The 368,591-nt window shown below is 65.1% G+C and carries 361 protein-coding genes, 4 tRNA genes and 1 pseudogene; 188 read left to right on the top strand and 178 right to left on the bottom strand.

Features of this window, described 5'->3' with window-relative positions; genetic code table 11:
* Positions 1-201: 201 nt before the first annotated feature.
* The 3 genes from FHS31_RS10575 (at position 202) to FHS31_RS10565 (ending at position 4,324) form a co-directional block, all read left to right on the top strand.
* A complete protein-coding gene (locus tag FHS31_RS10575) occupies positions 202-1,803 on the top strand; it encodes a carboxyl transferase domain-containing protein (RefSeq protein WP_167073330.1) in 1,602 nt (533 codons plus the stop codon).
* A gap of 4 nt (positions 1,804-1,807) precedes the next feature.
* Entirely contained in the window at positions 1,808-3,649 is a 1,842-nt protein-coding gene (locus FHS31_RS10570; RefSeq protein ID WP_167073329.1) for an acetyl/propionyl/methylcrotonyl-CoA carboxylase subunit alpha, read from the top strand.
* 327 nt (positions 3,650-3,976) lie between these two features.
* The gene (locus FHS31_RS10565; protein ID WP_167073328.1) at positions 3,977-4,324 is read left to right on the top strand and encodes a cupredoxin domain-containing protein; all 348 of its coding nucleotides are present in this window, start codon (positions 3,977-3,979) and stop codon (positions 4,322-4,324) included.
* Here FHS31_RS10565 and FHS31_RS16430 read toward each other — a convergent pair whose 3' ends face one another.
* A complete protein-coding gene (locus FHS31_RS16430; protein ID WP_167073327.1) occupies positions 4,325-6,478 on the bottom strand; it encodes a TonB-dependent receptor domain-containing protein in 2,154 nt (717 codons plus the stop codon).
* 204 nt (positions 6,479-6,682) lie between these two features.
* Between FHS31_RS16430 and FHS31_RS10555 the strand changes: the two genes are divergently transcribed.
* The 7 genes from FHS31_RS10555 (at position 6,683) to FHS31_RS10525 (ending at position 14,628) form a co-directional block, all read left to right on the top strand.
* Positions 6,683-7,351 carry a response regulator transcription factor gene (locus FHS31_RS10555; RefSeq protein ID WP_341786335.1) on the top strand — a complete coding sequence of 223 codons (669 nt, stop codon included), beginning with the start codon at positions 6,683-6,685 and terminating at the stop codon, positions 7,349-7,351.
* Complete coding sequence (locus tag FHS31_RS10550; protein WP_243843396.1) at positions 7,348-8,796, top strand: sensor histidine kinase; 1,449 nt, start codon at positions 7,348-7,350, stop codon at positions 8,794-8,796. Before FHS31_RS10555 ends, FHS31_RS10550 begins: the two co-directional genes overlap by 4 nt.
* 118 nt (positions 8,797-8,914) lie before the next feature.
* Entirely contained in the window at positions 8,915-11,239 is a 2,325-nt protein-coding gene (locus FHS31_RS10545; protein ID WP_167073324.1) for a TonB-dependent receptor, read from the top strand.
* Positions 11,239-11,934, top strand: coding sequence for a phosphatase PAP2 family protein (locus FHS31_RS10540; RefSeq protein WP_167073323.1), 696 nt, complete (start codon positions 11,239-11,241; stop codon positions 11,932-11,934). The genes FHS31_RS10545 and FHS31_RS10540 overlap by 1 nt, the downstream gene beginning before the upstream one ends.
* Before the next feature lie 123 nt (positions 11,935-12,057).
* A complete protein-coding gene (locus tag FHS31_RS10535; protein ID WP_167073322.1) occupies positions 12,058-13,089 on the top strand; it encodes a YncE family protein in 1,032 nt (343 codons plus the stop codon).
* Positions 13,090-13,102: 13 nt separating this feature from the next.
* Entirely contained in the window at positions 13,103-13,873 is a 771-nt protein-coding gene (locus FHS31_RS10530) for a COG4705 family protein (RefSeq protein ID WP_167073321.1), read from the top strand.
* Positions 13,874-13,878: 5 nt separating this feature from the next.
* Positions 13,879-14,628 (top strand): hypothetical protein, encoded by a 750-nt coding sequence (locus FHS31_RS10525; RefSeq protein WP_167073320.1) that lies wholly within the window; start codon positions 13,879-13,881, stop codon positions 14,626-14,628.
* A 626-nt stretch (positions 14,629-15,254) separates the two neighbouring features.
* Here the strand turns inward: FHS31_RS10525 and FHS31_RS10515 are convergent.
* The gene (locus FHS31_RS10515; RefSeq protein ID WP_167073319.1) at positions 15,255-16,688 is read right to left on the bottom strand and encodes a flavin monoamine oxidase family protein; all 1,434 of its coding nucleotides are present in this window, start codon (positions 16,686-16,688) and stop codon (positions 15,255-15,257) included.
* A gap of 103 nt (positions 16,689-16,791) precedes the next feature.
* Here FHS31_RS10515 and FHS31_RS10510 point away from each other — a divergent pair, with 103 nt between their 5' ends.
* Entirely contained in the window at positions 16,792-17,238 is a 447-nt protein-coding gene (locus FHS31_RS10510) for a c-type cytochrome (RefSeq protein WP_167073318.1), read from the top strand.
* Between the two features lie 65 nt (positions 17,239-17,303).
* Here the strand turns inward: FHS31_RS10510 and FHS31_RS10505 are convergent, their stop codons facing one another.
* The 3 genes from FHS31_RS10505 to FHS31_RS10495 all read right to left on the bottom strand — a co-directional run bounded on the left by FHS31_RS10505 (position 17,304) and on the right by FHS31_RS10495 (position 21,161).
* A complete protein-coding gene (locus FHS31_RS10505; protein ID WP_167073317.1) occupies positions 17,304-18,635 on the bottom strand; it encodes an MFS transporter in 1,332 nt (443 codons plus the stop codon).
* A complete protein-coding gene (locus FHS31_RS10500) occupies positions 18,635-19,615 on the bottom strand; it encodes a DUF1838 family protein (RefSeq protein WP_243843395.1) in 981 nt (326 codons plus the stop codon). The genes FHS31_RS10505 and FHS31_RS10500 overlap by 1 nt, the downstream gene beginning before the upstream one ends.
* A gap of 181 nt (positions 19,616-19,796) precedes the next feature.
* On the bottom strand, positions 19,797-21,161 hold the full coding sequence (locus FHS31_RS10495; RefSeq protein WP_167073315.1) for an MFS transporter: 1,365 nt from the start codon (positions 21,159-21,161) through the stop codon (positions 19,797-19,799).
* A 211-nt stretch (positions 21,162-21,372) separates the two neighbouring features.
* Here FHS31_RS10495 and FHS31_RS10490 point away from each other — a divergent pair, with 211 nt between their 5' ends.
* Genes FHS31_RS10490 through FHS31_RS10475 form a run of 4 tightly spaced genes read left to right on the top strand, consistent with a single transcriptional unit; the run spans position 21,373 to position 25,473 of the window.
* Positions 21,373-22,437, top strand: coding sequence for an LLM class flavin-dependent oxidoreductase (locus FHS31_RS10490; protein ID WP_167073314.1), 1,065 nt, complete (start codon positions 21,373-21,375; stop codon positions 22,435-22,437).
* A 9-nt stretch (positions 22,438-22,446) separates the two neighbouring features.
* Entirely contained in the window at positions 22,447-23,838 is a 1,392-nt protein-coding gene (locus FHS31_RS10485; protein WP_167073313.1) for an LLM class flavin-dependent oxidoreductase, read from the top strand.
* Positions 23,839-23,873: 35 nt separating this feature from the next.
* Positions 23,874-24,680 (top strand): hypothetical protein, encoded by an 807-nt coding sequence (locus tag FHS31_RS10480; RefSeq protein WP_208408655.1) that lies wholly within the window; start codon positions 23,874-23,876, stop codon positions 24,678-24,680.
* On the top strand, positions 24,673-25,473 hold the full coding sequence (locus FHS31_RS10475) for an IclR family transcriptional regulator (RefSeq protein WP_167073312.1): 801 nt from the start codon (positions 24,673-24,675) through the stop codon (positions 25,471-25,473). Before FHS31_RS10480 ends, FHS31_RS10475 begins: the two co-directional genes overlap by 8 nt.
* A gap of 2 nt (positions 25,474-25,475) precedes the next feature.
* On the opposite strand, the gene FHS31_RS10470 is transcribed toward FHS31_RS10475, so the two are convergent.
* Both FHS31_RS10470 and FHS31_RS10465 read right to left on the bottom strand, forming a co-directional pair.
* Positions 25,476-26,015, bottom strand: a complete 540-nt coding sequence (locus tag FHS31_RS10470) for a Rid family hydrolase (RefSeq protein WP_167073311.1) — start codon at positions 26,013-26,015, stop codon at positions 25,476-25,478.
* Between the two features lie 321 nt (positions 26,016-26,336).
* Positions 26,337-26,534, bottom strand: a complete 198-nt coding sequence (locus FHS31_RS10465; protein ID WP_167073310.1) for a hypothetical protein — start codon at positions 26,532-26,534, stop codon at positions 26,337-26,339.
* On the opposite strand from FHS31_RS10465, the gene FHS31_RS10460 reads away from it, so the two are divergent.
* From FHS31_RS10460 to FHS31_RS10450, 3 genes are all read left to right on the top strand, one after another.
* Positions 26,533-26,847: a hypothetical protein gene (locus FHS31_RS10460; protein ID WP_167073309.1), complete on the top strand. Its 315-nt coding sequence runs from the start codon at positions 26,533-26,535 to the stop codon at positions 26,845-26,847. The two genes, FHS31_RS10465 and FHS31_RS10460, sit on opposite strands and share 2 nt — an antisense overlap.
* A gap of 71 nt (positions 26,848-26,918) precedes the next feature.
* Positions 26,919-28,601 (top strand): FAD/NAD(P)-binding protein, encoded by a 1,683-nt coding sequence (locus FHS31_RS10455; protein ID WP_243843394.1) that lies wholly within the window; start codon positions 26,919-26,921, stop codon positions 28,599-28,601.
* 31 nt (positions 28,602-28,632) lie between these two features.
* On the top strand, positions 28,633-29,133 hold the full coding sequence (locus FHS31_RS10450; RefSeq protein WP_167073308.1) for a DUF1543 domain-containing protein: 501 nt from the start codon (positions 28,633-28,635) through the stop codon (positions 29,131-29,133).
* Positions 29,134-29,215: 82 nt separating this feature from the next.
* Here FHS31_RS10450 and FHS31_RS10445 read toward each other — a convergent pair whose 3' ends face one another.
* The 5 genes from FHS31_RS10445 to FHS31_RS10425 form a co-directional block, all read right to left on the bottom strand.
* Positions 29,216-29,365, bottom strand: a complete 150-nt coding sequence (locus tag FHS31_RS10445) for a lmo0937 family membrane protein (RefSeq protein WP_167073307.1) — start codon at positions 29,363-29,365, stop codon at positions 29,216-29,218.
* Positions 29,366-29,611: 246 nt separating this feature from the next.
* The gene (locus FHS31_RS10440; protein ID WP_167073306.1) at positions 29,612-29,854 is read right to left on the bottom strand and encodes a CsbD family protein; all 243 of its coding nucleotides are present in this window, start codon (positions 29,852-29,854) and stop codon (positions 29,612-29,614) included.
* 149 nt (positions 29,855-30,003) lie between these two features.
* The gene (locus FHS31_RS10435) at positions 30,004-32,304 is read right to left on the bottom strand and encodes a TonB-dependent receptor (RefSeq protein ID WP_167073305.1); all 2,301 of its coding nucleotides are present in this window, start codon (positions 32,302-32,304) and stop codon (positions 30,004-30,006) included.
* Between the two features lie 78 nt (positions 32,305-32,382).
* Positions 32,383-33,582: a CaiB/BaiF CoA transferase family protein gene (locus tag FHS31_RS10430; RefSeq protein ID WP_167073304.1), complete on the bottom strand. Its 1,200-nt coding sequence runs from the start codon at positions 33,580-33,582 to the stop codon at positions 32,383-32,385.
* 117 nt (positions 33,583-33,699) lie between these two features.
* A complete protein-coding gene (locus FHS31_RS10425) occupies positions 33,700-34,053 on the bottom strand; it encodes a MarR family winged helix-turn-helix transcriptional regulator (protein ID WP_279587896.1) in 354 nt (117 codons plus the stop codon).
* A 195-nt stretch (positions 34,054-34,248) separates the two neighbouring features.
* Here FHS31_RS10425 and FHS31_RS10420 point away from each other — a divergent pair, with 195 nt between their 5' ends.
* Positions 34,249-35,085 carry a p-hydroxycinnamoyl CoA hydratase/lyase gene (locus tag FHS31_RS10420; protein WP_208408654.1) on the top strand — a complete coding sequence of 279 codons (837 nt, stop codon included), beginning with the start codon at positions 34,249-34,251 and terminating at the stop codon, positions 35,083-35,085.
* A gap of 25 nt (positions 35,086-35,110) precedes the next feature.
* Here FHS31_RS10420 and FHS31_RS10415 read toward each other — a convergent pair whose 3' ends face one another.
* The 3 genes from FHS31_RS10415 to FHS31_RS10405 are packed head-to-tail and all read right to left on the bottom strand — an operon-like array spanning position 35,111 to position 38,875.
* Positions 35,111-36,544: an NAD-dependent succinate-semialdehyde dehydrogenase gene (locus tag FHS31_RS10415; protein WP_167073302.1), complete on the bottom strand. Its 1,434-nt coding sequence runs from the start codon at positions 36,542-36,544 to the stop codon at positions 35,111-35,113.
* Positions 36,541-37,863 carry an MFS transporter gene (locus FHS31_RS10410; protein WP_167073301.1) on the bottom strand — a complete coding sequence of 441 codons (1,323 nt, stop codon included), beginning with the start codon at positions 37,861-37,863 and terminating at the stop codon, positions 36,541-36,543. The genes FHS31_RS10415 and FHS31_RS10410 overlap by 4 nt, the downstream gene beginning before the upstream one ends.
* Before the next feature lie 13 nt (positions 37,864-37,876).
* Positions 37,877-38,875 carry a dihydrodipicolinate synthase family protein gene (locus FHS31_RS10405; RefSeq protein ID WP_167073300.1) on the bottom strand — a complete coding sequence of 333 codons (999 nt, stop codon included), beginning with the start codon at positions 38,873-38,875 and terminating at the stop codon, positions 37,877-37,879.
* 47 nt (positions 38,876-38,922) lie between these two features.
* On the opposite strand from FHS31_RS10405, the gene FHS31_RS10400 reads away from it, so the two are divergent.
* The 6 genes and pseudogenes from FHS31_RS10400 (at position 38,923) to FHS31_RS10375 (ending at position 46,764) form a co-directional block, all read left to right on the top strand.
* Positions 38,923-39,729, top strand: coding sequence for an IclR family transcriptional regulator (locus tag FHS31_RS10400; RefSeq protein ID WP_167073299.1), 807 nt, complete (start codon positions 38,923-38,925; stop codon positions 39,727-39,729).
* A 124-nt stretch (positions 39,730-39,853) separates the two neighbouring features.
* Positions 39,854-40,459: an RNA polymerase sigma factor gene (locus tag FHS31_RS10395; protein WP_167073298.1), complete on the top strand. Its 606-nt coding sequence runs from the start codon at positions 39,854-39,856 to the stop codon at positions 40,457-40,459.
* 19 nt (positions 40,460-40,478) lie between these two features.
* Positions 40,479-41,438 carry a FecR domain-containing protein gene (locus tag FHS31_RS16610; RefSeq protein WP_167073297.1) on the top strand — a complete coding sequence of 320 codons (960 nt, stop codon included), beginning with the start codon at positions 40,479-40,481 and terminating at the stop codon, positions 41,436-41,438.
* 89 nt (positions 41,439-41,527) lie between these two features.
* Positions 41,528-44,068 (top strand): TonB-dependent receptor, encoded by a 2,541-nt coding sequence (locus tag FHS31_RS10385; protein ID WP_208408653.1) that lies wholly within the window; start codon positions 41,528-41,530, stop codon positions 44,066-44,068.
* 23 nt (positions 44,069-44,091) lie between these two features.
* Entirely contained in the window at positions 44,092-45,369 is a 1,278-nt protein-coding gene (locus FHS31_RS10380; RefSeq protein ID WP_167073296.1) for a histidine-type phosphatase, read from the top strand.
* Positions 45,347-46,764, top strand: a pseudogene (locus FHS31_RS10375) (putative bifunctional diguanylate cyclase/phosphodiesterase). Before FHS31_RS10380 ends, FHS31_RS10375 begins: the two are co-directional and overlap by 23 nt.
* 8 nt (positions 46,765-46,772) lie before the next feature.
* On the opposite strand, the gene FHS31_RS10370 reads toward FHS31_RS10375, so the two are convergent.
* The 5 genes from FHS31_RS10370 to FHS31_RS10350 all read right to left on the bottom strand — a co-directional run bounded on the left by FHS31_RS10370 (position 46,773) and on the right by FHS31_RS10350 (position 52,084).
* A complete protein-coding gene (locus FHS31_RS10370; RefSeq protein WP_167073294.1) occupies positions 46,773-47,576 on the bottom strand; it encodes a TorF family putative porin in 804 nt (267 codons plus the stop codon).
* Between the two features lie 167 nt (positions 47,577-47,743).
* On the bottom strand, positions 47,744-49,255 hold the full coding sequence (locus tag FHS31_RS10365) for a SulP family inorganic anion transporter (protein ID WP_243843393.1): 1,512 nt from the start codon (positions 49,253-49,255) through the stop codon (positions 47,744-47,746).
* The gene (locus FHS31_RS10360; RefSeq protein ID WP_167073293.1) at positions 49,252-49,947 is read right to left on the bottom strand and encodes a carbonic anhydrase; all 696 of its coding nucleotides are present in this window, start codon (positions 49,945-49,947) and stop codon (positions 49,252-49,254) included. The genes FHS31_RS10365 and FHS31_RS10360 overlap by 4 nt, the downstream gene beginning before the upstream one ends.
* A 102-nt stretch (positions 49,948-50,049) precedes the next feature.
* Positions 50,050-51,366 (bottom strand): ATP-binding protein, encoded by a 1,317-nt coding sequence (locus tag FHS31_RS10355; RefSeq protein WP_425057214.1) that lies wholly within the window; start codon positions 51,364-51,366, stop codon positions 50,050-50,052.
* 7 nt (positions 51,367-51,373) lie between these two features.
* A complete protein-coding gene (locus tag FHS31_RS10350) occupies positions 51,374-52,084 on the bottom strand; it encodes a response regulator (protein WP_167073291.1) in 711 nt (236 codons plus the stop codon).
* 142 nt (positions 52,085-52,226) lie between these two features.
* On the opposite strand from FHS31_RS10350, the gene FHS31_RS10345 reads away from it, so the two are divergent.
* Positions 52,227-52,505 (top strand): hypothetical protein, encoded by a 279-nt coding sequence (locus tag FHS31_RS10345; RefSeq protein ID WP_167073290.1) that lies wholly within the window; start codon positions 52,227-52,229, stop codon positions 52,503-52,505.
* An 87-nt stretch (positions 52,506-52,592) separates the two neighbouring features.
* On the opposite strand, the gene FHS31_RS10340 is transcribed toward FHS31_RS10345, so the two are convergent.
* Positions 52,593-52,844: a hypothetical protein gene (locus tag FHS31_RS10340; RefSeq protein ID WP_167073289.1), complete on the bottom strand. Its 252-nt coding sequence runs from the start codon at positions 52,842-52,844 to the stop codon at positions 52,593-52,595.
* Positions 52,845-52,943: 99 nt separating this feature from the next.
* On the opposite strand from FHS31_RS10340, the gene FHS31_RS10335 reads away from it, so the two are divergent.
* Entirely contained in the window at positions 52,944-54,707 is a 1,764-nt protein-coding gene (locus FHS31_RS10335; protein ID WP_167073288.1) for a cation:proton antiporter domain-containing protein, read from the top strand.
* 131 nt (positions 54,708-54,838) lie between these two features.
* Here FHS31_RS10335 and FHS31_RS10330 read toward each other — a convergent pair whose 3' ends face one another.
* Positions 54,839-55,792, bottom strand: coding sequence for a methyltransferase (locus FHS31_RS10330; RefSeq protein ID WP_167073287.1), 954 nt, complete (start codon positions 55,790-55,792; stop codon positions 54,839-54,841).
* A 504-nt stretch (positions 55,793-56,296) separates the two neighbouring features.
* Here FHS31_RS10330 and FHS31_RS10325 point away from each other — a divergent pair.
* On the top strand, positions 56,297-57,139 hold the full coding sequence (locus FHS31_RS10325) for a sensor histidine kinase (RefSeq protein WP_208408652.1): 843 nt from the start codon (positions 56,297-56,299) through the stop codon (positions 57,137-57,139).
* 47 nt (positions 57,140-57,186) lie between these two features.
* Here the strand turns inward: FHS31_RS10325 and hemE are convergent, their stop codons facing one another.
* From hemE to FHS31_RS10300, 5 genes are all read right to left on the bottom strand, one after another.
* Complete coding sequence (hemE, locus tag FHS31_RS10320) at positions 57,187-58,206, bottom strand: uroporphyrinogen decarboxylase (protein WP_167073286.1); 1,020 nt, start codon at positions 58,204-58,206, stop codon at positions 57,187-57,189.
* Entirely contained in the window at positions 58,197-59,039 is an 843-nt protein-coding gene (hemF, locus tag FHS31_RS10315) for an oxygen-dependent coproporphyrinogen oxidase (protein ID WP_167073285.1), read from the bottom strand. The genes hemE and hemF overlap by 10 nt, the downstream gene beginning before the upstream one ends.
* A complete protein-coding gene (gene hemC, locus FHS31_RS10310) occupies positions 59,036-59,911 on the bottom strand; it encodes a hydroxymethylbilane synthase (RefSeq protein WP_167073284.1) in 876 nt (291 codons plus the stop codon). Before hemC ends, hemF begins: the two co-directional genes overlap by 4 nt.
* 178 nt (positions 59,912-60,089) lie before the next feature.
* Positions 60,090-60,881 (bottom strand): DUF2189 domain-containing protein, encoded by a 792-nt coding sequence (locus FHS31_RS10305; protein ID WP_167073283.1) that lies wholly within the window; start codon positions 60,879-60,881, stop codon positions 60,090-60,092.
* Between the two features lie 68 nt (positions 60,882-60,949).
* Positions 60,950-61,432, bottom strand: coding sequence for a TspO/MBR family protein (locus FHS31_RS10300; RefSeq protein WP_167073365.1), 483 nt, complete (start codon positions 61,430-61,432; stop codon positions 60,950-60,952).
* A 53-nt stretch (positions 61,433-61,485) separates the two neighbouring features.
* Here FHS31_RS10300 and FHS31_RS10295 point away from each other — a divergent pair, with 53 nt between their 5' ends.
* The 4 genes from FHS31_RS10295 to FHS31_RS10280 are packed head-to-tail and all read left to right on the top strand — an operon-like array spanning position 61,486 to position 65,166.
* A complete protein-coding gene (locus FHS31_RS10295) occupies positions 61,486-62,466 on the top strand; it encodes a magnesium chelatase ATPase subunit I (RefSeq protein ID WP_167073282.1) in 981 nt (326 codons plus the stop codon).
* Positions 62,463-64,148 carry a magnesium chelatase subunit D gene (locus FHS31_RS10290; protein WP_341786334.1) on the top strand — a complete coding sequence of 562 codons (1,686 nt, stop codon included), beginning with the start codon at positions 62,463-62,465 and terminating at the stop codon, positions 64,146-64,148. The genes FHS31_RS10295 and FHS31_RS10290 overlap by 4 nt, the downstream gene beginning before the upstream one ends.
* Entirely contained in the window at positions 64,145-65,020 is an 876-nt protein-coding gene (bchO, locus tag FHS31_RS10285) for an alpha/beta fold hydrolase BchO (RefSeq protein ID WP_167073281.1), read from the top strand. The genes FHS31_RS10290 and bchO overlap by 4 nt, the downstream gene beginning before the upstream one ends.
* Positions 65,017-65,166 carry a hypothetical protein gene (locus FHS31_RS10280; protein WP_167073012.1) on the top strand — a complete coding sequence of 50 codons (150 nt, stop codon included), beginning with the start codon at positions 65,017-65,019 and terminating at the stop codon, positions 65,164-65,166. The genes bchO and FHS31_RS10280 overlap by 4 nt, the downstream gene beginning before the upstream one ends.
* A 4-nt stretch (positions 65,167-65,170) precedes the next feature.
* Here the strand turns inward: FHS31_RS10280 and FHS31_RS10275 are convergent, their stop codons facing one another.
* Both FHS31_RS10275 and crtD read right to left on the bottom strand, forming a co-directional pair.
* Complete coding sequence (locus FHS31_RS10275) at positions 65,171-66,076, bottom strand: hydratase (RefSeq protein ID WP_341786333.1); 906 nt, start codon at positions 66,074-66,076, stop codon at positions 65,171-65,173.
* Complete coding sequence (crtD, locus tag FHS31_RS10270) at positions 66,004-67,557, bottom strand: 1-hydroxycarotenoid 3,4-desaturase CrtD (RefSeq protein WP_167073280.1); 1,554 nt, start codon at positions 67,555-67,557, stop codon at positions 66,004-66,006. The genes FHS31_RS10275 and crtD overlap by 73 nt, the downstream gene beginning before the upstream one ends.
* A gap of 56 nt (positions 67,558-67,613) precedes the next feature.
* On the opposite strand from crtD, the gene FHS31_RS10265 reads away from it, so the two are divergent.
* From FHS31_RS10265 to FHS31_RS10205, 13 genes are all read left to right on the top strand, one after another.
* A complete protein-coding gene (locus FHS31_RS10265) occupies positions 67,614-68,738 on the top strand; it encodes a methyltransferase (protein ID WP_167073279.1) in 1,125 nt (374 codons plus the stop codon).
* 93 nt (positions 68,739-68,831) lie between these two features.
* Positions 68,832-69,758: a chlorophyll synthesis pathway protein BchC gene (bchC, locus tag FHS31_RS10260; RefSeq protein ID WP_167073278.1), complete on the top strand. Its 927-nt coding sequence runs from the start codon at positions 68,832-68,834 to the stop codon at positions 69,756-69,758.
* Entirely contained in the window at positions 69,755-70,738 is a 984-nt protein-coding gene (locus tag FHS31_RS10255; protein ID WP_167073277.1) for a chlorophyllide a reductase iron protein subunit X, read from the top strand. The genes bchC and FHS31_RS10255 overlap by 4 nt, the downstream gene beginning before the upstream one ends.
* Positions 70,739-70,777: 39 nt before the next feature.
* Positions 70,778-72,262, top strand: a complete 1,485-nt coding sequence (gene bchY / locus FHS31_RS10250) for a chlorophyllide a reductase subunit Y (RefSeq protein WP_167073362.1) — start codon at positions 70,778-70,780, stop codon at positions 72,260-72,262.
* Entirely contained in the window at positions 72,259-73,704 is a 1,446-nt protein-coding gene (gene bchZ, locus FHS31_RS10245) for a chlorophyllide a reductase subunit Z (RefSeq protein ID WP_167073276.1), read from the top strand. Before bchY ends, bchZ begins: the two co-directional genes overlap by 4 nt.
* 130 nt (positions 73,705-73,834) lie before the next feature.
* Positions 73,835-73,990, top strand: coding sequence for a light-harvesting antenna LH1, beta subunit (gene pufB / locus FHS31_RS10240; RefSeq protein WP_167073275.1), 156 nt, complete (start codon positions 73,835-73,837; stop codon positions 73,988-73,990).
* Between the two features lie 45 nt (positions 73,991-74,035).
* Positions 74,036-74,224: a light-harvesting antenna LH1, alpha subunit gene (gene pufA / locus FHS31_RS10235; protein WP_167073274.1), complete on the top strand. Its 189-nt coding sequence runs from the start codon at positions 74,036-74,038 to the stop codon at positions 74,222-74,224.
* A 109-nt stretch (positions 74,225-74,333) separates the two neighbouring features.
* Positions 74,334-75,161: a photosynthetic reaction center subunit L gene (pufL, locus tag FHS31_RS10230; RefSeq protein ID WP_167073273.1), complete on the top strand. Its 828-nt coding sequence runs from the start codon at positions 74,334-74,336 to the stop codon at positions 75,159-75,161.
* 20 nt (positions 75,162-75,181) lie between these two features.
* A complete protein-coding gene (gene pufM / locus FHS31_RS10225; protein ID WP_167073272.1) occupies positions 75,182-76,156 on the top strand; it encodes a photosynthetic reaction center subunit M in 975 nt (324 codons plus the stop codon).
* Positions 76,153-77,256, top strand: a complete 1,104-nt coding sequence (gene pufC, locus FHS31_RS10220) for a photosynthetic reaction center cytochrome PufC (protein ID WP_167073271.1) — start codon at positions 76,153-76,155, stop codon at positions 77,254-77,256. Before pufM ends, pufC begins: the two co-directional genes overlap by 4 nt.
* A 67-nt stretch (positions 77,257-77,323) precedes the next feature.
* Positions 77,324-78,574 (top strand): DUF3422 domain-containing protein, encoded by a 1,251-nt coding sequence (locus FHS31_RS10215; RefSeq protein ID WP_341786332.1) that lies wholly within the window; start codon positions 77,324-77,326, stop codon positions 78,572-78,574.
* A gap of 65 nt (positions 78,575-78,639) precedes the next feature.
* Positions 78,640-79,884: a c-type cytochrome gene (locus tag FHS31_RS10210; RefSeq protein WP_167073270.1), complete on the top strand. Its 1,245-nt coding sequence runs from the start codon at positions 78,640-78,642 to the stop codon at positions 79,882-79,884.
* Between the two features lie 2 nt (positions 79,885-79,886).
* Positions 79,887-80,723: a formate/nitrite transporter family protein gene (locus FHS31_RS10205; RefSeq protein WP_167073269.1), complete on the top strand. Its 837-nt coding sequence runs from the start codon at positions 79,887-79,889 to the stop codon at positions 80,721-80,723.
* Positions 80,724-80,726: 3 nt separating this feature from the next.
* Here FHS31_RS10205 and hemA read toward each other — a convergent pair whose 3' ends face one another.
* Genes hemA through bchF form a run of 14 tightly spaced genes read right to left on the bottom strand, consistent with a single transcriptional unit; the run spans position 80,727 to position 96,195 of the window.
* Entirely contained in the window at positions 80,727-81,950 is a 1,224-nt protein-coding gene (hemA, locus tag FHS31_RS10200) for a 5-aminolevulinate synthase (RefSeq protein WP_167073268.1), read from the bottom strand.
* On the bottom strand, positions 81,950-82,744 hold the full coding sequence (gene puhE, locus FHS31_RS10195) for a putative photosynthetic complex assembly protein PuhE (protein WP_167073267.1): 795 nt from the start codon (positions 82,742-82,744) through the stop codon (positions 81,950-81,952). Before puhE ends, hemA begins: the two co-directional genes overlap by 1 nt.
* Positions 82,741-83,802, bottom strand: a complete 1,062-nt coding sequence (acsF, locus tag FHS31_RS10190; protein WP_167073266.1) for a magnesium-protoporphyrin IX monomethyl ester (oxidative) cyclase — start codon at positions 83,800-83,802, stop codon at positions 82,741-82,743. Before acsF ends, puhE begins: the two co-directional genes overlap by 4 nt.
* Positions 83,799-84,095: a hypothetical protein gene (locus tag FHS31_RS10185; protein WP_167073265.1), complete on the bottom strand. Its 297-nt coding sequence runs from the start codon at positions 84,093-84,095 to the stop codon at positions 83,799-83,801. The genes acsF and FHS31_RS10185 overlap by 4 nt, the downstream gene beginning before the upstream one ends.
* A complete protein-coding gene (gene puhC / locus FHS31_RS10180) occupies positions 84,092-84,598 on the bottom strand; it encodes a photosynthetic complex assembly protein PuhC (protein WP_167073264.1) in 507 nt (168 codons plus the stop codon). Before puhC ends, FHS31_RS10185 begins: the two co-directional genes overlap by 4 nt.
* On the bottom strand, positions 84,595-85,230 hold the full coding sequence (puhB, locus tag FHS31_RS10175) for a photosynthetic complex putative assembly protein PuhB (protein WP_167073263.1): 636 nt from the start codon (positions 85,228-85,230) through the stop codon (positions 84,595-84,597). The genes puhC and puhB overlap by 4 nt, the downstream gene beginning before the upstream one ends.
* On the bottom strand, positions 85,227-85,994 hold the full coding sequence (gene puhA, locus FHS31_RS10170) for a photosynthetic reaction center subunit H (protein WP_167073262.1): 768 nt from the start codon (positions 85,992-85,994) through the stop codon (positions 85,227-85,229). The genes puhB and puhA overlap by 4 nt, the downstream gene beginning before the upstream one ends.
* A 13-nt stretch (positions 85,995-86,007) precedes the next feature.
* Positions 86,008-87,519 (bottom strand): BCD family MFS transporter, encoded by a 1,512-nt coding sequence (locus FHS31_RS10165; protein WP_167073261.1) that lies wholly within the window; start codon positions 87,517-87,519, stop codon positions 86,008-86,010.
* The gene (gene bchM / locus FHS31_RS10160; protein WP_167073260.1) at positions 87,516-88,202 is read right to left on the bottom strand and encodes a magnesium protoporphyrin IX methyltransferase; all 687 of its coding nucleotides are present in this window, start codon (positions 88,200-88,202) and stop codon (positions 87,516-87,518) included. Before bchM ends, FHS31_RS10165 begins: the two co-directional genes overlap by 4 nt.
* 1 nt (position 88,203) lies before the next feature.
* Entirely contained in the window at positions 88,204-89,109 is a 906-nt protein-coding gene (gene bchL, locus FHS31_RS10155; protein WP_167073259.1) for a ferredoxin:protochlorophyllide reductase (ATP-dependent) iron-sulfur ATP-binding protein, read from the bottom strand.
* An 11-nt stretch (positions 89,110-89,120) separates the two neighbouring features.
* Positions 89,121-92,807, bottom strand: a complete 3,687-nt coding sequence (locus tag FHS31_RS10150; protein WP_167073258.1) for a magnesium chelatase subunit H — start codon at positions 92,805-92,807, stop codon at positions 89,121-89,123.
* A complete protein-coding gene (gene bchB / locus FHS31_RS10145) occupies positions 92,797-94,392 on the bottom strand; it encodes a ferredoxin:protochlorophyllide reductase (ATP-dependent) subunit B (RefSeq protein WP_167073257.1) in 1,596 nt (531 codons plus the stop codon). Before bchB ends, FHS31_RS10150 begins: the two co-directional genes overlap by 11 nt.
* 4 nt (positions 94,393-94,396) lie before the next feature.
* On the bottom strand, positions 94,397-95,674 hold the full coding sequence (locus FHS31_RS10140) for a ferredoxin:protochlorophyllide reductase (ATP-dependent) subunit N (RefSeq protein ID WP_167073256.1): 1,278 nt from the start codon (positions 95,672-95,674) through the stop codon (positions 94,397-94,399).
* The gene (gene bchF / locus FHS31_RS10135) at positions 95,671-96,195 is read right to left on the bottom strand and encodes a 2-vinyl bacteriochlorophyllide hydratase (RefSeq protein WP_167073255.1); all 525 of its coding nucleotides are present in this window, start codon (positions 96,193-96,195) and stop codon (positions 95,671-95,673) included. Before bchF ends, FHS31_RS10140 begins: the two co-directional genes overlap by 4 nt.
* Before the next feature lie 398 nt (positions 96,196-96,593).
* On the opposite strand from bchF, the gene FHS31_RS10130 reads away from it, so the two are divergent.
* The 7 genes from FHS31_RS10130 to FHS31_RS10100 all read left to right on the top strand — a co-directional run bounded on the left by FHS31_RS10130 (position 96,594) and on the right by FHS31_RS10100 (position 103,082).
* Positions 96,594-97,358, top strand: coding sequence for a cobalamin B12-binding domain-containing protein (locus FHS31_RS10130; protein WP_243843392.1), 765 nt, complete (start codon positions 96,594-96,596; stop codon positions 97,356-97,358).
* 28 nt (positions 97,359-97,386) lie between these two features.
* Positions 97,387-98,817: a transcriptional regulator PpsR gene (gene ppsR / locus FHS31_RS10125; protein ID WP_167073253.1), complete on the top strand. Its 1,431-nt coding sequence runs from the start codon at positions 97,387-97,389 to the stop codon at positions 98,815-98,817.
* A 69-nt stretch (positions 98,818-98,886) separates the two neighbouring features.
* Positions 98,887-99,795, top strand: a complete 909-nt coding sequence (gene chlG / locus FHS31_RS10120) for a chlorophyll synthase ChlG (RefSeq protein WP_167073252.1) — start codon at positions 98,887-98,889, stop codon at positions 99,793-99,795.
* Complete coding sequence (locus FHS31_RS10115; protein ID WP_341786331.1) at positions 99,792-101,108, top strand: BCD family MFS transporter; 1,317 nt, start codon at positions 99,792-99,794, stop codon at positions 101,106-101,108. Before chlG ends, FHS31_RS10115 begins: the two co-directional genes overlap by 4 nt.
* Complete coding sequence (locus tag FHS31_RS10110) at positions 101,105-102,298, top strand: geranylgeranyl diphosphate reductase (RefSeq protein WP_167073251.1); 1,194 nt, start codon at positions 101,105-101,107, stop codon at positions 102,296-102,298. The genes FHS31_RS10115 and FHS31_RS10110 overlap by 4 nt, the downstream gene beginning before the upstream one ends.
* A 5-nt stretch (positions 102,299-102,303) precedes the next feature.
* Positions 102,304-102,783, top strand: coding sequence for a TspO/MBR family protein (locus FHS31_RS10105; protein ID WP_208408651.1), 480 nt, complete (start codon positions 102,304-102,306; stop codon positions 102,781-102,783).
* Positions 102,784-102,812: 29 nt separating this feature from the next.
* Positions 102,813-103,082 (top strand): hypothetical protein, encoded by a 270-nt coding sequence (locus tag FHS31_RS10100; RefSeq protein ID WP_243843391.1) that lies wholly within the window; start codon positions 102,813-102,815, stop codon positions 103,080-103,082.
* Between the two features lie 22 nt (positions 103,083-103,104).
* On the opposite strand, the gene FHS31_RS10095 is transcribed toward FHS31_RS10100, so the two are convergent.
* On the bottom strand, positions 103,105-103,641 hold the full coding sequence (locus FHS31_RS10095) for a c-type cytochrome (protein ID WP_243843390.1): 537 nt from the start codon (positions 103,639-103,641) through the stop codon (positions 103,105-103,107).
* Between the two features lie 146 nt (positions 103,642-103,787).
* On the bottom strand, positions 103,788-103,955 hold the full coding sequence (locus tag FHS31_RS10090; RefSeq protein WP_167073250.1) for a hypothetical protein: 168 nt from the start codon (positions 103,953-103,955) through the stop codon (positions 103,788-103,790).
* An 11-nt stretch (positions 103,956-103,966) separates the two neighbouring features.
* Here FHS31_RS10090 and htpG point away from each other — a divergent pair, with 11 nt between their 5' ends.
* Together htpG and FHS31_RS10080 are read left to right on the top strand one after the other, a co-directional pair.
* Positions 103,967-105,853: a molecular chaperone HtpG gene (gene htpG / locus FHS31_RS10085; RefSeq protein ID WP_167073249.1), complete on the top strand. Its 1,887-nt coding sequence runs from the start codon at positions 103,967-103,969 to the stop codon at positions 105,851-105,853.
* A 100-nt stretch (positions 105,854-105,953) separates the two neighbouring features.
* Positions 105,954-108,230: an FdhF/YdeP family oxidoreductase gene (locus FHS31_RS10080; protein ID WP_167073248.1), complete on the top strand. Its 2,277-nt coding sequence runs from the start codon at positions 105,954-105,956 to the stop codon at positions 108,228-108,230.
* Here the strand turns inward: FHS31_RS10080 and mobA are convergent.
* The 6 genes from mobA to FHS31_RS10050 all read right to left on the bottom strand — a co-directional run bounded on the left by mobA (position 108,227) and on the right by FHS31_RS10050 (position 113,476).
* On the bottom strand, positions 108,227-108,784 hold the full coding sequence (gene mobA, locus FHS31_RS10075) for a molybdenum cofactor guanylyltransferase (RefSeq protein ID WP_167073247.1): 558 nt from the start codon (positions 108,782-108,784) through the stop codon (positions 108,227-108,229). The genes FHS31_RS10080 and mobA overlap by 4 nt on opposite strands.
* Positions 108,781-109,563: a formate dehydrogenase accessory sulfurtransferase FdhD gene (fdhD, locus tag FHS31_RS10070; protein WP_243843407.1), complete on the bottom strand. Its 783-nt coding sequence runs from the start codon at positions 109,561-109,563 to the stop codon at positions 108,781-108,783. The genes mobA and fdhD overlap by 4 nt, the downstream gene beginning before the upstream one ends.
* A 96-nt stretch (positions 109,564-109,659) precedes the next feature.
* Positions 109,660-110,055, bottom strand: a complete 396-nt coding sequence (locus tag FHS31_RS10065) for a MerR family transcriptional regulator (RefSeq protein ID WP_167073246.1) — start codon at positions 110,053-110,055, stop codon at positions 109,660-109,662.
* A complete protein-coding gene (locus FHS31_RS10060; protein ID WP_167073245.1) occupies positions 110,052-111,722 on the bottom strand; it encodes a long-chain-fatty-acid--CoA ligase in 1,671 nt (556 codons plus the stop codon). Before FHS31_RS10060 ends, FHS31_RS10065 begins: the two co-directional genes overlap by 4 nt.
* The gene (locus FHS31_RS10055; protein WP_167073244.1) at positions 111,722-113,044 is read right to left on the bottom strand and encodes an OmpP1/FadL family transporter; all 1,323 of its coding nucleotides are present in this window, start codon (positions 113,042-113,044) and stop codon (positions 111,722-111,724) included. Before FHS31_RS10055 ends, FHS31_RS10060 begins: the two co-directional genes overlap by 1 nt.
* A 33-nt stretch (positions 113,045-113,077) precedes the next feature.
* A complete protein-coding gene (locus FHS31_RS10050) occupies positions 113,078-113,476 on the bottom strand; it encodes a DUF2147 domain-containing protein (RefSeq protein ID WP_167073243.1) in 399 nt (132 codons plus the stop codon).
* Positions 113,477-113,623: 147 nt separating this feature from the next.
* Here FHS31_RS10050 and FHS31_RS10045 point away from each other — a divergent pair, with 147 nt between their 5' ends.
* Genes FHS31_RS10045 through FHS31_RS10030 form a run of 4 tightly spaced genes read left to right on the top strand, consistent with a single transcriptional unit; the run spans position 113,624 to position 119,820 of the window.
* Positions 113,624-114,760 (top strand): thiolase family protein, encoded by a 1,137-nt coding sequence (locus FHS31_RS10045; RefSeq protein ID WP_167073242.1) that lies wholly within the window; start codon positions 113,624-113,626, stop codon positions 114,758-114,760.
* A complete protein-coding gene (locus FHS31_RS10040) occupies positions 114,757-117,078 on the top strand; it encodes a 3-hydroxyacyl-CoA dehydrogenase NAD-binding domain-containing protein (protein ID WP_167073241.1) in 2,322 nt (773 codons plus the stop codon). The genes FHS31_RS10045 and FHS31_RS10040 overlap by 4 nt, the downstream gene beginning before the upstream one ends.
* 32 nt (positions 117,079-117,110) lie before the next feature.
* Entirely contained in the window at positions 117,111-118,901 is a 1,791-nt protein-coding gene (locus tag FHS31_RS10035) for an acyl-CoA dehydrogenase C-terminal domain-containing protein (RefSeq protein ID WP_167073240.1), read from the top strand.
* Between the two features lie 4 nt (positions 118,902-118,905).
* Entirely contained in the window at positions 118,906-119,820 is a 915-nt protein-coding gene (locus FHS31_RS10030; protein WP_167073239.1) for a nitronate monooxygenase, read from the top strand.
* On the opposite strand, the gene FHS31_RS10025 is transcribed toward FHS31_RS10030, so the two are convergent.
* On the bottom strand, positions 119,806-120,501 hold the full coding sequence (locus tag FHS31_RS10025) for an LssY C-terminal domain-containing protein (protein WP_167073238.1): 696 nt from the start codon (positions 120,499-120,501) through the stop codon (positions 119,806-119,808). The two genes, FHS31_RS10030 and FHS31_RS10025, sit on opposite strands and share 15 nt — an antisense overlap.
* 125 nt (positions 120,502-120,626) lie before the next feature.
* On the opposite strand from FHS31_RS10025, the gene FHS31_RS10020 reads away from it, so the two are divergent.
* A complete protein-coding gene (locus tag FHS31_RS10020; RefSeq protein WP_167073237.1) occupies positions 120,627-120,986 on the top strand; it encodes a DUF6481 family protein in 360 nt (119 codons plus the stop codon).
* Positions 120,983-121,645: a spermidine synthase gene (locus FHS31_RS10015; RefSeq protein ID WP_167073236.1), complete on the top strand. Its 663-nt coding sequence runs from the start codon at positions 120,983-120,985 to the stop codon at positions 121,643-121,645. Before FHS31_RS10020 ends, FHS31_RS10015 begins: the two co-directional genes overlap by 4 nt.
* A 7-nt stretch (positions 121,646-121,652) precedes the next feature.
* On the opposite strand, the gene FHS31_RS10010 is transcribed toward FHS31_RS10015, so the two are convergent.
* Together FHS31_RS10010 and FHS31_RS10005 are read right to left on the bottom strand one after the other, a co-directional pair.
* Positions 121,653-122,849, bottom strand: coding sequence for a spinster family MFS transporter (locus FHS31_RS10010; protein ID WP_167073235.1), 1,197 nt, complete (start codon positions 122,847-122,849; stop codon positions 121,653-121,655).
* A gap of 83 nt (positions 122,850-122,932) precedes the next feature.
* Positions 122,933-125,314, bottom strand: a complete 2,382-nt coding sequence (locus tag FHS31_RS10005; protein ID WP_167073234.1) for a TonB-dependent receptor — start codon at positions 125,312-125,314, stop codon at positions 122,933-122,935.
* A gap of 113 nt (positions 125,315-125,427) precedes the next feature.
* Here FHS31_RS10005 and FHS31_RS10000 point away from each other — a divergent pair, with 113 nt between their 5' ends.
* From FHS31_RS10000 to FHS31_RS09990, 3 genes are read left to right on the top strand one after another with little or no spacing between them, the layout of a single operon-like run.
* On the top strand, positions 125,428-126,057 hold the full coding sequence (locus FHS31_RS10000) for a TetR/AcrR family transcriptional regulator (RefSeq protein WP_341786330.1): 630 nt from the start codon (positions 125,428-125,430) through the stop codon (positions 126,055-126,057).
* Positions 126,054-126,908 (top strand): alpha/beta fold hydrolase, encoded by an 855-nt coding sequence (locus FHS31_RS09995; RefSeq protein WP_167073232.1) that lies wholly within the window; start codon positions 126,054-126,056, stop codon positions 126,906-126,908. The genes FHS31_RS10000 and FHS31_RS09995 overlap by 4 nt, the downstream gene beginning before the upstream one ends.
* An 8-nt stretch (positions 126,909-126,916) precedes the next feature.
* Entirely contained in the window at positions 126,917-127,345 is a 429-nt protein-coding gene (locus FHS31_RS09990; RefSeq protein ID WP_167073231.1) for a helix-turn-helix domain-containing protein, read from the top strand.
* Between the two features lie 17 nt (positions 127,346-127,362).
* On the opposite strand, the gene FHS31_RS09985 is transcribed toward FHS31_RS09990, so the two are convergent.
* The 3 genes from FHS31_RS09985 to FHS31_RS09975 all read right to left on the bottom strand — a co-directional run bounded on the left by FHS31_RS09985 (position 127,363) and on the right by FHS31_RS09975 (position 130,533).
* Positions 127,363-127,926, bottom strand: a complete 564-nt coding sequence (locus FHS31_RS09985) for a PEPxxWA-CTERM sorting domain-containing protein (protein WP_167073230.1) — start codon at positions 127,924-127,926, stop codon at positions 127,363-127,365.
* A gap of 698 nt (positions 127,927-128,624) precedes the next feature.
* Positions 128,625-129,434 (bottom strand): enoyl-CoA hydratase/isomerase family protein, encoded by an 810-nt coding sequence (locus FHS31_RS09980; protein WP_167073229.1) that lies wholly within the window; start codon positions 129,432-129,434, stop codon positions 128,625-128,627.
* 301 nt (positions 129,435-129,735) lie between these two features.
* Positions 129,736-130,533 (bottom strand): AraC family transcriptional regulator, encoded by a 798-nt coding sequence (locus FHS31_RS09975; protein ID WP_167073228.1) that lies wholly within the window; start codon positions 130,531-130,533, stop codon positions 129,736-129,738.
* Between the two features lie 205 nt (positions 130,534-130,738).
* Here FHS31_RS09975 and FHS31_RS09970 point away from each other — a divergent pair, with 205 nt between their 5' ends.
* Complete coding sequence (locus FHS31_RS09970) at positions 130,739-131,125, top strand: VOC family protein (protein WP_167073227.1); 387 nt, start codon at positions 130,739-130,741, stop codon at positions 131,123-131,125.
* 227 nt (positions 131,126-131,352) lie between these two features.
* Here the strand turns inward: FHS31_RS09970 and FHS31_RS09965 are convergent, their stop codons facing one another.
* The 3 genes from FHS31_RS09965 to FHS31_RS09955 form a co-directional block, all read right to left on the bottom strand.
* Entirely contained in the window at positions 131,353-131,916 is a 564-nt protein-coding gene (locus FHS31_RS09965; protein ID WP_167073226.1) for a fasciclin domain-containing protein, read from the bottom strand.
* 81 nt (positions 131,917-131,997) lie between these two features.
* Positions 131,998-132,681 (bottom strand): anti-sigma factor, encoded by a 684-nt coding sequence (locus FHS31_RS09960; protein WP_167073225.1) that lies wholly within the window; start codon positions 132,679-132,681, stop codon positions 131,998-132,000.
* Positions 132,678-133,238: a sigma-70 family RNA polymerase sigma factor gene (locus FHS31_RS09955; protein ID WP_208408650.1), complete on the bottom strand. Its 561-nt coding sequence runs from the start codon at positions 133,236-133,238 to the stop codon at positions 132,678-132,680. The genes FHS31_RS09960 and FHS31_RS09955 overlap by 4 nt, the downstream gene beginning before the upstream one ends.
* A 118-nt stretch (positions 133,239-133,356) precedes the next feature.
* Here FHS31_RS09955 and hslO point away from each other — a divergent pair, with 118 nt between their 5' ends.
* The 3 genes from hslO (at position 133,357) to queE (ending at position 135,863) form a co-directional block, all read left to right on the top strand.
* Complete coding sequence (gene hslO / locus FHS31_RS09950; protein ID WP_167073224.1) at positions 133,357-134,244, top strand: Hsp33 family molecular chaperone HslO; 888 nt, start codon at positions 133,357-133,359, stop codon at positions 134,242-134,244.
* A 279-nt stretch (positions 134,245-134,523) separates the two neighbouring features.
* Positions 134,524-135,216, top strand: a complete 693-nt coding sequence (gene queC, locus FHS31_RS09945; RefSeq protein ID WP_167073223.1) for a 7-cyano-7-deazaguanine synthase QueC — start codon at positions 134,524-134,526, stop codon at positions 135,214-135,216.
* On the top strand, positions 135,216-135,863 hold the full coding sequence (gene queE / locus FHS31_RS09940) for a 7-carboxy-7-deazaguanine synthase (RefSeq protein WP_167073222.1): 648 nt from the start codon (positions 135,216-135,218) through the stop codon (positions 135,861-135,863). The genes queC and queE overlap by 1 nt, the downstream gene beginning before the upstream one ends.
* 127 nt (positions 135,864-135,990) lie before the next feature.
* On the opposite strand, the gene FHS31_RS09935 is transcribed toward queE, so the two are convergent.
* The 3 genes from FHS31_RS09935 to lipB form a co-directional block, all read right to left on the bottom strand.
* Entirely contained in the window at positions 135,991-136,641 is a 651-nt protein-coding gene (locus FHS31_RS09935) for a hypothetical protein (protein ID WP_167073221.1), read from the bottom strand.
* A 168-nt stretch (positions 136,642-136,809) separates the two neighbouring features.
* Complete coding sequence (locus FHS31_RS09930; RefSeq protein WP_167073220.1) at positions 136,810-137,028, bottom strand: hypothetical protein; 219 nt, start codon at positions 137,026-137,028, stop codon at positions 136,810-136,812.
* An 85-nt stretch (positions 137,029-137,113) separates the two neighbouring features.
* Positions 137,114-137,788 (bottom strand): lipoyl(octanoyl) transferase LipB, encoded by a 675-nt coding sequence (lipB, locus tag FHS31_RS09925; RefSeq protein ID WP_167073219.1) that lies wholly within the window; start codon positions 137,786-137,788, stop codon positions 137,114-137,116.
* Positions 137,789-137,878: 90 nt separating this feature from the next.
* Here lipB and FHS31_RS09920 point away from each other — a divergent pair, with 90 nt between their 5' ends.
* Positions 137,879-138,676, top strand: coding sequence for a hypothetical protein (locus FHS31_RS09920; RefSeq protein ID WP_167073218.1), 798 nt, complete (start codon positions 137,879-137,881; stop codon positions 138,674-138,676).
* A 23-nt stretch (positions 138,677-138,699) separates the two neighbouring features.
* Here the strand turns inward: FHS31_RS09920 and FHS31_RS09915 are convergent, their stop codons facing one another.
* Positions 138,700-139,281, bottom strand: a complete 582-nt coding sequence (locus FHS31_RS09915; RefSeq protein WP_167073217.1) for a GNAT family N-acetyltransferase — start codon at positions 139,279-139,281, stop codon at positions 138,700-138,702.
* Positions 139,282-139,504: 223 nt separating this feature from the next.
* Between FHS31_RS09915 and petA the strand changes: the two genes are divergently transcribed.
* The 5 genes from petA (at position 139,505) to FHS31_RS09890 (ending at position 142,794) form a co-directional block, all read left to right on the top strand.
* Complete coding sequence (gene petA, locus FHS31_RS09910; RefSeq protein WP_167073216.1) at positions 139,505-140,098, top strand: ubiquinol-cytochrome c reductase iron-sulfur subunit; 594 nt, start codon at positions 139,505-139,507, stop codon at positions 140,096-140,098.
* Between the two features lie 11 nt (positions 140,099-140,109).
* Positions 140,110-141,408 carry a cytochrome b gene (locus tag FHS31_RS09905; RefSeq protein WP_167073215.1) on the top strand — a complete coding sequence of 433 codons (1,299 nt, stop codon included), beginning with the start codon at positions 140,110-140,112 and terminating at the stop codon, positions 141,406-141,408.
* A gap of 17 nt (positions 141,409-141,425) precedes the next feature.
* Entirely contained in the window at positions 141,426-142,259 is an 834-nt protein-coding gene (locus FHS31_RS09900) for a cytochrome c1 (protein ID WP_167073354.1), read from the top strand.
* Positions 142,260-142,309: 50 nt separating this feature from the next.
* The gene (locus FHS31_RS09895; RefSeq protein ID WP_167073214.1) at positions 142,310-142,501 is read left to right on the top strand and encodes a hypothetical protein; all 192 of its coding nucleotides are present in this window, start codon (positions 142,310-142,312) and stop codon (positions 142,499-142,501) included.
* 101 nt (positions 142,502-142,602) lie between these two features.
* The gene (locus FHS31_RS09890; RefSeq protein ID WP_167073213.1) at positions 142,603-142,794 is read left to right on the top strand and encodes a hypothetical protein; all 192 of its coding nucleotides are present in this window, start codon (positions 142,603-142,605) and stop codon (positions 142,792-142,794) included.
* A gap of 128 nt (positions 142,795-142,922) precedes the next feature.
* Here the strand turns inward: FHS31_RS09890 and FHS31_RS09885 are convergent, their stop codons facing one another.
* On the bottom strand, positions 142,923-144,182 hold the full coding sequence (locus tag FHS31_RS09885) for an MFS transporter (RefSeq protein WP_167073212.1): 1,260 nt from the start codon (positions 144,180-144,182) through the stop codon (positions 142,923-142,925).
* Positions 144,183-144,478: 296 nt separating this feature from the next.
* Between FHS31_RS09885 and FHS31_RS09880 the strand changes: the two genes are divergently transcribed.
* Positions 144,479-145,231 carry a CPBP family glutamic-type intramembrane protease gene (locus FHS31_RS09880; protein ID WP_167073211.1) on the top strand — a complete coding sequence of 251 codons (753 nt, stop codon included), beginning with the start codon at positions 144,479-144,481 and terminating at the stop codon, positions 145,229-145,231.
* 148 nt (positions 145,232-145,379) lie between these two features.
* Here FHS31_RS09880 and FHS31_RS09875 read toward each other — a convergent pair whose 3' ends face one another.
* Entirely contained in the window at positions 145,380-146,021 is a 642-nt protein-coding gene (locus tag FHS31_RS09875; RefSeq protein ID WP_167073210.1) for an alpha/beta hydrolase, read from the bottom strand.
* A 101-nt stretch (positions 146,022-146,122) separates the two neighbouring features.
* Here FHS31_RS09875 and FHS31_RS09870 point away from each other — a divergent pair, with 101 nt between their 5' ends.
* The 3 genes from FHS31_RS09870 to FHS31_RS09860 are packed head-to-tail and all read left to right on the top strand — an operon-like array spanning position 146,123 to position 148,616.
* Positions 146,123-147,172, top strand: a complete 1,050-nt coding sequence (locus FHS31_RS09870) for a cysteine desulfurase family protein (RefSeq protein WP_167073209.1) — start codon at positions 146,123-146,125, stop codon at positions 147,170-147,172.
* Complete coding sequence (locus tag FHS31_RS09865) at positions 147,169-148,281, top strand: cysteine desulfurase family protein (protein WP_167073208.1); 1,113 nt, start codon at positions 147,169-147,171, stop codon at positions 148,279-148,281. Before FHS31_RS09870 ends, FHS31_RS09865 begins: the two co-directional genes overlap by 4 nt.
* On the top strand, positions 148,278-148,616 hold the full coding sequence (locus tag FHS31_RS09860) for a 2Fe-2S iron-sulfur cluster-binding protein (protein WP_167073207.1): 339 nt from the start codon (positions 148,278-148,280) through the stop codon (positions 148,614-148,616). The genes FHS31_RS09865 and FHS31_RS09860 overlap by 4 nt, the downstream gene beginning before the upstream one ends.
* A 103-nt stretch (positions 148,617-148,719) precedes the next feature.
* On the opposite strand, the gene FHS31_RS09855 is transcribed toward FHS31_RS09860, so the two are convergent.
* The 5 genes from FHS31_RS09855 to FHS31_RS09835 form a co-directional block, all read right to left on the bottom strand.
* On the bottom strand, positions 148,720-151,479 hold the full coding sequence (locus FHS31_RS09855; RefSeq protein ID WP_167073206.1) for a [protein-PII] uridylyltransferase: 2,760 nt from the start codon (positions 151,477-151,479) through the stop codon (positions 148,720-148,722).
* Between the two features lie 165 nt (positions 151,480-151,644).
* The gene (locus tag FHS31_RS09850) at positions 151,645-152,343 is read right to left on the bottom strand and encodes an SIMPL domain-containing protein (RefSeq protein ID WP_208408649.1); all 699 of its coding nucleotides are present in this window, start codon (positions 152,341-152,343) and stop codon (positions 151,645-151,647) included.
* An 81-nt stretch (positions 152,344-152,424) separates the two neighbouring features.
* A complete protein-coding gene (locus FHS31_RS09845; RefSeq protein WP_167073204.1) occupies positions 152,425-154,272 on the bottom strand; it encodes a CHASE3 domain-containing protein in 1,848 nt (615 codons plus the stop codon).
* Between the two features lie 60 nt (positions 154,273-154,332).
* Positions 154,333-156,450, bottom strand: a complete 2,118-nt coding sequence (gene ligA / locus FHS31_RS09840) for an NAD-dependent DNA ligase LigA (protein ID WP_167073203.1) — start codon at positions 156,448-156,450, stop codon at positions 154,333-154,335.
* Complete coding sequence (locus FHS31_RS09835) at positions 156,443-156,919, bottom strand: RNA pyrophosphohydrolase (RefSeq protein WP_167073202.1); 477 nt, start codon at positions 156,917-156,919, stop codon at positions 156,443-156,445. The genes ligA and FHS31_RS09835 overlap by 8 nt, the downstream gene beginning before the upstream one ends.
* Positions 156,920-157,033: 114 nt before the next feature.
* Here FHS31_RS09835 and FHS31_RS09830 point away from each other — a divergent pair, with 114 nt between their 5' ends.
* Entirely contained in the window at positions 157,034-157,447 is a 414-nt protein-coding gene (locus FHS31_RS09830) for a hypothetical protein (protein WP_167073201.1), read from the top strand.
* Positions 157,448-157,577: 130 nt separating this feature from the next.
* Here FHS31_RS09830 and FHS31_RS09825 read toward each other — a convergent pair whose 3' ends face one another.
* Positions 157,578-158,285 (bottom strand): SDR family NAD(P)-dependent oxidoreductase, encoded by a 708-nt coding sequence (locus tag FHS31_RS09825; RefSeq protein WP_167073200.1) that lies wholly within the window; start codon positions 158,283-158,285, stop codon positions 157,578-157,580.
* 188 nt (positions 158,286-158,473) lie between these two features.
* Between FHS31_RS09825 and metX the strand changes: the two genes are divergently transcribed.
* Positions 158,474-159,607: a homoserine O-acetyltransferase MetX gene (metX, locus tag FHS31_RS09820; protein WP_167073199.1), complete on the top strand. Its 1,134-nt coding sequence runs from the start codon at positions 158,474-158,476 to the stop codon at positions 159,605-159,607.
* A gap of 133 nt (positions 159,608-159,740) precedes the next feature.
* A complete protein-coding gene (gene metW / locus FHS31_RS09815; protein ID WP_167073198.1) occupies positions 159,741-160,328 on the top strand; it encodes a methionine biosynthesis protein MetW in 588 nt (195 codons plus the stop codon).
* A gap of 150 nt (positions 160,329-160,478) precedes the next feature.
* Here metW and pheT read toward each other — a convergent pair whose 3' ends face one another.
* The 3 genes from pheT to FHS31_RS09800 form a co-directional block, all read right to left on the bottom strand.
* Positions 160,479-162,863 (bottom strand): phenylalanine--tRNA ligase subunit beta, encoded by a 2,385-nt coding sequence (gene pheT / locus FHS31_RS09810; RefSeq protein WP_167073197.1) that lies wholly within the window; start codon positions 162,861-162,863, stop codon positions 160,479-160,481.
* A complete protein-coding gene (pheS, locus tag FHS31_RS09805) occupies positions 162,860-163,942 on the bottom strand; it encodes a phenylalanine--tRNA ligase subunit alpha (protein ID WP_167073196.1) in 1,083 nt (360 codons plus the stop codon). Before pheS ends, pheT begins: the two co-directional genes overlap by 4 nt.
* A gap of 79 nt (positions 163,943-164,021) precedes the next feature.
* A complete protein-coding gene (locus tag FHS31_RS09800) occupies positions 164,022-164,930 on the bottom strand; it encodes a diacylglycerol kinase family protein (RefSeq protein ID WP_167073195.1) in 909 nt (302 codons plus the stop codon).
* 302 nt (positions 164,931-165,232) lie between these two features.
* Here FHS31_RS09800 and FHS31_RS09795 point away from each other — a divergent pair, with 302 nt between their 5' ends.
* Both FHS31_RS09795 and FHS31_RS09790 read left to right on the top strand, forming a co-directional pair.
* Complete coding sequence (locus tag FHS31_RS09795) at positions 165,233-165,997, top strand: outer membrane protein (protein WP_167073194.1); 765 nt, start codon at positions 165,233-165,235, stop codon at positions 165,995-165,997.
* Between the two features lie 95 nt (positions 165,998-166,092).
* Positions 166,093-167,430 (top strand): chloride channel protein, encoded by a 1,338-nt coding sequence (locus FHS31_RS09790; protein ID WP_425057213.1) that lies wholly within the window; start codon positions 166,093-166,095, stop codon positions 167,428-167,430.
* 392 nt (positions 167,431-167,822) lie between these two features.
* Here the strand turns inward: FHS31_RS09790 and rplT are convergent, their stop codons facing one another.
* Both rplT and rpmI read right to left on the bottom strand, forming a co-directional pair.
* Positions 167,823-168,200, bottom strand: a complete 378-nt coding sequence (gene rplT, locus FHS31_RS09785) for a 50S ribosomal protein L20 (protein ID WP_167073193.1) — start codon at positions 168,198-168,200, stop codon at positions 167,823-167,825.
* Positions 168,201-168,211: 11 nt separating this feature from the next.
* Complete coding sequence (gene rpmI, locus FHS31_RS09780; protein ID WP_167073192.1) at positions 168,212-168,415, bottom strand: 50S ribosomal protein L35; 204 nt, start codon at positions 168,413-168,415, stop codon at positions 168,212-168,214.
* 193 nt (positions 168,416-168,608) lie between these two features.
* On the opposite strand from rpmI, the gene FHS31_RS09775 reads away from it, so the two are divergent.
* Positions 168,609-170,753, top strand: coding sequence for an AsmA family protein (locus FHS31_RS09775; RefSeq protein WP_167073191.1), 2,145 nt, complete (start codon positions 168,609-168,611; stop codon positions 170,751-170,753).
* Between the two features lie 112 nt (positions 170,754-170,865).
* Here the strand turns inward: FHS31_RS09775 and hisN are convergent, their stop codons facing one another.
* Positions 170,866-171,633 (bottom strand): histidinol-phosphatase, encoded by a 768-nt coding sequence (gene hisN / locus FHS31_RS09770; protein ID WP_167073352.1) that lies wholly within the window; start codon positions 171,631-171,633, stop codon positions 170,866-170,868.
* Positions 171,634-171,704: 71 nt separating this feature from the next.
* On the opposite strand from hisN, the gene FHS31_RS09765 reads away from it, so the two are divergent.
* A complete protein-coding gene (locus FHS31_RS09765) occupies positions 171,705-172,604 on the top strand; it encodes an MBL fold metallo-hydrolase (RefSeq protein WP_167073190.1) in 900 nt (299 codons plus the stop codon).
* A gap of 204 nt (positions 172,605-172,808) precedes the next feature.
* Here FHS31_RS09765 and FHS31_RS09760 read toward each other — a convergent pair whose 3' ends face one another.
* Both FHS31_RS09760 and FHS31_RS09755 read right to left on the bottom strand, forming a co-directional pair.
* Positions 172,809-173,744, bottom strand: a complete 936-nt coding sequence (locus tag FHS31_RS09760) for a ribose-phosphate pyrophosphokinase (protein WP_167073189.1) — start codon at positions 173,742-173,744, stop codon at positions 172,809-172,811.
* A gap of 43 nt (positions 173,745-173,787) precedes the next feature.
* The gene (locus FHS31_RS09755; protein ID WP_167073188.1) at positions 173,788-174,561 is read right to left on the bottom strand and encodes a LytTR family DNA-binding domain-containing protein; all 774 of its coding nucleotides are present in this window, start codon (positions 174,559-174,561) and stop codon (positions 173,788-173,790) included.
* A gap of 312 nt (positions 174,562-174,873) precedes the next feature.
* Here FHS31_RS09755 and FHS31_RS09750 point away from each other — a divergent pair, with 312 nt between their 5' ends.
* The 3 genes from FHS31_RS09750 (at position 174,874) to FHS31_RS09740 (ending at position 177,980) form a co-directional block, all read left to right on the top strand.
* On the top strand, positions 174,874-175,371 hold the full coding sequence (locus FHS31_RS09750; protein ID WP_167073187.1) for a DUF2306 domain-containing protein: 498 nt from the start codon (positions 174,874-174,876) through the stop codon (positions 175,369-175,371).
* Positions 175,372-175,501: 130 nt separating this feature from the next.
* On the top strand, positions 175,502-176,635 hold the full coding sequence (locus tag FHS31_RS09745; protein ID WP_167073186.1) for an acyltransferase family protein: 1,134 nt from the start codon (positions 175,502-175,504) through the stop codon (positions 176,633-176,635).
* A gap of 7 nt (positions 176,636-176,642) precedes the next feature.
* The gene (locus FHS31_RS09740; RefSeq protein WP_167073185.1) at positions 176,643-177,980 is read left to right on the top strand and encodes a glutamate--tRNA ligase; all 1,338 of its coding nucleotides are present in this window, start codon (positions 176,643-176,645) and stop codon (positions 177,978-177,980) included.
* Positions 177,981-178,085: 105 nt separating this feature from the next.
* Here the strand turns inward: FHS31_RS09740 and FHS31_RS09735 are convergent, their stop codons facing one another.
* The 4 genes from FHS31_RS09735 to FHS31_RS09720 form a co-directional block, all read right to left on the bottom strand.
* Positions 178,086-178,595, bottom strand: a complete 510-nt coding sequence (locus FHS31_RS09735) for a type III secretion system chaperone family protein (RefSeq protein ID WP_167073184.1) — start codon at positions 178,593-178,595, stop codon at positions 178,086-178,088.
* A 198-nt stretch (positions 178,596-178,793) separates the two neighbouring features.
* Positions 178,794-179,090, bottom strand: a complete 297-nt coding sequence (locus FHS31_RS09730) for an accessory factor UbiK family protein (protein WP_167073183.1) — start codon at positions 179,088-179,090, stop codon at positions 178,794-178,796.
* A 194-nt stretch (positions 179,091-179,284) separates the two neighbouring features.
* Positions 179,285-180,028 carry a TlyA family rRNA (cytidine-2'-O)-methyltransferase gene (locus FHS31_RS09725; RefSeq protein WP_167073182.1) on the bottom strand — a complete coding sequence of 248 codons (744 nt, stop codon included), beginning with the start codon at positions 180,026-180,028 and terminating at the stop codon, positions 179,285-179,287.
* Positions 180,029-180,161: 133 nt separating this feature from the next.
* A complete protein-coding gene (locus tag FHS31_RS09720; protein WP_425057212.1) occupies positions 180,162-180,677 on the bottom strand; it encodes a DUF6456 domain-containing protein in 516 nt (171 codons plus the stop codon).
* A 100-nt stretch (positions 180,678-180,777) separates the two neighbouring features.
* Here FHS31_RS09720 and FHS31_RS09715 point away from each other — a divergent pair, with 100 nt between their 5' ends.
* The gene (locus FHS31_RS09715; protein ID WP_167073181.1) at positions 180,778-181,341 is read left to right on the top strand and encodes a helix-turn-helix domain-containing protein; all 564 of its coding nucleotides are present in this window, start codon (positions 180,778-180,780) and stop codon (positions 181,339-181,341) included.
* 151 nt (positions 181,342-181,492) lie between these two features.
* Here FHS31_RS09715 and FHS31_RS09710 read toward each other — a convergent pair whose 3' ends face one another.
* The 3 genes from FHS31_RS09710 to xseA all read right to left on the bottom strand — a co-directional run bounded on the left by FHS31_RS09710 (position 181,493) and on the right by xseA (position 184,172).
* Entirely contained in the window at positions 181,493-182,389 is an 897-nt protein-coding gene (locus tag FHS31_RS09710) for a M23 family metallopeptidase (protein ID WP_243843389.1), read from the bottom strand.
* Positions 182,390-182,538: 149 nt separating this feature from the next.
* Positions 182,539-182,736, bottom strand: coding sequence for a DUF2093 domain-containing protein (locus tag FHS31_RS09705; RefSeq protein ID WP_167073179.1), 198 nt, complete (start codon positions 182,734-182,736; stop codon positions 182,539-182,541).
* A gap of 11 nt (positions 182,737-182,747) precedes the next feature.
* Positions 182,748-184,172: an exodeoxyribonuclease VII large subunit gene (gene xseA, locus FHS31_RS09700; protein ID WP_167073178.1), complete on the bottom strand. Its 1,425-nt coding sequence runs from the start codon at positions 184,170-184,172 to the stop codon at positions 182,748-182,750.
* 106 nt (positions 184,173-184,278) lie between these two features.
* On the opposite strand from xseA, the gene purD reads away from it, so the two are divergent.
* From purD to FHS31_RS09660, 8 genes are all read left to right on the top strand, one after another.
* Entirely contained in the window at positions 184,279-185,556 is a 1,278-nt protein-coding gene (gene purD / locus FHS31_RS09695) for a phosphoribosylamine--glycine ligase (protein WP_167073177.1), read from the top strand.
* A gap of 165 nt (positions 185,557-185,721) precedes the next feature.
* Complete coding sequence (locus tag FHS31_RS09690) at positions 185,722-186,249, top strand: hypothetical protein (protein WP_167073176.1); 528 nt, start codon at positions 185,722-185,724, stop codon at positions 186,247-186,249.
* Positions 186,250-186,268: 19 nt separating this feature from the next.
* Positions 186,269-187,063: a pyrroline-5-carboxylate reductase gene (gene proC / locus FHS31_RS09685; protein WP_167073175.1), complete on the top strand. Its 795-nt coding sequence runs from the start codon at positions 186,269-186,271 to the stop codon at positions 187,061-187,063.
* A gap of 70 nt (positions 187,064-187,133) precedes the next feature.
* Positions 187,134-188,474, top strand: a complete 1,341-nt coding sequence (locus FHS31_RS09680) for a UDP-glucose dehydrogenase family protein (RefSeq protein ID WP_167073350.1) — start codon at positions 187,134-187,136, stop codon at positions 188,472-188,474.
* 8 nt (positions 188,475-188,482) lie between these two features.
* The gene (gene glk, locus FHS31_RS09675; RefSeq protein ID WP_167073349.1) at positions 188,483-189,448 is read left to right on the top strand and encodes a glucokinase; all 966 of its coding nucleotides are present in this window, start codon (positions 188,483-188,485) and stop codon (positions 189,446-189,448) included.
* Positions 189,449-189,617: 169 nt separating this feature from the next.
* On the top strand, positions 189,618-190,340 hold the full coding sequence (locus FHS31_RS09670; protein ID WP_167073174.1) for an EI24 domain-containing protein: 723 nt from the start codon (positions 189,618-189,620) through the stop codon (positions 190,338-190,340).
* 14 nt (positions 190,341-190,354) lie between these two features.
* Positions 190,355-190,429: transfer RNA gene (locus tag FHS31_RS09665), tRNA-Gln, on the top strand.
* 21 nt (positions 190,430-190,450) lie between these two features.
* Positions 190,451-191,266: a GDSL-type esterase/lipase family protein gene (locus FHS31_RS09660; protein WP_243843388.1), complete on the top strand. Its 816-nt coding sequence runs from the start codon at positions 190,451-190,453 to the stop codon at positions 191,264-191,266.
* A gap of 153 nt (positions 191,267-191,419) precedes the next feature.
* On the opposite strand, the gene FHS31_RS09655 is transcribed toward FHS31_RS09660, so the two are convergent.
* On the bottom strand, positions 191,420-192,508 hold the full coding sequence (locus FHS31_RS09655) for a branched-chain amino acid aminotransferase (protein ID WP_167073173.1): 1,089 nt from the start codon (positions 192,506-192,508) through the stop codon (positions 191,420-191,422).
* 86 nt (positions 192,509-192,594) lie between these two features.
* Here FHS31_RS09655 and FHS31_RS09650 point away from each other — a divergent pair, with 86 nt between their 5' ends.
* The gene (locus FHS31_RS09650; protein ID WP_167073172.1) at positions 192,595-193,086 is read left to right on the top strand and encodes a MarR family transcriptional regulator; all 492 of its coding nucleotides are present in this window, start codon (positions 192,595-192,597) and stop codon (positions 193,084-193,086) included.
* A 3-nt stretch (positions 193,087-193,089) separates the two neighbouring features.
* Here FHS31_RS09650 and FHS31_RS09645 read toward each other — a convergent pair whose 3' ends face one another.
* Together FHS31_RS09645 and bla (FHS31_RS09640) are read right to left on the bottom strand one after the other, a co-directional pair.
* Positions 193,090-193,320 carry a hypothetical protein gene (locus tag FHS31_RS09645; protein WP_167073171.1) on the bottom strand — a complete coding sequence of 77 codons (231 nt, stop codon included), beginning with the start codon at positions 193,318-193,320 and terminating at the stop codon, positions 193,090-193,092.
* 171 nt (positions 193,321-193,491) lie between these two features.
* A complete protein-coding gene (gene bla / locus FHS31_RS09640) occupies positions 193,492-194,385 on the bottom strand; it encodes a subclass B3 metallo-beta-lactamase (RefSeq protein ID WP_167073170.1) in 894 nt (297 codons plus the stop codon).
* Positions 194,386-194,561: 176 nt separating this feature from the next.
* On the opposite strand from bla (FHS31_RS09640), the gene FHS31_RS09635 reads away from it, so the two are divergent.
* On the top strand, positions 194,562-195,728 hold the full coding sequence (locus FHS31_RS09635) for a BaiN/RdsA family NAD(P)/FAD-dependent oxidoreductase (RefSeq protein ID WP_167073169.1): 1,167 nt from the start codon (positions 194,562-194,564) through the stop codon (positions 195,726-195,728).
* Between the two features lie 143 nt (positions 195,729-195,871).
* Here FHS31_RS09635 and FHS31_RS09630 read toward each other — a convergent pair whose 3' ends face one another.
* Complete coding sequence (locus FHS31_RS09630) at positions 195,872-196,201, bottom strand: DUF2218 domain-containing protein (protein WP_167073347.1); 330 nt, start codon at positions 196,199-196,201, stop codon at positions 195,872-195,874.
* A 143-nt stretch (positions 196,202-196,344) separates the two neighbouring features.
* Complete coding sequence (locus tag FHS31_RS09625) at positions 196,345-197,010, bottom strand: PadR family transcriptional regulator (RefSeq protein WP_243843387.1); 666 nt, start codon at positions 197,008-197,010, stop codon at positions 196,345-196,347.
* Between the two features lie 134 nt (positions 197,011-197,144).
* On the opposite strand from FHS31_RS09625, the gene FHS31_RS09620 reads away from it, so the two are divergent.
* The 9 genes from FHS31_RS09620 (at position 197,145) to FHS31_RS09585 (ending at position 202,973) form a co-directional block, all read left to right on the top strand.
* Entirely contained in the window at positions 197,145-198,455 is a 1,311-nt protein-coding gene (locus FHS31_RS09620; protein WP_167073168.1) for a replication-associated recombination protein A, read from the top strand.
* Positions 198,452-198,784: an MmcQ/YjbR family DNA-binding protein gene (locus FHS31_RS09615; protein WP_167073167.1), complete on the top strand. Its 333-nt coding sequence runs from the start codon at positions 198,452-198,454 to the stop codon at positions 198,782-198,784. Before FHS31_RS09620 ends, FHS31_RS09615 begins: the two co-directional genes overlap by 4 nt.
* On the top strand, positions 198,781-199,293 hold the full coding sequence (locus FHS31_RS16725) for a hypothetical protein (protein WP_341786329.1): 513 nt from the start codon (positions 198,781-198,783) through the stop codon (positions 199,291-199,293). Before FHS31_RS09615 ends, FHS31_RS16725 begins: the two co-directional genes overlap by 4 nt.
* A gap of 5 nt (positions 199,294-199,298) precedes the next feature.
* Positions 199,299-199,646: a hypothetical protein gene (locus tag FHS31_RS16720; protein ID WP_341786328.1), complete on the top strand. Its 348-nt coding sequence runs from the start codon at positions 199,299-199,301 to the stop codon at positions 199,644-199,646.
* A gap of 190 nt (positions 199,647-199,836) precedes the next feature.
* Positions 199,837-201,033, top strand: coding sequence for an acyltransferase family protein (locus FHS31_RS09605; RefSeq protein WP_167073166.1), 1,197 nt, complete (start codon positions 199,837-199,839; stop codon positions 201,031-201,033).
* 287 nt (positions 201,034-201,320) lie between these two features.
* Positions 201,321-201,395: transfer RNA gene (locus FHS31_RS09600), tRNA-Thr, on the top strand.
* A 70-nt stretch (positions 201,396-201,465) separates the two neighbouring features.
* Positions 201,466-202,074: a TetR/AcrR family transcriptional regulator gene (locus tag FHS31_RS09595; protein ID WP_167073345.1), complete on the top strand. Its 609-nt coding sequence runs from the start codon at positions 201,466-201,468 to the stop codon at positions 202,072-202,074.
* A gap of 273 nt (positions 202,075-202,347) precedes the next feature.
* Positions 202,348-202,731, top strand: a complete 384-nt coding sequence (locus FHS31_RS09590; protein ID WP_167073165.1) for a hypothetical protein — start codon at positions 202,348-202,350, stop codon at positions 202,729-202,731.
* Entirely contained in the window at positions 202,728-202,973 is a 246-nt protein-coding gene (locus FHS31_RS09585; protein ID WP_167073164.1) for a hypothetical protein, read from the top strand. The genes FHS31_RS09590 and FHS31_RS09585 overlap by 4 nt, the downstream gene beginning before the upstream one ends.
* A 4-nt stretch (positions 202,974-202,977) precedes the next feature.
* Here the strand turns inward: FHS31_RS09585 and FHS31_RS09580 are convergent, their stop codons facing one another.
* Positions 202,978-203,652 carry an HAD-IA family hydrolase gene (locus FHS31_RS09580; RefSeq protein ID WP_167073163.1) on the bottom strand — a complete coding sequence of 225 codons (675 nt, stop codon included), beginning with the start codon at positions 203,650-203,652 and terminating at the stop codon, positions 202,978-202,980.
* A 160-nt stretch (positions 203,653-203,812) separates the two neighbouring features.
* Between FHS31_RS09580 and alr the strand changes: the two genes are divergently transcribed.
* From alr to FHS31_RS09545, 7 genes are all read left to right on the top strand, one after another.
* Positions 203,813-204,934 carry an alanine racemase gene (alr, locus tag FHS31_RS09575; protein WP_167073162.1) on the top strand — a complete coding sequence of 374 codons (1,122 nt, stop codon included), beginning with the start codon at positions 203,813-203,815 and terminating at the stop codon, positions 204,932-204,934.
* A complete protein-coding gene (locus tag FHS31_RS09570) occupies positions 204,931-206,175 on the top strand; it encodes a D-amino acid dehydrogenase (RefSeq protein ID WP_167073161.1) in 1,245 nt (414 codons plus the stop codon). The genes alr and FHS31_RS09570 overlap by 4 nt, the downstream gene beginning before the upstream one ends.
* A 74-nt stretch (positions 206,176-206,249) precedes the next feature.
* Positions 206,250-206,753, top strand: a complete 504-nt coding sequence (locus tag FHS31_RS09565) for a 2Fe-2S iron-sulfur cluster-binding protein (protein WP_167073160.1) — start codon at positions 206,250-206,252, stop codon at positions 206,751-206,753.
* Complete coding sequence (locus FHS31_RS09560; protein WP_167073159.1) at positions 206,750-207,724, top strand: FAD binding domain-containing protein; 975 nt, start codon at positions 206,750-206,752, stop codon at positions 207,722-207,724. The genes FHS31_RS09565 and FHS31_RS09560 overlap by 4 nt, the downstream gene beginning before the upstream one ends.
* Positions 207,721-210,054: a xanthine dehydrogenase family protein molybdopterin-binding subunit gene (locus tag FHS31_RS09555; protein WP_167073158.1), complete on the top strand. Its 2,334-nt coding sequence runs from the start codon at positions 207,721-207,723 to the stop codon at positions 210,052-210,054. Before FHS31_RS09560 ends, FHS31_RS09555 begins: the two co-directional genes overlap by 4 nt.
* A gap of 58 nt (positions 210,055-210,112) precedes the next feature.
* Positions 210,113-210,757, top strand: a complete 645-nt coding sequence (gene gmk, locus FHS31_RS09550; RefSeq protein WP_167073157.1) for a guanylate kinase — start codon at positions 210,113-210,115, stop codon at positions 210,755-210,757.
* Positions 210,758-210,789: 32 nt separating this feature from the next.
* A complete protein-coding gene (locus tag FHS31_RS09545) occupies positions 210,790-211,353 on the top strand; it encodes a hypothetical protein (protein ID WP_167073156.1) in 564 nt (187 codons plus the stop codon).
* 23 nt (positions 211,354-211,376) lie between these two features.
* Here the strand turns inward: FHS31_RS09545 and FHS31_RS09540 are convergent, their stop codons facing one another.
* The 6 genes from FHS31_RS09540 to FHS31_RS09515 are packed head-to-tail and all read right to left on the bottom strand — an operon-like array spanning position 211,377 to position 215,137.
* The gene (locus tag FHS31_RS09540; protein WP_167073155.1) at positions 211,377-212,057 is read right to left on the bottom strand and encodes an ATP12 family protein; all 681 of its coding nucleotides are present in this window, start codon (positions 212,055-212,057) and stop codon (positions 211,377-211,379) included.
* Positions 212,054-212,713, bottom strand: a complete 660-nt coding sequence (locus tag FHS31_RS09535; RefSeq protein ID WP_167073154.1) for an HAD-IA family hydrolase — start codon at positions 212,711-212,713, stop codon at positions 212,054-212,056. Before FHS31_RS09535 ends, FHS31_RS09540 begins: the two co-directional genes overlap by 4 nt.
* Positions 212,713-213,795: an RluA family pseudouridine synthase gene (locus FHS31_RS09530; protein ID WP_167073153.1), complete on the bottom strand. Its 1,083-nt coding sequence runs from the start codon at positions 213,793-213,795 to the stop codon at positions 212,713-212,715. Before FHS31_RS09530 ends, FHS31_RS09535 begins: the two co-directional genes overlap by 1 nt.
* Positions 213,792-214,187 (bottom strand): fluoride efflux transporter CrcB, encoded by a 396-nt coding sequence (gene crcB, locus FHS31_RS09525; RefSeq protein ID WP_243843385.1) that lies wholly within the window; start codon positions 214,185-214,187, stop codon positions 213,792-213,794. The genes FHS31_RS09530 and crcB overlap by 4 nt, the downstream gene beginning before the upstream one ends.
* A gap of 31 nt (positions 214,188-214,218) precedes the next feature.
* The gene (locus FHS31_RS09520) at positions 214,219-214,614 is read right to left on the bottom strand and encodes an MAPEG family protein (protein ID WP_167073152.1); all 396 of its coding nucleotides are present in this window, start codon (positions 214,612-214,614) and stop codon (positions 214,219-214,221) included.
* 4 nt (positions 214,615-214,618) lie between these two features.
* The gene (locus tag FHS31_RS09515) at positions 214,619-215,137 is read right to left on the bottom strand and encodes a hypothetical protein (RefSeq protein WP_167073151.1); all 519 of its coding nucleotides are present in this window, start codon (positions 215,135-215,137) and stop codon (positions 214,619-214,621) included.
* 57 nt (positions 215,138-215,194) lie between these two features.
* On the opposite strand from FHS31_RS09515, the gene FHS31_RS09510 reads away from it, so the two are divergent.
* From FHS31_RS09510 to FHS31_RS09485, 6 genes are all read left to right on the top strand, one after another.
* Positions 215,195-216,307 carry an MBL fold metallo-hydrolase gene (locus FHS31_RS09510; RefSeq protein ID WP_243843384.1) on the top strand — a complete coding sequence of 371 codons (1,113 nt, stop codon included), beginning with the start codon at positions 215,195-215,197 and terminating at the stop codon, positions 216,305-216,307.
* A 200-nt stretch (positions 216,308-216,507) separates the two neighbouring features.
* Positions 216,508-216,816 (top strand): FtsB family cell division protein, encoded by a 309-nt coding sequence (locus FHS31_RS09505; protein WP_167073150.1) that lies wholly within the window; start codon positions 216,508-216,510, stop codon positions 216,814-216,816.
* Between the two features lie 98 nt (positions 216,817-216,914).
* On the top strand, positions 216,915-217,976 hold the full coding sequence (gene pdhA, locus FHS31_RS09500; RefSeq protein WP_167073149.1) for a pyruvate dehydrogenase (acetyl-transferring) E1 component subunit alpha: 1,062 nt from the start codon (positions 216,915-216,917) through the stop codon (positions 217,974-217,976).
* A 1-nt stretch (position 217,977) separates the two neighbouring features.
* The gene (locus FHS31_RS09495) at positions 217,978-219,378 is read left to right on the top strand and encodes a pyruvate dehydrogenase complex E1 component subunit beta (RefSeq protein WP_167073148.1); all 1,401 of its coding nucleotides are present in this window, start codon (positions 217,978-217,980) and stop codon (positions 219,376-219,378) included.
* 31 nt (positions 219,379-219,409) lie between these two features.
* The gene (locus FHS31_RS09490) at positions 219,410-220,063 is read left to right on the top strand and encodes a squalene/phytoene synthase family protein (RefSeq protein ID WP_243843383.1); all 654 of its coding nucleotides are present in this window, start codon (positions 219,410-219,412) and stop codon (positions 220,061-220,063) included.
* A gap of 23 nt (positions 220,064-220,086) precedes the next feature.
* The gene (locus FHS31_RS09485; RefSeq protein ID WP_167073146.1) at positions 220,087-220,554 is read left to right on the top strand and encodes an EF-hand domain-containing protein; all 468 of its coding nucleotides are present in this window, start codon (positions 220,087-220,089) and stop codon (positions 220,552-220,554) included.
* A gap of 33 nt (positions 220,555-220,587) precedes the next feature.
* Here the strand turns inward: FHS31_RS09485 and FHS31_RS09480 are convergent, their stop codons facing one another.
* Both FHS31_RS09480 and trmFO read right to left on the bottom strand, forming a co-directional pair.
* The gene (locus tag FHS31_RS09480; protein WP_167073145.1) at positions 220,588-221,910 is read right to left on the bottom strand and encodes a M28 family peptidase; all 1,323 of its coding nucleotides are present in this window, start codon (positions 221,908-221,910) and stop codon (positions 220,588-220,590) included.
* A 41-nt stretch (positions 221,911-221,951) separates the two neighbouring features.
* Positions 221,952-223,262: a methylenetetrahydrofolate--tRNA-(uracil(54)-C(5))-methyltransferase (FADH(2)-oxidizing) TrmFO gene (gene trmFO, locus FHS31_RS09475; protein WP_167073144.1), complete on the bottom strand. Its 1,311-nt coding sequence runs from the start codon at positions 223,260-223,262 to the stop codon at positions 221,952-221,954.
* 55 nt (positions 223,263-223,317) lie between these two features.
* On the opposite strand from trmFO, the gene FHS31_RS09470 reads away from it, so the two are divergent.
* Both FHS31_RS09470 and FHS31_RS09465 read left to right on the top strand, forming a co-directional pair.
* Entirely contained in the window at positions 223,318-224,100 is a 783-nt protein-coding gene (locus FHS31_RS09470; protein ID WP_167073143.1) for an SPFH domain-containing protein, read from the top strand.
* Between the two features lie 63 nt (positions 224,101-224,163).
* Complete coding sequence (locus tag FHS31_RS09465) at positions 224,164-224,595, top strand: DUF488 domain-containing protein (RefSeq protein WP_167073142.1); 432 nt, start codon at positions 224,164-224,166, stop codon at positions 224,593-224,595.
* A 121-nt stretch (positions 224,596-224,716) separates the two neighbouring features.
* On the opposite strand, the gene FHS31_RS09460 is transcribed toward FHS31_RS09465, so the two are convergent.
* Positions 224,717-225,061 (bottom strand): DUF952 domain-containing protein, encoded by a 345-nt coding sequence (locus tag FHS31_RS09460; RefSeq protein WP_167073141.1) that lies wholly within the window; start codon positions 225,059-225,061, stop codon positions 224,717-224,719.
* A 195-nt stretch (positions 225,062-225,256) separates the two neighbouring features.
* The gene (gyrA, locus tag FHS31_RS09455; RefSeq protein ID WP_167073140.1) at positions 225,257-228,070 is read right to left on the bottom strand and encodes a DNA gyrase subunit A; all 2,814 of its coding nucleotides are present in this window, start codon (positions 228,068-228,070) and stop codon (positions 225,257-225,259) included.
* A gap of 365 nt (positions 228,071-228,435) precedes the next feature.
* On the opposite strand from gyrA, the gene FHS31_RS09450 reads away from it, so the two are divergent.
* Entirely contained in the window at positions 228,436-228,696 is a 261-nt protein-coding gene (locus FHS31_RS09450) for a GCG_CRPN prefix-to-repeats domain-containing protein (protein WP_167073139.1), read from the top strand.
* 73 nt (positions 228,697-228,769) lie between these two features.
* Here the strand turns inward: FHS31_RS09450 and yaaA are convergent, their stop codons facing one another.
* Complete coding sequence (yaaA, locus tag FHS31_RS09445; RefSeq protein ID WP_167073138.1) at positions 228,770-229,528, bottom strand: peroxide stress protein YaaA; 759 nt, start codon at positions 229,526-229,528, stop codon at positions 228,770-228,772.
* Between the two features lie 126 nt (positions 229,529-229,654).
* Here yaaA and FHS31_RS09440 point away from each other — a divergent pair, with 126 nt between their 5' ends.
* On the top strand, positions 229,655-230,917 hold the full coding sequence (locus FHS31_RS09440) for a hypothetical protein (protein WP_167073137.1): 1,263 nt from the start codon (positions 229,655-229,657) through the stop codon (positions 230,915-230,917).
* A gap of 139 nt (positions 230,918-231,056) precedes the next feature.
* On the opposite strand, the gene FHS31_RS09435 is transcribed toward FHS31_RS09440, so the two are convergent.
* On the bottom strand, positions 231,057-231,530 hold the full coding sequence (locus FHS31_RS09435) for an Lrp/AsnC family transcriptional regulator (protein ID WP_167073136.1): 474 nt from the start codon (positions 231,528-231,530) through the stop codon (positions 231,057-231,059).
* Positions 231,531-231,646: 116 nt separating this feature from the next.
* Between FHS31_RS09435 and FHS31_RS09430 the strand changes: the two genes are divergently transcribed.
* Positions 231,647-233,092 (top strand): histidine kinase, encoded by a 1,446-nt coding sequence (locus tag FHS31_RS09430; RefSeq protein WP_167073135.1) that lies wholly within the window; start codon positions 231,647-231,649, stop codon positions 233,090-233,092.
* Positions 233,083-233,158, top strand: a tRNA-Ile gene (locus FHS31_RS09425). Before FHS31_RS09430 ends, FHS31_RS09425 begins: the two co-directional genes overlap by 10 nt.
* Positions 233,159-233,312: 154 nt before the next feature.
* On the opposite strand, the gene FHS31_RS09420 is transcribed toward FHS31_RS09425, so the two are convergent.
* Both FHS31_RS09420 and FHS31_RS09415 read right to left on the bottom strand, forming a co-directional pair.
* Positions 233,313-234,191: a type II secretion system protein GspK gene (locus FHS31_RS09420; RefSeq protein ID WP_167073134.1), complete on the bottom strand. Its 879-nt coding sequence runs from the start codon at positions 234,189-234,191 to the stop codon at positions 233,313-233,315.
* Positions 234,188-234,712, bottom strand: coding sequence for a prepilin-type N-terminal cleavage/methylation domain-containing protein (locus FHS31_RS09415; protein WP_167073133.1), 525 nt, complete (start codon positions 234,710-234,712; stop codon positions 234,188-234,190). Before FHS31_RS09415 ends, FHS31_RS09420 begins: the two co-directional genes overlap by 4 nt.
* Positions 234,713-234,806: 94 nt before the next feature.
* Between FHS31_RS09415 and FHS31_RS09410 the strand changes: the two genes are divergently transcribed.
* The 3 genes from FHS31_RS09410 to bla (FHS31_RS09400) are packed head-to-tail and all read left to right on the top strand — an operon-like array spanning position 234,807 to position 236,619.
* On the top strand, positions 234,807-235,274 hold the full coding sequence (locus FHS31_RS09410; RefSeq protein WP_167073132.1) for a prepilin-type N-terminal cleavage/methylation domain-containing protein: 468 nt from the start codon (positions 234,807-234,809) through the stop codon (positions 235,272-235,274).
* Positions 235,271-235,639, top strand: coding sequence for a type II secretion system minor pseudopilin GspI (gene gspI, locus FHS31_RS09405; protein WP_243843382.1), 369 nt, complete (start codon positions 235,271-235,273; stop codon positions 235,637-235,639). The genes FHS31_RS09410 and gspI overlap by 4 nt, the downstream gene beginning before the upstream one ends.
* Entirely contained in the window at positions 235,636-236,619 is a 984-nt protein-coding gene (gene bla / locus FHS31_RS09400) for a class A beta-lactamase (protein WP_167073131.1), read from the top strand. Before gspI ends, bla (FHS31_RS09400) begins: the two co-directional genes overlap by 4 nt.
* 135 nt (positions 236,620-236,754) lie before the next feature.
* On the opposite strand, the gene FHS31_RS09395 is transcribed toward bla (FHS31_RS09400), so the two are convergent.
* From FHS31_RS09395 to FHS31_RS09385, 3 genes are read right to left on the bottom strand one after another with little or no spacing between them, the layout of a single operon-like run.
* A complete protein-coding gene (locus tag FHS31_RS09395) occupies positions 236,755-237,612 on the bottom strand; it encodes an ion channel (RefSeq protein WP_167073130.1) in 858 nt (285 codons plus the stop codon).
* The gene (locus FHS31_RS09390; RefSeq protein WP_167073129.1) at positions 237,609-238,691 is read right to left on the bottom strand and encodes a S1C family serine protease; all 1,083 of its coding nucleotides are present in this window, start codon (positions 238,689-238,691) and stop codon (positions 237,609-237,611) included. Before FHS31_RS09390 ends, FHS31_RS09395 begins: the two co-directional genes overlap by 4 nt.
* Entirely contained in the window at positions 238,691-240,418 is a 1,728-nt protein-coding gene (locus FHS31_RS09385) for a chloride channel protein (protein ID WP_167073341.1), read from the bottom strand. The genes FHS31_RS09390 and FHS31_RS09385 overlap by 1 nt, the downstream gene beginning before the upstream one ends.
* 417 nt (positions 240,419-240,835) lie before the next feature.
* Here FHS31_RS09385 and FHS31_RS09380 point away from each other — a divergent pair, with 417 nt between their 5' ends.
* Entirely contained in the window at positions 240,836-241,048 is a 213-nt protein-coding gene (locus FHS31_RS09380) for a hypothetical protein (RefSeq protein WP_167073128.1), read from the top strand.
* A 3-nt stretch (positions 241,049-241,051) separates the two neighbouring features.
* Positions 241,052-243,346, top strand: coding sequence for a ribonuclease R family protein (locus FHS31_RS09375; RefSeq protein WP_167073127.1), 2,295 nt, complete (start codon positions 241,052-241,054; stop codon positions 243,344-243,346).
* Between the two features lie 95 nt (positions 243,347-243,441).
* Here FHS31_RS09375 and FHS31_RS09370 read toward each other — a convergent pair whose 3' ends face one another.
* From FHS31_RS09370 to FHS31_RS09355, 4 genes are all read right to left on the bottom strand, one after another.
* Entirely contained in the window at positions 243,442-244,554 is a 1,113-nt protein-coding gene (locus tag FHS31_RS09370; protein WP_167073126.1) for an ATP phosphoribosyltransferase regulatory subunit, read from the bottom strand.
* Positions 244,551-244,949: a DUF559 domain-containing protein gene (locus tag FHS31_RS09365; protein WP_167073125.1), complete on the bottom strand. Its 399-nt coding sequence runs from the start codon at positions 244,947-244,949 to the stop codon at positions 244,551-244,553. The genes FHS31_RS09370 and FHS31_RS09365 overlap by 4 nt, the downstream gene beginning before the upstream one ends.
* 54 nt (positions 244,950-245,003) lie before the next feature.
* Entirely contained in the window at positions 245,004-246,578 is a 1,575-nt protein-coding gene (gene serA / locus FHS31_RS09360) for a phosphoglycerate dehydrogenase (RefSeq protein WP_167073124.1), read from the bottom strand.
* Positions 246,579-246,704: 126 nt separating this feature from the next.
* On the bottom strand, positions 246,705-247,904 hold the full coding sequence (locus tag FHS31_RS09355; protein ID WP_167073123.1) for a phosphoserine transaminase: 1,200 nt from the start codon (positions 247,902-247,904) through the stop codon (positions 246,705-246,707).
* Between the two features lie 105 nt (positions 247,905-248,009).
* Here FHS31_RS09355 and FHS31_RS09350 point away from each other — a divergent pair, with 105 nt between their 5' ends.
* Complete coding sequence (locus tag FHS31_RS09350) at positions 248,010-248,675, top strand: extensin family protein (RefSeq protein WP_341786327.1); 666 nt, start codon at positions 248,010-248,012, stop codon at positions 248,673-248,675.
* Between the two features lie 33 nt (positions 248,676-248,708).
* Positions 248,709-249,608, top strand: coding sequence for an LOG family protein (locus tag FHS31_RS09345; RefSeq protein ID WP_167073122.1), 900 nt, complete (start codon positions 248,709-248,711; stop codon positions 249,606-249,608).
* A 216-nt stretch (positions 249,609-249,824) separates the two neighbouring features.
* Here the strand turns inward: FHS31_RS09345 and FHS31_RS09340 are convergent, their stop codons facing one another.
* Entirely contained in the window at positions 249,825-250,550 is a 726-nt protein-coding gene (locus tag FHS31_RS09340; protein WP_167073121.1) for a c-type cytochrome, read from the bottom strand.
* A 110-nt stretch (positions 250,551-250,660) separates the two neighbouring features.
* Here FHS31_RS09340 and FHS31_RS09335 point away from each other — a divergent pair, with 110 nt between their 5' ends.
* Positions 250,661-251,548, top strand: a complete 888-nt coding sequence (locus FHS31_RS09335; RefSeq protein ID WP_167073120.1) for a prephenate dehydratase — start codon at positions 250,661-250,663, stop codon at positions 251,546-251,548.
* Between the two features lie 188 nt (positions 251,549-251,736).
* On the top strand, positions 251,737-253,494 hold the full coding sequence (locus tag FHS31_RS09330) for a methyl-accepting chemotaxis protein (protein WP_167073119.1): 1,758 nt from the start codon (positions 251,737-251,739) through the stop codon (positions 253,492-253,494).
* On the opposite strand, the gene nudC is transcribed toward FHS31_RS09330, so the two are convergent.
* Together nudC and mutY are read right to left on the bottom strand one after the other, a co-directional pair.
* Complete coding sequence (nudC, locus tag FHS31_RS09325) at positions 253,491-254,366, bottom strand: NAD(+) diphosphatase (protein ID WP_167073118.1); 876 nt, start codon at positions 254,364-254,366, stop codon at positions 253,491-253,493. The two genes, FHS31_RS09330 and nudC, sit on opposite strands and share 4 nt — an antisense overlap.
* On the bottom strand, positions 254,363-255,409 hold the full coding sequence (gene mutY / locus FHS31_RS09320) for an A/G-specific adenine glycosylase (protein ID WP_167073117.1): 1,047 nt from the start codon (positions 255,407-255,409) through the stop codon (positions 254,363-254,365). Before mutY ends, nudC begins: the two co-directional genes overlap by 4 nt.
* 14 nt (positions 255,410-255,423) lie before the next feature.
* Here mutY and FHS31_RS09315 point away from each other — a divergent pair, with 14 nt between their 5' ends.
* The 6 genes from FHS31_RS09315 to FHS31_RS09290 all read left to right on the top strand — a co-directional run bounded on the left by FHS31_RS09315 (position 255,424) and on the right by FHS31_RS09290 (position 261,391).
* Entirely contained in the window at positions 255,424-255,990 is a 567-nt protein-coding gene (locus FHS31_RS09315; RefSeq protein ID WP_167073116.1) for a DUF721 domain-containing protein, read from the top strand.
* Positions 255,987-256,694, top strand: a complete 708-nt coding sequence (locus FHS31_RS09310) for a thioredoxin domain-containing protein (protein ID WP_167073115.1) — start codon at positions 255,987-255,989, stop codon at positions 256,692-256,694. Before FHS31_RS09315 ends, FHS31_RS09310 begins: the two co-directional genes overlap by 4 nt.
* A gap of 5 nt (positions 256,695-256,699) precedes the next feature.
* On the top strand, positions 256,700-257,443 hold the full coding sequence (locus tag FHS31_RS09305) for a thioredoxin domain-containing protein (RefSeq protein ID WP_167073114.1): 744 nt from the start codon (positions 256,700-256,702) through the stop codon (positions 257,441-257,443).
* A 137-nt stretch (positions 257,444-257,580) separates the two neighbouring features.
* Entirely contained in the window at positions 257,581-260,979 is a 3,399-nt protein-coding gene (smc, locus tag FHS31_RS09300) for a chromosome segregation protein SMC (protein ID WP_167073113.1), read from the top strand.
* Positions 260,979-261,212 (top strand): hypothetical protein, encoded by a 234-nt coding sequence (locus FHS31_RS09295; RefSeq protein WP_167073112.1) that lies wholly within the window; start codon positions 260,979-260,981, stop codon positions 261,210-261,212. The genes smc and FHS31_RS09295 overlap by 1 nt, the downstream gene beginning before the upstream one ends.
* The gene (locus FHS31_RS09290; protein WP_167073111.1) at positions 261,209-261,391 is read left to right on the top strand and encodes a hypothetical protein; all 183 of its coding nucleotides are present in this window, start codon (positions 261,209-261,211) and stop codon (positions 261,389-261,391) included. Before FHS31_RS09295 ends, FHS31_RS09290 begins: the two co-directional genes overlap by 4 nt.
* On the opposite strand, the gene FHS31_RS16795 is transcribed toward FHS31_RS09290, so the two are convergent.
* The 3 genes from FHS31_RS16795 to FHS31_RS09275 all read right to left on the bottom strand — a co-directional run bounded on the left by FHS31_RS16795 (position 261,386) and on the right by FHS31_RS09275 (position 264,217).
* A complete protein-coding gene (locus tag FHS31_RS16795; RefSeq protein WP_167073110.1) occupies positions 261,386-261,673 on the bottom strand; it encodes a PilZ domain-containing protein in 288 nt (95 codons plus the stop codon). The genes FHS31_RS09290 and FHS31_RS16795 overlap by 6 nt on opposite strands.
* 47 nt (positions 261,674-261,720) lie before the next feature.
* A complete protein-coding gene (locus tag FHS31_RS09280; RefSeq protein WP_167073109.1) occupies positions 261,721-262,668 on the bottom strand; it encodes a histone deacetylase family protein in 948 nt (315 codons plus the stop codon).
* A 151-nt stretch (positions 262,669-262,819) separates the two neighbouring features.
* A complete protein-coding gene (locus FHS31_RS09275; RefSeq protein WP_167073339.1) occupies positions 262,820-264,217 on the bottom strand; it encodes a UdgX family uracil-DNA binding protein in 1,398 nt (465 codons plus the stop codon).
* Between the two features lie 135 nt (positions 264,218-264,352).
* Between FHS31_RS09275 and FHS31_RS09270 the strand changes: the two genes are divergently transcribed.
* Complete coding sequence (locus FHS31_RS09270) at positions 264,353-265,861, top strand: glycosyltransferase family 39 protein (RefSeq protein WP_167073108.1); 1,509 nt, start codon at positions 264,353-264,355, stop codon at positions 265,859-265,861.
* On the opposite strand, the gene FHS31_RS09265 is transcribed toward FHS31_RS09270, so the two are convergent.
* From FHS31_RS09265 to hspQ, 5 genes are all read right to left on the bottom strand, one after another.
* Positions 265,858-266,619, bottom strand: coding sequence for an ABC transporter permease (locus FHS31_RS09265; RefSeq protein ID WP_167073107.1), 762 nt, complete (start codon positions 266,617-266,619; stop codon positions 265,858-265,860). The genes FHS31_RS09270 and FHS31_RS09265 overlap by 4 nt on opposite strands.
* Positions 266,616-267,548 carry an ABC transporter ATP-binding protein gene (locus tag FHS31_RS09260; protein WP_167073106.1) on the bottom strand — a complete coding sequence of 311 codons (933 nt, stop codon included), beginning with the start codon at positions 267,546-267,548 and terminating at the stop codon, positions 266,616-266,618. Before FHS31_RS09260 ends, FHS31_RS09265 begins: the two co-directional genes overlap by 4 nt.
* A gap of 58 nt (positions 267,549-267,606) precedes the next feature.
* A complete protein-coding gene (locus FHS31_RS09255; RefSeq protein WP_167073105.1) occupies positions 267,607-268,881 on the bottom strand; it encodes a hypothetical protein in 1,275 nt (424 codons plus the stop codon).
* 133 nt (positions 268,882-269,014) lie between these two features.
* Entirely contained in the window at positions 269,015-270,259 is a 1,245-nt protein-coding gene (locus tag FHS31_RS09250) for a putative DNA modification/repair radical SAM protein (RefSeq protein ID WP_167073104.1), read from the bottom strand.
* A gap of 48 nt (positions 270,260-270,307) precedes the next feature.
* The gene (gene hspQ / locus FHS31_RS09245; protein WP_167073103.1) at positions 270,308-270,691 is read right to left on the bottom strand and encodes a heat shock protein HspQ; all 384 of its coding nucleotides are present in this window, start codon (positions 270,689-270,691) and stop codon (positions 270,308-270,310) included.
* 132 nt (positions 270,692-270,823) lie between these two features.
* On the opposite strand from hspQ, the gene FHS31_RS09240 reads away from it, so the two are divergent.
* From FHS31_RS09240 to FHS31_RS09215, 6 genes are all read left to right on the top strand, one after another.
* A tRNA-Ser gene (locus tag FHS31_RS09240) sits at positions 270,824-270,913 on the top strand.
* A gap of 38 nt (positions 270,914-270,951) precedes the next feature.
* Positions 270,952-272,625 carry a tyrosine-type recombinase/integrase gene (locus FHS31_RS09235; protein ID WP_167073102.1) on the top strand — a complete coding sequence of 558 codons (1,674 nt, stop codon included), beginning with the start codon at positions 270,952-270,954 and terminating at the stop codon, positions 272,623-272,625.
* Between the two features lie 317 nt (positions 272,626-272,942).
* A complete protein-coding gene (locus FHS31_RS09230; protein WP_167073101.1) occupies positions 272,943-273,431 on the top strand; it encodes a hypothetical protein in 489 nt (162 codons plus the stop codon).
* On the top strand, positions 273,428-273,817 hold the full coding sequence (locus tag FHS31_RS09225) for a hypothetical protein (protein ID WP_167073100.1): 390 nt from the start codon (positions 273,428-273,430) through the stop codon (positions 273,815-273,817). The genes FHS31_RS09230 and FHS31_RS09225 overlap by 4 nt, the downstream gene beginning before the upstream one ends.
* Before the next feature lie 294 nt (positions 273,818-274,111).
* Complete coding sequence (locus tag FHS31_RS09220) at positions 274,112-274,462, top strand: hypothetical protein (protein WP_167073099.1); 351 nt, start codon at positions 274,112-274,114, stop codon at positions 274,460-274,462.
* A gap of 77 nt (positions 274,463-274,539) precedes the next feature.
* Positions 274,540-275,586, top strand: a complete 1,047-nt coding sequence (locus FHS31_RS09215; RefSeq protein WP_167073098.1) for an RNA-dependent RNA polymerase family protein — start codon at positions 274,540-274,542, stop codon at positions 275,584-275,586.
* Between the two features lie 62 nt (positions 275,587-275,648).
* On the opposite strand, the gene FHS31_RS09210 is transcribed toward FHS31_RS09215, so the two are convergent.
* Positions 275,649-276,521: a toll/interleukin-1 receptor domain-containing protein gene (locus FHS31_RS09210; RefSeq protein WP_167073097.1), complete on the bottom strand. Its 873-nt coding sequence runs from the start codon at positions 276,519-276,521 to the stop codon at positions 275,649-275,651.
* Between the two features lie 29 nt (positions 276,522-276,550).
* Positions 276,551-276,784: a helix-turn-helix domain-containing protein gene (locus FHS31_RS09205; RefSeq protein WP_167073096.1), complete on the bottom strand. Its 234-nt coding sequence runs from the start codon at positions 276,782-276,784 to the stop codon at positions 276,551-276,553.
* Between the two features lie 157 nt (positions 276,785-276,941).
* On the opposite strand from FHS31_RS09205, the gene FHS31_RS09200 reads away from it, so the two are divergent.
* From FHS31_RS09200 to FHS31_RS09160, 9 genes are all read left to right on the top strand, one after another.
* Positions 276,942-277,373, top strand: coding sequence for a hypothetical protein (locus tag FHS31_RS09200; RefSeq protein WP_167073095.1), 432 nt, complete (start codon positions 276,942-276,944; stop codon positions 277,371-277,373).
* Between the two features lie 91 nt (positions 277,374-277,464).
* The gene (locus tag FHS31_RS09195; RefSeq protein WP_167073094.1) at positions 277,465-278,157 is read left to right on the top strand and encodes a recombinase family protein; all 693 of its coding nucleotides are present in this window, start codon (positions 277,465-277,467) and stop codon (positions 278,155-278,157) included.
* A gap of 176 nt (positions 278,158-278,333) precedes the next feature.
* Positions 278,334-278,810 carry a hypothetical protein gene (locus FHS31_RS09190; protein ID WP_167073093.1) on the top strand — a complete coding sequence of 159 codons (477 nt, stop codon included), beginning with the start codon at positions 278,334-278,336 and terminating at the stop codon, positions 278,808-278,810.
* 52 nt (positions 278,811-278,862) lie between these two features.
* Entirely contained in the window at positions 278,863-279,627 is a 765-nt protein-coding gene (locus FHS31_RS09185) for a DUF4145 domain-containing protein (RefSeq protein ID WP_167073092.1), read from the top strand.
* Between the two features lie 147 nt (positions 279,628-279,774).
* The gene (locus FHS31_RS09180; protein WP_167073091.1) at positions 279,775-283,509 is read left to right on the top strand and encodes a hypothetical protein; all 3,735 of its coding nucleotides are present in this window, start codon (positions 279,775-279,777) and stop codon (positions 283,507-283,509) included.
* A gap of 456 nt (positions 283,510-283,965) precedes the next feature.
* Positions 283,966-284,388 carry a YfiR/HmsC family protein gene (locus FHS31_RS09175; protein WP_167073090.1) on the top strand — a complete coding sequence of 141 codons (423 nt, stop codon included), beginning with the start codon at positions 283,966-283,968 and terminating at the stop codon, positions 284,386-284,388.
* A gap of 33 nt (positions 284,389-284,421) precedes the next feature.
* The gene (locus FHS31_RS09170; protein ID WP_167073089.1) at positions 284,422-286,446 is read left to right on the top strand and encodes a TonB-dependent receptor plug domain-containing protein; all 2,025 of its coding nucleotides are present in this window, start codon (positions 284,422-284,424) and stop codon (positions 286,444-286,446) included.
* Positions 286,443-288,209 carry a methyl-accepting chemotaxis protein gene (locus FHS31_RS09165; protein ID WP_167073088.1) on the top strand — a complete coding sequence of 589 codons (1,767 nt, stop codon included), beginning with the start codon at positions 286,443-286,445 and terminating at the stop codon, positions 288,207-288,209. Before FHS31_RS09170 ends, FHS31_RS09165 begins: the two co-directional genes overlap by 4 nt.
* 173 nt (positions 288,210-288,382) lie before the next feature.
* The gene (locus FHS31_RS09160) at positions 288,383-288,607 is read left to right on the top strand and encodes a hypothetical protein (RefSeq protein ID WP_425057211.1); all 225 of its coding nucleotides are present in this window, start codon (positions 288,383-288,385) and stop codon (positions 288,605-288,607) included.
* A gap of 11 nt (positions 288,608-288,618) precedes the next feature.
* Here the strand turns inward: FHS31_RS09160 and FHS31_RS09155 are convergent, their stop codons facing one another.
* Positions 288,619-290,322: a PHA/PHB synthase family protein gene (locus FHS31_RS09155; protein ID WP_167073086.1), complete on the bottom strand. Its 1,704-nt coding sequence runs from the start codon at positions 290,320-290,322 to the stop codon at positions 288,619-288,621.
* Between the two features lie 120 nt (positions 290,323-290,442).
* On the opposite strand from FHS31_RS09155, the gene FHS31_RS09150 reads away from it, so the two are divergent.
* Together FHS31_RS09150 and FHS31_RS09145 are read left to right on the top strand one after the other, a co-directional pair.
* Positions 290,443-291,651 (top strand): LL-diaminopimelate aminotransferase, encoded by a 1,209-nt coding sequence (locus FHS31_RS09150; protein ID WP_167073338.1) that lies wholly within the window; start codon positions 290,443-290,445, stop codon positions 291,649-291,651.
* Positions 291,652-291,653: 2 nt separating this feature from the next.
* Positions 291,654-292,133 carry a DUF2721 domain-containing protein gene (locus tag FHS31_RS09145; protein WP_167073085.1) on the top strand — a complete coding sequence of 160 codons (480 nt, stop codon included), beginning with the start codon at positions 291,654-291,656 and terminating at the stop codon, positions 292,131-292,133.
* A 259-nt stretch (positions 292,134-292,392) separates the two neighbouring features.
* Here FHS31_RS09145 and FHS31_RS09140 read toward each other — a convergent pair whose 3' ends face one another.
* Positions 292,393-292,875 carry a hypothetical protein gene (locus FHS31_RS09140; RefSeq protein ID WP_167073084.1) on the bottom strand — a complete coding sequence of 161 codons (483 nt, stop codon included), beginning with the start codon at positions 292,873-292,875 and terminating at the stop codon, positions 292,393-292,395.
* 109 nt (positions 292,876-292,984) lie between these two features.
* Between FHS31_RS09140 and FHS31_RS09135 the strand changes: the two genes are divergently transcribed.
* The 4 genes from FHS31_RS09135 to FHS31_RS09120 all read left to right on the top strand — a co-directional run bounded on the left by FHS31_RS09135 (position 292,985) and on the right by FHS31_RS09120 (position 295,876).
* On the top strand, positions 292,985-293,167 hold the full coding sequence (locus FHS31_RS09135) for a CsbD family protein (RefSeq protein WP_167073083.1): 183 nt from the start codon (positions 292,985-292,987) through the stop codon (positions 293,165-293,167).
* A gap of 150 nt (positions 293,168-293,317) precedes the next feature.
* Positions 293,318-293,911 (top strand): glycerol-3-phosphate 1-O-acyltransferase PlsY, encoded by a 594-nt coding sequence (gene plsY, locus FHS31_RS09130; protein ID WP_341786326.1) that lies wholly within the window; start codon positions 293,318-293,320, stop codon positions 293,909-293,911.
* A gap of 5 nt (positions 293,912-293,916) precedes the next feature.
* On the top strand, positions 293,917-294,999 hold the full coding sequence (dprA, locus tag FHS31_RS09125; protein WP_167073081.1) for a DNA-processing protein DprA: 1,083 nt from the start codon (positions 293,917-293,919) through the stop codon (positions 294,997-294,999).
* 88 nt (positions 295,000-295,087) lie between these two features.
* Positions 295,088-295,876: an energy transducer TonB gene (locus FHS31_RS09120; RefSeq protein WP_167073080.1), complete on the top strand. Its 789-nt coding sequence runs from the start codon at positions 295,088-295,090 to the stop codon at positions 295,874-295,876.
* Positions 295,877-295,890: 14 nt separating this feature from the next.
* Here FHS31_RS09120 and FHS31_RS09115 read toward each other — a convergent pair whose 3' ends face one another.
* The gene (locus FHS31_RS09115; RefSeq protein WP_167073079.1) at positions 295,891-296,592 is read right to left on the bottom strand and encodes a CAP domain-containing protein; all 702 of its coding nucleotides are present in this window, start codon (positions 296,590-296,592) and stop codon (positions 295,891-295,893) included.
* Positions 296,593-296,810: 218 nt separating this feature from the next.
* Between FHS31_RS09115 and topA the strand changes: the two genes are divergently transcribed.
* Positions 296,811-299,345: a type I DNA topoisomerase gene (gene topA, locus FHS31_RS09110; RefSeq protein WP_167073078.1), complete on the top strand. Its 2,535-nt coding sequence runs from the start codon at positions 296,811-296,813 to the stop codon at positions 299,343-299,345.
* 95 nt (positions 299,346-299,440) lie between these two features.
* On the opposite strand, the gene FHS31_RS09105 is transcribed toward topA, so the two are convergent.
* The 6 genes from FHS31_RS09105 to FHS31_RS09080 are packed head-to-tail and all read right to left on the bottom strand — an operon-like array spanning position 299,441 to position 304,961.
* Positions 299,441-301,675 carry a TonB-dependent receptor gene (locus FHS31_RS09105; RefSeq protein WP_167073077.1) on the bottom strand — a complete coding sequence of 745 codons (2,235 nt, stop codon included), beginning with the start codon at positions 301,673-301,675 and terminating at the stop codon, positions 299,441-299,443.
* Positions 301,676-301,734: 59 nt separating this feature from the next.
* Positions 301,735-302,133 (bottom strand): DUF2946 family protein, encoded by a 399-nt coding sequence (locus FHS31_RS09100; protein ID WP_167073076.1) that lies wholly within the window; start codon positions 302,131-302,133, stop codon positions 301,735-301,737.
* A gap of 39 nt (positions 302,134-302,172) precedes the next feature.
* The gene (locus FHS31_RS09095) at positions 302,173-302,535 is read right to left on the bottom strand and encodes a DsrE family protein (RefSeq protein WP_243843379.1); all 363 of its coding nucleotides are present in this window, start codon (positions 302,533-302,535) and stop codon (positions 302,173-302,175) included.
* Positions 302,523-303,272 (bottom strand): molybdopterin-synthase adenylyltransferase MoeB, encoded by a 750-nt coding sequence (locus FHS31_RS09090; protein ID WP_167073074.1) that lies wholly within the window; start codon positions 303,270-303,272, stop codon positions 302,523-302,525. Before FHS31_RS09090 ends, FHS31_RS09095 begins: the two co-directional genes overlap by 13 nt.
* Positions 303,269-303,718 (bottom strand): dUTP diphosphatase, encoded by a 450-nt coding sequence (gene dut, locus FHS31_RS09085; protein WP_167073073.1) that lies wholly within the window; start codon positions 303,716-303,718, stop codon positions 303,269-303,271. The genes FHS31_RS09090 and dut overlap by 4 nt, the downstream gene beginning before the upstream one ends.
* The gene (locus FHS31_RS09080) at positions 303,705-304,961 is read right to left on the bottom strand and encodes a bifunctional phosphopantothenoylcysteine decarboxylase/phosphopantothenate synthase (protein ID WP_167073337.1); all 1,257 of its coding nucleotides are present in this window, start codon (positions 304,959-304,961) and stop codon (positions 303,705-303,707) included. The genes dut and FHS31_RS09080 overlap by 14 nt, the downstream gene beginning before the upstream one ends.
* Before the next feature lie 100 nt (positions 304,962-305,061).
* Here FHS31_RS09080 and FHS31_RS09075 point away from each other — a divergent pair, with 100 nt between their 5' ends.
* Complete coding sequence (locus tag FHS31_RS09075) at positions 305,062-305,760, top strand: PEPxxWA-CTERM sorting domain-containing protein (protein ID WP_243843378.1); 699 nt, start codon at positions 305,062-305,064, stop codon at positions 305,758-305,760.
* Here the strand turns inward: FHS31_RS09075 and FHS31_RS09070 are convergent.
* The 3 genes from FHS31_RS09070 to FHS31_RS09060 all read right to left on the bottom strand — a co-directional run bounded on the left by FHS31_RS09070 (position 305,730) and on the right by FHS31_RS09060 (position 309,618).
* Positions 305,730-307,175 (bottom strand): NCS1 family nucleobase:cation symporter-1, encoded by a 1,446-nt coding sequence (locus FHS31_RS09070; RefSeq protein WP_167073072.1) that lies wholly within the window; start codon positions 307,173-307,175, stop codon positions 305,730-305,732. The genes FHS31_RS09075 and FHS31_RS09070 overlap by 31 nt on opposite strands.
* Positions 307,176-307,217: 42 nt before the next feature.
* Positions 307,218-308,747, bottom strand: a complete 1,530-nt coding sequence (gene ubiB, locus FHS31_RS09065; protein WP_167073071.1) for a 2-polyprenylphenol 6-hydroxylase — start codon at positions 308,745-308,747, stop codon at positions 307,218-307,220.
* Positions 308,748-308,886: 139 nt separating this feature from the next.
* Positions 308,887-309,618: a class I SAM-dependent methyltransferase gene (locus FHS31_RS09060; protein WP_167073070.1), complete on the bottom strand. Its 732-nt coding sequence runs from the start codon at positions 309,616-309,618 to the stop codon at positions 308,887-308,889.
* A gap of 45 nt (positions 309,619-309,663) precedes the next feature.
* Between FHS31_RS09060 and mutM the strand changes: the two genes are divergently transcribed.
* The 3 genes from mutM (at position 309,664) to dnaA (ending at position 312,641) form a co-directional block, all read left to right on the top strand.
* A complete protein-coding gene (gene mutM / locus FHS31_RS09055) occupies positions 309,664-310,479 on the top strand; it encodes a bifunctional DNA-formamidopyrimidine glycosylase/DNA-(apurinic or apyrimidinic site) lyase (RefSeq protein ID WP_167073069.1) in 816 nt (271 codons plus the stop codon).
* Between the two features lie 102 nt (positions 310,480-310,581).
* The gene (gene rpsT, locus FHS31_RS09050; RefSeq protein WP_167073068.1) at positions 310,582-310,845 is read left to right on the top strand and encodes a 30S ribosomal protein S20; all 264 of its coding nucleotides are present in this window, start codon (positions 310,582-310,584) and stop codon (positions 310,843-310,845) included.
* A gap of 431 nt (positions 310,846-311,276) precedes the next feature.
* On the top strand, positions 311,277-312,641 hold the full coding sequence (dnaA, locus tag FHS31_RS09045) for a chromosomal replication initiator protein DnaA (protein WP_167073335.1): 1,365 nt from the start codon (positions 311,277-311,279) through the stop codon (positions 312,639-312,641).
* A gap of 170 nt (positions 312,642-312,811) precedes the next feature.
* On the opposite strand, the gene FHS31_RS09040 is transcribed toward dnaA, so the two are convergent.
* The 3 genes from FHS31_RS09040 to FHS31_RS09030 form a co-directional block, all read right to left on the bottom strand.
* Complete coding sequence (locus tag FHS31_RS09040; protein WP_167073067.1) at positions 312,812-313,543, bottom strand: DUF4136 domain-containing protein; 732 nt, start codon at positions 313,541-313,543, stop codon at positions 312,812-312,814.
* Positions 313,544-313,808: 265 nt separating this feature from the next.
* Positions 313,809-314,807 (bottom strand): tryptophan--tRNA ligase, encoded by a 999-nt coding sequence (gene trpS / locus FHS31_RS09035; RefSeq protein ID WP_167073066.1) that lies wholly within the window; start codon positions 314,805-314,807, stop codon positions 313,809-313,811.
* 5 nt (positions 314,808-314,812) lie between these two features.
* Positions 314,813-315,001 (bottom strand): hypothetical protein, encoded by a 189-nt coding sequence (locus tag FHS31_RS09030; RefSeq protein ID WP_167073065.1) that lies wholly within the window; start codon positions 314,999-315,001, stop codon positions 314,813-314,815.
* Positions 315,002-315,188: 187 nt separating this feature from the next.
* Between FHS31_RS09030 and FHS31_RS09025 the strand changes: the two genes are divergently transcribed.
* The gene (locus tag FHS31_RS09025; protein WP_167073064.1) at positions 315,189-316,382 is read left to right on the top strand and encodes a DUF2252 family protein; all 1,194 of its coding nucleotides are present in this window, start codon (positions 315,189-315,191) and stop codon (positions 316,380-316,382) included.
* Here the strand turns inward: FHS31_RS09025 and murJ are convergent.
* A complete protein-coding gene (gene murJ, locus FHS31_RS09020) occupies positions 316,379-317,947 on the bottom strand; it encodes a murein biosynthesis integral membrane protein MurJ (protein ID WP_167073063.1) in 1,569 nt (522 codons plus the stop codon). The genes FHS31_RS09025 and murJ overlap by 4 nt on opposite strands.
* Positions 317,948-318,083: 136 nt before the next feature.
* Positions 318,084-318,578 (bottom strand): protein-export chaperone SecB, encoded by a 495-nt coding sequence (gene secB / locus FHS31_RS09015; protein ID WP_167073062.1) that lies wholly within the window; start codon positions 318,576-318,578, stop codon positions 318,084-318,086.
* A 197-nt stretch (positions 318,579-318,775) separates the two neighbouring features.
* On the opposite strand from secB, the gene FHS31_RS09010 reads away from it, so the two are divergent.
* From FHS31_RS09010 to FHS31_RS09000, 3 genes are all read left to right on the top strand, one after another.
* Positions 318,776-319,420: a Tim44/TimA family putative adaptor protein gene (locus FHS31_RS09010; RefSeq protein WP_167073061.1), complete on the top strand. Its 645-nt coding sequence runs from the start codon at positions 318,776-318,778 to the stop codon at positions 319,418-319,420.
* A gap of 425 nt (positions 319,421-319,845) precedes the next feature.
* Positions 319,846-320,781 carry a murein transglycosylase A gene (mltA, locus tag FHS31_RS09005; RefSeq protein ID WP_341786325.1) on the top strand — a complete coding sequence of 312 codons (936 nt, stop codon included), beginning with the start codon at positions 319,846-319,848 and terminating at the stop codon, positions 320,779-320,781.
* Positions 320,756-321,271: a Smr/MutS family protein gene (locus FHS31_RS09000; protein ID WP_167073060.1), complete on the top strand. Its 516-nt coding sequence runs from the start codon at positions 320,756-320,758 to the stop codon at positions 321,269-321,271. Before mltA ends, FHS31_RS09000 begins: the two co-directional genes overlap by 26 nt.
* Positions 321,272-321,369: 98 nt before the next feature.
* Here the strand turns inward: FHS31_RS09000 and FHS31_RS08995 are convergent, their stop codons facing one another.
* Together FHS31_RS08995 and dapE are read right to left on the bottom strand one after the other, a co-directional pair.
* On the bottom strand, positions 321,370-322,056 hold the full coding sequence (locus FHS31_RS08995) for an alpha/beta fold hydrolase (RefSeq protein WP_243843377.1): 687 nt from the start codon (positions 322,054-322,056) through the stop codon (positions 321,370-321,372).
* Between the two features lie 81 nt (positions 322,057-322,137).
* Positions 322,138-323,256: a succinyl-diaminopimelate desuccinylase gene (gene dapE, locus FHS31_RS08990; RefSeq protein WP_167073058.1), complete on the bottom strand. Its 1,119-nt coding sequence runs from the start codon at positions 323,254-323,256 to the stop codon at positions 322,138-322,140.
* A gap of 48 nt (positions 323,257-323,304) precedes the next feature.
* Here dapE and FHS31_RS08985 point away from each other — a divergent pair, with 48 nt between their 5' ends.
* A complete protein-coding gene (locus FHS31_RS08985; RefSeq protein ID WP_167073057.1) occupies positions 323,305-323,772 on the top strand; it encodes a cupin domain-containing protein in 468 nt (155 codons plus the stop codon).
* Between the two features lie 4 nt (positions 323,773-323,776).
* Here FHS31_RS08985 and FHS31_RS08980 read toward each other — a convergent pair whose 3' ends face one another.
* From FHS31_RS08980 to FHS31_RS08970, 3 genes are all read right to left on the bottom strand, one after another.
* Entirely contained in the window at positions 323,777-324,436 is a 660-nt protein-coding gene (locus FHS31_RS08980; protein ID WP_167073056.1) for a glutathione S-transferase family protein, read from the bottom strand.
* A gap of 157 nt (positions 324,437-324,593) precedes the next feature.
* A complete protein-coding gene (mfd, locus tag FHS31_RS08975) occupies positions 324,594-328,052 on the bottom strand; it encodes a transcription-repair coupling factor (RefSeq protein WP_167073055.1) in 3,459 nt (1,152 codons plus the stop codon).
* Positions 328,053-328,182: 130 nt separating this feature from the next.
* Positions 328,183-328,449 carry an FAD assembly factor SdhE gene (locus FHS31_RS08970; protein ID WP_167073054.1) on the bottom strand — a complete coding sequence of 89 codons (267 nt, stop codon included), beginning with the start codon at positions 328,447-328,449 and terminating at the stop codon, positions 328,183-328,185.
* 69 nt (positions 328,450-328,518) lie between these two features.
* On the opposite strand from FHS31_RS08970, the gene recG reads away from it, so the two are divergent.
* Entirely contained in the window at positions 328,519-330,576 is a 2,058-nt protein-coding gene (gene recG / locus FHS31_RS08965) for an ATP-dependent DNA helicase RecG (protein ID WP_167073053.1), read from the top strand.
* 110 nt (positions 330,577-330,686) lie between these two features.
* Here the strand turns inward: recG and tyrS are convergent, their stop codons facing one another.
* On the bottom strand, positions 330,687-331,916 hold the full coding sequence (tyrS, locus tag FHS31_RS08960; protein WP_167073052.1) for a tyrosine--tRNA ligase: 1,230 nt from the start codon (positions 331,914-331,916) through the stop codon (positions 330,687-330,689).
* Between the two features lie 112 nt (positions 331,917-332,028).
* On the opposite strand from tyrS, the gene FHS31_RS08955 reads away from it, so the two are divergent.
* Positions 332,029-332,481: a tRNA (cytidine(34)-2'-O)-methyltransferase gene (locus FHS31_RS08955; protein WP_167073051.1), complete on the top strand. Its 453-nt coding sequence runs from the start codon at positions 332,029-332,031 to the stop codon at positions 332,479-332,481.
* A 64-nt stretch (positions 332,482-332,545) separates the two neighbouring features.
* Positions 332,546-333,139, top strand: coding sequence for a phosphatase PAP2 family protein (locus tag FHS31_RS08950; RefSeq protein WP_167073050.1), 594 nt, complete (start codon positions 332,546-332,548; stop codon positions 333,137-333,139).
* Positions 333,140-333,149: 10 nt separating this feature from the next.
* Here FHS31_RS08950 and metK read toward each other — a convergent pair whose 3' ends face one another.
* The 3 genes from metK to FHS31_RS08935 all read right to left on the bottom strand — a co-directional run bounded on the left by metK (position 333,150) and on the right by FHS31_RS08935 (position 336,711).
* Positions 333,150-334,358, bottom strand: coding sequence for a methionine adenosyltransferase (gene metK, locus FHS31_RS08945; protein WP_167073049.1), 1,209 nt, complete (start codon positions 334,356-334,358; stop codon positions 333,150-333,152).
* 65 nt (positions 334,359-334,423) lie between these two features.
* Complete coding sequence (gene lnt / locus FHS31_RS08940; RefSeq protein ID WP_167073048.1) at positions 334,424-335,989, bottom strand: apolipoprotein N-acyltransferase; 1,566 nt, start codon at positions 335,987-335,989, stop codon at positions 334,424-334,426.
* Positions 335,990-336,195: 206 nt separating this feature from the next.
* The gene (locus tag FHS31_RS08935; RefSeq protein ID WP_167073047.1) at positions 336,196-336,711 is read right to left on the bottom strand and encodes a DUF1697 domain-containing protein; all 516 of its coding nucleotides are present in this window, start codon (positions 336,709-336,711) and stop codon (positions 336,196-336,198) included.
* 175 nt (positions 336,712-336,886) lie between these two features.
* Here FHS31_RS08935 and FHS31_RS08930 point away from each other — a divergent pair, with 175 nt between their 5' ends.
* The 3 genes from FHS31_RS08930 to FHS31_RS08920 are packed head-to-tail and all read left to right on the top strand — an operon-like array spanning position 336,887 to position 338,939.
* Positions 336,887-337,528, top strand: coding sequence for a PEPxxWA-CTERM sorting domain-containing protein (locus FHS31_RS08930; protein ID WP_341786324.1), 642 nt, complete (start codon positions 336,887-336,889; stop codon positions 337,526-337,528).
* A gap of 31 nt (positions 337,529-337,559) precedes the next feature.
* Positions 337,560-337,973 (top strand): VOC family protein, encoded by a 414-nt coding sequence (locus tag FHS31_RS08925; protein ID WP_167073046.1) that lies wholly within the window; start codon positions 337,560-337,562, stop codon positions 337,971-337,973.
* A 21-nt stretch (positions 337,974-337,994) separates the two neighbouring features.
* The gene (locus tag FHS31_RS08920; protein WP_208408644.1) at positions 337,995-338,939 is read left to right on the top strand and encodes an alpha/beta hydrolase; all 945 of its coding nucleotides are present in this window, start codon (positions 337,995-337,997) and stop codon (positions 338,937-338,939) included.
* 96 nt (positions 338,940-339,035) lie between these two features.
* On the opposite strand, the gene FHS31_RS08915 is transcribed toward FHS31_RS08920, so the two are convergent.
* Complete coding sequence (locus FHS31_RS08915; protein ID WP_167073045.1) at positions 339,036-339,359, bottom strand: polyhydroxyalkanoic acid system family protein; 324 nt, start codon at positions 339,357-339,359, stop codon at positions 339,036-339,038.
* The gene (locus FHS31_RS08910) at positions 339,356-340,684 is read right to left on the bottom strand and encodes a PQQ-dependent sugar dehydrogenase (protein WP_167073044.1); all 1,329 of its coding nucleotides are present in this window, start codon (positions 340,682-340,684) and stop codon (positions 339,356-339,358) included. The genes FHS31_RS08915 and FHS31_RS08910 overlap by 4 nt, the downstream gene beginning before the upstream one ends.
* Positions 340,685-340,864: 180 nt before the next feature.
* Between FHS31_RS08910 and FHS31_RS08905 the strand changes: the two genes are divergently transcribed.
* The gene (locus FHS31_RS08905) at positions 340,865-342,583 is read left to right on the top strand and encodes a thiamine pyrophosphate-dependent enzyme (protein WP_167073043.1); all 1,719 of its coding nucleotides are present in this window, start codon (positions 340,865-340,867) and stop codon (positions 342,581-342,583) included.
* Between the two features lie 346 nt (positions 342,584-342,929).
* The gene (locus FHS31_RS08900; protein WP_243843376.1) at positions 342,930-343,697 is read left to right on the top strand and encodes an SDR family NAD(P)-dependent oxidoreductase; all 768 of its coding nucleotides are present in this window, start codon (positions 342,930-342,932) and stop codon (positions 343,695-343,697) included.
* A 30-nt stretch (positions 343,698-343,727) separates the two neighbouring features.
* On the opposite strand, the gene FHS31_RS08895 is transcribed toward FHS31_RS08900, so the two are convergent.
* Genes FHS31_RS08895 through FHS31_RS08875 form a run of 5 tightly spaced genes read right to left on the bottom strand, consistent with a single transcriptional unit; the run spans position 343,728 to position 346,799 of the window.
* Positions 343,728-344,594 (bottom strand): hemolysin family protein, encoded by an 867-nt coding sequence (locus FHS31_RS08895; RefSeq protein WP_167073041.1) that lies wholly within the window; start codon positions 344,592-344,594, stop codon positions 343,728-343,730.
* Positions 344,595-344,596: 2 nt separating this feature from the next.
* Entirely contained in the window at positions 344,597-345,103 is a 507-nt protein-coding gene (gene ybeY, locus FHS31_RS08890; protein WP_167073040.1) for an rRNA maturation RNase YbeY, read from the bottom strand.
* Complete coding sequence (locus tag FHS31_RS08885) at positions 345,100-345,489, bottom strand: type II toxin-antitoxin system VapC family toxin (protein WP_243843375.1); 390 nt, start codon at positions 345,487-345,489, stop codon at positions 345,100-345,102. The genes ybeY and FHS31_RS08885 overlap by 4 nt, the downstream gene beginning before the upstream one ends.
* A 2-nt stretch (positions 345,490-345,491) precedes the next feature.
* Complete coding sequence (locus FHS31_RS08880) at positions 345,492-345,752, bottom strand: type II toxin-antitoxin system VapB family antitoxin (RefSeq protein WP_167073038.1); 261 nt, start codon at positions 345,750-345,752, stop codon at positions 345,492-345,494.
* Between the two features lie 51 nt (positions 345,753-345,803).
* Entirely contained in the window at positions 345,804-346,799 is a 996-nt protein-coding gene (locus FHS31_RS08875) for a PhoH family protein (RefSeq protein WP_167073037.1), read from the bottom strand.
* A gap of 163 nt (positions 346,800-346,962) precedes the next feature.
* On the opposite strand from FHS31_RS08875, the gene FHS31_RS08870 reads away from it, so the two are divergent.
* The 3 genes from FHS31_RS08870 to FHS31_RS08860 are packed head-to-tail and all read left to right on the top strand — an operon-like array spanning position 346,963 to position 350,802.
* Positions 346,963-347,454, top strand: a complete 492-nt coding sequence (locus tag FHS31_RS08870; protein ID WP_167073036.1) for a sigma-70 family RNA polymerase sigma factor — start codon at positions 346,963-346,965, stop codon at positions 347,452-347,454.
* Between the two features lie 59 nt (positions 347,455-347,513).
* Positions 347,514-348,467 carry a FecR domain-containing protein gene (locus FHS31_RS08865; protein WP_167073035.1) on the top strand — a complete coding sequence of 318 codons (954 nt, stop codon included), beginning with the start codon at positions 347,514-347,516 and terminating at the stop codon, positions 348,465-348,467.
* 28 nt (positions 348,468-348,495) lie between these two features.
* Complete coding sequence (locus FHS31_RS08860) at positions 348,496-350,802, top strand: TonB-dependent receptor (protein WP_167073034.1); 2,307 nt, start codon at positions 348,496-348,498, stop codon at positions 350,800-350,802.
* A 6-nt stretch (positions 350,803-350,808) separates the two neighbouring features.
* Here FHS31_RS08860 and msrB read toward each other — a convergent pair whose 3' ends face one another.
* From msrB to FHS31_RS08845, 3 genes are read right to left on the bottom strand one after another with little or no spacing between them, the layout of a single operon-like run.
* Entirely contained in the window at positions 350,809-351,309 is a 501-nt protein-coding gene (msrB, locus tag FHS31_RS08855) for a peptide-methionine (R)-S-oxide reductase MsrB (protein WP_167073033.1), read from the bottom strand.
* Positions 351,310-351,319: 10 nt separating this feature from the next.
* Positions 351,320-352,483 (bottom strand): ABC transporter permease, encoded by a 1,164-nt coding sequence (locus FHS31_RS08850; RefSeq protein WP_167073032.1) that lies wholly within the window; start codon positions 352,481-352,483, stop codon positions 351,320-351,322.
* The gene (locus FHS31_RS08845; RefSeq protein ID WP_167073031.1) at positions 352,480-353,382 is read right to left on the bottom strand and encodes an ABC transporter ATP-binding protein; all 903 of its coding nucleotides are present in this window, start codon (positions 353,380-353,382) and stop codon (positions 352,480-352,482) included. The genes FHS31_RS08850 and FHS31_RS08845 overlap by 4 nt, the downstream gene beginning before the upstream one ends.
* 41 nt (positions 353,383-353,423) lie before the next feature.
* Here FHS31_RS08845 and queG point away from each other — a divergent pair, with 41 nt between their 5' ends.
* Positions 353,424-354,572 carry a tRNA epoxyqueuosine(34) reductase QueG gene (gene queG / locus FHS31_RS08840; RefSeq protein ID WP_167073331.1) on the top strand — a complete coding sequence of 383 codons (1,149 nt, stop codon included), beginning with the start codon at positions 353,424-353,426 and terminating at the stop codon, positions 354,570-354,572.
* A gap of 11 nt (positions 354,573-354,583) precedes the next feature.
* Here the strand turns inward: queG and FHS31_RS08835 are convergent, their stop codons facing one another.
* On the bottom strand, positions 354,584-354,931 hold the full coding sequence (locus FHS31_RS08835; RefSeq protein WP_167073030.1) for a hypothetical protein: 348 nt from the start codon (positions 354,929-354,931) through the stop codon (positions 354,584-354,586).
* A 98-nt stretch (positions 354,932-355,029) separates the two neighbouring features.
* Between FHS31_RS08835 and FHS31_RS08830 the strand changes: the two genes are divergently transcribed.
* On the top strand, positions 355,030-356,028 hold the full coding sequence (locus FHS31_RS08830; protein WP_167073029.1) for a PfkB family carbohydrate kinase: 999 nt from the start codon (positions 355,030-355,032) through the stop codon (positions 356,026-356,028).
* A 142-nt stretch (positions 356,029-356,170) separates the two neighbouring features.
* Here the strand turns inward: FHS31_RS08830 and FHS31_RS08825 are convergent, their stop codons facing one another.
* From FHS31_RS08825 to hisB, 9 genes are all read right to left on the bottom strand, one after another.
* Positions 356,171-357,727 (bottom strand): amino acid permease, encoded by a 1,557-nt coding sequence (locus FHS31_RS08825; RefSeq protein WP_167073028.1) that lies wholly within the window; start codon positions 357,725-357,727, stop codon positions 356,171-356,173.
* Between the two features lie 88 nt (positions 357,728-357,815).
* Complete coding sequence (locus tag FHS31_RS08820) at positions 357,816-358,202, bottom strand: histidine triad nucleotide-binding protein (RefSeq protein ID WP_167073027.1); 387 nt, start codon at positions 358,200-358,202, stop codon at positions 357,816-357,818.
* 106 nt (positions 358,203-358,308) lie between these two features.
* The gene (locus tag FHS31_RS08815) at positions 358,309-358,629 is read right to left on the bottom strand and encodes a phosphoribosyl-ATP diphosphatase (protein WP_167073026.1); all 321 of its coding nucleotides are present in this window, start codon (positions 358,627-358,629) and stop codon (positions 358,309-358,311) included.
* Positions 358,630-358,671: 42 nt separating this feature from the next.
* Positions 358,672-358,935, bottom strand: a complete 264-nt coding sequence (locus FHS31_RS08810) for a hypothetical protein (protein ID WP_167073025.1) — start codon at positions 358,933-358,935, stop codon at positions 358,672-358,674.
* Positions 358,932-359,180, bottom strand: coding sequence for a hypothetical protein (locus FHS31_RS08805; RefSeq protein ID WP_167073024.1), 249 nt, complete (start codon positions 359,178-359,180; stop codon positions 358,932-358,934). Before FHS31_RS08805 ends, FHS31_RS08810 begins: the two co-directional genes overlap by 4 nt.
* Before the next feature lie 138 nt (positions 359,181-359,318).
* Positions 359,319-360,080 carry an imidazole glycerol phosphate synthase subunit HisF gene (gene hisF / locus FHS31_RS08800; protein WP_167073023.1) on the bottom strand — a complete coding sequence of 254 codons (762 nt, stop codon included), beginning with the start codon at positions 360,078-360,080 and terminating at the stop codon, positions 359,319-359,321.
* Positions 360,081-360,222: 142 nt separating this feature from the next.
* Positions 360,223-360,960, bottom strand: a complete 738-nt coding sequence (gene hisA / locus FHS31_RS08795; RefSeq protein WP_167073022.1) for a 1-(5-phosphoribosyl)-5-[(5-phosphoribosylamino)methylideneamino]imidazole-4-carboxamide isomerase — start codon at positions 360,958-360,960, stop codon at positions 360,223-360,225.
* Between the two features lie 142 nt (positions 360,961-361,102).
* Entirely contained in the window at positions 361,103-361,717 is a 615-nt protein-coding gene (hisH, locus tag FHS31_RS08790) for an imidazole glycerol phosphate synthase subunit HisH (RefSeq protein WP_167073021.1), read from the bottom strand.
* A complete protein-coding gene (gene hisB / locus FHS31_RS08785; protein WP_167073020.1) occupies positions 361,714-362,313 on the bottom strand; it encodes an imidazoleglycerol-phosphate dehydratase HisB in 600 nt (199 codons plus the stop codon). Before hisB ends, hisH begins: the two co-directional genes overlap by 4 nt.
* Before the next feature lie 75 nt (positions 362,314-362,388).
* Between hisB and FHS31_RS08780 the strand changes: the two genes are divergently transcribed.
* Positions 362,389-362,865 carry a ClpXP protease specificity-enhancing factor SspB gene (locus FHS31_RS08780; protein ID WP_167073019.1) on the top strand — a complete coding sequence of 159 codons (477 nt, stop codon included), beginning with the start codon at positions 362,389-362,391 and terminating at the stop codon, positions 362,863-362,865.
* A 354-nt stretch (positions 362,866-363,219) separates the two neighbouring features.
* On the opposite strand, the gene pcaD is transcribed toward FHS31_RS08780, so the two are convergent.
* From pcaD to FHS31_RS08755, 5 genes are read right to left on the bottom strand one after another with little or no spacing between them, the layout of a single operon-like run.
* The gene (pcaD, locus tag FHS31_RS08775) at positions 363,220-364,038 is read right to left on the bottom strand and encodes a 3-oxoadipate enol-lactonase (RefSeq protein ID WP_167073018.1); all 819 of its coding nucleotides are present in this window, start codon (positions 364,036-364,038) and stop codon (positions 363,220-363,222) included.
* Positions 364,035-364,925, bottom strand: a complete 891-nt coding sequence (locus FHS31_RS08770; protein ID WP_167073017.1) for a dioxygenase family protein — start codon at positions 364,923-364,925, stop codon at positions 364,035-364,037. The genes pcaD and FHS31_RS08770 overlap by 4 nt, the downstream gene beginning before the upstream one ends.
* A gap of 29 nt (positions 364,926-364,954) precedes the next feature.
* Complete coding sequence (gene catC / locus FHS31_RS08765) at positions 364,955-365,245, bottom strand: muconolactone Delta-isomerase (protein WP_167073016.1); 291 nt, start codon at positions 365,243-365,245, stop codon at positions 364,955-364,957.
* Between the two features lie 5 nt (positions 365,246-365,250).
* Entirely contained in the window at positions 365,251-366,411 is a 1,161-nt protein-coding gene (locus FHS31_RS08760) for a muconate/chloromuconate family cycloisomerase (RefSeq protein WP_167073015.1), read from the bottom strand.
* Between the two features lie 19 nt (positions 366,412-366,430).
* A complete protein-coding gene (locus FHS31_RS08755) occupies positions 366,431-367,408 on the bottom strand; it encodes an amidohydrolase family protein (protein ID WP_167073014.1) in 978 nt (325 codons plus the stop codon).
* 144 nt (positions 367,409-367,552) lie between these two features.
* Between FHS31_RS08755 and FHS31_RS08750 the strand changes: the two genes are divergently transcribed.
* Positions 367,553-368,323, top strand: coding sequence for an IclR family transcriptional regulator (locus FHS31_RS08750; RefSeq protein WP_167073013.1), 771 nt, complete (start codon positions 367,553-367,555; stop codon positions 368,321-368,323).
* Positions 368,324-368,591: the final 268 nt, after the last annotated feature.

Genomic DNA, 368,591 nt, shown 5'->3' with positions numbered 1-368,591 from the left:
GGGCGGGGTTGGGGGGGCCCGCGGGGGGGGCCATTTGGGGGGGGGGGTTGGGGGGGGGGGGGGGTGGGGGGGGGGGGGGGGGGGGCGCCCCCCCCCCCCCTGGGGGGGGGGGGGGGGGGGGGGCCATGCCGCTGCCGCCCAGCGCAACCTCGCCCGACTCCCCCACCCCCCGACCCCCTCCCCTGAAGGGGAGGGGGAGAAGTGACCGCGCCCGTTCTCGACACCAAGCTCTTGCCCGACAGCGACGCCTTCCGGGCCAACGCCGCGCACAATCGCGCGCTGGTTGAGGAACTGCGCGACAAGGTCGCCGCTGCCGCCCACGGCGGCTCTCCGAGCGCCCGCGACAAGCACACCGCCCGCGGCAAGCTCCTCCCCCGCGATCGCGTCGAACGCCTGCTCGATCCCGGCTCACCCTTCCTCGAAATAGGCCAGCTCGCCGCCAACGGCCTCTATGGCGACGAGGTGCCCGGCGCGGGGATCATCGCCGGGATCGGCCGCGTCTCGGGGCGGCAGGTGATGATCGCCTGCAACGATGCCACGGTGAAGGGCGGGACCTATTATCCGCTCAGCGTGAAGAAGCACCTCCGTGCGCAGGAGATCGCGCTCGAGAACAGGCTGCCCTGCGTCTATCTGGTCGATAGCGGCGGCGCCAACCTGCCCAACCAGGCCGAAGTCTTTCCCGATCGGGAGCATTTCGGCCGCATCTTCTTCAACCAGGCCAATCTGTCCGCGTGTGGCATCCCACAGATTGCCTGCGTAATGGGCAGTTGCACGGCGGGCGGCGCTTATGTGCCCGCGATGAGCGACGAGACGGTGATCGTGCGCAATCAGGGCACGATCTTCTTGGCGGGGCCGCCGCTGGTGCAGGCCGCGACGGGCGAGGTGATCAGTGCCGAGGATCTGGGCGGCGGCGACCTCCATGCGCGCAAATCCGGCGTTGTCGATCATCTTGCCGAGAATGATGAGCATGCCTTGACGATCGTCCGCGATATCATCTCGACGCTGCAGCCCGAGGCTGCGGCGGATCTCAATCTACGCGACCCGCGTCCGCCGAAGTTCGCGTCCGAAGAGCTTTACGGCATCGTGCCCCAGGATGTGCGTGCGCCCTATGATGTGCGCGAAGTTATCGCGCGGATCGTCGATGCGTCGGAGTTTCACGAGTTCAAGGCGCTCTACGGCACCACTCTGGTCTGCGGCTTCGCGCATATCTGGGGGATGCCGGTGGCGATCCTTGCCAACAATGGCGTGCTTTTCAGCGAGAGCGCGATCAAGGGCGCGCACTTTATCGAACTCGCCTGCCAGCGGCGGATCCCCTTGCTGTTCCTGCAGAATATCTCCGGCTTCATGGTCGGCGGCAAATATGAGGCGGAGGGCATCGCTAAGAATGGCGCCAAGCTGGTCACCGCCGTCGCCACGGCGCAGGTGCCCAAGATCACCGTGCTGATCGGCGGCAGCTTCGGCGCGGGCAATTATGGGATGTGCGGGCGGGCCTATTCCCCGCGATTTCTCTTCACCTGGCCCAATGCGCGGATCAGCGTGATGGGCGGCGAGCAGGCGGCGAGCGTGCTGGCGACCGTCCACCGCGATGCCGCAGGGTGGACGCCGGAGGAGGCCGAAGCCTTCAAGGCGCCGGTCCGCCAGAAATATGAAGATGAGGGCAATCCCTATTACGCGACCGCCCGCCTGTGGGATGACGGCATCATCGATCCGGCCCAGACCCGTGACGTGCTGGGGCTTGCCTTTGCCGCTGCGCTGAACGCCCCTGTTCCTGAGGCCGCCCGCTTCGGCCTGTTCCGGATGTGATGCGATGATCAAGTCACTCCTCATCGCCAATCGCGGCGAGATCGCCTGCCGCGTGATCCGCACCGCCCGCAAACTCGGCGTGCGTACCATCGCGGTCTATTCGGATGCGGATGCCAAGGCGCTGCATGTGCGGATGGCAGACGAAGCGGTGCATATCGGTGCGGCTCCGGTCCGCGAATCTTATCTGTTGGGCGATCGGATCATCGCCGCGGCGAAGGCGACGGAAGCGGAGGCGATCCATCCCGGCTATGGCTTCCTCAGCGAGAATGCCGAATTCGCGCAGTCCGTGCTGGACGCGGGGCTGATCTGGGTGGGGCCCAATCCCGCTTCGATCACGGCCATGGGCCTGAAGGACGAGGCCAAAAGGCGGATGCAGGATGCGGGCGTTCCGACCACGCCCGGCTATCTGGGCGAGGACCAAAGCCCGGAGCGTCTGAAGGCGGAGGCCGATGCGATCGGCTATCCGGTGTTGATCAAGGCGGTGGCCGGCGGCGGCGGCAAGGGCATGCGCAAGGTAGATGCCGCGGCGGATTTTGCCGATGCGCTCGCATCGTGCCAGCGCGAAGCGGCGTCTTCGTTCGGCAACGAGTCCGTGTTGCTCGAAAAATGGGTGACCAACCCTCGCCATATCGAGGTGCAGGTGTTCGGCGATACGCACGGCAATGTCGTTCACCTGTTCGAGCGCGATTGCTCGCTGCAGCGGCGGCACCAAAAGGTGATCGAGGAAGCGCCCGCGCCGGGAATGGATGCGGCGACGCGCGAGGCGGTGTGTGCGGCGGCGGTCGCGGCGGCGAAGGCGGTCGATTATGTCGGCGCGGGGACGATCGAGTTCATCGCCGATGGCTCCGAGGGGCTCCGCGCCGATCGCATCTGGTTCATGGAGATGAATACTCGGCTGCAGGTCGAGCATCCGGTGACCGAGGAGATCACCGGGCAGGATCTGGTTGAGTGGCAGCTGCGCGTTGCCAGTGGCGAGGCGCTACCCAAGCGGCAGGACGAACTAGCTATCAACGGCTGGGCGATGGAAGCGCGGCTGTATGCGGAGGATCCGGCCAAGGGCTTTCTGCCGAGCATCGGGCGGCTCGATACTTTCGCCATCGGCCCGGCCTACCGCATCGATACGGGCGTAGAGCAAGGGGCGGAGATTTCGGCCTTCTACGATCCGATGATCGCCAAGCTGATCGCCTGGGCCCCGGACCGCGATGCGGCGCGCCTGTCGCTTGCCGCTACGCTGGATCAGACGGTGATCTGGCCGCTCAAGACCAATGCCGGCTTTCTGCGCAAGGCGTTGCTCCACCCAGCCTTTGCCAATGCCAAGCTGGATACCGGGTTGATCGGGAGCGAGGGCGATGCGCTTCTGCCGGATGTGATCCCATCGGATACGGTTCTGACCGAAGCCGCCGAGACGATCGCCGCGCCGGGACCGCTGGCCGGTTTCCGGCTCAACGCTCAGCCGCGGCGCGACGGGCGTTTCCTGCTCGATGGAATGCCGGTGAGCGTCGTGCTGGGGCCGACCGAGGACAATGAGCCGGCCCCTTCAGCATTGATCGCCGAGGGTGGTCAGGTGTGGCAGTTGCTGCCGTGGCGCGCGGGCGGCGCTGCGGGGGGTGACGCTTCCGATGGCGCGATCCTTTCCCCCATGCCGGGGCGGGTCATTGCTGTGGCGGTGTCTACCGGGGAGATGGTCATTAAAGGCCAGAAATTACTGACGCTGGAGGCTATGAAGATGGAGCATAGTCTTGTCGCGCCGTTCGATGGGACGGTCGTCGAATTGAACGTCTCCGAAGGCGGGCAGGTGAGCGAGGGGGCGCGACTGGCCATGGTAGGGAAAGCAGAGGCGGCCTGATGGCGGGCCCTATTTCAATTGGTGGAGCGTCGGCGACAAATTGAGCCACGAAATCCGTCGCACAATCACCGAGAACGAGTTCGCGTTGGACTGACAGCGCCGCCTGTCATTCCAGAGTTTGAGAGATATCGTCGCAAGGCAATTTTCCCGCGAAGGTCGGGGGTCTTCCAAGCCGCTTCGCACTTTGAAAACAGACGCTAAGCGTCGGGCCGTTTTTCCGACTGTCTCCGTCCCTCGGTTGGGCTATTTTCTGGCAACACTAAAGACGATGTATACGCTCGCCCAATACGCTATTGCATTATCGGCAATTCAAACGGGGAAAAGCACGTGATCCGAATTGGGGCCGTCGCCGTCATTTCTCTTCTGGGGTGTTCGGCCACACTTGCCGATCCAGTCGCATCATCCAGAGGCTTGCAGCTCGTCCTGAAAGACCATCGGTTTTCCCCGGACGTCATCACCATCCCCGCCGGGCAGCGCGTCAAGATCGATTTCAGCAATCAGGACGCCACTGCCGATGATTTCGACAGCGACGATCTGCACGTCGACAAGGACATCGGGCCGCACGGTCGGATAGCGTTTTTCATCGGGCCGCTCACACCGGGGACCTATGCGTTCAAAGGCGAGCTGCACGCGGCGACCGCGCACGGAAGAGTCGTGGTCTTACCGGCACAATGATCAGAACGATTGCTCAAGGCCGACAAGGGCTGTTCGGCGCGGCCCCCACTGTGGCTGGCTAGCGCCGAGCGCCGTTCCATCGCTCAAGGCATAACGCCGATCGAATGCGTTGATGATATCGATGCGTACATCAAGCGGAAGCCGCTTGATCTGCGCCACCCGCCAGACCGCGCTGAGATTGACCTGCACATAACCGGGCAGATGATCGTCGTTCAGCGTGAGAGGAGACGTGCTGCGCGGCAGCCCGCTGCCGTAGAGCATATCCGTTGAAAGTCTCACCGTTCCAACCCGATAAGATAGCCCGCCCGACATCGTAATGGATTGCGAGTTGGCCGTCTGGATCCACCGGCTGTCCGCATAGGCGAGTTGGACTGGCGAGAAATAATATTGATTAGAGGCGATGCCCTGCGCCTTTGCCTCGGCGAGTGCGATGTTCGCCCAGCCGGACAAACGCCCTGCATTGTAGGTCAGGCTGATTTCGATGCCGCGTACACGCCCTTTGCGATAGTTGAATGACGCGCTCTGCCCCGCTACTCCGAACACGCCTTCGTCGATGAGATGGGTCGCTCTTCGCCAATAAGCGTCGAGCGCGAGCGTGAAGGCATCGACGTTGCGCTGGGCGCCGATGTCATAATAATCGTCAAATTCCGGCAGCGGCTGGTTACCGGTCGCGGTCGGCAAGCGCGCCGTCGTTCCCGCCAGATCGCCCGGCTGTTCTGCTATGCCGTCAATCGGCGCGGGAATAAAATATCGGGCATAGCCGGCGTGCATCGTGGTTTCGGGTTGTGGCTGCCATACCACGCTGACGCGGGGGCTGAACCGGGTGAGATCATCCACGGCCGCGATATGATCGACCCGCCCGCCGATATTCACCGTAAGCCCAGCGCCGGGACGCCATTCGTCTTCGATGAACACCCCATCCTTTCGGGTCGCGAGGCGCGTCGCCTCATCGAACCGCCGCGGGGCGTCGGCAATCTGGACGCCTCCGGCATCGATTGGCAGCGCATCGGTCCGGGCATAACCCTTATGGATATCCGCGATGATGACCGTGCCGAACCGCATCGTGTGCGCCGGGGCAAGTTCGTAGGCGCCCTCCAGCTGCAGCCCGAGCGATGTCGTCGTGTCGCGCGTATCCCGGCCCACTCCTGTAAACAGGATATCCCCGGTGGCCCCGGCCGATAGGTTCGCCGCCGAAAAACGGGCAAAGCCAGCCAGCTGCAGAGTCAGTGTATCGCTCGTGTGAAGCAGACTGACGACGCCGTAGCGATTGAGATCGTGGCGCGTGCCATCGCGCGCTTCGCTTGGGAAATTGCTGATGCCGCTCAAGACGAGCGGGCGTTGGAAAGGCAGAGGGCCAAGGTTGGCCGTCGCGGCGTTGAGGCCACGCAGGTTTGGAAGTTGAAACCGTTCGTCCGATGCCCCGACGACCAGCGCGATGCGCGTTTGCGGATCAAGAACCCGATCGACATAGGCCAGCCCTTCATATTGTTGGGTCTGGTCATGCAGCGGATGGCCGCTGCCATCGGGCGAAGCCAGGCCAAGATGATTTCTGAGGTAGCTGCCCGACGCGAAGAAATTGGTACTGCCGATCGAGCCGCCATATTCGAACGCCGGCTCGATCTCGGCTCGGCCACCGCCATAGAGTTCCGCCTGACCGCCATCGAGGTAGATGCCGTCCTTGGTGGTAACGTTGACGACGCCCCCGCCGTTGAGCCCGAATTGCGCGGGCAGCGCGCCGGTGACGAGCTCGACCTTCGATGCGATGCGGGGGCTGAGGCTTTCTCCCAAATCGGTCAGACCCGGGGGAAGGATGACGTTGTTTATCCGATATTCGAGACTGCCTTGGGATTGGCGCACCCGCAGATTGCCCGATCCACTTTGCGCTACGCCGGGGGCCTGCAGCAATATCTTGCTGATGGTTGTCGTCTCGCCGCCGGGCCGGGCCTCGACGGTATCGTTGGTTAGGGAATAAGACGAAGCGCCGAGGCTCGGTTCGATATTCGCCCGCGCCGCATCCAGCCTTCGCGCCGAAATGATTATCTCGGTTACCGGTTTGCTCGGATCATCGTCGTCGTCACGTTCCTGAGCGGTGGACGGTTGCGCAGCAAAGGAAAGGATCAGCAGGCCCGCTAGGCAAATTGCACGGTGCTTCACGTCCTTGGTTGCCCCCAGCGCGGCATCGAGGCCGAGGGCGTGCGATTAATCTTCGCTGCGCAGGCGCGATAGCGGCAATACGATTAGCCAACATTGCATTGTGGTAATCCAGTCCGCGCTGCCGACGCCGAACGACGACGCGGTACTGAAACAAAAACGTCATATGGGTGAGGAGCAAGGAAGGGTTTCGAGATGCATTTGCTGGTGGTTGAAGATGACCCCGTGATCGCAGATCATATCGTTTCCGGGCTGGGCTCCTTCGGTCATAGCGCGACACTCGCGCGGACCGGTTCCGAAGCGATCGACGCCCTCGGTGTCCATTCTCCCGATGCCGTCGTCCTGGATCGCATGCTGCCGGACGGTGACGGCATTTCGGTGATCGACCATATGCGCAGCCGCAACGAAATCGTGCCGGTGTTGATGCTGAGCGCGCTCGGCTCGGTGAAGCACCGCATCGAAGGGCTGGACAGCGGCGCGGATGACTATCTCGCCAAGCCGTTCGATGTCGACGAGCTGGTGGCGCGCTTGAACGCCATCGTCCGGCGCGGCGCGCCGCGATCCGATGGCGTGAGCCAGGAAGTCGGCATGCTGCGGCTGGATCCGAGCAGCCATCGCGCCCTCTACCGCGACGCCGCGGTGACGCTCAATCGCAAGCAATATTCGCTGCTCGCGCATCTGATGCGGAACGCGGATCGGCTGGTGACCCGATCGATGCTGATCGAATATGTCTGGTCCTATTCCTTCTCGCCTACGACGAACATCATCGAGAGCAACATGAGCCGGCTGCGTACGGCTCTGCAGGAAATGGGCTGCGATCCGATCGAGACGCAGCGTGGCGCGGGATATATCTTGCGCACCGAGCGATGCCTATGATCCGGCACCTTCTGCATGGGACGGCGCGGTTCGATCGTCTAGCGATCCAGTTCGGCCTGGCCTTCGCGTTGGCGATGATCGCGATCGGCATGATCGGCTTCAGTGTTGCGGATGGGTGGGTGTCGAGCCGTATCGATTCATCGCTGCGCTATCACACGCACAAATATCTCTCGAACATTGCCCATAATCCCGAAGAGGATGCCATCCTGGCGGGGAAGATCAGCGAGTGGCAGCATCGCAAAGTGCTGAGCGAACGCACCTACGTCTTATTTGATCGGTCGGGCCGCCGATTGGCGGGGCGGCTGGATATCGGCCCGCCGGCCGCTGGCCTGTCCTACGTCCGGTTCACGGCCGGCGGTCGCGATTACCAGGAGGGCCGGGCGCTTGCGACGCGGCTGCAAAGTGGCGGTCTTTTCGTGGTCGTCCAGCACAGTGAAGCGGCGGAAAATCTTCATGCGCTTCTGCCGGCGGTAGTAGCGACGCTTTCCCTGGTCGCGCTCGCGCTGGGCGTATCGGCGACATTGCTGTTTGCCCATTTGACGGCGAAGCGCCTCGCCGAGACGCAGAAGACGGCAGCAGCGATCGCGGCGGGGGACCTCAGCCGCCGCATTCCGATGGACCGGCTGGATGGCATGTTCGCGGTGCAGGCCGAAAGCCTCAACGATATGCTCGACAAGATGGCGGATCTGGTCAGGGCCCAGCAGCTTTTCTCCAGCAATCTGGCGCATGATCTGCGCACGCCGCTCACCCGACTCCGCAGCGTTCTGAGGCGCGCCGCTCAGGAAAATCATCCGACCTTCCCCTCGTTGCTGGAACAGGCCGAAAAGGAGTGTGCATCGATCATCGGCATTTTCGACGCGCTGCTGCGGTTGGCGGAGATCGAAACGGGGCAGCATCCCTCGGCGATGTGCCCGCTTCCGCTGCGCGCATTGGTGGAGGATATTGCGGATACGATGGAGCCGGTGATGCTCGATCATGGCGGGACGCTGACGATCACGCAGCTGGAGGACGTCACCATCACGGGCGATCCGGATCTGATCAACCAGCTTCTGATCAATCTGCTCGAGAATATCGCGACGCATACGCCCGCCGGTACGAGCGCGACGATATCCCTGGCGCGAGACGACGGGCGTGCCGTGATTACGGTCAGCGACGATGGGCCCGGGCTTGTCGGCGACGATCTGACGCGCGTGCAGCAGCCCTTTCAGCGGGGGATGGCGGTCGACGCCGGAGGAAGCGGCCTCGGGCTCGCCATCGCCAGCGCGATTGCACGTTTTCATCACGGCAGCCTGGAGCTTGTGAACGCCGCGCCCGGTCTGAAAGTCAGGGTCTGTATTCCGGTCGCGGACACTCTCAGCCCGCCGATGGCGGCGATCATCCCGCACGATCGTGACCTCGGTCAGCATCGCATCGGCGGCGCGCTCACGGGCGCCGTGCCCACATAAAATTGCAAATTTTCAACAAAGGCTTTGTGACGCTTTTGTCATCGATTTTGCACCGAACTGTCACAGACCGATCCTAACCGCGCCCCGACAGCCAAAACATCTGACGGGGAATTCGGCCATGACGATTTCGGTAAGGCGTTCGCACGCCCGCTCCACCGCTCCGGCGCTTGCTCTGGTGTTTGCCCTTGCCAGCCAGGCCGCGCACGCAACCGATGCCGACCCGGCGCCCGAGCCCGCGCCGCCTGCCGCCAACAATGGCATTGCCGAAGGTTCGGATATCGTCGTGACAGGCACCAAAGCGAATGCGATCGCCCCGGTGACCGCGTCGCTTCGGGAAACGCAGCCGGCATCGATCGTGTCGCGATCGTTCATCGAGGATTCGCTGCCCGCCAGCGCGGACTTCAACAATGTCGCGCTGATTTCTCCTTCGGTTGCCAACAGCGGCGGCGAAAATGGTGTCGGCCTGAACGAGTCCAAGACGACTATCCGCGGCTTTCAGGACGGTGAATATAATATCACCTATGATGGTGTTCCGTTCGGCGACACCAACGGCCCGACGCACCATTCCAACACGTTTTTCCCATCGAACACGATCGAGACTCTGGTGATCGATCGCGGGCCGGGCAACGCCAGCCAATTGGGTGAATCCACCTATGGCGGCAATATGAACCTCTTCTCACGCGAGACGCGGGCTGACCCCTCCGCCGAATTCAAGGGCGCTTACGGCAGCTTCAACACCTATCTGTTCCGCGGGCTGCTCCAGTCAGGCGCGATCGATAAGCTGGGTGGCACCGAGGCGGTCGTTTCGGCGCAATATATCAAGACCGATGGGCGACTGAGCTTGAGCGGTTACAACCAGAAGAACATCTTCGGCAAAGTCGTGATCCCGATTGGATCGAGCGTGCATCTGTCGCTGCTGAGCACCTACAACAAGAACCATTTCAATCAGCCTGACAAGAATGGTGTCACGCTTGCCCAGCAGGCGCTGTACGGCAAATATTATAACCTGAACAATGATCCGACCAGCCAGAGCTACATCGACTACAACGCCACGACCAAGACGACCGATTTCGAGATTGCGAAGCTGGATGGCGAGATTGCGCCAGGGTTTACCTTCGTCAACACGGCCTATACCTTTTATTACGATAACGAAACGCTCAGCGGCAATGCGGCCACGACGCTGCCAACGGGCGTTCTTTCGACGACCAATGCCAACACGACGGTGACACTGGCCGATGGCACCAAAACCACCGGTGTCCCGGGCTATACGAAGACCAACAAATATCGTGTCTGGGGGACTATCCCCAAGACCCGGTACGACTTCGGCTTCGGCGCTTTGACGGCGGGCCTGTGGATCGAGCGGGCGGATACTTTCCGCCAGCAAACCGACGTAAATCTCGTCACCGGCGACTTCAACTATGTCGAGAAGAAGGTCACCAACCCATCGACGGGCGCGGTCACTCCGCTTTACGTCAAATTCAATCAGAACAGCGGCTTCAACCATACCGAAGGCTTCGGCGAGCTGGAACTGCGTCCCGTGTCCGGCCTCACGATCACGCCCGGCTTCAAATATGTGAACTTCAATATTTTTATTCACGCGGCGTACAATCAGACGACGCGCTACGCCCAGAATATCAGCAAGACCTACACGAAATCGCTGCCATTCTTGACCGCCAACTATGCGATCTCATCGCAGATGTCGGTTTATGGTCAGTTCGCCAAGGGAATGTCGGTCCCCATCCTGGGTGATCTCTACGTAAACAATCCGAGCCTCTCGTCGATCCAGCCCCAAACGTCGACCAACTATCAGACGGGCTTCGTCTATCATGGCGAGCGGCTCAGCTTCGACGCCGATGTCTATTACATCAAGATCAACAATAAGATTCAGCAGGAGACGGTGATCGACAACACCGGCGCCTCGCAGACCGCTTTCTTCAACGCCGGCCGCGTTCTTTACAAGGGGATCGAGGGTCAGGTGACCTATGCCCTTCCCGCCGGCTTCGCGGTCTTTGCAAACGGCTCGCTGAACTATGCCAAGGAGGCAGGTACGCATAATCCCGTCTCCAATGCGCCGAAGGGAACGGCGGCGGGTGGCCTGCTCTACAAGCATGGCCCCATCCGCTTCTCGCTGATCGATAAGTGGACTGGCCCGCAATATGCCACCAACGAGTCGCTCGATCCCACCCAGACCTTCTTCGTCCTGGCGCGTTCGGTGCGGATATCACCCTATAACGATGCCATTCTGGCGATGAGCTACGAATGGCATAATCTGCGTGTCGGCCTGAACGTCACCGACCTGTTCAACTCCCGCAGAATTGAGAATATCGGCCTTTCAGGCGCCGGCCCTGCCGGTAACACGTTCCGCGGTCTCAACCAGACGACGGACCAACTCTACTACCAGCCTGGCCGCCAGGTTACGGGCGATATCACGGTGAAGTTCTGATGCGTCATGGCCCGGCGCTGGCTTTCGTCGCTTTCTTTCTCATCGCGGCGAAACCGGCGCCGACCGGCGCCCTGCTTCTCGATGCGGGCAATTTCGATCCTGCGTTGCTGCTGCCGCCGCCGCCCGCGGACAACAGCGCGATCGAACAATCCGAACTCGACAGTCTTCATGCAGAAGATCGCACGCGAACTCCGGTAGAGGCAGCGCAGGCGAGAACTATGGGGGAGACCAAGACGGTCAGCTTGTTCGCCGATGCGATCGGGCCGGGCTTCGATCTCGACAGGCTTCCGGCGACGAAGGCCTTGTTTCAAACCGTTCGGCAAGAAGAGAAAGCCGCCGTCGATCGGGCCAAGGATCATTTCCGGCGCAACCGCCCCTGGATCGTCGACGCATCGCTGCATGCCTGCGCCACCAACGATGATCCCCAAAGCAGCTATCCGAGCGGCCATACGACGATGGCCTATTCGATGGCCGCAATCCTCGCGCGCCTCGTTCCCGACCGCGCGCCCGCCATATTATCGCGCGCGGCCGACTACGCCCACAGTCGCATCATCTGCGAGCAGCACTTTCCCAGCGATCTGGCGGCAGGCCAGGCTTTCGGCATGATGATCGCCGAGCGTCTTATGCAGCAGCCGGCGTTTCAGCGTCAGTTTCAGGCTGCCGCCGCCGAGATGCGTTCGGTTCGGCACCGCTGAAAAGAGCGCGGGGACGTCCGAGATAATTTTGCTGGCGGCCGTGCGATGTCCAGGTAGCAAGCGAGCGGTAAATCCTGCATCCGCCGATCGGCTTGGAGCTTCGACCGATTTGGAGACGAGATCATGCGCATGTTAGCGGGACGCAGCCTCGCACTAGCTGCTTTGATGATGTGCGTAGCGCCTGCAGCGGCGGCCCCGGCCTATCGGCTCGTGAAAACCGTTCCGCTCGGCTCGCCGGATCGATGGGATTATGCTGTCGCGGATGCCGCGACCGGACGGGTCTATATCGCCCATGGCGACCGTCTCGCCGTTCTCGACGCCAAGTCAGCCACGGTGATCGGCAATGTTGAGGGCATTGAAGGTGGTACACATGGCACCGCGATTTCGGCTTCGAATGGGCGGGGGTACACGGACGACGGTCGGAATGGTCAGGTCGTGGCCTTCGATCTGAAATCGCTCAAGGCCATCAAGCTGATACCGGCCGATCAAGACGCCGATGGGATCGCGGCAGACCCGGCGACCGGCCACATCTTCGTCATAGAGGGCGATCCTGCAGCCATTACGGTGATCGACCCCACAACGAACAGCGCGATCGCAACGATCAAGACCGGCGAGAAGATGGAATATGCCGTCGCTGGGGAACCCGGCGTCATCTACGTGGCGGGAGAAGCGAAGCGCGACCTCTTGAAGATCGACACGCGGACCAATCGCGTCGTCCAGCAATGGCCGACGCCCGATTGCACCAGCCCGCATGGTCTCGCGTATGACGGGGTCACGAAGCGGCTGTTCATGGGCTGCATCAACGCCAAGCTGATGGTCGTCAATGCCGCAAGCGGCCAGGTGCTGACCGAGCTGGCGATTGGGCGGGGGAGCGATGCCATTGCGTTCGACCCAAAGCGCAAACGTATTTTCAGTTCGAACGGCGGTGATGGCACCGTCACCATCTACCAGCAAAGCTCAGACGACCATTATGAGCTGCTCGATCCTCTTCCCACGGCTGTGAGCGGCCGGACGATGGCGGTGGATGCGGCCACTGGGCGGCTGTTTGTCGTTGCTGCAGATACCCAACCCAATCCAACGCCCGGTGGCCGCTCACGAGTGGTGCCTGGCACTGCCCGGGTGCTGGTGTTTGATGCCATCAACACCGCCCGCTGATCCGGAGGATCCCATGAAAAAAATCGTCGGCGATACGGGACTTCCGAGCAAAGTCCCCGAAGTGACGCTCACCTTTTGGATCATCAAGATCGCAGCGACCACCCTCGGCGAGACCGCTGGCGACACCGTCACCATGACGATGCACCTTGGATATCTCATCGGAACGGCAATTTTTGCGACGCTGCTGGTGGCGCTTGTGGCGGGCCAAGTCGTCGCGAAGAGATTTCACCCCGCGCTTTACTGGCTCACGATCATCGCATCGACCACAGCGGGCACGACGATGGCCGATTTCGCCGATCGTTCTCTTGGTATCGGCTATGCTGGCGGTTCGCTTCTGTTGCTGTCCTGCGTGCTTGCGTCGCTCGCGGCCTGGTATGCGACCACTGGGAGCGTCTCGGTTGAGACGGTTGCCAATCCCGTGGCCGAGATCTTTTACTGGGTGACGATCACTTTCTCTCAAACGCTCGGCACGGCCCTTGGGGATTGGGCGGCGGATGGCGGGCTAGGCTTCGGCGGCGGGGCGATTGTCTTCGCGGCCGCATTGGCGGTGCTGGTGTTCCTGTATTTCTGGACGAATATCTCGCGCGTTGTCCTGTTCTGGCTGGCATTCATTCTCACGCGCCCTCTCGGTGCAACCTTGGGGGATTTCTTCGACAAACCCGTGGCGGAAGGAGGGCTGGCTTTCAGCCGGCCATTGGCGTCTGCGGTCTTGGCTGCCTTTATCCTGCTCTGTATCGTCCTCCTCCCGCAGCGCGCTGGGCGACATTCGCGCTCAACGAACTAAGCATCGTGAGCAAGGGGCTTATTCTCGGATCCACCGTCGCTGTGGTGATGCTTGCCTTTGGGCCGAGTGCTCAAGCCGGGCCGCCTTATGTCACGGACGATCCGCAACCAACCGACCCTGGCAAGTGGGAAACATATGGTTTTGCGTCGGGGACGGTCCTGCGCCGGGCGACAGCCGGCAACGGTGGGTTTGATATCAACTATGGTGGCGCCCGGGATCTGCAGTTGAGCGCGGTCGTGTCCCTTGCTTATGATCATCAAAGCGGTGCGGGCGCGCGCATCGGCATCGCAGACACCGAGCTTGGCGCCAAATATCGGTTTCTCCATCAAGCCGCGGGCAGTGATCTGCCTGACGTCGGCCTCTTCCCAAAAATCGATCTACCGACGGGCGGCAAGCGATTTGGATCTGGCCGCGTTGGCTTTTCCATCCCTTTATGGGCGCAAAAGGACTTCGGCCCCTGGTCAGTATTCGGTGGGGGCGGATGGACCTACAATCCAGGCGCCGGCAATCGCAGCTATAGTTTCGAAGGCGCCGCTCTCACGCGACAGATAACTAAGCGCCTTTCCCTTGGCGGCGAGGTCTATCACCAGACCGCCGACGCTATCGACACGGCGACAAGCACGGGATTGGACGTGGGCATGAGCTTGCAGGTCGCTCCCAAGTGGGCGATCATTGGTTCCGGCGGGCCAATGATCCAGCATAGAAGCGCCGCCGGCAAATATGCTTTTTACCTGGCGCTTGAATTTCACAACTAGCTGCACGCAGATCCGCGGCAGCACGGCGCCGAGATCATAGGCTACCGTGCGGCACATCGCGAGCAATCGTATCTCGAGCGATAATGCCTCCCAAAAGTGCCTTTATATCCACGCCTGCTGCGAACCGTGGGAACGAAAGTTCCGGAGCTGAGCCATGCGTCGGCAGGAAGCGTCAATGCGGTGCGTTAGCCGCTGCGTTGCCACGAATGCGAAGGAGGATTGCCGAACATCGTCCCATAATCCACGGTGAAATGACTGGGATGCCAGATGCCCCAATCGGCGGCGATACCAGCGACCGGCCGGCCGGCGCCTGACCACGAAAGAATTTCGTGCCGAATCTAGTTGAGGCGTAACGCCTTGATGAAACGCGCAGGGCCCACGCCGAGTTGACGCTGGAACACCGTCTCCAGCGTTCGCCGGGAGACGTCGAGCGCGAGGCACAGGCGGGTTATGCTGACCCCACAACATCCGATGTTTGCGCGAGAGCCACATGCCTCCTTCAGGTCTCGTCGAGTGCAAAATTCCAAGGCTAGCAATTAGGACAAGGGTCGGTTGAAATCGCAATGTCCAATCTTGCAGGGAGACCAGCTTCAAGATCATAGCTAGGGAGACCAGGTACGATCGCCTTAGGCGGACAAAACCTCGATCGCCACGCGCTCCGATGACTCGAGTGCGCCTTCGAGGCCGCGCGCGCCGGTTGCCGTATGCTCTCCGCAGAAATGGATGCGGCCCGCCGGCGCTGCCATGGTGGGCGCCAACGTGTGGACCTGCCCTGGGCCAAACACGGCCCAGGCGCCGGCGCTGAATTGTTCGCTTTCCCAGGAATGCAGCGTCACGGGCGAGATCTGGCCCTTGGCGGCCGGCCGGGCGGCTTCGATCGAATGCGTGATCAGCTCGAGCGCGGCCGGCTTGCCGAGGCGATCCCAGTAGCGCGCCAGGGTGCCACGCCCCTGGACCATCAGGCCGGTCACTTCGGAATCGGTCGTGCCGAAGAGCTGCGCCTGCACCGTGCCGGCAAAACCGTCGGTCCACATCGATGGGTTGAGCGTGTCGACGTCCCAATAGCGCGATTTGATGGTGAAGAACGCGGCCGACAGCGGTTGTGTGCCGAGGGTCGCCACGGCCTGCGCCTGCACACCTGACAAGCCCGGCGCAAATTTGATCCTCCGCATCACGGCGAACGGCAGTGCGCAGACGATGCGCTTGGCGCGATAGGTGCTGCCGTCGGCGCAACGGACGCTTGCAGCGTCGGCCTCACTGACGATGCCGACGGCTTCCTTGCCGAGCAGCAGATCGCCTTTCAGCAGCTTGGCCATCGCCATCGGCAGGCGGCTGTTGCCGCCCTTCACCGCCAGCGATTGCGGGCCCGCGAGGGCCTGCGTCTTGATGAAGCCGTCATTGAATTCGAGCATCAGTGCCGAGACATCGAACGCCGATGTGCCGTAATAAGGCGCGGTATCGTAGGCGAGCGTGATCGCGGGATCGGACAAGCCCTGGCTCTTGAGGAAATCCCGCAACGACACGTCGAGCGCGGCATTCTTGGGATCGGTCCACTCGGTCCAATCGGCAAGCGGGGTCTTGGCCGCCACGATCTTGTTGACGATCTCCCATGGCATCGCCGTCTTGAACGGAGCCGGAAAGGGATTGAGCGGCGAAGCGGCCCATTGCTCGCGGGTGAGCGGCTTGCCGTCGAGGACCAGCGCCATGCCGCCGGCCGCGCGATAGCGGGGCGCGACGTCGTATAGCTCGACGCCGGCGCGCTTGGCGGCATCGATGCCGCGGCCATAGCCTGCCGCCATCGCGTTGAACCCCATTTCGGGCGTTCCGGGCTGATCGAGCAATGTGAAGACACGGCCGCCGACGCGCTGCCGCGCCTCCAGCACCATCACCTTTTGCCCCTGCTGTTCGAGCAGCCAGGCGGTGTTGAGCCCCGCCATCCCGGCGCCCAATATGATCGTATCGAGCATCCCGCCGGCCGGCGCGGCGCGGACCCCGCCGGCGGCGGTCGCCGCCCCCAGCGCGGCTGCCCCGAGCGTGAACGAACGGCGGGTCAGGATCATGGCGTCACTCCTCGGATGCCTTGCCGTTCGACACGATCCTGCCCGGCCGTTCGACCGGCGAGCGGAGCCTGTTCATAGGATGGATATATCGGTCATCTCAATAATGGAGGTGGGCCGCAGCGCTATGACGGCCGAAAGGATGGAGACCATGCCGTTTATCAAACCCGCGATCGTCCTGGCGATGAGCGCCCTGGCTGTACCGTTCGCCTTGGAAGCACAGACCGTTCCCAGCGCGCCGAACCCCGTGCGCGGCAAGCAGTTGTTCCTGCAATGCCAGGCCTGCCATACCATCGCGCCGGGCGCTCCCAATGCCGTGGGGCCAAATCTGTCGGGCGTGGTGGGCGCAAAAGCGGCGTCGCGGCCCGGCTACGCTTACTCGCCCGCGCTGAGCGCATCGGGGCTGAATTGGAACGCGACGAGCCTCGACGCCTTTATCAAGCGCCCGAGCCAGGCAGTGCCGGGGACCAAAATGACCTTTGGCGGCATCGCCGATGCGAAAGCGCGCGGCGATATCATCGCCTATCTCGCAACGCTCAAGGGGCGGAACTAAGCGTTGGCCGGCATGCCTATCTCAAGTCGGCCGCTCACCTCGGCAAGGATGTGATCACGCTATGATCAGCCTTCGCGTCCCCAACGCCAGAAGATCAGCCCGCCGGCGAGGTTGAAGAGCGCCGGCGCCAGACCGAACGCCGCCGCGACCCCGACCAGCGCCAGCGGTGTTTGCGGCAACCCGGCCACGGCGCGGGCGGAATCGAAGCCGAACCCCGACAGCAGCAGCCCGGTCAGCAGCGTGCCGCCGAGCGCGAAGGCGATCTTATCCGTGGCGATCCACGCCGCTGAATAAAGGCCGGCGTGGCGTTCGTCCTCACTGGCGATGTCGGACACCATCGAGAAGCCGAGCATCGCCCAGCCCGAATTACCGACCGCCGCGATGAACGCCAGCGCATAGGCGGCTGCGGTCCCCCAATGCGCGGCGAACGCCCAGATCGCGTAGGTCACGGCATAGATTGCGGTGCCGATCAGGTAGCTGCGCTTTTTCCCGATCCGCGCCGCCGCCCACACCCACAAAGGCTGCGCGACGACGATGCCGACGCAGACCATGACGACCAGGGCACCGATCAACTGAAACGCATCGGCGCGGCCCATATTGTAGCTGAGGAAATACAGCATCGCGGCATAGCCCATCCCCGATCCGGCGAGCTGGAGCAGGTTGGCGCCGAGCAGCACCGCGAAGCGGGGCCGCGCAAGCACCGCCGCCGCCTCGCCAAAGCTCAGGCGGACTCGCGGCGCCTGCGGGGCGGGTGGGAGTCCCTTGCCGATCGATAGGAAGGCGATCAGCAACGCGACCGGGCAGATGACCGCCAGCACCAGCGCCATCGTCTCATACCCATTCTGGCCGCCGCCGCTGGCCTGGATGATCCCCGGCGCCAGCGCGCCTGCGGTCAGCACACCGACCGACGTGAACACCAGCCGCCACGCCATCAGCACGTTGCGCTGGCCGGGATTCGCGGTCAGCTCGCCGGCGATCGCGAGATAAGGGACGGAGAAACTGGCGAACACTGCCATGTAGAGGCTGAACACGCCGGCGACATAGGCAACGCGCACCCCGGTCGACGCCTGCGGCACATGAAACAGCGCGATCATCGCCAGCGGCGCGCCGATCGCACCCCCCAGCAGCCACCAGCGCCGCGCAACTTTGCGTTGCCAGCGATCGGATAACACCCCGACGGTCAGGTCGCAGCCCACCCCCCAGACCAGCTTCGGCACGAAGATCGCCGCACCGGCGATGGCGGGGGCGATCCCCAGCACCGTGGTCATGAAGAACAGCAGCAGCAGCGACGGCACATCGCGGAACACCTGTCCCGCGACCTGGCCGGCGCCATAGCCGACCTGACCCCCCAGCCCGAGGCCGGGTGCGGCGGGCGCAGGCTCGGCGCGGGTCGCCATCAGTGCATTTTCAGCGCGGGAGGCTGCGGCGGCGTCCAGCCCGCCGGCACTGGCGCAGGTTTTTGGGTTTTTGCATAATTTTCGAGGCTCGAGAGCGATGGTCCGTAATCCTCGGTGGGTGCCGACAGATATTTGGGACTAACCGCGCGCGCCGCCGCCACGAGATCGGCCGGCAGATCGGCGATCGATTTCAAGGTGGCGAAATTGGTGAAATAGCTGATGTTGCCGGGCGCTTGCCCCATCAGCATCCACGGCAGCCAAGGCGTGATACGCGACCAGGCGCCGACTAGCGGCAGGTTGGTCAGCCGCGGGTTCTCGGCATCCTTGCGCTTGATCGTATAAATGAAATGCTCGGAAACGCGGTTCATCGGCCCTGCGGATTCGCGTGGCCATTTGTTGGGCTGGAGCGCGCTGGGATAGATCATGTCGATGCCGGTGCGGCAGATCAGCGTGCCGTCGGGCCCGTCGCTCCAATCGAGGAGGAACGGTTTGGGTGCGGGCTTCTCGGTCTGCAGACCGCCGTAGGAAGGCGGCGGCTCAATCGAATCGCTGATCGTGAAATTGAATGGATCGTTGGCTATAGGAACCACGCGCACGTCCTCGTTTGTGTAAGGATTGTGCCAAGTTTCAAGGATTTTGCCGCTATCGAGGTCACGATAGAAGACGATTTCGCGCAGCATCCGCCGCCAGTCGCCATTTGGAAGGCGCTTGATGCGCACGAAGCTGAACCCCTCGACCCCGAACAGGGGGCGGACCTTTTCGTTGTCGCGGACGCCATAGGCCGTGCCCTTGAGCCAGCCGAGCTTCTCCTTCGTGGGATCGAGGTCGCCATCCATCCGCGCATATGTATCGCGGTTCCACTTGGGATCCTTGAAATCCACCTTGGTTACAAAGGGAGGCGCGGTGGCCTCAGCCGCCGCCGGCAAAGCGGCCGCCCCGACGGCAGCCGCCGCCAATCCGAACCCTTCACGGCGAGTCATTCGCATTTCGGTCATCGGGAACCCCTGCTTAAGCAAAACCGAATTTCCGGCCAAATCGCTCCGCCTTGCTAGACACATCGACGTAATGGCCATCACGTGGATAGAGCCGTCTTGCTCCGGCCCTGAAAACCGTCGCTAGCGGATCCCGATGCGAAATTGGGAAAGCGGACGGTAAGCGACCTCAGGCCTGCCGGATATCGTCGCTGCCCGTGGCCCTCGGCGCGCCCAGAGCGGGCAGGATGCCGATCAGCGCCGCGCAGGCCGGGACGATCGAGGCGGCGAGCAGTACCCCGAGAGTCGCCGCAGTGGATTGCGCGCCACCCGCCGCGCCAAGGCCGCCGCGAAATCCGGTCATCGACAGGATCAGGCCGGCGACGAGTGGGGCGGCGGCGAAGGCGGTCTTTTCGGTGGCGATGAACATTCCGGCGAGCGTACCTTCGCGGAAAATGCCGCTCCGCCGCCGATCATCTTCGATGGCTTCGGGCAACAAAGCCCCCGATAGAAAGGTGATCGCGCCGCTGCCCACGCCGGCGGCGATAGCGCGCAGGTAGAACCACCCGTTGGATTCCCTTGGGCCGGACAAGCTCCAACTCGCCATGGCGATGCTGAAGATCACCATCGCGGCGATGTAGAGCCATCGTTTAGGCACATGCCGCGCCAGACGCAGCCAGACAGGCAGGAAGAGTAAGGCGGCGATGCTGGACACCAGTCCGACCAAGGCGACCCCGGCGGGACCGCGCTGCGTGATCAATGAGTGGAAGAGCAGCATCATCGTCGCGTTGATGCTCACCGCGAACAGCGCCAAAAACTTGGAGGCGAGCAGGCAGGCGAAGCTGCGCGTGCGAAGCAAATCGAGCGACATCTTCGGCCGCATCGCATCTGCCGGGGCCAGGGTGCGCGCGCCGCGGGTGGTGAGGAAACTCGTCACCATCGCCACGAATACGACTGCGGACATGCCGAGCGCCATCTTCGAATACGCGGGGCCGCCCTGCCCGAACCAGCCGATCAGCGCCGGGCCGAGGCCGACGCCGATCAGCCCCCCGACCGAAAGGAAGCCCGCCCGCACCGACATGAGCAATGTGCGCTCCTGCCGGCTGTCCGACATTTCCACGGGCATCGCCATATAGGGTACGGTGAAGATGGAATAAGCCGCATAGAAGAAGATCAGCGCGGCGCTCATATAGACCGGGCTGGTCCGCGGCGTGATAAACGAGGGCGCGGAGAACAGCAGATTCAGCGCGAGGAAGCTGCACACCGAACCGGCGAGAAGCCAGGGCCGCCGCCGTCCCCACCGCGATATGGTGCGATCGCTCCAAGTGCCGACCATGATGTCGACGAATATGTCCAGCACCCGGACACCCGCGACAATGGCGCCCGCGACCGATGGCTCGACCCCCAGGATCGTCACCATGAAGGTCAGCAGCATGATGTTCACGGTGATCGCCGAGGTCGCGATCCCGATCGACCCGACGCCCCAACCCAATTTGGTGAACATGCTCAGCGTGTGCGCGTCACCCCGCTCAACGATCACGGAACTTGCTGCCAATCCCGTTCCTTTCGAGTTCTATAATATGGACCGCTATAACACGGTTATGTCCAGGTGCTAAAGCAAGGGTTATGCTCTATCAACGGGCAATATCTTGACACCGAGGTCAAGGGGTTGGATGGGGGTCGGCACAGATCTTGCTGCTTTCGATCCATAAAGTGGACCAAGTAGACAGGTCAAAGCTTATACTTTGGCGATATAGGAGTGCGTGATGCGTTTCGGCCTCTTTTCAAACGGGCAGGGCATTCGCGAGTATGACCGGACGGTGGACGCCTGGGCGGCCGACGTTGCCGAGATCGTGCTGTGCGAGCAGCTCGGGATGGAAGAGGCCTGGGTGAGCGAGCATCGCGCCAGCTTCCTTCCCGATGCGCTGCCCGTGCCCGAACTGATGATCACCAAGGCCGCCGCGCTGACCGAGCGGATCGTGATGGGAACGGCGGTGCGGCGTCTGGGCTTCTATGATCCCACCCAGGTAGCGCGTGAAGCGGCCTGTACCGACATCCTTACCGATGGCCGTTACGTTCTGGGCGCGGGTTCCGGCCCCTGCGCAGCCGACGTCGACCAGCATGCCGCCGCGCTGGAAGCCCTGAACCTCATCTCGCGCTGCTTCGAGGAAGAGCAGCCATTCGACCATATCGGCAAATATTATCAGCATAAGGGCGTGGCGATCTGGCCGAAGCCGATCTCCAGGAAGCTGCCGATCGCGGTGGCATCCACCACCCAGCCACTCATCGCCGAGGCGGCACGCCGGGGCTGGCGGCTGCTGACGTCGCAGTGGGCCAGCGCCAAGACCATCAGCCGCTTGACCACGATGTTCAAAGACACGCTGGAAGGGTTGGGGCAACCCGCACGCCCCCAGGACATTACCGCTACACGTGGCCTGTATATCGCCGATACCGACGAGCGCGCTTTTGCGGAGGTCGTGCCCGCGCTGCGTCGGCACCTCGATTATACGCGCAAATATTTTGACTTCTCGCTGGCCGATTTCCGCCGGCCCGGGGAAGATTATAGCGACATGACGGTCGAGAAGCTGATCGAGGACGGCCTGCTGTTCATCGGCTCGCCCGATACGGTCCGCGAGAAGATCGAGGATTTCTACGAAAAGTCCGGCGGGTTCGGCCAGTTCCTGATCGTCGGCGGCAAGGATTGGGGCAAGGAAGAGCAGCGCATCCGCTCGTTCGAGCTGTTTGCAACCAAGGTCATGCCGCATCTTCGGCATCTCGGCGCCGAAGAAGGTCAGGCTTCGGTCCTTCCACGTGCGCACGTCATGGCCTGACCAAACGGCATGTCCCGCACACAGATGAACCTGATGGCCTTCGTGCGGCCGACCAGCCTGCATCCGGCGGGCTGGCGCGATCCGGCGAACGCCGCCGACGGCAATACCAATCTCGACGTGCTCATCGATGCTGCAAAGAGGCTGGAAGCGGCCTGTTTCGACGGCTTCTTCTACGCCGATCATGTCGGCGTCCTGGCGGCAAGCGAGGAGGTTTTGCAGGCGACCGACAGCATCGCCACGTTCGAGCCGTTCACAATTCTCAGCGCTATTTCGCAGCATACGTCAAAGATCGGGCTGGTCGCAACGGCTTCCGCGACCTTTACCGAACCGTTCAACATGGCCCGGATGCTGGCCTCGCTCGATCATCTCAGCCGGGGCCGCGCGGGCTGGAATATCGTTACCACCTGGATCACCGAATCTGCGGCCAATTTCGGGCTGGAAAACCATCCCGATCATGCGACCCGCTATCAGAAAGCACGCGAATATTTCGATGTCGTCTCGGGCCTGTGGGACAGCTTCGCCGACGATGCCTTTGTGCGCGATCAGGATAGCGGCGTCTTTTCGGATCCAAAGAAAATCTATCGGCTGAATCACAAGGGGCGGTTCTACTCCGTAAGCGGCCCGCTCAACGCGATGCGTCCGGTTCAGGGCTGGCCGGTGATCATCCAGGCGGGCGCATCGGAGGACGGACGGCAGTTCGCCGCCGAGGTCACGGAGGTCATCTTCGGTGCCGCAACGACGATCGAAGCCGGTCTCGCGTTTCGCGACGATTTGCATGCGCGGATGCGTGAGGCGGGTCGCGATCCGGACGATTTGCGTATCCTGCCCGGTGCGCTGGTGGTCGTCGGCGATACCGACGAGGCCGCGCAGGAAAAGCGGGCCTGGCTCAACGCGATGGTGCCTTACGCCATGGGTCTGCGCAGCCTCACCGCATTTCTCGGCCAGGACGTGTCGCAATGCGACCCCGATGGCCCGCTTCCCGAAATCGCCGAGACCAACGCGATCAAGAGCGCGCAGCAGCGCATCATTCAGGAAGCGCGCGACAAGAAACTGACGATCCGGCAACTGGTGGCCTGGGTCAGCGGCTATCGCGGGCTCGCCCTGGTTGGCTCACCACAGACGATCGCGGACGAGATGGAGCGCTGGTTCACCGTCGGCGCGGCGGACGGGTTCAATCTGATTTTCACCGGGCTCCCGGGCGGTCTGACCGACTTTTGCGATAAGGTCGTGCCGCTCCTGCAAGCGCGCGGTCTGTTCAAGACTTCGTACCACGGCAGCACGTTGCGCGAGCATCTCGGTCTCAAACGGCCGCCGAACCAATTCTTCGCCGATGGCACTGTGGCGCTCGATCCCCGCTCGCGCGCGCTGTCCCGAACCAGGCTTGGTCTTAGCGGCGCATAATTGTGGATCTGCGCCCCATTTTTGCAGCGGATACGGTGACGACGCTCGGCGATCAGTTCGCGGGGGTGGTTCTGGTCACCGGATCGCATGGCGGGGCGATTGCCGGCAGGTTCGCGTCGGCAGCGGGCGTGGCGGGGGTTATTTTCAACGACGCCGGCGGCGGGTTCGACGATGCAGGCATCGCGTCTCTGGCCATGTTCGATCGGCATTATCTGCCGGCGGCGACGGTCTCCCATATGAGCGCCCGCATCGGCGATGCGCGGGATTGCTTCGCCCGAGGCATTATCAGTCACGCAAACCGCAGCGCGCGAAACCTTGGCGTCGCCGTCGGTCAACCGTGCCCGAGCGCAGCCGCGCTGCTCCGCGCAAGCCGTGCACAGTGGCACGGGGCGCCGATTCAAGAGGCGCGCTTTGCGTTTGGGCACATCGCGGGCAGCGATATCTGGGGTCTCGATTCTGCCGCGCTGGCCTGCCCCGAAGACGCCGGGCGCATCCTCATCATCGGATCGCATGGCGGATTACCAGGGCGCGATGCGGCAAGGGCGCTCAAGGTCGCCGCGCGGGTAGCGATCTTTAACGATGCGGGCGTCGGCATCGATGATGCCGGGATCGCGCGGCTGCCGGCGCTCGATGCGCGCGGGATCGCGGCCGCCACGGTCGATGCCTGGACGGCGCGCATTGGCGATGCCCGCTCGGTTTGGAGGTCCGGCGTCATATCCCATCTCAACCACACCGCGATGCGGATGGGAGGCGAGGCCGGCCAGACCGCGCAGGATTTTGCCCGCATCATGGCGCACAGCATCGAGCTGACGAAGGCGGGCAGGGGCGTCATCCATGCCTAACAAAGCCGATAGAGCCCTTGAACCGAGTCCGTCCGGCACGCAGACGTTCGATCGCGCGATGACGATCCTGCGCCTCGTTGCCGAACAGGATGCGGCGGGGCTCCGCCTGGTCGATGCCGTCCGCCAATTGCAGCTCAACAAGGCGACCACGCATCGGCTGTTGCTGGCGCTGATGCGGGAGGGGCTGATTGCGCAAGATCCGGATACCAAAACATACCGGCTCGGCTTCGAACTTTTCGCGCTCGGCATGGCGGCGTCGCGGCGCTTCAACATCAAGGATATGTGCGAGCCGAGCCTGCTGCGGCTCGCCGAGCAAACCGGCGAGACGATCTACCTTTCGGTGCGCAGTGGCCACGATGCGGTGTGCCTCGCCCGCGAGACCGGCTCCAACCCGATCCAGACCCTGACCCTGGCTGTCGGCGACCGGCGCCCGCTGGGCGTCGGCGCAGGCAGCCTGGCGTTGCTCGCCGCGCTCGAAGCCGATCAGATCGAACAGGCCATCATCGCCAATCAGGACCGGGTGCAACGATACTCCCCGGTTTTTTCGGCCGACCTGTTACGCCAATTGGTCACAGAAACGCGGCGCCGCGGCTATAGCCTCAACGACGGAGCGATCACGGCGGGTATGAAGGCGGTCGGCGTTCCGATTTTCAACCGATACCGTCACGTCGAAGCTGCGCTGAGTATCGCGGCGGTCGATGCGCATATGAAGCCGGATCGGCAAGAGGTGCTGGTCGGTCTGCTGCGCGAAGAATGTGCGCGTATCGAAAAGAGCTGGAGCGCCAACGCCTAGCGCTAACGCGCCGCGGTGATATCGACTTCGCAGAGCATCCCGGGCAGCGCCAGCGCATCCACCACCGACATAGTCGATCCCACCGGCATGACCTTCTGCCCCTGGAACACCTCCCCCACGATCTCCAGGAACTTCACCCGATCAGGCATCGGCACGTCCGCGATGCAGGTCATCTTCAATTGGATGACGTCGCCCAGGCTGTAGCCTTCCTGCACGAGCAGGCGTTCCAGGCTGCCCCAGATCCAGCGCATCTGCGCGATGGCGTCCCCCGGAAAGAGAATCTCGCCATGCGCGCCAATCGCCGAGTGACCGGCGAAGAACATCCATTCGCTGACGTTGCGGAGCCTCAGCGCGTGGGTTCCGCTGTTCGGCCCTTTGTCCGGGTTATGGACGACTTGCTTGATAATCCCGCCGTCTTTGGCCGGCGCGGCGGCGCGGGTTGACGAGGCAAGCCCGACCGCGGCGACTGTTGCCCCGGTGAGAAGGCTGCGCCGGCCCGGCAATGCGGCAATATCGTCTCGGTTCGGCAAGATTTTACCCATATAGGCTGGAACGGTGGCTTGGATGCCGGATACACATTTGTAGCACCATTGCCCTAGAAATTTCGGGTGAAGGCCTTGCTCGAAGGCGAATAGCATCACGGAACGACCGACTGAGATTGTCACGTCGAAGTCAGGGAGACCAGGTCGGCGGCTAAGTCGACACGAATGGGTCGACGACGGTTTCAGCAGCATCTGCTGCGTTTGGGCTACCAAGAAAGTCGATCGAACCTGCTAACCCAGCACAATATCTGTCGGCCGACCAACGGAGAGGAGATCGCGGTGCCAATAGGCGGCATGCCGTCGCCCGTCTCGGCCTCGTGATCAGGCGCTTGTCTTCAACGCCGCCTTCGCAGCCTCATTCACAAGAGCGCGGCCCGCCGTATCGCGGAGGGCCGCCGCCATGGTCTCCCATGTTTCGGCCGATCGCAGATGCATTTCGCGCCGATTGGCGAGGGCGGTGCTTTCCGCTGCGGCGCGTTGCGCCTCAGCATTCGCGAGATAGATTTCAAACTGATTCATGCTGCGCCTCCTACAACCTGATATCGGCGGCGGCTATACCATGGTGATCATCGCCGCTCCCAAATGCGAGTGCACGGGCGAAAATTCTTCTTCGCTTCCCGCCATTTGGGCTAGGAGCATCGCGATGGCTGAAATTTCCGCAATCGATCGGGCGTTTGATCTGGCAAGATCAGGTCTGTGCCGCAGCGTCTCGGAAATTATCCGCCGCCTGCCGAGAGACGATCGGGCGGCTGTTGAGGCGCATCTGGCGCAGCCAGCCGCCAGGCGAGAGCTGATCCTGATCTGCAGCGATGCCTGGATTTCCGCCGACTAGGCGCTCTCCGAGCCGCGGCCGTGGCCGCACTCAATCACTATGTTTTTAGGCCCATGAGGTCACACGCCTGAATGAAGCCGACGGCGGCACAAACATGCGCGACGTGCATTGCTGCCCCGATGCCTTTTCACATTGCATTCGTCGGAGCCGGCCCGACAACGATCTACACGCTCTGTGCCTTGATCAACGAGGTGGCTCGGCCGGTCCATGTAACGATCTTCGAAGAGCAACCGCGTGCCGGGCTCGGCACGCCATATCGGCCAGGCTGGAACGATCCCGCCATGCTTTCGAACATCGCCAGCGTAGAAATACCGCCGATCGAAGAGACGCTCCTCGAATGGCTGCAGCGTCAGCCGCGCGCTCGGCTGGTGCGCCTCGGCATCGATCCCGAGCAGATTGATGAGCATGCGTTTTACCCACGCCTGGCGCTTGGCGAATATTTCCTCGATCAATTCAACGGGGTGGTCGAACGCGCCCGCGCGCGCGGCATCGTTGTCGAGATTGCGGCAACGTGCCGCGTCAAGGACATCGTGGCGGAAGAGGCCGGGTTACGAGTCCTCGTCGAGCCCAAAAAGGGCGCGCCATATGCCCGGATCTTCGATCAAGTGGTCATAGCGACGGGTCATCAATGGCCGGAAGAACCCGAGGTGCGGCCCGGATACTTTCTGACGCCCTGGCCGGCGACGGCTTTGCAGCGTGCCCCGGCCACTTCGATAGGAATTCGCGGCAGCTCGCTAACGGCGATCGACGCAGTCGTTGCCTTGGCCACCGCGCACGGCGCCTTCATCGAGACCGAGAATGGCGGCATCGATTATCGGGTGGATGCGGGTGCGGAAGCACTGCTCATGGTCATGATGTCCCGTAAGGGCCTGCTGCCTGAGGCCGATTTTTATCATCCCGTGCCTTACGAGCCGCTTGCGATCTGCACCCCCGATGCTGTCGGTCGGCTGATAGAGGAGGGCTGCGACACTCTCCTCGATCGATCGTATGCGCTGTTTAAGCAGGAGCTGGCGCAGGCCGATCCAGAATATGCGGCGCACCTCAATCTGCACGAATTAGCGCTGGAGGACTTCACCGAGGCCTATTTTGCAGACCGCGCGGCCTTTGACCCTTTTGAATGGGCTGAGACCAATCTCCGCGAGGCGCGCGCGAATTTTGCCGCCCGGTTCACCGTCCCCTGGCGATATGCGATCCTTCGCATGCAAGAGGTGCTGGCTCTGATTGTGCCGTATCTCGATGAAGAAGCGCTTCACCGGTTCAACCGCTCTTTGAAACCAATCTTTGTCGACGAATATGCGACTGTTCCCCACCTCTCTATCGAGCGACTCTTAGCCCTGCACCGCTGTGGGCATCTGGATGTTATGGCGCTCGGAGACGACTATCGCGTCGACTCCCGTAGCGCGGAGGAAGGCGCGATTGTGATCCTCGAAGGCGAGCGCCGCCATTTCCCGGTCTTCGTTGAAGCAACCGGGCAGCGCCCGCTTGGGATCGAGGCGTTCCCGTTTCCGTCGCTTCTGGATCAAGATGTCGTCCACGACGTCGGCGAAGGTCATCCCGATGGCCCGAAGGGTATCGCAGTCGACGAACTTTTCCATCCTGTGTCAGATAACCCTGCGGCCATGCGCCTTTACTGCCTGAGCATTCCCTTCTTGCTCAGTCGGCACCCCTTCATCCAGGGAATCACCAGTTCCTATGAAATGGGCCAAGTGGTCGGTGCTGCGCTCGCTGGCGCCATGGAGAACGGTGCGCATTGAGTACCCACTTCCCGCAAAAGCTGGCCCGGCGATGAAGTTGTTCGCGATCTATATCGGTGGTGAGCACGCCCAAGCGCACGTCGAAGTCCATGATGTGCGGTTCGTCGTCGCGGGATCGATCCGGGACACCCATGATCGACTGCGCGCGGAATGGTGGGGAACCCCGGGGACACTCCATATCGACTGCTGGGCCGAGATCGATCATGTCGACGGATATAAGGTGGAGTTGCGGCGGGAGCCGTCGTTGGCGCCGGAGACGCTCTACTTCGTCAACCTCGGCGGCTATGACGGTATGGGCTTTGCCGAGCAGCACAAGAACATGTTCGTGGTGGCGACGTCCGTCGCTGACGCCAAGGCACGCGCCTTGAGCGCCGTCGCGGGCTGGAAGGATGCTCACCGCGATGACCTTTACGAGGCGGAACGGGCGTTCGCGCTGGACACCATGATGGATGATCGGCTCCACATCCATCTTACGAAGGATGGCAATGCGCGTCCGCCACGCTTCACCTGCCGCTATACGCCGCTCAAATAACCGCTTAATTCAGACAAAGAAAAAGCGCCGTCCTGAAGGACGGCGCTCCACCTTATCGGTCGGCAGCGCCGACCCCCATTCGTCAAATAGCCCGACGACCACTGATGAGCTGAAATATCAGTACGACCACCGCAATCACCAGCAACATATGGATCAACCCGCCACCGACTGGCACGATAAACGCACCGAGAAGCCACAGCACCAACAGGATCACGACGACAGTATAGAGCATGTGAAGGCCTTCCCGGAGAGTAGATCAGCAAGAAACGCTAACTCGTCTCGTCTGTTCCGCCGCCGCTATCAGGCCTTGAGGAGCGAGGCGGACGGCCGGCCGACAATTTTTCAGCCTCCTGTATTTCCTTTGCGGTCCCCTTGGTCGCGTCACGATTGGGTACGCCCGCACGAGCGTCCTGATTGACGCCGTCCAAGTCGGAATGGGGGCCGGAGGCCGGTGGCTTCGCCATGTGGTCGCCTTGCCTTACCGCTTACCGCGAAGCGTGTTGAAGAAAGCCAGCCCGACGACGACCCCAAGCAAGCCCGCGGCAAACGGACGCTCGCGCGCAAAATCGCGCAGCTTTCCAAAGCCGTTTTGCGCGATGCCGGCCCACTGATCAGCGACACCTTCTCCTGCGAGTTGTTCGTCGCCCGTCGCCTTGCCAACGGCCTCTTTGATCTGGCCTGCAACGTTGGTGCCTTGTCCCTCAAGCGTATCGCTATTCATGATCATATCCTCAGCTCGGATTCGGACTGGGTGAGCTGTCATCAAACCCGCCGCGCGGCTGATAGTGCCATGCCATTAGCTCGCTCCCACGTCCGGGTCGGTCAGGCTGACAACACCCCACACGAACGATCATCGCTGACCGCGTCGCATCAAAACTTTAACCCCAGTCTGGCACCGTATGTCCGCGGCGGCTGTAAGATGGCGTCGACGATGCCGCCAACGGCGGTGTTGTAGTTGCGGCCGGTCAGGGTCCCCGCGATAACAGCGTCGTTTTCGAGGTTCTGAACGAAGGCGGTGACGCTCCAATGATCACCCTTGAAGTTCAGCGTCACCTGCGCGTCGGTTCGCGTGTAGGCCTGCGCATAATTTTCTGGCAGATAATTGATCTGCGTCCAGCGGGCGCCTTCATATCGGGTGTCTACTGCCAAGACGAGGTTTGCTCCGCCGTTCAGTGGCATGGTCTGGCTGATGCCGCCCGACACGACGAACTTCGGGGTGAAAGGTAGCGGCCGCCCGCTGCAATCGGCCTGGAACCCACCCGTCACGGCCGGCGACGGACATGTCGAATTGTTCGATATGGATGTCGGCGACAGATAGGTCAGCTGGTCGTATCGGCTGTGCAGATACTGCGCCTGCAACGACAGCTTCGTATTGCGCGTCACGAGTAACTGAGCCTCGAGCTCGGCGCCATAGATCGTCGCCGAACCTGCATTGTCGGTGACGAACAGGATGCCGGTCGGTGCCGGATAAAAACGCTGGTGGGCGATCTGCTGATTGCGATATTTATAGAGGAACGCCTCGACGTTGATCTGGAGCCGGTTGTCGAGAAAGCGGTTTTTTGACCCTATTGTATAGGCCGTCACGGTCTCCGGCTCATAGGAATTGCTGCCTTCCGGGCCGATGAAGAAGCCGCCGGCTTTGAACCCCGTCCCGATGTTGGCGTACAGCAAAGATCGTGACGCAACATCGAATTCGACCCCGGCTTTCCACGTCACTTTCTTGAACACGCGGTCACCGAGCGCCCGGAAGCGCAACGTCCCATCGTTCGCGTCCGGGAAAGGAATGAAATTGAAGGTGGAGAAGTTGACGCCCGAGATCAGCCGCGATTGCGAGTCCGTCGTCTTGCGCTCACTCGTGTAGCGCAGGCCGCCGGTAAAGCGCAGCCGATCGGTGGCAGTCAGGGTCAGGTTGCCGAACCCGGCATAGGCGGCGCTTTTGCCGGTGATGGTCTGGTTATTCAACGTCGTCGCCGCCGTCTCGATCGGATTGCGTGAATTAATCGCGTCGTGGAGATAGAACATTCCGACCAGCAGCTTCAGCGGGCCGATCGCCGGACTGGTGTAGCGAAGCTCACCCGAATATTGATCCGAATTGGCGTTCTCGCCGAGATAGAAGGCGGTCGTGTTGCCGAAATAGAAGATGTCGGTGCCGCGATACGCGGTAATCAGTGCCAGATCGCCGAATGGCGCGGCATAATTGATAATCCCGGTAACGCCGTAATAATCGTTGTCGATTGTCGAGAGACCCTGGCGGCGCGGCGCGAAGCCAGCGACGCTATACAGCGCGGCATAGCGCGGATCGGGCGTGGTATTGCCTTCCCACGGATCGCCGATGAAATGCGTGTCGCCGAGCGGGCCGCCGGGCGTATCGCGGCGTGAGATGATCGCACCCCCCGGCCCCTTACCGCCCTGGTGGGAATAATCGCCGATCACATCCATGGTGAGGCCGCTGATGGGTTTCCAGCGGAGCGACAGCCTGCCGCTTTGTGCCTTGTCGTCGCCGGTGCCGTCGGAGAAATAGCCGTTGCGGTGCACGACCTGCCCGGCCGCGCGGATCGCCACCTGTTCGGACAGCGGAATATTTAACGCCGCGGTTCCCATAACCTCAGCGAAATTTCCGACCTCCAGATTGGCGAAGCCACCGAATGTGAATGCCGGCGGGGCTGGATTGACATTGACCGCACCGCCCGTCGCATTGCGCCCGTAAAGCGTGCCCTGCGGCCCTTTCAGGATCTCGACACGCTCGACGTCGTAGAAAAGACCATGTGCTCCGGTCGGGTGCGCCAGCGGAACGCCATCGACATTGACCACGACGACCGGGTCGGCGAACGCATTGGCCGAGAAGCTGTTGATGCCGCGCAGGGCGAAGCTGGTGTACGATCCCTGATTGGGAATAGCGCGGAGCGCGGGGGCCAGCTGGGTAAGCTGAGAAATGTCCGTGACGCCCTTCTGGACGAGCTGGGCATTCGAAACCGCCGTCACCGAGATCGCCGCCTTCTGCAGGTTTTCCGAGCGGCGTTGGGCGGTGACGACAATGTCTTGAAGCTGCGTCTGGGAGACATCCGTTTGCGCCGCCGGGGCGGCGGGTCCACCGCTATCCTGCTGAGCCAGCGCCGGGACAGCCGATGCCAGGGCAATGGCCGCTGACGAACCGAGCATATAAGCCTTCATTTTCCTCTCCCTCGTTCCGCTCTTGATCTCGCCGCGTGTCTTCGCGGTCGGTTTATCGATCGGCGCGATGGCGCCGGGTCAAAGCACTCCCTGGCGGCGCAACGCCGCGAGCCGTTCGGGGGCGATATCGAAGGATCGCAACACCGCGTCGGTATGTTCACCAAGGTCAGGGGGCGGGAGAGGATCGTCCTCACGCTCGCCGTCGAGCCGGACCGCGCGGTGCATCATGGTGAGATTGCCGCGACGGGGATGGGTGACATCGTGGAACAGGCCGGCGTGCACGACCTCCGGATCTGACATCGCTTCGGCAATGCCATTGACCGGCGCGCACGGCACATCGGCGGCGATCAGCAGATCCAACCAATGTTGGCGCGGTTGGGCGGCGAAGATGGGTTCAAGTTCTTCCACCAACGCGGAAAAGTTTTTGATCCGCGCAGGTCGATCGAGAAAGCGGGAATCGTCGCCCAGATCGGTTCGTGCGATAGTCTTCAGCAGCGCCCGCCAGAATTTCTCGGTCGAAGAAACCTGGATGGCCAGCAATTGCCCGTCCTGACAGCGAAACGCGAACGTCAGCGAGAAGGCGGCGCGGGTCTCACTGGCCATTTCCAGCCCCGTCTGGGTGAGCGCGGTGAAGCTATCCGGCATATGGTAGAGGCTGGCGTCGAGCATCGACACCTCGACGCGACTGCCTTTCCCTGTGCGTCCGCGTTCGACCAGCGCGCCAAGCACGCCATATGCCGCCTGCATGCCGGTGATCTGGTCGGTGATTGTCGGCCCGCGCATACGCGGCTTCGCCGGATCAAGCAGAGTGCCGAGAATTCCTGAAAATGCCTGGCCGACCGCATCGTAGGCGGGGCGGTCGCGATAGGGCCCATCCTCGGAAAAACCGCTGATTGAGCAATAGATCAGGCCGGGATTGTCCTGGCGCAACGCCTCATAATCGAGGCCCATCCGATCAAGGACCCCGGGACGGTAATTTTCGAGCAGCACGTCCGCCTTGCGCACGAGATCGCGCAGCAATTCGCGCCCCGGCTCGGTGCCGAGATCGATCGTGACGCTCCGCTTGTTACGGTTGAACGCGGAGAAATTGTGGCTGTAGCCGGCGAAACGGTCATTGTCGGCAGCGCCCGTTCCGAACCCGCGGAAGGGATCCCCGCCGTCCGGGCGTTCGATCTTGATCACCTCGGCGCCCAGATCGGCGAGCATCAAGCCGGCAAAGGGCCCGGCAATGAATTGGCTCAGCTCCAGGACGCGAAGGCCGCGTAACGGACTGGTCATCGTGGCGCGCCTCCCCGCTGGAACGGCGCAGCTGATGCGCGCCTGCAGCGTTTAGTATCAGGGCTTCTGATACTGTCCAGCGAAATGTTTGGCGGCGCAGTCGATCATCGCACTGCCTTAAACGCTGTGGCTTGGCGCCTTGCTCTCGCGTGATAGGATACGCTGCAGCATGTTGCGAAGCGCCGCTTGTTCGCTGGGATAGAGCGACGACAGAAACGCCTCTTCCAATGCGTCAACTGCGCTGGCGCAATCCCGCAACAGGGCGTGTCCTTCGCTGGAAACGGAGATCAGGATAATCCGACCATGTTCTGTGGAGCCTTGGCGATCGAGCAGGCCCTTGCGAACCAAAGCGTTGATCGCCTCGTTCATGGTCTGCGCCTTCACTCCTGCACGCCGGGCGAGTTGAGCGGATGATAGATATGGCGGTGGACGATCGGCCAAGCTCAGCACGGTATATTGCGTCGGCGTCAGGTCATACTTCGCCAGCGCTTGTTCGAGCAGGGCGAACGCGCGGAGCTGGGCCTGGCGAAGCAGGTAAACGATGCGAGGTTCACGTTCCAGAGCCGGTGTCCTTTTCTCTGTCGCGATTGAGCGATCTAAAAACGCTTTGACAACACAACGCCTCTTTCCATATCAGGTCACCTGACACTGTCGGAGGGAATGCACATGAGCAAAGTGAACGAGGCGACCGCTCCCGTTCTGGTCGAGCTGGCAGACGGTGTAGCCTGGGTGACGCTTAACCGCCCGGAAAAGCGGAATGCCATGAACCCCGCGCTCAACGCAATGATGGTGGAGACGCTCAACACGCTTGAGGAGAATGACGAGGTTCGCGTCGTCGTCATCACCGGCGCCGGTGAATCCTTCAGCGCCGGCATGGACCTCAAGGAATATTTCCGGGACAGCGACGGCAAGCCGTCGACGGCGCGCTATCGCACTTACCGTGCGGCGGGCGAGTGGCAGTGGCGCCGGCTGCGGCATTTCGCCAAGCCGACCATCGCGATGGTCAACGGCTGGTGTTTCGGCGGCGCCTTCACGCCGATGATCGCCTGCGATCTGGCGATCGCCGCCGAGGAGGCGGTGTTCGGGCTCAGCGAGATCAATTGGGGGATCATCCCCGCCGGCAATGTGACCAAAGCGGTGCGCAGCGTCCTGAACCATCGTGACGGGCTGTATTATGTGATGACCGGCAAGACCTTTACCGGCGTCAAGGCGGCGGCGATGGGCCTCGTCAACGAGGCGGTGCCGCTGGCGGACCTTCGCGCGCACACCCGGGATCTCGCGGCGACGTTGGTGGGCATGAACCCGGTCGTGCTGCGCCAGGCCAAGACCGCCTTCAAGAATGTCGGTGACATGGATTGGGAAGTCGCCGACGATTATCTGATGGCCAAGCAGGAACAGGGCCGTTTTCAGGATCCCGAGCGTGGCCGCGAGCAGGGCATGCGCCAGTTCCTCGACGACAAGACCTACAAGCCCGGGCTCGGCGCCTATACCGCCAAAGGCTAAGCAACCACCGGCGGCGGGGTGCCGCTCAGAGCTGGTGGATCGCCTTCGTCACCAGGAACGCCTGAAATCCCTCGATGCCGTCTTCCGAGCCATTGCCGCTTTCCTTGACCCCGCCGAACGGCGCATCGGCGGCGGCCATCGCGGCGGTGTTGATCCCGACCATGCCGACCTCCAGCGCGGCGGCGATCAAGTTGGCGCGCCGCGCATTCTCGGTGAAAGCATAAGCGGCAAGGCCATAGGGCAGCGCGTTGGCCTGCTCGACGACCTCATCGAGGGTGGCAAACCGGCGCGTCAAAGCGACCGGGCCGAACGGCTCCTCGGTCATGATGCGCGCGCCAAGCGGCACATCGGCAAGCAGCGTCGGCTGGAAGAAGAAGCCATCACCGTCGATCCGTTCGCCGCCGGTGACGAGACGCGCACCGGCGGCGCGGGCGTCGGCGACGAGCGTTTCCACCGCGGCCGGGCGCCGCGGGTTGGTGGTCGGCCCCATGCCAACGGTGGGATCAAGGCCGCTCCCCAGCGTAAAACGCGCCATTCGCTCGCCAAGTGCGGCAACGAAGCGGTCGTGAACGCCGTCCTGCACGAAAAAGCGGGTCGGCGACACGCATACCTGGCCGGCGTTGCGTAGCTTGGCGGCGACCAGCATTTCGACAGCACGATCGAGATCGGCATCGTCGAATATGATCACCGGCGCGTGGCCGCCAAGCTCCATCGTCGTCCGCTTGACCGTGTCGGCCGCCAGCCGGAGCAGGTGCTTGCCGACCGCCGTCGAACCGGTGAAGGACAGTTTGCGGATGATCGGCGAGGCGAGCAGCCGGGTCGATACCTCATCGGGCACGCCGAACACGATCTGCAACACGCCCGGCGGCAGACCCGCGTCGATCAACGCCTCGGCGATCGCCAGCGCGGAGGCGGGCGACTCTTCGGCTGGCTTGAGGATGATCGAACAGCCCGCTCCAACCGCGGGACCCAGTTTGCGGGCGGGATTATAGATCGGGAAATTCCAGGGCGCGAAGCCCGCGACCGGCCCGACCGGCTCATACATAACGCGCGACAGCTGGCCGGCAGGGCGGACCAGAACGCGGCCATAGGTACGCAGGCACTCGCCGGCATAGAAATCGAAGAGTGCCGCGGCCATCTGCGTCTCGGCAAAGGTCTCGGCGTAGAGCTTGCCCTCCTCCCGCGTCGCGTTGCGGGCGATCACCTCGGCGCGGGCGCGTATGTGCCGCGCAGCGCCGGTCAGCACGGCCGCGCGCTCCGGCGCGGGCGTTTTGCGCCAGCGCCGGAATGCCTGGTCGCTGGCGGCGAGCGCGCGGTCCAGATCGTCGGCCGAAGCAAGCGGCAACTCACCCAGCGTTTGCCCGGTGGCCGGATCGATCACCGCGTGCGTCCGTCGGTCGCCGGCGTCGATCCATTCGCCGTCGATCAGCAGGCGCAGTTTTGGATAGACGTCGCTCATGCGGTGAGTGGCTTGGAGAAGGCGGTCGTGCGCGCCGCCGACCGCAGCAGGACGAGCAGCAGCGTGCCGCTGATCACGAGGCAAATCACCGCCGATACGGCAATGGCGCGGCCGAGCTGATCGGGGCCGGGCGGCATCAGCTTGGCCAGCACCGGCGGGACCAGCGGCCCGATGCCGCCGGTAAAGGTGAGGAGGATCAGGTAGAGGCCGACCGCCACCCGCCCCTTGAGATGCACGGGTGCCTCGGCCTGAAGATATTGCATCGGGATGGTGACCAAAACACCGATAAAGCTGAACGCGATCAGCACCAGCGGCAAGAACAGCCACAAGGACGGCGAAATGGTCGCCCCGGCGATTAGCAGCACCCCCGGCGGGCCGACCATGAGCACCAACCGGGCGAACTGACTGACCGTACCGTCCGGAGCAAGGCGGCGGATAACCCAGGCGCTCGACAAGGTGCCGCACACGCCGCCGGCCAGCGAGGCGGCGCCGAACAGATAGCCGGCGCCGGTGCGCGCCAAACCGAAGTTGCGCATCAGATACGTCGGCCCCCAGGCGAACAGGCCGGACTGGACCATCATCAGCGTGTTCACCGCGACCGCCAGCAGCACATAGTTGAGCCCGCGCCGCCGCAGATGCGCCCATAATGGCTCCAGACCGACGGCTGTGGCGGCATGTTCGGTACGGCGGCTACCGGCGCCCCGGCGAATGGCGAGCAGGACAATCGCCAGCAGCGCGCTCGGCAGGCTGACCGCGATCAGGGTCAGACGCCAGTCTCCGGCAGCGCCGACGCGCGGCAGCGTCACCTGCCATCCCGACACCAACTGGATCGCGGCCGCGCCGAAAAACGCAGACCCGGTGGCGCCGATGGTGCTGCCCATCAGAAAGAAGCTGGTCGCGGTGACCCGTTTGCGGGGGTCGTCAAAGAACAGGTCGCCGATCAGCGCGGTCGCCGCCGGGCCGAGCAGCGCCTCACCGACGGCGAGGCCGGCGCGCATCGCGATCAGCTCAGGATAGCTTTTCGCAAACGCCGAAGCGAAGGTCATCGCCGCCCATAGCAATGTGCCGGCAACGATGATCTTCACCTTGTCGAACCGGTCGACGATCGTCGCCGCAAGGGTCAACGCGATCAGATAGGTCACGAGGAAAGCGGGGCCGATCAGCGTCCCGACCTGAAGATCGGACATGCCGAGGTCGCGGTGCAGATCGGGGACGAGTAGCGCCAGGATCTGCCGATCGAGATAGGACATCACCGACAGCAGCATCAGCGTGATGGCGACCGGCCAGAAGGCGGCCGAGCGCGGACGGGCGATGGTCATCGCCGGCAAGCCATCATGCGGCGACCGTCTGGCGCGCGGCGGCGACCCCTTGATCCGAGGGCGAGGCGGTTGTCGGCATCAGCCCCGCGGCGGTAAGTCCCTCGGCGATGCGATCGATCTCCGACTGTTCGAGCGGCAACAGCGGCTGGCGCGGCAGCGCGCTCGGCAACCTGCCAAGCAATACCTGCGCATGCTTCATACGGTTGTGCATATCGCAGAAAGGGTCGGCGTAAAACAGCCGGGTGACGTGATACATGCGGTCATTGACCGCCTGCGCGGCGAACAGGTCGCCGCGCTTGATCGCCTCGAACAATTCAACCTGCAACGCAGCGATGGTGCTGCCCGATCCCGACAACAGACCGTCGCAGCCCAATACCAGCGATCCCATCAGCCAGGCTGTGTGCGTGGAGAGAACCTTGATCGGGCGGGGCAGCGCGTGAAGGAACCGGTAGTTGCGCTCGACCGTGACCGGATCGTTGGCATAATCCTTGATCGCCTGCAGGCTGGGCATCTCTTCCGCCAATTGCGCGAGCGTGGTGAGCGGCGTCGCGCCGCCCTTGCCGGCCGGGAACTGGAACAGAATGAGCGGCAGATCGGTGACCTCTGCGATGTTCCGATAATAATCGAGGATCATCGCCGGACGATGCATCGCGCCCTCGAAGAAAACCCGCGGGGGAAAGACCAGCAAGGCCGAGGCGCCCGCATCGGCCGACATCTTGGCGATCTTCTTCGCTTGAAGCGTGCTCTCGCTGGCCACGCCGGCGACCACCGGCAGCACGTCGCCAACCTCATCCATCGTCGTGGCGAGCACGCGCGTCTGCTCGTCGAAGCTGCAGGTGGCGACCTCGGTCGAATGCGCGTTGACGGTCAGCGCGGCCAAGCCGCGAACAGCGGCCACATCGCGCAGATGCTGGCGGAACGACGCCTCATCGATGCTGAAGTCGTCAAGGAAAGGCAACAACACCGCCGGGATGACGCCCTCGGGGGTAAAATGCGGAAACGCAGCCGCCATCGCCATTTCTCCTTGCTAAGTTCACATATGTGAACTAGTTTCAATTCATGAAACCAGCGTTAGATGGGTCGGTGAAATCGGTCAAGCGCGCGCTGGACGTGCTGGAACTGTTGGCGGAGGCGCCTGATGCGCCATCTTTCATCGAACTGATGACACGCCTGGGCATCCCACGCAGCAGTCTGTTCCATCTTATGGGTCAGTTGATCCTGCGCGGTTATGTAGAGGAGACGCCGTCCGAAAACCGGTATCGGCTCGGCCGTATGCCCGGCATCATCGCCGGTCGGGCGGCGCGTCGGACGTGGCTGACCGAAAGCGTCCGCCCGGTAATCCGCGCGCTGAGCGACAGGACCAACGAATTCACGGCCTTTTACGTGGTCGAAGACGATATGGCGCGCGGCGTGGCCGTGGAAAGCGGGACCCACGCGCTAAGCTACCGCATCGCACCCAATCATGTTGCGCCGCTTTATGCGTTCGCCGCCGGCAAGGTCGCGCTCGCCGAAATGGATCAGAATGCGCTCGATGCCTATCTGGCGCGGGTGGAGCTGAAGGCGTTCACGGCCAACACGATTACCGATCCCGATGCGCTACGCGCTGCAACTGCGATCGTGCGCGAGACCGGGCTAGGGCGGTCCAACAGCGAATTCGCGATCGGCGTCGCGGGCTTTGCCATGGCGGTGCACGCCGCGGGCGCGCTGGTGGGCATCATCAGCGTATCGGTCCCCGAACCGCGCCTCGACGGACGACATGAACACCTCGTAACGCAATGTTTGTCCGACGCTGTTGAGCAGTTGGAAGCGAGACTCGATAGCGGAGAGGGGCCGGGGGCGTCGCCAGACCAAATTGCGCTGGGTTGAGGGGTGCTGTTTCACCCAGAGATATCCCCTCGAGGTTGAAGCCCGACGACCCGTCAAACGCTTAAACGCCTCATTCGATACTCACGCACTTTGAACTGTAACATTAGGCCGCGAAAGCGAAGGCATGGATTGCCTCCGCGACGATCGCAGCCTCTGGCTCGCCAACCACGTTCTGCCGCACGAGCCGGCCTTGCGGAAATGGCTGGGGCGTCTTGCGGGGCTAGGACCGGACCGCGTCGATGATCTGGTGCAGGAGACCTACGCCGTTCTTGCGACGTGCGCGGATGTGACAGGCATCCAAAACCCGCGTGCCTATGCCTTTCAGGTCGCCAGGTCGATTTTGCTTCAGGATTTGCGGCGATCCCGCGTGGTGCCGATCGGTTCCTTTGCGGATCTGGATCGGCTGGCTTCCGTCGCAGACGAGCCGACGCCCGAGCAATATGCATTGGGGCGGGATGAGCTTACACGTGTCGCCGACGCGATCGCCGCGATGCCCGCCCAGACGCGGCGGGCATTTCACCTCCGCCGGGTCGAGGGCCTGTCGCAGCGCGAGGTGGCCGCTGCCATGAAGCTTTCCGAGAATACGGTGGAAAAACACATCATGCGCGGCATAAGAATGTTGATGCAGCAATTCGGCCGTGGCGGAAAAGCCTGTTCCGATGCATCCATGCACTGTGAACGAGGATCAGTCTCTGCCGTTAAAACGTCGCGAGCCCGCAGGGACTATTGACGATATTGCCGCCGAATGGGTGGCGCGACTCGATCGTGGACTAAGCGAAACCGAGCAGGCCGAAGTCGAAGCGTGGCTGGCTGGGGATGCGCGGCGCCGGGGTGCTTTGGCGCGCGCAAAGGCCATCTGGCTCCACGCCGATCGCGCGGCTTCGCTCGGCCAGTCGCTGACCGAAGGAGATGCCGAGCCCGCACCAGAATTTGGACGATGGGCAAGGATTACCAACCGCCGCGCGGTGCTTACCGGGGGATCGGCGATTGCAGCGTCCCTGGCGATCGGTGTGATCGCGGTTCCGCGCCTGCTTGATCGCGGGCGGCGGTTAACGAGCAATGTCGGTGAAATTCGGCGTATCCCGCTCGGGGATGGTTCTATGGTAACGCTCGATACCGATAGCGTCATCGAAACGGCTTTCTCCGGCACAGCGCGAACCGTCCGGTTGGTGTCCGGCATGGCCTATTTTGAAGTGACGCATGACAGGGCCCGGCCATTCCTGGTCCATGCACGGGACGTGACGGTGCGGGTGATCGGTACGGCCTTTTCCGTGCGCGCTCTGGCCGGCGCGCCGATTGCCGTGATCGTGAGCCAGGGGCACGTCGCGGTCAGCCGAAAGGCTGCCGGAGGGCAGCAGCTCGATTTGATCCCCAACATGCGCGCAATCCTGCCGGACAAGGCGCCGATGGGCGCCCCGATCGGCATCGTGGCGTCGGTCGCGCCGGATGCCTTGCAACGCGCCCTGGCGTGGCGCGATGGCATGCTGGCTTTCGAGGGCGAGACGCTGGCCGACGCCGTGTCTCGCTTCCGCCGCTATGGTGGGCCGGCGATCGAGGTGGACGGCCAGGCCCTCGCTCAACAGCCGATTTCAGGTTTGTTCGCGGCCAGCGATCCCCGCGGTTTCGCCCGCGCTGTTGCCGTCAGCCTGAATGCGACCGTGCAGGATGACGGCGGCGCAATCCGCCTGATGGAATCACAGGCGCAATAATTCTCGCAGGGGGCGGTGGCGGAGATGCCGCGCCCCCGCATCTACCCTGTGACGGCGCCTTCCGGAGCCGGTAGCGAGCGGGGAATGCCATGCGGAATATTGGTTGGGCGACGACCGTGTCGGTTGTCGCCATTGCGGCGGCGCAGCCGGCCTGGGCCCAGTTGCGGGATTTCGATGTGCCGGCGCAGCCGGCGGTAACGGCGATCCCCGCCTTCGCTCGCCAGGCGGGGGTACAGATCGTGGCGCCGGCGGCGAAGCTGGCCGGGCGCCGCACCGGCGCGGTGAAGGGGCGCATGGACGTCGATGTGGCGCTGGGCCAACTCCTCACCGGCACAGGGCTCAGCATCGGCGCACGGGACGACCGGACGATCAGCCTCAAGGCGGTTGAGGCCGATTCCGCGACAGGCCCCAATGACGGCACCAGGGACCGGGAAATCGTCGTCGTCGCACAAGCGATCCGCGTCTCGCCCTCCAACCTGCCTCTCGACGTGATCCAGCCGACCTCCGTGATCGACAAGGACTTCATCCGGAACAACATCATTCCGCTGGCAAGCTTCGACGATATCGTCAAATTCGCGCCCAGCGTCTGGGCGCAAAGCCCCAACGGTCCCGGGCTCGGCAAGAACGAAGGCCTGTCGCTGCGCGGCTTCCAGGACCAGAGCGGCCAGATCAATATGACCTATGACGGAATCCCGTTCGGCGATTCCAGCGATCTTCATCATACCTCCTCCGCCCTGTTCATCGCCCATGATCTGCGCGATGCCGAGATCGATCGCGGCCCCGGCACCGCCTCCCAGATCGGCAACGCCACATTCGGCGGCACGATCGGGTTTCGGTCCAAGGATCCGGGCGATGAGTTCACCGTCAACCCCTATGGCACATACGGTAGCTTCAATACGCGGGCGATCGGCGGCGAGCTGGATTCGGGTGAGATCAAGTCGCACGGCGCATCGCTCGGCAAGTTCTACGTCGATTTTCAACAAGAGGAGAGCGACGGCTATCTCACCCATTCCCATGAAAAGCGTACCAATGCCGCGGGCAAATATGTGGTCGATCTTTCCCCGATCGCGACGCTGACGATCAACGCCAACTGGAACCATGCGTTCGAATATACGACGCAGGGCAACACGCTGGCGAACATCAATAAATACGGCTTGAACTACGGGCTGGGCGACAATCCGGCAGGGCAGAACTTCTACCGATATCAGCCGAGCGATTATTATTCGGACTTCGAATATGTCCGCCTGAAAATCACGCCCGGCGGCGGCTGGACGATTGACGCTACGGGCTACACCACCTCCTTCACGCACAATTCGTCCAAGACCACCGACCCGACCGATCCCAACCCGGCCAATGCCAGCGTCAAATATATCGATCTGGCGAGCGGCAACGCCAAAACGGGCACGATCAAGGGCGATATCGGCGGCACCACCACCTTCGCCCATTTCCGCACCGCGGGCGGCGTCCTGCGCGTGTCAGACGATATCGTCGGGCTCGGCACGCTGCGCTTCGGCCTGTGGGGCGAACATACGGATGACAAGCGCACGTCTTACTCGGCGGTCTTCTATCAGGCCGGCACGCCGGTGGGCGGACGTTTCGGGGTGCCGCTCAACGCCGGGATCGATCCCTCCACCGGGAAGAATTCACCGCTCGCCTATCTATACAGTGATTATATCACGACGCTTCAACCCTATCTCGAACTGGCCTGGAAGCCGCTCGACGGGCTGACGGTCACGCCGGGCGTGCGCTACACGAGCTTCGATCGGTCGGTCGATGCCTATTTCCAGAAGGGCATCAAGGGGCCGCAGAAGACGGATAAAACTTACACCGACTGGCAACCATCGATCGCGGCGAACTATAAGATAACCGAAAGCTGGACCGCTTACGCGCAGATCGCCAAGGGCTTCCTGGCGCCGCCTTATTCCACCTTGCAGATCAAGGGCGAAATCCCCGACATCAAGCCGGAACAGACGATCAACTACCAGATCGGGACCGCCGGCCATTTCGGCAAGCTGGTGGCGTCGCTCGATGCCTATGTGATCGATTTCAAGAACTTCCTCAACACGGTCAATGTCGATGAAGGCGGCACGCTGGGTATCCTGTCCGTGCCGGTCAACGCCGGTGGCGCGGTCTACAAGGGTGTTGAACTGGAGGCGCAATATGTCGTTGGCCATGGCTGGTCGCTCTATGGCAACGCTACTTACAATGAGGCCCGGTACAAGGGTACGCATGTGTGGATCGCCGAGGCGCCTCGCTGGACGGCGGCGGCCGGCATCCTCTACGATCAGCACAAAGGGCCCTACGCTTCCTTCATCGGCAAATTCATCGGGCCGCGCTGGGGCGCGGGCGGCGATATTTCGGCCAGCACCGATGCCAGCGGCGGGATCGTCTTCCAGAATCTCCCCGGCTATCATTTTGCGAGCTATGGCACGTTCGATCTCGCCGCCGGCTGGCACCTCAACAAGCTGCTCGATATGAAGAAGGACGTCACGCTAAGCGTGAAGGTCAGCAACCTGTTCAATCACCGCGCGCCCTACGACACCGCCGGAACCTCTAAGGATACCAAGGAAATCCTCTACTGGACGATCCCGGGCCGCTCGGTGTTCGCAAACCTCTCGGTGTCGCTGTGATGCGGCGAGCGGGTGCTCGGACGGTGATAATCGCCATTCTGGCAACGCTGATCGCCGGCTCCGCGCCCGCTCGCGCGGACAGGCTGATCCTGGATCGGGTGGTGCTGGTGATGCGCCATGGCATTCGCCCGCCCACCAAGGCGCCGCCGCTGCCGGAAGGGTTCACCCGTTCCGCGTGGCCGCAATGGCCGGTGCCAACCGCTTATCTCACGCCACACGGTGCCGAGGCGATCCGCCTGCTCGCCGGGTTCGAGCGTCAGGACTATGCCGCGGCCGGCCTGTTTGCCGCCAACGGCTGCCTCGCCCCGGATACCGTCAGCATCTGGGCGGATACGGACGAGCGCACGGTGAAGACCGGAGAGGCGTTTGCGGAAGGCCTTTCGCCCGGCTGCGGTTTGAAGACAGGCCATGAAGCTGGCAACGACGATCCGTTCTTCTCACCGATCCAGACCGGCACGGTCGATTTCGACGCAACGAAGGCCGTTGCTGCGATTGAGGCCTGGGTGGGGCCGGGCGGTGTGCAAGCGGTTGCCGACGCGCATCGCGCCGAACTGGATCGACTGCAGGCGGTGCTGGGCGATTGCTGTGCCGCCACGCTCTGCCCGCCGTCGGGGGGTGCCTCCTGCGCGCTGTCCGATCTGCCGACGGTAATCGAACAGGGCAGGGGCGCGCCGAAGCTAAAGGGTGCGATGGCGTCTGGCTCGACGCTTTCCGAGATACTGCTGCTCGAATATCTGGAAGGGAAGCCGATGGCGGAGGTCGGCTTCGGCCGGATCGACCGCGCCGGCATTATGGCGGCGCTGGCGCTCCACCCTGCCGAGTTCAGCCTGTTGCACCGCTCGCCCTATATTGCTGCCCGAGGTGCGGCGCCGCTGCTGCGCCGCATCGTCGAGACGCTGGATGCATCGGGCAAGGCGCCGAAGCTCAGCGTCTTCGTCGGCCACGATACGACGCTCGCTTATCTGGGCGGCGCGCTCGATCTGCATTGGAGCGCGGGTGATTATCCACGCGACGATCCGCCGCCCGGCGCGACCCTCGGCTTCGAAGGGCTGCACGACGCGAAGGGCCGACGCTTCGTCCGGCTATTCTACGAAGTGCAGACGCCAGAGCAGATGCGCGCCCTGACGCCACTTGCCCCGAGTGCGCCTCCGATCAAGATCTATCTCTCCTTGCCCGGCTGCGGCTCTTCCGGTGATGAGACTATCTGCAAGGCGGAAGCCTTCGACCATCTGGTGAAAGAGCGAACGGTTGAAACGCGAGGTTTGGCGAGCCTGCATCGTGTGGAGACGAGTTCGACATAGTCTGGCTGCACCGCAAGTCGTTTCCCTCTTTGTGAATTTGACGCGGCGCCCGAACACGGTCTTTAGCGAATTCAACGACGTGCTGACCGGGCTGCCTAACCGCGCGCTGTTCCACGAGCAGCTCGAACGCGAGCTGAGGCTCGCCGAGCGTCGCCAGGGCGGCGTCGCGGTGCATTGTCTCGATCTCGATCACTTTAAATCGGTCAACGATGCGCTGGGCCACCCTGTTGGTGATGAGCTGCTGCGTCTCGTCGCAGGGCGGCTGAGCGAGCTACCGGACGATGTCTTTGTGGCGCGATTGGGCGGCGATGAGTTTGCGGTCATTCAGCCGCTTTCCGGCGGCATCGGCCACGCCGGTGAGGTGGAGATGCTTGGCCGCCGGATCCTCGACAGCCTTCAGCCGGCGGGCCGGATCGACAAGCATGAGGTCGATCCCCGCACCTCGATCGGCATCGCCATGGCACCGGATAATGGCAACGATACCGAGACCCTGCTGCGCAACGCCGATCTTGCGCTTCATCAGGCCAAGGAATCCGGGCGAAACACCTTCCGCTTCTTTGAAGCCGCGCTCAACGCGCGCGCACAGGCGCGGCGATCGATCGAGATCGATCTCAAGCATGCGATCAGCAGCGGCGAACTGGAACTCTATTTTCAGCCGCTGATCGATTTGAAGCGCGACGTCATTTCAGGGTTCGAGGCGCTGGTGCGCTGGCGGCATCCGACACGCGGTCTCGTGCCGCCGATCGAGTTCATCCCGATCGCCGAAGAGACCGGCCTGATCGTTGCACTGGGTGGCTGGGTGATGCGCGAGGCGTGTCGTCAGGCGGCGGGTTGGGGCGGTGATATCCGCGTTGCGGTCAACGTCTCCACCGTGCAGTTCCAGCGTCCCGGATTTTCGCAGGTCGTCATGCAAGCCCTGCAGTCCAGTGGCTTGCCGCCGCGCCGGCTTGAGATCGAGATCACCGAGAGCTTGTTTCTCGACAATGCCGATCAGACGCTGAAGCTGCTCCACGATCTCCGCACTCTGGGAGTGCCGTCGCGCTCGATGATTTCGGCACGGGATATTCTTCGCTCAGTTACTTACAGAGTTTCCCCTTCGATAAGATCAAGATCGATCGCTCTTTCGTCACGCCCGTTGCGACCCAGCCCGGCGCCTCGGCGATCGTCCGCGCGGTCGTCGATCTCGCCCGCGCGCTCGGCATGGAAACGACCGCCGAGGGTGTGGAGGAGGAGCGCCAGCTCGCGGAACTTCGGCGGCTGGGCTGCACATCGGTCCAAGGCTATTTGTTCAGCAAGCCGGTGCCGGCAGCCGAGGTGGCAGGGTTAATCCGGCAGCTTGGGGATCGCGGCTCGATCCTTCACGCTGACAGAAAAGGCCGCCGGAGCGCACCCTAGGCGAATACCTAAAATGCCAGGCCGATCGAGACGACCGCCTTGCCGCTTGCGATGGAGGAACCGTCTTTCGTCCGGCTGAAGTTGGGGAGCAGATAGGCAGCCTCGCGCTTGCTGATGTCTGTGCCCAGATAGGCTACGCCCAGTGTCAGCCGGGACAGAAACGTAGCATCGACGCCGACGAGATAATCGAGATATTCGCCGGTCGGGGCGACGCTCGTTCCGTTGGGCCCCAGACCAGGGTTGCCCCAGCTATAGCCGATATGCGCCTTGGCGGTGAGCGGCGTACCCGGAATTCCCGTGGAAGCATCGCCCCAGACATAGGTGTTATCCTGTTTCTGGCCGCGGCTGTAGGGCGTCGCCGAGAAGTTGCCGAGCGCCTCCTGGCGAGGCGCATAGGCCACGCCTGCCAGCAGGCTGACTGGCCCGATCTGACGTGAAACCTTGATATAAGGCTCGGCGAAATCGGTGTTATCCGCGCCGGCGGGGTACATATACCAGGTGAGGCCGACATCCACGGCCCATGGCCCGAAGCTGCGCTTGTAGCCGCCGATCAGATCGAGCTCCATATTGGCACCGCCGAACTGGCCCCAGCCGGCCAGGTTCGAGGCCCAGCTGCCGACATAGAGGCCCGATTGATGCGTCAGCGTGATCCCGCCCTGAGCCGCCATTGCGTTGTCGCTTTGCGAGACGCCGCGGAACCGATAGTCGGAAACGAGGGCGACCGAACCCGAGATTGTGAACGGCTTGGGAACCTCCTGCGCGACGGCGGGAGCAGCCACGGTGGCGGCGAAGAGTAACGAGAGATATTTCATAGAACCCCCATGAATATGAGCGTTCCCCTGCGTCCGATCCGCCACGCCTCTACCATCCAGGGCCGATAAGGATGGTGGGCGTGGTCGAACCGGATACCTGCTTGTGACGACCGAAGCGGGCGCGGGGGTTTCGCTTTTGTAAGTTAGTGTTTCCCGCGCCCGCTCCGTCAGACCGCTAACCCCCGCAGACGCCCAACGGCGCCCGCAAAGTCGATCCGCATCCCGCTTGCGCGGCGGCGTTGCAGCCAATCGTTGATCAACTCGGCGCTGGTATGGTCGATGGCGGACAGGCGGCCGACGTCCAGCGTTGCGGGCTTGTTGGCGGGGACCGCTTCCAACGTGCGGCTGAGCTTGGGCAGCGTGACGAAGGTCGCCGATCCGTGCAACGCAACCCGGCTTTCATCGGGACCATGCTCCGCATCCACGCCCAACCCGAGCTTGCGGACGTGGGGCAGCAGCTCCAGCAGCGAAAGACCGAGGCCGACGAGCACGCCGGTCAACAGATCCTCCGCCACGACGGTGATCAGCGTCGCCGCCCAGATCAGCGCCGGCAATGGGCCATAGCGATGGAACAGATGCTTGACGTGGGTCAGGCTGACCAGCCGCACGCCGGTGACGACCAGGACGCCGGCCAGCGCCGCCATTGGAATTTCGCGCAGCAGCCAAGGCAGCAATGCAACGAAACCAAGGATCCAAATGCCATGAAGCATCGTCGATGCCCGCGTCGCCGCGCCCGCCTGCACGTTGGCCGAGGAGCGGACGATCACGCCGGTCATCGGCAACGCGCCGGCCGCACCGCAGAGCAGATTGCCCACGCCCTGCGCGCGCAGTTCCTTGTCGTAATCGGTGCGCGGGCCGTCATGCATCTTGTCCACCGCGGCGGCGGACAGCAAGGTTTCGGCACTGGCGATGAACGCGATGGCGAGCGCCGTGGCATAGATCGAAGGATCGGCGAGCTTGGCGAGGAAGCTGCCATCGGGCACGCCCACCGCGTTAAGGATGTTGCTCGGCACCGCGACGCGCGTCACCTCCAGACCGGCAATCATTGCAACCAGGGTCGCCGCGACCACGCCGACCAGCGCGCCCGGCAGCAGCCGCAATGAGGCCGGGCGAAACTTCTCCCACAGCAGCATCGCCGCGATCGTCAGCAGGCCGATCGCGAAAGCGCGTTCGGCGCCCGAAACATCGCCGGGATCGAGGCCGAGCAGGCGCTCCGGCATCGCGGCGAGGTTGGAAAGGCCGCTCGGCAGCGGCTTGGCATCGAACAGCACATGGAACTGGCCGACGACGATCAGCACGCCGATGCCCGCCAACATACCGTGGACCACGGCGGGTGAGATGGCGCGAAACCAGCCGCCCAGCTTGAGCATCCCCGCGATGAACTGGATCGCTCCCGCCAGCACGAGGATCGGCCCCAGCGCGGAGACGCCCTGATCGCGGACGATTTCGAAAACGATCACCGCCAGGCCGGCGGCGGGGCCGCTCACCTGCAGCGGCGATCCCGCCAGCGCACCGACGACGATGCCGCCAATAATGCCCGTCAGCAGGCCTTTTTCGGGCGCCACGCCCGAGGCGATAGCGATGCCCATGCACAGCGGCATCGCAACGAGGAAAACGACGATCGACGCGGTGAAGTCCCGCGTCGCCGTTCCTTTAAAGCGTTCGATCAGCCCGCTCATTCCGCCGCCTCCGCAAATTCGAGCTCGGTCGCCACGCGGCGTTCGGCCTTGAGCGCCACGGGCAGGGCAGAGCCTTCGCGCAGCGGCGTGAACTGGCCGCTGACGCCATCGAGACCCAGCACTTCGCCCGCATGGATATCGACGAACCAGCCGTGCAGCGAAATCTGGCCCCGCGCGATACCTGCGGCGACTGAGGGATGCGTGCGGAGGTGCGCAAGCTGCGCGACGACATTCTCGAGGCTGATCGCGCGCACATGCTCGCGGGCTTCGAGCTCAGGATAGGCGTCGCGTACCACGGATGCCGCTGCGTTCGAGTGGCGCAGCCAAGCTTCGACGTTGGGCATATCCTTGGTCATGCCGGGTTCGGCCACCGCCTTCATCGCCCCGCAATCCGAATGGCCGCAGACGATGATGTCGCGCACGCCCAAAGCCATCACCGCATATTCCACGGTGGAGGAGACGCCACCGTTCTGGTTGGCATAGGGCGGCACGATATTGCCGGCATTCCGGCAGACGAAGAGATCGCCGGGTTCGGCCTGCATCACATGCTCGGGCACGATGCGGCTATCGGCACAGGAGATCATCAGCGCCTTCGGGCTTTGGCCACGGCTGGCGAGCCGGCCGTAAAGCTCGCTGCGGGCCGGGAAGACGTCCGTCTCGAAACGCAGGACGCGACCGATCAGTTCGTTCATGGCTATGTTACTCCTTCACAAAACCGCCAGAGGAGGGCGGCATGCAAGGATAGATACGGCGCGGCCTTTGCTGCTGTGCCGCGTGACTGTGAGGAAGTGTTTCTAGGGCAGGGGAAGGCGGATTTCGGCGCGAAACCCACCTTCCGGCCGATTGGCGAGCATCAGCGATCCGCCCTCCATCTTCGCAACGCGGTCGACGATCGCGAGGCCGAGCCCGAGGCCGCTGGTGTTGCGGCTGCGCGCCGGATCGAGACGAGCGAATGGTTCGGTGATGGCGGGGATCTGTTCGGGCAAGACGCCGGGTCCATCGTCGTCGATCCGCACGATCGCCGCGCCAGCTTCGGTGAGAACCGCCACGCGCGCGCAGCCGCCGTAATGAAGCGCATTCTCCACGAGATTGGCGATCGCGCGCTTCATCGCAATCGGACGGACGGAGATTTCGAGATGATCGTCGCCGACATAGAGCGCATCGGCGCCGCGGTCGGCGGCATCGTCGGTGATGGTGGCGGCCATCACCGCGAGATCGGTGCGGACGGGCCGCTCGGGATCGTCGTCGCCGCCGAGAAAGGAGAGCAAGGACTGGACCATCGCCTTCATCTCCTCGACATCGCCGCCGACCGAGGTGCGCAACGCTGGATCACCGATCGCCTCGCTCCGCAGCTGCAGGCGCGCAAGCGGCGTGCGCAGATCGTGGCCCACTGCTGCCAGAGCCTGCGTCCGGGAATTGATGAGTTCGTCGATCCGCGCCTGCATTGCGTTGAAGGCACGGATTACGCGGCGCACCTCGCCCGGCCCGGCCTCGGGCAGCGTTATGCCGCCGCTGCGGCCGATGCGATCGGCAGCGCGCGCCAGCATCCCCATCGGTCTGAGCGCCTGGCGGAACAGTAGGGCGGCGACGATCAGCACCACGGTGGCGGGCAGCAGCGCGATCAGGATGCGGTGCCAGCTAGGCTGGCTGCTCTCCACCGGTTCAGCGGCGCGGAAACGGAGCCAGCTGCCGTCGCCGAGGCGCAGCGCGCCGAACAATTGCGCCTGCCGCCCTGCTGCAACCAGGGCGACGCGCAGATCGCTGTCCGCCAGGCTCGGTTCCCAATCGAGCACGCGGCTGTAGGCAAGCCCCCGATCGCGTCCGAGCGGCGGCGGCATCCGCGTTGTGCCCGCCCAATGGACGTCATAGCGATTGGTGGTCAGGCGCTCGGCCATCGCCGGGCGCTCGGCCAGCGGCTGGGCGGCAATCAGCCTGCGCGCGATCACCAGATGCTCGGCCAGGCGATGCGCTTCGTCATCATGGATCAGCGCGCGGCTTGATCGTTCGTAGAGCACGGTGGAAGCGGCGAACTCGATCACCAGCGTCAGCAGCAGGATCGCCAGCAGCCGGCCGAGCAGACCGAGGGGCCGCTGATGCCAATCTCTCAACACGTACCCATCACGTGCGGCTCACCGTGGCGTTGAGCATGTAGCCGACGCCGCGCACGGTGATGATCGGGGCTTCCCGGTCCGCCACCGAAAGCTTGCGGCGTAGACGGCTGATCAGCACATCAACCGATCGATCCGAACTATCGCCCATCCGCACGCGCGAAAGCTCGATCAGCCGCTCGCGCGCGATCACGCGCTGGGCATTGTCGACCAGTGCCACCAGCAGATCGAACTCCGCACCGGTCAGCTCGATCACCGCGCCGGTCGGCGAAAGCAGCTCGCGGCGGGGCAGCGACAGCGTGAAGCCATCGAATTCCGCGATGCCCTTGCCGCGCTCGGCACGCCGATCCTCCGCGCCGCCGCGGCGGAGCACGGCACGGATTCGAGCGATCAGCTCGCGTGCGCCGAAAGGTTTGGGCAGATAATCGTCGGCGCCGAGCTCGAGGCCGACGACACGGTCCATCTCGCTATCCTTGGCGCTGATGAAGATGATCGGCACCTCGCTCTCCCGCCGCAGCGCGCGGCACAGATCGATCCCGCTCGTCCCCGGCAGCATGATATCGAGCAGCACCAGATCGGCCGGCCCCGCCTCCAGCGCGCGCCACATTTCGGGCGCGGTGGCGCAGGTGCGCACCTTGTAGCCATTTTCCTGCAAAGCGCGTGCCGTGAGCGTGCGGAGCGCGGGGTCATCCTCGACAAGAATGATGGTGGGTGAGGTCATATCGCTCCGACTAGGAAAAGCGCCGCAACGGCGGATGAACGCCGGGCGACAGACACATTATCTTACAGAGCCGCGAAACACGGGAAAAGCCCGCAGCCTAGATGGCAGTCATCGGGCATGTCCGCCCACTTGGAGATTGTAAATGTTTCGTCCTCTGTTGATCGCCGCCAGCCTGTTCAGCGTCGCGGCCCCCGCGCTCGCCGAGGCCCCGATCTCCGCGACGCCAGGCGCCCTCGCCGGCCGCAGCCCGCATCACCAGTTCATAGCCGCCGATGCGGATCGCTCGACCTGCGGCAAGACAATGCACAGCCTTCCCGCGGGCAAGCCGCATGCCTACGGCCGGCACGCGCTGGCAGCACAGCCATGCGCGCAATCCACCCTGGCCGCCACACCCGCCCAAACCGAAATTGCCGCGAATTAATTGGCGTGAAGACCCATCGCCGGCGCTGGTGCGATCGATCGCAAAGCGACGATCCACCGTGACTGCCGCTTGGCGTGAACCGTCTTATTATTTGGGCGGCTGCGGCTCCGCGCTCATCTGCTGACCCATTGTGGGCGCATCCTTGCCGGGCTGCTGACCGGACGCGGTCGGCGTCGCGAACAGCATCTTGCGGCCCGATCCTGGAGGGGTCGTCGCGTTGATCGCATCAAGCTGTTCGTTCTGAGCCTCATTGGTCACGACGACGCCTGAAGGCGCGGAATGGCAGGCAACAACAATGCCAGCGAGCGTTACCCCAGCCACACCGATCCTGGATTTCATTCGCCGCACCCCTTTCGAGCTAAACACAATTGCAGCGAAAAGGGTGCGGCTAATGCGTGTAACCTTGGCCGTGGCCTGCGAGCGCCCTAGGACGTCATCATGGCGCTCTCCCTTCAGTCTGCCGGTTTTTCCGATGCGCTGGTAATCCTCGGCGCAGCGGGGATCGTCATTCCCGCCTTCGCGCGCGCCAAGATCAATCCGGTGATCGGCTTCATTCTCGTGGGTCTGGCCGTCGGCCCTGCAGGGCTCGGCCGCTTCGTGCCGCAGCTGCCGTGGCTCTATTATGTGACGATCAGCGAGCCGCATGCGATCGAACCCTTCGCCGAACTCGGCATCGTCCTCCTGCTCTTTTCGATCGGGCTGGAGCTTTCGTTCAAGCGCCTGTGGGCGATGCGGGCCAAGGTCTTCGGGCTCGGCGCGGCGGAGCTTGCGGGGTGCGGTCTGCTGTTGGCCCTCGCGCTGGCCTGGTCGGGCCAGGGCATCAGCGCTGCGCTTGGCCTCGGCTTCGCGCTGGCGCTCTCTTCGACGGCGCTGGTGCTGCCGATCGCCGGCACCACCGGGCCCGTCGGTCAGCGCGCCTTTGCGATGCTCCTGTTCGAGGATTTGGCGCTGGTGCCGATCATCTTCGTTCTGGCCGCCATATCTCCGCACGGCGGCGGCGGGTGGGAGGCGATGCTCAAGACGCTGTTGACCGGCACCGCCAGTGTCGCCGTGCTGCTGGTGATCGGTCGGTTCGCCCTGCCACGCCTGTTCGCCCAAGCCGCCCGCACCAAAAGCCCCGAACTGTTCCTCGCCGCCAGTCTGCTCGTCGTCATCCTCGCCAGCATCGCGACGGGCGCGGCCGGACTCTCACCGATCGTCGGCGCACTGCTGGCAGGCATCCTGATCGCCGAGACCGATTATCACGAGGAGGTCGAGGCGATGACCGCGCCCTTCAAGGGGCTGGCCCTCGGCGTGTTCCTCATCACCGTGGGAATGTCGCTCGATCTGGAAACGATCGCGGGGCAATGGTCGTCATTGCTGATCGCTGTTGCTGCCGTGGTCGCGATCAAGGCGCTGGTCACCGATCTTCTCCTGCGCGTCGGCGGCGCTCGGCCGGGCGTCGCGCTCAACATCGGGCTGATGATGGCGGCGCCCGGCGAAACCACCTTGATCGTGCTCACGGCCGCCAGGGCCGCGGGCGTGATCGGCGCGGAAAGCGCGGGTTTCTGGCAGGTGGTGACGGCGATCGGCATGACGATCACGCCGCTGCTGGCCTCCGCAGGCGGCGCGCTCAACCGCCGTGCCTCCCAACGCACGCTGGACGAAGTTGAGGAAGTTGAGGCACTGAACGCTTATGCGCTGATCATCGGCTTCGGCCGCGTCGGTCGGTTGGTGGCGCAGATGCTGGAGGCGCACAGCCGTCCCTATCTGGCGATCGATGCGGATAGCACGAATGTCGCCGCTGCCCGCGCGCGCGGCTACAAGGTTCGGTTTGGAGACGCCGCCCAGGCAGGCATGATCGATAAGCTTGGGTTCGATCGCGCGACGGCGGTGATTCTGACGATGGACGATCCTGTGCAGGTCAACCGGCTCACGCGCCTGCTGCGCGATCGGTTCGCCGATCTCACGATCGTCGCCCGCGCGCGTGATCCTAACCATGCGGCCGAACTCTATCGTGCCGGGGCCACCGATGCGGTGCCGGAAACGGTGGAATCGTCGCTGCAGCTATCGGAAGCGGTGTTGGTCGATCTCGGCGTCGCGATGGGGCCGGTGATCGCCTCGATCCACGACAAGCGTGCCGAGCTTCGGGCGAAGATCATGGAGATGGCCGAAATGGACCGCGAGCCGAGGCTCGTCCGGCGGCGGCTCGAGGATAGTTAAGGCGTCGCCCCGACGTCGCCGTGGTGATGTCATCATTGAATAGCGAATGCGTAGCTGAGGCGGCGGGCGCGGGGGGCGGCAGCCCGCGCTTACACGAAACCGCACGCCCCTACAGTTCCTAGCTCAGAGCATCACTCAGTTTTACGGATGATGCAGTTCACCAACGCTATCCTGTCGACGTCGCAATACTGGGGCTTGGCGAGCTCCTCGCCGAACACATCGGGATCGACCTCGCGGTAGGACATGTCCCCACCGGCTTTGCGGGCAACCTCGGCAAGAGCCGAGCGGAGGGCGTCGCGGCCCTGAATTATGGCGCTTCCCGTATAAAGGATGACGCGGCCGCCGGGCCGCAGTCGGTCGAGGGCAGTCTTGGCCAAGTCGAGGGAAAGCTCGGCACCGTGCATCTTGCCGCCGTCGCGATAAGAGCGTTCTCCTTCGTCGATGATGAAGGGTGGGTTGATAAGCGCGATGTCGAACAGGCCTTCGATGCCGTCCAGGCCGCGTGTTTCTACCGCTTGAATTTCGACCCCGGCCGCTTGCGCGTTGAGGCGAGCGAAGCCTAGCGCAGCGCTATTGATGTCCGTCATAACAACGTCTGCCGACGGACAGAGCAACGCGGCGGTGATCGCGCCAACGCCGGAGCCCGTTCCGATGTCGACGATCCGCGCATTTGGCTGCGATGGCTCGAGGCGCAGTTCGCGTTCGATCAGTGCGGCGAAGCGATAGCTGTCAGGTCCGAAGAAGACCGAGTCCGGGTCATCGGTTGGATAGGCCGAGTGCAGATAGAGATTGCCCTCGAGCCACGACACCCGAATTAAGGAACGCTGTCCGGCCGTGCCGGTCGACAGCATTCCTGCATCGGCGAGGCAGGCCTCGACATCGGGTGGCAGCACGCCCGGACGGAAGGAAAGCGACCAGCCGAGCACGTCCTCAAGGGAGTGAGCCTCCTGCCGATCGGGTCGAGCGATGACGCGAGCGTGGGTCGCCGGGGTTGGCGTGACGAATTTATAATCTTGCTGTTTGAGAAGCCCGAGGACACGCAGCAGGCTGCTCCTGCTTTTTTCATGGTCTGATGGGTGGGCCATGCGTCCGGATGGCGGCAGCAGCCTTGTAGCGCAAGGGACGACAGCGAGGTCAGCATGAGGTTTTGGGGTGACCGAGACCTGCGATCTCGCCTCACGGTATATGCGGCTTCGGGTGCAGGGGCGGGTCAGGCCCTCTTATGGCTTTCGAAAGTATCTGTATCATTGTGCGGGACAAAGGCTTACCCTTGAAAACAAGCGGCGTTCGAGATCGCTCCGTTCGTTGCCTGCTTCCGGTATGGCTTTCGCTTCGCGAGTCTCGGTTCATGTAGAAAGGCCGCTGATGGCCGCGCTTACCCCAGAGCTAGACCTAGCCGACAGTCTCATGTTGGCAATGGTTGCCGCTTCCGACGCACCCTGCTGCTTCTCGATGGCGATCTGACGATCATTGCGGCGAGCAAGTCCTTCGGACGCGCATTCGGGATCAACCTCGCCACGGCGCCGGGTCAAAGGGTTTCCGACCTGGGCGCCGGGGAATGGCGCTCGCCGCAGCTCCACGCTTTGTTGATGGCAACCGCATCCGGAGGTGCGTCGGTCGATGCGTACGAGATGGACCTGCAAGCGCAGGACGGCGGCAGCCGCCGGTTGGTGATCAAGCCGCAAAAACTCGAATATGGTGACACGGCAGCTATCCGCGTGCTGATGACCGTTTCCGATGTCACCGATGCCCGCGCCGCTGAGCGGCTCAAGGACGATCTCCTGAAAGATAAGGCCGTCCTTCTGCAGGAAGTCCAGCATCGCGTCGCGAACAGCCTTCAGATCATTGCCAGCGTCCTGATGCAGAGCGCGCGCACCGTGCTCTCGGATGAAGCGCGGACCCACCTGACCGATGCCCACAACAGGGTACTGTCGATCGCGACCGTGCAAAAACAACTGACCCAGTCGGGCAAGGGCGACATCGCTCTCGATCCCTACTTTACCCAGCTCTGCCAGAGTCTCGGGGCATCGATGATCCGTGATCACGATAAACAATCAATTGTGGTCAAGAGCGATGCGAGTCGCGTTAGCGCGGATACGTCCATCAGCCTCGGCCTGATCGTCACGGAGCTGGTGATCAACGCTCTCAGACATGCGTTTCCGGGCGAACGTGCTGGGCAGATTACCGTTGGTTATGGCGCCCAAGGACCCAACTGGACGCTCTCCGTCGATGATAATGGTGTCGGAATGCCGGAGAACGTCGCCGATGCTACGCCGGGCCTTGGAACTACCATCGTTGGCGCTCTTGCCCGCCAGCTCAAAGCCCACGTCAAGGTGACCGGCAGAAACCCGGGGACGTCGGTTTCAGTCGCCCACACTCAAATTGCGTCCGTCGATAGTTCTGCAAACACCGAAGCGCAGCGCGCCATTTAGGCGCAGTATCCTAAAAGCTGCGGCACCCGTCTGCCACAGCGCCAAACTTACCCCCGGACCCGCGCCAATAATCGTTCGACATTGGCGATCGGCGTATCTTGAAGGATGCCATGGCCGAGGTTGAAGACGTGCGGGCGGGTCGGGAAAGCTTTCAGGACGCGGTCAATCGCAGCATCGAGTTCCGCGCCACCCGCGATCAGCGCGAGGGGATCGAGGTTGCCCTGAACCGGCAGGCCCTCGGGCAACACGGTGTTCGCCCAATCCGGATCGACGGTTTCGTCGAGGCCGATCGCGTCGGCGCCGGTTCCCCGTGCATAAGCGGGGAGCTTGCCCCCCGCGCCCTTCGGAAAGCCGATCACGGGAGTGCCCGGGTGGCGCTCGTGCAGCGCGGCGATGATCCGCGCGTTGGGGGCGATCACCCATTGCTCGAACTGCGCGGGGCTCAGGCTTCCAGCCCAGCTATCGAACAATTGCACCGCCATGACGCCGCATTCGATCTGGCGTGACAGATAGTCGATCGTCATCGTGACGATCGCATCGATAATGTGCGCGAAGGCGCCGGGGTCGCGGTAGGCGAAGCGGCGCGTCTCGTGCTGATCGCGGCTGCCCTGCCCAGCGACCATGTAGGTTGCCACGGTCCAGGGCGATCCCGCGAAACCGAGGAACGTTGTCTCCCCGGGCAGCGCGGTTGCGACGCGGCGGACGGTTTCGTAGACCGGATCGAGCCGGGCCGGCACTCGCGTGAGAGCGTCCAGAGCGTGATCGAGCAGCGCCGGTTCGAGCCGTGGTCCTTCTCCTGCGCCGAAGGTCAGATCCTGCCCCAGGGCCCAGGGCACCATCAGGATGTCCGAGAACAGGATCGCCCCGTCAAAGCCGAAGCGACGGATCGGCTGCAGCGTGACCTCCGCAGCCGCCTCTGGATCGGTAGCAAGCGCCAGAAAGCCACCCTTTTCGGCGCGAAGCGCGCGATATTCGGGCAGATAACGCCCCGCCTGGCGCATCAGCCACACCGGGGCCACCTCGGCGCGCTGTCCTTGCAGCACCTCCAGCAGCGGCGTCATGCCCATGTCGCCCGTGGCGGCAGGCTCATCAGGATCGCGTCGATATTCCCGCCGGTCTTGAGACCGAACAAGGTGCCGCGGTCATAGACGAGGTTGAACTCGGCATAGCGCCCACGCCAGGCCAGCATCGCCGCTTCGTCCTCTGGCGTGAAGGTGTCGTTCATTCGCCGCCTCACGATCCGGGGATAGACGTCGAGAAACGCGCGTCCGACATCCTGGGTGAAGGCGAACGTGGCATCGAAATCGCCTTCGAGATGATCGAAGAAGATGCCGCCGACCCCGCGATGGACGTGGCGGTGCGGCAGCCAGAAATAATCCTCCGCCCATTTCGAGAAGCGCGGATAATCGCCAACGGCGTGGGCATCGCATGCGGCCTTGAGCGTCGCATGGAAATCATCGGTATCCTCGGCGATCGGCAGCGGCGGATTGAGATCGGCACCACCGCCAAACCAGCGCTTGGTGGTCACCAGGAAGCGGCAGTTCATATGGACCGCCGGCACCCGCGGGTTCGCCATATGCGCGACGAGACTGATCCCGGTAGCGAAGAATTGCGGGTCTTCGCCGGCGCCGTGGATCGATTTGGCGAACTCGCCTTCAAAACTGCCGCCGACGGTGGAGACATTGACGCCGACTTTCTCGAACACCGTGCCCTTCATCACGCCGCGGACGCCGCCGCCGCCCGGCGCGCCCGATGGTTCGGTGCGGTCCCATGGCGTGAGATCGAAGCCGGCGTCGGATCCTGCCTCGCGCTCGATCGCCACGAACTCGGCGCAGATCAAATCGCGCAGATGCTCGAACCATGTCCTGGCCCGGGTCTGATCAGGATCAAGCGGCGTCATGCGGCAAACAGTTTCCGGATGGAGTCGGGGGCACGGGCGAGCAGATCAGACGCCAGCGCGGCGGGATCGTCGCCCGATCCGGCGACGCTGGCGCTGCCGTCTTCGGCGAAGAGTTCGGCGCGGATCGCGCCGCCGTCGGTCGCCAGCGCCGCGACGGGGGAATGGCAATCGGCATGCAGCGCCGCGAGCAGCGCGCGTTCGGCGAGCACGCAGCGGTGCGTCGGTGCGTCGTCAAGCACCGCAAGCAAAGCGCGGGTTTCGCTATCGTCGCTTCGCGCCTCGATCCCGACGGCGCCCTGTGCCGGCGCGGGAAGCATCACGTCGAGCTCGATCGCGACGCCGACATCGGGCCGATCGAGCCGCGCGAGCCCTGCCGCCGCCAGCAGCGTCGCATCAGCTTCGCCTGCCGCCAGCTTGGCAAGCCTGGTGTCGACATTGCCGCGGAACATCACGATGGTGAGATCGGGCCTTAACCGCAGCAGTTGCGCCCGGCGGCGCGGCGAACTCGTGCCCACGGTCGCCCCATGGGGCAGCGCCGCGATCGAGGGCGCGCCGATCAGGCGATCGCGCACGTCGGCGCGCGGCAGGATCGCGGCGATGCTGATCGCAGGCGGACGGATCGTCTCGACGTCCTTCATCGAATGGACCGCGCAATCGATGTCACCGCACAGCAGCGCGCGATCGAGTTCCTTAGTCCAAAGCGCCTTGCCACCGATCTCCGCCAGCGGCCGATCCTGCACCGCGTCGCCGGTGGTCCTGATGATGACGATTTCGGTTTGGATGCCGTGTGCTGCAACCAGCGCATCCCGCACCATCCCCGCCTGGACGAGCGCGAGGGGCGAGCCGCGGGTGCCTAACCGAATTTTGTTCACGCAGAGGGTGCAGCGTCGGAGCGCAGCATTTCGGCACGGTCAGGAAACAACATCAATCAGCATCTTCTCTCGATGCACGGCGTATAATCGCGGAAATACGGTGTCAAACGATCTGGACGATTTCCCGGCAATGCTACTTGCGCTGGCGCACCCTGGTGCGGTGCGCCAGCGCTGATCCTCAGCGAACGACCAGCCGGGTGTAGAGATGCCAGGTCGAATAGCCGAGCCACGGCAGCACCACCGCGAGCCCGACCGCGAGCGGCAGCAGCCCGATCAGCAGCAGCCCCGCGACGCGCACGCCCCAGCCGAAGATCTCACGCGGATTCTTTTCTGCCGCGGCGATCGAGGTGCGGACAGCGAGCCCGGCATCGACCGGTTTATCGACTACCATCGGGAAGGACACCACGCCCAGCACCAGCGTCGCGACTGCGAAGGCAAGGCCGGCGAGGTTGCCCAGCACGATGAGTTGCCAGCCCGCCGACGTCGTGAATAAGCGCCCCAGCACGTCGCCGACGTGCAGCGGCGCCGTAGTTCCGAAGGTCACATTGTAGATCCCGTAGGCGACGACCAGCCAGCCGACGAACAGCACCGCCATTCCGCCGGTCAGCATCGCCAGCGGCAACCGGCTGCGTCCGTTGAGCGGATCGAGGAAATGCCACCAGCTCGAATCGCGCCCTTCTTCGCGGCGCCGGGCGAGTTCGTAGAATCCGGAAGCGACCGCAGGCCCGGCGATCGACAGCCCGGCAACGAGGGGAAACAATAGCGGCAGCAGGGGGTCGTTGAACGTCATCACCACCGCGATCAGGCAGATGACGGGGTAAACGATCCCGATGAACAGCAATTCGCCACGCTTGGCGCGGAAATCCGTCCAGCCCTCGCGCAACGCCCAATCCAGATCGCTCGTACTGATCCGACGGATTTCCGGCACCTTGGCGGCGGGGATGAAGGCGGTTCCTTCGATCGTCTGCATATCGCATCCTCTATTTCTATAGGCCGTTTCCCAGCTCTCGGATTTCGATATACGCCCTTGTGGCAGCATCACCTAGCAAAAGCATTGCCGAAGGGCCGGTTGAGCCGAACGATCGTGTAGTTGAGGAAGGCCGCGAAGCTGACCCAGGATAGATAGGGCACGATCAACAGGCTCGCCATTGGTGCGATCGGCCACAAGCCTGCGACGAGCGCGACCAGCGACGCCCACAGAAACACGACCTCGATCAGCGCCCAATCGGGCCGGCGGGCGCGGAAGAACAACGGGCTCCACAGGAAATGGAAGACCGCGTTGGTGGCGAACAGGATCACGATATCGCGCCGCGCGCCATCGTCGGCCGCAGCGTTCCACGCGATCACCGCCGACCATGCGGCAAGGCCGAGGATGATCGACCAGGCCGGACCGAACGCCCAGTTGGGCGGCTGCCATGATGGCTTGCGCAGATCGCGATACCAATCCCCGATCGGTGTCATCAGCCCTCCACCGATCCCAAGCGCGATCGCGACGCTGGCGGCAACGATCGTCGGGGTCATCATGTCAGGGCAGGTCCACTTGTAGAGTGTCAAGCGCATGATACAGGTTGGCGATGCGCATGTCTTTCCCATTCTCCGCGATCGTCGGTCAGGACGAGATGAAACTGGCGCTGCTGATCGCGGCGGTCGATCCCCGCATCGGCGGGGTGATGGTGTTCGGCGATCGCGGCACCGGCAAGTCGACCGCGGTGCGCGCGCTCGCCGCCTTGTTGCCGCCGGTCCCGGCGGAGCAGGCGGGGTATCAGGACGGCAGCCCCCGCAAGGGGACGGTGCCGGTGCCGTTCGTCGATCTGCCGCTCGGCGCGACCGAAGATCGGGTTGTCGGGGCGCTCGATCTCGAACGGGCGCTGGGCGCGGGGATCAAAGCGTTCGAACCCGGCCTGCTCGCGCGGGCCAACGGGGGGTTCCTCTATATCGATGAGGTCAACCTGCTCGAGGATCATATCGTCGATCTGCTGCTCGATGTCGCGGCCTCGGGCGAGAATGTCGTCGAACGCGAAGGGCTGAGCGTCCGCCACCCCGCGCGTTTCGTGCTGATCGGCAGCGGCAACCCGGAGGAAGGGGAACTGCGGCCGCAGCTGCTCGATCGCTTCGGCCTGTCGGTCGAGGTGCGGACGCCGCAGGATCTGGCGCAGCGGGTCGAAATCCTCAAACGCTGCGATAGGTTCGAGCGCGAACCCGAGGCTTTCGCCGAGACGTGGCGCCGCGCCGAGCGCAAGACGCTCAAGCGCATCGCCGCCGCCCGGGCCGCGGTCGCGGGCGTCACCGTCCCCGACGCGGTCCTGATGCTCGCGTCGCGGTTGTGCATGGTGGTCGGTGCGGACGGGCTGCGCGGTGAGCTGACGCTGATGCGTTCGGCGCGCGCTCTGGCGGCGCTCGATGGGGCGGGGGAGGTGGCGGCCCAGCACATCACCCGCGTCGCCCCGCTCGCGCTGCGCCACCGGCTGCGCCGCAACGTGCTCGACGAGACCGGCTCGACCGCGCGGATCGAGCGCGCGCTGTTGGACCTGGCCAAGAAAGACCTGGCGGCGTGACCGAGCCGGGCGATGGCTCGCCCGACCCTATCGCCGATGCGATCCTTGCCGCGCGGCTCTGCGCGATCGATCCCGGGCTGGGCGGCCTGATCCTGCGCGGCGGCGGCGATATGCGCGACGCCGTCATCGCCGCGCTGCGCGCTTCCTTGCCGGACGGCGCGCCGATCCGCCGCATCCCCGCGCATATCGATGACGAGCGCCTGCTCGGCGGAATCGACCTGACCGCGACGCTGGCCCTGGGCCGCCCGGTGGCGAGTACGGGCGTACTAGCCGAAGCCGATGGCGGGGCCGTCGTGGTGCCGATGGCCGAGCGGCTGTCGGACGCGACCGCTGGCCGGATCGCGGCGGCGATCGATGGGGGCGATTCGCGATTTCTGGTCGTGGCGCTGGATGACGGCGTGGAGCCCGACGAACGGCCCCCGGTGGCCATGGGTGAGCGGCTGGCGTTCTGGATCGACCTGACAATGTGTCACCCCGGACTTGTTCCGGGGTCCACCGAGCAACTCGCTAAACCGGCGCAGGTGGGGAGGTGGACCCCGGAACAAGTCCGGGGTGACGAGGAAGCGGTCAATGCCCTGGCCGCGACCGCCCTGGCGCTTGGAATAGACTCGGCGCGTGCGCCGGTTTTCGCCCTGCGCGCCGCCCGCGCGTCGGCACGGATCGCCGGGCGCGACGTCATCGATGAGGAAGACATCACCCTCGCCGCGCGGCTCGTCTTGGCGCCCCGCGCCACGCGGGTGCCGCCGCAGGAAGCTCAGCCTGAAGCGCCGCCGCCCCCACCCCCCGATACCGATGGCGGCGAAGACGAGCGCAGCGAACCCGCCCCGCTCGAAGATATCGTCCTCGCTGCTGCCTTGGCCGCATTGCCGAAAGATGTCCTTGCCCGGATTGCTGCCGGGCGTGGCCGGCAGACGACACGCGCGCAGGGCGCCGGCGAACGGCGCAAATCGCCCACCCGTGGGCGTCCGATGGGAACGCGCGCCGGAATCCCCGGCGGTGGCGTGCGGCTGTCGCTGATCGATACGCTGCGCGCCGCGGCACCGTGGCAGAAGCTGCGCAGCGGGACCGCGCGCGTGAAGGTCCGCCGCGATGATCTGCGCATCCGGCGCTTCGAGACGCGCGCGGAGGCGGTGACGATCTTCGCGGTCGATGCGTCGGGATCGTCGGCGCTGGCGCGTCTTGCCGAGGCCAAGGGAGCGGTGGAGCTGCTGCTCGCCGAAGCCTATGTGAAGCGCGCGCAGGTGGCGCTGATCGCGTTTCGCGGGACAGGCGCCGAACTGCTCCTGCCGCCGACGCGCTCGCTCGCGCGCGCCCGGCGTTCGCTCGCGGAGCTGCCCGGCGGGGGCGGCACGCCGCTGGCGTCCGGGCTCACCGCAGCCCGCGAACTGGCCGAGCTGGCGAAAGCGCGCGGGCGAACGCCGTTCGTCGTCATCCTCACCGATGGGCGCGCCAACATCGCCGCCGACGGCAGCGCAGTGCGGAAGGTAGCCGAGGCCGATGCCACCGCCGCGGCGAAGGCGATGCGCGCCGCGGGAATCGCCGCCGCCTTTGTCGATATTTCCCCGCGCGCGCGGCCCGAAGCCGCCGCTCTCGCTGCCGCGATGGCCGCGCGCTATCTGCCGCTGCCGCGCGCCGACGCCGCAGCGATGCACGCCGCGGTGCGCCAGGCCCAGCAGGCATGAGCTGGATGCCGCGCTGGGATGGCGAAGGCCGCGACTGGCCCAATCGTGCGCAGAGCCGTTTCGTTGAGGCCGGGCGGCTGCGCTGGCATGTCCAAATCATGGGCCAGGGTCCAGTGATGCTTCTGCTCCATGGCACCGGCGCGGCGACGCATAGCTGGCGCGCGCTGGCGCCGCTGCTCGCCGAACATTTCACCGTCGTCGCGCCGGATCTTCCGGGACATGCCTTTACCGCCGGTCGGCCCGCCGGTGGCCTTTCCATGTCGGCGATGGCGCGGGCGGTGGGCGATCTGCTGCGCGCGCTGGAGATGAAGCCTGACATCATCGTCGGACATTCGGCCGGGGCGGCCATCGCCATCCGCATGGCGCTTGACGGCATTGCCGATCCGCAAGCGATCGTCGGCCTCAATGCCGCGCTGCTGCCTTTTCCCGGCCTGGGCGCGAAGCTGTTCCCGACGCTGGCGCGCTTGCTGTTCGTCAATCCCTTCGCCCCGCATTTCTTCGCCCGGCTTGCGCGCGTGCCAGGTGAAACCGTGCGGTTCCTGGCCCGCAGCACGGGGTCACGGATCGAGGCGGCGGGGAGCCGCTGTTACGAGCGGCTCTTCTCGATGCCCGGCCATTGCGCCGGTGCGATCACGATGATGGCGGATTGGGATCTCGAGTCGCTGAAGCGCGACCTGCCCCGGCTAAAGGCGCGGCTGCTGCTCGTTCACGGCGAAGCCGATGCGGCGATACCGCTGGCGAACGCGCGTGAGGCGGCGGCGATGGTAAGTGGTGCGCGATTGATCTCGCTGGCGGGGTTGGGCCATCTGGCGCACGAGGAAAAGCCGGAGGATATCGCGGCTGTCATCCGCGATTTCGCGGGAGAAGGATGATGCACGCGAGCTATTTCAGCCTGTTCGACATGGCGATCGCGGGCATCCCTGTCGTCCTGTTCTGCATCTGGCAGCTCATCTCGATCAACCGCGAGATCGCCAAGGACAAGGCGCGTAAGCCTCCCGAAGACGACGCCGCAGGGTGAGCTGCTACCAGATTGCCCTGGGCATCCGGTAGGGCAGCATCGACTGGATGATCGGTGACCGAAATCGTCCGAGCGACAGACTCTCGTGGACCGCCTGCACATCTTCGCCGAACAAGCGTGTCGCCAGCGCCGTGCGCGCATAGAAGGGCGCGTCGATCCACGTCTTGATCACGCGGGGCGTCGTGCCGGAATCGGTGCGGGTCGCCCGCTTTACCAGCCAGCCGGTGCGGGGCAGCGCGGCGGCCGGTGGCTGGACGACATCGTGCCAGCGGCCCTGGCGATCGAACTTCAGCGCGAGATCGAACGGCGCGCCGTCGTGCCGCCGGCCCTCGTAGAGTACGGCGACATCGTTCTTCAGATGCGCGCGGCTCCAGTGCCAATCGTCGAACCCCGCTTCCAGCGCTTCGTCCCCGAAGTTGGAGTCGAAATAGCCGTCGCCGCTCCAGCTGACGCCGGGGTGCGTCATCGCCACCTCAACCCGCGCTCGCGGTGCCACCGGATGCCAACGGTGCCGCCCCGCCGGATCGAGCTGGAAGGCGGTCGTGCCGATCATCTCGGGCGTGACCCGCACCGTCCCGCGCACCTTGTAGGGCAAGGGCGCGGAAATCTCGGCGATGTCGATCACCAGCGTGTCCCCGTCCCAATGGAGCGCGCTCGGCCCGACCGAGAAACTGTCGGCATCGCGCGCCATCCGCCGCCGCGGGCGCTCGGTCATTGCCCAGGCGGATCCGCGCGGGCCGGTCAGCGATACGTTGATAGCGCAATGATTTTCCGGATCGCCGCGCCCGCTGAGCTTGTAGTAGGGCGAGAAGACGCTGCCGATGAAGGCAATGATCGTCAGCCCGTGGGCACCGTCCGCGCTGGTCGCGTCGATATACCACCAGGCATAGCCCCCGGGACCGACCGCCACGTCGAAGCGCGGTCCTTGAGCAGGCAGTCGGCGGCTAAGCGGCCGGAAAGCGCCGCCATCGGGACGCCCGCGCCGGGATGGGTGCTCCCGCCCGCGCAATAGAGCCCAGGGATCCGCGTCCGGCTGCCCTGCCGGCGGAAGGAGGCCGCCCACCCGTGCGAGGCCGGTCCATAAAGGGCTCCACCCGTCGACGGAAACAGACCCTCGAAGTCCCTCGGGGTCGTCAACACTTCGCCCGGCGTCAGATCGAGCGAAAGTCCCGCCCGCGAAACCCTCTCCAGCATATGCCGTCTGCATGTTTCGATCTCCGCTGAGGTGAAGCCCGGTCCGTCGCCTGTGGCCGGAGCATTTACGATGATTTGCAGGCGCTCGATGTCGCCTTGCGTCGCGCCGCTGGCGTCGCGATCCTGCGCGCACACGTAGACGCTCGGCGCAGCGGCCAGCCGTCCGGCAGAGAGCGACATGAATTCGGCGCGATAATCGTCCGAGAAGAAGACGTTGTGGCGCACGAGCGGGAAGCCGGCGGTCTTGGCCTGCGCGGTCCATACCATCGCGCTTAGCGACCGGCGGCGGGGCGCAACCGGCGGAGCCGCCCGCCGGGCCGCCGCACCGAAACCGCCCGCGCCGATCGCGGCGGGATCGGCGTTGCACACCACCGACCTAGCGCTGATCCGCTCGCCGTCCGCCAGCACGACGCCTGTAGCACGGCCGCGTTCGACGATGATCTCGCGGACCGGTGTTCCATAGCGAAAGCGGGCGCCGTTGCGGTGCCCGAGGGTTTCGAGAGCGTGCGCGAGCCGGTGCATCCCGCCATCGACAAGCCACACGCCGCTCGCCTCGACATGCGCGATCAGCATCAGCGTCGCCGGGCACCGGAAGGGTGAGGAGCCGCAATAGGTGGCGTAGCGCCCGAACAATTGCCGCAGCCGCGGATCGGCGAAATAGCCGCTCAGCGCGCGCCACATCGAAGTGTAAGCGCGCAGATTAAGGTAATCGGGTAGCCCGCGCGCACCCATCCGCCAGCCGAGGGTGATCGGATCGGTCTTGGTTGCGCGCAGGAAGGGCCGGTCGAGCGCATCGAACAACCGCTTCGCTTCCGCCCGGAACGCGCGGTAGCCGCGCGCCTCGCTCGCGCCGGCGAATTCGCCGATCGCGGCCTCGCTGGCGGCGGGGTCCGCAAAGAGATCGAGTCGCGCGTCGCCCCAAGCATGGCGGGCGAGCGTCGTCGCGGGACGCATTGTCAGGTGATCGTCCAGCGTGCTGCCGCACGCGGCGAAGATCTCCTCGAAGATGCCGCGCATCGTGAAAACGGTCGGGCCGCCATCGATCGCCTCGCCGCCGACCATCACCGCGCGCAGCTTGCCACCCGGGCCCGCTGCCGCCTCGATCAGCGTCACGTCGCACCCGCGCGCGGCCAGGAGGGCGGCGCTGACCAGCCCGCCGATTCCGCCTCCGATGACGACCACGCTTTCGTTCGGCATTCGCCCGCACCCTCGCGATTGACGCCAGACTATCATGTGTCCACAAAACTGGACATATGATTTCGTCCACTCCTCAGAAATATGGTTGGCGGGGTCAATGGATCGGCTGGCGGAACCGGCTGCTGGCATCGCCGCGCTTCCAACGCTTTGCCAGCCGCTTCCCGCTGACCCGCCCGATCGCGCGACGGCGCGCCCGCGCCTTGTTCGATCTGGTGGCAGGTTTCACTTATTCGCAGATCCTCGCGGCGTGTATCGAAACCGATCTGTTCGAGGTGCTGGCCGAGGGGCCGCAGACCAGTGAGGTGATCGCCAGCCGGATCGACCTGCCGCTTGCGGGCGCCGAGCGGCTCCTCCGTGGCGCTGCGGCGCTGGGGCTCGTTGAGCCGATCGAGAAGGGCTGGGCGCTCGGCAGCGACGGTGCGGCGCTGCGCGGCAATCGCGGCATCGCCGAAATGGTGGCGCACCATCACCTACTCTACGCCGACCTTGCCGATCCCGTCGGGCTGCTGCGGCGTGGCGGCGGGGGCGGGGCCTTGTCGGGTCTGTGGCACTACGCCGAGTCGCCGCACCCCGGCGATGCCCGAGCAGTCGCGGCCTATTCCGCCCTGATGGCGGCGTCGCAGCCCCTGATCGCCGCACAGGCGATCGACGCTTATCCGTTCCATCGGCATCGCCGCCTGCTCGATGTCGGAGGCGGCGAGGGGGCGTTCCTTGCGGAGGTAGGCGCCCGTGCTCCCGCATTGGAGCTAGGACTGTTCGATCTCCCTGCGGTCGGCGACCGCGCCCGGGTCCGGTTCGACTCGGCCGGGCTGACGAAGCAGCCGGCGATATTCGGTGGCGACTTTCTCCGCGATCCCCTGCCGCAGGGCTATGACATCATCTCGCTCGTCCGCGTCCTGCACGACCATGACGACGGACCCGCGCTCGAACTTTTGCGTAACATTTACAATGCATTGCCATCCGGCGGCACGCTGTTGATCGTCGAACCGATGGCGCGGACCCCGGGCGCTGCCGCCGCCGGCGACGCCTATTTCGGTTTCTACCTGCTGGCGATGGGATCCGGACGGCCGCGTAGCGCTTCAGAGATCGCGGCGATGCTGCGCAGCGCGCGTTTTTCGCAGACCCGCCAAATTGCCACCGCGATGCCTCTGACGACGAGCGCCATGGCCGCCGTTCGGTAACTGTCCAAATTAGTTGACAACAACAAGTGTCAGGGTAAAGTTACGGTTGCGAGGTTGGCTATCCAGACCAGCACGCGAACGGGGACGAGCGGAATGCGCGCGCTGGCGGTGATCTTGGAAGGACCGGAAAGGCTCGATCTTCGATCGCTGACCCTGTCCCCGATGGGCGCCGGCGACATCCAGGTCGAGATCGACTGGAGCGGCATTTCCTCCGGCACCGAGAAATTGCTGTGGACCGGCCGCATGCCGAACTTTCCCGGCATGGGATATCCGTTGGTCCCGGGATATGAGTCGGTCGGCCGGGTCGTCGATGCGGGCGCTGATGCCCGCGGGCGGATCGGCGAGTGGGTGTTCGTGCCCGGCGCCAACTGCTTCGCCGATGCCCGCGGCCTGTTCGGCGGCACCGCCCGCACGGTCATCCTACCCTCGGCCCGGGCCATCCCCATTGCCGAGTCGCTCGGCCGCGACGGCATCCTCCTAGCACTGGCCGCAACCGCGCATCATGCGATTGCGATCGGGGGCATGCCGGATCTGATCATCGGCCATGGCATCCTCGGCCGGCTGATCGCACGGATTTCGGCTGCGAAGGGCGGCGTCACGCCGACCGTCTGGGAGAACAATCCCGCGCGCCGCGGCGATGCTGCTTATGCCGTGATCGATCCCGCCAGCGACGACCGCCGCGACTATCGTACGATATGTGACGCAAGCGGCGCCGCCGATATCCTCGATATCGCCTTCGCCCGGATCGCCAAGGGTGGCGGTGTCGTGCTCGCGGGCTTTTACGATCGACTGTCGTTCGCCTTCCCGCCCGCGTTCATGCGTGAGGCCTCCGTGCGGATCGCTGCCGAATTCACCCCCGCAGACATCGCCGCGACGCTCGCGCTTGTCGATGCGGGACACCTCGATCTTGGCGGTCTGATCAGCCACGCGCGCCCCGCCGCCGAGGCACTGCAAGCCTATCCGCAGGCGTTCGACGATCCTGATTGCCTGAAGATGGTCCTCGACTGGAGACAGATATGAGCATGTTCGATCCCGGCGTGCTGCGCGAGGAAGCCTCGTTCGAGCCCGATCCTGTACCCACCGGCCCGGTGACCAAACAGACCCAGATCATTGCGATCTATGGTAAGGGCGGCAGCGGCAAATCCTTCGCGCTGGCGAACCTCAGTTACATGATGGCGCAGCAGGGCAAGCGCGTGCTGCTGATCGGTTGCGATCCCAAGAGCGACACGACCAGCCTGCTGTTCGGCGGCAAATCGACCCCGACGATTATCGAGACCAGCTCGAAGAAGAAGCTGGCGGGCGAGGAAATCGGCATCGAGGACGTCTGCTTCCAGCGCGACGGCGTGTTCGCGATGGAGCTGGGCGGGCCGGAAGTCGGCCGCGGCTGCGGCGGGCGCGGGATCATCCATGGGTTCGAGACGCTCGAGAAACTGGGCTTCCACGAATGGGGCTTCGATTACGTCCTGCTCGATTTTCTGGGCGATGTGGTGTGCGGCGGCTTCGGCCTGCCGATCGCGCGCGACATGTGTCAGAAGGTGATCGTCGTCGCCTCCAACGATCTGCAATCGCTCTATGTGGCGAACAACGTCTGCAAGGCGGTCGAATATTTCCGCAAGATGGGCGGCAATGTCGGCGTGGCCGGCATGATCCTCAACAAGGATGACGGCACCGGCGAGGCCAATGCCTTTGCCGAGGCGGTGGGCATCCCGGTGCTGTGCGCGATCCCGGCTAACGAGGATATCCGCAAGAAGAGCGCCAACTACCAGATCATCGGCAAGCCCGGCGGCGAATGGGCTTCGTTGTTCGAGGAGCTCGCGGTCAACGTCGCCGAAGCGCCACCGCTGCGCCCGGCTCCGCTCGATCAGGATGGGCTGCTCAACCTGTTCAGTGCTGACGTCACGGGGGCGGACTATTCGCTCAGGCCCGCGACGCAGGCCGACATGCGCGGCGCGGAATATGTCACCAAGCCGAGCCTCGAAGTCGTGTACGACGCGGTCTGATCGGTGGACGTGGAAACCCTCCCGCGCGATCGCGACCGGATGGACCTGGCGGTGCCGGTTGAAGGCGGATGCGGGTCGAAGGACGTGATGCGGGAGGCTGCCGCGAAGGCGGGCAAGTCCGATATCCTCGATCGCTACGCCGCCGATTATCCGCAAGGCCCGCACGATCAGCCGCAATCGATGTGCCCCGCGTTCGGATCGCTGCGTGTCGGCCTGCGCATGCGGCGCACCGCCAGCGTGCTGTCGGGCTCCGCCTGCTGCGTCTATGGTCTTACCTTCACGTCCCATTTCTACGGGGCGAAACGCAGCGTCGGCTACGTGCCCTTCTCTTCGGAGACGCTCGTCACCGGCAAGCTGTTCGAGGATATCCGCGACGCGGTCCACGATCTTGCCGATCCGGCGCTGTACGACACGATCATCGTCACCAATCTGTGCGTGCCGACCGCATCGGGCGTGCCGCTGCAACTGCTGCCCGACCACATCAACGGTGTCCGCGTGATCGGCATCGATGTGCCCGGCTTCGGCGTGCCGACCCATGCCGAGGCGAAGGACGTGCTCGCCGGCGCGATGCTCAATTACGCGCGCAAGGAGGCCGAAGTCGGCCCCGTCGCCGCGCCCAAAGAACGGCCCGACCGGCCTACCGTGACTCTCCTCGGGGAGATGTTCCCGGCCGACCCGCCGGGCATCGGGCTGATGCTCGAGCCGCTGGGGTTGGCCGCCGGCCCGGTCGTCCCGACCCGCGAGTGGCGCGAACTCTATTCGGCGCTGGATTGCGCGGTCGTCGGTGCGATCCATCCCTTCTACACCGCCAGCATCCGCGAATTCGAAGCGGCGGGGCGGACGGTGGTCGGTTCGGCCCCTGTGGGTGCGGACGGCACGGCGGCGTGGCTCGACGCGATCGGCCAGGCCTGCGGCGTCGCCCAGGACAAGATTGACGCTTCGAAGAACCGCTTCATTCCCGCGATCCGCGGCGCGCTCGCGGCCAAGCCGATCAAAGGGCGGATCACCGTCTCGGGTTATGAGGGCTCCGAACTGCTCGTCGCGCGGCTGCTGATCGAAAGCGGCGCTGACGTTCCCTACGTGGGCACCGCCTGCCCGCGTACCGTCTGGTCCGATCCCGATCGTGAATGGCTCGAAGCGCACGGCGCCCGGGTTCAGTATCGCGCGAGTCTCGAACAGGATATCGCCGCGGTCGAGGAATATGGCCCCGATCTCGCGATCGGCACCACGCCGGTGGTGCAGCACGCCAAGCAGAAAGCGATCCCGGCGCTCTACTTCACCAACCTCATTTCGGCGCGGCCGCTGATGGGGCCGGCGGGTGCGGGCAGTCTGGCGATGGTCGTCAATGCCGCGCTCGCCAACCAGCATCGTTTCGACAAGATGACCGCCTTTTTCGAGGGCGTGGGTGCCGGTCCGACGGCGGGCGTCTGGGAGAATACCCCGGTCGATCGTCCCGAGTTCAAGGCCAAGTTCGCGGCCAAGCGCATCGCTGCCGCGAAAGCCGAGGAGCATATCGGCACATGACCCTGATCATCGATCATGATCGCGCCGGCGGCTATTGGGGCGCGGTTTACGCCTTCACCGCGATCAAGGGCCTGCAGGTCATCATCGATGGCCCGGTCGGCTGCGAGAATCTGCCGGTCACGTCGGTGCTCCATTATACGGACGGCCTGCCGCCGCATGAGCTGCCGATCGTCGTCACCGGGCTGGGCGAACAGGAGCTGGGCCGCGACGGCACCGAGGGCGCAATGAAGCGCGCGTGGAAGACCCTCGATCCCGATCTGCCCGCGGTTGTCGTAACGGGTTCGATCGCCGAGATGATCGGCGGTGGCGTGACGCCCGAGGGCACCAACATCCAGCGCTTCCTGCCGCGCACGATCGACGAGGATCAGTGGCAGTCCGGTGACCGCGCGCTGACCTGGCTGTGGACGCAGTTCGGGCCGAAGAAGGTTCCCGCGCTGCGCCCGCGCAAGGAGGGCCAGAAGCCCAAGATCAACATCATCGGGCCGATGTACGGCACCTTCAACATGCCGTCCGATCTCGCCGAGATCCGGCGGCTGATCGAGGGCATCGGCGCCGAGGTCGGCATGGTGTTCCCGCTCGGCAGCCACCTCGCCGACGTCAAGAAGCTGGCGGACGCCGAGGTCAATGTGTGCATGTACCGCGAATTCGGTCGCGGTCTTTGCGAGACACTGGAGCGGCCTTACCTGCAGGCACCGATCGGGCTGGAGAGCACGACACTGTTTCTGCGCAAGCTCGGGGAACTGACGGGCCTCGACCCCGAGCCGTTCATCGCGCGCGAGAAGCACACCACGATCAAGCCGCTGTGGGACCTGTGGCGGTCGGTGACGCAGGATTTCTTCGGCACGGCGAGCTTCGGCATCGTCGCCACCGACACTTATGCGCGCGGCATCCGCAAGTTCCTCGAGGACGATATGGGCCTGCCGTGCACCTTCGCGGTGTCGCGCTGCGCAGGGGCGAAGTCCGACAATCAGGCCGTCAAGGACATGATCCGCGACACTCCGCCGCTGGTCCTGTTCGGCAGTTTCAACGAACGCATGTACATGGCGGAAGCCGGCGGGCGCGGTGTCTATATCCCGGCGAGTTTTCCCGGCGCGGTGATCCGCCGCCATACCGGAACGCCGTTCATGGGTTATTCCGGCGCCACCTATCTCATCCAGGAAGTGTGCAACGCGCTGTTCGATGCGCTTTTCCACATCCTCCCCCTCGCCGGCCAGCTCGACAAGGCCGAGCCGACACCGGCGCGGATCGAGCGCGAAGTGATGTGGGACGATGCGGCCAAGACCGAGTTCGACGCGATCGTCGAGCGCGAGCCGGTGCTCGTGCGCATCTCGATGGCCAAGCGCATCCGTGACGCCGCGGAGCGCGCCGCGCGCCGCGCGGGCGAACCCTCTGTCACCAGCGAGCGCCTGGCGCTCGCGATCACTGAAAGCCGCGCGTCATGAGCGCGGCCCGCCTTTCCCGTGCATGTGCACGGGCCAACAGATCCCCGTGGGTACACCGCCCGCGTGGATGCCGCCGGGGAGCGCGTTATTTTCACGCTCCTACCCTCGTCGGGAACCATGGAGACGTAGAATGAACGATCCAAACGAAAGGATGGGGCCGGGAACGTACCTCACCCCAGAAGAAGCGAAAGAGTTCCACAAGCTGTTCATCACCAGCTTCCTGATCTTCACGGCCGTGGCGATCGTCGCCCATGTGCTGGTGTGGAACTGGCGGCCTTGGCTCTGATCCGAGCCCTCTGACACTTCGACAATAAAGAGAAGGACCCACGTTATGTGGAGAATTTGGCTGATCTTCGATCCGCGCCGCGCGCTGGTCGCCTTGTTTATCTTCCTGTTCGTGCTTGCACTGCTGATTCACTTCATCTTGCTCAGCACCGATCGGTTCAACTGGCTCGATGGCCCGCACAAGGCGCCTGTCGCCGCTGCGGCTACCGCGCCCGCCGCTCCCGCGGGAACCTGATCGCAAGGACTCGCGATTGCGGGTGGACGGGGCCGGAAAGGCCGGCGCCGTCCACCCGATACCCTGAAAGCAACGATCTCCGGCGCCTGTCGGGGAACGGAGAGATGCCATGGCGCTGCTGAGCTTCGAGCGAAAATACCGGGTGCGGGGAGGGACGCTGATTGGCGGCGACCTGTTCGATTTCTGGGTCGGCCCCTTCTACGTCGGATTCTTCGGCGTCATTACCGCGATCACGGCATCGCTGGGCACGGCGCTGATCTTCTACGCCGCCTCACTGGGGCACACGTGGAATCCGTGGCTCATCAGCATCGCGCCGCCTGATTTGAAATATGGCCTGGGCTTGGCGCCTCTGCGCGAAGGAGGGCTGTGGCAGATCATCACGATCTGCGCGATCGGCGCCTTCACATCCTGGGCGCTCCGCCAGGTCGAGATCTGCCGAAAGCTGGGCATGGGATATCATGTCCCCTTTGCCTACGGCTTCGCGATTTTCGCTTATGTATCGTTGGTGGTGATCCGCCCCTGGCTGCTCGGCGCCTGGGGGTTCGGTTTCCCCTACGGCATCTTCAGCCATCTCGATTGGGTGTCGAACACCGGCTACCAATATCTCCACTTCCACTACAACCCCGCGCATATGATCGCGGTTAGCTTCTTCTTCGTCACCGGCGGAGCGCTCGCCTTTCACGGTGCGCTGGTGCTCTCGTCGGTCAATCCGGCACCCGGCGAAGCGGTGAAGTCGCCCGAATATGAGGACGCCTTCTTCCGCGATACGATCGGCTATTCGGTCGGCACGCTGGGCATCCACCGTCTCGGCCTGTTCCTGGCATTGTCGGCAGGGTTCTGGAGCGCGATCTGCATCATCATCTCGGGGCCGCTCTGGACGCGCGGCTGGCCCGAATGGTGGACGTGGTGGCTCAATCTGCCGATCTGGTCCAAATAAGATAAGGGGGAAGGTGCGCGATGGCACGCTATCAGAACATGTTCACCCAAGTGCAGCTGCGGGGGCCGCACGAAGCGGGGCCCCGCCTGCGCGACAGCACCTTCCAGCGCAGCGGCGAGGGGGGGTACAATTACTGGCTCGGCAAGCTGGGGGCCGCGCAGATCGGCCCGGTTTACCTCGGCCCAATCGGCATGGCCTCGCTGACCTTCGCCTTCCTGGCGTTCGAGATCATCGGGCTCAACATGTTCGCGAGCGTCAACTGGAACCCGATCCAGTTTGTCCGCCAACTGCCCTGGCTCGCGCTCGAACCGCCCGGGCCGCAATGGGGCTTCAAGCTGCTCGTCCCGCTCGCGGAGGGCGGCTGGTGGCAGATGGCGGGCTTCTGCATGACGACCTCGCTGCTGCTGTGGTGGCTGCGGACCTTCCGCCGCGCGCGTGCGCTCGGCATGGGAACGCATGTCGCCTGGGCGTTCGGCGCGGGTATCTTCCTGATCATCACCCTCGGCTTCATCCGCCCGATGCTGATGGGCAGCTGGGCCGAAGCGGTGCCGTTCGGCATCTTCCCGCACCTCGATTGGACCGCGGCTTTTTCGATCCGCTACGGCAACCTGTTCTACAACCCGTTCCACTGCCTCTCGATCGTGTTCCTGTACGGATCGACGATGCTGTTCGCGATGCATGGCGCGACGGTCCTGGCGACCGGACGCTACGGCAGCGAGCGCGAGATCGAGCAGATCACCGATCGCGGCACGGCATTCGAGCGCGGTGCCTTGTTCTGGCGCTGGACGATGGGCTTCAACGCGACAGCGGAATCGATCCACCGCTGGGCGTGGTGGTTCGCCGTGCTGTGCCCCCTGAGCGGCGCGATCGGCATCCTGCTGACCGGCACCGTCGTCGATAATTGGTATCTTTGGGCAGTGCTTCATCACTATGCACCCAGCTATCCGGGGACCGGCGTCATCGATCCCGCCACCCTGCCGGGAGCGCCGAAGTGAGCCGGGCCCTCACCAAAGCCGCGATCGCCTCGATCGGCGGCCTGAGCCTCCTCCTGCTCGGCGGTTGCGAGTTCGGGGCGAAGCAGAAGACCCAGACCGGCTATCGCGGGACGGGGCTCGAGCAGATCGTCGACGTTCGCCACGTCGTAAAGGCAAGCGCAATCCCCGCGCCGCCCTATCCCCTGCCGCCCGATGGCGGGCCGACCGCGGGCGAGAGCTATCAGAACCTCAAGGTGCTCGGCGGGGTCAGCAAGGAGCGGTTCGATCATCTGATGGCCGAAATGAGCCAGTGGGTGGCGCCGCCCGAGCAGGGCTGCAATTATTGCCACAATCCCGAGAACATGGCGTCCGACGAGAAATATACCAAGGTCGTCGCGCGGCGCATGCTGCAGATGACGCGGAACATCAATTCGCGCTGGTCCAGCCACGTCAAGGAAACCGGCGTCACCTGCTACACCTGCCATCGCGGCAATGCCGTGCCCGTCAACAAATGGGCCTTCGCGCAGGGGACGCCGCATCCGGGTTCGATCCTTGGCAACAAGCACGGCCAGAACACGCCTGAGGCCAACGTGGGTTATGCGTCTCTGCCGTCCGATCCGTTCGCGGATTACCTGAATGGCCAGCAGCAGATTCGCGTCGCAGGCAATTCGCCTTTCCCGTCAAAAGACCATGTGGTTTCGGTCAAGGATGCGGAAAAGACCTACGGCCTGATGATGCACATCAGCTCGGCGCTGGGGGTCAATTGTACCTATTGCCACAACACCCAGTCGTTCCGTGCCTGGAACCTCAGCCGTGCGCAGCGGGCGACCGCTTACTACGGCATCCGCATGGTCCGAGATATCAACGAGGATTATATCAGCTCGCTGCAGCCGGTATTCCCCGCCTATCGCAAAGGCCCGCACGGCGATCCGTACAAGGTCAATTGCACGACCTGTCACCAGGGCCAGTCCAAGCCGCTTGGCGGGGTCAGCATGATCGCCCAAGCACCGGCGCTGAAGGGGCCGCCGCTTGCGACAGCGGCGCCCGAAGGCGGTCCGGCGGCAGCGACCGCAGTGCCAGCGGCGTTCAACAAGCCGGCTGAGATGACGGCGAAGAAATGAACTGGCGCGGCGCCGCCGGGGAAGGCGGCGGCGCGCGATATTCTGTCACCGCGCTGCGGACCTGGTCGTGATCCGTAGCCACGCCCTACGCGCCGCCATCTCCGAGGAGATGCACGTCCGGCGGCTGCCGCGTTTCGCCGCGCCGTGCCGGCTGATGCAGATCGTAACCCTGCTCGGCGAAGGCGCCGGCGCTGCGGCGCGCGACCATATCGACGCGCTGGCGGGCTCGGCTGAAGTTATCGTACCGGTCGCGGAAAAATATGCGGTGATCGCAATCGGCGCGGTGACGCTGGTGTGGGAGCGGCATACCGAATTCGCGACCTACACGCTGCTGCGCCGCGGCGACTTCGACGCGCTGTTCGACCCTGCCCTTTTCGAACCGCAGTTGGCAGCGGTTTTGGCGGATATGCCTGGCGAGATTCTCAGGGCTACCCAGATTGCGCTTGTCGCCGCGGGTACGCCCGATCCGACCCCGGAAGACCGTGAAGGCTGGTTCGCGGCCGAGGCGACAGTGATCTGCGATGTCGCCGATGGCGCGGCGCGGATCCTGTCCGATTTCCGCCTCCATCCGGATGGGTATGGGCGGCTGATCGTGCTCGATCGCGACCTCGCCGGGGACGAACCGGCGCAGCTGGTGCTGCGGCTTCAAGAACTCGGCAACTATCGCAACATGGCGCTGCTCGGTCTGCCGATTGCGCAGCGGTTGACGCCGACGGTCAGCAACCTGGAGACCCGGCTCGCCGAGCTGACACGCGCGGTTGCGGAACGGACGTCCGAAGACGATCAGTTACTCGACGAACTCACGTATCTTTCGGCCGAACTCGCCCGGCTGGTCGCGGAGACGCGCTACCGGATGAGCGCGACGCGGGCTTATGCCCAACTCAGCAGCGATCGCCTCGCGAGTTTGCGGATCGGCTTGGTGCGCGGCCACCAGACGCTCGCCGATTTCACCGAGCGCCGGCTGACGCCAGCGGTCCGGACCTGCGATTCCTTTTCGGCGCGGCTTGAGGATTTGTCACAGCGCGCCGCCTGGACCAGCGAATTGCTGCGCACCCGGATCGACATCGCGCTCGCCAAGCAGAATCGCGATCTGCTGACCTCCATGGACCGGCGCACGGATCTGCAGCTGCGCCTGCAACAGACGGTCGAAGGTCTATCGGTCGCCGCGATCAGCTATTATCTGGTCGCGCTGATCGGCTATCCGCTCGGCGCGGTGCCGGGATTGCGGCACGATTGGGCGATGGCAGCGGCGGTGCCGATCGTGTTGGCCGGCGTGACGCTGGCGCTGGTTCGGTTAAGACGGCGATTGCACGATTAGGCGTGGGCCGAGGCGGCTAATTTCGCAGCCATGGAACCGCACGGCGTCCGCGCGTTTTAGCCTCCATGCTCCCCTATTTGTTTCCGTCGCGCTTCTCGCAATGGCTGGGCCCTTTGATCGCCGCGGCGATCGGCGCGCTGCTGATCGCAGTGATCGTGGTCGTGACCGGGATCGTCGATCTGTCCGCCGCCAAGCCGCATCCGGAAGGCTGGGCGCGCTTCCTGCATTACACGTTCGATCGATCGACCGCCTTTCACGCCGGGCCGAAGCCCCCCGCCGACCTCGATTCCCCTATCCGGATCGCCGCGGGCGCTGCTTATTATGGTCAGGTTTGCGCGCGCTGCCATGGCGGGCCGGGCTTCGGCCAAAACCCGGTCGTGCTGTCGATGCATCCGCGCCCGCAATATCTCGCCACTGATCTGCCGATCGCGAATTTCTCGTCGCCCGAGCTGTTCCGCATCGTCAAGGCAGGGGTGAAGTATAGCGCGATGCCGTCCTGGCCTGCCGATCGCCGCGATGACGAGATCTGGCAGCTCGTCGCATTTCTGCGCGCTCTGCCGAAGATGTCGCCGGAGACGTTCCGGCAGCTGGCCGTGGTTTCGCAAGACCAGGCCGTGTCACCCGTGCCCTTCGGTCAAAAACCCGCGCAACGTGCTTATGCGCTGCGCAACGACGACGAACCGCCGCGGGTGAGCTATAATTATCGGACGCCGGTCTTCGGCTTCTCGGGGTATGCGCTCAGCGCCAACCCGGCCGCTACCTGCGCGCGCTGCCACGGCGCCGATGGCGCGGGCGGGGGCGCCTTTCCCAATTTGACGCTCCAAAGCCCCGACTATCTCGCGCGGACGCTCACCGCTTATGCCGCGGGCCGGCGGCGCAGCGGTTTCATGCAGATGGTTGCGACCGAATTGTCGCCTGCACAGATCGACGCGCTGGCGCACCACTACGCCGCACTGCCGCGCCGATCGAGCGAGGCGGGCGCAACCGCACCGGCGCTGGGGCAGCAGATCGCGCTGCAGGGCGTGCCCTCCGCCGGGCTGGCACCCTGTGCTTCCTGCCACGGGGTCACGCTGGCCGCATCCAAGGCCTATCCGCTGCTGGAAGGAGAGGCGCACTGGTATCTGGCAAACCAGATGCGGGTTTTCCGCAGTGGCGGCCGAGGATCGATCGTCGGTGACAAGATCGAGGACCCGATGGTCGCGATCGCCAGAAAGCTCGACGATCGCCAGATTGAGGCGGTTGCGGGCTATTATGCCGCGCAGCCACCCGCCAAAGTGCAGAGCTTCGCCGCGGTCGAGCCGAAGCGATAGCGATGGCGGAAGCGGGCGACACCGGAAAAGACCAGCCCGCTGACCTTGAACCGGGCGAACGCGAGACGGTGGAAAAGCGCAAATCGCCGAGCGCGCGCGTCGTCCACGAGATCATCCGCCAGGAGGGGATCGACGAGCTCGAACGCCCGACGTCATCGCTGCTGTGGTCCGGAGCGGCGGCGGGCGTCTGCATGTGGCTGTCGGTCATAGCGCAGGCCGCCTTGATGCTGAAACTGCCCGCGTCGCCCTGGTCGCCCGCGATCGTCTCGCTTGGCTATAGCGTCGGCTTCGTCGTCGTGATTCTCGGCCGGTTGCAGCTGTTCACCGAGAGCACGATCGTAGCGGTGCTGCCCCTGGCGACCGAGCCGAGCTGGTCCAGCCTCGGGCGGACGCTCCGATTATGGGCGCTGGTGTTCGCCGCCAATGCCGCGGGGACGCTGGCGGTGGCGCTGCTGGTCCCGCGCGGCGGGCTGATCAGCCCGCAGATGCTGACCGCGGTAATCGAGGTCGCGCGTCATGCCACCGAGGGCCCTGCAAAAGAGATATTCCTTCGCGGCATTCCCGCGGGTTTCGTGCTCGCGACAATCGCCTGGCTGCTGCCCAATGCGGGCGGGCAGCAGATCTGGGTGGTGACCCTGCTGACCTACGTCATCGCGATCGCGGGCTTCAGCCATGTCGTCGCCGGATCGGCCGAGGCGTGGGTGTTGGCAACAACCGGCCAGACCAGCTTCGCGACCGCGATCTTCGGGTTCATCCTGCCGGCGCTGGCCGGCAACATCATCGGCGGGAGCGGACTATTCGCCGCGCTCGCCCATGCCCAAGTGCGATCGGAATTGTAGCGGTTAAGCCGCCAAAGCCTTGCGCGCCAATTCGCATTGCGACCAGATTTCGCTGATCGCCCGGACCAGCCGATCGATATCGCCATCGGTGTGGACCGGTGAGGGCGTGATCCGCAGCCGCTCGGTTCCCTTGGGCACGGTCGGATAGTTGATCGGCTGCACGTAGATGCCGTGATTGTCCATCAGCCAGTCACTGATCATCTTCGCATGGTGCGCATTGCCGACCATCACCGGGATGATGTGACTGGGATTCGGCAGATGCGGGATACCGAGCGCATCCAGCCGCTCGCGTACGATTTTGACACGGTTTTGGTGACGGACGCGCTCGATCTGGCTTTCCTTCAGATGCCGGATCGATGCGGTGGCGCCTGCCGCGATCGCGGGCGGCAGCGCGGTGGAGAAGATGAAGCCGCTGGCGAAGCTCCTGACGAAGTCGCACAGGGTCTTGGATGCGGTGATATAGCCGCCCATTACCCCGAACGCCTTGCCCAGCGTCCCCTCGATGACGTCGATCCGGTCCATCAGCCCCTCGCGCTCGGCGATGCCGCCGCCGCGTGGGCCGTAGAGGCCGACGGCGTGGACCTCGTCGATATAGGTCAGCGCGCCATGCTTCTCGCAGACGTCGAGGATCTCGGCGATCGGGGCGATATCGCCGTCCATCGAATAGACGCTTTCGAACGCGACCAGCTTGGCGCGGCCGGGCGCGACCTGCGACAGCAGTTCGTCGAGATGCGCGACATCATTGTGCCGCCAGCGTTGACACTCGGCGCGGCTGTGGCGGATGCCTTCGATCATCGAAGCGTGGTTGAGCGCGTCGGACAGCACGACGCAGTCGGGCAGGCGCGACGCGAGGGTGGAGAGCGCCGCCCAGTTCGAGACATAGCCCGATGTGAAGATCAGCGCGGCTTCCTTGCCGTGGAGATCGGCGAGTTCGGCTTCGAGCAGGACATGCTGGTGGTTCGTCCCCGAAATGTTGCGCGTGCCGCCGGCGCCCGCACCGCAGCGGTCGAGCGTTTCGTGCATCGCATCCAGCACCTTGGGATGCTGGCCCATGCCGAGATAGTCGTTCGAGCACCACACCGTGACGTCCGCGACCTGGCCATCTTCGGTCCAGCGCTTGGCGCGGGGGAAGTTTCCGGCCTGGCGTTCCAGCTCGGCAAAGACGCGGTAATTGCCCGCTTCACGCAGACCATCGAGCTGCTCCGCGAATACCGCCTCGTAATTCATCACTCTCTCCCCACGCATTCGATAGCCACGGCCTTGGCCGCCTTCTTGTTATTGATCGCCCAGCTAAAGGCCTTGGTATCGCGCAACGGCAGCACCAGGAACAGATGTTCCACCACACCGAGCACGGTAAGCCCTGCGATCAGCATCGCACAAGCCTGAGCGCCGCTGCCCATGGGCGCCGCTTGCGCCGCCAACCAGGCCCAGACCGCAACGCCGCTGCCGACACCGACCGAAACCGGGAATAGCGCGTTGAGGCGGCGTTTGCGGAAATAGGTCTTGAGATAGGCGAGATGCTCGGGGAACACCTCGTCGCTGAGGTTCGGTACACCCAGGTACAGGTTGAACTTGGCCGACAGCCTGAGCCCGAACAGCAGCAGGAAGGTCAGCGGCGCGGTCTGATTGGGTTGGCCCCAGGTTACCGCGAACAACAGGATCGCCGTCGCGGCGATCGCCAGTTCGTGGTGGATGACGGTGGCAGTCGCCGCCTTGAAGCGCGCCCATCCGACCGCACCCGGCGGGCAAACCGCTCTATTCGGCCCTGCGACATGACCCATCAGGAAGCTCATCTCGTGCCAGCCCCAGATCACGATCGCCGCGCCGAAGCCGACATAGGCGCCGCTTACGGTCGTATCATCACCATAGGCCCAAACCAGCGCGGTGGCGGCAATCGCGACGATACCGGCCAGCATCAGGCTGGTGCGGAAGGTCTCGCGCGGGCGGCTGTCGAGCCAGACCACCGCGGCGGTGCCGATGAACCACATCAGGAGCGCGAAGAGAAGCGGCGGAAGGCTCACCAGGCCGGGACCAGCCGGACGTTGGCGGGCGCCGCATTACGCTTGACCGGGACCAGATAGAGGCGGGCGAAGGCGAAGGCTGCCGCGCCGATCAGGCCGGCGCGCTTGATGCCGCCGATCACGCCGCCTTGCTGTTTGGCCGCATCGATCCCGCCCGCGATCCGCCGCATCCGCTCAAGCCCAGCGGCGAAGCGCGGGGAATCGGTGTCGAGCACCATCGGGAACACTTGCCGCGTGATCTCCGAGCAGATCGTGAAGACGCGGTTATCGTAATCGGTCGGATCGATGTCGAGCGCCTTGTGAAACGCCGGGCGGTTGTGATCGCGGACATACATCGTCGCATAGACCGCAACGAGGAAGAAGCGGATCCACAGTTTGTTGATGCCGCTGAGCAGTTTCGGATCGGTCCGCATCAGGATTGCGAAGGCGTCGCCGTGGCGGAACTCATCATTGCACCACAGTTCGAACCAGTTGAAGATCGGGTGGAAGCGCAGCTCGGGATGCTTTGCCAGGTGGCGGAAGATCGTGATGTAGCGCGCATAACCGATCTTCTCGCTCAGATAAGTCGCGTAGAAGATGAATTTCGGCCGGAAATAGGTGTATTTCTTGGTCCGCGTCAGGAAGCCGAGATCGATGCCGATGCCGGCGTCCTTCAGAGTATCGTTGATGAACCCGGCGTGCCGGCTCTCGTCGCGGCTCATCAGCTTGAAGAGCTGCATGATATCGGGGTTCTTCACCCGCTTGGCGATCTCGGCATAGAGAATGCAGCCGGAGAATTCGGCGGTCAGCGAGCTGACGAGGAAATCAGTGAACTCCTTGCGGAGCTCCTCGGGCAGGCTCTCGATGACGCCGTTAAACGCTTCGGTGCGCTTGAAGTGCAGCCTGTTGGGATCGGCTGCCATCTCGGCGATCAGTGCATCCCATTCGTGGCGGACGCCCGAAACGTCGATCCGGTCCATCGCGGCGAAATCGGTTGTGTAGAAGCGGGGTGAGAGGACGGTATCCTCCCGTGCGATCGCCATCGCGTCGTCTTTTGTTATCGGGGTGATCGCGTTCATACCGTGGTCCGATCGCTGAAGCTGACTTCGTAGAGTTCTGCCATTTCGAAATGGCCGGCGAATTTGGTCCACAGCCGCTCGACCGTGCTGGCGCGCTCCACCGTGGCGGTGCGCTCGACGACGCGGCGTTCGCCGAAGCCGACGCTGATCGGAGCGCCATGGACGCGGACCCGATCGCCCGGCCCGACCGCATAATCGTTGGCCAGCACGACATGCGCGCAGAGAAACTCGTCGCTATGCTCGATCTCGACCCGGCAGGGCGTATCGAAGCTGGTGCGACGGAGTGCGATCATGCGCCGGTCTTCTTGGCCTGTGCGCCGGGCAGCAGTGCCGCGAACGCCGCGCGGTTCGTCGATCCGAACGCGGTGAGTTCGATCGAACGGCCTGTCACGCTGTCGGTCAGCGACAATTCACCGTCGCGCCACAGCGTCAGGTTGAACGGCGGCATATCGCCGATACCGCGCGACCGGCGATCACGGGCAAGGCCGCGCATCACACCTCGGATGAAACCGGTCTGCTGGCCGGGCTCGATCACGGATGCCACGCCGTCCGCGACGCCATTGCGGCCGATATCCTCGATCACCACAGCGCCATCGGCCCGGTCGAGGAACCGCAGATCACGCGATGCGACCGGAGCGATTCCCGCCGCGGCGCGTAGCGCCACGGGCGATGCGGAGGCCGGGATGTTTGCGATCCGCACGACGCTGACGGTGGTGAGCGAGAACAGGACTAGGGCGCCCGCGATCATCAGCGTGCCACGCGGCAGCATATCGGCATGGGTGTGGGTGCTGCTCATGCCGCCGCCGCTCCGGCAAATACCGGCATTGGCGCGGACTGTGTCTCTATGGCGGCGACCCGCCCGTTGGGATTGGCCGCGAGGCAGGTCCGGGCGACGAGCGCCGCGACGGTCTCGGCCTGCGGTATCGAACGCAACATCGGCTGCGGCCGGGCGATCTCGAGCGGCCGGGCATGCGGCCAGAGCGCGAGATAGCCTAGCTTGGGCGTGCCGATCAGCGTCAGCGGCAGATCGCCGCTGCCATCGGCGCGCGCGGCCAGATCGACCGACGCGATCATTGCCAAGGGCAGGTTGATGCACTTGGGCACCGCGATACCGATCCGCAGGACGATGCGGCGGTTGGTGAGCGTGTAGATCGTCGTGCGCGCCGAGGCCCAGGCGAACAGGTGGAGCATGGCGACGCCGACGAGGCCGAGCGTCACCGTCATGCCGACGCCCAAATATTGGCCGTTGCGCAGCGCAAAGCCCAGTGCGATCGCGGCCAGCCCCGCGAAATAGGCTGCGATGAGCCGGGTGTGGAACGCGGTGCGCGCCAGCGTCCGCCAGTCGGGCGATCCCTGCCACAGGATTTGCTCGCCCGGCGGCAGCAGGCCGGGGAGACCGGGGATCGGCTCGTTGTCATATCCGGTCATATCAATGGCTCCTGGCGCGCGGCGTTGGCGTAGAGATAGCCGCCACCGAAATAGGCCTGCACCCGCTCTTCTTCGTATAGCGTGATCTGGTCGGTCGCGCCGAGCCGCGGCACGTCCGCAAACTGCGCGGCGTTGAGCGCATCGATGACGACACGGCGACGGCGGCGATCGACCTTTGCCATCATGATCGGCGCCAGCGCGGGCATTCCCTCGCTCGCGATCTGGATATAGCGCACCAGCCGGTCGGCGGTGTCGATCCAAAGATCGCTGACCGTCCCCGCGACAGCCCCGTCGGCGCCGATAACCGGCCAGCCGCCGAGATCGGAATCCCTGGGCGCGACGCCGTAGCCGACGGCGGTGCTCAGAGGCACGATCCGGGGATGGCCGTCCATGTCGAGATCGGGGCGCTTGGCACGATCGGCCCAGGCTGCCGGGCCGATGCCGTCGACGAGCGGATTGCCGGTCGGTGCATAGGGCGCGCCTGAAAAGCGCTCAGTCCGCCGCGCGGCGATATTCACCGGCTCGCGGCCCTTCGTCGGCGCCGTGACGACGCCGTGACCGAAGGGCAGCAGGAACGACTTGGTCGCGGCGGTGTGCAGGACGCCGCCGACGGTATCGAGCCGTCCCGACGTTTCATCTTCGAGCGGATAGCCCTCGCGGCGGTCCTCGCGTCGCAGGTAGAAGACCAGGCACACGAAAAAGAGAATGAACGCCCAGAAGACTAGCAGGGCGACATCGATGCCGCCGGTGAGATTGGGATGCATCAGACTTCCCCCTTCATATCGGAAATTCCTGGAAACTGAACCGCGTGTTGGACGAGATCACATCGGCGCGGCTGCTCTGGACCAGCGGCCCGAGTGCGACGAGCGTGCCGATCAGCAACACGATTTCGAGAATGTACACTACGGCATAGCCGGCGTCGGGGCCGGCCAGCGTCGGGCCGAGGTTATGAGCGACCGCAGCGGTGGAGACGATATCACGGATGAACACGCCGATCCCGATCGCGGCGCCGGCGGCGCTCGCCTGCACCGCGCCCCACGCGCCGAGCGCGAGACCGGTTCGACCGTCCAGGCTCGCATCGTCGGTGATCGCCATCGCGGCGATCAGCGTGCCGACCGAAAAGAGGCCGTTGCCCAATCCGATCGCGGTTGCGCCGATGCCGAGCATCGCCGGTGATCCCAGCGGCCCGGCGAAGATCACCGCCAGGAAGGCGACGATGCCGATCGTCGCACCGAACCCGGCCAGGCGAAGCGGTTCGCCATGATCGGCGAGGCGCCTCGCGGCGAGCGCGAACCCGACCAGCATTCCCGCAGCCCACGCCGCGGTGAGAAGAGTGGTGGCGCCGACCCCGAGGCCGAGCACCTGCCCGCCATAGGGTTCGAGCAGAACGTCGTGGGTGCTGAATGCGGCGGCGCCGAGCCCGACCGCGACCAGCAGGCGTATCGTCCGCGGACGCGCGATGAATGCCGCCCAGACCTCACGAAATATCGGAGTTGCGCGCCGGGCGGTGGCCGTACGGTTGCGCGCTTCCTGCTTCCACAAGGCGACGATGTTGAGGACCATCGTCAGCGCGGCGACACCCTGAACGATCTGCACCAGCTTGGTCGGAGTGAAGTCGACCAGCAGCCTGCCGATCACGATCGAGCTGACCAGCATGCCGATCAGCAGCATCACGTAGAGCAACGCGACGACACGCGGGCGGGCATGCTCGGGCGCGAGATCGGTGGCGAGGGCGAGCCCCGCGGTTTGCGTCATGTGCATGCCGGCGCCCACCAGCAGGAAGCCGAAAACCGCGCCGAATTGCCCGACAAATGCGGGGCCGGTGCCGCCGCCGGTCATCACCAGCAGCGCGAAGGGGAGAATCGCCAGTCCGCCGAATTGCATCAGCGTGCCGAACCAGATGTACGGCACGCGCTTCCAGCCGAGCAGCGAGGTATGATGGTCCGACTTGAAACCGATCAACGCGCGCAGGGGCGCGAATAACAATGGCAGCGACACCATCGCAGCGACCAGGCTTGCAGACATGCCAAGCTCGACGATCATCACGCGGTTGAGCGTGCCCTGCAGCAGCACCGCCGCCATCCCGACCGATATCTGGAACAGCGACAGCCGCAGGATGCGCGACAGCGGCAGGTCTTTGGTCGCCGCGTCGGCGAACGGCAGGAACCGCGTACCAAGCCGGTTCCAGAACGCGCCGGTCTTCAGACTCTCCACCCGGCCGATCACGTTCGTTGCGTCAGCTGGAGCCGACGCAACGAACGAAGCCTTCAGGGCAATCAGGTAACTCATCCGGTCACCACCTCCAGAGCATGGCTGGTGTAGAAGCTTGCCGAGATGCGGCGATCGCGTCCGATACGCGCCTTCGGCAGCGCGCTGCGGATGAGGGTGCGCAGCAGCCGGTCGCGGACCGGCAGGATCGCCGGAGAGCGGTCGCTGCGCGGGAACAGCCGCCCCATGCCGAGCATCGCCATCAGCAATGGCGTCTGCGGCGCGAAGGTGAACGCAATCGATCCGCCGGTCCGGTCGGCCAGCTGGCGCACGACCTCGACGATGTCGAACGGCTTGTAATGGATCAGCGAATCCATCGCGACGACATGATCGAAATGCCCGAGCGCGGGATCGAGCATGTCACCCACGCGCCAATCGATATCCAGCGCGGCCGGCGCGCGATCGCGGGCGATTTTGACGAGGCTGCGCGCGACATCGATCGCCACGACCTTTGCGCCACGCCGCGCCGCCTCGACCGCCAGTGCGCCAGTGCCGCAGCCGGCATCGAGCAGGCGCATTCCGGTCATGTCGGCGGGCAGCCACGACAGCAACGTATCGCGCATTTCGGTACGCCCCGCGCGAACCTTGGCGCGGATGCTGCTGACGGGCGCGTCAGACGTTAGCTGCTCCCACGCTTTCGCCGCGGTGCGATCGAAATAGGTCTGGAGATCGCCCCGAAACCGGTTGTAGGTCGCCGTCGTCATCTCACTCGAATCCTAAGAATTCGAAGATATCGCGGTCCTTCATCGGGTTCGCTTCGAGCGCGTCGCAACCTGCCCACATCGTTGCGGCGAGGCGCTTATATTCGTCGCAGGCGGCGGCGACCTCGGGGGTCTGCTCCATCTCGAACAAAGTGCATTTCTTGAGGCGCGAGCGGCGGATCGCATCGAGATCGGGGAAATGCGCCAGCGTCTTCAGTCCGGTGGCGGCGTTGAAGCGATCGATCTCGTCGGTCGCGGCGGAGCGATTGGCGATGACACCGGCCATGCGCACGTCGTAATTCTTCGACTTCGCCTTGATCGCCGCGACGATGCGATTCATCGCGAAGATGCTGTCGAAATCGTTCGAGGCGACGACCACCGCGCGCTCGGCATGCTGCAGCGGCGCCGCGAAGCCGCCGCACACCACATCGCCGAGCACGTCGAACAGTACGACATCGGTTTCCTCCAGCAGATGGTGCTGCTTGAGCAGCTTCACGGTCTGGCCGACGACATAACCGCCGCAGCCCGTACCCGCCGGCGGCCCACCCGCCTCGACGCACATCACGCCGTTGAAACCCTCGAACATATAATCCTCGGGCCGCAATTCCTCGGCATGGAACTCGACCGTCTCGAGCACGTCGATGACGGTCGGCATCAGCTTCTTGGTGAGCGTGAAAGTGCTGTCATGCTTGGGATCGCAGCCGATCTGCAGCACGCGCTTGCCGAGCAGCGAGAAGGCGGCGCTGAGGTTGGACGAAGTGGTCGATTTGCCGATCCCGCCCTTGCCGTAGACCGCGAAAACCTTGGCGGTGCCAATCCGGTCGTTCGGATCGAGCTTGACCTGGACGGAGCCGTCGCCGTCGAGGCCGATCAGATCGCGGATGCGTGTGGGGGGATCGAGCAGGGCCATGATGTGTTCCTTTATGCCGCCACCGCGACGACACCCTCGAGACGATCCTCGAGTTCATCGCTGGCGGCATGGAGTGCGGCGAGCGTCGCCGCGTCGGGTTGCCAATAATTGCGGTCGCTCGCCTCGATCAGGCGGTTGGCGACGCGCGCTGCGGCGCGCGGGTTGAGCGCGGCGATCCGCTCGCGCATTTCAGCGTCCAGCACATAGGTCTCGCCGATCCGCTGATAGACCCAGGGGTCGACCTCGCCGGTAGTCGCTGACCAGCCCATCGTCGTGGTCACGCTTCCCTCGATCTGGCGCACGCCTTCATAGCCGTGGCCCAGCAGACCTTCGGTCCAAACCGGGTTGAGGATGCGTGTGCGGGTTTCAAGCGCGACCTGCTCCTGCAAGCTGCGAACCTTGCCTGATCCTTGCGTCTGGTCACCGATATAGACCGGCGCAGCCTCACCCTTGGCGCGGGTGACGGCGCGGCTGATGCCGCCTAGCGTGTCGACATATTGGTCGATCGTCGTGATGCCGAGCTCGACGCTTTCGAGGTTCTGATAGGCGCAATCGACGGTCTTCAGCGTCGATGCGAGGAGCTTGGCCTGACGGACGGGGCCACCCTTCACGCCGTAAGCATAGCCCTTCTGGCGCTCGAAACTGTCGGCCAGTTCGTCGGGGTCGGTCCACGTGCCATTGTCGATCATCAGATTGACATTGGCGCCGTACGCCCCTTCGGCATTGGAGAAGACGCGCAAGGCGGCGGTCTCGATGTCGCAGCCATGTTCGGCCTGATGCGACAGGCTGTGGCGGCGGATGAAGTTCATGCTCGTCGGCTCATCCGCCTGCGCGGCGAGCAAGGCGGCTTCGGCCATCATCCGGGTCTGCAGCGGCAGCAGATCGCGGAACACGCCGGACAGCGTGACCACCACGTCGATCCGCGGACGCCCGAGTTCTTCGAGGCTGACCAGCTCGGCCCCGGCGAGCCGGTTATAGCTGTCGAAGCGCGGCCGCGCGCCCATCAGCGCCATCGCCTGCGCGATTTGCGCACCTTCGCTTTTCAGATTGTCAGTGCCCCACAGCACCATCGCCACCGTCTCGGGGAGATGGCCCGAATCGGCGAGGCTGCGGTCGATCAGGCGCTGCGCCTGGGCGGCACCATCCTTGACGGCATAAGCGGACGGCAGGCGGAAGGGATCGAAGCCGTGGATATTGCGCCCGGTCGGCAGGATTTCGGGCGTGCGCAGCAAGTCACCGCCGGTGACGGGCTGGATATATTGCGCGTTCAGCGCGCGGACGATGCCGTCGATCTCGCCGTTCGAGGACAGCGCGGTGTTCAGCGCCGCCATTTCCTTGAGCAATGGCGTGTCGAGCTTGATTGTGCCCGCGACGATCCCCTCGATCGTATCGACCGAGAGCAATTCGCCGCGCGCGCTGGCCGAGGCGGCGATCATGTTGGCGCGCTCCTCGCGCGTCGCAGCGGCACCGGCGACGTGCAGACCTTGCGGGATCAGTTCGCGCTCGATCTCGTAGAGTTTGGCGGCGAGCGCGGTGATGTCGCTGCCATCGAGGTCGAGCGCGGTCGCCTGATCACCGATCAGCTCGGCGAGATCGGCCAGCTCGTCGCTGCCCGGCTCGGCCTGACGCCAGCGATCGACCGACGCCTTGAGATTGGCGAGGCCCTTATAAACGCCGGAATTGGTCAGCGCCGGGGTCAGATAGCTGACCAATGTCGCACCCGAGCGGCGCTTGGCGAGCACACCTTCCGACGGATTGTTCGCGGCGTAGAGATAGATGTTGGGCAAATCGCCGATCAGCCGGTCGGGCCAGCAATCGCCAGTAAGGCCGGTCTGCTTGCCGGGCATGAATTCCAAGCTGCCATGTGTGCCGAAATGCAGCACGGCATGGGCGCGGAAATCTTCCTTCAACCAGCGATAGAAAGCGGCGAAGGCGTGGGTCGGGGCGAAGCGGCCCTCGAACAGCAGCCGCATCGGATCGCCCTCATAGCCCAAAGCAGGCTGGATGCCGACGAAGACGTTGCCGAACTGCGCGCCGAGGATCTGCACCGAGGTGCCATCCGATTGCAGCTTGCCGGGGGCGGGGCCCCAGGCGGCTTCGATTTCCTTCAGCCATTTCTCGCGGGCAACGATCGTGTCGGCACTGACGCGGGCATGGACGTTGGCCTCGGTGCCGTAGCGCGCCGCATTGCCGCCGAGGATGCGCTCGCGGACTTCGTCGGCCGAGGCGGGGACGTCGACCGTGTAGCCCTCGCGGTCGAGCCGCTGGAGCGTCGCGTGCAGCGACTCGAACACGGCGAGGAACTGCGCCGTACCCGCTGCCCCGGCATTGGGCGGGAAGTTGAACAGCACGGCGGCAACGCGCTTGTCGGCATTGGCGGCGCGGCGCAGTTCGACGATCTTGACGACGCGCGCGGCGAGCATTTCGGCACGCTCAGCGCAGGTCTGCATCGCGCGGACCTGGCTCGATGCGGGGCCAGAAGCAGGGAAGGTGCAACCGCGCTCGCAGCCGGCGCACGGCGTATGCGAACCATCGGAGCGCCCACCGAAGACCATTGGCACGGTGCCGCCGTCAAGCTCGGGAATGGCGATCATCATCGTCGATTCGAGCGGCAACAGCCCCTGGCGGTTCGCACCCCAGGCCTGGAGCGTCTGGAATTCGACCGGATGGGCGGCAATATAGGGCCGGTCGAGCTTGCTCAGCATGGCCTCGGCGGCGGCGGTGTCGTTATAGGCCGGCCCACCGACGAGGCTGAAGCCGGTCAAGTTGACCACGGCGTCGACCGTGGCGACGCCGTCCTTCATGAACAATTCTTCGATCGCCGGACGCCCGTCGAGCCCGCCGGCAAACGCCGGGATCACGTTCAGCCCGCGCGCCTCCATGGCGGCGATCACACCGTCATAATGGGCGGCGTCCTTGGCAAGCACATAAGACCGCAGCATCAGCAAGCCGACCGTGCCGGTCGCGGCGTGGCGGCGCGGAAGCTCGGTGATCGTGCGGGCCATGCGCTGCGGGAGCGCAGGGTGATAGACGCCAACCTCAGGGTAATCGCGTGGGCTTTCCGCCTTCATCGTGCCGCGCAAGGGGCGGCGGGCACCATCTGCGTAGCGATCGACCAGTGCGCGGATCATATCGACGACATTGTCGTCGGACGCCGCGAGCCAATATTGCATCGTCAGGAAATAGGCGCGGACGTCCTGCGCGGTGCCGGGCACGAATTTCAGGAGCTTGGGCAAGCGGCGCAGCACCGCCATCTGCCCCGCGCCGGAGCTTGCTCCGGCTTTGTTGGTGCCGCGCATCTTCTTGATGATCGACAGCAGCCCGGTGGCGGGCTTGTCCATGCGGTAATCACCCATCCGCGTCAGCTTGACGATATCGCCCGCGGACATCAGCCCGATCATCGCATCGCATGCGTTCTGACGCGCGGTGAGCTGCGGCAGGACGGCGCGAATGTGATCTTCCAGGAACAGCATCGTCATCAGGATGATGTCGCCACGCGCGATATCGGTGCGGGCGGCGTCCAGTGCCCCGTCCTTTTCGTCCCAATCGGCTGCAGCGTGGAAGCCGATCGTCACGCCGAGGTTATGCCGCGTAAAATGTTCCTGCGCGCGCATCACGGCGCCGGAGAGATGGTTGTCGAGCGTGATGATGACCACGCGGACGGGAATGTGCGGAGCGGGGGCTGAACTAGCGGGCATAATGCGCCTTCGCATCGTAGAGCGTGTCGAGCGTGATCGCGGCGATGCCTTGCTCGCTGGCATAGCGCTCGGTGTTCCGCCGTGCTTTCCCACGCACGAAGAACGGGATCTTGAGGAGTTCCTTTTCGGCCTCCGAAGACCAGCCGGTGGCCGCGACGGGAAGATCGTGAATCGGTTCTGAGACCGCCACCTCAACCTTCAAGGGTGCGTCGTTGTGCGGCGTCGGCTCGGGTTGCGCGTGACGCTGGACGGCAGGCGCCGAACCATGACCCAAATGGCTCGCGCCGCTCGCGTCCGAAAATTCGAAATCATCGCGGAACATCGTCAGCAGATGCTCCTCCAGCCCCATCACCAGCGGATGCACCCAGGTATCGAACAGTACGTTCGCGCCCTCGAAGCCCATCTGCGGCGAATAGCGCGCCGGGAAATCCTGGACGTGCACCGGTGCCGAGATCACCGCGCAGGGGATCCGCAGCCGCTTGGCGATATGGCGCTCCATCTGCGTGCCGAGCACCAGCTCGGGCTGCAGCGCCTGGATCGCCTCCTCAACTGCGAGATAATCGTCGGTAATCAGCGGCTCGACGCCGTAGAGCTTGGCTGCGTCGCGGATATCGCGCGCGAATTCGCGGTTGTAGCAGCCGAGCCCGACGACCTCGAAGCCGAGCTCGTCACGCGCGACGCGGGCTGCGGCGATCGCATGCGTGGCGTCTCCGAAGATGAAGACGCGCTTGCCGGTCAGGTAGGTCGAGTCGACCGAGCGGCTCCACCAGGGCAGGTTCGAGGTGTCGAGCGCCGCGCTCGCGTCGACGCCTGCCAGCGCCGCGACCTCGGCGATGAAGTCGCGGGTAGCGGCATGGCCGATCGGCACGGTGCGCACGGTCTTCTGGCCGAACGTCTTCTCCAGCCAGCGGCAGGCGGTGTCGGCGATCTCGGGATAGAGGCAGATGTTGAAATCCGCTGTACCGAGCCGCGCCAGGTCGGCCGGTGTCGCGCCGAGCGGGGCGGCAACGTTGACCTCCACGCCGAGCGTCGTCAGCAGCCGCGTGATCTCGATCACATCGTCCCGGTGGCGGAAACCCAGCGCGGTCGGGCCGAGCAGATTCGCGCGCGGACGCCGGCCCTCGCGGGGCGTTGGCCGGATATCCTTGTCGGCAAGCGTGCGGACCAGCTGATAGAAGGTTTCCGCAGCCCCCCAATTCTCTTTGCGCTGATAGCTCGGCAGTTCGAGCGCGACGACCGGGCAGGGCAGGCCCATGGTCTGCGCCATGCCAGCGGGATCGTCCTGGATCAGTTCGGCGGTGCACGATGCGCCGACCAGCATCGCTTGCGGCTTGAAGCGCGCATAGGCCTCGCGCGTCGCGGTCTGGAACAGCTCCGCGGTATCCTTGCCGAGATCGCGCGCCTGGAAGGTGGTGTAGGTGACCGGCGGGCGCTTGCCGCGCCGCTCGATCATCGTGAACAGCAGATCGGCATAGGTGTCGCCCTGGGGGGCATGAAGGACGTAGTGGACCCCCTCCATCGCGGTTGCGATCCGCATCGCGCCGACATGGGGTGGGCCCTCATAGGTCCAGACGGTCAGCTGCACGGCCCTAGACCTTCAGCACATCGCGCCGCCGCAGCGGTCGCGCGAAAAGCTCTGCCAAGTCGCCGGCCTGGTCGAAGCCGTGGATCGGCGAGAAGACGAGTTCGATCGCCCATTTCGTCGTCAGACCTTCGCTCTCCAGCGGGTTGGCGAGGCCTAGGCCGCAAACGGTCAGATCGGGCCGCGCGGCGCGGACACGGTCGAGCTGCCGATCGACGTCCTGGCCTTCGCTGATGATCGTGCCGGCCGGCAGCAGCGCCAGTTCCTGCGCAAGATGCCGACGATGGAGATAGGGCGTGCCGACTTCGACCGGCTGCATGCCGAGTTCGGTCGCAAGGAAGCGCGCCAGCGGCACTTCGAGCTGCGAGTCGGGCAGGAAGGTTATGCGCTTGCCGGCCAGCCGCTCGGCTGAATGCGCGATCGCGCGCTTGGCGCGCTCACGGCCCGGCGCGATCACCCGGCGGAAGTGCATCTCATCGATACCGAAGGCCGTCGCGGCGGCATGGAGCCAGTTGGTCGTGCCCTCCGCGCCGAAAGGAAACAAGGCATCGAGCCGCACCGCACCGCGGTCTTCGAGCGCCCGTGCGGTCTCGCCGAGGAACGGCTGCGCGAGCAGGAAACGAGTATTGGGGCCGACCGGCGGCATCGCACCCGCGCGCCGCGCGGGCAGCGAATGGACGGTGGTGATCCCCAATTCCGCGAACAGCCGCAGGAATTGATCCTCGACGACATCGGGCAGCGCACCGACGATCATCAGGCTCATCAGATCGGATGTATCGTCGGCGAGATCGGGCACCAGCGCGGCGAGGCACGCATCCTCGCCTTCGGTAAACGTCGTCTCGATCCCCGATCCCGAATAATTGAGGATCTTGGTGACGCCGGCATGCTTGACCGACAGCCGCGCGGCGGCGCGTGAGAGATCGAGCTTGATGACTTCGGACGGACATGAGCCGACGAGGAACAGCAATTTGATGTCCGGACGGCGGGTGAGCAGCCGGTCGACGACGCGATCGAGCTCCTCGTTGCAATCCGCCATGCCGGCCAGATCGCGCTCCTCGATAATCGCGGTGCCGAAACGCGGCTCGGCAAACACCATCACCCCTGCAGCGGACTGCAGCAGATGGGCGCACGTCCGTGATCCGACGACGAGGAAGAAGGCGTCCTGCACCTTGCGATGCAGCCAGATGATCCCGGTCAGCCCGCAGAAGACCTCACGCTGTCCCCGCTCACGCAGTACCGGCGCCGACTCGCATCCGAGGGTCGCGGCGACGGCGGGCGGGGTCACTGAGCCACCGCCAGTGTTGGTGAGGTTGGCGCACTCTGCAACCGCGCGGCACGCAGCTTGAGAAGGAATTGCGTCGCATTGACCGCGTAGGTCGCATAGGCGGTCAGCGCGAGCAGCATGCGCCCGTGCTCGGTGCCCAGCCCCCCGATCAGCATCACCAGATAGGCCGTGTGCAGCGCCAGCACGAGCATGCTGAAAACGTCTTCCCAGAAGAAGGCGGGCACGAAGAGCCACTTGCCGAACACGACCTTTTCCCAGATCGAGCCGGTGATCATGATCGCGTAGAGCGCGCAGGTCTTGATGACGATCGACGCGGTGGCCGCTGCGGCGCCCTCACCGGTAGCGAGATAGCGCAACACCAAAGTGGCGCTGATCAGGAAGATCAGGAACTGGACGGGAGCAAGGATGCCCTGGACCAAAGTCCAGCGAGTCGCATCGCGGCGGCAGCGTTGTTCGGGCGTGTAGAGTGGCGAGGAGCCACCCTGTGTTGTCTTTGCGAAATCTGGGTCGCTCGACCGCATCGCGTTCTGCCTGCCTCATCCTGCTCGCCGACGAGACTAGGGCAGCGGCGCAGGAAGTGTCAATCAAAACTGACGTCCAAAATAATTGACACTTATTTATTTCAAGCCCGCGTCGGCGATTGCCAGCCCTTGTTAATGAGCATAGGCTGCGAGTCGCGGGGGCAAGTCCAAAAGGACGCTCTCTCTGGTAGTTGCGACTCGTTGGACTTAGGCTGGGAGAGCCGGGCATGGCATCATTGGCCCACTTCAATCGCAATGCGTCATTGACTGGCGACGGTCGTCTTGCACGGCGGTTTGCAAGCGAAAAAGACAGTCTTGCTGTTTTTCGGGTTCACGCTGACGTCGACTATGATCGGTCGCTATCGACCCTGATCGAGAGCGAAATTATTCCGCGTCTGATGGTCGCGCATGCGGCGAATACTCCGATCCTGGCCTTGGCATCCACCGATGCTGGTTCGGTCGAGACCGGGTCCGTCGACGGGGTGATCGCTGCGTCCGAAGTGGAGGCCCTCGCCCCTCTCGCGCTTCAGGTCGAGGCCGATGCGCTGCTCGCCTATATTGAGACCATCCTGGCGCGCGGCGTCACCGTAGATACCGTAATGGTCGATCTGCTTGCGCCTACCGCGCGCCTGCTCGGCGAATATTGGGAAGACGATCGGTGCGATTTCGTCGATGTGACGATGGGGCTTTGGCGTTTGCAGGAGGTCGTCCACGAGGTTGCGGCGCGCGCGCCTGCGGATCGGCTGCATGCGGCGGGCGGGCATCGCGCCTTGTTCGCGTCGATGCCCGGCGACAAACATAATTTTGGCACCGTTCTTATTGATGAATTGTTCCGCCGCGATGGCTGGGTTACCGATCGCATCAGCGAAGCGCAGACGCCGGAATTGCTCAAGCGCGTGAGCGACGATTGGTTCGATATGGTCGGCTTGACGATCACCTGCGACCATCATATCGGCGAATTGACATCGCTCATTGTTGCGCTGCGGAATGTTTCCCGAAATCCTCGCGTGTGCATCATGGTCGGTGGCCGCATTTTTAGCGCCAATCCTGAGCGTGCGGTCGATGTCGGTGCGGACGGCACGGCGCCCGATGCCAAGCTTGCCCTGAAGGTAGCCGCGGACCTCGTTCGCATCTGCGAAGGGGAGTTCGTCGTTAGTAGTTGAACTGGTTTCTGGAGCGCGACCCGGGTCGATGAACAAGCCTATCGTCCCTTCCCGCAAAACGGCATTCGCGAAGCCCGACGTCATGCCGGGCGCGCTATCCGCAGACGTGGCTGCCGCATTGCTGGCGGCCGTTGGCGACGTTGCCCTGATCCTGTCCGCCGATGGGATGATCCTGGATATCGCGGTATCGAATACTGAACTTGCCAATCGCGGCTTTGCCGATTGGGTCGGTAGCGCGTGGATCGATACCGTAACCGCAGAAAGCCGGCCCAAGGTCGTCGAGATGCTCGACGCGATCAAGACCGAGACCACGCCGCGCTGGCGGCAGGTGAACCACATGGCCGCAGGCGGTGACGTGCCGGTTCGCTATCTGGTGATGGCGCTGGGCGATAGCGGCCGACTGATTGCGATCGGCCGTGACATGGGGAGCGCGGCGGCGATGCAGCAGCGTCTCCTTCAGACGCAGCAGGCGCTGGAGCGCGACTACATCCGGCTGCGGCAGGCGGAGACCCGCTATCGCCTGCTATTCGAGATGGCGACCGAGCCGGTCCTGATCGTCGACGCCGAAACCCGTCGCATTCGCGAGGCCAATCCGGCGGCGCACCGGCTGCTCGACGCGAGCGACGGCGCCCTGATCGGCAATCCCGTCCAGATGATCGTCGGCACCGACCAGCGTGACGATCTTGTCGCGCATCTTGGCGCGGTCGAAGCAGCCGACGATATCGCGCCGGTGACGTTGAACTTGGCTGACCGTCGCGGCGAGGCCAGGATCTCGGCGCGGTTTTTCCGGCAGGCGCGCGTACCCTTGTTGATCGTCCGCATCGAACCAGCGGAACGGACACTGGGCGAACACCAGTTCGATGCAACGTTGGGCAATGTCGTCGAGCGGATGCCCGATTCGTTTGTGCTGGCTGACCGCGACCTGACGGTGCTGACCGCGAATGCCGCCTTTCTCGACCTGACGGAGATGCCGTCGATCGATCGGGTGGTCGGCGCACGTCTGGGCAACTGGCTCGGCCGGCCGGGTGTCGATCTTGAGCTGATCGTCGCGCAGATGCGGGAGCATGGCTCTGTGCGCAACGTGGCGACGATCATGCGCGGCGGCGCGGGTGCGCAGGAAGAGATCGAGGTTTCGGGCGTCGTCGCACCGATGAGCGGTAGCGATTGCTACGGCTTCACCATTCGCACGGTTGGGCGCCGCCTTCGGAGCAGTCCGGTCGACGTTGGTGATATGCCGCGGTCCGTCGGGCAATTGACCGAACTGGTCGGTCGCATGTCCCTGAAGGAGATCGTGCGCGAAAGTACCGATATGATCGAGCGGCTCTGTATCGAAGCCGCGCTGGTCTACACATCGGACAATCGCGCTTCGGCGGCTGAGGTGCTGGGCGTCAGTCGTCAAAGCCTGTATTCCAAGCTTCATCGTCATGGGCTCGGCAATCTGGTGCCAGGCGAAAACTGAGGCGTCGGCCTACCGCACAACCGTCAAATTTATTTGACGCCACTGGGCGTCTAGCTTAGCCCTTCGATCATGGATCGATCGAGCTTTCCTGCCGTCGTAACGCCATTTCCCGCTCCCCGCGATGTGCTCGAACTGCTCAAACCGGTTACCTGGTTTCCGCCGATCTGGGCGTTCATGTGCGGGGTGGTGTCGTCGGGCATTCCCATCGCCGACCGCTGGCCTTTCCTGATCGCGGGCATCCTGCTGAGCGGCCCGCTGGTTTGCGGGACCAGCCAGGCGGTCAACGACTGGTTCGATCGCCATGTCGACGCGATAAACCAGCCCGAGCGCCCGATTCCATCGGGGCGGATCGCGGGGCGGTGGGGGCTGTGGATCGCGATCGTCGGAACGGCACTGTCGTTGCTCGTCGCCTGGGCGACCGGGCCTTGGGTGTTCGGTGCGACATGTCTTGGGTTGATCTGCGCATGGGGTTACAGTGCGCCGCCATTCCGGTTCAAAGTCAGCGGAATCTGGGGCCCGGCCGTTGTCGCGCTGACCTATGAGGGGCTGACCTGGTTTACGGGCGCAAGCGTGATGGCGGGTGCGCTGCCCGCGGCGCATGTGCTGATCATTCTCGCGCTTTACAGTGCGGGCGCGCACGGGATCATGACGCTGAACGATTTCAAGGCGGTCGAGGGTGACCGCGCGACCGGCCTGCGCTCGCTGCCAGTCGTTTTAGGCGTCGATCGTGCAGCACGGCTGGCGTGCGTCGTGATGGCCGCACCGCAGATCGTCGTCGTCACCTTGCTCACGATGTGGGATCACCGCCTTGCTGCCATCATCGTTGCTGCGCTGCTGTTCGGCCAGCTGCTCTTGATGCGGCGGCTGCTCAGCGATCCACGCCTGCATACGCCATGGTATAATGCCACCGGCACGACGCTGTACGTGCTCGGTATGCTGGCATCGGCCTTCGGGCTGGGCGGAGCCGTGGGGCTGTGATCAAGCCGCTCGGCTGGCTGGGGATCGTCCGGTTGGGACTGGTGCAAAGTTCGATCGGCGCGATCGTGATGCTGGCGACCTCGCTGCTCAACCGGGTGATGGTGGTCGAATATGCGCTGCCGGCGGCGCTGCCCGCGGGCCTCGTCGCCTGGCATTATGCGGTGCAATTGTCGCGGCCGATGTGGGGCCACGGTTCCGATCGTGGGCGGCGGCGGACGCCGTGGATCATCTTCGGGATGGGAACGCTCGCGCTGGGCTCGCTGCTGGCGATCGATGCGCTCAGTCTGCTCGCCACGCATTCGGTGTGGGGCTTTATATTGTCGATCCTCGCTTTCTCGATGATCGGTGCGGGCGTCGGGGCGGCGGGGACGTCGCTGCTGGCGCTGCTCGCTACGCAGGTCGCGCCCGAACGGCGCGCGGCGGCAGCATCGATCACCTGGATCATGATGGTGGCCGGCATCGTCGTCACCGCCGGCATCGCCGGCGCGCTCATCGATCCCTTCTCGCTGCCGCGGCTGGCGATGGTCGCCGGCGGCGTAGCGGGCGGCGCGTTTCTCGTCGCGGTACTGGCGGTATGGGGTGTCGAACAGCGCTCTACGGCAGAAGCGATCGTGGCGGATGCCGTGCCGGGCCCGTCCTTCGGTGTGGCCCTGCGGGAGATTCTCGAAGACGATGAGGCGCGCCGGTTCACCATCTTCGTGTTCCTGTCGATGCTGGCTTATTCGATGCAGGATCTGATCCTTGAGCCGTTCGCCGGGCTGCTGTTCGGCTTCACGCCGGGCCAGTCGACCCAATTGTCGGGCGTGCAGCATGGCGGCGTGCTCGCGGGGATGATCCTGATCGGGGTCGGGGGGAGCGCGTTCGGCGGGCGGAGTGCGGCGGGGATGCGGCGCTGGATCGTCGGGGGCTGCATCGGATCGGCGCTGGCGCTGGCGGGTCTGTCGCTTGCCGCGCGGGTCGGGCCGACATGGCCGCTCTCCGCCAACATCGCCGCCTTGGGTTTTGCTAATGGCGTTTTCGCGGTCGCTGCGATCGGCGCCATGATGGGGCTGGCCGGGGCGGGCGGCGGCGCAGGCGAGGGCGGCCGGGAAGGAATCCGCATGGGCGTATGGGGCGCGGCGCAGGCGATCGCGTTCGGGCTGGGCGGGCTTATCGGGGCGGTCGGCGTCGATGTCGGGCGCGCGCTGATCGGCTCTACACCCGAGACGTTCACCATCGTGTTCGGCAGCGAAGCCTTGCTGTTCCTCGTTGCCGCGTCGCTGGCGCTGCGCGGTTCGTCGCCCAGCCGGCGACCAGTGCTTGCGCCGGCATGAGCCTCACGTACGATTGTGTCGTCGTCGGGGGTGGGCCGGCCGGGGCGACCGCTGCGACCGATCTCGCCGCCGCGGGGCGGAAGGTCTTATTGCTTGATCGGGCGGGGCGGATCAAACCCTGCGGCGGTGCGATCCCACCACGGCTGATTGCCGACTTCGCGATCCCCGATCACCTGATTGTCGGCCGTGCCCATCTGGCGCGGATGATCGCGCCGTCCGATAACGCGGTCGATATGCCGGTCGATCGGGGAAATGCGGGCGGAATGGTCGGGATGGTCGATCGCGAAGAGTTCGACGAATGGCTCCGGGCGCGGGCGGCATCGTCCGGGGCAGAGCGCCGTACCGGCACGTTCGACCAGATCGAGCGCGACGCCGACGGGACCGCGATCATCGTCTACACCGATGCCGCCGACGGATCCAAACAGCGCGTCCGCGCGCGCTGCGTGATCGGCGCGGATGGCGCGCGTTCGCGGGTCGCGCGCGCCACGCTTGAGGGGGCCGAGCGGATGCCGTGCGTGTTCGCTTATCATGAGGTAATCCGTTCGCCCGCCATCGCCGATGCCGCCTTCGATCGCGGCCGGTGCGATGTCTTTTACCAGGCCGCGCTGTCGCCCGATTTCTACGCCTGGATCTTCCCGCACGGCGATACCGCCAGCGTCGGGGTCGGCAGCGCGCAGAAGGGGTTCGCGCTGCGGGATGCGGTCGGCCGCTTGCGCCGGCGTGAAGGGCTGGCGGCATGCGAGACGATCCGTCGCGAGGGCGCGCCGATCCCGCTCAAGCCGCTGCGCAAATGGGACAATGGCCGCGATGTGCTCGTCACCGGCGATGCCGCAGGCGTGGTCGCGCCGGCATCGGGCGAGGGCATCTATTATGCGATGGTCGCAGGGCGCGAGGCGGCCAAGGCAGCCGGCGCGTTCCTCGTTTCCGGGAACCCCAAAGCGCTTGGCCAGGCACGCCGCGCCTTCATGCGCGCGCATGGCCGGGTGTTCTGGATTCTTGGGATCATGCAGCATTTCTGGTATCGCAACGATCAGCGCCGAGAGCGCTTCGTGACGATGTGCGAGGATCGCGATGTGCAGAATCTGATCTGGCCGGCCTATATGAACAAGAAACTGGTTTACGCCCGTCCGCTCGCTTATTTGCGTATCTTCCTCAAGGATATGCGTCACTTGCTGCAGACGGCGGGCTGATCGCCATGGGTCGCTGGCTGTTTCCGATCCTGATCGCCGGCCTGATTGCCCTGGTCGTTGCGATCATGGGCGGGACGATCACCGAGATCGGCCCTTGGTATCATAGCCTCTTACAGCCGCGCTGGGCGCCGCCGGAGGCAGCCTATGGGGTTGCGTGGACGGCGATCTATGCGCTTACCGCCTTGGCCGGCGTTACCGCCTGGCTGGCTACGCCGCGCCGGTCCGAGCGAGAGTGGCTGCTCGGCATGTTCGCGCTCAACGGCTTCTTCAATATCCTGTGGAGCCTGCTGTTTTTCCGCTTTCATCGGCCTGACTGGGCGCTGATCGAGGTGGTGGGGCTGTGGTTGTCGGTTGCCGCGCTGATCGTGGTGGTCTGGCGCCGGTCGATGATCGGCACGACGCTGCTGCTGCCGTATCTGATGTGGGTAACGTTCGCGGGCTATCTCAACATGACGATCGTCAAGCTCAACGGGCCGTTTTCCTGAAAGCGGCTGCGGCGCAGGGGCCGGCGATAATGCCTTGGCTGTTCGGTAGCGGCCATGCTGTCGATATCGTGCTCGCCGTCATCGCGGTGGAGCTGGTGTGGCTGGTTACCCGCAGCGGGTGGCGGCTGGTCGATGCGCTGCTGCGGCTAGCGCCCGGGGCGCTGATGTTGCTGGCGTTGCGTGCGGCGTTAACCGGGCAGGCCTGGTACGCGATCGCGCTGCCGCTGATGCTGTCTTTCCCGGCTCACCTCGCCGATCTCGCCAATCGCCCAAGGCGGAAATCGCGGCCCGGCGGTTGATGCCGCCGGGCCAGTCGATCAATTACGAATTGGTCTTGAGATAGGCGATCACGTCGGCGCGCTTCTGCGGATCCGAGAAGCCGGCAAAGGTCATCTTCGTGCCCGGGACGACGCGCTGCGGCGCCTCGAGATATTGGAACAGCTTTTCGGGCGTCCAGGTGATCCCGCTGCTCTTGTTCGCATTCGAATAGGTGAAGTCCGCGATGGAGCCCGCCTTGCGGCCGACGACGCCATGGAGCGACGGGCCGATCTTGTTCACGCCCGGATCGATCGAATGGCAGGTCTGGCACGTGACGAAATCCGTTTTGCCCGCGGCCGCGTCACCCGTGTAGCTGGCATATTTGACGCCGCTGATCGTATCGGTATTGTCTGCCGCGGGAGCTGCCGCAGCCGCCGGAGCGGCGGCGGGCGCCGCGGCGACATCGGGGTTGGCTGCAGCGGTGGTGGTGGTCGTCGTCTCCGTGGTATCCGCTTTCTTACCGCAGGCGGTTAGCGCCAGCGCCGATATCGCCAGGCCCACCGACAGTCGCCCAAACCGAGTCATCGAACTCACATGCATTCTCGCGTTCCTCTCCGCTGAAAAATCCGTCCGGAGTCTTTCGACCCATCAGATGTGCTTGTCCAACGCTCTTTACGCAAGCGCTATCCATGCAAATGTACAGGAAAACGGTTCTTTCCGATAAAAGGGCCGTCTTCGATGGCCCTTTACGCTAAGGTGCGGCCGAACTGGAAGCCGAAGCGCGCTTTCAGGCCCTGCGGATGCTCCTTTCGGCCCAGCTTCGGCGTCGTGAACCATGATCGGGATGTCAGTTCGTAGGTCTTGAAACGCCAGAAACTTCCGCCCATCTGCTCGCCATTAAACCTGGAGGCCATTGAGAAGCTGCATGACGACGACGACCGAAGCCACGCCTGAAATCCGTTCCTTCGAAGCCGATGTCGCCAAACTGCTGCACCTGATGGTGCACTCGGTCTATTCGGACAAAGACGTCTTCCTGCGCGAGCTTGTCTCGAATGCCGCCGATGCGTGTGAAAAGCTCCGCTATGAGGGGCTGACCGACGCCGGCCTGCTTGGCGACGATGGTCAGCCGCGCATCACCGTGACGCTCGATCCGGATGCCCGCCGGCTGACGATCGAGGATAACGGCATCGGCATGAGCGAGGCGGAGCTGGCGGATGCACTCGGTACGATCGCGCGCTCGGGCACCAAGGCGTTCATGGACAAGATCGCCGGTGCCAAGGATGCCGAGGGCAGCCAGCTGATCGGCCAGTTCGGAGTCGGTTTCTATTCGGCATTCATGGTCGCCGATCAGGTCGAGGTCGTCTCGCGCCGCGCAGGCGCGGATACGGCGGCGGCTTGGCTATCCGATGGCCTTGGCACCTACACCATCAGGCCGGTCGAGACCACGGACGCGCCAGCCCGCGGCACGCGCGTGCTGCTCCACCTGAAGGAGGATGCGGCGGATTATACGCAGAGCTTCAAGATCGAACGCACGATCAAGGCCCAGTCGGGCCATGTGCCGGTGCCGATCTTCCTCAAAGAAAAGCCGGACGCCGAGCCGAAGCAGATCGCCGATGGCGCCGCGCTGTGGACCAAGCCCAAATCCGCGATCACGCCGGAAGAGTATAAGGATTTCTATCGCAGCGCCGCCGGTCAGTTCGACGAGCCCGCGCTGACGCTGCATTACCGTGCCGAGGGCCTGCACGAATATACTGTGCTGGCGTTCGTGCCCGAGACCAAGCCGTTCGATCTCTTCGACCCCGATCGCGCGGGCCGCATGAAGCTCTACGTCCGCCGCGTGTTCATCACCGATGAGGCACAGATCCTGCCGCGCTACCTTCGGTTCGTTCGCGGTCTGGTCGATTCCAACGATCTGCCGCTCAACGTCTCGCGCGAGATGATCCAGGAAAGCCCGGTGCTGGCGGCGATCCAGAAGGGCGTGGCGAACCGTATTCTGTCGGAACTCGACAAGCTTTCAGGCAGCGACGCGGAAGCCTATCTCAAGCTCTGGGACAATTTCGGCCCGGTGCTGAAGGAAGGCCTCTACGAGGATTATGCGCGGCGGGAGACGCTGCTGGGGCTCGCCCGGTTCAAGACCACCGCATCGGGCGGCGAATGGCGCTCGCTCAAAGACTATGCCGCCAGCCTCAAGGACAATCAGACCGCGATCTACTACGCAACAGGCACCGATCTCGATCGCCTGGCTACCTCGCCGCAGCTCGAAGGCTTCCGGGCGCGGGGCATCGAGGTGTTGCTGTTGGCCGATCAGGTGGACAGTTTCTGGGTTACCTCTGGCGTCGATTATGAAGGCAAGCCCTTCAAGTCGGTCACGCAAGGCTTGGCCGATCTCAGCCTGATCCCGCTGCCGGAAGGCGAAGAGCCGGCGGCCGCCGCATCGGACGCGGTCAACGGCTTCATCGCCTTCGTCAAAGAAGTGCTGGGCGATGCGGTCTCCGACGTCCGCGCCTCCGATCGCCTCACCGAAAGCGCCGTCTGTCTGGTGGCCCCCGAAAATGGCATGGACCGCCAGCTCGAGAAGCTGCTTGCCGGCGCCGGTCGGCTCGACACGACGGCGAAGCCGGTGCTGGAGATCAATCCGCATCACGCGCTTGTCGAAAAGCTCAGCGCGGTCGAATCCAATGATCCGGAGGTTCGGGCGGACGCCGCGCATCTCCTGTTCGATGAGGCCCGCATCGCCGACGGCGAACTTCCGGTCGATCCCCGCGCCTTCTCGGCCCGGCTGATGCGCTTGCTCGAGCGCGGAACGAGCTAAGCAATTTCGACCTGCCCGATCTGTGGGCAGCACGTTGCGATAATCCAGGCTTTGCGGCCGCCCCGCCGACGGTTACCATCGCGGCCGGAGGTGGCGTAGCATGGCCAAGGAAGACGAGACCGTTCACTATTCCGGGACGGAGGGTGGCTGGGGCTCGGTCCGTGGCATCGTTGAAACGGGGCTGCGCACCCGGCCGACGCCGGGGGTGCTCAACACGCTGCGCCGCCAGAACAAGGTAAAGGGGTTCATGTGCGTTTCGTGCGCGTGGACGAAGCCCGCCGAGCCGCTCAGCTTCGAATTCTGCGAAAATGGCGCGAAGGCGACGCTGTGGGAGCTGACCACGCGGCGCTGCACGCCGGAGTTCTTCGCCGACCATACGGTCAGCGAACTCAAGGGCTGGAAAGATTACGACCTCGAGCAGCAGGGCCGGCTGACGCACCCGATGCGCTACGATTCCGTCAGCGACAAATATGTGCCCTGTGCCTGGGAGGAAGCATTCGCGGCTATTGGCGCAGAACTTAAGAAGCTCGATCCGCGCTCCACCGTTTTCTATTCATCCGGGCGCGCCAGCCTTGAGACGTCTTATCTCTACGCGCTGTTCGCGCGGCTCTATGGGCATAACAATCTGCCCGACAGCTCGAACATGTGTCACGAGACGACCTCGGTGGCGCTCAAGAAGCTGATCGGTTCACCGGTCGGAACCTGCGTGCTCGCCGACTTCGATCTGTGCGACGCGATCTTCTTCTTCGGGCAGAATACTGGATCGAACAGCCCGCGCCTGCTTCATCCGTTGCAGGAGGCGGTCAAGCGGGGCGTCAAGATCGTCACCTTCAATCCGATCAAGGAGAAGGGGCTGGAGGTCTTCAAGAATCCGCAGAGCCCGGTGGAAATGCTGACGCCGAAAGCGACGCCAATCTCCACGCTCTATCTGCAGGTGAAGGCCGGCGGTGACATCGCGGCGATTACCGGGCTCATCAAGCATGTCCTGGCTGCCGAGGAGAAGAAGTGGGCGGAGGAGAAGCTGCACGTCCTCGACGTCGATTTCATCGAGCAGCATACCGCCGGTTTCGCCGCCATGAAGGCCCAGGCCGATGCGACGAGCTGGGAAGAGATCGAGCATGAGAGCGGGCTCGCCCGGGCCGATCTCGAGGAGGCGGCGCAAATCTATGTCGAGGCGCCCCGTTCGATCGCGATGTTCGGCATGGGGCTGACCCAGCATGTCCATGGCTTCGAGAATCTGGCGGCGCTGACCAACCTGTGGCTGCTGAAAGGCAATGTCGGGCGTGACGGCGCCGGCATCTCGCCCGTGCGCGGCCATTCGAACGTGCAGGGCCAGCGTACCGTCGGCATTGCGGAAAAGCCCGAGCTCGTGCCGCTCGATAAACTTGCCGAGCAATTCGGCTTCGCGCCGCCGCGCGACGAAGGGTTCAATACGGTCAAGGCGTGCGAGAAGATCCTGAGCGAAGAGGTCAAGGCGTTCATCGGCCTCGGCGGCAATTTCGTCCGCGCGATCCCCGAGCGCGAGATGATAGAGGAGGCTTGGACGCGCCTGCGCCTCACCGTGCAGATCGCCACCAAGCTCAACCGCAGCCACCTGATTAATGGCGAGGTCGCTTATTTGCTGCCGTGCCTCGGTCGATCGGAGACAGATAAACAGGCGACCGGTTCGCAAGCGGTGACAATGGAGGATTCGCTTTCCTGCATCCACGGCTCGCTGGGCAAAAACAAGCCCGCCTCGAAGGACTTGAAATCCGAGATCGCGATCGTCGCCAGCATCGCCAAGGCGACGCTGCCCCCGAACCCGAAGGTGAAGTGGGACGAATGGACAGGCGATTACGCCAAAGTCCGCGATCTGATCGCGGAAACCTATCCCGAGCAATTCCATGATTTCAACGCGCGGGTGTTCACGCCTGGCGGCTTCTATCGCGGCAATTCGGCGCGCGAGCGGGTGTGGAAGACCGAGGGCGGCAAGGCGCATTTCTCGGTGCCCAAGACGCTGCGTGCGATCGCGTTCGACGATGCGCCGGAGCGCTATCGGCTGATGACGCTGCGATCGAACGACCAGTTCAACACCACCATCTACGGCTATTCGGATCGCTTGCGCGGCATCGAAGGCACGCGCGACGTGTTGCTGATGAATCCTGAGGATATTGCGGCGGCCGGGCTGACGAAGGGTCAGATCGTCGGGCTTAAGAGCGATGCCGGGGATGGGGTCGATCGGCAGGTCGGCGGTTTGACCGTCACGCCCTTCCTGCTGCCGCGCGGTTGCCTCGGGGCTTATTATCCCGAGATGAACCCGCTGATCCCGCTCTGGTATCATGATGAGGAATCGAAGACGCCGGCGGCGAAGGGCGTGCCGGTTCGGATCGTGGTTTAGTCTCGCGTCCGCGAACCGGTCGGAGGCGTGGTCCGCCATGCCATTGCAGTGAGCGCGTCGAGGTCTTCCGAGGTGTTGATATTGGCGATGCGGTCGGCCGTCGCGAGCGGGGTCGCGCCGATATGATTGGCCCAGCCGCGCATCGATCGGTCCTCGCCGCAGAGGTAGGTGTCGAGGCGATCGTAAAGGGCACACGGCCAGAGACCGACGACGGGGCAGCTTGAGAGATAGGCAGGTGCCTCTGCCGCCAGCAGATGCGTGACGGCCTCGGTCGGTATCGCTGGCGTGTCGCAGGGGACGCTCAGCACGGCATCGAAGCCGTTCGACCAACCGAAGTGGACCGCGGCATTGAGCCCGCCCAGTGGCCCAAGATCGGGCGCCGGGCGATCGGCGAGACCGCCTTCCCGCCCGCAGAGGACGATCTGCTCGACATGCTCCTCCAGCGCGCGCGTCGCCCAATCGAGCAGGGCATAGCCGTCGAGCAGCGCCATCGCCTTGTCCGAGCCGAACCGCCGCGAACGCCCGCCCGCGAGGACCGCACCCAGCAACCTCATCGCCGCGGCACCAGCAGCGCATCGGAGCGCACCAAGACCCGCAGCGGCAACCCGGCCTCCGCCGCCCGATCGAGCGCGAGGGCGGTGGGCGCCGATATCGTCGCCAGCATCGGGCATCCGGCGAGGACCGCCTTTTCGACAAGCTCGTAGGAGCAGCGCGAGGACAGCAGCGCGAAACCGCCGTCCCATTCTTTGCCCGATCTCAGCATCGCGCCGATCAATTTATCGAACGCATTGTGACGACCGACATCCTCGCGGACCAGATACGGCGCGCCCTCGGCCGAACAGGCGGCGGCGGCATGGACCGCGCCCGTCCGCCGGTTCAGCGTCTGGAACGCCGCCAGAGCATCCAGCGCAGCAAAGCAATCCCGTTCGCTGGCGCGCGAAACCGCGGTGATCTTGGGCAGCGGGCGCATCGCCTGTTCGAGATTCTCGATTCCGCATAGGCCGCAGGAGGCATCGGTCGCGCGGTGCCGCACGCGATCGGTGACGCGGGGAACGACGTCATCGGCCAACTGAACCCTCAGGATCGCGCCGCGCGGGGTTTGATGGAGGTCAATATCGAGGATCTGATCGGCGCGATCGATCAGCCGCTCGGATAGCGAAAAGCCATAGGCCAGATCAAGGAGATCGGCCGGGGTCGCCATCAGAACGGCATAGCCGATTCCCTGATATTCCAGCGCGATCGGCATTTCTTCGGCCACGTCGCGGTCGATCCCCTCTTCCCGCCCGTCGGCGGCGATGCGCGTGAAGCCGAACGACCGCGCGGCATCCCGCAGATACTTGCCTTCGTCTGCGCTCTGGCGAGCATCGTCGGTCACGCATCCTCCCGGGCTGGAAATATCCCATGCCCGGCGCGCTTGATCGGCGTCAAATCAACAGTCTTGCCTATCGCCGGCATTTTCCAGCCAGGCCTCGGCTTCGCGATCGATCGCCCGCAGTTCGTCGATGGTCTGCCGCAGCGCCTTGAGCTGTTTCTGGAGATCATCCAGATGTACGCTGACGCGCGACCTCAGGTGACGCACCTGCTCGACATGCCGGGAATCGCCATTGTAAAGATCGAGAAATTCCTTGATCTCGCGGATCGAAAATCCCAGCCGCTTGCCGCGCAGGATCAGGTGCATCCGGGCGACTTCGCGCTTGGTGTAGATGCGCGTCGTGCCGACCCTTTGCGGTTCGATCAGGCCCTTGTCTTCGTAAAATCGCAGCGTGCGCGGTGTGACGCCCAGCTTGCTCGCCACCTCCTGTATGCCAATGAGTGGTTCGGTCATTGCGCCCCCGCCCGTGCCTGCTCTTCGGCGATAAGCTCCTTCTTGGACAATTTGCCGATCAGCGTCTTGGGCAAGCTCGCACGGAATTCGATTTCGCGCGGCATCTCGATCTTGTTGAGCCTTTCCGCGAGGAAATCGCACAACGCCTGACTGGTCGCCTCGATGCCGGGCTTGAGCGCGACGAAGGCCTTGGGCGCCTGGCCGCGATAGGCATCCGCAACTCCGATCACCACCGCCTCCGCCACCGCAGGATGTTCGTACAGAGCATCCTCGATCACGCGGGGATAGACATTGTAGCCGCCGCACAGGATCAGATCCTTGATGCGGTCGACTAGGAACAGGCAGCCGTCCTCATCGAGGTAGCCGACATCACCGGTGCGCAGCGCGCCATCGACGAACACCGCTTCGGTCTCCTCCGGCCGCCCCCAATAGCCCTTCATTACCTGCGGGCCGCGCGCGCAGATCTCGCCCTTTTCGCCGCGCGGCAGCAGCCGATGGGGATCATCCAGCGCGCGGATTTCCAGGGTGGTGGCGGGGAATTCAGGGCCGCAGCTATCGTCCTTGATCGCGCCTTCAAGCGGGTTGCAGGCGATGATCGGCGAGCTTTCGGAAAGCCCGTAGCCTTCGACGACCCGGACCCCCGTCCGCGCCTCGAAGCTTTGGCGGATTTCGAGCGGCAAGGGCGCCCCGCCCGAGATGCAAACATGCACGTTGGCGAGGCCGGAGAGGCGTTGAGGATCGACCCCATTGAGTGCGGCGTAGAGCGTTGGCACGCCGAAGAATTGGGTCGGCCGGGTGCGTTTGGCGGTCTTGAGGAAGCTGTTCATCTCGAAGCGCGGCAGCAGCACCATTTCCGCACCGGTATCGACCGAATAATTGAGCACGCAGGTCAAGGCGAAGACATGGAATAGCGGCAACACGCCCAGCGTCCGTTCCTGGTCCTCAGGCATATGGCCGACATGCGCGACCATCTGCGCGCTGTTGGCGGCGAGATTGGCGTGGGTCAGCATCGCGCCCTTGGGCACGCCGGTGGTGCCGCCGGTATATTGCAGCACCGCGATCTGATCGGGCGAGACGCTGATGGGATCGGGATCACTGCCGCGCGCGATCAGCCTTGCGTAACCGACGTGTCGCCGATCCTGCGGCATTATCGCATGATCGCTACGCTTGAGCAGGCGGAAGCCCCAGGACAGCAAGGGCGGCAGAATGCCTGCCATCGGGCAGACGACGATATGCTGGAGGGCCGCATCCTCCGCGATTGCTGCGACCTTGGCGTGGATCAGCTTGAGATCCGGCACGATCATCACGGTGGTGCCGCTGTCGCGCACCTGATGCAGGAGTTCGCGTTCGACGTAGAGCGGGTTGAAATTGACGACGATGCCGCCGATCCGCAGCACCGCGAAATAGAAGATCACGAAATAGGGCGTGTTGGGCAAGCAGAGGCCGACGCGCGTGTCCGGCGTCACGCCGATATCCTGCAGCCCGCGCGCCGTCCGCCGCACCTGTTCGCCGATATCGGCATAGGTCCAGCAGCGGCCCTGGAAATCGATCGCCACCCGATCGCCGTAGAGATCGAGCGCCTTGTCGAGCAGATCGGTCAGCAGGCGCGGCGCGATCGGCGGAGGGGCATCAGTATCCGCCGCACCGATCGTCACCGCGCTCGCCATCAGAATGCGACCCGGGCGCCCAGCGACAGCACGACCGCGTGCGCGCTGTCGAGCCGACCGTTGACCAGGATCGGCGTCTGGACGGCGGTGCCGGCGTAGGCAGCGGTGGTGCGATCGATCGTAGCGTCCTTGAACGCGATGTAGCTGACCGCCGCATCCACGCCGATATGCTTGGTCAGATCGAAGCTGCCACCGCCGCTGAAGTTCCAGCGGTCGCTGTCCGGTACGCGCGCATCGCGCTGGCCGTTCTGCGTGGGGGATTGATCGTGCTGGATGCCGGCCCGCAGCGTCACGAGCGGCGCGATGGCGTAATCGACGCCGCCGGCGAAGCTCCAGGTGTTACGATAATTTTCCGGAATCGCGGTGTTGAGCGGCGCGCCGAGGCGAATCGCGTCGAACTTGGCCCAGCCATAGCGCACGATCTGGCCGTTGAGCGTGATCTGCGGCGTGACCGAGAAGCGGACGCTGGCGATCGCCTGCCAGGGCGTGCGGAAAGTCGCAGTGGTGGCGACAGTGCCATTGTTGTTGGCGAGCGGAACGATCACGCCGGGCGCGATCGGCACGCTGATCAGGCCCGCGGTCGTCACATTGCCGTCGAGCTTGTGCTTGACGCTCGATTTGTAGCTGAGGCCGATCGACAGCGGCCCTTCGTGCAACTGCGCGCCGACCGAATAGCCCACGTTCCAGCCGTCACCCTTCAGGCCCTGGTGGCCGTCGGGCAGCAGCGGCGAGAGATTGGGCAGCGAGTTGGACAGCGTTGCGAAGGCATATTCGACGTTGACCGCCGCACCGATGCTGATCCCCGGCGTGAAGTGGATCGCGATCGAAGGCGCGATGTCCGCCGTGCGCAAATAGGTCTTATCGGCGGTGTAGCGCACCCAATCGGTGGAGCCGTAATTGGTCGAGAAGCTGTAGGGCGAGTTGATCGACAGGCCCAGAGCGATCGTATCATTGAGTCCGTAGGCGATCGCGCCGGAGGGTAGCAGACCGTTGGCGATCGGGTTCTTGGCGCTCTGGTTGCCGCCGACCGGCGCGGGCGCCTGGCCGGGGCGCACGATCAGCGTGCCGACATTCTCGACCTTGCCGCGCGGCAGGATGGCGCTGGCGTTGACCGAAGCGGAGAATCCCGTCTGACCGCCGATCGACGCCGGGTTCCACCACAGCGAATCCGGCCCGGTATCGGCGCCCTCGCCGGAATAGGCGCGGCCCGCGCCGCGCGCGGATTGCTCCTGCAGGTAGAAGCCCGCAGCGTTGGCCGCGCCGGCCGCGCCGATCAGGATGGGGGCCGCCAGGAGGGCTGCCTTCAACGAAATCTTTGTCATTATTCTCTCCTGAAATATCTCTTTAGAATTGGGTCAGCGCAGGCGCGTCCAGGTCTGGGTCTTGCACAGCGGCCAGATGATGCAGCCCTTCACGCGGAGGTGATCGGCGTCGACCGGCGTCACCGTCGCCTTGTAGGTGCCGCCATCCTCACCGTTGTAGATTGTGCCGCCCGTCCAGCTATCGCTCGCACGGGTGAAACCGCCCAGGATCTGCACGCCCATCAGCTTGCGGCCTCGCAAGGCGGCGTCCTTATTGTTGACGTCGCGGAGCTCCGGATTGGCGCGCAGCCCATCGGACCCGACAAGCTTGCCACAGATCGAACCGCCGCAGGGCGTGACCTCGACAATGCCGTTCTTGGTTTCGGTTTTCCAGCGGCCGATCGCCGCATCGGGCGAAAGGGCTGCGGCGGCCAGCGCCATCAGCATGATCATTGGTCACTCTCCTACGCGCGGCCCGGTTGCTCCGGCGCTCGCCATGAATCGTCGTCTGCAACAAAATTTAGTTGACGTATAGGGAAATCAGCGCACCCTTAGGGACAAGTTCGCCGGGCGTGTCCTGGCTGCAACGGAGAGGAACGAATGCGCGATATCGTCATCGCCGGCTATGCCCGGTCGCCCTTCCACCTGGCCGGAAAGGGTGCGCTGGCGCGCGTCCGGCCCGATGATCTCGCCGCGCAGGTGATTCGCGGATTGGTCGATCGGACGGGAGTCGATGCCGCCGATATCGAGGATATCATCGTCGGCTGCGCCTTCCCGGAAGGCGAGCAGGGGCTCAACGTCGCGCGGCTGATCGGGCTGCTGGCGGATCTGCCGCTGTCGGTCGGCGGCATGACGGTCAACCGCTTCTGCGGCTCCTCGATGAGCGCGATCCATATTGCGATGGGCCAGATCGAGATCGGCGCGGGCGAGGCGTTCATCGCCGCCGGCGTCGAATCGATGAGCCGCGTGCCGATGTCGGGCTTCAACCCGCTGCCCAACCCCGCGCTGGCCGCCAAGAGCGCGGCGTATCTCGGCATGGGTGACACTGCCGAGAATGTCGCAACCAAATATCAGATCACGCGGGTGCAGCAGGAGGCTTTCGCGGTTTCCAGCCAGAAAAAAGCCGCCGCTGCGCGCGAAGGTGGCAAGCTCGTGGATGAGATCGTGCCGATCACTACCAAGGCGGGCACGGTGAGCGAGGATGGCACGCTGCGCCCCGAAACCACCGCCGAGGGACTTGCCGGCCTCAAGCCCGCTTTCGATCAGAACGGCTCGGTTACGGCGGGCACCTCCTCGCCGCTGACCGACGGCGCCAGCGCGGTGCTCGTCACCAGCGAGGACTATGCCCGCGCCCACAACCTTCCGATCCTCGCTCGCATCAAGGCGGTAGCGGTATCGGGCTGCGCGCCGGAGATCATGGGCATCGGCCCGGTCGAGGCGACGCGCAAGGCGCTCAAGCGCGGCGGGGTCGATGTCGGGCAGCTCGATGTCGTCGAACTCAACGAGGCCTTCGCCAGCCAGGCGCTCGCCTGCATGCACGATCTCGGGATCGACGAGAGCAAGGTAAATCTGGACGGCGGCGGCATCGCGATCGGCCATCCGCTCGGCGCCACTGGCGCGCGCATTGTCGGCAAGGCGGCGTCGCTGCTGAAGCGCGAGGGCGGCAAATATGCGATCGCCACCCAGTGCATTGGTGGCGGCCAGGGCATCGCCACTTTGCTGGAGGCGGCCGAGTGAGCGAGCCAATCAAAAAGGTCTGCGTGATCGGCGCGGGCACGATGGGCGCGGGGATCGCCGCGCAGGTCGCCAATGCGGGTGTGCCGGTGCTGCTGCTCGATATCGTCCGGGACGAGCAGGATCGCAGTTCGGTCGCGCGTGGCGCGGTCGAGAAGATGCTCAAGACCGAACCCGCGCCGTTCATGGGCAAGGGTGCGGCCAGGCTGGTGGAGACCGGTAACATCGATGACGATCTCGCCAAGGTCGCCGAGTGCGATTGGATCGTCGAGGCGATCGTCGAGCGGCTCGATCTTAAGCAGGCGCTTTACGCCAAGCTCGAGGCGGTGCGCCGCCCCGGCACCGCGATCTCCTCCAACACCTCGACGATCCCGCTCGCCGACCTCACCGGCGGTCGCTCGGAAGCGTTCACGCGCGATTTCCTCATCACCCATTTCTTCAATCCGCCGCGCTACATGCGGCTGATCGAGATCGTCGCGGGGCCGCAGAGCGATCCGGCGCTGGTGGCGAGCGTCGAGGATTTCGTCGATCGCAAGCTCGGCAAGTCAATCGTCGCGGCCAAGGATTCGCCCGGCTTCATCGCCAATCGCCTCGGCATCTTCTGGATCCAGGCGGCGATGAATGCGGCCTTCGATCAGGGGCTGACGGTGGAGGAGGCGGATGCCATCGGTGGCCGCCCGATGGGCGTGCCCAAGACCGGGGTGTTCGGGCTGGTCGATCTGATCGGCATCGATCTGATGCCGCACCTGATGCAGAGCATGACGCGCACGCTGACCACCGGAGACGCTTATCTGGAGATCGCGCGCGATCACCCTCTCGTCGGTAAGATGATCGAGGGCGGTTACACCGGCCGCAAGGGCAAGGGCGGCTTCTATCGGGTCAACCGCGAGCTCGATAAAAGGCGCGAGGCGATCGATCTGACGACCGGCGACTATCGCGAGATGGCCAAGGCGATCGGGCCGAGCGGTGCCGCCGCCAAGGGCGATATCGGCGCGCTGATCTCCGCTCCTGGCAAGACCGGCGCTTATGCCTGGGCGGTGCTTGGGCCGACGCTTTCCTATGCCGCGAGCCTCGTGCCGCAAGCGGCCGATACGATCGTCGCGATCGATGATGCGATGAAGCTCGGCTACAATTGGAAATGGGGCCCGTTCGAGCTGATCGACAAGATTGGCGCGGCGAGGCTCGCCGAACGCTATCGCGCCGAGGGCAAGGCGGTGCCCGCGCTGATTGAGATGGCAGGTGACCGCAGTTTCTATCGGATCGAGGAGGGCAAGCGCCAATATCTCGGGCTCGATGGCGGTTATCACGATATCGTCCGCCGTGAGGGCATCCTGCTCCTCGAAGACATCAAGCGCACGTCGCAGCCGCTAGTGAAGACCGGATCGGCGGCGCTGTGGGATGTCGGGGATGGCGTCGCTGCGCTCGAATTCACCGGCAAGATGAACGCGCTGGATGGCGAGGTGATGAAGGCCGTCCAGAAGGCGATCCCGATCGTTCAGAAGGGCTTCAAGGCGCTGGTGATCTACAATGAGGGATCGAACTTCTCGGCAGGCGCCAACCTCGGCCTGGCCATGTTCGCGGTGAACATCGCGGCGTGGGGTGAGATCGAGAAACTGGTGGAAGGTGGCCAGAAGGCGCTCAAGGCGCTCAAATATGCCCCCTTCCCGGTGGTTGCGGCGCCGTTCGGGATGGCGCTGGGCGGCGGGTGCGAATTCGTGCTCAACGCCGATGCCGCGCAGGTGCATTCCGAAACCTATATGGGGCTGGTCGAAACCGGCGTCGGGCTGATCCCGGGCTGGGGCGGCTGCGGCGAGATGCTTGATCGCTGGCGGAGCAATCCGGCGCTGCCCAAGGGGCCGATCCCGGCGGTGGCCAAGACGTTCGAGACCGTCTCGGTCGCCACCGTTTCCCGTTCCGCCGCCGAGGCGCGCGAGCATGGCTTCCTCCGCCCCAGCGACGGCATCACGATGAACCGCGATCGCCTGCTCGCCGATGCCAAGGCGCGCGCGCTGGCGATGGTCGAGGGCTATGAGGCGCCCAAGCCGCCAGAGTTCCGCTTGCCGGGGCCGAGCGGCCGCGCCGCGCTGAAGTTGGCGGCGGACGCGATGCACAAGCGCGGGCTGGCCACCGATTACGATCTCGTGGTCGCCGATGATCTGGCCCAGGTTCTGACAGGCGGTGATGCCGATTGGATCGATACCGTTACCGAGGCCGATCTGCTCAAGTTGGAACGCAAGGCTTTCATGGCCCGCATCCACGATCCGCGGACGATGGCCCGGATCGAACAGATGCTGGAAACTGGTAAGCCGCTTCGTAACTAGGATGATGCGCCCGGGCAGGGCTGGAGAATGTGATGCAAGTTTATGAAGCCCCCTTGCGCGATATGCGCTTCGTGCTCCGCGAGTTGCATGCGGACGATGGCTATGGCGATCTGCCGGCGCTGGAGGAGTTCAGCGACGATGTCGTCGATGCCGTGCTCGAAGAGGCCGCGCGGCTGACGCGCGACGTGCTGCTGCCGCTCAACCGCTCCGGCGATGAAGAAGGCTGCACGCTGGAGAACGGCGTCGTCCGCACGCCCAAGGGCTTCAAGGAAGCTTACGAGCAATTCCGCGAAGGCGGCTGGTGCGCGCTGGCGTCCGATCCAAAGTGGGGCGGGCAGGGCCTTCCCGAGCGGATCAACAAGCTGATCGAGGAGATGATCTGCGCGACCAACGTCTCGTTCAGCCTCTATCCGGGCCTCACGCACGGCGCGACCACCGCGCTGGAGGGCCATGGCTCCGAAGACCTCAAGAACGCTTATCTGCCCAAGCTGGTCGAGGGCAGCTGGTCGGGGACGATGTGCCTGACGGAGGCGCATTGCGGCACCGATCTCGGCATGCTCCGCACCCGCGCGGTGCCGCAGGACGACGGCAGCTTCCGGATCACCGGCGCCAAGATCTTCATCTCGGCGGGCGATCATGATCTCACCGAGAATATCATCCACCTCGTCCTCGCCCGCACGCCGGATGCGCCCAAGGGCGTCAAGGGCATCAGCCTGTTCCTCGTCCCCAAATATCTGCCCAACGCCGATGGCGGCGTCGGCCCGTCGAACGGCGTTTTCTGCACTGCGATCGAACATAAGATGGGCATCAAGGCCTCGGCCACCTGCCAGATCAGCTTCGAGGACAGCCAGGGCTGGCTGATCGGCAAGCCCAACAAGGGCATGGAGGCGATGTTCACTATGATGAACACCGAGCGCGTCTCGGTCGGCGTCCAGGGCCTGGGCTTGGCCGAAGCCTCCTATCAGGCGGCGGTCTATTACGCCAAGGATCGCGTCCAGGGCCGTTCGCTCTCGGGCGCCAAGCATCCCGAACAAGCCGCCGATCCGATCATCGTCCACCCCGATGTTCGCCGTATGCTGATGACCGCGCGCGCCTATACCGAGGGCTGTCGCGCACTCGGCGGCTGGGTCAGCCGCGCGTTGGATGCCGAGAAGTTCTCGACCGATCCCGAGGTGCAGAAGCGCGCGGGCGATTTCGTCGCGCTGATGACCCCGGTGGTGAAGGCTTTGTTCACCGATCTCGGCTTCGAGGCGACCAATCTCGGCGTGCAGGTCTATGGCGGCCATGGCTTCATCCGCGAGAGCGGGGTGGAGCAGCATGTCCGCGATTCGCGGATCGCGATGATCTATGAAGGCACCAACGGTATCCAGGCGCTCGATCTGGTCGGCCGCAAACTGCCTGCGCATATGGGCCGCTATCTGCGCTCCTTCTTCCATCCCGTCTCGCAGTTCATCGAGGAGAATGGTGCGAACGCGGAGCTCGCCACGATGATCGAGGGGCTGGGCCAGGCGTTCGGCGCGTTGCAACTGGCGACGGGCATGATCGCCGAGCGCGGCCTCAAGGATCCCGAAGAGGCGGGCGCGGCCTCAGTCGATTATCTCCGCCTGCTGGGGCTGGTGGCGATCGCTTATTGCTTCGCGCGGGCGAGCAAGATCGCGCAGGCCCGGCTGGCCGAAGGGGCGGAGGACGCTGGTTTCTACAAGGCCAAGCTGATCACCGCGCAATTCTTCTTCGATCGCCTGCTGCCGCAAGCCACCACCTGCTTCCTGGCGATCAAGGCGGGCAAGCAATCGATGATGGCGCTCGACGAAGCGGCGTTCTGAGCGCGTGACGCTGCCCGCTGCGTTGGCCGGCAAACTGGCGATCCCCGCGATCGTCGCGCCGATGTTTCTCGTCTCGGGCGTCGATCTGGTCGTGGAATGTTGCCGCGCGGGGCTGCTTGGCACCTTTCCGGCGCTCAACCAGCGGACGACCGAGGGTTTCGTCGAATGGCTGGAGGCGATCGAAGCGCGCGTGCGGGGGCGGCCCTATGGCGTCAACCTGATCGTCCACCGCTCCAATCCGCGTGTCACTGCCGACCTGGAAGAGATCGTCAAGCATCGCGTGCCACTGGTCATCACCTCGCTCGGCGCGGTGCCGGATGTCGTGGCGGCGGTGCATTCCTATGGCGGGCTGGTCTTCCATGACGTGACCACGACGCGCCACGCCGAAAAGGCGGTCGCGGCGGGGGTGGACGGGCTGATCGCCGTCGCCGCCGGCGCGGGCGGCCATGCCGGCACGCTCAGCCCCTTCGCGCTGGTCGCCGAGATCCGCTCCTTCTTCGATGGTGCGCTGGCGCTGGCGGGGGCGATGTCCGAGGGGCGCCATATCGCCGCAGCCGAAATGATGGGCGCCGATTTCGGCTATCTCGGCAGCCTTTTCATTGCCGCCGCGGAAAGCATGGCGAGCGACGCCCAGAAGGCGATGCTGATCGACGCTACCGCCGCCGACATTGTCTATACCGATGCGATCAGCGGCATCTCCGCCAACTTCCTGAAACCAAGCCTCGGCCTGGACGCGAAGCATAGCGGCGCGGTGGACGTCAAAGCCGAAACGAAAGCCTGGCGCGATGCCTGGTCCGCCGGGCACGGCGTCGCGGCAGTGACGGAAGTGCAACCCGCCAAGCTTATCTGCGAACGGCTGATCACGGACTATCACAGCGCGGTCCGCGCTCTCGGCGATCGGTGTTCAGCCTTGGCTTAGCCGATAGTCGGCGATCATTCCGTCGCTGCGATATTTGTCGCCGCCGCCGTTGCGGTGCCAGGCGCCGGGCGAGATGCGTGAGGGCTCGCGGCCGATCTCCCGGCCGCCGCTGGCGACGATCAGCCGGCCGATCGTATCGCGCTCGCCATCGACGTCGGGGCCGATGTGATGGGTGATCTGGAGGGTGAACAGGCTCAGGCCCACACCGCGATCGAAGGTCGCCGCGCCCAGCCACTGATCCGGCCCCACCTGCCAGAAGCGCACATGATGCCGCTTCTCGGCGCTCCGCCCATCGGCCTTTTCGAACGCCAAATCCTGAACGGCATCCTGCACGTAGAGATTGCTGACCGGCGCCTGCGGATAGGGGCGATCCAGCGCGACGCTGCCGCCGATCTTGAGCGCCGACCATAAAGCGACGTTATCGGCGAGATGCCATCCGGCCTGCCGGAACGCGCGGGTGATCGCGTCCCTGCTCCCGAGAAGGTGAAGATTGATCGGATCGGCGGGAATATCCTGTGCCGTGTAGGAGATGATCTGATCGCGCCCGGCGAAATGCTTGCGCTCGTGATGGCTCCAGAGCCGGGGCAGCCCGCCATAAGCGAGCGCGAACCACAGCAGCAGCACGACGATGACGAAGTGGAAAGCGATCGTCACCCAGTGCCACGGCTTCAATCGTCTCAACGCCTCCATGACCATCCTTTAACGCCCATGCGCAAAAGCCGCGACATTCCGCGAGCCAAACACTGCCGTTTCGGGTAGGGGCTCGCGCGGGCGATCAATTTGGATCGTCTTGAAATGGATGACGAATGCCCCCCTTCAAGGAACCGAATTTCAACGAACGTACCGCGGCGGCCCGTGAGGCGAAGCAGCGCGCGCTCGAAAAATTGCGCAACAAGCCTGCGCCCGATCCCGAAATCGTCGCCGCCCGCATCGCCGCCGAGGCCGCGCGTGAGGCCGCCGCGGCCGAGCGCCGTGCCGCCAAGCAGGCGGCGGCGGAAGAGGCCCAGAGGCTCAAGCTGGAAAAGGCAGAGGCTGCCGCAGCCGCTGCTGCTGAAGCCGCCGCTGCGGCCGCAGCCCTTGATCCCCCCAAGCCCGAAATGACTGAGGAAGAGCGGAAAGCCGCGCGCGACGCCCGCTACGCGGCCCGCAAAGCCCGGAAAAAATGATCCCCCTCGAGCTGGTCGATGTGGCGGAGGTGCCGGGAGGGCCACCGCTCCGGCTGGTTCGCCGCGGTGCCGATTTCATGATCCTGCTCGAACGCAACGAGCTGATGAGCACGCGGATGAAGGGATCGGAGGTGGCGCTCGGCGTGGAGACGTGCCGGAGGCTTGGGCCACGCCGCGCGCCGCGCGTGCTGATCGGTGGCTACGGCATGGGGTTCACGCTGCGCGCGGTGCTTGGCGAACTTGGGCCGGATGCGCAGGTTGTCGTCGCTGAACTTGTGCCGGGGATCATCGCCTGGGCGCGGGGGCCGATGGCGGCGCTGGCCGACGGCTGCCTCGATGAACCGCGCGTCGATCTGCGCATCGAGGATGTCGCGGTGGCGATTCGTGCGGGCGATTTCGATGCGATCCTGCTGGACGTCGACAATGGCCCCGATGGGCTGACCCGGCCGGCCAACGAAGGTCTGTATACACCTTCCGGGCTGGCCGCGTTGCGCAAGGCGTTGCGGCCGGGCGGCATCCTCGCGGTCTGGTCGGCGGGGCAGGACGCGGCGTTTACGGCGCGGCTCAAGCAAGGCGGCTTTGCGGTCGACGAGGTGCGCGTACGGGCGCGCGAGAACGGCAAGGGACCGATCCACACCATTTGGTTCGCGGTGCGCTAGCGGCTCTTCAATCGATCCAGTCGCGCCGCAGGTGCCGGGCGGCCAGGGCCATCAGCGCCGCCGCGATCAGATAGAAGCCCAGGGCGATCAGGATCGCGGTGCGCAGCGCCTCCGCTCCGAAGTGCGGGGTGAGCGCATCGGACAGCGCGCCGATCGTCAGCGCGCCGAAGCCGACGCCGATGAGATTGTTGATCAGCAGGAAGCTCGCCGAGGCGGTCGCGCGGAGCGATGCGGGCACCAGATGCTGCGCGGCGGTCAGCACCGGCCCCAGCCAGACATAGGCCAGCGCCTGCGGCAGCAGGAACAGCAGGAAGGCCGCCCATGCGGAATGCGACAGCAGGCCCGCCGCGAACAACGGCACCGCGACGACGAAGGCGATCGCGGGCACCGTGGCGTAAGCGCCCCGATCCCGGCCGCCCAGCCGATCGCCGAGCCATCCGCCCGCCAACACGCCGATCGTTCCGCCGATCAGCAGAAGTAGCCCGAAGAAATGCGAGACCGCGAGCAGCTCCATCCCGAACGAGCGCTTGAGCAGCGAGGGCAGCCAGAAAGCGAGCCCGTAGCCCAGCATCGAGCTGGAGCCCGCGCCGAACGACAGCAGCCAGAAGCTCGGCTTGCGGGCGAGGATGGCGAAGGTGTCCCTGAGCGCGGCCTTCTCCTGCCGTGCTGCCCGCGCCGGCTCGCGGACGAACAGTGCGAATAAGGGCGCGAACAACAGCCCTGCGCCGCCGACGCAGAGGAAGGCCGTTCGCCAGCTGACGGTGGCGGCGATATAGCCGCCGAACAGCACGCCCAGCGCCGAACCCAGCGGGATGCCCAGCGAATAGACGGCAAGCGCGCGGGCGCGGCTGCGGGCCGGAAACACCTCGCCGATCAGCGCATAGGATGGGGCGACGCCCCCGGCCTCGCCGACGCCGACACCCAGCCGCGCGACGAAGAAGAGGCCGAAGCTGCCGGCCAGGCCGCAGATTGCGGTGAACAGGCTCCACACCGCCAGCGATCCGGTGATCACCCAGGTCCGCCGCGTGTGGTCCGCCAGCGCGGCGAGCGGGATGCCGAGCGTGGAATAGAGCAGGGCGAAGGCGAGGCCGCCCAGCATCCCCATTTGCGTATCGCTCAAGCGGAGCTCGGCCTTGATCGGCCCGGCGAGGATGCCGAGGATCTGCCGATCGACGAAGTTGAAGATGTAGACGATCAGCAACATGGCGAGGACGAAGACGCGCCCAGGCGCGCCTCCGCCGCTCGCAGTTCGGCCGGAGTGGGGGGCGCTCCGGCCGGGGGGCAAGATCAGAATTTCGCGGTGAAGGTGCCGAGCACCTGGCGTGGATTGCCGTAGAAGGCGGTGGCGATGCCTTCCTTGCCCAGCGTCGGCGTATAACCGCCGGCCGCGTTCAGGATCGGCACGCCGGCCAGCGTGCTGTTGATATATTGGTAGCCGGATGTCTTGTACTGCCGGTTGGTCAAGTTCTTGCCGTAGACGCCGATCGAATAGCGGCCGTGCCCGAACGCATAAGTGATGTTGGCATCGATCAGCGTGTAGGCCGCCTGATCGAGGAACGGGCTCGCGGTTTCGAACTGGTGCGTCAGGCTGCGGTAGGAGGCCGTGGTGCCCGCGCTGAGCGATGCGCCCTCGGCCATCGGCACGGTGCCCGAAAGCGTTGCCGAAGCCGTCCAGTGCGGCGTGTTCTGGAATTGGCGGACGTTCGAGATATCGGTTCCGGTCGGCCCGATATAGCTGACATATTTGGGATCGATATAGCCGACCGTGCCGGCGGCGTTGATCACCGATCCGCCGCCCGCGAAGCCGCGCGCCAGCACCGCATTGCCTTCGAACTCGACGCCCTTGATGTGCGCCTTGGCGGCGTTGGTGGTGATGCCAATGAAGGTCTGCACGCCGTTGACCACCGCGCCGACCGAGCCCGGAATCTGGACATCGGTATAATCGGCATAGAAGCCATCGAGCGCGAAGGTCAGGCGGTGATCCATCAGCGCGCCTTTCCAGCCGATCTCATAGCTCTTCACGGTCTCGGGCTTGAACAGCAAGTAATTGTAGATGTCCTGATAGGTGCGGCCCGCCGCCGGGTTGCTGATCGGGGCCGAGGCGCCCGAGCCGCGCGGATCGAAACCGCCGCCCTTGAAGCCTTCCGAGAAGGAGGCATAGATCATGTGATCGGGGGTGATCTTGTAGCTCAGCGAAGCGCGGGGCGTGAACTTCTTGAAGTTGGCCTTGCCCAGGAAATTGGTCAGCGGCGCCCCGAAGATCGTGGGGTTGCCGCCGAACTCCTGGGTCGGGCCGCCGAGGTAATTGGCCTTGAAGATCAGCGCCTTGCGTTCATCCCAGGTGTAGCGGCCGCCGAGCGACAGGCTGATCTGCGGCGTGAAATCATAGGTGAAATCGCCGAACACCGAATGCGTCTCGGTGCGCACGTCGCCGCGCGTGTAAGCATCGAGGCCGGGCAGCACCGCGCCGCCGGTGGTATAGAGCAGCACGTCGAAGCCGGTGCGGGCGCGGGCGCCGAGATAATAATAGCCGATCAGCCCGTTGAGCTTGTCGCTCTTGTAGGCGAGCTGGAATTCCTGGCTGGTCTGGTTGTTGATGTAGATCGCGGGCACATCGACATCGGCGGACGGCAGCGCATCGAAATCGATCGGCGTGCGGGATTTGTCGGCGCGATAGGCACTGATGCTCTTCAGCGTGAAATGATCGCTGAGTTCGGCCGAGAACGTCATCGATCCACCGCCGCCCTTGACGCGGGACACGGGAGAATTGAGCCCGGCCTGCGTATCATAGACATTGCTCAGCACCGGGGCGCCCGAGACCAAGCCGGGGATCAGGCGATGGCCGTTGCGGGCGTTCGATTTGTCATCGGTATAATCAGCGGTGAAGCGCGCGAAGAGCCGCCGATCGGGGCTCTGAAACTCCACCGTGCCGCGGCCGGCCCAGATATCCTTGTTGTAATTGTCGATGCCGAGCGTGAGATTCTTGCCGAAGCCATCGCGGGTGAGCCGTGCGCCGGTGAGGCCGATCTTGAACAGATCGCCGACCGGGCTCGATACGCCGACGATTCCGTCCAGCTGGTTATACGATCCATAGGTGCCCTTGAGATTGACCTCGAAATGATCAGGCAGGCGCTTGGTGACGTATTTCACCGCGCCGCCGATCGTGTTGCGGCCGTAGAGCGTGCCCTGCGGCCCGCGCAGCACTTCGATGCGATCGACGTCGTAAATGTCCAACACCGAGGCCTGGGGGCGGTTGAGATAGACATCGTCGAGATAGATACCGACGCCCGCCTCGAAGCCCGGCACCGGATCCTGCTGGCCGACGCCGCGGATGAAGGCGGCCAGCGTGCTGTTGGTGCCGCGCGCATCCTTGAGCGTGGTGTTGGGCGTGACGTTCTGGATATCGGTGAGATCGACCGCGCCGGACTTGGCCAGCTTCTCGCCCGAAAAAGCGGTGACCGCGATCGGCACATTGAGCAGGGTCTCCGAACGGCGCCGCGCGGTGACGACGATATCCTGGCCGCCGCCGTCCGGCGTCCCGTCGGGCGCGACGGTGGTATCGGTCGGCGTGCTCGGCCTAGTATCCTGCGCCGCAACAGGCGCTATCATGGCGCCCATGCTGACCCCGGCGATCGCCAGCGCACGAATCGAGAATGATTTGAGCCCCATCTTACCTCTCCTGTCCCCGAGCGCTCAGCAAGATGCTTGCGCTTCGCTTGCCGCTTCCATAATGAAACCTGAACCGGGTTTCAAATAAGAAAATGCGCCGGAGGGAGATTAAGGTGGCGACAGCGCCGGGCACGCCGGTGGGCGGCAAGACGCCCAAGACCGAACGGGGGCGGCGCACGCTGCGCGCATTGCTCGATGCGGCGGCCGAGGAATTCGGCGACAAGGGCTTCCACGAAGCCTCGATCAGCGGGATCACCGCGCGCGCCGGCACCGCGATCGGCAGCTTCTATACCTATTTCGACAGCAAGGAGGCGATCTTCACCGCTTTGGTCCGCGATCTCTCGGGTCAGGTGCGCGATTTCGTCGGCCCGCGCATCGCCGGCATCGCTAACCATCTCGAAGCCGAACAGGCGAGCCAGCTCGCCTTCCTGCAGTTCGTGCGCCACCATAAGGAAATCTATCGGATCATCGATGAGGCGGAGTTCGTCGATCCGGTCAGCTACCGCGAGCATTACAGCAGCACTGCCGATCGCATCGCGCAGCGGCTGCAGGCGGCGGAAGAGGCGGGTGAGATCAGCGCGGGATCGGCGGAAATCCGCGCCTGGGCCTTGATGGGGATCAATGTCTTCCTTGGGCTTCGCTTCGGGGTGTGGGATGAGGGCAGCGATCCCGCCGAAGTCGCGCGCATCAGCGGCGATCTGATCGCGCACGGATTGGCCAGACGGGAGCCCGGCAAGGCATGACGATTGTAGGAGTTTCGCGCACCTGGGCCTCGGCCGATGGCCTGACTCTTCATGCTTATGAGTATGCCGCCGCCGATGGGCCTGAAAAGCTGCCGGTGATCTGCGTCCACGGCCTCACGCGCAACGGGCGCGATTTCGACGCGCTGGCCCCCTGGATCGCCGCGCGGGGGCGGCGGGTGCTGGCGGTGGACGTGCGGGGGCGGGGGCTCTCGGACCGCGATCCGCAGGCGCGCTATCATCTGCCGGTCTATACCGCCGATCTGCGCGCGATGATGGCTGCGCTGAGGATCGCGCGGGCGCATTTCGTCGGCACATCGATGGGCGGGCTGATCGTGATGGAGCTGGCGGGGGAGGCGCCCGAGCTGATCGCCAGTGCGGTGATCAACGATGTCGGCCCCGAGCTTTCGCCGGTCGGCCTGGCAAGGATCGGCACCTATGTCGGCGGGGCGCCGGTCTTCGGGAGCTGGGACGAAGCCGAAACCTATCTCTGCCGCCTCAACGGCGATGCGTTGCCGCACTATGGCGCGGAGGATTGGGCGCGGATGGCGCGCCGTTTGTTCCGTGAGCAGGAGGGCGGCATCAGCGCCGATTACGATCGCGCGATCGCGGGTGCCTTCGCCACCAGCCCGACGCCGAGCGACCCCTGGATGCTGTGGGACAAGCTCGCCGACGGCCGCCCGATCCTGCTGCTGCGCGGCGCGCTTTCGGATCTGCTGACCGAGGAGGCGGCACAGCGGATGCTGCGTCCGGGTGTGCGCTATACGATCGTGCCCGGGGTCGGCCATGCGCCAATGCTGGACGAGCCCGTGGCGCTGGCCGCGATCGGCGATCATCTCGCCGATCTTCCCTAGGATCACGAATGACCAAGGCATTGCCCGAACAGAGCGCAGACCCGCAGGAACGCGCCATGCTCATGGAGATGCTCGACCAAGCACATGCCATGGTAACGCAGCTGGAGACAGCCCTTTGGCGGTTGAGCGCTCCCGAGGCCCGCGACACCAATCCGGTGCGATATTGGCGAAAGCAGCGCCGGATAAGCCAGACGGAGCTTGCCAAGATGGTCGGGGTCACCTCGGCCGCCATCTGCCGGATCGAACATGCTGAACATTTTGCGGCGCGGCCGGATACGCGCGATCGGATCTGCGCGGCGCTGGATATTCCCGTGGAATGGCTGAACAAGGCGGTGCCGGAAGACTCGCAAACCGTCAGCCAACGGTGCGCCGGTCCGAGCGGCGGAACGCCAAAACGAAAAGGGCGCCCCCCGACAAAGTCGAAGGACGCCCTCTAAGGCACGGGAAGGGACGCTTAGCTGAAGCTGACCAGAGCGTTGCTCCGCTTGCGGCGGAGCGTCGCACCCAGGAGGCCGAAGCCGCCGACCATCATCGCCCACGAAGCCGGCTCTGGCACGGCCGATGCCGGCGGCACCGCCAAGGTGCCGGAGGCGCTGTAGCCCGAGCTGCCGGTCTGATTGAACGATACGGTAAGCGACGTCGGCGTCGCAGTCAGGCCCTGCGTCGGATTCACCGTCGAGCCGAGCAGGTAGAGCGAGAAGCTCTGGGAATTGGCCGCAATCGAATAGGCCTTGGTCAGGACGCTATCGACCGAGAACAGGAAGTTTGCGCCCGCGCCATCCGAGAAGGTGAAGAAGTTGCTCAGCGATTCGTTGAGCGTAGTGCCTTCGGTGGCGCTGAAGGCCAGCGTCCCGGAAAGCGATCCCGTACCGTTCTTGGCGCCCGCAAAGCCGCCAATTCCATTGACCTGAAACGTGCCGTTGGAAAATGTCACGGTCGAAGGATCGACGGTATAGTTCACATCGGGCTGGCCGAGGTCGACGAACGAAACCGTGCCATTGGCGATCTGCGCCGCCATCGCCGGACCCGTGACGCCAACTACTGCGGCAGCAAATAAAGCTGCACGAGCAAAATTTTTCATACACTACCCTACAAATACCCACGAATGCCACAATGGCCCGCGACGGATCCCTAATATACTCTATTAACAACTTAGCAATTAAAATTAAAAATAATTTACGTGATCATCATGGTGGACCAAAATGTGTAACATAGATCAATCAAATTGACTGCTTTTGTGAGGAAGCCACAAAAGCATGCGCAAGTATACAATAAGACTACAATGAATGTAGATATTCATCGCTCGGTTCGTGCAGAGTCCGAAGCGGGTGTTTGCCCATCCAGGCAGATTGGTAGGCGCGGAGCTGCAGGTCGAACCGGATAGCGCCAAGCAGCGAGGGCGTAACTCATCCAAGCTGTTCGCGACGCCAAAGTGCACTGGGTAAGCAGTGGGTCTGCCTGTTGAGGGTTCCTCTAACTGTTGGAAAATCAACAGAAGAATTCTGGAGGAGAGCAAGGCGGTCTTACCTACACACCAAAAGAGCATGTCTGCCATTCGATCCGGATCGATCCGCGAGCTTGTGCGGCCTCTCTCCCAACTTCCCATGCCTGCAACAGCCTGCGGACTGCCCGGAATCTGCTAAGGCCTTTTGCAGAAAGCCATTTTTTTACTTCCGCTGAAATGGCGCGGGTTCAGCCGCCTGGCGAATTAAAAATTTATGAGCTCCGGGGAGAGCCGCCGAACTGCGGCGATCGTTTCGCACCGAAGGCGGCTATTCCTTCCGCGAAATCGGCGCCTTGCGTCGCTTCGACGAAAGCGGCGAGGCTCTCTCGGGTCTCGACCGGCGCGGGGCCGCTGCCGACGTCGCGCAGCATCTGCTTGGTGCGCCGGATCGTGAACGGGGAGCCGCCAACAATGGCGGCAATGAGCTGCTGAAGCCGCGTTTCGAAGCGGTCTTGCGCGATTGCCTCATCCACCAGCCCGATGCGGAGCGCCTCATCGGCGCCGATCGCTTCGGCTGAGAAGATCAGCCGCTTGGCCTGCCCATTCCCGACTGCCGCGCTGAGCCGATGAAGATCGCTGCGCAGATAAAGCGCGCCGAGCTTGGCGGGCGTGATCGCGAAGACCGCATTATCGGCGGCGATGCGGAGATCGCCGGCCAGCGCCAGCGCCACTGAAGCGCCGTAGCACATCCCCTCGATTGCCATGACGACGGGCGTGCCCGCATCCTCGATCGATCGCATCGCCTCGGCCATCGCGGCGCCGAACGCCCCCGCCGCGCCGGGATCGCCCTGCAAGGCGCCGAATTCGGCAATGTCGTTGCCCGCGCCGAAATGGCCTGCGGCACCGCGCACGACGATCACCCGGGCCGTCCGGTCCTGCTCGGCGGCGCGGATCAATTCCGGTAGCGCGCGCCACGCCGCCAGCCCTAAGGCGTTGCGCTTGTCCGGCCGATCGATGGTGACGGTGGCGACCGATCCGGCGACATCGAGCCGGACACCATGGTCGATCGAAGAGAAGGTCATGCACTGTTTCCCGGGAGATATAAGCGGCTTGGGTAGCCACGGCTGCGGCGAGCGTTAGCGGAAGTCTTGCCACCGCTTAACCCGGATTTGCAGCGCTGAACGCCGGCCAACAGGCGCCCAAAATCACTTGACAAATGAGAACAAAGGTGGTACAAGTCAAATCATGTCAATGCTCTCGCTCAGCTTTGAAATGGCCCTTCGCACCGGGATTGGTCGCGGGACGCCGAGGGGCAGATGCGAGGCGGCTGTAGTGCCGCCCGGACTGGTGGCGATGCTGCTGCGCCTCTGGGCGCGGTTGTGGTCATTCGCCGCCGAAGTAGCGGCCGGGAGTGATGCCGAAGCTTTGGCGGAAGGCTGCGACGAAGGCGCTGGGGCCGGCATAGCCGGCGGCCGCCGCCGCAGCCTTGACCGGCGCGCCGGCGGCCAGTGTTTCGAGGCCGATCAGCAGCAGGCGGTGGCGGCGCCATTGGCCGATCGTCAGCCCGGTCTCGCGGGCGAAGCGGCGTTCGAGCGTGCGCAGCCCGAGACCTACTTTGCGGGCGATCGTAGCGAGATTTGGGGAAGGGAGATCGGAAGCGAGGCCGTTCCGGTTGGCGTCCTGATCCGCGATCAGCTCGACCGCGTGGCGCATCGCCTCGCTCGTCGGATGGGGGAGGGTGAAGGGCGCTACGGAGAGGGTCCGGAGTTCGGTGGCGATCAACGTAGCGAGCGCGCTTTCGGTGGCGTCGCGGCGATCCACCATGCCGATCGCGGCCACCCGGCCGATCAGCGCGGCGAGCAAGGGCGATACCGCGAGCGCCGTGCAGCGATCGGGCAATGCGGGCGTGCTTTCCGGGCGGATGTAGAGCGCGGTGAAGCGGCTTGGCGCGATGAAGCGGATGCTGTGGCGGATCTGTGCAGGCACCCAGACCGCCCAATGGGGTGGCGCGGTCCAGGCGCCGACCTCGGTGGTCACGGTCATCAGCCCGGCGCTGACCGCGATCAGCTGATGCCAATCATGGCGATGATCGACGATGCGCTCGCCGCCGCCCACATCGCCCATCGACGAGCGGAGATCGATGAAGGGCTCATCGGCGGCACTGCGACGTTTTCGCGACATCGTCTGTCAGGATAGCGGGATTGCGTCTGCTGGGCGAGAGGGCTTAGCTTCGTGCTAACGGGCACTTAGTCTCCGTTCGTGCTGAGCTTGTCGAAGTACTGTTCTTCTTCTGCTGTTAAGAAGGACGGCCCTTCGACAAGCTCAGGGCAAACGGGGGGGGGGCGGACTAGTGTCCCGAAGGGTTGATGAAGGAGGTGCCCGCCCCATGCCCAACAATCTCGCCTCCTTCGCCATCCATGTCGACGATATCGATCGCGCCCGCGCTTTCTATGAAGCGGTGTTCGGCTGGGAGTTCGAGCCGTGGGGTCCGCCCGGCTTCTATCTGATCCATACCGGCGATGAGGCTTCGCCGGGCATTCAGGGCCTGATGCATGCGCGGCAGGAGCCACTGACCGGCACCGGCTTCAAGGGCGCGGAGATCACAATTTCGGTCGATGATGTCGATGCGGTCCGCGCGGCGGTCGAGGCAAACGGCGGCACGATCACCTACGGCCCCGGCACCATTCCCACCGTCGGCACCTTGATCCGGTTCCTCGATACCGAGGGCAATGATTGCGGCGCGATGCATTATGAGACGCCGCCGCATACTTGAGTGATGACTGTAAATCCTCCCCTGGAAAGGGAGGTGGCGCGCAAAGCGCGTCGGAGGGGTGTCGCCCTTTCGATAGCGGGATACCCCTCCGTCAGCCCTGCGGGCTGCCACCTTCCCTTGCAGGGGAGAATCGGCTGGTGGCTCCGCGCAAGTCTGCACCCAAAGAAAATCCCGGCGCCAACAACCCGGCGCCGGGATTATGCTACGCTACCAATGCGGATCGGTGATCAGGGCATCAGCACCGTATCAACGACGTGGATCACGCCGTTCGATTGCATCACGTCCTTGATCGTGACCGTTGACATGCCGCCCTTGGCGTCGGTCAGGACGAGCTTGCCCATCTTCATGCTCGCGGTCAGCGGCTCGCCCTGCACGGTGGTCAGCGTCGCGGTGCCGTGTCCGGCCTTGATCGCGGCGGCGATCGTCTTCGATGTCATCGTGCCGGAGACGACGTGATAGGTCAGGATCTTGGTCAGAGTGTCCTTATTCTCGGGCTTGACCAAAGTATCGACGGTGCCGGCCGGCAGCTTGGCGAAGGCTTCGTTGGTCGGCGCGAACACGGTGAACGGGCCGGGACCGGAGAGCGTATCGACCAGGCCCGCCGCCTTGACGGCGGCGACCAACGTGGTGTGATCCTTGGAATTGACCGCATTCTCAACGATATTCTTAGTCGGATACATAGCGGCGCCGCCGACCATCGGATTGGCCGCGAGCAGCGGGGCCGACAGCGACGGCACGCCGCCCGCAATCGCGAGCGCGACGACGGCGGTACGCAGGTTGAGCTTGATCATGTTCAGCATCCTTATCTCGTGCGATCCTTCCGAGATCGCCGCTTAGCTACGGAGCCGCAGCGCCGCCGGATGCAGCAAGCCTCAACTTTTTTGCACGGTTCCGCTCAGCACCACCGGCCCGGTCGGCAAACCGGTCGGCGATCCGCCGATCGGCTCGATCGAAACCGCCAGCGTCACGCCGGGCGCGACCGCCGCGGCGGCATCGCCGCGCGACAGTTCGGTGCGCGGGGCGGTCGTATCGATCACGCCCAGCGAGCGCGGTTTCTTGTCGGCGGGGATCACCCAGAGCTCGGCGGAATGGCGGCCCGGATCGAACGCCGTCGCGGCGAAGGTGAGGCGCCGCGCGCGCGGATCGAAGCTCACCGCGACCACGCCCTTGCCCGGCGCGCCGCTCAGCATCGCGACCAACGGCGGCGCGGGCGCCAGCCGGACGGCCGGCGGCGGCGTGGCCGGGCGGCGCTCGACCGCGACCACGGTCATCACGCCGGCCAGCAGCGAAGCGGCGATCGCAACGGTGCGCCAACGCCCGGAATCGCGCCGGGGGGCGGTATCGTTGGCGGGCAGACGCGCCTCGATCGCGGCCCATATCGATGGACGCGGCGCTTCGCCCGCTCCAACCAGGGCCGCCGCATGCGCCTGCCACCGCGCCACGGCGTCCGCAAAGGGGGGATCGATGTCCGCGCGCGCCTCGGCGGCGCGGCGTTCCTCGCCCGCGATCAGCCCGAACGCCAGCTCGGCGGCGAGCAGTTCGTCCTCGTCGTTCATGCCAAGCAATCCCGGAGCTTGAGCAGGGCGCGGCGGATACGGCTCTTGAGCGTGGCGAGGGGCAGCCCGCTGCGCTCGGCGAGCTCGGGATAGGAAGCGCCATCAAAGAAAGCCGTGCGCAGGAACACAGCATCGCGCGCTTCGAGCCCACCCATGCAGCCCGCGAGGCGACGCTCGTCCTCGGCCATCTCCGCCATCGCCAGCCCGTCGGGTTTGTCGTCGTGCACGTCGGATGCTGCCTCGATCGGCGCGGCGACATGACGGCCCCCGGCGCGCAGCCGATCGATCGCGCGGTTGCGCGTCAGTGAAATCAGCCATGTCATCGCCGTGCCGCGCGCCGCATCGAATTGCGCGGCGCGCTGCCAGACCGAAAGATAGGCTTCTTGCAACGCTTCCTCCGCTTGGGTCCGGTCAGGCAAGATACGCAGGCAGACGCCGAACAGCTTCGCCGAGGTGCGGCGATACACCTCCTCGAAGGCGAGGCGATCGCCCTGCGCGACCTGCTGAAGCGCCGCGTTGAGCGAGGCGCGCGTCTCTGGCGGACCGGCTGCGATCAAGACGCTGTTCTTTCCGTGGCTGGGAACCCTGCTTCCGCCTGTAGCCGAGCGCGGTGGCAAACACACGGATGTTTCGGTCGCGCGGAGCATGGTGGAAAAAGTGCGCGGCGATGCCCAAATGACCGCCATGACCACGCCACCCCTCGATCATGTCCTCGCCTTCACGCTGCCCGATCGCCATGCGCGCGGGCGGATCGTGCGGCTGGGGCCGACGCTCGACACCATCCTTTCCGCGCACGGCTATCCGCCGGCGATCGAGCGCGTGCTGGCCGAGGCGCTGGTGCTCACCGCTTTGTTCGGCGCGACGTTGAAGGACAAGGAGGGGCAGCTGACGCTGCAGGCGCAGACCAAGGGCGGCGCGATCGATCTGCTGGTCTGCGATTATCGCGGCGGCGAGATGCGCGGCTATGTCCGCCACGATGCCGATCGGCTGGCGGAGCTGCCCGCGGAACCTTCGCTCTTCGCTTTGTTCGGTACTGGCTATCTGGCGGTCACCTTCGATCAGGCGGTTTCGGGCGAACGCTATCAGGGCATCGTGCCGCTGACGGGGGCGAGCCTGGCCGATGCGGCCGAAAGCTATTTCGCGCAGAGCGAGCAGATCCCGAGCCTCGTCCGCATCGGCGTCGGCGGCGATGTCGCCGGCGGCATCATGATCCAGCATCTGCCCGAGGGCGAGGAGGGCCGCGAGCGGCTGCACACCCGGCTCGATCATCCCGAATGGGAGCATGTCGCGGCGCTCGCCCAGACCGTGCGGCCCGCCGAGCTCGCCGATTCGGCGCTGCCGCTGGAGACCTTGCTCTGGCGGCTGTTCAATGAGGATGAGGTGCGCGTTTCGGAAGGCGTGGCGCTGTCGCGGGGCTGCCGCTGCGATCCCGATCATGTCCGCAACGTCATCGGCCAGATGCCGCTGGAAGACCGGCAGGCGATGGCCGACGAGGACGGGCTGGTGCATGTCGATTGCGCTTTCTGCGCCAGCCGCTTCACGCTGGAGGCGATGGCGGCTTAGCAAAGCCCCTCCCCTTCAGGGGAGGGGTTGGGGGTGGGGCCTCTCCGCGCGCACGGTCCCATGGTGTTGCCCGACTCCCCACCCCAACCCCTCCCCTGAAGGGGAGGGGCTCAAGCTGTTAACCGTCCATTTAGCATAGCGAGTCTATAGCCTCCTCAGCGCCTGACCCCCTCGGGCGCTGTCCTCCCTGAACCTGCAAAAGGTTCTCCTGGGCCGCTTCTCACCCGAGGAGCGGCCCATTTCTTGTGCGCTGCGGATCGCGGCCCTATCTGGCGGGCCATGGCAAATCCTTCAGAAACGAAGCGTGCGATCGTGCTGCTGTCGGGCGGGCTCGATTCGATGGTCGTCGCGGGGCTGGCGCGCGAGGCGGGGCTTTCGATCGTCGCGCTCACGATCGATTACGGCCAGCGCCACCGGATCGAGCTGGAGGCGGCGGCGCGGGTCGCGGCGCGGGTGGGGGCGGAGCGGCATATCGTCCTGCCGCTCGATCTCACGCGCTTCGGCGGATCGGCGCTGACCGCCGATATCGCGGTGCCCAAGGGCGGTGTCGAACCCGGCATTCCGGTCACGTATGTGCCGGCGCGCAACACCATTTTCCTCAGCTTGGCGCTGGCGCTGGCCGAAACCACGGCTGCGGAAAGCATCCACATCGGCGTCAACGCGCTCGATTATTCGGGCTATCCCGATTGCCGCCCGGACTTCGTCGCCGCGTTCGAAGCCTTGGCCAGGGTCGCCACCAAGGCCGGGGTCGAGGGCAAGCCGCTCAAAATCGCGACGCCATTGCTCCGCATGACCAAGGCCGAGATCGCGGGCGAAGCGGCGCGGCTGGGGATGGACGCGGGCGAAAGCTGGTCCTGCTACGATCCGATCGACGGCAAGCATTGCGGCCGGTGTGACAGCTGCCGCCTGCGGTCCAAGGGTTTTGTCGACGCGGGGCTTACCGATCCGACGCTTTATATCGGCATGATCTGATGGCGGCCTATGCGGTGAAGGAGATGTTCCTCACCCTGCAGGGCGAGGGGCTGCAAGCGGGGCGGCGCGCGGTGTTTCTCCGCTTCGCCGGCTGCAATCTCTGGTCGGGACGCGAGGCCGATCGCCACAAGGCGGATTGCCAGTTCTGCGATACCGATTTCGTCGGCACCGATGGCGACGGCGGCGGGCGGTATGCGACGGCGGAGGCGCTCGCCGATCGCGCCCTGGCGTTCTGGGGCAAATCGCTCGAACAGACCGAGGTTCGTCCGTTCACGGTCATCACCGGCGGCGAGCCGATGCTGCAGCTCGATGCCCCACTGATCGCTGCGCTCAAGGATCGCGGGTTCGAGATCGCGATCGAGACCAACGGCACCTTCGCCGTGCCCGAAACGATCGACTGGATCTGCGTCAGCCCTAAGGCGGGCACCGAGATCGTCCAGCGCGCGGGCAACGAGCTCAAGATGGTGTGGCCGCAGCCGGGGCTGGATTTTCGGGCGCTGCAGGAGTGGGGTTTCGACCATTTCCTCGTCCAGCCGATGGACGGCGTCGGCTATATCGATACGCGCGAGGCTTGCATCGCGTTCGTCATCCAGCATCCGCGCTGGCGGCTATCGGTGCAGAATCACAAGATGATCGGCCTGAGGTAAAATCCCTCTCCCATCGGGAGAGGGAAGGGGCCCGTCGCGCTAGCGATGGGAAGGGTGAGGGCAGATTCCCTAACGATAGTCCGGTCACCCTCACCCAACCCTCTCCCTTAGGGGAGAGGGCTTTCGCTTATTGCTTACACGCGATCTCGCGGCCCTTCCTGTCGGTGCAGGTCAGCGCAGGGAGGCCGGCGTCGGCGATGGGCGAGCTGCGCATGTAAAGGCCAGCGTCGGCGATCGGGATCAGGCTGTTGCGGAATTCGCGCATCCGGTTGGTCGCCAGCGCGGTCAGCTTGCCCATCGGGGTGGCCTGCGCCTCATAACCGATCTGCGCTGCCGTCTCGCAGAAGGTGAGCTGCGCGTGCAGCGTCGAGAAGCCGTTATAGGTGCGCGTGGTATATTGATCGAGCTTGGTCGACCAGGTCTTGCCGCCGGTGCGTTTGAAATAGGCCGAAAGCGTTGTGTAGGCCTTCTGCAACTCAAGTTTATGCTGGCCGAGCATGTGATTGTAATTGTCGACCGTGCGCAGGCTGGGGGCGAACTGGCATTGCAGCGCCGCGACGTTGAGCCCCGCGCGCATCGACCAGAGCAGATTGGCCTTGATCTCCAGGGGCAGGGCGCCGGGCAGGGGCGGGGAGATTCCGGGCTCGTCGCCGTTGACCGGCTGGCCCTGCAGCTTCGGCTGCTGCCAGAAGAGATAGGCGCTGGCCGGCATGGCCGCGGCCAAGGCGAAAGCGCCAGCGGCGATGGCCGCGATTGATCCACGCATACGATACCCCATTTCAGACCCTCCGTCTTGCGCCCAAGAGCATGATCGATTGCCCGCGCGCAAGGCCGACGATCAGGGCGCAAGCGCCAGAACGCGCGCCGCAACCGCCAAAGCGAAAAAAAGGGGAGCCGCCCGGCATGCCGGACGACCCCCCTTCTAGATATCAGTCGCCGAGGCGAATTACATCGCGTTGGACGAATTGCTGCCCATCATGCTGTTGTCGCTGTTCTCGGTGGCGGACGTGTCATTCATGGTGCCCTCGGTGGGCGCCATCGCGTTCATGTCCGTCATCGTGGTGTTCTCGGTGACGTTGGTATTCTCGGTCTTGCCGCATGCCGAAACGGCGAGCGCGGCGCCGGCGATCATGGCGACAGCCGTGGTCTTCTTAATGATGTTCATTTCAATCGACTCCCTAGGCGATTTGGACCGGGCTTGGCTGCCATTCCCCAAATCAGCCCCTAGCTTAGCAGAATGAGTCGCGGCCTCAAGAGTCTACCGCACTTGCAGCAAGACTTGATAGAAAATGAGGGAATTCAGCGGTTAAGGCGGCGTCGAACCGCCCGATATCGGCTTTCAGTCCCAGACTTTCGACGCTGGCGACCGGAAAATCGGGCAATCCGCAGGGTACGATCGCGCCGAAATGATGCAGCGCGGGCGCGATATTGATCGCAAAACCGTGAAACGTCACCCAGCGGCGGACGCGGATTCCGATCGCGCCGATCTTGGCTTCCTGCCCGTCCAGATCATCAACCCAGATGCCGATCCGGCCCTCGGCGGTGCGCGCTGCGATTCCGATCCTGCCGAGCGTGGCGATCAGCCAGCCCTCCAAGGCTTCGACGAAGCGGCGCACGTCACGCCCGCGCTGTTCGAGATCGAGCAGCACATAGCCGACGCGCTGGCCCGGGCCATGATAGGTGTGGCGGCCGCCGCGTCCGCTCTTGAAAACCGGAAAAAGATCGGGCGCGATCAGCTCCTCGGGCGGGGCCGAGGTGCCGGCGGTGATCAGCGGCGGATGCTCCACCAGCCAGATCAGCTCGGGAGCGGTGCCCTCGCGGATCGCGGCGGCGCGCGCCTCCATCGCCGCGACCGCGGCTTCATAATCGGTGAGACCGGGGCTCACGCGCCATTCGACCGTGGACATATCGGGTGCGGAGGCCATGATCGATCCTCTGGGGATCGCATGGCGGCCTTGCAAGCGCGCGCATCTGCCTTCAGGTGGAAAGCGTTACGCTTCGAGGGAGTTTCAGGTTTGTCAGCTGCGCGCAAAATATCGATCGAGCGCGCGCTCCGTTCGGTGCAGGGCTTCGCGCGGAGCGAATGGCGGCTGGCGCTGCCGGTGGCGCTGGCTTTCCTCGGAATGCCGCAGCTCGTCGTCGGCCTTTTCCTGGCCGGGCGCTTTGCGACAATGCCGCAGACGATGGCCGATCTGCAGCATTTCAGCATGGACCTGCCCTGGTGGTGGACGCCGATACTGATCGTCATGCTGCTCGTCTCGGCGATCGGCGGGCTGGCGCTGATCGCGCTCGCGCTGGTGCCGCGGATCAGCGTGCGCGAGGCATTGGTACTCGCTTTCCGCCGGTTTCCCCTATGGCTGGCGGCGATCGCGATCCTGCTGGCGGCGGTTTTCGTGGCGTTGCTATTAGTGATGATCGTCATCGGGCTGGCGCATGGCGGCGAGGCGCTGGCGGTGGCCTTCACCTTCCTGGCGATGCTGGCGGGAATGCTGTTCGCGGCGCTGCTGCTGCCGGTGATCATCGATCGCCGGCTGTCGCCGGTCGCACTGCTGCGCGAAGGCGCGCATCTCTATCGCCATGGCTGGGGACGGATCAGCGCGGGATTGCTGCTCTACCTCTGCATATCGTGGATCGTGATGATGGCGCTGCAGGTTTCGATCGGATCGGTGGTGCTGTTGGTCGGGCGGTTGGCGGGGGCGCCCGATATCGGCGGGATGATCGCCGCGGTACTCGCCAGCCTGATCTCGGCGATCGCCTGGGCGGGCTTTGCGCTGCTGGTGGCTGGGATTTATCGGCAGGTGGCCGCCCCATAATTCTCCCCTTGCAGGGGGAGGATTTACAAAAGCGGCACTTGCGGGGCGCAGTCCTCGGGCAGCACGCCAAGTTTGCGCGGATCGGCGAAGCGTTCGATGGCGCGGGCGAAGGGCATGAAGCCGGCGCGCTGGTAGGCCGCGAGCGCCGCCGGATGATCCAGCGTGCAGGTGTGGACCCAGACGCGCGTCACCTCCTTGCGCCACGCCCGCGCGATCGCCTCGGCCAGTAGCCAGCGTCCGTGCCCCTGCCCCGCCAGTTCGGGGACGAGGCCGACGAAGGCGAGTTCGCACTGGCCGCTGGTCCGAAAATCCAGCTCCAGCAGCCCGACCTCGGCCCCCGCAGCATCGGCCGCCGCATACACTTCGACCGCCGAATCAGCGATGATCGCCGACAGCGCCGCATCCTCGAGCAGCAGCCGTGAGAACCACAGCCAGCGCGCCCCGACGCGCGAGAACAGGGTGCGATAGGCGGCCACGCCCGGCGCGGGCCAGCGGATCAGGCGCAGCGGCGACGCGGGCAGCGGCGCGGGGCGGGGCCGTTCGCGCATCTCCAGCGAGGTGACGACCGCGGCCAACTCACCCGCGATCACGGGCTCCAAGCTCATGCGTGCGGACCAGGCGCGGGCTTGCGGTTTTGGCCGTCGATTTCGATCATGCCGCGCCGCTTGCCCGTGGCGTCCCGCCTCCGCAAGCGCCGTTCGCCGCGATTTGATCGCGATTTGCCCCGAAAAGCCTGTTGGCAAACGGGTGATAGCCCGTCTACAGGCCTAGCCACGGGACGCCCGATCCAAGGGCGCCGAGGGGCAAGAGGCAAGGGTCCATACGCGCATGGCGATTACTCACACCGCCGACGATCCCAATCAGCGGCCGCCGGTGATCGGCGAAGCGAAAGAAGGAGGGGCAGGTCCCCGTCGGCGCGATTTCCTCAATATCGCAGCGGTCAGCTTCGCCGGCATCGGCGCGGTTGCGGTGGTGATTCCGCTGGTCAATCAGATGAACCCCAGCGCGGACGTGCTCGCGCTCGCGGCGATCGAGGTCGATATTTCGGCGATCGCATCGGGTCAGGCGATCAAGACGATCTGGCGCAAGCAGCCCATCTTCATCCGCAACCTGACGCCCAAGGAAATCGCCGAGGCCGATGCGGTGCCCGTCTCCAGCCTGCGCGATCCCGCGACGCTGGCGCAGCGCACCAAGGAAGGCCACAAGAACTGGCTGATCACGCTCGGCGTCTGCACCCATCTCGGCTGCGTGCCGCTGGGCGCTGGCGAGGGCGAGACCAAGGGTGAATTCGGCGGCTATTTCTGCCCGTGCCACGGATCGCAATACGATACCGCCGCGCGCATCCGCAAAGGCCCGGCGCCGAAGAATTTGCAGGTTCCTGATTACAGCTTCAAATCCCCCACCGTTGTTCAGATCGGCTGAGGTCAAATAGAATGAGCTTTCCCTGGGCTGAGCATTATGAGCCAAAGCACGCGCTGACGAAGTGGATCGACAGCCGCTTGCCGCTGCCGCGTCTCGTCTACAATGCGGTGGGCGCGGGCTATCCCGTGCCGCGCAACCTCAATTATTTCTGGAATTTCGGCGTCCTCGCCGGCGTCGCGCTGACGATCCAGATCATCACCGGCATCGTGCTGGCGATGCATTATGTCGCCGGCACCGATCAGGCGTTCAACAGCGTCGAAGGCATCATGCGCGATGTCAATCAGGGCTGGATGCTGCGCTACGCCCATATGAACGGCGCCAGCTTCTTCTTCATCGTCGTCTACATCCACATCTTCCGCGGCCTGTTTTACGGATCGTACAAGGCCCCGCGTGAGATGGTGTGGCTGCTGGGCGTGGTCATCTTCCTGCTGATGATGGCCACCGGCTTCATGGGCTATGTGCTGCCCTGGGGGCAGATGAGCTTCTGGGGCGCGCAGGTGATCACCGGCTTCTTCTCGGCGATCCCCGTGATCGGCGATCCGCTGCACACCTGGCTGCTCGGCGGCTTCGCGCCCGATCAGGCGACGCTCAACCGCTTCTTCTCGCTCCACTATCTGCTGCCCTTCGTGATCGCGGGCGTGATCGTCCTGCACATCTGGGCGCTGCACATTCCGGGCTCCAACAACCCGACGGGTGTCGAGGTCAAGGGTCCGCAGGATACGGTGCCGTTCCACCCTTATTATACGGCGAAGGACGGCTTCGGGCTCGGCGTCTTCCTGATCCTGTTCGCGATCATGACCTTCTTCTACCCGAACGCGATGGGCCACCCGGACAATTACATCCCGGCGAACCCGCTCTCGACGCCCGCGCATATCGTCCCCGAATGGTATTTCCTGCCCTTCTACGCGATCCTCAAGTCGTTCACCGTGAACTGGCTGTGGGTGCCCGCGAAGCTGTGGGGCGTGGTGGCAATGTTTGGCGCGATCGCGTTGCTGTTCTTCCTGCCGTGGCTCGATAAGTCGCCGATCCGTTCGGCCAACTATCGCCCGATGTACAAGATCGCCTTCTGGATCCTCGTCGTCGATGTGGTGATCCTGGGCTATGTCGGCCAGGCCGAGCCCAAGGAGCCGAACGTCCGCATCGGCCAGTTCGCCGCGATGTATTATTTCGCGCATTTCCTGATCATCGTGCCGATCATCAATATGTTCGAGGTGCCGAAGCCGCTGCCCAATTCGATCACCGAATCGGTGCTGCACGGGGAAGCTGCCGAGGCTGCGCCTTATGGCGTCGGCGCCGGCGCGGCACACTAAGGGGGACTGGAAAAGTGATCGTTCGTTTTTTCGCTTTCCTGGTCGGGCTGGGCTTCGTCTCCGCGCTGTTCGTCGGCTTCGTGATGCCGCGCGACAAGCAGGAGGAAAGCGCCGCCGAATATGTCCACGAACATATGACGCTGAAGCCGGTGCATTACAGCTTCTCGGGGCCGTTCGGCCGCTATGATCGGCGGCAGCTCCAGCGCGGCTTCCAGGTGTATCAGGAGGTCTGCTCGGCCTGTCACTCGATGAAGCTTGTCGCTTTCCGCGATCTGGAAGAGATCGGCTTCACCAAGCCTGAGGTGAAGGCGATCGCCAAGCAGTGGAAGGTCGAGGTGCCCTCGATCAACGACAAGACCGGCGAGGTCAGCTCGCGCAAGGCGCTGCCGAGCGATTATTTCCCTTCGCCATTCCCCAACGAGACCGCCGCGCGCGCCGCGAACAACAATGCGCTGCCGCCGGATATGTCGTTGCTCGCCAAGGCGCGTGAGGGCGGCCCGGCCTATATCTACCATCTCGTCACCGGTTATGCGACGCAGCCCGCGGGCCTGCTCGCCAAGTTCCCGGACGCCAAGACGCCTGACAGTCTCTATTACAATCCGGTGTTCGCGAACCTGAACATCGCGATGCCGCCGCCGCTGGTGGCCGACGGTCAGGTGACCTACGCCGACGGCACCAAGGCAACGGTCGACCAGATGGCGCAGGACATTTCGGCCTATCTGATGTGGGCCGCCGAGCCCAAGCTGGAAAACCGCCACCGCGCCGGCACCGCGATCGTGATCTATCTGCTGATCGCCACCGCGCTGGCCTTTGGCGCCTATCGGAACATCTGGCGCGACATGAAGCATTGAGGCTAAGGCTCTCCGCTGGTGCAGTGGAGAGCCTGGTCGCTTGAACCGCAATGATGCCCGGAACGTCACCGTTGCTGCTGTCTTTGGCGGTGCTGGCGGTCTTCGCGCTGCTGTTTGGCGGCGTGCGGCTGATCCTGCGCAAGACCGAGCGCACCAAGGGCGTGCTGATGCTGATCGCGGCATTCGTCATCCTTGCCAATCTCTGGCTCTGGTCCTGGCCCTTGCCCTCGGCGCCCCATTAGGCGCGGCGGACGCGGCGCCGCTCTGCAAGGATCTCAAAGGGCTGTTCACGCCCTGCCCAAAGGAGCTCAATCGGGAAGCGTCGAGGCGCCTTGAGGGTCGCATGCATCGTCGCACTGCCGAAAAGGCGGGAGCGGGTTCGGACCAGGCCGAGGCAGCGGCGGCTCCCGAGCCGAGGCATCATGCCGCGCCGCCGCCGTTCGTCGCCGGTGTCACGGTCTCCGATCCGGGCACGCGCTCCCGGCCCAAGTTGTGCAAGGATCTCAAGGGCCTTTTCACGCCCTGCCCGAGATAAGATCGTCCCCGGTACGGGGAGGTGGCAGGCCGCAGGCCTGACGGAGGGGGCTATCCAATAGGTGCGGCTCTTGTTGTGAGCCCCCTCCACCATGCTTTGCAGGGTCCCCCTCCCCGTGCCGGAGAGGATCAGGCGGTTGCCGGCCGCGCCACGCGCTGCAACCCGAATACCGCCACCGCCGCCATCACACCCAGCACCCCCGAGAGCAGGAACGCGGGCGCATAACTCCCCGATACCTCGCGGATCAGCCCGCCGCCGAACGCCGCCAGCGCGGCGCCGAGTTGATGGCCCACCGCCACCCAGCCGAACACGATTGGGGCCTCGTCGCGCCCGAAATGGCGGTTGGCGATCGCCACGGTCGGCGGCACGGTCGCGATCCAGTCGAGCCCGTAAAAAATCGCGAAGATCGTCAGGCTGGCCGCGCCGAAATCGAGGAAGGGCAAGGCGATCAGCGATAGCCCGCGCAGGCCATAATAGACGAACAGCAATTTGCGCGGATCGGTGCGGTCGGTCAGCCAGCCCGAGGCGGTTGTGCCGACGAGATCGAATAGCCCCATCAGCGACAGCAATCCGGCGGCGCGCACCGGCGGAATGCCGTGATCGCCGCAAAAGGCGATGAGGTGCGTGCCGACCAGCCCGTTGGTGGTCAGCCCGCAGACGAAGAAGGTGCCGAACAGCAGCCAGAACACCCGCGTCCGCGCCGCTTTGGCGAGCACTGCAAAGGCCAGCATCGGGCTCGCCGCCTTGCGCACCACGGGCTCGATCGGCGCATCCGGCGATTCGCCGAAGCGCCGCGTGCCGATGTCACCGGGATGTTCGGGCATGAAGAGCAGCGCCATCGGGATCAGCGCGGCGCAGGCGAGGCTCACCGCCAGCACCACGGGCTGCCACGCGCCTTCCCGGCTGAGCCAGGCGAGCAAGGGCAGGAAGATCAGCGAGCCCGTCGCGGTGCTGGCCGAGAGCATGCCCATCACCAGCCCCTGCCGCGTCGCGAACCAGCGATTGACCACCGCCGCGCCCATCACCGAGGCGACCGCGCCCGTGCCGACACCTGAGATCACGCCCCAGGTCAGCACATAGTGCCACGGCGTACGCATCCACAGGCTGAGGAAGGTCGCGCCGGACATCAGTGCCAGGCCCGCGATCATCGTCCGCCTGATGCCGAAGCTCTGCATCAAGGCCGCCGCGAACGGCCCGACCAGCCCATAGAGAACAATGCCGATCGCCGCCGCGGCCGAGATCGTCGCGCGATCCCAGCCGAAGGCGAGGTGCAGCGGCACCATCAGCACGCCCGGCGTCGCGCGCATCCCCGCCGAGGCGAGCAAGGCGAAAAAGGTCACGGCGACGACCGCATAGATGGCGGCGGGCGGGCGAAGGCGGAGGATCATTGCGCACCCATAACAGGAGGGCGCGGAAGGATTGGGCAAGGAAATATACGGGCGGGCATGGCGGCGCTTGTAGGATCCCCATTCAATCCTCCCCTGCAAGGGGAGGTGGCGCGCGGAGCGCGTCGGAGGGGTGTCCCGCTATCGAGAGGGTGACACCCCTCCGTCAGGCCTTCGGCCTGCCACCTCCCCTTCCAGGGGAGGATCGGCGATCCGTCCTCGTCACGGATGTTAACGCCGCCCCACTTGACCGCCGCCTCCGAAGCGGCGAGCGTTCGGCTCAATCGGGGGAGAGGATCGTGTTCGCTTACTGGAGAAGGGCCGAAGATCCGCAAGCGGGCGGCCCCGATTGGCTGGCCATTGCGATCTTCTTCGTGATCGCCTGCGCCTGGTCCTGGGCGGCGGCGCGCTGGGGTGCGGTGCGGTTGCCGGGCGGCAAGGCAGCGCCGATCATCGATGGCACCGTGCTGATCGGCTTCGGCCCGGTGATGGGGGCGCTGATCGCCGATGTACTGCGGCCGATGCAGCGCGCGGGTCGCGCCGGTTTTCTCGGCAAATCCCGGCTTTGGGCTTTGGTCGCGCTGGCGGCGCCACCGGCCTGCCTCGCCGCCACCGGCATCGGCGTCTTCCATGTCAATCCGCACCTCGACGCCTTCACGATCGGGCTGAGCATGATCGTCTATTGCATCGGCGAGGAGCTCGGCTGGCGCGAATGGCTGTACAATGCGCTCGGCGGCATCGCGCTATGGCGCGGGGCGCTCGTCACCTGGCTATTGTGTTTCGCCTGGCACTGGACCTTCCTGTGGCCGAGCCTGATCGTGCCGAGCGCGGCCGCGATCTTCGCGGGCGTGCTGCTGGTCGGAAGCTTCGCGCTGGCCGCGGCGACGCGGCGGACGCGCAGCTCCGCGATCGCGGCGGGCTGGCATACGGCCGCCAAGGCGCTGGGATCGCCCGCGCAGATTCCGATGATCATCTTGCTCTTGCTCGCCACCTGGCTGGCGGGTGATTGGGGCGTGCCGCGCGCGCTTCGCTTCGGCCGCAAGGGCGAGTAGACCGGTTTGATGTCCAAATCCTCCCCTGCAAGGGGAGGGGGACCGTTCGCGCAGCGAATGGTGGAGGGGTATCGCGCCCTCGTGAGGGCGACACCCCTCCGTCATCGCTGCGCGATGCCACCTCCCCTTCCAGGGGAGGATTTTGCGATCAGCCCTTCAGGCGCATGTCCAGATAGGCATCCACCGACTTCATCAGATCGGGCATCTCATGCTGGAAGAAGTGGTTGGCCTTGGGAATCGTATCGTGGTGGATGGTGATGTGCCGCTGGGTGCGGAGCTTATCGACCAGCTTCTGCGTCGCCGCCGGGGTCGCCACCTCATCAGCCTCGCCCTGGATGATGATGCCCGAGGAAGGGCAGGGCGCGAGGAAGGTGAAATCGTAGAGGTTGGCGGGCGGGGCGATCGAAATGAAGCCCTTGATTTCCGGGCGGCGCATCAACAGCTGCATGCCGATCCAGGCGCCGAACGAGAAGCCCGCGATCCAGGTGGTCTGCGCCTCGGGATGGAAGCTCTGCACCCAATCGAGCGCGGATGCGGCATCGGACAATTCGCCGATGCCGTTATCGAACACGCCCTGGCTCTTGCCGACGCCGCGGAAATTGAAGCGCAGCGTGGCGAAGCCGCGGCGCACGAAGGTCTGGTAGAGCGCCTGCACGATGGCGTTGTTCATCGTGCCCCCCGCCTGCGGATGCGGGTGGAGAATCATGGCGACGGGCGCGCGCGGGCGCGGACCCGGATTGAAGCGGCCTTCGAGACGGCCTTCGGGGCCGGGAAAAATGACTTCGGGCAAAGGGCGGGATCCTGCGCGTAAAAAAGGGGGCCGCTAGGGTGGCGGCGATCGTGGGCCTATATAGAAAGGGGTGCCGCTGGCGCAATCTTTTGGAAGGCAGCTTGAACGACCGCATCACCCTCGATCATGCCGCGACGACGGTGATCCGGCCCGAGGCGGCGGCGGCGATGGCCGAGGGCATGGCGCGCTGGGCCAATCCCTCCTCGCAACATGCCGAGGGCCGCGCGGCGCGGGCGGCGCTGGAGGGTGCACGCGATCGCATCAAGGCGGCGCTGGGCTGGACGGGCGAGCTGCTCTTCACCAGCGGCGCAACCGAGGCGGCAGCGATCGCTTTGGGGCGGGCGAAGCGGCCGGTGGCGATTTCGGCGGTGGAGCATGCGGCGGTGGTAGGCGCGGCGCCCGGCGCGGCGGTGTTGCCGGTTGGCGCGGATGGCCTGGTCGATGCCGAGATGCCCGAGGATGCGCTGGTCGCAATTCAGCAGGTCAATTCGGAGACCGGGGTGATCCAGCCGCTCGATGCGCTGGCGGAGCGGATCAAGACCAAGGGTGGCCTGCTGTTCGCCGATTGCGCGCAGGGCGCGGCCAAGCTGCCGCTGCCGCCCGCCGACATGATCGCCGTCTCGGCGCACAAGTTCGGCGGCCCGCCGGGGATCGGGGCGCTGCTCGCCCGCGACCTCGGCGCGCTGACGCCGGTGGGGCAGGGGCAGGAGCAGGGCTATCGGCCGGGGACGGAGAATCTGCCGGGCGCCCTCGGCTTTGCGGCGGCGCTGGATGCGGGCGAGCCTTGGCTGGACGCGGTGGCGGCGTGGCGCGAGGAACTGGATGCGGCGGTGCGCGCGGCGGGAGGTGTGGTGATCTGCGATGCCTCGCCGCGGCTCGCCACGATTGCTTCCTACCGCATGCCGGGGGTGAGCGCGGCGGCGCAGCTGATGCGCTTTGATCTCGGCGGCTTCGCGGTTTCGGCGGGGAGCGCCTGTTCCTCGGGCAGCCTCAAGCGCAGCCCGGTGCTCGCCGCGATCGGGCTGGTGCCCGAGGCCGCCGATCAGGTGATCCGCGTCAGTTTGGGCTGGACGACGACCGCGGAAGACGTGCGCGCCTTCGCCGATGCCTGGGCCGCGCTTGCCCATGAAGCCCGGGCGCGCGCGGCATGATCTACCTCGATTATCAGGCGACCACGCCGCTCGCGCCGGAGGCCAAGGCGGCGATGCTGCCGTGGCTGGATCAGTGCGGCAATCCCCACTCCCCACATCGGCCGGGGCGCGAGGCCAAGGCGGCGGTGGAGCTGGCGCGCAATCAGATCGCGGCGCCGTTCGGCCCCGGAGGACGGCTGTTTTTCACCGGCGGCGCGACCGAAGCGGTCAATTGGGCGATCAAGGGGGTGATGGCCGGTGCGCCGCCCGACCGCCGGAAGCTGGTGACGATCGCCACCGAGCATGCCTGCGTGCTGGACAGCGCCGCGGCGATGGCCGCGCAGGGCTATGAGGTCGTTATCCTGCCGGTCGAAAGCGACGGGATCGTGCGTCTCGAAGACGCGCGCCGCGCTATCGACGATCGCACCGCGCTGGTCGTCGCGATGCAGGTCAATAACGAGATCGGCGTGCTCCAGCCGGTGGAATTGCTGGGCGAGCTGGCCCAACACCATGGCGCGGTGATGCTCTGCGATGCCGTACAGGGCTATGGCCGGATCGCGCCGCCCGCCAACTGCGATCTGATCGCGCTCTCGGCGCACAAGATCCACGGCCCGAAGGGGATCGGCGCGCTGTGGGTGCGCGATGGCCTCGCGCCGGCGCCGTTACTCCACGGTGGCGGGCAGGAGGGCGGGCTGCGCTCCGGCACCTTGTCCCCAATGCTATGCGCCGGGTTCGGTGCGGCGGCGGCGCTGGCCGCGGTACGGATCGATGACGATTGGCGGCACGTCCTAGCCCTGGCGGACCACGCACGGGCGGGCTTCCGCGACGCAGGCTGGCACGTCAATGGATCGCGATCCCGCCGCTATCCCGGCAATCTCAATCTGCGCCGGGACGGGCTGGATAGCGCGCGGCTGATTTCCGAACTGCGCGACATCGCTTTTTCGGCGGGTTCGGCCTGCGCCAGCGGATCGGGACGGCCGAGCCACGTGCTGCGCGCGATCGGGCTGAGCGATACGGAAGCGCGCGCCTCGATCCGATTGGGATTTGGGCGCTATACGACGATGGACGAGATCGAAGAGGCGGTCGCGCGGATCAACGCGGCGGCGGCGGCACAGCGGGAGTGGGCATGACGATCAGGGTGCGCTTCGTCTCCGCCGATGGCGGCGAGGTTCGGGAAGCCAATGCGGAAGAGGGCGCGCGGCTGCTGGAAGTGGCACAGGCGGCGGCCCAGCCGCTGGAAGGGACGTGCGAGGGGCAGATGGCCTGCTCCACCTGCCATATCATCGTCGATCCGGAATGGTTCGCCAAGTTGCCGCGCGCCAGCGAAGAAGAGGATGACCTGCTCGATCTCGCCACCGGCGTATCGCGCACCAGCCGGCTAGCGTGTCAGATCCATCTGACCACCGCGCTGGACGGGTTGACTGTCAGGATGCCGGGGGAAAGCCGGGATATGCGGGGGCGTTAGCAAATCTCAATTTCGTTCGTCCCGAGCGAAGTCGAGGGACGTGCCAAGGGCGGCGAGGCCGAACGTGTCTCGACTTCGCTCGACACGAACGGTAATTTGGTCGCTAAGCCGCCACCCGTTCCCTCTTCGCCGGCACGCCGCCCGCCGCTTCGACCAGCAATTTCGCCAGCGTCTTGATCCGGGCTGGGGCGATGATCTTGTCCCCGGTCAGATCGGTCAAGTAGAAAACGTCGACCGCGCGCTCGCCATAGGTGGCGATGTGGGCCGAGTGGATCGTGACCTTGGCCTGGAACAGCGCATAGGCCAGCGCATGGAGCAGCGCCGGGCGATCGCGGGCGTTGATCTCCACCACCGTGTAGCGGTTGGATGCCTTGTTATCGATCAGCACGTTCGGCTCGATTGTGAAGGCGTCGGCGCGGGTGCGGGCCGATGGCTTGGCGGCGAGCTTGGAGGCGAGCTGGCTGCGGTTGGCCAGCGCATCCTCGATCATGCTCGCCAGCCGCTGCAGCCGGTGGGGATCGTCGAACGCTTGGCCGAACGGATCCTGCACCAGCAGATTGTCGATCGCCATACCGTCGCGCGTCGTGTGGATGCGCGCATCGATGATGTTGCCGCCGGCGAGGTGGATCGCGCCCGCGATGCGATAGAAGAGCCCGGCATGATCGCCCGCGTAGATCGTCACCAGCGTCGCGGCGCGCTGCGCATCATATTGTGCGACGATCGAGAGCGGCTTGTCCCCGGCATCAGCGGCGGCGATCTGGCGGGCGTTGCGCTCCAGGATGTCGGTGCCCTCGGCCACCCAATAGCTGTCCGGGAAACGCTTGACGTGCGCATCGAAGCGCTGGCGGCTCCAGCCGAGTTCCACCGCAACCTCGGCGCGCTTGTCGGCGATGCGTTCGGAGCGGCCGCGCTGCTTGTGGCCGAGCCGCAGCACCTCTTCGGCGGATTGATAGAGATCGGTCAGCAGCTGCCGTTTCCAGCCGTTCCAGATGCCCGGCCCCACCGCGCGGATATCGACGATGGTCAGCAGCAGCAGCAGCCGCAACCGCTCGGGGCTCTGCACCGCGCCCGCGAAATCGAGGATCGTCTTGAAATCGGACAGGTCGCGCTTGAACGCGGTGTCCGACATCAAGAGGTGATAGCGGACCAGCCAGGCGACGGTCTCGGTCTCGGCGCCGGTGAGGCCGAAGCGCGGGCCGAGCTTCAGCGCCACCTCGGCACCCAGCACCGAATGATCGCCGCCGCGGCCCTTGGCGATATCGTGCAGCAGTACCGACACGAACAACGCGCGGCGCGAGACCAGTTGCGGCAGCAGCCGGCTGGCCAAGGGGTGATCACTTTCCAGCGTGCCATGCTCGATCCGGCTGAGCAGCCCGATCGCGCGCAGGCTATGCTCGTCCACCGTATAATGGTGGTACATATCGAACTGCATCTGCGCGACGACGCGGCCGAAATCGGGCACGAAACGGCCGAAGATGCCCGCCTCGTTCATCCAGCGCAGCACGCGCTCGGGATCGCGTGGGCTGGTCAGCACGTCCATGAACAGCGCGTTGGCACGCGGATCGGCGCGCACGGCATTGTCGATCAGCCGGGTGTCGCGCGCCGCCTGGCGCAGCGTCAGCGGGTGGATTTCCACCTCGTTGAAATCGGCCAGCGCGAAGAGCTGGAGCAAGCGGACGGGATCCTCGGCGAAGAAGCCGTCCGATGGCGCCGCCAGCCGGCCGCGATCGAGCAGGAAGCCGTCCAGCTTGCGCGGGCGGCGCTTGAGGCTGGGGATGCCGAGCCGGCGGCCCCGGCTGGCAAAGCGTTCGTCGAGATGCGCGAGGAACAAGGCGGTGAGATCGCCCACTTCCTTCGCGGTGAGGAAATAATGGTGCATGAACCGCTCGACCGCGGTCTTGCCGGGGCGATCGGCATAGCGCATCCGCTGCGCGATTTCGGATTGGACGTCGAAGGTCAGCCGATCCTCGGCGCGGCGGGTGACGATGTGGAGGTGGCAGCGCACCGCCCACAGGAAATTCTCGGCGCGGCGGAAACGGCGCAGCTCCTTGGCCGTCATCAGCCCTTGTTCGACCAGTTCGCCGACGGTCGGCACCTGATAGGCATATTTGCCGATCCAGAAGAGCGTGTGGAGATCGCGCAGGCCGCCTTTGCCCTCCTTGACGTTGGGCTCCACGACATAGCGGCTGTCGCCCATGCGATCGTGGCGCTGCTGGCGTTCGCCGAGCTTCTCGACCACGAAGGCGCGCGCCGTGCCGTCCACCACCTGGCTGTTGAAGCGGCGCCCGGCCTCGTCATAGAGCGCCTGATCGCCCCAGACGTAGCGTGCCTCCAGCAAGGCCGTGCGGATGGTAAGATCGCTCTTGGCCATGCGGATCATGTCATCCAGCGAGCGGCTGGAATGGCCGACCTTCAGGCCGAGATCCCAGAGCGTATAGAGAATCGCCTCGATCACCTGCTCGCCCCAGGCGGTCTGTTTCCAGGGCGTGAGGAAGGCGATGTCGACGTCCGAATGGAGCGCCATCTCGCCCCGGCCATAGCCGCCGACCGCGGCCAGCGTCAGCCGCTCGGCCGTAGAGGGATTGTTGCGCGGATAGAGCCGCTGGAGGGTGAAATCGAACACCAGCCGCAGGATCTGATCGGTGAGGAAGGCATAAGAGGCCGCGGTCTCATTGCCGGCGCTCGGCCGCTCTATCAGCCGGCGCGCGATCTCCTCCCGTCCGGCGGCGAGCGCATCGCGCAGCAGTGGCGTGGCGCGCCCGCGCAAATCTTCCCCCGCCGGCAACGCCGCCAGCGCATCGGCCAGTGCCCGCCGATCGATGATCGCGCGGCGATGGGGCAGAGTTTCGAAGCGTTGGGACATCAGGGGTTACAGATAGGGGGTCGGGGGCGTTTCGTCATCGCATTAGCGCGTCATCTCCACATACTCCGTTCGCCCTGAGCCTGTCGAAGGGCTGCACTTTCTTCACCGTCGCAGAGAAGGACGGTGCTTCGACAGGCTCAGCACGAAGGGGATTTGTAGGGGTGTTTAATCCAATTCGAACGTCACATGCAGCGTCACGCTCAGCTTGCTCTCGCCCGCCTCGATCGGCGTATCGGCGCGCTTGGCCATTGCCATCATCGCCATCGGCCGGATCACCGGCGCGTCGCTGCCGCTCTCGCTGATTTGCGCGATGCGGCGGACGTGGAGGCCTGCAGCCTTCGCGTAAAGCTCGGCGCGGGCGCGGGCGGTGGTCAGCGCCTGGACGCGGGCTTCGTCGAGCGCCGCCTCAGGCTTGTCGATGCCGAGGTTCGGCCCGTCGATCTGGTTGGCGCCCGCCGCGACGAGGGCATCCAGCACCTTGCCCGATCCGGCGACATCGTGGAGCCGTACCGCGACCTGGTTGGTCGCCTGATAGGCGATGATCGCGGGCGGCTGCCCATCGGTGTAGCGATATTGCGGCTGCAGCCTGATCGCGCTGGTCTGGAGATCGCTGGGCGCAACGCCCGCGCGGCGCAGGGCGGCGATCGTCGCGGTCATGCGCTCGGCATTGTCGGCGAGAGCGCGCGCGGCATTGGCGCTTTGCGTGACGACCCCGGCGGTGATCTGCACCACGTCCGGCGTGCGCGTCACCTCGCCGGTCGCGTCCAACTCAAGCCGGGTGGCGCCGGAGTTTACCGGCGGCGGGTCGGCGGCGAAGGCCGGGGTGGCAAGGGCCGTCAGCAAAGCCAGGGGAAGCAGGCGCATCTCTCTCAATCTCCTTTTGGCGGAGCTTAGGAGAGTGAAGCTGAACGAACATAATACTTCCCCGTGCCGGGGAGGATGTGCCTACCGCCCCGCTGCTTCGCGCAGCTTTTCCGCCAGCTGATCGATCGTGAAGGGCTTGGCGAGCATGGTCTGGCCGGTTTCGAGCAGCGGGTCCGATCCGTCATGCGCGTAGCCGGTGGTGAACAGGATCGGCAGATCGGGGCGCAGCCGCCGCGCCTCGGCCGCCAGCTCGGGGCCGCTCATCACCGGCATCACGACATCGCTGAACACCATCGCGATCTCGGCATCCTCCGCGATGATCGCCAGCGCCTGGGCGCCATCGGCGGTGGCGACGGGCTCGTACCCCAGCTCGCGCAGCGCATCGCAGGAGAATTGGCGGACGCGATCGTCATCCTCCACCACCAGCACCCGGCCGCTCGCGCCTCCGGCGACCGTGGCGGGCGAGGGTGTTTCGATGGTATCCACGGCAAGCTCGCCTTCAAAGCGGGGCAGCAGTATGCGCACCGTGGTGCCCGTGCCGAGCACGGTATCGATCAGCACATGGCCGCCCGATTGCTTGACGAAGCCGAACACCTGGCTGAGCCCCAACCCCGTGCCCTTGCCGACCGCTTTGGTGGTGAAGAAGGGATCGAAGGCGCGCTCGCGCACCTCCTCGGTCATGCCCGTGCCGGTATCGCCGACCGCGATCTCGACATAGTGGCCCGCCGCGATCTCCAGCCGGCCATAATGCGTCGCCTCGGCGAAGGGCAGGTTGTTGGTGGAGACGGTGATCGTGCCCCGGCCGCCCATCGCATCGCGGGCATTGACCGCAAGGTTGAGCACCGCGTTTTCGAGTTGCAGCGGATCGGCATAGATGCGCCAGGGCTCGCCTTCGAAGGCGGTGCGGATCGCGATCGGATCGCCCAAGGTGCGATCGAGCATATCGAGCATGGATTCGATCAGCGCCTGGGGATCGATGATCGCCGGCGCCAGCGACTGTCGCCGCGAGAAAGCGAGCAGGCGGGTGACGAGCGTCGCGGCGCGTTCGGCGCCCTCGCGCGCGTCGATCAGATGGCGGGCCAGCCGATCGGGATCGGCGGCGCGGCGCTGGGCAAGCTCGAGGCTGCCGAGAATGACCGCGAGCATATTGTTGAAATCATGCGCGATGCCGCCGGTGAGCTGGCCGATCGATTCGATCTTCTGCATCTGGCGCAGCTGCGATTCGGCTTCCTCGCGCGCCGCCATCTCGGCACGGGCGGCGACGATCGCGGCGCGCGCCTCGCGATGGGCGGCGTGGAGCGATATGTAGCGGCTGCGCGCATCGCTGGCGGTGAGATAGGCGACGATCACCACCAGGAACACCGTCCCCGCCAGCGCCACCGAAAGCCAGGTGGTGAGCAACTGCGTCCGGTGCTGGCGCTCGCTGAGCAGGCTCTGTTCTTCAGCGAACATGGCTTTCAGCGTGTCTCGGATTTCGGCGATCGTCTGCCCGGCACCGAGTCGCGTCGCGCTGACGGGCGGCGGCGGACCTTTGAGCTTTTCGCGGACCGCGATACGGCCCTCGGCGAAGCGCCAACGCGCCTCGATGAGCGGCACCAACCGATCCAGCTGGGCCTTACGAACCGGATTATCGGCGGTATCGGCGCGAAGCGCGCGCATCTGTTCGATGACACCCGTATGCGCCTCGCGTGTCTCCTCCCGCATCTTGGGATCACCGCGCAGCATGTAGCCGCGCATGCCCGCGTCCTCGGCAGTCAGCCGCTCCAGCAGCTGGATGATGCCGACCTGCACGCGGACCGTGTGATCCACCCAGCGATTGGAAACCGCGACGCCGCGGCTGATCAGGATCGCACCGATCCCTGCCAGCAGCGTGACGCCGAGGCCTGCCAACGGCAGCAGGGGGATGCGTCGCGGCGCGAGGCTGGCCATCGTCATGCTTTCGCGCGCCGCGTTCCTTGATGCAAGTAAAGCTTGGTCAACAAAGGTGACTCACCCCGCGTTACGGACGATTTCGGCCCAGGCCGCTTCGTCGATCACGGGGATATCGTGCTTCGCGGCCTCCTTGAGCTTCGATCCCGCGCCGGGGCCGGCGACGACGAGATCGGTCTTGGCCGAAACCGATCCGGCCGCCTTGGCACCCAGCCGCTCCGCCTGCGCCTTGGCCTCGTCGCGGCTCATCGTTTCGAGCTTGCCGGTGAAGACCACCGTCTTGCCGGAGACCTCGGAGGCTTTTGTTTCGAAGACGAAGGGTTCGGGTGCGACCTGGCCGAGCAGATCGGCGACCGCTTCCTTATTGTGCGGCTCGGCGAAGAAATCGATCAGCGCCTGTGCGACCTCGGGGCCGACCTGCGGCGTATCGATGATCGCGGCCAATTCCTTGGCCTGCCGGACCGCGAACTTCTCATCCGTCTCGCCCACCGCTTGCGCCATCGCGTCGCGCGCCACGGCGGCGTCGGCGGTCATGGCCAGCAGCGCCGCCATCGTGCCCCAGCGCTTGGCGAGATCGCGCGCGGTGACCTCGCCGACATGGCGGATGCCGAGCCCGAACAGAAAGCGATCGAGCGGCGGTGCGCGCTTGGCGTCGATCGCGGCGATCAGGTTGGAGGCGGAGATTTCCGCCCAGCGCTCGCGTTCGAGCAACTGTTCCTTGCGGAGGCGATAGATGTCGGCGGGGGTGGCGATCAGCCCGTCCCGGAAGAAGCTCTCGATATTGGTGATGCCCAGCCCCTCGATATCGAGCGCGTGACGCGACGCATAATGACGCAGGCGTTCGACGCGCTGGGCGGGGCAGATCAGGCCACCGGTGCAGCGATAATCAACCTCCCCGATCTCGCGCTCGGCCGCCGATCTGCATTCGGGGCATTCGGTGGGGAAGGTCCAAGCGTCGCGCGGTTCGTCCTTGGTCAGGTTGGCGACGATCTGCGGGATGACGTCGCCCGCGCGCTGCAGGCGGACACGGTCGCCCGGGCGCACACCCAGCCGCTCGATCTCGTCGGCGTTATGCAAGGTTGCGTTGGTGACGACGACGCCGCCGACCGTAACCGGCGTCAGCCGCGCGACGGGGGTGAGCTTGCCGGTGCGGCCGACCTGGATATCGATCCGCTCCAGCGTTGTCTCCGCCTGCTGCGGCGGGAATTTGTGCGCGATCGCCCAGCGCGGCGCGCGGCCGATATAGGATAGCCGCTCCTGCCAATCGAGCCGATCGACCTTGTAGACCACACCATCGATATCGAACGGCAGATCGGCGCGCAGCCTTTCGATCTTGCGATAATGATCGAGCACATCGGCGGTGGTCCGGCAGAGCACACGCAGATCGTTGGCCGCGAAGCCCCAGCCGTCGATCGCATCCATCACCCCGGCCTGCGTATTGGCGGGCAGCGCCGAGGTTTCGCCCCAGCCGTGGACGAGGAAGCGCAGCGGCCGCGACGCGGTGACGGCGGCCTCTTTCTGGCGCAGCGAACCGGCAGCGGCGTTGCGGGGATTGGCGAACTGGCGGGCCTTGGCGGGATCGTCGGCTTCGGCGAGCAGGCGGGCGTTCAGTGCGGCGAAATCCTCCTTCGCCATATAGACCTCGCCGCGGATCTCAAACAGATCGGGCGCATCGTCAGGAAGGCGCTGCGGGATGCCCGTCACATAAGCAGCGTTGGCGGTGACGTCCTCGCCGACCTGGCCATCGCCGCGCGTCGCCGCCTGCACCAGCGTGCGGCGCTCGTAGCGGAGCGAGCAGGAGAGGCCATCGATCTTGGGTTCGGCGGTTAGCACCACCGGTTCGTCGTCCGCCAGCCGCAGGAAGCGGCGGACGCGGGCGACGAACTCCTCCACCTCCTCATCGCTGAACGCATTATCGAGGCTGAGCATCGGTCGCGCGTGGCGGACCTTGGCGAGCGCGGAGGAGGGGGCCGCGCCCACCGCCGCCGAAGGGCTGTCGGCGCGGACCAGCGCGGGAAACGCCTTCTCCAGCGCGGCATTTTCGCGGACCAGCGCATCATAGTCCGCATCCGAAATCTCGGGCGCGTCCTGATCGTGATAGAGCCGGTTGTGGTGCGCGATGGCATCGGCCAGCTCGGCAAGCCGCGCCGCAGCCTCGGCCTCGTTTATCTTAGCCACGCGCCAGTTCGCTGACGAAGCTGGCAAGCACCGCTTCGTAGAGCTTGCGCTTGAAGGGCACGATCAGCTCGGGCAGCTGATCGGGCGCGACCCAGCGCCAGGCGTTGAATTCAGGGTGCTCGGTTGCGAGATCGATCTGATCGTCCGTGCCCAGATAGCGCGCCAGATACCAGGTCTGGCGCTGGCCGCGATATTTGCCCTTCCAGAGCTTGGCGACCAAGTCATCGGGCAGATCGTAATCGAGCTGCTTGGGCGCTTCGGCGATGATCTCGACCAGATCGGGCGCGATGCCGGTTTCCTCTTCCAGCTCGCGCCGCACCGCCGCGCCCGGCTCCTCGCCCTTGTCGATCCCCCCCTGCGGCATCTGCCAGGCCTCCGCCGTCGAATCGATCCGCTGGCCGACGAAGACCTTGCCCTCGCGGTTGAGGAGCATGATGCCGACGGCGGGGCGATAGGGCAGGTCTTTCATCGCGCCGCTTTGCCGGAAGCCCGCGCCCCGCTCAACACCGGATCGGCACTAACCCCGCTTTGCGCGTTGTGCCCCGCAGGCCTATGAGGCGCCACCGTTGAGGAGACACAGACTATGAAGGCATCCATCCGCGCCGCACTGGCCATTACCATCGCAGCCGCCACGCCGGCGCTGGCGCAGGTGCCGCCCGCGCAGCTCGCCAAGCCAGCCGCGCCGCCGCCGGTCAACATTCCCGGCGTTTCCGCCGCTGGCAACGCCACGCTGACGCGGCTGCAGGGGCAGCGCGATCCGGTTCTCCAGCAGCTCGCCCAGCAGCAGCAGGGTGTCGCGCGGCAGATCCTCACCGCGATCGCGGGCGCCAACGTGGATGTCGATAAGTTCGCAGGCCTGCTCAAGCAGAGCGAGGGGCTGAACGCGCAGATGCGGGTACGTGCCGACGATCACGTCCTGCAGGCACTCCGCGCGCTTCCTCCCGCTGATCGCGCGCCTTTCCTGCGTGGCGTGGTCGGCGCCGGTCAGAAGCGTTGATTTGCAATCCTCCCCGGTACGGGGGGGCCATGCGCAGCATGGTGGAGGGGGCTCACAACGAGCGTTGCGCTCAATGGATAGCCCCCTCCGTCAGGCCTTCGGCCTGCCACCTCCTCGTGCCGGGGAGGATTTAATTTAACCGCACGAGCCTTCCCGTCGCGAAATCGTCGATCAGCAGCCGTGCGATCGCCTCGCCGACGATCTCCGGGCCCTTCAACTTTGCGGGATCCTCTCCGGGAAACGCCAGCGCGCGCATCGCGGTGCGGGTCGCGCCGGGATCGACGATCGCCACGCGCAGATCGCGCAGGTTGCGCAATTCTTCGGCATAGCTGAGCAACAGCATCTCCAGCGCTGCCTTGGAAGCGCCATAGCCGCCCCAATAGGGCCGCGGCTGCGAACCGACGCTGGAGGTCAGCCCGATCACGCGCGGATGCTCGGCGGCGCGGAGCAGGGGATCGAACGCCGCGAGCAAAGCCTGCGGCGCGCCGACGTTGAGCGTCAACAGCCGGGAGAATTCTTTCTGATCGATCTGCGCGACCGAGGTCAGCGTGCCGAGCATCGCCGCGTTGAGGACGAGAATATCGAGCTTTCCCCACCGCTCCTGCACCGCCGCCGCCAAGCGCCCGATCGAATCGCCATCGACCAGATCGACCGGCGCGATCGTCGCGGTGCCGCCGGCCGCGTGGATCGCCTCCTCGGTCTCCTCCAGCCCACCACTGGTCCGCGCGACGAGGATGACATGCGCGCCCTGGGCGCCGAGGGCTTGTGCCGTGGCCGCGCCGATGCCGCGCGAGGCGCCGGTGACAAGAGCGATGCGATCGTGGAGGGGCTTGGTCATGCGCGGGCGTGTAGAGGGGTTTTTCGCGAAATTCGATAACCCAAAAAGGCCCGTTCATCCTGACCCTGTCGAAGGATCGTCTTTCTTCGCGAGGATCGGAAAAGAAGGGCGGTGCTTCCACAAGCTCGGCACGAACGGATGCTCCCTCGCATTGACGGAGGCGGGGCCACGCGCGTAGCCCGCGCGCCATGCTGGCGGTGAGCCCCCCTGACGATCAACGCTTCGGCCTGGCGCGCCATATCGTGCTGCCCGGGCCGCTGGCGCTCGACGGCGGCGCGTCTCTGTCGCAGATCGAGGTCGGCTATGAGACCTATGGCACGCTCGATGCAGACGCCTCCAACGCCATCCTGATCTGCCACGCGCTGACCGGCGATCAGCATGTTGCTTCCAACCATCCCCGCACGGGCAAGCCGGGCTGGTGGGCGCGCATGGTCGGGCCCGGCAAACCGATCGATCCCGCGCGGAATTTCATCGTCTGCGCCAATGTGCTCGGCTCCTGCATGGGCAGCTCCGGCCCGGCGAGCGCCGATCCCGTGACCGGCACGCCCTATGCAATGCGCTTTCCGGTGATCACCATCCGCGACATGGTGCGCGCGCAGGCGCTGCTGCTCGATCATCTCGGCATCTGGAGCCTGGCCGCCGTGGTCGGTGGATCGATGGGCGGGATGCAGGTGATCGAATGGGCGGCGACCTATCCGGCGCGGGTGCGATCGGCGGTGGTGATCGCCTCGACGGCGCGCCACTCCGCGCAGAACATCGCCTTCCATGAGGTTGGGCGCCAGGCGATCATGGCCGATCCCAACTGGCGCGGCGGTGACTATTACGGGCAGGCCGAGGGGCCGTCAGCGGGCCTCGCGGTCGCGCGGATGGCGGCGCACATCACCTATCTCTCGGAGGCGGGGCTGACCGAGAAATTCGGACGGCGGCTGCAGAAGCGCGAGTCCGTCGGCTTCGGTTTCGATGCCGATTTTCAGGTGGAAAGCTATCTGCGCCATCAGGGGCTGAGCTTCACCGATCGCTTCGATGCCAACTCCTATCTCTATATCACCCGCGCGATGGATTATTATGACGTTGCCGAGGAGCATGGCGGGCGGCTGGCCGATGCCTTTCGCGGCACCGCAACGCGCTTCTGCATCGTCAGCTTCGATACCGATTGGCTCTATCCGACCAGCGACAGCCGCGCGATCGTCCACGCGCTGACCGCTGCCGGTGCCAAGGCGAGCTTCGTCGAACTCTCGGCGCCCTTCGGCCACGACAGCTTCCTGCTCGACGTGCCCGAGCTTTCGCGCGTGATCGATGGTTTTTTGAGGGCGGGACTATGATCCTCCCCGGCACGGGGAGGGGGACCAGCCGCAGGCTGGTGGAGGGGGCGCTCGGCGAAGCGCAGCGCAGGTGGAGAGCCCCCTCCACCCCTCGCTGCGCGAGCGGTCCCCCTCCCCGTGCCGGGGAGGATTTGTGAACCTCCGCCCGGACCTCGCGATCATTGCCGAGCATGTCGCGCCGGGTGCGCGGGTGCTTGATATCGGCTGCGGCGATGGCGCGCTGATGGCCGAGCTGCGGGACTCCCGTAATGCCGATGTGCGCGGTTTGGAGATCGATCCGGTCAACGTCTCGCTGAGCGTCGCGCGCGGGCTTTCGGTGGTGCAGGGCGATGCCGATACCGACCTCGGCTTCTATCCCGACAAAAGCTTCGATGTTGCCATCCTGAGCCAGACGCTGCAGACGGCGCGGGCCCCCGATGCGGTGCTGACCGAGCTGCTGCGGATCGGCAAAGCGGCCTTCGTTTCCTTTCCCAATTTCGCTTACTGGCGCGTGCGCTGGGGGCTGTTCTGGGGGGGGAGGATGCCGGTGACGCCCGCGCTGCCGGTCAGCTGGTATGAGACACAGAACATCCACCAACTGACGATCGACGATTTCCGCGCCTTCGTCGCGGAACGGGGGATCACGGTGGAAGGCGCGTGGTTCCTCGCCGGGAATCGGCGGATCGGGGATACGGCGGCAAATTTGCGCGCCGAACATGCGGTGTTTTTGGTGCGGGGGTGAGAATTAAAGCCCCTCCCCTTCAGGGGAGGGGTTGGGGGTGGGGTAGCGGCGACGGGGCTCGATGCCCCGGCGGCGCTTTAGAGGTAAGCGGCGGAGCTCGCTTCGCTCGCACCCACCCCAACCCCTCCCTAAAAAGGGAGGGGCTAGATATTAAGCCCGCAACCGCGCGCCAACCTTCTCCGCCGCAGCCACAACCTTTGCCGCCACCGCCTGCAGCTCCGCGTCGGTAAAGCTCTTCTCGCCCGGCTGCAGCGTTACGCTCAGCGCCAGGCTCTTCTCGCCCTCGGCCAGCCCGCCGCCGACGAACACGTCGAACAATTCGGCATCGACGATCACTGCCTTGTCCGCGCCCTTCACGGCGCGCAGCAGGCTGTCCGCCGCCAGATCGGCCGGCGCCACGAAGGCGAAGTCGCGCGTCACGGCCTGCAGCGCGGGCGGGGCATAAGCGGGGCGCATCCGGCCGCCGTCGCGCTTGGCGGGCAGGGCATCGAGATACAGCTCAGCGGCGACCGCCGGGCCATCGAGATCGAAGCGTTTGAGCAAGGCCGGGTGGAGCTCACCGAATTCGGCGACGATCGTCTTCGGCCCCAGCCGCAGCGATCCCGAACGGCCCGGATGCCACCAGCCGCCTACGGCTTCCATCACCTGCAGCCGATCGACCGGCGCGCCCGCCGCCGCCAGCAGCGCCAGCGCTTCGGCCTTGGCATCGAACGCATCGAAACCCTGCGCCTTGCCCTGCCGCCAGCTCCGCGCGGCGCGATCGCCGGCCAGCAGCAGCCCCAGCGTCGGCCGCTCCGCCTCGGCGAGATAGCGGCGACCGACTTCGAACAAGCGCAACGATTGCGCGCCACGATCGCGGTTGCGGCGGCCTGCCGCGATCAGCCCGGGAAGCAGCGAGGGCCGCATCGCCTTCATCTCCTCGCTGATCGGATTGGCCAACACCCAGCGCGCGCCGCCGAACGCCTCGGCCTCGGCCACCGGCAGGAAACTCCACGTCACCGCCTCGTTGAGCCCGCGCGCGGCGGCGGTGCGGCGAAGGATGCGCTCGATCTTCTGCTCGGGCGTCGTCGTCGGGCGGGCGACGCCTTCGGCGCGGGGCAGCGGTGTGGAGGGCACGGCATCGAGCCCCTCGATCCGCACGATCTCTTCGACGATGTCGGCAGGCCCATCGACATCGCGGCGCCAGCTCGGCACGCGCACCGTCCAGCTGCCGTCGAGCCCGAAGCCGAGGCCGGTGAGGATCGCGCGCTGGCGATCGGGCGCCACCTCGAACCCCGCCAGTTTCGCGGTGAGCGCCGGATCGCAGCGGAAGGTGCGGACGCCCGCCGGCGGCTCGCCCGCGCGGGTGACGGCGCTGGGCGTGCCGCCGCAATGCTCCAGCACAAGATGCGTGGCGATTGCCAGGCCATCCTCAAGGAAAGCCGGATCAACGCCGCGTTCGAAGCGTGAGCGGGCATCGCTGGTCAGGCCGAGCTTCTGCCCGGTCAGCGCGATGCGTTCGGACTCGAAATAGGCGCATTCGATCAGCACGTCGGTGGTGCCGTCCGAAACGCCCGAATGCTCGCCGCCCATGATGCCCGCGATATCGTGGACCTGCACGTCGTCGGCGATCACCGTCATGCTGGCGTCGAGCGTATAGGTCTTGCCGTTGAGCGCCACCACTTGCTCGCCATCCTGCGCGCGCCTTGCGACCAAAGCACCCGAGAGTTTGGCGCGGTCATAGACGTGAAGCGGCCGGCCGAGATCGATCGAGACGAAATTGGTGATATCCACCAGCATCGAAATCGCGCGCTGGCCGATCGCCTCGAGCTTGCTCCGTATCCACTCCGGCGAAGCGCCGTTGCTGACGCCCGAGACCGCCTGCGCATAGAAAGCCGGGCAGCCCTGCGGATCGTCGGTACGCACGTCCGGGCCGGGCTCGTCGCCCGCCACCGGCTTCACCGTCATCTTATAGACTTCGCCGAGTGGCCTGAGCGTGCCGAGCCCCGTCGCCGCGAGATCGCGTGCGATGCCGCGCACGCCCATGCAATCCTGGCGGTTGGGCGTAATCGCCACGTCGATCACCGGATCGGACAGCGCCGCATAATCGGCATAGGCAACCCCAACCGGCGCATCCTCGGGCAGCTCGACGATGCCGTCATGGCTTTCGCCCAGCTCCAGCTCCCGAAGTGAGCACATCATGCCGTTCGATTCGACGCCCCGGATCGCTGCGACGCGCAGCTCCATGCCGTTCGACGGCACCACCGCCCCCGGCGCGCCGAACACGCCCACCAGCCCCGCGCGCGCATTGGGCGCTCCACAGACCACCTGCAGCGGATCGCCGCTGCCGGTATCGACGCTCAACACCTGCAATTTGTCCGCCTGCGGATGCGGTGCGGCGCTTAGCACCTTGGCGATGGTGAAGCCCTTGAGCTTCGCCGCGCGATCCTCGACGCCTTCGACTTCAAGGCCGATGTTGGTCAGCGTCTCGATCACGGCGCCAAGCTCGGCCTCGGTATCGAGATGCTCCTTGAGCCAGCTGAGGGTGAACTTCATGCGCCGACGCCCCCGCTCAAGGTCGGCACGTCGAGTGCGCGGAAGCCATAGTTGCGCAGCCAGCGCAGATCGCCGTCGAAGAAAGCACGCAGATCGTCCATGCCATATTTGAGCATCGCCAGCCGATCGATGCCGCAGCCGAAAGCGAAGCCCTGCCATTCGGCGGGATCGAGCCCGCACGCCTCGATCACCTTGGTATGGACCATGCCGGAGCCCAGAATCTCCATCCAGCCATCGGGCTGATTGCCGCCGATCACGCGGCGGCCGTTGGTCAGCGTATAGCCGACATCGACCTCCACCGAAGGCTCGGTGAAGGGGAAGTAGCTGGGGCGCAGGCGCAGCACGATATCTTCACGCTCGAAGAAGGCCTTCACGAAGGTCTCCAGCGTCCATTTGAGGTGGCCGAGGTGGACGCCGCGATCGATCACCAGCCCCTCGACCTGATGGAACATCGGCGTGTGCGTGGCGTCGCTGTCCGAACGATAGGTGCGGCCGGGCGCGATGATGCGGATCGGCGGCGGGCCGCTCATCATCGTGCGGATCTGCACCGGCGAAGTGTGCGTGCGGAGCAGCATCTTGCGCCCCTCACCATCCACATCGGGGAAGTAAAAGGTATCGTGCATCGCGCGCGCGGGATGCGTTTCGGGAATGTTGAGCGCGGTGAAATTGTGCCAGTCGTCCTCGATCTCGGGCCCGGTGGCGACCGCGAAGCCGAGATCGGCGAAGATTTCAGCAAGCTCGTCCATCACCTGGCTGACCGGATGGACGCTGCCCTGCGGCGCGGGCGCGATCGGCAGCGTCATGTCGAGCGTCTCGGTCGCCAGCCGCGCATCGAGGGCCGCCGCCTCCAGCGCCGCCTTGCGCGCCTCGATCGCTTCGGAGACACTGGTGCGCAATGCCTGGATGGCGGGCGCTCTTTCGGTGCGCTCCTCGGGCGACATCTGCCCGAGCGTTTTCAGCAGCGCGGTGATCGCGCCCGATTTGCCGAGCGCGCGGACGCGAACCTCTTCCAGTGCGGGGAGGTCCGCGCTTGTGATGTCCGACAGCAGTTGGTCGCGCAGGTGCCCGATTTCGGTCATTCGTCGATTCCGTAGGGATTGGGCGCCCTTTGGCACCGGCTGGCCGCTTCGCGCAAGCGCGCGCTGCCCGATTGGGCGGTTAGGTGGGAGGCAGCGGCGTCGCGATCACCGTCAGCGCCTTGGGCTGGACCGTGAAGCGGAGCGGGCTGCGCAGGCGGATGACTTCGCCGTCGATGGCGATGCGGATGCTGCGCTGGTGCGCCTCCACCTCGAACGCCTTAACCTCGGCCAGCGCGGCGAAATCGCGCGCGGTGTCGGCGCGGCCGAGGATGGTGCGCAGCGCAATCCAGGCGAGGCGGACGGGGGTGCCGCTTTCCACCGCATAGACCGACAGCTTGCCATCATCGAGCGCCTGGCGCTTGCCGACCTGACCCAGCTCGAGCACATAGCGATTGTTGCCGACGAACAGCATCGGCGTGCGGACCGTCTGCTCCGATCCGTCCAGCCGCAGGCGCAGCCGGTGATGCCGCGCGCGGCCAAGAACGTGGCCTGCGGCAGGGAAGTTGGCGAGCCATTTGGGCAGCCCGCGCGCCTGCATCTCTTCCCGATGCTCGACCATATCGGGATAGAAGCCCACGGAAGCGTTGTTCACGAAGGCGTGGCCGTTGACGCGGGCGAGATCGATGCGGCGCGTGGCTCCGTCGGCGATCAGCGCGGCGACCTTGGTGAGATCGCCCGGAATGCCGAGCTCTCCTGCAAGATGGTTGCGCGTACCCAGCGGCAGGATGGCGAGTGTCGCCTTCCCGCCGCCATCGACGATCGCGCCCGCCGCGCAGCCGATCGTGCCGTCGCCGCCGCCAACTGCGACGACGCCCTCCCCGGCGGCTTCGGACACTGCGTCCGCGATCTTGGCACCCGCGACGATATGGAGTTCAGCGGTCAGCCCTGCTTGCTCGAAAGCGGCTTTGATCGTGGGCGCGAGCTTGTCGCCAAGCCGGGCCGCCGCGCCGCCGGAGCTGTTTACGAGAGTAGGGATGGATTTCGTCACGGGGGCGTAACGCAGCCAAAGCCAAAAGTGTGCAGCAGCGGCACGATTACTTCGGCGGGCGGATCACTGGCGATCCGCAACCTTTCGCTAAGATGAACGTCAATCCATCGATCCACAACTTTGATAATTTGGCCAATCATACAGTATTTGTTTATCTGGAGTTCATCTAAGAACCGAATATCGATAGTTCCGCCTCAGCTTATCGCATTTTTAGCGTCTAATTGCAGCCTGTTGCATTCCTGCAACGCCCTTTTCCTATCCAGGGCGTTCAGCGCGTCCCAAAGAAGTTCTCAAGGACGGAAATGATGTACAAGTTTTTGCTTTCCAGCGTGCTGGCTCTCGGTGTTGCGGGCGCGGCTTCGGCGCAGACTGCCGATGCGCCAACCTGGTCGGGCCCCTACGGCGGTCTCCACGCCGGCTACGGTTTCGATGACGGCCGTACCCAGACCATCACCGGGATCGGCTCGGGCACATCGGCAGCGGTCGCCTCAGGCGCGCGGCCTTCGCAGCTTAATCTGAACCGCTCGGGCTTTGTCGGCGGCGGCCAGATCGGCTGGAACTTCCAGTCGGGCAAATGGGTGTTCGGCCCCGAGGGCGATATCTCCTACCTCCGCACGCGCGGCACCGAGAGTATCAGCAGCTCCACCGCCTCCGGCGCCCAGCAGAACACCACCATCCGCAACCGCATGGAGTGGATGGGCTCGGCACGCCTGCGCGCGGGCTACACGCTGGGTGACGGCCTGATCTATGCGACGGGCGGCTATGCGTTCGGCAAGGTCAAGGCCAGCGCCGCGTTCAACAGCCCGACGGGCGTGCAGAACTACGCGGGCCGCAACGGCTACACCGCGCAGGGCTGGATCGCCGGCATCGGTGGCGAGTTCCGCCCCTTCCACAACGGCGCGGCGAGCCGCGTCTCGTTCGGCCCGGAACTGACCTATTATGATCTGGGCAGCAACCACACTTATGCGGGTGCGCAGAACGCCACCGTCGCCAACACCGGCTATTATGTCGTCGGTCGCGACATGCGGGGCTTCAACGGCGTGATCAAGCTCAACTACGTCTTCTGATCCTGCCTCCGGCAACGCCGGTCCCTCCGAACGGGGGCCGGCGTTTCCGTTTTTGAGGGGTGCGTGCCCGCGCCCCAGCCGGTAGGGCGCGGCGGATGACCCAGCCGATCGTAACCGATCCTCCCCAGGAAATCGCGCGACAGCGCCGGCGTATCGATCGCATCCGCGTGATGACCCGCCGTCATGGCCCCTCGGCGCCGATCTGGCGGCGGCGCGCCGCAACGCTCTCGGGCGCGATCGCGCTCGGCCTCGTCGCATTGTTGTTCGCCAAGGCGGCCGATTGGGCAAGCCTCACCTTTCTCCATTTGACCCAAGTCCGCTGGTGGGCGCCGCTGATCGTTACGCCGATCGGCTTCACGGCGCTGGCCTGGCTCACCCGCCGCTTTGCGCCGGACGCGCGGGGCTCGGGCATTCCCCAGGTGATCGTCGCGCGGCAGGATCCGGAGGCCGCGCTGGCGTCGCTGGTCTCGGTGCGGACCGCGGTCGCCAAATTCGGGCTCACCGTGGGGAGCCTGCTCGTCGGCGCGTCGACGGGGCGTGAGGGGCCGACCGTGCAGGTCTCGGCAGCGATCATGGCCTTGGCGCACCGTATCTTCCGTGTGCCGATCAGGGCCTCGGTGATGGTGGCGGGTGGGGCGGCGGGCGTCGCGGCGGCCTTCAACACGCCGCTGGCCGGCGTGACGATCGCGATCGAGGAGCTTGCCGCCGCTTACGATCAGCGCATGACCTTGCTGGTGATGACCGCGGTGCTGGTCTCGGGCATGGTCAGCCTCGGCATCGCCGGAGATTACACTTATTTCGGCGTGGTGCCGGTCGGCCTGCCGCTGCGCCAGGCGCTGATCGTCACGCCGATCGCCGGGATTGCCGGCGGCCTGGCCGGCGGACTGTTCTCGCGCGCGCTGCTCGATATGACGTTGTCGCCGATACGCCCGATCGCCTGGATGCGCCGCCATGCGATCCTGCTTGCCTTTCTCTCCGGCGTCACGGTTGCGGTGATCGGGGTTGCGACGGGCATGACCTGGGGCACGAGCTACGCACCTGCGCGCCATATCATCGAAGGCGCCGACGTCCCGCACTGGTTCGGCTCGGCCAAGGCCCTGGCGACGCTGGCAACTTCGATTTCGGGAATGCCCGGCGGCGTGTTCGCGCCATCGCTGGCGGTGGGGGCGGGGCTGGGCGATCTGCTCAAGCCGCTGTTCCCGCTGGCACCGGCGGGCGCGGTCGTGCTGCTCGGCATGGCGGGCTATTTCACCGGCGTCGTCCGCGCGCCGCTGACATCGGTGGTGATCCTGTCCGAGATCACCGGCAGCCATGCCCTGCTGCTACCCCTGCTCGCCACCGCGCTGATCGCCGACACCGTGGCGGGGCTGGTCTGCCGCGAACGCCTCTACCACGGATTGTCGCGCGCCTTCGCGGCGCGACAGCTGCCTTAATGCAGCAAACAGGTACATGATCTTGCGGGAAGGCCCTTATGACATTTGGCGGTCGGCAAAAGTGGGCTTGCCGTGCCGGCCCGGCATTGGAGCGCGGGCGCAGGCGTGAGCAGCCGGAACCCCGCCCATATCGCCAAATAGCAGAGGGCCATGATTGCGATGCCGAGCACGATTCCCTGCGGTGCGCGATGGATTGGTGGTTCGTCGATCACAAGCGCCTCTGGATTGCCGCGCCGTGTTCGTCAAAAGTCCCGGAAAATCCCAATCCGTAATGTTACGGGTCGGCGACCACTTCACATTTGTTGACCTGCATCCAGCCCGCATGCGAATCAAACGAAAAGGGCGTCGATCTCTCGATCGACGCCCCTCGCATTGTTTCGTTTTACCGGAGCTTAAGCCGCCACCCGCGCTCCTTCGGGAAGCGCGGCCTTCGCCTGCGCAACGATGGCGCTGAACGTCGCGGCCTCATTCATCGCCAGATCCGCGAGGATCTTGCGATCGAGAGTGACGCCGGCCAGCTTCAGGCCGTGCATGAACACGCCATAGGTCAGGCCCTCGGTGCGGACCGCGGCGTTGATGCGCTGGATCCAGAGGCCGCGGAACGTGCGCTTCTTAACCTTGCGGTCGCGATAGGCATATTGCCCGGCCTTCTCCACCGCCTGGCGGGCGATGCGGATGGTGTTCTTGCGGCGGCCATAATAGCCCTTCGCATCCTCTAGGATACGCTTGTGCTTGGCGTGGGTGGTAACACCCCTTTTGACACGTGCCATGGATCAGTTCCTCAATTCAGGCCGTACGGCGCCCAGAGCTTGACGCGCACCGTATCGGGCGTGGCAAGCACATCGGTGCGGCGGTTCTGGCGAATATATTTCGCATTGTGGCTGATCAGGCGGTGGCGCTTGCCGGCGACGCCATGCTTCACCTTGCCAGTGGCCGTCAGGGTGAAGCGCTTCTTGACGCCGCTCTTCGTCTTGAGCTTGGGCATTTTCGTCTCCTGGTTAAGCGACGGAAAAGAGGATGGCCGCGGCAGCCCATGTTCGCCGGGCAATCCATCGATATCGCTGGAAGCAGGCGCCTATAGATAAACAGGGCGGTGTTGGCAACCGACTCCATCCTCCCCTGGCCGGGGGGAGCAGCGGCTTCGGAACTGCCCCGATCATTACGGGTTGAGAGCCCTAATGGATATGTCCGTAAACCCCGATCCGACCGTCCGGAGCCCGGCGCCCCGCCCGCTCCACACCGCTACGGCGACGATCGTGGGGATCCTCACCACGCTGCTGGGGCTGATCTTCCTCGCCTGGCTGATCTTGTTCGTGACGCGCGGGCGCTTCCTGAAGCACACGTTCGAGCGCTATGCGAGCAGCTACACGCAACGCGACGCGAAGGTGGCCGGCGACTTCAATCTCTATTTCGATCCCATCGCGATCAAGTTTCTGGCCGAGGGCTTGACGGTCTCCAATCCCACCTGGGCGTCCAAACCCAACCTCTTCCAGTCAAAACTCATCGATCTTCGCCTCGAGACAATTCCGCTGATTTTCGGCAAGAAGCACGTCGACTGGATCACGCTGACCGACGGCGCGGTTGATCTGGAGTGGGACAAGAAACATAAGACCAACACCTGGACGTTCGGCGAGCCCGACACCAAGGGCGCCCCGTTCCAGATGCCGCTGATCGAGCGCGCCGCGGTCAGCGGGACCACGCTGCGCTATCGCGATCCGCAGATGTTCTTCAGCACCGATGTCAGCTTCGCGACGATCAACGCGCAGGACAATCGCTTCGCCAACACGATCACGTTCACCGGCGATGGCACGCTGCGCGGGCGTAAGCTGACCTTCTACGGCAGTCAGCAATCCCCAAACGAGCTCGCGGCGGGCGGCGTCAATAAGTTCGAGGTTCACGCCCGCGCGGCCACCGATCGGCTCGATGCCGCGGGCACGCTTCCTGGCGCCACGATTATCGAGGGCGCCGATCTGCAGGTCGCCGCACGGGGCGCCAATCTGCGCAACCTGTTCGATCTGCTCGGCGTGGTCGTGCCCGATACCCGCGCTTATCATCTCCGCTCCCACCTCACCAAGGTGGGCAACGAATGGCGCTTTACCAAGCTGAGCGGCGGCTATGGCGCCAGCGATCTCGCCGGCACGCTGACGGTGCGGATCCCGGAGACGCCGATCCTTGAAGGCGGCCGCATCAAGCTGATCGCGGATATCGCCTCGCGCTACGTCGATATCGTCGATATCGGCCCGTTCATCGGATATAACCCGACCGCGCTGGCCACCAAAGGCGCGACCGCCGCCGCGACGACGCAGCACGGCAAAGGTGATTATCCGCGCATCCTGCCCGATGCGCCGCTGCGCAGCGATTCGATCAAGACCTTCGATGCGGACGTCAAATATCGGGTCGCTGAGATTAAGGAGCCCTTCGTCCCGGTTTCGAACATCGTGCTGGGGCTGACGCTCGATCGATCCCTGCTCACGCTCAGCCCGCTCAATTTCGACATGGCGGGTGGCCATGTCACCAGCACGATCTCGGTCAATGCGCGCGTGCCGGCGGTGATCACGGACTATGATATCCGCATGTCGCCAACGCCGATGGGCAAGCTGCTGGCGCGATTCGGCGTGGCCGATGCGGGCACGACCGGCACGATCAAGGCGCGCATCCAGATGAAGGGCACCGGCGATTCGCTGCGCAAGAGCCTCGCCACATCGAACGGCCGCATCGCCATCATCCTGCCGCAGGGCACCTTCTGGACGAAGTATACCCAGCTCAGCGAATTCGATCTGGGCGTTTTCGTGCAGCGCATGTTCCAGGACAAGCTCAAGAAGCCCGTGCAGATCAATTGCGGCCTGATCGGCTTCACGGTGCGCAACGGCATCGCCGCCGCCGATCCGGTGCTGATCGATACGCAGGCCAATGTGATGACGATGAAGGGCGGCTTCAGCTTCCAGGATGAATCGCTCGATTTCGCCTTCCGCGCGGATGCCAAGAAGTTCAGCCTGTTCAGCGGCCAGTCGCCGGTCGGCATCAAGGGCCATTTCGCGGCGCCGTCGATCCAGATCATCACGCCGCAATTGCTGGCGCGGGCCGGTGTCGGAGTAGGGTTGGGCGTACTGTTCCCGCCGGCCGCGCTGATCGCCTTCGTCGATCCAGGCGATGCCAAGGCTGCCGCCTGCGGCCCCGTGCTGGCAGGCGACACGGCTGCCGCGCAGCGCACGGTGAAGGGCAAGGACCGCAAGGACGTCGGCACCAAGGCGGACAACAGCGCCAAGGCTGCGGGGGATGACAGCAAGGACGGGAAGAAGAAAAAGGTGCTGGGGATTTTCTAAGCTGCGATCACCTATCTCCGTTTGTGCTGAGCCTGTCGAAGCACTGTTCTGTTTTTAATCGCGGAAAAAAAGAACAGCCCTTCGACAAGCTCAGGGTGAACGGTAGTTTGAGTCAGCAGGCCAGCACCTCCACCGCCGCCTCGATCAGCCCCGGATCACCCGCCGCAATCACCCGCCCATCGCTCTCCGCGCCGAGCGGCTTCCCGTTCCAGTCCGTCATCCGCCCGCCCGCGCCCTCCACCACCGGCACCAGAGCGGCGAAATCGTAAAGCTTGAGCCCGGCCTCGACGACCAAATCGAGATGCCCCGAGGCGAGCAGGCCGTAATTGTGGCAATCGCCGCCCCACAGCACATCCCGGCACTCCCCCCGAAGCCGCTCGAACGCCGCCCAGCTATCGCCCTTGAAATAGGAGGGCCCGGTGGTGGCGATATGCACCTTGGCGAGCGCCGCGCAGGCGCGCGTTTCGGCAGGCGCGCCGTTGAGCGTGGTCCGCTCCCCCTTGGCGCCCAGCCAGCGATCGCGCGCGATCGGCTGATCGATCACGCCCAGCACCGGCTCGCCCGCCTCCAGCAGCGCGATCAACGTCCCGAACAAGGGCCGCCCGGCGAGAAAGGCGCGCGTGCCGTCGATCGGATCGATCACCCACACCCGCTCCGCCTTCGGCCGGTCCTCGCCATATTCCTCGCCGATCACGCCATCGTCGGGGCGGTGCGCGGCCAGCAGTTGGCGGATCGCCGCCTCCACCGCGCGATCGACCTCGGTCACGGGGGAGGCGTCCGCCTTGGTCTCGATCGTGAAGCGGCGGCGGAAAAAGGGCCGGATCACGTCCCCCGCGGCATCGGCGAGGGCGTGAGCAAGGGCAATATCGTCGGGCGCCATACGCATTTCTAACCCCATGACCCGGGGCCGTCGATGGGCGATAGAGCAGCCAAGCAAGCGGAGGAGGCGGCATGAAGACATCGGCAATGGCATGGGCGTTGGCATCGGCGCTGATCGCGTCCCCCCTCGCGGCCGCTGCACCGCCCATCTTGTTCGCGCAGCCGTGGATCGATGGCACCGCCGCGAACGAGCCGGAAACGCAGGTGCAGCGGCTGGATGCCGACACCTTCGTCATCCGCCAATCGATCAAGACCAATTTCGAAGGGCCGTTCCTCTACCTGGTCTTCGGCAAAGAGCGCGCGTTGCTGATCGACAGCGGCGCCGGTGGCCTCAAGATCCGCCCCACCATCGATCGCCTGATCGAGGAGTGGCTGGCGGCCCACCATCGCACATCCGTGTCGCTCACTGTCGCGCATAGCCATTCCCACGGCGATCATATCGCCGGCGATGCCGAGTTCGCCAATCGCCCCGATACGATCGTGGTCGGCCACAGCCCCGAGGAGGTCGCGCGCGCCTTCGGCATCGCCGATTGGCCGAAGAGCATCGGCACCTTCGATCTCGGCGGCCGTACGCTGAGCATCATCCCCACGCCCGGCCACCAGATCGCACACATCATGGTCTATGATCCGAAGCTCAAGCTGCTCTTCTCCGGCGATGCGCTCTATCCCGGCCGGCTCTATGTGCCCGTCAACCATATCGAGGAGGAGCGGGCGAGCGTGGACCGCCTCGCGGCCTTCGCCGCCGCGCATCCGATCCGCGCCGCGCTCGGGGCGCATATCGAGATGACCGATGTGCCGGGCAAGGATTATGCCCAGCGCGCGCCGTCCCACCCGCACGAGCATCGGCTGGAACTGTCGCCCGACAGCATCACCGAACTGCAGACCGGACTGAAAGCCCCGCTGACGACGCCCGGCGAGCGCCAAATCCACAACGATTTCATCATCGCCCCGGTGCCTCCGCGCGACAAGTGAGGCGGTAACAGCCCCTCCCTTTGAAGGGAGGGGTTGGGGGTGGGTGCGCGCGTCTGCGCGCCCAAAAGACTCTCAGCCGCTGCGCCGCAAAGCGCCGCCGGGGGCCCTTCGACGGCCTGCAAGGCAGGCGCTCAGGGCGGGCCGCCCCGTCGCCGCTGCCCCACCCCCGTCCCCTCCCCCGAAGGGGAGGGGTGAGATTCGACTTTAATCGAACAGGCTGGAGACCGAGGTTTCGTCGGCGATGCGCTTGATCGCTTCGGCGAGCAAAGGCGCGATCGGCAGCAGGCGGATCTTGTCCGATGCCTGCACCGCCGCGCTCGGCGCCAGCGAATCGGTGATCACCAGTTCGTGCAGCGCCGATCCATCGACCCGCGCCACCGCCCCGCCCGAAAGCACGCCGTGCGTTACATAAGCGACGACATCCTCGGCCCCGGATTCGCGCAGGGCGGCGGCGGCGTTGCAGAGCGTTCCCGCCGAATCGACGATATCGTCGATCAGAATGCAGAAGCGGCCGCGCACGTCGCCGATGATGTTCATCACCTCGCTCTCGCCCGCGCGCTCGCGGCGCTTGTCGACGATGGCGAGGGGGGCGTTGTCGAGCCGCTTGGAGAGCGCCCGCGCGCGCACCACGCCGCCGACGTCTGGCGAGACGACCATCAGATTGCGATCCCCGAAGCGCGCCTTGATGTCGGCGGACATCACCGGCGCCGCATAGAGATTGTCGGTCGGAATATCGAAGAAGCCCTGGATCTGCCCGGCATGGAGATCGATGGAGAGAACGCGATCGGCGCCCGCGGCGGTGATCATGTTGGCGACCAGCTTGGCCGAGATCGGCGTGCGCGGGCCGGGCTTCCGATCCTGCCGCGCATAGCCGAAATAGGGTATCACGGCGGTGATGCGCTTGGCCGATGCGCGGCGCAGCGCATCGATGCAGATCAGCAATTCCATCAGATTGTCGTTGGCCGGGTAGCCGGTCGATTGGACGACGAACACATCCTCGCCGCGGACATTCTCGTGGATTTCGACGAACACTTCCTCATCGGCGAAGCGGCGAACGGCGGCATCGGTGAGCGAGGTTTCCAGATAAGCGGCGATCTCGCGCGCAAGCACCATGTTCGCGTTGCCGGTCATCAATTTCATGTCGTCGCCTCCCGCGCTTGGCTCATAGCGGCGCGTGCGTGGATCACAACCAGCCGTTGGCGCGAAGCCCGGGCAATTCGCTGCGCGCGACGGGCACGTCCAGCTTGTTTACAAGCCGGAGCGCGGTCGCCCGATCGCGCCGCACCACCTCCGCCACCGCAGCGCGCGCCACCCACCAGCTGCGATGCACCCGCGCGCCCTCGATCCCCTCAAGCTCGGCGACCGCATCGCGCAGCCGCATCAGGATCAGCGTGCTGCCCTGGGCGGTGTGTGCGCGGACATAATGGTCCTCATTCTCAAGGGCGAGCAGGTCGCTGCCAAGGTGAGGCGGCAGGCGATCGAGGAAGGCCGGGCGGGGCGGGGGTGCTTCGACGATGGCGGGCGCGGCAACGGGCTCAGGCGTGGCGGCCGGCGCGGCAGTCCGATGGCGGAAGGCCAGCAGCTGGACCGCAGTGGCGATGCCGCCGACGATCAGCACATAAGGATAGACCTTGGTCATGCCCGCCAGGCTGACCCGATCGATCTGGAAGCCCGCACCCAGCCAGCAGACGATCGCCGCTGTCGGGATCGCCGCGATCGCGCAGGCGAGCACCAGCGCGATCCCATAAGGCAGGCCGGTCTGTTCCGTGAGCACCTGCCCCGCCGCGATCACGGGCCTGAAGCAGGCGTAACCGAGCAGCGACAGGGCGATCCAGTTAAGCGTCCGCGGCAGCAGCGGCATCGCAAAGCTGCCCATCGGCCCGATCAGCCCCATGACCAGGCCCAGCGCCGTCATCAAGAACAGCTCGGCAATGATATCGCGGATGCGGGCGGTCATCACCAAAGCCCCTCCCTTTCAAGGGAGGGGTTGGGGGTGGGATAGCGGCGGCGGGGGCTCGATGCCCCCGACGTTGCTTTAGGTGGCGGCCGGTGGCTGATTCTTCGAGGCGCGCAGACGCGCGCCCCCACCCCTATGCCCCTCCCCTGAAGGGGAGGGGTTGTTGTTGCTGGCCAGATCATCGCGTACCATTCACGAAGCGCGAACGGTTTCTGTCAACCGCCCACGAAGGTTTTGGCACCCTCGGCGTAAGCGCGATTGCGGGCCTGCTGTGCTGCCGCTCATCTCCCGACAACACCCAGGAGACACTCAATGGCCAGCCTCGCAATCGATCGCCCAACCCCCTATCGCGCGCCTTCCAAGATGATCGTCGGCGGCGCGATTCTAGTTGGATCGATGCTGCTGATCGCGGTCGTTCGGCGGCTGAACAGCGGCGTGCCGATAGCGGGCGTGTCGCCGTGGCTGGCGGTGCATCTCGCCACGGTGATCCCGGCGCTGCCGCTCGGCGCTTATGTCATGATCCGGCGCAAGGGCGATCGGTTGCATCGGATGCTCGGCCGCACCTGGGTGATCCTGATGATCGTCACGGCGCTCGCCAGCTTCGGCGTGCGGAGTTCGGGGCATTTGAGCTGGATCCACATCCTCTCGCTGGTCGTGCTGGTCAGCGTGCCGCGCGGCGTGGTGATGGCGATGCGCGGGCAGGTCAGCAAGCACCGGCGCGTGATGACCAATGTCTATATCGGGCTGATCGTGGCGGGGCTGTTCGTGTTCCTGCCGGGGCGGTTGCTGGGGAGCTGGCTGTTTGGCTGACTGTCGTGCTCCGGCGAAGGCCGGAGCGCTGGCGGCGTCAGTGCTCACCTCTCCAGCGCTCCGGCCTTCGCCGGAGCACGGTGTGGCCAACAATCTAGCGCGGCGCGCAAGTCGCTGATAAGCCGCGCCGATGCACAAGGGGCAGGAGCGGATCCTCTATCTGGATGGCTTGCGGGGTCTGGCGATCCTGCTGGTGCTCGCCTGGCATTATCTCGGCCCGGTCTATGCGATGCACCTGCCTTACGGAGGCCGCTTCGCTTACTGGCCCGTGGTGCGGCAGGGCTGGGCGGGGGTGAACCTGTTCTTCCTGATCTCCGGCTACGTCATCTTTATGACGCTGGAGCGGTGCACCGGCTTCGTCGATTTCATGCTGCGGCGCTGGATCCGGCTGTTCCCCGCGATGCTGATCGGATCGGTGCTGATCTATTGCGCCGCGCAGCCGATGGCGCGCTGGATGCCGGGGGGGCAGGCGCACGCGCTCGATCTGATGCCGGGGCTGACGCTTGTGAACCCCTTCTACTTCATCCGCTATTTCGGGCTCAACGTCCGCTCGCTGGATGGCGCCTTCTGGTCGCTGTATGTCGAGGCGGCATTCTACGTGGTGATCGGGCTGCTCTATTTCCGCATCGGCTGGCAGCGGTCGCTCGCGGCGCTGATCGGCCTGTGGATCGCGGTGGTGATGATGCCGCCGCTGGCGCACGATTATGCGCTTGTCCCTTATCTCAAGCCACCCTACCGCTTCCTGAAAAATCTCGGCTGCGGCTATTTCGGCTGGTTCGCAAGCGGGGCGCTCTTCTTCAAGGCGCGCAAGGATCGGGATCGCGGCCTGTTCGCGCTGGCGTTGGCGATGGGCCTGATCGCTTCGCTCACCACCGACATTCCCGACAATATCGAGAAGACGACGCGGATCTCGCTCGGCCTTTCGGTGCTGTTCTTCGCCTGGGTCCAGCAATCGGCGCTGGCGCAGCGGCTGCTGGAGGCGCGCTGGCTGCTGTTCGTCGGCTTCGTCAGTTACCCGCTCTATCTGGTGCACAGCGCGATCGGCGTCGGGCTGATCGCGGTGCTGGCGCGGGAGACGGTGATGCCCGTGCTGCTGCCGCCCTTGCTGGTGACGGCGGCGATGATGGCGCTCGCCTGGCTGCTGGCGCGCTGGGCCGAGCCGGCGGTGGCGCGCGCGCTCAAGCCTGTGACCGAGGGCCTGCGCCGCCTGTTCCGCGTCAAGCCCGCGCACCGGGATGGACCACCGCGCGGCCTGCTCGCATAAGCCGCGCATGACAGTCGTTACCCGCTTCGCCCCGTCGCCGACGGGCCGGCTCCATGTCGGCAATCTGCGTACCGCGCTTCACAATTGGCTGTGGGCGAAAAAGCACGGCGGGCGCTGCCTGCTCCGCCTCGACGATACCGATCTCGCCCGATCGACGGTGGAGTTCGCCGACGCGATCCAGACCGATCTCGCCTGGTTCGGCACCGCGCCGGATGGGATGGTGCGCCAATCCGAGCGCTTCGATCTTTACGAGCGGCGTTTCGAGGAATTGCGCGCGGCGGGGCACGTCTATCCCGCCTATGAGACGCAGGACGAGTTGGACCTCAAGCGCAAGGTGCTGGCCGGGCGCGGTCTGCCGCCGATCTACGATCGCGCCGCGCTCAGGCTGAGCGATGAGGAGCGGGCGGCGCTCGAGGCCAAGGGCATCGCACCGCACTGGCGCTTCAAGCTCGATCACACCGCCCCGATCGCATGGTACGATCTCGTCCGCGGGCACCAGAAGATCGATCCCGCGCTGCAGAGCGATCCCGTGATCCGCCGCGCCGATGGCAGCTGGCTCTACATGCTGCCCAGCGTGATCGACGATATCGACATGGGCGTCACCCATGTCGTGCGCGGCGAGGATCATGTCACCAACACCGGTCTGCAATTGCAGATGTTCGCTGCGCTGGGCGCGACGGCCCCCGCTTTTGCGCACGAAGCCCTGCTGGTCGGCAGTGAGGGCAAGCTTTCCAAGCGGCTCGGCTCGCTCGGCGCCGATGCCTTCCGCGAGGAAGGGATCGAGCCGCTGGCGCTCGCTGCTTTGCTCGCGCGGATCGGCACCAGCGATCCCGTCGAGCCTGTCACCGGCCTCGATACGCTTTCCGAGACCCTCGACTTCGCCCGCTTCGGCCGCGCGCCCGCGCGGTTCGATCTCGAGGAATTGAAGGCACTCAACGCCAAGATGATCCACCTGCTGCCCTATGCGGCGGTGGCGGATCGCCTGCCGTCAGCAATCGACGCTGCCGCCTGGCCGGTGATTGCCCCCAATCTGACGCGGATCGATCAGGCCAGCGATTGGGTTGCCGTGCTGGCGGGGGAGATCGATGCGCCCGCAGTGAATGAAGAGGACGGCGCCTATCTCGCCACGGCGGCACGGGTGGCGGCGGAGATCGATTGGAGCGCCGAGCCCTGGGCTGCGCTAACGAACCGGCTCAAGCAAGAAACGGGGCGCAAGGGCAAGGGACTTTTCCTGCCGCTGCGCCAGGCGCTGACCGGCCATGATCACGGCCCCGATATGGCGAGCCTGCTGCCATTGATCGGTCAAGCGCGGGTGGTGGCGCGGCTGGAGCGGGCGGCTGCTTAATATCTCATCGCCCTGCTGGACGTGTTCCGGCATCCACCCACCCGCTGGCTCCGAACCCGGAATGGGGCGGATCCCGGGATGACGGAACGGACCGCGGCTAGGCTGTTACGCCTCGCCCGCCGTATCGATCAGCGCCGCGGCGATCGCCTCGCTCGGGCTCTTGCCGCCCCACAATACGAACTGAAAGACCGGATAGAAACGCTCGCATTCGTCGATCGCGGCTTCGATCAGCGCCTCGGCATGATCGAGGCTGAGCGCGCTGTCCGCGTTGATGTCCAGCAAGGCGGCATGGCGGAAGAGCAGGATGCCGCTCGATGACCACAGCTCGAAATGGCCGAGCCAGAGCTGTTCGTTGACCAGCCCGATCGTCTCGTAAAGCGCGCCGCGGCGATCGGTGGGGACGCGGATATCGGGCAGCGCCAGGAATTGCAGCACGCGATCGGCCTCGCGCCACACCGCGCGCAGCTCATGCTTGGTCCAGCTGCCCGCGACGGTGGCGACCAGTTCGTCATCGGAAACACGTTCGAAAGACCAGTTATGCGCCTCGCAATATTGCTCGATCGTATCGATCGGCACCTCGCCCAGCGGCTCGCTCTCGAAATCCTCAGCGATCATAGACCAGCCTCGCTCGTTAGACGCAGGTCAGCGGCGCTGACCTGCGGGCGGCACCGGCCCGCTCCCCAACCCGGCCTCCCACAGCGTATCCTGGATGGGAGGCCGGGTGGGGGAGCGGGCCGGTGCCGAACAAACCGTAACGCACGGGGTCTGCCAAGCCTAGCGCGGCCGGGCATAAAGCTGTGGAAAAGTCCGGGATTAGCGCTTGGCCTTTTTGCCGGGCTCGGGATTGTCGGCGGTCGGCGCATCGCCTTCGGGCGCGGGCTTGAGCGCGGCGATCTCGGCCTTGAGCGCCTCCACCTCGTCGCGCGCGGCGGCAGCCATCGCCTTCACCGCCTCGAATTCCTCGCGGCTGACGAAATCCATCCCGCCCATCAGCCCCTTGAACTTCTCACGCAGCCCCGCCTCGGCCTCACGCCCCATGCCGGCGAAGGTGCCGGCGAAGCCGTTGGCCATCTTGGCGAAATCCTCGAAGAACTTGTTTTCGGTCTGCATGGGTGGGCTCCGGTCGAACTGTTGAACGTCAGATGGCGACGGATTGTGGGAAGTGCAACGTCCCAACCTTACCCGTTCGTGTCGAGCGAAGTCGAGACACGTCCCTCGACTACGCTCGGGACAAACGGGAAGGGCGAAGTTGAGGAAGTTGAGGAGTGCGAAAGGTGAGGGGAAAGTGAGGCCAATGTCGCGGTTCAAAATCCCTCCCGCCGCGTCGCCGCGATCAGGAATTCGACATTGCCTTCGGGGCCGGTGATCGGGCTCGGGACGATGCCGTCGACATGCCAGCCCTGCAGCTCCACCCACGCCTCGACCTCGGCGCAGACGCGCGCGTGGATCGCGGGATCGCGGACGACTCCGCCCTTGCCGACCTCGGCGCGCCCGGCCTCGAACTGGGGTTTGATCAGCGCGACCAGCCGCGCGCGGACGCTGGCAAACTCCAGCGGGCGGGCGAGGACTTTGGCGAGCGCGATGAAGCTGGCATCGCAGACGATCAGATCGATCGCCTCGGGCACATCCTCGCCGGTCAGATAGCGGGCGTTGGTCTGTTCGAGCACGACGACGCGCGTGTCCTGCCGCAGCTTCCAGGCGAGCTGATTGGTGCCGCTATCCACCGCATAGACCCGCGCCGCGCCGCGCGCGAGCAGCACATCGGTGAAGCCGCCGGTCGACGATCCCACATCCATCGCCACCGCCCCGCCGACATCCCAGCCGAACCATTCGAGCGCATGATCGAGCTTGAGCCCGCCGCGCGACACCCAGGGATGATCGCGCCCGCGCACCTCCAGCGGCTGATCCTCGGCGATCGCTTCCCCCGCCTTGGCCACCTTGCGCTCCCCCGCATAGACGAGGCCCGCGAGGATCAGCGCCTGCGCGCGGCTGCGGCTTTCGACGAGGCCGCGATCGACAAGCGCCTGATCTATGCGGATTTTGGGCACCTAATGATCCTCCCCTGCAAGGGGAGGGGGACCGGCCGCAGGCCGGTGGAGGGGTGTCACCGTTTGGGAAAATCGCACCGTTGACACCCCTCCGTCGCGCTCCGCGCGCCACCTCCCCTTCCAGGGGAGGATTTCACAGCCGATAATAGTCCGCGACGCGATCCAGCGCCATCAGCAGCACCAGCTTTGCCGCACGTTTGGGCCAGCCGAGCGCGCGCTCGCAGGCTTCCAGCCCTTCGCCACTGCAGACCACCCGCCACAGCACATCGGACAATCCCTGTCCCGCCGCCGCGATCGCGCCATCGAAGCGGCGCTTGGCGGCGATTCCGGCGAGCGTGGGATCGAGCGGGGCATCGGGGCCGCGCGCGCCCTTGGCGGTGGGCATGGCGTCCCAGCGCATCGTCACGCGCGGGCCGAGCCCCGCCATCGTCCAATCATCGCGCAGCCGCACGCCCGCATCATGCTGTCGGAGCGAGACCAGCCCGCGCGCCAGCAGCCAGCCGAGCGGCGATTCGGCGAGATTGACCGTCACCGTCCGCGCCGGTCCGCGCCGCCGCACGCCGCTCGCCACGCCGACCGGATCGGGTAATGCGCGCTCCACCAGAATGCGCCGCCTATTGCCGCCGTTCGCCTGCTTGTCCGCTTCCACCCGTTCGTCTCCCGATTGCCCGACTCGATTTTGGGCTTGCCACGTCAAACGCGCTGTGGGACAGCGATAAATAACCCACACGGTTATATTGAGGGATTTGATGATAACCAACATCCGCGAGGTGCGCCGCGCCAAGCGCATGACCCTGCAGCAGGTCGCCGATGCGTGCGTGCCGCCGACTACCGCGCAAACGATCGGCCGATTGGAGACGGGCACGCGCACCGTATCGGTCGGCTGGCTCAACCGCATCGCCGCTGCGCTGGGCGTTGCGGCCGGCGATCTGGTGCGGCTGCCCGAACAGGCTGATCTGCCGCTCGCCGCCGAAGTCGGCCATCAGGGTGCGCATGCCCCGAAGCATCAGCAGCGCGTCGTGCCGCCGGTGGTGCTGCCCGCGCATGTCGCGGTGCGGATCAGCGAGAGCATCGGCGATTATCGCGCGGGGGATATTTTGTGGTGCGAGCGGCTGGCGCCCGAGGCCTTCGCCACCGCGCTCAACCGCGATGTGCTGGCGCCGCGCCCGGCGGGCCGCTTCGCCTTCGGGCGGATGATCGGGCGGGAGGGCGATCGGCTGCTGTTGCTGCCGCCCGGCGCGGGCAGCCGGCAGGTGGTGATCGCCGATGCGCCGTGGATCGCGGTGGCGAAGCAATTGGTGCGGGGGCTGTAGATAGTTCGACTGACCGTTTGCCCATCGATCCTCCCCTGCAAGGGGAGGGGGACCGTTCGCGCAGCGAATGGTGGAGGGGTGTCCCGCTGTCGAGAGGGTGACACCCCTCCGTCAGCCCTGCGGGCTGCCACCTCCCCTTGCAGGGGAGGATTTAGGGCTTCGGCATCGGCCCGACGATCAGCAGCGGGTCCAACCGTGCGCTTGCATTCCACGTTACGCCCCAATGCAGGTGCGGGCCGGTGGCGCTGCCGGTCATGCCGACCTTGCCGATCTCCTCACCGCGCGTGACGCGCTGGCCGCTCACCACCTCGATCGCGGACAAGTGCATGATCGCCGAGACCAGCCCCATGCCATGATCGATCATCACCATATTGCCCTCCAGCGTGAAGGGATGATCGGTGACGAGCACCACGACACCATCGGCGGGCGCGAGCGCGGGCCAGCCGGTGGGACGGGCGATATCGATGCCGCCGTGCGGCGCGCCCGAAACGCCATTGGCATAGGTGCGCTGCGATCCGAACAGCGTGCTGATCCGCCCCACCGCCGGCCACGCCCATGGCCCGCGCCAGCCATCGCTCTCCGCGTTGACCGCCTTGGCGGCGGCGATCTGCGCGATCTCGGCGTCGCGGATGCGCTTCTGCGCGGGTGTCGCCGTGCCGCCGCGCTGCAGCGTGGGCAGGTTGCTGATGTCCCACTGGCGGGGCGTGACGGTGAGCGGCAGGCGGAGCAGGCGACCGTCGGCGAGGCGCGCTTCGAGCAGCGCGGTGGGCGGGGCATCGCGGTTGAGGCCGATGACGAAGCGGCCGTCGGCGGCAAAGCGGAGCGGCTTGCCGTCGAGGAGCAGGAGGGCGGTGTCTTTGGGCGCGGTGCCGTAGAGCAGGGTGCCCTGGGTGACCTCGCCTTTGAGCTGGAACAGCGTGGGGCTGACGATCTGCGGGGGTGGCGGGGCGATGGGTTGGCCGGGCGGCGGCGGCAGGGTGTGCGGGCCGGGCGCGGTCTGGCGTTCGGCGCAGGCGGCGAGGAGGAGGAGGGCTGTCGCAGCACTCAAGCCCCTCCCCTTCAGGGGAGGGGTTGGGGTGGGGGCGAGCGAAGCGAGCGTCGACGCCCGCTGCAAAAGCGCCGCCGGGGGCATCGAGCCCCCGTCGGCGCACCCCACCCCTAGCCCCTCCCCTGAAGGGGAGGGGTTGATAACAATGTTCAACCCACCCGCTCGGCAGCGGTGGCGGCGTCGGCGGTGGCGTAGGGTTCCTGGCGGCGAACGCTCCAATAGCGGAGGTCGTCAATCGCGATCCGCTCGCCGCTCGCCGCGCAGACGACATGATCGCCCGGCGCCAGCACGCGGAAGGTGTTCGCCATATAGTGGAGCCGGGCGGGGCGGCCTTGGGCCATCAGCATCGGTCTTGTCCTTACAGCAGCTTGGGCTGCTCGATTGGCGCGGGTTTTGCGCGCGTTGGTTTGGAGGCTTGGGGCCGATCATAGGAAGGCGGCGCGCCATCCTCAACCCGCGCGGCCACCCGCCCATCGGCGAAAACCAGCGTCACGGCGTTTGCCGCCTTGGCCTGCGCCGCGCTGGCGACAGTATGGCCGTCGCGCGCCTCGACCCGCGCATAGCCGCGCGCCAGCGGCTTATCGGGATGGAGCTGCTCGGCGACGCGCCACAACCGGGCGAGGCGCTCGCTGGCATCGGTCAGGCGGTGCTGGATCAATTGCGGCCTGAGCCGCAGCGCGCCGAGCCGTTCCCTGCCGCGCGACACGCGCGCAGTCAGCAAGGCGGGGCGGAGCGCGCCCGAGGTCTGCGCCAGTTCGCTCCGCGCTTCGGCAAGGTGGCGGCCGAGCGCGCGCGGCAGGCGATCGCCCGCGTCGTCGAGCCGCTGGCGCTGGGGCGCGAGCAAGCGATCGGGCGGCGGCAGGCGGCGCGCGACATTGCCCAGCCGTTCGGCGCCATGATCGCGATAGCGGCGCGCGCAGCGGCCCGCGCGCAGCCACAATTCCTGCACTCCCGCCGCGAGATCGGCGAGCACCGGCACCGCCATCTCGGCGGCGGCGGTCGGCGTCGGCGCGCGGACGTCGGCGGCATAATCGCAAAGCGTCGTGTCGGTCTCATGCCCGACCGCCGAGATGATCGGGATCGGCGATTCGGCGACGGCGCGGACCACCGCCTCCTCGTTGAAGGCCCACAGATCCTCGATCGAGCCGCCGCCGCGCGCGACGATGATCAGCTCGGGCGGCTCCGGCAGCAGCGCGAAGCCGCGCACCGCCGCCGCCACCTGCGCCGCCGCGCCCTCCCCCTGCACCGCCACCGGCCAGAGAATGACGTGGCTGGGGCAGCGATCGGCGAGGCGGTGGAGGATGTCGCGGATCACCGCGCCGGTGGGCGAGGTGACCACCCCGATCGTGCGCGGCAGGAAGGGCAGGGCGCGCTTGCGCTCGGCCGCGAACAGCCCCTCCGCCGCCAGCGCCCGGCGGCGCTGATCGAGCAACGCCATCAGCGCGCCCTGGCCGGCCAGCTCAAGCTGCTCGATCACGATCTGATAGCGCGAACGGCCGGGATAGGTGGTCAGCCGCCCGGTGGCGATCACCTCGGCACCATCCTCGGGCCGGAAATTGACCGGTGTTCCCTTCCAGATCACGCCATCGATGCAGGCGCGATCGTCCTTGAGCGTTAGGTAGGAATGGCCCGAGGCCACGCGCTTATAACCCGAAATCTCACCGCGGACGCGGACATGGGAGAAAGCATCCTCCACCGATCGCTTGAGCGCGCCGGAAAGTTCGGAGACGGTGAGCGCGGGTGAATTGTCGCCGGGAACTGGAGTATCGACCAGACTTGCCATTATTTCTCCGTTCGTGTCGAGCGAAGTCGAGACACGTTAGCACAGCGCCCGTTGCACGTCCCTCGACTACGCTCGGGACGAACGGGGAAGAGGGAAGATAGATAGGATGATCGTCCTGCTCATCGGTTCGGGCGGGCGCGAGCATGCGCTGGCGTGGAAGCTGGCGCAATCGCCGCGGCTGACCAAGCTTTACGCCGCGCCCGGAAATCCGGGGATCGCGCAGCATGCCGAATGCGTCGATCTCGATCCCGCGCACATCGAATCGATCGTCGCCTTCGCGCGCGACGAGAATGTCGGGCTAGTGGTGGTCGGGCCGGAGCAGCCTTTGGTCGCAGGGCTGGCGGATCGGCTGAAGGAGGATGGTGTGCTGGTGTTCGGGCCGACCGCCGCCGCCGCGCAGCTCGAAGGATCGAAGGGCTTCACCAAGGATCTGTGCGCCCGGGCCGGCATCCCGACCGCCGCTTATGGTCGCTTTACCAATGCCGCCGATGCCAAGGCTGCTTTGCCCCGCTTCGGGCTGCCGGTCGTCATCAAGGCGGACGGCCTCGCGGCGGGCAAGGGCGTGGTGATCCCTGCTACCGCTGCGGAGGCAGTAGCGGCGATCGACGATATGTTCGATGGCGCGTTCGGCGGCGCGGGCGCCGAGGTGGTGATCGAGGAATTTCTGGAGGGCGAGGAGGCAAGCTTCTTCGCGATCACCGATGGCATCAGCTTCGTGCCGTTTGGATCGGCACAGGATCACAAGCGCGTCGGCGATGGCGATATCGGCCCCAACACCGGCGGTATGGGCGCCTACAGCCCGGCGCGCGTGCTGACGCCCGAGCTTGAGGCCCGAGCGATGCGCGAGATCATCGCACCCACGGTCAAGGCGATGGCGGAGGCGGGCACGCCGTATGCCGGCGTACTCTACGCGGGGCTGATGCTCACCGCCGAGGGGCCGAAGCTGATCGAATATAATGCGCGCTTCGGCGATCCCGAGGCGCAGGTGTTGATGCCGCGCTTCGGCGGCTGCCTGATCGATCTGATGCTGGCAGTGGCCGAGGGGCGGCTGGGCGAGACCGATCCTCCCACGCTGGCCGATCGTACCGCCTTGACCGTGGTGCTGGCGGCGAAGGGCTATCCGGGCACGCCCGAGAAAGGCGGATCGATCGCGGGGATTGAAGCCGCCGAGAGGGGCGGGGCGATCGTCTTCCAGGCGGGCACGGCGCTGCGGGATAGGCAGCTCATCGCCAACGGCGGCCGCGTGCTGGCGGTGACCGCGACCGGCGCGAGCGTCACCGAAGCGCAGGCCAAGGCCTATGCCGCGGTCGACCGGATCGATTTCCCCTCCGGCTTCTGCCGCCGCGACATCGGCTGGCGCGAAGTGGCGCGGGAGCGGAGGTAAGCCACAACACCGTCTGTCCCGAGCGAAGTCGAGGGACGTGTCTCGACTTCGCTCGACACAAACGAGTTAGCGAGGTGGGTACTGCCCTAACTTGCCTTTATCGCATTCGGGAAGCTAGAGGCGCGCGCAAGCCGGTGCACCAGGCCCGCACACAACAGGGATGTCATGAACCAGACTACGATCCTTATCATCGCCGTGATCGTCGTTCTGGTCGCGCTGTTCTTCTTCCTTGTCCGTGGCCGCAAGCAGCATGTGTCGTTCGAGGGCAAGCCCGAGGCGATGCTCAATCAGCGCCCCGCGCCGGTCGCCAAAGTCACGCCCGCTCCGGCCACTGCGCCCACCGCCGAAGGCCATGGCGTCGGTTCGGAGGTTTCGGCGGCGATCGAGGATGTCGTCGATCAGTTCATGGGGCTGGACGCGCATCCTTCGGGCCAGGATCAGGTGACGCATGCGGGCGATACGCTGACCACGCTCAAGGGCCTCGGCCCCAAGGCCGCGACCCGGCTCAACGAACTCGGCGTCACCACCTTCGCGCAGATCGCAGCGTGGGACGAGGGCGATGTCCAGGCGATCGACGCGCAACTTGGCGCGTTCAAGGGCCGCATCCGGCGGGACAAATGGGTGGAACAGGCGCGCTTGCTGGCCAAGGGCGATACCGCGGCGTTCGAGGAGGCCTACGGCAAGCTCGGGTGACGCAGCTAAGGATGGAAGCATGATCGAAGGCCCGATCTGGTCGATCGGCTGCGGCAATATGGCGGGCGCGATGCTGCGGCGGTGGCTGGAAACCGGGCTCGATCCCGCGCAGCTCACCATCATCCGCAAATCGGGCGCGCCCTTTGCCGAGGGGGTCACCGTGCTCGATTCCGCGCCGCCCGATGGCGCGGTGCCGGCCATGGTGCTGCTCGGCGTCAAGCCGCAGATGATCGATGCGGTCGCGCCCTGGCTCGCGCCGCTGCTGGCGCCCGAGACGTTGTTGGTGTCGATCCTGGCGGGCGTTGATCTCGCCGCGCTGCGCCAGCGCTTCCCCACGCCGCATACCATCGTTCGCGCCATGCCCAACACGCCGGTCGTGATCGGGCAAGGGGTCGTCGCGCTTTGCACCGACGGCATCGCCGAGGAAGAGCGCATCGCCGGGCTGATGGCGCCGCTCGGTCTGGTCGAATGGGTGGACGAGAGCCTGTTCGATGCGGTCACCGCGCTGGCCGGATCGGGCCCGGCCTTCCTGTTCCGCTTTATCGATGCGCTTGCGGCGGCAGGGGCCGACGTCGGCCTCGATCCCGCACAGGCCGAGCGGATGGCGATCGCCACCGTCGCCGGCGCGGGGCTGCTCGCGGCGGGATCGGAGGAGAGCCCGGGTGCGCTCGCCGATCGCGTTGCCAGCCCGGGTGGCAGCACGCGCAAGGGGCTGGATGTGCTCGATCAGCCCGAGGCGCTGCGCCCGCTGCTGCGCGATACGCTGCAGGCCGCGATCCTGCGCAATCGGGAAATGGCCGCCGCCGCGCGCTGATGCTGCATTGCAAAGCAGGGTGCAGCGGTTAGAGGCAAAGGCGCTTCATGCGGGTTCACAGGGGTAGATGATGCGCATTACGATGATCGGTACGGGCTATGTCGGGCTCGTCTCGGGCGCCTGTTTTTCGGATTTCGGGCATGACGTGATCTGCGTCGACAAGGACGCCGCCAAGATCGAAAAGCTCGAGGCCGGCGTCATGCCGATCTACGAACCGGGCCTGGATGCGCTGGTCGCGACCAACGTCAAGGCGGGCCGCCTGTCCTTCACCACCGATCTCGCCGCGGGCGTCGCCGATGCGGACGCGGTGTTCATCGCGGTCGGCACGCCGTCCCGCCGCGGCGATGGCCATGCCGATCTCTCCTATGTCTATGCCGCCTCGGAAGAGATCGCCAAGGCGGTGAAGGGCAAGACCGTGATCGTCACCAAATCGACCGTGCCCGTCGGCACCGGCGACGAAGTCGAGCGGATCATGCGCGAGGGCGCGCCGGGCAAGGAGATCTACGTCTGCTCCAACCCCGAGTTCCTGCGCGAAGGCGCGGCGATCGACGATTTCAAGCGTCCCGATCGCGTCGTCGTCGGCACCGAGGAGGAGGCAGCGAAAGAGGTGATGCGTGCCATCTATCGCCCGCTCTATCTCAATCGCTCGCCGATCCTGTTCACCGCGCGGCGGACGAGCGAGCTGATCAAATATGCCGCCAACGCCTTCCTGGCGACCAAGATCACCTTCATCAATGAGATCGCCGATCTCTGCGAGGCGGTCGGCGCCAATGTGCAGGATGTGTCGCGCGGCATCGGCCTCGATGGCCGCATCGGCGCCAAGTTCCTCCACGCCGGCCCCGGTTATGGCGGTTCGTGCTTCCCCAAAGATACGCTGGCTTTGCTCAAGACCGCCGACGATTATGATACGCCGGTGCGGATCGTCGAGGCGGTGGTGCAGGTCAACGATGCCCGCAAGCGCGCGATGGGCCGCAAGGTGATCAAGGCGATGGGCGGCGATGTGCGCGGCAAGACCGTCGGCATCTTGGGTCTGACCTTCAAGCCCAACACCGATGACATGCGCGATGCCCCCAGTCTGGCGGTGATCCAGGCGCTGCAGGATGCGGGCGCCACCGTGAAGGCGCACGATCCCGAGGGCGTGGAGCAGGCCGCCAAGGTGCTGAAGGACGTCGAATTCGTCGCCGATCCCTATGCGGCCGCGGACGGGGCCGATGCGCTGGTGATCGTCACCGAATGGGATGCCTATCGCGCGCTCGATCTCGCCCGGCTCAAGGGCCTGCTCAAGACGCCGGTGCTGGTCGATCTGCGCAACATCTACCCGATCGATGAGGCCGAGAAGGCGGGCTTCGACTATACCAGCGTCGGCCGCGGCAACGGCCTCGTCGGGGAGCTGGCCAAGGCCGAGGGCTGAACGCCATGATCCAGGTCGTCGCGGTCGATCTCGGCGGGACCAACGTCCGCTTCGCGATCGCCGATGTGGCGGGCGGCAAGGTCACGTCCATTGCGCCCGAGGTGACGCTCCATACCGCCGATTATGCGAGCTTCGCGCTGGCTTGGGGCGCGTTCGAGGAGAAAGCGGGAAGCAAGCTGCCCCGCGCGGTGGTGATCGCCATCGCCGCCCCGATCGAGGGCGATGCGATCAAGCTCACCAACAACCCCTGGGTGATCCGGCCCTCCGCCTTGAAGCAGGAGCTGGATGTCGATGATTTCCTGCTGATCAACGATTTCGGCGCGGTCGCTTATGCGGTCGCGGCGGTAGAGCCGCACGATCTGCATCATCTGTGCGGGCCGGACGAGCCTTTGCCCGCAACCGGGGTGATCAGCGTCGTCGGGCCGGGCACGGGGCTCGGCGTGGCTTTGATCCTGCGCGATGCGAGCGGCCTGCATGTGATCGAAACCGAGGGCGGCCACGGCGATTTCGCGCCGCTGGACGTGATCGAGGATGCGATCCTGGCGCTGGCCCGCCAACGCTATCGCCGCGTCTCCAACGAACGGATCGTCTCCGGCCCCGGCCTTTCGGAAATCTATCAGGCGCTGGCGCAGCGCGACGGGCGGGCGGTGGTGCCCGGCGACGACAAGACGCTGTGGACCGCCGCGCTGGAGGGCAGCGATCCCCATGCGGCGGCGGCGCTCGATCGCTTCTGCCTGTCGCTGGGCGCGGTGGCCGGCGATCTGGCGCTGGAGCATGGCGCGCACGGGGTGGTGATCGCGGGCGGGCTCGGCCTGCGGCTCAAGGACCGGCTGGCGCTCTCGGGCTTCGCCGAACGCTTCACCGCCAAGGGCCGCTTCGAGCGGCGGATGGCGTCGATCCCGGTGAAGCTGATCACCTATCCGCAGCCGGGCTTGCTGGGTGCTGCGGCGGCATATGCGAAGCGGGTGGGCTAAATTGCTTTTCCTCCCCCGCTAGGGGGAGGTGGCGCCAGAGGCGTCGGAGGGGGCGGTCGGGGCCGCCCTATCATAGGTCGCCGCATCCTCCCCCTCCGTCAGCTGCGCTGCCACCTCCCCCTGGCGGGGGAGGATTGGAACAGGTCAGCCGGCGCACTGTTCTCCCGCAATGTCCCCCGCGCTCACCCTGGCTATCGGCGATCTCGCGGATCGGCGCATCCTCGCCATTCTCCTCCGCTCGCTGCTCCTCACCTTGCTGATCTTCGCCGCGCTTGGGAGCCTCGCCGTCTGGGCATTGCAAGGCGTCGATCCCTGCGGCTGGATCGGCGACGATAGCTGTCCGCTCGGCCTGGCCGGCGGGAGCTTCGGCGCGCTGGCGCTGATCGCGCTGGCGATCTGGCTGCTCTTCCCCGCCGTCGCGCTCGGCGTGATCTCGGCCTACATGGATCGCGTTATTAGCGTGGTCGAGGCGCGGCATTACCCGCAGGCCGCCGCTGCCGCCCGCCCGATGGGGATAGCGCGCGGCGCCTGGCTCGGCCTCGCCTCGGCGCTGCGCGTTCTGCTCTATAATCTGATCGCCTTGCCCTTTTACCTGCTGCTCCTGGTGACGGGCATCGGCCCGCTGATCCTGTTCGTGATCGTCAACGGCGCCGCCTTCGGCCACGATCTCGGCGCGATGGTCGCGCTGCGCCATGGCGACCGCATCAGCCGCCGCGCCTGGCTCCGCGCCACCCGCGGCGATCGCTGGGCGATCGGCGCGGCGATGACCGCGCTGTTCCTCGTCCCCATCGTCAATCTGATCGCCCCGATCCTCGGCGCCGCCGCGATCACCCACCTCCACAACCGCCGCACCCGATTCGAGACCTTGCCCTCCCGCAACACTCCCCTCTAAGGGCGTGCCTCCGTTGGGGCGTCGCCAAGTGGTAAGGCAGCGGCTTTTGGTGCCGCCATTCGGAGGTTCGAATCCTCCCGCCCCAGCCAAACACGGAAGCGTTGCACCGGATGGCCTTGCCCGCGCTCTTCGCCGCAGCAATCGCGGTGACCGGCATCACCGAAAATCCCTGCCCGCCGCCGTTGCCGATTCCGCCGGAACTCGTCGCGTGGCGCAATGCGATGTACGCGCCGGCCAACCACGCCACCATCCCGCCGCCCGCATCGCTGAATGCCTATAACGCGGCCTATGCCGAGCAGCGGCGCGCGGACTGGCCCGATCTTTGCCATTACCGGCTGGAAAACCTCTCGCTGAAGGCGCAGCCCGCCGCCGCGCGCCGAGTCGTCTTCATGGGCGATTCGATCACGCAGGCCTGGGGCTATGGCGATCCCGCGCTGTTCCGCAACGGCTGGGTGGATCGCGGCATCAGCGGCCAGACGACGCCGCAGATGCTGCTGCGCTTTTCCGCCGACGTGCTCGCGCTGCGTCCGCGCGTCGTTCACATCATGGCGGGCACCAACGATGTCGCGGGCAATACCGGACCTTCGACGTTTGAGACCGTCGAGCAGAATATCGCGGCGATGGTGACGCTGGCCAAGGCGGCGGGGATCAAGGTGGTGCTCGCCGCCGTCCCGCCCGCCGCGCGCATGCCCTGGGCGCCGCAGATCGCGCCCGCGCCGGTGATTGCCGCGCTCAACGCCCGGCTGCGCGCGCTCGCCGATCGGGAAGGCGTGATCTTCGTCGATTATGCGCCGGCGATCGGCCTGCCCGATGGATCGATGCGGCCTGAAATGACGCTCGACGGCGTCCACCCGAGCGCGGCGGGCTATATCGCGATGGCCCCGCTCACCCGCGCCGCGATCGCGCGGGCGGGGGTCGCTCCTTAAGCTCTCTCCCTTGAGGGAGAGGGTTGGGTGAGGGTGAGCGACGTTGAGAGGGTGGAACTCGGGCTTCGCCCTCGTGCCCTCACCCTCCCACATATCTCGCTATGCTCGATATGCGGGCCCCTCCCTCTCCCGCTTGCGGGAGAGGGGAAGTCGTCAGAACACGCGCTCTACCCAGCCATGGGGATCGGGTGCGGTGCAGCGCTGGATATCGGTGAGCTGGGTGCGGAGCTGTTCGGTCAGCAGGCCCGGGCCGCCGTTGCCGATCGTGAAATCCCGATCGCGGCCGCGCACCCGGCCGATCGGCGTCACCACCGCCGCCGTGCCGCAGGCGAAGGCCTCGCGCAGGCGGCCGCTGCGCGCATCGGCCTCCCATTGATCGATCGCATAGGGCTCTTCGCGCACCGTCATTCCCTGATCCGCAGCCAGCGTCAGCAGCGAATCGCGCGTGACGCCGGGCAGGATCGTGCCGCCCAGCGGCGGCGTCTGCAGAGTGCCGTCATCGAACACGAAGAAGGTGTTCATGCCGCCCAATTCCTCGATCCAGCGGCGCTCGACCGCATCGAGGAACACCACCTGATCGCAGCCCTCGCGGATCGCCTCGGCCTGCGCCTGCAGGCTGGCGGCATAATTGCCGCCGCACTTGGCTGCACCCGTGCCCCCCGGCGCCGAGCGGGTGAACTCGTCGGATATCCACAGGGTCACGCTGGTCGGCCCGCCCTTGAAGTAAGCGCCGACCGAGGAGGCGATGCACAGATAGAGATATTCGGACGAAGGTTTCACCCCCAGGAATGCCTCGCTGGCGATCATGAAGGGCCGCAGATAGAGCGATCCGCCTTCGCTCTCGGGGATCCAGTCGCGATCGATGCTGACCAGCCGGCGACAGGATTCGAGGAACAATTCTTCCGGCAGCGGCGCCATCGCCAGCCGCGTCGCCGAATCGGCGAAGCGGCGCGCGTTCATTTCGGGCCGGAACAGCGCCGCGCCGCCTTCGGGCGTGCGGTAGGCCTTGAGGCCTTCGAAAATCTCCTGCGCATAATGCAGCACCGCGGTGGCTGGATCTAGCATCAGCGGCACGCGCGCAGTCACCTTGGCGTCGTGCCAACCCTCGCCCTCAGTATAGCGGATCGAGACCATATGATCGGTGAACACCCTGCCGAAGCCCGGGCTCACCAGCTTTTCCGCACGCGCGTTGGCGGCAAGCGGGGCGGGGTGCTCTTCGATGGCGAAGGACAGGGCAGTCATCACGGGTCTCGCTCTTGGGCTTTCGTTGCATAAGATCGGCTTAGGCCGGTTGCAGTCCGCTACGACGCGCGGCTAAAAGGGTCAATGTGACTGTCCCGTCTGCTTCCCCGCTTTTCCTGCGTGAACCCGAGATCCGGCGCGGCGCCGAGCTGCTCTATTTCGGCTATTCGCACCTCTATAAACGCACCGATCAGCTGCTGGCGGAGGAGGGAATGGGCCGGGCGCACCATCGCGCACTTTACTTCGTCGCGCGTCAGCCCGGGCTGACGATCGGTGCTTTGCTCAAGATCCTCGGCATCACCAAGCAATCGCTCGGCCGGGTGCTGGGCGAGCTTGCCGAGCGCGATTTCATCGAGACCCGCGCCGGCCAGGAGGATCGCCGCCAGCGGCTGCTGTATCTGACGGCGAGCGGCGCCAAGCTCGAGAATGAGCTGTTCGAGCTGATGCGGGAGCGTTTGAGCGAGGCATATGGCCAGGCCGGGCAGGAGGCGGTGACCGGCTTCTGGCGGGTGCTCGAGCTGTTGATGCCGCCCGCCGAGCGCGCACTGGTCGCCGATCTGGACCGCGCGAGACGCTGACTTTCAATAATGCAGGTCGCAGGTCTCGCAATAATGATCCGCGATCGCGCGGCGCCCATAGGCACGGCGGCGGCATTTCGGGCAGACGGTCGAGGGCGGCGGCGTCAGGCTATGCCCTTCGTACAGCAAGGCGCTGGTGCGATGCTCGGCATAATGCCGCCACATCCCCCAGGCGATGAAGACACCGATCGCGGCGAGCACCAGGATGATCGTAAGCAACACTGCACTGAACATGAAAGCCACCCGGATATTAGGATTCCACCTAACAACGCTTCAGTAGCGATTTCGGCCTGACCCGAGCCTGAACGCCGCAATCATCCTCCCCGGAACGGGGAGGGGGACCGCGCGTAGCGTGGTGGAGGGGGCTCTCCATCCGGCGTTGCAACTAGCGGATAGCCCCCTCCGTCATGGCTTCGCCATGCCACCTCCCCGTGCCGGGGAGGATTGCTCGCCCGCGATCTGATCATCGAGCCGCTTTTCCATGGCGCCGGCATAAGTGCGGCACGCGGCGGGATCCACGAAATCCTTGGCGGCGATCTTCTTGTCGATTCCCGATTGTTCGGGGTGCGCGGTGATGAGAATATCGCAGGGCAAGCCGCGCATCCGGGCGAAAGTGGTGCGGAACATCGCGACGCGGGACGCATGGGCCGGGTCGGAAAAGCGATACCCGGTTCCGGCCACCGCGGTCAGGCTGGAGGCGAATACCATCGCCTTGCACGCGCCGCCCTCGCAGGCGCGCCACGTCCAGCTCATGCTGCCGCTGGTGTGGCCGGGCGTCGCGCGCGGGACGATGGTGGTGCCGCCGAGCTCGATCGCCTCGCCATCGCGCACGGTGCGGATGCGCGGCGGCGCGGGATAGGGTTCGAGCGCGCCCTGCGGATCGCCGGGATCGACCGCGCCGCGCAGCACCGGCGCCGCTGCCGCGCTGGCGATCACCGTCGCGCCGCTGTCCCGCGCCAGCGCCGCCATGCCGCTGGCGTGATCCCAATGCGGCTCGGTGGAAAGGATGAATTTCACGTCCTTGAGGCTGAAGCCGAGCGCTCGGATATTGGCCTCGATCATCGGCACCGCCTGCGGGAAGGCGCCATCGATCAGGATCAGTCCCGCCTTCGTTCTGATCAGCCCGACATCGATCCCCGCCGTCCCGACCAGCCAGACATCGCCATAAACATGCACCGGCCCCTGCGGCCCCATCCACCGCTGGGCATAGTCGGGCAGGATCGGCTTGAGCAGGGGATCGTCCTGCGCCTGTGCCGAGCCGGCAAAAAGCAACGCCGCCAGAGCCATTGTCCACCGCATATCCATCTCCCTCCAAATCCTCCCCTGTAAGGGGAGGTGGTAGCCCGCAGGGCTGACGGAGGGGTATCCCGCTGTCGATAGCTCGACACCCCTCCGACGCGCTGCGCGCGCCACCTCCCCTTGCAGGGGAGGATCGATGATCGCAATCGACGTCGATGCGCCCTAACGTCCCCTGAATGGCCGAATATGATGCGATCATCCTGGGCGCCGGGGCGGCGGGCCTGTTCTGCGCGGGGCTTGCCGGGCAGCGCGGGCGGCGCGTGCTGCTGGTCGATCATGCCGATGCGGCGGGGAAGAAGATCCTGATCTCGGGCGGCGGGCGGTGCAATTTCACCAACACCGGCACCGCGCCCGATCGCTTCCTTTCGGCGAGCCCGCACTTCGCCAAATCGGCGCTGGCTCGATACTCCCCCGCCGACTTTATCGCGCTGGTCGAGGCGTACGGCATCGCCTGGCACGAGAAGACGCTCGGCCAATTGTTCTGCGATGGATCGGCGCGCCAGATCGTCGCGATGCTGCTCGACGAATGCGCCAAGGGCGGGGTGGAGATCGCACTCGGCCAGCCGATCGCCGCGGTGGACCATGCCGATGGCCGCTTCCGCGTCACCGTCGGCGCGCGCACCGTTTCCGCGCCCGCGCTGGTGATCGCCACCGGCGGCCCCTCGATCCCCAAGCTCGGCGCCACCGGCTTCGCTTATGATTGCGCGCGCCGCTTCGGGCTCAAGGTGGCCGAGCCGCGCCCCGCGCTCGTGCCGCTGGTCCTCACCGGCGATGATCTGCTGTTCCGTGAGCTGGCGGGGGTCGCGGCGGAAGTCGTCGCGCATCATGGCAAAGCGGCGTTCCGCGAGGCGGCGCTGTTCACGCATCGCGGCCTTTCCGGGCCGGCGATCCTGCAAATCTCCTCCTACTGGCGGCCGGGCGCGGAGATTGCGATCGATTTCCTGCCCGATGCGGCGCCCGGCTGGCTGAAGCAGGCCAAACGCGCCCAGCCGCGCGCCACGCTCGCCAAGACGCTGGCGCTGCCGGGGCGCCTCGCCGAAGCGCTCGCCGATCGCCTCGCGCTGCCCGGCGAACTTGCCAACCTGCCCGATGCCAAGCTCGCCGCCTCCGAAGCCGCGCTTTCCCGCTGGCGCTTCCACCCCAGCGGCAGCGAAGGCTTCGCCAAGGCCGAGGTCACCGTCGGCGGCATCAGCACCGCCGATCTCTCCTCCCAGACGATGGCCGCGCGCCGCGTGCCCGGCCTGTACGCGATCGGCGAATGCGTCGACGTCACCGGCTGGCTCGGCGGCTATAATTTCCAATGGGCCTGGGCGAGTGCGGCGGCCTGCGCGGCGGCGTTGTAAGGTAAAGCATAAATCCGTTTGTGCTGAGCTTGTCGAAGCACCGCCCTTCTTGGGTTTGCGGTGCGCTTAAAGAAGGGCAGCCCTTCGACAAGCTCAGGGAGAACGGGATATGTAGTTTACGCAGGGCGTCAACTAGCCCCGCGTCACCCCTGCCAATCGAAGGGCAGCGGTGCCTCACGGAAAGCGAAGCGATCGATGTGGCGGGCGACGGCGCCTTTGAGGCCTTCGAGTTGTCCCGACGATGTCGCGTCGATGCGCGTGACCAGCGCATCCGCTTCGGCGGTGAAGGTCACGGTCGCATCGCCGGGCCAATCGGCGCCGCGCGCATTCTTGGGGAAGGTGACCGTGCCCTGTTCGGGGGTGAATTCCACCGGCATATTATGCTGCCAATGCTTGCACACCTGCTGGAGATAGCGGCTGGCGTGGGCGGTGGGGGTGCGCGCGGTCGCGCTATGCGGTTCGGTCGTCGTCATGAAAACCTCGTAGGTTGAAAGGGTATCGGGCGCCAAGGCCCGCGCCGGGTCTCCGGTATCGAAAGCATCGATGCGGAGAAAAGTGCCGGCGGTCTCGGGCATGATGCCCAGCCGCCGGCGGAGGACCGCCAGACGGCCGGCCATCAGAGCTGCTCGATCTTCCGCGCGGTTTCGTCGAGCAGTTCGGCGATCTTGTGCGCCTTGCTGCCGTCCTCATCGCGGCTGACGGTTTCGCGCAAGGCGACGCCGAGGTTCAGCATCGCGCGGCGGATCGGGGCGCGGTCGCCCCTGGCCTGCGCCTGGCCGATCGCGGCGAGCCGCTCCAGGAGGGCGTCGACCTCGGTCTGCTGCTCGGCGATCTTGGCCTTGCCCGCCTCGGTGATGGCGAAGCTGCGGCGCGCGCCGGCTTCCTTGATCTCGTCGATCAGGCCCATCTCGTCGAGCATGGTCAGCGTCGGATAGACGACGCCGGGGCTGGGGGCATAAGCGCCGCCTGAACGCTCGTCGATCTCGCGGATAAGATCATAGCCGTGGCGCGGGCCCTCGGCGATCAGCGCGAGGAGGAGCAGACGGAGCTGCTCGCCATCGAACAGGCGCCGCCGCCCGGGGCCGCCCCGGCCGCCGCCGCCGAAGCCGCGCCGTCCGCCTCCGCGCCCGAACTCGTCGCCTAAGTCCGCGCCGTCGCGGCCGCCGGCCCCTAGGCTGAACGCGGCACGCATCGCGTCGCGTCCGCCGCGATGACCGCCGCCGAAGCCGCCGCGCATCGCACGCCCGATCTTGTGATGAATGATGTGGTGAAATTCCCGCATGGGATGCCTCTTTGCTGTTCTCATGAAACTCAAGATATATCGTGAGCGCTCTTTGTCAAGCGTCTATGGGTGAGGATGCTGAAGATACAGGCCGGGCTGGTGAAGAAACCCGCCGCCCGGCCTATATGGTTGGCATGGCCGATCTCTTCGCAGGCGACCCTGCTCCCGATGCCGTCCCCGCGACCGCGCCGCTCGCCGATCGGCTGCGGCCGCGGTCGCTCGATCAGGTGATCGGGCAGGAGCATCTCACCGGCGCGGAGGGCGCGATCGGGCGGATGGTCGCGGTCGGTCGGCTGTCGTCGATGATCCTCTGGGGGCCGCCGGGCACGGGCAAGACCAGCATCGCGCGGCTGCTCGCCGATGCGGTGGGCTTGCGCTTTGTTTCCATCTCGGCGGTCTTCTCAGGGGTAGCCGATCTCAAGAAGGCCTTTGCCGAGGCGCGCGATCACGTCCGCATCGGCCAGCGCACCCTGCTGTTCGTGGACGAGATCCACCGCTTCAACCGCGCCCAGCAGGATGGCTTCCTGCCCTATGTCGAAGATGGCACCGTCGTGCTGATCGGCGCGACCACCGAGAACCCCTCGTTCGAGCTCAACGCCGCCTTGCTCAGCCGCGCGCAGGTGCTGATCCTCAACCGCCTCGATGGCGCTGCGCTGACCAGGCTGCTCGATCGTGCTGAGGAAGAGGAGGGCAGGGGCCTGCCGCTGACCGAGGACGCCCGCGCCGCGCTGATCGCCAGCGCCGATGGCGACGGCCGCTTCCTGCTCAACCAGGCCGAGACGCTGTTCGCGATCGGCCCCGCCGAGCCGCTCGATCCCGCCGCGCTCGCCGCGCTGCTGCACCGGCGGATGCCGGTCTACGACAAGGATCGCGAGGGCCATTACAACCTCATCTCCGCGCTGCACAAAGCGGTGCGCGGCTCCGATCCGCAGGCGGCGCTCTATTATTTCGCGCGGATGCTGGTGGCGGGCGAGGAGCCGCTCTACCTGCTCCGCCGCATCGTCCGCATGGCGAGCGAGGATATCGGCCTCGCCGATCCGCAGGCGCTGGTGCAATGCCTCGCCGCCAAGGACGCCTATGATTTCCTGGGCTCTCCGGAGGGCGAACTCGCGATCGCCAACGCCGTCGTCTATCTCGCCACCGCGCCCAAATCGGTCTCCGGCTACAAGGCGTTCGGCGCCGCCAAGCGCAGCGCCAAGGAAACCGGATCGCTGATGCCGCCGCAGACCATCCTCAACGCGCCGACCAAGCTCATGAAGCAGATCGGCTACGGCAAAGGCTATGCCTACGATCCCAACGCACCCGACGGCTTTTCGGGTGCGGACTATTGGCCTGAGGGCATGGCGCCGCAGACCTTCTATGCGCCCGGCGACAAGGGCTTCGAAGCCAAGATCGCCGAACGGCTCGCTTATTGGCAGACGCTACGCGAGGAGCGGGGCGCATGACGTTCGAGGAGGCGATGGCCTATGCGCTCAGCCTCGAAGGCACCGAGCGATCGACCCATTATGGCGATCCGGCGGTGAAGGCCAACGGCCACGCCATCCTCGCGCCGGGGCGGGAGGCGGGCAGTTTCTGCCTGCTCATCGACATGGACACCAAGCTCATGCTGATGGAGACCGATCCCGAGACCTATTGGCAGACGCCGCACTATGATGGCTGGCCGGCGGTGCTGGTGCGGGAGGATACAGGGGATCCGGATCGGGTGCGCGCCATGATCGATCGCGCGCGCGATCGTGCGTTGGCCAAGAAGCCGCCCCGCCCGCGTAAGCGGTGAGCCGCTTCACGCGCTTCGTCGCGATCGACTGGTCGGGAGCGAAGAGTCCGTATCAGCGCGGCATCACGGTGGCCGAATGTGGCCTGGGCGAGACTGCGCCGATGCTGGTCGCTCCGCCGGGCAGGGCCTGGTCGCGCGGTGCGGTTCGCGATTGGCTGATCGCTCTCGGGGATACGGATGCGCTGATTGGGCTCGATCTCTCGACCGCGCTGCCGTTCGCCGATTGCGGGGCCTACTTTCCCGGCTGGCCCGAAAGCCCGCCCGATATGCGTGCGCTTTGGGCGACAATCGATCGGCTGGCGGGGGAGGAGCCCGGCTATGCCGCAAGCCGGGTCGTCGCGCATGGCGAACTGGCGCGTCACTTCCGGGTGCAGGGGCGTGCGGCGATCTGTTCCAAAAGGGGCGGGGGCGCCTGCGCGTCACCGAACGGCACGCGCTGGCGATACGTCTGCAGCCGACCAGCACGTTCAATCTCGTCGGCGCCGCGCAGGTCGGCAAATCGAGCCTGACCGGGATGCGCGTCCTTCACGCGCTCGACGGCCGCCTCCCGCTCTGGCCGCTCGATCCCATTCCCGATCGCGGGCCGCTGCTGATCGAGATCTATACCACCATCGCCGCCCGTGCCGCCGGTCTGCGCCCCGGCCTCTCCAAGCTGCGCGCACCCGATACGCTGGATCAGGCCTTGGCCGCGCTCGGCTCCGGTCCGCACGCGCCGGTGGCACGGTACGACAACCACGCCACCGATGCGATGATCACCGCGGCCTGGCTGCGCCGCCATGCCGGCGACCGCGCGCTGTGGCATCCTGAGGGACTGACAGCGGAGCTTGCGCGCACCGAGGGCTGGACGTTCGGCGTCCCTTGACGCATGGGGCCGTTTGCGTGCGAGCCGAACGGGCTCGGGGCCCCGCGACTTTCAGGATGAGGTCGGCGTGGGCTATCCAATCTTTTGCGATCGACCTTAACCGTCGCCAAGATTCAAGCTGGTTAGTATCTGCCCGTTATCAGCGTAGTTCGTTAGAAGGTTCGGCTGTTGTAAAGGGGGCGGCCAAACAATGACAATTTCCGCGGACGTCGAGGCGCGACGTCATTTGTCCGCATTGGACGGATTACGAGGTTTTGCGGCTGTCGTTGTTGCTCTCTACCATACATCGCTCATCTCGCCCGGCGGAACATCCAGTCTTTTAGGCCAAAGCTCGTATCATCTGCTCGAGCCAATTCGCTGGATCGCGACACTGGCAGTCAAGTTTGCTACCTGCGGTCCGCAAGCCGTAATCCTGTTTTTCGTGCTAAGTGGATTCGTGCTCACTAGAGCTGTAGTTGGACAGCACTATCAGTCTTATTTTCAGTTCGCGACAAAACGGTTCTTTCGCATTTGGCCTGCTTTTGCAATCGCAATATTGATATCTGCTTTACTTAGCTATGTCATAGGGCGGCAGTCAATTTCTGATGGTTCCGTCTGGTTACACGAACTATGGAACGGAGGTGCCACGTCGGGCAACATTACTAAGCACTTGCTTATGACCGAGACCCGCGTCAATCTTGATAATGTTATGTGGAGCTTGGTTCACGAGCTCCGCATTTCCTTTCTTTTTCCAGCAGTTTTACTAGCGATGCGTAAATGGCCCGTCCCCACGTGCGTGGCGACCGTCGGGTTAATGTTTTTGTCTTGCGCCTCGTCCTCTCTATTTCCCGAAGGGACAATTGCCAAAAGCTATAACGAAACACTTTGCTATATATTTTTATTTGCCTTTGGCGCAGGATTAAGCACCGCGCTGTTAAAGCAGCCTATCCGCCCCAAGATGGCGATCTTGCCATCATGTTTGGCGATGTTATTCTTTTTAATGCTTCTTAATGCTGGTCCAAAGGATACGGCGCACGTGGGAACGTTTCTAGATGGCTTGCGCTTGCTGATCTGTGGCGTCGGTGCCCTCGGCATAATACTTGTTGTGCTACACAGCTATTTCAATGAGGTGTTTTCGAGTAAGATAGCCCGATACTTAGGGCGGGTATCGTATAGTCTATATCTCCTACATGTCATTGTCCTTGCCGCGGTGCTTAATGGCCTTTGCAGACAATTCTCGGTAGTACACTCGGCGTTAATTGCTCTCGTGCTGATGGTGCCCGTAGCTGACATCTACCAAAGACTTGTTGAACGACCGACCGACTTGGTAGGACGTTTACTCGCCAAAACGTTCGTCAGTCCTGACAGCGATCCGCACCGCACGCGAGCAAAGACCTTTCCAGGCTAATAAGCCATCTGAACGAGTTAGGATCGGGCAGATTGGCGTTTGGCCATCGTCTCTAATCGGAGGCTCTTTGATGACCCTTCCACAGCGCGGAGGCTAGGCGAAGGTCTGAAAGGGCATCGCTCCTTCGCACTCTGTTCCTTACGGGGTTGTCGGCTAACGCGATCCCCGGCTAATGCGTTCGCCGGCAGTATGGGGATACCGAACTGCGGCGATTTGTTACCTTGGTGATTCCCCAAGACAGGGCGAATTAACGGGGTGGCGAGCTGAATAGTTGAAAATGGTGTTCTGCCGGATTAGCACAGCGGTAGTGCAGCGGTTTTGTAAACCGAAGGTCGGGGGTTCGATCCCCTCATCCGGCACCATTCTCGCCGCAGCGTGTTTTCGCCGCAAACGCTTGGCTTTACGGGCAACTATCCCTATGTACCGTTCGGTATGAATGCTTTCGCCGCTCTTTGTCCCGTCAAGGGAAGACCTCGGGAATTCGACGTTGATGTCGCGCTCGCGGCGGCGCTGCGCATTTTCTGGCAGCACGGCTATGAAGGCGCATCGATGGCCGCGCTGACCGAGGCGATGGGGATCACCAAGCCCAGTCTCTACGCCGCGTTCGGCAATAAGGAAGCGCTCTTCAATAAGGCACTCGATCTCTACGAGCGTGAGAAGCTTGCTTACATGCGCACCGCGCTCGATGCGCCGACGTCGCGTGGCGTTGCCGAAACATTGCTGCGCGGTGCGCTCGCGCTGCAGAGCGGCTGCGATCCCAAAGGCTGTATGGCGATGAACTCGGTCACGTGCGGGCCCGAGGCCGAATCCATTCGCACCGAAGTGCTCAAGCGCCGCGCATCATCGGCCGACGCGGTGATCGAGCGTTTCGCGCGCGCGCGCGATGAAGGGGATCTGCCCGAAGGCATCGAACCTGTGGGCCTTGCCCGGCATCTTTTCGCGATCCTGCAGGGCCTGGCGTTGCAGGCGCAGGCGGGCGCCACTCCCGAGGAATTGCGCGGTCTGGTCGAAACCAGCCTGCAGCTTTGGCCCGGAAAATAATTACCAACCTATCGGTACAGAACTCTTGACGGAACACCGATCGGCTTATATACCACTCGGTATGGAAGACGCCATCCGATCGGATGACGCCCCGTAAAGGGAGATCACCGATGATCGAATTGGCTGGCTGACCATCGGCGGTCCGTGAGGATCGCTATCTTGTAATCCGAAAGCGCGCGCGGTTTGCCGTGCGGTTTTCCCCGCGTTCCTCAGATGCTCCGCCCCGGCGATCGGATCGCCGGGATTGACGGCGCTCGTTCGAAAGCAACGATCATGGCCTATATCAATTTTTCCGCCGACCCGCTGTCTCCCGCGCCCACGATGGACAAGCCCGTATCGACCGCCGGGCATTTCTCGCCGCTGGAATGGACGACGATCGCGCTCGCCCGCACCGATGGCCTGGCGAGTTTGCGTGAGCCCAGCCGGCTGTCGCGCGCGATGGGCAGCCTGTTCGGGCGCAGCACCCATTCCCGCCTCGCCGATCCCATGCTGGAGAGGCTGCGTCGGCTGGCGGTCAATGCCTGGCATTATGGCTATCAGCTTCCCGTCTCCGAGACGAAGGCGTTCCTCGCCGCTGGCTTTTCGGTGGATCAGCTGGAACTGGTGCTGGCGAGCGTCGGGCAGGCTCGGTCCGAGCGTCGGCGGAGGGCGTTGTGAGCAGGGCGCTCGCGCGGCTGGCGTCCAGCCGCACACCCGCGCGCCAACGATCGAAAGCGGCCGTAGCGCAGGCGCTGCCGGCGCTGGTGCTGCCGGGCGTGATGGCCGGTCTCGGCCTCTTCGTCGGTATCGGTGCGGCACGGTCCTCGGGCGATATGATGGTCGGCATCGTCTCGGCGGGCCTCGCGGCGCTGATGCTGGTGGCGGTGCTGCAGACCCTGGGGCTGGTCGGCGGCCGCTGAGCAGTCAGCGGGCGAGCGGCGATTGCGCGTAAAAGGCAAGCAGCCGCGCGGCATCCTCATAGATGGCGATTGCGCCGGCCTGCTCCAGATCGTGCGCGGAAACCCCGCCTGATAGCAGCGCGATCGTCCCCAGTCCGATGCGGCTGGCCGCTTCCACGTCCCAAATCGTATCGCCGACCACCAGCGCGCCCGTCGGCTCCAAGCCGATCTTGCGCAGCGCCACGGCGAAAATATCCGGTTCGGGCTTCGAGCAGTTGACGTCGTCGATGCTGGTGGTCGCGGCGAGGATGTCGGCGATGCCCAGCAGGCCGGCATAATGATCGACCTCGCTCTGCGTGGCGGAAGAGGCGAGCACGATCTGTTTGCCTGCCGCCGCCGCATGCCGGAGCAATTCGGCGGCGTTGCGAAACGGTTTCGCCTCGGCGAGATAGTCCGCCGCGAAGATTTCGCCCTGCCGCGCATCGATCGCGGCCTGCTCGTCGCTATTGGCCTGCGGCAGCAGCGTGGGGAGAAGATTGTCACCGCCCTTGCCGATTTGCGCGTGGATCGCTTCGTCGGCGATCTCATAGCCATGCTCCCGAAACGCACGGCTCCAGGCGAGGACGTGGAGCGGATTGCTATCGATCAACGTGCCGTCGATATCGAACAGCACCGGGCGGAGCGTTGAGGCTGTGCTCACGCGTTCAGCCTGCGCTGGGACCATTTCTGCGTCGTCATGGATTGTGCCCCGATATCAGGATGATGGGTGAAAGCAGGGTCAACCGGTGGGGTGTCGAGACGTTCCCTTGCGATCGGATGCGATTGAGCGTGCGGCATTCCTCGGGCAGAGGGGCCGGGCGATGGTGATTTCCGAGGCAAGCGCGGGCGGCCGGCTGACGATCGATCTTGGCGCGCTCAAGGCCAATTACCGGCGCTTCGCTGCGCTGGCGGCGCGGGACGGCGCGGCGTGCGGGGCGGTGGTGAAGGCCGATGCTTATGGGCTGGGCGTGGAGCGCGTGGTGCCCGCGCTGCTCGCGGCGGGATGCCGGACCTTTTTCGTTGTCCAGCTCGATGAGGCGCGCGTCGTGCGGCCGCTGCTGCCCGACGATGTCTCATTGTACGTGCTTAACGGCCTCTATCCGGGCAGCGCGCCGGACTATCCGGCGATCGGCGCGATCCCGGTCCTCAACTCGCTCGCGCAGGCACGAGAATGGGCGGCATTGGCCAGCGCGCGGGGCGAGCGGCTGCCGGCGGCGCTGCAGTTCGATACCATTATGTCGCGTCTCGGCATGCCACCTGAGGAAGTTGAGGCGATCGCCAGCGAGCCGGGCTTTCGTGAGACGATCGATCTGAAGCTGGTGATGAGCCATCTCGCCTGCAGCGAGGATCGCGATGCGCCCGCCAATGCGCGTCAGTTGCGGATATTCGAGGAAGCCGCCGCACTTTTCCCCGATGTATCCCGCAGCTTGGCCAATTCGGGCGGAACCGTGCTGGGTGGAGCATTCGCCGGCGATCTCGTCCGTGTCGGCATCGCGCTCTATGGCGGCATTCCCACCGAACACCCGAATTTTGCCTTGGAGCGGGTCGTATCGCTTGATGCCAAGGTGATCCAGCTGCGCACCGTGCCGCCGGGCACGGGCGTAGGCTACGGCCTCACCTTCACCACCACACGGGAGACACGGATCGCCACGCTTGGTCTCGGCTATGCGGACGGCTGGCTACGGTCACTGAGCGGGCGCGGTGCGGCTTATTACGGCGGCCAGCGCCTGCCGATCCTTGGCCGGGTTTCGATGGATAGCATGGCGATCGATGTCACCGATCTGCCCCCCGTATCGCTTCACGAGGGGGATTGGGTGGAGCTGATCGGGCCCCATCAGAGCCTCGATGAAGTCGGGGCGGCGGCAGGGACGATTTCCTACGAGATACTCACCAGCCTCGGTGCGCGTTACCATGTCCGGGTGATCGATGAGGAGGCGGCATGAAGGTCGTGGTGCTGGGCAGCGGCGTGATCGGCGTCACCACCGCTTATTATCTGGCGCGCGCCGGTCACCAAGTGACGGTGATCGATCGCCAGCCGGGCGCCGCGCTCGAGACGAGCTTCGCCAACGCCGGCGAAATCTCGCCGGGCTATGCCTCGCCCTGGGCGGCGCCCGGCGTACCGCGCAAGGCGATCGCCTGGATGCTGGCGAAACATGCGCCGCTGGTGCTGCGGCTCAAGGCCAAGCCCGATATGCTGGTGTTCCTCACCCGGCTGCTGATGAACTGCACCGAGGAACGCTATAAGGTGAATAAGGATCGCATGGTCCGCATCGCCGAATATAGCCGCGACAAATTGATCGAGGTCCGCGCCCGCGAGGGTTTCCACTACGACGAACGCGCGTTGGGTACGCTGCAGGTTTTTCTGACCGAAAAGCAGGTCCAGGCCGCGCACAAGGATATCGAAGTGCTGGAGCGGGAGGGGGTGCCCTATGAGGTGCTCGATCGCGACGGCTGCGTCCGCGCCGAGCCCGGTCTGGACAAGGTGCGTGATCGGCTGGCGGGGGGACTGCGTCTGCCCAACGACGAGACCGGCGATTGCTTCAAGTTCACCAACGCGCTCGCCGCGCGCTGCGCCGAGATGGGCGTCACCTTCCGCTATGGGGTCGAGACGCGGCGGCTGGTTCGGAAGGGTGGCCGCGTCGTGGCGGTCGAGACCAGTGAGGGGGCGATTACCGCGGATACCTTCGTCGTGGCACTGGGCAGCTACACGCGCGGGATGGTCAAGCCGCTCGGCATCCGCCTGCCGATCTACCCGATCAAGGGCTATTCGATCACCGTGCCGATCGGCGACTTGGGCCGCGCACCCGTGTCCACGATCATGCACGAGACCTACAAGGTGGCGATCACCCGGCTGGGCGACACGATCCGCGTCGGCGGCATGGCCGAGGTTTCAGGTTATACCTCGACGCTGGTGGAGGGCCGGCAGGAGACCTTGGTCTATGCACTGGAGGATCTGTTCCCTGGCGTCGCCAAGACCACTGACGTGACGCTATGGAGTGGCCTGAGGCCGATGACCCCCGACGGCCCGCCGATCATCGGCCCGACGCATTTGTCCAATCTCTACATCAACTCCGGCCACGGTACGCTCGGCTGGACGATGGCATGTGGATCGGGGCAGGCGCTGGCGGACATCATCTCGGGCAAGCGGCCCGAAATCGAGATGAGCGATGTTGGCCTGCGGTAATTCGTTTTGATCGCGCAACCTTTGCAAATCTCTCGCGCTTTACGCCTTCGGCGTAGCGGATCGGCGGAGCGGGCATGAATTTCAATATCAACGGCGAAACGCACCAGCTCGAGGTCGATCTGCGGACCTCGCTGCTCGATCTGCTGCGGGACCATCTAGGGCTGACCGGCTCGAAGAAAGGCTGCAACCAGGGCGCGTGCGGGGCCTGTACCGTTTTGGTGGAGGGCGAGCGGATCAACGCCTGCCTGGCGCTGGCGGTGCAATATCAGGACCGCGCGATCGTCACGGTGGAAGGGCTGGGCGGCGAACCTCTGCACCCTCTGCAGCAGGCGTTCATCGATCATGACGGCTTCCAGTGCGGCTATTGCACGCCGGGGCAGCTCTGCTCGGCGGTGGCGATGGCGGAGGAGGTCAGGCGCGGCCTGCCGAGTTTCGTGACCGCCGATCTCTCGTCCGATGTGATGACGCTCGATCATGACGAATTGCGCGAACGGATGAGCGGCAATCTTTGCCGCTGCGGCGCTTACAATGGCATCGTCGATGCGATCGCCGAAACCTATGCGAAAGAACCCGCATGACGCCTTTCACATATGCGCGTGCCGCCGATGCCGCGACGGCGGTATCTGGGGCGGGAGCGAACGCCAAATATCTTGGCGGCGGCACCAATCTCGTCGATCTGATGCGCGAGACGATCGAGCGGCCCGAGGCGCTGGTCGACGTGACCGGTCTCGCCCAGGCGATCGAGGCACGCGCCGACGGCAGCCTGTTGATCGGCGCTGCGGTGAAGAACACCGCGCTGGCCGAAGACCGGACAGTGCGCCGTGATTTTCCGCTGATTGCGCGGGCAATCCTCGCCGGGGCGAGCGGGCAGATCCGCAACATGGCGACGGTTGGTGGCAATATCCTTCAACGGACGCGCTGCGCCTATTTTTACGACAATGAAGGTTCGCGCTGCAACAAGCGGCAGCCAGGGCAGGGCTGTGATGCTTTGGACGGGTTCAACCGCAACCACGCCATCCTCGGCACGTCGCACGCCTGTATCGCCACGCACCCCTCCGATATGTGCATCGCGCTCGTCGCGCACGATGCGATCGTCCATCTCGAGGGGCGGGCGGGCAAGCGCACGATCCCGCTCACCGATCTTCACCGCCTCCCCGAAGGCCATCCCGAAATCGAGACGATGCTGGAGCCGGGCGAGCTGATCACCGCGATCGAGGTGCCTGCGCTCGGCTTCGGCCGCCGTGCCATCTATCGCAAGGTCCGTGATCGATCCTCCTATGCCTTCGCTTTGGTCTCGGTCGCGGCGGCGCTCGACATCGAGGACGGCCGGGTGCGCGACGTGCGTCTCGCGCTCGGCGGAGTCGGCACCAAGCCGTGGCGCGCGTGGCAGTCAGAGGCGGCATTGCGCGGCGCGCCGGCCACGGAAGTCAGCTTCCGCCGGGCTGCCGAAGCTGAACTGGCGAATGCCAAGGGCTACCGCGAGAATGGCTTCAAGATCGAACTGGCCAAGCGCATGATCGTAGCGGCCCTGCAGGAGCTGGCGGCATGAGCATGGTCGAAGACGCCAAGGCGACGGTTCAGGGCGCGCTGCAGACCGTGATGAAGACTGCGGTCGCGCTAGCTCCCGATAATTGGATTCCCGGCGGCATCCCAGATCCGATCATGCGCCAGCAGCATGGCAGCATCGGCAAGGCGCTGTCGCGGATCGATGGGCCGCTCAAAGTCGGGGGCACGGCGCCGTTCGCGGCGGAATTCGCGCTGGAGGGCATGGTCTATGCCGCCGTGGCGTTCAGCACGATCGCCAAGGGCCGCATTGCCACCATCGACACCGCGGCCGCCGAGGCATCGCCCGGCGTCGTCCTGGTGATGACCTACAAGAATGCGCCGCGCATGGAGAAGGTGCCGCTGTTCGGAAGCAGCCCGAAGGCCGCCGGCGGTGCGGACCTTACGATCATGCAGGATCCCAGCGTCCACTGGAACGGCCAGCCGATCGCGGTGGTGCTTGCCGAGACGCAGGAGCAGGCCGATCACGCCAAAACGCTGATCCACGTCACTTACGATGAAGACCCTGCGACGCTCAGCTTTGCCGATGCCAAGGCGGCAGGCACCGACCAGGGCATGTTCATGGGCGAACCGCTCCATGCCGAGATCGGCAAGGCAGAGGAGGCGCTCGCCGCAGCACCGCATAAGGTGGATGCTGCCTATCTCACCCCGCGCCACAACCACAACGCCATCGAACTGCACGCCGCGACGATCGCCTGGGATGGCGATGCGCTGCGCGTCCACGATGCCTCGCAGCTCGTCGCGCACACGGCCTGGTCGCTCTCCAAGGTGTTCGGCATTGCCGAGGATCAGGTGCGCGTCAGCTCGCCGTTCGTGGGTGGCGGGTTCGGCGGCAAGTGCCTGTGGGATCACCAGGTGCTCGGCGCGGCGGCGGCCAAGCTTGCCGGGCGGCCGGTGCGGATCATGCTTTCGCGCGAAGGCGTCTACCGGGTGGTCGGCGGGCGCACGCTCACCGAACAAAGGGTGGCGATCGGCGCCGATGCCAGCGGCAAGTTCACCGCGCTGATCCACACCGGCATCACGGCGATGACGTCTCATAACGCCATGCCGGAGCCTTTCATCCTGCCGACGATGAGCGTTTACGGCGCGGACAGCTTCCTCCTCGATGTCCGTGTCACCCATATCGATATGCTGGCGAACACCTTCATGCGGGCGCCGGGCGAATCGGTCGGCACCTTCGCACTTGAAAGCGCGGTCGATGAGCTGGCGGCGGCGATGGGCATCGATCCGATCGAGCTCAAGCTGATCAATGAGCCGGACAAGGATCCGCTGATGGGGCTGCCTTTTTCTCAACGCGATGTGGAGAAGGCCTATCGGGACGGCGCCGAACGCTTCGGCTGGACGGATCGGCCGAAGACACCCGGCAGCCGGCGGGAAGGCGAATGGCTAATCGGCATGGGCGTCGCCACCGCGACCTATCCCTATCACCGCATGTCCGGCGGCGCCGCACGGATCACGTTGACCCGGGACGGTCACGCCACCGTCGATATCGCCGCGCACGAAATGGGCATGGGCACCGCGACCGCGCACACGCAGGTGACCGCCGATCGCTTGGGGCTGCCAATAGAACAGGTGGTCTTCCGCTATGGCGACACGATCTTCCCGGGTGTTGTTCTGGCGGGCGGATCGCAGCAGACCGCGTCGATCGGCGCCTCGGTGATCGAGGCGCACAAGGCGCTGGTCACTGAATTGCTCAAACTCGCCGGCAACGATTCGCCGCTGGCCGGTCTAAAGCCCGACGAGGTGGGTTGTTTCGATGCTGGACTGGCCGCGCTCGAGGATGATGGCCGGCACGAAAGCTACGCCTCGATCCTGTCGCGCGCGCAGCGCGACGAACTGGTCGTGGAAGCTGCGGCTCCGCCGCCGCTCGAGCTGCAGCATTGGTCGATGCATTCCCACGGTGCGGTTTTCGTCGAGGCGCGCGTCAACGCCGTCACGGGTGAAGTGCGCGTGCCGCGAATGCTCGGTTCGTTCGATTGCGGCCGCATCCTCAATCCCAAGACGGGGCGCAGCCAGTTTCGCGGTGGAATGATCATGGGCCTCGGCCTCGCGCTGATGGAGGAGACCGAGTTCGATGAGCGCAACGGCCGGATCATGAACCCTAGCCTCTCCGATTATCACGTGCCCGTGCATCTCGACGTGCCCGAGATCGACGTCATCTGGACCGACATCCCCGATCCCCATTCGCCGATGGGCGCGCGCGGGATCGGCGAGATCGGGATCACCGGCGTGGCTGCAGCGGTGGCCAACGCGGTGTTCAACGCGACGGGCAAGCGGGTGCGTGATCTGCCGATAACGCTGGATAAATTGCTGTAGCCGCAGCAGCGCTGGCATCCTCGGTTGATTTCCGGAGCCGCTGGCGACAAGAGCGGCCATGCCTCAGCCCGGCCTCGATCATCGCGGCGTTCTTTTCGTCCTCTCTTCGCCTTCGGGCGCGGGCAAATCCACCATCGCGCGCATGCTGCTGGCGGCCGATCCCGAAATTTCGATGTCGGTGTCGGTGACGACGCGACCGATGCGGCCCGGCGAAGTGGAAGGCCGCGATTATTTCTTCACCGATGTTCCCCGCTTCAAGGAGATGGCGGACGCGGACGAGCTGGTGGAATGGGCGCACGTCTTCGGCCATCGCTATGGCACGCCCAAGCAGGCGGTGAACGACATGCTGCGTTCGGGGCAGGACGTGCTGTTCGATATCGATTGGCAGGGCGCGCAGCAGCTGTTTCAGAAGGCGGGCGGCGATGTCGTGCGCGTCTTCATCCTGCCGCCTTCGGTGGAGGAGCTCGAGCGGCGGCTGATCAATCGCGGCACCGATGACGAAGACGTCATCGCCTCGCGGATGGAGCGCGCGGCGAGCGAGATCAGCCATTGGGATGGCTATGATTATGTCCTGATCAACGACGACGTCGAGCGCTGCTTCGCGCAGGTCCGCACGATCCTGGAGGCCGAGCGGCTGCGCCGCTCGCGCCAGACCGGCCTGATCGGCTTCGCGCGCAAATTGATGACGCCACTGGCGGGTTAGGCTAGGCTCGCCCCGCAACAGGGGAGAGCGATATGGTCCGGGTCTTGATCGGCAGCCTGCTCGGCGGAATGCTGATGTTCGTGATCGGCTTCATTTTCTGGGCGAGCCCGCTCAACCATCTCGCTTTCTCGAGCGCGAGCGAACAGCAGAGCGCCAATGTCCAGCTCGCCGCGGCGAACAATCTCCCGCATGTCGGCCGCTACATCATCCCCAACCCCGAAACGGCGGGCGGCACGGTGCTCTACGGCAAGGGCCCGGTGGCGGTGGTCGATTACAATCCACAGGGGTTCTCGACGCAGGGTGGCCCGTGGATGCTGGGCGGCTTCATCCATGAGGTGGTGGTCGCCGGCCTGATCGGTTTCAGTCTGCTTGCCGTGGCGGGACGGGTGACCGATTTCGAGAGCCGGGCGCGGCTGGTGATCGGCTTTTCGGCGGCGGGTGCGGTGCTGCTCACGCTCAGCGATCCGATCTGGATGCATGCCGATTGGCACTTTGCGATCTACAATCTCGTCGCCAGCCTGGCGATGCTGGTCGGCCCCGGCTTGCTGATCGCGCGCTGGTTCCTGCCGAAGGGGCCTGCCGTCACGCTGCACTGACATCCTCCCCGTGCCGGGGAGGATTAGAGCAACGCGAGGAAGCGAGCGGCGGCGAGAAAGTCCATGCGCCGCGCCTCTCGCGCTTGGGTTGCGAGCGTATCCTCGCCCCAATGGCCGGCCTGCCAGAGTTCATCGATGTGGAGCGCATCGAAGGCCGCGCTGGCCTCGATCGCGCTCTCGGTCACGGCGAGCGCGGCGACTAGCGATCCGCCGATCGTGATCAGCGGATTCATCGCCGCCAGTGCGAAGGAATCGACCGCGGTCAGTGCCTCGGTAAGGCGGGCGACCGTCGCTTCGGGCTGGGCGCGGTGACGGATGCCGCTGACGATTTCGAAATGCACATCGAAACGCGCGCGCGCCCAATCGAGCAGGGGATCCCAGGCCTCGGCTTCCGCCGTCACCAGCTCGGCCGGGGCATCGGCGCGGTAGCAGAGCAGGTCCGCCTCGGCGTAGCGGGCGAGCGGAATTGCGAAGGCGGCAGGATCGGGAAGGACGCGATCGATCGCGGCGTTGGCGAGGCCTGTCAGCGGCATGGCACGCGGATCGATCTCCTCACCCTGCGCCGCCCATTCCGCGCGGACGGCTTCGGCGAGCGCGGGCGTCGGCAACACGAGCGGCATGCGCGCGGGCGTTTTGACCGGGCGGCCGTCGAGCAGGATTGCTCCATCTGCGCCGAGCGACGCCTCCTTGTAGAAACGCTTCACGGCAGGGCTTCGAGCAGCGCCACCAGATCCGAGGCACGATCGGCCACCGCATCCGCCCCCGCTTCGCGCAGCAGATCGGCCGAATGATAGCCCCAGGCGACCCCGATCGCCGCCGCGCCCGCGGCCTTGGCCATCTCCATATCGTAGCTGGTATCGCCGATCATCGCCGTCGTTTCGGGCGCGGCGCCGGCATCGGCCATCGCTTGGTGCAGCATCGACGGGTGCGGCTTGGAAGGGTGGCGATCGGCGGTCTGCAACGTCACGAAACGCGGATGAAGGCCATGCGCCTCAAGGATGGCGTTGAGCCCGCGATCGGATTTGCCCGTCGCCACGCCGAGCAGCCAGCCGCGCGCTTCCAGCTCCGCGATAGCATCGGCGATGCCCTCATAGAGCGGTTCGTGCAGTTCGCCCTGCTGGCGGGCCGCGAAGAAGCTGGCCTTGTAGGCTTCGATCAACAGGGCATGCGTCGCCGGCTCTCCCTCGGGGAGAAGTCGCGCTATGGCCTGCGGGAGCGACAGACCGATGATCGATCGCGTTGCCAGTGTCGTGGGCGCGGGCAGGCCGCACGCGGCAAAGCCTTGGGCCATCGCCGCGCAGATGCTGGCGCCGCTATCGACGAGCGTCCCGTCGCAATCGAAGACGGCGAGGCGGCTCACTAGCGGCCGCGCGAACGCCGTTCGCCCTTACGGTCCTTGCGGCGGGCCTTGGCAGCGGCGCTGACCGCCTTTTTCTTGCCCTCGGCCGTCTCGGAGAATTTGGGCTGATCGAACGGCATCTGATCGCCGAGCGCGCGGTCGAAGCCAAGCAGGGCCATGCTTTCGGCGAAATGCGTGGGCGGCTCGGCGGCGACTTCAAGCTGACCGCCGTCGGGATGATCGACGCGGAGGCGGCGGGCGTGGAGGTGCATCTTGCGGCTGACGCCTCCGGTGAGGAAAGCATCCTGCCCGCCATATTTGCCGTCGCCGACGATCGGATGGCCGATCGCTGCCATATGGACGCGGAGCTGATGAGTGCGGCCGGTATGAGGCTGGAGTTCGACCCACGCGGCGGCATTGCCCGCGCGCTCGACGACGCGATAGCGGGTGCGGGCGGGCGAGCCCTCCTTCTCATCGACATGCATCTTCTCGCCGCCGGTGCCCGGCTGCTTGGCGATCGGCAGATCGATCATGCCGTCGTGGACGGCAGGCACGCCCGCGACCAGCGCCCAATAGAGCTTGCGCGCCGTGCGGCTGGAGAAGGCCTTGGAGAAATGCGCGGCGGCGTTGGCCGATCGCGCCAGCAGCAGCACGCCGCTGGTATCCTTATCGAGGCGGTGGACCAGCTTGGGGCGGTTCTCCGCATCGAACTGCAGCCCATCGAGCAGGCCATCGAGGTGGCGTTCGGTTTTGGTGCCGCCCTGGGTGGCGAGGCCCGGCGGCTTGTCTACCACGATCGCGTGGCGGTCCTTGTGCAGCACGAGGCTCTGGACGAACTCCAGGTCTTCCGGCGGGAGCTCCTTCTTGGGCTTGGCGGCCTTTTCGGGCGCGACGGGCTCCAGCGGGGGGACGCGGATCACCTGGCCCGCGGCGATATGATCGCCCGGCGCGACGCGCTTGCCGTCGATGCGCAACTGCCCGGTCCGCGCCCAGCGCGAGACGATGTTGAAGCTGGCGTCGGCCATGTGGCGGCGAAACCAGCGATCGAGCCGGATGCCGTCGTCATCATCGGCGACGATGAAGCTGCGCGCCTCCGCACTCATGCCATCAGCCTGACGGCTAGCAGCCCCGCGTAGAGCGCCAGCACCGATCCGATCACCGAAGCGAGCGCATAGCCCGCTGCGAGCACCGGCGCGCCGCGGTTGAGCATATTCACCGTCTCCAGGCTGAACGAGGAGAAGGTGGTGAAGCCGCCGAGCACGCCGATACCGAGGAACAGCCGCAGCGGCTCCGCATTCGGCCCCGTCAGCGGGGGGCGGGCGAGCGAACCGGCCAGCACGCCCATCAGGAAGCCGCCGAGAATGTTGATCATCAGCGTGGCATAGGGGAAATCCGCGCCAAGATTGCGCAGCGCGACGACACCGATGTTGTAGCGGAAACCGGCGCCGAGCGCGCCGCCGAGCATGACGAGGATCAGGGGCGGGACAGCAGGCATCGGCTGCCTGTAGCGGCCTGCCCGCGTTTCGTCACCCGGCGATCAGCGCCCATAGGATGAGGAGCAGCCCGGCCGTTCCAGCCAGCCACACCAGCGAGCGGATGTAAGGGATACCGGCGGCATAGAGCGGCACGTAGATCAGTCGCGCGAAGAAATAGAGCGGCGCGCCGATATTGGTCTTCCAGCCGAGGTGGCCGGCGGCGACCGCACCGAGCAGGCCGCCGATATACAGCGGCAGCGTCTCGAACAGATTGGCCTGTGCGCGGACAAGGCGGCCGGCGAGCGGATCGAGCGGCGGCATTTCCTTGTCCCGCGCGCCGACGTTCCAGTCCGTGCCATATTGCTTGGTCCGGAAATGGCCCGCGAGGAAGATCTGGACGAGCGCGAGAACAAGCGTCAGCCCGAGCCAGAGGAGTGGGTTTGCCATCGTCTCAGCCGCCCTCGACGACGTCGATCGCGCCGCGGCTGCCGGCGCCCTCGCCGGTCAGCGAAACGGTCACTTTCTTCTTTTCCTTGGTGGCGATGAGGCCGCCATCGCCGCTGATCGGGCTCACGGTGAAGCCCGCATCCCCCGCCGCCTGGCGATAATAAGCGACGAGCTCCGCCGGCGCCTTGGGGTTGGTGAAGGTCATGTGGACGTTATCGTTATCGTTATCGTCGCCTTTGTCGCTATCCTTGTCGTGGCCGAGAATGTCGACCGAGCGGATCGTCGTATCGGGCGCGAGCTTCAGGCCGTCGATATCCATATGGCCGCCCTTCATGAAGAAGGTCGGCAGCGAAAGCTTGGCGTCGAAGCCGGGAACGTTGACCGAAACGCGCCCGCTGCCACCGGAATCGCTTTGCGCCATGCTGATGTGGACATCGTTGCCGCCCTGCGTCGCCGGGTTGGAATGCACGTCGCACCCGGCGAGCAGCAAGGGCACGGGCAAGAGGATGAGGGACGAGCGCATCGCGGTTTCTCCTTTGGCCGACCCAATAAACCGAACTGTATTGCGGATGCAATACGCTTGCCTTCGCCGACGCTGGCGGCGAAAGGCCCGGCGATGCGAATCGGCGGCATTCTGCGGCGCTTGGGGACGGCGCTGCTTTTCCTGATCATCCTGTTGCTGCTCGCGCCGGTAGTGGTGCCCCCCTTCCTGGACCGCATCTATTATCGCGGGCCGATCAGCGTCCATTATGATGGCAAGCGGTTCGCCAACCAGGATGGGGACGCTTTTTCGCCGCAGCAGATGCAGCCCGTGCGGATGCTGCGCTTCTTTTCGGGTCAGGCGCGGGCGGCGTGGCCCGATCATGTCGCGGTCACGCCGGGGCATCCGGTGCCGCGCGTGGAAGGCACGGGAATGACGGCAACCTGGATCGGCCATTCGACCGTGCTGGTGCAGGCGGGCGGGATCAACATCCTCACCGATCCCGTCTATGCCGAACGTGCGGGCCCTTGGGGGATTTTGGGGCCGAGGCGCGTGCGTGAGCCCGGCGTGCGTTTTGACGATCTGCCCAAGATCGATCTCATCCTCGTCAGCCACGATCATTACGATCATATGGATGTCCCCACGCTCAAGCGGCTGTGGGCGCGTGATCATCCGATGATTGTCACCAGTCTCGGCAATGATAGCGTGATCGGCCTGCCCGCTGCGACGCGCGACTGGGGTGGAAAGGTGGAGGTGCGGCCTGGAATTACCGTGACCATCGAGCGCGTTCACCATTGGGGATCGCGCTGGATGGCCGATCGCGATCGCGCGCTGTGGTCCGGATTTTCGGTGACGCTGCCGGGCGGCAACCTGTTCTTCGCGGGAGATACCGGCTGGGGCGATGGCAGCTGGCCAATCGCGGCGGCGAAGGACGGGCCGTATCGGCTGGCGATCCTCCCGATCGGCGCCTTCGTGCCGCGGGATTTGATGGCGAGCAATCATATCGGTCCGGTCGAGGCGGTAGATGCGTTTCGCAGGCTTGGCGCTTCCTATGGGCTGGCGGTGCATTGGGGCACGTTCCGGCTTTCCAGCGAAGCGATCGGCGATCCGCCCGCGCTGCTACGCGCGACCGTGGCGAAGCGCGGGATTAGTCCCGAGCGTTTCCGCGCGCTGGAAGTGGGGCAGCCCTGGAGCGTGCCGGCGTTGCATTAAGCCCCTCCCCTTCAGGGGAGGGGTTTGGGGGTGGGGGCGAGCGGAGCGAGCCTTACCTGACTCCCCCACCCCAACCCCTCCCCTGAAGGGGAGGGGCTATCGACTCGCCTCACCGCCTGACCGACTCAGCCCACCGCTCCATCCACGCAATGATCGGTATTTCGCTTGAATCCTTGAAACCATTGTGATTCTGTCCTGCGATGGCACGCCGTTCGACATTATCGGTGATTAAGTCCGCTGCCCTGCCGGCGGTGGCGCTGTTCATCATCGCCGATTTTGCCGGGTTCGCCGTTTTCGGGCCGAACGGACTGCTCTCGCTGGCGGGCTATCACCAGCAGAAGGCGGCCAAGCTCGCCACTCTGGATGCGCTTAAGGTGCAGCAGATCAAGCTGCAGCATCACGCCGATCTGCTCGATCCACGTCACGTCGATCCCGATTATGCCGATGAGCTGGTACGCCATGAAACCGGACAGGTCCGTCCCGACGAGGTCATCATTCCGCGCAACTAGAGTTGCGTTTCCTGCAATCGCGCGATTGTTGCAGCTGATGCACTATGGCCGCCGATAATCGTTTCGATCGCATGAAATGCGTCTAGGAGAGGTCTGAGTTGGCCAAGGCTGCTGCTGCACGATCCGCGACCCCGCGCACCGCCGCGCCGCCGGCCCCCAATCGCGAGCGGCCCGAGGAACCGAGGCGTTTCGAAGGCAGCAAGGACGAGCTCCTCGAATTCTATCGCCAGATGCTGCTGATCCGCCGCTTTGAGGAGAAGGCCGGCCAGCTTTACGGCCTCGGCCTGATCGGAGGCTTCTGCCATCTTTATATCGGGCAGGAAGCGGTCGCGGTCGGCCTGCAGTCCGCGCTGGAGCCGGGCAAGGATTCGGTCGTCACCGGCTATCGCGATCACGGCCATATGCTGGCCTATGGTATCGATCCCAAGATCATCATGGCCGAGCTGACCGGCCGCGGCGCGGGCATTTCGCGCGGTAAGGGCGGATCGATGCACATGTTCAGCGTCGAACATAAATTCTACGGTGGCCACGGCATCGTCGGCGCGCAGGTCTCGATCGGCACCGGGCTCGGCTTCAAGCATAAATATGCCGAGGATGGCGGGCTGGCTCTCGTGTATTTCGGCGACGGTGCGGCCAACCAGGGCCAGGTCTATGAGAGCTTCAACATGGCGGAGCTCTGGAAGCTGCCGGTGATCTTCGTGATCGAGAACAACCAGTACGCCATGGGCACCAGCGTCAATCGCGCCTCGGCCGAGGACCAGCTCTATCGCCGGGGCGAGAGCTTCCGCATTCCGGGCCTCCAGGTCGACGGCATGGACGTGCTGGCGGTCCGCGGCGCCGCCGAGACGGCGCGCGAATGGGTGAAGAGCGGCAAGGGGCCGATCCTGCTCGAACTCAAAACCTACCGCTATCGCGGCCATTCGATGTCCGATCCGGCCAAATATCGGTCACGCGAAGAGGTGCAGTCGGTCCGCGACAAGAGCGATCCGATCGATCACCTCGCCCGCGAGCTGGAGGGGCTAGGGATTAAGGAAGATCAGTTGAAGGCGCTGGATAAGGATATCCGCAAGATCGTCGCCGATGCCGCCGCCTTCGCCGAAGAGAGCCCCGAGCCCGACGCGAAAGAACTCTACACCGACGTGCTGGTGGATACTTACTGAGATGGCTGTCGAACTCAAAATGCCCGCGCTCTCTCCGACGATGGAGGAGGGCACGCTCGCCAAATGGCTGGTCAAGGAGGGCGATACAGTGAAATCCGGCGATGTGCTCGCCGAGATCGAGACCGACAAGGCAACGATGGAATTCGAAGCGGTGGACGAGGGTACGCTCGCCCAGATCATGATCCCCGAAGGCACCGATGGCGTGAAGGTCGGTACGGTGATCGCGCTGATCCAGGGGGAGGATGATGAGGCCCCGGCGCAATCGGCAGCTAAAGCCGAGCCCAAGCCGGACGTGAAGGGCGAGGCCGAGGATTCGGGAGAGCCCGAGGAAATGCCCCGCCAGATGCCCACTGCCGCGCGCGAGCTGGTCGCCGACGTGGCGAACACGCATGAAGATCCCGAGGCGCCCGAAGGCACCGAACTCGTCAAGATGACCGTCCGCGAGGCGCTCAAGGACGCGATGGCCGAGGAGATGCGCAAGGACGATCGCGTCTTCGTGATGGGCGAGGAAGTCGCCGAATATCAGGGCGCCTACAAGGTAACGCAGGGTCTGCTCGATGAATTCGGCCCCAAGCGCGTGATCGATACGCCGATCACCGAATATGGCTTCGCCGGCGTCGGCACCGGCGCGGCGATGGCGGGCTTGCGTCCGATCATCGAGTTCATGACCTTCAACTTCGCGATGCAGGCGATCGACCACATCATCAATTCGGCCGCCAAGACCAATTATATGTCCGGCGGGCAGATGCGCTGCCCGATCGTGTTCCGTGGCCCCAACGGCGCCGCCGCGCGGGTCGGCGCGCAGCATTCGCAGAATTACGGTCCCTGGTACGCGAGCGTTCCCGGCCTGATCGTGATCGCGCCTTATTCGGCGGCGGACGCCAAGGGGCTGCTCAAGGCGGCGATTCGTTCCAACGATCCGGTCGTCTTCCTCGAGAATGAATTGCTTTATGGGCAGAGTTTCGAGGTGCCTAAGCTTGATGATTATGTCCTGCCGATCGGCAAGGCGCGCGTCGCGCGGGCAGGCACGGACGTGACTCTGGTCAGCTATTCGATTGGCGTCGGCGTCAGCCTCGAGGCCGCGAAGCGGCTGGCGGAGGAGGGCATCGAGGCCGAGGTCATCGATCTGCGCACGCTGCGTCCGCTCGACAAAGGCACGGTGCTCGCCAGCCTCAAGAAGACCAATCGCATGGTCGTGGTCGAGGAAGGCTGGCCGACCTGCTCGATCGCGTCCGAGATCATGGCGATCGCAATGGAAGAGGGTTTCGACGATCTCGATGCGCCGGTTCTGCGCGTCGCCAATGTCGATGTGCCGCTGCCTTATGCGGCGAACCTGGAGCAGATGGCGCTGGTCCGCGCCGATCAGGTCGTCGAGGCGGCGAAGAAGGTTTGCTACAAGTAATTCCTCCCCAGGAAATCATGGGGAGGATTTGATGGCGCTGGTCGATCCCGAGCGCGCGCTTGCCGTCGCTTATGCGCCTGCGGACAAGCGCGCCGCGCTGACCGCCCTTTTCGCGCTCGATGAACGGATGGGGGCGATCGTCGGCGCGACCAAGGAGACGCATGTCGGGCTGATCCGGCTCGCCTGGTGGCGAGAGTCGCTGGAGCGGCTCGATCACGCGCCCCCGCCTGCCGAGCCCTTGCTCGGGCTGATCGCCGCGGAGGTGTTGCCGCTCGGCGTGACAGGGAAGGCGCTCGCCGGGATCGAACATGGCTGGTCGGCTCTTCTCGATGGCGTCCCCGATGCAGCGGCGATCACGCGGCATGGGCAGGAACGGGGTATGCGGTTGTTCAGGCTTGCCGCTCGCTTGCTCAGCAATGAGGATGCGCGGGCGGGTGCGGCAGGCGAGGGCTGGGCGTTAGCGGATTTGGGCCATCGCCATTCGGATGCCAAGGTCCAGACGGAGGCGCGGGCCCAGGCGCGCGCGGCGCTGTCCGGCGTCTCAGGCCGATGGCCGCGCGCGCTGCTGCCGCTCGCCGCATTGGCGCGGCTGGCGCGGATCGATGCTGATACGCCGGGTGTCAGGCGACAGGGCTCACCGGGCAGGCTGATGCGCCTGCTGGCGTTGCGGCTGACGCGGCGTTAGCGTCCAGTTCAGGAGGGCAGAAGATGTGGCGCTATCTGATCGGGGCGGTGGCCGGGTTGCTGGTCGCGGGCGGCGTGATGCTGTTGTGGAAGACGCCCAGCGGCACCCATTCGCCTTTTGCGCAACTCGCCGCCGCCGCCACCAATGTGCAGAGCGATGACGCCCTGCCCGATCCGCCCACCGCCAGCGAGAAAACGCGCGAGGAGAAGCGGTTCAGCCGCTATGACCATGACAAGGACGGCAAGGTCAGCCGTGACGAGTTCCTCGCCGCCCGGCACAAGGCCTTCACCAAGCTCGACGTGAATGGCGACGGCAAGCTCAGCTTCGACGAATATGCGGTCAAGACCGAGGACCGCTTCGCCGACGCCGACAAGGACAAGAGCGGCGCACTGGATGCCGCTGAGTTCGCGACGACCAAGATCCAGCGGAAGAGCAAGCCGAAGGTGAATTGCACGCCTGCGGAAAAGCCCAAGGACGAAGACGAGAGCTGAAGCCCGCAGCGCTCCGGTTTTCGGCGGAGCGCGTTACTTCACATGCCCCGGCGTGGGCCGCAGCGGCATGCTGCCGAAAGTGGCGATGCTTTCCGCGCCGTTCGCCGATAGCGCTTCCACGCCGAAGAAATGATCGTCGATGTTGATGTGCGTGAGCGTGATCGCGTTGACATCGGCGCCGACATCTTTGCGATCGGTCCAGTTCGGCGTGCCGTCGGCGCGGCGCCACACAATGCGATAGCCCGCGGCCCCCGCGACCGACGGCCAGCTGATCCTGGTATCGTCGCTCAGCGCGCCCTCGATCGTGACATGCTCAGGCGCTGCCGGTGCGCTCGCCAGACGGCGCAGGACCGCCACGTTGAGCGCGGTCACCTTGGCGAGATACGGGAAATCGACGAAATCGATCGTATCGCCATAGACGCGCTCATCCACGGTCCGCAGGTCCTGGTGCTGGCGATCGTAATTCTCCACCGCTTCGGTGATCCGCACGGCGGGGAGGATACCTGCCTCCAGGAAGGCGGTGTGATCGCCGCCCCGCCCGAAACGATCGGCGCGGCGGACGGGGAACACATGCAGGCCGATGACCGGATCCGCATCGCCCGTCGCCTGCACCGCCTTGGCCAGCGCGCGGCTGGGGCTGTCGTCTTCGCCGCCGATCGCCCGCTGCTGCTTGATCTGGGTGGGTTCGGCCGAGAGCACGATGCCCTCGCTGAACACGCGGACGACGTCATCGACATGCTCGCCGCCGATTCCGTGCGTGTTGCCGACGATATCGTTGTTGAGCACTGCCTGCACCTTCCAGCCACGCGCCTTGGCGGTCTCGGCAAGCAGCGTGCCGCCCCACAATCCCTGTTCCTCGCCCGAGAGCGCTGCATAGACGATCGTGCCGGTGAACCTCTCGCGGCTGAGCAGACGCGCGGATTCGATGACGAGCGCGGTTCCGGAGCCGTCATCATTGGCGCCGGGGGCATCGCCGGTCGCGTTCATCACATCGCTGATGCGGCTATCGATATGGCCCTGGACGATCACGACCTTGTCCGGATCGCCCGAGCCCTTCTGGATCGCGATCACATCCTCGACACGGACACCGTTCGGCGCCCGTGGACCGGTGAAGGTGCGGCCGACCGTCTCGACCGTGAGACAGCCGTGGCACGCTTTCGAAAACGCTTCGAAACGGCCTGCGGCGTAGCGGCGTGCGGCGCCGATGCCTCGCGTGGGCGATTGCGTGTCGGATGCCGTGTGCCGCGTGCCGAAGCCGACCAGCGCGGCGATCGTCTTGCGCAATTCGGCAGGATCCGGCGCCGGCGTCGCGGCGGTATTGGCGAGCGCGGCGAGGATGAGCAGGGGGTGCGGCATCGGGTGAGTGTGCTACCCGACCGCGCATCGGGCAATGGCGTTTATGCAGCCTGCCATCTCGCCAGGGCTTCACGGGCGCGCGCGGCCATCAGCGGCTTGCGATCGGCTTTCTTGGCGCGGAGTTCGATCGGCGGGAACAGGCCGAAGTTGACGTTCATCGGCTGGTAGGTCTCGGCATTGGCGCCGCCGGTGACGTGGCCGAGCAAGGCGCCGAGCGCGGTTTCGGGCGGAGGAGGGGTGATCGGCTCGCCCAGCAGTTCGGCCGCGGCGAAGCGGCCCGCCAGCATCCCGATCGCGGCGCTTTCGACATAGCCTTCGCAGCCGGTGATCTGCCCGGCGAAGCGGAGTGTGGGGCGGGATTTCAGCCGGAGCTCGGGATCGAGCAGCTTGGGACTTTGCAGGAAGGTGTTGCGGTGGAGGCCGCCCAAACGCGCGAATTCGGCTTTCTCCAGCCCCGGGATCATGCGGAAGATGCGGACCTGCTCGGCATGTTTGAGTTTGGTCTGGAAGCCGACGATGTTCCACAACGTGCCCAGCGCATTATCCTGCCGCAGTTGGACGACCGCATAGGGCCAGCGCCCGGTGCGCGGATCATCGAGACCGACGGGCTTCATCGGACCGTAGCGGAGCGTATCGGTTCCGCGATCGGCCATCACCTCGACGGGCATGCAGCCCTCAAAATAGGGCGTGTTCTTCTCCCATTCTTTGAATTCGCCCTTCTCGCCTTCGAGCAGCGCGGTGTGGAAGGCGAGATACTCCTCCTTGTTCATCGGGCAGTTGATGTAATCGCTGCCATCGCCCTTGTTCCAACGCGACTGGAACCAGGCGACCGACATATCGATGCTGTCGCGGTGGACGATCGGGGCGATGGCGTCGAAGAAGGCGAGCGCCTCCTCGCCCGTCTCCGCCTTGATCGCCTCGGCCAGCAGCGCGCCGGTGAGCGGCCCGGTGGCGATGATCGATGGACCTTGGGGCAGCGTGTCGATCCGCTCCCGGACGAGCTCGATATTGGGGTGCGCGTCGATCGCCTCCGTCACCGCCGCCGAATAGCCGTCCCGATCCACCGCCAGCGCCGATCCCGCCGGCACGCGATGGGCATCGGCCTTGGCGAGGATCAGCGATCCCAGCGCACGCATCTCGGCATGGAGCAGACCCACCGCGTTGCGATCGGGATCATCGGAGCGGAAGCTGTTCGAACAGACCAGTTCGGCGAGGTGATCAGTCTGGTGGGCGGGTGTGCCCTCCACCCCGCGCATTTCGGACAGGCGAACCCTGATCCCGCGCTCGGCCAACTGCCAGGCGGCTTCCGAACCGGCCAGGCCGCCGCCGACGATGTGAATCTGGTGTGTCATCGCGGGGCGTCGTAGAAGGGTTCGCCGGGCTTTTGAACCGGCGAAGGAACATGCAATGCTGCCCGCCGTGATCCATGCCCTGCCGATTGTCGGCGTTCCCGCCTTCTTCGTGCTGGGGGCAGCGTTTATCGCCGGCCTGAAGAGCTTCGGCATGAACCAGGAATATGAGCGCGCGGTGCTGTTCCGCCTCGGGCGGCTGGGCGAATCGAAGGGCCCGGGATGGTTCTGGCTGATTCCGTTCGTCGATCGCGTCGTGAAGGTTGATCTGCGTACGGTGACGCGCGTGCTGGATACACAAGAGACGGTGACGCGGGATGGCGTGCCGGTGAAGGTCAATGCCGTGCTGTGGTTCCGCGCCAAGGATGCGATGCTCGTCACCACCACGGTGCAGGATTGGGGCAATGCCGTGATCCAGGCGGCCGAGACGGCGATGCGCGACGCGATCGGCCAGAGCGATCTCGATCAACTGCTCAAGGATCGCATCCTGATCAACCAGCGCCTGCAGGATATGCTGGCGCGCGCCTGCGATCATTGGGGCGTGGTGGTCGATTCGATCGAGATGAAGGATCTCGACATCCCCGAACAGATGCAGCGCGCGATCGGCCGCGAAGCCGAAGCGGTGCGCGAAAAGCGCGCGCGGATCATTAAGGCCGAGGGCGAGAAGGAGGCGGCGCAGACGCTGGCGGATGCGGCGGCGACGATCGGCGGCACACCGGGCGCGCTCGAGATGCGGCGCCTACAGACGCTCACCGAGATCGGCGTGGAGCATAACAGCACGATCATTGCGATGATGCCGGTGGAGCTTATCGAGGCGGCGAAGCGGATCGCCGAGAAATAGGATCAGGACCTGCCGGTGGTGGGAGGCCTTGAAGGCGTTGATCCTCCTATCCATCTGCAAACAATGAAAATCTTCACCATCGGCTATGAGAAAGCCACGCAACCTGAAGTTATTGATGCGCTCAAATCCGCGGGTGTCGCGCGGCTGATCGATGTGCGCGCGGTGCCCCTTTCGCGGCGGCCGGGCTTTTCCAAGAATATCCTCGCCAACGGGCTGCGCGATGCTGGGATCGAATATGTCAACCTCAAGGCGCTGGGCACGCCCGCGGAGGGGCGGGAGGCGGCGCGCAAGGGCAAGCATGATGTGCTGGAGAGGGTCTATGCGGGGCAGCTCGAACTGCCCGAGGCGATCGCGCAGGCGGCGCAGATGATCGGTCTGGCGGCGGAGAAGCCGAGTGCCTTGCTATGTTTCGAGCGGGAGCCTGGGGGCTGCCATCGGACCTTGCTGCTGAGGGCGGTGGCGCCGGATGCGGAGGTGGTGGACCTGTTTCCTTGATCCTCCCCTGCAAGGGGAGGGGGACCATGCGTAGCATGGTGGAGGGGTGTTTCGCTATCGAGAGGGTAATACCCCTCCGTCAGGCTTTGCCTGCCACCTCCCCTTTCAGGGGAGGATCGGCTTATCCCGCTACCGGCAGCATGATTGATCCGTCGGGCTCATGTTCCAATGGGCCGTAGGCGAGCACTGTTTCCAGCGTCATTTCGCCGTAGAGGTGCGGGAAGAGCTGGCCGCCGCGCGATTCCTCCCATCTGATCGCGTTCCCCAGCGTCTCAAGATCGACCGAGGCGATGTGGAGATCGCTTTGGCCGGCAAAATGCTTGGCGATGGTTTCGGCGAGCTGGGCGGCGGTGGAGAGGTGGATGTAGCCGTCGCTCAGGTCGATCGGCGCGCCGGCGAAGCGGCCGTGCGATTCCAGCTCCGCCATTTGAGGTGCGGTGAGGACTTTGTAGGCTACGGGTTCCATAGATGCTCCATAATCCCTCTCCCGCCTTCGCGGGAGAGGAGGGGCCTGTCGCCGCAGGCGATGGGAGGTGAGGGTCTTCTTCTTGGCCGTAGGCGCGACGGAGAAGAAGACCCTCACCCACCCCTCTCCCGCGGAAGGGTTCCCACAAAAGTAATACTTTTGTGGGGCCCGAAGGCGGGAGAGGGCTTCAATACGCTATTCGGGCGTGGGCCCTTCAGCCTCACCGCCATCGGACAGATCCTCGCCCGTATCGCCCTCCACCTGTGGATCCACCTCCGGCGAAACCGCCTCGATCTCACTGCGGACATCACCCTCTGCCTCGTCCTCGCTCTCCTCGATCCGCGCCGCCGAGACGACATGTTCGTCCTTGCCGACGTCGAACAGGCGCACGCCCGAGGAGCCGCGGCCGATCACGCGGGTGTCGCCGACCGACATGCGGATCAGCTTGGCCTGATCGGTGACGAGCATCAATTGCTCGCCATTATGCGCGGGGAAGCTGGCGACGACGGGGCCGTTGCGGCCGAGATTATCGATATTGGTGATGCCCTGGCCACCGCGGTTGGTGCGGCGATATTCATAGGCCGAGCTGCGCTTGCCATAGCCATTGGCGCAGACGGTCATCACGAATTCCTCGGCTGCCGCCATCTGCTCGACCAGCGCGGGATCGAGATCGCTCTCGCGTTCGCCTTCCTTCCACGGGGCGGCCTTGAGATATTTCTCCTTGGTCTCGCTATCCTTGTCCCATGGCGTGCCGCGCAGGATCGAGAGCGAGATCACCTCGTCGTCGCCGAGCAGCCGCGCACCGCGCACGCCCGCCGAGGTGCGGCTCTGGAATTCGCGGACGTCGGTCGCGGCGAAGCGGATCGCTTTGCCGTTGCGCGTGGCGAGCAGGACGTCGTCCTCTTCGGTCAGCAAGGTCACGCCGATCAGGCGATCGGTGGTGTTCTCGGCGTCATCCTCGTCGCTTTCGGAGAAGCGCATCGCGATCTTGCCGGCGGTGGGCACGCGGGTGAACTGATCCATGCTGTTGCGACGGACGAGGCCCTTGGCAGTCGCGAACAGGATGTGGAGATCCTTCCACTGCTCCTCATTCTCCGGCAGCGGCAGCACGGTGGAGATTGTCTCGCCCGCCGCCAGCGGCAGCAGGTTGACCATTGGCCGGCCGCGCGCCTGCGGGGCGCCCTCGGGCAGCTTCCACACCTTCATGCGATAGACTTTGCCCGCGGTGGAGAAGAACAGCACCGGTGTATGCGTGCTCGTCACGAACAATTTGGTGACCGCATCCTCATCCTTGGTCGCCATGCCCGAGCGGCCCTTGCCGCCGCGCGCCTGGGTGCGGAAGGTATCGAGTGGGGTGCGCTTGATGTAGCCGCCGAGCGTGACGGTGACGACCATGTCCTGCCGCTCGATCAGATCCTCGTCGTCGATATCGTCGCCGCCGGCGGTGATTTCAGTACGGCGCGGCGTGGAGAAAGCCGCGTCGATCGCGTCCAGCTCCTCGCCCATCACCTCGTAGAGCCGCGCGCGGTTGGCGAGGATTTCGAGCAGTTCGGTGATCGAGGCGGCCAGCGTCTCGAGCTCGCCGCCGATCTCGTCGCGACCGAGCGCGGTGAGGCTCGATAGGCGGAGTGCGAGGATCGCGCGGACCTGCGCATCGCTCATCCGATAGGTGTCGCCATCACTGGCACCATCGAACGCCTCGACCAGTTTGATATAGGGCGCGATCTCCGCGATCGGCCATTCGCGTTCGAGCAGCCGCGCGCGAGCCTCGGGCGGACCCTTAGATCCGCGGATGATTTTCACCACCTCATCGAGGTTCGAGACCGCCAGCACGAGGCCGAGCAAGACGTGCGCCCGATCGCGTGCCTTGAGCAACTCGAACTTCGAACGGCGGGTGATGACCTCTTCGCGGAAGCGGACGAACGCTTCGATGATGTCGCGGAGTGTCAGAACTTCGGGGCGGCCGCCGCGAAGCGCCAGCATGTTGGCGGGGAAGGAGGATTGCGCCTGCGTGTGTCGCCAGAGCTGGTTCAGCACGACTTCGGGCGTGGCATCGCGCTTGAGTTCGATGACGATGCGGACGCCGTGTCGGTTGCTCTCGTCGCGGATATCCGAGACGCCCTCGATACGCTTGTCCTTGGCGGCCTCGGCGATCCCCTCGACCAGGCCCGACTTGCCGACCTGATAGGGGATCTCGGTGAGGACGATCGACTGGCGATCGTTGCGTCCGGTCTCGACGACATGGCGCGAGCGCATCATGATCGATCCGCGGCCGAGCGTATAGGCGTTGCGCGCGCCGCCGCGGCCGAGGATCAGGCCGCCGGTCGGGAAATCGGGGCCGGGGACGATCTCGATCAGCTCTTCGTTGGTGATCAGCTCACCACCCAGCACTTCTTTCTGGATATAGGCGCGGCAGGCCGCGAGCACCTCGCCCAGGTTATGCGGCGGAATGTTGGTCGCCATGCCGACCGCAATGCCGCCCGCACCATTGACCAGCAGATTGGGAAAGCGGGCGGGGAGCACCAGCGGCTCGGTGCGCGAACCATCATAATTCGGGCCGAAATCGACCGTGTCCTTGTCGATATCTTCCAACAGCGCCATCGCCGGTTTGGACAGGCGCGCTTCGGTGTAGCGCATCGAAGCGGGCAGATCGGGGTCCATCGATCCGAAATTGCCCTGGCCATCGACGAGCATCACGCGCATCGCCCAATCCTGCGCCATGCGGGCCAGCGCCATGTAGATCGAGCTATCGCCATGCGGGTGATAGTTGCCCATGACGTCACCGACGATCTTGGCGGACTTGCGGTACGGCCGGCCGGGGACGAACCCGCCTTCCTGGCTGGCGTAGAGAATGCGGCGGTGGACGGGCTTGAGACCGTCGCGGACATCGGGGAGCGCGCGCGCCACGATCACGCTCATCGCGTAATCGAGGTAGCTCGACTTCATTTCATCGACGATGTTGATCGGAGAAATGTCGCTGCCTTCGGTGGGCGGCGGTACGGTGGCCAAATCGGTTTTCCTGTCAGATGGTGGCGCGGGCGCACCCGGCTTCCCTCATCTAGTCATTCCGGCACCGTCTGACCAGCCCGCGCGTACGCGTACGCGTACGTATACGCGCGCGAGGAATTTCCCAGACGCAGTTGGTTGCGCGATTGCAACCTTTCGGAGGCCGATGACTGTAAACTGCGACATTTTAAGACCTTAGTCGCGCGCATGAAGTCGCCGCAAAGCTTTCGCTAAAACAACAACGTGTTCAGTTGGAACTCACGGCCGATATGCGAATTTTGTGGTGACTGATGGAAGCCCGTGACCTTGCGGGGCGAAGTCCAGTTCCGCCGCTCGCGGGCGACGGTTGAGTATGAGGAGAGTTCGTCATGAAGAAGTTCATGCTTGCCGCGCTCGGCGCGGGTATTGCTTTGACCGCCACAACTTCCGCTTTCGCCGCTGATGGCTGCGGCCCCGGTGCGCATCGCGGTTATTATGGCCACTGCCGCTCCAATCGCGGCCCAGTGGTTGTCGGTGGACCCGGCCTTGTCGTGGGAACTTGGTACGATGGTCCGAACCGTGGCTATTGGGATGGCCACCGCTACTGGCAGCATCGTGAGCGCTGGCACGACGGCTGGCGCTATCGCTAAGCCGTCAGCTTGATCCCAGGTGATCGTGAGGGCGGAGGTTCCGAACGGAGCCTCCGCCCTTCGCTATGATTGGTCAGGCCCGGATGAATTGCCACGCATCATCGGTCGAGCCTTCCGCATTGTATCGATAGCCATCGCTGTCGAAGCCCTTCATCGCTTCGATATCCGTGATGTGATGCTCGCACATCCAGCGCGCCATCATGCCGCGGGCGCGCTTGGCGTTGAAGCTGACGAAGCGCGGACCGTCAGGGCCGGCCTCCCGGAAATCGATCGATACGATGCGTGTGCCCTTGGGTGGTGCCTGTTCGACGACATGCCAATATTCCTTGCTGGCGAGATTGAGGATGGTGTTCGATCCTGACGCCTCCAGCTCCTCGCCCAGCGCTTTGCTGACGCGATCGCCCCACCAGCCATACAGGTTCTTCTTGCGCCCTGGCGCCCAGGCGGTGCCCATCTCCAGCCGGTAGGGCCGCATGCTGTCGAACGGGCGCAGCACGCCATAGAGGCCGGAGAGGATGCGGAGATGATCCTGCGCGAAAGCCAGCGCGGGCGCCTCCAGCGTTTTGGCCTCGAAGCCCAGATAGACATCGCCGGCGAAGGCGCGGATCGCCGAGCGTTCTTCGCCCTCGGCGAATCCCCGGAAACGATCGACGTTCAGCGCCGCAAGTTTGTCCGAGATGTGCATCAGCTTGCCGAGCTTCTTCTTGGAAAGCTTCGCCGCCGCCGCCGCCAGCACCTCCGCTTCGGCGGCGAAACGCGGCGCGGTGACCGGATCGCCGGGCAGAGGACTTTTATAGTCGAGGGTCTTGGCGGGGCTGACGAGCGCGATCATCGCCTGCCGTTAGCAACGCGCGTCGCGTCGCGGAAGCGGAACCGGCGCCTTGCCCGCGCCTTTTCGCTCCACTATCGGGAACGCCGCATATGGTCGCGCGCGTCGCGCCATTCGAAGGAGTAGGAGATGAAGGCGATGAAGACGGTTTCCACGATCGCTCTGGCCTGCGCGCTGGCGCTGGGCGCGATGGCGGGATCGCCCGCGTTGGCGAAGAAGGAGCCCGAAGCGGCGGCCGCCCCCAAGCCTTCGGCCAAGGTGCTGCCGCTCGCGGTCGAGATCCAGACCGCGCTAGGGAAGAAGGATTATGAAACGGCCAAGGCCAAGCTCGCTGCGGTCGAGCCGCTGATCGCGACCGACGACGACAAGCTGTTTGTCGGCCAGTTCTACCTGCAAACCGGCCAGGGCGTGAACGATAACGCGATGATCCTGCACGGCATCGATCTGATGATCGCCAGCAACAAGGCCGCCCCGTCCATCCTGCCCGCGCTTTATGCGAACCAGGGCACGCTGGCCTATAACGCCAAGGATTATGCCAAAGCCAATCAGGCGATGATGCAGGCGTTCAACCTTGGCTCGACCGATCAGAACGTCGTTCCCGTGCTGTTCGAAACGATGCGGTCGCAGCCGTTGAAGGCGCTGCAATTCCTCAACGAGGCGATCGATAAGGCCAACGCCGCGGGCAAGCCCGTGCCCAACGAGTGGTACGGCCAGGGCTTCAACATCGCCTATCAGGTGAAGAGCAGTTCACCGGACTATGCCGCCGTTCGTCAGCAGGCGAGCGGCCTGATCAAGAAGTGGGTCGTTGCCGTGCCGAAGGGCGACGTTTGGCACGACGCGATGATCTTCTTCATGGAAGGTGCAGTCGGCGATAATGATTACAAGATCGACGCCAACCGCCTGTTGCTGGCCTCGGGCGGCTTGCACAATGCAAACGAATATCTGGAATATGCCGAGTTGGTCTATCTGAGGTTCCCCGGCGAGGCGAAGGCCGTGCTGGATGCGGGCGTGAAGAAGGGCCTCGTCAATTTCGCCACCAACCGCAACGCCAGCGAAATCAACCAGATCGCGACCACCAAGATGCCGGCCGACAAGGCCTCGCTCGCAGCCAGCGACAAGAGCGCGCGCGCCGCGGCGACGGGCAAGGCCGCGCTTTCGACCGCGGACGCCTATCTCGGTTATGGCGAGTATGCGAAGGCGCTCGATCTCTACAATGTCGCGCTGCAGAAGGGCGGCGTCGACGCCAACGTTGTCAACACGCGGATCGGCATTGCGCTGTACAAGTCCGGCGATGCTGCGGGCGCGAAGGCGGCCTTCGCCAAGGTCACCGGCCAGCGCAAGGATCTCGCTGATCTCTGGGCGATCCTGATCGATCACCCCAGCCAGGGGTAAAGGCTGAAAAATCCTCCCGGCACGGGGAGGGGGGGGCATGCGAAGCATGGTGGAGGGGGCTCTCAACGCGCGCTGCGCCCGGTAGAGACCCCCTCCGTCAGGCCTTCAGCCTGCCACCTCCCCGTGCCGGGGAGGATGACTAAGCTTCGATCGGTACGCCCATCTCATCCTTGCAGGTGCGGATGGTGAGGCTGGTCTTGACGCTGGCGACGTTGGGGGCGGGCGTCAGTTTCGAGGTCAGGAAGGCCTGAAAGCTCTGCAGATCGTGTGCGACGATCTTGAGCACGAAATCGATCTCGCCATTGAGCATATGGCATTCGCGCACTTCGGGCAGCGCCGAGACGTGCGCCTCGAACGCCCGCAGCGCATCCTCGGCCTGGCTTTTGAGGCTGACCATCGCGAAGATGGTGATGCCGTAATCGAGCTGCGCGCCGTTCAGCCGGGCGTGATAGCTTTTGATGAAGCCGCGCTCTTCCAGCGTGCGGACGCGGCGCAGGCAGGGCGGCGCGGTAAGCCCGACTTCGGCGGCGAGATCGACGTTGGTGATGCGGCCATCGCGTTGCAGGATCGCAAGAATCTTGCGATCGATGCTGTCGAGGGGCGCCTGTGCCATGCGGGCCACGTATAATAATATTTCGTGTCTCCGCAACGTCGCGCAGCATTTGATGCGATTGCATCGGCGGATGGACCCGCGTAGTTTTCGGCTCTGGGCGGCACGGGGGACGCGGGTTGCGCTACGACGATCGCATCGAGACAGTGCTCGGTTGGGACGCCGACAATGCGGCGGCGCGTGGCCGCGCCTGGACCCAGTTGATCGATCTGATCGCGCAGGGCGGCGATGCCGCTGTGATGGCGCAGGCGGTCGAGCGTGCACAGATTCTCCGCAAGGACATCTCCTCCGAACAGCGGCGCGCGAGCGCGGTGCGGGCCGCGCAAGCCGGCGTTTCCGGCGCTCTGTTGGCGTTTTTCGCTGAGGAAGCGGATATCGCCCGGCCCTTGCTGGCGGCGGCGCAGTTGCATGAGGGCGAGTGGGGCGCGCTCTTGCCGCGACTTGACTCCCGCGCCCGCGCGATCCTTGCCGCGCGCCACGATCTGCCGGCGGGAATTGCGCAGGCGCTGGCGCCTCCCGCTGCAACTCAAATCGTCGATCTCCTCGCGCGGATCGAGGCGTTTCAGCAGGAGCGGTCCGAAGCGGCGCCAGCGTTGGAGAGCTTTGCCTTTTCGATCGATGCCGAGGGCGCCTTCTTCGATGCCGATGGCACGGCGCTGGGGCCGAGGCTTGGCGCCGAACCGCAAGGCGTCGACGGCCAGGCGATCGGAGCGTGGCGCGCCAAGATGGCGATGGCCGACGCCAGGCTCGAAATCGCGGAGGGACCGTGCGCGGGTGTCTGGCGGGTCGCCGCCTCGCCGATCATCGATAAGGCGGGGCTTCTGTTGGGATACCGCGGTGTGGCGCGTCTGCCGCGCGCCGATGAGGTCGCGGCACCGACTACGCCGTCCACAGCCGTGGTCGGCTCGGAAAGCGACGATTTTCTGCGCGCCGTGCATCGGCTGCGCGATCCGCTGACGGCACTGGGCGAGGCCGAGCTTCCGGGCGGCGATGCCATTACGATCGCGCGTGAAGTCGCCGAGCAGGGCCAGGCGTTGGCCGATGCGATCGGCCGCTTCGAGGACATGGCGATCCGCGCGCATGACGCGCCGCTCGATCTCGGATCGATGTTGGAGCGGCTGCACGGTGCCTTGGGGCCGCTCGCCGAGGCGCGCGGGTTGGTGCTCGATTTCCGTATCCCGCGCGATCTGCCGCCTGCCGATGTCGAGCCCGAGGAACTGGAGCGGATGGTGACGCGGCTCGTCACCTCGGTGGTGCCGCTGGGGCGCAAGCGCGAGCGGATCGTCGCCCGGCTGGCGCGCGATCGGGAACAGCGCCGCCGCCTGACGCTGACGATCACGCGGCCCGGCAGGCTCGTCGGGCGCGGCGCCGATCAGCTCCGCGATCCGGATAGCCAGGATGCGGCGATGCTCGCGTTGGGCTTCGCCTTGCGGCTGGTCGAGAAGCTCGCCGATCAGGTGGGCGGTACGCTCAGCATCGCCGACGATCGTCTGATCCTTTCCTTGCCGGCGCGATCTGGACAGGCAAGAGGCGGTGCGGTTATTGCCGCGCCCGTGGGCCTGTAGCTCAACGGTTAGAGCTGGCCGCTCATAACGGCTAGGTTGCGGGTTCGAGTCCTGCCGGGCCCACCAAAATACTTTTCCTCGTCCGATGTGGACCTGGCTTTTTGGCGACGTCTTGGCGGTATGCGCCAAACGCTGAACTATCTGTTTCTCATCGTTGGTCTGCCGGTCGTGCTCGTGCTGATGACCATCCCGCGCGGGCGCGCCTGGCTTTACGAACTCGTCAACTGGTAGGCTTGAGCGGCGGCGCGTCGAGCGGCGCGGCACCGCCCAGCCAGCGGCTGATCGCCACGACGCGGGGCTGATTATCGGCCATATCGCGGCGGAGCAGGCTGATCTGCTCGCGGGTGGTGCCGCCGATCGTGACGCGGCCGCGCGCCCAATAAAAATCGGATTTGAAGCCGGCCGCCGCGGGTACGCGCGATCGGGCGGCGATGAAATCGCCCTCGGTCAGCAATCCCAGCCGCGCGCGGCGATTGGCGAGGAGCCTGCCGAGGATCGGATCGCCAAGCAGCACCGAGAGCATCGCCTCATCGGCATCGTTGACGTTGATGCGGTTCATGTCGGGCGGCAGCACCGTGCAGAGCGCTGCCAGCTTGGCGATCGTGGCAGGGTCGATGCCGGCAAGGCCGAGCTGCGCGATGCTGGAAATCGGGCCGACCGCCTTGAACAGCGCGAGCATCTTGATCGTGGTGTCAGGTGGCAGTTTGAGCGCCTGAACGATCGCGGGCAGCAGGATCAGCGAGGGTCCGTCGTTCTTGGCGAGCGCATTGAGATTGAGCTTCGCCTGCGCGTCTGCCACCAGCAGCGTGAAGCGGCCACCCGCGATCTTGCGATCCGTGTCCGAAATCCGCGCCCAGGCCTCGGTCTGATCGTCGCTGTCGGGGTGCTGGACCATATCGCGGCGAAGCGCGGCGATGGCGGAAAGCTCGGCACCCTGCAGCACGGCGTCGGCGCTTGCCGCCTCGTGGAGGCGGGTGGAGCGTGCGATGCCTGCGTTTTCGGCGATCAGGATCGCGGCGATCAGCCCGCTCGCCAGCGCCACCATCAGCAGCACGTTGATCAGCGCGAGGCCTTGTTCGTGTTCGGGGATAAGCTTCACGGGTGCGCCGGCAGGACAATGATGCGGCGAAGCGTGCCGTTCGGCTTGAGCGCGATGTCCGCCCCGATCGCGGCGGGCCAGGCATCGGGCTGGCGGGGATCGGCGGGCCAGCTGGCGCGCCAGCCGATCGGGCGGACGAAGAAGCTCCAGTGCAAGGCGGTGACATCGGGCAGGATCGGCTGGCGGACGCCGTTGACGGTGCGGGTCAGCACCTGTCCCTCCATCGCATAGCTGACGAGCTGATCGCCGGCGGCGCCGGTGCCCGCATGGCGTCCGAAGCTCAGCCGATTGCCCTGCAGCAGGATCGGCGCGGGCGCGATCTGGCGGATATCGGCATCGATCAACGTCGTCGCGCGCTGGAGATCGGCGAGGCGATCAAGCCGCTGCTCGACCCGCGCCCGCGCGCCGATCACGCTGTTCACCAGCGCCGCGCCCGCGATGCTGATCAGCGCGAGCAAGGCCAGCGCCACCATCATCTCGATCAGCGTGAAGCCGGCCTCTCTGGCGTCGATCGGTTCCACTTATTCTCCGCCTTCGCGCCGAAGTGAATCAGAAGCGCGCCGACCCGATGGGCCGGTCCGATGACAGCGGCATGATGCGGGATATAGTGCGGATATGGAAGCACTTCCAAAGCCCTGGGGCAGGGGCGAACAGGGGCTGACATTGGTGGAGATGCTGATCGTGCTGGCGATCATCGGCGTCGTCGCGGGGCTGAGCGTGCTGGCGATCGGCGGTGGCGATCGCGGTCGATCGGCAAACGCGGAAGGGCGGCGGCTCGCGGCACGGCTGCGGCTGGCGGCGGACGATGTGCGGATCGACGAAAGGCCGACGGCCTTCGCCTGGGACGAGAAAGGCTATGGCTTCGTCGATTGGGACGCCAAGGCGGGCAAGTGGCGGCCCGATAAGGTCGACGAGCTGGCACGGCACGATCTGCCGAACGGGCTCAAGCTGACCACGCAACCCGCGGCGGGCACATTGCCGATCGCGCCCGATGGCACCGGCGGTGCGATCGATCTTATACTCGGCACGGTCGCGGTGCATTTCGACGGGCTCAGCGCCACCGCTACGAGCGTGGCGTCATGATGCGGCCGGGCGAGCAGGGGTTCACGCTGATCGAGGCTTTGGTCGCGCTCGCCATCCTTGCCATCGCCAGCGCCGGGCTGATCCGCGCGCTGGAAGGCTCGATCGATGCCGCGCGCGGGCTGGAGCGGCGCGCGGGCGCGCAATGGGTGGCGGAAAACCGCCTTGCCGAACTGCAGCTGGGTGAGAAGGCGATCGACCTTCATCCCATTGAGCCGATGTTAGGCGAGGCGTGGCACGTCGGGCAGGAGATCGGCGCGAGCGACGATCCGGACGTGCGTCAGGTGATGGTTTCCGTGTCCGATGCGAAGGGGGCCAGGATGGCGAGTTTGCGCGGTTTTCTCGATGCGGGGACGGTGAGCCGATGAGGATATGGCTGTTCTCCGGTGCGGCGCTTCTAGCCGCTGCGCCCTTGTCCGCGCAGCCTGCCGCGCCCAATCAGATTTCGTCGACGCTGCAACCCCGCCTCGCCGCGCTGGCCCATTCGGCCCCGGCGCGGGTCGGCATCGCTGCGATCGACCTCACCAATGGCGAGATGGTTTCGGTCAACGGCGCTGACCGCTTTCCGATGGCGAGTACGGTCAAGGTGGCGATCGCCGCCGCCTTCCTCCATCAGGTTCAACTTGGCCGCCAGAGCCTCGACCGGGTCTACAGCATGGCGGCGGACGAGCGGCGCAAGGCCTCGCGGATCGGCAATATGAGGGGCTTCGGCCGCACGGCCAGCGGCGCCGATCTGATCGATCTGATGCTCACGCGCAGCGACAATAGCGCGGCGGACATCCTGCTTGGCGCGGTTGGCGGCACCGTCGCGGTGGGCGAATGGCTGCATCAGGCGGGCGTTACCGGCCAGCGTGTCGATCGCTCGATCGCGGATTTGCTGAGCGCGCGCGAGGTCAAGACGCGCGTTGAGGTCGGCCGGAAGCGGCACAAGCATTGGATCACCGTCACCGTGCCCAAATCCGCGCCGGTGGGCGACGTCCGCGACAGTTCGACGCCTGAGGCGATGGCGACCCTTCTTGCCAAGCTGCGCAGCGGCGATCTGCTCGATAGCCAGCATACCGCCTATCTGTTCGATGTGATGGCACGCTGCCGGACCGGTGCGCATCGGCTCAAGGCGATGCTGCCCGGCGATGCGCTGATCGCACACAAGACGGGCACGCTGGACGGCGTCTCCAACGATGTCGGCATCATCTCGCTGCCCAACGGCCATGAGCTTGCCGTCGCGGTGTTCGAGCAAGGCAGCGGCGGCCACGGGCCGCGCGATCGCAACATCGCCCAGCTCGGGCGGATGCTCTACGATGGCTTCGGCACGCTCCCCATCGATTTCGGGATGAGCGAGGGGCATTGATACTCCCGCCGACCATCGATCCTCCCCTGCAAGGGGAGGTGGCAGCCCATAGGGCTGACGGAGGGGTGTCACCCCATCGATACGCGATACCCCTCCGACGCGCTGCGCGCGCCACCTCCCCTTCAAGGGGAGGACTTACGAGCGCGGGTGGACACCGTGAAGCTTGGTGAGATCGAATTCGAAGGTTTCGCGGCTGTCGTCGATCATGTCGTCAAATTCATGATCGATCAGGATATCCTTGCGCCGGTAGCTGGTGCCGCCAATCGCCTGGCTGGCAAGCAGGGTATCGATGCCGCTGATCGTCGCGGTCAGGCGAAACTCGCCGCCCGCCAGCAGGGCCTGATACATATCGGAGGCCTCGTCGATCTCGTGGACCAGCGTCCAGTTGAAGACGAGCTGGGGGTGATGCGACTGGACCAGCGGCAGATCGACAAGCTGACGAAAGCTGCGGCCATCGTTCAGCGTTATCTTGCGCACCCAGGAGAGCTGCGCGGTGCAATCGGCGATCGCGCGGAGCCGGGTCGAGGCCAGGCGGATCATCAGCAGCCGCTGGTTCTCGCGCCTGCCCACCACTGCGACATTGGCAAATTCGAAACTGGTGCGCGGCCGCGCGAAGCGCGCGAAGATCAGCCCGGTGATCGTCGCCGAAAAGAACAGGCCGAGCAGGATTTCGGCGGCGGCGATCAGGTGGCCGAGGTGCGTGGCCGGCGCCATATTGCCGTAGCCGACGGTGCCCAACGTCTCCACCGAGAAGAAAAAACCATCGGCGACCGATCCGGGCTGCGCGTTAATCAACGCGCCGGGCAGCGCCGCATAGAGCAGCCCGAACAGCAGGTTGATGCCGACGAAAACGAGGCTGACGAGAGCGATGAACGTCGGCCAGCTCATCTCCATCGTCGCATAATAGATATCGCTGATCGGCGGCGGCGTACCGATTTTCACCGCGCGGATCGTGCCGAGATCGATGGTGCGACGGCGCTTGCGCGGGCTCATTGGTCCGGTCCGCTCAGCGTCATCGCGATCTGCTGTCCATCACGGAGGATCGTCAACGGGATTGTGCCACGGGCGCCGTCAAGTGTGCGCGAGAGCTCGGATGCGCCGGAGATCGGTGCGCCGTTGACTGCCAGGACGATGTCGGCGGCGTGCAGCCCGGCCTTGTCGGCGGCCGAGCCCGGAACCACCCAGCTGATCACCGCGCCGCGCTGGCGATCAGTAGCGAGCCGGCGCGCGAGGACGGGCGTGAGGTCGTCAGGCACGATGCCCAACGCGCGCGTCGGCGAGCCCGAGCGCAGCATCTGGCTGACCACGCGCGCGGCGACATTGCCGGGCAGATAGGGCGTGCCGCGCTTGCCGTCCGCCGGCATGGCGATGCCGAAGACATCGCCGTCGCTGTCGATCAGAGGCGCGCCGACGAGAACGGGATCGAGCGCGGGCGTGGCGCGGATCGTGCCGGCGTTATGGGCATGATCGACGAGATAGTCCGCCGCGACGATTCCCGTCTGGATCGCGCAGCGTTGGCCGGGCGCGACGAAGGGGATCAGGCCCGATGCGCCGATGCGCGGGAAATCTTCGTCGGAAAAATCGAGTGTAGTCAGGCCCTTGCCATCGACCTTTAGCAGGACGAGCCCGGTCGCGGGATCGGACGCGCGAAGCTCGGCTTCGGCATTGCTGCCGTCGGGCATCTGCACGCTGATCGGCCCTTGCGGATGCGCCCCCGGTGCCATCGCCAGCACATACCCATCGTCGCTGACGAAAAAGCCGTTGGTGATCGGCGGGGGAGGAGGCATCGCGCGCTTCGCTTTGTGCCCCTTAGGCAGATTCGCTACGGAAGGGGTCGGGAGCAGGCCGTTGACTTGGACGATCGCGGGGCAGGTCGCCTCGACCAGATCGGGCAGCCGCTCAGCAAAGCCCTGCGCGCCGATATCGCGGCGGATCGGCGCGGTCACGCGCTGCTCGACCGTGACAACGCGCGGCCACAAGGTCGCGCCGATGACCGCGCCGATGCCCACAAGGAGCAGGATAAGCAGGGCGGTGCCGAGCAGGCGGGGGAAAGAGGTATGCGTCTCGTCCATCATTCCCCGAACAGCGCGCGCTGGGATTTTTCGATCTCCTCGGTATAGCGCTTGCGGACGAAGGTTTCGGAGACGAGGCCAAGAATGGTGCGATCGGGCGCGACCACGGCGAGATCGTCGGCTTCCTCCTCCTCGAAAATGCGCATGATCGTCACCGCGTCATGCTCGGGCGCCAGCGCGCGATCGGTGAGCACGGCGATCGAAGAGAGCGGGGCTTCCGGCTGCACGTCTTCGCCATAAGCCGCGATCGTGGCGGCAAGCCCGGCATAGCCGCCCTCCGTTCCGGTCAGGATCACCTTGCGCGCCGCGCCCAGAGGAAAGCGGCGGCGGAATTCGGCGATCGTCGCGGTGGCCGCGATCGTCGGCGCATTGCCCTGCATCAGATTGCCCGCAGTCAAATTCTTGATCCAGCCGATGTCGCGCGCGCTGCGCACCGTCTCGCCGCGCGTGTGCAGCCGCCAGGTGGAGAAGGAATAGCCGAACGTCTCGCGCACCAAAGTGCTGGCGCAGAGCGTGGCGGCGATCGCGGTGCCGGTCAGCGCGAAATCGTGCGTCGTTTCCAGCACCAGCATCGACATGGTCATTGGCCCGCCGACCACCGAAACCGCCATCGCCGCCATGCCGATCACCGCCGCATCGCTGGGATCGACGGGGTTGGCGCCGGGGATCAGCGCGATCACGCCGGAGAAGATCTGGCCGACCAGCGATCCCAGAAACAGCGAGGCGAAGAACAGGCCGCCACGGAAACCGAAACCCAGCGAGACGGCGGAGGCGAGCGCCTTCAACAGGAAGATCTGGATCAGCAGCACAAGCCCGATCTGCGTGGTGAGATCGAGGTGGAGCGCGCCGTGCCCCGCCGAGAGCGTCTGCGGGCTCGCCCAGGCCAGCGGGATCAGCAGCAGGCCGCCGGCGATCGGCCGATAGATGTCCGGGATCGGCGAGCGTCGGACACCGATCTCCAGCAAAGTCACCAGGCGCATCAAGGCGATACCGAGCAAAGCGCAGAACAGGCCCAACGATGCGTAGAGGAGATAATCCCAGGTCAGGATCGCCGAGGCGCTGGGCAGCGCGATCAGATAGGCGTGCGCGCCTGAGCTACGGACGATTACCGAAGCGGCCAGCGATGCGGTCAACACGGGTGCGATGGCGGCGGGCGTATAGGCGCCGATCACGATCTCGAACGCATAGAATGCGCCGGTCAGCGGCGCCCCGAACGCCGCACCCACCGCGGCGCCCGCGCCCGCGCCGACCAGGATGCGCAAGTCCGCGCGCCGCAGCCGGAGCCATTGCCCCGCCACAGAGGCGATGCCGCCGCCGATCTGCGCATAGGCCGCCTCCAGCCCCACCGATGCGCCTGCACCGTTGGACAGCAGGGTCTGGGCGGAAACCTGCAGACTGTCGCGGATCGGAATGACGCCGCCGTTGAGCGCATTGGCCTCGACCACGTCGATCGGGGGCCGCTTGCGGCGGCGGAGCATCAGCCCGAAACCCGCGAGCACCGCGCCGCCGATCGGCAAAGCAAGCAAGCGCAACGGCGCGACATGATCCTGCGCGCTCAGCCGCGCATCACTATCGATATTGTAAATCCATACCTGCAGGCCATGCGCGATGCCGCTCTGGAGCAAAGTGCCGATGCCTGCCGCGATGCCGATCATCAGCGCGACCAGGATCAGCGCGGCTTCGCTGGTGCGAACGGTGCGGCGCAGGCGAACCACCGCCGGCGCCATCCAGTGCGCGCTCTGGCTCGCCACCTGCATCGCGCGCGCCGATCCGCCGAAGGGCGCAAGGAAACCGTCCGCCATCTCGCGCGCGAAATGGCGGCGCGCGTCCGCGGCGCTTTCGACCGCCGGCCCCTCTTCGGGGCGGGCGTCGCGCGGCGCGTCGGCTTCGGGCGGGGTCGTCAAATCCATCCCCCAAAGTCTCTAACGGAAGTTTCTGCGCATCGGAACTGCACTAAAATCCTCCCCTGCAAGCGGAGGGGGACCATCCGAAGGATGGTGGAGGGGTATCCCGCTATCCAAAAGGGTGACACCCCTCCGTCATCGCTGCGCGATGCCACCTCCCCTTGCAGGGGAGGATCGAAGCGACCCCTTCCGGCAGCGTACGTTTCCGCGCATAGGATGGTGCAGCACCAAGGAGAGATCATGATCCCTACCCCCGATTGGGACGAACCCTGCATTCTCACCGGCGACGGCACCGAGCATCGCGGCACGCTCGCCGAACTGGTGCTGATCGCCACCCGGGAGGAAATAGGCGACCGGCCGGAGTATCTGCTCGTCTCCGGGCATCTCGGCGAGGTGGATAATGAGCAATTAGAAGGCCTGCGCCGACGCCCTGATTTCCCGGGCCTTTCCTAAGGTATGGCGCAACGCCCGCACGGCCTCCCTTCGCGCCAGCAAATCCTCGATTTCATCGCATCGAGCGCCACACCCGCCGGCAAGCGCGAGATCGCACGCGCTTTCGGGCTGCATGGGCAGGAGAAGATCACGCTCAAGGCGCTGCTCAAGGACATGGCCGATGAAGGGCTGATCGATAGCGCCCCCGGCCGCGCCTTCCACAAGATGGGCGGCATTCCCAAGGTGACGGTGCTGCGCGTGGTCGAGATCGAGGGCGCGACGGTGATCGCGGTGCCCGAAAGCTGGCACGGCGATGCTGCGCCGCCCAAGCTCCGCGTGATCGATCGTGGGCGCAGGGGCACGGCATTCGGCATCGGCGATCGCATGCTGGCGCGGACCGAGGAGGCCGGGAACGGCTGGGTCGCGCATCCGATGAAGCGGCTGGCGCGCGGCGAGGAACTGGTGCTCGGCGTTTTGCGGCTTGAGGGCGATCGGCTGTGGCTCAAGCCCGTCGAGAAGAACGAACGGCGCGAGCTGCTGGTCTCCGATGCGGGCGATGCGGGGCCGGGCGATCTCGTCATGGCGGAGAAGACCGGGCGGCCGCCGCGGATTACTGCGCGCGTCACCGAGAAGCTTGGCAAGCCGTTCGAGGCCAAGAGCTTCAGCCTGATCGCAATCCATAAGCACAACATTCCCGATCGCTTCCCCGAAGAGGTGATCGCCGAGGCCGAAAGGATGGCGAAGGAGCCGCTGGGCGAAGGCCGTGAGGATCTCCGCCACCTGCCGATCGTCGCGATCGATCCCGTCGATGCGCGTGACCATGACGATGCGGTGTGGGCGGCGGCGGATGAGGATCCGGGCAATGCCGGCGGCTTCAAGGCGATCGTCGCGATTGCCGATGTCGCTTATTACGTCCGCCCCGACAGCGCGCTGGACAAGCAGGCGAGGAAGCGCGGCAACAGCGTCTATTTCCCCGATCGCGTCGTGCCGATGCTGCCCGAGACGCTTTCGGCGGATATCTGCTCCTTGAAAGAGAGCAAGGACCGCGCCGCGCTTGCCTGCCATCTGACGATCGCGAAGAACGGCGCGCTCAAGGCGTGGAAATTCACCCGCGCCGTCATCCGCGTCGCGGCGAATATCGCTTATGAGGATGCACAGGCGCTTGTTGACGGCGAGCGTGTCTCGACTTCGCTCGACACGAACGGAGGAGAGAGCCGTTCGTCCCGAGCGAAGTCGAGGGACGTGGCCCCCGATCTGCTGGAAACCGCACTCAAACCCCTTTGGGCCTGCTGGGCCGTGCTCGCCAAGGCCCGCGCCGCGCGCGAGCCGCTCGATCTCGATCTGCCCGAACGGCGCGTGGTGCTCGATGAGAAAGGCCGTATCCTCTCGGTCGCCCCGCGCGAACGGCTCGATTCGATGCGGCTGATCGAGGATTATATGATCGCCGCCAACGTCGCCGCCGCGAAGGCGCTGGAGGCGAAGAAGGCGCAGGTGATGTACCGCGTCCACGAGCCGCCGAGCCGCGAGAAGCTCGTCGCGCTCAAGGAGTATCTCGCCACCTTCGATATCGCCTTCGCGCTGGGCCAGGTCGTGAAGCCCGCGACCTTCAACCGCATCCTCGCGAAGCTAGACGACCATGACTCGCGCCCGCAGATCATGGAGCAGGTGCTGCGAACCCAGACTCAGGCCTATTACGCGCCGGCCAACCACGGCCACTTCGGCCTGTCGCTCGGCAGCTACGCCCACTTCACCTCGCCGATCCGCCGCTATTCGGACCTTTTGGTGCATCGCGCGCTGGTTGGTGCTTATGATCTTGCCCCCGCGGTCCAGCAGACGCGGCTCGCGCCCGCCGATGCCGCCGATCTCTCGATGGTCGGTGAGTTGATCTCGGCCGCCGAGCGGCGCGCGATGGCGGCGGAGCGCGAGACGATCGATCGCTATGTTGCGGCGTTCCTGTCCGAAAAGGTCGGCGAGGTGTTGGAGACGCGGATCACCGGCGTCCGCGCGTTCGGCTTCTTCGCGACAGTGGAAGGGCTGGGCGGCGACGGCCTCGTTCCCGCCTCGACATTGGGCGACGAATATTTCCGCTACGACGAAGCCTCGCAATCCCTGATCGGCGAGCAGAGCGGTGAGCGTTTCTTCCCGGGCCAGCGTCTACCGTTGCGGCTGGTCGAAGCCGACCCGATCGGCGGCGCGTTGCGCTTCGCGTTGCCCGATGGCGCGGAACGCGCGCCGATGCGGCCATCGCGCGGCGGCCCGCGCAAGGATCGGCGCCCGACCGGACGGCGCGGGCGTCCGGCCAATATCCGGCATCGCTGATGTTTTCGTCACCCCGGACGTGTTCCGGGGTCCACCCCACCACAAACTCCGGAGCTTGAGGATGGGTGGATGCCGGGACAAGCCCGGCATGACGGTCAGGGCAGGGGCAGCGGCTCCCCGCCCTCAAGCACGTGGGTGCAGCTATTAGGGGCCTCATCGGCCTCCAGCGCCGCCACCGTCGTCCAGCCCTCGCGCCGCAGCGCCGCTGCCGCTTCGGGATCATGCCCGACCGGTAGGAAAACGCGCCGCGCTTCCTCGACACCCAAACCGATATCCACCAGCGGATCGAGGAACAGCGAGAAACCCACCGCGGGTTCCTCCGCCTCATCATTGTGGATCAAAGTGTAAGCGCCGCCGCGCCCGATCTCGCCCGCCAGCCCGTGGCCGAACAGCGAGAAACCGATCCAGGTCTGATATTCGAAGCCGTGCCGCTCGGTGGGATCGAGCGTCAGCGTCACCGTGCCGCCGATGGCCCTGGCGATCGCCTCGACACCCGCGATACGGCTTTCCAGCGCTGCCATGGCGGGCAGCGCGCGGAGTTTCGGCAAAGCAGTCTCGATCGGCCCGCAGGCTTCGAGCAGGGGAAGATAATCACTCGCACCCGCCGCCGCGAGGCCGCCCGCGTCCTTGGCATCCAGCAATGCCCGCACTTCCCGCGTCTTGCTGGGCGATAGCGGCAGGGGTCCGGCGCTCAACGTCTCGATCAGATCGGGCAGGGTGAGATCAATCGTGATGTCGGTCACGCCTGCGGCCTTGAGCGCGTCCAACGCGACGCGCAGCACCTCGGTCACCGCCGCCACCGTATCGCTGCCGATCAGTTCCGCGCCTGCCTGTGCCAGCTCGCGCTCGGGACGGAGCTGGGTCGCGCGCAGCTTCACCACCTGCCCGCCGTAAGCAAGACGGAGCGGACGGGGGGCGTGTGCCATCCGCGTCGCCGCGATCCGCCCGACCTGCGCGGTAAGATCGGGGCGCAGCGCCAGCGTCCGCTGCGAGACCGGATCAACCACCCGCAACAGATCCTGCGCGCGTGACGATTTGAGCCGCCCGAGCAATTCCTCCTCGAACTCGGCCAGCGGCGGCGACACGCGCGCATATCCATGCCGCCCGATCGCCACGATCACGCGGTGCATCAGCCGGGACGCGGCCTCCGCCTGCGGCGGCAGCCGATCGCGCAACCCTTCGGGGAGGAGGCCGGGAGTGATGGTCATCTAAGCCCCTCTCCCCATCGGGGAGAGGGGGTGGGGAGAGGGGGAGTCCGATCGGCGAGCGCCACGCCGATAGCGGTCAGCGCCCCCTCCAAATTCCCCATCACCTCTGAATTGGTGAACCGGATCACACGATAGCCCTGTTGTTCGAGAAAGCTTGTTCGGCGCGCGTCATACTCGGTTCGTGCGCCATGTGTATCCCCGTCGATCTCGATCTCGAGCTTGGCGGAGCGTGCGGCGAAGTCGAGAATGTAAGGCTCGACAACGACTTGGCGGGCGAATTTCATGCCGTTGAAGCGATGAGCGCGGAGGGCGGCCCAGAGGTGCCCTTCTATGGGCGTTTGGTTGGTGCGGAGCGTGCGGGAGCGTGCCTTTAGTGCTTCGTCTATCTTTGGCACTGCCCCTCTCCCCAACCCTCTCCCCAAAGGGGAGAGGGAGCCTGTTACGCCGGCTTAGAAGCTCAGCGCCTTCACCGTCTTCACGCCAGGCAGCGCCTGAACCTTGTCGAGCGTCGGTTTCACCGATTGATCGACCGAGAGCAGCAGCACTGCCTCGCCGCCCGCCGCGCGGCGGCCGAGGTGGAAGGTGCCGATGTTGACGCCCGCCTCGCCCAGCGTGGTGCCGAGGCGGCCGATGAAGCCCGGCGCGTCTTCGTTGACGACATACAGCATCTGGCCATCGAGATCGGCCTCCACCTTGATGCCGAAGATTTCGACCAGTCGGGGCTCCTTGTTGGCGAACAAAGTGCCCGCTACCGAACGTTCACCCTGCGCGGTCTGCACCGAGACGCGGATCAGCGTGTGGTAATCGCCCTCGCGGTCGTTGCGGACCTCGCGCACTTCGAGGCCGCGCTCCTTGGCTAGGAACGGAGCGTTGACCATGTTCACCGTGTCCGAATAGACGCGCATCAGCCCGGCCAGCACCGCGCCGGTGATCGGCTTGCTGTTGAGCTCCGCGGCGGCGCCTTCGAGCTCGACCGCGATCTTGGTGAGATTGTCGTGCGCCAGCTGGCCGACGAGGCTGCCGAGCTTTTCGGCAAGCGCCAGATAGGGCTTCACCTTGGGCGCATCCTCGGCGGAGAGCGAAGGCACGTTGAGGCCGTTGGTGACGCCGCCGGTCATCAGATAATCGGCCATCTGCTCGGCGACCTGGATCGCGACATTGACCTGCGCCTCGTTGGTCGATGCGCCGAGGTGCGGGGTCGAGATGAAGCCCGGTGTGCCGAACAGGGGCGATTCCTTGGCCGGTTCTGTCACGAACACATCGAGCGCCGCGCCCGCGACATGGCCGCTGTCGAGTGCCGCCTTGAGCGCTGCCTCGTCGATCAGCCCACCGCGCGCGCAATTGATGATCCGCACGCCCTTCTTGGTCTTGGCGAGATTCTCGGCGGAAAGGATGTTGCGCGTGCTGTCGGTGAGCGGCGTGTGCAGCGTGATGAAATCGGCCTTGGCAAGCAGCTCGTCGAGCGTCGCTTTCTCGACGCCCATCTCCACAGCGCGCTCGGGCGTTAGGAAGGGATCGTAGGCGACGACCTTCATCTTGAGGCCCAGCGCACGATCGGCGACGATCGAGCCGATATTGCCCGCGCCGATCAGGCCGAGCGTCTTGCCCGTCACCTCGACGCCCATGAAGCGGTTCTTCTCCCACTTGCCGGCCTGGGTGGATTTGTCCGCCTCGGGCAGATCGCGGGCGAGCGCGAACATCAAAGCGATGGCATGTTCCGCGGTGGTGATCGAATTGCCGAACGGGGTGTTCATCACCACCACGCCCTGCGCGCTCGCGGCGGGGATATCGACGTTATCGACACCGATGCCGGCGCGGCCGACCACCTTGAGGTTGGTCGCCGCGGCGAGCACCTCCTTGGTGACCTTGGTCGAGGAGCGGATGGCGAGGCCGTCATAATCGCCGATGATGGCGATCAGCTCATCCTTGGTCTTGCCGGTAATCTCGTCGACCTCCAGCCCGCGTTCGCGGAAGATCTGGGCGGCGCGGGGATCCATGGCATCGGAAATGAGGACTTTGGGCATATCGGTTCCTAATCTCCCTCTCCCCTTTGGGGAGAGGGTCGGGGAGAGGGGGAGTCGGAAACGGGAGGACAGGGGCTCGCATGCGCTCGCCCCCTCTCCCAACCCTCTCCCCAAGGGGGAGAGGGCTTAAGCTCTGGCCGTGTGGAAGGCCCAGTCGAGCCAGGGGCCGAGCGCCTCGATATCAGCGGTGTCGACCGTCGCGCCGCACCAGATGCGCAGGCCCGGCGGGGCATCGCGATAACCGGCGACGTCATAAGCGGCGTCTTCGGCCTCGAGCAGCGCGGCGATCTTTTTGACCAGCGCGAGCTGGGCTTCCTCGTCGAGGCCCTCCACGACATACGGCGCGAACTTGAGGCAGACGCTGGTGTTCGAACGAGTCGCCGGATCGACCGCGAGATGCTCGATCCAGTCGGTCGCCTGCACCCAGGCGTCGAGCGCGGCGGCATTGGCGTCGGCGCGATCGATCAGGCCATAGAGCCCGCCCTGACCCAGCGCCCATTCCAGGCTCCAGATCACGTCCTCGACTGCGAGCATCGAGGGGGTGTTGATCGTCTCGCCCTTGAAGATGCCTTCGATCAGCTTGCCGCCTTTGGTCATGCGGAAGATCTTGGGCAGCGGCCAGGCCGGCACATAGCTTTCCAGCCGCTCAACTGCGCGCGGCCCGAGGATCAGCACGCCATGCGCGCCTTCGCCGCCCAGCACTTTCTGCCACGAGAAGGTGACGACATCGAGCTTGTCCCACGGCAGATCGGCCGCGAACACGCCCGAGGTGGCGTCGCAGATCGACAGGCCCTGGCGATCATCGGGGATCCAGTCGCCATTCGGCACGCGCACGCCCGAAGTGGTGCCGTTCCAGGTAAAGACCAAGTCGGTCGACCAATCGGTGGCGGCGAGATCGGGCAATTCGCCATAGCCGGATTTGACGACCTTGGCGTCGATCTTGAGCTGCTTGACGACGTCGGTGACCCAGCCCTCACCGAAGCTCTCCCAAGCCATCATCGTCGCCGGGCGCGCGCCCAGCATCGACCACAGTGCCATCTCGACCGCGCCGGTGTCCGATCCGGGGACGATGCCGAGGCGGTGCGTGGCGGGGAGCTTGAGGATGCGGCGGGTGACGTCCATCGCATGGACGATCCGGCTCTTGCCGAGCTTGGAGCGGTGCGAACGGCCCAAGGATCCGGTGGCGAGGCCATCGGCATGCCAGCCGGGCGGCTTGGCGCAGGGGCCGGATGAGAAGAAGGGGCGGGCGGGCTTGGTGGCGGGTTTCGCCGGAGCCTCACGAATCGCGTCGGCGCGATTCGCCGCCGCGGGGGCAGTGTCAGTCATGTCAGTCTCTCCTCACAGAGAGCGCGCGCGGCGTTGGGACCGCGTGGCCCGTCGACGGCCCTAGGGATGCGCCGAAACGCGGTCAACCCGCTTGCGGCGGGCTGCGTGGCCGTCCACCATTGCCGCATGAAGGTGCGCGGGATCGTGGCGATGGCATTGGCGCTGCTGCTCGCCGCCTGCGGCGGATCGCCACATCGCCGTCCCGCGCTGGGGATCGCGCCGCCCGAGGACACCCCCGCCGCCTTCCGCAAATGCCAGTTCGACATGAGCGCGCTCGGCGCCAAATATCAAATTCTGCCCGACAAGGATTATCATAACGGCTGCTCGGCCACCCATGCGCTCAAGCTGGTGGCGATCGGTATTCCGGTCACCAATCTCGGCGCGGTGAAATGCGGCACGGCGCTGGCGCTGACCCAATGGGTGACGCAGGCGGTCCAATCCGCCGCGCACGATCGGCTGGGCGGCTATGTCGTGAAGATCGAGAGTTTCGGCAGCTTCGCCTGCCGCCCGATCAACGGCATAGCGGGCAACAAATTGTCCGAACATGCCCAGGCCAATGCCGTCGATATCGCCGGTTTTGTGTTGGCCGATGGGCGCCGGATCACCATCGCCAAGGATTGGAACGGACCGGATGCGGACAGCCGCGCCTTCCTCCGCCAGGTCCGCGATGCGGCCTGCCGCCGCTTCGTCACCGTGCTCAGCCCCGATTACAACGCCTACCACCATGACCATCTCCATTTTGACATGGGCAAGGGGCATTTATGCCGCTAAGCGCGCCCGCTTTGCCCGAACCGAGACGTTGAGATGAAGAAGCAAGAAATCCCCGAGCGGGTGTTCCCCAAGGCCAAGGATGATGCCGCCGCCGCCAACCAGGCGAAGCTGCTGCCGCAGACCGCGGACCCGGCCTATCGCCTGGCCTATGATGATCGGGACTTCCTGCTGCGCGACGATCTTCGCCCGGTGCGCTTCCAGCTGGAGCTTTTGAAGCCCGAGCTGTTGCTGGAAGAAGCGGGGATCGGATCGACCTTCGTGATGTATGGTTCGGCGCGCATTCCACCGCCCGAGAATGCCGATGCGATGGTCGCGGCGGCGGCGACCGAGACGCAGAAGAAGATTGCCGAGCGGCTCAAGGCCAAATCACATTATTATCAGGTGGCGCGCGAGCTGGCGCAGTTGGCCAGCGGCGCGCCGGTATCGGAGGATGGCAAGCGGCAGTTCGTGGTCTGCTCGGGCGGCGGCCCTTCGATCATGGAAGCCGCCAATCGCGGCGCACGCGATGTCGGCGCGGAGACGATCGGGCTCAATATCGTGCTGCCGTTCGAGCAGGCGCCGAACGATTATGTGACGCCGCACCTGAGCTTCAACTTCCACTATTTCGCGCTGCGGAAGATGCACTTCCTGCTCCGTGCCCGCGCGGTCGCGGTGTTTCCGGGCGGCTTCGGCACATTCGATGAATTTTTCGAGCTGCTGACCCTGATCCAGACCGGCAAGATGGCGATGCTGCCGATCCTGCTCTACGGCAGGGAGTTCTGGGACAAGGTCGTCAATTTCGAGGCGCTGGTCGACGAAGGCGTCGTCGCGCCGCAGGACATGGACCTGTTCCGCTTCGTCGAGACCGCCGAGGAAGGCTGGCAGCACGTCCAGGATTATTATCAGCGCTACAGTGAGAAGCAGTGGCGCAAGGGCCGCGGCGAGAAGAAGTAAGCTGACACGACCCCCCTCCTTCCGACTCCCCTCCCTGCAAGGGCGGGGTTGGGGGTGGGTCGCAACACGCGATGCCGTGGCTGTTTATGCACCGAACCTAACGCGGCCAGTGCTTCGCTTTTGAAATGAACCTTGGAGAGGGCGAACCCGCCGACGCGATCGTCGCGCGGGTGGCAACCCACCCCCAACCCCTTCCTTGCAGGGAGGGGAGTCAGGTCAATCCTTCTTGGCGGCCGCCGAGCCCGATGTCGCCGGTGCCGCATCGCCCGCGATATTGCCTTCGGGCTGTTTCTTGGCATTGGCCTCGGTCTGCACGGGGACGTTGCCCGCCTTGACCGCGCCTTCCTGGTTGGCGCCGGTCGGAGCCGGCTCGGCGCCCGATGTCGGCGCGGCGGCGCCGGCGCCCTCGGCGGGCTTGGTCGGCAGCGGCAGGGGATGATCGCCCTGAGTATTCAGATACGCGATGACGTTCGCGCGATCCTCGGGCTTGGAAAGGCCCGCGAAGGTCATCTTGGTGCCCGGCGCATAGCCCTTGGGATTGGTCAGCCACTCATTGAGCTTGTCGAAGTCCCACTTGCCGCCCTTGGACTTGAGCGCATCCGAGAAAGCGAAGCCGCCGCGGCCCGCGGCCACTTCGTCACCGACCACGCCATAGAGATTCGGGCCGAGCGCATTGGCGCCGCCCTTATCGGCATTGTGGCAGGCGGTGCACTTCTTGAAGACGTCCGCGCCCTTTTGGGCGTCGCCAGAGGCCATGTAGAAAGCAAAGGGCTTTTCGGCGACGGCGGTGGCGCCGGCCTCGGCTTCCACGCCGGTCACCTCATAGCCCATCTTCTCGGGGCGCTCGGCCTTGAAATATTCGCCGGTGATGATCGTCGTGGCCAGCGCGACGATACCGCCCGCCAAAACCCAGCCCGCAATCGTGTTCGACCGATCGTTCATGCCCGCCCTTTAATCGAAGATATCTCGGAGATTCGGGGCCGCTTTAGTCAGCCGATTTGCCGCCTGCAAGGTTGCCCGAGGGCCGTTCGGCTTCTAAGCGGCGCGCACCCATGGAAAGTTATCCCGCCCCCGCGCGCGAAATGGTCGCTGCGCTCACCGCCGCCGCCGCGGAACGCCCATTCGAGGCGGTCGCCTTTCAGGGTGCGCCGGGGTGCAATTCGCATATCGCCGCGAACACGGTGTTTCCCGGCGCTGCGCCCTTGCCCTGCTACAGCTTCGAGGATGCACTGGATGCGGTGAACGACGGCCGCGCGGGCCGCGCGATGATCCCGATCGAAAATTCGCTGCACGGCCGCGTCGCCGATATCCACTTCCTGCTGCCCGAAAGCGGGCTGACCATCGTCGGCGAACATTTCATGCCGATCCGCTACTGCCTGATGGGGCTGGGCGGTGCGGAGATCGCCGAGGCGATGAGCCATCCCCAGGCGCTCGGCCAATGCCGCCACTGGCTGCGCGCGCACGGCATCAAGCCGGTGGTGGACAGCGATACCGCGGGCGCGGCGGCGGCGGTGGCCGAACTCGGCAATCCGGCGGTGGGCGCAATCGCGCCGCGGCTGGCGGCCGAGCTCTACGGCCTGCAGATATTGGGCGAAGGCCTCGAGGATTCGGACGACAATACCACGCGCTTCGTGATCCTGGCGCGCGAGGCGCAGCCGATCGCAAGCGGCGGGCCGACGATGACGAGCTTCACCTTCGAGGTGAAGAACGTCCCCGCCGCGCTCTACAAGGCGCTCGGCAGCTTCGCCACCAACGGCATCAACATGACCAAGCTCGAAAGCTACCAGCAGGGCGCGAGCTTCGCGGCGACCGGCTTTTACTGCGATGTCGAAGGATCGCTGGCCGATGACGACCTGAAGCAGGCGTTTGCCGAGCTGGAATTCCACACCAAATGGGTGCGCGTGCTCGGCACCTACCCGCAGGAGCGGCCGCGCAGCTGAACGCGCGAAGTTGAGGAAGTTGAGGCTTGCGGCGGGGAGCGTGCTCACCCATGCGAGAAGCAGCGCGACGCAAAGAATCGAAGCGATGAGCATGTGGAAGATGTACCACATATGTTCTCATTTGTCAAGCGAAAAATTGGCGCGAATCTGTCACATAGCGTTAAGATCGCCGCTCTAGGCGGCGGCTTATGGTCACGCCTCCTTTCTCGATCTGGTCCCGCAGCATGGTCGCGCGGATGTTGCTCCCCGTGGTCGTCATGCTGGGCATGGTGTGCCTGCTGGCGCTCGTCGGCCTCGGCGCGCGCCAACGCATCTTTCGCGCGCACGGCGCCGTCGAGCAGACGCAGGAAATCCGCATCGATTTGATCGAGGCGCGTTCGCTCAGCCGCTCGCTCCAGCGCGATACGCTCAATCTGGCTCTGGAGCGGGACGCCAAGGAAATCGGCATCATCCACGCCAAATTCGTGTCGCGTTCGGCCAAGATGCGCGCGACGCTGATGGCTCTCGCCCGTAATCCGCGGTTCGACGGCGGCGACCGCCGCGCGCCTTTCTTCGCAGATCAGCGCGCCGTGCTCGATCGGCTGGCGGCCGCGGCGGCTCTGGCGCAGCGCGGCGATCGGGCCGCTGCCCTGACGATGTTCCGCCTTCAAGTGCGCCCGGCCGAGCGCGCGGCATCGGCCATCGCAGATGCGCTGATCGACGATCAGGAGGGCATCGTTGCCGCGCGGCTGAGCGATGCCGCGCACCTTGAGCGGCAGACACTCATCATTGAGGGATTGGCGAGCCTGACGCTCTTTGCGCTCGCCGCCTCGGCCACAGTGTTCATCGTGCGGCGGACGATCGCCCGGCCGCTGGCGGATATCGAACGCGCCATGGAGCGGCTGGCGGGCGGAGACACCGAGGGCCGCACACCGCATGCCGATCGCCGCGACGAGATCGGCCGCATGGCGCGGGCGATCGAGGTCTTTCGCGCGGCGGCGGTGGAACGTGAGGCGCTGCAGGCCGAGCGCGCCGATCTGCTCAAAGCGGAAATACTGCGGGAGCGCGAGGAGGAACAGCGCAAGCGCGCCGCCGACGAAACGAGCCGCCGCCGCAGCACGCGCCTCGGCGCTTCGGCGGATCGGCTGGAGCTCGGCGCCGCCGAGGCGCTGGCCGAGCTGCGCCTGTCGGCGCGCAATCTGTCATCCGCCGCGGCGGACCTCAACGGGCATTCGGCGGCGGTCAACCGCGATCTGGTCGCCGTCAGGTTGGCGGTGTCGCGCGCGGTGGATGGTGCGACCGATATCGCCGCAGCGACCGACCAGTTCATGACCGTGCTGGGGGATGCCAGCGCGGGCACGCGGCGATCGGCCGATCTGAGCGCCGATGCCGCCGCGCAGGCGAGCGCGCTTTCCCGGCATATGCGCCGAGTCCAGAACGATGCCCAGCGCATCGGCACCGTGATCGATCTGATCGGCGGCATCGCCAAGCGGACCAATCTCCTCGCCCTCAACGCCACGATCGAGGCCGCGCGGGCCGGACCGGCGGGGCAGGGGTTCGCGGTGGTGGCGAGCGAGGTGAAAGCGCTCGCCCGCCAGACCGCGCAGGCGACCGGCGATATCGCCGACCAGATCGGCAAGATGCAGCTTGCCGCGACCAACGCCGACCAGGGCCTCACTGAGATCGCCGCGGTCATCACCGCGATAGCGGAGGGCACCGAGAAGCTTGCTGCCGGAATCGCGGAGCAGGCGGTGCAGGGCAGCTTGATCAGCCGCAATGTCAACGGTGCGGCGGCCGATCTGGATATCATCAGCGGCCGTGTCGCCGATGTCGCGGCGATCGCGGGCAGCGTCGATCTCCTCGCGGGCACGCTGCGGGACGATGCGGCGACGGTCGAGAGCAGCGCCAAATCGATCGACGGATTGCTCTCGAACTTCTTCGGGCAATTGCACGAACTGCAGGACTAAGCGCCGTCCACCCAGGCCCTGAGCAAGGTCGAAGCAATGGCGTGGGGCGCGGGCGGGTTGAAGCGCGCGCCTTCGGCACGATTGAAGGCGGCGGCGATCTCCCCGCGCGTCACCCACATCGCATCCTCCAGCTCGTGATGGTCGATCTTGACGGTGTCGTCGGCGACCTGGGCGATGCAGGCGATCATGAGCTGGGAGGGGAAGGGCCAGGGCTGGCTCGCGACATAGCGGATCGCGCCCGCGACCACTCCGGCTTCCTCGAACAGCTCGCGCGCAACCGCCGCCTCGATCGACTCGCCCACCTCCAGGAAGCCCGCGAGTGCCGAATAGCGGCCGGGATCGAACATCGGCTGGCGGCCGACGAGCACGCGCGCCTCGGCCGCCGTGCCATGTTCTGCGAGCATGATGACGACGGGATCGGTGCGCGGGAAATGTTCGGTGCCGCAGGACGGGCACCGGCGTGCCCAGCCCGCGCGGATCGGCTGGGACGCCGCGCCGCAATTGGCGCAGAAGCGATGGCGCGCGTGCCAATCGAGCAGGCTGCGCGCAGTGGCGTAGGTCGCCATTTCGCCTGCGGGCAATTGCGTGAGCAGGGCGAACAGTTCCGGGGAGCGGCGCGCACCTTTGGCGTGGGGGTCGATCCGGGCGTAGCGCGCGATGCCGTCGATGGTGCCGAGCAGCACCCGCTCTTCGGGCGCCAGCGCTGGCAGGGGCGACCAGCCGAGCGCGCCATCGGCAAGGCGCGGCATATACTCTTCGAGATCGAGCAACAGCGCGCCGGGGGCGGCGGCCAGTGCGATTTCCGCGGCGGGATCGATGCGGATCGGTTCGGAGCGATCGAGCGGCGATCCGGTGAAGCCGGGCGCGATCATGCCGTTTCCCGCGCGGCCAGGCCGATCGCCGCCGCCCGCGCGAACAGGCTGGGTAGCCCCGCCTGCTCGATCGCCGCGATCGGCCACCATTCGCCGTCAATATCCTGCGACTCCATCCGTGCCGCATAGACCTTATGATCGAGCGCGAAATGGGTGAAAACGTGCCGCCCGGCGCCGACGAACCGCCAATCCGCTGCGATCGGGGCATCGGTCAGGCCCGGATCCTCGGTGCCCCACGGCCCGGTTGGCAGCGCGCGCATCCCGCCGAGCATCCCCTTGGGCGGGCGGCGGCAGAGCAGTACGCGGTCGGCCGCCTCCAGCCAGAAGATCGATCCGCGCCGCACGGGCTTGGCGGTCTTGGCGGCCTTGACGGGATAGCGCTCGGGCTCGCCCGCGCGGAAGGCGGCGCACTCCTCCGACAAAGGGCAGAGCGCGCACGCGGGTTTGCGGGGCGCGCAGAGCGAGGAGCCCAAATCCATCATCGCCTGCGCGAAATCGCCAGCGTGATCGTCGGGCGTGATGCTGGCGGTGGCGGCGTAGATCGCGGTGCGGCCTTTGGGCAGCGGCTCGGCGATGGCGAACAGGCGCTCGACGATGCGCTCGACATTGGCATCGACCACCACTGCGCGTTGGCCGAAAGCGATCGCGGCGATCGCGGCGGCGGTGTAGGCGCCGAGGCCGGGGAGGGCACGCAATTCTGCTTCCTCGCTCGGGAATCGGCCGCCATGCTCGTCCACTACGGCGCGCGCGCAGGCGATCAGGTTTCGCGCCCGGGCATAATAGCCGAGGCCCGCCCAGGCGCTCATCACCTCCGCGTCCGGGGCCGCCGCCAGCGCCTCGACGGTCGGCCAGCGCGTCGTGAACGCCGCGAAATAGCTCTTCACCGCCGCGACGGTCGTCTGCTGGAGCATCACCTCGGACAGCCAGACGCGATAGGGATCGGGCGCCGCCTCGCCCGGCGCGGCGCGCCAGGGCAGGGTGCGATGGTGGCGATCGTACCAGTGGAGCAGCTTGGGCGCGACGTTGGCCCTATCGACGAGCATGGCACGCCTATGGCATGGGCGGAGCCGTGACGGAACGGAAGAGTCGAGCGCCCTCCAAGGCCAAGCCGGGCGATGCGCCGCGCGCCATGGGCACGCGCTCGGTCTCCGAGATGCTGCCGACCATCGGGGGCACCGCCTTCCGCAAGTTCGGCTTCGTGCAATCGGCGGTGGTGAGCCGCTGGGCCGAGATCGTGGGGCCCCGTTACGCGGGCGTCTCGCATCCCGAATCGATCCGCTTTCCCGGGGGCAAGCGCAGCGACGGCGTGCTCAATCTCACGGTCGAGGGCGCGCATGCGACGATGATGCAGCATGTCGCGCCCACGATCGTCGAGCGGGTCAACATGTTCTTCGGTTATCCCGCGGTGGCGCGCATCGCGATCCGCCAGACCGCGGTGACCAAGCCCGCACCGCGGCGCGCGCCGCCGTCGCTCAAGACCATCCCCGCCGCGCTTGGCGACAGTCTGCGCACAATCGCCGACCCCGAACTGCACGCCTGCCTTTCCAACCTCGCCGCCGCGCTCGGGGCGAGCGAAGGCCTCCCCAAAATTGGCGACGGAGATCGCCGCAGGAGCAACGATTGAAGCTTGTCCTCCGCTGTATCGCCGCGCTTGCGGCGCTCGTCTCGCTGGCGCCCGCGAACGCAGCGCCCCCGGTCAAGGATTGGTCGCAGGTCGCGGTCCGCACGCCTTCGGGTTCCTTCCTCCAGGGCAATCCCAATGCGCCGGTGAAGCTGATCGAATATCTGTCCTTCACCTGCCCGCACTGCGCCGTTTTCGAAAGCACCGCGGGGCCGCTGGTGCCCAAATATATCAAGCCCGGCCTGGTCAGCTATGAGGTGCGGGTCGCGATCCGCGATGGGTTCGATATGCTCGCCACTACGCTCGCGCGCTGCGCCGGGCCACGTGCCTTCTTCGCGGTCAAGCCGGCGCTTTATGCGGCGCAGGGGGATTGGGAGCAGAAGGCCAATGATTGGGTGGCGACTTCGCCCGATCTGAGCAAGCTCAGCGAGGCTGAAGCGGGCAAGGCGGCGGCCAAGGGCGCGGGTCTCGATGTCTTTTTCGCCAGGCATGGCCTCGCCCCGGCGCGGGCCGACGCCTGCCTGTCCAACACGGCGGAGCAGAAACTGATCGGCCAGCGTGGCCAGGAAATCTGGAATATGCCCGGCTTCCCGGGCACGCCCGCTTTTGCGATCAACGGCGCGATGACTCCTCCGATCGGCGCCTGGTCCGATCTCGACAAAGCCCTCGCCGCCGCTCTGGCAAAGAGCGGCCACCCCAAAGGATGACGAAGATGAAAGCCCGTTCGCTGGCGCTTGCCGCCACCGCCTTCCTTGCGCTCGCGGCCTGCGGCAAGAAGCAGGATACACCGAGCGCGACGACCGATCACGTGACCGCCGCCGCGGTGCCGCCGCCCGCAGGCAAGAGCTGGACCGATGTCGTGAGCGTGACGCCGGAAGGCGGCGTGCGCATGGGCAATCCCGATGCGCCGGTGAAGATCGTCGAATATGCCTCCTTCACCTGCCCGCATTGCAAGAAGTTCGAGGATGAGGGCGGCGATGCGCTGCCGCAGAAATATGTCTCGACCGGCAAGGTCTCCTACGAATTCCGCTCCTTCCTGATCCATGGGCCGGATGCGCCGATCACCTTGCTGATGATGTGCCGCGGCGCCGAACCCTTCTTCGCTTTGACCAAGCAGATCTATGCGGGGCAGGACGCCTTCATGGCGCCGCTGATCGCGATGACGCCGGCGGACAATCAGGCGCTGCAGGGGCTGCCGCCGCAGCAGCAGTTCCAGAAATTGCTCGATACGATGGGCCTGTTCCCCTGGTTCGCCGCGCGCGGGCTGCCGCGCGCGCAGGCGGAGAAGTGCCTGGCCGATCAGAAGGCACAGGATCAGCTTTCGGCGACGCAGGATCGTGCCCAGACCAAGGACGGCGTCAACCAGACGCCGAGCTTCTTCCTCAACGGCGTGCTGCAGAGCGACGTCTCGACGTGGCCGGCGCTGGATGCCAAGCTGACGCAGATGATCGGCTGATGTCTAGGTGCGGCACCGGCCCGCTCCCCCACCCGGCCTCCCAGATGATACTGCCGTTGGGAGGCCGGGTGGGGGAGCGGGCTGGTGCCGCCTCGGTTCAGCTCCGCTGAACCGCAGATAGAAGCGCCGGGGGGCTCATGCGGATCAAGAAGGTCAGGCTCGCGGGCTTCAAGAGCTTTGTAGAGCCCGTTGAATTGCTGATCGAGCCGGGGCTGACGGGGGTCGTCGGCCCCAACGGCTGCGGCAAGTCCAATCTGCTGGAAGCAATCCGCTGGGTGATGGGCGAGGGCAGTCCGAAATCGCTGCGCGGCGGCGGCATGGAGGATGTCATCTTCGCGGGCACCTCGACGCGGCCCGCGCGCGACTTCGCGGAGGTGTCGTTGCTCGCCGAGACCGCAGATGGCGAGCAGGAGGTTGTCCGCCGGATCGAGCGCGGCGCTGGATCGGCCTATCGGCTCAATGGCAGGGATGTGCGCCAGCGCGATGTGGCGCTGCTGTTCGCCGATGCCGCGACGGGTGCGCATTCGCCTGCTCTGGTCAGCCAGGGGCGGATCGCGGCGGTGATCGCCGCCAAGCCGACGGAGCGGCGCCAGATGCTGGAGGAAGCGGCGGGGATCGCCGGCCTCCACGTCCGCCGCCGCGAGGCCGAGATCAAGCTGCGCCAGACCGAAACCAACCTCGAGCGGCTCGACGAGATGCTCGGCGAGATGGAGGCGCGCGCCAATGTGCTGCGTCGCCAGGCCCGCGCCGCCGAACGCTACCGCGCGCTTTCCGAGGAAATCCGCATCGCCGAGGCGCGCAGCCTGTTCGCGCGCTGGCGGGAGGCTGCGGCTGCCGCAGAGCAGGCCCGCGCGCGCGCCGGGCTGGCCGAGCAGGCAGTGCAGAATGCCGCCGAGCAGCAGCGCGCCGCAGCGGCGCATGCCGGCCAGGCGGTGACGGCGATGGCGGAGGCGCGGGCCGCCGCCGATGTCGCGCGCGATGCCCTGGGCGATGCGCGGCAGGCTCTGGAAGGGCTGCGCGGCGAGAAGATTTCGGTGGAACGGCGGCTGCGTGAACTCGCGGGCCAGCTCGACATGTTGGCGCTTGATCGGGAGCGCGAGGACCGGCTGGCGATCGATGCCACCGCGGCGCTCCGTGCGCTGGAGGAGGAGGACAAGGCGCTCGGGCGTGAGCTCGCCAAGGCTGAGAGTGCGCGCGGCGGCCTTGAGGCGGCGGTGGCGGAGGCCGAGCGCACGGTGCGGGATGCCGAGGTGGCGGTGGCGCAGGCGCTGGCGCGGGTTGCCTCCGAACAGGCGGATGCGCGGGTGGCTCAGGCGGCCTTGGCGGCGTCCCGGCAGCGGCTGCAGCGCGCCGAAGGCGAGTCGGCGCGGATCGCGCGCGAAGCCGAGGCCGCCGGGGCAGCGGCGCCTTTGGCGGCTGCGCTGGATCAGGCGCGGGAGGCTGGAAAGACAGCGGCGGCCAACCTCGCGGCGTCGGCGGAGGCGTTGGCCTCGGCCGAGGCGGCGCGCGAGCAGGCCGCGCAGCAGCGCGCGGCGGCGGAGAATGATGCGGCGATCGCCGCTGCAGCCCGCGCACGGATCGAGAGCGAGATCAAGGCGCTCACCGCCGGGCTGCAGCGCGATGCGGGCAAGGGCGTGGTGACCACGCTCAAGGTGACGCCGGGCTATGAGCGCGCGCTGGCGGCGGCGCTCGGCGACGATCTCGATGCGCCGCTGGGCCAGGGGCCGCGCGGCTGGGTGGGGGCCGCGATCGACGCGGCTGATCCGGCGCTGCCGGAAGGTGTCGAGCGGCTGGCGGACCATGTTTCGGGCGCGGACGCTCTTGCCCGCAGGCTCGCTCAGGTTGCCGTGGTCGAGGATGATGGCGGCCAACGGCTGGCGGCGGGCCAGCGGCTGGTCACCAAGGCGGGCGCGCTGCGGCGCTGGGATGGGTTCGTCGCGCGGGATGTCGGCGCGGCGGCGGCAGAGCGGCTTGTCCGGGTCAATCGCCTTGCGGAGTTGGAGCGCGAGCTTCCCGCCGTGCGCTCTACAGCGGACGAAAGCAGCAAGGCCTTGGAAAGCGCGCGCACCGAGGAAGGCAGCGCCCGGCAGGCGATCGACGCCGCGCGCGGCGCCGGCGTGGAGGCCGAGCAGGCTGCCCGCGCCGCTGCCCGTGCCGAGGATGCCGCTCAGGGCGCGCTCGATCGGCATGCGGCGCAGCTGGCGGCGATCGCGCAACAGCGTGTTCGCGCCGACGAGGAATTGAACGAAGCTAAGGCAGCCGAAGCGCAAGCCGCCGATGCGGTGGCGGCGCTGCCGGATCGATCGGCGAGCGAGACCGCCTTGTCGGCGCTACAGGCGCAGGCCGAGGCTGGCCGGGCGATGCAGGCCGCGGCGCGCGAGCGCCTGGCGACGTTCAATGCGCAGTTGGGCCGTGATCAGCAGCGCCAGCAGGCGGCGCGCGCGGAGGCCAAGGGCTGGCGCTCGCGGGCGGGCGATGCCGCCGGGCGGATCGCTGAGATGGGCAAGCGCCGCGATGCCGCCGAAAAGGAACATGGCGCGCTCGCCCAGAAGCCCGCTGCGTTGACGGAGGCGATGGTCGCTGCGGACGCCCGGCTCGCCACCGCCGAGACGGCAGCCCGCGCCGCGCGAGAGGCGGAAGCGGCGGCCGAGGCCGAACTTCGCCGGATCGAGACGCTCACCGCCGCCGCGCAGGAACAGCTCAGCCTCGCCCGCGAAGCGCGCGCCACGCTCGCCGCCAATGCCGAGCATCAGGAGCAACGGCGCAGCGAGCTGAGCCGCCTGGCCGGCGATCGCTTCCAATGCCCCGCCGCCACGCTGCCCGACACGATCGGCTTCGACGCCGCCGATCTTCGCGCGGCCGAGGACGAGAGCGCGCGGCACGATCGCGCGGTTGCGGACCGCGAGCGGCTGGGTCCGGTCAATCTCGTCGCCGAAAGCGAATTGGCCGAGCTTGAAGCGAGCCGCGCCACCAATGCCGCCGAGCGCGACGAGCTCGGCCAGGCGGTCAACCGGTTGCGCGGATCGATCGGCAGCCTCAACCGCGAGGGCCGCCAGCGGCTGATCGCGGCGTTCGAGGCGGTCGACGGTCACTTCCGTCGCCTGTTTACCACGCTGTTCAACGGTGGCGAAGCGCATCTCGCGCTGATCGACTCCGAAGACCCGCTGGAGGCGGGGCTGGAGATCATGGCGCAGCCGCCCGGCAAGCGGCTCGGCAGCCTCACCTTGCTGTCGGGCGGCGAGCAGGCGCTGACCGCTGTCGCGCTGATTTTCGCGCTGTTCCTCACCAATCCCGCGCCGATCTGCGTGCTCGATGAGGTGGATGCGCCGTTGGATGATGCAAACATCGAGCGTTTCTGCGATCTGTTGCTCGCCATGACGCGCGAAACCGAAACCCGTTATCTGGTCGTCACCCATAATGCGGTAACGATGAGCCGGATGCACCGCCTGTTCGGCGTGACGATGATCGAGCGCGGCATCTCGCGCCTGGTCTCGGTCGATCTCGGCGGGGCCGAGCAATTGCTGGCGGCGGAGTGATGGCCAAGCGGTATCGCGTCGTCCACCAGCGCCGATCGATCTGGGAGGCGCTGATCTCGGGCCGGGGCACGCGCGACTGCTATCTGGCGCAGGCGGGCTATTGGTGGGACTGGCGCACGGTCGCGACCTTCCCGACACTGGCCGAGGCCGAAACCGCCTGCAGCGCGCACGCGGGTGGCACCCTGCTGCGCGGTGGGGACCGCATCGTTTCCGAATTCGAACGGCCGGAATGATGCTGGGCGTAGCCGGCGCGGTAGGCGAATTCATGGTGCTGCTGGCCGAGGCAGCGGCGGAGAGCGGGCTGGCGATAGCGGGAAGCGCCGCGCTAGGGGTGGGTGTTGCGGCGGGGGCCTATGCGCTGATCAAGCGGGTACGGAAGAAGGAATCGGAGCCCGGCAAACCCGGTTTATAGCGCCTTGGCTTGCAGAAGCGCGCTGAGCGCGTTTGCCGAAAGCGGTTGCGCGAAAATAACGCCGAAGTGTGGCGATGCGGACCATGCCACCTTTGCGCCCAGCGATCGGTCCGGGAGTTTGATTTGAACGAGCGCGCCCTTATCGCAACTCGGATCACAATGGATCAGCGCGCCATTCTCCGAAATGTCGAGCAAGTGAGCGCGGCGTTCCCCACGCGGGCCGACAAGGATGAATGGCTGAAAAATCTTCTGGCGGCGGGTTCGTCTCGCAGGGTGATCCAAGGCCAGCGTTCCTCCTGATCACGATTGTTTAGGGAGATCGACTTGGTTCAGCAACGAACTTTCAACGGTTGATCGCCATTTCCATCGGAAAAATCGATCACGCGATAGGCGTCGCCGAGCGTCAGCATCGCACGGGCGTGGCGGCGTGCGACCTCCATGCGATCCTCGCCATAGCCCCCGCCCAAGGTACTTGCGATCGGTAGGCCAAGCTGGGCAGCGAGGCGGCCGACGTAGGTGTCGCGCGCGATCAGGCCTTGGTCGGTCAGCGCGAGACGTCCGAGGCGATCCTCCCCATGAGGATCGACGCCGGCCTGGTAGAGAATACAATCGGGCGTGAAGCTATCGATCGCGGCGCGCAGCTCTTCCGCGAGGATCGCCAGATAGGCCGCGTCACCGACGGCATCGGGCAGGGGTACGTCGCGCGAAGAGCGGGCCTTGCGCGCGGGGAAATTCTTCTCGGCGTGAAGCGAGAGTGTGAAGATGTCCGATCGGCCCGCCATGAGGCTGGCCGTGCCGTCGCCTTGGTGAACATCGCAATCGAGGATCAGGATACGATGTGCATGGCGCTCGGCGATCAGCCGGTGGGCGGCGATGGCGAGATCGTTGAACACGCAATAGCCCGCGCCGGTATCCGCCAGCGCATGATGGCTGCCGCCGGCAGCATTGGCGGCGACGCCGTGCTCGAGTGCCAAACGCGCGGCGAGATAGGTGCCTCCCACCGATAGCAGAGACCGCCGGGCGATGCGGGGCGTGATCGGGAAGCCGATGCGCCGCGCCTTTTCGGGCGGCACGGTCGCGGTCAGCACCTCCTCGACATAAGCGGGATCATGCACTGCCTCCATCCAGGCGCGCGGCATCGGCTCGGGCGTGTGGACCTCGTAAGGCCGGCCGCTTTCCGCCAGCGCTTCCATCACCAACCCATATTTATCGAAACGGAAGCGGCTACCGGTGGCGGCGGGCGAGACGTAATCGGGATGGTGGACGACGTGGAGCATGGTCAACCCTCTCCCGCTTTCGGGGGAGAGGAGGGGCCCGCCGCGTAGCGGTGGGAGGTGAGGGTCTTCTGTGTTCGGATCGAAGACGTAAGAAGACCCTCACCCAACCCTCTCCCGCGAAAGCGGGAGAGGGCTTTCATGTCTGCCGGCCTCACCCCACCAACTCCGCCAGCCGCTCACGCACCCGTTTCAGATCCCCTACGAAGCGGCGATATTCCGTATCCGCGCGGTCGCGTTCGGGGATGCGGAGCAAGAAGCTCGGGTGAACGGTGACCATCGCCTCGCCCCCGTCCGCCAGCCTGTGCTGGATGCCGCGCGCGCCGCTGATTGTCACCACCCGGCCGAGCAAAGATCGCGCCGCTGTTGCGCCCAGCGCCACGGTCAGCTTAGGCTGGACGATGTCGCGCTCCTGCCCGATCCACCATTTGCACGCCTCGATCTCGGCGCCATCGGGCTTAGAGTGGATGCGGCGCTTGCCGCGCTGTTCAAATTTGAAATGCTTGACGGCATTGGTGACATAGGCGGTGGCACGATCGATCCCGGCCTCCGCTAGCGCCTGATTGAACATCTGACCCGCCGGCCCGACGAAGGGGTGCCCTGCCAGATCCTCCTGGTCGCCGGGCTGTTCACCGACGAACATCAGCGGCGCATCGACATGTCCCTCGCCGAACACGGTCTGCGTAGCATGTTTGTAGAGGTGGCAGCGGGTGCAGTGCGCGGCTTTTTCGCGCAGCGCCTCCCAGGCGGCTTGGCGGTTGCCGCCCACCTCGCGCCGGCTTTTCTCGACCATCTCCAGCTCCCGTGCCCGCGCGCCTGCGATCAATCCGGGCACCAACGCGGTTTCGGGCATATTCTTCCAATATTTCTTGGGCATCTCCTTCAGCATCGCGTCGATCTTGACGCGGGCCGGATTGAAGATCGAGGCGTAATAGGTCTTCCACGTGTCCTCGAGCGGATCGCCTTCAGGAGCGTCGGCGCGGGTCGCGCCGGGGGCTTCCGAAAGCGTCGCGCCGTCCCAGTTGATCGAGAGCTCGGGCGTCAGGATCGTCCATTTCATGCTGGCGAAGCGGTTGAGGAAGAAGCTGGCGTTGCGGCGGACGATATGGTGCCCCGGCTCGTACCAGGCGACGAAGCGCACATCCTCGCCTTCGGCCACTTCACGGAAGCGCAGGAAGGCGCGCATCTTGTGGATGTCGCGGCGGACCTCCTTGGCGAGATGCTCCAGCCGGCGGAGCGCGGGATCGGCCTGATCCTCCATGCTCGCCTCGCGCCGCTTGAGCCTAATTAGGAAGGCGTAGAGCAAGGCAAAGCGCTCGGCATCGCTGTGCAGCACGACATCCTCGGCCAGCGCCACGAAGGCGCGGGGGACGGGGAAGGCGGCGCCTTCGGTGGGCGCGGGGGTGCTGGCCGCCACGGCGAAGATATCGCCTTCATGGCCCTCGACGCGCCATTCGATCTCGGCGCCGGGCACCTCCGCGGCGGCGAGCGCGCGTGCCTGTGTCCGCCAACCATCGAAATCGTCCTGGGTGGCGAGCGAAGCTACGAGCATCACGCTTAGATAGGCTGTTGCGCGGATGAGACCAGCCGCCAATGCGTAACGAAAGCCGCACCCGCCGACACATATTGCAATGCCGGGGCAACAGCCCCTCGTCACTCTCCGTCGGTCACTTCGAGCGGATAGTGCATGGCCAGTCGGGCGTTGATCTTTGAAGCCACGGGCCTTTGGGCACCGCGCCGCTCGCGGCTGAGTGCGTCCACAATCGATGGATTGCTGATGCTGGCGGCGGCGTTCGCGTTGCGCTGCTGGTGGTTCGGCGATCCGGTGGTGCAGGTGGACGAGCAATTCTATCTGCTGGTCGGCGATCGCCTGCTGCATGGCGCGGTGCCCTTCGTCGATATCTGGGACCGCAAGCCGATCGGGCTGTTCCTGATCTATGCCGCGATCCGATTGTTCGGCGGCAGCGGTGTGCTGGAATATCAGTTGATTGCCTGCGCATTCGCCGCTGCCGCCGCCTTGTTCGTCGTGCGTATGGCACGGCTGTTTGCCAGCGAAACCGCCGCGCGGCTTGCCGGGGCTGCGGCGCTGATCTGGTTCATCGTCTTCGATGGCGAGGGCGGCCAATCGCCGATCTTCTACGATCCGATCGTCGCCGCCGCGGCGATGCTGACCTTTGCCGCTTACCGCGCCGATAGTGCCCGGCGCATCGCTTTAGCCGGAAGCGGCGCGATGGCGCTGATCGGGCTGGCGATCCAGATCAAATATACCGTGCTGTTCGAAGGCGTGGGGTTCGGTCTGCTATTGCTGTGGAGCGGTTGGCGGGCCGAGCTTCGATTGCCCAAGCTTGCAGGGCTGGCGTTGCTTTGGGCGGGATTGGCGGTGCTGCCTACGGTCGCAGCGCTCGCCATCTATGCCGATCGGGGCGAGGCAGCGCCCTTCGTCTATGCCAACTTCCTCTCGATCGGCCATCGCGATGCCGGATCGGTGGCACTGCTGGCGAAGCGGCTGGGGATCATCCTTTTGGAGGCGTCGCCGCTCGTGATCGCTGCCGGTATCGCGATGCGCGGCCGTTTCGAAGGCGAGGCCGCCCGGATGCGCCGCTTCATGCTCGTCTGGCTCGGCGCGGCAGTGGCGGGGATGCTCTCGATCGGCGCGCTCTACACACACTACACCCTGCCGGTGATCGTGCCGCTCGCGATCGCCGCCGCCCCGGCGTTCGATTGGATGATCGCGTGGCGCGGCAGGACATGGCGCCCGGCGCTGGCGATCCTGCTGATTGGGTGCGCTGCGGGCGCCTATCTCAGTCTCGTCCGCCTGCATAAACGCGGTGACGGTAGCCAAGTCCGCGCGATCGCCGCTGCTATCCGGCCCCGGCTCAATGGCTGCCTGTTCGTCTTCGATGGCGAGCCGATCCTCTATCAGATGACGCACGCCTGCTTCGTCTCGCCCTATGTCTTCCCGAGCCACCTCAACGACCGCAAGGAAGCCGCTGCGATCGGGGCGGACCCGGTGCGGGAGGTGGCGCGGGTGATGGATACGCATCCGGCGATGATCGTCACCAGCAACCGTCCCGCCAAGAGCAGCAACCGTGCAACCTGGGCGCTGATGCAGCAGCGCCTCCAGCACGGCTACGCGCTTGTCGCCGCGGTGCCGCTCAACCGGCGGATACGGCTGGTCTATCAGCGCATCGCTTAGGTCCGCAGCCGCCAGCCGGTGGTGAAGATATACGTCACGATACCGGCGCAGCCGACCAAGAACAGACAGATGATGCCGGCGGCGATCGCGATATTCACGTCGGCGATGCCGTAGAAGGCCCAGCGCAGCCCGTTCACCAGATAGACGATCGGGTTGAACAAAGTGATCGTGCTCCAGGGCTTCGGCAGCATATCGACCGAATAGAAGGTGCCGCCAAGGAAGGTTAGCGGCGTCACGATCATCAGCGGCACGATCTGCAATTTCTCAAACCCGTCGGCGAAGCAGCCGAGGATGAAGCCGAACAGGCTGAAACTGACCGTGATCAGCAGCAGGAAGACGATCGCCCATAGCGGATGCACGATATGATAGGGCACAAAGCAGCGCGCGGTGGCGAGGATCACCAGCGCCAGGATCAGCGATTTGCTCGCCGCCGCGCCGACATAGCCGGCCAGCGCCTCGATCGTGCCGATCGGCGCCGACAGCAGTTCGTAGATCGTGCCCGTGAAGCGCGGCAGATAGATGCCGAAGCTGGCGTTGGCGATGCTTTCGGAAAGCACCGTCAGCAGCATCAGCCCGGGAATGATGAATGCGCCATAGGGCACGCCCTGCACCTCATGCAGCCGCCCGCCCATCGCCGCGCCGAACACGACGAAATAGAGCGATGTCGTCAGCACCGGCGTGAACAGGCTCTGGAACATCGTCCGCCGGAAGCGCGCCATTTCGAAACCATAGATGGCGCGGATCGCATGGAGGTTCATGCCCGCCCCTCCACGAGATCGACGAAGATGTCCTCGAGGCTGGAGCGATGCGTATCGAGCGCCTTGAAATCCATGCCGGCGGCATCGAGCGCCTTTACCAAAGGCGCGAGCCCGCGCTGTTCGGCCTCTGCGGCGGTAATCGTGTATGTGAGTGTCAGCCCGTCGTCCGAAATCGCGAGCGGCCAGTCGGCGAATTGCGCCGGAATGGCCTCGATCGGCTTGGCGAGCGTGATCGTAGCCTCGGTCTTGCCGAGCCGGCCGAGCAGATCGGCCTTCGGTTCGACCAGGATCAGCTTGCCCTTGTCGATCACGCCGATGCGATCGGCCATCTCCTCGGCTTCTTCGATATAATGGGTGGTGAGGATGATGGTGACGCCTTGATCGCGTAACTTCAGTATCATCGCCCACATTTCGCGTCTGAGTTCGACATCGACGCCCGCCGAAGGCTCGTCGAGGAACAGCAGTTCGGGATCGTGGGCCAGCGCCTTGGCGATCAGCACGCGGCGCTTCATGCCGCCGGACAGCTGCATGATCTTGGCCCCGCGCTTTTCCCACAAGGACAGCGCCCTGAGCACCCGCTCGACCGCGGCATCGTCGCGCGGCTTGCCGAACAGCCCGCGCGAAAAGGCGACCGTATTGGCCACCGTTTCGAACATGTCGGTAGAAAGCTCCTGGGGTACGAGGCCGATGCGCGCGCGGGCGCTCCGCCAATCGCGCGCCGCATCCAGCCCATTGACCCGGATCGTGCCGCCGGTCGGCCGCACCAGCCCGCACACCGCGCCGATCAGCGTCGTCTTGCCCGCACCATTCGGCCCGAGCAGCGCGAAAATCTCGCCGCGCCGGATTTCGAGATCGATCCCCTTGAGCGCCTGATGGCCGCTTTCATAGGTCTTGGTAAGGCCGGTGATGGCGAGGATAGGGGCGGACATTGTACCGACATGTGTCGGCTTGTCCGCCCCGTCCAGAGCTACTTCGTGATTATGAGCATTAGCCTGGATTTTTGATCGTCACCACTACGCCCGCCGCTCCGCTGCCATCGGGAACGAGATTGGCTTTTACCGCGGCCTGCGTCGCGGAACTTTGCTTGGACAGATCGGCCTGCAATTGCTCGAGCTGTGCCTGCAACGCAGCCTTGTTCGCGCCCGCCGATTGCAGGCCGGACTTCAACCCCTGGATTTGCCCGGCGAGCTTATCGTTCGCATCGACGAACGGCTGAAGAGCGATCTTCAACTGATCGAGCTGATCGCCGACGATACCGTTGTTATCGATGTGGCTGATATCGAGCAAAGCCTGTTTGACCAGATCGCCGTTCGCGTCCGCGCCGATAGTGACAACACCATCCTTGCAGAAAAGCGCATGTACATCGGCGTGAAGCGCGGAGCAGATGGCCATGCGCTCACCGGCGTCCTTGGCGTCCGTTCCAGTCTCCTTGGCCCATTTCAGAAGGGCGATCTGATCCAATGACAGCGCCGCCAGATGCAGTTGGTTCGCCAGCACCTGAAGCCGAGCGTCAATCGCGATCCGGATCGGATCGCTTGGCGTACCGGAGCTGGTGAAAGACGCACCGACATTTTTCGAAGCCGTCTCCACGGAAGCATTGACGAGCGCCTTGATCTGATGGGCCGTGCAGAGATTTTGATAATCGCGTAGGTAGCCGATCGCATCATCATAAGTAGCGGGCGAGTGACCGGCGGACCGTGCCAATGTTCGGACCGAATCTTCGGCGGTTTTTACGAGCTTCTGGACGGCGGCAACATCCGGAGAAAAGAAGAAGACGTCGTTGAAATTATCGAGTGACCGCAGCGCGAGATTGCTCCCAATACCGACGCCGGTAACCCAGTCCTTCCCCACATTGGCTACGCCCAGCGCGGCGATCAGTGCTCCGGTCAATGTCTCCGCTTCACGATGAAGAAAGTCGAGACGCTGAGATCCGGTGCCGATCGATTCGAAAAACATGTCGCAACGCAAATCCATCACGCGCATGCCGGAAATCATCATCTGTAAGGCGAGACTGCCATCATTCGGTAAATCCCAAGACTTCGTATAATCATCGAGAAATCTTTGGGCCACGTCTTTTGGAGAGGCCGCCGTTGTTCGTGCAATCGAGCTGCCGGTCAAATTGCCGGATTTGTTTGGATCATTGCGGAGTACCTTGACGGGCTCCTTATCCGGACGGATCAAAAGCTTAGGCGGAGATACCGTCTGACAAGCGGACAAGCCAAAGCACGCGACAAGCCATGCCACTCCGAATTTCTTCTGCATATGGAAGCCCCCGCTACCGTTCAAAGACACTTAAAATGAAACGGTCGCGAAGCTCAAGCTTGAGACCGAAAGAATAGTCTGATTTGGAGGAATCTTTAGGTGACAGGACGTTTTTGAGCCAATCTTCCATGCCCTAGGCCACAAAAAGCTCCATCTGCTTCGGCTTCGGCGTGATCGCCAGCCGCAAATCGGCGCCATTATCGATCCGTGCCGGCGTCCAATCGGCGGCGATCAGGAAGGGGCGGATCTTGGCGATCGAGACGGTCAGCCGGCCGACGTCATCCAGCCGCAAGCGCCGCCAACGCCGGCTGGTGAGGATCGATGCCACCGCTTTGGTGCCGAGCCCCGGCACGCGCAGCAATTGCTCGCGGGTGGCGCGATTGACGTCGACGGGGAAGCTTTCGCGATGCTTGAGCGCCCAGGCAAGCTTGGGATCCATATCGAGCGGCAACATACCGCTATCGTCGGTGGCCGCCGCCACTTCGCGCGGCGAATAACCGTAGAAGCGCATCATCCAATCGGACTGATACAGGCGATGCTCGCGCATCAGCGGCGGGCGCTGCAGTGGCAGCACGGCGCTGGCGTCCGGGATTGGGCTGAACGCCGAATAATAGACCCGGCGCAGCGCATAGCGATCGTACAAGCCGCTCGCGCTGGCGATGATGTCGCCGTCGCTGGCCCCGTCCGCCCCCACGATCATCTGCGTCGATTGGCCGGCCGGCGCGAAGTTGGGTGCCGACCGATAGCGCCGCCGGGCGTCCTGTTGATCGTCGATCGCCGACTTGAGATCGCCCATCGCACCGGCGATTTGTTCGGCCGATTTCTCCGGCGCCAGTTGCGCCAGCCCGCTCACTGTCGGCAGCTCGACATTGATCGACAGCCGATCCGCATACAGCCCGGCGAGATGCACCAGCTCGGGATCGGCGTCGGGAATGGTCTTGAGATGGATGTAGCCGCGAAAATGATGGTTCTCGCGCAGGCTGCGCGCGACCTCGACCATCTGCTCCATCGTATAATCGGATGATCGAATGATGCCCGAGGACAGGAAAAGCCCCTCGATATAATTGCGCTTGTAGAAAGCGATCGTCAGCTTGACGACCTCCTCCGCCGTGAACCGCGCGCGGCGAACGTTCGAACTCTTGCGGTTGATACAATAGTGGCAATCGTAAATGCAGCTGTTGGTCAGCAATATCTTGAGCAGCGAGATGCAGCGGCCATCGGGCGCATAGGCATGGCAAATGCCCATGCCCTCGGTCGATCCCAGCCCTTTGCCGTCGCGGGAGTTGCGCTTGGCGGTGCCGGATGAGGCACAGCTTGCATCATATTTCGCGGCGTCGGCCAGAATGCCGAGCTTCTCACGGGTATCGAGCTGCGCCATCCGTTCTTCCTACGTTCTTGCCTGCCTCAAGGCAAGCCAAACGCGGGATCAGTGGCGATGTTCACGCCGCAGAGCGTAACGGCCACCTGAGAAAGGCTCGAACAGGCCGCTGATCGCGGGGTGATCGATCGGCTCGTCGCTCTCGTCGCTCTCGAGATTCTGCTGGCTGACGTACGCGACGTAGCTTGCCTCGGCGTTCTCGGCGAGGAGATGATAGAAAGGCTGATCCTTGGCCGGGCGCGCATCCTCGGGGATCGCCTGATACCATTCCTCGCTGTTGGCGAAGACGGGATCGATATCGAAGATCACGCCGCGGAAGCCGAACAGCCGATGCTTTACGACATCGCCAATAGAGAACCGCGCGTGGCGGATCGGCGGGAGCGGCGGCTGGGCGGCGGAGGGAATCAGCGAGCTGCGGACGGACAGGTTCATGGGAGTATATTTAGGGTCTCGCGGGCGAGCCGCAAGCGGTGTTGCAACCGGCCTTGGCAGATGGGGTCGGCTCCGCTAGGAGCGCCGCTTCCAGCGACCGGCGGGGCTTTGCTCCGCGCGACAAGCCTCTGCGGAGAGGTGGCAGAGAGGTCGAATGCGCCGCACTCGAAATGCGGTTTGCGGGCAACCGTAACGTGGGTTCGAATCCCACCCTCTCCGCCAATGGTTCCAAAAGCGGCTGAAAAGCGCTAAATTGGCTTATGGCCAAGGGAAAATCACGCGAGTTGCTACACAAAGCTGCTGCACAGGGTGGCGAAGTGGCTAGGCCGGCTGGGTTGATCCAGCGCGGCGGAAGCTGGGAGCTACGAGTTCGCGTCCCCGATCGAATTCGTCTGCAAATTGGCAAGAATTTCCTGTGGAAGTCTTTCGGCGGCGTGAGCTTCGCCGATGCTTGCAGGCTTGCCAGGTTAGAGCGTGTGGCGGTCGATCGTCGGTTTGCTGAGGCGGAAGCGAAGCTCCGATCTTTACCGCCCGCACCGTTAAGCGACGAAGAGCTGTATGAACTCAGCCGAGCCTTCCTTCATAAGATGGAGGTCGAGGCCCAGAGGCTGCCGATTTCGCCGAGTGCGCGCATTGCAGAGTTGGAGAGCGTGGATGAGATGACCGGGCTCGTCGCCCAATCTCTCGAAGACCCGACGTTGCAGGCCATCGCACTCCGATTTGCAAAGTGGGCCGGCTGCAACGTCGAGCCTGCCTCGGTAGACAAGCCGGCGTCGCCCGATTTCATCCGCGTCTGTGAGGCATTCCAGCAGGCGCAGATTGAGCATCTTGGACGCCGATCCGAGCGTTTATCTGGGCGGTTGGTTGCCACAGTTGATCCGCTCTTTGAAGGTGTGAGTGCTGGAGACCCGTTGTCCGCCCCGCTGACTGTTTCGGGCGCGATCACAGCATATAAATCAGACCCCGAACGATCCGGCGTCGCCTATAAAACGCGGGCGGCTTGGGAATTCCGGTTTCGGGCAATTGAGGAAATTCTAGGCCCCGAAAAACTCATCGGCTCGCTGAGACGCGAGGATGTGCGCACCTGCCGTGACAAGCTGATCGCGATGCCGGCAAACGCCCGTAAGCACTTTAAGGGCATGTCTATTGCGGAGGCGACGGTAGCCAACGAGCGGTTGGGCTTGCCGACACTGTCAGCGAAGAGCGTCTCTCTCTATGTCGAACTGCTAAGCAGTCTGTTCAAATGGCTAGAGCGCGAGGAGATGGTGTCGCGCAATCCTGCCAAGGGGGTCAAAGGGCCGCCCGCTCCGCGCGAAAAGCCTAGACGTCCGCTGACCAAGACAGAATTAGTCACGCTGGCTGAGATCACCGGTGGCGGGATGGGGTCGTCCGACGGAGACGTCGCGCGGACCTGGACCTACTGGATGGTTCGAATTGGCTTATTCAATGGGATGCGGCTTTCCGAAATCGCCGGTTTGCGTGTCGATGATCTGGTGGCTGTCGATGGGGTTTGGTGTTTCCGTATAGCTCCAAACCAATATCGTGACCTTAAGACCGTCGCGTCACGTCGCACTATTCCGGTTCACCCGTGGTTACTTGCTGCCGGTATCCGTGAGTTGAAGCGTAGCCGCGAACCGGAGGCGCTTCTTCTGGCAGACGCACCTGTCACTCCGGGGACCACCAATGCGGCGCAAAAAAGGATCGGACGTCTGGTGCGCGGGGTGCTGCCCGATCCCAAAGTTAGTTTTCATTCGCTCCGCCACAACTTCCGCGATGCGCTGCGCGTGGTCGGTGCTTCAATCGAAATTTCTGCTCGCTTGGGCGGCTGGGTGGTCAGCGAAAATAGCGCCATGAATGGTTATGGTGAGGGGCACACCGCAAGACTGCTTCTGGAATGCCTTCAACGAATAGCGTACCCAGTAGACGTCGAATAGATTGCGACAAACAAATCTGAACGTGCCTATGGCAAAGTGTTTGTCGATTATCGATTGAAGTTTGCAACCAGTTGCAAAATACAGTGGTTGATTAACCAAGAACATGGTGGCATATAATCTGCCGGAGGCGGGAATATGTCGGTTGACCCTATCAGTTACGTGACTGTCGGTATGACGCGCGAGTTAAAGTCTGCGCTGGATGCTGCCCTTGTAAGGCGCAATGGCCGGCTTAATGCTTTCCGTATGTCCAGATCGAGCCTCATGCGGGAGGCGTTGGTCGCTTTCCTTACAGAGGTAACGACCAATGGAGTGTCGTCATGACAAACAAGCGTCTTGTGGATGCAGTGCGACCGCGTGGCCATTCCGGCAAGCCAATCGATGATCAGCAGATCGCACACGCCAAAGCGGTCGGCGATCTCCATCGTCGGATTTTGAATTCGGGAGGAAAAGCCACTCTGGTGTCACGACCAGCGGTTGAAAATGTCTTGGCCGTAAGCGTGGGGTGCAATCCATCGCAGCAAGCGGCCAAAGGCGACGTAAAGCCAGCCAATCATGATATTCGGATTGCGAGGCTGGGGCTTTCCAAGAACGGTGCTCTTTTACTGGATCATCTGCTTCGCCAGGCGCGGCGGAGTGAGGCCAATCTGTTCGACATACGAACCGACCGCATTTCTTCAGCCTTAGCTATGAGCTTTGATCGGGTACTCTCGGCTCGCGACGAGTTGGTTCGCCGCCGCTTCCTTCGTGCGGTCGAAGACAGTCTTGGAGGGCCAGCCGGATATCGGCTCATGGGGCTCGGCCAATGACCGAGGCTAAAAACTGCCAAGAGCTGATGCTTGGGCTCAGTCTCCGGCTGGCTGATCTATCACCCTCACGACGGGTCGAGATGGCGCAGGACCATCTCTCGTCACTTGGAGTATGTCCGCGAGAAAGGCTTCGCCTTCAACCCGAGGTGCTTTTCGACGGCTGGGAGATATATGTTTCCGCTCTAACGATCGATGCCGCAATTGGCGAAATCGAGCCGCTGGTGTCGGACGATATAATTGCAAACCTTGCCGAGCAGGCGGGATTGTATCGATCTGAGGCTGGCAGGCGCTTTTTCGCCGGTGGGGCGAGGCTGCCGGATGATGTGATCATTCCGCCAAACGCGCTTCGCGGGCTTGAGCCGCGTCTGCATGCATCGGGCATATGACTGAGCCGGCCGATCGACGCTCGTCCGCACACGGCGGGAAATGATGTGGGAAAGTGAGACATAGGTGGGATGGCACACATCCGATGCTCAATTTGCAAGCACGCCAACCGCTCAGCGATCGACGGTGCGTTGACCGTCGGTGGATCGCTGATCAGTACCGCGCGAACATTTGAGGTCTCAAAGTCCGCGCTGCACCGACATCAGCAGCGATGCCCTGGTCGAGCCGTCGTCATGATCGGCGGGGTGATGGTCGATCCAGATCAAGCAGCTGCCACTCGGTGTGACGATGTGCCCATGTTGAGCCTCCCTCCGGAATTGCTCGCAGCGATGGAGCCGATCGAACCTGAGGAGGACGATGACGTGCTGATGCTCGAAACCAAGCTGCGTCACCTCAACGCGATTTTCGCTTATGCACTCGCGCGCGCGGTCGCCAAGGATGACGTGCCCAGCATCCTGCGCGGCGGGCGTGCGATCCAAAAGCTTTTCCAGTTGGACCTTTTGACCGCGCCGCAGCGGGCTGCCTATCGTGCTCGATCGCGTGTCGAGCCGACGTTGCAGCTCTTGGGAGAAATACTCGGCGTCGATGACGCGGCGACGGGAACGCGAGAATTGCCGTTCGGAACGCTGCGTGAGGCGATGCGATGATCGGCAGGGGGCAGGCCGCGCGATCCTACAGGCATCAAATATCGAGGATCGCTCAGGCGGTAACGGAGAGCGCATTCGTGCCGACCAGCAAACAGCAAGGGCGCGTTGCCGGTTTCCTACGCGACCCCTATGCGCTGGCGCACATTGCCTACCAGCTATGGCCCTTCGCGACAGTGGAGGTCGTCAACGAGATGATCGAAGAGACCAGCCTCTTTGAAGCCTGCGTCGAACCGATCGAGTGGTATTTGAAGCGCAAGCGACGCGGCGGGCGGCGACCGATCTGCGAATTCGGCTATGAACAGCATTTTCGGCATGCGGTAATCCGGCACGCATTAGATGCGCAATTGCCCGTCAATCATCCCTTCTACGATGTTCGCCGTGCTGGTCCTGGCCGGGCAGTGATAGATATCGCGCAGGCTATTGAAGGCGGTCGACAGTGGATATGGGCGGCCGACATCCGAGATTGCTTTTGCTCGATCGACATTCGGGCAGTTTACCAGCTTTGCCTCTTACCAACGGAGGTGATCCGATGCGCGTTGGATTATCGGCACCTTCCTTTGCAGCGGAAGGAAAATGCCCGAAGACCCAACGGGGCGATGTCTAGATTTGTCTCTAGTACTTCAATCAGTGAAGGTGAGGGTCCGCGAGGCCTTTTGCAGGGCTCGCCGGCATCCAACGCTCTCTTGCGGCACATTCTTTTCAAGGTGACCCGCTGCGTTCATCCCGATGCGCGTCTGTTCGTTTATTCGGACAACATCATCGTGGTAGCCCCAACGCCAGAGATTTGCGGCCATGTACGCGATGCGCTGACCTGCGAGTTAGCAGGCTGCCTTGGCGGACCCCTCCGATTTGGCACTTCGTTAATTCAACATGCAAGCGAAGGGTTGCAGACGCTCGGCTACTATCTGGGACAGGAGGAAAACGGCGGCGAGGTCATCCGACAACCGGATAACCATAACCTCGGGCGTCTAGAAGGTCGTATTCCGGATGATATTCTTAGCCTCGGTGATATCGACCGTGAGCGACTTGCAAAGGTTCTATTGGCACCATTCCCGGCAGCAGACGATCAATTCCGCGAACTCTTCCGAGAAACGCTCCATCTATCGCCTCGGATTGCCAGCTGACGACCTACTCAGCCAAAAGCACTGCCTAATACCGATAGGCTTACAAGGCCGGTCCACACCCCTCATTTCCACTTTTTGAGGATCGCTTTGACTTGATCCGGCACACCCCATGAGCCGCTGATCTGAGTGTTGTTTTTGACGGCTTTGACCAGCCGTGCTGAGTATCCCGCATCCCAAACTTTTAATCGATCAACGTAACCTGCTCTCTCTTTTGCAGTGGCGAAGCTTCCGCTGTTGACGAATAGGTCGATGACTACGTCAGCCATCCTTGCCTGCAGTTTTTTGTGCTCGACAGCCGCTTCGAAAAGCTCTTTTGCAATTTGGCCTGGAGTTTTGCCGTTTCCGTTGAAAGCCTGGAAGCGGCTCACGAAGCCATGAGGATCGGCCCCACATCTGACGGCGAATACCGGAATGCTCCGTCCGAGCGCGTAACCAATCTCTTGATCGCACCACTTGCTTGAAACGAAATCAGGATAGATTAGCGCGACCAGCACCTCGCAAGTCGCCAAGGCCGTCTCAATTTCTATTTGCCACTCGGCAGTCGGATGAATGTCGTTGTGAGCTACGAAACCGCTCATGCCATAATGAGTAAATGCGGTTTGGATATTGGCTGCTTGCTCCCGCTCGGTAGTCAAATGAGAAATAAAGACCCTAATCTGCCCGTCTCGCCAATAAGGTGTCTCGTGTACAGGCACGACGGCGGCGTCTTGTCCGACCAGCTGCATGCCAAAATGCTGACCAAGCTCTATTAGGTCACCATCCTTAGCGTCTGCGATCATTTGAACGATGTAGGATTTTTGGCTGCCTGACCATTGATCGCTTATCGGAAGTCCGAATTGCTTCAGAGTGAGATCGATTGTCGTCCAGTCCTCGCCGTCCAAATGGCCTGCGATGTCTTGGATCACCTTCACCCGCTGAGACTTAGTCAGCTTCAATGCAGCCCCCGGTCGATTGGAAACGCATATTAAACTTCCGCGTCTGTCGTTGGATCGTAGTCGAATATCGCTGATGGTGAAACCTGTAGAGCCTCTGCTATCCGGACAATAACCGAGAGGGTCGGGTTTCGGCGACCACGCTCGATACCGCCGAGATAGGTTAGATCAATCTCGGCATCCACGGCGAGGCGCTCCTGGGTAAGGCCCCGCTCTTTGCGCAATGCCCGCACCCTAGCACCGAACCGTTTTTGCCAATCCTCCATCGACCACGGGATGAACAATCGGGCCTATAGTCACCAGGGACTATAGGCCCTATGATGTGGGTGGTGTGAGCGCGTCGTGCAGCGCGGACACTATTAGAGCGATTGGAGGGCGGATTTGAGGATATCAAAAAGCACACTGCTGGCTGCAACTCTGAGCTTGGCTGTTGCCAGGCCGGTGTCAGCTGAAGAAGCAACCAAGCTTACGAAGGTCGGCGACTGGGAGATTTGGCGATCAATCAATCCTATGAGTGATCGGGTTCAGTGTACGGCCTTCTACAAGGATGACACTACGGTTCAGCTAACCAATCATAATTTGGCTTTCGATGTTTCGCACAACGGCGGCCTTGTTACATATGCCGTCCGCTACGACGACGGGCAGGCAACCGAGGTTTTTGCTTCCGAGCGATTAAAGAATATCGGGGCAGTGATTTTAGCCGGGACGGATTTTGATGATGTAAAATCAGCGAAACGGCTTCGCATCCGGATTGGCACACTTGTGAACGGCTACCTCGATTACGATCTTAACCTGTCGATGCTCACGCCGGTCATGGAAATCCTCAGTGGCAAGAGCTGTATCAATCCAAGTTGACCCTTTTCAGTTCGAAATAAAAACGTAATTCTGCCCAAACACTTTGCCATATACAACAACATCGTTGGTTGTGGCTAATTGCCAGTCGTGGATGGCGGAGTGTTTGGATAGAAAAGGCTTCATCGGATATTATCGGGTGTCGACTGATCGGCAGGGGCGCAGCGGTCTCGGCCTAGATGCTCAACGGGAAGCTGTTCACAATTTCCTAGCTGAGCGATCCCACACGCTGATCGCTGAAAAGATCGAAGTAGAAAGCGGACGCAACGCTGATCGGCCGGAACTTGCGAAAGCTTTCGCCCTCTGCCGCCTTCATCGTGCCACGCTTATCATTGCCAAACTCGATCGCCTCGCTCGCAGCGTGGCCTTCGTTTCCAATATTCTTGAGAGCGGCGTTGACTTCATTGCCGCCGATTTTCCTGAAGCGAACCGGCTCACTATTCATATTCTGTCCGCTGTCGCCGAGCATGAAGCGCGGATGATTTCAGAGCGTACCAAGGCAGCCCTGAAAGCTGCCAAGGCGCGTGGTGTTGTTCTAGGCGGTGATAGGGGCAATCTACCCACTGTCGCCGCTAGAGGCGCTCGGGCGAGCGCTGCGGTGCGTTCCCAGAAGGCGGCTGAGCGTGCGCGCGACCTCGCTCCGTTGATTTGTTCGCTTCGTGATGAAGGGCGTAGTTTTGAAGTTATAGCCGGCGAACTTCGAGATCGCGGCATTTCAGCAGCTAGGGGAGGGTTATGGACCGGGCAGAAAGTCTCCCGTTTGATGCGCCGTGCTTCTCAACCTTGAAGCGTCCAAGGCAAAATCGGGTCAATCCTTTCGGAGCAATCGAGGCAACATCCCATAAAGGCGCCCTCATGGGTAATCGCGGCGATCTCCATGCCCCCGATGGCTCTTTGGGTCGGCAATGGCGTAGCCGCCGGTGGCTAAGTTGTATCCTCGATGGCAACGGCTGGAAGGCGCCAATGGATGCGCCGGGCCACTATTATCCGCTATTCTTCCACGACGAAGCCGTTGCGCTGGCGGCGGGGCACAGGCCGTGCGGCGAGTGTCGGCCGGAAGCATTGATCTCGTTCATAGCTGCATGGAAGGCAGGGCATAGGATCAAACAGCACGAACGGGTTCCGCTGATAGAGATCGACCGAGCTTGTCACCAATCGCGCCTCAGCGAGCAGCGGCGAAGACGGATCGCTAGTTTGTCGGACACGCCGGAAGGCGCCTTCATATTTGCGCCCGAAATCGATCATCGGCCGATACTCGTTGCCTCCGGGTATCTCTGGCCCTGGCAACACGGCGGCTACGAACAGCCGATTGCATGGCGGGGCATAAAGGCAGAAGTTATCTTGCTGACGCCCGAGCCGATGATTGCAGCTTTGCGCATGGGTTATGCGAGTATCGTTGCGAGCAACTTGCACCTTGAAATAGCGGCCCCGGCCAAGTGAAGCTGTAATGGCGGTCGCTTGATGTTGTGGATTTACCCTAGCGCAGGAATTGATGTTGATGGCTGTTGATCGTGAGCAGTGGGCTACAAAATTTGGCGAACTTCCACATTGGACATGCCCGACCTGCGGGAAAGGCCATCTCGCTCCAATTAAAGATAAGATGCAGTTTGTTGAAACGGGGCCGTCATCCGCAGCCCATAGTCATGAGGCATGGGAGCCTGATTGGATACTCTGCCGCTTTGCTGGATTTCTGCAATGCACCATGCCTGGCTGCGGCGAGGTAGCGGCAGTGAGCGGAACGTCACCGAGCGACTTTATCGAGGATTGGGAGGCGCAAACGCAGACCCTCCTCAATCTTTATGTGGTAAAATCTATCCACCCTGCGCCCGTTCCGATCCGCCTTCCTGAAAAAACGCCGGAACTTGTCGCTGATAGTATCAAGTATGCTTCGGCCTTAGTTTGGACGAGCGCAGAAGCGGCCGCTAACCAAATTCGGGTCGCCGTTGAGCATCTGATGGACGATATTGGTGTTGCGGCAACCACCAAGAACGGAAAGGCCTTGACGCTGCATAAGCGCATCGAGCTTTTTCAGAAAACTGACGCGGAAAACGGAGACGTGCTTCTAGCCACGAAATGGCTCGGGAACAGCGGCAGCCACGTAGCCGGGCTGGAGCGGGACGACGTATTGGATGCGTTCGACATGATCGAATTTGTGTTAGAGAATAGGTACGGCACTACTAAGCAGATGCTTCTTGCGAAAGTAGCAGCGGTGAACGCCAAAAAGGGGCCGATAAGTACGAAAAAAAAGAAGCTGTAGCTTAGTATATTGCTTCAGTAACCATTTGGGAGGTGGCGCCGAGGCGTCACCTGCAAGGGACATATCACCTGTCCTAACTTCTCGTGCTTCATGTTCTGCGACCGAGCTGGCATTGGCTAGATCGTCACACCCGCTACATTTACGGACATGACAAATTCTCCGCTGATCGTAAGTGCTCTCGATATCGCCAGTTGGGCGGCATCTGAGCGTGCTCGCTCGCTGCTGCCGGTCTTAGTGCGGCGCCTGGTTCACGAAACATCTAGGTCACTGGCTGCCAGTGATTTCCCCGGTTACGACGAAGCGCAACGACCGGGTTGGGACGGTTGGACGGAAGCAAGCGATGCAAATGCGTGGCTGCCTGCGGGCGCGGTCGGCTGGGAGCTAAGCGTTGCTGACGACAATCCGGGCAAGCCAAACCGTGATTGGGACAGTCGCGTGAAATTGTCGCCGGGCGATAGAGCGACGATTACCTTTGTTTTTATCACCGCTCGGCGTTGGCCAGGTAAAGGGCGCTGGGCGGATGCTCGACGCCAAGGGAACGCCTGGGCGGATGTGAGAGCATACGATGCTGAAGATTTGGCCCAGTGGCTTGAGCAATGCCCAGCGACATGTCTGTGGTTTGCAGCGCTTCTTGGACGGCCGGCCGTTGGTCTCCGTACTCTAGATGGCGCATGGAGTAGTTGGGCAAATGCATGCCGACCATCATTGTCGGCAAAACTGTTTGATGAAGCGACCACAGCCGCCGCCAATGCCTTTAGCGCCTGGCGCACGACGGCGCCGCATCGTCCGTATGTTGTAACAGCGGACTCAGTTGGTGAAGCGGTCGCTTTCGTCGCAACAGCCCTAGAAGAAGTTGAGCGCGAACGATCGATCGTCGTTGAAGATGCTCTTGCGCTGGCTGGTGTGCTGTCCACGAAGCTGGCAGGCCTAATCGTCATCGCCGATCCAGCAGCCGAGGAAGAGGCTGCCATTGCCTCTGCGCAACATCTAGTCGTCTTCGCGCGGACGCATGCAACCGTTCCAATCGAGCCAGACGTGGAATTACGGCCGGCTAGTTGGACTGTCTTTCAGGACGCTCTTGCAGATATGGGAGTGGCTGAGGGCGACCGCGACCGAACAACGACAGAGGCTGGGCGCTCGCCCACAATTCTACGGCGACGGCTTGCAATCGCGCCGGAGCTGAAGACACCGAACTGGGCTCGGAACCTCGCACTCCAACGCAAACTTGTTCCTATTCTCCTCGCTGGAGCGTGGCGAGCAGGGGACACTGCGGATGAAGCATGCGTCACCGAACTAGCGGCTAAGCCCATTGAAGAAGTGGAGCGGGATGCGGCGGAACTCGCCACGTTGCCAGACGCGCCTGTTTGGTTGGCCGGGGGCTTTCGCGGGGTGGTGTCGCGCAAGGACGCGCTCTTTGCACTGCATCATGCCCTTACTGAGCAGGACATCTCGCGCTTCGTTGCCGTCGCAGGGCTCGTTCTCACGCTCGACGATCCTCGGCTAGATTTGCCTGAAGATAAACGCTGGGCTGCTGGCATTTACGGTGTCCGCGCCGAGGTGAGCGGAGCGCTAAGAGAAGCCGTCGGCGAGTTCTTAGTGCTGCTTGCGATCGAGGGCGATCGATTGCTGGGGGATCGCTTGGGGGCGATTGCCGCACGCGTCGACCAACTTGTTACCTCAGCGCTGCGGGGCGCATCTCCCCGGCAATGGCTTGCGCAACATTATCTGCGTTGGCTGGCGGAAGCGTCGCCCAACGCATTCCTTGATGCGGTCGAAGCCGATCTGCGACAAGATGAGCCAGCACTATTCAACCTTTTGCGACCCGTTACGTCATCGATGGGGGGCTGTGATCGTACCGAGCTGCTCTGGGCGCTTGAATTGCTCGCTTGGGAGCCTCGACGTTTTTCACGTGTATTCGCGATCTTAGCGAAGCTCAGCGAAGTGCCTATCAATGACAACTGGGTAAATAAGCCGGAGGCGTCACTAGGTTCGCTCGTACGCTATTGGCTCCCACAAACCGCTGCCAGCGTGGAAGAACGGATTGCCGTAGTACGTGGCTTTGCCGAGACGCGTTCACCGGTGGCTTGGCGACTACTTTTGGGACAGTTGCCCGGCCGAGGGGGGCACGCAACGCCTAATATGCGGCCGCGATGGCGCGAGGTAACGATTGGCGCTGGCCAACCTACGCACAATGAGGTCCGTACTTTCGTGCTGGCGATTGTCGATTTGCTTTTGGATTGGCCAGGGTACTCGACCACGCAACTTGCCGAGGTTCTTTCTAGGATTGACGACATTCCGGACGAAGCTGCCTCTAGACTACTTAGCAGAGCTGAACAGTGGGCCGATGCGGCAAGCGATGCGGATCGGGCGATCCTCCGCGACAGCATTCGCCGAACTTTAGGATTGTGGCGCCTCCGATCGGCAGAGCAAAGCGAGCTACCCACCTATCATACGCGATTTCAAGATTTGGCTGAGCGCTTGTTGCCGGTCGATGTCGTTGAGCGGCATCGCTGGCTCTTTGCGGATCACTGGCCACGTTATGATCGCGAAGAAAATGAAGATTGGGAACAGCACTCTCAGCGTGTCGAGGAAGACCGTCGCAAGGCACTGCAAGAAGTGCTTTCGGCCCAAGGCATTAACGGCGTGGTGGCGTTGATATCCGGTGGAAACGCGGCCGCTTGGATAGGCAGTCTCCTCGCCAAGTTGGAAGGCGATAATGTAGCTGCATGGCTGCGTGAGCTAATACGACGTGACGAACTCGGCGCTAAGGTGGACGATACATTGCGCGGGCTTCTTAGCAATAGTGATGCCGAGACTAGACGAGATGCTCTGACCGAGGTGCTTGCCGATGCGACACTAAGCGCAGGCGACCATGTACGGATTGTCGTGTCGGCGCCGAGTGAACGCGCGACTTGGCAGCTTATTGGGGATGCTGCGCCGGAGATTGCCAGCGGTTACTGGGCTCGGATGGTTGCGTACGTTCACGGGCTTGATGCGTCCGACACCGCGTTCCTGATCGATCAATTGCTCAGCGCAAGTCGCCCTTTCGCCGCTTTCCAGGCGATTGGTTTTGAAGTTAAGGCAGTCGATCCGCACCTCCTTGCTCGCGTTTTAAGAGCTATGCGTGCTTCGCAAGGAGATGACGTTGCGGTAGCCACGCCGGATGGCTGGCACCTTGGTGAGGCAATCGCTTGCGTAGAAACGGCTGAAGTCATGTCGCTTAGCGAGATGGCCAGCCTAGAGTTTGGCTTCTTTCCGCTGTTGGAACACGATCAGCATGGCACGCCGCATCTGGATCGTGTGATAGCGGAAAACCCTGGCGATTTCGTGCACCTCGTCTCGCTCATCTACAAGCGCGACGACGGCGAGGTAGACCGACAGGAGGGGCAGGAGGCGGCCTCTCACACAGCCTGGCAAATTCTCCATCATGGCCGGCGTGTACCAGGAACTTGCGACGACGGTACGATAGATGCTGATGCACTTATGACTTGGATTGATACGGCTCGCAATCTTGGGCGGGCAGCCGCCCGTTCAACCATGACGGATCAAACGATCGGGACATTGCTATCCGCCTCTCCAGTCGGCACCGATGGACATTGGCCTCACGAGGCGGTGCGCCAAGTACTTGATCGTTTTTCTGCCGAGCACATCGCCACGGGCTTCGTCGTCGGTAAGCGCAATGCTCGTGGCGTAGTGACGCGCGCTCCTGGTGGCGGCCAAGAGCGGGCGCTCGCGGCTCAGTTCCGCGTCGGCGCGGACGCTATGCGACTGGCCTTCCCTTTTTCCGCCCGCACGCTGGATCAACTTGCTGCGGATTACGAGTACGAAGCTAAGCGATGGGATGGTGAGGATCAGGTCGATCGCCGGTTGGGGCGACGGTAGAACGACAACTCTTCATTGCGTGCTCTTCGGCATCCGATGAAGGAGCACTTTTTCGCCCAACTACCTTGTTCATAGCTCTACCTTATTGCTACACAAGTAAGATCGCTTGCTACATCGCGCTCGGCATAATACGTTGAAAATGCTATGAAAAGCCATCGAGGGATAGTGTCCCACCCTCTCCGCCAGCTCTGCTATTTTAGGATAAAAATAGCCCTTAGAGGCATAATCACATCAATATCAGCGCTAATATAGTATAAATACCTATAAGATGATTACGTCACAGCTTCGATTACACTGGGGCGCATTAACCAAAATCTAGGTTTTTTACCCTAGCCGCAGCGGATGTCAAAAAGCAGCGGTGCATTCTTCTTGAAATATCCGGCGTTTTCGATCGCCCTGCTAGCGTTAGCGACTCCCTCGATAGCGACCAGCTTGAACGTGCCCGTAGCGTCTCGCGTGATCGGCTTTGTGCAATCACCGCCGATCGGCCTAGTGGTCGCCGCGATCGTCTACGAACCCGGCAATGCCGCGTCCGAGGCCGAAGCCGCGGCGATCGAAACGGAAATCGGCGCAGGGCTGACCGTCGGTCGCGCCACGATCAAGGCAAGGCGCGTATCGGTTAATGCCTTGGGCGGCCTCGCCGGGGTCAAGGTCGCGTTTGTCACCAGCGGCGTTCACGCGCAGCAAGCGCTGGCCGAGGCTGCCGCGCACGACGGCATATTGACGATCACCGGCGATACCGCCTGCGTTCAAGCGGGCCGCTGCGTCGTCGCGGTCAGCGCGGCACCACGAACCCAGATCATCGTGAGCCGCGCCGCGGCTGCGGCTTCGGGGATCCATTTCGGATCGGCCTTCCTCATGCTCATCAAGGAAATTTAAGTTATGCGCCCGCTCGCCCGCATAGTTCTTGCGATGACGACCGCGCTCGCGCTGCCGGGGCTGCCTCTCCGCGCCCAAGCGGTCAACTACGCTGCGCTCCAGGACACGTTTGGGGAGCCGGTGACGACCAGCGTCAACGGCAAGCCACAGCGTGTATCTGATGCTGCCGCTTCGATCACGATCATCACCCGGGATCAGATCCAGCTGTCCCCGGCGCGGAGCGTCCCGGATCTGTTGGCGGCCTATGCCGGTGTCCAGGTCACGCATTGGACTGCAGGCCAAAGCGACGTTGCCGTGCGCGGCGGCGTACAGACCTACAACGCGCGTTTGCTGGTGCTGGTCAATGGCCGCCAGGTCTATCTCGATCATTACGGCATGACCGACTGGAACCTGCTCGGCATCCAGATCGACGAAATCCAGCAGATCGAGCTGGTGCGTGGTCCCGCGAGCGCCTTGTTCGGATTCAACGCCGCTGCCGGTGTCGTCAACATCATCACGGTCGATCCGCTCACCGCTCATCAGGCGACAGTCTCGGCCGAGGGTGGGACGCACGGCTATAGCAAGATTGGTGGCAGCTTCGCGCTACCGCTGCGGCCGAATCTCGGCCTATCGCTGTCGGCCGGCCACCAGAGGGAAAACGAGCGGGCCATTCCGTCGAGCTTCTACCAGCCTGCATCCATCGGCGACACGATCGCGGACCAGGCGGCGGCAACGCTGACGGCGACGCTCGATCCCGCGACCCGTATCGCTCTGAACGGGGGCTGGTCTTACAACCAGCAGCTCGAGTTTCTCCCGAGCCAGATCATCACCGAACAGCGGTTTCACAGCGCAACCGCGGGTCTGCAGGCCGATCACGATACGGGATGGGGGAGCATCACCGCGCACGCTTATTCCAATTTGCTCGACGCGCATTACGGCGTCACGACATCCGCGACGGACCCCATCGGCCAATCCGCGACGATCAATGTGCGCAATCGCATCGTCGTTGCCACAAGCGCCATGCTCATCCGGCTCAGTGAGGCGAATACGCTGCGTTTGGGCGGTGAATATCGCAACAATCAACTCTTCTCAGACAGGCTCTTTTCGCACCGCATCGGCTATCAGGTGGCTGCCGTGGATGGCATGATCGATTTGCATCCGACCGACAGAATCGCGGTAACGCTGGCCGCGCGGCTCGATCATCTCTGGCTTGGCCAGGGAGGCGCCCCCCAGCTGCCCCAGATCGATCCGATCGCGGCCTATCGCCGCGCGTTCAATGCGGTCAGCTTCAACGCTGCCCTTCTTGCGCGCGTCGGCGAGAACGGCCAGTTGCGGGTGAATGGCGGCCGCGGCATTCAGTCGCCCTCGCTGGTCAATTTCGGGTCGCGCGTCTTAATTGCCGTGGCAGGGGTGCCCTTGCCGATCTATCTGTCCGGCGACCCAAATATCCGGCCGGCAACGATTTGGAGCGGCGAGATAGGCTATACGCATAATTTCGCGTCCGGCCTCCGCCTTGAGGCCGGCGCGTTCTTTACCAGAACCGATAATGCCATCTCCTCGCCGGGAAATCCGATCGACATCGCGCTCGTCTTTACGCCCGCGCCGGTTGCGGTGACCCGGTTCGCGAATATCGGCTGGTTCGAAAGTCGGGGCGTCGAGATTTCCGCCGACGGCAAGCTGTTGCCCCGGCTGAACTGGCACGCGAATTACACGTGGACGCATGTCACCGAAGATCTGCCTGCGGATCGCATTCCCTATATTTATCCGTTGCTGCCACGCCTCACCACGCCGGAGCATGTCGCCAATCTCGGCGCGGATTATAGCGCGGGGCGTTGGTCCGCCAGCGCAGTCGCACATTATACGTCGGCAACCTCACAATTCGCATTCAGGGCTCCCGGCACCCTGCTGATGGTGGCGGTGCCGCAAGCGGTCGCGATCGATGCGAAGCTCGGGTATCGCTTTACGCACCAGCTGACCGGCTATGTGGCGGGGGACAATCTTACCGATGCCAGCGGCGCCGACGGATCGCCGATTGCCGCCGACCGCCGGCTGAGGATCGGCGTGCGGCTCGTGCTATGACGCTGTTGAACAGCCTTTCGGATATGTTGGAGCGGCGGCTCAGGCTGCAGGATCGTCCGCTGCTCCTGAAGTTCGCCGCGGCGCCCGCCCTCATGCTTGTGCTGTTCGTTATCGCGACCGCGATCAGCCTGTCCGCGCTGATCTACGCCCAGCATGCCACCACCGTGATCGTCGAGCGGGATATGCACATTGCAACCGAGCTCGGCTCGATTGCGGCGCGCTTCGATCATGAGGACGGCAACCTTTACCGCTTGCTCGTCGAAAAGGCCTCCGGTGGTCATCCCGACACCGCCAAGCGCGAGGCTGCGATCCAGGCGAACCTGCACCGCGTACGGGAAGACCTGTCCCGGATCCGCCCGGCATTGCCCGCGTCCGAGCAGAAAGGCGCGACCGCCGTACTGGCGCAGATTGACCGCTACGCCGAGGCTGTGACGGTGGTCTCTTCGATGCTGGACATCGATTTCTCGGCCAGCACGGCGATGCTCGCACCGTTTCGCACCAATGCCGATCGGGTTATCGCCGATGTCAACGCGATGGTCGCCGCGGGCGTCGAAAGCACCCGCCAACATGCCGCGATCGCGGCGCGCCGCACGCGCATTCTGGTGGCCATCGTGGCCTTGTCGGTGTTCACGCTGGCGGCGGTCGGTCTCTTCGCCGCCGTCGCGATCGCGCGCGCGACAATTCGTTCGATCAAGCGGATCGCCGAGGTTACCGGTTCGATCGCCGCCGGGCGTTACGAGATCGATCTCGGCCTCTTCGCGCGTGGCGACGAACTCGGTCAGATCGTCGCGGCGTTACGCACGTTCCGCGCCCAGGCGATCGAAAACATCATGCTGGAACGCGCCGCGACCGAAGAGGAGCAGCGCAATGCCGAGGCGATGGCGCGCGCCGAAGCTCGTAACGTTACCGAACGGCGCACCATGCTGGAAGCGCTGACGCATGAGTTTGAGATCAACGTCCGGGCCATGATCGGAGAGGCTTCGGGGACGATGCAGCGGCTCGAGCACCACGCCGCCAATCTCGATCAGACGATCATGGTCGCCAATACGCTCGCGTCCGACCTTGAAAACGTCGCGCAGGCGTTCGTCAGCGAAATGTATCAGGCTGATACCGCAACGCGCGCGCTGACAACTGCGATCCGCGAGATCGATCAGGAGACCGAACGCACTAGCACCATCGCCACCACCATCCTGGCGCGCGCGACGAGCGCGCAGACCGAGGTGAGCGCATCGGAGCAGCGCGCTGCGGAGGTGGAGCGGGTGGTCGATGTGATCGAGGGCATTGCCCGCCAGACCAATCTGTTGGCGCTCAATGCCACGATCGAGGCGGCGCGTTGTGGCGAAGAAGGGCGCGGTTTCGCCGTGGTTGCCGGCGAGATCAAAGCGCTTTCCCATCGCACTACCGGCTCGGCGGGGAATGTGCGTCGCCAGGTGCGGGAAGTTCAGGAAGGCGTCTGCCGCGTCGTTGCGGAAACGGCCGAACTCTCCACCCTCATTGAACAGATGGATGCGATCGCCAAGCGCGTTTCGGCGACATCCAGCGATCAAGCGCGATCAACCGGCATGATCGATGCGCGGATCGAAGCGATACGCACCAGGGTGTCGGCGCTGTCCGATATGAGTGGCAGCATCCGGGCCGCAGCCAACAATAATGAGCAACTCTTGAGCGAATTGCGCAGAGACAGCCTCTCTCTCCAGGGGACACTGTCCGGCCTGAGTTCGGACGCGCAGGCATTCATCGGGTTGTTGCGGAACGCCGGTTAGAGACCGAATGCCCGGCTTGCTGAAACAAAAATTGCGGCAGAGCGATGCTGCGGTGCACAATTTCAGTTGAACATGATTTTAAGTCAGTCCATTCTCCGGCGATGGAATGCAGACCTATCCTTGAAGCCATTGCTCTCCGCCGCTGCCTGGAAGTGATTTACAACCGGACGCGAATGAAGCTTGCCCCGCATATCCTCTACACGCGCCACGGCGATCTGTTTCTGGACGCGGTCGCGGTCGAGCGGGAGGGGCGGGTGCCCGGCGAGCTCAAGCTCGGCACGTTCAAGCTGGCCGGGCTCCAGATCGACGAGCTCGCCGCGAAGACCTTTCAGCCTTTCTCGGAGTTCGATCCGCAGCAGCAGAAATATCAGGGGACGACGCTGCTCGCGGTCGCCTGAGCGCGACCTGATCAGCGCGTCCGGACGTATCGGCCGGGCGCATCTTCGATCGCGGGCAGGGGGCCTTGGCCGGGAATCCGAGCGCCCGTCGCCTTGACCTCACCGTCGCTCCGCGCCTTAAGCCAGGCGCGCCATGCGGGCCACCAGCTGCCCTGATGCTCGGTCGCGCCTGCGATGAAATCGTCGAGCGTCTCGGCCTTCTGATCATTGGTCCAATAGCCGTAGCGGTTGGCCGCGGGCGGGTTGACTACGCCGGCGATATGCCCCGATCCCGCCAGCACGAACGTCAGCGGTCCTTTGAAATGATGCGTCACCTTCCAGACGCTCTGCGCCGGGGCGATATGATCCTCGCGCCCCGCCTGGATGAAGGCCGGGGTTTTCACTTTCGTCAGATCGATCGGCACGCCGCCGATGCTGGTGCCGCCGGGCTGGACGAGCAGATTGTCGCGGTAGAGATCGGTCAGATATTTGCGGTGCCAGTCCGCCGGCAGGTTGGTGACGTCACTGTTCCAATGGAGCAGATCGAAGGCGGCATAATCCTCCGCCAGCAGGTAATGGTTGACGACATAGTTCCAGATCAGATCGCGGCTGCGCAGCAGATTGAAGCTCGCCGCCATATAGCGGCCGTCGAGCACGCCATCGGTCACCAGCGCATCGATCATCGCCATCTGGCTATCGTCGATCATCAGGCTGAGCTCGCCCGCATCGGCGAAATCGACCTGCGCGGTAAAGAAGGTGGCGCTGGCGATGTCTTCGGCGTGACCGGTCGCCGCCGCCCAGGCGAGCAGCATCGCCAGCGCCGTGCCCGCCACGCAATAGCCGACGACATGGACGGAGGGCACACCCAGCAACTGGCGCACCACCGTGATCGCCTCATATTCGCCGGCGATGACATAATCGTCCATCGCCACATCGGCGATGCTCGCGTCGGCCGATTTCCAGGAGACCATGAACACGCTGAGCCCCTGATCCAGCGCCCACTTCACGAAGCTCTTCTTGGGGCCGAGATCGAGGATGTAGAAGCGGTTGATCCAGGGCGGGAAGATGACGATCGGGATCGCGTCCACCTTGGGCGTGGTCGGCGTGTAGTGGATCAGCTGGAACAGGCGGTTTTCGTAGACCACCTTACCCGGCGTCGCGGCGATGTTGCGGCCGATCTCGAAGGCATCGGGGCTGACGTGGCGGATCTGGCCTGCCGCGGCATCCTTGAGCATCCGCTCCATGCCGGTGATGAGGTTGGCGCCGCGGGTCTCGATGATCCGATCGATCACCTTGGGATTGGTCAGCGCGAAATTGCGCGGGCTCATCGCATCGAGTGCGGTCTGGGTGGTGAAGCGCAGTTGATCGCGTTGGCGCGGATCGAGCATCTCGGCCTCGGCGATCCGGCCTAGAAGGGTTGAGGCGAAAATCTCGTAGCTCTGGTTAAACAGGTCGAACAGGGGCTGCTGCCACTCGGAGGCGCTAGCCTTTCCGGGGAGCATCTTCTGGAGGAAAGCCATCGCTTCGTCCCAGCCCGCGCGACCGCCGTCAGCGGTCTCGGCGAAGTTGGGCAGCGCCTTGCCCAGCGTATCGTTGAAGCCGTCCAAGGCCTGCAGCGCGGCGGTCGCGCCATATTCCATCAGCAGCTGCTGCGCCTGACCGATGATGCCCGTCCAGTGCGCCAGCTCATCGAGCAGCGCGCGGCCTTTGAGCTCGATCTGGTCCACGTCCGCCATAAATGCCCTTCCACCACGCTTCGCGCTGCCATTTGTCGGCCGAACGCCCTATAGGCGGCTTCGCCCTGCCGAAGCGAGCATTCCAGCCCGTTTTCGTGAGGCGTTTCAACCGAGGATATGATGAACGACGATTTCTACCGCATCCGCCGCCTGCCGCCCTACGTGTTCGCCGAAGTGAACGCGATGAAGGCAGCGGCGCGCGCGGCGGGCGAGGACATCATCGATCTCGGCATGGGCAATCCGGACGGCGCGCCCGCGCCGCACGTCATCGAGAAACTGGTCGAGGTGGCGCGCAAGCCCGATGCGCACGGCTATTCGGCCTCGTCGGGCATCCCCGGCCTCAAGAAGGCGCAGGCCGCTTATTATGCGCGTCGCTTCGGCGTGGAGCTCGATCCCGCCAAAGAGGTGGTGGTGACCTTGGGCTCCAAGGAGGGGCTGGCAAATCTCGCCCAGGCGATCACCGCGCCGGGCGATGTCGTGCTCGCGCCCAACCCGAGCTATCCGATCCACACCTTCGGCTTCATCATCGCGGGCGCGGCGATCCGATCGATCCCGGCCGCGCCGGGGCCGGATTTCTTCACGCGGCTGGAACATGCGGTCAATTATACCGTGCCGAAGCCTTCGGTGCTGGTGATCGGCTATCCGTCCAACCCAACGGCCTATGTCGCGGACCTCGATTTCTACACCAAGGTCGTAGCCTTCGCGAAAGAGCATAAGCTCTGGGTGCTGAGCGATCTCGCCTATGCGGAGATTTACTTCGGCGATACGCCGACGCCGTCGATCCTGCAGGTGCCGGGCGCCAAGGATGTGGCGATCGAGTTCACCTCGATGTCGAAGACCTATTCTATGGCGGGCTGGCGCATCGGCTTCGCGGTGGGCAACCGCCAGCTGATCGCGGCGCTGACGCGGGTGAAGTCGTACCTCGATTATGGCGCCTTCACCCCGATTCAGGCGGCGGCGGTGGCCGCGCTCAACGGCCCGCAGGATATCGTCGAGCAGAACCGCAAGCTCTATAAGGCGCGGCGCGATGTGATGGTGGAGAGCTTCGGCCGCGCCGGCTGGGATCTGCCGCCGCCCGAAGCATCGATGTTCTGCTGGGCTCCGATCCCGCCCGCGCTGCGGCATCTGGGATCGATGGAGTTTGCCAAGCAGCTCATCCAGCATGCCAGCGTTGCCGTCGCGCCGGGCGCTGGCTTCGGCGAAGAAGGCGAGGGCTATGTGCGGCTCGCGCTGGTCGAGAATGAGCATCGCATCCGCCAGGCGGCGCGCAACGTGAAGCGTTACCTGAGCTCGATGGGCGTCAACACGCCGGCGCGCACCGCGGGCTGACGATGTTTCCGCTCGAAGTCGACGATATCCTGCACGTCACGAGCCTCGCGGGCCTGACGAAGCTGATCCAGCTCTCGTTGGGCCCGGTCTTCCTGCTGAGCGCGATCGGCACGATCCTCAATATGCTCGCCGGGCGGCTGTCGCGGATCGTTGATCGCGCGCGGCATATCGAGGAAAGGTTCACGCCCCGCGACCATCCCGATCACGCGCTGCAGGTGCGTGAGCTGCGTATCCTCGATCGCCGCATGAGCATCGTCAACAACGCCATCTTCCTGGTGACGGCGAGCGCGGTGATGCTGTGCACGGTGGTGGCGGCGATGTTCCTCGCCCGGCTGGCCGGCTTCGGCTTCGCGCGGACACTGGCGCTCTGCTTCGCGCTATCGCTGCTGTTGCTGATCGCGGGGCTGGTGATGTTCCTGATCGAGGTGCGCGTCGCGGTCGCGGCGATCCGCGTCAGGGACGAGTTGCTGGAGCGGAAATAATCCGGAACGGAAGAAGGGCCGCCGCATCGCTGCGACGGCCCTTCCAACATGGGTCAGCGGCCGGATAGGCGGCCCGGGAGACCCCCGGCTTGCTTACGCAAGCGTCTCCCGAACGGACTGAACCGACCCCCAAGCTGAACCATGAGACATCGGTCACCTCCTTTCGCTAAGTTGATAAGCAGGGGTGAGATTATCGTCCGGCGGCGCGCATGCAAGACTTGCGATTAACTTTTTTCGCGTCAAGATACTGCGCCTGGTCTCAGCTGCGGCAATCCTCGATCACGCGGCCGGGCTCTGCCCAGGCGGGCAACACCAGTTCGGGCAGGCCGGGCGCGTCGATCGTGAAGCGGCCGCGGCTGAAGGCGATCTGATCGAGCAGCGGATCGGCGGCCGCCAGCGGAGCGGGCGGCAGCGTGCGCGCGCCGTAAGAGGTGCGGACGGTGAGCGCGGCGGCCGGCGCTGCCCCGGTGCGGATCAATCCGACGGTATGCGTCGCCTTATCGCAGCGCAAAGTGAATTGGGTGACGCCTTCCGGTGCATCGAAACGCGCGCTCGTCCCGCCGGGCTCGGTCCCGTAGCGCCAACTTCCCTTGGTCTCGGGTAAGTCGCGCCAATCGGTGGGAAGGGGCGGGGGTGTCGGCGGCGCGGATGGGGGCGGGGGTGCCGGCGCGGGCTTGGGGGGCGTGGCGCAGCTCACCGCCAGCAGGCCGAGCATAACAATGGAGAATCGGAGCGCGCGCATCGCGGGCGCTCATCGCATGATCGCTGCGCCGGCGGAACCGGGCGCGCGCCACAGCCGTTATGATTGCGGAAATTCCGCACCTTTTGCGGTTTGGTATGAGGAGTGCGTCATGGGTGAGTTCACCGATAAGCTGAAGGGCCATGCGAACGAGGCCGTCGGCAAGGCCAAGCGCGTGATCGGCGATGCGCTGGATCGCCCCGACATCCAGGCCGAAGGCGATGCACAGGAAGCCGTCGGCGATTTTCAGAAAGCCAAGGGCACCGTGAAGGGCGCGCTCGGCGACAAGATCTAAGCTGCTTCCACGCTAAATTTGGGGCGCGTCGGCTTGCCGGCGCGCCCTTCGCTGCGTCTGCCGGACATGCGCTTCACCTGTATCAATTGTTTCGATGAGGGAACCGGCTCATAAGCATGCACGGGGAGTATGTTCGTGCAAGCTTGGTTATTGCCCACGTTGGCCCTGCTGGCCGGGTATTTTCTGGGATCGATCCCCTTCGGCCTGCTACTGGCGCGGGCGACAGGGGCAGGCGATCTACGCACCATCGGATCGGGCAATATCGGCGCCACCAACGTCTTGCGCACCGGCCGTAAGGGGCTTGCGGCCGCGACGCTGATTCTCGATGTGCTCAAGGGCGCGGTCGCCGTTCTCTTCGGCGAATGGCTGCAGCCGGGCTTGGGCGCGCTGGGCGGTGTCGGCGCCTTTTACGGCCATATCTTTCCCGTCTGGCTGCGCTTTCATGGCGGCAAGGGCATCGCGACCTTCCTGGGCGTGGCGGCGGCGCTGCACTGGCCGAGCGCGCTAGCGTTTGCGGTCACGTGGCTCGCGCTTTCGCTGCTGACGCGATATTCCTCGGTCGGCGGCGTAGGAGCGGCGATCACAACACCCATCGTATCCGCCTTCTTCTTCCAGGCTGCGCTGACGCTGGTTTTCCTGGCCTTCGCGCTCACCGTGCTGTGGACGCATCGCGCCAATCTCGGCCGGTTATTCGAAGGCACCGAGCCGAGGATTGGACAAAAGGCGAGCGCCCCGCCAACCTGAAACGGATGATCGATGCGGGGGACATTGCCAAGCTGCGGCTGATCCGCACGCGATCGATCGGCCCGATCAGCTATCGGCAATTGCTGCTGCGTTTCGGTTCGGCGCAGGCCGCGCTCGACGCCTTGCCCGCCCTGGCGCGCAGGGGTGGGGGTGCGGCTCCGGTGATCGCAACGCCGGCCAGCATCGAATGCGAGGCGGAGCGCGTGTTCGCGCTTGGCGCGCGCTATCTGTTTCTCGATACGCCCGGCTTTCCGCCGGCCCTTGCCGAGATTGAGAATGCCCCGCCCGCGTTGATCGTGGCCGGCGACGTGGCGCTGCTGGGAAAAGCGATGGTGGCGATGGTCGGCGCGCGCAATGCCTCGGCTGCCGCGGTCCGCTTTACGCGCCAGTTGGCGGCGGATCTCGGCGCGGAGGGGAGGGTGATCGTCTCGGGCCTTGCCCGCGGCATCGATACCGCCGCGCATGTCGGTTCGTTGGAGACGGGTACGATCGGCGTGATCGCGGGCGGCATCGATGTCTTTTACCCGCCCGAAAACGAGAAGCTGCAACGCGCGATCGCCGGGCGCGGCCTGCTTATTGCCGAGATGCCGCCCGGCACCGAACCCCGCGCCCGCCACTTCCCCTATCGCAACCGGATCATCGCCGGCCTGGCCGAGGGCACGGTGGTGATGGAGGCGGCGCCGAAATCGGGCTCGCTGATCACGGCGCGGTTGGCGACCGAAATGGGGCGGGAGGTGATGGCGGTGCCGGGTTCACCGCTCGATCCGCGTGCGCAGGGCTGCAATCTGTTGATCCGCGAAGGCGCGACCTTGATCCAGAATGCCGCCGACGTGATCGAGAGTCTGACGCCGATCGCGGGCTTCCGCCTCGCCGAGCCCGTGCCGCGCTACGAAGCGATCGCCGAGGACGCCAGCGACGCCGATCGGGCGCGTGTGTCCGGTTTGCTCAGCCCAAGCCCGACGATGATCGACGAGATCATCCGCCAAGGCGAAATGCCCGCCGCCGTGGTGCAGACCGTGCTGCTCGAGCTTGAACTGGCCGGGCGGCTGGAGCGCCATGCGGGCGGGCGGGTCAGCCTGATCCTGTGATCACCTCTCGCTGAAAGAGCGTGATTTGTGAGGATTGTTTACGCGGGCAGGTTTGCGATGCCGCGCAAACCCGCCTAGTCCTGCCGCCATGCCTGCCCGTCATATCGCCCACGCCGTCGCCGCCGTGCTGCAGCCGCTGGGCGACTGGCATGGCTGGGTGACGGTGAAGGATTATCCGGTCGAAGCCGTGATCGCCGCGCAGGAAGGCGTCACCAGTTTCGCGCTGCCGATCGATGCCAACGGCCTGCCCACCGATTGCCAGGTCACCAAGAGTTCGGGCTCCAAAATCCTCGACGATCAGACCTGTGCGATCATGCTGATCCGCGCCCGCTTCCGCCCGCCGGTCGACAAGCGCGGTCGGCCGATCGCCGCCACCTATCGCCAGGCGATCCGCTGGCGCTTGCCGCCGGCGGCCAAACCGGAGTTGGTGGTCGACCGCAGTTTCGAGGCGATCTCCACCATCGCGCCCAATGGCAATGTCATCGATTGCCGGTTGACCGGGCCGGGCGCGGTGCGGCTGGGCCTTGCCAAGGGCAGCTGCGGGCCGTTCGGCGAACGCGGCTTCCTCACTTTCCTGATCAAGGACCAATATGCCAAGACGCGCAGTGCGGACGTTCGCCTGAGTGTGACGTTCGAGGGAGCATCGCCGCCGCAGCTCGCCAAGCAGCCTAACGTCTATCTTACGCTCGCCAAGGCGGCGATCGAGGTCGGCACGGACGGCAAGATGACCAGCTGCACCAGCGAGACCAAGCTGGCCAGCGGCGGCAAGACGTTGGACCTGTGCGAATTCGTCAAGGCCGATCCGCCGCGCTTCCCGCCGCAGCCTACGCCCCGCAAGGCGACCTTGTTGCTCGATCTCAGCGCCGCCTTCGACTGAGGCGGCAGACGGGCTCAGCGGCGGGGGCGGGTATCGTCCATCGCCGCGACCGCGACATGGCGGACCGGGCCGCCCATCACTGCATCGGGCGTATCGGCCATGTCGATCACGCACATCGTGCCGAATTCGGGATGCGGGCCGCAGGCGACGCCCGCGTAACGCAGGTGATCGGCGAACATCACGACCCGGTGGCCGCGATCGGCGACGCCGTCATCGATGATGAGCTGGCGGATCACATCCTCGGCATCCACCGCGCCATAAGCGATCACCTCGGCGACGGCCTTGCCGCCGCCGTGTCGTATCACGCGATCGGCGGGGCTGGCGCCATCGGCATCGAAGTGGCCGGTGCGGCCCGAGCGGCTCTGATCGGCGACATGATCGGCCGCCGCCTTCTGCAGGATTTCGGAGGGCTGGAGCATCTTGAGCGCCGCATGGGTCTGCAGAAACTCGATCGCCTCATCGACGGGGACGGTGCCCTCCTGCGTTTCGACATCGATGTTGTGGCCGGGGATCACCACCAGATTGGCCTTGAAGAAGCCGCGATAGTTCATCAGCGTTTCGACATAATTCGTCGGCTGCGCGCGCGCGACGTTGAACGCGGCGAGCACGTCGGCATTGAGCTGGTTGATATCGCCCGTGAAGCTGGGGTTGGTTGCGGCATTGGCGGGCAGCGCCGTGGCTGCAAGGACAAGCGCGAGAAACGGCACCGCACGCATTGAGGAACCCTTTACCAAACCGACAGCCAATCTTCACGCGGCATTCGGTTGAGGGGGCCATAACAAAATATAATGATTCGTGGAACAGATAAGCCGCGGGCTGCAAAGATTCTGCCGACCCCCGCCTGCCGCTGATTTCGGGCAATTTTCATGCCGCTTGACGCGCCGCCGCCGAACCGATCACCCTCGCACGCATACGCGAGGAATATTTGCCGCTCATGAAATTAGTCGTCGTCGAATCGCCTGCCAAGGCCAAAACCATCGAAACCTATCTCGGGCCGGGCCATAAGGTGCTCGCCTCCTACGGCCATGTCCGTGACCTCCCCGCCAAGGACGGATCGGTGAGCCCGGACGATGGCTTCGCGATGGAATGGGAAACCTATGCCGACAAAGCGAGCCGCCTGAAGGCGATCAGCGACGAAGCCAAGGGCGCGGATACATTGATCCTCGCCACCGACCCTGACCGCGAGGGGGAAGCGATCAGCTGGCACGTGCAGGAGGTGCTCAGGAAGCGCAAGGCGCTCCCCAAGGATGTGCAGCGCGTTACCTTCAACGCGATTACCAAGGCCGCGGTGCTGGAGGCGATGGCCCATCCGCGTGAACTCGATGAGGATCTGATCGATGCCTATCGAGCCCGCCGCGCGCTCGATTATCTCGTCGGCTTCACGCTCTCGCCGGTGCTGTGGCGCAAGCTGCCCGGCGCCAAATCGGCGGGGCGCGTGCAATCGGTGGCGCTACGGCTGATCGTGGATCGCGAGCGTGAGATCGAGGTGTTTCGCGCGCAGGAATATTGGTCTGTCGCCGCCACCTTTGAGCAGGATGGCGTGCCCTTCCTCGCGAGGCTGGTACGCTGGAACGACAAAAAGCTCGATCGCCTGTCGATCGGCAATGGCGGCGAAGCCGCGGCGGCCAAGCGCGACGTCGAGAATGGGCGTTTCACGGTTGCTTCGGTCGAGACCAAACCGCTCACCCGCAACCCGCCGCCGCCGTTCACCACCTCGACCCTCCAGCAGGAGGCGGCGCGCAAGCTCGGCTTCTCCGCCAGCCATACGATGCGTGTGGCGCAGGATCTCTACGAACAGGGCGCGATCACCTACATGCGCACCGATGGCGTGCAGATGGACCACAGCGCCATCTCCGCCGCGCGGGTTGCGATCGTCGATCGCTACGATGGCGGTTACATTCCCGAAAAGCCGCGCCTCTACACCGCCAAGGCCAAGAATGCGCAGGAAGCCCACGAAGCGATCCGTCCGACCGATTTCAGCAAGGACAAGACCGGCGGTGGTGATCATGCGCGGCTTTACGAACTGATCTGGCGGCGCGCGCTGGCAAGCCAGATGGCGAGTGCGCGGCTGGAGCGCACCACGGTCGAGCTGACCGAGGGCACCGGCCGCCATGCGCTTCGCGCCACGGGCCAGGTCGTGCTCTTCCCCGGCTATCTCGCGCTTTATGAAGAGGGCCGCGACGATGCCGAGGATGAGGATTCGAAGCGCCTGCCGCGGATCGGCGAGGGCGATGCGCCGGCGCGGCAATCGGTTTCGGCCGAGCAGCATTTCACCCAGCCGCCGCCGCGCTATTCGGAAGCGAGTCTCGTCAAGAAGATGGAGGAGCTCGGCATCGGGCGGCCATCCACGTATGCCTCGATCCTGCAGACACTCAAGGATCGCGAATATGTCGTGCTGGAGAAGAACCGCTTCATCGCGCAGGAGACCGGCCGGCTGCTGACCGCCTTCCTCGAACGTTTCTTCGAACGCTATGTCAGTTATGATTTCACCGCCGGGCTGGAGGACCAGCTCGACGATGTTTCGGGTGGGCGTGCGGATTGGCAGAAGGTGCTCGAAGCCTTCTGGAAGGACTTCAAGCCCAAGACGGTCGAGGTCGCCGAACAGAAGCCGAGCGAGGTTACCGCCGCGCTCGATCTCTTCCTCGCGCCTTTCCTGTTTCCCGATAAAGGTGACGGCACCGATCCGCGTGCCTGCCCGGCTTGCGCAGATGGCAAGCTGGCGCTGCGCGGCGGCAAGTTCGGCGCGTTTGTAGCCTGCTCCAACTATCCGGACTGCAAGTTCACTCGTCGCTTCGGCCAAGGCGGCCAGGAAGGCGCGAACGACGATACGGGGCCTCTGGTGCTCGGTCAGGATCCTGCGACGGGCGAGGAGGTTACGAAGCGCAGCGGACGTTTCGGCGCCTATGTCCAGCTCGGCGAAGGCAAGGATGCAAAGCGGTCGTCGATCCCCAAGGACGCCGGCGAACTCGATCTCGAACTGGCGCTCAAATTGCTGTCTCTGCCGCGCGAGATCGGATCGCATCCGGAAACGGGCAAGCCGATCAGCGCCTCGATCGGGCGCTATGGGCCCTATCTGCTCCACGATGGCAAATATGCGCGTCTGACCTCGACGGCAGATGTGTTCGAGACGGGCATGAACGCCGCGGTGGTAAAGCTGGCCGAAGCGGCGGCGGGCGGCGGCAAAGGGCGGGGCCCCGCGCGCGAACCGCTCGCCATATTCGGCGATAGTCCGGTGACGGGCAAGCCGGTCAAGCTGATGGAGGGCCGCTTTGGCGCTTATGTCACCGATGGCGAGACTAATGCGACTTTGCCCAAAGGCACTGACCCGGCGGCGCTGACCGCGGAGGTGGCGCTGGTGTTGCTCGCTGAGCGGGCCGCCAAGGCACCGGTGAAGAAGGGGCGCAAGACGGCGGCGAAGAAGCCTGCCGCGAAGAAAACGCCAGCCAAGAAGGCGACCAAAGCCAAATAACCATTTGCCCTGAGCTTGTCGAAGGGCCGTCCTTCTTCACTGGAAAGAAGAACGGTGCTTCGACAGGCTCAGCACGAACGGATTTTTAGATGAGGCTAAAGCTTCCAGCTCACATCCGCGTGGAAGGTCCGTTGCGGGAAAGGGTGGAAGAGGAAGTAGCGATCGTTGGTGACGTTATCGACGCCGAGGCCCAGCGCCAGATGGCGATCCACCTCTATCCGCGCGCGCAGATCGGCAACGAGATAGTGGCCGAAGCCCTGATAGGTCTCCTGCACCGTATCGCTATGATCGATCGTCGCCCAATTGCGGCTGGCGTAGCGCGCGGTGGCGGTCAGGGAGAGGCCGTAGAGGGGTCGCCACGTCGTGACGATCGTCGCCCGCCAGCGCGGCACCTGCGGCAGGAGCTTGCCTTCCGCTGCGGGCAGCGCGGCGTCGCGCGCAGTGATCGCATCGGCATAGGTGACGCTGCCCGAGACATCGACGTTGCGGATCAGATCGTCCTGCGCCGCCGCCAGCTCGACGCCGCGCGCCCGCGTCCGATCGACATTTTGCACGAAGGTCGAGATGTTGCCGCCGATCAGGCCGCTTTGCGAGATGAGCGCGTTGGTGATCCACTCGCCGAAGAAGGACAGGCGGATATTGCCGTGGACCGATCCGCGCTCGATCGCCAACTCCGCCGATCGGGCATGTTCGGGCTTGAGGCTTGGATCGGGAATCGCCGCGACCGGACTGGTGACGACCTGATAGAGTTCGGAGACGGTCGGGAAGCGGTAGGCTTCGCCGTAGGACAACCGCACCGTCCAGGGCGCGACGAAGTTCCAGGCCAACGCCGCCTTGGGCGAGAGTTTGGCGGCATCGCGCGCGGGCTGCTGCACCGAGACAGCGGGCGCGGTCGAGAAATTGACCCCGTCATAGGCGCGCCACCATTCCATGCGGCCGCCGACGGTGAGGGTCAGCGTGGGCGCGATCGTCCAGGCGTCCTGCGCCCAGAGCGCCGCCGTCCGCGTCCGTCCCGTCGATCGTAAGTTAAGCGCGCCCTCGCTACCGTTAAGCCAATCGGCGGTGGCGTAGCGGTTGCTCGCCAGCGTGAAGCGATCGATGTGACCGCCGGCGCTCAGCAGCTGGGGGCCGGCATGATAGGAGAGGCTGGCGTCGAACGTCTCCCAGCCGGTCCCGTCGAGCCGGGTGATGGTGCCGGCCCCGCCTGTGAAGGCGGACGGCAAGGCGCCGGTCGGCGTCCGCTGGCTGTCATGATCGAAGCGGAAGCGGGTGGCGACGATCCGCCAATTGAGCGCGCCGCCGGTGCCATCCAGCGTGACGGCATGGCTGCTGTCCCGCTCGAAATGGTTGTAAAGGCCGGCATCGAATGCGCTGGCCGCGACCGTGTAGGCGCGGCCGTCGATATTGAAGCTTCCCGCATAGGCGCTGTCTCCGCTCGCGGGGTTGCCGAGATAGCTTTGCACGCCCGCATGGGTATCGCTGAGGAACAGCGCGCCGGCATAAGTCAGGCGGATGCCGGGGGTCAGATCGTAGGCGGCCTTGAGCTTGAAGCGATCCTGCACCTGATGCTCGATCCCGCCTTCGCCCAGCACGCGGATCGCCGCGCCGGTGCGGTTGAGCGCAGGGACGCTGCCGGTGATGGGCGTGCCGATCGGACTCGACCCCGCTGGTTGTGTCGCGGTGATATAGCTCAGCGGCTGGCCCGTGCTGTCGACATGATCCACCGCCGCGAACAGGGCGAGCCTGCCGAAGCGATCTCCGATCGTGCCGCCGATCTGTTTCGCGGGCACGCTGCGCGAATGGCCGTAATAGCTGAATTGGCTGAAGCTGCTGGAGGCGTTGATCGTCGCCTCCAGGCGATCGGGCAGGCGGGTGGTGATCGAGACCACCGCACCGATCGAATTGCCCGGATAGGCCGCCGAGAAGGGGCCGTAGAGCACATCGATCCTGGCGATTTCTTCCGGCGCGACGAGGCTCCAGCGCGGGCTTGCCGTGCTGTTGTTGTTGCCGATCAGCGCCGAGAGCAGGGCTCCGTCCGCATAGATGAGGCTACGCGCGCTCGATCCCACGCCCGAAGTGCGCGTCGCGAGCGGCGCCTGGGTGTCCCCGATATGGCGTTTGCGGACGAGCAGGCTGGGGAGATATTTGAACGCATCCTCGGTATTCACGAGGTTGATGCGTTCGGCGATGGTCGTGGCATCGATGGTGGCGCGCGTGGTGGTCGGCGCGGTGTCGGCCTTGGGCGCGGTCACCACGATATCTTCGGCGGCGCGCACCGGCGCGGCCGTGAACGCCAGCAGCAGAGCGCTGGCGCGGAGAGTATTGGACATGTCTGAATCCCTGAATCAAGCGAGCGCGCTCGTCGGCGCGCATCATCGTTCGGCGGCGTTCAGACGGTCGGTGGACCCTGGGCAGGTGGCCGGAGCCGCGCGGTGCGCACGCGCGGGCTCGGTTGGCCGAGAATATGGCCGATGACGAAGGGCAGGGCGAGCGGCGCGGTCAGGACGATGGCATCGACGTGGCCCAGCCAGGCCATCGCCGCGACCCCGAAGGGGCAGCTTGCGGCCGACGGCTTATCGGGATCGCCGTGCTTGCCGGCCATTCCCGGCATCCCGGCCATCGCTACCATCTGATCGCCAGTGCCATCGCAGATCGTGATCGCGACCGAATTGCCGACTTGCGCGGGCATGTAGCCGGCGGGCACCGCCAGGCGGACCGCGAGCGCCAGCGCACAGGCCAGGGCCAGCCAGACCCTACGGGTCGTCAGCGCGTGGCGGAAGATGGCCATGGCGCGTCCATACGGGCGATGGTCAGCCCCGTCATCACCTCAAATCACCACGAGCCGCCCTTCATTCAATGCTACGAGCAGCCCGACCATGCCGCCCGCTTCGATCCGGGGATCGAGATCGCCCATCGTCAGCTGGGCGGATGCGAGTCCTGCCTGGCAGACGATCGCTTTGACGCCGGCATCCAGCGCTTCATCGATCAGCGCGGCCAGGATCGGCAGGCCATTGGCAAGCCAATGCGCATCGTCGGCACCGATAATCGGCGGGCGCAGGATCGCGACGGCGGCCGTGTCGAGAAACAGCGTGACCTCGCCACCGATCGCCTGATACGATAGCGCAAGGCCGAGCGCCGAACGCAGCCGCGTTTCCTCAGCGGTGGCGACGATGATGGTCAATGCGCGCATCGGCATCCCGGATCCTTCGGCAAGGTGATCGTGCGGAACCGAAAGGCCAGCGCATCGACCAGCAGGAGCTTGCCCGTGGGATCCTCGCCGAAGGGCACGATCGCGCGCACCGCCTCGATCGCGGCGAGGCTGCCCAGCACCCCAGTGAGCGCGCCGAGCACGCCCTGGTCCGCGCAGCTCACGTCCGGCCGATCGGGATCGCTGCCGACCAGGCAGCGATAGCAGGGCCTGTCCGCTTCCCAGCCGCGGTAGACCGCAAGCTGCCCCTCGAACTGCCCGACCGCCGCTGAGATCAAGGGGATACGCATCGCCAGCGCCGCATCGGCGACGGCCAGCCGGGTCGCGAAATTGTCCGAACCGTCGATCAATACATCGACGTCGCGTAACAGCGCCGCCGCATTTATCGGCGTGATCCGCGTATCCTTGGGAGTCAGCCGCACATCGGGATTGAGCCGCTGCACCGCATTGGCTGCCGCCACGACCTTGTGGGTGCCGATATCGCGGGTGCCGAACAGGGTCTGACGCTGGAGGTTCGAGAGCGAAACCGCGTCATCATCAATCACCGTCAGCCGCCCGACGCCCGCCGCCGCGAGATATTGGATCGCCGGCGACCCGATCCCGCCCGCGCCGATCAGCGCGACATGCGCCGAAAGCAGGCGCTGCTGGCCAGCCCCGCCAATCTCCTTGAGAATGATATGGCGTGCGTAACGATCGAGCTGGGATTCGGTGAGGTTCACCGCCCCGTCGAACCGAAGCCGCCTGATCCGCGCGCCGTCTCGTCCAGCACCTCCACCTCGTCCCAGCGGGCGCGCTGGACGGCGGCGGGGACGAGTTGGGCGATGCGTTCGCCGCGTTTGATCGCGAAGGGCTCGCTGCCGAGATTGGCGAGGATCACCTTCACTTCGCCGCGATAATCGGCGTCGATCGTGCCCGGCGTGTTGAGGCAGGTGATACCATATTTGAGCGCAAGGCCTGAGCGCGGGCGGACCTGCACCTCATAGCCTTCGGGAATGGCGATGCTGAGCCCGGTGGCGACGGCGTGGCGCGCGCCGGGCGCCAGCGTGAGATCCTCGGCCGAGACGACATCCATGCCGGCGGCATGTTCGGTGGCGTAGACGGGGAGGGGCAGGCCCTCGCCGTGGGGCAGGCGAACGAGGCGAATGGCAATCTCAGTGGAGGGCATCGGCGATCCTGTTGGCAAGGCGCGCGGCGACCTCGGCCTTGGTGGCGGTGGGCCAGGCCTCGACCCCCTGAGTGGTGACGAGGTGGATGGTGTTGCGGTCGCCGCCCATCACGTCGCCGGAGACATCGTTGGCGACGATCCAGTCGCAGCCTTTGCGGGCGAGCTTGGCCTGGGCGTGTTCGATGATTTTTTCGGTTTCCGCGGCGAAGCCGATGAGCAGGGTGGGGCGATGATCGCTTTTGGCGAGGGTGGCGAGAATGTCCGGGTTTTCGACGAGTTTCAGGCCGGGCGCGGTGCCGCCATTCTTCTTGATCTTCTGATCGGCGGCATCGACCCGCCAGTCGGCGACGGCGGCGGAGAGAATAGCGATATCGGCGGGAAGCGCGGCGTCGACGGCGCGCGCCATTTCCAGCGCGGTTTGGACATCGATACGTTTCACGTCCGCCGGGGTCGCTAAAGCGACGGGCCCGGCGATCATTGTCACCTCCGCGCCTAGCTTTGCCAGTGCTTCGGCGATCGCGAAGCCCTGTTTGCCGGAGGATCGGTTGGCGAGATAGCGGACCGGATCGATCGGTTCATGCGTGGGGCCGGCGGTGACGAGCGCCGTCCTGCCAAACAAAGGCCCGTTCGTCCCGAGCGAAGTCGAGGGACGTGCCGCAGGCGGAGAGGTCGAACATGTCTCGACTTCGCTCGACACGAACGGAGAAGAGAGGGCCTCCCCAATCGCCGCCTGGATCGCCTCGACCTCAGGCAACCGCCCCGGCCCGTATTCGCCGCAGGCCATCGGGCCCTCGTCCGGCTCCAACACGGCCACGCCATCGCTGCGAAGCTGCGCGACATTCCGCACGGTAGCGGCATGCTGCCACATGCGCACGTTCATCGCGGGCACCGCCAGTACGGGCTTGTCGGTCGCGAGCAGCAGCGTCGTGGCCAGATCGTCGGCGATACCGGCCGCCATCTTGGCGAGCAAATCCGCCGTCGCCGGGCAGACTACGACCAGATCGGCTTCGCGGCTAAGCTGGATATGGCCCATCTCGGCCTCGTCCTTGAGATCCCAGAGCGAGGTATGGACCGGCTGCTCGCTGAGCGCCGCCAGCGCCATCGGCGTGACGAAATGCGCCCCGCCATTTGTTAGCACGCAGCGCACCGTATGCCCGGCCTTTCGCAGCCCACGCACCAGTTCGCACGCCTTATAGGCGGCGATGCCGCCACCGACGATCAGGAGGATGCGCTTGCCCGCCATCCCGTCCGCATAGTCCAGCAAAGGCGCGAAGGCTATCGGGCGCGATTTGCTCCGTGCTCAGGGAGGCGCTAGCGATGTGCGTCAATCGCCGGGGGGCATCATGAATAGCATATCGAAATTCGTCACAGGGATGGCGCTTGTCTTGGCGCCTGCCGGGGCGGCCGAAGCCGTGATATTGTACGTTGTCCATTCGGGTACTGTCGCCAGCGGCGTAGATGTCGATGGCGTGTTCGGTATGAACGGCCGGGATTTCAGCGGCCTTGCATATTCCATCACCTATAGCTTCGATACGGAGGCGCCCGGCGCGATCGAATACTCACGCGCCGTTGCGGATTATTATGCCTACGATCAGTGGAACCTCACCCAATCGGGCGCCAGTGCGGTGTTCACGCTCGATGGGATCGCGCGCAGCTTCTCGGGTTCTGGCTATACGGATCGGGAAACATTCAATCCCGATCGTTATGGCGTCCAGGCGCTAACGCAGGATGAAGTTGCCTTCGAGGGCGGCTATATCGTCAGCAATGTCGGATCGCCCGATACGATCTTTTACGGGACCGAGGATCTGACCGTGCCGTTCGCGCTCATCCTCGATGCCGCCATGCTGGATGGCGGCAACACCAACACCAATTCGGATTTCCGCATGGGGAATACGTCGTTGTTGCTGCGGGAAACGGCGATGTCAGCGGATGGCGGCAGCGCTGTGCCGGAGCCTGCGAATTGGGCGATGCTGATCTGGGGTTTCGGGCTTGTGGGCGCTGCGATGCGTCATCAGCGGCTCGTGGGGGTCAGTATCCGGTAACTGGCCAGCGCGAGGAAGAGCCCGACGAACCAGGCGTAATCGTACAGCGTCGTCCAGGGCGCACCGATGCCGCCGAAAGCGGCGGGCGCGGCGGCGTGGAGAAAGCCCGGCAGATTGGGCAGCACGCCGATCGCGAAGGCCAGCAGAGCGCGCCAATTCCAGCCGTTGGCATAAGCGTAAATGCCATCCGTGCGGTAGAGTGCTTCGGTATCGAGCCGCCCCTTCCGCACCAGCCAATAATCGGAGATCAGGATGCCCGCGATTGGGCCGAGCAGCGCGCCATACCCGGTCAGCCAGATGAAGATGTAGCCGCCGGTGGTCGCCAGCAGCCGCCAGGGCATCATGGCCAGGGCGATCAGCGCGGTGATCAGCCCGCCCATGCGGTAGCTGATCTTGGCCGGCCATAGCGAAGAGAAATCATACGCCGCGCAGACCAGATTGGCGGCGATGTTGCACGATACGGTGTCGATGCTGATCACCACCAGCCCGAGCAGCACGAACGGCCCGGCGAGCGTGCCCGAAAGCGCCACGGGATCCCAGATCGCCTTGCCGTAGATCACCACCGTCGCCGAGGTCGTGATGACGCTGGCGAGCGCGATCAGCCCCATGGTCGGCGGCATGCCGATCGCTTGGCCGATGATCTGATCGCGCTGCCTTTTGGCGAAGCGGGTGAAATCGGGAATGTTGAGCGCCAGCGTGCCCCAGAAACCGACCATCGCGGTCAGCACCGGCCAGATCGCGTGCCAGAACTGCCCCTGCTTGGCGCCGCCGGGCGCGAAGGCGGAAGGCGCGGCGAAGATCGGCCCGAGCCCGCCCGCTTTGTCCACCGCCCACCAGACGAGCGCGAGACAGATCGCGATCTTGATCGGCGCGGTCCAGGTTTCCAGTCGGCGGATCACCAGCAGGCCCTTCTGCAGGAAGAACAATTGCACCGCCCAGAAGAGCAGGAAGGCGAGAAACTGGCCCCATCCGATACCGAGCAGGGGGAGGGGATCGCCGGTGAGATCGCGCTTCAGCAGCACGCCGAGCAGGGTCAGCAGCGCCTCGCCACCGATCCATGTCTGAATGCCGTACCAGCCGCAGGCGACCAGCGCGCGGGCCAGCGCCGGCACGCGCGCGCCCCTTGTGCCGAACGACGCGCGGACGAGCACCGCAAAAGGTACGCCGTAGCGCGCGCCGGCATGGCCGATCAGCAGCAGCGGGATCAGCGTCACCACATTGCCGACAAGGACGACCCCCGCTGCCTGCGCCGCGGACAGCCCCTGTTCGATCAGCCCGGCGGCCAGCATCCACGTCGGCACCGCGACGATCATGCCGACCCATAGCGCCGCGAAATGATACCAGCGCCACGTGCGCTGATCGACGCCGGTGGGCGCCAGATCGGCATTCCAGAGACTGTCGTCGTGCCCCCTCATCCCTTTACCCCCCAAGCCCTTCCCCGACGATGTCGATGTGGCTCAAAGAAAGTGAGCCACGAGACCTCCGACAACCGCAGCGATGATCGCGATGGCCACGTAACGCCAGCCGCCCGCGATCCGCACGACACCGACCTCCCGCAGCGGCGGCGGCGGGGGCGCCGCGCCGGGCACGGGATAGCTCGCTTCGATGCGGCGGATCAGATCGGGCAGCCGCAGCAACGTCCGCGCATCCTCGTGGATGCGATCGGCGAGCCACGCCTCGGGGCCGAGTTCGGAGCGCAGCCATTCCTTCACGAAGGGGCCGGAGACGTCCCACATATTGATATTGGGATCGAGCATCGAGGCGACGCCCTCGACCATCACCATGGTCTTCTGGAGCAGCAGCAGGTGCGGCTGCGTCGCCATGTCGAAATCGCGGGTGATCGCGAACAGGCCGTCGAGCATCTGGCCGATCGAGACGTCCTTCACGGGCAGCCCGCGGATCGGTTCGCCCACCGCCCGAAGTGCCGTGGTAAACTCGGCGACATTGTGATGCGCCGGCACATAGCCCGCCTCAAAGTGGATTTCGGCGACGCGGGCGTAGTTGCCGGTGATGAGCCCGTGCAGGATCTCGGCGAGCCACAGCCGCGCCTGGCGATTGACCCGGCCCATGATCCCGAAATCGATCGCGGCGATGCGGCCATCGGCCAGCGCGAAGAGATTGCCCTGATGCAGATCGGCGTGGAAAAAGCCGTCGTCGATCGCCTGACGCAGGAAAGCGCGGACGAGCGTCGCGGCAAGCGCGTGCATATCATGCCCAGCGGCAACAAGCGCATCGCGGTTCGAAAGCTTGATGCCGTCCACCCACTCCAGCGTCATTACGCGCCGGGTGGTGCGGCTCCAGTCGATCGTGGGGACGGTGAAGCCGGGTTCGGCCTCCATATGCTCGGCAAGCTCGCTGGCCGAGGCGGCTTCGCGGCGCAGGTCGAGCTCGCGCAACGTCCACTGGCGGAAGGTGGCGATGACGAGACGGGGACGCAGCCGCGCGAGTTCGCCGCCCATGCTCTCGGCCTGGGCGGCGGCCCATTCATAGGTTTCGATCGCGCGATGCAGGTCTTCCTCGATGCCCGGGCGAAGCACCTTGACCGCAACCTGTTTGCCGTCGGTGGTGACGGCGCGATGGACCTGCGCGATCGAGGCGGCGCCCACCGGCTCCTCATCGAACGAGGCGAAGGCTTCGGTGAGCGGCTTTTCGAGCGCGGCCTCCACCGCCACCTTGATCCGGGCGAAGGGTATGGCGGGTACGGCGTCCTGCAACCGGGCAAGATCGCGCGCGGCCACTTCGCCCACCAGATCGGGGCGGGTGGCGAGCGCCTGGCCGAGCTTGATCGCGGCAGGGCCGATCGCCTGGAAGGCATCAGCATAAGCGGGCTGCTTGGGCACACGCGCGCCAAACCGCGCGATGCGGGCGAGGCGACGGAGCGGGGCGGGCGTATTGGGATCGCGCTCGATTCCGCGCAACGCCCCGTGACGCGCGAGGATACGACCCCAACGGAGCAGGCGCAGCGTGTGGATCAGGGGCGAGGTCACGCCTCATCCTCCCCATGCTTGCATGGGGAGGGGGACCGCGCGAAGCGCGGTGAAGGGGAGATGCGCAACGGCGGAGTTTCCCCCTCCACCATGCTGCGCATGGTCCCCCTCCCCATCTGCGATGGGGAGGATGCAATCCTCATATCTTCCAGCCCGAATGGATCGCCACCAGCCCGCCCAGGATCGGTTCGGCTTTCACCTGCACGAACCCCGCCACCGCGATCATCGCCTTGAACCGCTCCATATCGGGAAAGCGGCGGATTGATTCGATCAGGTAGCGGTAGCTGACTTCATCGTCAGCGATCACCTTGCCGAGCTTGGGCACCACCTTGTGCGAATAAGCGTCGTAGATATCCTTGAAGCCCGGCCAGACCGTCGTCGAGAATTCGAGGCAGAAGAAGCGCCCACCGCGCTTCAGCACGCGGTGCGCCTCGGCCAGCGCCTGATCGATGTGGGTGACGTTCCGGATGCCGAAGGCGATCGTGTAAGCGTCGAAGCTCTTGTCCGCGAAGCTCAGGGTCTCCGCATTTTGTACGCTCCATTCGAGGCCCTCAAGGCCCCGCTTCTCGGCGCGCTGCTGGCCGACTTCGAGCATCGATGGATTGATGTCCGAGACGGTCACGGCCGCACCATGCTTATGCATGCGGAAGGCGATGTCGCCCGTGCCGCCCGCCATATCGAGGATGCTTTCGCCGGCGCGGGGCTTCACCCGGGCAACGAAGCGATCCTTCCACAGCCGATGCATGCCGCCCGACATGGCATCGTTCATAATGTCATAGCGCCGTGCGACGCGGGCGAAGACCTCGCCCACCTTCTCGGTCTTTTCGGCGGGGGAGACTTCGGAATAGCCGAAGGAGACGGTTTCGCTCATGGCCGGGCCATAGCGAGCCGCGGCGCGATGGGCTAGCGGGAGGAAATGCCCGAGCTTCCCGAAGTTGAAACCACCGTGCGCGGTCTGCGCCCCGTGTTGGAAGGGCATCGGCTGACGCTGGTCGAGCCGCGCCGCGCCGATCTGCGCCGCACAATCCCCATAGATCTGCGCCAGCGGCTGACGGGGGCGAGGGTTACGGGGCTCGGCCGCCGCGCCAAATATGGGCTGATCGAGACCGATCGCGGCGATACGCTCATTTTCCACCTCGGCATGTCCGGCCGCTGGCGCGTCGATCCCGAAGAGCTCGGCAAGCACGATCATCTCGTGCTGGAGACGGATCAGAAGCGGCGGCTGTCGCTGCAGGATCCCCGCCGCTTCGGCTCGCTCGATCTGGTCGCCACCGCCGAGCTGTCCAGCTTCCCCGCCTTTGTTGCGCTGGGCCCGGAGCCGCTGGGGCCGGAGCTCACTGCCGACTTTCTCGCCGAACGACTCAAGGGCCGCAGCGCACCGATCAAGGCGATGCTGCTCAATCAGCGGATCGTGGCAGGGCTCGGCAATATCTATGTCTGTGAGGCGCTGAACCTTTCCCGGATCAACCCATGTACCATGGCGGGCAAGCTCACCAAGGCCAAGCTGGCGCGGCTGGTCGAGGCGATTCACCAGGTGTTGGAGGCCGCGATCGAGGCCGGAGGCTCGACGTTGCGCGACTATGCCCGCCCCGACGGCCAGCTCGGCTATTTCTCCAAGCAGTTCCGCGTCTATGGGCGCGAGGGCAAGCCGTGCCCTTGCGGCAAGGGCGTCGTCCAGCGCCAGGTTGACGCCGGTCGATCGACCTTCTGGTGCCACGCCTGCCAGCGTTGACGTTTTGGCCGAGTGACGCTAATGGCCCCCACGACGCGGCGCAGGGCGACCTGGCGCCGCATTCCCATTTTAAGCCCCATTGCAAACCGAGGTAGTTCGAGAATGGCGAATACGCCGCAAGCCAAGAAGCGCATCCGTCGCAACGATCGCCGCGCCGAGATCAACGGTGCGCGGGTCAGCCGCATCCGCACCTTCGTGAAGAAGGTCGAGCTCGCGCTGACCTCGGGCGACAAGTCCGCGGCGGCAGCGGCGCTCGCCGAGGCGCAGCCCGAGATGATGCGCGGCGTTTCGAAGGGCGTGCTCCACAAGAATACGGTCTCGCGCAAGATTGCGCGGCTGACCAAGCGCGTCTCCGCACTCGGTTAAAAGCATCCGTTTTTGACGGCATTTTAGGGGCCGCCGGTTGTCACATCGGCGGCCTTTTTGCTGCTTGCGCGAAATGACCGGCATCTATCGGGAATCGCATGATTCTTCCTGCGATCGAAAAAAAGTCGTTTAGATTCAATAGCGTCCGCGGCGTCCGAAGGGGGATCGAACCGCCGCTATCTGTCAAGCGGGTATATTTCGATTCGATGACAATAGGCTTCTTGATCGAACGCGCGGCTTGTTCCTAAAGTCGATTCGTCGGGCCGATGATTCTTCGGCTGGGCCACCAGTTTGTTCATCCAGCGCGCGCGGGGGGCCGCACGTAAAGGATATAGTCCATTGGGATCGCCGCGCCAGCCGAACGGGTTGGCGCGAACGGGAGAGATTTGCGCGTGCGTCAGGCTACGACCACCTTTGCCCCTATGAACCGGATGGAAGACACGCGCCTGGAGTCCGCCGGCCTGATCGAACAGGCCTGGGAGGCCGTGCGCCAAAGTCTGCGCGTGAGTTGCGGCCAGCGGACCTTTGACGGTTGGCTGAAGCCGCTCGTCCTGGCAGGCGGCGATTTCGATTCGGGCGAAGTGCGCCTGTCCGCGCCCTCGGCCTTTCTTGCCAATTGGGTGCAGACCCATTTTGCCGATCAGCTGACCCATGCCTGGCGCGCGGCGCTGCCGTCGATCATGCGCGTTGCGGTCGAGTCGGCGAACGAAGCGGCGCGGCCGACGCTCGCGGTCGAGGCACCTGCGCCCGAGCCGGCACGCCCCGAGGTTCACGGCACCGCTCTCGAGGCGCGCTACACCTTCGATGCGTTCGTCGTCGGCAAGGCCAATGAGCTGGCCTATAACGCTGCCAAGACCTTGGCCGAGGGTGGCCAGCTCGCCTTCAATCCGCTGTTTCTCCACGGCGGCGTCGGCCTCGGCAAGACCCACCTGATGCACGCGATCGGGCACGAATATCGTGCCCGCCAGCCGCAGGCGAAGGTCATCTACATGTCCGCCGAGAAGTTCATGTATGAGTTCGTGGCGGCGATGCGCGCCAAGGACACGCACAGCTTCAAGGCGCGGCTGCGCACCGCCGATCTGCTGATGATCGATGACGTCCAGTTCATCGCCGGCAAGGAATCGACGCAGGAAGAGTTCTTCCACACCATGAACGAGCTGATCTCGGCCGGTCGCCGGCTGGTGATCAGCGCCGATCGTAGCCCTCAGAACCTCGAGGGGATCGAGAATCGCATCCTCTCGCGGCTAAGCTGGGGTCTGGTCGCCGACGTCAATTCGGCCGATTTCGAGCTGCGCTACAACATCATTCTCAAGAAGCTCGAGGGCCTGCCGTCGGCCAACGTGCCGAACGAAGTGGTGATGTTCCTGGCCAAGCGGATCAGCGCCTCGATCCGCGAGCTCGAAGGGGCTCTCCATCGCGTTCTCGCCTTCGCGACGCTGTCCAACCGCGCGATCGATCTCGAGTTCACGCAGGAAGCGCTCGCCGATCAGCTGCGCGCCAGCCAGCGCCGGGTGACGATCGACGAGATCCAGCGCCGCGTGTGCGAGCATTTCCGCATCCGCCAGAGCGAGATGGGTTCGGCACGGCGCGCGCGCGACGTGGCCCGTCCGCGCCAGATCGCCATGTATCTCGCCAAACAGCTTACCCAGCGCTCGCTACCGGAGATCGGTCGCCGCTTCGGTGGGCGCGATCATACGACGGTGATCCATGCAGTGCGCAAGATCGAGGAGCTGCGCGCGGCGGATGCCGAGATCGATGCCGACGTGCGGCTCCTGATGCGGCAGCTGGAGGGGTAAGCGCCATTCCCTCTCCCCTTTGTGGGAGAGGGCGACTCGCGCGCAGCGCGGCGGGGAGAGGGGTCGGACTGCCTTATCGAGTTCGGGAACCCCTCACCCTCCCACCTTTCTCGCTATCGCTCGAAACGCGGGCCCCTCCCTCTCCCACAAGGGGAGAGGATTTAGGTCAATCAGATCGAATTGCCGCGGTTGATCGGTGCCTCACGCCGCGCAGGTTCCACCGCCGCGGCGCCCGCCTTGGGCGGGGGTGCGATGGTGATCAGCACATTTTCGCCCGAACGGCCGGGGAAGCCGGTGAACATCGCATCGATCAGGTTGGGGACGAGGTGCTGGAGATTGTCGTCCAGCGATCGCGCCTTGGCGTTGCCTTCGAACAATACCTGACCGTTGGGACGCACGATCCGCATCTCCAGCCGGCTGACATAATAGGTGTAGCTTTGCACATCGCGGTTCAGCCACGGATCGGCCCAGAAGGGATCGCCCCAACCGCCGCCGTACCAACCACGGCCCCAGCCGCCGCGACCGCCCCAGCCGCCACCCCAACCGAAGCCACCGCCCCAACCCCAGCCGGGGCCGAAGGTTGGGCCATAATCGACCATCTTCTCATGCCCGTTATCGACGCCATAAGCGACGTTGACGAGCAGGGAGGCGCCGTTCGGCCCGGCGGCGGGCTGATACCCTTGCTGGGCCAATCGCGCGGCGATCTGGCGCGCGTAGATCGAGAATTCGAGGCCGCCATTCTGGGCGGGATCCTCGGACTGGACCCAGAAGGTCTGGCCCTGCGGCGCAGGCATCGCCTGGAAGCGCGAGACATCGGCGCGGAACGGCTGCGGCGCGCACCCCGCAACGGCGAGGAGAGCGATCGGCGCAGTCAGGGAAAGAAGCGTGCGGCGGAGAGACATTGTAAATGACCTCAAGGAGTTACCGCCTCATAGCGGCTTACAAATGAACGCGCATTGAACGTCTGGTGAACACCGGGGGTTGCGCGGTTCGTCGCATCTGGCCCTGAAGGGCTGCCCAGACTCCCTCTCCCCTTGTGGAAGAGGGGTCGAGGGCGAAGCCAGAGCTTATCTATCAAGGGCGCCGCTTCCCCCCTCACCCTCCCACCTTTCTCGCTGCGCTCGAAACGCGGGCCCCTCCCTCTCCCACAAGGGGAGAGGGTTAAGGTCACAATCCCAAAGCCGCATAGGCTTTGGCCAGAGTCGGCGCGGCGATCGCGCGGGCGCGTTCGGCGCCGATTGCCAACAGGCGGTCCAATTCCGCGGCATCGTCCTGCAGCGCCCGGAGGCGCGCCGCGATCGGGCCAAGCTTGGCCACCGCGAGATCGGCGAGCGCGGGCTTGAACGCGCCGAAGCCCTGGCCCGCGAAGCGCCCCAGCACCTGCGCCACGCTCTCGTCCGCCAGCGCGGCATAGATGCTGACGAGGTTCTTCGCCTCGGGCCGGCCATCGAGCGCGGCGGGATCGTCGGGCAAGGGCTCGGGATCGGTGCGCGCCTTGCGCAGCTTCTGCGCGATCGTATCGGCATCGTCGATCAGGTTGATGCGGCTCATGTCCGAAGGATCGGATTTGGACATCTTGGCGCTGCCGTCACGCAGCGACATCACGCGCGCGGCCCCCGGCGGGATGATCGGCTCGGGAAGGGTGAACAATTCCACGCCGGTATCGGTATTGAACTTGGTGGCGATGTCGCGCGCCAGCTCGAGATGCTGCTTCTGATCCTCGCCGACGGGGACGTGCGTGGCGTTGTAGAGCAGCACGTCCGCCGCTTGCAGCACCGGATAGGTGTAGAGCGCGACCGACGAGCCTTCGCGGTTCTTGCCGGCCTTATCCTTGAACTGCGTCATTCGGTTGAGCCAGCCGACGCGCGCGGTGCCGTTGAGCAGCCATTGCAGCTGGACATGTTCGGTCACGTGCCGCTGGCGAAACAGGATCGCGCGCTCGGGATCGATCCCGCAGGCGATGATCGCCGCCGCCATCTCCCTAATGCCGCGCGCGAACGCCACCGGATCCTGATGCTCGCTGATCGCATGAAGATCGGCGAGGAAGAACAGGCTCTCGTCCCCCGTCCCCATCGCATCCTGCATCCGCGCCCAATTGCGGATCGCGCCAAGATAATTGCCGAGGTGGAGATTGCCGGTGGGCTGGATGCCGGAGACAGTGCGCATGGCGCCTAGTCGGGCAGGGCGGGAGCGGGGTCAAGCGCGGCGAGGTTGAGGAAGTTGAGGATTGCGGAACCGAAGCGCCAAGCCGCAGAAGGTGAGTCGAAAGTGAGGCCAATGGCGACGCAGGGCCGAGGCAGTGCGACGTCGTGGCGATGCTCCAGGAGAGACGATCGATCCAGTGTGAGTGCAGCGTTCATTGCGGCAAATGTACCACATATGTTCCGTTTTGTCAACAGGAAATCCGGCCCAAGGCTGCATTGCTGAAACACTTGCCGGCACTGATGGCGGACATGATGAGCCCAAGGTAACATGTTCCTCGCCATCCCCGACCATGCACCCATCGCCCGCTAAATGCGTTGAGCCCCGGCTTTAAAGGGAGATGACATGGGGTTGGTTTCGGTCGAGGATCGTCAGGCGCGGCTGGATGCTAGCCGGAACCGCAAGATGGCGCGATCGGCGCATGCCTATGTTCGGGGCAATACCGCCAAATTCTATGAATGGCTGGCCGCATCGCCAGCGGTGAAGCGCGTGCCGGAGGGGCCGGCGATCTGGATCTGTGGGGATTGCCATCTCGGCAATCTCGGCCCGCTCAGCGATGGCGAGGGGCGGATCGCAGTGCAGATCCGCGATCTCGATCAGGCGGTGATCGGCAATCCGGCGCATGACATCATCCGTCTCGGCCTGTCGCTCGCCACCGCGGCGCGCGGATCGGATCTCCCGGGGGTGACGACCGCGCGGATGATCGAGGAGATGGTCACCGGCTATGCGGCGGCGATGACCTCCCAAAGCGGCCAGGACGCCGGGCCCGAGCCCGATGCGGTGCGCAGCGTCCGCCGCCGGGCGCTGGGCCGGCGCTGGAAACATCTCGCCAAGGAACGGCTGGAGGATATCGAGCCGACGATCCCGCTCGGCCGCAAATTCTGGGCGCTGAGCGATGATGAGCGCGCGGCGCTCAAGGCGCTGTTCGAAGATGCGGAGATCGCGCGGACGGTGCTCTCACTCGATGGTGAGGATGCCGAGAGCAAAGTGCGCTTCGTCGATGGTGCCTATTGGATGAAGGGCTGCAGCTCGCTCGGCCTACTGCGTTATGCGGCGATCATCGGGCTGAGGGATGCCAAGGATCGATCCGATTATGCGCTGATCGATCTCAAGGAAGCGGTCGCGCCCGTCGCGCCCTCCTCGAGGGACGCCAGGATGCCCAAGGACAATGGCGAGCGAGTCGTCACTGCAGCGCGCGCGCTTTCGCCGCACCTTGGCGAGCGGATGGTGCCGGTGAAGCTGCTCGGCAAATCCCTGTTCGCGCGTGAGCTGGCGCCGCAGGATCTCAAGCTGGAGATCGATCAGTTCAGCGCGCCGGAGGCGGAGAAAGCGGCGCATTATCTCGCCTTCGTCGTCGGCAAGGCGCACGCACGGCAGATGGACGAAGGGGTGCGCCAAGACTGGAGCGCAGTGTTGGAGGCGGATCGGCGCGGGCAGATCGATGCGCCGACCTGGCTATGGGAGAGTGTCGTCAGCCTCGCGGGCGCGCACGAGTCGGGCTATCTCGACCATTGTCGGCGGTATGCCTTGGCGGCCTAGGGTGCCCGCCGCCGCGTGAAGCGCGCCTTGAACTCGGCGGGACGGAAGGCGCCGAGCGCGATCGCCGCGCCGAAATAGACGGCAGCGCCCAGGATCATCAGCGCGATCAGCCATACCGCGCGCTCGAACAGGCCGCGCACCATGTGGGGCGCCACGATGGGGTTGGCGATTAGCAGCAGCGCGGCCATCGCCAGCGTGGCCAGCAGCAGCTTGATCGCGGTGGTCTTCAGCCGGGCGTCGATGCGGAAATGGTCGCGCTTGCGCAGGTTCCACCAGAGCAGCCCGGCGTTGACCCAGCAGGAGAGCGCGGTGGAAAGCGCGAGGCCGACATGCTGCATCGGCCAGATCAGGATCAGGTTCATGATCAGATTTGCAAGCATGGCGATCAGCGCGATGCGCACCGGCGTTTTGGTATCGGCACGCGCGTAGAAGCCGGGGACCAGCACCTTGATCATGATGTTGGCGGGCAGGCCGATCGAGAAAGCGGCGAGCGCCCAGGCGCTGGCGGTGGCATCATGCGCGGTGAAGGCGCCGTGCTGGAGCAAAGCGCGGATGATCGGGCCGGCGGCGATCATCAGCGCGGCGGTGGCGGGAAGGGTGAGGACCAGCACCAGCTCCATCGCGCGGTTCATCGTCACGCCGGCGCCTTTCTCATCGCCCGCACCGATCTGGCGCGAGAGGCCGGGGAGCATTGCGGTGCCGACGCCGATGCCGATTAGCGCGAAGGGCAATTGGTTGAGGCGGTCGGCGTAGTAGAGATAACTGACCGCACCCTGCGGCAGGAAGCGCGCGGCGAGGCTGGTGGAGATCAGCAGATTGAACTGCACCGCGCCCGCGCCCAGCGCGGCTGGCCAGATGATCCGCAGCAGCTCCCGCACACGGGGATTGAAGCGCGGGCGGCGGACCATCAGCCCGGTGCCGGCGCGATCGCAGGCCCAGATCAGCCAGCCGAGCTGGAAAACGCCGGATACGGTGACCGCGATCGCCTGCGTATGGGCGGTCTCGAGTGGTGTGTGGCCACGGAAGAAGAGCAGCCCGGCGATCATGCACAGGTTGAGCAGGATCGGCGCGGCGGCATTGACCCAGAAGCGATCGACCGAATTGAGGATGCCGCCCATCAGCGAGACCAGGCTGATCAGCGCCAGATAGGGGAAGGTGATCCGGGTGAGCTGCACGGCGAGCGCGAACTTCTCGGGCCCGCCATCGGGGAAGCCGCCGGTCATCGCCCACACGACCGGGCCGGCGAGCAGCATCATCGCCACCACCAGCAGGATCACGACCGGGAACAGAATCGCCAGCACCTCGTCGGCAAAGCCCAGTGCCGATTGCAGCCCGCCGCCCTTGCGGCCCACCTCGCGATTGAACATCGGCACGAAGGCCGAGGAGAAGGCGCCCTCGGCGAACAAGGCGCGGAACAGGTTGGGCAGGCGCCAGGCGATCAGAAAGGCGTCGTTGGCGAGGCCTGCGCCGACATATTGCGCCATCAGCATATCGCGCAGGAAGCCCGCGATGCGGCTGACGAGCGTCAGGCCGCCGATCGTGGCGGTGTTGCGGACGAGGCTCACGTAGCTCCCTCTCCCGCAAGCGGGAGAGGGTTGGGGTGAGGGTAGCGAGGGCGCAGCCCGAGCTCCACGCTCTCGGGAGCAAGAAGAAAGAAGACCCTCACCCAACCCTCTCCCGCTTGCGGGAGAGGGCTAGAGATCAAGCCTCGCCTGCCGGCTCGGCATTGGCGAGGGCTTCGACCTGGCCGGCCTGCTGCTGGTAGAGCGTCGCGAAATCGATCGGATCGAGCAGCAGGGGCGGGAAATTGCCGTCGCGCACCGCATCGGCGACGACACGCCGCGCGAACGGAAACAGCAGCTGCGGCGCGGAGGCATAGAGGAAGGGATGCAGCGCATCCTCGGGCACGTTGCGCGCGCCGAACAGGCCCGCGTAGACCAGCTCGATCTGGAAAGCGGTCATGCCGCTGACCTTGGCCTTCACCTCGATCTTCATCGCCACTTCATGGACATCCTCGCCCACCTTGGTGGTGCCGATGTTGAACTGGACGTCGATCTCCGGCTGGCCCTGCACCTGATAAACGGCGGGGGCATTGGGATTCTCGAACGAGAGATCCTTCACATATTGCGCGATCAGGCCGAGCTGCGGGCCTTCGTCGGCGCCGTTCGGCTGGGGCAACGCATCATTTTCGGCCATCGTTAGGCTCTTCCCATGTTCATGAAATTGGCAGGCGAAGCCCGCTAGCAGGCGGGCTTGCCCGGAGCAATGCGGAACGCCGCGGCGTACTGGGCGTATTGATGAACGGGTTCGGCTTTGCGATTCGGCCGCCGCTCGCTATGGGAAGCCCTAGCGCGGCGCCTTCGATCAAAAAAGGCTGGCCGCCAGGAGGCCGGGTGTCGACGATTATCATTCTTGCATTGGTGTTCGTGTTCGTCGCGTTGCGGCTGTGGAGCGTGCTCGGCCGCCGCACGGGGCATGAGCAGCCCTTGGCCAAGCCGGAGTCGGTGCCCTCGTCGCGTGGGCTGTTCGCGCGTGCCAGCGTGGAGCCTGCGCCGGTCCCCGCCGAGTTGCCGGGCAATGCGCCGGGCGCCACCGCCGGCCTGCGCGCGATCGCGGCGGCGGACAATACGTTCGATCTCGCCCGCTTCGTCGATGGCGCGCGGGCGGCCTATAAGATGATCCTCGAAGCCTATTGGGCCGGGGACGAGGATCGGCTGAAGGAGCTGGTCGATGGCGAAGTGGCCGAGGCCTTTGCGGCGACGATCCAGGACCGAAAGGCCGAGGGGCTGGTGCTCGACAATCGTCTCGTCTCGATCGACGCGACGCATATCGAGGATGCGCGCGTCGACGGCCAGACCGCGCATATCCGCGTGCGCTTCGATGCCGATGTGGCCGCGGTGACGCGCGACGCCGAGGGCAATGTGGTCGCGGGGTCGCTGGAAGATGCGGTGCCGACTCATGACGTCTGGACGTTCAGCCGCGCGCTGAAGGCTTCCGATCCCAACTGGACATTGACCGAGACCGACGAAGCCGCGTGAGCGGAGTGGGCGGTGCCCTAACGATCCTCCCCGGGACGGCGAGGGGGACCATGCGCAGCATGGTGGTGGGGGTTATCGGCGGGGCGCAGCGCGGGTTGAAAACTTCCTCCGTCATCGCGTCGCGATGCCACCTCCCCGTGCCGGGGAGAATCCGGCGGTGGCTTTGCTTTGCTGGCCTCCTCCTTCTCGCCGCCTGCGCCTCCACGCCAAAGCATCCTGCGCCGTCCTCCGTCCTCCGTCCGCCGCCGCGCCCTACACCCGCCACCCCCGTCGAGGCGCCGAAGCCGACCAACGCCGTCCTTGCGGGCGTCCGTGCCGGCCCTTCGATCGAGAGCCTGGGTCTCACTCCCGTAAGCGCCAAGGCGGCGCTGGCAGCGTTTCGGCTGTCTTGCCCCGCGCTGATTCGCCGCACCGATGCCAGCGGCTTGACCCGCCAAAGTGACTGGGTGCCGATCTGCACCGATGCCGCCACGCGGCTCGACGTCGACGGGCCGGACTTCTTCGCACGCTGGTTCGAAGCGGCGGTGGTGGGCGACGGCGCCAGCTTCGCAACGGGCTATTATGAGCCCGAAATCCTCGGTTCGCGCGATCCGACGGACGGTTACGATACGCCCATCTACCGCCGCCCGCCCGATCTGGTCACAACCACCAGCGCGAGCGGGGGCAAGCAGTGGGGACGGATGCAAGGCGGCCAAATCCAGCCCTATGACGATCGCGCCGCCATCGATGCCGGTTCGCTGGCCGGGCAGGGGCTGGAACTCGCCTGGGCGAAGGATCCGATCGAATTCTTCTTCCTGCAGATCCAGGGCTCCGGGCGGCTGCTGCTGCCCGACGGGACCGTGATGCGGATCGGCTACGATGGGCAGAACGGCCAGCGCTACGACGCCGTCGGGCGGATCATGCGCGATCGCGGGCTGCTCGGGCCGGGCCAGCTTTCGATGCAGGGCGTGATGGCGGGGCTGCGCGCGCAGCCCGATGGCGGTCGCGCGCTGATGGAGGAGGACAAGAGCTATGTCTTCTTCAAGGAGGTCGTCGGGCCAGGGCCGCTGGGCGCGCTCGGCGTGCAGGTCGTCGGCCACGTCAGCGTCGCCGCCGATCCCAAATTCATCCCGCTTGGCGCACCCTTGTTCCTGACGATGGACAAGGCCGACGCCAGCGGTCTGTGGGTTGCGCAGGATACCGGCGGCGCGATCAAGGGGCCGAACCGCTTCGATACCTTCTGGGGCGCGGGCCAGAGCGCGCGGACGATCGCGGGCGGCATGTTCGCGCATGGGTGTGCGCTGATCCTGCTGCCCAAGGGGACGGTGGCGCGGCTCAACAGCGGCGGGGGCGGCTATGGCGGGGCGGCGGCTCAGCGCTGAGGAGCAGGAACTGTGGGCGCGGGTCGCGGCGACGGTCCACGCCTATCGGCCGCTTCCCGGCATCGATCCACTGCCGCCAGCGCCGGCCAGGCCCAAACCTCCAGCGATCCGTCCCTCCGCGCCACCGCTTCCCGCCAAGGCTGCCGCCCCCGGCGATACGCTCGACGGCGGCTGGGATCGGCGGCTGCGGCAGGGTGCGGTCGCGCCCGATCGCACCATCGATCTCCACGGTCACACGCTTGCCAGCGCCCATACCGCGCTGACCCATGCGCTGGAGCGCGCGATCGCCGATGACGCGCGGCTGCTGCTGGTGGTCACCGGACGCGCACGGCCCGCCGATGCGACGCCGCGACGCGGGCTGATCCGCGCGGCGATCGGCGATTGGCTGGCGGCCTCGCCTTATGCGGGCCGGATCGCGGCGATCCGCAACGCGCATCCCAGGCATGGCGGCGGCGGGGCGCTGTATATTGTCTTGCGGCGGCGGCGCTGAGCCCTCTCCCTTGAGGGAGGGTTGGGTGAGGGTGGCCGCGCCATCGATAGGGCGATCGCCCTCACCCTCCCGCCGCTTTGCGGCTCCCTCCCTCTCCCTTATGGGAGAGGGACGTGGGTCGCTTTCACGATAAGGTCACAGATTTCGTCGCTGTGCGTGATTGGTGAGAAATGGCCGGCCTCAAGCTCGACGGTCTCGGCGCCCATCCGCTTCGCCATGAAGCGCTGCAGATCGGGCAGGATCGCCCGATCCTTGGCCGAAACCGCATAGAAGCTGGGCTTGGATCGCCAGGCTGCCTGCGCGGTCTTCGCCGCCAGCAGTGACCGATGGAACGGTGCCTGCGTCGCGTACAGCAGCCGTGCCCGCGCGGGCGGAACATCGCCGACCAAATCGTTGAGGAAGGCCGCCTTGGTCAGCCGGGCCTCATCGCCGTCATAGACAATTCCCGCGCTCACCGGCGGCGGGCCATAGGCTTCGGCCATCGCCCTGTAATCCTCGACCGCGTCCGGCGCCCGCGCGGCGACATAGACGAGCGCCGAGACGCCCGGATCGGCGCCGGCCTCGGTGACGATCATGCCGCCGAAGCTGTGGCCGACGAGCACGGTGGGCCCCTCCTGCCGCGCGAGCACGCGGCGCGTATCGGCCAGCGCCTCGCCGAAATTCTTGAGCGAGTTCTGCACGGCGGTGACATTCAGCCCGCGATCGAGCAGCGGGCCGATCACGTCCGTCCAGCACGAGGCATCGCAATAGAGGCCATGTACCAGCACCACGTTGCGCGCTGCCATCGGAATGCCCTTCCTCATTCTTGCCGACCCCGCCGCCGGCATGGCCGCAAGCCCTGCCAAGACGGTGCGACGGTCCATCGTTCAGCCCAAGGCCCGGCGGATGACTTCCGCATAGGTTTCGGTCAGCGCTTCGAGGTCCGCCACCGCCACCGCCTCGTCCAGCTTGTGCATCGTCGCGTTGGGCAGGCCGAATTCGATCGTCGGCGCGATGCGGCTGAGAAAGCGGGCGTCGGAGGTGCCGCCGCTGGTCGAAAGCTCGGGCTCGACGCCCAGCACGTCGCGGATCGCGCCGGTAACCAGATCGCTGAGCGCGCCGGGATCGGTGCGGAAGGCTTCGCCGGAGATGCGCGCTTCGACCGTGGCTCGCGGCGCGATCTCCGCAACGGCGGCTTTCACGTCCCTGACCAGGTCCGCGCCGGTATGCAGATCGTTGAACCGAATGTTGAGCCGCGCCCGCGCCACGCCGGGGATGACGTTGGTCGCCTCGTTGCTCGTGGCGATATCGGTGATCTCGAGGTTGGAAGGCTGGAACCATTCGGTCCCGCTATCCAACGTCCATGCCGACAGCGCGGAGACGATCCGCGCGAGCGTCGGCACCGGATTATCGGCGAGGTGCGGATAGGCGACATGGCCCTGCCGCCCGGGCACGGTGACGGTCATATTGACCGATCCGCGCCGGCCGATCTTGATCGTGTCGCCGAGCTTATGGGCCGAGGTTGGTTCGCCGACGAGGATCAGGTCCGGGCGTATTGATTCTGACTCCATCCAGTCCATCAGCGCAACGGTGCCGAACGTCGCCGGGCCTTCTTCATCGCCGGTGATGATCAGGCTGAGCGTGCCCTTCGTCTCGACCTGCGAAGCCGCCGCGACGAAGGCCGCGATCGCGCCCTTCATATCGACCGCGCCGCGCCCGTGCAGCAGGCCGCCGCGCACCTCCGGCGCAAAGGGATCGCTCGCCCAGCCCGCACCCGGCGGCACGACATCGGTGTGGCCCGCGAAGGCGAAATGCGGACCGCCACTGCCTCGGATCGCGAACAGGTTGGCGATCGGGCCATCGGGGCCTTCGCTGGAATGGAGGCGGTGAACGCGAAAGCCGATACTCTCCAGCGCCGTTTGCAGCACATCCTGCGCGCCGCCGTCGGCGGGGGTTACGCTGTTGCAGGCGATCAGCTTGGCGGCGAGGTCTAGCGCATCGATCATCACCATCCGGGCGTAGCGGTGTGCCCGGGAATTGCCTAGACATGGCGGATGCCCAAGATCGATCCCGAAGCTTGTCCGGAGCTGACCGGCACCCGCTACCCCGAGCCGTTTCGCGCGCCGGTGAAAGACCGCGTCTGGCGGGCGATCGGCGAAGCGGCGGGGCTCAAGGATTTCGGCGCCAATCTGGTCACGCTGCGGCCGGGCGTCTGGTCGAGCCAGCGACACTGGCATTATGAGGATGATGAGCTGCTGGTGATGCTGGAGGGCGAGCTGGTGCTGATCGAAGACGCCGGGCGCACGATCCTGCGCGCGGGCGATATCGCCGCCTGGCCCAAAGCGTCACGCGATGGCCATCATGTGATCAACGAGAGCGAGGCTGAAGCGCGTTTTCTGGTGGTGGGCGCCAACAAGGGCGGCGCCGCCTATCCGGCCATCGATCTCGCCTACCGCAAGGGCGAGAAATTTTTCCGGCACGATGATGGCAAGCCGTATCGGGTGTGGGAGCGGGACGAGTGACGGCTCAGGCGCGCTCGAACTTGTCGATCACCCAGGGCTCGCGCGCGCCGTCCGCCAGCCACTCGGCGACGAAAGGCTGGGCAAGGACCGCGCCGCAATAAGCCTGCGCGGCTTCGGGCACGGGCAGATCGTAGGTGGCGATCCGCGTCACCACCGGCGCGAACATGATGTCCGCCGCCGAGAAAGCGCCGAACAGGAAGTCGCCACCCGCGCCGAACCGCGTCTTGGCCTCGGCCCAAAGGCCGGTGATACGCGCGAGATCGGCCTTGACCTCGGCGCTGACCTCGCCTGCCGGATAGCGGCGGCGCATGTTGGTCGGGTGCTGGCTACGCAGCGCCTGATAGCCCGCGTGCATTTCGGCCGAGATCGATCGCGCGAAGCCGCGCGCGGCGGGATCGGCTGGCCAGAAGCGGTCGCCATCCACCTTGTCGGCGAGATAATCGATGATCGCCAGGCTTTCCCAGACAGCGATGTCGCCATCCCACAGCAACGGCACCTTGCCCGACGAGGGCGCAAGATCGTCGGCGAGTTTCCGCGTCTCCCAGCTCTCCTCATACAGCGGCAGCACCACCTCCTCGAACGGCAGCGCCGACTGCTTGACCGCCAGCCAGCCGCGCATCGACCAGGAGGAATAGGCTTTGTTGCCGATGATGAGCTTGAGCATGGCGCGGGATTAGCGCGGTGGAGCGGATGTGCAACCCGATCCTCCCCTGCAAGGGGAGGTGGCAGGCCGAAGGCCTGACGGAGGGGTATCCCGCTATCGAGAGGGTGACACCCCTCCGACGCGCTTCGCGCGCCACCTCCCCTTTTAGGGGAGGATTTTACGCCACGATCTTTGCCAGCCCGCGCGAAAGCTGTAGCGCCCCGGTCAGCGCTTTCTCGCCCGATCCCCATTCGCGCAAGATCACCAGCTTGCTGTCCGGGCGCAGCTTGGCGGTGCCCTTCAGCCGCTCGACATAGCCGATCAGCCCCTGAAGATCGGGGAACTGATCCTCGAAGAAGCTGACGAGCGCGCCCTTCGGCCCGACGTCCATCTTGGCGACGCAGGCCTTCTTGGCGTTGAGTTTGATCTCGATGATCGTCAGCAAATTCTGCGTCGCTTCCGGCAGCGGGCCGAAGCGATCGATCATCTCGGCGGCGAAGGCCTCGATCTGCTCCTTATTCTCCAGCTCGTTCATGCGGCGGTAGAGGCCCATGCGCAGATCGAGATCGGGGACGTAATCGTCGCCGATCACGACGGGCACATCGACGCTGATCTGCGGCGAGAAGTCCTTGCTGCGCGCCGCCAGCGCCATGCCGCCGGCCTTGGCCTCCATGATCGCCTCTTCCAGCATCGACTGGTAGAGTTCGAAACCGACTTCCTTGATATGGCCCGATTGCTCGTCGCCGAGCAGATTGCCCGCGCCGCGAATATCGAGATCGTGGGAAGCGAGCTGGAAGCCCGCGCCCAGCGTATCGAGGTTCTGGAGGATGTGCAGCCGCTTCTCCGCGGTTTCGCTGATGATGCGGTTGGGTGGGGTGGTCAGGTAGGCGTAGGCGCGGGTCTTGGCGCGCCCGACGCGGCCGCGGATTTGGTAGAGCTGGGCCAGCCCGAAGCGATCGGCGCGGTGGACGATCAAGGTGTTGGCCGAGGGGATATCGAGGCCACTCTCGACGATCGTGGTCGAGACCAGGGCATCGAACTTCTTGTCGTAGAAAGCGCTCATCCGCTCCTCGACTTCCGTCGCCGCCATCTGGCCGTGCGCGACGACATATCTGATTTCTGGTACGTCCTTGCGCAGGAACTCCTCGATATCGGGCAGATCCTTGATCCGCGGCACGATGAAAAAACTTTGGCCGCCACGGTAATGTTCGCGCAGCAAGGCCTCGCGGATCACCACCGGATCCCAGGGCGCCACGTAGGTCCGCACCGCGAGGCGATCGACCGGCGGGGTCTGGATCACTGACAATTCGCGCAGACCGGACATCGCCATCTGTAGCGTGCGCGGGATCGGCGTGGCGGTGAGCGTCAGGACGTGAACGTCGGTCTTGAGGCCCTTGAGCCGCTCCTTGTGCGTGACGCCGAAGCGTTGCTCCTCATCGACGACGACGAGGCCCAGCCGTTTGAACTCGATCCCCTTGGATAGAAGGGCGTGCGTGCCGACGACGATATCGATCGTGCCGTCCGCAAGGCCCTCCTTGGTCTTCTTGGCCTCGGCCGCGGGAACGAGGCGGGAGAGGCGGCCGACCTCGATCGGGAAGCCGCGCATCCGTTCGGCGAAGTTGGTGAAATGCTGGCGGGCAAGCAGGGTGGTCGGGCAGACCAAGGCCACCTGCATCCCCGCCATCGCCGCGACGAAGGCCGCGCGCAACGCCACCTCGGTCTTGCCGAAGCCGACATCGCCGACGATCAGCCGATCCATCGGCTTGCCCGAGGCCAGATCATCCAGCGATTCGCCGATCGCGCGGTCCTGATCGTCCGTTTCTTCATAGGGGAAGCGATCGGCGAAGGCGGCGTAGGCGGTATCGGTTTGCGCGATGTCGGCGGCGCGCAGCGCGCGTTCGGCGGCAGTGGCGATCAGCTCACCCGCGATCTCGCGGATGCGCTCCTTCATCTTGGCCTTGCGCCGCTGCCACGCCTCGCCGCCGAGCTTGTCGAGCGCCGCGCCCTCCTCGGAGCCATAGCGCGAGAGGACTTCGAGATTTTCGACCGGGACGTAGAGCTTGTCGCCGCCCGAATAGGTCAGCGCGACGCAATCGTGCGCGACCTTGCTCACCGGGATCTGCTGCAGGCCTTCGTAGCGCCCGATGCCGTGATCCGAGTGGACGACGAGATCGCCGGGCGAGAGCGTCGCCAGTTCGGCGAGGAAGGCATCGGCGGATTTGCGCTTCTTCTGGCGCCGGATCAGCCGATCGCCGAGCATGTCCTGCTCGGTCAGCAGCGCGATATCGGGCGTGGTGAAGCCGTGATCGAGCGGCAGCACGGCGAGCGCGGTGGTGCCGGGCTTGAACGCGCGGCCAAGCGCATCCTGCCAATCTTCGGCCAGCATCGCGCTGGTGAGACCGTGATCGGCGAGCAGGCCCTTGAGCCGCTCGCGCGCGCCGTTCGAATAGGATGCGAGCACGACCTTGCGCTTCGACTTGGCCAGGCCGGCGATGTGCGCGACCACCGCGTCATAGATATTGGCGTTCTGCGCCCGCTCCGGCGCGAAATCGCGGGCGCTATCAACGCCGAAGTCGATCACCCGATCGGAGTCGGGCTCGTGATAGGGCGAGCTGAGATGGATCGGGCGATCGCGCACCGCCTCGTCCCATTCGCCGCGGTTGAGATACAGCGAATCCGGTTCAAGCGGGCGATAGGAAGCGGTGTCCTTGGCGTTCTTGCGGTTGTCGAAATAGTCGTTGATCGCATCGAAGCGCGCATTGGCGGCGCCATCGGCGCCGGGATCGCGGACGATGACATCGTCGGGCGAAAGATGATCGAAGATGCTGGAGAGCCGCTCTTCGACCAGCGGCAGCCAATGCTCCATGCCCGAAAGCCGCCGGCCATCGGAAACCGCCTGGTAGAGCGGATCGCCGGTAGCGTTGGCGCCGAACTTTTCGCGATAGCGGCTGCGGAAGCGCTTGATGCCCTCGGCATCGAGCAGCATTTCGGACGCCGGCAGCAGCGTGAAGCCCTTGATGTTGGCGGTGGTGCGCTGATCATCTGCGTTGAACTGGCGGACACTCTCGATCTCATCGCCGAAGAAATCGAGGCGCAGCGCCAGCTCCTCGCCGCTCGGAAACAGATCGACCAGCCCGCCGCGCACCGCATATTCGCCCGCTTCGTGGACGGTATCGGCGCGGACATAGCCGTTGGCTTGCAGCAACTCGGCCAGCGCATCGCGATCGATCCGTTCGCCGGGCGCGAGCGTGGCGGAGAGCTGGCGGATGCGGAACGGCGTCAGGGTGCGCTGGGTGAGCGCATTGACCGTGGTGACGAGCAGCTGCGGCGTGTCGCTCTTCTGCTGGAGCGCATGCAAAGCCGCCAGCCGATCGGAAGTGGCGCGCAGCGAGGGCGAGGCGCGATCGTAGGGCAGGCAATCCCAGGCCGGGAAGCTCAGCACGCCGATCTCGGGCGCAAAATAGCGCGCAGCCTCGCCGACCGCGCGCATCGCGGTTTCATCGGGCGCGACATAGATGGCGCGGCCTTTGGCGGCGCGGGCGAGATCGGCCATCAGCCAGGGGAGGAACCCCGCCGGGACGCCTGCGAGGGTGAGGGATTCGCTGGCCTTGAGGATGCGCGAGAGATCGGTGGTCATATCCTAAGCCCCTCCCCTTTAGGGGAGGGGTTGGGGTGGGGGCTCTCCACAGGCACCGTCGTTCGAGATCTTGCCCGACTCCCCCACCCCCAACCCCTCCCCTGAAGGGGAGGGGCTTTAATGGCGCCCTTCATTTCGGCACCTGGATATAATCGAGCTTCTTGAGGCCATCCATCATCGGCCCCTCCCAACGCGCCGGTACCGCTTGCGTGCCCAGCGCCCAGGCCATGATGTCCACGTCCTGCTCCTCCAGCAGCGCCTCATACCAATCGAGCTCGGCCTCGCCCCAGCCATCGCAATGCGCATCGCAATAGCCGCCGATCATATAATCGGCCTCGCGCGTGCCCCGGTGCGAGGCGCGGAAGCGCAGGCGCTTGAGGCGGGTTTCGCGGTCCATATGGCTCCATAGGCGATTGCCGGCGGCCGCTTTGCGGCGCCGGTGAAGGGGGATAGAAAGCCTCTAACCATGCGTCCCGAACTTCTCAATCCGCTGTTCACCGAGGTTGAGGCGCTGAAAGGCGTCGGCACCGCGCTGGCCAAGCCTTTAGGGCGGCTGGGGCTCAAGCGCTTGGTCGATCTGCTGTTCCACCTTCCGGTCGGCTGGATCGATCGCAAGCGGGTCACGGCGCTCGATCAGGCCGATGTCGGCCAGGTGGTGATCGTGCGGGTGACGCCGACGGAATATCGCTTCGGCCGTTCGCCGCGCGCGCCGTCCCGGATCGTCGCTACCGATGCCGAGGGCAATACCGTGGCGCTGGTCTTCTTCGGCAACAGCTCGGGTTACGCCAAAAAGCTGTATCCGCTCGGCGAGCCCAAGACGATCGGCGGCAAGCTGGAGCAATATGATCAATGGCTCCAGATCGTGCATCCCGAGATCGTGGAGGACGCCGAGACGCTGCCCCCGCGCGAGGCGATCTATCCGCTTTCCGAGGGGCTGACGGGCAAGCGGCTGGCGGCGCTGGTCGCGCAGGGCATAGAGCGCGCGCCGGATCTGCCCGAATGGATCGAGCCGAGCCTCAAGCAGCGGCATGGCTGGCCCGGCTGGCGCGAGGCGGTGGCGCGCATCCACGCCGATCCCGCCGACGCCAAGGCGCGCGAGCGGCTGGCCTATGACGAGCTGTTCGCCAATCAGCTCGCGCTGCAACTGGTCCGCGCGTCCTCGCGGCGGCGGCGTGGGCAACCGCTGGCGGGCGACGGGCGGCTGCGCGATGCCCTGAAACTGCCCTACAGCCCGACCGGCGCGCAGAGCCGGACGATCGCCGAGATCGAGGGCGATCTCGCGCAGTCAGCGCCGATGCTGCGGCTGCTGCAGGGCGATGTCGGTGCGGGCAAGACCTTGGTGGCGCTGATCGCGCTGTTGATCGCGGTGGAGGCCGGGACGCAGGGGGCGTTGCTGGCGCCGACCGAAATCCTTGCCCGCCAGCATTATGACACGCTTTCGCGGATGCTCGCTGGTGTGCCGGTGACGGTCGCCGTGCTGACCGGGCGCGACAAGGGGAGCGCGCGGGAATCCACGCTGATGGGCCTCGCCGATGGCTCGATCGATATCCTGATCGGCACCCACGCCATCTTTCAGGAAGCGGTGCGCTATCGCCGCCTCGGCCTGGCGGTGATCGATGAGCAGCATCGCTTCGGGGTCGCCCAGCGGATGCTGCTCACCGAAAAATCCGAACGGCCGCCGCATCTGCTGGCGATGACCGCGACGCCGATCCCGCGCACGCTGACGCTCAGCCAATATGGCGAGATGGACGTCAGCCGCCTGGACGAGATGCCGCCCGGCCGTCAGCCGATCGAAACGCGCGTGATCTCGGACGATCGGCTGGGCGAGGTGGTGGAGAGCGTCGGGCGGCTCCTCGCGCAAAATGGTCAGGCCTATTGGGTGTGTCCTTTGGTCGAGGAGAGCGAGGTTTCCGATCTCGCCGCTGCCGAGGATCGCGCCGCCACGCTGCGCGCGCGCTTCGGCGGCAAGGTTGGGTTGGTCCACGGCCGGATGAAGCCACCCGAGAAGGATGCGGTGATGGCGGCGTTCCAGGCGGGGCGGGTGCAATTGCTGGTGGCGACGACGGTGATTGAGGTCGGTGTCGATGTGCCCAACGCGACATTGATGGTGATTGAACATGCCGATCGCTTCGGTCTGGCCCAGCTGCATCAGCTGCGCGGGCGGGTCGGGCGGGGCGAGGGGCGATCGGTGTGCCTGCTGCTGCGTACCGCAGGTCCGCTCGGCGAGACCGCGCGCGCGCGGCTGGCACTGCTGCGCGAGAGCAACGACGGCTTCCGCATCGCCGAGGAAGATTTGCGCCTGCGCGGCGCGGGCGAAATCCTCGGCACGCGCCAATCGGGTGAAGCCGCGTTTCGCCTCGCCACGCCCGAGCAGATGAATGAGCTTATCGAGACGGCGACGCAGGACGCCCGCCTGCTGGTCGACCGCGATGGCGGATTGGAGGGCGAGCGCGGGCAGGCAGCGCGGCTGGCGCTTTATCTGTTCGAGCGCGACGCGGCGGTGGGGCTGTTGAGGGGGGGCTGACTGCGGCTTAAATTCCCGTTCGTGCTGAGCCCGTCGAAGCACTGTCTTTCTTGCCCGCTCGCAAAGAAGAACGGCCCTTCGACAAGCTCAGGGCAAACGGAAAGGGTATGTCACCGCGTCAGCAGCCCGTGCTTCTTCTTGCCCAAACTGATCTTCACCGGCGCATCCTGATCGAGCACGATTTCATATTTCTCGTCTTTGATCGCGATGTCGTTGAGCCGGACCGCGCCCTCGGCGATCTTGCGCCGCGCCTCCCCGTTGGAGGCGCAGAAGCCCAGCACGGTCAGCGCCTGGACAATGCCGATCGCACCCTCGGCGATTGAGAGCCTGGGGAGATTCTCGCTGAGGCCGCCCTGCTCGAAGGTGGTCCGCGCGGTGTCCGCCGCCTCTGCCGCCGCCGCTGCACCCCGACACAAAGCCGTGGCCGCATCGGCCAGCACCTTCTTGGCCTCGTTGATCTCCGAGCCCTCTAGCGCCTCCAGCCGCGCGATCTCGTCGAGCGGGAGATCGGTGAACAGGCGCAGGAAGCGGCCGACGTCGCGATCGTCCGTGTTCCGCCAGAATTGCCAATAATCGTAGGCCGGCAGCTGATCGCCGTTGAGCCATACCGCGCCCGCCGCGGTCTTGCCCATCTTGGCACCATCGGCGGTGGTGATCAGCGGCGTCGTCAGGCCGAACAGTTCGGCGCCGTCGATGCGGCGGCCAAGCTCGATGCCGTTGACGATATTGCCCCATTGATCCGATCCACCCATCTGCAGGCGGCAGCCGACGCGGCGCGAAAGCTCCAGAAAATCATAGGCCTGGAGGATCATGTAATTGAATTCGAGGAAGGTCAGCGGCTGTTCGCGATCGAGGCGAATCTTGACGGATTCGAAGCTGAGCATCCGGTTGATCGTGAAGTGCCGCCCGACATCGCGGAGGAAGGGGACGTACTCCAGCTTGTCGAGCCAATCGGCATTGTCGATCATCACCGCATCGGTCGGCCCGTCCCCGAAGGTCAGGAAATTTTCGAAGACGCGGAAGATTGAGGTGATGTTGGCGTTGATCGTCTCGCTGGTCAGCAGCTTGCGGCTCTCGTCCTTGCCCGATGGATCGCCGACCTTGGTGGTGCCGCCGCCCATCACCACGATCGGCTTGTGCCCGGCCTGCTGGAGCCGGCGCAGCATCATGATCTGGACGAGGCTGCCGATGTGCAGCGACGGTGCTGTCGCATCGAAGCCGATATAGCCGGGCACGATCTGACGGCTCGCCAGCGCATCGAGCGCGGCAGCGTCGGTCACCTGATGGATATAGCCGCGCGTATCGAGCGTGCGGAGCAGATCGGACTGGTATTCGGCCATGATGGCCGCGCGCCTAGCATGGGGGTGGCGCGGGTTCCACCCGAGGCATGGCGCGGAATTTCGGTCCTAGCGCGGGCTTGCGCGGCGCCTTCGGCATCGCCAATCAGCCGGGATGCGCATCGCCCTCTTCGAGCCGGAAATTGCCGGGAATGTTGGCGCCGTGCTGCGGCTTGGCGCGTGCCTTGGCGCGGCGGTCGATCTGATCGAGCCAATGGGGTTCGCCTGGGATGATCGCCGCGTCCGCCGTACCGCGATGGACTATATCGATCATGTCGAAATCGTGCGGCATACCGGTTTCGATGCGTTCCGCGCGACGATCGGCGCGCAAAGGCTCGTACTGTTCACCACCAAGGGCCGCCAGTCCGCCTATGATTTCGGTTTCATGGCGGATGATATCCTGCTGTTCGGCAAGGAGAGCGCGGGGGTGCCGCTCGCTGTGGTCGAGGCTTGCGATGCGCGGTTGCGCCTGCCGATGCGGCCACAGGTCCGTTCGATGAATCTGGCAACATCGGCGGCGCTCGCGCTGGGCGAAGCGCTGCGTCAGACTGGAAGCTTGCCGGGCTGAGGATCGCGCGCAAGCGCTCGTTCGACGCGGGTGAACTCCCGAGAGATTCAGGGGTTCAGCCACCATGCCCAAAAAACGATCTTCCGCGAAGCACGTCGCCCGCAAGGCGGAAGGGTTCGATATTCGTCTCGGCAACGCGGTAGCGGACCTAGGCGATCAGCCTGTGGTGCGTGCGCTGGGCCGGTTCGGCGAAATGGCCGATCAGCCACCGCTCTTTGCGTTGGCAGGCGCCACGATGGCGGCAGGCTTCGTCCTTAACCGACCGCGGCTGGCGCGCGCGGGGTTTCGGATGCTGGCTTCGGAAGCGCTGGCGACGCTGGCCAAAGGCTGGATCAAGCGTCGGGTCGATCGGCGGCGTCCCAATGTCCACAGCGGCGATCACCGCGCCAGGACAGGCAAGATTGTCGATACATCGCCGCATAACAGTTTTCCATCCGGACACAGCGCGGGGGCGGTGACGATCGCTTGCGCCATCGCCCGCGATTATCCGGGTGCGGCAGGCATCACCACCGCTGCGGCGGCCGTGGCGGTGTGCGCGCAGGTCTCGGCCGCGAAGCATTTTCCTGTCGACGCGGCGGTGGGGGTGGCGATCGGTTTCGCTGCCGAGGTCATCGTCAGCGAACTGATGCGCAGCCCGCACGATGGCGGACTGCGCTAGAGTCACAGGCTTACGCGAGCGCCGCTTTCAGATCGTCGACGAGATCGGTCTTCTCCCACGGGAAGAAGTCACCCTCGGGCTTGCGGCCGAAATGGCCGTAGGCGGCGGTCTTCTGGTAGATCGGCTTGTTGAGGCCGAGATGCTCGCGGATGCCGCGCGGCGTCAGGCCGCCGAGCTTCTCGATCTTGCCGATCGCTTCCTCGATCTTGTCGTCGCCGACCGTGCCGGTGCCGTGCGTATCGACATAAAGCGACAGCGGCTTGGCGACGCCGATCGCATAAGCGAGCTGGATCGTGCAGCGCTGGGCGAGGCCGGCGGCGACGATATTCTTCGCCAGATAGCGCGTGATATAAGCGGCTGAGCGATCGACCTTGGTAGGGTCCTTGCCGCTGAACGCGCCGCCGCCATGGGGCGAGGCGCCGCCGTAGGTATCGACGATGATCTTGCGGCCGGTGAGGCCCGCGTCGCCATCGGGGCCGCCGATCTCGAAGCTGCCGGTGGGGTTGATGTGGTAGACGGTTTCGTCGCTGAGCAGTTCGGCGGGGATCACCTTGGCGACGACGCCCTTCACATAAGCGTGAAGCTCGGCTTCCTTCTCGCCCTCGTCATAGCCCTTGCCGTGCTGGGTGGAAACGACGATCGCCGTGGCGGCGACGGGCGTGCTGCCCTGATAGCGCAACGTGACCTGGCTTTTGGCGTCCGGCTCCAGGAACGGCGCCGCGCCGGAATGACGGTCGGCAGCCATCGTCTCGAGAATCTTGTGGCTGTAATAGAGGGTCGCCGGCATCAGATCGGGGGTGTCGTTGGCGGCATAGCCGAACATGATGCCCTGATCGCCCGCGCCTTCATCCTTGTTGCCCGAGGCATCGACGCCCTGTGCGATATGCGCAGATTGGGCGTGAAGGTTGTTTTCGAAACGGAAATTCTTCCAGTGGAAGCCATCCTGCTCATAGCCGATGCGCTTCACGGTATCGCGGACGGTCTTCTCGATCTCGTCCTGCGCGCCCGGCGCCCATTGATCGTTCTCGTACACGCCCTTGCAGCGGATTTCGCCCGCCAGCACGACCAACTGGGTGGTGGTCAGCGTCTCGCAGGCGATGCGCGCAAAGGGGTCTTTGGAGAGAAACAGATCGACGATCGCGTCCGAAATCTGATCGGCGACCTTATCGGGATGGCCTTCGGAAACGCTTTCGGACGTGAAGAGATAATCGCTGCGCATGTTGGCGAAGGTTCCTCGGCTAGCGTCGCTGGAAGGCGACATAAAGACATCTTTATATCTGCGATCTAGCGTCTGCGGAGGCGGCTGGCAAATCCTATGGCGACAAGAAAAAGTGCGAAGGCGAGAGGCAAAAGATTGCCGTAGCGCGAAAAGAGCGTCGGTGGGCCAACGGCCGGGAGACGCGCATCGATCGCGCCGGCCAGGCGCCAGGGGAGGGAGGCGAGCAGCCGACCCTGCGCGTCGATAACCGCGGAAATCCCGGTCGGCGTGGAGCGCAGGATCGGCATCGCCTCCTCGATCGCGCGCAGCCGCGCCTGCGCGAGATGCTGCGGCGGGCCCCAGGCACCGAACCAGGCGTCATTCGAGGGATTGAACAGAAAACGCGGTCGGTGGGCCGCATCGATGACATGGCCCGAGAAGATGATTTCATAGCAAATTTGCCCGCCGACCAGACCGATGCCGGGCAGCTTGATATCCGCCGGGCCGCGCCCCGAATCGAAATCCATATCGCCCGGCGCCAGCCGCGAGAGGCCGATCCGCGAGAGCAGGGGCCGCATCGGCAGATATTCGCCATAGGGAACGAGGTGGCTCTTGTCGTAGCGGCCGAGCAGCCGCCCGCGCGCATCGATCCCGAACAGGCTGTTGGTCGCCGCGATCATCGTGCCCTGCGCGTCGTAGCGCACCGCCTCGCCGCCGGTCAGCATCAGATCACGCGGGCCGAGGACGTGCGCCAGCGCGGTGCGGGCGTCGGGATCGTCCTCCAGGAACCAGGGGATCGCCACTTCGGGCCAGAGGATCAGTCGTGGCTCCGGCCCCGGCGTACCGCTGAGGTGGACCAGGCGGCGGAAATTGTTGATCTCGGCATCGGGCGCCCATTTCTCGGCCTGGTTGATGTTGGGCTGGACGACACGGATGCGCGGGCCGTTGGCGGCGGCCAGCGGCGCCATGCCGATCGGAATGAAAATCGACGCGCAGCCGATCGCCACCGCAAGGGCGATCGCGCCGAGCAGGATCGCACGATTGCCGCGCTGTGCGGGCGTTGCGTTGCCAAAGGCGCGGCGCAGGAAGCCCGCCCCGTGCAGCAATCCGCCCGCGATCAGGATGGTAAGGCCGGAGAGGCCGTAGGTGCCGATCGTCGGCAGCGTCATCACGGGCACGATCCGCAACGGCACCCAGATCGCCGCCAGCGGGTTCCAGGCAAAGCCGGTGAAGAGCGTCGCGCGGAGCAATTCGCCGATGATCCACACCGCGCCGAACAGCGCGACAAACGCGCGCGGCGTAGGGCTTGCCAGGCGCGCGAGCCAGTAAGCGCAGCTGGCCGAGAAGGCGACGAAAACGGCAAGGTAGAGCGAGAGCAGGACCACCGCGAGCCAGCCCAGCCACGCGGGCATCGCCGCTTGATAGGTGAAGGCGGTCGCGATCCAGTTCAGTCCGATGCAAAAATGGCCGACACCGAAGCACCAGCCGATCGCTGCTGCCCGCCAGGTCGATCCCGCCCGCTCCAGCATGGCGATCAGCGCGATCAGGCAGGCGATCGTCAGTGGCCACAGCTCCAGCGGGGCAAAGCCACACGCCGCCAGCGCGCCGAGCACGAAGGCGATAGGGCAGGTGCGGCGGAGAGTAAGGGGCATCGGCGCGGTCTTTAAGGGCGGAATATGACGGAGGCGAGGGGCTAAGCGCGTGCCGGTGTCCCGGCCCACAGACACTACCCAAAAATCATAGAGTTAGCGCGATTTCCACTAATGCAAATTCGTGTAGTGGGCGAGGAAGACAGCGTTCATTGTTGCGTCAGCGGGGGCAAATCCGTTTCGCATGAGAGCCTGTTTGGACCCGCAGCCTAGCCGAGCTTGGCCGCCATTTCCGCGAGCTTCATAACCGTATTCATGTTGCGCGCCGTGCCCGTCTTCATCGCGGGCAGGCGAAGACGGCTGTCGGCTTGGCCGGTGGGAAAATGGATGAAAAGTTCGTGTTTGCCGAGCGCGACCACTTCGTCCTGTTGGCCCGTGGCGGCTTCGAGCGCATCTTGGGGCAAGTTCTCGTCTGTAAACAGCGCGACGACGCGGTTGCCGGGCTGATCGGCGAAAGGATTGCGCGCTACCGTTTCTGCCAGCTCCTTCGCAGTTCGAACCAGCACGCCCACGGGCTTGCCCGCATACGCTTTCAGTTCGTCCTCCAGCGCCTTGCGCACCTCTGCCTCGCCGCGATCGGTGGTAAAGAGTGCGTTGCCGCTGGCGATGTAGGTTTGCGCGCCCTTGAAGCCCGCGCGTTCGCACATCGCCACCAGCTCGGTCATCGGCAGCTTGCCGGTGCCGCCGACGTTTACGGCGCGGAGCAGGGCGACATAGGCCGTCATGGCTGGCGCTCGCTATCGGGCTCCGGCGGCGCAGGCAAGTCCGCGCAGTCGTCATATCTGACGGATACCGGCATTCCTTGCGCGCTACTCGACTTGTCCCCGTTTTTCGCGCATCGTTACCATCGCGGTGCGCCTGACCTGGGGAGGTCGTCGCCGCGCTATTGGGGATAAACCCGTGCGAAAGTTTCTCATTGCGTTGGCGGCGGTGCTGGCGATCCCCGCGCAGGCGGCCGTTACGCTCTATGATGCCGCGCATAAGGGCGATTTCCTCGCCCTGACGCAGGCGGTTCAGAACAGCTGGGTAGATCCGGGCACTTCGATGGTCGTCAATACGCCGATTGCGTTGGGCCTTGCGACCATTTCCGCTTCGCAGGCGGCGCTCTACGATGATCATTATCAAGATTATTACGATGATGCGGTCTATCTCGGCACGTCGGGGCCGCCCGATCCCGCCAATCCGGATTACCAATCCTTGCCGGGCACGCTGACGATCAGTTCACCGGAGTCCTTCCTGGCGGTCGACCTCGGTTCCTTCTTCGGCACCACGAGCTATTATTACACCGTCAACAATCAACAGTCGGGCTATATTACGTTGGCCCAGGGTGTGAGCACCTTCATTGGCATCACCGGCGACGGGCCGATCACGCTGAGCCTGATCCAGATGGCGAACGACGAGGTCGATGTCGTCCACAGTTATACGAGCAGCGCCACGAGCGACATTCCCGAGACGGCGAGCTGGGTGATGATGATCGGTGGGTTCGGGCTGGTTGGTGCGGCGTTGCGGCGGCGCCGGATTGCCCTGGTCCGACTGACCTGACGCGCGTCCGGCAAATCGGTTAGGTTGCGCCATGCAGCCCTTTCACCTCGCCTTTCCCGTCCACGATCTCGCCGCCGCGCGGGCTTTCTATCGCGACCTGCTGGGCTGCGGGGAGGGGCGGAGTTCGGATAGCTGGATCGATTTCGATCTCTACGGCCACCAGATCGTCGCCCATCTCGATCCTGCGGCGCAGACTGTGGCGGTCCACAATCCGGTCGATGGGCATGACGTGCCCGTGCCGCATTTCGGGGTGGTTTTGGGCTGGGAGGATTGGCAAGCGCTGGCCGATCGCCTGACCGTGGCAGGCGTCACCTTCGGCATCGCGCCGCACATCCGCTTCAAGGGGCAGGTCGGCGAACAGGCGACGATGTTCTTCCGCGATCCATCGGGCAATGCGCTGGAATTCAAGGCCTTCCGGGACATCGGCCAGCTCTTCGCGAAATGACCGGGAAGGGCAGAGAGGCCGATGATGACGATCCTACTGGCGATGGCGTTGGCGGGGGCTGTGCCCATGTCGGTTGCGACCGAGGTTGAGGCGCCGGGCCCGCTCGGCCCGCTCAAGGCCACGATGCTCGCGCCGGCCGATGCGCCGAGGGCTCCGATCGTCCTGATCGTTCCGGGTTCCGGGCCGACCGACCGCGACGGCAACAACCCGCTGATCGGCAAGCCGGCCTCGCTGCGTTTGCTGGCCGAAGGATTGGCCGCAAACGGCATCGCCAGCGTGCGGATCGACAAGCGGGGGATGTTCGGGAGCAAGGCCGCAATCACCGACGCGAACAGGGTGACGATCGGCGATTATGCCGCCGATGTCGCCGCCTGGGTGGCCGCGATCCGCAAGCAGACCGGCGCGCCTTGCCTATGGGTGCTGGGGCATAGCGAGGGCGGCCTTGTCGCGCTTGCGGGGGCGCATGCGGAGGGCGTTTGCGGGCTGGTTCTGATGGCGACGCCGGGCCGGCCGCTGGGCGAAGTGCTGCGCGAACAGCTCACCGCCAACCCCGCCAATGCGCCGATCCTGCCGCAGGCGCTGCCCGCCGTTGACGCGCTGGAGGCGGGCAAGACGGTGGATGTTTCCACCTTCCATCCCGCGCTTCAGCAGCTCTTCAATCCGGCGGTGCAGCCCTATTTCATCGATCTCATGCGCTACGATCCCGCCAAGCTGATCGCGGCCGCGGGCAAGCCGGTGCTGATCGTGCAGGGGATGCGTGACGTCCAGATCGCGGGCAAGGATGCCGAGGCGCTGAAGGCAGCCGATCCCGCGGCCAGGCTGGTTATGATGCCGAATATGAATCATGTGCTGAAGCCGGTGGCGAGCGACGATCGGGCGGCCACTGTCGCGACCTACGGCGATCCCAATCTGCCATTGGCGCCGGGATTGGTCGAAGCCGTGGCGGCGTTTGTGAAGGAAGGCTAACCCATCCATCCGTTCATGCTGAGCCTGTCGAAGCACTGTTTTTCTAAACGCTCTAGAAACCTACGACCCTTCTACAAGCTCAGGGCGAACGGAGCCTCAATTTTTGCTTTTGTCCTCCAGTACCTTGGCACCGCCTTCGCGCACCGCGCTGGAGATCATGCCGGAGAAGAAGCCGAGCATCGCCGGCAGCACGAGCTGGACACGGACCAGCGCATCTTCCACCTCCAGCCGCGCCGAAACCGTCTGGCCCATCGCGATCACCTCCAGCGCCATGACATTGTCGCTGACCCAGTGCGACGTCGCCTTGCCGCCGCCGGGAAGATGCCGATCGAGCTCGCCAATCCGGCTCTTCAGCCGCTCGATCGCCGCCTGCTTGCCGAGGCGGTGGGGGACGTCGATGGTGAGCGGCGCGCTGCTCATTTGGCGCTGACCCGCCAGACCGCGTTGCCGACGTCGTCGGCGACCAGCAGCCCGCCGGTGCGATCGACGACGACCCCGACCGGCCGGCCGCGCGCCTGCTCATCCTTGTCGAGGAAGCCGGTCAGCACGTCGATCGGTTTGCCCGCCGGGCGGCCTTTCTGGAAGGGCACGTAGATCACCTTGTAGCCCGAGAAGGGCTTGCGGTTCCAGGAGCCGTGCTGGCCGATGAAGGCGCCGTGCGCGAAATTAGGGCCGAGCTTGGCGCCGTCCGCGAAGGTCAGCCCCAGCGAGGCGGTGTGCGGCCCGAGCGCATAATCGGGCTTGATCACCGTATCCTGCAGATTGTTGTCGTCGGTGAAGGCGGGGCGGCTGTCCGGCACGCCGCCCCAATAATACCAGGGCCAGCCATAGAAGCCGCCGAACTGCACCAGCGCGAGATAATCGGGCACGATATCCGATCCCAGCGCATCGCGTTCATTAACCACCATCCAGAGCTGTTTGGTCTCGGGCTCCCAAGCGAGGCCGTTGGGATTGCGGATGCCATAGGCATAGGTGCGATGCTCGCCGGTCTTGGGATCATATTCCCAGATCCGCGCGCGTTCGGTCTCGGCTTGCGCGCCCGCCTCGCCGACGTTCGAATTGGAGCCGATCGTGATGTAGAGCTTGGAGCCGTCGGGCGTGGCGACGACATTCTTGGTCCAGTGATGATCGATCGGGCCACCGGGGAGATCGAGCACCTTCACCGGCTTGGCGGTGATCTGCGTCTGGCCGGGCGTGAACGGCACCTTGAGCAGCGCATCGGTGTCAGCGATGTAGAGATCGCCGCCGACCAGCGCCATGCCGAATGGCGAATTGAGCCCTGAGAGCAACACCGTCCGGCTTTCGGCGATCCCGTCGCCATCGGCATCGCGCAGCAGCACGATCTTGTTCGGGCTCTGCCCACCTGCGCCGACCCGGTCCATCATGATCTTCTCGACCCAATGGCTGAGGCCTTTCTCGCCGGGCTTGGGCGGGGCGTTGCTCTCGGCGACGAGGACATCACCGTTGGCGAGCGGCAGCAGCCAGCGCGGATGATCCAGCCCGATGGCGAACGGCTGCACCTTGAGGCCCGCGGCGGGCGTTGGCATCTCGCCCTGCTTCCAGCCGACCGCCTTGGCGATGTGCATCAGCGGGATCAGCCCTTCGTGCGGCGCGCCGATCGTCGGCGCCGTGCCCTCCTGGGCTGCGACGTCCAGCCGCGCGGTCTGGTTATGATATTGCCACCAGAAGATGCCCACCGCGATCAGGATCAGCAGGAGGAGGATGAGCAGGATTTTCTTCAGCATGGTCGCCAAACGTCCGATCGGTGGAAAGGCCCCATCGGCTTGGAGTCCTCGTAACGCAAGCACCGGCTTCCTCTCGTAACCGGCTCCCGCAAGGGGAGAGGGCTAAGAATAGAGGATAGGCTGAACCATTCGCGCCAACGAACGCTTACGGCAGCAGCCCTTCCCATTGGAGATCGACCCATGAGCCGCACCGTCGCCGAAGTGATGGTCGAAACCCTGGTCACGGCAGGCGCGCGGCGCTGCTATGGGCTGCCCGGCGATACGCTCAACCATTTCACCGATGCGATGCGGAAGAGCGATCTGCGCTTCGTCCATGTGCGGCATGAGGAGGCGGGCGCTTTTGCGGCGGGGGCGGATGCGCTGCTTACCGGCCAGTTGGCGCTCTGCGCGGGATCGTGTGGGCCGGGGAGCCTGCATTTCATCAACGGCCTGTTCGAGAGCCACCGCAACCGCGCGCCGGTGGTGCTGATCGCCAGCCAGATCATCCGTGACGAGCTCGGCTTCGATTTTCCGCAGGAGGTGGATTTCAAAGCGGTTTACGCGAGTGGCTCGGTCTTTTGCGAGGAGGTGCGTACGCCCGAGGTGGCGCAAAGGATGACGGCGATGGCGGCGCAGGCGGCGCTGACCAAACGCGGCGTCGCGGTGCTGATCGTGCCCGCCGATGTTTCCGGTGCGGCGACACCCAAGGCGAGCGGTGGCTTCGCGGTCCACAACACCCGCCCGGTGACGCGGCCCAACGATATCGAGCTCGATCGGATCGCTGCCGCAATCAACGCGGGCGGCAAGGTCGCGATCTATGGCGGATCGGGCTGCGAACAGGCCCATGCCGAGGTGCTGGCGCTGGCGGAAAGGCTCAAGGCACCGATCGCGCATACATCGCGCGCCAAGGACTTTCTCGAGCCCGACAATCCTTTCAACGTCGGCATGACCGGCATCTTCGGCACCGAGGGCGGCTATGGCGCGCTGATGGAATGCGACACCCTGCTGCTGCTCGGCTGCGATTTCGCGTGGCGGCAATATTATCCGGCCAAGGCCACGATCATCCAGGTGGATATCGACGGCACACATCTCGGGCGGCGGCACGCAGTCGATATCGGCGTGGTCGGGGATATCAAGCCGACGATCGACGCGCTGCTGCCGCGCCTCACCCCGCGCGAAGATCGCGGCTTTCTCGACAAGGCGCTTGAGCGTGCCGCCAAGGCCGACGGCCAGCTGGAGAAGCGCACGGTGGCCGGGCGCGGCGGGCTGATCCATCCGCAATACCTCACCGAGACGATCGCCAAACATGCCGCGCCGGATGCGGTGGTTACTGCCGACGGTGGATCGCCGATGGTCTGGGCGCTGCGCCACTGGCCCGCGAACGGCCACAACCGCACCGTGATCAGCCTCAGCCACGGCACGATGGCCAACGCCATGCCGCAGGCGCTGGGCGCGCAGGTCGCGTTTCCGGGGCGGCAGGTGATTGCGCTGTCCGGCGATGGCGGGCTGGCGATGCTGATGGGCGATCTGCTCACCACGATCCAGGAAGAGCTGCCGATCAAGGTGGTGGTATTCAACAACAGCTCGCTCGCCTTCGTCGAACTTGAAATGAAGGTGGAGGGGTTGCTCGATTCCTACACCGATCTCAAGAACCCCGACTTCGGCCGCGTTGCCGAGGCATGCGGGCTGTGGGGGCGGCGGGTCGAGAAGGCCGAGGATCTGGATGCGGCGGTACAGGCGTGGCTGGCGGCACCGGGGCCGGCCCTGTTGGACGTCGTCACCGATCCGCACGAACTGGTGATGCCGCCCAAGGTGGAGGCGGGGCAATTGTTCGGGATGGCGCTCTATACCGCCAAGGGTACGTTGAGCGGGCGCATGGGTGAAGTGGCGCAATTGCTGACTGACGCGGTGGCGCCGTAAGCTTGCTGGGTCGCGATCGGCCAATGGCGATGCAAATCCGTTCGGTAGGGCCAAACGCCTCATTCAGATAATACAAATTGCGGCTGACCCGTCAGCTATGCACTTTCCGCAGTCAGAAGACGCACAATATTCTCGTCCCGAGGAGAGAGCATCGATCGATCCGTGTATGAATTATACGGTCCGATTGACGATATCCGCTGCGAACAGGCTTGGATTATCGGTTCATTTCTCACGTCTCGTGAAGATGGGCGAAATGCTATCTTGAATGTCCAAGTAAATGGTGTCGTTTGAGAAAGCGAGACTCATTATTTCTAATCGTTGCTTGAGACGAACCTAGGAGATGAAGATGGGCGGGGAACTGCAAGGCAAGATTGCTCTTGTTACAGGTGGAGGATCGGGGATCGGGCGCGCTACCTCGCTTATTCTTGCGCGAGAGGGCGCCACGATCGCCGTCGCGGACCGCGACCGGGATGCCGCCGAAAAGGCCGTCGCGGACATCCGCAGCACAGGCGCGACAGCTCGGGCCTTTACCGTGGACATAGCGAATGAAGAAATGGTGGCGTCCCTGGTAGCCGATATTGAAGCCGCATTCGGCGGCCTCGATCTCGCCTTCAACAACGCCGGAATTGGCAGCGCCGGTGCCGGCTGTGCCGGGAAGGCAGTCGATGAGGTCTCGGCAGAAGCCTGGCATCGGATGCTCGACGTCAATCTGACCGGATTGTGGCATTGCATGGTGCACGAACTTAGAGCGATGCGCCGACGTGGCGGGGGAGCAATCGTGAACAACGCGTCGGTCGCATCGTTTGTCGGCGTTCCGCGGGCAGTGCCTTATACGGCGAGCAAGCATGGGGTGCTGGGTTTGACTCGTGCATCCGCACTCGAACAAGCGGTCCATGGCATTCGCATTAATGCCGTATGCCCTGGATTGATCGATACACCCCTGATGGCCAACGCTCTCACCGACAATGAGGCTGTAGCGCATACCGATATTCCTCTCGGCCGGTTGGGTCGACCTGAAGAAGTCGGTGAGCTGGTTTCCTGGATGTTATCGGATCGCGCGTCCTTCTGCACAGGTACGGCGTTTCTGGTCGATGGCGGTCAGTCGGCGATCTAGGCTTGAGAACACGATCTCCGAACTAAGTAGTTAAACCTCAGCCGACACCGGCGGATGCAGCCGCAACCGCTCCACCCGCCGCGCATCGGCGGCGATCACTTCAAGCTGCCAGCCGCTGGGATGATGCACGGTCTCGCCGGTCTGCGGGACGTGGCCCGCGAGCACCGAGGCGAGGCCGCCGAGCGTATCGACATCCTCCTCGACCTCGCCAAGCCGGGGATCGACGATCTCGGCGACCTCCTCCAGTTCGGCGCGCGCATCGGCCTCCCAGCAGCCGTCGCCGAGCGCGATCAGCATCTGCGGCGCGGCATCGTCATGCTCATCCTCGATATCGCCGACGATCTCCTCGACGATATCCTCGATCGTGATCAGCCCCTCGGTGCCCGAATATTCATCGAGCACGATGGCGAGGTGGGTGCGCGTCGCGCGCATTTCGGCGAGCAGATCGAGCACGCCCATCGATTCGGGCACGTAGCGCGGCTGACGGATCAGCGCGGCGATCGGCGGCGGCTCGTTGCCGCTCGCCAGGATCGCGAAGACGTCCTTGATATGGATCATGCCGATCACCGCATCGAGGCTGTCCTTGTAGACCGGCAGGCGGCTGTGGCCGGCCTCGGCAAAGGTCGCGACGAGATCGGTGAAGGTGATCGTATCCGGCACCGCGATGATCTCGCCGCGCGGTACGCCGACGTCGCCGGCGGTGCGTTCGCCGAAATCGAGCAGGTTGCGCAGCATCGTGCGCTCGGCGGCGGAAAGATCGCCCTTGGCGGGCGCGTCGTCCTCATGCTCCTCGATCGCCTCGGCGATCTGGTCGCGGAGCGTCGGCTCCGTATCGCTGCCGAACAGCAGGCCGCGCAGGCCCGCCCACAATCGGCCGCCGTCGCTATCCTCAGGCATGTCTAGCTCTCGCGCACCTCATAAGGATCGGCGATCCCGAGGGATGCCAGCGCGGCGCGCTCCACTTCTTCCATATGCTCGGCCTCGGCCTCACCCTGCTCATGATCATAGCCTAGCAGGTGGAGGGTTCCGTGGACAATGAGATGCGTGGCATGTGCTGCGATCGTCACGCCCTTGTCCGCCGCCTCGGCCGCGGTGACACCGTGCGCCAGGACGATGTCCCCGAGCAGCACCTCGCCATCGTCATTATTGTCGAGGCTATCGAGCAAATCGGCCTGGACCATCGGGAAGGACAGGACGTTGGTCGGCTTGTCCTTCTGGCGATAGTCGCGGTTGAGCGCCTGCACTTCGTCATCGGAGGTCAAGCGTACCGAAACCTCGGCCAGATAAGAGGCCGCGATGATCTCGTGCGGCGAGGCCCGCAACGCCGCCAGCACCGCCCGCGACGCCAAATCCTCCCAATCGCCCTCCGGCCACGGCGCTTCGACGGCGGTTTCAGTCTGGATCATGCGAGGTCCGTCTTGGAGAAATCGTCGCCCTTGTAGAGCAAGCGGGCGTTGTTCGTTTTGGCGCAGGCGTAGGCGAAGCAATCACCCATATTGAGGCGGGCGGGGTGGCGGCCTTTGCCATAACGCTCATAGGCATCGAGCGAAACGCGCAGTTCATCCGGGCCGATTGCGACGAGGCGGAGCAAGGCGTTGGTGGCCAAATTCTCGATTTCCTGCCTAGCGACCGTGATCGGCATTTTGTGGGAGCTTTGCAGGGCCGCAACCGTCTCCCAGTATGACATAGGTGACCATATCGAATCCGGCTCTTGGTCGATGATGGCCAGCATCTCGTTACGCTCGGTCTCCCCCGCGATGATGGCAACAAGCGCGGACGCATCGATGAACAAAGTCAATCCTCCGGCTCTCCCCAGAGGCGATCAAAGAAAGCCTTGTCTGCCTCCCGAACTTTCGGAGGCAACGGATGGCCATTGCGATACTGGTCCATTCTTTCGATCAGACTTTTTCCCTTGGGCTGCAATGGCGGTCGGAGAGCATCGCGTTCCTTGCGAAGTGCCTCGATCACCGCAACGCTCTTCGTAACGCCGCGCAATTCCGCTACTTCGGCAGCCAGAGCTGCGGCCTCATCGTTTTTCACGAACAAAGACGCCATTTTTATCTCCGGATATCCTTTTAGCTTATCAGGATATCCCCAGTTTCGCAATCAGGCGTCCGGCCCTTCATAAGCCTCGACGATGCGGCCCACGACCGGGTGCCGCACCACATCCGCCGCGCCGAAACGCACCGTGGCGATGCCTTCCACCCCCTCCAGCCGATTGACTGCGTCCGCGAGGCCGGACTTGCCGATGTCGGGCAGATCGATCTGGCGAGGATCGCCGCAGACGACCATGCGGCTGTTCTGGCCGAAGCGGGTGAGGAACATCTTCATCTGGGCGGGCGTGGTGTTCTGCGCTTCGTCGAGAATGATGAAGGCATCGGAGAGCGTGCGGCCGCGCATGAAGGCGATCGGCGCGATCTCGATCTCGCCGCTGGTGATGCGCCGCTCGACCTGTTCGGCGGGAAGCATGTCGTACAGCGCGTCGTAGAGCGGGCGGAGATAGGGATCGACCTTCTCCTTCATGTCGCCGGGCAGGAAGCCCAGCCGTTCGCCGGCCTCGACCGCGGGACGCGACAGGATCAGGCGCTGCACCGATCCCTGGATCAGCTGCTGGACCGCCTGCGCGACCGCCACATAAGTCTTGCCCGTGCCCGCCGGCCCCAACGCGAAGATGATGTCCGAGGAGGCGAGCGCCTCCATATAGCGCGCCTGCGTGGCCGATCGCGGCACGATCGTTTTCTTGCGCGTGCGGATCATCATCGCCGGCGGTTCGGAGACGTCGTGGCGGATGATGCCGTCCAGCGTCGGTTCGGCCGACATGCCGATCACCGCCGCGACGACCCCGGCATCGATATCCTCGCCCTTGACGATGCGGTTGTAGAGCCCCTGCAGCACATCGCGGGCGCGGCCGGCGCTTTCAGCCTCGCCCTCGATCTGGATGCGATTGCCCCTAGCCGAGATATAGACACCGAGGCGATGTTCGATGGAGATCAGATTCTGATCAAATTCGCCAAACAGTCGGCCCAATAGCTGGGGGCGATCGAAGATGAGTTCGAGGCGGGCGCGATCGCCGGCCTGGGCGGGTACGGGCTTGCGGCTCATTCGATCCTTTGTGGGTACGAGTCGCCAGCGAAGATGCGGCTTCCGGCCAGCAAATGCCAGCGCCAAGCGCAAATTGATTCCGTGCCGCTTGGAGCCGTTGCGAAACTTTGCCAAAGTGATGCGGTGATGCACCCTTGCCCCCCTTTCCGGATGCAATAGCGGCGTGGCGACGGGAGGGCTCAAGGCCGTTTTCTTGTCGGAACGGCGGATGCTGCTGCGCTTGCTCGCGGCGCGGTTGCGTGATCCCGATCTGGCCGAGGAAATGCTGCAGGAGCTGTGGATCAAGCTGGAGGCGATGCCCTCCGGCCCGATCGCCGACCCCACCGCTTATCTTTATCGCATGGCGAACAACCTCGCGTTCGATCGCCGCCGATCGGAGATGCGGCGCTCCGCGCGCGAAGGCGTCTGGCTCGATACGCAGGACGATGTCGAGCATGCCAGCGCCGAACGGACCCTGATCGCGCGCGAGCGGCTGGACGAGCTCAAGGCGGCGCTCGACGCTCTGCCTGAGCGGACCGCGCTGATCTTCCGCCGCTATCGGATCGACGGCGTCCCGCGTCGCGATATCGCGCTGGACGAGGGGATCAGCGTCAGCGCGATCGAGAAGCATCTTCAGCGCGCCTATCGCGCGATCCACGATATTGCAGAAAAGTGAAAGGGCGGGTGTGGGGGTCGCCTTCCTGTGACGTCTTGGATGCAAAGGGGTAAGTTTGCGTGTCCATCCAGTCCGAACAAATCCTTGATGAGGCCATCGCCTGGCATCTCGGTCTTGAAGAGGCCGGGGCCGAGGATTGGCAGCATTTTGTCGAATGGCTGGAAGCCGATCCGCGTCATCAGGAGGTCTATGATCGCCTGACGCTGGAGGAGGCCGCGCTGGCCGAAACGCAGGCGCCTACCCCCCGGCTCCCAATGGTGCGCAAGCGCCCGATCCATCGCAACTGGGTCCGTTATGGCGGCTGGGCGGGCGGCGCGCTCGCTGCGGCTGCTGCGGCCTGGCTGGCAGTGATGCCCGCCGTGATGGGGGACAGCCATTACCTTATCCAGACCAAGCCGGGCGAGCAGCGCACGGTCACGCTGGCCGATGGTTCGGTCGTCGCGCTGAATGGCGGCACGACGCTGCGCCTCGATCGCAAGGATCCGCGCAGCGCGGAGCTTTCCGGCGGCGAGGCCTTCTTCACCGTCGTTCATCATGCGGATCGCCCGTTTGAAGTGAAGAGCGGCGATGTCGTGTTGCGCGATATCGGCACGCGGTTCGCGGTATCGCGTATCGGTGGCGCGATGGATGTGAAGGTGGCCGAAGGATCGGTGCAGTTCCAGCCTCATGGCGCCCGGGTGACGCTGACCAAAGGCATGATGCTGAGCTATAACGACGCCTCGGCCCATGCCACCGTGGCGCAGATCGCGGCGGAGAATGTCGCGGGCTGGACCCGGGGCGAGCTCGATTTCACTGGGACGCCGATGGCGGTAGCCGCGGCCGAGCTTTCGCGGACGATCGGTGCACCGATCCAGGTTGCGGCGGAAATGGCGGATAAACCGTTCACGGGCACCCTTCATGTCAAGCCCGCTTCGGCCAAAACAATTGCAAAATTTGCGGAACTGAATGGCGCGACGGCGTTCCGGGATGGACCGGGCTGGCGGATCGCGCCACAATCGGAGCGTGTCCGCTAAGCACCGCCTCCTCTTTGCAGGATTGCTGTTGGGGGCGCTGCCGGTAACGGCGGCGCCCTCGCTGCATTTCGACCTGCCCGGCGGGAGTTTGGCGCAGGCCTTGGCGGCGCTCTCCCGGCAGGGATCGATCGATGTCGGCGGCAGCGATCCCGCCATCTCCGCAACCGGCGTCCGTCCCCTGCACGGTACGATGAGCGCCGCGCGCGCGCTCGATCGCTTGCTCGCCGGCACGCCCTTCATGGCCGAGCCTGTCGGCAACGGCGGCTATCGCCTGGTGCGTCGTCCGGCACAGCCTGCGCGCGCTATGGCGCCCAGGCCGGTGCGCATCGCCGCGCAGACGCCGGCGCCGCCCGACGAGATCATTGTGCTCGGCAGCAAGCGCCAGCAGCCGTTGTTCACGTCGCCGGGCAGCACGGAGGTGATCGCGGTTTCGGATGGCGGAATGGGCCCGACCAGCGCGCTTGGTGAACGCTGGCTGCTGCAGCGCACGCCGGTGCTGCAATCGACCGAGGTCGGCGAAGGCCGCAACAAATTGTTCATCCGCGGCGTCGCCGATTCTAGCTTTACCGGGCCGACGCAGGCGACAGCGGGCATCTATTTCGGGGACGTGCGCGTCGGCTATGACGGACCCGATCCCAACCTCAACCTTTACGATGTCGATCGCGTCGAGATCCTGGAGGGGCCGCAGGGCACGCTCTACGGCGCTGGATCGATCGGCGGCGTGATCCGGATCGAGCCGCGCGCGCCGCAGCTCGAAGGCCCTCATGCTTCCCTCCGCACCGGCGTATCCGAAACCGGCCATGGTTCGCCGAGCTACGACAGTGCCGGTATGGTCGATCTTTCGCTGGTGCCGGACAGGTTGGGCGTGCGCGTCGTCGGCTATCGCAGCCGGGATGGCGGCTATATCGACGCACCGAACCGCAAGACCAGCGACATCAATCCGTTGACCCAGACCGGCTTTCGCGGCGCGGTGCGCGCGCGGCCGTTCGACGGCATCACTATCGATGCCAGCTATCTGCGCCAGACCAGCGAGCAGCCGGATCTGCAATATGCCGACGGCGGCCTGGCACTTGGGCACCTCGCCACGCTCGCGCAGCCGTTCAGCGACCGCTATAAACTCGCGCGCGGCGTGGCCGAAAAGGTCTGGGGTAGCGGGCTGACCTTCCGCATTTCGGGCGGGGTCGCCGATCATCATCTCGCCCAGCGCTTTGAGGCGACGCGGCCCGGCGTGGCCAATCCTTCGGCCTATGACGACACCACCGATATCCGCCTCGATACCGTGGAAGCGCGCCTGTCGCGATCGATGGCGGATGGCCGCGGCTGGGTGATCGGTGCGTCGGGCGTCTGGTCGACGACGGGATCGGAGCGGACACTCGGCCCGCTCAGCGCGCCGCGCGACCTGATCGGTGTGACGAACCGAACCCGTGAGAAAGCCGGCTTCGGCGAAATCACACTTCCCCTAAAAGGCAAATTTTTGCTCAGTGCGGGCCTGCGCTTCACCGTGGCGCGGATGGATGGCGAGCCTTCGCGCCGCCCGGTCAACAGTGATTTCCTTCGGGGTTCGACCGCGCGGCGTCTCGATCCCGATGTCGGTTTCTCGGTGCCGGTGGCGCACGATCTGATCTGGTTCGGCCAATATCAGCAGGGGTTCCGTACCGGGGGCCTTGCGGTTGCGCAGGGCGCCGGGCGTGTCGCCACGTACCAGTCGGATACGATCCGCGTGGTGCATTCGGGCGTGCGCTATCGCCATGGGCGGCGGATTAGGGCCTCGATCGATCTTTCCTATGCGCGGTGGGACGATATTCAGGCCGATCTGATCGGCAGGAACGGCCTGCCTTTGACAGCCAATGTCGGCAACGGCATCATCCTCGCGGTCGAGGCCAATGCCGAATATGGCATCACTTCGGAACTGAGCTTTTCCGGCGCGGTGCTGTTCAACCATAGCCGCCTGACCGATCCCGCACCCAGCTATGTCAGCTCCGGCGATCGCCCGCTGCCGGCCAGCCCCAAATGGACCGCGACCGGCGCGCTCGCCTGGCATCATCCGTTTTCGGATAGTCTGGCCCTGCGTGCCGAAGCGCGGCTGCGCTACACGGGGCGTTCCCGGCTCGGTGTCGGGCCGGTGCTCGATATACCCTACGGCAACTATACCGAGGTAGGTACGATCGCGGCGCTCGAATTCGGCCGCTACGAAGCCTCGCTAGGCATCCAAAACCTGCTCAATGTTCGCGCGAACCGCTTCGCAATCGGTAACCCCTTCGCGATTGCCCGCCAGGACGAAACCACCCCGCTTCGGCCGCGAACAGTGCGGCTGGGGTTTGCCGTGCATTATTGAGCCGGGTCAGGCCGCGCCCGGTTTGAACGTCATCGCCACGCCGTTCATGCAATAGCGTAGGCCGGTGGGTTTGGGGCCGTCGTCAAAGACGTGGCCGAGGTGTCCGCCGCAGCGGCGGCAGTGGACTTCGGTGCGCTCCATACCGAGGCTGGAATCGGTCGTCTTGCCGATCGCGTTTGGGAGCGGCTGCCAGAAGCTTGGCCAGCCGGTGCCGCTGTTGAATTTGGTCTTGCTGGAGAAAGCAGGCAGCGCGCAGCCGGCGCAGGAAAAGATGCCCGCGCGATGCTCATCATTGAGCGGGCTGGAGAAGGGGCGTTCGGTGCCTTCGTGGCGCAGGACGTCATAGGCGGCGGGGCTCAGCCGCTTGCGCCATTCGGCATCGGGGAGTGTGATCTCATAATGCACGGGCGGCGCGGGCGGCGCGGTGTCGCCGCCGCGCGACCATAGCCAGGCGCCTGCCGCGCCCGCGCCCAGGCCGCCGATCAACGCGCGTCTCGATACCTGCATGTTACTCTCCTTAGCGCCGGAACAGCCGCGCAAATCTATTCGGTTGTCGGGCAGGGCGCCCCGTCTTCAGGATATTGGTACGAAACAGCCGCGCGCCAAGCTTTATCGCGATGAGCAAAGTGACAAACTGCAAGGCCAGCGCAGCAAGGTGCGGCCAGAGCGCGGGCAGGATCGCCGCGCGTGCCATCATCGCGAACGGCGAACTCCAGGGAATGATGGCGGCGATCAGCGCGATCGGTCGATCGGGATGGCTGGCCTGCGCCGAGGCGAAGGTGAAGACCAACGCCTGCCCCAGGCTCAGCGGCATCGCCAGCGTCTGCGCCTCGCGCGCGCTGCCCGCCTGTGCGCCAACGCCAAGGTAGAGGACGCCCCACAGCAGGAAGAGCATGACGAAATAGACGAGGCCCAGCCCTAGGAAGATCGGCCAGCCGATCGCCGGCGTGGGAATAGCGCCTGCGGGCACGAACGCTTCGATCCCGATCGCCGCGCAGCTCGCCCAGACCACTACGCCGGTCAGCGTCGCACCCAGCATCGCGATGAGCTTGCCCAGGAAGATGGCATCGATCGGGACTGCAGAGGCAAGCAGTTCGATGATCTTGTTCGCTTTCTCCTCGACGAGGTTGGAGACCAGCATCGAGGCGATCAGGAAGGTCAGGAAGAACAGGATGAACTGGGCGACCTTGCCGACATCGCTGCGGTCATGATCGTCGGGCGGGGGCTGGATCGCGGCGGTGTTAAGATCGACCGGCGCCGGCGGCGTGCCCCCCAAAGCGCGGTCGGCGCGTGCGGTATCGAGGATCAGGCCGATCGGTCCACCAAGATCGTGCAGCGCTTGCGGCGGCCCATCGAGGCGGGGGCGATCGAGCGTGCCGCCGAGCGCGGCCTGCCCCGGCGCGGGGGCGTGGCGCTCCAGCAGCGGGATCTGGTCGCCAAGCCGGTCGTCCAGCTTTGCGCGCGCATTCATCACGGCGGCGGCATCGTCGGCGGGCATCGTCAGCGCGACCGCATCGCGCCGTTTTCCCTGGTCGCCTCCGTCCGCCAGCATCGAGGCGACCGCACCGAAGATCAAAGGCAGCAACGGCCCGATCAGGAAGATCAAAAAGGTCTTGGACCAGACCGTGGCGATATAATCACGGCGCGCGATCACCAGCGCCGATCGGAGCGTGCGCATCATGGCCGCTCTCCCGCATCACCAACTATCGCGACGAAGGCCTCGTGCAGGCTGGGCGGTTCGATCGCCAGCGTCTCGATCCCCGCGTCGGCCTCGATCACCGCCTTGAGCAGTGGTTCGATGCCGTCTTCGGGCAGCCGGAAGCGCCACAGGCCGCTTTCGCATTTGGCGTCTGCGGGCAACGCCTTTTCCCAATCGCCGGCGTGGCGCGTCGCAAGGCGAACGCGCGAGGGGAATCGAGTGCGCGCCTCCTCGGGCGTGCCTTCGAAGCGTATTTTGCCGCGTGCGATCACCGCGATCCGCTCGCACAGCCGCTCGGCATGGGCGATGACATGCGTTGAGAACAGGATCGTCGCGCCGCTTTTGGCCTGATCGCGGATCAGCGCCTCCAGCCGCTCCTGATTGATCGCGTCCAGGCCCGAAAAGGGCTCGTCGAGCACGATCAGGCCGGGCTTGTGGACGATCGTGCCGAGCAATTGCACGAGCTGCGCCATGCCCTTGGAAAGCGTGCGGATCGGGCGATCGGCGGGCAGATCATGCTCGGCGAGAAGCTTGGTGGCGCGCGCCTTTCCCTCTTTCAGCGGCAGGCCTCTCAGCGCGCCCATAAAAGCGATCGCATCGCGGGGGTTCATGCCGGAATAGAGCCCACGCTCCTCGGGCAGGTAACCGACACGATCGGCGACTTCGAGCGGAGAAGCAGCGCCAAGCAGCCGCCGCTCGCCGCTATCGGGATCGATGATGCCGAGCAGCATCCGGAGCGTCGTCGTCTTGCCCGCGCCGTTGGGGCCGAGGATACCGTAGATGCTGCCGGAGGGCACCGCGAGATCGACGCCGTCGACCGCCGTCGCGCCATCGAAATGTTTGGTGATACCGTGCGCTTCGACGGCGAGGGCTTCGCTCATCCGCTGCTTGTAGCGCGGAACCCGTGTAGGGGGAGGGGGTGATTGCGCCCGACACGCTCGAAAATCGCATTAAGGCCGAAGCGCGCCGGTTTGGCTTCGTCGCCTGCGGAATCACGCGCGCCGATGCCGTGCCGCAGGCCGCGGATCGGCTGCGGACATGGATCGCGGAGGGCGCGCATGGATCGATGGAGTGGATGGCGGCGCGGGCCGAGCAGCGGGGAGCGCCCACCGCTTTGTGGCCGGAAGCGCGATCGGCAATCCTGCTCGGGCTGAGCTACGCCCCGCCGGAAGATCCGCGCGCGCTGGAGGCGGAGCGTAGGATCGGCCGCATCTCGGTCTATGCGCAGGGGCAGGACTATCACGATATCGTGAAGCGCGGGCTCAAGGCGCTGGCGCGGTGGCTGGTCGCGGAGGCGGGGGGCGATCTCAAGGTGTTCGTCGATACCGCGCCGGTGATGGAAAAGCCGCTGGCAGAGGCGGCGGGGCTCGGGTGGCAGGGTAAGCACACCAATCTACTCAGCCGCGAACATGGCAACTGGCTGTTCCTCGGCGCGATCCTGACCAGCCTGGATCTGGCGCCTGATGCGCCCGGCGAGGATCATTGCGGATCATGCGACGCCTGCCAGCGCGCCTGCCCGACCGATGCCTTCCCGGCGCCTTATCAGCTCGATGCGCGGCGTTGCATCTCCTATCTGACGATCGAGCATAAGGGGCCGATCCCGGAGGAGTTTCGCGGGGCCATCGGCAACCGCATCTATGGCTGCGATGATTGTCTGGCGGCTTGCCCTTGGAACAAGTTCGCCGATGCCGCCCAGGCAAATTTGGCGTTCCACGGGCGAGCGGAGCTTAAGGCGCCGGAGCTGGCCGATCTGCTGGCGCTGGACGATGCCGCGTTCCGACAGGTGTTCGCAGGATCGCCGATCAAGCGGATCGGGCGGGGGCGGATGGTTCGCAACGCGCTGATCGCGGCGGGGAATAGTGGGTTGGCAGAGCTGGCGGGGCCGGTGGGGGCTCTGGTGGCCGATGACGATGCGGTGATCGCGGAGGCAGCCGCGTGGGCGCTTCAGAAGATAAGCCCCTCCCTTTCAAGGGAGGGGGAAGGGGTGGGTGCGCGCGTCTGCGCGCCCGAAGACTCGGCCGCACTGTCGGACGCTCGCTCCGCTCGCGACCCACCCCAACCCCTCCCTTGAAAGGGAGGGGCTTACCGCCTGGCCAGCGCCGCCACACAACTCGCCCGGTCGAAATCCGCGCCCGCAGGCGTCCGCGCATCGATCCACGTCACCTTCGGCTCGCCGCCGCCGGCCGGCGGATAGAGATAGGCGTCCAGCACGCACGCCACCCCGCGAAACTGCAGCTTGTGCGCCGCGCCCTCGTGCAGATCGAGCGCCGGGCGGCCGAACAACAACGCCAGCGCCTTGGCATCATGCCCCATCACCCGATCGACGCCGCTCACCGCCCTCGGCGGCGGCGCGATCGAAGCGGGCCGCTGCGTGCCCGTCTCCCCGCAGGCGGCGAGGAGGAGCAAAGCGAAGAGAGGAAGCGCGCGCATCGCTCCCCTTCACCCCTGCATCGCCGAAGGGCAAGACCGTTGCGCAGGCCTGCCGCCGCCTCTAACCCGCGCCGAACCTTCCCAATCCGGAGATAATAGTGACCGAACCGAGCCTCGACATCATCGCGATCGGCAACGCCATCGTGGACGTGCTCGCTCCGGCGGACGAAGCGTTTCTCAGTCAGCATGGCATGACCAAAGGTGCGATGCGGCTGCTGAGTGCCGATCAGGCGACCGAGCTCTATGCCGCGATGGGCGCAGGGCGCGAGATCAGCGGCGGTTCGGCGGCGAACACTTTGGCGGGGGCGGCCGCGCTCGGCGCGAAATGCGCGTTCATCGGCCAGGTCGCGACCGATCAGCTGGGCGAGGTGTTCAGCCACGATATCCGATCGACCGGCGTCGCGTTCGAGACCAAGCCCCGCGATCTGCCCGAGCCGACCGCGCGCTGCTTGATCCTGGTCGATGATCAGGATGGCCAGCGGACGATGAACACCTATCTCGGCGCCGCCCAATATCTCGAGCCCGATGCGATCGACGCCGCCCAGATTGCCAGCGCCAGGATCCTGCTACTCGAAGGCTATCTATGGGATCCGGCCGAGCCGCGCGAGGCGATGAAGCGGGCGATCCGCATGGCGAAGGATGCGGGGCGCAAGGTGGCGCTGGGCGTCTCGGCGGTGTTCTGCATCCTCAATCACCGCGCCGATTTCCTCGCGCTGCTGGAAGCGGGTGACGTCGACATATTGTTCGCCAATGAAGAAGAGGTGCTGGCGCTGGCCGGAACCGAGGATTTCGAGGAAGCGGTGGCCTTCGCCGCGGCGCGCGTGCCGCTGCTGGTGACGACGCGCGGACCGGATGGTGCGATCGCGATTGAGGGCGGCCAGCGCGTCAGCGTCTCCGCCGAGCCGATCGACAAAATCGTCGACACGACCGGCGCGGGCGATCTGTTCTCAGCCGGCTTCCTCGTCGGCCATGTTCAGGGGCGGAGCAACGAGGAGTCGCTGCGCATGGGTGCGATCGCCGCCGCCGAGGTGATCTCGCACTGGGGCGCGCGGCCCGAGGCGAAGCTCGACGAACTGGTCAAGGCGAAGCTGGGCTGACATATATTTCCCTCTCCCCTTGTGGGAGAGGGCCAGGGAGAGGGGATCGGGCGAGGGGGCTCGATGCCCCCGAGCGCGAATAAGCTCGCTGGCGCTCGCACCCCTCTCCCAACCCTCTCCCACAAGGGGAGAGGGCTTATCCTTAGACGATCCCCCGCCCTACATGGCTGTGCGCGCGGCTGTAGAAGAAATAGATGATCAGCCCCAGAATACCCCAGCCCGGCAGGACGAGGATCGCGGTCAGCGGCAGCGAGATGTAGAGATAGAAGCAGCCGACGATCGTCAGCGCGCCGATCAGCCATACCGCCGGGGTGCGGAACGGGCGCTTGCGGTCCGGATCGGTCTTGCGCAGCACCATCACCGAGATCGCCACCATCATGAAGGCGAACAGGGTGCCCGAATTGGAATAATCGGCGAGCTTGCCGACCGGTAAAAACGCCGCCGCGACCGCCGCGCCGAGGCCGGTGACCAAGGTCACGACATGCGGCGTGCGATAGCGGCTGTGGACCGAGGCGAGCCGATCGGGCAGCAGCCCGTCGCGCGCCATGGTGAAGAAAACGCGGGTCTGGCCGAACATCATGATCAGCACCACCGAAGGCAGCGCGATCACGGCGGCAAGGCCGACGAGGCGGCCGACGCCCGGATGGCCGATCACGTCGAGAACGTGGACCAAAGCTTCCTTGGAGCAGACCAGAGGCTCGATCGCGCCCTTGGCGACGACGCTGACGCAGCGGCCCGCCATTTCGGCCGAGCCCGGCGCCAGCGAAAGCCCGTTTGCGCCCAGCAGCGGCTGCGCGCCGATCGCGCCGATCGCGCCGGACGCGACGAGCAGATAGAAAACGGTGCAGATCGATAGGCTGGCGATCAGCCCGATCGGCACGTTGCGCTGCGGATTCTTGGTTTCCTCGGCGGCGGTGGAGACCGCATCGAAGCCGACATAAGCGAAGAAGATCGATGCGGCGGCACCGAACACGCCACTGGTGCCGGTCGGCAGGAACGGTTCGGACAGCGAATTGAAATGGTCGGAATTGAGCACGGGAAGGGTCAGCGCGACAAAGGCGGTGAGCGCCAGGATCTTGATCGCGACCAGAATAGCGTTGACCCGCGCGCTCTCGGTGGTGCCGATGATCAGCAGCCAAGTGATGACGCCCGTGATGACCACCGCGGGAATGTTGATCCAGCCGCCGGTGTTGAGCGCGGTCAGCAGATCGGGGGTCGGCGCGGTGCCGAACGACAGCAGCACCTTGGCGTTAAGCGCGTCGGCGTTGCTGATCGCATTGGGAAAGGCGACGCCTAATCCCTTGAGCAGCCCCACGGCATGGTTCGACCAGCCGACCGCCACCGCGCTGGCGCCCACCGCATATTCGAGGATCAGCGCCCAGCCGACCATCCACGCCAGCAGCTCGCCCACCACGGCATATGTATAGGTGTAAGCGGAGCCCGAGACCGGCACCATCGATGCCAGCTCGGCATAGCAGAGCGCCGCCACCGCGCAGACGAAGCCCGCGACGCAGAAGGAGAGCAGCATGCCCGGGCCGGCTTTCTGCGCGGCTTCCGAGGTGAGGACGAAGATACCGGTGCCGATTACGCCGCCGATGCCCAGCATCGTCAGCTGGAAGGCGCCCAATGAACGGTGAAGACCTTTTTTTTCGGCGGTGAGCAGGATGGCGTCGAGGGGTTTGACCCGATCGAATAACATGAAGCTGTTTCCCCTTTGCGCGGGCTTGAGCCCTGGCGCGTGATGGGGCGAGCCTAACGCCTTGTCACCACAGCGCAATAGCCCTGCGTCAGAGCGTCTCGCGCGGGATCATCGCTCCCAGCTGGCGGCCGCCGAAGATGTGGACATGCAGGTGCGGCACTTCCTGATGGCCATGCTGCCCGGTGTTGGCGAGCAGCCGGTAACCGCTCGCCACCAGCCCCGCATCCCGCGCCACCTTGCCCACCGCGCGCGTGAAACCCGCGATCTCGGCGTCGGAGGCTTTGCTGGAGAAATCGTCCCAAGAGACATAGGCGCCCTTGGGAATGACGAGGATATGCACCGGCGCCTGCGGAGCGATATCATGGAAGGCGAGGGAGAATTCGTCCTCGTGGACCTTCCGGCACGGAATCTCGCCGCGCAGGATGCGGGCGAAGATATTGTCGGGATCGTAGGGCAGGGTGGGGTCGATGGGCATTCCGCTCTTCCTCCTTCGTCATCCTGACCTTGTTTCAGGATCCATCCATTCTCAAAGTCCGCAGCCGACGGCGGAGTGGATGCTGAAACAAGTTCAGCATGACGGGTTAATCAACTGGCCGGCCCGCCTTTTCGACCAGCCCCGAAGTCCCCTCGCGCCGCTCCAGCTCGGCCAGCACTTCCCGCCATTCGATGCCGGCATCGGCCAGCAGCACCAGCAAATGAAAGATCAGATCCGCGCTTTCCGCCGTGATCGCAGCGTGATCCTGCGCCAGGCTGGCGACGATCAGCTCCACCGCTTCCTCGCCCAGCTTGCGCGCCATCGTCGGGCGGCCCTTGGCGAAGAGGCCCGCGGTGTAGGAGCCGTCCGGCTCGGCCTCGCGGCGCGCGGCGATCGTGGCTTCGAGGCGGGCGAGCGTATCGGTCATGATGCCGCTATCCCGCCTGCCGGCGACGAAGTCGAGAGTCGATTATTGCGGGCGGCGACGGGCGATGCGCGCGTGGTGGATCGCGCCCGGAAGATGACGATGCGGGCTCCGCTCGATGCGCAGCGCCAGCGGCGCTTTCCGCCCCTTGGCCATCAGGACGATCCCGATAATCGCAAGCGCGATACCGTCGATCACCAGGATTGCGCCGATCTGACTGCCCTCCGGCCTTGCGGCGAGTGCGCAGGCGATGCCCGCTGCATAGGAAACGAGCCCCAGCAGGCGCCAACCGAGATCCCGGCGTCTCATGCCGCTGCCCTCCGCTCGATCGGATCGAAAGCGACGTAGGGAACGAGCGTCTCCTCCACGACCAATACTTCGGCATCGCGGAAAGCGTGGCGCTCGGCGCGGGCGAAGGCCATCGCCGCCGGGAACGAGACAAACCGGCCCTCCATCAGGCCATTATCTTCCTGGACCAGCCAGTGACCGGCCCGGTCCTGCCCAACCTTGATGATGACGTGACGAGACGCGGACGAATATTCGGATTGCAGCATCTTCGATCCCTGCGAACCTTTCGGCGATCCGGCGCGGGCAGGAATTTGCCCAGCGTCTCGCCGGGGATGCCATTAGGCGCAGCAGCCGTTAATTTGCGAGATCGGCCACGGCCCCGAACCGTTGTTTTTGCATAGGGTTCAGCGGCGGACGGGAAGCCCGGCGGCGGCGAGAGCGGCATGTGCCTCGGCAACGGTATGTTCGCCGAAGTGGAAGATGCTCGCGGCGAGAACGGCGCTGGCATGCCCTTCGGTGACGCCCGCGACCATATCATCGAGCGTGCCGACGCCGCCCGAAGCCACCACCGGCACGCGCACCGCATCGGCGATGGCGCGTGTCAGCGCGAGATCGTAGCCCCCCTTGGTGCCGTCATTGTCCATCGATGTGACGAGCAATTCGCCCGCGCCCAGTTCGGCCAGCCTTACCGCATGTTCGATGGCATCGATGCCGGTCGGCATGCGGCCACCGTGGGTGAAGATCTCCCAGCGGCCGCGCGCGACGGCCTTGGCATCGATCGCGCCGACCACGCATTGCGCGCCGAAGCGATCGGCGATCTCGGCGGCGAGTTCGGGCCGTGCGACGGCGGCGGAGTTGATCGCCACCTTGTCCGCCCCCGCCAGCAGCAGAGCGCGCGCATCCTCGGCGGAGCGCACCCCGCCGCCCACGGTCAGCGGCATGAAGCAGACCGAGGCGGTGCGCGCGACGACATCGAGGATCGTGCCGCGTGCCTCATGGCTGGCGGTGATATCGAGGAAGCAAAGCTCGTCCGCGCCGGCGGCATCATAGACCTTGGCCTGCTCCACCGGATCGCCGGCGTCGAGCAGGTCGAGGAACTGCACGCCCTTGACGACGCGCCCGCCGGCGACATCGAGGCAGGGAATGACGCGGACGCGGACGGTCATAGCGCAAACTCCCTCTCCCCGCCGGCGGGGAGAGGGCCGGGGAGAGGGGGAGTCGTACAGGACTGGGCGCGTCGCCAGACATCTACATCGCCCCCTCTCCCTAGCCCTCTCCCCTGCAGGGGAGAGGGGATTGAGGTCTCGCTCACCATCCGCCCCTCGCCACCTTCAGCGCCGACGCGAGGTTCAAGGTGCCGTCATAGATCGCCCGCCCGGTGATCACGCCTTCGATCCCCTCCGAAGCGGCGCGGGTCAGTTCGGCGATGTCGGCGAGATCCTTGACGCCGCCGCTGGCGATCACGGGCATTGAAGTGGCACGGGCGAGGGCAATAGTCGCGTGGATGTTGCAGCCTTTCATCATCCCGTCCCGCCCGACGTCGGTGAACAGAAGCGCCGCCACGCCCGCATCGGCGAAACGCTTGGCGAGATCGGCGGCGGTAAGATCGGAGACCTCGGCCCAGCCGCGCGTCGCGACCATGCCGTCCTTGGCATCGACCGCGACGACGATGTGACCGGGCAGCGCGCCCGCCGCCTCGCGCACCAGATCGGGGTTTTCGAGCGCCGCGGTGCCGATCACCACGCGCGAAACGCCCAGCTCCAGCCAGCGATCGATGTTGGCGCGGGTGCGGATGCCGCCGCCGAGCTGGACCTTGCCGGGAAAGCTCCGGACGATCCGCTCCACCGCGCCGCCATTCACCGATTCCCCGGCAAAGGCGCCGTCGAGATCGACGACATGGAGATGCGTCGCGCCGGCTTCGGCGAAGGCTGCGGCCTGCGCAGCGGGATCGTCGCCATAGACGGTCGCGCGATCCATATCGCCCTCGGCAAGGCGCACGACCTTCCCGCCCTTGAGATCGATCGCCGGGAAGACGGTGATGCTCATAAAATCCTCCTCGCGCGCAGCGGGGGGAGGGGGCCCATCCGCAGGATGGTGGAGGGGCGCCGACGAAAGTCGGCGTGCTTCGCCCGCCGCCCCTCCACCGCCTTCGGCGGTCCCCCTCCCCAAGCAAGCTTGGGGAGGATCATCACGGCCGCCATTCCAGAAACCTCTTCAACAAGCGCAGCCCATAGGCCTGGCTCTTCTCGGGGTGAAACTGCACGCCCAGCATCGTGTCGCGCGCGACCGCGGCGGTGACCTGGCCGCCATGATCCGTGGTCGCCGCCAGATCGCTTGCCTCGCGCGCTTCGAAGGCGAAGCTGTGGAGGAAATAGGCCTCGCCCACCTCGATCAGCGGGTGCGCGGTGGCGATCGTGACGTCGTTCCAGCCCATGTGGGGGATACGCGCGTCCGGGTCGGTGGGTTCGAGCTTGGCGACGGTGCCGGGGATCCAGCCGAGCCCTTGATGCCGCCCGAATTCCTCGCCCGCCTCCGCCATCAATTGCATGCCGACGCAGATGCCGAGAAAGGGGCGGCCCTTGTCGCGCACCGTCTCGGTCAGCGCCTTGGTCATGCCCGGCAGAGCCTTGAGCGCGGCCATCGATGCGGCAAAGGCACCAACGCCGGGAAGCACGATGCGATCGGCACCGCGCACGACATCGGCATCGGTCGTCACGCGGATATTCTCCGCCCCCGCCGCCCGCAGCGCGTTTTCGACCGAGCGAAGATTGCCCGCGCCATAATCGACCAGCGCCAGCGTCATGCCTGGCCGCCGAGCGTGCCCTTGGTCGATGGGATGGCGTCGGCCTTGCGCGGATCGATCTCCACCGCCTGCCGCAGCGCGCGCGCGCAGGCCTTGAAGATGCTTTCGCAAATGTGGTGGTTGTTCTTGCCGTACAAAGTCTCGACGTGGAGCGTCATGCCCACTTCGCCGCCGAAGCTCTGGAACCAATGATCGATCAGCTCGGTATCCAGCTCGCCGATCTTCTCCTGCGTAAACTCTGATTTCCACACCAGGAACGGCCGCCCCGAAATGTCGATCGCCACCCGGGTCAGCGTCTCGTCCATCGGCGCGTAGGCGGTGCCGTAGCGGACGATGCCGCGCTTCTCGCCCAGCGCCTTGGCGATCGCCTGGCCGAGCGCGATTGCGCTATCCTCGGTGGTGTGGTGCTGATCGACGTGGAGATCGCCCTTCACCTCCAGATCGATATCGATCAGCGAATGGCGCGAGAGCTGTTCGATCATATGATCGAGGAAGCCGATCCCGGTGGCGACGCGATAGACCCCCGTGCCGTCGAGGTTGACGGTCGCGGATATGCCGGTTTCGGCGGTCCTGCGGGCAACGGTGGCGGTGCGCATGACGCGCCTAATAGCGCGGTGCCTGATCGAGGCAACGGGCTTGACCCTTCGGAAAGGCCCATGCAGGTGAGGGGCGTGACCGATACCCCGCCCGACAGCCTGATTCCCTACGACGAGATCGTGCAGGACGCGCTGCGCGCCGTGGTCGGCCGCGTGCTGGGGCAGGTGGAGAAGGATGGCCTGCCGGGCAGCCACCATTTCTACATCACCTTCAAGACGCACGCCCCCGGCGTCGATATCCCACGCCACCTGACCGAACGCTACCCCGATGAGATGACGATCGTCATCCAGAACCGCTATTGGGATCTGAAGGTGTCGGCCGAGGGTTTCGAGGTCGGCCTCTCGTTCAATCAGATCGGATCGCGACTGGTGATCCCCTTCGCCGCGATCACCGCCTTCCATGATCCCGCCGTCGATTTCGCGCTGCACTTCTCCGCGCAGGTCGACGATCAGCAGCCCGAAGAGATTGCGGCGGCGGAGAATGATCCGATCGTCAAGCCGGTGGAGGACGGCTCAAACGTCGTTTCGGTGGATTTCACGCGGAAGAAATAGCGCGCCGGCCTGAGGGGGGACAGTGCGGTTGCGAATGACCGGAACGGGGTGGAAACCGGCCAGTCCGCTTTCAGGAGTTGAGGCGGCGATAGCGACGCTCGTTCAGCCGGACTGGACGGCAGCTAAGCGCCCCTTTTTCGCCGTTCGCCTCCAGCATCTCCGATCCCAAAATCTGCCCTTCGTTCATCGCAACTGCGGTGCAGATCGGGAGTGATCGACTTTTGGGTGGAAAGCCGAACGAATGCTTTCTGCCGACATTTGAAATTTCGCCAGCTTGTCGGTCGAACGAGTCCAAGCGATCAAGTTTGAGTGACTTTTCATACCTGCGCCTTTCGGCTCCGCCGAAGCATCAACTCAACGACGGTTTTCCATAACAAACTGGATGAAAGCATCCGCAAATCTTATTGGCTGTTCGACATTGGAAAGGTGCGCTGCAGGGAGGACGACCAACCGTGCATCGGGGATCGATTCCGAAAGCTGCCGCGCGTGATCGAGCGGCGTGGCGGGATCGGCGTCGCCTGCGATGACCAATGTCGGCGTTGGGATCAGCGTCAGTAGCCGCCGCTGATCCATATCGCGGATCGCGGCACAGCATCCCGCATAGCCTTCCGGATCGGTTGCCAGCAGCATGGTGCGAACCGGCGCAATGTCCTTCGGGTGGGTCGCGGTGAAATCCGGTGTAAACCAGCGGGCGATCACGGCATCGGTCATCGTCGGCATTCCGTTTCGGAGTACCGTCGCGATGCGATGGTCCCAGCCCGTTGGCAGCCCCATATAGGCGGAGGTGTTGGCGAGGATCAGCCGGTCCAGCCGCTCAGGCGCCCGCCAGCCGAGCCATTGCCCGATCATGCCGCCCTTGGAGAGACCGCAGAAAGTGAACGTCGCTATGCCCAGCGCATCGGCCAGCTCGATCACGTCGCGGCCGAGCCGATCGATCGAATAGCTGCCGGGCGGCACATCCGATGCGCCGTGGCCACGGCTGTCATAGCGCAAAACACGAAAGTGCTCCGTGAAGGCCGCCATTTGCGGCTCCCACATCGCCATCGCGGTGCCGAGCGAATTGGACAGCAGTAGCACCGGCGCGCCCTCGGGGCCATCGAAGCGATAGGCGATGCGACAGCCGTCGCCGGTCGTTATGGCCCTCGTGACGCTGCCGTCCGCCGCGATCTTCATGCCGTCGCGCGTGACCGGGCGGAGAAGGCCTGCTCGTCCGCGTCCCGCGCTTTTTCCAGCGTGAAGTCGAAGGCGATGAAGACGCTGTCGCCCTGACGGTTCGGCACCGGCAACAGCCCCTCGCGCGTGCCGAACGCGAAATCGTCCGCGGCGAAGGGATCGTCGCCGAAATTGATCTGCGTCGTCAGCGTGCGATAGCCCGGCGCCTCGATAAAGAAGTGGACATGCGCGGGCCGGTTGCCGTGGCGGCCTAACGCCTGCATCAGCCGATCGGTGGCGCCGCCCGGCGGCACACTATAGCCGTTCGGCGCCTTGGAACGGAAGGAATAGGCCCCGTCGGCGCCGAGCTTGATGCGGCGGCGATTGTTGAACGGCGTCTGTTCGCGGGTTGGGTCGAAATGGGAATAGAAGCCCCGCGAATCCGCGTGCCAGACGTGGAGGGTCGCGCCTGACACGGGCTCGCCATCCGGCCCTTTGATCTCGCCGGTCATGTAGAGTGTATCGGTGTCGTCAGGATCGTCGGTCAGGGTGACGTCCCCTTCGACCAGCGGCGCACCCTCGACATAGAGCGGCCCCTCGATCGTGCGCGGGGTGCCGCCGCCGCGACCTTGCTCCGCATCGCGGGCGTCCATTAGCAGATCCATGAAATGTTCGAGGCCGATGCCCGGCATCAGCAGGCCGAACTCGCCGACCCCGTCCTGCAGGAAGGAGACCGCCTGCCACAGCTCGCTTTCATTCACATCGTGCCGGACGATGACCGTCATCGCCGCCTCGATCAGGTCGCGCATGATCGCCTTCAGGCGCGGATCGCCGCCCGTTTCGGTCAGACCGCTGGCCTTGTCGAGCAGCGTCTGGATGGGCGCGGTTGAGACGAAATCTTCCTTCATGCGAACTCTCCTGGGCTGATGCGAACCGTTCAGCGGTCGTCGTCGTGGATCGAGGAGGGGTGACGGCAGAGCGCGGTAACCCGTATATTCATGAACGGATAAAGCGGCAGCGCCGTCAGAATGTCGTGCAGCGCGGCATTATCGGCGACATCGAAGATGCTGACGTTGCTATAGTGTCCGACGACACGCCAGATATGGCGCCATGTGCCGGCGCGCTGCAACTCCTGGAACCGCTCCTTTTCCGCCTGCTTCAGGGCGGCGAAGCGTTCCTGATCGGTATCGAGGGGCACGTTGACGTCCATTTCGACCATGAACAGCATGGGCCTTACGCCTTTTCTTTGGAGGGCAGACTGATCGCCGGACGCGAAGCGGCATCGCGGCGGAAGAAGGCGAGCCTGTCTTCATCCAAAGCGATGCCGAGGCCGGGACCGGTGGGCACGCGCAACGCGAAGTCGCCATAGTCGAGCGGTTCTTCGAGGATTTCCTCGGTCAGCAGCAGCGGGCCGAACAATTCGGTGCCGAAGGCGAGCTTGGGGAAGGTTGAGAAGACGTGAGCCGAGGCGATGGTGCCAACTCCGGCCTCCAGCATGGTGCCGCCATAGAGCGCGACGCCGGCGGCATCGGCGATCGCCTGCACGCGCTTGGCGGCGAACAGCCCGCCGGATTGCTCGATCTTCACCGCGAACACATCGGCTGCAGCGCGCACCGCGAAATCATAGGCGTCCTCCGGACCATGGAGCGACTCGTCGGCCATGATCGGGATAGCGGCGCGTGCGGCGAGGCGCGCCATGCCGGCGCGGTCATGGCGGTTAATCGGCTGCTCGACGAGATCGCAGCCGGCGTCCGCGAGCATGGCGATGCCGCGCCGCGCGGTCGGCTCGTCCCACGCCATGTTGACGTCGACCCGCACCGAAGCCGCATCGCCGAGCGCGCGCTTGATCGCCGCGACATGCGCGACATCGTCCGCCAGCGCGCGCTTGCCGATCTTGAGCTTGAACGTGTCATGACGGCGCTCAGCGAGCATCGCCTCTGCCTCGGCGATGTCCCGCGACGTATCGCCGCTGGCCAGCGTCCACAGCACCGGCACCGTTTCGCGCACCCGCCCGCCGAGCAGTTCGCTCACCGGCAAGCCGGCGCGCTTGCCCATCGCGTCGATCAGCGCGGTCTCCACCGCGCATTTGGCGAAATGGTTGCCGACGACATGGCGCGCGACCGCCGCCATCGCCGCCGCCGGGCGGGTCGCGTCGACGGCGAGCAGGATCGGCGCGAAATAGGTGTCGATCGCGAGCTTGACGCCTTCCGGGCTTTCGTCGCCATAAGCGAGCCCGCCGATCGTCGTCGCCTCGCCGACGCCGGTAATGCCGTCGGCGTAGTGGATGCGGACGAGGCATAGCGTCTGGCGATGCAGCGTCGTCATCGCCAAGACGTGCGGGCGGATCGTCGGCAGATCGACCAGGAAGGTCTCGATCCGGTCGATCCCGATCATAGTGCTCTCGGCCCGCCGACTAAAGCTTGAACAGCCGCCGCGCATTGTCGCGGCCGATCGCCTCGCGGTCGTTCTCGCCGATCTCCGCCGCATCGAACCATGTCGCCGCTTCCTCCATCTCCTCGAACGGATAGTCGCTGGAGAACAGCACCCGCGCTGTGCCCATCTCCTCCATCGCGTTGCGCATCGCCAGCGTCCGGAAATTGCCGCTGGTGGTGACATAGAAGTTCTGCCGCAGGTAATCGACGAAAGACTTCTTTGCCGGAATGCCTTGCGGGTTGCGCCCGTCGGCGGAGGCCCAGTGCGACGTGCGCCAGATATTGAACGGCAGCAGCTCGCCCAGATGCCCCAGCACGACGGTCAATTTCGGAAATTCGTCGAACAGCCCCGATCCGATCAGCCGCAGCGCGTGCGTGCCCGTCTCCACCGAGAATTGCCACGCCGGCCCCATCAGCCACGGATGTCCCTCGGTCGCCAGTTGCTGGCTCGCCAGCGGCAAACGGGGGTGAAGATAGAAGGGCACATCCAGCCGCTCTACCTCGCCCCAGAAGGGGCGGAACTGCGGCAGGTCGTAATAGACGGCCTTGTCCATCGATCCGGTCTGCGAATAGCCGTTGACCAGCGCGCCGACGAACCCGAGCTCCTCCACCGCGCGGCGCAGTTCCAGCGTCGCCGCCTCCGGGTCCTGCAGCGGCAGTGCCGCGAAGCCGCGAAAACGGTCGGGCCGGCGGGCGATCTGCTCGGCTAGCTGATCGTTGGCACGCCGCGCGATATCGATCGCGAGCGCAGCATCGGCCCGCGCCTGCACCGCCGGCGAGTTCAGCGAGACGATCGACACTTCGATCCCGCAGGCGTCCATTCGCCGCAGGCGCTCGTCCTGCAGGTCGAGCAGCTGTGCTTTCTTGGTCGGCCATACGTCGCGCCCGAAATAAGGCTCCGAATCGCCGATCGTGTCCGCCGTGGCAAAATGCTCCTCGAGCGCGATCTTATTCTGCATGGAGGATCTCCTCTCGGTCGAGCGGCCCGAGTCTGCGCGCTTCGGTGCCCCTCCTTATATAAAATTATGCAGGGAGCAATAGATTACGCCAAGGGTAATTTGGTTTCGATTTGCCTTGAGGTGGCTGGTCGGGAAGGAAGAGGCATGAATGAAAAGATCCCTTCCGAGCGACGTGCAGGTGTCCAGTCGGTCGAAACGGGCATGCGCGTTCTGCGCGCGCTGACCGAATTGGGCGGGGCCGCCACCTTGAGTGCGGTGGCGCGGGCCTGCGCCATGCCGCCGCCGCAGGCGCATCGCTATCTGCAAAGCCTGATCGCCGCCAACATGGCGCAACAAGACGCCGCTTCGGGCCGCTATTCGCTGGGGGCGGCCGCGCTGCAGCTCGGCCTTGCCGCGCTTACCTCCACCGATGCCTTCACGCTGGTCGACGGCATGATACGCGATCTCGCCGAGGAGATGGGACCGACCATCCAGATCTCGGCACTGGGGCCGGCCGGGCCGACCGTGGTGCGACTGTATATGGGGCATCCGCCGGTGATCACCTCACTGCAGGTCGGATCGGTCTTGCCCTTGCTGCGGTCGGCGACCGGCCAGGTGTTTCTGAGCTTCTCGCCCGATGCGGATGTTGCGGCGATGGTGGCGGACGAGATCGAGCGTGCGATCATGACGGCCGATGCCGTCGCGGCGATCCGTCAGTCCGTCCGCGTCGCCGGGTTCGCGCAGGACAAGGGAACGTTGATCCCGGGCCTGCATGCGACCGCCTTTCCGATCTTCGATCTCCAGGGGCGGGTCAGGCTCGTCGCCACCGCCATCGCCGCCGAGGCCGTTCCCTATCGGGACGGCGCTGCCGCCCTTGCCGAACTCGGTCGACGATGCGCCGCCATCAGCGCCCGCCTCGGCTGGCCGGCGACATAAAGGAAACTATCCGGACCGGACGGCTCGCCGATCTATTGTTGGGCCGCTTTCTCCGATCGCTTGCTTTTAGCCGCCCGTCCGCCTTCGGCCCAGTTCAGGCCGTCCGAAGGTGCTATCAGACTAAGTCGAACTCGTCTCCACACGATGCAGGTGGGTCTTTGAGGGTAGGGGCCTAGGCTGAATCGACATTCAGCACCAGAACGAGAGCGCGGCGAGGTAGAGGCTGGCGAGATAGTTTTGTGGGATGCGATCGTATCGGGTGGCGATG

The organism is Sphingomonas vulcanisoli, assembly GCF_011761305.1.
Taxonomy (GTDB): Bacteria; Pseudomonadota; Alphaproteobacteria; order Sphingomonadales; family Sphingomonadaceae; genus Sphingomonas_I; species Sphingomonas_I vulcanisoli.
Note: the sequence above shows the minus strand (reverse complement) of the source record. Positions and strands in the feature narration are given on the sequence as shown.

Coding starts and splice junctions, on each gene's coding strand:
- FHS31_RS10065 (WP_167073246.1), bottom strand. CDS start 110,055: ATGACCGAACCACTCATTGGCATACAGGAGGTGGCGAGCAAGCTGGGC.
- FHS31_RS09155 (WP_167073086.1), bottom strand. CDS start 290,322: ATGGCGGACGTGGACCAGATCGAGCTCAAAGGCCGCGCGCTGCTCGAT.
- htpG (WP_167073249.1), top strand. CDS start 103,967: ATGACGACGACGACCGAAGCCACGCCTGAAATCCGTTCCTTCGAAGCC.
- lnt (WP_167073048.1), bottom strand. CDS start 335,989: ATGCCCCTTACTCTCCGCCGCACCTGCCCTATCGCCTTCGTGCTCGGC.
- FHS31_RS08835 (WP_167073030.1), bottom strand. CDS start 354,931: ATGCGCGCGCTTCCTCTCTTCGCTTTGCTCCTCCTCGCCGCCTGCGGG.
- FHS31_RS09975 (WP_167073228.1), bottom strand. CDS start 130,533: ATGTCGCGAAAACGTCGCAGTGCCGCCGATGAGCCCTTCATCGATCTC.
- FHS31_RS10105 (WP_208408651.1), top strand. CDS start 102,304: ATGGGTCGCTGGCTGTTTCCGATCCTGATCGCCGGCCTGATTGCCCTG.
- FHS31_RS09280 (WP_167073109.1), bottom strand. CDS start 262,668: ATGCTCCACGTCGTCCACCATCCCGATTACGTCTCGCCCGCCGCCACC.
- trmFO (WP_167073144.1), bottom strand. CDS start 223,262: ATGACACACCAGATTCACATCGTCGGCGGCGGCCTGGCCGGTTCGGAA.
- pufM (WP_167073272.1), top strand. CDS start 75,182: ATGGCACGCTATCAGAACATGTTCACCCAAGTGCAGCTGCGGGGGCCG.
- FHS31_RS09625 (WP_243843387.1), bottom strand. CDS start 197,010: ATGCGGGAATTTCACCACATCATTCATCACAAGATCGGGCGTGCGATG.
- purD (WP_167073177.1), top strand. CDS start 184,279: ATGATCGTCCTGCTCATCGGTTCGGGCGGGCGCGAGCATGCGCTGGCG.
- topA (WP_167073078.1), top strand. CDS start 296,811: ATGAAATTAGTCGTCGTCGAATCGCCTGCCAAGGCCAAAACCATCGAA.
- bchL (WP_167073259.1), bottom strand. CDS start 89,109: ATGGCCCTGCTCGATCCCCCCACACGCATCCGCGATCTGATCGGCCTC.
- smc (WP_167073113.1), top strand. CDS start 257,581: ATGCGGATCAAGAAGGTCAGGCTCGCGGGCTTCAAGAGCTTTGTAGAG.
- FHS31_RS09570 (WP_167073161.1), top strand. CDS start 204,931: ATGAAGGTCGTGGTGCTGGGCAGCGGCGTGATCGGCGTCACCACCGCT.
- FHS31_RS09995 (WP_167073232.1), top strand. CDS start 126,054: ATGACGATTGTAGGAGTTTCGCGCACCTGGGCCTCGGCCGATGGCCTG.
- msrB (WP_167073033.1), bottom strand. CDS start 351,309: ATGCAGGTATCGAGACGCGCGTTGATCGGCGGCCTGGGCGCGGGCGCG.
- FHS31_RS10005 (WP_167073234.1), bottom strand. CDS start 125,314: ATGGGGCTCAAATCATTCTCGATTCGTGCGCTGGCGATCGCCGGGGTC.
- FHS31_RS09660 (WP_243843388.1), top strand. CDS start 190,451: ATGGCCTTGCCCGCGCTCTTCGCCGCAGCAATCGCGGTGACCGGCATC.
- gmk (WP_167073157.1), top strand. CDS start 210,113: ATGCCTCAGCCCGGCCTCGATCATCGCGGCGTTCTTTTCGTCCTCTCT.
- FHS31_RS08875 (WP_167073037.1), bottom strand. CDS start 346,799: ATGAGCCGCAAGCCCGTACCCGCCCAGGCCGGCGATCGCGCCCGCCTC.
- bchO (WP_167073281.1), top strand. CDS start 64,145: ATGAGCTGGATGCCGCGCTGGGATGGCGAAGGCCGCGACTGGCCCAAT.
- FHS31_RS09390 (WP_167073129.1), bottom strand. CDS start 238,691: ATGGACGAGACGCATACCTCTTTCCCCCGCCTGCTCGGCACCGCCCTG.
- FHS31_RS09145 (WP_167073085.1), top strand. CDS start 291,654: ATGTTTCCGCTCGAAGTCGACGATATCCTGCACGTCACGAGCCTCGCG.
- FHS31_RS09100 (WP_167073076.1), bottom strand. CDS start 302,133: ATGGCCATCTTCCGCCACGCGCTGACGACCCGTAGGGTCTGGCTGGCC.
- FHS31_RS09410 (WP_167073132.1), top strand. CDS start 234,807: ATGGAAGCACTTCCAAAGCCCTGGGGCAGGGGCGAACAGGGGCTGACA.
- FHS31_RS10280 (WP_167073012.1), top strand. CDS start 65,017: ATGATGCACGCGAGCTATTTCAGCCTGTTCGACATGGCGATCGCGGGC.
- FHS31_RS10515 (WP_167073319.1), bottom strand. CDS start 16,688: ATGATCCTGACCCGCCGTTCGTTCACGCTCGGGGCAGCCGCGCTGGGG.
- FHS31_RS09450 (WP_167073139.1), top strand. CDS start 228,436: ATGAAGAAGTTCATGCTTGCCGCGCTCGGCGCGGGTATTGCTTTGACC.
- hemF (WP_167073285.1), bottom strand. CDS start 59,039: ATGACGCCGCTTGATCCTGATCAGACCCGGGCCAGGACATGGTTCGAG.
- mobA (WP_167073247.1), bottom strand. CDS start 108,784: ATGAGGTTGCTGGGTGCGGTCCTCGCGGGCGGGCGTTCGCGGCGGTTC.
- FHS31_RS10345 (WP_167073290.1), top strand. CDS start 52,227: ATGTTTCGTCCTCTGTTGATCGCCGCCAGCCTGTTCAGCGTCGCGGCC.
- FHS31_RS10210 (WP_167073270.1), top strand. CDS start 78,640: ATGCTCCCCTATTTGTTTCCGTCGCGCTTCTCGCAATGGCTGGGCCCT.
- hisB (WP_167073020.1), bottom strand. CDS start 362,313: ATGCGCACCGCCACCGTTGCCCGCAGGACCGCCGAAACCGGCATATCC.
- FHS31_RS09775 (WP_167073191.1), top strand. CDS start 168,609: ATGGATATGTCCGTAAACCCCGATCCGACCGTCCGGAGCCCGGCGCCC.
- FHS31_RS10060 (WP_167073245.1), bottom strand. CDS start 111,722: ATGGCGAGCGCGGTGACGATCGGTGCGGCGGATACTGATGCCCCTCCG.
- FHS31_RS10360 (WP_167073293.1), bottom strand. CDS start 49,947: ATGAACGAACTGATCGGTCGCGTCCTGCGTTTCGAGACGGACGTCTTC.
- hisN (WP_167073352.1), bottom strand. CDS start 171,633: ATGGCGCCCGACGATATTGCCCTTGCTCACGCCCTCGCCGATGCCGCG.
- FHS31_RS10570 (WP_167073329.1), top strand. CDS start 1,808: ATGATCAAGTCACTCCTCATCGCCAATCGCGGCGAGATCGCCTGCCGC.
- FHS31_RS10545 (WP_167073324.1), top strand. CDS start 8,915: ATGACGATTTCGGTAAGGCGTTCGCACGCCCGCTCCACCGCTCCGGCG.
- FHS31_RS10130 (WP_243843392.1), top strand. CDS start 96,594: ATGGTCGCGCATGCGGCGAATACTCCGATCCTGGCCTTGGCATCCACC.
- FHS31_RS09645 (WP_167073171.1), bottom strand. CDS start 193,320: ATGTTCAGTGCAGTGTTGCTTACGATCATCCTGGTGCTCGCCGCGATC.
- acsF (WP_167073266.1), bottom strand. CDS start 83,802: ATGAACGCGATCACCCCGATAACAAAAGACGACGCGATGGCGATCGCA.
- FHS31_RS09825 (WP_167073200.1), bottom strand. CDS start 158,285: ATGACCAAGCCCCTCCACGATCGCATCGCTCTTGTCACCGGCGCCTCG.
- FHS31_RS09095 (WP_243843379.1), bottom strand. CDS start 302,535: ATGCGCGCATTGACCATCATCGTCGCCACCGCTGAGGAAACGCGGCTG.
- FHS31_RS08935 (WP_167073047.1), bottom strand. CDS start 336,711: ATGACGGCCTATGTCGCCCTGCTCCGCGCCGTAAACGTCGGCGGCACC.
- lipB (WP_167073219.1), bottom strand. CDS start 137,788: ATGGCCTCCGCACCCGATATGTCCACGGTCGAATGGCGCGTGAGCCCC.
- FHS31_RS10410 (WP_167073301.1), bottom strand. CDS start 37,863: ATGACCATCGCCCGTCCGCGCTCGGCCGCCTTCTGGCCGGTCGCCATC.
- FHS31_RS09270 (WP_167073108.1), top strand. CDS start 264,353: ATGGCCAGTCGGGCGTTGATCTTTGAAGCCACGGGCCTTTGGGCACCG.
- bchZ (WP_167073276.1), top strand. CDS start 72,259: ATGACCCTGATCATCGATCATGATCGCGCCGGCGGCTATTGGGGCGCG.
- FHS31_RS09490 (WP_243843383.1), top strand. CDS start 219,410: ATGGCGCTGGTCGATCCCGAGCGCGCGCTTGCCGTCGCTTATGCGCCT.
- FHS31_RS10340 (WP_167073289.1), bottom strand. CDS start 52,844: ATGAAATCCAGGATCGGTGTGGCTGGGGTAACGCTCGCTGGCATTGTT.
- hisF (WP_167073023.1), bottom strand. CDS start 360,080: ATGACCGTCCGCGTCCGCGTCATTCCCTGCCTCGATGTCGCCGGCGGG.
- FHS31_RS08820 (WP_167073027.1), bottom strand. CDS start 358,202: ATGCCCATCGACCCCACCCTGCCCTACGATCCCGACAATATCTTCGCC.
- FHS31_RS10295 (WP_167073282.1), top strand. CDS start 61,486: ATGCGCATGTCTTTCCCATTCTCCGCGATCGTCGGTCAGGACGAGATG.
- FHS31_RS09750 (WP_167073187.1), top strand. CDS start 174,874: ATGGCCAGCCTCGCAATCGATCGCCCAACCCCCTATCGCGCGCCTTCC.
- FHS31_RS09355 (WP_167073123.1), bottom strand. CDS start 247,904: ATGACTGACACTGCCCCCGCGGCGGCGAATCGCGCCGACGCGATTCGT.
- FHS31_RS09795 (WP_167073194.1), top strand. CDS start 165,233: ATGATGTACAAGTTTTTGCTTTCCAGCGTGCTGGCTCTCGGTGTTGCG.
- mutM (WP_167073069.1), top strand. CDS start 309,664: ATGCCCGAGCTTCCCGAAGTTGAAACCACCGTGCGCGGTCTGCGCCCC.
- FHS31_RS10080 (WP_167073248.1), top strand. CDS start 105,954: ATGGCCAAGGAAGACGAGACCGTTCACTATTCCGGGACGGAGGGTGGC.
- FHS31_RS08755 (WP_167073014.1), bottom strand. CDS start 367,408: ATGCAGAATAAGATCGCGCTCGAGGAGCATTTTGCCACGGCGGACACG.
- FHS31_RS10255 (WP_167073277.1), top strand. CDS start 69,755: ATGAGCATGTTCGATCCCGGCGTGCTGCGCGAGGAAGCCTCGTTCGAG.
- dut (WP_167073073.1), bottom strand. CDS start 303,718: ATGCCCTCCACTGAGATTGCCATTCGCCTCGTTCGCCTGCCCCACGGC.
- FHS31_RS08985 (WP_167073057.1), top strand. CDS start 323,305: ATGCCCAAGATCGATCCCGAAGCTTGTCCGGAGCTGACCGGCACCCGC.
- FHS31_RS09220 (WP_167073099.1), top strand. CDS start 274,112: ATGTTGAGCCTCCCTCCGGAATTGCTCGCAGCGATGGAGCCGATCGAA.
- FHS31_RS09830 (WP_167073201.1), top strand. CDS start 157,034: ATGAAGGCATCCATCCGCGCCGCACTGGCCATTACCATCGCAGCCGCC.
- FHS31_RS09180 (WP_167073091.1), top strand. CDS start 279,775: ATGACAAATTCTCCGCTGATCGTAAGTGCTCTCGATATCGCCAGTTGG.
- FHS31_RS09380 (WP_167073128.1), top strand. CDS start 240,836: ATGATCCCTACCCCCGATTGGGACGAACCCTGCATTCTCACCGGCGAC.
- FHS31_RS09115 (WP_167073079.1), bottom strand. CDS start 296,592: ATGCGTGCGGTGCCGTTTCTCGCGCTTGTCCTTGCAGCCACGGCGCTG.
- FHS31_RS08895 (WP_167073041.1), bottom strand. CDS start 344,594: ATGCCTGAGGATAGCGACGGCGGCCGATTGTGGGCGGGCCTGCGCGGC.
- FHS31_RS09745 (WP_167073186.1), top strand. CDS start 175,502: ATGCACAAGGGGCAGGAGCGGATCCTCTATCTGGATGGCTTGCGGGGT.
- FHS31_RS09520 (WP_167073152.1), bottom strand. CDS start 214,614: ATGGCAAACCCACTCCTCTGGCTCGGGCTGACGCTTGTTCTCGCGCTC.
- FHS31_RS10550 (WP_243843396.1), top strand. CDS start 7,348: ATGATCCGGCACCTTCTGCATGGGACGGCGCGGTTCGATCGTCTAGCG.
- FHS31_RS09615 (WP_167073167.1), top strand. CDS start 198,452: ATGACGTTCGAGGAGGCGATGGCCTATGCGCTCAGCCTCGAAGGCACC.
- FHS31_RS09845 (WP_167073204.1), bottom strand. CDS start 154,272: ATGGCCAGCCTCGCGCCGCGACGCATCCCCCTGCTGCCGTTGGCAGGC.
- FHS31_RS09835 (WP_167073202.1), bottom strand. CDS start 156,919: ATGAAAGACCTGCCCTATCGCCCCGCCGTCGGCATCATGCTCCTCAAC.
- serA (WP_167073124.1), bottom strand. CDS start 246,578: ATGCCCAAAGTCCTCATTTCCGATGCCATGGATCCCCGCGCCGCCCAG.
- hemE (WP_167073286.1), bottom strand. CDS start 58,206: ATGGGCATGACGCCGCTGCTGGAGGTGCTGCAAGGACAGCGCGCCGAG.
- FHS31_RS09080 (WP_167073337.1), bottom strand. CDS start 304,961: ATGGCGGGCAAGCGCATCCTCCTGATCGTCGGTGGCGGCATCGCCGCC.
- FHS31_RS09530 (WP_167073153.1), bottom strand. CDS start 213,795: ATGAGTGCGGAGGCGCGCAGCTTCATCGTCGCCGATGATGACGACGGC.
- bla (WP_167073170.1), bottom strand. CDS start 194,385: ATGCGGTGGACAATGGCTCTGGCGGCGTTGCTTTTTGCCGGCTCGGCA.
- FHS31_RS09905 (WP_167073215.1), top strand. CDS start 140,110: ATGAGCTTTCCCTGGGCTGAGCATTATGAGCCAAAGCACGCGCTGACG.
- FHS31_RS10100 (WP_243843391.1), top strand. CDS start 102,813: ATGCCTTGGCTGTTCGGTAGCGGCCATGCTGTCGATATCGTGCTCGCC.
- FHS31_RS09060 (WP_167073070.1), bottom strand. CDS start 309,618: ATGAGCGAAACCGTCTCCTTCGGCTATTCCGAAGTCTCCCCCGCCGAA.
- FHS31_RS10300 (WP_167073365.1), bottom strand. CDS start 61,432: ATGACCCCGACGATCGTTGCCGCCAGCGTCGCGATCGCGCTTGGGATC.
- bchM (WP_167073260.1), bottom strand. CDS start 88,202: ATGACGACGGCGACCTACAACCGGTTTCGGGGCGATCTCCAGACCTAT.
- FHS31_RS09295 (WP_167073112.1), top strand. CDS start 260,979: ATGGCCAAGCGGTATCGCGTCGTCCACCAGCGCCGATCGATCTGGGAG.
- FHS31_RS09565 (WP_167073160.1), top strand. CDS start 206,250: ATGAATTTCAATATCAACGGCGAAACGCACCAGCTCGAGGTCGATCTG.
- FHS31_RS09960 (WP_167073225.1), bottom strand. CDS start 132,681: ATGAACGACGAGGACGAACTGCTCGCCGCCGAGCTGGCGTTCGGGCTG.
- puhB (WP_167073263.1), bottom strand. CDS start 85,230: ATGACCGGATATGACAACGAGCCGATCCCCGGTCTCCCCGGCCTGCTG.
- FHS31_RS09255 (WP_167073105.1), bottom strand. CDS start 268,881: ATGCAGAAGAAATTCGGAGTGGCATGGCTTGTCGCGTGCTTTGGCTTG.
- FHS31_RS10110 (WP_167073251.1), top strand. CDS start 101,105: ATGAGCCTCACGTACGATTGTGTCGTCGTCGGGGGTGGGCCGGCCGGG.
- FHS31_RS09105 (WP_167073077.1), bottom strand. CDS start 301,675: ATGTCCAATACTCTCCGCGCCAGCGCTCTGCTGCTGGCGTTCACGGCC.
- FHS31_RS08925 (WP_167073046.1), top strand. CDS start 337,560: ATGCAGCCCTTTCACCTCGCCTTTCCCGTCCACGATCTCGCCGCCGCG.
- FHS31_RS09385 (WP_167073341.1), bottom strand. CDS start 240,418: ATGGCGCCGGCGGTGGTTCGCCTGCGCCGCACCGTTCGCACCAGCGAA.
- FHS31_RS08770 (WP_167073017.1), bottom strand. CDS start 364,925: ATGAAGGAAGATTTCGTCTCAACCGCGCCCATCCAGACGCTGCTCGAC.
- FHS31_RS09620 (WP_167073168.1), top strand. CDS start 197,145: ATGGCCGATCTCTTCGCAGGCGACCCTGCTCCCGATGCCGTCCCCGCG.
- FHS31_RS08825 (WP_167073028.1), bottom strand. CDS start 357,727: ATGTTATTCGATCGGGTCAAACCCCTCGACGCCATCCTGCTCACCGCC.
- FHS31_RS09515 (WP_167073151.1), bottom strand. CDS start 215,137: ATGCGCTCGTCCCTCATCCTCTTGCCCGTGCCCTTGCTGCTCGCCGGG.
- ybeY (WP_167073040.1), bottom strand. CDS start 345,103: ATGATCCAGACTGAAACCGCCGTCGAAGCGCCGTGGCCGGAGGGCGAT.
- FHS31_RS09170 (WP_167073089.1), top strand. CDS start 284,422: ATGACGACCGCGCTCGCGCTGCCGGGGCTGCCTCTCCGCGCCCAAGCG.
- FHS31_RS09555 (WP_167073158.1), top strand. CDS start 207,721: ATGAGCATGGTCGAAGACGCCAAGGCGACGGTTCAGGGCGCGCTGCAG.
- FHS31_RS09670 (WP_167073174.1), top strand. CDS start 189,618: ATGTCCCCCGCGCTCACCCTGGCTATCGGCGATCTCGCGGATCGGCGC.
- FHS31_RS10395 (WP_167073298.1), top strand. CDS start 39,854: ATGGATTGCCTCCGCGACGATCGCAGCCTCTGGCTCGCCAACCACGTT.
- FHS31_RS09480 (WP_167073145.1), bottom strand. CDS start 221,910: ATGCCGCACCCCCTGCTCATCCTCGCCGCGCTCGCCAATACCGCCGCG.
- FHS31_RS10485 (WP_167073313.1), top strand. CDS start 22,447: ATGTCCCGCACACAGATGAACCTGATGGCCTTCGTGCGGCCGACCAGC.
- bchF (WP_167073255.1), bottom strand. CDS start 96,195: ATGCGGTCGAGCGACCCAGATTTCGCAAAGACAACACAGGGTGGCTCC.
- FHS31_RS10465 (WP_167073310.1), bottom strand. CDS start 26,534: ATGAATCAGTTTGAAATCTATCTCGCGAATGCTGAGGCGCAACGCGCC.
- gspI (WP_243843382.1), top strand. CDS start 235,271: ATGATGCGGCCGGGCGAGCAGGGGTTCACGCTGATCGAGGCTTTGGTC.
- crtD (WP_167073280.1), bottom strand. CDS start 67,557: ATGCCGAACGAAAGCGTGGTCGTCATCGGAGGCGGAATCGGCGGGCTG.
- petA (WP_167073216.1), top strand. CDS start 139,505: ATGGCGATTACTCACACCGCCGACGATCCCAATCAGCGGCCGCCGGTG.
- pufA (WP_167073274.1), top strand. CDS start 74,036: ATGTGGAGAATTTGGCTGATCTTCGATCCGCGCCGCGCGCTGGTCGCC.
- bchC (WP_167073278.1), top strand. CDS start 68,832: ATGCGCGCGCTGGCGGTGATCTTGGAAGGACCGGAAAGGCTCGATCTT.
- bla (WP_167073131.1), top strand. CDS start 235,636: ATGAGGATATGGCTGTTCTCCGGTGCGGCGCTTCTAGCCGCTGCGCCC.
- FHS31_RS10020 (WP_167073237.1), top strand. CDS start 120,627: ATGCCCCCCTTCAAGGAACCGAATTTCAACGAACGTACCGCGGCGGCC.
- puhC (WP_167073264.1), bottom strand. CDS start 84,598: ATGAGCAGCACCCACACCCATGCCGATATGCTGCCGCGTGGCACGCTG.
- FHS31_RS08815 (WP_167073026.1), bottom strand. CDS start 358,629: ATGACCGATACGCTCGCCCGCCTCGAAGCCACGATCGCCGCGCGCCGC.
- FHS31_RS10405 (WP_167073300.1), bottom strand. CDS start 38,875: ATGGCGGCTGCGTTTCCGCATTTTACCCCCGAGGGCGTCATCCCGGCG.
- FHS31_RS10325 (WP_208408652.1), top strand. CDS start 56,297: ATGGCAACCGCATCCGGAGGTGCGTCGGTCGATGCGTACGAGATGGAC.
- metX (WP_167073199.1), top strand. CDS start 158,474: ATGCTGGCGGTGAGCCCCCCTGACGATCAACGCTTCGGCCTGGCGCGC.
- FHS31_RS08950 (WP_167073050.1), top strand. CDS start 332,546: ATGCCCAAAAAACGATCTTCCGCGAAGCACGTCGCCCGCAAGGCGGAA.
- FHS31_RS09465 (WP_167073142.1), top strand. CDS start 224,164: ATGAAAATCTTCACCATCGGCTATGAGAAAGCCACGCAACCTGAAGTT.
- FHS31_RS09025 (WP_167073064.1), top strand. CDS start 315,189: ATGGGGTTGGTTTCGGTCGAGGATCGTCAGGCGCGGCTGGATGCTAGC.
- FHS31_RS08970 (WP_167073054.1), bottom strand. CDS start 328,449: ATGGACCGCGAAACCCGCCTCAAGCGCCTGCGCTTCCGCGCCTCGCAC.
- FHS31_RS09185 (WP_167073092.1), top strand. CDS start 278,863: ATGTTGATGGCTGTTGATCGTGAGCAGTGGGCTACAAAATTTGGCGAA.
- FHS31_RS09120 (WP_167073080.1), top strand. CDS start 295,088: ATGCCTGCCCGTCATATCGCCCACGCCGTCGCCGCCGTGCTGCAGCCG.
- trpS (WP_167073066.1), bottom strand. CDS start 314,807: ATGCGCACTGTCTCCGGCATCCAGCCCACCGGCAATCTCCACCTCGGC.
- FHS31_RS09740 (WP_167073185.1), top strand. CDS start 176,643: ATGACAGTCGTTACCCGCTTCGCCCCGTCGCCGACGGGCCGGCTCCAT.
- FHS31_RS09160 (WP_425057211.1), top strand. CDS start 288,383: ATGAAGCTTGCCCCGCATATCCTCTACACGCGCCACGGCGATCTGTTT.
- FHS31_RS09715 (WP_167073181.1), top strand. CDS start 180,778: ATGATAACCAACATCCGCGAGGTGCGCCGCGCCAAGCGCATGACCCTG.
- FHS31_RS09730 (WP_167073183.1), bottom strand. CDS start 179,090: ATGCAGACCGAAAACAAGTTCTTCGAGGATTTCGCCAAGATGGCCAAC.
- FHS31_RS10470 (WP_167073311.1), bottom strand. CDS start 26,015: ATGGGTAAAATCTTGCCGAACCGAGACGATATTGCCGCATTGCCGGGC.
- FHS31_RS10165 (WP_167073261.1), bottom strand. CDS start 87,519: ATGAGTTACCTGATTGCCCTGAAGGCTTCGTTCGTTGCGTCGGCTCCA.
- FHS31_RS10090 (WP_167073250.1), bottom strand. CDS start 103,955: ATGGCCTCCAGGTTTAATGGCGAGCAGATGGGCGGAAGTTTCTGGCGT.
- FHS31_RS09140 (WP_167073084.1), bottom strand. CDS start 292,875: ATGCGCGCGCTCCGATTCTCCATTGTTATGCTCGGCCTGCTGGCGGTG.
- FHS31_RS16720 (WP_341786328.1), top strand. CDS start 199,299: ATGCGCGTCCTTCACGCGCTCGACGGCCGCCTCCCGCTCTGGCCGCTC.
- FHS31_RS09765 (WP_167073190.1), top strand. CDS start 171,705: ATGAAGACATCGGCAATGGCATGGGCGTTGGCATCGGCGCTGATCGCG.
- FHS31_RS09395 (WP_167073130.1), bottom strand. CDS start 237,612: ATGAGCCCGCGCAAGCGCCGTCGCACCATCGATCTCGGCACGATCCGC.
- pufL (WP_167073273.1), top strand. CDS start 74,334: ATGGCGCTGCTGAGCTTCGAGCGAAAATACCGGGTGCGGGGAGGGACG.
- FHS31_RS09265 (WP_167073107.1), bottom strand. CDS start 266,619: ATGAACCTCCATGCGATCCGCGCCATCTATGGTTTCGAAATGGCGCGC.
- FHS31_RS09305 (WP_167073114.1), top strand. CDS start 256,700: ATGAAAGCCCGTTCGCTGGCGCTTGCCGCCACCGCCTTCCTTGCGCTC.
- FHS31_RS10460 (WP_167073309.1), top strand. CDS start 26,533: ATGCTGCGCCTCCTACAACCTGATATCGGCGGCGGCTATACCATGGTG.
- FHS31_RS10205 (WP_167073269.1), top strand. CDS start 79,887: ATGGCGGAAGCGGGCGACACCGGAAAAGACCAGCCCGCTGACCTTGAA.
- FHS31_RS09375 (WP_167073127.1), top strand. CDS start 241,052: ATGGCGCAACGCCCGCACGGCCTCCCTTCGCGCCAGCAAATCCTCGAT.
- pheS (WP_167073196.1), bottom strand. CDS start 163,942: ATGACCGAAATCGGGCACCTGCGCGACCAACTGCTGTCGGACATCACA.
- FHS31_RS10435 (WP_167073305.1), bottom strand. CDS start 32,304: ATGAAGGCTTATATGCTCGGTTCGTCAGCGGCCATTGCCCTGGCATCG.
- secB (WP_167073062.1), bottom strand. CDS start 318,578: ATGGCCGAAAATGATGCGTTGCCCCAGCCGAACGGCGCCGACGAAGGC.
- FHS31_RS08845 (WP_167073031.1), bottom strand. CDS start 353,382: ATGAGCGAAGCCCTCGCCGTCGAAGCGCACGGTATCACCAAACATTTC.
- FHS31_RS09260 (WP_167073106.1), bottom strand. CDS start 267,548: ATGTCCGCCCCTATCCTCGCCATCACCGGCCTTACCAAGACCTATGAA.
- FHS31_RS09890 (WP_167073213.1), top strand. CDS start 142,603: ATGCATCGTCGCACTGCCGAAAAGGCGGGAGCGGGTTCGGACCAGGCC.
- FHS31_RS08850 (WP_167073032.1), bottom strand. CDS start 352,483: ATGATGCGCACGCTCCGATCGGCGCTGGTGATCGCGCGCCGTGATTAT.
- dapE (WP_167073058.1), bottom strand. CDS start 323,256: ATGATCGATGCGCTAGACCTCGCCGCCAAGCTGATCGCCTGCAACAGC.
- FHS31_RS09855 (WP_167073206.1), bottom strand. CDS start 151,479: ATGTCCCAACGCTTCGAAACTCTGCCCCATCGCCGCGCGATCATCGAT.
- FHS31_RS09195 (WP_167073094.1), top strand. CDS start 277,465: ATGGCGGAGTGTTTGGATAGAAAAGGCTTCATCGGATATTATCGGGTG.
- proC (WP_167073175.1), top strand. CDS start 186,269: ATGATCGAAGGCCCGATCTGGTCGATCGGCTGCGGCAATATGGCGGGC.
- FHS31_RS09980 (WP_167073229.1), bottom strand. CDS start 129,434: ATGACCTTCTCTTCGATCGACCATGGTGTCCGGCTCGATGTCGCCGGA.
- rpmI (WP_167073192.1), bottom strand. CDS start 168,415: ATGCCCAAGCTCAAGACGAAGAGCGGCGTCAAGAAGCGCTTCACCCTG.
- FHS31_RS10445 (WP_167073307.1), bottom strand. CDS start 29,365: ATGCTCTATACTGTCGTCGTGATCCTGTTGGTGCTGTGGCTTCTCGGT.
- dprA (WP_167073081.1), top strand. CDS start 293,917: ATGATCGATGCGGGGGACATTGCCAAGCTGCGGCTGATCCGCACGCGA.
- recG (WP_167073053.1), top strand. CDS start 328,519: ATGCGTCCCGAACTTCTCAATCCGCTGTTCACCGAGGTTGAGGCGCTG.
- FHS31_RS10420 (WP_208408654.1), top strand. CDS start 34,249: ATGAGCAAAGTGAACGAGGCGACCGCTCCCGTTCTGGTCGAGCTGGCA.
- FHS31_RS10500 (WP_243843395.1), bottom strand. CDS start 19,615: ATGACTCGCCGTGAAGGGTTCGGATTGGCGGCGGCTGCCGTCGGGGCG.
- FHS31_RS09340 (WP_167073121.1), bottom strand. CDS start 250,550: ATGAACGATCGGTCGAACACGATTGCGGGCTGGGTTTTGGCGGGCGGT.
- metK (WP_167073049.1), bottom strand. CDS start 334,358: ATGCGCAGCGATTATCTCTTCACGTCCGAAAGCGTTTCCGAAGGCCAT.
- FHS31_RS10265 (WP_167073279.1), top strand. CDS start 67,614: ATGATTTCGTCCACTCCTCAGAAATATGGTTGGCGGGGTCAATGGATC.
- FHS31_RS09760 (WP_167073189.1), bottom strand. CDS start 173,744: ATGAAATTGATGACCGGCAACGCGAACATGGTGCTTGCGCGCGAGATC.
- FHS31_RS09635 (WP_167073169.1), top strand. CDS start 194,562: ATGGCCGAATATGATGCGATCATCCTGGGCGCCGGGGCGGCGGGCCTG.
- pufB (WP_167073275.1), top strand. CDS start 73,835: ATGAACGATCCAAACGAAAGGATGGGGCCGGGAACGTACCTCACCCCA.
- FHS31_RS10350 (WP_167073291.1), bottom strand. CDS start 52,084: ATGACCTCACCCACCATCATTCTTGTCGAGGATGACCCCGCGCTCCGC.
- FHS31_RS09225 (WP_167073100.1), top strand. CDS start 273,428: ATGACCGAGGCTAAAAACTGCCAAGAGCTGATGCTTGGGCTCAGTCTC.
- alr (WP_167073162.1), top strand. CDS start 203,813: ATGGTGATTTCCGAGGCAAGCGCGGGCGGCCGGCTGACGATCGATCTT.
- FHS31_RS10365 (WP_243843393.1), bottom strand. CDS start 49,255: ATGAGCGGGCTGATCGAACGCTTTAAAGGAACGGCGACGCGGGACTTC.
- FHS31_RS10050 (WP_167073243.1), bottom strand. CDS start 113,476: ATGATCATGCTGATGGCGCTGGCCGCCGCAGCCCTTTCGCCCGATGCG.
- FHS31_RS10045 (WP_167073242.1), top strand. CDS start 113,624: ATGCGCGATATCGTCATCGCCGGCTATGCCCGGTCGCCCTTCCACCTG.
- chlG (WP_167073252.1), top strand. CDS start 98,887: ATGGATCGATCGAGCTTTCCTGCCGTCGTAACGCCATTTCCCGCTCCC.
- FHS31_RS09290 (WP_167073111.1), top strand. CDS start 261,209: ATGATGCTGGGCGTAGCCGGCGCGGTAGGCGAATTCATGGTGCTGCTG.
- FHS31_RS09505 (WP_167073150.1), top strand. CDS start 216,508: ATGGCACGCCGTTCGACATTATCGGTGATTAAGTCCGCTGCCCTGCCG.
- hemA (WP_167073268.1), bottom strand. CDS start 81,950: ATGAATTACGAGGCGGTATTCGCGGAGCAGCTCGATGGTCTGCGTGAA.
- FHS31_RS08995 (WP_243843377.1), bottom strand. CDS start 322,056: ATGGCAGCGCGCAACGTGGTGCTGGTACATGGCCTCTATTGCGATGCC.
- FHS31_RS09915 (WP_167073217.1), bottom strand. CDS start 139,281: ATGAGCTTGGAGCCCGTGATCGCGGGTGAGTTGGCCGCGGTCGTCACC.
- crcB (WP_243843385.1), bottom strand. CDS start 214,187: ATGCCTGCTGTCCCGCCCCTGATCCTCGTCATGCTCGGCGGCGCGCTC.
- FHS31_RS10455 (WP_243843394.1), top strand. CDS start 26,919: ATGAAGCCGACGGCGGCACAAACATGCGCGACGTGCATTGCTGCCCCG.
- FHS31_RS10415 (WP_167073302.1), bottom strand. CDS start 36,544: ATGAGCGACGTCTATCCAAAACTGCGCCTGCTGATCGACGGCGAATGG.
- FHS31_RS09970 (WP_167073227.1), top strand. CDS start 130,739: ATGCCCAACAATCTCGCCTCCTTCGCCATCCATGTCGACGATATCGAT.
- FHS31_RS10150 (WP_167073258.1), bottom strand. CDS start 92,807: ATGCCCGCTAGTTCAGCCCCCGCTCCGCACATTCCCGTCCGCGTGGTC.
- FHS31_RS09655 (WP_167073173.1), bottom strand. CDS start 192,508: ATGACTGCCCTGTCCTTCGCCATCGAAGAGCACCCCGCCCCGCTTGCC.
- FHS31_RS10475 (WP_167073312.1), top strand. CDS start 24,673: ATGCCTAACAAAGCCGATAGAGCCCTTGAACCGAGTCCGTCCGGCACG.
- FHS31_RS09755 (WP_167073188.1), bottom strand. CDS start 174,561: ATGACCGCCCGCATCCGCGATATCATTGCCGAGCTGTTCTTGATGACG.
- FHS31_RS08880 (WP_167073038.1), bottom strand. CDS start 345,752: ATGGCGTCTTTGTTCGTGAAAAACGATGAGGCCGCAGCTCTGGCTGCC.
- FHS31_RS09345 (WP_167073122.1), top strand. CDS start 248,709: ATGAAGAAGCAAGAAATCCCCGAGCGGGTGTTCCCCAAGGCCAAGGAT.
- FHS31_RS09865 (WP_167073208.1), top strand. CDS start 147,169: ATGATCTACCTCGATTATCAGGCGACCACGCCGCTCGCGCCGGAGGCC.
- FHS31_RS10440 (WP_167073306.1), bottom strand. CDS start 29,854: ATGAATAGCGATACGCTTGAGGGACAAGGCACCAACGTTGCAGGCCAG.
- hisH (WP_167073021.1), bottom strand. CDS start 361,717: ATGACGCTGGCGCTGGTCGATTATGGCGCGGGCAATCTTCGCTCGGTC.
- FHS31_RS09135 (WP_167073083.1), top strand. CDS start 292,985: ATGGGTGAGTTCACCGATAAGCTGAAGGGCCATGCGAACGAGGCCGTC.
- FHS31_RS09860 (WP_167073207.1), top strand. CDS start 148,278: ATGACGATCAGGGTGCGCTTCGTCTCCGCCGATGGCGGCGAGGTTCGG.
- hspQ (WP_167073103.1), bottom strand. CDS start 270,691: ATGAACCTGTCCGTCCGCAGCTCGCTGATTCCCTCCGCCGCCCAGCCG.
- FHS31_RS10510 (WP_167073318.1), top strand. CDS start 16,792: ATGGAGGTGGGCCGCAGCGCTATGACGGCCGAAAGGATGGAGACCATG.
- ppsR (WP_167073253.1), top strand. CDS start 97,387: ATGAACAAGCCTATCGTCCCTTCCCGCAAAACGGCATTCGCGAAGCCC.
- FHS31_RS08915 (WP_167073045.1), bottom strand. CDS start 339,359: ATGAGCAGCGCGCCGCTCACCATCGACGTCCCCCACCGCCTCGGCAAG.
- FHS31_RS08980 (WP_167073056.1), bottom strand. CDS start 324,436: ATGCTCAAGCTCATCATCGGCAACAAAGCCTATTCCTCCTGGTCGATG.
- FHS31_RS10370 (WP_167073294.1), bottom strand. CDS start 47,576: ATGAAATATCTCTCGTTACTCTTCGCCGCCACCGTGGCTGCTCCCGCC.
- pcaD (WP_167073018.1), bottom strand. CDS start 364,038: ATGAAGATCGCGGCGGACGGCAGCGTCACGAGGGCCATAACGACCGGC.
- FHS31_RS09965 (WP_167073226.1), bottom strand. CDS start 131,916: ATGATCAAGCTCAACCTGCGTACCGCCGTCGTCGCGCTCGCGATTGCG.
- tyrS (WP_167073052.1), bottom strand. CDS start 331,916: ATGGCCGAATACCAGTCCGATCTGCTCCGCACGCTCGATACGCGCGGC.
- FHS31_RS09895 (WP_167073214.1), top strand. CDS start 142,310: ATGATGCCCGGAACGTCACCGTTGCTGCTGTCTTTGGCGGTGCTGGCG.
- rplT (WP_167073193.1), bottom strand. CDS start 168,200: ATGGCACGTGTCAAAAGGGGTGTTACCACCCACGCCAAGCACAAGCGT.
- FHS31_RS09330 (WP_167073119.1), top strand. CDS start 251,737: ATGGTCACGCCTCCTTTCTCGATCTGGTCCCGCAGCATGGTCGCGCGG.
- nudC (WP_167073118.1), bottom strand. CDS start 254,366: ATGATCGCGCCCGGCTTCACCGGATCGCCGCTCGATCGCTCCGAACCG.
- FHS31_RS10095 (WP_243843390.1), bottom strand. CDS start 103,641: ATGCATGTGAGTTCGATGACTCGGTTTGGGCGACTGTCGGTGGGCCTG.
- FHS31_RS10035 (WP_167073240.1), top strand. CDS start 117,111: ATGCAAGTTTATGAAGCCCCCTTGCGCGATATGCGCTTCGTGCTCCGC.
- bchY (WP_167073362.1), top strand. CDS start 70,778: ATGGACCTGGCGGTGCCGGTTGAAGGCGGATGCGGGTCGAAGGACGTG.
- FHS31_RS08905 (WP_167073043.1), top strand. CDS start 340,865: ATGAGCCGCACCGTCGCCGAAGTGATGGTCGAAACCCTGGTCACGGCA.
- FHS31_RS10335 (WP_167073288.1), top strand. CDS start 52,944: ATGGCGCTCTCCCTTCAGTCTGCCGGTTTTTCCGATGCGCTGGTAATC.
- FHS31_RS08750 (WP_167073013.1), top strand. CDS start 367,553: ATGAATGAAAAGATCCCTTCCGAGCGACGTGCAGGTGTCCAGTCGGTC.
- FHS31_RS09440 (WP_167073137.1), top strand. CDS start 229,655: ATGAAGGCGATGAAGACGGTTTCCACGATCGCTCTGGCCTGCGCGCTG.
- FHS31_RS09250 (WP_167073104.1), bottom strand. CDS start 270,259: ATGGCGCAGCTCGATACCCGTGAGAAGCTCGGCATTCTGGCCGACGCC.
- FHS31_RS09235 (WP_167073102.1), top strand. CDS start 270,952: ATGGCCAAGGGAAAATCACGCGAGTTGCTACACAAAGCTGCTGCACAG.
- FHS31_RS09935 (WP_167073221.1), bottom strand. CDS start 136,641: ATGGGGTATCGTATGCGTGGATCAATCGCGGCCATCGCCGCTGGCGCT.
- FHS31_RS09190 (WP_167073093.1), top strand. CDS start 278,334: ATGGATGCGCCGGGCCACTATTATCCGCTATTCTTCCACGACGAAGCC.
- queC (WP_167073223.1), top strand. CDS start 134,524: ATGGCAAATCCTTCAGAAACGAAGCGTGCGATCGTGCTGCTGTCGGGC.
- FHS31_RS09370 (WP_167073126.1), bottom strand. CDS start 244,554: ATGACCATCACTCCCGGCCTCCTCCCCGAAGGGTTGCGCGATCGGCTG.
- FHS31_RS09605 (WP_167073166.1), top strand. CDS start 199,837: ATGACAATTTCCGCGGACGTCGAGGCGCGACGTCATTTGTCCGCATTG.
- FHS31_RS09205 (WP_167073096.1), bottom strand. CDS start 276,784: ATGGAGGATTGGCAAAAACGGTTCGGTGCTAGGGTGCGGGCATTGCGC.
- dnaA (WP_167073335.1), top strand. CDS start 311,277: ATGGAAGACACGCGCCTGGAGTCCGCCGGCCTGATCGAACAGGCCTGG.
- queE (WP_167073222.1), top strand. CDS start 135,216: ATGGCGGCCTATGCGGTGAAGGAGATGTTCCTCACCCTGCAGGGCGAG.
- FHS31_RS10385 (WP_208408653.1), top strand. CDS start 41,528: ATGCGGAATATTGGTTGGGCGACGACCGTGTCGGTTGTCGCCATTGCG.
- FHS31_RS09885 (WP_167073212.1), bottom strand. CDS start 144,182: ATGATCCTCCGCCTTCGCCCGCCCGCCGCCATCTATGCGGTCGTCGCC.
- FHS31_RS09930 (WP_167073220.1), bottom strand. CDS start 137,028: ATGAACATCATTAAGAAGACCACGGCTGTCGCCATGATCGCCGGCGCC.
- FHS31_RS09030 (WP_167073065.1), bottom strand. CDS start 315,001: ATGAACGCTGCACTCACACTGGATCGATCGTCTCTCCTGGAGCATCGC.
- FHS31_RS09630 (WP_167073347.1), bottom strand. CDS start 196,201: ATGACGACGACCGAACCGCATAGCGCGACCGCGCGCACCCCCACCGCC.
- catC (WP_167073016.1), bottom strand. CDS start 365,245: ATGCTGTTCATGGTCGAAATGGACGTCAACGTGCCCCTCGATACCGAT.
- FHS31_RS09275 (WP_167073339.1), bottom strand. CDS start 264,217: ATGCTCGTAGCTTCGCTCGCCACCCAGGACGATTTCGATGGTTGGCGG.
- FHS31_RS10010 (WP_167073235.1), bottom strand. CDS start 122,849: ATGTTGCTGATCGTCTACATCTTCAACTTCGTCGATCGGCAGATCCTC.
- FHS31_RS09790 (WP_425057213.1), top strand. CDS start 166,093: ATGACCCAGCCGATCGTAACCGATCCTCCCCAGGAAATCGCGCGACAG.
- hslO (WP_167073224.1), top strand. CDS start 133,357: ATGACCGCCATGACCACGCCACCCCTCGATCATGTCCTCGCCTTCACG.
- FHS31_RS09435 (WP_167073136.1), bottom strand. CDS start 231,530: ATGGCACAGGCGCCCCTCGACAGCATCGATCGCAAGATTCTTGCGATC.
- FHS31_RS08955 (WP_167073051.1), top strand. CDS start 332,029: ATGCGCATCGCCCTCTTCGAGCCGGAAATTGCCGGGAATGTTGGCGCC.
- FHS31_RS09590 (WP_167073165.1), top strand. CDS start 202,348: ATGGCCTATATCAATTTTTCCGCCGACCCGCTGTCTCCCGCGCCCACG.
- hisA (WP_167073022.1), bottom strand. CDS start 360,960: ATGAGCATCACCGTCTTCCCGGCGATCGATCTCAAGGGCGGGAAGGTC.
- FHS31_RS09680 (WP_167073350.1), top strand. CDS start 187,134: ATGCGCATTACGATGATCGGTACGGGCTATGTCGGGCTCGTCTCGGGC.
- FHS31_RS10535 (WP_167073322.1), top strand. CDS start 12,058: ATGCGCATGTTAGCGGGACGCAGCCTCGCACTAGCTGCTTTGATGATG.
- FHS31_RS09990 (WP_167073231.1), top strand. CDS start 126,917: ATGACCAAGGCATTGCCCGAACAGAGCGCAGACCCGCAGGAACGCGCC.
- FHS31_RS09545 (WP_167073156.1), top strand. CDS start 210,790: ATGGTCCGGGTCTTGATCGGCAGCCTGCTCGGCGGAATGCTGATGTTC.
- FHS31_RS09040 (WP_167073067.1), bottom strand. CDS start 313,543: ATGTCTCTCCGCCGCACGCTTCTTTCCCTGACTGCGCCGATCGCTCTC.
- FHS31_RS09485 (WP_167073146.1), top strand. CDS start 220,087: ATGTGGCGCTATCTGATCGGGGCGGTGGCCGGGTTGCTGGTCGCGGGC.
- FHS31_RS10185 (WP_167073265.1), bottom strand. CDS start 84,095: ATGATCGCACTCCGTCGCACCAGCTTCGATACGCCCTGCCGGGTCGAG.
- FHS31_RS09560 (WP_167073159.1), top strand. CDS start 206,750: ATGACGCCTTTCACATATGCGCGTGCCGCCGATGCCGCGACGGCGGTA.
- FHS31_RS08900 (WP_243843376.1), top strand. CDS start 342,930: ATGGGCGGGGAACTGCAAGGCAAGATTGCTCTTGTTACAGGTGGAGGA.
- FHS31_RS08805 (WP_167073024.1), bottom strand. CDS start 359,180: ATGCTGCAATCCGAATATTCGTCCGCGTCTCGTCACGTCATCATCAAG.
- FHS31_RS09165 (WP_167073088.1), top strand. CDS start 286,443: ATGACGCTGTTGAACAGCCTTTCGGATATGTTGGAGCGGCGGCTCAGG.
- FHS31_RS09985 (WP_167073230.1), bottom strand. CDS start 127,926: ATGGCGGCGCAGATCGCCAATGGCACGGTTTCGTTCGTCGACCTCGGC.
- FHS31_RS09150 (WP_167073338.1), top strand. CDS start 290,443: ATGAACGACGATTTCTACCGCATCCGCCGCCTGCCGCCCTACGTGTTC.
- FHS31_RS09690 (WP_167073176.1), top strand. CDS start 185,722: ATGAACCAGACTACGATCCTTATCATCGCCGTGATCGTCGTTCTGGTC.
- FHS31_RS08760 (WP_167073015.1), bottom strand. CDS start 366,411: ATGATCGGGATCGACCGGATCGAGACCTTCCTGGTCGATCTGCCGACG.
- FHS31_RS09335 (WP_167073120.1), top strand. CDS start 250,661: ATGGAAAGTTATCCCGCCCCCGCGCGCGAAATGGTCGCTGCGCTCACC.
- FHS31_RS09735 (WP_167073184.1), bottom strand. CDS start 178,595: ATGATCGCTGAGGATTTCGAGAGCGAGCCGCTGGGCGAGGTGCCGATC.
- FHS31_RS09705 (WP_167073179.1), bottom strand. CDS start 182,736: ATGCTGATGGCCCAAGGCCGCCCCGCCCGGCTCCACTATATGGCGAAC.
- FHS31_RS09495 (WP_167073148.1), top strand. CDS start 217,978: ATGGCTGTCGAACTCAAAATGCCCGCGCTCTCTCCGACGATGGAGGAG.
- FHS31_RS09070 (WP_167073072.1), bottom strand. CDS start 307,175: ATGAGGGGGCACGACGACAGTCTCTGGAATGCCGATCTGGCGCCCACC.
- FHS31_RS10400 (WP_167073299.1), top strand. CDS start 38,923: ATGAAACCAGCGTTAGATGGGTCGGTGAAATCGGTCAAGCGCGCGCTG.
- FHS31_RS10330 (WP_167073287.1), bottom strand. CDS start 55,792: ATGGCCCACCCATCAGACCATGAAAAAAGCAGGAGCAGCCTGCTGCGT.
- FHS31_RS08810 (WP_167073025.1), bottom strand. CDS start 358,935: ATGAGACGCCGGGATCTCGGTTGGCGCCTGCTGGGGCTCGTTTCCTAT.
- FHS31_RS09460 (WP_167073141.1), bottom strand. CDS start 225,061: ATGGAACCCGTAGCCTACAAAGTCCTCACCGCACCTCAAATGGCGGAG.
- FHS31_RS10505 (WP_167073317.1), bottom strand. CDS start 18,635: ATGGCGACCCGCGCCGAGCCTGCGCCCGCCGCACCCGGCCTCGGGCTG.
- pheT (WP_167073197.1), bottom strand. CDS start 162,863: ATGAAGTTCACCCTCAGCTGGCTCAAGGAGCATCTCGATACCGAGGCC.
- FHS31_RS10055 (WP_167073244.1), bottom strand. CDS start 113,044: ATGACAAAGATTTCGTTGAAGGCAGCCCTCCTGGCGGCCCCCATCCTG.
- FHS31_RS10015 (WP_167073236.1), top strand. CDS start 120,983: ATGATCCCCCTCGAGCTGGTCGATGTGGCGGAGGTGCCGGGAGGGCCA.
- FHS31_RS10450 (WP_167073308.1), top strand. CDS start 28,633: ATGAAGTTGTTCGCGATCTATATCGGTGGTGAGCACGCCCAAGCGCAC.
- xseA (WP_167073178.1), bottom strand. CDS start 184,172: ATGGCAAGTCTGGTCGATACTCCAGTTCCCGGCGACAATTCACCCGCG.
- FHS31_RS09850 (WP_208408649.1), bottom strand. CDS start 152,343: ATGCGCCTGCTTCCCCTGGCTTTGCTGACGGCCCTTGCCACCCCGGCC.
- mfd (WP_167073055.1), bottom strand. CDS start 328,052: ATGACCACCGATCTCTCGCGCATCCTCAAGGCCAGCGAATCCCTCACC.
- FHS31_RS09075 (WP_243843378.1), top strand. CDS start 305,062: ATGAATAGCATATCGAAATTCGTCACAGGGATGGCGCTTGTCTTGGCG.
- FHS31_RS10305 (WP_167073283.1), bottom strand. CDS start 60,881: ATGCAGACGATCGAAGGAACCGCCTTCATCCCCGCCGCCAAGGTGCCG.
- FHS31_RS08910 (WP_167073044.1), bottom strand. CDS start 340,684: ATGCTGAAGAAAATCCTGCTCATCCTCCTCCTGCTGATCCTGATCGCG.
- FHS31_RS10430 (WP_167073304.1), bottom strand. CDS start 33,582: ATGACCAGTCCGTTACGCGGCCTTCGCGTCCTGGAGCTGAGCCAATTC.
- FHS31_RS09470 (WP_167073143.1), top strand. CDS start 223,318: ATGCTGCCCGCCGTGATCCATGCCCTGCCGATTGTCGGCGTTCCCGCC.
- FHS31_RS10490 (WP_167073314.1), top strand. CDS start 21,373: ATGCGTTTCGGCCTCTTTTCAAACGGGCAGGGCATTCGCGAGTATGAC.
- FHS31_RS10540 (WP_167073323.1), top strand. CDS start 11,239: ATGCGTCATGGCCCGGCGCTGGCTTTCGTCGCTTTCTTTCTCATCGCG.
- yaaA (WP_167073138.1), bottom strand. CDS start 229,528: ATGATCGCGCTCGTCAGCCCCGCCAAGACCCTCGACTATAAAAGTCCT.
- FHS31_RS09315 (WP_167073116.1), top strand. CDS start 255,424: ATGGGCGGAGCCGTGACGGAACGGAAGAGTCGAGCGCCCTCCAAGGCC.
- FHS31_RS09595 (WP_167073345.1), top strand. CDS start 201,466: ATGAATGCTTTCGCCGCTCTTTGTCCCGTCAAGGGAAGACCTCGGGAA.
- FHS31_RS10530 (WP_167073321.1), top strand. CDS start 13,103: ATGAAAAAAATCGTCGGCGATACGGGACTTCCGAGCAAAGTCCCCGAA.
- rpsT (WP_167073068.1), top strand. CDS start 310,582: ATGGCGAATACGCCGCAAGCCAAGAAGCGCATCCGTCGCAACGATCGC.
- puhA (WP_167073262.1), bottom strand. CDS start 85,994: ATGCATCCCAATCTCACCGGCGGCATCGATGTCGCCCTGCTAGTCTTC.
- FHS31_RS08920 (WP_208408644.1), top strand. CDS start 337,995: ATGATGACGATCCTACTGGCGATGGCGTTGGCGGGGGCTGTGCCCATG.
- FHS31_RS09000 (WP_167073060.1), top strand. CDS start 320,756: ATGGCGGGGCGGCGGCTCAGCGCTGAGGAGCAGGAACTGTGGGCGCGG.
- FHS31_RS09230 (WP_167073101.1), top strand. CDS start 272,943: ATGACAAACAAGCGTCTTGTGGATGCAGTGCGACCGCGTGGCCATTCC.
- mutY (WP_167073117.1), bottom strand. CDS start 255,409: ATGCTCGTCGATAGGGCCAACGTCGCGCCCAAGCTGCTCCACTGGTAC.